Annotated in this window: 415 protein-coding genes, 20 tRNA genes, 6 rRNA genes, 1 other RNA gene, 7 pseudogenes, 3 riboswitches and 4 other annotated features (2 of these 456 cut by a window edge); of the genes and pseudogenes, 246 read left to right on the top strand and 203 right to left on the bottom strand. The window is 40.5% G+C overall.

The features are described 5' to 3' along the window. The 31 genes and pseudogenes from H9L19_RS04535 to H9L19_RS04390 form a co-directional block, all read right to left on the bottom strand. On the bottom strand, positions 1 to 281 hold the 5' portion of the coding sequence (locus H9L19_RS04535) for an MFS transporter (protein WP_187528530.1). It extends 961 nt beyond the left edge of the window; only the first 281 of its 1,242 coding nucleotides appear in the window; it begins with the start codon at positions 279 to 281; the stop codon falls past the left edge of the window. Between the two features lie 4 nt (positions 282 to 285). After that, positions 286 to 1,941, bottom strand: a complete 1,656-nt coding sequence (locus H9L19_RS04530; RefSeq protein ID WP_243198119.1) for a glycoside hydrolase family 43 protein — start codon at positions 1,939 to 1,941, stop codon at positions 286 to 288. Between the two features lie 157 nt (positions 1,942 to 2,098). Then, entirely contained in the window at positions 2,099 to 2,995 is an 897-nt protein-coding gene (locus H9L19_RS04525) for an AraC family transcriptional regulator (RefSeq protein WP_187528529.1), read from the bottom strand. Positions 2,996 to 3,149: 154 nt separating this feature from the next. After that, on the bottom strand, positions 3,150 to 3,983 hold the full coding sequence (locus tag H9L19_RS04520) for an AraC family transcriptional regulator (protein ID WP_187528528.1): 834 nt from the start codon (positions 3,981 to 3,983) through the stop codon (positions 3,150 to 3,152). Positions 3,984 to 4,006: 23 nt separating this feature from the next. Next, a complete protein-coding gene (gene yicI / locus H9L19_RS04515) occupies positions 4,007 to 6,151 on the bottom strand; it encodes an alpha-xylosidase (RefSeq protein ID WP_187528527.1) in 2,145 nt (714 codons plus the stop codon). Between the two features lie 16 nt (positions 6,152 to 6,167). Next, the gene (locus tag H9L19_RS04510; protein ID WP_187528526.1) at positions 6,168 to 7,571 is read right to left on the bottom strand and encodes a glycoside-pentoside-hexuronide (GPH):cation symporter; all 1,404 of its coding nucleotides are present in this window, start codon (positions 7,569 to 7,571) and stop codon (positions 6,168 to 6,170) included. A gap of 300 nt (positions 7,572 to 7,871) precedes the next feature. Continuing rightward, positions 7,872 to 8,519, bottom strand: a complete 648-nt coding sequence (locus tag H9L19_RS04505; protein WP_243198118.1) for an NAD(P)H-binding protein — start codon at positions 8,517 to 8,519, stop codon at positions 7,872 to 7,874. A 118-nt stretch (positions 8,520 to 8,637) separates the two neighbouring features. Continuing rightward, positions 8,638 to 9,390: an EcsC family protein gene (locus tag H9L19_RS04500; RefSeq protein ID WP_187528525.1), complete on the bottom strand. Its 753-nt coding sequence runs from the start codon at positions 9,388 to 9,390 to the stop codon at positions 8,638 to 8,640. Positions 9,391 to 9,574: 184 nt separating this feature from the next. Further along, positions 9,575 to 12,835: a DEAD/DEAH box helicase gene (locus H9L19_RS04495; protein ID WP_243198115.1), complete on the bottom strand. Its 3,261-nt coding sequence runs from the start codon at positions 12,833 to 12,835 to the stop codon at positions 9,575 to 9,577. A 58-nt stretch (positions 12,836 to 12,893) separates the two neighbouring features. Beyond that, a complete protein-coding gene (locus tag H9L19_RS04490; RefSeq protein WP_187528524.1) occupies positions 12,894 to 13,481 on the bottom strand; it encodes a sigma-70 family RNA polymerase sigma factor in 588 nt (195 codons plus the stop codon). A gap of 17 nt (positions 13,482 to 13,498) precedes the next feature. After that, on the bottom strand, positions 13,499 to 14,251 hold the full coding sequence (locus H9L19_RS04485) for a hypothetical protein (RefSeq protein WP_187528523.1): 753 nt from the start codon (positions 14,249 to 14,251) through the stop codon (positions 13,499 to 13,501). A gap of 238 nt (positions 14,252 to 14,489) precedes the next feature. Next, positions 14,490 to 14,882, bottom strand: coding sequence for a 30S ribosomal protein S9 (gene rpsI, locus H9L19_RS04480; protein WP_187528522.1), 393 nt, complete (start codon positions 14,880 to 14,882; stop codon positions 14,490 to 14,492). Positions 14,883 to 14,907: 25 nt separating this feature from the next. Next, on the bottom strand, positions 14,908 to 15,351 hold the full coding sequence (gene rplM / locus H9L19_RS04475) for a 50S ribosomal protein L13 (RefSeq protein ID WP_187528521.1): 444 nt from the start codon (positions 15,349 to 15,351) through the stop codon (positions 14,908 to 14,910). A gap of 161 nt (positions 15,352 to 15,512) precedes the next feature. Beyond that, positions 15,513 to 16,172 carry a hypothetical protein gene (locus H9L19_RS04470; RefSeq protein WP_187528520.1) on the bottom strand — a complete coding sequence of 220 codons (660 nt, stop codon included), beginning with the start codon at positions 16,170 to 16,172 and terminating at the stop codon, positions 15,513 to 15,515. Positions 16,173 to 16,197: 25 nt separating this feature from the next. After that, positions 16,198 to 17,055: a MurR/RpiR family transcriptional regulator gene (locus H9L19_RS04465; protein WP_187528519.1), complete on the bottom strand. Its 858-nt coding sequence runs from the start codon at positions 17,053 to 17,055 to the stop codon at positions 16,198 to 16,200. A gap of 57 nt (positions 17,056 to 17,112) precedes the next feature. Next, the gene (locus H9L19_RS04460) at positions 17,113 to 19,065 is read right to left on the bottom strand and encodes a glucose PTS transporter subunit IIA (RefSeq protein WP_187528518.1); all 1,953 of its coding nucleotides are present in this window, start codon (positions 19,063 to 19,065) and stop codon (positions 17,113 to 17,115) included. Between the two features lie 17 nt (positions 19,066 to 19,082). Continuing rightward, on the bottom strand, positions 19,083 to 19,979 hold the full coding sequence (gene murQ, locus H9L19_RS04455; protein ID WP_187528517.1) for an N-acetylmuramic acid 6-phosphate etherase: 897 nt from the start codon (positions 19,977 to 19,979) through the stop codon (positions 19,083 to 19,085). Next, a pseudogene (locus H9L19_RS04450) lies at positions 19,966 to 21,047 on the bottom strand (DUF871 domain-containing protein). Before H9L19_RS04450 ends, murQ begins: the two are co-directional and overlap by 14 nt. A gap of 326 nt (positions 21,048 to 21,373) precedes the next feature. After that, positions 21,374 to 22,513 (bottom strand): trans-sulfuration enzyme family protein, encoded by a 1,140-nt coding sequence (locus H9L19_RS04445; RefSeq protein WP_187528516.1) that lies wholly within the window; start codon positions 22,511 to 22,513, stop codon positions 21,374 to 21,376. Positions 22,514 to 22,590: 77 nt separating this feature from the next. Then, positions 22,591 to 24,036 (bottom strand): glutamate/gamma-aminobutyrate family transporter YjeM, encoded by a 1,446-nt coding sequence (yjeM, locus tag H9L19_RS04440; RefSeq protein ID WP_187529912.1) that lies wholly within the window; start codon positions 24,034 to 24,036, stop codon positions 22,591 to 22,593. Between the two features lie 233 nt (positions 24,037 to 24,269). Further along, positions 24,270 to 25,307 (bottom strand): A/G-specific adenine glycosylase, encoded by a 1,038-nt coding sequence (gene mutY / locus H9L19_RS04435; RefSeq protein ID WP_187528515.1) that lies wholly within the window; start codon positions 25,305 to 25,307, stop codon positions 24,270 to 24,272. A 239-nt stretch (positions 25,308 to 25,546) separates the two neighbouring features. Then, the gene (locus H9L19_RS04430) at positions 25,547 to 26,497 is read right to left on the bottom strand and encodes a phosphatase PAP2 family protein (RefSeq protein ID WP_243198113.1); all 951 of its coding nucleotides are present in this window, start codon (positions 26,495 to 26,497) and stop codon (positions 25,547 to 25,549) included. Positions 26,498 to 26,737: 240 nt separating this feature from the next. Further along, the gene (locus H9L19_RS04425) at positions 26,738 to 26,893 is read right to left on the bottom strand and encodes a hypothetical protein (RefSeq protein ID WP_187528514.1); all 156 of its coding nucleotides are present in this window, start codon (positions 26,891 to 26,893) and stop codon (positions 26,738 to 26,740) included. Positions 26,894 to 26,896: 3 nt separating this feature from the next. Then, a complete protein-coding gene (locus tag H9L19_RS08500; protein ID WP_420855810.1) occupies positions 26,897 to 26,989 on the bottom strand; it encodes a DUF805 domain-containing protein in 93 nt (30 codons plus the stop codon). A 551-nt stretch (positions 26,990 to 27,540) separates the two neighbouring features. Next, positions 27,541 to 27,624: transfer RNA gene (locus tag H9L19_RS04420), tRNA-Leu, on the bottom strand. 57 nt (positions 27,625 to 27,681) lie between these two features. After that, positions 27,682 to 27,754: transfer RNA gene (locus H9L19_RS04415), tRNA-His, on the bottom strand. A 12-nt stretch (positions 27,755 to 27,766) separates the two neighbouring features. Continuing rightward, positions 27,767 to 27,837 (bottom strand) — tRNA-Trp (locus H9L19_RS04410). A 35-nt stretch (positions 27,838 to 27,872) separates the two neighbouring features. After that, positions 27,873 to 27,935: transfer RNA gene (locus tag H9L19_RS04405), tRNA-Trp, on the bottom strand. A gap of 43 nt (positions 27,936 to 27,978) precedes the next feature. After that, positions 27,979 to 28,051, bottom strand: a tRNA-Phe gene (locus H9L19_RS04400). A 5-nt stretch (positions 28,052 to 28,056) separates the two neighbouring features. Beyond that, positions 28,057 to 28,130 (bottom strand) — tRNA-Asp (locus tag H9L19_RS04395). Positions 28,131 to 28,132: 2 nt separating this feature from the next. Beyond that, positions 28,133 to 28,205 (bottom strand) — tRNA-Val (locus tag H9L19_RS04390). A gap of 200 nt (positions 28,206 to 28,405) precedes the next feature. Here H9L19_RS04390 and H9L19_RS04385 point away from each other — a divergent pair. Further along, positions 28,406 to 28,476: transfer RNA gene (locus tag H9L19_RS04385), tRNA-Cys, on the top strand. Between the two features lie 191 nt (positions 28,477 to 28,667). Here H9L19_RS04385 and H9L19_RS04380 read toward each other — a convergent pair. The 5 genes from H9L19_RS04380 to H9L19_RS04360 all read right to left on the bottom strand — a co-directional run bounded on the left by H9L19_RS04380 (position 28,668) and on the right by H9L19_RS04360 (position 36,016). Beyond that, positions 28,668 to 30,188: a glycosyltransferase gene (locus H9L19_RS04380; protein ID WP_187528513.1), complete on the bottom strand. Its 1,521-nt coding sequence runs from the start codon at positions 30,186 to 30,188 to the stop codon at positions 28,668 to 28,670. A 1-nt stretch (position 30,189) separates the two neighbouring features. Next, positions 30,190 to 31,803, bottom strand: a complete 1,614-nt coding sequence (locus H9L19_RS04375; protein WP_187528512.1) for a glycosyltransferase family 4 protein — start codon at positions 31,801 to 31,803, stop codon at positions 30,190 to 30,192. Between the two features lie 456 nt (positions 31,804 to 32,259). Then, the gene (locus H9L19_RS04370) at positions 32,260 to 33,537 is read right to left on the bottom strand and encodes a lectin like domain-containing protein (RefSeq protein ID WP_187528511.1); all 1,278 of its coding nucleotides are present in this window, start codon (positions 33,535 to 33,537) and stop codon (positions 32,260 to 32,262) included. Beyond that, positions 33,512 to 34,162, bottom strand: a complete 651-nt coding sequence (locus H9L19_RS04365; RefSeq protein ID WP_187528510.1) for a hypothetical protein — start codon at positions 34,160 to 34,162, stop codon at positions 33,512 to 33,514. The genes H9L19_RS04370 and H9L19_RS04365 overlap by 26 nt, the downstream gene beginning before the upstream one ends. A 246-nt stretch (positions 34,163 to 34,408) precedes the next feature. Then, on the bottom strand, positions 34,409 to 36,016 hold the full coding sequence (locus tag H9L19_RS04360) for an L-lactate permease (RefSeq protein ID WP_187528509.1): 1,608 nt from the start codon (positions 36,014 to 36,016) through the stop codon (positions 34,409 to 34,411). A 205-nt stretch (positions 36,017 to 36,221) separates the two neighbouring features. Here H9L19_RS04360 and H9L19_RS04355 point away from each other — a divergent pair, with 205 nt between their 5' ends. Both H9L19_RS04355 and H9L19_RS04350 read left to right on the top strand, forming a co-directional pair. Further along, a complete protein-coding gene (locus tag H9L19_RS04355) occupies positions 36,222 to 37,175 on the top strand; it encodes an aldo/keto reductase (RefSeq protein ID WP_187528508.1) in 954 nt (317 codons plus the stop codon). A 117-nt stretch (positions 37,176 to 37,292) separates the two neighbouring features. Continuing rightward, positions 37,293 to 37,841: a hypothetical protein gene (locus tag H9L19_RS04350; RefSeq protein WP_187528507.1), complete on the top strand. Its 549-nt coding sequence runs from the start codon at positions 37,293 to 37,295 to the stop codon at positions 37,839 to 37,841. A gap of 7 nt (positions 37,842 to 37,848) precedes the next feature. On the opposite strand, the gene H9L19_RS04345 is transcribed toward H9L19_RS04350, so the two are convergent. The 15 genes from H9L19_RS04345 to H9L19_RS04275 form a co-directional block, all read right to left on the bottom strand. Further along, a complete protein-coding gene (locus tag H9L19_RS04345) occupies positions 37,849 to 38,193 on the bottom strand; it encodes an MmcQ/YjbR family DNA-binding protein (RefSeq protein WP_187528506.1) in 345 nt (114 codons plus the stop codon). A 100-nt stretch (positions 38,194 to 38,293) separates the two neighbouring features. Continuing rightward, a complete protein-coding gene (gene galE, locus H9L19_RS04340; protein WP_187528505.1) occupies positions 38,294 to 39,286 on the bottom strand; it encodes a UDP-glucose 4-epimerase GalE in 993 nt (330 codons plus the stop codon). A 77-nt stretch (positions 39,287 to 39,363) separates the two neighbouring features. Then, positions 39,364 to 40,098, bottom strand: coding sequence for an acyl-[acyl-carrier-protein] thioesterase (locus H9L19_RS04335; protein WP_187528504.1), 735 nt, complete (start codon positions 40,096 to 40,098; stop codon positions 39,364 to 39,366). Positions 40,099 to 40,154: 56 nt separating this feature from the next. Next, positions 40,155 to 41,027: a 16S rRNA (cytidine(1402)-2'-O)-methyltransferase gene (rsmI, locus tag H9L19_RS04330; RefSeq protein WP_187528503.1), complete on the bottom strand. Its 873-nt coding sequence runs from the start codon at positions 41,025 to 41,027 to the stop codon at positions 40,155 to 40,157. After that, entirely contained in the window at positions 41,027 to 42,040 is a 1,014-nt protein-coding gene (gene holB / locus H9L19_RS04325) for a DNA polymerase III subunit delta' (RefSeq protein WP_187528502.1), read from the bottom strand. The genes rsmI and holB overlap by 1 nt, the downstream gene beginning before the upstream one ends. 55 nt (positions 42,041 to 42,095) lie before the next feature. Then, positions 42,096 to 42,425, bottom strand: coding sequence for a cyclic-di-AMP receptor (locus H9L19_RS04320; RefSeq protein WP_187528501.1), 330 nt, complete (start codon positions 42,423 to 42,425; stop codon positions 42,096 to 42,098). Between the two features lie 4 nt (positions 42,426 to 42,429). Beyond that, complete coding sequence (gene tmk, locus H9L19_RS04315) at positions 42,430 to 43,074, bottom strand: dTMP kinase (RefSeq protein ID WP_187528500.1); 645 nt, start codon at positions 43,072 to 43,074, stop codon at positions 42,430 to 42,432. Positions 43,075 to 43,132: 58 nt separating this feature from the next. Further along, a complete protein-coding gene (locus tag H9L19_RS04310) occupies positions 43,133 to 43,390 on the bottom strand; it encodes a YaaL family protein (protein WP_187528499.1) in 258 nt (85 codons plus the stop codon). After that, positions 43,390 to 43,989, bottom strand: a complete 600-nt coding sequence (gene recR / locus H9L19_RS04305; RefSeq protein ID WP_187528498.1) for a recombination mediator RecR — start codon at positions 43,987 to 43,989, stop codon at positions 43,390 to 43,392. The genes H9L19_RS04310 and recR overlap by 1 nt, the downstream gene beginning before the upstream one ends. Before the next feature lie 20 nt (positions 43,990 to 44,009). Beyond that, positions 44,010 to 45,800 carry a DNA polymerase III subunit gamma/tau gene (dnaX, locus tag H9L19_RS04300; protein WP_187528497.1) on the bottom strand — a complete coding sequence of 597 codons (1,791 nt, stop codon included), beginning with the start codon at positions 45,798 to 45,800 and terminating at the stop codon, positions 44,010 to 44,012. Between the two features lie 293 nt (positions 45,801 to 46,093). Beyond that, positions 46,094 to 46,174: signal recognition particle sRNA small type (gene ffs, locus H9L19_RS04295), an RNA gene on the bottom strand. Positions 46,175 to 46,256: 82 nt separating this feature from the next. Then, positions 46,257 to 47,006, bottom strand: coding sequence for a tRNA pseudouridine(38-40) synthase TruA (truA, locus tag H9L19_RS04290; RefSeq protein ID WP_187528496.1), 750 nt, complete (start codon positions 47,004 to 47,006; stop codon positions 46,257 to 46,259). 42 nt (positions 47,007 to 47,048) lie between these two features. Beyond that, positions 47,049 to 47,855, bottom strand: coding sequence for an energy-coupling factor transporter transmembrane component T family protein (locus tag H9L19_RS04285; protein ID WP_187528495.1), 807 nt, complete (start codon positions 47,853 to 47,855; stop codon positions 47,049 to 47,051). Further along, complete coding sequence (locus H9L19_RS04280; protein WP_187528494.1) at positions 47,845 to 48,711, bottom strand: energy-coupling factor transporter ATPase; 867 nt, start codon at positions 48,709 to 48,711, stop codon at positions 47,845 to 47,847. Before H9L19_RS04280 ends, H9L19_RS04285 begins: the two co-directional genes overlap by 11 nt. Then, positions 48,687 to 49,529: an energy-coupling factor ABC transporter ATP-binding protein gene (locus tag H9L19_RS04275; protein ID WP_187528493.1), complete on the bottom strand. Its 843-nt coding sequence runs from the start codon at positions 49,527 to 49,529 to the stop codon at positions 48,687 to 48,689. Before H9L19_RS04275 ends, H9L19_RS04280 begins: the two co-directional genes overlap by 25 nt. A gap of 196 nt (positions 49,530 to 49,725) precedes the next feature. Between H9L19_RS04275 and H9L19_RS04270 the strand changes: the two genes are divergently transcribed. Continuing rightward, positions 49,726 to 50,328, top strand: a complete 603-nt coding sequence (locus H9L19_RS04270) for a TrmH family RNA methyltransferase (protein WP_187528492.1) — start codon at positions 49,726 to 49,728, stop codon at positions 50,326 to 50,328. A gap of 95 nt (positions 50,329 to 50,423) precedes the next feature. Here the strand turns inward: H9L19_RS04270 and H9L19_RS04265 are convergent, their stop codons facing one another. The 31 genes from H9L19_RS04265 to gnd all read right to left on the bottom strand — a co-directional run bounded on the left by H9L19_RS04265 (position 50,424) and on the right by gnd (position 93,825). Beyond that, positions 50,424 to 52,064 (bottom strand): NAD(P)/FAD-dependent oxidoreductase, encoded by a 1,641-nt coding sequence (locus tag H9L19_RS04265; protein WP_187528491.1) that lies wholly within the window; start codon positions 52,062 to 52,064, stop codon positions 50,424 to 50,426. Positions 52,065 to 52,185: 121 nt separating this feature from the next. Further along, a complete protein-coding gene (locus H9L19_RS04260; RefSeq protein ID WP_187528490.1) occupies positions 52,186 to 52,569 on the bottom strand; it encodes a DUF1801 domain-containing protein in 384 nt (127 codons plus the stop codon). 165 nt (positions 52,570 to 52,734) lie between these two features. Continuing rightward, the gene (adhE, locus tag H9L19_RS04255) at positions 52,735 to 55,437 is read right to left on the bottom strand and encodes a bifunctional acetaldehyde-CoA/alcohol dehydrogenase (protein WP_187528489.1); all 2,703 of its coding nucleotides are present in this window, start codon (positions 55,435 to 55,437) and stop codon (positions 52,735 to 52,737) included. A gap of 390 nt (positions 55,438 to 55,827) precedes the next feature. Further along, a complete protein-coding gene (locus tag H9L19_RS04250; protein WP_187528488.1) occupies positions 55,828 to 57,723 on the bottom strand; it encodes a M13-type metalloendopeptidase in 1,896 nt (631 codons plus the stop codon). Positions 57,724 to 57,800: 77 nt separating this feature from the next. Further along, on the bottom strand, positions 57,801 to 58,682 hold the full coding sequence (locus H9L19_RS04245; protein WP_187528487.1) for a class C sortase: 882 nt from the start codon (positions 58,680 to 58,682) through the stop codon (positions 57,801 to 57,803). Positions 58,683 to 58,982: 300 nt separating this feature from the next. Further along, on the bottom strand, positions 58,983 to 59,555 hold the full coding sequence (locus tag H9L19_RS04240) for a xanthine phosphoribosyltransferase (protein WP_187528486.1): 573 nt from the start codon (positions 59,553 to 59,555) through the stop codon (positions 58,983 to 58,985). 80 nt (positions 59,556 to 59,635) lie between these two features. Further along, on the bottom strand, positions 59,636 to 60,937 hold the full coding sequence (locus tag H9L19_RS04235; protein WP_187528485.1) for a nucleobase:cation symporter-2 family protein: 1,302 nt from the start codon (positions 60,935 to 60,937) through the stop codon (positions 59,636 to 59,638). 84 nt (positions 60,938 to 61,021) lie between these two features. Then, a riboswitch (purine riboswitch) is annotated at positions 61,022 to 61,118 on the bottom strand. A 119-nt stretch (positions 61,119 to 61,237) separates the two neighbouring features. Continuing rightward, positions 61,238 to 62,149 (bottom strand): NADP-dependent oxidoreductase, encoded by a 912-nt coding sequence (locus H9L19_RS04230; protein WP_187528484.1) that lies wholly within the window; start codon positions 62,147 to 62,149, stop codon positions 61,238 to 61,240. Positions 62,150 to 62,696: 547 nt separating this feature from the next. Further along, the gene (locus H9L19_RS04225) at positions 62,697 to 63,179 is read right to left on the bottom strand and encodes a GAF domain-containing protein (protein ID WP_187528483.1); all 483 of its coding nucleotides are present in this window, start codon (positions 63,177 to 63,179) and stop codon (positions 62,697 to 62,699) included. Positions 63,180 to 63,586: 407 nt separating this feature from the next. Beyond that, positions 63,587 to 64,414: an SPFH domain-containing protein gene (locus H9L19_RS04220; RefSeq protein ID WP_187528482.1), complete on the bottom strand. Its 828-nt coding sequence runs from the start codon at positions 64,412 to 64,414 to the stop codon at positions 63,587 to 63,589. Positions 64,415 to 64,449: 35 nt separating this feature from the next. After that, a complete protein-coding gene (locus tag H9L19_RS04215) occupies positions 64,450 to 64,788 on the bottom strand; it encodes a hypothetical protein (RefSeq protein ID WP_187528481.1) in 339 nt (112 codons plus the stop codon). A 36-nt stretch (positions 64,789 to 64,824) separates the two neighbouring features. Next, entirely contained in the window at positions 64,825 to 65,172 is a 348-nt protein-coding gene (locus H9L19_RS04210) for a toxin-antitoxin system HicB family antitoxin (protein ID WP_187528480.1), read from the bottom strand. Between the two features lie 241 nt (positions 65,173 to 65,413). Next, entirely contained in the window at positions 65,414 to 69,061 is a 3,648-nt protein-coding gene (rpoC, locus tag H9L19_RS04205; RefSeq protein WP_187528479.1) for a DNA-directed RNA polymerase subunit beta', read from the bottom strand. A gap of 56 nt (positions 69,062 to 69,117) precedes the next feature. Further along, positions 69,118 to 72,705 carry a DNA-directed RNA polymerase subunit beta gene (rpoB, locus tag H9L19_RS04200; protein WP_476723325.1) on the bottom strand — a complete coding sequence of 1,196 codons (3,588 nt, stop codon included), beginning with the start codon at positions 72,703 to 72,705 and terminating at the stop codon, positions 69,118 to 69,120. Between the two features lie 320 nt (positions 72,706 to 73,025). Continuing rightward, positions 73,026 to 75,503 carry an ATP-dependent Clp protease ATP-binding subunit gene (locus tag H9L19_RS04195; RefSeq protein WP_187528477.1) on the bottom strand — a complete coding sequence of 826 codons (2,478 nt, stop codon included), beginning with the start codon at positions 75,501 to 75,503 and terminating at the stop codon, positions 73,026 to 73,028. Positions 75,504 to 75,505: 2 nt separating this feature from the next. Continuing rightward, a complete protein-coding gene (locus tag H9L19_RS04190) occupies positions 75,506 to 75,985 on the bottom strand; it encodes a CtsR family transcriptional regulator (RefSeq protein ID WP_187528476.1) in 480 nt (159 codons plus the stop codon). Positions 75,986 to 76,133: 148 nt separating this feature from the next. After that, positions 76,134 to 76,207: transfer RNA gene (locus H9L19_RS04185), tRNA-Arg, on the bottom strand. A 39-nt stretch (positions 76,208 to 76,246) separates the two neighbouring features. Further along, positions 76,247 to 76,319 (bottom strand) — tRNA-Thr (locus H9L19_RS04180). 14 nt (positions 76,320 to 76,333) lie between these two features. Next, positions 76,334 to 76,416, bottom strand: a tRNA-Leu gene (locus H9L19_RS04175). A 265-nt stretch (positions 76,417 to 76,681) separates the two neighbouring features. Then, positions 76,682 to 77,341 carry a hypothetical protein gene (locus H9L19_RS04170; protein WP_187528475.1) on the bottom strand — a complete coding sequence of 220 codons (660 nt, stop codon included), beginning with the start codon at positions 77,339 to 77,341 and terminating at the stop codon, positions 76,682 to 76,684. 4 nt (positions 77,342 to 77,345) lie between these two features. After that, entirely contained in the window at positions 77,346 to 78,197 is an 852-nt protein-coding gene (locus H9L19_RS04165; protein WP_243198111.1) for an aldo/keto reductase, read from the bottom strand. A 194-nt stretch (positions 78,198 to 78,391) separates the two neighbouring features. Beyond that, positions 78,392 to 78,464: transfer RNA gene (locus tag H9L19_RS04160), tRNA-Asn, on the bottom strand. Positions 78,465 to 78,566: 102 nt separating this feature from the next. Then, a complete protein-coding gene (locus H9L19_RS08380; RefSeq protein ID WP_276509286.1) occupies positions 78,567 to 78,701 on the bottom strand; it encodes a hypothetical protein in 135 nt (44 codons plus the stop codon). Positions 78,702 to 78,953: 252 nt separating this feature from the next. Continuing rightward, positions 78,954 to 79,892 (bottom strand): ferrochelatase, encoded by a 939-nt coding sequence (hemH, locus tag H9L19_RS04155; protein WP_187528474.1) that lies wholly within the window; start codon positions 79,890 to 79,892, stop codon positions 78,954 to 78,956. 11 nt (positions 79,893 to 79,903) lie between these two features. Continuing rightward, positions 79,904 to 81,244: a dihydrolipoyl dehydrogenase family protein gene (locus tag H9L19_RS04150; RefSeq protein ID WP_420832599.1), complete on the bottom strand. Its 1,341-nt coding sequence runs from the start codon at positions 81,242 to 81,244 to the stop codon at positions 79,904 to 79,906. Positions 81,245 to 81,293: 49 nt separating this feature from the next. Further along, positions 81,294 to 81,734, bottom strand: a complete 441-nt coding sequence (locus H9L19_RS04145; protein WP_187528472.1) for a MarR family winged helix-turn-helix transcriptional regulator — start codon at positions 81,732 to 81,734, stop codon at positions 81,294 to 81,296. Between the two features lie 337 nt (positions 81,735 to 82,071). Then, a complete protein-coding gene (locus H9L19_RS04140; protein WP_187528471.1) occupies positions 82,072 to 83,415 on the bottom strand; it encodes a dihydrolipoyl dehydrogenase family protein in 1,344 nt (447 codons plus the stop codon). Positions 83,416 to 83,657: 242 nt separating this feature from the next. Further along, positions 83,658 to 86,474: a prealbumin-like fold domain-containing protein gene (locus H9L19_RS04135; protein WP_187528470.1), complete on the bottom strand. Its 2,817-nt coding sequence runs from the start codon at positions 86,472 to 86,474 to the stop codon at positions 83,658 to 83,660. Between the two features lie 9 nt (positions 86,475 to 86,483). Beyond that, positions 86,484 to 89,438 (bottom strand): SpaA isopeptide-forming pilin-related protein, encoded by a 2,955-nt coding sequence (locus H9L19_RS04130; protein WP_187528469.1) that lies wholly within the window; start codon positions 89,436 to 89,438, stop codon positions 86,484 to 86,486. 325 nt (positions 89,439 to 89,763) lie between these two features. Next, complete coding sequence (locus tag H9L19_RS04125) at positions 89,764 to 92,481, bottom strand: prealbumin-like fold domain-containing protein (RefSeq protein ID WP_187528468.1); 2,718 nt, start codon at positions 92,479 to 92,481, stop codon at positions 89,764 to 89,766. Between the two features lie 435 nt (positions 92,482 to 92,916). Then, positions 92,917 to 93,825, bottom strand: coding sequence for a phosphogluconate dehydrogenase (NAD(+)-dependent, decarboxylating) (gene gnd, locus H9L19_RS04120; protein WP_187529862.1), 909 nt, complete (start codon positions 93,823 to 93,825; stop codon positions 92,917 to 92,919). Between the two features lie 175 nt (positions 93,826 to 94,000). Here gnd and H9L19_RS04115 point away from each other — a divergent pair, with 175 nt between their 5' ends. Next, positions 94,001 to 94,843: a MurR/RpiR family transcriptional regulator gene (locus H9L19_RS04115; RefSeq protein ID WP_187529861.1), complete on the top strand. Its 843-nt coding sequence runs from the start codon at positions 94,001 to 94,003 to the stop codon at positions 94,841 to 94,843. A 156-nt stretch (positions 94,844 to 94,999) separates the two neighbouring features. Here the strand turns inward: H9L19_RS04115 and H9L19_RS04110 are convergent, their stop codons facing one another. The 20 genes from H9L19_RS04110 to rbsR form a co-directional block, all read right to left on the bottom strand. Beyond that, a complete protein-coding gene (locus H9L19_RS04110; protein WP_187529860.1) occupies positions 95,000 to 95,743 on the bottom strand; it encodes a hypothetical protein in 744 nt (247 codons plus the stop codon). After that, positions 95,740 to 100,377 (bottom strand): S8 family serine peptidase, encoded by a 4,638-nt coding sequence (locus tag H9L19_RS04105; protein ID WP_187529859.1) that lies wholly within the window; start codon positions 100,375 to 100,377, stop codon positions 95,740 to 95,742. Before H9L19_RS04105 ends, H9L19_RS04110 begins: the two co-directional genes overlap by 4 nt. A 130-nt stretch (positions 100,378 to 100,507) precedes the next feature. Then, the gene (locus H9L19_RS04100; RefSeq protein ID WP_187529858.1) at positions 100,508 to 101,884 is read right to left on the bottom strand and encodes an amino acid permease; all 1,377 of its coding nucleotides are present in this window, start codon (positions 101,882 to 101,884) and stop codon (positions 100,508 to 100,510) included. 447 nt (positions 101,885 to 102,331) lie between these two features. Beyond that, the gene (locus tag H9L19_RS04095; RefSeq protein ID WP_187529857.1) at positions 102,332 to 102,676 is read right to left on the bottom strand and encodes an ArsR/SmtB family transcription factor; all 345 of its coding nucleotides are present in this window, start codon (positions 102,674 to 102,676) and stop codon (positions 102,332 to 102,334) included. Between the two features lie 7 nt (positions 102,677 to 102,683). Further along, on the bottom strand, positions 102,684 to 103,295 hold the full coding sequence (locus H9L19_RS04090) for a cadmium resistance transporter (protein ID WP_187529856.1): 612 nt from the start codon (positions 103,293 to 103,295) through the stop codon (positions 102,684 to 102,686). Between the two features lie 237 nt (positions 103,296 to 103,532). Continuing rightward, positions 103,533 to 105,326 (bottom strand): pyruvate oxidase, encoded by a 1,794-nt coding sequence (gene spxB / locus H9L19_RS04085; protein ID WP_187529855.1) that lies wholly within the window; start codon positions 105,324 to 105,326, stop codon positions 103,533 to 103,535. Positions 105,327 to 105,675: 349 nt separating this feature from the next. Beyond that, on the bottom strand, positions 105,676 to 106,476 hold the full coding sequence (locus H9L19_RS04080; protein ID WP_243198228.1) for a zinc-binding dehydrogenase: 801 nt from the start codon (positions 106,474 to 106,476) through the stop codon (positions 105,676 to 105,678). A gap of 30 nt (positions 106,477 to 106,506) precedes the next feature. Beyond that, on the bottom strand, positions 106,507 to 106,659 hold the full coding sequence (locus H9L19_RS08300) for a hypothetical protein (protein ID WP_243198226.1): 153 nt from the start codon (positions 106,657 to 106,659) through the stop codon (positions 106,507 to 106,509). A 585-nt stretch (positions 106,660 to 107,244) separates the two neighbouring features. After that, positions 107,245 to 107,317, bottom strand: a tRNA-Thr gene (locus H9L19_RS04075). 29 nt (positions 107,318 to 107,346) lie between these two features. After that, a tRNA-Asn gene (locus H9L19_RS04070) sits at positions 107,347 to 107,419 on the bottom strand. Between the two features lie 5 nt (positions 107,420 to 107,424). Continuing rightward, positions 107,425 to 107,541 (bottom strand): 5S ribosomal RNA (gene rrf, locus H9L19_RS04065). Between the two features lie 93 nt (positions 107,542 to 107,634). Continuing rightward, positions 107,635 to 110,550: ribosomal RNA gene (locus tag H9L19_RS04060) — 23S ribosomal RNA — on the bottom strand. A 262-nt stretch (positions 110,551 to 110,812) separates the two neighbouring features. Next, positions 110,813 to 110,886 (bottom strand) — tRNA-Ile (locus H9L19_RS04055). An 82-nt stretch (positions 110,887 to 110,968) separates the two neighbouring features. Further along, positions 110,969 to 112,546, bottom strand: a 16S ribosomal RNA gene (locus H9L19_RS04050). Together the 16S, 23S and 5S rRNA genes with 3 tRNA genes alongside form the textbook arrangement of a ribosomal RNA operon. A 424-nt stretch (positions 112,547 to 112,970) precedes the next feature. Beyond that, positions 112,971 to 113,294, bottom strand: coding sequence for a heavy metal-binding domain-containing protein (locus H9L19_RS04045; protein ID WP_187529854.1), 324 nt, complete (start codon positions 113,292 to 113,294; stop codon positions 112,971 to 112,973). A 182-nt stretch (positions 113,295 to 113,476) separates the two neighbouring features. Further along, a complete protein-coding gene (lysS, locus tag H9L19_RS04040; RefSeq protein ID WP_187529853.1) occupies positions 113,477 to 114,961 on the bottom strand; it encodes a lysine--tRNA ligase in 1,485 nt (494 codons plus the stop codon). Between the two features lie 69 nt (positions 114,962 to 115,030). Next, positions 115,031 to 115,909: an Hsp33 family molecular chaperone HslO gene (locus H9L19_RS04035; RefSeq protein ID WP_187529852.1), complete on the bottom strand. Its 879-nt coding sequence runs from the start codon at positions 115,907 to 115,909 to the stop codon at positions 115,031 to 115,033. Between the two features lie 169 nt (positions 115,910 to 116,078). Continuing rightward, the gene (gene rpiA, locus H9L19_RS04030; protein ID WP_187529851.1) at positions 116,079 to 116,753 is read right to left on the bottom strand and encodes a ribose-5-phosphate isomerase RpiA; all 675 of its coding nucleotides are present in this window, start codon (positions 116,751 to 116,753) and stop codon (positions 116,079 to 116,081) included. Positions 116,754 to 116,777: 24 nt separating this feature from the next. Further along, the gene (gene rbsK, locus H9L19_RS04025) at positions 116,778 to 117,710 is read right to left on the bottom strand and encodes a ribokinase (protein WP_187529850.1); all 933 of its coding nucleotides are present in this window, start codon (positions 117,708 to 117,710) and stop codon (positions 116,778 to 116,780) included. A 96-nt stretch (positions 117,711 to 117,806) separates the two neighbouring features. Next, the gene (rbsR, locus tag H9L19_RS04020) at positions 117,807 to 118,814 is read right to left on the bottom strand and encodes a ribose utilization transcriptional repressor RbsR (protein ID WP_187529849.1); all 1,008 of its coding nucleotides are present in this window, start codon (positions 118,812 to 118,814) and stop codon (positions 117,807 to 117,809) included. A gap of 219 nt (positions 118,815 to 119,033) precedes the next feature. Here rbsR and H9L19_RS04015 point away from each other — a divergent pair, with 219 nt between their 5' ends. The 3 genes from H9L19_RS04015 (at position 119,034) to H9L19_RS04005 (ending at position 122,313) form a co-directional block, all read left to right on the top strand. Next, positions 119,034 to 120,320, top strand: a complete 1,287-nt coding sequence (locus H9L19_RS04015) for a NupC/NupG family nucleoside CNT transporter (protein ID WP_187529848.1) — start codon at positions 119,034 to 119,036, stop codon at positions 120,318 to 120,320. A gap of 70 nt (positions 120,321 to 120,390) precedes the next feature. After that, complete coding sequence (gene rihC, locus H9L19_RS04010) at positions 120,391 to 121,320, top strand: ribonucleoside hydrolase RihC (RefSeq protein WP_187529847.1); 930 nt, start codon at positions 120,391 to 120,393, stop codon at positions 121,318 to 121,320. Between the two features lie 27 nt (positions 121,321 to 121,347). Beyond that, positions 121,348 to 122,313, top strand: a complete 966-nt coding sequence (locus tag H9L19_RS04005) for a nucleoside hydrolase (RefSeq protein ID WP_187529846.1) — start codon at positions 121,348 to 121,350, stop codon at positions 122,311 to 122,313. Between the two features lie 302 nt (positions 122,314 to 122,615). Here H9L19_RS04005 and ftsH read toward each other — a convergent pair whose 3' ends face one another. The 8 genes and pseudogenes from ftsH to pth all read right to left on the bottom strand — a co-directional run bounded on the left by ftsH (position 122,616) and on the right by pth (position 133,131). Continuing rightward, entirely contained in the window at positions 122,616 to 124,700 is a 2,085-nt protein-coding gene (ftsH, locus tag H9L19_RS04000; protein ID WP_187529845.1) for an ATP-dependent zinc metalloprotease FtsH, read from the bottom strand. Positions 124,701 to 124,783: 83 nt separating this feature from the next. Continuing rightward, positions 124,784 to 125,389 (bottom strand): hypoxanthine phosphoribosyltransferase, encoded by a 606-nt coding sequence (gene hpt / locus H9L19_RS03995; RefSeq protein WP_243198225.1) that lies wholly within the window; start codon positions 125,387 to 125,389, stop codon positions 124,784 to 124,786. Between the two features lie 108 nt (positions 125,390 to 125,497). Beyond that, entirely contained in the window at positions 125,498 to 126,475 is a 978-nt protein-coding gene (tilS, locus tag H9L19_RS03990; RefSeq protein ID WP_187529844.1) for a tRNA lysidine(34) synthetase TilS, read from the bottom strand. Positions 126,476 to 126,545: 70 nt separating this feature from the next. Beyond that, entirely contained in the window at positions 126,546 to 126,932 is a 387-nt protein-coding gene (locus H9L19_RS03985) for an FtsB family cell division protein (protein WP_187529843.1), read from the bottom strand. 220 nt (positions 126,933 to 127,152) lie between these two features. After that, entirely contained in the window at positions 127,153 to 127,416 is a 264-nt protein-coding gene (locus H9L19_RS03980) for an RNA-binding S4 domain-containing protein (protein ID WP_187529842.1), read from the bottom strand. 1 nt (position 127,417) lies between these two features. Continuing rightward, a complete protein-coding gene (locus H9L19_RS03975) occupies positions 127,418 to 129,007 on the bottom strand; it encodes a putative polysaccharide biosynthesis protein (RefSeq protein ID WP_187529841.1) in 1,590 nt (529 codons plus the stop codon). Then, positions 128,988 to 132,496: pseudogene (gene mfd / locus H9L19_RS03970) on the bottom strand (transcription-repair coupling factor). Before mfd ends, H9L19_RS03975 begins: the two are co-directional and overlap by 20 nt. Before the next feature lie 68 nt (positions 132,497 to 132,564). Then, complete coding sequence (gene pth / locus H9L19_RS03965; protein WP_187529840.1) at positions 132,565 to 133,131, bottom strand: aminoacyl-tRNA hydrolase; 567 nt, start codon at positions 133,129 to 133,131, stop codon at positions 132,565 to 132,567. Positions 133,132 to 133,704: 573 nt separating this feature from the next. On the opposite strand from pth, the gene cbpA reads away from it, so the two are divergent. Then, entirely contained in the window at positions 133,705 to 134,355 is a 651-nt protein-coding gene (gene cbpA, locus H9L19_RS03960) for a cyclic di-AMP binding protein CbpA (RefSeq protein WP_187529839.1), read from the top strand. A gap of 55 nt (positions 134,356 to 134,410) precedes the next feature. On the opposite strand, the gene H9L19_RS03955 is transcribed toward cbpA, so the two are convergent. The 16 genes from H9L19_RS03955 to H9L19_RS03880 all read right to left on the bottom strand — a co-directional run bounded on the left by H9L19_RS03955 (position 134,411) and on the right by H9L19_RS03880 (position 145,705). Beyond that, positions 134,411 to 135,070, bottom strand: coding sequence for a DUF805 domain-containing protein (locus tag H9L19_RS03955; RefSeq protein WP_187529838.1), 660 nt, complete (start codon positions 135,068 to 135,070; stop codon positions 134,411 to 134,413). Between the two features lie 106 nt (positions 135,071 to 135,176). Then, positions 135,177 to 135,491: a thioredoxin gene (trxA, locus tag H9L19_RS03950; protein ID WP_187529837.1), complete on the bottom strand. Its 315-nt coding sequence runs from the start codon at positions 135,489 to 135,491 to the stop codon at positions 135,177 to 135,179. A gap of 17 nt (positions 135,492 to 135,508) precedes the next feature. Beyond that, on the bottom strand, positions 135,509 to 135,955 hold the full coding sequence (gene msrB / locus H9L19_RS03945) for a peptide-methionine (R)-S-oxide reductase MsrB (protein WP_187529836.1): 447 nt from the start codon (positions 135,953 to 135,955) through the stop codon (positions 135,509 to 135,511). Between the two features lie 17 nt (positions 135,956 to 135,972). Then, on the bottom strand, positions 135,973 to 136,500 hold the full coding sequence (gene msrA, locus H9L19_RS03940) for a peptide-methionine (S)-S-oxide reductase MsrA (RefSeq protein WP_187529835.1): 528 nt from the start codon (positions 136,498 to 136,500) through the stop codon (positions 135,973 to 135,975). 12 nt (positions 136,501 to 136,512) lie between these two features. Next, a complete protein-coding gene (locus H9L19_RS03935) occupies positions 136,513 to 136,677 on the bottom strand; it encodes a thioredoxin domain-containing protein (RefSeq protein ID WP_243198224.1) in 165 nt (54 codons plus the stop codon). A 1-nt stretch (position 136,678) separates the two neighbouring features. After that, positions 136,679 to 137,101 carry an iron-sulfur cluster biosynthesis family protein gene (locus H9L19_RS03930; RefSeq protein ID WP_187529833.1) on the bottom strand — a complete coding sequence of 141 codons (423 nt, stop codon included), beginning with the start codon at positions 137,099 to 137,101 and terminating at the stop codon, positions 136,679 to 136,681. Between the two features lie 278 nt (positions 137,102 to 137,379). Then, positions 137,380 to 139,470 (bottom strand): cation:proton antiporter, encoded by a 2,091-nt coding sequence (locus H9L19_RS03925; protein WP_187529832.1) that lies wholly within the window; start codon positions 139,468 to 139,470, stop codon positions 137,380 to 137,382. Between the two features lie 123 nt (positions 139,471 to 139,593). Further along, a complete protein-coding gene (locus tag H9L19_RS03920) occupies positions 139,594 to 139,941 on the bottom strand; it encodes an MMPL family transporter (protein WP_187529831.1) in 348 nt (115 codons plus the stop codon). 17 nt (positions 139,942 to 139,958) lie between these two features. Continuing rightward, positions 139,959 to 140,459: a YbhB/YbcL family Raf kinase inhibitor-like protein gene (locus tag H9L19_RS03915; protein WP_187529830.1), complete on the bottom strand. Its 501-nt coding sequence runs from the start codon at positions 140,457 to 140,459 to the stop codon at positions 139,959 to 139,961. 4 nt (positions 140,460 to 140,463) lie between these two features. After that, positions 140,464 to 141,651, bottom strand: a complete 1,188-nt coding sequence (locus H9L19_RS03910) for a sensor histidine kinase (RefSeq protein ID WP_187529829.1) — start codon at positions 141,649 to 141,651, stop codon at positions 140,464 to 140,466. Next, positions 141,651 to 142,349, bottom strand: coding sequence for a response regulator transcription factor (locus H9L19_RS03905; RefSeq protein ID WP_187529828.1), 699 nt, complete (start codon positions 142,347 to 142,349; stop codon positions 141,651 to 141,653). The genes H9L19_RS03910 and H9L19_RS03905 overlap by 1 nt, the downstream gene beginning before the upstream one ends. A 136-nt stretch (positions 142,350 to 142,485) precedes the next feature. Then, positions 142,486 to 142,809, bottom strand: coding sequence for a YdbC family protein (locus H9L19_RS03900; protein WP_187529827.1), 324 nt, complete (start codon positions 142,807 to 142,809; stop codon positions 142,486 to 142,488). A gap of 31 nt (positions 142,810 to 142,840) precedes the next feature. Further along, entirely contained in the window at positions 142,841 to 143,836 is a 996-nt protein-coding gene (locus tag H9L19_RS03895) for an asparaginase (protein WP_187529826.1), read from the bottom strand. Then, positions 143,829 to 144,314 carry a phosphatidylglycerophosphatase A family protein gene (locus H9L19_RS03890; protein ID WP_187529825.1) on the bottom strand — a complete coding sequence of 162 codons (486 nt, stop codon included), beginning with the start codon at positions 144,312 to 144,314 and terminating at the stop codon, positions 143,829 to 143,831. The genes H9L19_RS03895 and H9L19_RS03890 overlap by 8 nt, the downstream gene beginning before the upstream one ends. 174 nt (positions 144,315 to 144,488) lie before the next feature. Further along, positions 144,489 to 145,184: an MIP/aquaporin family protein gene (locus H9L19_RS03885; protein ID WP_187529824.1), complete on the bottom strand. Its 696-nt coding sequence runs from the start codon at positions 145,182 to 145,184 to the stop codon at positions 144,489 to 144,491. Positions 145,185 to 145,360: 176 nt separating this feature from the next. Then, on the bottom strand, positions 145,361 to 145,705 hold the full coding sequence (locus tag H9L19_RS03880) for a hypothetical protein (RefSeq protein ID WP_243198223.1): 345 nt from the start codon (positions 145,703 to 145,705) through the stop codon (positions 145,361 to 145,363). A 157-nt stretch (positions 145,706 to 145,862) separates the two neighbouring features. On the opposite strand from H9L19_RS03880, the gene H9L19_RS03875 reads away from it, so the two are divergent. From H9L19_RS03875 to H9L19_RS03845, 8 genes are all read left to right on the top strand, one after another. Next, the gene (locus tag H9L19_RS03875) at positions 145,863 to 146,528 is read left to right on the top strand and encodes an NAD(P)H-hydrate epimerase (RefSeq protein WP_187529823.1); all 666 of its coding nucleotides are present in this window, start codon (positions 145,863 to 145,865) and stop codon (positions 146,526 to 146,528) included. Position 146,529: 1 nt separating this feature from the next. Beyond that, positions 146,530 to 146,847 (top strand): FAD/NAD(P)-binding protein, encoded by a 318-nt coding sequence (locus H9L19_RS08295; RefSeq protein WP_243198222.1) that lies wholly within the window; start codon positions 146,530 to 146,532, stop codon positions 146,845 to 146,847. After that, positions 146,781 to 148,388: an FAD/NAD(P)-binding protein gene (locus H9L19_RS03870; protein WP_243198221.1), complete on the top strand. Its 1,608-nt coding sequence runs from the start codon at positions 146,781 to 146,783 to the stop codon at positions 148,386 to 148,388. The genes H9L19_RS08295 and H9L19_RS03870 overlap by 67 nt, the downstream gene beginning before the upstream one ends. Positions 148,389 to 148,483: 95 nt before the next feature. Beyond that, positions 148,484 to 149,722: an aminopeptidase gene (locus H9L19_RS03865; RefSeq protein WP_187529822.1), complete on the top strand. Its 1,239-nt coding sequence runs from the start codon at positions 148,484 to 148,486 to the stop codon at positions 149,720 to 149,722. A gap of 424 nt (positions 149,723 to 150,146) precedes the next feature. Beyond that, entirely contained in the window at positions 150,147 to 150,515 is a 369-nt protein-coding gene (locus tag H9L19_RS08290; RefSeq protein WP_243198219.1) for a glycosyltransferase, read from the top strand. Continuing rightward, positions 150,463 to 151,275, top strand: a complete 813-nt coding sequence (locus H9L19_RS03855) for a glycosyltransferase family 2 protein (protein ID WP_243198217.1) — start codon at positions 150,463 to 150,465, stop codon at positions 151,273 to 151,275. The genes H9L19_RS08290 and H9L19_RS03855 overlap by 53 nt, the downstream gene beginning before the upstream one ends. A gap of 31 nt (positions 151,276 to 151,306) precedes the next feature. After that, a complete protein-coding gene (locus H9L19_RS03850) occupies positions 151,307 to 151,471 on the top strand; it encodes a hypothetical protein (protein WP_187529820.1) in 165 nt (54 codons plus the stop codon). A 282-nt stretch (positions 151,472 to 151,753) separates the two neighbouring features. Further along, a tRNA-Lys gene (locus H9L19_RS03845) sits at positions 151,754 to 151,826 on the top strand. A 53-nt stretch (positions 151,827 to 151,879) separates the two neighbouring features. Here the strand turns inward: H9L19_RS03845 and H9L19_RS03840 are convergent. The 8 genes from H9L19_RS03840 to arcA all read right to left on the bottom strand — a co-directional run bounded on the left by H9L19_RS03840 (position 151,880) and on the right by arcA (position 158,595). Continuing rightward, entirely contained in the window at positions 151,880 to 152,509 is a 630-nt protein-coding gene (locus H9L19_RS03840; RefSeq protein WP_187529819.1) for a hypothetical protein, read from the bottom strand. Beyond that, a complete protein-coding gene (locus H9L19_RS03835; RefSeq protein ID WP_187529818.1) occupies positions 152,509 to 153,096 on the bottom strand; it encodes a hypothetical protein in 588 nt (195 codons plus the stop codon). The genes H9L19_RS03840 and H9L19_RS03835 overlap by 1 nt, the downstream gene beginning before the upstream one ends. Continuing rightward, entirely contained in the window at positions 153,050 to 153,376 is a 327-nt protein-coding gene (locus H9L19_RS03830) for a hypothetical protein (protein WP_187529817.1), read from the bottom strand. The genes H9L19_RS03835 and H9L19_RS03830 overlap by 47 nt, the downstream gene beginning before the upstream one ends. A gap of 256 nt (positions 153,377 to 153,632) precedes the next feature. Further along, positions 153,633 to 153,860: an arginine repressor gene (locus tag H9L19_RS03825; protein WP_187529816.1), complete on the bottom strand. Its 228-nt coding sequence runs from the start codon at positions 153,858 to 153,860 to the stop codon at positions 153,633 to 153,635. Positions 153,861 to 153,872: 12 nt separating this feature from the next. Beyond that, entirely contained in the window at positions 153,873 to 154,814 is a 942-nt protein-coding gene (gene arcC / locus H9L19_RS03820) for a carbamate kinase (protein WP_187529907.1), read from the bottom strand. 12 nt (positions 154,815 to 154,826) lie between these two features. Then, positions 154,827 to 156,263 (bottom strand): basic amino acid/polyamine antiporter, encoded by a 1,437-nt coding sequence (locus tag H9L19_RS03815; RefSeq protein ID WP_187529906.1) that lies wholly within the window; start codon positions 156,261 to 156,263, stop codon positions 154,827 to 154,829. A 12-nt stretch (positions 156,264 to 156,275) separates the two neighbouring features. Continuing rightward, complete coding sequence (gene argF, locus H9L19_RS03810) at positions 156,276 to 157,322, bottom strand: ornithine carbamoyltransferase (RefSeq protein WP_420832597.1); 1,047 nt, start codon at positions 157,320 to 157,322, stop codon at positions 156,276 to 156,278. Between the two features lie 31 nt (positions 157,323 to 157,353). After that, the gene (arcA, locus tag H9L19_RS03805) at positions 157,354 to 158,595 is read right to left on the bottom strand and encodes an arginine deiminase (RefSeq protein WP_187529814.1); all 1,242 of its coding nucleotides are present in this window, start codon (positions 158,593 to 158,595) and stop codon (positions 157,354 to 157,356) included. Positions 158,596 to 158,765: 170 nt separating this feature from the next. Between arcA and H9L19_RS03800 the strand changes: the two genes are divergently transcribed. Further along, positions 158,766 to 159,899, top strand: a complete 1,134-nt coding sequence (locus H9L19_RS03800; RefSeq protein ID WP_187529813.1) for a PucR family transcriptional regulator — start codon at positions 158,766 to 158,768, stop codon at positions 159,897 to 159,899. Between the two features lie 46 nt (positions 159,900 to 159,945). Here H9L19_RS03800 and H9L19_RS03795 read toward each other — a convergent pair whose 3' ends face one another. From H9L19_RS03795 to H9L19_RS03765, 7 genes are all read right to left on the bottom strand, one after another. Beyond that, positions 159,946 to 160,818 (bottom strand): YihY/virulence factor BrkB family protein, encoded by an 873-nt coding sequence (locus tag H9L19_RS03795; RefSeq protein WP_187529812.1) that lies wholly within the window; start codon positions 160,816 to 160,818, stop codon positions 159,946 to 159,948. A gap of 80 nt (positions 160,819 to 160,898) precedes the next feature. Further along, entirely contained in the window at positions 160,899 to 161,753 is an 855-nt protein-coding gene (locus H9L19_RS03790) for an undecaprenyl-diphosphate phosphatase (protein WP_187529811.1), read from the bottom strand. Positions 161,754 to 161,903: 150 nt separating this feature from the next. Next, complete coding sequence (locus H9L19_RS03785) at positions 161,904 to 162,908, bottom strand: DUF4097 family beta strand repeat-containing protein (protein WP_187529810.1); 1,005 nt, start codon at positions 162,906 to 162,908, stop codon at positions 161,904 to 161,906. Continuing rightward, positions 162,901 to 163,542 carry a DUF1700 domain-containing protein gene (locus tag H9L19_RS03780; protein WP_187529809.1) on the bottom strand — a complete coding sequence of 214 codons (642 nt, stop codon included), beginning with the start codon at positions 163,540 to 163,542 and terminating at the stop codon, positions 162,901 to 162,903. The genes H9L19_RS03785 and H9L19_RS03780 overlap by 8 nt, the downstream gene beginning before the upstream one ends. A 132-nt stretch (positions 163,543 to 163,674) precedes the next feature. Next, positions 163,675 to 164,901 carry an LCP family glycopolymer transferase gene (locus H9L19_RS03775; RefSeq protein ID WP_187529808.1) on the bottom strand — a complete coding sequence of 409 codons (1,227 nt, stop codon included), beginning with the start codon at positions 164,899 to 164,901 and terminating at the stop codon, positions 163,675 to 163,677. Between the two features lie 192 nt (positions 164,902 to 165,093). Then, positions 165,094 to 166,050 carry a thymidylate synthase gene (locus tag H9L19_RS03770; RefSeq protein ID WP_187529807.1) on the bottom strand — a complete coding sequence of 319 codons (957 nt, stop codon included), beginning with the start codon at positions 166,048 to 166,050 and terminating at the stop codon, positions 165,094 to 165,096. 46 nt (positions 166,051 to 166,096) lie between these two features. Then, positions 166,097 to 166,576 carry a ComE operon protein 2 gene (locus tag H9L19_RS03765; RefSeq protein ID WP_187529806.1) on the bottom strand — a complete coding sequence of 160 codons (480 nt, stop codon included), beginning with the start codon at positions 166,574 to 166,576 and terminating at the stop codon, positions 166,097 to 166,099. Positions 166,577 to 166,958: 382 nt separating this feature from the next. Between H9L19_RS03765 and H9L19_RS03760 the strand changes: the two genes are divergently transcribed. Next, on the top strand, positions 166,959 to 167,189 hold the full coding sequence (locus H9L19_RS03760) for a Veg family protein (protein ID WP_187529805.1): 231 nt from the start codon (positions 166,959 to 166,961) through the stop codon (positions 167,187 to 167,189). Positions 167,190 to 167,299: 110 nt separating this feature from the next. Here the strand turns inward: H9L19_RS03760 and H9L19_RS03755 are convergent, their stop codons facing one another. From H9L19_RS03755 to metG, 5 genes are all read right to left on the bottom strand, one after another. After that, on the bottom strand, positions 167,300 to 168,676 hold the full coding sequence (locus tag H9L19_RS03755) for a hemolysin family protein (protein ID WP_187529804.1): 1,377 nt from the start codon (positions 168,674 to 168,676) through the stop codon (positions 167,300 to 167,302). 177 nt (positions 168,677 to 168,853) lie between these two features. Further along, positions 168,854 to 169,699, bottom strand: a complete 846-nt coding sequence (rsmA, locus tag H9L19_RS03750) for a 16S rRNA (adenine(1518)-N(6)/adenine(1519)-N(6))-dimethyltransferase RsmA (protein ID WP_243198236.1) — start codon at positions 169,697 to 169,699, stop codon at positions 168,854 to 168,856. A gap of 129 nt (positions 169,700 to 169,828) precedes the next feature. After that, positions 169,829 to 170,377 (bottom strand): ribonuclease M5, encoded by a 549-nt coding sequence (gene rnmV, locus H9L19_RS03745; RefSeq protein ID WP_187529802.1) that lies wholly within the window; start codon positions 170,375 to 170,377, stop codon positions 169,829 to 169,831. Beyond that, positions 170,374 to 171,180: a TatD family hydrolase gene (locus H9L19_RS03740; protein WP_187529801.1), complete on the bottom strand. Its 807-nt coding sequence runs from the start codon at positions 171,178 to 171,180 to the stop codon at positions 170,374 to 170,376. Before H9L19_RS03740 ends, rnmV begins: the two co-directional genes overlap by 4 nt. A 294-nt stretch (positions 171,181 to 171,474) precedes the next feature. Beyond that, complete coding sequence (metG, locus tag H9L19_RS03735) at positions 171,475 to 173,487, bottom strand: methionine--tRNA ligase (RefSeq protein WP_187529800.1); 2,013 nt, start codon at positions 173,485 to 173,487, stop codon at positions 171,475 to 171,477. Positions 173,488 to 173,678: 191 nt separating this feature from the next. Between metG and H9L19_RS03730 the strand changes: the two genes are divergently transcribed. After that, positions 173,679 to 174,110, top strand: coding sequence for a hypothetical protein (locus tag H9L19_RS03730; RefSeq protein WP_187529799.1), 432 nt, complete (start codon positions 173,679 to 173,681; stop codon positions 174,108 to 174,110). Positions 174,111 to 174,173: 63 nt separating this feature from the next. Here H9L19_RS03730 and rrf (H9L19_RS03725) read toward each other — a convergent pair. The 8 genes from rrf (H9L19_RS03725) to H9L19_RS03690 form a co-directional block, all read right to left on the bottom strand. Beyond that, positions 174,174 to 174,290, bottom strand: a 5S ribosomal RNA gene (rrf, locus tag H9L19_RS03725). Between the two features lie 93 nt (positions 174,291 to 174,383). After that, positions 174,384 to 177,299, bottom strand: a 23S ribosomal RNA gene (locus H9L19_RS03720). 257 nt (positions 177,300 to 177,556) lie between these two features. Then, positions 177,557 to 177,628, bottom strand: a tRNA-Ala gene (locus H9L19_RS03715). 76 nt (positions 177,629 to 177,704) lie between these two features. Continuing rightward, positions 177,705 to 179,282: ribosomal RNA gene (locus H9L19_RS03710) — 16S ribosomal RNA — on the bottom strand. A gap of 388 nt (positions 179,283 to 179,670) precedes the next feature. Continuing rightward, on the bottom strand, positions 179,671 to 180,618 hold the full coding sequence (locus H9L19_RS03705) for an IpaB/EvcA family protein (protein ID WP_187529798.1): 948 nt from the start codon (positions 180,616 to 180,618) through the stop codon (positions 179,671 to 179,673). Then, on the bottom strand, positions 180,615 to 181,880 hold the full coding sequence (locus tag H9L19_RS03700; protein ID WP_187529797.1) for a hydroxymethylglutaryl-CoA reductase, degradative: 1,266 nt from the start codon (positions 181,878 to 181,880) through the stop codon (positions 180,615 to 180,617). Before H9L19_RS03700 ends, H9L19_RS03705 begins: the two co-directional genes overlap by 4 nt. Continuing rightward, a complete protein-coding gene (locus H9L19_RS03695; protein WP_187529796.1) occupies positions 181,873 to 182,346 on the bottom strand; it encodes a MerR family transcriptional regulator in 474 nt (157 codons plus the stop codon). Before H9L19_RS03695 ends, H9L19_RS03700 begins: the two co-directional genes overlap by 8 nt. Before the next feature lie 235 nt (positions 182,347 to 182,581). Then, positions 182,582 to 184,726 (bottom strand): LTA synthase family protein, encoded by a 2,145-nt coding sequence (locus H9L19_RS03690; protein WP_420832603.1) that lies wholly within the window; start codon positions 184,724 to 184,726, stop codon positions 182,582 to 182,584. 170 nt (positions 184,727 to 184,896) lie between these two features. On the opposite strand from H9L19_RS03690, the gene H9L19_RS03685 reads away from it, so the two are divergent. Further along, positions 184,897 to 185,343 (top strand): GNAT family N-acetyltransferase, encoded by a 447-nt coding sequence (locus H9L19_RS03685; protein WP_187529795.1) that lies wholly within the window; start codon positions 184,897 to 184,899, stop codon positions 185,341 to 185,343. 88 nt (positions 185,344 to 185,431) lie between these two features. Here the strand turns inward: H9L19_RS03685 and H9L19_RS03680 are convergent, their stop codons facing one another. From H9L19_RS03680 to dnaA, 7 genes are all read right to left on the bottom strand, one after another. Then, on the bottom strand, positions 185,432 to 186,217 hold the full coding sequence (locus tag H9L19_RS03680; RefSeq protein ID WP_187529794.1) for a hypothetical protein: 786 nt from the start codon (positions 186,215 to 186,217) through the stop codon (positions 185,432 to 185,434). 375 nt (positions 186,218 to 186,592) lie between these two features. Continuing rightward, a complete protein-coding gene (gene gyrA / locus H9L19_RS03675; RefSeq protein ID WP_187529793.1) occupies positions 186,593 to 189,169 on the bottom strand; it encodes a DNA gyrase subunit A in 2,577 nt (858 codons plus the stop codon). A gap of 103 nt (positions 189,170 to 189,272) precedes the next feature. Then, the gene (gene gyrB / locus H9L19_RS03670; protein WP_205160180.1) at positions 189,273 to 191,198 is read right to left on the bottom strand and encodes a DNA topoisomerase (ATP-hydrolyzing) subunit B; all 1,926 of its coding nucleotides are present in this window, start codon (positions 191,196 to 191,198) and stop codon (positions 189,273 to 189,275) included. A gap of 114 nt (positions 191,199 to 191,312) precedes the next feature. Beyond that, a complete protein-coding gene (gene recF, locus H9L19_RS03665) occupies positions 191,313 to 192,434 on the bottom strand; it encodes a DNA replication/repair protein RecF (protein ID WP_187529791.1) in 1,122 nt (373 codons plus the stop codon). Next, complete coding sequence (gene yaaA / locus H9L19_RS03660) at positions 192,434 to 192,673, bottom strand: S4 domain-containing protein YaaA (RefSeq protein WP_187529790.1); 240 nt, start codon at positions 192,671 to 192,673, stop codon at positions 192,434 to 192,436. Before yaaA ends, recF begins: the two co-directional genes overlap by 1 nt. 234 nt (positions 192,674 to 192,907) lie before the next feature. Further along, positions 192,908 to 194,038, bottom strand: a complete 1,131-nt coding sequence (dnaN, locus tag H9L19_RS03655) for a DNA polymerase III subunit beta (RefSeq protein WP_187529789.1) — start codon at positions 194,036 to 194,038, stop codon at positions 192,908 to 192,910. Between the two features lie 206 nt (positions 194,039 to 194,244). Next, the gene (gene dnaA / locus H9L19_RS03650) at positions 194,245 to 195,633 is read right to left on the bottom strand and encodes a chromosomal replication initiator protein DnaA (RefSeq protein ID WP_187529788.1); all 1,389 of its coding nucleotides are present in this window, start codon (positions 195,631 to 195,633) and stop codon (positions 194,245 to 194,247) included. Between the two features lie 639 nt (positions 195,634 to 196,272). Between dnaA and rpmH the strand changes: the two genes are divergently transcribed. From rpmH to H9L19_RS03635, 3 genes and pseudogenes are all read left to right on the top strand, one after another. Next, on the top strand, positions 196,273 to 196,407 hold the full coding sequence (gene rpmH / locus H9L19_RS03645) for a 50S ribosomal protein L34 (RefSeq protein WP_187529787.1): 135 nt from the start codon (positions 196,273 to 196,275) through the stop codon (positions 196,405 to 196,407). Positions 196,408 to 196,559: 152 nt separating this feature from the next. Continuing rightward, positions 196,560 to 196,952: a ribonuclease P protein component gene (rnpA, locus tag H9L19_RS03640; protein WP_187529786.1), complete on the top strand. Its 393-nt coding sequence runs from the start codon at positions 196,560 to 196,562 to the stop codon at positions 196,950 to 196,952. An 84-nt stretch (positions 196,953 to 197,036) separates the two neighbouring features. Next, positions 197,037 to 197,884, top strand: a pseudogene (locus H9L19_RS03635) (YidC/Oxa1 family membrane protein insertase). A gap of 221 nt (positions 197,885 to 198,105) precedes the next feature. On the opposite strand, the gene lepB reads toward H9L19_RS03635, so the two are convergent. The 4 genes from lepB to rlmH form a co-directional block, all read right to left on the bottom strand. Then, complete coding sequence (lepB, locus tag H9L19_RS03630; protein ID WP_187529785.1) at positions 198,106 to 198,738, bottom strand: signal peptidase I; 633 nt, start codon at positions 198,736 to 198,738, stop codon at positions 198,106 to 198,108. Between the two features lie 149 nt (positions 198,739 to 198,887). Further along, the gene (locus H9L19_RS03625) at positions 198,888 to 200,246 is read right to left on the bottom strand and encodes an amino acid permease (protein WP_187529784.1); all 1,359 of its coding nucleotides are present in this window, start codon (positions 200,244 to 200,246) and stop codon (positions 198,888 to 198,890) included. Positions 200,247 to 200,681: 435 nt separating this feature from the next. After that, on the bottom strand, positions 200,682 to 201,347 hold the full coding sequence (locus H9L19_RS03620; RefSeq protein ID WP_187529783.1) for a potassium channel family protein: 666 nt from the start codon (positions 201,345 to 201,347) through the stop codon (positions 200,682 to 200,684). Between the two features lie 60 nt (positions 201,348 to 201,407). Continuing rightward, entirely contained in the window at positions 201,408 to 201,887 is a 480-nt protein-coding gene (gene rlmH / locus H9L19_RS03615; protein WP_187529782.1) for a 23S rRNA (pseudouridine(1915)-N(3))-methyltransferase RlmH, read from the bottom strand. Positions 201,888 to 202,531: 644 nt separating this feature from the next. Between rlmH and H9L19_RS03610 the strand changes: the two genes are divergently transcribed. Together H9L19_RS03610 and H9L19_RS03605 are read left to right on the top strand one after the other, a co-directional pair. Further along, entirely contained in the window at positions 202,532 to 203,875 is a 1,344-nt protein-coding gene (locus H9L19_RS03610; protein ID WP_187529781.1) for a potassium transporter TrkG, read from the top strand. Positions 203,876 to 203,888: 13 nt separating this feature from the next. After that, positions 203,889 to 204,722 (top strand): Cof-type HAD-IIB family hydrolase, encoded by an 834-nt coding sequence (locus H9L19_RS03605; protein ID WP_187529780.1) that lies wholly within the window; start codon positions 203,889 to 203,891, stop codon positions 204,720 to 204,722. Positions 204,723 to 205,010: 288 nt separating this feature from the next. Here the strand turns inward: H9L19_RS03605 and H9L19_RS03600 are convergent, their stop codons facing one another. Then, positions 205,011 to 205,757, bottom strand: coding sequence for a YwaF family protein (locus H9L19_RS03600; protein ID WP_187529779.1), 747 nt, complete (start codon positions 205,755 to 205,757; stop codon positions 205,011 to 205,013). A 79-nt stretch (positions 205,758 to 205,836) separates the two neighbouring features. Between H9L19_RS03600 and H9L19_RS03595 the strand changes: the two genes are divergently transcribed. After that, positions 205,837 to 206,544 carry a ribonuclease H1 domain-containing protein gene (locus tag H9L19_RS03595; RefSeq protein ID WP_187529778.1) on the top strand — a complete coding sequence of 236 codons (708 nt, stop codon included), beginning with the start codon at positions 205,837 to 205,839 and terminating at the stop codon, positions 206,542 to 206,544. Positions 206,545 to 206,578: 34 nt separating this feature from the next. Here the strand turns inward: H9L19_RS03595 and H9L19_RS03590 are convergent, their stop codons facing one another. Then, complete coding sequence (locus tag H9L19_RS03590) at positions 206,579 to 207,250, bottom strand: DUF6198 family protein (RefSeq protein ID WP_187529777.1); 672 nt, start codon at positions 207,248 to 207,250, stop codon at positions 206,579 to 206,581. 92 nt (positions 207,251 to 207,342) lie between these two features. Here H9L19_RS03590 and H9L19_RS03585 point away from each other — a divergent pair, with 92 nt between their 5' ends. Next, positions 207,343 to 208,005: a DedA family protein gene (locus H9L19_RS03585; RefSeq protein ID WP_243198215.1), complete on the top strand. Its 663-nt coding sequence runs from the start codon at positions 207,343 to 207,345 to the stop codon at positions 208,003 to 208,005. Between the two features lie 148 nt (positions 208,006 to 208,153). Here the strand turns inward: H9L19_RS03585 and H9L19_RS03580 are convergent, their stop codons facing one another. Together H9L19_RS03580 and H9L19_RS03575 are read right to left on the bottom strand one after the other, a co-directional pair. After that, positions 208,154 to 208,333, bottom strand: coding sequence for a hypothetical protein (locus H9L19_RS03580; RefSeq protein WP_187529776.1), 180 nt, complete (start codon positions 208,331 to 208,333; stop codon positions 208,154 to 208,156). A gap of 91 nt (positions 208,334 to 208,424) precedes the next feature. Further along, the gene (locus H9L19_RS03575; RefSeq protein ID WP_187529775.1) at positions 208,425 to 211,034 is read right to left on the bottom strand and encodes a hypothetical protein; all 2,610 of its coding nucleotides are present in this window, start codon (positions 211,032 to 211,034) and stop codon (positions 208,425 to 208,427) included. A gap of 147 nt (positions 211,035 to 211,181) precedes the next feature. Between H9L19_RS03575 and H9L19_RS03570 the strand changes: the two genes are divergently transcribed. Beyond that, on the top strand, positions 211,182 to 211,697 hold the full coding sequence (locus H9L19_RS03570; protein WP_187529774.1) for a hypothetical protein: 516 nt from the start codon (positions 211,182 to 211,184) through the stop codon (positions 211,695 to 211,697). An 83-nt stretch (positions 211,698 to 211,780) separates the two neighbouring features. Beyond that, the gene (locus H9L19_RS03565) at positions 211,781 to 212,785 is read left to right on the top strand and encodes a DUF3324 domain-containing protein (RefSeq protein WP_187529773.1); all 1,005 of its coding nucleotides are present in this window, start codon (positions 211,781 to 211,783) and stop codon (positions 212,783 to 212,785) included. Between the two features lie 76 nt (positions 212,786 to 212,861). On the opposite strand, the gene guaA is transcribed toward H9L19_RS03565, so the two are convergent. The 3 genes from guaA to H9L19_RS03550 form a co-directional block, all read right to left on the bottom strand. Further along, positions 212,862 to 214,415, bottom strand: a complete 1,554-nt coding sequence (guaA, locus tag H9L19_RS03560) for a glutamine-hydrolyzing GMP synthase (protein ID WP_187529772.1) — start codon at positions 214,413 to 214,415, stop codon at positions 212,862 to 212,864. Between the two features lie 138 nt (positions 214,416 to 214,553). Next, complete coding sequence (rlmD, locus tag H9L19_RS03555) at positions 214,554 to 215,993, bottom strand: 23S rRNA (uracil(1939)-C(5))-methyltransferase RlmD (RefSeq protein WP_187529771.1); 1,440 nt, start codon at positions 215,991 to 215,993, stop codon at positions 214,554 to 214,556. A gap of 111 nt (positions 215,994 to 216,104) precedes the next feature. Next, on the bottom strand, positions 216,105 to 216,962 hold the full coding sequence (locus H9L19_RS03550) for an aldo/keto reductase (RefSeq protein WP_187529770.1): 858 nt from the start codon (positions 216,960 to 216,962) through the stop codon (positions 216,105 to 216,107). A gap of 139 nt (positions 216,963 to 217,101) precedes the next feature. Between H9L19_RS03550 and H9L19_RS03545 the strand changes: the two genes are divergently transcribed. The 3 genes from H9L19_RS03545 to H9L19_RS03535 are packed head-to-tail and all read left to right on the top strand — an operon-like array spanning position 217,102 to position 219,123. Continuing rightward, the gene (locus H9L19_RS03545) at positions 217,102 to 217,680 is read left to right on the top strand and encodes a TetR/AcrR family transcriptional regulator (protein WP_187529769.1); all 579 of its coding nucleotides are present in this window, start codon (positions 217,102 to 217,104) and stop codon (positions 217,678 to 217,680) included. 29 nt (positions 217,681 to 217,709) lie between these two features. After that, positions 217,710 to 217,988, top strand: a complete 279-nt coding sequence (locus H9L19_RS03540; RefSeq protein WP_187529768.1) for an acylphosphatase — start codon at positions 217,710 to 217,712, stop codon at positions 217,986 to 217,988. Positions 217,989 to 217,995: 7 nt separating this feature from the next. Beyond that, positions 217,996 to 219,123: an AI-2E family transporter gene (locus H9L19_RS03535; RefSeq protein WP_187529767.1), complete on the top strand. Its 1,128-nt coding sequence runs from the start codon at positions 217,996 to 217,998 to the stop codon at positions 219,121 to 219,123. Positions 219,124 to 219,189: 66 nt separating this feature from the next. On the opposite strand, the gene H9L19_RS03530 is transcribed toward H9L19_RS03535, so the two are convergent. Further along, entirely contained in the window at positions 219,190 to 219,597 is a 408-nt protein-coding gene (locus tag H9L19_RS03530; RefSeq protein WP_187529766.1) for a DUF6508 domain-containing protein, read from the bottom strand. 22 nt (positions 219,598 to 219,619) lie between these two features. Further along, positions 219,620 to 221,077, bottom strand: a complete 1,458-nt coding sequence (locus tag H9L19_RS03525) for a glutamate--cysteine ligase (protein ID WP_187529765.1) — start codon at positions 221,075 to 221,077, stop codon at positions 219,620 to 219,622. 131 nt (positions 221,078 to 221,208) lie between these two features. On the opposite strand from H9L19_RS03525, the gene H9L19_RS03520 reads away from it, so the two are divergent. From H9L19_RS03520 to H9L19_RS03510, 3 genes are all read left to right on the top strand, one after another. Further along, positions 221,209 to 222,564 (top strand): amino acid permease, encoded by a 1,356-nt coding sequence (locus H9L19_RS03520; protein ID WP_187529764.1) that lies wholly within the window; start codon positions 221,209 to 221,211, stop codon positions 222,562 to 222,564. 63 nt (positions 222,565 to 222,627) lie between these two features. Next, on the top strand, positions 222,628 to 223,521 hold the full coding sequence (locus H9L19_RS03515) for an alpha/beta hydrolase (protein ID WP_243198213.1): 894 nt from the start codon (positions 222,628 to 222,630) through the stop codon (positions 223,519 to 223,521). A gap of 10 nt (positions 223,522 to 223,531) precedes the next feature. Continuing rightward, on the top strand, positions 223,532 to 223,759 hold the full coding sequence (locus tag H9L19_RS03510) for a hypothetical protein (protein ID WP_187529763.1): 228 nt from the start codon (positions 223,532 to 223,534) through the stop codon (positions 223,757 to 223,759). Between the two features lie 127 nt (positions 223,760 to 223,886). On the opposite strand, the gene H9L19_RS03505 is transcribed toward H9L19_RS03510, so the two are convergent. Next, positions 223,887 to 224,924: a tRNA dihydrouridine synthase gene (locus tag H9L19_RS03505; protein ID WP_187529762.1), complete on the bottom strand. Its 1,038-nt coding sequence runs from the start codon at positions 224,922 to 224,924 to the stop codon at positions 223,887 to 223,889. A 223-nt stretch (positions 224,925 to 225,147) separates the two neighbouring features. Between H9L19_RS03505 and H9L19_RS03500 the strand changes: the two genes are divergently transcribed. After that, the gene (locus H9L19_RS03500) at positions 225,148 to 225,561 is read left to right on the top strand and encodes a hypothetical protein (protein ID WP_187529761.1); all 414 of its coding nucleotides are present in this window, start codon (positions 225,148 to 225,150) and stop codon (positions 225,559 to 225,561) included. Beyond that, positions 225,543 to 225,815, top strand: coding sequence for a CPBP family intramembrane glutamic endopeptidase (locus H9L19_RS08495; RefSeq protein WP_187529760.1), 273 nt, complete (start codon positions 225,543 to 225,545; stop codon positions 225,813 to 225,815). Before H9L19_RS03500 ends, H9L19_RS08495 begins: the two co-directional genes overlap by 19 nt. 82 nt (positions 225,816 to 225,897) lie before the next feature. On the opposite strand, the gene H9L19_RS03490 is transcribed toward H9L19_RS08495, so the two are convergent. Further along, a complete protein-coding gene (locus H9L19_RS03490; protein WP_187529759.1) occupies positions 225,898 to 227,304 on the bottom strand; it encodes an APC family permease in 1,407 nt (468 codons plus the stop codon). Positions 227,305 to 227,457: 153 nt separating this feature from the next. After that, positions 227,458 to 227,718 (top strand) — a binding site (T-box leader). A gap of 142 nt (positions 227,719 to 227,860) precedes the next feature. On the opposite strand from H9L19_RS03490, the gene H9L19_RS03485 reads away from it, so the two are divergent. Then, a complete protein-coding gene (locus H9L19_RS03485) occupies positions 227,861 to 228,739 on the top strand; it encodes a MetQ/NlpA family ABC transporter substrate-binding protein (protein ID WP_187529758.1) in 879 nt (292 codons plus the stop codon). Positions 228,740 to 228,773: 34 nt separating this feature from the next. On the opposite strand, the gene H9L19_RS03480 is transcribed toward H9L19_RS03485, so the two are convergent. Continuing rightward, positions 228,774 to 229,778 carry a YeiH family protein gene (locus H9L19_RS03480; protein WP_187529757.1) on the bottom strand — a complete coding sequence of 335 codons (1,005 nt, stop codon included), beginning with the start codon at positions 229,776 to 229,778 and terminating at the stop codon, positions 228,774 to 228,776. Between the two features lie 94 nt (positions 229,779 to 229,872). After that, a complete protein-coding gene (locus H9L19_RS03475; RefSeq protein ID WP_187529756.1) occupies positions 229,873 to 231,084 on the bottom strand; it encodes an ROK family protein in 1,212 nt (403 codons plus the stop codon). A gap of 379 nt (positions 231,085 to 231,463) precedes the next feature. On the opposite strand from H9L19_RS03475, the gene H9L19_RS03470 reads away from it, so the two are divergent. From H9L19_RS03470 to H9L19_RS03310, 35 genes are all read left to right on the top strand, one after another. After that, the gene (locus H9L19_RS03470) at positions 231,464 to 232,906 is read left to right on the top strand and encodes an MFS transporter (RefSeq protein WP_187529755.1); all 1,443 of its coding nucleotides are present in this window, start codon (positions 231,464 to 231,466) and stop codon (positions 232,904 to 232,906) included. A gap of 294 nt (positions 232,907 to 233,200) precedes the next feature. Beyond that, entirely contained in the window at positions 233,201 to 234,586 is a 1,386-nt protein-coding gene (gene xylA, locus H9L19_RS03465; RefSeq protein WP_187529754.1) for a xylose isomerase, read from the top strand. Positions 234,587 to 234,692: 106 nt separating this feature from the next. Continuing rightward, positions 234,693 to 236,195: a xylulokinase gene (gene xylB / locus H9L19_RS03460; protein WP_187529753.1), complete on the top strand. Its 1,503-nt coding sequence runs from the start codon at positions 234,693 to 234,695 to the stop codon at positions 236,193 to 236,195. Positions 236,196 to 236,466: 271 nt separating this feature from the next. After that, positions 236,467 to 236,949, top strand: a complete 483-nt coding sequence (locus H9L19_RS08435) for a hypothetical protein (protein WP_338061925.1) — start codon at positions 236,467 to 236,469, stop codon at positions 236,947 to 236,949. Next, a complete protein-coding gene (uhpT, locus tag H9L19_RS03455; RefSeq protein WP_338061924.1) occupies positions 236,853 to 237,866 on the top strand; it encodes a hexose-6-phosphate:phosphate antiporter in 1,014 nt (337 codons plus the stop codon). Before H9L19_RS08435 ends, uhpT begins: the two co-directional genes overlap by 97 nt. Positions 237,867 to 237,955: 89 nt before the next feature. After that, complete coding sequence (locus tag H9L19_RS03450) at positions 237,956 to 239,245, top strand: APC family permease (protein ID WP_187529752.1); 1,290 nt, start codon at positions 237,956 to 237,958, stop codon at positions 239,243 to 239,245. A gap of 125 nt (positions 239,246 to 239,370) precedes the next feature. Beyond that, on the top strand, positions 239,371 to 240,561 hold the full coding sequence (locus H9L19_RS03445) for an aminotransferase class I/II-fold pyridoxal phosphate-dependent enzyme (protein WP_187529751.1): 1,191 nt from the start codon (positions 239,371 to 239,373) through the stop codon (positions 240,559 to 240,561). Further along, complete coding sequence (locus tag H9L19_RS03440) at positions 240,558 to 241,550, top strand: NAD(P)-dependent oxidoreductase (protein ID WP_187529750.1); 993 nt, start codon at positions 240,558 to 240,560, stop codon at positions 241,548 to 241,550. The genes H9L19_RS03445 and H9L19_RS03440 overlap by 4 nt, the downstream gene beginning before the upstream one ends. Positions 241,551 to 241,691: 141 nt before the next feature. Beyond that, positions 241,692 to 242,411: a 16S rRNA (guanine(527)-N(7))-methyltransferase RsmG gene (gene rsmG / locus H9L19_RS03435; RefSeq protein WP_187529749.1), complete on the top strand. Its 720-nt coding sequence runs from the start codon at positions 241,692 to 241,694 to the stop codon at positions 242,409 to 242,411. A 71-nt stretch (positions 242,412 to 242,482) separates the two neighbouring features. Further along, positions 242,483 to 243,262, top strand: coding sequence for a ParA family protein (locus H9L19_RS03430; protein WP_187529901.1), 780 nt, complete (start codon positions 242,483 to 242,485; stop codon positions 243,260 to 243,262). Further along, positions 243,249 to 244,148 (top strand): ParB/RepB/Spo0J family partition protein, encoded by a 900-nt coding sequence (locus H9L19_RS03425; protein WP_187529748.1) that lies wholly within the window; start codon positions 243,249 to 243,251, stop codon positions 244,146 to 244,148. Before H9L19_RS03430 ends, H9L19_RS03425 begins: the two co-directional genes overlap by 14 nt. 40 nt (positions 244,149 to 244,188) lie before the next feature. Next, positions 244,189 to 244,374 (top strand): DUF951 domain-containing protein, encoded by a 186-nt coding sequence (locus H9L19_RS03420; protein ID WP_187529747.1) that lies wholly within the window; start codon positions 244,189 to 244,191, stop codon positions 244,372 to 244,374. A 48-nt stretch (positions 244,375 to 244,422) separates the two neighbouring features. Then, positions 244,423 to 245,523: a redox-regulated ATPase YchF gene (gene ychF, locus H9L19_RS03415; RefSeq protein WP_187529746.1), complete on the top strand. Its 1,101-nt coding sequence runs from the start codon at positions 244,423 to 244,425 to the stop codon at positions 245,521 to 245,523. 82 nt (positions 245,524 to 245,605) lie between these two features. Further along, positions 245,606 to 246,307, top strand: a complete 702-nt coding sequence (locus tag H9L19_RS03410; protein WP_187529745.1) for a DUF1129 domain-containing protein — start codon at positions 245,606 to 245,608, stop codon at positions 246,305 to 246,307. Between the two features lie 32 nt (positions 246,308 to 246,339). Continuing rightward, positions 246,340 to 247,038: a response regulator transcription factor gene (locus H9L19_RS03405; RefSeq protein ID WP_420832602.1), complete on the top strand. Its 699-nt coding sequence runs from the start codon at positions 246,340 to 246,342 to the stop codon at positions 247,036 to 247,038. A gap of 3 nt (positions 247,039 to 247,041) precedes the next feature. Further along, a complete protein-coding gene (locus H9L19_RS03400; RefSeq protein WP_187529743.1) occupies positions 247,042 to 248,142 on the top strand; it encodes a sensor histidine kinase in 1,101 nt (366 codons plus the stop codon). Between the two features lie 133 nt (positions 248,143 to 248,275). After that, on the top strand, positions 248,276 to 249,508 hold the full coding sequence (locus tag H9L19_RS03395; RefSeq protein ID WP_187529742.1) for an MFS transporter: 1,233 nt from the start codon (positions 248,276 to 248,278) through the stop codon (positions 249,506 to 249,508). A gap of 11 nt (positions 249,509 to 249,519) precedes the next feature. Then, positions 249,520 to 250,341 (top strand): metallophosphoesterase, encoded by an 822-nt coding sequence (locus tag H9L19_RS03390; protein WP_187529741.1) that lies wholly within the window; start codon positions 249,520 to 249,522, stop codon positions 250,339 to 250,341. 47 nt (positions 250,342 to 250,388) lie between these two features. Continuing rightward, positions 250,389 to 250,474, top strand: a tRNA-Tyr gene (locus H9L19_RS03385). A 4-nt stretch (positions 250,475 to 250,478) separates the two neighbouring features. Further along, positions 250,479 to 250,550 (top strand) — tRNA-Gln (locus H9L19_RS03380). Positions 250,551 to 250,923: 373 nt separating this feature from the next. Further along, positions 250,924 to 252,375: a peptide MFS transporter gene (locus H9L19_RS03375; RefSeq protein ID WP_420832605.1), complete on the top strand. Its 1,452-nt coding sequence runs from the start codon at positions 250,924 to 250,926 to the stop codon at positions 252,373 to 252,375. 146 nt (positions 252,376 to 252,521) lie between these two features. Then, positions 252,522 to 253,295, top strand: coding sequence for a DUF975 family protein (locus H9L19_RS03370; RefSeq protein WP_187529739.1), 774 nt, complete (start codon positions 252,522 to 252,524; stop codon positions 253,293 to 253,295). Between the two features lie 317 nt (positions 253,296 to 253,612). Further along, positions 253,613 to 253,771 (top strand): hypothetical protein, encoded by a 159-nt coding sequence (locus tag H9L19_RS08285; protein ID WP_243198211.1) that lies wholly within the window; start codon positions 253,613 to 253,615, stop codon positions 253,769 to 253,771. Then, entirely contained in the window at positions 253,756 to 255,453 is a 1,698-nt protein-coding gene (locus tag H9L19_RS03365; protein ID WP_243198210.1) for an acyltransferase family protein, read from the top strand. Before H9L19_RS08285 ends, H9L19_RS03365 begins: the two co-directional genes overlap by 16 nt. A gap of 212 nt (positions 255,454 to 255,665) precedes the next feature. Beyond that, positions 255,666 to 256,142, top strand: coding sequence for a MarR family transcriptional regulator (locus H9L19_RS03360; protein ID WP_187529738.1), 477 nt, complete (start codon positions 255,666 to 255,668; stop codon positions 256,140 to 256,142). Further along, the gene (locus H9L19_RS03355) at positions 256,129 to 257,034 is read left to right on the top strand and encodes a metal ABC transporter solute-binding protein, Zn/Mn family (protein WP_187529737.1); all 906 of its coding nucleotides are present in this window, start codon (positions 256,129 to 256,131) and stop codon (positions 257,032 to 257,034) included. Before H9L19_RS03360 ends, H9L19_RS03355 begins: the two co-directional genes overlap by 14 nt. Further along, positions 257,031 to 257,726 (top strand): metal ABC transporter ATP-binding protein, encoded by a 696-nt coding sequence (locus tag H9L19_RS03350; RefSeq protein WP_187529736.1) that lies wholly within the window; start codon positions 257,031 to 257,033, stop codon positions 257,724 to 257,726. The genes H9L19_RS03355 and H9L19_RS03350 overlap by 4 nt, the downstream gene beginning before the upstream one ends. Beyond that, complete coding sequence (locus H9L19_RS03345; RefSeq protein ID WP_187529735.1) at positions 257,719 to 258,501, top strand: metal ABC transporter permease; 783 nt, start codon at positions 257,719 to 257,721, stop codon at positions 258,499 to 258,501. The genes H9L19_RS03350 and H9L19_RS03345 overlap by 8 nt, the downstream gene beginning before the upstream one ends. Positions 258,502 to 258,685: 184 nt before the next feature. Continuing rightward, positions 258,686 to 260,317 carry an ABC-F family ATP-binding cassette domain-containing protein gene (locus tag H9L19_RS03340; protein WP_187529734.1) on the top strand — a complete coding sequence of 544 codons (1,632 nt, stop codon included), beginning with the start codon at positions 258,686 to 258,688 and terminating at the stop codon, positions 260,315 to 260,317. Between the two features lie 133 nt (positions 260,318 to 260,450). Beyond that, positions 260,451 to 261,821, top strand: coding sequence for an MATE family efflux transporter (locus tag H9L19_RS03335; RefSeq protein ID WP_187529733.1), 1,371 nt, complete (start codon positions 260,451 to 260,453; stop codon positions 261,819 to 261,821). Positions 261,822 to 261,956: 135 nt separating this feature from the next. After that, a complete protein-coding gene (locus tag H9L19_RS03330; protein ID WP_187529732.1) occupies positions 261,957 to 263,006 on the top strand; it encodes a GNAT family N-acetyltransferase in 1,050 nt (349 codons plus the stop codon). A gap of 11 nt (positions 263,007 to 263,017) precedes the next feature. Next, positions 263,018 to 263,161 (top strand): hypothetical protein, encoded by a 144-nt coding sequence (locus tag H9L19_RS03325; RefSeq protein WP_187529731.1) that lies wholly within the window; start codon positions 263,018 to 263,020, stop codon positions 263,159 to 263,161. 30 nt (positions 263,162 to 263,191) lie between these two features. Beyond that, positions 263,192 to 263,890, top strand: coding sequence for a hypothetical protein (locus H9L19_RS03320; RefSeq protein ID WP_187529730.1), 699 nt, complete (start codon positions 263,192 to 263,194; stop codon positions 263,888 to 263,890). Between the two features lie 19 nt (positions 263,891 to 263,909). Further along, positions 263,910 to 265,304, top strand: a complete 1,395-nt coding sequence (locus tag H9L19_RS03315) for an MDR family MFS transporter (protein ID WP_187529729.1) — start codon at positions 263,910 to 263,912, stop codon at positions 265,302 to 265,304. 139 nt (positions 265,305 to 265,443) lie between these two features. Then, the gene (locus tag H9L19_RS03310; protein ID WP_187529900.1) at positions 265,444 to 266,145 is read left to right on the top strand and encodes a GntR family transcriptional regulator; all 702 of its coding nucleotides are present in this window, start codon (positions 265,444 to 265,446) and stop codon (positions 266,143 to 266,145) included. A gap of 107 nt (positions 266,146 to 266,252) precedes the next feature. On the opposite strand, the gene H9L19_RS03305 is transcribed toward H9L19_RS03310, so the two are convergent. Next, the gene (locus H9L19_RS03305; protein ID WP_187529728.1) at positions 266,253 to 267,074 is read right to left on the bottom strand and encodes a WxL domain-containing protein; all 822 of its coding nucleotides are present in this window, start codon (positions 267,072 to 267,074) and stop codon (positions 266,253 to 266,255) included. Positions 267,075 to 267,381: 307 nt separating this feature from the next. Between H9L19_RS03305 and H9L19_RS03300 the strand changes: the two genes are divergently transcribed. Continuing rightward, positions 267,382 to 269,835: a phosphoketolase family protein gene (locus H9L19_RS03300; protein ID WP_187529727.1), complete on the top strand. Its 2,454-nt coding sequence runs from the start codon at positions 267,382 to 267,384 to the stop codon at positions 269,833 to 269,835. A 70-nt stretch (positions 269,836 to 269,905) separates the two neighbouring features. Here H9L19_RS03300 and H9L19_RS03295 read toward each other — a convergent pair whose 3' ends face one another. Beyond that, positions 269,906 to 270,553 carry a hypothetical protein gene (locus tag H9L19_RS03295; RefSeq protein ID WP_187529726.1) on the bottom strand — a complete coding sequence of 216 codons (648 nt, stop codon included), beginning with the start codon at positions 270,551 to 270,553 and terminating at the stop codon, positions 269,906 to 269,908. Positions 270,554 to 270,779: 226 nt separating this feature from the next. On the opposite strand from H9L19_RS03295, the gene H9L19_RS03290 reads away from it, so the two are divergent. From H9L19_RS03290 to H9L19_RS03270, 5 genes are all read left to right on the top strand, one after another. Beyond that, on the top strand, positions 270,780 to 271,826 hold the full coding sequence (locus H9L19_RS03290; RefSeq protein ID WP_187529725.1) for a WxLIP family cell surface protein: 1,047 nt from the start codon (positions 270,780 to 270,782) through the stop codon (positions 271,824 to 271,826). A gap of 348 nt (positions 271,827 to 272,174) precedes the next feature. Further along, positions 272,175 to 275,261, top strand: a complete 3,087-nt coding sequence (locus H9L19_RS03285) for a hypothetical protein (protein WP_187529724.1) — start codon at positions 272,175 to 272,177, stop codon at positions 275,259 to 275,261. 50 nt (positions 275,262 to 275,311) lie between these two features. Next, complete coding sequence (locus tag H9L19_RS03280) at positions 275,312 to 276,259, top strand: hypothetical protein (RefSeq protein ID WP_187529723.1); 948 nt, start codon at positions 275,312 to 275,314, stop codon at positions 276,257 to 276,259. A 10-nt stretch (positions 276,260 to 276,269) separates the two neighbouring features. Further along, a complete protein-coding gene (locus tag H9L19_RS03275; RefSeq protein WP_187529722.1) occupies positions 276,270 to 276,839 on the top strand; it encodes a hypothetical protein in 570 nt (189 codons plus the stop codon). Between the two features lie 407 nt (positions 276,840 to 277,246). Beyond that, positions 277,247 to 277,780: a hypothetical protein gene (locus tag H9L19_RS03270; protein WP_187529721.1), complete on the top strand. Its 534-nt coding sequence runs from the start codon at positions 277,247 to 277,249 to the stop codon at positions 277,778 to 277,780. 215 nt (positions 277,781 to 277,995) lie between these two features. On the opposite strand, the gene H9L19_RS03265 is transcribed toward H9L19_RS03270, so the two are convergent. From H9L19_RS03265 to thiM, 3 genes are read right to left on the bottom strand one after another with little or no spacing between them, the layout of a single operon-like run. After that, positions 277,996 to 278,691: a thiamine phosphate synthase gene (locus H9L19_RS03265; RefSeq protein WP_187529720.1), complete on the bottom strand. Its 696-nt coding sequence runs from the start codon at positions 278,689 to 278,691 to the stop codon at positions 277,996 to 277,998. Further along, on the bottom strand, positions 278,669 to 278,974 hold the full coding sequence (locus tag H9L19_RS03260; protein WP_187529719.1) for an MTH1187 family thiamine-binding protein: 306 nt from the start codon (positions 278,972 to 278,974) through the stop codon (positions 278,669 to 278,671). Before H9L19_RS03260 ends, H9L19_RS03265 begins: the two co-directional genes overlap by 23 nt. Further along, complete coding sequence (thiM, locus tag H9L19_RS03255; RefSeq protein WP_187529718.1) at positions 278,975 to 279,808, bottom strand: hydroxyethylthiazole kinase; 834 nt, start codon at positions 279,806 to 279,808, stop codon at positions 278,975 to 278,977. Positions 279,809 to 279,897: 89 nt separating this feature from the next. After that, a riboswitch (TPP riboswitch) is annotated at positions 279,898 to 279,987 on the bottom strand. A 120-nt stretch (positions 279,988 to 280,107) separates the two neighbouring features. Between thiM and H9L19_RS03250 the strand changes: the two genes are divergently transcribed. From H9L19_RS03250 to H9L19_RS03240, 3 genes are read left to right on the top strand one after another with little or no spacing between them, the layout of a single operon-like run. Then, complete coding sequence (locus H9L19_RS03250; protein WP_187529717.1) at positions 280,108 to 280,617, top strand: aminoacyl-tRNA deacylase; 510 nt, start codon at positions 280,108 to 280,110, stop codon at positions 280,615 to 280,617. Between the two features lie 21 nt (positions 280,618 to 280,638). Next, a complete protein-coding gene (locus tag H9L19_RS03245) occupies positions 280,639 to 281,352 on the top strand; it encodes a MucBP domain-containing protein (RefSeq protein WP_187529716.1) in 714 nt (237 codons plus the stop codon). Between the two features lie 19 nt (positions 281,353 to 281,371). Further along, positions 281,372 to 282,340, top strand: a complete 969-nt coding sequence (locus tag H9L19_RS03240; RefSeq protein WP_187529715.1) for a type I phosphomannose isomerase catalytic subunit — start codon at positions 281,372 to 281,374, stop codon at positions 282,338 to 282,340. A gap of 460 nt (positions 282,341 to 282,800) precedes the next feature. On the opposite strand, the gene H9L19_RS03235 is transcribed toward H9L19_RS03240, so the two are convergent. From H9L19_RS03235 to H9L19_RS03220, 4 genes are all read right to left on the bottom strand, one after another. Next, positions 282,801 to 283,496 (bottom strand): methionine ABC transporter permease, encoded by a 696-nt coding sequence (locus tag H9L19_RS03235; RefSeq protein WP_187529714.1) that lies wholly within the window; start codon positions 283,494 to 283,496, stop codon positions 282,801 to 282,803. Beyond that, a complete protein-coding gene (locus H9L19_RS03230) occupies positions 283,496 to 284,545 on the bottom strand; it encodes a methionine ABC transporter ATP-binding protein (protein ID WP_187529713.1) in 1,050 nt (349 codons plus the stop codon). Before H9L19_RS03230 ends, H9L19_RS03235 begins: the two co-directional genes overlap by 1 nt. Before the next feature lie 180 nt (positions 284,546 to 284,725). Next, a complete protein-coding gene (locus tag H9L19_RS03225) occupies positions 284,726 to 285,559 on the bottom strand; it encodes a MetQ/NlpA family ABC transporter substrate-binding protein (protein ID WP_187529712.1) in 834 nt (277 codons plus the stop codon). 95 nt (positions 285,560 to 285,654) lie between these two features. Continuing rightward, positions 285,655 to 285,921 (bottom strand) — a binding site (T-box leader). Between the two features lie 64 nt (positions 285,922 to 285,985). Next, the gene (locus H9L19_RS03220; RefSeq protein WP_187529711.1) at positions 285,986 to 286,636 is read right to left on the bottom strand and encodes a YoaK family protein; all 651 of its coding nucleotides are present in this window, start codon (positions 286,634 to 286,636) and stop codon (positions 285,986 to 285,988) included. A gap of 358 nt (positions 286,637 to 286,994) precedes the next feature. Here H9L19_RS03220 and H9L19_RS03215 point away from each other — a divergent pair, with 358 nt between their 5' ends. The 23 genes from H9L19_RS03215 to rplL all read left to right on the top strand — a co-directional run bounded on the left by H9L19_RS03215 (position 286,995) and on the right by rplL (position 308,209). Beyond that, positions 286,995 to 288,479, top strand: a complete 1,485-nt coding sequence (locus H9L19_RS03215; RefSeq protein WP_187529710.1) for a nicotinate phosphoribosyltransferase — start codon at positions 286,995 to 286,997, stop codon at positions 288,477 to 288,479. A 95-nt stretch (positions 288,480 to 288,574) separates the two neighbouring features. Beyond that, entirely contained in the window at positions 288,575 to 289,402 is an 828-nt protein-coding gene (nadE, locus tag H9L19_RS03210) for an ammonia-dependent NAD(+) synthetase (protein WP_187529709.1), read from the top strand. 12 nt (positions 289,403 to 289,414) lie between these two features. Beyond that, complete coding sequence (locus H9L19_RS03205; RefSeq protein ID WP_187529708.1) at positions 289,415 to 289,984, top strand: TMEM175 family protein; 570 nt, start codon at positions 289,415 to 289,417, stop codon at positions 289,982 to 289,984. Positions 289,985 to 290,026: 42 nt separating this feature from the next. After that, positions 290,027 to 291,442 (top strand): cysteine--tRNA ligase, encoded by a 1,416-nt coding sequence (gene cysS, locus H9L19_RS03200; protein ID WP_187529707.1) that lies wholly within the window; start codon positions 290,027 to 290,029, stop codon positions 291,440 to 291,442. A gap of 329 nt (positions 291,443 to 291,771) precedes the next feature. Beyond that, positions 291,772 to 292,704: a phosphate/phosphite/phosphonate ABC transporter substrate-binding protein gene (locus H9L19_RS03195; protein WP_187529706.1), complete on the top strand. Its 933-nt coding sequence runs from the start codon at positions 291,772 to 291,774 to the stop codon at positions 292,702 to 292,704. Positions 292,705 to 292,794: 90 nt separating this feature from the next. Continuing rightward, positions 292,795 to 293,571: a phosphonate ABC transporter ATP-binding protein gene (gene phnC / locus H9L19_RS03190; protein ID WP_187529705.1), complete on the top strand. Its 777-nt coding sequence runs from the start codon at positions 292,795 to 292,797 to the stop codon at positions 293,569 to 293,571. Beyond that, positions 293,562 to 294,347, top strand: coding sequence for a phosphonate ABC transporter, permease protein PhnE (gene phnE / locus H9L19_RS03185; RefSeq protein WP_420832606.1), 786 nt, complete (start codon positions 293,562 to 293,564; stop codon positions 294,345 to 294,347). The genes phnC and phnE (H9L19_RS03185) overlap by 10 nt, the downstream gene beginning before the upstream one ends. Further along, on the top strand, positions 294,347 to 295,141 hold the full coding sequence (gene phnE / locus H9L19_RS03180; protein WP_187529703.1) for a phosphonate ABC transporter, permease protein PhnE: 795 nt from the start codon (positions 294,347 to 294,349) through the stop codon (positions 295,139 to 295,141). The genes phnE (H9L19_RS03185) and phnE (H9L19_RS03180) overlap by 1 nt, the downstream gene beginning before the upstream one ends. Positions 295,142 to 295,206: 65 nt before the next feature. Further along, positions 295,207 to 295,416: a binding site (T-box leader), on the top strand. Between the two features lie 45 nt (positions 295,417 to 295,461). After that, positions 295,462 to 296,304: an SAM hydrolase/SAM-dependent halogenase family protein gene (locus tag H9L19_RS03175; RefSeq protein WP_187529702.1), complete on the top strand. Its 843-nt coding sequence runs from the start codon at positions 295,462 to 295,464 to the stop codon at positions 296,302 to 296,304. Positions 296,305 to 296,360: 56 nt separating this feature from the next. Continuing rightward, a complete protein-coding gene (locus H9L19_RS03170; RefSeq protein ID WP_187529701.1) occupies positions 296,361 to 296,909 on the top strand; it encodes an ECF-type riboflavin transporter substrate-binding protein in 549 nt (182 codons plus the stop codon). 41 nt (positions 296,910 to 296,950) lie between these two features. Next, positions 296,951 to 298,648, top strand: a complete 1,698-nt coding sequence (locus H9L19_RS03165; protein WP_187529700.1) for an ABC transporter ATP-binding protein — start codon at positions 296,951 to 296,953, stop codon at positions 298,646 to 298,648. 18 nt (positions 298,649 to 298,666) lie between these two features. Then, complete coding sequence (locus H9L19_RS03160; protein WP_187529699.1) at positions 298,667 to 299,494, top strand: energy-coupling factor transporter transmembrane component T family protein; 828 nt, start codon at positions 298,667 to 298,669, stop codon at positions 299,492 to 299,494. A gap of 207 nt (positions 299,495 to 299,701) precedes the next feature. Continuing rightward, positions 299,702 to 300,130, top strand: coding sequence for a Mini-ribonuclease 3 (locus H9L19_RS03155; protein ID WP_187529698.1), 429 nt, complete (start codon positions 299,702 to 299,704; stop codon positions 300,128 to 300,130). Further along, a complete protein-coding gene (gene rlmB / locus H9L19_RS03150; protein WP_187529697.1) occupies positions 300,111 to 300,965 on the top strand; it encodes a 23S rRNA (guanosine(2251)-2'-O)-methyltransferase RlmB in 855 nt (284 codons plus the stop codon). Before H9L19_RS03155 ends, rlmB begins: the two co-directional genes overlap by 20 nt. A 108-nt stretch (positions 300,966 to 301,073) precedes the next feature. After that, the gene (locus H9L19_RS03145) at positions 301,074 to 301,607 is read left to right on the top strand and encodes an RNA polymerase sigma factor (protein WP_187529696.1); all 534 of its coding nucleotides are present in this window, start codon (positions 301,074 to 301,076) and stop codon (positions 301,605 to 301,607) included. A gap of 62 nt (positions 301,608 to 301,669) precedes the next feature. Beyond that, positions 301,670 to 301,819 carry a 50S ribosomal protein L33 gene (gene rpmG, locus H9L19_RS03140; protein ID WP_187529695.1) on the top strand — a complete coding sequence of 50 codons (150 nt, stop codon included), beginning with the start codon at positions 301,670 to 301,672 and terminating at the stop codon, positions 301,817 to 301,819. A gap of 58 nt (positions 301,820 to 301,877) precedes the next feature. After that, positions 301,878 to 302,048, top strand: a complete 171-nt coding sequence (secE, locus tag H9L19_RS03135; RefSeq protein ID WP_187529694.1) for a preprotein translocase subunit SecE — start codon at positions 301,878 to 301,880, stop codon at positions 302,046 to 302,048. A 92-nt stretch (positions 302,049 to 302,140) separates the two neighbouring features. Next, positions 302,141 to 302,755: a transcription termination/antitermination protein NusG gene (nusG, locus tag H9L19_RS03130; protein WP_476756213.1), complete on the top strand. Its 615-nt coding sequence runs from the start codon at positions 302,141 to 302,143 to the stop codon at positions 302,753 to 302,755. A 264-nt stretch (positions 302,756 to 303,019) separates the two neighbouring features. Next, a complete protein-coding gene (locus H9L19_RS03125) occupies positions 303,020 to 305,317 on the top strand; it encodes a hypothetical protein (protein ID WP_187529692.1) in 2,298 nt (765 codons plus the stop codon). Positions 305,318 to 305,794: 477 nt separating this feature from the next. Then, positions 305,795 to 306,220: a 50S ribosomal protein L11 gene (gene rplK / locus H9L19_RS03120; RefSeq protein WP_187529691.1), complete on the top strand. Its 426-nt coding sequence runs from the start codon at positions 305,795 to 305,797 to the stop codon at positions 306,218 to 306,220. 124 nt (positions 306,221 to 306,344) lie between these two features. Continuing rightward, on the top strand, positions 306,345 to 307,037 hold the full coding sequence (gene rplA, locus H9L19_RS03115) for a 50S ribosomal protein L1 (protein ID WP_187529690.1): 693 nt from the start codon (positions 306,345 to 306,347) through the stop codon (positions 307,035 to 307,037). 57 nt (positions 307,038 to 307,094) lie between these two features. Continuing rightward, positions 307,095 to 307,225: a sequence feature (ribosomal protein L10 leader region), on the top strand. 26 nt (positions 307,226 to 307,251) lie between these two features. Continuing rightward, on the top strand, positions 307,252 to 307,758 hold the full coding sequence (rplJ, locus tag H9L19_RS03110; RefSeq protein WP_187529689.1) for a 50S ribosomal protein L10: 507 nt from the start codon (positions 307,252 to 307,254) through the stop codon (positions 307,756 to 307,758). 82 nt (positions 307,759 to 307,840) lie between these two features. Beyond that, the gene (rplL, locus tag H9L19_RS03105) at positions 307,841 to 308,209 is read left to right on the top strand and encodes a 50S ribosomal protein L7/L12 (RefSeq protein WP_187529688.1); all 369 of its coding nucleotides are present in this window, start codon (positions 307,841 to 307,843) and stop codon (positions 308,207 to 308,209) included. Between the two features lie 135 nt (positions 308,210 to 308,344). Here the strand turns inward: rplL and thiD are convergent, their stop codons facing one another. Further along, positions 308,345 to 309,184 carry a bifunctional hydroxymethylpyrimidine kinase/phosphomethylpyrimidine kinase gene (gene thiD / locus H9L19_RS03100; RefSeq protein ID WP_187529687.1) on the bottom strand — a complete coding sequence of 280 codons (840 nt, stop codon included), beginning with the start codon at positions 309,182 to 309,184 and terminating at the stop codon, positions 308,345 to 308,347. Then, the gene (locus H9L19_RS03095) at positions 309,177 to 309,743 is read right to left on the bottom strand and encodes a transcriptional regulator (protein WP_187529686.1); all 567 of its coding nucleotides are present in this window, start codon (positions 309,741 to 309,743) and stop codon (positions 309,177 to 309,179) included. Before H9L19_RS03095 ends, thiD begins: the two co-directional genes overlap by 8 nt. Before the next feature lie 102 nt (positions 309,744 to 309,845). Further along, positions 309,846 to 309,933, bottom strand: a riboswitch (TPP riboswitch). A 141-nt stretch (positions 309,934 to 310,074) separates the two neighbouring features. On the opposite strand from H9L19_RS03095, the gene H9L19_RS03090 reads away from it, so the two are divergent. Beyond that, positions 310,075 to 310,791 (top strand): alpha/beta fold hydrolase, encoded by a 717-nt coding sequence (locus tag H9L19_RS03090; RefSeq protein ID WP_187529685.1) that lies wholly within the window; start codon positions 310,075 to 310,077, stop codon positions 310,789 to 310,791. Continuing rightward, positions 310,788 to 313,286: a bifunctional lysylphosphatidylglycerol flippase/synthetase MprF gene (mprF, locus tag H9L19_RS03085; RefSeq protein WP_243198209.1), complete on the top strand. Its 2,499-nt coding sequence runs from the start codon at positions 310,788 to 310,790 to the stop codon at positions 313,284 to 313,286. The genes H9L19_RS03090 and mprF overlap by 4 nt, the downstream gene beginning before the upstream one ends. Before the next feature lie 166 nt (positions 313,287 to 313,452). On the opposite strand, the gene metK is transcribed toward mprF, so the two are convergent. Continuing rightward, the gene (gene metK / locus H9L19_RS03080) at positions 313,453 to 314,646 is read right to left on the bottom strand and encodes a methionine adenosyltransferase (protein ID WP_187529684.1); all 1,194 of its coding nucleotides are present in this window, start codon (positions 314,644 to 314,646) and stop codon (positions 313,453 to 313,455) included. Positions 314,647 to 314,980: 334 nt separating this feature from the next. On the opposite strand from metK, the gene brnQ reads away from it, so the two are divergent. The 3 genes from brnQ (at position 314,981) to rlmD (H9L19_RS03065) (ending at position 318,786) form a co-directional block, all read left to right on the top strand. Continuing rightward, positions 314,981 to 316,318, top strand: coding sequence for a branched-chain amino acid transport system II carrier protein (gene brnQ / locus H9L19_RS03075; RefSeq protein WP_187529683.1), 1,338 nt, complete (start codon positions 314,981 to 314,983; stop codon positions 316,316 to 316,318). A gap of 100 nt (positions 316,319 to 316,418) precedes the next feature. Continuing rightward, entirely contained in the window at positions 316,419 to 317,177 is a 759-nt protein-coding gene (locus H9L19_RS03070; protein WP_187529682.1) for an NADP-dependent (R)-specific alcohol dehydrogenase, read from the top strand. A gap of 217 nt (positions 317,178 to 317,394) precedes the next feature. After that, entirely contained in the window at positions 317,395 to 318,786 is a 1,392-nt protein-coding gene (gene rlmD, locus H9L19_RS03065) for a 23S rRNA (uracil(1939)-C(5))-methyltransferase RlmD (RefSeq protein WP_187529898.1), read from the top strand. 168 nt (positions 318,787 to 318,954) lie between these two features. Here the strand turns inward: rlmD (H9L19_RS03065) and H9L19_RS03060 are convergent, their stop codons facing one another. Both H9L19_RS03060 and H9L19_RS03055 read right to left on the bottom strand, forming a co-directional pair. Next, positions 318,955 to 319,470, bottom strand: coding sequence for a hypothetical protein (locus H9L19_RS03060; protein ID WP_187529681.1), 516 nt, complete (start codon positions 319,468 to 319,470; stop codon positions 318,955 to 318,957). Further along, a complete protein-coding gene (locus H9L19_RS03055; protein ID WP_187529680.1) occupies positions 319,463 to 320,113 on the bottom strand; it encodes a phosphatase PAP2 family protein in 651 nt (216 codons plus the stop codon). Before H9L19_RS03055 ends, H9L19_RS03060 begins: the two co-directional genes overlap by 8 nt. Before the next feature lie 322 nt (positions 320,114 to 320,435). On the opposite strand from H9L19_RS03055, the gene leuS reads away from it, so the two are divergent. The 91 genes and pseudogenes from leuS (at position 320,436) to addA (ending at position 404,315) form a co-directional block, all read left to right on the top strand. Beyond that, positions 320,436 to 322,850: a leucine--tRNA ligase gene (gene leuS / locus H9L19_RS03050; protein ID WP_187529679.1), complete on the top strand. Its 2,415-nt coding sequence runs from the start codon at positions 320,436 to 320,438 to the stop codon at positions 322,848 to 322,850. Between the two features lie 180 nt (positions 322,851 to 323,030). Beyond that, complete coding sequence (locus H9L19_RS03045) at positions 323,031 to 324,041, top strand: PTS sugar transporter subunit IIC (RefSeq protein ID WP_243198208.1); 1,011 nt, start codon at positions 323,031 to 323,033, stop codon at positions 324,039 to 324,041. A gap of 101 nt (positions 324,042 to 324,142) precedes the next feature. Next, a tRNA-Arg gene (locus H9L19_RS03040) sits at positions 324,143 to 324,215 on the top strand. A gap of 104 nt (positions 324,216 to 324,319) precedes the next feature. Next, positions 324,320 to 326,446 carry a putative polysaccharide biosynthesis protein gene (locus tag H9L19_RS03035; protein ID WP_187529677.1) on the top strand — a complete coding sequence of 709 codons (2,127 nt, stop codon included), beginning with the start codon at positions 324,320 to 324,322 and terminating at the stop codon, positions 326,444 to 326,446. Between the two features lie 9 nt (positions 326,447 to 326,455). Beyond that, a complete protein-coding gene (locus H9L19_RS03030; RefSeq protein ID WP_187529676.1) occupies positions 326,456 to 327,379 on the top strand; it encodes a magnesium transporter CorA family protein in 924 nt (307 codons plus the stop codon). 82 nt (positions 327,380 to 327,461) lie between these two features. Next, complete coding sequence (locus H9L19_RS03025; protein ID WP_187529675.1) at positions 327,462 to 327,599, top strand: hypothetical protein; 138 nt, start codon at positions 327,462 to 327,464, stop codon at positions 327,597 to 327,599. A gap of 197 nt (positions 327,600 to 327,796) precedes the next feature. Next, positions 327,797 to 328,906 (top strand): YdcF family protein, encoded by a 1,110-nt coding sequence (locus H9L19_RS03020; RefSeq protein WP_187529674.1) that lies wholly within the window; start codon positions 327,797 to 327,799, stop codon positions 328,904 to 328,906. 150 nt (positions 328,907 to 329,056) lie between these two features. Beyond that, positions 329,057 to 330,484, top strand: a complete 1,428-nt coding sequence (gene gndA / locus H9L19_RS03015) for an NADP-dependent phosphogluconate dehydrogenase (protein ID WP_187529673.1) — start codon at positions 329,057 to 329,059, stop codon at positions 330,482 to 330,484. 179 nt (positions 330,485 to 330,663) lie between these two features. Next, positions 330,664 to 331,992, top strand: a complete 1,329-nt coding sequence (locus tag H9L19_RS03010) for an APC family permease (protein WP_187529672.1) — start codon at positions 330,664 to 330,666, stop codon at positions 331,990 to 331,992. Positions 331,993 to 332,028: 36 nt separating this feature from the next. Beyond that, positions 332,029 to 332,574 (top strand): M20/M25/M40 family metallo-hydrolase, encoded by a 546-nt coding sequence (locus H9L19_RS08280; protein WP_243198207.1) that lies wholly within the window; start codon positions 332,029 to 332,031, stop codon positions 332,572 to 332,574. Further along, positions 332,541 to 333,461 (top strand): Sapep family Mn(2+)-dependent dipeptidase, encoded by a 921-nt coding sequence (locus H9L19_RS08275; RefSeq protein WP_243198205.1) that lies wholly within the window; start codon positions 332,541 to 332,543, stop codon positions 333,459 to 333,461. Before H9L19_RS08280 ends, H9L19_RS08275 begins: the two co-directional genes overlap by 34 nt. Positions 333,462 to 333,492: 31 nt before the next feature. Beyond that, a complete protein-coding gene (locus H9L19_RS03000; protein ID WP_187529671.1) occupies positions 333,493 to 334,353 on the top strand; it encodes a methyltransferase domain-containing protein in 861 nt (286 codons plus the stop codon). Positions 334,354 to 334,428: 75 nt separating this feature from the next. Continuing rightward, complete coding sequence (locus tag H9L19_RS02995) at positions 334,429 to 334,836, top strand: helix-turn-helix domain-containing protein (RefSeq protein WP_187529670.1); 408 nt, start codon at positions 334,429 to 334,431, stop codon at positions 334,834 to 334,836. 1 nt (position 334,837) lies between these two features. Next, the gene (locus H9L19_RS02990; RefSeq protein WP_187529669.1) at positions 334,838 to 335,665 is read left to right on the top strand and encodes an SAM-dependent methyltransferase; all 828 of its coding nucleotides are present in this window, start codon (positions 334,838 to 334,840) and stop codon (positions 335,663 to 335,665) included. Positions 335,666 to 335,783: 118 nt separating this feature from the next. After that, a complete protein-coding gene (locus H9L19_RS02985; protein ID WP_187529897.1) occupies positions 335,784 to 337,220 on the top strand; it encodes an APC family permease in 1,437 nt (478 codons plus the stop codon). Positions 337,221 to 337,272: 52 nt separating this feature from the next. Next, a complete protein-coding gene (locus H9L19_RS02980) occupies positions 337,273 to 339,081 on the top strand; it encodes a M3 family oligoendopeptidase (protein ID WP_187529668.1) in 1,809 nt (602 codons plus the stop codon). 313 nt (positions 339,082 to 339,394) lie between these two features. Continuing rightward, entirely contained in the window at positions 339,395 to 340,741 is a 1,347-nt protein-coding gene (locus H9L19_RS02975; protein ID WP_187529667.1) for a Mur ligase family protein, read from the top strand. A 59-nt stretch (positions 340,742 to 340,800) separates the two neighbouring features. Then, positions 340,801 to 341,508 (top strand): type 1 glutamine amidotransferase, encoded by a 708-nt coding sequence (locus tag H9L19_RS02970; protein ID WP_187529666.1) that lies wholly within the window; start codon positions 340,801 to 340,803, stop codon positions 341,506 to 341,508. Positions 341,509 to 341,647: 139 nt separating this feature from the next. After that, positions 341,648 to 342,244, top strand: a complete 597-nt coding sequence (locus H9L19_RS02965) for a thymidine kinase (protein WP_187529665.1) — start codon at positions 341,648 to 341,650, stop codon at positions 342,242 to 342,244. A 15-nt stretch (positions 342,245 to 342,259) separates the two neighbouring features. Further along, positions 342,260 to 343,339 carry a peptide chain release factor 1 gene (gene prfA, locus H9L19_RS02960; RefSeq protein ID WP_187529664.1) on the top strand — a complete coding sequence of 360 codons (1,080 nt, stop codon included), beginning with the start codon at positions 342,260 to 342,262 and terminating at the stop codon, positions 343,337 to 343,339. A gap of 3 nt (positions 343,340 to 343,342) precedes the next feature. Then, positions 343,343 to 344,197, top strand: a complete 855-nt coding sequence (gene prmC / locus H9L19_RS02955) for a peptide chain release factor N(5)-glutamine methyltransferase (protein WP_187529663.1) — start codon at positions 343,343 to 343,345, stop codon at positions 344,195 to 344,197. Between the two features lie 46 nt (positions 344,198 to 344,243). Next, positions 344,244 to 345,269: an L-threonylcarbamoyladenylate synthase gene (locus H9L19_RS02950; protein WP_187529662.1), complete on the top strand. Its 1,026-nt coding sequence runs from the start codon at positions 344,244 to 344,246 to the stop codon at positions 345,267 to 345,269. 73 nt (positions 345,270 to 345,342) lie between these two features. Next, a complete protein-coding gene (glyA, locus tag H9L19_RS02945) occupies positions 345,343 to 346,590 on the top strand; it encodes a serine hydroxymethyltransferase (RefSeq protein WP_187529661.1) in 1,248 nt (415 codons plus the stop codon). Positions 346,591 to 346,647: 57 nt separating this feature from the next. Then, the gene (upp, locus tag H9L19_RS02940) at positions 346,648 to 347,277 is read left to right on the top strand and encodes a uracil phosphoribosyltransferase (RefSeq protein ID WP_187529660.1); all 630 of its coding nucleotides are present in this window, start codon (positions 346,648 to 346,650) and stop codon (positions 347,275 to 347,277) included. A gap of 350 nt (positions 347,278 to 347,627) precedes the next feature. Further along, positions 347,628 to 348,907: pseudogene (locus tag H9L19_RS02935) on the top strand (solute carrier family 23 protein). A gap of 509 nt (positions 348,908 to 349,416) precedes the next feature. Next, complete coding sequence (gene atpB / locus H9L19_RS02930; RefSeq protein WP_187529659.1) at positions 349,417 to 350,133, top strand: F0F1 ATP synthase subunit A; 717 nt, start codon at positions 349,417 to 349,419, stop codon at positions 350,131 to 350,133. Positions 350,134 to 350,185: 52 nt separating this feature from the next. Next, on the top strand, positions 350,186 to 350,398 hold the full coding sequence (gene atpE / locus H9L19_RS02925; RefSeq protein WP_276509307.1) for a F0F1 ATP synthase subunit C: 213 nt from the start codon (positions 350,186 to 350,188) through the stop codon (positions 350,396 to 350,398). Between the two features lie 35 nt (positions 350,399 to 350,433). Then, positions 350,434 to 350,949 carry a F0F1 ATP synthase subunit B gene (gene atpF, locus H9L19_RS02920; RefSeq protein WP_187529657.1) on the top strand — a complete coding sequence of 172 codons (516 nt, stop codon included), beginning with the start codon at positions 350,434 to 350,436 and terminating at the stop codon, positions 350,947 to 350,949. Continuing rightward, a complete protein-coding gene (gene atpH, locus H9L19_RS02915; RefSeq protein ID WP_187529656.1) occupies positions 350,949 to 351,491 on the top strand; it encodes an ATP synthase F1 subunit delta in 543 nt (180 codons plus the stop codon). Before atpF ends, atpH begins: the two co-directional genes overlap by 1 nt. A 58-nt stretch (positions 351,492 to 351,549) precedes the next feature. Continuing rightward, positions 351,550 to 353,070: a F0F1 ATP synthase subunit alpha gene (gene atpA / locus H9L19_RS02910; protein ID WP_187529655.1), complete on the top strand. Its 1,521-nt coding sequence runs from the start codon at positions 351,550 to 351,552 to the stop codon at positions 353,068 to 353,070. 16 nt (positions 353,071 to 353,086) lie between these two features. Further along, a complete protein-coding gene (locus tag H9L19_RS02905) occupies positions 353,087 to 353,968 on the top strand; it encodes a F0F1 ATP synthase subunit gamma (RefSeq protein WP_187529654.1) in 882 nt (293 codons plus the stop codon). Positions 353,969 to 354,019: 51 nt separating this feature from the next. Next, complete coding sequence (gene atpD / locus H9L19_RS02900; RefSeq protein ID WP_187529653.1) at positions 354,020 to 355,417, top strand: F0F1 ATP synthase subunit beta; 1,398 nt, start codon at positions 354,020 to 354,022, stop codon at positions 355,415 to 355,417. A 9-nt stretch (positions 355,418 to 355,426) separates the two neighbouring features. Beyond that, a complete protein-coding gene (locus H9L19_RS02895) occupies positions 355,427 to 355,858 on the top strand; it encodes a F0F1 ATP synthase subunit epsilon (protein ID WP_187529896.1) in 432 nt (143 codons plus the stop codon). A 174-nt stretch (positions 355,859 to 356,032) separates the two neighbouring features. Beyond that, a complete protein-coding gene (locus H9L19_RS08375) occupies positions 356,033 to 356,686 on the top strand; it encodes a COG3942 and LysM peptidoglycan-binding domain-containing protein (protein WP_187529652.1) in 654 nt (217 codons plus the stop codon). A gap of 138 nt (positions 356,687 to 356,824) precedes the next feature. Then, entirely contained in the window at positions 356,825 to 357,475 is a 651-nt protein-coding gene (locus tag H9L19_RS02885) for a deoxynucleoside kinase (RefSeq protein ID WP_187529651.1), read from the top strand. Between the two features lie 10 nt (positions 357,476 to 357,485). After that, positions 357,486 to 358,769 carry a serine--tRNA ligase gene (gene serS, locus H9L19_RS02880; protein WP_187529650.1) on the top strand — a complete coding sequence of 428 codons (1,284 nt, stop codon included), beginning with the start codon at positions 357,486 to 357,488 and terminating at the stop codon, positions 358,767 to 358,769. 245 nt (positions 358,770 to 359,014) lie between these two features. Further along, positions 359,015 to 360,016, top strand: a complete 1,002-nt coding sequence (locus H9L19_RS02875; RefSeq protein ID WP_187529649.1) for a D-2-hydroxyacid dehydrogenase — start codon at positions 359,015 to 359,017, stop codon at positions 360,014 to 360,016. 247 nt (positions 360,017 to 360,263) lie between these two features. Next, entirely contained in the window at positions 360,264 to 361,262 is a 999-nt protein-coding gene (locus H9L19_RS02870; protein WP_187529648.1) for a D-2-hydroxyacid dehydrogenase, read from the top strand. Positions 361,263 to 361,368: 106 nt separating this feature from the next. Further along, positions 361,369 to 362,514, top strand: a complete 1,146-nt coding sequence (locus H9L19_RS02865) for a PTS sugar transporter subunit IIC (RefSeq protein ID WP_187529895.1) — start codon at positions 361,369 to 361,371, stop codon at positions 362,512 to 362,514. A gap of 146 nt (positions 362,515 to 362,660) precedes the next feature. Beyond that, complete coding sequence (locus tag H9L19_RS02860) at positions 362,661 to 363,521, top strand: sortase family protein (protein ID WP_243198204.1); 861 nt, start codon at positions 362,661 to 362,663, stop codon at positions 363,519 to 363,521. Continuing rightward, a complete protein-coding gene (locus H9L19_RS08370; RefSeq protein ID WP_276509303.1) occupies positions 363,479 to 363,607 on the top strand; it encodes a hypothetical protein in 129 nt (42 codons plus the stop codon). Before H9L19_RS02860 ends, H9L19_RS08370 begins: the two co-directional genes overlap by 43 nt. A 115-nt stretch (positions 363,608 to 363,722) precedes the next feature. Next, on the top strand, positions 363,723 to 364,445 hold the full coding sequence (gene tsaB, locus H9L19_RS02855) for a tRNA (adenosine(37)-N6)-threonylcarbamoyltransferase complex dimerization subunit type 1 TsaB (protein WP_187529647.1): 723 nt from the start codon (positions 363,723 to 363,725) through the stop codon (positions 364,443 to 364,445). Beyond that, a complete protein-coding gene (gene rimI, locus H9L19_RS02850; protein ID WP_187529646.1) occupies positions 364,426 to 364,992 on the top strand; it encodes a ribosomal protein S18-alanine N-acetyltransferase in 567 nt (188 codons plus the stop codon). Before tsaB ends, rimI (H9L19_RS02850) begins: the two co-directional genes overlap by 20 nt. Continuing rightward, positions 364,989 to 365,426: a ribosomal protein S18-alanine N-acetyltransferase gene (rimI, locus tag H9L19_RS02845; protein WP_187529645.1), complete on the top strand. Its 438-nt coding sequence runs from the start codon at positions 364,989 to 364,991 to the stop codon at positions 365,424 to 365,426. Before rimI (H9L19_RS02850) ends, rimI (H9L19_RS02845) begins: the two co-directional genes overlap by 4 nt. A gap of 13 nt (positions 365,427 to 365,439) precedes the next feature. Continuing rightward, a complete protein-coding gene (gene tsaD, locus H9L19_RS02840; protein ID WP_187529644.1) occupies positions 365,440 to 366,486 on the top strand; it encodes a tRNA (adenosine(37)-N6)-threonylcarbamoyltransferase complex transferase subunit TsaD in 1,047 nt (348 codons plus the stop codon). 410 nt (positions 366,487 to 366,896) lie between these two features. Next, on the top strand, positions 366,897 to 367,205 hold the full coding sequence (rpsJ, locus tag H9L19_RS02835) for a 30S ribosomal protein S10 (RefSeq protein ID WP_166009599.1): 309 nt from the start codon (positions 366,897 to 366,899) through the stop codon (positions 367,203 to 367,205). An 84-nt stretch (positions 367,206 to 367,289) separates the two neighbouring features. Continuing rightward, positions 367,290 to 367,916 carry a 50S ribosomal protein L3 gene (gene rplC, locus H9L19_RS02830; protein WP_187529643.1) on the top strand — a complete coding sequence of 209 codons (627 nt, stop codon included), beginning with the start codon at positions 367,290 to 367,292 and terminating at the stop codon, positions 367,914 to 367,916. Between the two features lie 24 nt (positions 367,917 to 367,940). Next, entirely contained in the window at positions 367,941 to 368,564 is a 624-nt protein-coding gene (gene rplD, locus H9L19_RS02825) for a 50S ribosomal protein L4 (protein ID WP_187529642.1), read from the top strand. Next, positions 368,564 to 368,851: a 50S ribosomal protein L23 gene (rplW, locus tag H9L19_RS02820; protein WP_187529641.1), complete on the top strand. Its 288-nt coding sequence runs from the start codon at positions 368,564 to 368,566 to the stop codon at positions 368,849 to 368,851. Before rplD ends, rplW begins: the two co-directional genes overlap by 1 nt. Before the next feature lie 18 nt (positions 368,852 to 368,869). After that, positions 368,870 to 369,703 (top strand): 50S ribosomal protein L2, encoded by an 834-nt coding sequence (gene rplB, locus H9L19_RS02815; protein ID WP_187529640.1) that lies wholly within the window; start codon positions 368,870 to 368,872, stop codon positions 369,701 to 369,703. Positions 369,704 to 369,754: 51 nt separating this feature from the next. Next, complete coding sequence (gene rpsS, locus H9L19_RS02810) at positions 369,755 to 370,036, top strand: 30S ribosomal protein S19 (protein WP_187529639.1); 282 nt, start codon at positions 369,755 to 369,757, stop codon at positions 370,034 to 370,036. 16 nt (positions 370,037 to 370,052) lie between these two features. Continuing rightward, positions 370,053 to 370,400 (top strand): 50S ribosomal protein L22, encoded by a 348-nt coding sequence (gene rplV / locus H9L19_RS02805; RefSeq protein WP_187529638.1) that lies wholly within the window; start codon positions 370,053 to 370,055, stop codon positions 370,398 to 370,400. 13 nt (positions 370,401 to 370,413) lie between these two features. After that, positions 370,414 to 371,079: a 30S ribosomal protein S3 gene (gene rpsC, locus H9L19_RS02800; RefSeq protein WP_187529637.1), complete on the top strand. Its 666-nt coding sequence runs from the start codon at positions 370,414 to 370,416 to the stop codon at positions 371,077 to 371,079. Between the two features lie 2 nt (positions 371,080 to 371,081). Beyond that, positions 371,082 to 371,501 (top strand): 50S ribosomal protein L16, encoded by a 420-nt coding sequence (gene rplP / locus H9L19_RS02795; RefSeq protein WP_187529636.1) that lies wholly within the window; start codon positions 371,082 to 371,084, stop codon positions 371,499 to 371,501. Next, on the top strand, positions 371,501 to 371,707 hold the full coding sequence (gene rpmC / locus H9L19_RS02790; RefSeq protein WP_057754212.1) for a 50S ribosomal protein L29: 207 nt from the start codon (positions 371,501 to 371,503) through the stop codon (positions 371,705 to 371,707). The genes rplP and rpmC overlap by 1 nt, the downstream gene beginning before the upstream one ends. A 19-nt stretch (positions 371,708 to 371,726) precedes the next feature. Beyond that, positions 371,727 to 371,993 (top strand): 30S ribosomal protein S17, encoded by a 267-nt coding sequence (rpsQ, locus tag H9L19_RS02785; protein WP_057754215.1) that lies wholly within the window; start codon positions 371,727 to 371,729, stop codon positions 371,991 to 371,993. Positions 371,994 to 372,039: 46 nt separating this feature from the next. Further along, positions 372,040 to 372,408 (top strand): 50S ribosomal protein L14, encoded by a 369-nt coding sequence (gene rplN / locus H9L19_RS02780; RefSeq protein ID WP_187529635.1) that lies wholly within the window; start codon positions 372,040 to 372,042, stop codon positions 372,406 to 372,408. Between the two features lie 33 nt (positions 372,409 to 372,441). Continuing rightward, entirely contained in the window at positions 372,442 to 372,747 is a 306-nt protein-coding gene (rplX, locus tag H9L19_RS02775) for a 50S ribosomal protein L24 (RefSeq protein ID WP_187529634.1), read from the top strand. Between the two features lie 28 nt (positions 372,748 to 372,775). Beyond that, positions 372,776 to 373,318, top strand: a complete 543-nt coding sequence (rplE, locus tag H9L19_RS02770) for a 50S ribosomal protein L5 (RefSeq protein ID WP_187529633.1) — start codon at positions 372,776 to 372,778, stop codon at positions 373,316 to 373,318. Positions 373,319 to 373,370: 52 nt separating this feature from the next. Beyond that, positions 373,371 to 373,769 carry a 30S ribosomal protein S8 gene (rpsH, locus tag H9L19_RS02765; protein WP_187529632.1) on the top strand — a complete coding sequence of 133 codons (399 nt, stop codon included), beginning with the start codon at positions 373,371 to 373,373 and terminating at the stop codon, positions 373,767 to 373,769. Positions 373,770 to 373,800: 31 nt separating this feature from the next. Beyond that, entirely contained in the window at positions 373,801 to 374,337 is a 537-nt protein-coding gene (gene rplF, locus H9L19_RS02760) for a 50S ribosomal protein L6 (RefSeq protein ID WP_187529631.1), read from the top strand. 91 nt (positions 374,338 to 374,428) lie between these two features. Further along, positions 374,429 to 374,785: a 50S ribosomal protein L18 gene (rplR, locus tag H9L19_RS02755; protein WP_187529630.1), complete on the top strand. Its 357-nt coding sequence runs from the start codon at positions 374,429 to 374,431 to the stop codon at positions 374,783 to 374,785. 18 nt (positions 374,786 to 374,803) lie between these two features. Next, positions 374,804 to 375,307, top strand: a complete 504-nt coding sequence (gene rpsE, locus H9L19_RS02750) for a 30S ribosomal protein S5 (RefSeq protein ID WP_276521736.1) — start codon at positions 374,804 to 374,806, stop codon at positions 375,305 to 375,307. Positions 375,308 to 375,321: 14 nt separating this feature from the next. Further along, positions 375,322 to 375,507 (top strand): 50S ribosomal protein L30, encoded by a 186-nt coding sequence (rpmD, locus tag H9L19_RS02745; RefSeq protein ID WP_187529629.1) that lies wholly within the window; start codon positions 375,322 to 375,324, stop codon positions 375,505 to 375,507. Between the two features lie 33 nt (positions 375,508 to 375,540). After that, entirely contained in the window at positions 375,541 to 375,975 is a 435-nt protein-coding gene (gene rplO, locus H9L19_RS02740; protein ID WP_187529628.1) for a 50S ribosomal protein L15, read from the top strand. After that, positions 375,975 to 377,276, top strand: a complete 1,302-nt coding sequence (gene secY / locus H9L19_RS02735; protein ID WP_187529627.1) for a preprotein translocase subunit SecY — start codon at positions 375,975 to 375,977, stop codon at positions 377,274 to 377,276. Before rplO ends, secY begins: the two co-directional genes overlap by 1 nt. Next, entirely contained in the window at positions 377,276 to 377,845 is a 570-nt protein-coding gene (locus tag H9L19_RS02730; RefSeq protein WP_187529626.1) for an adenylate kinase, read from the top strand. Before secY ends, H9L19_RS02730 begins: the two co-directional genes overlap by 1 nt. Positions 377,846 to 377,931: 86 nt before the next feature. Further along, entirely contained in the window at positions 377,932 to 378,147 is a 216-nt protein-coding gene (gene infA / locus H9L19_RS02725; RefSeq protein ID WP_187529625.1) for a translation initiation factor IF-1, read from the top strand. Between the two features lie 31 nt (positions 378,148 to 378,178). After that, on the top strand, positions 378,179 to 378,295 hold the full coding sequence (gene rpmJ / locus H9L19_RS02720) for a 50S ribosomal protein L36 (RefSeq protein ID WP_013989368.1): 117 nt from the start codon (positions 378,179 to 378,181) through the stop codon (positions 378,293 to 378,295). A 23-nt stretch (positions 378,296 to 378,318) separates the two neighbouring features. Continuing rightward, positions 378,319 to 378,378, top strand: coding sequence for a 50S ribosomal protein L36 (gene rpmJ, locus H9L19_RS08490; protein WP_187529893.1), 60 nt, complete (start codon positions 378,319 to 378,321; stop codon positions 378,376 to 378,378). Positions 378,379 to 378,427: 49 nt separating this feature from the next. Further along, positions 378,428 to 378,793, top strand: a complete 366-nt coding sequence (gene rpsM, locus H9L19_RS02710; RefSeq protein WP_187529624.1) for a 30S ribosomal protein S13 — start codon at positions 378,428 to 378,430, stop codon at positions 378,791 to 378,793. A 31-nt stretch (positions 378,794 to 378,824) separates the two neighbouring features. Next, positions 378,825 to 379,211, top strand: coding sequence for a 30S ribosomal protein S11 (gene rpsK, locus H9L19_RS02705; protein ID WP_187529623.1), 387 nt, complete (start codon positions 378,825 to 378,827; stop codon positions 379,209 to 379,211). A gap of 56 nt (positions 379,212 to 379,267) precedes the next feature. Continuing rightward, positions 379,268 to 380,212, top strand: a complete 945-nt coding sequence (locus H9L19_RS02700; RefSeq protein ID WP_187529622.1) for a DNA-directed RNA polymerase subunit alpha — start codon at positions 379,268 to 379,270, stop codon at positions 380,210 to 380,212. A 39-nt stretch (positions 380,213 to 380,251) separates the two neighbouring features. Further along, positions 380,252 to 380,638: a 50S ribosomal protein L17 gene (gene rplQ, locus H9L19_RS02695; RefSeq protein ID WP_187529621.1), complete on the top strand. Its 387-nt coding sequence runs from the start codon at positions 380,252 to 380,254 to the stop codon at positions 380,636 to 380,638. Between the two features lie 309 nt (positions 380,639 to 380,947). Further along, positions 380,948 to 382,000: an alcohol dehydrogenase AdhP gene (gene adhP, locus H9L19_RS02690; RefSeq protein ID WP_187529620.1), complete on the top strand. Its 1,053-nt coding sequence runs from the start codon at positions 380,948 to 380,950 to the stop codon at positions 381,998 to 382,000. Positions 382,001 to 382,332: 332 nt separating this feature from the next. Next, entirely contained in the window at positions 382,333 to 385,626 is a 3,294-nt protein-coding gene (locus tag H9L19_RS02685) for a SpaA isopeptide-forming pilin-related protein (RefSeq protein WP_187529619.1), read from the top strand. Continuing rightward, positions 385,607 to 385,825 (top strand): hypothetical protein, encoded by a 219-nt coding sequence (locus H9L19_RS02680; protein WP_187529618.1) that lies wholly within the window; start codon positions 385,607 to 385,609, stop codon positions 385,823 to 385,825. The genes H9L19_RS02685 and H9L19_RS02680 overlap by 20 nt, the downstream gene beginning before the upstream one ends. Continuing rightward, entirely contained in the window at positions 385,810 to 387,198 is a 1,389-nt protein-coding gene (locus tag H9L19_RS02675; protein ID WP_338061928.1) for a pilin N-terminal domain-containing protein, read from the top strand. The genes H9L19_RS02680 and H9L19_RS02675 overlap by 16 nt, the downstream gene beginning before the upstream one ends. A gap of 33 nt (positions 387,199 to 387,231) precedes the next feature. Further along, positions 387,232 to 387,615 (top strand): annotated as a pseudogene (locus H9L19_RS02670) (prealbumin-like fold domain-containing protein); the annotation flags it as partial. A gap of 2 nt (positions 387,616 to 387,617) precedes the next feature. Further along, positions 387,618 to 388,457: a class C sortase gene (locus tag H9L19_RS02665; protein WP_187529616.1), complete on the top strand. Its 840-nt coding sequence runs from the start codon at positions 387,618 to 387,620 to the stop codon at positions 388,455 to 388,457. Between the two features lie 28 nt (positions 388,458 to 388,485). Then, positions 388,486 to 389,922, top strand: coding sequence for a pilin N-terminal domain-containing protein (locus tag H9L19_RS02660; protein ID WP_187529615.1), 1,437 nt, complete (start codon positions 388,486 to 388,488; stop codon positions 389,920 to 389,922). A 78-nt stretch (positions 389,923 to 390,000) separates the two neighbouring features. After that, positions 390,001 to 390,504 carry a hypothetical protein gene (locus tag H9L19_RS02655; RefSeq protein ID WP_187529614.1) on the top strand — a complete coding sequence of 168 codons (504 nt, stop codon included), beginning with the start codon at positions 390,001 to 390,003 and terminating at the stop codon, positions 390,502 to 390,504. Beyond that, positions 390,504 to 391,055, top strand: coding sequence for a SpaA isopeptide-forming pilin-related protein (locus H9L19_RS02650; RefSeq protein WP_187529613.1), 552 nt, complete (start codon positions 390,504 to 390,506; stop codon positions 391,053 to 391,055). The genes H9L19_RS02655 and H9L19_RS02650 overlap by 1 nt, the downstream gene beginning before the upstream one ends. A 26-nt stretch (positions 391,056 to 391,081) precedes the next feature. Next, entirely contained in the window at positions 391,082 to 393,676 is a 2,595-nt protein-coding gene (locus H9L19_RS02645; protein WP_187529612.1) for a hypothetical protein, read from the top strand. Continuing rightward, positions 393,673 to 393,894: an LPXTG cell wall anchor domain-containing protein gene (locus H9L19_RS02640; RefSeq protein WP_187529611.1), complete on the top strand. Its 222-nt coding sequence runs from the start codon at positions 393,673 to 393,675 to the stop codon at positions 393,892 to 393,894. The genes H9L19_RS02645 and H9L19_RS02640 overlap by 4 nt, the downstream gene beginning before the upstream one ends. 315 nt (positions 393,895 to 394,209) lie before the next feature. Next, positions 394,210 to 395,166 (top strand): alpha/beta hydrolase, encoded by a 957-nt coding sequence (locus H9L19_RS02635; protein ID WP_187529610.1) that lies wholly within the window; start codon positions 394,210 to 394,212, stop codon positions 395,164 to 395,166. Between the two features lie 15 nt (positions 395,167 to 395,181). After that, on the top strand, positions 395,182 to 395,730 hold the full coding sequence (locus H9L19_RS02630; RefSeq protein WP_187529609.1) for an LOG family protein: 549 nt from the start codon (positions 395,182 to 395,184) through the stop codon (positions 395,728 to 395,730). Positions 395,731 to 395,773: 43 nt separating this feature from the next. Then, on the top strand, positions 395,774 to 396,397 hold the full coding sequence (locus H9L19_RS02625) for a class I SAM-dependent methyltransferase (RefSeq protein ID WP_187529608.1): 624 nt from the start codon (positions 395,774 to 395,776) through the stop codon (positions 396,395 to 396,397). Further along, positions 396,378 to 396,884: a nucleoside deaminase gene (locus tag H9L19_RS02620; RefSeq protein ID WP_187529607.1), complete on the top strand. Its 507-nt coding sequence runs from the start codon at positions 396,378 to 396,380 to the stop codon at positions 396,882 to 396,884. The genes H9L19_RS02625 and H9L19_RS02620 overlap by 20 nt, the downstream gene beginning before the upstream one ends. A gap of 104 nt (positions 396,885 to 396,988) precedes the next feature. After that, positions 396,989 to 400,525: a PD-(D/E)XK nuclease family protein gene (locus H9L19_RS02615; RefSeq protein WP_187529606.1), complete on the top strand. Its 3,537-nt coding sequence runs from the start codon at positions 396,989 to 396,991 to the stop codon at positions 400,523 to 400,525. Then, entirely contained in the window at positions 400,512 to 404,315 is a 3,804-nt protein-coding gene (gene addA, locus H9L19_RS02610; protein ID WP_187529605.1) for a helicase-exonuclease AddAB subunit AddA, read from the top strand. The genes H9L19_RS02615 and addA overlap by 14 nt, the downstream gene beginning before the upstream one ends. Positions 404,316 to 404,364: 49 nt before the next feature. On the opposite strand, the gene zwf is transcribed toward addA, so the two are convergent. Continuing rightward, positions 404,365 to 405,825, bottom strand: a complete 1,461-nt coding sequence (gene zwf, locus H9L19_RS02605) for a glucose-6-phosphate dehydrogenase (protein ID WP_187529604.1) — start codon at positions 405,823 to 405,825, stop codon at positions 404,365 to 404,367. 100 nt (positions 405,826 to 405,925) lie between these two features. After that, positions 405,926 to 407,440 carry a glycerol kinase GlpK gene (gene glpK / locus H9L19_RS02600; protein ID WP_187529603.1) on the bottom strand — a complete coding sequence of 505 codons (1,515 nt, stop codon included), beginning with the start codon at positions 407,438 to 407,440 and terminating at the stop codon, positions 405,926 to 405,928. A 196-nt stretch (positions 407,441 to 407,636) separates the two neighbouring features. On the opposite strand from glpK, the gene H9L19_RS02595 reads away from it, so the two are divergent. From H9L19_RS02595 to H9L19_RS02545, 11 genes are all read left to right on the top strand, one after another. Continuing rightward, the gene (locus H9L19_RS02595) at positions 407,637 to 408,830 is read left to right on the top strand and encodes an MFS transporter (RefSeq protein WP_187529602.1); all 1,194 of its coding nucleotides are present in this window, start codon (positions 407,637 to 407,639) and stop codon (positions 408,828 to 408,830) included. A gap of 261 nt (positions 408,831 to 409,091) precedes the next feature. Next, entirely contained in the window at positions 409,092 to 409,949 is an 858-nt protein-coding gene (purR, locus tag H9L19_RS02590) for a pur operon repressor (protein ID WP_187529601.1), read from the top strand. 23 nt (positions 409,950 to 409,972) lie between these two features. After that, positions 409,973 to 411,364, top strand: a complete 1,392-nt coding sequence (glmU, locus tag H9L19_RS02585; RefSeq protein ID WP_276521749.1) for a bifunctional UDP-N-acetylglucosamine diphosphorylase/glucosamine-1-phosphate N-acetyltransferase GlmU — start codon at positions 409,973 to 409,975, stop codon at positions 411,362 to 411,364. Positions 411,365 to 411,449: 85 nt separating this feature from the next. Further along, the gene (locus H9L19_RS02580; protein ID WP_187529600.1) at positions 411,450 to 412,436 is read left to right on the top strand and encodes a ribose-phosphate diphosphokinase; all 987 of its coding nucleotides are present in this window, start codon (positions 411,450 to 411,452) and stop codon (positions 412,434 to 412,436) included. Positions 412,437 to 412,750: 314 nt separating this feature from the next. Next, the gene (rpsF, locus tag H9L19_RS02575; protein ID WP_187529599.1) at positions 412,751 to 413,050 is read left to right on the top strand and encodes a 30S ribosomal protein S6; all 300 of its coding nucleotides are present in this window, start codon (positions 412,751 to 412,753) and stop codon (positions 413,048 to 413,050) included. A 60-nt stretch (positions 413,051 to 413,110) separates the two neighbouring features. Continuing rightward, a complete protein-coding gene (locus H9L19_RS02570; RefSeq protein ID WP_187529598.1) occupies positions 413,111 to 413,671 on the top strand; it encodes a single-stranded DNA-binding protein in 561 nt (186 codons plus the stop codon). 51 nt (positions 413,672 to 413,722) lie between these two features. Next, a complete protein-coding gene (gene rpsR / locus H9L19_RS02565) occupies positions 413,723 to 413,965 on the top strand; it encodes a 30S ribosomal protein S18 (protein ID WP_187529597.1) in 243 nt (80 codons plus the stop codon). 231 nt (positions 413,966 to 414,196) lie between these two features. Further along, positions 414,197 to 414,934, top strand: coding sequence for a YveK family protein (locus tag H9L19_RS02560; protein ID WP_187529596.1), 738 nt, complete (start codon positions 414,197 to 414,199; stop codon positions 414,932 to 414,934). 118 nt (positions 414,935 to 415,052) lie between these two features. Further along, positions 415,053 to 415,718 (top strand): CpsD/CapB family tyrosine-protein kinase, encoded by a 666-nt coding sequence (locus H9L19_RS02555; protein WP_187529595.1) that lies wholly within the window; start codon positions 415,053 to 415,055, stop codon positions 415,716 to 415,718. Beyond that, on the top strand, positions 415,681 to 416,409 hold the full coding sequence (locus H9L19_RS02550; protein WP_187529594.1) for a tyrosine-protein phosphatase: 729 nt from the start codon (positions 415,681 to 415,683) through the stop codon (positions 416,407 to 416,409). Before H9L19_RS02555 ends, H9L19_RS02550 begins: the two co-directional genes overlap by 38 nt. A 107-nt stretch (positions 416,410 to 416,516) precedes the next feature. Further along, positions 416,517 to 417,644, top strand: coding sequence for an EpsG family protein (locus tag H9L19_RS02545; protein WP_187529593.1), 1,128 nt, complete (start codon positions 416,517 to 416,519; stop codon positions 417,642 to 417,644). 43 nt (positions 417,645 to 417,687) lie between these two features. Here the strand turns inward: H9L19_RS02545 and H9L19_RS02540 are convergent, their stop codons facing one another. The 3 genes from H9L19_RS02540 to H9L19_RS02530 form a co-directional block, all read right to left on the bottom strand. Continuing rightward, positions 417,688 to 418,185, bottom strand: a complete 498-nt coding sequence (locus H9L19_RS02540) for a hypothetical protein (RefSeq protein WP_187529592.1) — start codon at positions 418,183 to 418,185, stop codon at positions 417,688 to 417,690. 119 nt (positions 418,186 to 418,304) lie between these two features. Continuing rightward, a complete protein-coding gene (locus H9L19_RS02535; RefSeq protein WP_187529591.1) occupies positions 418,305 to 418,565 on the bottom strand; it encodes a DUF2922 domain-containing protein in 261 nt (86 codons plus the stop codon). Between the two features lie 47 nt (positions 418,566 to 418,612). Further along, positions 418,613 to 418,816, bottom strand: a complete 204-nt coding sequence (locus tag H9L19_RS02530; RefSeq protein ID WP_187529590.1) for a hypothetical protein — start codon at positions 418,814 to 418,816, stop codon at positions 418,613 to 418,615. Positions 418,817 to 419,093: 277 nt separating this feature from the next. On the opposite strand from H9L19_RS02530, the gene yycF reads away from it, so the two are divergent. From yycF to H9L19_RS02495, 7 genes are all read left to right on the top strand, one after another. Further along, positions 419,094 to 419,798, top strand: a complete 705-nt coding sequence (gene yycF, locus H9L19_RS02525) for a response regulator YycF (protein WP_187529589.1) — start codon at positions 419,094 to 419,096, stop codon at positions 419,796 to 419,798. A gap of 65 nt (positions 419,799 to 419,863) precedes the next feature. After that, complete coding sequence (gene walK / locus H9L19_RS02520; RefSeq protein WP_187529588.1) at positions 419,864 to 421,741, top strand: cell wall metabolism sensor histidine kinase WalK; 1,878 nt, start codon at positions 419,864 to 419,866, stop codon at positions 421,739 to 421,741. Further along, entirely contained in the window at positions 421,728 to 423,071 is a 1,344-nt protein-coding gene (gene yycH, locus H9L19_RS02515; protein WP_187529587.1) for a two-component system activity regulator YycH, read from the top strand. Before walK ends, yycH begins: the two co-directional genes overlap by 14 nt. Then, positions 423,071 to 423,889 carry a two-component system regulatory protein YycI gene (locus tag H9L19_RS02510; protein ID WP_187529586.1) on the top strand — a complete coding sequence of 273 codons (819 nt, stop codon included), beginning with the start codon at positions 423,071 to 423,073 and terminating at the stop codon, positions 423,887 to 423,889. The genes yycH and H9L19_RS02510 overlap by 1 nt, the downstream gene beginning before the upstream one ends. Positions 423,890 to 423,915: 26 nt before the next feature. Further along, positions 423,916 to 424,716, top strand: a complete 801-nt coding sequence (locus H9L19_RS02505; RefSeq protein WP_187529585.1) for an MBL fold metallo-hydrolase — start codon at positions 423,916 to 423,918, stop codon at positions 424,714 to 424,716. A gap of 102 nt (positions 424,717 to 424,818) precedes the next feature. Next, positions 424,819 to 426,060: a S1C family serine protease gene (locus H9L19_RS02500; RefSeq protein ID WP_187529891.1), complete on the top strand. Its 1,242-nt coding sequence runs from the start codon at positions 424,819 to 424,821 to the stop codon at positions 426,058 to 426,060. 428 nt (positions 426,061 to 426,488) lie between these two features. Next, positions 426,489 to 427,043 carry a hypothetical protein gene (locus H9L19_RS02495; protein ID WP_187529584.1) on the top strand — a complete coding sequence of 185 codons (555 nt, stop codon included), beginning with the start codon at positions 426,489 to 426,491 and terminating at the stop codon, positions 427,041 to 427,043. Between the two features lie 70 nt (positions 427,044 to 427,113). Here the strand turns inward: H9L19_RS02495 and H9L19_RS02490 are convergent, their stop codons facing one another. Next, positions 427,114 to 427,524: a YwiB family protein gene (locus tag H9L19_RS02490; RefSeq protein ID WP_187529583.1), complete on the bottom strand. Its 411-nt coding sequence runs from the start codon at positions 427,522 to 427,524 to the stop codon at positions 427,114 to 427,116. Between the two features lie 109 nt (positions 427,525 to 427,633). Here H9L19_RS02490 and H9L19_RS02485 point away from each other — a divergent pair, with 109 nt between their 5' ends. The 10 genes and pseudogenes from H9L19_RS02485 (at position 427,634) to H9L19_RS02440 (ending at position 439,947) form a co-directional block, all read left to right on the top strand. Beyond that, positions 427,634 to 428,968: an HD domain-containing protein gene (locus tag H9L19_RS02485; RefSeq protein WP_187529582.1), complete on the top strand. Its 1,335-nt coding sequence runs from the start codon at positions 427,634 to 427,636 to the stop codon at positions 428,966 to 428,968. 89 nt (positions 428,969 to 429,057) lie between these two features. Beyond that, a complete protein-coding gene (gene rpoE, locus H9L19_RS02480; protein ID WP_187529581.1) occupies positions 429,058 to 429,654 on the top strand; it encodes a DNA-directed RNA polymerase subunit delta in 597 nt (198 codons plus the stop codon). Positions 429,655 to 429,923: 269 nt separating this feature from the next. Further along, positions 429,924 to 431,530, top strand: a pseudogene (locus H9L19_RS02475) (CTP synthase). A 220-nt stretch (positions 431,531 to 431,750) separates the two neighbouring features. Beyond that, positions 431,751 to 433,018, top strand: a pseudogene (locus H9L19_RS02470) (UDP-N-acetylglucosamine 1-carboxyvinyltransferase). Positions 433,019 to 433,303: 285 nt separating this feature from the next. Continuing rightward, positions 433,304 to 434,875, top strand: a complete 1,572-nt coding sequence (gene cshA, locus H9L19_RS02465) for a degradosome RNA helicase CshA (protein ID WP_276509302.1) — start codon at positions 433,304 to 433,306, stop codon at positions 434,873 to 434,875. A 202-nt stretch (positions 434,876 to 435,077) separates the two neighbouring features. After that, on the top strand, positions 435,078 to 436,565 hold the full coding sequence (gene alr, locus H9L19_RS02460; RefSeq protein ID WP_187529580.1) for an alanine racemase: 1,488 nt from the start codon (positions 435,078 to 435,080) through the stop codon (positions 436,563 to 436,565). A gap of 35 nt (positions 436,566 to 436,600) precedes the next feature. Then, the gene (locus H9L19_RS02455; RefSeq protein WP_187529579.1) at positions 436,601 to 436,984 is read left to right on the top strand and encodes a type II toxin-antitoxin system PemK/MazF family toxin; all 384 of its coding nucleotides are present in this window, start codon (positions 436,601 to 436,603) and stop codon (positions 436,982 to 436,984) included. Positions 436,985 to 437,001: 17 nt separating this feature from the next. Then, positions 437,002 to 438,018, top strand: coding sequence for a tryptophan--tRNA ligase (gene trpS / locus H9L19_RS02450; protein WP_187529578.1), 1,017 nt, complete (start codon positions 437,002 to 437,004; stop codon positions 438,016 to 438,018). Positions 438,019 to 438,043: 25 nt separating this feature from the next. Further along, on the top strand, positions 438,044 to 438,979 hold the full coding sequence (locus H9L19_RS02445; RefSeq protein WP_187529577.1) for a Ppx/GppA phosphatase family protein: 936 nt from the start codon (positions 438,044 to 438,046) through the stop codon (positions 438,977 to 438,979). Positions 438,980 to 439,182: 203 nt separating this feature from the next. Next, positions 439,183 to 439,947: an NADP-dependent (R)-specific alcohol dehydrogenase gene (locus H9L19_RS02440; RefSeq protein WP_187529576.1), complete on the top strand. Its 765-nt coding sequence runs from the start codon at positions 439,183 to 439,185 to the stop codon at positions 439,945 to 439,947. A gap of 760 nt (positions 439,948 to 440,707) precedes the next feature. Here H9L19_RS02440 and H9L19_RS02435 read toward each other — a convergent pair. Both H9L19_RS02435 and H9L19_RS08430 read right to left on the bottom strand, forming a co-directional pair. Beyond that, complete coding sequence (locus H9L19_RS02435; protein WP_338061922.1) at positions 440,708 to 441,427, bottom strand: ATP-dependent (S)-NAD(P)H-hydrate dehydratase; 720 nt, start codon at positions 441,425 to 441,427, stop codon at positions 440,708 to 440,710. Beyond that, entirely contained in the window at positions 441,427 to 441,555 is a 129-nt protein-coding gene (locus tag H9L19_RS08430) for a hypothetical protein (protein WP_338061921.1), read from the bottom strand. The genes H9L19_RS02435 and H9L19_RS08430 overlap by 1 nt, the downstream gene beginning before the upstream one ends. 299 nt (positions 441,556 to 441,854) lie before the next feature. On the opposite strand from H9L19_RS08430, the gene H9L19_RS02430 reads away from it, so the two are divergent. The 8 genes from H9L19_RS02430 to H9L19_RS02395 all read left to right on the top strand — a co-directional run bounded on the left by H9L19_RS02430 (position 441,855) and on the right by H9L19_RS02395 (position 450,800). Continuing rightward, the gene (locus H9L19_RS02430) at positions 441,855 to 442,013 is read left to right on the top strand and encodes a teichoic acid D-Ala incorporation-associated protein DltX (RefSeq protein ID WP_420855809.1); all 159 of its coding nucleotides are present in this window, start codon (positions 441,855 to 441,857) and stop codon (positions 442,011 to 442,013) included. A gap of 82 nt (positions 442,014 to 442,095) precedes the next feature. Beyond that, positions 442,096 to 443,634 (top strand): D-alanine--poly(phosphoribitol) ligase subunit DltA, encoded by a 1,539-nt coding sequence (gene dltA, locus H9L19_RS02425; RefSeq protein WP_187529575.1) that lies wholly within the window; start codon positions 442,096 to 442,098, stop codon positions 443,632 to 443,634. Further along, positions 443,634 to 444,896, top strand: a complete 1,263-nt coding sequence (gene dltB / locus H9L19_RS02420; protein ID WP_187529574.1) for a D-alanyl-lipoteichoic acid biosynthesis protein DltB — start codon at positions 443,634 to 443,636, stop codon at positions 444,894 to 444,896. The genes dltA and dltB overlap by 1 nt, the downstream gene beginning before the upstream one ends. A gap of 60 nt (positions 444,897 to 444,956) precedes the next feature. Further along, positions 444,957 to 445,196 (top strand): D-alanine--poly(phosphoribitol) ligase subunit DltC, encoded by a 240-nt coding sequence (gene dltC / locus H9L19_RS02415; RefSeq protein WP_187529573.1) that lies wholly within the window; start codon positions 444,957 to 444,959, stop codon positions 445,194 to 445,196. After that, complete coding sequence (dltD, locus tag H9L19_RS02410; RefSeq protein WP_187529572.1) at positions 445,189 to 446,448, top strand: D-alanyl-lipoteichoic acid biosynthesis protein DltD; 1,260 nt, start codon at positions 445,189 to 445,191, stop codon at positions 446,446 to 446,448. The genes dltC and dltD overlap by 8 nt, the downstream gene beginning before the upstream one ends. A gap of 219 nt (positions 446,449 to 446,667) precedes the next feature. Next, positions 446,668 to 449,034: a preprotein translocase subunit SecA gene (gene secA / locus H9L19_RS02405; RefSeq protein WP_187529571.1), complete on the top strand. Its 2,367-nt coding sequence runs from the start codon at positions 446,668 to 446,670 to the stop codon at positions 449,032 to 449,034. Positions 449,035 to 449,142: 108 nt separating this feature from the next. Continuing rightward, positions 449,143 to 450,257 (top strand): peptide chain release factor 2 gene (prfB, locus tag H9L19_RS02400; protein ID WP_187529888.1). Its coding sequence is split into 2 segments (ribosomal slippage): positions 449,143 to 449,554 and positions 449,554 to 450,257, totalling 1,116 coding nucleotides; the frame shifts between segments, so codons are not numbered across the junction. 30 nt (positions 450,258 to 450,287) lie between these two features. Beyond that, positions 450,288 to 450,800 (top strand): DoxX family membrane protein, encoded by a 513-nt coding sequence (locus H9L19_RS02395; RefSeq protein WP_187529570.1) that lies wholly within the window; start codon positions 450,288 to 450,290, stop codon positions 450,798 to 450,800. 31 nt (positions 450,801 to 450,831) lie between these two features. On the opposite strand, the gene femX is transcribed toward H9L19_RS02395, so the two are convergent. The 3 genes from femX to H9L19_RS02380 form a co-directional block, all read right to left on the bottom strand. Beyond that, complete coding sequence (gene femX / locus H9L19_RS02390) at positions 450,832 to 451,851, bottom strand: UDP-N-acetylmuramoylpentapeptide-lysine N(6)-alanyltransferase (protein ID WP_187529569.1); 1,020 nt, start codon at positions 451,849 to 451,851, stop codon at positions 450,832 to 450,834. A gap of 171 nt (positions 451,852 to 452,022) precedes the next feature. Next, on the bottom strand, positions 452,023 to 452,976 hold the full coding sequence (locus tag H9L19_RS02385; RefSeq protein ID WP_187529568.1) for an AEC family transporter: 954 nt from the start codon (positions 452,974 to 452,976) through the stop codon (positions 452,023 to 452,025). 15 nt (positions 452,977 to 452,991) lie between these two features. Further along, complete coding sequence (locus H9L19_RS02380; protein WP_187529567.1) at positions 452,992 to 454,614, bottom strand: malolactic enzyme; 1,623 nt, start codon at positions 454,612 to 454,614, stop codon at positions 452,992 to 452,994. Positions 454,615 to 454,748: 134 nt separating this feature from the next. Here H9L19_RS02380 and H9L19_RS02375 point away from each other — a divergent pair, with 134 nt between their 5' ends. The 8 genes from H9L19_RS02375 to H9L19_RS02340 form a co-directional block, all read left to right on the top strand. Continuing rightward, positions 454,749 to 455,636, top strand: coding sequence for a LysR family transcriptional regulator (locus H9L19_RS02375; protein ID WP_187529566.1), 888 nt, complete (start codon positions 454,749 to 454,751; stop codon positions 455,634 to 455,636). 67 nt (positions 455,637 to 455,703) lie between these two features. Next, positions 455,704 to 456,474 (top strand): TrmH family RNA methyltransferase, encoded by a 771-nt coding sequence (locus H9L19_RS02370; RefSeq protein ID WP_187529565.1) that lies wholly within the window; start codon positions 455,704 to 455,706, stop codon positions 456,472 to 456,474. A gap of 37 nt (positions 456,475 to 456,511) precedes the next feature. Next, complete coding sequence (locus tag H9L19_RS02365; protein WP_187529564.1) at positions 456,512 to 457,006, top strand: HD domain-containing protein; 495 nt, start codon at positions 456,512 to 456,514, stop codon at positions 457,004 to 457,006. Positions 457,007 to 457,110: 104 nt separating this feature from the next. Beyond that, positions 457,111 to 458,436: an MFS transporter gene (locus H9L19_RS02360; RefSeq protein ID WP_243198202.1), complete on the top strand. Its 1,326-nt coding sequence runs from the start codon at positions 457,111 to 457,113 to the stop codon at positions 458,434 to 458,436. Positions 458,437 to 458,594: 158 nt separating this feature from the next. Next, positions 458,595 to 458,948: a winged helix-turn-helix transcriptional regulator gene (locus tag H9L19_RS02355; RefSeq protein ID WP_187529562.1), complete on the top strand. Its 354-nt coding sequence runs from the start codon at positions 458,595 to 458,597 to the stop codon at positions 458,946 to 458,948. A gap of 115 nt (positions 458,949 to 459,063) precedes the next feature. Then, positions 459,064 to 459,810, top strand: coding sequence for an SseB family protein (locus tag H9L19_RS02350; protein WP_187529561.1), 747 nt, complete (start codon positions 459,064 to 459,066; stop codon positions 459,808 to 459,810). A 97-nt stretch (positions 459,811 to 459,907) separates the two neighbouring features. Continuing rightward, positions 459,908 to 460,726, top strand: coding sequence for an SseB family protein (locus tag H9L19_RS02345; RefSeq protein ID WP_187529560.1), 819 nt, complete (start codon positions 459,908 to 459,910; stop codon positions 460,724 to 460,726). Between the two features lie 146 nt (positions 460,727 to 460,872). Continuing rightward, on the top strand, positions 460,873 to 461,373 hold the start of the coding sequence (locus H9L19_RS02340) for an NAD(P)/FAD-dependent oxidoreductase (RefSeq protein WP_187529559.1). Its footprint extends 516 nt past the window's final position; only the first 501 of its 1,017 coding nucleotides appear in the window; it begins with the start codon at positions 460,873 to 460,875; the stop codon falls past the right edge of the window.

The raw sequence follows: 461,373 nt of genomic DNA, 5'->3' as shown, positions 1-461,373 counted from the left end.
ATAATCCAAGGCTTACGCCGCCCGATTTTAGTCCGCGTCCGATCTGATAATGCACCTTCAATAATATTAGCAATGGTTGCGACAACCATTGCAATCAAAGCAAAGGTTGAAACCCACATCACCTTATGTGCCTCATCCAAAACACCGATTTTGGCTGGTAATAGCGTACCACTTAAAGCAGTATAAGGCCCCATCCAGCTCATACATCCAATTAACAATCCGATGGCCAATTTTTTAGGCATCTTGGTTGACTTTTCAACATTCATATTTGTTGCATCCATGTCCTTACTCCTCATTATTAATCATTTTGAAATAGTTAAACGTTGCTTTTGACGTATGCCGATATGCATCGACTGCGCCAAGTCCACACAACAGCCCCGTAAACCCACCAATTTCACCTTCTGAACCACCAACGCCTTCATCAGACAAATAACTTGTGTCAATTGTCGATGCCAGTAGTTGCCAATGATCAGCCACGGCATAACCAATACTCGTGTGCCCATTTTCAGTTGCAAATCGTAATTTCACTTGCCCATTTGGAATCGCCACGCGGTCATGAACATATTCAATGCGTTCACCATTTTTCGCTTGTAGAATGCCAAGTGCAATGCTTTGCAATGATTCTGAAAAATACAACCGCGCATATAGCCAATTTTGGGCATCATAGTACATTAACATGCCCGCACTCTGAGAATAATGAGTTGGTTGAAATGCCACTTCGGTTTCCATTGTGAAATCAAAAGCAGTTGCCGCAACCGTCACCATCGCTGGGTTCATACGTGAAAAAAATGAATTCTCACCCTTAATCTGTAACTGACCATTTTGTTGCGTGACCCATGTCACATCTTGCTCACGATATGGGGTCATCCAATGCACATCTAATTCCGGTTGACTAAAATCAGCCGAAAACGAATGATCAATCGGTTGACTATAATCAATTCCCGCAAGTCCTGGTGTTCTGTCCTTCGCTAGATTTGAGCCATCAGCCATTTCCAACCAACCATCAGGATTCCAGCGCATTTTTTGCAATGATGTTTCACGCCCCAAAGGATTTAACATTGTCCCTGGTAATGGTCGTGACATTAGATGCGCAATGTACCATTCCCCATCAGACGTTTCAACTAACGATCCATGCCCTGATTTTTGTAATCTCGAATGTGGGTTATAGGCCTCAAAATGTCCAGCATCTGGATTGCCAAGACTAAATATATGTTCTGGCGCCGAGGTTATGATTGGCTCAAGTGTTGGGTTCGGCTCGTACGGTCCGAAAATATTTTGAGCACGCCCGATTTCAACACCATGCGCATAGCCAGTCCCACCTGATGCTAACATCAAATAGTACGCCCCATCATGTTTATAAATCTGTGGTGCCTCAGCACAACCGCGCGTTGTAAATCCTTGTGTCACCCGAACTTCTTGACCAATAAATTCACCAGTATCTAGATTCATCTCTTGAATCACAATGTGTCCTGGATGCCGATAACCATCACGTGTTTCCCATTCAAGAATGGTCATATAATGACGACCATCAGTATCGTGGAATAGCGATGGGTCAAATCCTAACGATCCTAAATAGACTGGTTTTGACCATGGTCCGTGTATATTATCAGCCGAAATAGCATAATTATCAGCGTTAAATTCACGTCCCTCCATATTCAACATATGTGAGTAAGCAAGCCAATACTTTTTAGTCGCTACATCATACGATAAATGTGGTGCCCAAATACCAGCCGGCGTATTGGTACCGCGCAAATCAACTTCACTTTGCTTCAATCCATGATCAATCATTTCCCAATGCGCTAAATCAGTTGAATGATAAATACAAATGCCTGGATTTAAGTGAAAAGTTGACGTGGCGATATAGTAGTCATCCCCAACGCGAATAATTGAAGGATCTGGTGCAAAGCCAGGGATGATCGGATTAGTAATCATATTATCCATATATTTCTCCTTAGCTTAGTAATTAATAATTACATAAAATTGCTATAGTTATAAATTATGTAAACGTTTTCTGTAACCGCTTACAAATATGATTATAGATTGATTTAAAATAAAAAAAATAGGACAATTCGGATAGAAATGCCCCTAATTCGTATGACTAATTACATTTTTTCACATAATCGCGTGGTGACAATTGAAATTGTTTGTTGAATTCTCGTGAAAAATGACTAGGCGAAGAGTATCCTAATTTCTCTGAAACTGCTCGAATTGACATATTAGGCTGTAGTAATAATTGCTTGGCCTGTGTCATTTTGAGCTCAATCAAATACGCTTGTGGTGTCTTCTGAAAGAACTTCTTGAACAGTTTTAAAGCTTGGCTTTGACTAATATGAAATTGATTGATGATTTCACTGATTGAAATAACTTGTTCGGTTTTTTGATGATAGGTTTCTCGGTCGACCTTTTCTTTAATGGCAACCGATAATTGCTGAGCCAACATATAGTGGTCCAATTCTTTTAATTTCCCGATATAGTTGGTTTCATCTTGGGTGGCTTTCACCAAAATCAGAATCAAGTGAATCACTGCCATTTGTAGATTTAGTCGGTCTGCCAAACCATATTCAGGTTTAATCATTGAAACAATCATCTTTAGCTGTTTCATCACTCTTGGATACTGTTGCCATTGCGGTCCAATAATGCGATGTCCATAACTTTCTGACAATAAGTATTTAATCGATAAATCATCCATATTAAAGTGCATTGAAAAGTACGAGCATGGCTCATCACCATAGACCGAATTTGTATGATACTCGCCAATTGGAATCAATATAAATTCACCTGCATGCACAATCATTTCTTGTGTTTCTGTGACTGTTTTTTGTTGACCGGACAAAATATATATCAATTCAAAGGCCGGATGTGCCTCTGTTTTCCATTGCCAACCCGGCAAGACTTCTTCTTGATGCCCACCAAACAAAGTGAAATGTGTATTTAAAACCGGTAAATAATTTGGCTCTTTTTCTTCATCTAGATTAAGTTGAAAATCAGTTATCATCGGCTAAATACTCACACTCTCATATTTATTTCTGCGGAAACGCTTTCATTCAGTGTAACATCAAGTTATATCTAATACAATTACATATCAATTTAATTACTTATAATGGTTAAGTTCAATAAAAAACCAAAATATTTCTCTTTTGGTTAAAAGCCTATTTCTGATGAAACTTGCGAATTTGATGTGGTGACTGGCCATAATATTGCTCGAATAAGCGTGTACCAAGTCGAATATTGGTAATGCCATTTTCTAAAAAGATTTGATGTATATGTTTTTCAGTATGAATTATCTCACGATGCACATATGCCAATCGCACTAAATAAATATAGCGATTTAAAGCAATGCCCGTTTTTTTCTTAAAGTAGCGACTGAGATAATCAGGATGATAATGATATTGAAGCGCTAAATCATGGACATTGAGTTTATCAACATAATGTTGATTGATATAACCCAATAACGTTTTTAGCCGTTGATCATCAGTTTCTTCAATTGCCAACTGCGGTTGCGTAAAATTTTTCAGCATTGTGTACAAACAACGCATTAAATATTCAGCAAATTGTAATTGATAGCAGCTATCTTTTTCAACATATATCCGATACATCGTATGAATCGACGTCACGATATCAGCATAGGCTGCGGTGTGCTGACATTGTTTGATTTTCATCTGATCAAATTGGACCAGTTCTGGATTTATACAATATCGTGACAAAAAAGAAATTGGAATTTGAATCACGATTGATTGATTAGCAGTGTTCTCTGAACGGTGTAAGATACCAGAACCTAAAATTATGAATTCATCAGACGTTAAGTTTGTTTGATGTTGTTCATACTCAAATGTCACTTCCCCCGATAAAACAAGCACAATTTCTAAATGTCGATGCCAATGCAATGGTACGTATCCAGCCGGCTCATCGGACAAGTAGATTTTAACTTCAACATCTTGATTATCCGTGACGATTTCATACTGTCCATCATCAATTTCACGCATACCATCTCCACTTTTTCTATCGTTTATTTGTTTATCCGGCGCCAAACCGGTAGACTCAGATAATCATAGTTTTCATTTAACCATTGACCACGATGATCAACCGTCACCTGTCGTTGATCAAGCACATGTTCCCAATGACCTTCTGGCAAATAATAATCGACATCTCCTGTTTCAGACATAATTGGGGCAACTAAAATATCTGAGCCAAACATATATTGTCGGTCTAAATCAGCACAATTTGGATCATCTGGAAATTCCATATACATCGGCCTCATCAATGGAATACCTGCAGATACAGATACTTTTGCTTCCTCATATATATATGGCATGAGGTTTTGCTTGAGCTTAGCAAACTTTCGGGTCACTTCGACTGCTTCTTCGTCAAAGAGCCAAGGTACCCGATATTCAATGTTACCGTGATAACGGGAGTGACTTGATAATAGGCCAAATTGGGTCCAGCGTTTATAGATAGCAGGACTTGCATTTTCTTCAAAGCCGCCAATATCATGACTCCAAAAAGTAAAGCCAGAAGACATCAAGCTCAGTCCGCCACGCAAGCTGTCAGCCATTGAATGGAACTGACTTAAATTATCCCCACCCCAATGGACTGGATATTGTTGACCACCAACAGTCGCCGACCGTGCAAAGACTACTGCGTCGTCTGCCCCTTTTTCAGCCTTAAGAAGCTCAAAGACTGCTTCATTATATCGATGTGTATAGAAATTATGTTCTCCAGCTGGGTTATTTCCATTATAGTAAACCGCATCGTGCATTGGAATACGTTCTCCAAAATCAGTCTTAAAACAATCCACGCCCATATCGAGGAGCCGCTTCAATAACCCTTGATACCAGGCAACTGCTTCAGGATTTGTAAAATCAACAATTGCATTTCCTGGCTGCCACAAATCCCATTGCCAAACATTACCATCTTGACGTTTTATAAAGTAATTATGGGCTTTCCCAACTTTAAAGAGCGGTGATTTTTGTGACACATACGGATTAATCCAAACACACACCTTTAATCCCCGATCGTGCAACCGTTGAATCAAACCTTCTGGATCTGGGAATTGAGCCTTATCCCATTCAAAATTACTCCATTCAAAACCCTTCATCCAGAAACAGTCAAAATGGAAAACTGATAATGGGATGTCACGTTCAAACATGCCATCGATAAACTTCATCACCGTTTTTTCAGAATAATCGGTCGTAAATGAGGTCGATAACCATAGTCCAAAGGTCCATTCCGGTGGCAAAGCTGACCCGCCAGTTAAACGATTATATTTTCCAATCACAGCTTTGGGCGATTCGCCAGCAATGACATAATATTCCAGTTGTTCACCCAATGTTGAAAAACTGACTCGGTCAACAACTTCACTGGCAACTTCAAAACTTGTTGGTTGACTTTCATTCACGAAAACGCCATAATACAGGCCTGTTTGTTCATCCTTTGAGATACCAGTCTTAGCGGCCAAATAAAATGGAATTGACTTATAGCTTTGGTCTGAACCAGTCCCACCGTCTCGATTAATAATATCAATACTTTGACCATTTTTCACGAAGGCACCAAATGATTCACCAAACCCATATACCTTGGTGCCTGGCAATAAGCTCAACTGTTCGCGCATATAATGATCCGCACGCTGAATCGTGCCAGACGGTGCCATTGCTTGCGCACCAGTCACGGTATTTGGATGCATCACTCGCCCTAATACCTGGTTTGACAAATCATCAATGGACCCTTGTGCTTGATATTCAGAGCCAGTAATTCGTTGTCCACGGTATAAGAAGTCTAAATTAAATCGGTCATGTATTTTAATTCTTGCCGTGAGTTGCCCACTCTGAAACGAAACATACTCATCCGTCTGTTCAATCAAAGGCGTGACGCTTTCAGTCGTTAATTCATATAGTGGGTTGTGATCATCTTGATCGAAATGTTTTAAATTAATTCCAATAATATCTTCAGCGGGTGAAAAAATTGAGATAGTACTGTTACCAACATCTAACATATCACTCCGTGAATTTATCCGCTGATAACTTGCACTCACTTCGAGGGTTTCACTAACATAATCGCTCTCATCAGCAGCAATTGTCTGCGCATCATATGCTTCTAAAGGGGAATTAATTAAATATTCATCCTTAGCCAGCCAGTAACCATTTGTAAATTTCATAAGTTCATCCTTTCAATTAGTCATTAATTTCTGCCGCATGTTTGGCACGTAAGTCACGTACCATTTGTGGTTCTAATTTATCAACGTTGTTAAAGAGTAGTGCGACACATGATGCAACATACCCAAAAAGAGGAATCCAGATAAATCCGATTCGAATCGCATTCAGTGCAGCATCAGATTGAACAACTGTATGTCCGGCTGTAGCAGCAATGTATCCACCATGAGCAAGAACAGCTGATAAGACCATACCACCTAAGCCCATACCTAATTTGGCACTAAATGAACTAAATGACGTGACAAAGCCTTCTGCTCGAACGCCATTTTTCCATTCACCAAAGTCAACTGCATCTGACAACATCACCGCTATCAAAGCACCTGTTAACCCATAACTAATAAAGTACAAGACAATACCTACTAAAATAATGGGTACATTACCATTCATTTTGTCAGCCAGGTATAAGATCAACTGTGAAATCGCTGTACCAACCATTCCTACTAACATTGTATTTCGCTTACCAATATGCCGTGAAATAAACGGAACTAAAGCGGTTGAGAAGAGCGTAATAACAGTCCCAGCAAGCACCAAACTACCTAGTCCTTCATTATGCAAAACGTATTTAAAGTAATACGGCAGTGAACTTGATCTGACTGCGAAACCACCCCAGTAAATAAAGTTGATGAAAATAATAATCACCCACGGATAATTACCTTTTAATGCTCGAACTGACTCACGCATTGGTACTGAACGCGTTGAATCTTTTGTTACAACGCGTTCTCGAGTCCCAGCAAATGCGGTGAGTAAACAAATCACGGTAATAATGCCCAGAATAACGGCCCAAATGAACCATCCAATGGCTGACGTCGATGCATTTTTCCCGGTTGCACCAAATAATTGTCCAAAGAATGCAACTGCTGGTAATGTCAGTGGCAAAAATATTGCAGCGCCAAAATTACCGAAAAATTGACGAACCGTCGAAAGTGTTACTCGTTCTTGAGGATCTGAAGTTAACGCAGGCAAAATTGATGTGACTGGAATATTAATACCTGAGTAAAGTACTTTCGCACCGATATATGCCACGTAAATCCAGACAACCTTCCATGGCCCCGGTAGATTAGGTGCCGAAAACGACATAATACAAAATAGGGCAAATGGAATCGAAAACCAGAGCCAGTAAGGTCGTGACTTCCCCCATTTAGTGTGTGTACGGTCAATAAACTGTCCCCAAATCACACCGTCGACTGAATCAATAATCGCTGTCACTGCAAACAATCCAGCCACAACAGAAGCCTTGATTCCCATCGTATCAGTACTAAAGACTAGAAAATAAGTCCCAACTATTTGAAAAATGGTATTACACCCGAAATCAGACATCGCATAGGCGAGCCTTTCAGGCCATTTCACCTGATTTTTTTCCATCATACTGTCCTTCCAAAAATCTATTTAAATTCATGTCATAATAAACCTTTTTAAAAAGTAAGCGCTTACATTTGTAAGTCTAGCATGCTTAACCGGTTTCGCAAGTCTTTCCAGATAGGCCGTCAGAAACCTACCTTTCATATGTCAGAAATGTCCATAAATGATTGTGCCCCATTTTAAAAATTCATTTTTTTCTTAATTTATTGGCTCCACTTAAATGACGCCACATGCAGCATAATGACATAAAAAAAGCGGGTACATGATACGTACCCGCCTGTTGTTATTATGCTGATTATCGAAGGCCTAACGGAGATTGTTGATTGCTGCTTCAATTGTCATCGCTCCTGATGACATGACAATTGTTTGGCCGATTGTTTGTTTGTGCATGGCAAGTGCTGCTAATACGTGTGCCACCGTCCCAATATTATTTTTACCGGCGTGTTCTGGATTGAATTGAACGGATTCAACCGTTTCTGCATCAACCAAAATACCTGGCTGAAGAATCGTATAGTCTAAATACGTATTCTCTTGAAGCCATTTATCAGCAAAAAACTTTGCGATATTATAATCTGTCAAGTCAGATAAATAGCCTTCTGACCATTTCTCCTGGCGATCAGCAAAAGCAGAACTTAACTGAATGTAACGTTTTGTTCCCACTATTTCAAGGGATTGCATGACTTTAACCGCACCATTTAAATCGACCTTAAGGAGCTGTTTTCCTCGTGACCCTGACACAAAGTACACGACATCGATTGGACCAAGTGCTTTAATAGTTGCTACCATCTCTGCTACCGAAGCCGTTGCTAAATCGAGGGAAACAGTCTGCATCCCATTTTGTTCAGCGTGTGCCGCATGCACTGTTCCAATTACTTCATGTCCCTGTGCCATCAAAACTTGACTTAACAGCCGTCCAACGCGTCCGCTAGCACCAATAATTAAAATTCTCATCATGAATCCTCCTTCGTGACTTCTATATTTTTTATATTAAAACAATTACGTTTACATATCCATTCTATGCTTATTCCAGATAAAAAACAGTCCTCCATTTGGAAAACTGTTTTTTATGATATTATGCTTCGTCGATTGTGGGGTTTAAGGTAATCATATCATTTTCCCCTTGACTAATAATTGTACCATCGCCCAAATCAATACCTGATTCAGTAAATGTTTGTTTGGCATACTTCGCAATTGTTCGCGTCGTTGTCATATCGAAAACACCTCCAATACCGGCCCCCAAGACTGGTACCATTTTCCCTAGATTGACAACTCCCTTGGTTCCAAATTTTGTCGCTAATCGGAACCCAACTGCCTGGTTAATTTTGGTTAAGGTTTTACCTGGTATTTTTTTAACAACATTAATTGCCAGTTTATTACCAATAACGATACCTGACTTTTTCATCATATCTGCCACTGATGTACCAGCCAAAGTTGCATAAACAAAGGTCTGTACCTGATCACTGTTTAAATTATAGCCTCGAATTTTTGCAATCGCTGCAATCATGCGCATTTGAAACAAAATAACTGTTGTTATATTAGCTGGAATCGTAACTGGCATGGTAATCACACCACCAAACCCAGTGACAAATCCCGAAACCGCGGCCTTAGTTGTTTGATAACTAATAAGTTTATCAATTGCCGTTTCTTTATCATATTTTGACAAATAATCATCAATTAAATCATCGATACTTTTTTGACCAGGAATTCCATTCAGCGTTTTGTCATATGCCCAATCAAGCGCTTGTGACATTGTCTCTTCAGAAATTTGACCTGTTTTACTGGACAAAGATTTAACTTTCGCCCCTAAATCATCTATGCGTGACATTCATTAAACTCCCTCGGTATTTATTTTAAATATAATAAAATAGTCTTTTTACTTGCTTGATATTAACTAACTTATATGTCTCACTCTCCACTTATATAAAACAAAATTCTAGTACTATCGACCAAAAAAATCAACTTGACCATATATCTCTAATCTTTAAAAATAGATATAGTTTTTTTCATACTTATTTTTTGGAAAAAAGACTTTCTTCGACTTCAGAGGGTAATCGTCCCATAAAATAATCCTCTATTTTGTCCCAAAACCATTTTGTATAATTTGTAATTTTTTCTTGTGCATTCATTCCATTTTCTTTATGCGTGAAAAGGTATTTTTGCATTGCGACACCTATTCGGTGCTTAAAAACAACATCTTCCAATATCAAATTCCGATAATTCTGATCTTGTTTAATTGCTTGTTCTACCGGATAAACTGAGTTGATACGAATATATATTTGAGGGTTATATCCTCCCAAGGTCGTGAAATTACCTAGTCCAAAGGCTTCGCCAATGCCCAAAACTATTGTTTCTTCATCCAAATTCTGCGAATTCCGATAATGAAAGATATTCATGGCATTTTCATCTTTAACAAAATTATATTTAGGATTATACAATTTACCTGCTACTAACGAAACGAATTCTGCAAAGGTATCCGCAGACCTAACAACAGAAAATAATGTCTTCTCCGTTGCTTCACGTTCACGAAGGACTTTGATATCCTTTAACTTTTGAAACTCAAATGTGGCGTTTATCAAAACTTGTGCCATACTACGTGCTTCAAATCCATCACTAATGTGTAATGAATTCTTTATAAACTTACCTAAGTCTTTCACTTCAAATTGCTTATTCTGACGTTGCATTTCATCAAGAAAAATTTGATAGGACTCAAGTATTTCCTTATATTTCGATAACCTAGTTCCATTTTCATTATCAAAAGAGTATTGGACGCCGCTAGCAAAATTAAATAATCCGAAAATTTTTGCATGTTGCATCTTATCGCGTTCTTCGGGAGTATTCAGCCGGTATTTAAATTCTGGAAATGACATTGTTTTATAATGCTTTTCCCATATTCCTGAAAGATTTACCGAAATAACTGATGAATAATCTCCACCAGAAATCGAGGTCAAAAATTCGAAATAATGCTTTAAAGATGAGTTATTCAATTTACTCTCCACATCTTTTGAAACTATTATTAATTCATTCCCAAAAATACTTCGTGGACGTGCAACAAATGGTGAGTATCCTAATTTTTTACTAGATGAGAAATCTTTTTCAATCATTAATAGAATAGTTTTTACTTTATTATCTAAACTACCGCTATCATCATCAATATTTTCAGAAAATATATATTTAAAATCGTCGGCACTTACCACTAAGTTACGGTTATATCCCTTATTTCTATATATATCTAATATCTTTTGCATAACGCCTTGAATTTGATTTTTTTTGATTTTACTCATACCTTGCAATTGTTGCACAGCATTAAAATCTTGAGGCAAATAATCAAGAATTCCATAGCCCTTACCAACTAACTTGTGATTCCGTGCAACTCGCCCAATTTCTTGAACATAATCAACAACATTTCCTGTTGGATTGAAATGATATACATTTGTTATGTCAGGAATGTCAATTCCCATCCCAAACGCTTTTGTTGCCATCACAAATTGAATGTCACCATTTTTATACCCTTCTAAAACAGTATCTTTCTCTTCTTTTGTCAAAGATCCATAATATTTTCCACTGACATCAACTATATATTTAGCATTTTCTTCTAAAAATGAATAAAAATTATTCAACAATTTAATAGTAGGAAAATATATTAAAGACTTCTGTTTCTGCCTATATGCATCTTCAAGATGCTTAAAAGCTAACAAATTCTTCGTTTTACGATAATCTTTTTCCCTTCCTTCTTCAAATTTATTAGAGGAACGAATCTTCATCTCGATGTCGTTTCTTCGAACTAGACCGAAATAAGCTATTGGTCTAATCATGTTTAGACTATTTCTGGTATCCATATACATATCCTCACGCCCACCATAAATAGCAGTGGCCGTGAACGTTATTATCGGAAATTGATATTCTTTTCGTAACTTCTGCAGATATATTCCTAGATACCAGTAGTCCGCTCTAAAGGATTTACCCCAAGTGGTTACAATATGAGCTTCATCGACAATAACCATTCCAATTTTCCTACTACCAATCAACATTTTTATATCGCCTCTAGCTTGTAATGTCTCTGGTGATAGGTACAACATATCAACTTTTCCATCATTGATTCGCTGTAATATAGATTGTTTTTCATATGGCGGCGTATTACCATTAATTGTTTCAGCGTTATCGACACCTTTTCGTTTCATGCTATCGACTTGATCATTCATTAATCCAATTAATGGAGAAATAACTAAGATTAACGGTTTATCGTCTTTGTATTTTTCAGTTAGATATAACGTTGGCACCTGAAACATCACAGACTTTCCAGCACCAGTCGATGCAGTTATATATATATCTCTATACGATTGCCCATCTCTAGCGTTTTCAACTTGTTGAACTATGTCATCTATGATTTGTGCCTGAGAAATTTTTAATAAATTCTTATCTCTTTTTTCAATATGGGAATACATATCTAACTCCCTAAATTTAGAATATCCCCAAACATTCTCCAAGATTTTACGATAGTCCTCGAGTTTGTCAATACTCTGCCTTTTTATTGACGGTGTAGAAAAAGTAATATTTAAGTTTGGATGCAGTTTTTTTAATACTTGAATTCTTTCTGTATATCTATGTGGCATCTGTTCAAAACTATCAATAATAAAATTCACTGAATTATTCAGATTATTTTCACTCACAAAATCTAGAAATAAAATCTCTTCTTCATCCAAGGGTATAGTGATATCCGCTACTACTTCATCTACTAATTCTGGATTACTTGACTCTCGAATCTCATAATAGTCATAATTTTTGTATTTACCCCATAGGTCTTCACTATAAGTCACAAAATAATTACCACTTTTTTTTGAAAAATTAACTTTCCCGTAGAAAGTGTTTATTCTTTCAATCCGTACCCTCTCATTTCCTTGTAATTCAGAGTCCTCACTAAGATAGAGCATTTCAAAAGCTTTTGAAATATCACTCAGCGTATTTTTATATGTAAACGTTTTGTCAAATAAGTTATTTCGTAATATGATGATATCATCCCGATAGAATGTATCTATATCCATCACTTCAACTAATATACTCATTTCCTCAGGACGTATAATATAGAATGGTAAATTACGCGCCACACTTTCCATAAATTGAGAAGGTATGCTTTTCTTTACATCGTCAAGATTTATTAGATCTAATTTATTGTCAATTGGACTAATCAAATAATTATCCATCTCAATTTCATCAAAGCCTATTGTTATAATTAATGGACGCTGTAATTCATTTTTTGAAATTAATTCACTCACACGATTTTTAATATTTATACTACTCCCAAATTTTTTGAAATATCGCATTTATTTTTGATTATTGCCAAGCTTGAAAACTTTTAATTTGCTTTGAACGCTTTAATTTTATTAATGCTTTAGCTTCAATTTGTCTTATTCTTTCACGCGTAACTCCAAAATGTTTTCCCACTTCTTCTAAGGTTTCCACTCTATTGTCAGAAAATCCGAATCTAAGATATATTATTTCTCGTTCTCTTTCATTTAATATATTATTCATTAATTTTTTCAATATAAGAAGTCGTTCCTCATTAGCTACAATTTCAAAAGCTGTTTCACTTTCTGAATCAGAGATGAGATCCCCTAGATACCCACCTATATTATCAGTTCCCACTGGTGTTTCTAATGAAACTAAATTTTTCCCAAATTTATTATTAATCTCTAACAACTTATGAATTGTTTCGTAATCACTATTCATTTCAGCTGAAAGTTCTTCTGCAGTTATTTCTCTACCTAAATCACTTTGAAATTTATTTTTAATTTGAATTAGTTTGTTTATTTTTTCATGCATATGAACTGGCAAACGAACAACACTACTTTTATCAGCGATAGCTCTTTTAATTGACTGCCTAATCCACCAAGTAGCATATGTAGAAAATTCATAACCCATGCCAACATCAAATTTATCTATTGCTTTTTTAGCCCCAAAATTCCTTCCATAAACATATCATCGATACTAAGCCCTGGAGATTTTAAATATGAATACTGCTTCGCTATTTTCCAAACTAGTTTCTGATTTGCTAAATATACATTCTCTAGTGCTTGAATATCATCTTCATTTTCTTGATAACTAGAAATGTACTGCTTATTAAGCTCAAAATTTGGTTCTTCCTTAATGTTTGATAGCTCTTTTATAAATTTACTGGAATTTATTAGTTTATCTAAATCATATTCGTCATCAATTTCAGCTGTTTTAGTTTTCATGGAGTTGACATCTTCAATTACCTTACTTTTTTTAGCATATACACTAGACGATTTTGATACAATGAAATTTTCATCTCTTAGCTGTTGTAAAATTTGCCTTATTTTAGCTTTCACATTTTGGTTTAAAGGATGAGCGTACCCTAAATCGAAGGAGAAATAATATAAATCTTTTACTGAAAAATCATCCACAAATCCATCAATTATAATCTGCAAATTTCTTTTCCAATCGTATTCTTCTTTCTTCCATAATTTACCTAAAACGGGCTCTTCGTCTTTTACAACGCTTAAATTTAGTTCATCTATTTCCTTATAAACCGTCAATATACCATAGTATCGATACTCCAGTTTTTCAATGAATTGATTGATTTTACTCTGGTGAATTGATGTCCCGTATATCAATTCACCATTCATATACCAAATAATCTCCTTTAATCTATCACTAGCCCCATGTTCCATGAAAATCATCCCCCAATCGAAAAAATGAAGTTCAATTCTATGACGATTTTTAATTATCGTACATCTAATACAAAATCGTCATACATCAAACTACTTGTGAGTTACCAATACATATTATATATAAATAACATGCATTCAACAACGTTCTGAGCGCTAATTTCAAGTAATACGCCAACATAATAAAAAAGCCAGACACATTTCTGTGTCTGGCTTTTCCAACTCAAATTGGTTAATAAGATTAACGCTTTGAGAATTGTGAAGCTTTACGGGCTTTCTTCAAACCAGGCTTCTTACGTTCCTTCATACGTGAGTCACGAGTCAACAATCCTGCTGACTTCAATGCACCACGGAATTCAGGATCAACTTCTAACAATGCACGTGAGATACCGTGACGGATCGCACCTGATTGTCCTGAGAAGCCACCACCGTTAACGTTAACCAATACATCATAGTTTCCTAGAGTTTCAGTAGCGTTAAATGGTTGAATCATAACCTCACGCAAATTAGCGAAAGGAATATAGTCTTCAGCAGACTTGCCGTTGATAGTAATTGCACCGTTACCAGGTACTAAACGTACACGCGCAACAGAGTTTTTACGACGACCAGTTCCGTAATATTGTACAGTAGCCATAATACTTATTTCTCCTTTCTGCTAATTAGATTAGGTTAGTGATATCCAACACTTCAGGCTTTTGTGCTTCGTGATTGTGATTTGCATCAGCAAATACGTGAAGCTTCAAACCTTGTTGGCGACCAAGAGTACCCTTTGGCAACATTCCTTGAACAGAAAGCTCAATCAAACGTTGAGGGTTCTTTTCACGAAGGTCACCGGCTTTGCGCTCTTTCAAACCACCTGGGTGATTTGAATGGTGATAATAGATCTTGTCAGTTGCCTTCTTACCAGTCAATGCAACATTGGCTGCGTTGATAACGATAACGTTATCACCAGTGTCGATATGAGGGGTAAATGTAGGCTTGTTCTTACCACGCAAGATTGTTGCTACGACCGTTGACAAACGACCCAAAGGTACGTCAGTTGCGTCAACGATGTACCACTTACGCTCGATCTCACCTGGCTTTGCCATATAAGTTGTACGCATGGAAATTTCCTCCAATATTCTGTTTGTTTACTTTACCAATAATAAAAAGTCGTACCAGGACATTCCCACATGTGGCGTGGTAAACAATACCGATGATTATCTTACCTTTTTTTTGCCGTGCCGTCAATGATTTTAGCGTTAAATTCAAGAAAGAATTCATTTTATTGATGCCAGACTTTAACCTCACCAAATGCAACCTGACCGGTTAACCGTAAGACTTGCTTTGATTCAAGCTGTTGATTCATTATTTTTACCTGTGAAAATGAATGTGATGTTGCATCAGTCACTTCCCAGTCTTTTGGTACATGGAGCACTAAGCCTCCAAATCGAACATCTAAATTCAACGTAACCGGCGACGCAGCGATGCCTGGCTGAATGGTGACGGTCAAGTCACCAAATTTTGTACGCAAAGTTTGCCCTTTAATCTCATCAACTGTCAATTCAATCGAATGATTATCAAAGGTCGTTGCCACTTCTGATTTTTCGCCATATGCTTGTGCAAATAATAAAGTACACCCGAATGCCAACAAAATGGCTACGCCCCAGATCAATCCCGAATTCAACGAGAGATGTAGCCACACATTGAGTAAGTTTTGATGAATTGTCATTAACATTGCTAATGGTATCCAAAAGACGAACCACTGCCCTTTAACTAACCCGCTCAGAGCAATAAACATTAAGACTGCCATCAAAACATATTGCCAAATCGGCAATACAAAAGTAACGTGCCACACACCAGTGTTCACCAATGCAATGCCAATGGCAACCAAGATTAGAAGTGCGCCAACAATACGTTTACCAGCTGGTTTATTATGTTTCATTTTAATGACCACCTAACTCGTTCAATTATTTATCCAAATGCCGTAACTCACCATCAATCCGATTTCGCGTGTTTAATACATGCGCAATCCCATCATCAAAATTACGACTCAAATAACTATAGAATAAAATATCAACTAAGAAAAATTGCGAGGCCAGTCCCGTTGTTGATGCCGAACGGACATTACTAAAAATTTGTGAGAATGAAAAGAGTGCCAAATCACAACGTTTAGCCAGTGAACTATTTTTATCACTGGTCAGTGCAACCGTTGTTAATTGCAATTCTTGACTTATTTTCTGGAACAGCAAAATTTCAGGGGTCTTACCCGACTCAGAGATGCTGATTGCTAAGTCGCCTTTTTTTCCTAGCGCCTGTAAAGTCGTCACCATCTGATGAAAATCCGGATTAAAAATAACTGACAACCCAATACGCATAAATTTTTGTTGGAGGTCTTGTGCAATCAGTGATGAAGCGGCAATACCATACACAAAAATTCGTTCAGCGGACTCAATTTTATCAATCACACGTTCAATTGTTACGTCAGAATTACGTTGTTGAATTGCATCAGGAATCAATTTGAATCGGGTCCCCATTTTACCAAAAATGGCATTGACACTTTCACCCTTAGTAATCTCAGATAAATCCTCAAAATTGGTACTTGCCATCTCAGAAGCCAAATCCAATTTTAAACTAGGTAAGCCACGATAGCCCATTTTCTTTGCAAAACGAACCGTCGCCGCACCGCTAGTCCCAGTAACTTTTCCTAATTCTTCAGCCGTTAATTTCAGTGCCTCAACATGGTTCTTGATTAAATATGTGGCAATCTTTTGTTCACCTTTTGTGAAATTTGATTCGTCTGCTAGACGTGCCAATAATGAGTCCATCGCCCACCTCCGATTTTATAAAAAGGCTGAGATTCCCCCAGCCTAATGTGCTTGTTTTTATTTTACCAACTCCAAGACCGCTTCACCAGTTATTATTTGCCCATTTTTGATAACATTTACGACTTGGTAATCGCTAGTATTTAAAATAATCATCGGTGTTGTCGTTGGATACCCGGCTGCCTTAATCGCATCTAAATCAACGGTCATCAATAATGTGCCAACTTGAACCCGCTGACCCTCGATAACGTGCGGTGTGAAACCTGCGCCATTTAACTTAACAGTATCCATGCCAACATGCAGCAAGATTTCAGCACCTGAATCGGCCTTCAATCCAATCGCATGTCGGGTCGGGAAAATTGTTTCAACAACACCTGTCACTGGAGACATCAATTGGCCATCAGCTGGCTCAAATGCGACGCCTTGTCCCATCATGCCAGTTGCAAAAACGTCATCTGAAAGTGCCGAGAGTGGTAATGCTTCACCATTAAATGGTGCAAAGATAAAATTTTGATCACTATCTATAACTGGTGATGCTGGTGTACTCTGTTCAATTTTTTCTTGTTGTGCGGTCTTAGCTGCCTGTGCTAATGCAAGCTCTTCCTTTGGAATCCCAAAGAAATAGGTCAAGACAAAACCACCCGCATAGCCGCCTAGCAAACCAAAGACATAAATCAGCCATTTACCATTAGCAATCAATGGTATGAGCGCAATTCCTGATGGTCCAATTGCGATGGCACCCACATGGCCCAAAGCACCAATAATAGCACCACCAATACCACCGCCTAAACAAGCCGTAATAAAAGGTCGCCCCATTGGTAATGTCACACCGTAAATTAATGGCTCACCAATACCTAAAATGCCAACTGGCAATGCCCCTTTCACCTTTTCAACGACAGAATGATTATGCCGTAATTTTACCCATAACGCTAAAGCCGCCCCGACTTGTCCCGCGCCCGCCATCGCCAGAATTGGCAACAATTGGGTACTACCCGTCTTTTCAATCATTTCCAAATGAATTGGCGTGAGAATTTGATGCAATCCAAACATAACCATTGGTAAAAAGAGCGAGCCAAGCACAAAGCCTGAGAAGCCACCACCAACGTGCAAGACAAAATTAATCGCACCCACTAATTGTGTGGAAATAACACCCGCAATTGGCATAATCACAAAGATTGTCATTAAGCCAATGATCAAAAGACTAATTGTCGGTACGACGATAATATCCAATGCATCAGGAATCCACCGATGTAGTCTTTTTTCCAACAAGGATAAGAGCCAAACTGCAAAGATGACACCAATAATGCCACCTTGCCCAGACAATAAGGCCTGCCCATCGAACAAATTTTTAAGTGGTAATTCAGGATCCATTCCTGTCAGCAATGTGACTGCACCAACGACGCCACCAACAGCGGGAGTCGCACCAAACTCTGTCGCCGCATTGATACCAGTATAAATTGCTAAATAACTGAAAATACCATTCTTAATGATGTTCAACACTGCAATAATTTGTGTCCATTGACCAGCATCTAATTGACCCGCCGTCATCATATTTTGCAAAATGGATGCAATACCTGCAATCATACCAGCGCCAACAAAAGCCGGAATCATTGGTACGAAAATATTTGAAATCGATTTGAGCACATTTTTAAAGCGTGATGGTCGATTATACTTGGCTTTGGCTGCGGCTTTATTCTGAGCCGTTTCATCAACCAGAGACGTTGTCCCTTTCGTCTGAGGGAATTCTTCCCCCAGCTTAACGCCAACCATATCTACCATACTTTGAGCTACCTTGTTCACTTTTCCAGGGCCAACGACAACTTGTAACGTTTCGTCTTCAACTACCCCTAAAACACCCGGTATTGCTCGTAATTTATCAAAATCAATTTTTGAATCATCGCGAATTGTTAAACGTACGCGTGTCATACAGTGAATTAATTTCTCAACATTTTCTGGCCCACCAATATTATCGAAAATCGCGCGTCCCAATGCTGCATTTTGATCTTCAGTCATTCGTCCTTGCCTCCAAATTATAGTGTTCGCTTGACAAAACCCTTTGCTTCTACTAATTTTTGTTCCGCTTCCTGGCGATTACTATTAGTTAAAATCATCACAATGGCAGTTTTAACTTCGCCACCGGCTAACTCTAACTTAACACTTGCTTCATGATAATCAACACCTGTGGCTGAAATAATAATTTGTTTTGCTCGTTCAACTAATTTTTCATTCGTTGGACGAACATCAACCATCAAATTTTTGTAAACTTTTCCAATCCCAATCATTGAAAGCGTAGAAATCATATTTAACACTAATTTTTGCGCCGTACCAGACTTTAAGCGTGTTGAACCTGTTAAAAATTCAGGACCAACTTCAATCTCAATCGCCGTTTGAGCATGCGTTCCAATGACAGATGGCCGATTCAACGCTAGACTAACCGTTTGTGCGCCAACGCTTTGAGCATAGTCCAACCCACCAATGACGTATGGTGTCCGCCCACTTGCTGCAATACCAACAACAATATCCTGCGCTTGTAATTGTAAATCTTTTAAGTTCTGTGCGCCAAGCTGTGCATCATCTTCTGCACCCTCAACCGCCACCGTCATCGCACTTGGTCCACCAGCAATTAACCCAATGACCATTGACGCGTCAACGCCAAATGTTGGCACACACTCGGCGGCGTCTAAAACACCCAACCGACCACTAGTCCCAGCGCCCATATAAATTAACCGGCCGCCCGCTTGAAATGCTGCAATTGTTTTCGTAATCGCAATTTCAATTTCTGGCAAAGCACGCGCCACGGCGACGGCGACGCCTTGGTCTTCTTGATTCATAATCACAGCCGCATCATGCACTGATAGTTCATCTAAATTCATTGTCTTAACATTTCGTTGTTCGGTCGTTAGTCCCGCTAAATCAATTTCGTTCATTTTCATTTTCTCCTTGTTGTGCCACAATTTCAAATACTTGACCGGGTCCAATCTGATTAATCAATGGTAAATCAACTGCCGTCACATACCCCACGACGTTGGTCTTTTCATCATTTGGTAAATCGCGTCGCATGACTTGAATTTCGCCCATATACCTTTGATAGTGCTGATTATCGATGGTAATTGCCCCAATCGTCGTTCAAACATTGGGCCTGGAATAATATTGGGTAATTGCCATAAACGTGACTCAGCACTCCTCAGTACATCACGTGCTGCATCTTGTCGATTACGATGTTGACGTGTCACCAAATGGAAATAATTTGGGCTCACTTTTGTTGCATGTAACGTAATCACCTGTTCATGAATCCAATGCGCAAATTGATCCCGAACGGCCATCGATAAACCACCATCGCCAATATAAACACCACTAACTTGACACTCAATCAATAACGCTAACGCACTTGCTAGGGGGTGTTGATATCGATCTCGTTCTAAAGTGGGTAAACCACTAAATAGTGGACCGCGCAAATTATCGTCCCCAGGGACAAAAGCCACAATTGCAATTCCTAATTGCTTCAGTATTTGATTTTTTTGTTTGAATAACTGTTCATCCAGTCCCGTTTCAGGCCGCGGATAGTAATTATGCCAAGCTTGAATATTTTCAAAATTCGCATCGTTTGCCTTCAAGACCTCAACTTCTTCTCGCGTCAACGTACTAGCATTTAAGCTCACATTCATGGCTTGACTCACCAATGCGATTTGTGGCATATCAATAGCATCATCCATTCGAAGACCATTAATCCCATAACGACGCAATTCATCTAAACGAGCCATATCAAAGCCGATATTTTCAAGTGCTTGACCCGAAATATCAACCATTACGTCTAATTGATGTTCCTGTGCTAATTGGCCTAATGCGATTAGGCGCTCACGATATTGTGTCTGATCATCTTCGGGAATGTGCAGTGATGTAAATATGCCAGAAAAACCAGCCTCAGCCATTTGCTGTACATACAATCTTGTTTGTACGTCAAGCGACTGGTTTAAAAAAATTGAAAATCCAAACATTACTCTTCCTCGCTGTCACATTTAATGACTAACCTGTTACTTACTTATTATCACTTTAATTATACCTAATCAAAATATGATTTCAATTTTAATGTTTTATATTTATGCATTAAATTATTATTTCAAATTTCTGAGATATACCTTCAAATCCATAATAACTATCGTCAGCATTCAAAAAAAATGACAGAACGCATCTCCGTGTTTTTATTTAAGTATATAATCAAGCAACCACTGCCATGTTCATAATTGCTATCAAACCCACCAGCATCCAAAATAGCCACAAAAAAACGCCAACAAATTGTTAGCGTTCACTCAATTAGATTGTATTAAATACCAGCAAAGGCTTGTTGCATATCACGAATCAAATCTTGACTACTTTCAATGCCAACCGAAATTCGAATCAATTCATCGGTAATGCCATTTTCAATTCGAATAGCTCTTGGAATCGACGCATGGGTCATCACTGCAGGTACTTCAATTAATGACTCAACCCCACCTAATGACTCGGCTAATTTAAAGATTTTCAGTTGTTCAACAAAGCGCTTTGTGTCTAACCCACTTTGCAATTCAATTGAAATCATACCGCCAAATCCATGCATCTGCGTTTTAGCAATCTCATAGTCAGCCGTGTCGATCAACCCTGGAAAATAAATTCGTCCCACTTTGACTTCCTGCTCTAAATACGCCACTAATTCAAGCGCATTCTGATTGTGTTTAGCCATGCGAACAGCTAGTGTTTTAATTGAACGTTGCATCAGATAACTATCTTGTGGCGACAAGACCGCACCAGTCGACATCTGAATGAACTTAATCCGGTCAGCTAATTTCTGCGAATTAACAACCACAAAACCAGCTAATAAATCACCATGCCCACCTAAATATTTCGTACCTGAATGAATCACAATATCTGCGCCAATGGTAATCGGTGTTTGATTATATGGCGAAGCAAAAGTATTATCAACCACCATCATCAGTTGATGCTGATGCGCCAATTGAGATAATGCTTTGATATCAAAGACATGCAACAACGGATTTGACGGCGATTCAAGATAAAGCATTTTTGTTGCCGGTTCAATCGCTTGTGAAACAATATTTATATCAGCCATATCAACCATGGTTGCTGTAATTCCTAGCGGTTTTAAGATTTTTTCTACCAACCGGAATGTCCCACCATAGACATCATTAGCCATAACAATATGGTCACCTGATTGCAATAATCCCATTGTGGCGTGAATCGCTGCCATCCCCGATGAAAAGGCAAAGCCAGCTTGACCTTGCTCTAATGCTGCAATAACTGACTCGACAGCAAAACGCGACGGATTCTCGCCTCGCGTATATTCATATTGTGCATCCCCACCCAACGTTTGTTGATGATAAGTTGATGTTTGATAGATTGGGACATTAATAGCCCCAGTTGTCGCATCTTCTTGAATACCGCTATGCATCACACGTGTTTCAAAATCCATATTCTCGCCATCCTTCATTTTTATTTATTGTAAATGAAGGATTCAATTTGTTCCAATTTAAAGGCCCATTTTAAATCCTAGACCATTTTACGTTGTCGCCGACGATAAAGCAAAATAGCTAATAACGTAAACACAACTGGCCCTGAAATAGTCCAAAAGGCATCATGCCAATGATGTTTTAATAGTGGATCAAGGCAGGTAAAGAGCACGCTCAATGCTAATACAAAAAATGACACACCAGACACCAACCACATACTCAAACGATGCTTGAAAAACGAATACGGCTTAACAATTTTCTCGTTAAGATTAAAGAATGGATATGCACCCACTAAAAATAAATACGGTAAAGCCGTGGACACATTTCCCATCAGTGTTAGGATATTATAAAATCCACGTGCAGATGCACCACCAAATGAAATCGCTAATATCAAAACAATCACAACACCAGCTTGATACCACATTGCATTACTAGGCATCCCTTGCTTATTCAAGCGGACAATATGATCTGGCCATAAGTTCTTGGGCGTCCCTAACACAAATGATTTTAATGGTGAATATATCAAAACAAAAAACGATCCCACATAGACAATAAACATATCTAGACCAACAAAACGAGCAAACCACGACCCGATTGTCGTTTGCATTGTTGTACTTAGTCCTAATTGCTGTCCAAACGTCACACCTAAATTATGCATCATAATGTAGGTTACATTCCCTAAGTTCACATCATGATCGTCTAAAAGCTGTGACCAATTGGCGCTGACACCCCATAAAAAGATTGATAGCGCATATAAGATGGCAATGACTGCTGTCGCAATCAGAATACCTCGTGGAAAATCACGCTTAGGTTGTGCCATGCTGTCCGTGATACCACCCATAGTTTCCATACCAGCATATGCGAAAATCGCAAAAACAATGAAGCCAATCATCGACACAGGCGAATCAAATGCTAAATTGGGACTATGGATAAATGTCGTCAATCCCTGAATAGGTTCAGCTGTTTTAAATCCAGTTTTAAATAAAATAAAAAAACTAAGCAGGAAAAAGGCACCGTTTAATATGACCATCATTATGCCACCAAACGACGATACTTTAGCAATCCAATTAATACCTTGTGACGCGAAAAAAGTCACAGCGATAATCCAAAAAACAGCTAAAATACCGATAGTTTGCGTTGCATTCAACCCAAATAAAGACCACCGTTGGGTTTGATCTGATCCATTAATAAAAGTCGATAATGGTATCCAAATTTTTGACGAGGTCGCTACCAACCAAGTCAGCCACGATGCCATCCACATAAATGTACCAATAAAAGCAATCTTTGGCCCGGCCGCCCCCTCAATCCATGAATAAATGCCACCCTGTGCTTGATTAAACGCGGCGCCATATTCCGCCATCATGATACCAATCGGTAAAAAGAACAACACTGCGGCAACGACATACCAAATAATACTAGCGTAACCCATTTGCAGAAAGGCAATTGGTGTATTTGAAAAACCAAAAATAGTTGAAAAAATCATCATCACCAACGTCGTCAGTGTGATTTTCCTCTGTGCGGTAGTTTGTTTTGAAGCCAAGATATTCCCCTTAAATTCCCCAATAGCGTTTAATTACAATTATTCTTAAATGATGCGTCACACAGTTTCAAAATTATCGAACAGTAGTCGCAACACACAATAGAAAATTGTACACTATTCTTTAAGTTGAAAATACTATTTTTAAATAAATTTATCAAAATTCTGTATATTTAACCGATTTAATTTGCATCTAAATCTAATGAGTCTAGCACGTCCATTAACTTATGTTGTACTTTTGGTAAACTAAGTGCTTGAAGCTCATCACGCGACATCATTTTTTCATTAGCTTGAAGGCCACGCTGCTGACGTCGAACCAACCAAATTTCCCATCGACGATGTGTGAAAACATGAACGACAGGTTTAATCGTAAGCTGTTCACCCGCAATTGCTTCAATCGTTGAAATTTCTTGTAGTGGAAATGTCCAAAAATCTGCCAACAAACCTGTCGCTGGTCGCTTAGCCATTAACAACCGCCCCTCGTTTTCAATCACTTCAGCCACAAATAATTGTTTCACAGGTTTAGCTTTTGGTGTCTTAACTGGATAATTGGCTTCGACATGGTCCCGATAAGCAGCATTAAATTGTCGTACAGGCGAATTAATCGTATCTGGATTTTTTGCTGTCATATAACTTGTACCCAAGTCCATAATTGCTTGATTAAAATCACCTGGACGTTTAGGATCGACAATTGGTGCAATCGCATCATAAAAAATTTGCCGAGACTTTGCTTGAGCAATATCAGCATCAATTTTTAATAATCGGCTAAAAACACGATATTGATTGCCATCAATTGCAGGGACGACTTCCCCAAAACTAATTGAGCTAATCGCAGCGGCTGTATATGGACCAATACCTGGTAACGCCTGTAAGGTTGCACTCGTTCTTGGCCACTGGTTATCTAACTGTTCAACCACATATTTAGCCGCTTTTTGTAAATTTCTGGCTCGTGAATAATACCCCAATCCTTCCCATAATTTTAATACTTGCGCTTCCGGCGCATTCGCTAATGCTTCAACCGTTGGCAATGCCGCCATAAAGCGATTAAAGTAAGGAATCACCGTCTCAACTTGTGTTTGCTGCAACATAATCTCAGAAACCATGACACGATATGGCGCTTGATCTTGTCGCCACGGGAGATGTTTACGCCCCGCTTGATCATACCAAGTCAGTAATGTTGCTCGAAATGCTTCAATTGTTGCCTGATCCCAATGTTCCATTCATTTTCTCCACTGATTCAAATCATTTCTTCTACCGATATTGTATCGATTATTTTTTTCATTCCGCTACACATATTATCGCATGTTAGAAGATAAATGTTCTCTCGCCCTAATTAGTGTAAATAAAAAAACCGCTGCATTAACTTGCAACGGCGAGTGATAATTGTCTATCTTCCAAGCCAAATGATATTAATATCCCTCATATCTAATCACAGCGCTATCTAAAACTGTTACCACGACTACCTACTTATCAGCAATGACTGATTTGACTCCACAAAGTGCGCTTGAATAACCCGACTGATTAGCACAATCATTAGTCCAACTAATAAACTGGATACCGTCACATCACTCAACCAATGGGCCCCAATTCGAACACGACTCAACGCTGTTAAAATGCCCATTGCCAATCCAAACCATGTCAATCTCAATTGCCATTTCACCGTTTGACGCGGGACAAAAAAAGTCAGATACAAATATAGCCACCCTGACATCGTATGCCCGGAAGGAAAGGAATTATGGCCATTGGCCCCATTCAAATGGTACCAAGGCGTGAAATTACTGAGATGGCCCATTGTTGTCATTTCATATGGTCGATACCGTCCCCATAGTGTTTTCATATCATTTATCGTCGTTGTGGCCACTAAAACTAACACAATACCACCAAGCGCTGCCTGAACTAAATATGTCTGCGTTGCTAAATCCTGCCGGCTCACCCAAATTTTAAAAATCATCGATAATAACAACGTTAACACAATTGCAAGCGACCAACGCAAGCTTTCTGGGTAATTAACAACTGCACTTGTATTATTAGCTACCCCCATCGGAATTCCTTGCTTTAAATTGCTGACCATTGAGAAGGTATAACTCAACATATCCTGCAATGCGCTTAACATCTCAATAAATGAGAAAATGAGCGCGCCCAATACCACGCCATATCGAGTTAAATCACCTTTCAAATGTTCAAAACTCACCCATGCAATTATTTGCATAGCCACAAAAACAATCGTTTGTGCACCTGTATCGGCATAATTTTGAAATATATTCCCGAAAATTGAACGTTGATTCATCAAAAAGCCACTCACAGCTTGATCAAAAAAAGTTGCCATTCCTAAGATGATAAACCCGATTAAAACTAAGCTACCAATAACACGTCGTTCACCTGCTGTTGTTTGAAAATCCTGTGTTTTCACAATCCTTCACCTTCACTTTAAATCATTATTAGAAATGCTCGTATCCACTTACTTCATGTTCAACACCAACCTTTTCCATAATGCGACACAATTATGAAGCGCTCCATTGCTGTTTTCATTTGACATGCTTAATACTAGCTTTCATCTATCATTATTCGCCATTAATGTAATGACTTAAGTAGCTTTTACGTATCATTGCTGTAAATAAAAAACAGACAACAATATTTGCCTGATATAAACTTAATTTTGCTTACCGACTACTGGTAATGATATAAAGCGTCGTGTTGGTGTCACTAGTAATGTAATTCCCACAAAAAAGAATATTGTCAAAATAACATGAATGACTGATTGATCAATCCAATAACGGCCAATAAAAGCTGCCTTGTAACCAATCATCAATCATAATGATGCCCACACGTGCAAACCGGCATCGTTATACCTTCTAACTGTCATCGCTAGAAATGGTACGAATGTCGCTAAATAAAAGACCACCCGTAGTACAACTAAGATGACAATCACTACTCCTCTACTTTGCGCGAATTCATGAAAAAATTGCTGTCATTGTTGCTGGTCGCTTAGCTTTTCATGTAATTCCTGTTGACTAATTGCTACCAATTTTGACCATAACGATAAAATAGCTACCAAAATCCAAATCAAATAAAAGACCACAGCACTTAGCACAACACTCCAATAATTTTTACGTGATGTAACACCCGAAAAATCGACATAATGTCGGAAAAATTCTTACCATGCATTAATCATCATTGATACCCACCTTCCTTTCTTCAATATACTTTTAAGCTTATCTACCAAATTAGAAGAAATGCTACCTAGCTAATTAATATTCTGTATTTTTTATACGAACAAAAAAGGTATCCCTTTACAAATATGAAATCATGCAAAAACAGCGATAAATCTATCGCAATTAGAAGCAATAGTACGTCAATGCACTATTTAACGGAAGTCAACGTGTTTTCAAATATAAAAAAAGCACCGATGTGTTCAAGTAATTACTTGACCCATCAGCGCTCTTTAACTATTTATGCCGTCGGTGGGAATCGAACCCACACTCTCTTGCGAGAACGGGATTTTGAGTCCCGCGCGTCTACCTATTCCGCCACAACGGCTTGATTACTGTGTGTTCAGCAATCGAGATTATATATAATGAGATTAACAATCTCGAGGGCGGATGATGGGAATCGAACCCACGCATGTCGGTACCACAAACCGATGTGTTAACCACTTCACCACATCCGCCATTATATAAAGCAGGGGTAGAGGGAATCGAACCCCCACCAACGGTTTTGGAGACCGTCGTACTACCGTTATACTATACCCCTAATTAATGTTTAGAACAAGTTATTTCTTGTTCTAATGGCGCGGGAGGGAATCGAACCCCCACCAACGGTTTTGGAGACCGTCGTACTACCGTTATACTATACCCCTAATTAATGTTTAGAACAAGTTATTTCTTGTTCTAATGGCGCGGGAGGGAATCGAACCCCCGACACTACGAGCTTCAATCGTATGCTCTACCAACTGAGCTACCGAGCCATTAACGGTCACAACGGGACTCGAACCCGTGATCTCCTGCGTGACAGGCAGGCGTCCTAACCACCTAGACCATGCGACCAATGGACGTTACAGGGATCGAACCTGTGACCCCCTGCTTGTAAGGCAGGTGCTCTCCCAGCTGAGCTAAACGTCCATATTGTTTGAAAATTCTTTCGCAACAACAAAAATTATTATACAGAATATTTTTTACAATTGCAACCCTTTACGTCGCATTAAATGTCAAACTTCGCCATAATTAGACGTTTGTGTATACCAACCAACCATGTCATCAACCGAGAGCGTTGAATTCATTTACATTTTACCGTATAATTGATAATTGTTGAAATAATTTATGGTAGTGTAGCCAAGCGGTAAGGCATCGGTCTGCAAAACCGTGATCGCCGGTTCGATTCCGGTCACTACCTTTACTAAATTCCTTCAAGTCCTGAGTCTGCTCTGCAGTCCAGATTACGTCTCATCCCAATAACCTATCGTCATGGTAACAAAGGGTCAGACCAATTTTTTTAAGCGTAAATAAAAAGTAGCAGACGGGTGTCTGCTACTTTTTTCTATCTAACAAATTCATCTTATACGACACGCTTAATTTACGCGACATCTAGCCCAATACTGCTTGCCATTCTGCAAACATTTTATCGGCTGTCATTGCTTCTGCCTTATCAAACGATGCTTGTTTCATTTGCTTTGCTAAGATTGCATCCTGCAAAATTATCGCAACCTTAGCTCCCAATGTGCCATAAGCTGCATTAGGAACAACAAAGCCATTGACCCCATCTTCAACAATCGACGTATCATTAGTCGTGTAATTGATATCATATGATACAATTGGCAGCCCATAACTCAAGCCCTCAACCAAATTCATGCCAAGTCCTTCACCAACAGACGTTTGGACTAAGATCTGTGCTCGTGAAAGCGCGGCACTAACTTCTGCTTGATGCCCATAAGGTGTGAAAATAACCGCTGGGGTTAACTGTAATTCAGCAACAAGCCGTTGCAATTTCTTTTCATATTCAGCATCAGTCGCGTAACCCATTAATTCTAGCGTTGCATCAGGCACAGTTTTTCGCAAGGCTGCTAAAGCACGAATTGCATCTTCTGGCCTTTTTTCAGGACTCAAACGGCCCAGATACAAGACGCGATTTGTAATACCTGAATCAACGCGTGCACGATTATTTGCTAATAAATCAGCTGAGACAAACGTATTTGGCGCCGCTTTAACTGTTAAGTCTGGGTAACGCGCTTTCAAATCATCTCTTTGTGCCTTAGTTGGCACCAAAATCATGTCATAAGCATGTTTTCGTTGATCCAAAGCTAATTCATATGCTGGATATGGTTTACCCGTTCTCGGCTTCTTAGCGTCTGGCGTGTGAATATCATGGAAGTAGGCCATTTTTTGACCAGCACCTGAAACCTCGCTAATCACGCCATCAAGCGAGCGACGATCCGAAATCAACACGCTATTCGGATACTGTTTAGTTAGCGCTTCTAAAAAGAACACAAACAATTCATTTTCTGTATTAAAACGCCATTGTTTACCCTGATAATCGAGTAATTTCCACATCGTTGGGAATAACTGACCATTAACGTTCATGTGCAAAACCTCAAGAACTGGTACCTCCGCCTGATTCAAAAAGCGTTGGACACCAACTTGACCATCTGCATGGAAGGTATCAATCGATGATTTGAATCCTCGCCAATCCCAGTTTTCGCGAATGGTTGGATTACCTGCCCGGTCATTATAAGTAATATCATTGACTAAGCCAACAGTTGCCGGCATGACATTGATGCGTGCAATCTGTTGCCCAAAGCGATCAAGGGTCGAATAGTTTGGCCCTTGTCCCGTAATATGATAGGTATCCAAAGGTAATTCAGGTATCAAGCGTAGATTCTGTTCTTGTCGAACCACCTGAGTCGTTCCTTGAAAAAAATCATACATATTCAAAACCTGGTCAGAAGATAATCCAATATCATGCAAGTCGCGATCCAAAAAACGATTATAATCACGAGTCACATACAATGCTTTTTCACCCTGCTCATTAAATAACCGTGTCCGACGTGCTTGTGCATGCTCAGTCCCAGAGTTAAATGCAAAAATATTTTCACTAACAAATAAATTCATATCATTCTCCCTCACGTTGACTAGCAATCGCTGGCGAAGCGGCTAATTTAGCTGGCCAAACCATGGCTGCATCATCAATTAACGCCTGCCAAGCTGCCATCACATTTTTTTCAGAATAACGTTGTGCTGAATCATAAGCCCCATCAGAATAGCGTTGTGCCAACTGTTCATCACGCAAAACCTGCAACATTGCATCTGCCATTGCTTGATAGTTTTCATACGGTACAATACGCCCATTCACATCGTCTTGCACAATTTCATTTGGTCCATAATTAACATCATAGGTGAACGAAATAAGCCCATGCGAAATTGCTTCCATGATGGCCAAATTGAACCCTTCCATGCGTGACGTCAAACCATACATCATCGCGTCATTTTCGACAGCATCAATATCGGTTGTATACCCCTTCATCGAAACTGCATCTTCTAAATGATATTCAGCAATGGCTGCTTCAACTGCACGCCGTGCCTTAAAATTATCTGTGCCGTCAGCATAACCATATAAGTCCAATGTCACTTCAGGGAATTCTTTTTTCACAATCCCAACTGCACGTACCAAATCATCTAAATGCTTTTCCCATGCAATTCGCGCAAAAGCAATCACTTTACCAAATGTCCGTGCCTTAACTGGTACCCGTTTAGCATTCAATAGCGCGTCATCCACAATACCAACTGGAATTGTGAACAAGGCATTTGTTGGTACAAAACGTGCCTTCACATCTCGTGTTTGTTGCGGCGTAGCCGATACGACTGAATCATACTGATTGAGGGCATTCATAGCGTACTCGTAGTTGTTATTCAAGATTGAGTGCATAGGTTCTTGTGCATCACCAGCGTGTGAATTATGCAAATGCATCACTGTATAGGCTGGCTGTTTCAATCGCAATAGGCCTTCATCGCCTAGATGCGCACGATCAAGAATAAAGATATTGGGGTGATCAATTGACCAAAAATCACGATTAATTAAATCAAAAAAATGCGTTGTTAACGCTTCAATTGTGTCGAATTGATACACTTGTCCGTCAACTTGATGCAAATGCCAACTTGTTTTTGTCAAACCAGTTTGGTCAGCCATTGTATGTTTATAGTACGCTTCTAGGACTGGTGTGCCATCTTGTGTTACCCAGCTTTCAAGTTCAATTTTATTGTCGGGAGAATACCATTGTAATAATGACCGAAAACCTCGTGAATCATAATGATCAACGCGGAATAAATTATTGTACCCGTCAAATAATTCAACTGAGCGCACTTGCTGATGACGCAATTTATCGTAATTAACCCGTGCAACCAACTGACCTTGCGCACTCATCACCAAAAATCGACTCTGTTCATCCTCGTTGACAAACGAGACTTGTGAGACACCAAAATCTAGCATTTCTGCTGTTAATTGTTGTGCTTCAACATGTGCAGTCCCTTGAAAATAATCAAACATATTGATTAATTCATCATCTGAAATACCGGCTGCATTCACATTCACATGGCCGTTAGGGTCCCATTCACGCAAAACAAGGCGTTGTGCCACATTAAAATGTTTGAACAAATTAAATCGTTTGATTTCAGCATGTTCAATCCCCGATTTATGATCAGGCATTGTGGCATTAATATGAAAAATCATCTCGTTGCTCCATTCATCATTTAATTTATAATATATCTTTTTATTATCGCACATCATCCTTTAGTTACCGTTAACAAAGGACCACTTTTCATATTTTGATAAGAATTCTTTAATACTATCTGCACAAGCATAATCACGGCTTAAACTAATTCAATACTAATGATCACCCATATCGCCTCACTTTTTATTGAGATTTTAGTCCGCGTCTTTAATCATCCTCTCATCTAATAATCAGCAGTCAGATGACTCATTCTGAAAATAAAAAAAGTTTCATCCGATTAGTCCGTCGGAATGAAACCAATTTTTAATACCACTACTCAGCACACCTACAAACCGTCTTACCATCACAATGACCCGAATGCACCAGAAATTAAGTATCTGAATAATTTTATTTTTTTAAAACTAATACACCTTAATCACATGTCATCATGTTTAATCGTTAAATTTAAGCGCATATTACTTGGTAATAACTGCTTTAAGATTAAAATTTCCGCGCTGACAAGTGGATTTTATATCTCCTGCTAGGATTGAATCTTTGACACCTGGAATTGCCTGTGTTCCCGCCCAATCTTGGAAACTTCTTCCACCATCTAACGATAGCCAACTTTCTTTGGGCTGAATGCTTGCATCAAAGGCAAACTCACCCAAGCGTGTACTAAATGTTTCTTCACTTGAAAAACGAACCGGTTTATTATCTGGCGCTTTATACGTCACAACGACAGCATATTTCGACCCACTTTTAAGATTAACTGGTTTTGGCAAATATAACGTTGTGTACCCAGCCAAGCCCACTTTTTTAGAAATAACGGCATGATTGACCCCCTCGATTGTCTCAAGATGACCAGCGGTTGGCCCTTTATTCGGATCAACTTCTGTATAGACTTTTGCACTTATTTTCGCGCCATCCTGAGGCGTTGCAATGTTAATTCCTGCCACTTTTTGATTTGTGCCATTAACTGGGAAAATATTGGCCAAGGTCACAGTATCAGATTTCTCGGCCGTAAACGTGTTCCCAAACCCACCATTATCGAGCATATCGATATGGTCATAGGCCGAATTATTCGCTTGAAAAGTCGAAAACTCACCCAAACCACAATCTTCATATGACACCCAAAAATAACCATTACTATTAATTTTATGCTCTCCGATGTTTTTTGTCGCCGTGTGGACGTCAGCAAAATTATCTTTCATTAACCAAGCCCCAGGATGCTTAGGCCGACAATTAGCATTAAAATTGGTCACTGGATAATCATCATTATAGCCAACCATTGTAACAGCATGGTCTGCTTTACTTTCTTCACTTGAGAATGCCGCATCTGTCTCACTATTATAATATTGACTCACATAGAAAGACCACTCATTCGCATCAACTGAAGCCGTTAAATTACCGTTTTTAATTAACAAGCTCTTAACTAAATTGTTGTAACTCTTAAAACTTCCATCATTACGTTCATCTTTATTAAAGATTTGTGCATAACCGGGAACATTCAACCAATTTGCAAAATAATACGGTTGTTTAAGCGTATTTGTTATGCCACTAGAATACCTCAACATTGTATGCCATTCATTTGTTAAAAAATCTGCAAATGCTTGTGCTTTTTCTTCTGACCATTTTGTCAAATCCGTTGTATTATCTTTGATATTATGATGCTGCTGATCATATTGATTGCTCCATCTATCCTTCAAGTCATAAATACCCGTCCCCTGTTTACCACCGAAATACGGAAAATTCACTTCGGGGGGCAACCCCTTTACCAGAGCTTAAAACACTAGCAGTAAACGAGTCATCCTTTGCACCTTGAGTGGCAATTGCGTCAATTGATAAAACCGGATTCGTCGGAACATTAATTCCTAATCCGGGAATCGTATACGTACCCACTGGAAAAGTTGGATGTGCTTGCTGATTGACAGCTGTATTCATCAGAAAAGACGGGCTTTGTTGGATCAATTCTGGCGTTATTTTATGGTTAGCTTGACTAAACATTTTTGCATACTGTACTGCCATATTTTCGGTCATCGCATGTGCCCAACACGTACCTGTTGGCGTTTGAATATGATAAGGAAAAGACTTTATACCTTGTGTTCGAACTGGTGTCACCCAGTCTGGATGTGCATCAGCCAAAGAATATGCATGGGGCAACCCTGGTTGTGTGACATATTGATTTAATAAATAACTTTTAAATTCATCAATATGCTTTGCCTCGTCAATAGGTACTTTAGGATTATATTGGTTAGTAGTCAGGGATTTGTCATCTGTCTCGTAATTGATGTCCTGTGTGTCACAAGCCTTCACTACCACTGGACTAGCCACACTCAAAAGAATTGTTGCCAGCATAAACGCGCTTTTGTATCGCTTCATAAAATCACCTACTTTTCATTTTCTTAAAACATACAGATGATTAACATTAAATTCAATCATTTTCACAAAGCATTCACTAACCTTTCGAATAAAAAGCAAAAAAATAAAGCATACATCCCAAATTATCACCTATCAGACAAACTGACGCATAAATGGCAACGCGTTCGACACAGCGTATTTTTTGGCCAGCAAGCCTAAAAATGGCCAAAAAAAGACAAAGGTCACAAGATTCCTTTGTCTTTTGATTTAAAAAATTGACCAGACGAAGCCAGTTATACCTAACAAAATAGCGTATATGACTGCCGGTATAGCTGTCTTACGCAAAATAGCACCCTCTTGACCACCTAATCCAACCACCGCACTTGCAGCAACAATATTATGCACACAAACCATATTTCCTGCCGCAGCACCAATCACTTGCATCGCTAAAATCATTTGTGGCTCCAAATGAGATTGCTGTGCGACATGAAATTGAATTGGGGCAAATGTCAGCGTTGAAACAGTTGCACTACCCGTAATAAAGGCCCCTAATTCACCCAAGAATGGTGCAATAAATACCCAAATAGGCGCCGTAAATTGTGCCAATGAATTCGCAATATAAATCGGCATGCTAACCAAGCCTTGCGTATTTATACCAGAATTGCTAAATATTTGAACCATAATTAGCGTTACGACCAAAGTTAATCCTGTTGACACCATACTCCCAACGACTGTTCTTGCCTGTTTTCTAAGTGGTTTAAGGCTTCGCATTTGAATCGCCAATCCGATAATTGCCGCTACTACCAAAATTGTGCCAGGTGAATATAACAGTTGCCAATCCGAACTAATCGTCTTGAACCCTAAGATATTATGCCACGATAAATCGGCGAGATGTAGTAATTGATGTTGTAGTGGTTGAATAACGCGTGTTAACAGCAACAAAACAACGACCAATAAATATGGCACCCAAGCTTTAAATAATGACATCGTCTCAGCTTGCTTAGTCTCTTGCTTTAAATCAGATGAACCGGGATTTTCCAAGGCGTCTGACCACGGTGTCACATAAACCGACGCAGGTAACAATAATTTAAAGCGGACCGTTACAATAGCAACAATTAACATAATTAATGGGGTTAGTATTGATGCAAATTCATAACCAATCCAATGCACCGTTAACCATGCCACTAATGCATACACAATACCAATCAATAATGTCCATGGCAGCATTTCTACCCATGCTTGGTGATTCTTTTTTTCACGGCCAAAAAATCTAACCAGCAAGAAAACGATCAAAGTCGGTACAATGGCACCAGCCGTTAAATCTAATTGTGTAATTGTCCGACCAACATGCTGCATAAAATCAGGTCCATTTGCGACATTACTGAGACCAACGGTCAATGGCGTCCCAACCGCGCCAAATGAAGCTGAGGTCGAATCACCAACCAGCGCCAAAGTTACCGCAGCAATTGGCCGAAAACCAAGTGCCATCAATAATGGGGCTGTCACCATCGCCGGCGTACCAAACCCGGATACACCTTCAATTAATCCGCCAAACAAAAAAACGATGATCACGGTTAATACTCTCAAGTCACCAGTTACCGCAACAAACCCCCGATTAATTCTCTCAATCGCACCTGTCGTTCTCAGCACAGCTAACATCAAAAGTGCCCCAAATAAAATCCATAAAATCGGTAACGTTTTGTGAATTCCTTGCAAGATTGAAGCGCTCAGAACTTTAATTGGCATTTGCCAAAAAATAAATGCGCCAAATAGCACTATAATTGCACTATATGTCATTCCTTTAATTGCTGGCATATTTAAAATTGCTAAAAAGAACATTGGTAAAATAACTGCCAATAAGGCAATAATAATCATTACACTACCTCCATGTCGTTTAATTAATGTTTATATTTATCCTTTACTCCCTTGAGTTTTCTATCGTGCGTTCAATCTATATTATACAGAAAGCAAGTCACTAGACAATCAGCATGTTATTTGACCATGAATTGTTAGTACTTAATAGTCAATGTTATAATGAAGCTGTAACTATCGTATAAATTTAGCATTGAAAGGAAGGCTCATGGCAAAAATTGATTTAGGACAAAGCGGTTTAATTGTACCGGACGTTGCTCTTGGTGTGATGCGTATTGCAGATAAATCGGCAAAAGAAGCCGAAACCATCGTGGAAACTGTCTTGGCACATGACGTTAATTTTTTTGACACTGCTGACATTTATGCTGCTGGCCAATCATCAACCGTTCTAGGCCAAGCATTAAAAACAGTTGGTGTGGCTCGTGATCAAATTTTTATCCAATCTAAAGGTGGTATCATCTTAGAAAATGGCCAAATCAATGGTGATGGCTGGACGGGCCCACGCTATGATTTTACAGGATCTCACCTGATTGCAGCCGTTGACGCTGAGTTACAACGCCTACAAACCGATTATCTCGATGTTTTCTTACTCCATCGACCAGACACATTACAAGAACCAGATGCGATTGCCGAGGCATTTACAACTTTAGCCAAAGCCGGCAAGGTCAGACATTTTGGGGTGTCAAACATGAACCCTTGGCAAGTTGAATTCTTACAACAAGCACTTGACCAAAAACTCATTGCTAACCAATTACAGTTTGGTATCATGCACACAAATATGATTGATGCTGAATTCCACGTCAATATGCAAGATGCCCGTTCAATTGACCATGATGGCGGTATTCTAGCCTACTCACGTCTACATCACATGACCATTCAAGCTTGGTCACCCTTCCAATATGGTTTCTTTGAAGGCCCATTTATTGACAACCCAAAGTTCCCCGAAGTTAATGCTAAGCTTCAAGCGATTGCTGACAAATATAACGTCACTAAAAATGCGGTCGCGGTTGCTTGGATAACGTATCATCCAGCAAAAATGCAAGTCATCGTAGGTTCAATGAATCGCCAACGGCTATCTGAAATGACAGCTCATAATACTGTTCAATTAACTAATCAAGAATGGTATGATATTTATCTTGCTGCTGGCAATGATCTACCATAAAAAAATAAACAACTTAATCTCAAAGCAAAGGTTCGATAGATTATCGAACCTTTTATCTCTTTTTAAGTCAAAAAAAATGTCACTTTGTCATTTAAAAACTAATAGGAATGCATTAATATGTCAGCAACTTTTTTCATCATTCTCATCTACTTTATTCGTAAACAATTTAAATTTGAGTATCCCAAACGATTCCAATATTTAATTTTACCCATCATCACTGCTTACCTCCTATTTACCGGCTTACCCCATCGTCCACACGCTTGGTTAAGCGTTAGTTTAATTTTCATCATCGGTGCTTTAATCGGAACATTCCAAGGTGTTTTTGCCCAATTTAAAATTCCTGATGCCACTGATAACCGACCCGAGACGATTCTAATCAAAGGTGGTTGGCCATACTTACTTGGTTGGCTGATTATTTTTAGCATGCAGCTATTAATTATTAGTTATCTGGCCCACGAAGCATTCTCACCAATCGACACACTGCGTAATCTTATACTTGAGGAGATTCTACCATTCAGACGCATTGGTGGTGAAAATTGGTGGCCTCTATATGCGCTATCCACCAGCGCTGGTTTCGGTTATACTGCCACCTTAGCCTATCGTTCACGTCTATTTCGTCAAACAATTCAGCGTCATACACATCAAAAAAAGCATCATGTATCATGATGCTTTTTTATCTGGTTAATTGTGCTGATTCCGCAACCATGTGGTCAAGTTCGGCTTCAGAAAGTGAAGCAACCATCAAATCAATGGTCACCCAATGCCGTTTATTCATATGAAAGCCACGTTCAATCCCACGTTGTTGCACCATTTCATCAACATGCGCAGGTGTTAACTTGATATTAATCAAAATATGCTGATCTTTTTCAAAGATCGCAGCATACATTTTTTGATTAGAGCGATGTTTTAAGACATGCCATAGTACCGTTTGTTGTCGTCCTGGTTGATTAAACGGATACGCGAGGTACCCACCATTCGCCGACAAAAAGCGTTGAATCACATGGTCCACTTCCGACATTTTCTCACACTTTCTTCCGTGTTAAACCCTATCCACCAAACGCATAAATTCGACGTCAATGGCTATCTTACAACACCCAACAATCACATTTATCCTTTTCCTACCGGTCCTGATAACCATTTGGATGTGTTTGATGCCAAGTCCAGGCAGTTTTAATAATCTCTTGCACAGATTCATACTTTGGTGCCCAACCGAGAACTTCACGAGCTTTTGTTGAATCTGCCACAAGCGAGTCTGGATCACCAGCTCGCCGTGGCCCAATCTTAGCTGGAATAGGTTGTCCTGTGGCTTCACGGGCAGCTTCAACCATTTCTTTTACCGAGTATCCATTTGCTGTACCCAGATTAAATTGATTGGAAGCATTACCCTTTGCCAAATAATCTAGAGCTAAGACGTGTGCATCAACCAAATCCATAACTTGGACGTAATCACGCACATTGAAGCCATCTGGCGTTTGATAATCATCACCATACATGATGATTTCATCACGTTCACCCAAAGCTGTTTGTAAGATAATTGGGACAAGATGGGTCTCCGTTGGATGATCTTCTCCAATTGAACCATCAGCTTTTGCCCCTGCAACGTTAAAGTAACGCAAAGCTACCCACTTCAAGTCGTAAGCCTTATCGGCCCAAGCCATAATTTGTTCCATTTGTAATTTCGACAAACCATATGGGTTAATTGGCTTTTGCGGCGTTGTCTCCTTAATTGGACTTTCTTCAGGTTCACCATAAGTTGCTGCCGTTGATGAGAAGACAATTTGTTTCACGTCATGTTCTAGCATGACTTCTAGTAACGTAATCATACCAGCCGTATTATTGTCAAAATACTTCAATGGATCAGCCATTGACTCCGGTACAATCGAAGATGCTGCGAAATGAACAACCTGGTCAATTTTTTCCTGTCCAAAAACATCCGACAAAGCTTGTTTGTCACGAATATCCACTTCATAAAATGGCACGCCAGCCGGAACGGCTTGTCGATGACCAGTTGCTAGATTATCAACAACAACGACATCACGATGTTGCGTCAACAAAAGGTCTACCATATGCGAACCAATATAGCCTGCGCCACCTAAAACCAATGTACTCATTAACATTCTCCTTTGGTCTAACGAATCATCATTTATAAATTAATTATCATACTAATTGTTCTTTTTATTATAAACTTCTATTGATTTTCCGTCCAATCGATTGAAGCCTCTGCGGCCAATTCATCGCCAGCTATAATCTGGTGTCGAGATTGATTACCTATGACAGCAACGCGCGAAGTCACTATTTCACCCAAACGTACTTCGTGTTCAAATTTGATATTAACGTGTCGCGGTTCATGGGCCAATAAAAATTCAGGGCCTAAAATATCCTGCGTCCAATTCAGATATTTAGAATTATTGACATGCTGATTTGAGTCAATATCAGTAAATCGAACGCGATAATCCTGTTGTTGACTCGACATGTCATCCGTCATCGTCAAGGGGGCTGTTTGCCGTGCGATTTTCTTGACGATTGTCGGGTCAAAAGCTGCCGCAATATCCTCTGGGATACGAGCCATTTTCCGCTTTGTCATATCAATCATGGCATACAACGTATCAATTTTAATAATTTCAATTCCCTGCGCATCAACAAACGTATAATCACGCTTACAGAAGAACGGGTTAAGTTCTTTGGCATGCGTGCTCACCTTGATCCTCTCACCAATTTCTGGCCGGCGTTTGATGTCGATAATGTGCTGAAGAATAATCCAACCTAGTCCTAAATTATGAGTATATTCAGGTCCTACGCCATAATCAATCGCTTGTTCGGTTGAACTTAAAATAGCTAAATTCAAAATAGTTGGTAAATTTAATTTACCGGTCATATCACCTTCGTAATACAAAACTTCATGTTCAATTTCATAAACTTTCATGTTATTCCTATCAATATTGCTCTAATGACTCATACATTAGCGTCAACATTACCTTTCTATTTTGCTTGATATGCCAGATACAATGTCTGTCGATCAAGCCCGCGTGTTTTAGCAATCTGTTTCACTGCCGCCGTGGCTTTCATACCATCATCCACAAGTGCATCGACTGCTTCGATTGGTGATAATAGTGCCAATGGATCGTCAGCTACCGTCGTCTCTCGTTCCGACGCGCCCCCAACAATGACCACAAATTCGCCGCGAATTTCATTTTGATCAGCCCACGTTGCAAGTTCACCAGCAGTTCCTCGTAGGAACTCTTCATAGCGTTTAGTTAATTCACGGGCCAAAACAACTGGCCGTTCATTACCTAATGCTTTAGCTAAGTTAGCTAAAGTATTGCTTAAACGATGTGGTGATTCATAAAAAATAATTGTTTCCGTATGCTTTGCCAGTTTTTCTAACTCAGCGACTTGGTCTTTTTGTTTCCGCTGAAGAAAGCCATAAAAAGTAAATGGTTGCGGCGCCAAGCCAGATGCAATTAGTGCTGTAATACCGGCTGAAGCGCCAGGAATTGGGACAACCGCAATATCTTCGCTAATCGCAGCTTTGACAAGCTCATGACCAGGATCAGAAATTGACGGCATACCAGCGTCAGAAACTTGTGCAATATTCTCACCTTGTTTTAATCGGGCAATCAGCTCTGGAATTCGCGTGACCTTATTATGTTCATGAAACGAAATTTGTTTCGTTGTAATTGAAAATTGAGTCAGTAGGTGCGCTGTATGTCGTGTATCCTCAGCTGCAATTAAATCTACCGTTTGTAGCGTCTGAATTGAACGCTGCGTCATATCGTTTAGATTGCCAATTGGTGTTGGCACAAGAAATAACGTCCCAAATGATTGTTGACTAAAACTTTTTTGTGATTGCATCAAATTTTCCCCGCTAGCTCAAACTGGCTCTGCAAAACAAGCGTTTCAAGTGTTGTTTGCAAGCTAATATTCATATCCAACATTTGTGGTGCTTTTAATAGATTCTCTTGTACCTTCAAGATTGCCTCAAACGAATAACGCTGAGCGTCTTGTGCCCATGTTTTGGACTCTGGAAAATACGGCACAATATTCTCTTGATTAACAAGCAACAAAATATCACGCCAAGCTGCGGCAAATAATTGCAGCCATATCCGATTTAATGCTTTATTGGTAGCTAAAGGCATCAACGTTGTTTGCACTGTTAAAAAGGCTTGCGAATCTAATCGAACAATTTTTCCAACCAAATCCACCATTGCCATCCGGGCTGACATCAACCAATCATCGACTAACCATTCAGATGCTGTTGTCACACTATCTGTCAATTGGCTCACCAACTCAATGACTGATGCGTCATACCCCATCTCACGCAACGCTGCACGGTAGGCTTCTGGTGATTGTTCATAAAAATCAACCACTTGTGTTCGCGACACGATGGTTGGTAGAACTTGTTGTCGATTCTCGGCAATTAAGATGGCCAACTGTTGACCAACTGGTTCCTCAATAAATTTCAATAAGCCATTAGCTGCATTGTCAGTCATCGTATCGGCTGCTGAAATGATAAATATCTTTTGATCACCTTCAACCGCCGTTTTGGTGAATTCATCACGCAAAAATCGAATTTGTTCAATTTTAATTGACTGCCCATCTGGTTCAACCTCAATCACATCTGGGTGCTCATGTTTCGCAATTCGAAGACATTGCGAACATGTGCCATCAGGCTCGCCATCTTCACTCACATGTTCACACATTAAACGCATCGCCAACCACTCGGCGAACATTTTTTGACCGTGTCCTTTTGGACCCGTAAACAAAAAGGCGTGCGCTAATTGCTTGCTCGCCACTGCTTGTTTAAATTGCTCAACTAATTTTGGCTGTTGCCGTTTAATTTCTGCAATCATTTCAGTTGGCTCCATTGCACTTGCCGCCTTTCCCATTAACTTAATTCATTACACTCAATTAGCGCTTGCTTTAAAATTGGTGAAATTGCTCAACATCTTGAATAAAGACTGTCGCCCCACCAATTTGCACTTCCATTGGCATTGATGAAGTTGCTTCAAGCGATAAATCAAGACTGGCAGCGGGTGTCATAAATTGTTTGCGCGCATGCGCCGTCTCTTTAATCAATTCTAAAACTTCTGGTACTCGTTCATCTTCGATCCCAATCATAAAAGTCGTATTACCTGAACGAAGAAATCCACCTGATGTTGCTGTCCGTGTTGCTTGAATATTATGCTTAACAAATACCGACCCTAATTTATTTGCGTCCTTATCTTGTACAATTGCTAACACCATCTTCATCGACTTAGTCCTCAACTTTCAATTCTTGACTTAACACCTGCCACACATCCTCAATTACCTGTTCTAATGGTTGTTCAGCATCAATGACAACAATCCGGTCTGGTGCCATCTTTGCCAAACGATGATATCCCGCACTCACTCGCTGATGAAAAGATAAAGGATCCATGTCTAATCGATTAATTTCATCTGTTCGATACTGATTAATTCTAGCTAATCCCACTTCAGGACGAATATCTAAATAAATCGTTTTATCTGGCCAAAAATCCTCGATAGCAAATTGGTTCACCTGCAACACAGCCTCAAATCCAATTTCACGTCCTGCACCTTGATAGGCAATTGAACTGTCAACGTAACGGTCTGATATCACCAATTTTCCAGCGACTAATGCTGGCTTGATCGTTTTTTGAATATGCTCACGTCTTGAGGCCGCATATAGAAGGGCCTCAGTTCTTGGGTCCATCTCCGGATAGTCTGGGCTCAATACCAAATCACGAATCGCTTCAGCAACCACATTATCACGGCCACCTGGCTCACGTGTCAATAATAAATCATCACCATAATACGAACTTAACCGCTCAACAATCGCAGCTAAGACACTCGTTTTCCCTGCGCCATCTGGTCCTTCAAAACTAATAAATTTCCCTGTCATGATACTCCCTACTCAATTGCCAAACATCGTTTAAAACATTATTAGGTTTTCCCCATTCCTACTCTGGACGCATAAAAACGTTTTGCCAATGGCCTTTCATTTGACGTTCACGCGAGGCACGAAGCAAAAAGAAATATTTCTGTTTCGCAAAAGCCGTCTGTGCTTTAATCAAACGCGGATCAATATTACTTTCAAATAATGCTTCCTCTGACATTTTAGCTTTTTCGTAATCATATTTTGCATTATCGATTGCGTCAATTAACTGGTGATCAAAAACAGTTGAGTCCCATTTTGATCGTTTAGAAAGATTAAACATCACATTTGCGTCCTTCCTTCAACTGATTTTATCAGTGTAATTTCATCAGCATAATCAATATCACTTCCGACTGCTAAACCAGTTGCCAAACGCGATACGTTAATCCCAGCTGGTTTCAACAAACGGCTAAGATACATGGCCGTTGCTTCACCCTCAGCATTCGCATTCGTACCAACAATGACTTCGTGAATTTCTTCATGCTGTTGTAAGCGGGTCACCAATGATTCAATATTAATATCATCGGGGCCTTTCCCAGCTAAAGGCGATAAAACACCGTGCAATACGTGATATAGCCCATGAAATTCATTTGTGTTTTCAATGGCCATTAAGTCTTTAACTTCTTCAACAACCAAAACCGTCGTCTGATCACGTGACGTATCAGTACAAATGACACACGGGTCCGTTTCAGTTAAATTACCACAAATTGAACAAAATTTTAAATCACGTTTTGCTGAAATCAATGACTGAGCAAAGCCGGTCACATCTGCTTCTTGCATATCGATTGTATAAAACGCCAAGCGAGTAGCAGTTTTAATCCCAATCCCAGGTAACTTTGTATAACTATCAATTAATTTTGCAATTGGTTCTGGATACTGCATTTAAAACTCCCTTCAAGCGATTAATCGTGTTCAACTTCGACGATATCCGTACCAAACAGATTTAAGGCTTCTTTGACAACTGGTGCCTGAGTGTCAACTTCTGCATCAGTTGTTGGTTCATCAACAATTGCTGCCACGGATGATTCTGTGACCTGTTGCACTGCTGTTTGTTCAGGCTGTACAGCTTGTGAACTAGCATGATGATGCTCATTTACCCACTCAGTACGCAAAGCCGGCCATTCTTCATTCGTTATTAAGACTAATTGCCGTTCAGCTGGTGCATTAGTCAATGCTTGTACTTTTTCAGTAAGGGTTGCGATTAATTCCGCATTACGTTTCGTATTGTCCCGGAAAATTTCAAAATCAAAGCCTAAGACCATACCAGTTTCTGATGCTGCGATAGGCTTAGCTGTATTGAGCATTGCTTGGCTCGATACCGGTAATGTTGCAATCACATCAGCCCAAACACCAACCACGCGATTTAAATCACCGCGTGTTGCCTGATTCAAAACAGCAAACAAGTCTTTCGTTTCTGTGCTAGCTCGGTCAGCAACCCGTATCTTCTCTGCTTCGGGTACCACAGGCGTGCTTTCTGCGATTGGGGTACTCTTTGTCGACTCAACAGTCTTTATCGGCTCCGCCTTTGAATCGGATGATACAACTGCTTGACTACCAACTATCCCTACAGGCTGTGCGGATTCTGTTGTAACTGGCTGACTTTTTGCAGCAAGATTAGTCGTAGCTGGTCGACTCAATTTAACAGTTAATACTTCCAAATAGATGCTAGGTCGATTAGTATAACGAATTTGTTGTTGCGTTTCATTCAAAATATCAATCATGTGATACCACACCTCTGGTGCTTGTTCAGCTGCTAATTGATTAAAATTATTATCTGGTACTAAAGAAATCAATTCGGGTGCTTCTGTGCTGAGCAATAGGTCGCGTGCATAGCTAATTAAGTCCTCAATAAATCGACCTGCATCTTTACCAGCTGTTAAAACCTCCGATAGCTTAGCCAATGCTTTTTGTGATTCGTGGTTTACAACAGCTTGCACATACTCACCTAACAATGCCTGCGTGACTGATCCCGTCACAAGTAACGCATTTTCAAGTGTCACTTGTCCATTGCCAAACGACAATGCTTGATCAAGGATACTTAACGCATCACGCATCCCACCATCAGCCGCATTTGCAATGACTCGCAAAGCAGTTTCATCATAAGTATCACCACGTTCATTCAGAATATATACCATTCGTTGATAGGCATCGTTGGCATCAATTCGTCGAAAATCAAAACGTTGCGTTCGCGAAATAATAGTAGCTGGGATTTTTTGTGGTTCAGTGGTGGCAAGAATGAATATCACATTTGCTGGTGGTTCTTCCAGCGTTTTAAGGAGCGCGTTAAATGCCCCTGTTGACAGCATATGAACCTCATCAATAATGTATACCTTAAACTGCCCCATCGTCGGCGCATAGTTAACGTCTTCTCGAATCTCACGAATTTCATCAACCCCATTATTCGAGGCTGCGTCCAGTTCGATGATATCACCAAGCGTCCCATTATCGGCAGCTTGGCAAATTTCACAGGTACCATCTGGTTCACCATCAATGGGATGTAAACAATTCACCGCTTTAGCAAAAATTTTTGCTGCAGACGTTTTACCTGTTCCCCGTGGTCCAGTAAATAAATAGGCATGTGACATTTGATTTGTAACGAGAGCATTCCGTAAGGTACGGGTAACAACTTCTTGGCCAACCATATCTCCAAATGTTTGTGGTCGCCATGTCCGATAAAGCGCTTGATATGCCATATTGCACCCCTTTCAATTGTTATTTTTTCTCTCATTAACTGAATTTTTTTCATTGAAAACGTTAATTGAGATGACCATCTCAATCTGATGTGAGATGGCGCTAATCGTTTTAAACGCTTATTTATATCTTACCAAAAAAACATTAAAAAACGCACTAATTCAATTAGGTATTTGATTTTAATCATGACAAAATTTGGACAACTGTCTCGACCATTTGATCGTTAAACCAACTTTAAATAAAAATAAAATAAACGTCAGCTACTCGATAGAATAACTGACGCTTTTTAAGTTCTATAATCAGGCACAGCATACGATCTTCTTAGTGCTGCTGCCTTCCGACCCTGACACGGTTCGAAGTGCACACTTGCCTTGTCTTTCGACAATATATAGTATAGCACGCACGACAATTCGTGGCAACAATCATTCAACCACCAATAAATTTTCTAACGTGGTTCTTTAATAATCAACCGACTTTAAATACAAACCACTTGCCGGTGCTGTTAAACGTGCTTGTTGTCGATCCTTAGCTGCAAGTAGTCGTGGAATATCGTCAACCGGCCGAGTGCCCATACCAATTTCCAATAAGACACCCACCATAATTCGAATCTGATTATACAAAAAACCGGTGCCTGTAAATTCGAATGTTATTTCTTGGGTTGCTGGTTCCTGACTGATTTTAACGTCAGTTACCGTTCGAACCGTCGTTTTCGCTTGAAAACCAGATGCAGCAAAACTAATCCAATCATGTTCACCTAAGTAATCAGGTATCGCTTGGGCCATTTTGTCATAGTCTAAGCGTCTTGGCCAATAACCAGTATAATTCCGACGAAATGGCGCTCGGAATTCACGATTTGATAATTGATAACGATATGTTTTCGTATGCGCGCTATATTGCGCATGAAAATCATCTGCCACAATATCAACCTGTTCAATACCAATATCAAAAGGTAGCATAGTTGCCAACCCTTTGCGTACACCATTAGCGGGAATCTGATAAGGTAAATCAAAATGTACGACTTGTCCAAGCGCATGCACCCCCGCATCAGTACGACCTGAGCCCTGCACACGAATCGGTATCTCAGGATTCTTAGCCATTTGATTAACTGCTTTTTCTAATTCTCCTTGAACCGTTCGCTTTCCTGGCTGAACCTGCCAGCCATAAAAGTCTGTTCCGTCATATGCAATTATTGCACGATATCTTGGCATCTCACCCACTCCTTCAACCCACTCACTTTACAAACTAAATTTTCAGCCAAAAATAAATTTCATTCCAATCAATATCACGACAAACAATAAAAAGCCAGCCATCGCGATTGTATCCTGCCGTTGCCAAGTGAGCACACGATACTTCGTACGCTCAGTATCACCACGATACCCTCGTGCTTCCATTGCATCACCTAACTCAATGGCCCGTTTTATCGCATTAATAAAAAGCGGAATCAATAGTGGCACAAAAGCTTTAATGCGATGAATTAGATGTCCTTCATTAAAAAGAACGCCACGAGCACGCTGTGCATTCATAATCGTTTCAGCCTCATCTAGTAACGTTGGCACAAACCGTAAAGCAATTGAAATCATCAAGGCTAGTTCAGCGACTGGTACGCCAATTCGTTTCAACGGCTTCATCAAAGCCTCCATGGCATCAGCGATTTCTAGCGGTTGCGTCGTCAACGTCAACACAGTAGAAAAAATAATGATTAACATAAAACGGACAAAAATTGCCGCCCCATTAATCAGGCCGTCAGTCGTTACTTTAATCCAACCAAATTGCCACAGTACAGTCCCCGTGGTCACGAAAAAAATCTGCAGAAATGTCGTTAGCAACATCAGAAATAAAAGTGGCCGAATACCGCGCAGAAATGTTTTAAATCCCAACCCTGTCATCATGATGACTACAAGAGTCAACAAGCCGGCCAATAAATAAGCGGGAACCGATGTTGCCAAAAAAATCACAAAAATAAACAAAATACTTATGATTAATTTGGTACGTGCATCTAGTCGATGAATCCAAGAATTACCGGGCATGAAACGTCCAATAATGATTTTATTGAACATGTTGTGCCTCCTTTAAACGTGGTACAAGTTGCGCTACCAACGCATCAATATTCAAAACGTTATCTAAGAGCACCCCTTTACCAGCTAATGCATCAGCAAATTTTTTTGCCATCGGTACATCTAATTGCTTATTTTGTAACCATTCAGCATCAGAAAAAATCAATTTAGCGTCACCTTCTTTAACCACAGTGCCATTTTCAAAAACAACCACGTGGTCAGCGTATTGCGCCACAAACTCCATTTGATGAGTAACTAAAATCAGCGTCATTTGTCGTTCCCTTTGCAAACGTGCAAACAAAGCCATCAATTCATTTTGCCCTTGTGGATCTAAACCAGCCGTTGGTTCATCTAGAATCAATATTTCTGGTTCGAGCGCAAGCACACCAGCAATTGCAACTCGGCGCATTTGTCCACCGGATAATTCAAATGGCGAGCGCTGATCAAATTTCTCGGCCATGCCAACCGTACGTAACGCATCTATCGCAATAGCTTTAGCCTGCACATCAGTTTTTCCAAAATTCTTTGGCCCAAACATCACATCTTGTAATACGGTCTGTTCAAATAATTGTGCTTCGGGAAATTGAAAAACTAATCCCACATGCCGTCGAATCTGATTAGTCGCTGACGCTTTAGTATTCGCATCCAAAGTCATTTCGGCAATTTTAATCTGACCTTGATTTGGTAAAACAAGACCATCCAATAGTTGTACCATTGTTGATTTTCCTGAACCAGTATGTCCAATAACAGCGGTGAATTGATTTTCTGGCATTGTGAAATTCACATCATATAACCCCGGCGTTGCAAACGGCGTATCTACTTGATATGTAAAGCCTACTTTGGTGAAATTGATTGCCATATCCAATTTACCATCCCTTCTGTCGTTTGGTAATCATCAGGTACATCAACACCCTTTGCGGCCAACTTTGCTTTTAATTGCTCAGCAAACGGCACATCTAATCCAAATGACTGCAATCGTTTGGCATCGGAAAAGACTACGGACGGTACACCGGTTTCAATCAATGACCCGTCATTAATAACAATCACCCGATTAGCACTCGCTGCTTCTTCAATATCATGCGTAATTGAAATAACCGTCAATGCCGAGCCTAATTCTTGTTTCAATTCTCGAACTAATTGCACCATTTCCCGCCGACCTTTTGGATCGAGCATCGACGTTGCTTCATCTAAAATCAAAACTTGCGGTGCCAATACCAAAGCACTCGCAATCGCAACCCGTTGTTTTTGTCCGCCTGACAGACGTGCTGGCTCACGCGCTGCAAACTTCCACATATGCACGCGTCGCAATGCCTGTTCAACTTTTTGTTGCATCACATCTCGAGCGATGCCTCGATTTTCAAGTCCAAATGCCACGTCATCGGCCACCGTAGCACCAACAAACTGATTATCGGGATTTTGAAAAACCATGCCAACTAAATCACGAATCGTCCAGACGTTTACAGGTTCCGCCAAAATACCATTGATTCTAATTTCACCAGCACTAGGCTGTAGTAAGTAATTTAATAATTTGGCTAATGTCGACTTACCCGAACCATTATGTCCAATGACAGCAACCCACTCGCCAGCATCTATTGTTAATGATAAATCCTGTAATGCTGGTGTTTCTGCTTCAGGATAGGTGTATGACACATTTTTCAATTCAATCATTGTTGCCATTTTGTCACTTCTCTCACTTGTTAATATTAATGATTCAAGTTTTCTCTTTTAAAATACTGTTTTTATTTTACCAAATATCCGTTGCTTCTTGTTACAATTAGTATACAATAGCTGGTTGCCAACCAAAGTGCAGCATAAGATACAACCGGTTGACAACCGCTCACTATTTGAAAAAATGTAAAAAAGAGGCATTCTCATGACTGAAATTGATTTATCGCATTCCAATGACTATCGCAACGTCACTGATTATTATAAAAATATGTCTGACGAGGCAATTCGTGCGGATTTAGATACCAAAAGAAGCGACGTGGTTTCAATCATGCAAAACCTCACTCATGATTTTAACAAGGCCACTGCCGTTCGCAATAGCAATGCTTTTGCGACGCGTAAATTAATCTTTTTAAATCCTGTTAATGCGTCATTCCCCGATCGCACAGAAGGTGCAAAAAAATGGGACCGACGCGGATCAGTTGGCACTTATAATTATGAACACGTTGAACATCATCGTGTGACAGACTATGCAGCCGTCTTTGATCAATTACACCAAGAAGGTTATACCATTTATGCGGTTGATAATATTGAAAGCTATCACCCAACCAACCTTTTTGAAACCCAATTCCCCGCCAAGTCAGCTTTTATTTTCGGTGAAGAAAAGATTGGGCTGGCCGATGACCTGATTCGTGCTGCTGATGCCATGATTTATATTCCACAAGCTGGCAGTGTGCGATCACTCAATGTATCCGTTGCCCACGGTATTATCATGGCTTTCTATGCGGCCCAACATCCGAACAAAAAATGACTTTTTTACTAAAAAACAGCCACTGATGGCAACCCTTTTAGACCACTTCTTGCTGTCTAAACTTGCTTACTATCAGCCCACGGCTGTTTTTTATTTTATTCATTTAAATCGTTGTAACTTGATTTACTTTCACCATTCAAGTAAGTGCCAATTGTTTTCATCACCCATGGCATAACCCAGTGGTCTAATCCAAATGAACGACCAACCCCATTCATGAGAGCAATACCAACAAAGGGCAACAAGAGGGCTGAAATTGAAAAGGACATCCCCATCATGACAAATGACAGCAGCATCGTCAAAAAGCCAGCGATACTCGTGAAAAATCCCAAGAAAAGTGCGACACCAACCCCAGCAAAAAGCATACCAAAGCCACCACCAATTGCGGCACCAGTAATCATCAGATAAATACCAGTAATCAAACGCAGCGGCACCGTCCATAACGTGTTCCCCATATTGGAAGAATTACCTTGCGTTGATGTGCGTTGATGTGGCGTTCGGAAAAACTCTCGTAGGAGATATTGAAAGACTTGGTAAAATGACCCCAAAGTTAGCAAAAAGCCAATATTACTCCAGTGTTTATACTCACTAGCTAAGAAACCTGACAAACTAATATGCCGCCGTACAAAAGCAACGCCATAATGCGCACCAACTGTCACAACAAACCCATTGTAACGCCCTTTAAAGCGCTTTTTAGTACCCTTACCCGTTAAATCAAAAACGAGATTGGCAACGGCCGTATCAGCCCCTGAAACTGCCCCGTCCACATTCTGAATGGTCCATCCAGTGGTTGGGTCATCCGGATTAGTCCGTGCTAATTCTTGATATGTTGCGACATCACCTACGGCATATATATTTTCCTGTCCTACAATTCGGGAATAGTCGTCCACAAAGAAACGGCCTTGCTCATTCGTTTCTAAACCATAATAATCTAACGTATCTTTGGCCTTAACACCAGCTGCCCACATTAACGTTTCAGTTGGCATTATCGTTCCATCTGAGAGGATAATTTCATGTGCTTTGACTTGAACAACACGTGTGTTCTTTAAAACATTAGCGCCTTGCTTAGCCAAGTACGCCTCAGCCTTATTGGCAAGATTCACCTGTCCTAATTGACGCAGAATATCTGATTCAGCTTCAATGAGAGTTACTTTAATGTCATGTTCAGATAAATTATTAGCAGCTGCTAATTCCTTGCGTTCATCAAGTAAATCACCAGCTAATTGCACCCCTGTGAAACCAGCCCCGACGATAACCATATTTAACATCGTTTTTTTGACCACTGGATCCAATTCGATCGCCGCTTGCCGAACTGTTTCTTCAATATGGCTTCGTAAACGAACGGCATCATTTAATGTCCACAAAGTATAGCCAAACTCACTTGCCCCAGGTGTATCTGCATCAGCTTGTCCGCCAGTAGCGATGACAAGTTTCTCAAAAGGCACACTACCAGTTGATGTTTCAGCAATTTTTGTTGTTTTATCAATTGCTGTGACATTGGCGGTCACAATCTTGACATTTTTTTGATGAATAAATAATTGACGCAAGTCAAATTGAACATCACTTGGTTCAATCCGTTTAGTTGCAACCTCGTGCAGACTTGTCCGATAAGTGAAAAATGGATGTTCGTCGATTAATACAATTTGATATTCTTTTTTATTTGATAGTTGACGCGCTAATTTTCGCGCGGTCATGACACCGGCAAAGCCAGCACCAACAATGACGATATTTTTTGTCATGTCATTTCTCCGATAATTTTTTACCTTTTCATATTCACGCTTAAATCCATTGTACCTTATTGAACCCCAGTTTATGTTAAAAACGCTGGTCAGTTATTAAATCCATTTAAGATTTCGGCCGTCATTCAACATTTCGCTTCAAATTCAGCTCGATAATTTGTTTCAAGAGGCTTTGCAGCTGATCAATTGGAAAATCATACGGCACTTGAATTGAGCCTTTGCCAAAGTGCAATCCTAGTTCAACTAACCGTTGTTCATAAGCTTGATTGAACTTTGGTAAAGCATAGATGCCTAGCCATTTCTTATTTGCCATGATGAGCATCAATGTCTCTGTTGCTTTTGTATGCCCAACAGGAAAAAAACCGGGCATGGCATATGCAACTCGTTCTTGCACTTCAGGATAAAGGATATGCACAGTTTGTCGAACAAATTGCATCATCTCACGTTGATTCCCAGTCAACGCCGGATCGTTAAAATACGTTTCAAAATCACGTGCTGGTGTCATGCAAAACTCTCATTTCGTTAATATTTTTATATGTTAATTATACATTCTAAGTTGTGTTTTGCATATTTGATCTCATTGTATTAAAAAAGGTGCCAATTACTCGGCACCTTAATAATTCTTCAATTCAACGACAATCGTTAGAACAATCTGCTCCCCTAATACTGTCTAGTATTGTGCTAACAACAATTCACGAATCTCTTCTAGCTTTGGTTGACGGGGATTTCCTGGTGTACATTGATCGTTGTAAACCAAGTCCATCAACTTATCAATTGAACTGTCCAAATCCTTCTTCGCAACCCCATTACCTGACAAAGTCAAATCGATTTCCAATGCAGCAGCAAGGTTTTCAATCTTCTTAATCAAAGCATCAACCAATGCTGCGTCATCTTTACCAGTCAAGCCCAAGAAACGAGCAATGTCTGCATAGTCTTTTTGAGCTGTGTAGGTCTCATAACGTGGGAATGGTGTCCGCTTAACATTTCCTGTCACAGCATTAAACCGGATGACATGTGGCATCGCAATTGAAATTGCCAAACCGTGTGGCAAACCAAATTCACCACCTGTCTTGTGGGCTAATGAGTGATTAATTCCTAAGAAGGCATTCGCAAATGATTGTCCAGCCAAAGTTGATGCATAGTGCATCTTTGTCCGTGCATCATGCCCTTCCTTAGTTGGGTGCTTAGGATCATATTTATATGAATTTTCAAGATTTTCAAAAATCAAACGGATAGCTTGCAGTGCCCATGGCCGTGTAAATTCAGATGACATGACTGAAACATATGACTCCAAGGCATGTGACAAAGCGTCCATTCCAGAGAAGGCGACTGTCCGCTTTGGCACAGTCATAACGAACTCAGGATCCACAATAGCAACTTGTGGTGTCAATTCGTAATCTGCCAATGGATATTTAACATGTGTTTCGTCATCAGTAATGACCGCAAATGGTGTCACTTCAGATCCAGTTCCTGATGTTGTTGGAATGGCAACCATTTGAGTCAAACTTTGGTGTTCAAACTTCACAATTCGCTTACGGATATCCATAAACTTCTGTTGTAACTCTTCAAATAAGCTCTTCAATGCGTCATCGTCATTTAAGATACCCTCATGTGATGCTGAATACTCGTACAAGAAACGAGCAATCTTTCCAGCATCAAGAGCTGAACCGCCACCAAGCAAAACAACTGTATCTGGCTTAAAATCAGCCATTTGGCGCGCAATTTCAACTGCTTGCCCCATTGTTGGGTCAGGTCGAACTGTACCATACAATGACGTTTTAACTGGTGTTACGCTCAAGTTAAATTGGTCAAGGACCTTATCAACAAAGCCAAATTGCACCATACCTGGGTCAGCCACGATAAATGCACGGCTCACACCTGGCAAATCTTGCAAGTAAGTAATTGAATTTGCCTCATAGTAAATGTCCTTAGGCAAGCGAACCCATTGTGGTCGATTGCGACGGCGCGCAACAGTCTTGATGTTCAATAAGTCGTAAGTTGAAAGATTGTGTGACAATGAATTCTTCCCCCATGATCCTGTTCCAAGTGTTAATGATGGACGTAATGCGTCTGTATAGATATCACCAACCCCACCGATTGAATCAGGTTGATTTACCAAAATACGTGAAGCTTCAACGGCGTCAGCATATTCTTTAACAAATGGATCATCTTGTGCACCAATTTGAATAGCAGCATTGTGTCCAGCCCCTTGATAGTTCAATAATGCGCGAACAATCTCGATTCCTTCTTCACGTGAAGCGGCCTTATAAATTGACAACAATGGGCTCAACTTTTCTGATGACAAAGCTTCACCAATGTTTTTCTTATCTAATTCGAAAAGTAAAACATCTTTATCTGCTGGCATCTTAATATCAGCCTTTGCAGCAATCCATTGCCCTGACATACCAGCCACAGGGCCTTGTACACCAAAGCCTTCAGCATTTGGTACGAAGACTGCATCAGCAACCTTCTTATAATCTTTCTTTGGCACCAAATATGCGCCTTGTTCTTGTAACTGTTTCATAAATTCATCGTAAACTTCAGCGGCAATGACAACTGAATTTTCAGTCGCACAAATCATACCATTGTCAAAACGCTTTGAAAGCAACAAATCTTCAACCGCGCGCTTTACATCAGCAGTTGCATCAACGTAAACGGCTCCGTTTCCAGCACCAACACCCATTGATGGGTTACCCGACTTCAACGCTGCATTAACCATTGATGGCCCACCAGTTGCTAAGATTGAAGCAATCCCCCGATTTTGAATCAAAGCTGTTGTGCCTTCCAATGAAGGCTTTTCAACCCATTGAATGAAATTCTTTGGTGCACCAGCAGCTACCGCAGCATCATAAACAATTTGTGCCGCATGTGCTGATGATTTTTGTGCTTGTGGATGGAAGGCGAACACAATCGCATTACGTGTTTTAGCCGTCAACATTGATTTAAAAATCGTTGTTGATGTTGGATTTGTCGTAGGTACAATTCCTGCCAAGACACCAAGCGGTGCGGCCAATTCAACTTTACCTGTGACACGATCTTCATTAATAACCCCAACTGTTTTATCATTTTTAATGGCATTATAAACTGATTCAGATGCAAAACGGTTCTTCGTGTCTTTGTCTTCAACAACACCACGACCAGTTTCTTCAACTGCCTCATGGGCTAATAACAATGAGTTTTCTGAACCTGCAAGCGCCATCGCAGCAACAATTTTATCAACTTGTTCTTGTGAATACGTAGCAAACTCAACTAGCGCTTTTTGCGCCTTTTCAACTAAATCACCAGTCATCTTCTCAGCAGCTGCAACGCGCGCTGCTTTTTCTTCAGGTGTCAAAACCTTTTTGACTTTCTTAGGTGCAATTGTATCAACCATGTTAACTTCTCCTTCAAGATGTCATTTAAGTTTGTGCATTTATTAACAAAGATAAGTATAGCACCTCACAACTAATTGTCAACAATTTATGATCATTTTTACATGCTTACTTTTTCCCTGAATGGTAACATTCTTAGCGATTATATCTCAATTCCAATTCTACATTGTGAATCGATTTTTAGTGTAAGCGGTTACATACACGGCTAAACAACTCTCGTTATTATGCCTACTTTGTGAAATATAAAACAATTACACCATTCCCACCCCAGATAACTCAAAAAATCATATAGTCACTTACAAAAAACCGTTTGCAAGTCGCAAACGGTTTTAGTTAAACTTTAAATTTTAAGGCAATCACTCCTAATCATTTAACACAACTTACTTTGTCATCTACCAAATCATCAAGCGTTGTTTGGGGTCACGCCACATTTGATCACCAGATTGAATATTAAAAGTTGTAAAGAAGTCATCAAAATTGGCAACTTGAATATTAACTCGGAGTTTGGCTGGAGCATGTACATCAACACTGGCCATCATTTGCATAAACTCAGGCCGTGCCTTTAACCGCCAGATTGTAGCCCAATTGATAAAGAATTGTTCAGCTGAAAAATCAGGCTCACGCTTTGCGGCCGTTAATGCAGCTGCAAGCCCCCCTAAATCAGCAACATTTTCTGACACTGTTAATTTTCCATTTACCTTTGCACCATACGATAATTGCCCATCAAATTGTTCAACCACCGCTTTTGTCCGTGCCTCAAAAGCTTGGTAATCAGCATCGGTCCACCAATTATTGAGGCTACCATGTTCATCAAAAGCCGCACCATTAGTATCAAATGCATGTGATATTTCATGCGCGATGACGGCACCAATGCCACCATAATTAGCCGATGACGACTGATTAAGATCATAAAAAGGCGCTTGTAAAATGGCAGCTGGGAAAACAATTTGGTTTTGTTGTGGATCATAGTACGCATTAACCATATGGGCTGGCATGTGCCATTCAGTTTTATCTACTGGTTGATGCCATTTCGACCAGGCATAAGCAATGCCCAGCTGACTAAGTTTTTGAAAATTATCAAATAAAGTCAAATCCGAATCGATAACCTTATCATAGAAACGCGCTGGCAATCGATCAGGATAACCGATATGCGGTACGATGGCATCCAGTTTCACAATTGCCTGTTGTCGCGTTTCCGGTGCTAACCAGTCTGCTGTCCCAAGACGATCCTTATAAACATCAATCATGGTTGCCACTTTTTGCTCAACGTCAGCTTTGGCTGCAGCGGAAAATTTTTCACCTGCATACCAAAGACCCAGTGCCTGATTATAGGGGCCAGCTGCAAGATAGAAGGCCGCTTTTTTGCGCGATACCGGTTCGGGTGTTCCACTAACAATACGATGATAAGCACCGCCCAAGACACGCATGTCCTCAGTTAAAAGGCCTGTGTAATCTAATGCAATTGAGACTAACAAATACGCTTTAAGCTGTGGCCATACAGTTGCTGAATAAAATTCGGTCGCATGTTGCCAAAAACGTTCCTCTGGGACAATGATTTGATCCGGTATCTTGCCAAGCATCGCCGTCATGAAATCAGTTAGTGGTAATTCTGGTGCGAATTTAACAAATTCAGCCCATTCATACGGATGATACAATTTTGCGTATTCAGATCCTTCTTCATTAGATAGCACATATTTTGCAATTTTCGCGTCATATGCAATCGTATCATCCAACAACTTTTGACTGTCTTGTTCAGAATACCCAAAACGCTTCAGAATAGGCAACGTTGTTTCACGAAAGGCTAATAACAGTTCCTGACCTTTCTCGTTATCCGCTGCATAATACGTTGTATCTGGCAAAATCGTACTTAAAGCATCTGCCCATAAGACATTCATTTGTGCATTTTTAAAATCCGGTGCCACACCAAAAGGCATTGCATTTGTTTTACCCTGACGTTCAAAGGTCACCAACTTTTTAGTAAACGCTTGAAATGAATCAAGTGCTTCATATTCAGCCAATATTGCCTTCACTGGTGTTAGGCCAACTTTTTCACGCGCAATTTGATCAGCAGCCAAGCGGTGTAATTTAACAAAATTTTGCAAAACTGAGTCGTTTGGTACATCAGTTCCCTCTAACCATTGATCTGTCGTGGCTAGCATCAATTTCTCAATCTCATCACTCAAATCTGTAAAGCCACCTGTACGTGGTTTATCATCAGGAATAACCGCCTGAGCCTCCCACTCACCATTAACCGCCTCAAAGAAATCGTCTTGTACTGTCGTTTCCATATCATACCCCGCAGTTGATTTTTCTTTACATTATACGCTTTTTCAATCAATCATTCTTTGCAACATGATGGCTACTTCTAAATGATTGTTTTCAACTTTTCAACTGCTCGCCGTTTTTGTTGCCGCTTAATTAAGAATGTGATGAGCCCACCAGCCACGATTACAAATCCAACCGCAATTACAAATTCTGATTTCACACCATTTTTCGGCACTGTTTCACCGGGTATTTCATGCCCACGGACTAATAACCGATGTGAATTAATACCCAATGGTGTACAAGTCACCAAGGTTGCATAGTTTTTTTCGGGATCAATTTTAAAATAACCTTCTAGCTTTTCAGGTTTAACCACTGTAATTCGATCCACTTGATACGTAATTATTTTACCCATAATTTCAATATAGAATTTATCACCTTTACTCAGACTACCTAAGTTTGTAAATAACCGTGACTCTGGCAAGCCCGCATGGGAAGTCAAAACAGCATGTAAGCCTTTTTGATTCTTAGCTGGGATTGACGTGCCCTCTAATAGTCCCACACCATTTCGCAAAACATTCTCACTCACACCATCAAAAATTGGGAGTCGTAAGCCGCCAATCTCAGGTATCGACAATACACCAATTCCCTTACCCTTTTGCCCTTCAAGATTAGTAATCGTTTTACCACTTTCAAAAGCCTTTTTGCTACCCAGTGCCTGCATCGCCTGGGTAACTTTTTCATCTTCCTTCTTTTCGGCACGGGCCTTAATCTCATCATTGCGCTTAGTTACTTTTTCTTGCATCGCATCCAATGTTGCTTGACGATTTTGTGTATAATCATAATTAATATTTTCAACCACGCCAGTTTGATGCATCGCTTGGTAAGCCTGAGCAAAAATCGGATAACTAAAAATGAGCAATCCAATTCCGAAAATAATCCAAGTCGATACATTTGACTTTTTCTGATTCTTTTTATTTGCCATAATTCCCCCATTAGTCGTTTTAGTATTCATTTTTACTTACTTAAAGTATCCTATGTATTTTTGAAGAAATAATGCCCAAATCTCGATAAACTCAAGCCATTGACCTTTCTCACCCTTTTTAATCGATATTAGCCTGCGTAAGCTACAATTTAAACTCACTTAACCGTTAATTACCAAAACGACGCAATCAACCGCCAAAAAACCACTACAAAAAAACGTAAGCATCGTGAACGACGTGTCTACCACGTTCTCGATACTTACGTTATTCATTTAATTGCATCATTTTGTTAGATAATTTAATTAATCAGCAAAAATAACTTGTCCATCTTCAAAAGCTGCGATGCGTGCCAATGATTCAACATGAATGCCCTTTTCATCCAAAATAGCCCGACCTTTTTGGAAAGTCTTTTCAATCACAATACCAACACCAACCACATCAACTGATGCTGCACGCGCAATTTCAAGCATGCCTTCGACTGCTTGACCATTAGCCAAAAAATCATCAATTAATAAAATGCGTTCTCCAGCTGTTAAAAAACGTTTATCAACAATAATATGATTTGTCTCTTGCTTAGTAAATGAAAAGACATCAGCAGTATAATTTTCATCTGATAGCGTCAATGACTTTTTTTTACGTGCGAAGACCATTGGTACGTCCAATGCAAGGGCAGTAAACACCGCTGGTGCAATTCCAGATGATTCAACTGTTAATACCTTATCAATTTGTTGACCCTTGAATAGTTGTGCAAATTCATTTCCCATTGCTTGCATTAACTTAGGATCAATTTGGTGATTCAAGAAATTATCAACTTTTAGGACTTCTGTGCCAATGACACGCCCATCTTGTCTGATTTTTTCTTCAAGCAACTTCATGCGTTTCTCCCTCTTAACTTTCAATTCTTTAACAAAATAAATATTTTAATTAGTATATTATATACTATTTCATAGCCTAATTAAGCGATATTCTCCAACATTTTATCTCTACCTGGTAACACAATATTTAATATAACTGCAAGCACAGCAGTGACAACCACCGCATTTTGAATCACAATCTTTAACATTGTTGGCATATGTTGGAAGAGTTGTGGATAGACCGTAATGCCGATTCCAGCTCCGATTGAAAGCGCTGCAATCATCAGATTACGTTCAGCACCAAAATCAACTTGACGCATAATTGTCGTACCCTGAACACCAATCGTACCAAATAAAATCAACATTGCCCCACCAAGTACCGGGTCAGGAATAATCGTTGCGAGTGCACCAAACTTTGGTAAAAGGCCAATCAACAACAAAATCAATGCCGCATAGTAAATTGGCTGTTTTGAACGAACACCCGAAAGCCGAACAACCCCGACATTCTGTGAAAAGGTCGAATATGGGAAGGTATTGAAAACGCCTGACAAAATGACAGCTAAACCTTCAGCTCGATAACCTTTAGCAATGCTTTTTTCGGTCAACTTCGTACCAGTTAAATCAGCAAGGGCGAAATAGACACCTGTTGATTCAATCATTGACGTTAACGCAATAATCATCATCGTCACCATAGCTGAAAGATGGAACGTCGGTGCACCCATGAAAAATGGTAACGGCAAATGAAACCATGATGCTTCGGCAACTGATGCCAATGACACTTGTCCAATCATTCCGGCATACAAAGTGCCAATGGCAATTCCGATTAGAATCGCAATTGATTTCCAAAAGCCTTTTGCTAAAATTGTCATTAAAATTGTCACTACAATTGTGACCAAGGCAATTGATAACGCAGTCCCATTACCAAAGCTCTTAGCTGTCACATCACCGCCACCAATTTTAGTTACCGCAACCGGAATCAACGATAAACCAATCACTGTAATCAATGAACCCGTTACAACCGGTGGAAAATAGTGGCGCAATTTTGAAAACAGCCCCGCGATTATGAATACAAAGATACCAGCTGCAATCGTTGCACCATACATCGCCCCAATGCCTAGGGTCCCACCAATATTTATCAATGGCGAAACCGACTGAATCGCCGACCCCAAAACCACTGGCATCGCAATTCCTGTCAATCGCGTCGTCTTTAACTGTAACAACGTCCCAATTCCAGTCATAAATATGTCTGCTGAAATAAGATATGTCATTTGTTGTGGGGTAAATTGCAATGCTGCGCCAATCAACAAGGGAACTAATATACCACCCGAATACATAGCAAGAACGTGCTGTAATCCTAAAATCATTGATTGAAACGCACTTGGCTTGGTTGTGACCTGATCCATAATTTTTGACTCCTCAATTTGAATGAATGCTTGGTCTAATCGTTACCGAGGAGAAAATAAAACACACCCAACCAAAAAGAATGGGTGTGTCAAAAGTCATTTAGTAGTCTGCGTTTCGGTGCAGGTAGGAACTCGTCGACCATTCCCCGACGATTATACTAAACATTCATATTTATATTTAATCAATTTATTTCAGATAGCGCTAAACAAAATTAAAGTCACGCCTATCTGAATTAAAATTGTATTGTTTACTAATATATAGGAATATATTTCTCTTGGCAAGACCCTATTACACTAGATTTAAAACCAAGTTAAAATTGTTTTCCCAACCAATGATTTTTGGCGTGCTCTTGCATGCACAGCCATCATATTTTCCCGATTAAAGGGTAAAATTTCACCGATACGAATTGTCACCCGTTGCGCAGCCAAATCGTTTAATAAGGATTGTAATAGCTCTCCACGCCCTTCTAAATAAGTGTGTTGAACATCAATATCGTATTGCTGAATGTTTGCTGGTATCGTCGTTAAATTTCGCAACTTACCCCCGGGTTTTAAAATTTCAGCTGATTGACGTGCCACATCGCCACCAATAGTATCTAAGACGCCATCGAAATCATGTAATTCTTTTTCGTACGCAGTATGATAGTCAACTGGCACGACTGAGCCTAGCGACTTCAAATAATCAAAATCAACTGGGCTAGCTGTGGCATACACTTCTGCCCCACGATTAAGTGCCACTTGAACTGCCATCGCGCCAACTTGTCCCGCACCACCTTGAATCAGTATCTTCTGCCCAGCTTCAACGGCTAAATCGCGGACAATCATCTGATAGCCAGTGGCAGCTCCCAACACTGCTGCCACAGCTATCACATTATCTAATCCGTCTGGTACCTTAGCCAAAGCTGATTGACCAACAGGCACATACTCAGCATACGTTTGTAAATGTCGTGTTGCTGCTACCCGATCCCCAATCTGAAAATCAGTCACAGCATCACCAACGGCTACAATCTCTCCAACTACACTCGAACCAGGAATCAACGGTAATTTATCGGCCTCACCCATTAACCCCATCACAAACTTCACATCATAAGGATCAATTGCTACGGCGACATTTTTAATCAATACTTGTTTTGGTTTTAAAGTTGGTTTATTTTGCTCAACCATTTCAAACGTATCAACTCCGCCAAATGCTTTAATTTGAATCGCTTGCATCTCTTGTACCTCCCTGTGGCTACAACTTCTAGGCTTCTAGGCTTCTAAGCTTCTAGGCTTCTAGGCTTCTAGGCTTCTAGGCTTCTAGGCTTCTAGGCTTCTAGGCTTCTAGGCTTCTAGGCTTCTAGGCTTCTAGGCTTCTAAGCTTCTAGGCTTCTAGGCTTCTAGGCTTCTAGGCTTCTAGGCTTCTAGGCTTCTAGGCTTCTAGGCTTCTAGGCTTCTAGGCTTCTAGGCTTCTAGGCTTCTAGGCTTCTAGGCTTCTAGGCTTCTAGGCTTCTAGGCTTCTAGGCTTCTAGGCTTCTAGGCTTCTAGGCTTCTAGGCTTCTAGGCTTCTAGGCTTCTAGGCTTCTAGGCTTCTAGGCTTCTAGGCTTCTAGGCTTCTAGGCTTCTAGGCTTCTAGGCTTCTAGGCTTCTAGGCTTCTAGGCTTCTAGGCTTCTAGGCTTCTAGATTAATTTTAACGCGCATTTGACGGAAACAACACAAAAAAAGCAAGTCAAGTCAAAAAATGAAAATTATCATTGATTGCCTTAAGTTGCTTAAGTCAGATTAAACATATTTTAATAGTGTTTGTACAAAATGCTCTAAATCAACTTGGTCTTCAGCTGAAAAACGATTTAGTGCCACCGAATCAATATCTAAAACACCGACCCGTTCGCCATTTTTACGGGTAATGGGAATAACAATCTCAGCGTTCGAGTCCAAGTCACATGCAATGTGCCCGTCAAAAGCATGTACATCGTCAACAACCACCGTTGTTTGATTTGAGAAAGCGTGGCCAACTACACCTTCGTTCGCTTTAATCCGAACCGTAGCTGCTTTCCCGACGAATGGGCCTAAGATAAGTTCGTCAATATCTTTATGATAAAGATAAAAGCCTGCCCAATTAACCTGGGTTAAATTCTCAAATAAAACTGCAGCGGCATTGGCATACGTAGCAATTGAAAAATCACTAGAGTCTTTTACTTCAACCCAAGTATCCAACAACTGACTGAGTAATGGCGCTTCCGATGCTAAAATCGTTTCTGTCATATTAATCACCTTATTTTCATTTGTTTTTAACATTATTGCGCCAAACCGCCAGATAGTCAATGTCTAACTTACTTTTTGCCATCTTAACATTCAAACTTCGCCATGTTATCATACAGAAAACACAATCACACAATGAAACATTCGCATTTCATTCACTTTTAACGCCAGTGAGGAAAAATATATGAAATATCTCCAAATAATTTTCCCAATGGTCTTATTGGCTGTCTTTTGGGTCTTCGGTCTATCACTCTTACTTATTTTATATCCCCATTCATTTCATCTCAATGTCTGGGATTTTTTGCCATTGCTAGCAATGTGCCTCTTAATTTTTGTAGTTAATTTAACCCATCATCGCTAATCAAACAAAGAAAAATGGCCGAACACAATCAGTTCAACCATTTATTTTTTTATTGATTATCTTTTAAACCTTGGCCTAATAATTGACCCACTACTGGTAATTGACCAAATTCAGCGGCTTTATCACTCGGTACAACAATCGTATTCGCAGGATTCTTACCTAACTCAGCAAACGCGTTAATCGATTGATTTTGGAAATACTTATCATTCGCTGATTGTAAGGCTTCTTGTACTTTATCAATCCGATATTTTTCCGCATCAGCTCGTGTCTTAGTTGCGTCCGCTTCAGCCTTAGCAGTCGACATCAATGCGTCATTTTTTGCTTTAGTCGTCAAGTCAATTGACCGTGCTTGTCCTTCAGCCGCGGCAATTGCTGCAACCCGCTCACGATCCGCCGTCAATTGCTTATCCATCGCTTCTTGAATGGCACGTGATGGTGTTAATTCATCAATATTAATTCGATCTACGTTAATACCATAGGTATTCGTCAAATCGCCAATTGCGATACTCAATTCCTGATTAATTTTAGCAGTTGAACCCAAAGATTCATTCAATTCCATACGACCAATAATGTCACGTAAATGCCCCCGCACTAATTGCGCCATCGATTCAACGGAATCCGTATTTTCATACATATACTTCACAGCATCGGTCACATGATAATTCAAAGTTACACTAGCTGATACATCCGCGTTGTCTTTTGTAATCACCGAATAATTCGGCAACCGAAGTGGTTCCATAGCCAAACTAACATTCCGAATTTTTTGGACTAACGGGATATAAAACTTCAGACCCGAATCCACAGTTGCAGTATATTTACCTAACGTTTCACGCAGCCCAACATTATTTTGGGGAACAATTTTGATTCCAAACGGCATTATTTTTTCCTCTATTTTCTGTATTTAATAGTTAATCAAGGTTTATGCACACCCTCAGTTAACCAACCTTTTAACTGATGCGTAATTTTGGTCGCCTCATTTTTTTGATATGAAGGGCCAAGCGTCACATCTCGACGCAACCGACGTATCTGAGATAACGTATTACTTTTGGGTCGCATCATACTTTGACGACGACGCTGCTGACTCTTTTGATTTGGCGACGTTCGTTGTAGCGCCTGTACTTTTTGGATCATTTTCTTTTGTTCTAGCTGGGGCTCATTTTTCTGATTACTTCGCTGTCGATTGACAGACAATTGTGTTGGTACGTCCGAATCAGCCATGATTATCCCAAAAAAGTCCCATAACATCCCCACGATAAAATACCTCCTATTTAATCTTACCTTTGCGGATTAAAATGGCCGTAATACCAATACATTACCATTTGCTTCAATAATAACGTACTGTCGTTTCGGTTCAACCGCCTGATTTCCTTCAATCAGATAACGATAATAAATACCATCAACTAGAATTAGTCCATTTTCTGGTGTCATTAATGAACCAGAAACGGTCCGTCCAACGAACTGTCGTTGCTCAAACGACGATTTTGATGGTTGGACCGACTCGAGATGGCGGGTCAATATCGTTGCGATATAGTTATTAACACTTCGTCCCTCCTTCTCTGCTGCTTGAACGATCGCTGCATGTAAATTTGCATTCAATCTTAGGGAAATTAAACCATTATATTTTTTATCTACCATGATTTGATTGTAGCACATATGATATCATTTGTCGTACATTTACGCTTGAAATACAGTTTTCGTACAAACATCACATTCAATCAAATGCGTCCAATTTAATCGACTTACCAGCGAATACGGCTTTGATCCATCACTCACGTTTTAAAATTTAGACAAATAACCCCCACGAACTCGACTTAACGTCAGTTCATGGGGGTTATTTTTTAGAATTCAATTAATAGAATGGGGCGACCCCCAACCATTATAGATTCATTGAGTTTTCAATGTCTGCAATTGAAGGAATCTTTGATCCCTCTTCAGTTGCGACCACAATAGGATCTGCATCCAACTTTGGTTTAACTGAACGATATTCTGGCATACCAGTTCCGGCAGGAATAAGTTTACCAATGATAACATTTTCCTTCAAACCAACCAATGGATCATTCTTTCCACGGATAGCAGCATCAGTCAAGACACGTGTTGTTTCTTGGAATGATGCAGCTGACAAGAATGAGTTTGTCTCCAATGATGCTTTAGTGATACCAAGTAGAACCGGACGCGCCGTTGCTGGCAATCCACCGTTCTTCAATGCATCCACGTTGGCATCACGGAATTGTGCAATATCCAATAAAGTACCAGGCAAAAGATCCGTTGAACCTGGATCCATGACACGTACCTTACGCAACATCTGGCGAGCCATAACTTCAATATGCTTGTCGGAAATTTCAACACCTTGCATCCGATAAACTTGTTGCACTTGTTCCACAATATAGTTTTCAGTTGCAAGCGTATCACGCACCTTAATCATTTCCTTAGGATCAGCTGATCCTTCGTTAATGGTATTACCACGGTGAATACGATCACCTTCGGCAAAACGCATACGTGCTGACATTGGCAATGTGTACGTCCGGGTGTCAGTTTCACCCTTAATAGTGACTTCCTTTGTGTGATCAGCTGGATTTTCTTCAATGCTTTCGATTGTTCCAGAAACCTCAGAAATCTGAGCTTGTCCCTTAGGGTTACGTGCTTCAAAGATTTCCTGCACACGAGGCAAACCTTGTGTGATATCGTCTCCGGCAACACCACCAGTGTGGAAAGTACGCATTGTCAATTGTGTACCAGGTTCTCCGATTGATTGTGCGGCAACAGTTCCAACAGCTTCACCGATTTCAACCACATCACCAGTTGCCATGTTACGACCATAACAGTGAACACAAACACCGTGTTCACTGTTACAAGTAAAGGCTGAACGAATATTAACTGTCTTAACACCAGCAGCATCAATGGCCTTAGCCAAATCTTCATCAATCATTTGGTTATGCTTAACGATGACTTCGCCAGTTTCAGGATTCTTAACTGTCTTTTGGGCATAACGGCCCAAGACACGATCATACAATGGTTCGATAACTTCGTTACCATTCATAATCGCTGAAACATCTAGCCCACGATCAGTGAAACAATCAAGTTCACGAATAATAACGTCTTGTGCAACGTCAACCAATCGACGTGTTAGATAACCTGAATCGGCCGTCTTCAAGGCCGTGTCAGTCATTCCTTTACGAGCACCGTGAGTTGAGAAGAACATTTCCAAAACAGATAGCCCTTCACGGAAGTTGGCAATAATTGGCAATTCCATGATTTTGCCGTTAGGTGCGGCCATCAAGCCACGCATACCAGCAAGTTGGGTGAAGTTAGAAATGTTTCCACGTGCACCAGAATCCGACATCATAAAGATGTTGTTGTCTGGCTCAAAGTGTTCAATCAACTTCGTTGTAATATCATCTTTTGCTTTATTCCAAATATCAATGACACGGTTATAACGCTCATCATCTGTAATCAAGCCACGACGGAATTGCTTTGAAACAGTTGCAACCTGCTCGTGAGCAGCCGCAATAATTTCAGGCTTTTCTTTCAGGTCAGTCACGTCGGCAACACCAACAGTCAATCCTGACTTAGTCGATTCATCATATCCCAAATCTTTCATTCGATCCAAAAGCAATGATGTTTCTGTTACTTTATAAATCTTGTAGACTTCGGCGATAATATCTGACAAGTAACCCTTTTTAAAGGCACCAACAATGGTTGTATTTGCCATGTATTCATGAATATCTTGACCTGGTTCTAAGAAGAACTTGTCATCAATCGCATGCAAATTAGCATCAGTTGGTTCATTTAGATAAGGGAAGTCAACTGGCAAAATGTCATTGAAAATCAATTTTCCAACAGTTGTCACCATAATCCGGTTACGTTGTTCAGGCGTGAATGGCTTACGCTCATCAAATGATGACGTTTGCACCCCAACACGTGTGTGCAAATGCACATACTTGTTTTGGAAGGCGGTACGCGCTTCATTGATGTCCTTGAAAATCATACCTTCACCTTCACGACCAGCTTCTTCTGTCGTTAGGTAGTAGTTTCCAATAACCATGTCTTGTGATGGCGCAACGATTGGCTTTCCATCCTTAGGTGCCAAAATGTGCCCAGCAGCTAACATCAAAAGACGCGCTTCAGCTTGCGCTTCATCAGACAAAGGCAAGTGAATGGCCATTTGATCACCGTCAAAGTCGGCGTTATAAGCTTCAGTTACAAGTGGGTGCAAACGCATGGCTTTACCCGAAACAAGAACTGGTTCAAATGCTTGAATTCCAAGACGGTGCAACGTTGGTGCGCGGTTCAAAAGCACTGGGTGCTCTTTGATCACGTCTTCCAAAACGTCCATTACATCATCATCTTTACGATCAATTTTACGTTTTGCGGCACGAATATTGCCCGCAAGGTCACGCGCAACTAATTCTTTCATGATGAATGGTCGGAACAATTCCATTGCCATTTGACGTGGCAACCCCATTTGATTCATCTTCAAGAAAGGACCAACGTCAATAACTGATCGACCAGAGTAATCAACACGCTTTCCAAGTAGGTTCTGACGGAAACGTCCTTGCTTACCCTTTAGCATATGTGACAATGACTTTAATGGCCGATTTCCTGGCCCAGTCACTGGTCGACCACGACGACCATTATCAATCAACGCGTCAACCGCTTCTTGCAACATACGCTTTTCATTTTGCACGATAATACCAGGTGCATTTAATTCAAGCAAACGCTTCAAACGATTGTTACGGTTGATGACACGACGGTACAAATCATTCAAATCAGATGTGGCAAAACGACCACCTTCCAATTGAACCATTGGTCGCAAATCAGGTGGAATGACAGGAATGACATCCATCACCATCCACTCTGGCTTATTACCAGATTTAACAAAGGCCTCAATAATATCCAAACGGCGAACCGCACGAATACGTTTTTGACCAGTAGCTTCACGCAAGTCAGCTTTTAATTGCTCAACTTCGCCTTCTAAATCAGCGTTTGCTAGCAAAGTTTTAACTGCTTCAGCACCCATTTTAGCTTCAAATTGGTTACCATATTGCGCTTTATTTTCACGATATTCACGTTCTGACAATAGTTGCTTAGCAACAAGCGGTGTATCCCCACCATCAGTTACAACGTAAGACGCGAAGTAAATCACTTCTTCTAATTGACGAGGTGACATGTCCAAGACAAGTCCCATACGTGAAGGAATTCCCTTAAAGTACCAGATGTGTGAAACTGGTGCAGCTAATTCGATATGCCCCATACGTTCACGACGTACCTTGGCAGAAGTCACCTCAACTCCACAGCGATCACAAACGATTCCCTTATAACGGATTCGCTTGTACTTACCACAGGCACATTCATAATCTTTAGTTGGCCCAAAGATACGTTCGTCAAACAAACCATCTTTTTCCGGCTTAAGTGTCCGGTAATTGATTGTCTCAGGCTTTTTTACTTCACCATAAGACCAGCTACGAATTTTGTCTGGGCTAGCCAAACCAATTTGCATGCTTTCAAACTTATTGACATCAATCAATGTTATGACCCCTTTCAGTTAGATCCTATATACAATGTAAGTTTAATTCTCAAACATTACTCAGCGTCGCTAGCTTTGGCTGTTTCACCTTCAGCTGCAAATTCTTGCGCTAACCGTTGTGCTTGAGCTGTGGCAACCTCGATATTGACAACTGAGTCATCATCATCCATTTCACGTAGCTCAATTTCACGATCATTACCATCAAGCACCTTCATATCCAAACTCAAAGCTTGCAATTCTTTAACAAGCACGCGGAATGACTCTGGCACACCAGGCTTTGGAATTTGTTCACCCTTAACAATCGCTTCATATGTCTTAACACGGCCGATGACATCATCAGACTTGTAAGTCAAAATTTCTTGCAAGGTATGTGCAGCCCCATATGCTTCCAAGGCCCAAACTTCCATTTCTCCGAAACGCTGTCCACCGAATTGTGCCTTACCACCCAAAGGTTGTTGTGTAACCAATGAGTAAGGGCCAATTGAACGTGCGTGGATCTTGTCGTCAACCATGTGGGCCAACTTCATATAGTGCATAATTCCAACTGAAACACGCTTGTCGAAGGCTTCTCCTGTACGACCATCGTACAAGATTGTCTTACCATCAGAGGGTAATCCAGCTTCCTTAACAGCTTCCCAAATATCAGAATCACGCGCCCCGTCAAAGACAGGCGAAGCAATGTGAATACCAAGCTCACGTGCAGCCATTCCCAAATGCAATTCAAGCACTTGTCCAATGTTCATACGTGAAGGCACACCCATTGGTGACAACATAATGTCGATTGGCGTTCCATCTGGCATAAATGGCATATCTTCAGATGGCACAATGACTGAAACAGTACCCTTGTTTCCATGACGTCCGGCCATCTTGTCACCCACTTGAATCTTACGACGTTGGGCGATATAAACACGAACCATTCGGTTAACACCTGGTGCTAATTCGTCACCATTTTCACGCGTGAAAATACGGACATCTTGTACGACACCGCCACCACCGTGAGGGACACGCAATGACGTATCACGTACTTCGCGTGCTTTTTCACCAAAGATAGCATGTAGCAGACGTTCTTCAGCTGATAATTCAGTGACACCCTTTGGCGTAACTTTACCAACTAGGATGTCGCCATCTTCAACTTCAGCTCCAATCCGGATTGTCCCATCTTCGTCAAGATTACGAAGTTGTTCTTCACCCGTATTTGGAATTTCACGTGTAAATTCTTCAGGGCCAAGCTTTGTATCACGCGCCTCTGATTCATATTCTTCAATGTGAATTGACGTATACACGTCATCGCGAATCAAACGTTCATTAATAATGATCGCATCTTCGAAGTTATATCCTTGCCAAGTCATAAAGGCAATCAATGGGTTTTGTCCCAAAGCCAATTCACCTTGTTCCATTGATGGTCCATCAGCCAAAACTTCATCAACATCAACAGCATCGCCGACTTGCACGATTGGTCGTTGGTTGTAATTCTTTCCTGCATTTGAACGACGGAACTTCATTAACTTGTACGTGTCTAGTGCACCATCTTCACGACGAATACGAATTTCACGTCCATCAACATATTCAACAGTTCCAGCGTGTGCGGCAATGATTGCCACGCCGGCATCATGCGCTGCTTTATATTCAATTCCAGTTCCAACAAGTGGGGCATGTGGATTGATCAATGGCACAGCTTGACGTTGCATGTTGGCACCCATCAAGGCACGATTTGAGTCATCGTTTTCCAAAAATGGAATAGCCGCTGTGGCAACCGCAACAATTTGCTTTGGTGAAACGTCCATGTAGTCGACTTGGTCAATTGAAACTTCAATATTATCATCACCACGACGAGCCAAAACTGTTTCCGTTGCAAATGAACCATCTTCATTCAAGACCGAATTTCCTTGCGCAACCGTGAAATTATCTTCTTCATCGGCAGTTAAGAAATCAATCCGGTCAGTCACTTTGTGATCTTTCCATGACACACGACGATATGGTGTTTCTATGAAGCCATACTTGTTAACTTTTCCATAAGTGGCCAATGAATTAATCAATCCAATGTTTGGTCCTTCAGGCGTTTCAATTGGGTCCATACGTCCATAGTGCGTATAGTGCACGTCTCGCACTTCATATCCCGCACGGTCACGTGTCAATCCACCAGGTCCCAAGGCCGACAAACGGCGCTTGTTAGTCAATTCACCCAAAGGATTAGTTTGATCCATGAATTGTGACAATTGTGATGAACCAAAGAATTCTTTCACAGCAGCAACAACAGGTCGAATATTAATCAGTTGTTGTGGCTTAACAGTTTCAGGGTCAAGTGTTGTCATTCGTTCACGAACAACACGTTCCATTCGTGTAAGTCCAATGCGGAAAGTGTTTTGGAGCAATTCCCCAACGCGTCGAATACGACGGTTACCCAAGTGATCAATGTCATCAACATTTCCAATACCATATGGCAAGTTAAGGAAATAATTCATACCAGCAATAATGTCAGCTGGTTGTACCGTCCGAACACCAGCATCAATTTGACCATTACCAATAATTGGCAAAACGTTTTCTGGATCAGAAGGATCTTCAACAAGAATCGTTTGCAAAACCATTGGTGTTGTCACAACTGCGTCATCAGATGGTGTGTAAGTCACCGTCTTAAACGCATTATTTTGTAGGAATGGCTTTAGTGTTCCCAAAACCTTCTTATCAATTACTGTTCCCTTGGCGGCTAGAACTTCACCAGTTTCTGGATCAGCCAAAGTCTCACCCAAAGTCAAACCAAGCAAACGATTCTCTAGCGCCAATTTCTTATTAATCTTGTAACGACCAACAGGCGCGAGATCATAACGCTTAGGGTCAAAGAAACGTGCGTCCAACAAGTTACGTGACGCATCAACCGTCTTAGGCTCTCCTGGACGAAGCTTTTCAAAGATGTCCTTCAAAGCTTCTTCAACACGAGAATCATTCATATCTTTATGAACGTCTTTTTCCAAAGTTAGGTTAATTGAATCGTATTGATTACCCAAAATTTGCAAAATTTCATGGTCTGAGCCATATCCCAAAGCACGTACTAACTCAGTCACTGGCAACTTACGAGTCCGATCAATACGAACATAACTCAAGCCCTTAGCATCTGTCTCATATTCAAGCCATGCACCACGAGATGGAATAAATGTTGTCCCATAATGTGGGCGACCATTTTTATCATTTTCGACATTATAGTAGACACCTGGCGAACGTACTAATTGCGAAACAATGACACGTTCGGCACCATTAATGATAAACGTACCACTTGGTGTCATCTTTGGAAAATCACCAAAGAAGATGGCATCTTCTTGGATTTCACCCGTTTCATGATTCGTTAAACGTAGTGTGACTTCCAACGGTGCTGAATAATTTGCATCGTGCATACGTGCTTCTTCAACAGAGTATTTCTCATCTTTTAACTTGTAATCAACGAATTCCAGGGTGAGCTTACCTTGGTAGTCTTCGATTGGCAAAATGTCGTTAAACATTTCACTCAATCCCTCGTCCATAAACCAATCATATGAATCTTTTTGAATTGCAATCAAATTTGGTAAATCTAACACTTCCTTAATTCGCGCATATGAACGACGAACTCGGTGCTTACCATATTTAACTAAATGATGTTCTGCCAAGTTTTCCACCTCACTTAAATTTTGGTCACTGCGTACCAAGTAAAATATTACAATTTAGTTACAAAGTGTGTATTTTACCTGTTTTTAAGCGCAAAAAAGATAATAGCGCTCTTTTATTTCGAATCGCTATTATCCTTGCTATATGGGCATTTAGGGACAATATTTCCTAAACACCCTTTTAAAATACACAGTTAAACTAATAATAATATATCAGATTTTGCGTGTTTTTTCAAGTGTCAACACCCGATTGCTCGGGATTCAAATGCCATTTACCACTCATCTTAAAAACAAAACAACTAGTTTTTACTAATCGTTTTGTTCATCATGCATTATGCTTGTGGAAGTGACGCATTTTGCACCACTTTTGGTTTTACATTGACGGTAATTTCACCCTTTTTCGCCCCAATCGTGACGATATCATTCATTGTGATTTTGCCCGCCAACAACTCTTCACTTAACCGATCTTCCACCTTCTGCTGCAAAGCTCGGCGAATTGGGCGTGCCCCATATTCCGGATCAAAGCCAGCTTCAGCTACCAAATCAATTGCTGCTGCAGTAATCTTAACTGTAAAGCCTTGTTCTGCCACACGTTTCAACATGGCCGTCGCCATAATCTTAACAATTTGATGTAACTCTTGCTTGTTTAAGGCTCGGAAAACAACGACCTCATCAATTCGATTAATAAACTCTGGTCGGAATGCTTCCTTAAGCGTCTTACGAACGACAGCATTCATTTTGTCATAATCATCAACATTATTATTTGCGCCAAATCCAACTGATTTTTCATCACGTAAACGTGTCGCACCCAAATTAGATGTCATAATAATAATCGTATTTCTAAAATCAACTTTACGTCCCTTAGAATCCGTCAAATAGCCATCATCAAAGACCTGCAACATCAAATTATAAACATCAGGATGGGCTTTTTCAGCTTCATCAAGTAGCAAAACTGAATATGGATTACGACGCACCTTTTCCGTCAATTGACCGCCTTCATCATAGCCAACGTAACCTGGTGCCGACCCAATTAAGCGACTTGTTGAATAGGCTTCCATATACTCTGACATATCAACCCGAATCATATTATCTTCTGAGCCAAACATCGCTGCCGCCAACGCCTTTGCCAACTCAGTTTTACCAACTCCAGTTGGCCCTAAGAACATAAATGTACCAATTGGTCGGTTGGGATCCTTGAGTCCTGAACGGGCACGACGAATAGAACGTGCAATCGCCGATATTGCTTCATCTTGTCCAACAACTCGTTCATGTAAGACATGTTCCAAATTCAATAAACGGGCTTGTTCGCTTTTTTCCATTTGCGTCAATGGAATACCCGTTTGTTCCGAAACGACTTCAGCAATATCCTCAGCGGTTACCTCAAGTTCATATTTAGCATCCATTGCTTGTTGCGTTTGAAACTTATCCAAGCGTTTCTTTTGTGCCATTTCCTTTTTTCTTAGCTGTGCAGCTAATTCAAAATCCAGTTTTTCGATTGCCTGGTCTTTTTCATCCCGCAAGGCATTGAGCTTTTGTTCAATTTTGGCAATTGGTGTCTGATGACCAGTCCGATCAATTCGAACCTTAGCCGCCGTCTCATCCATAATATCAATTGCTTTATCAGGTAAGAATCGGTCAGAGATATAACGTACCGATAACTTAACTGCCTCGATAATTGCATCATCTGAAATAGATACCTGATGATGTTGCTCATATCGTGGTTTCAATCCTTTTAGGATTTCAATCGCGTCGGCTTCATTTGGCTCGTTCACCTGAACTTGTGCAAACCGGCGTTCGAGCGCTGAATCAGTTTCAATATATTTTTGATACTCATCTAACGTGGTTGCACCAATTGTTTGCAATTCACCTCGTGCTAATGCCGGTTTCAAAATGTTTGATGCATCAATCGCACCTTCAGCGCCACCAGCTCCGATTAACGTGTGTAATTCATCAATGAATAGAACGACTTGCCCGTCAACGTATATTTCTTCGATAATCTTTTTTAATCGATCTTCAAATTCACCACGATATTTCGTACCAGCAACCAATGCACCCATGTCTAACATCATCAAACGTTTATTAGCCAAATCATTTGGCACATCCCCCGCAATGATTTTTTGTGCCAAGCCTTCAGCAATCGCCGTCTTCCCAACACCAGGTTCACCAATTAAAACTGGATTATTTTTCGTTCGACGTGACAAGATTTGAATGACGCGTTTCACTTCAGCGGAACGACCAATCACCGGATCCATTTTATTTTCACGTGCTTGTTCGGTTAGGTCGCGTGCAAGTGAATCTAACGTCGGTGTCCCTTCAACTTCTTTTTGTGTCGTTCTTTGACGCCCACGTCCTTTCGATTGCGAACGCTCCTCTACCCCTAACTTTTTCAAAATGGCCCGTCGTACTTCTGAAGGACTCACATTCAATGTCATTAAAATGCGAGACGATAGAATCGCTTCGTCAGAAACTAACGCTAGCAATAGATGCTCCGTCCCAATTTTTCCTGCATTTAAACGTTTCGCTTCAGCTGTTGCTAAGGCCAAGATTTCAGCTGCTTTGGGCGAATATGGCCGATAACCATGTTCAGCTCTTGAAACAGTGCCATAGCCGATAAATCCTTCAATCTCTTCACGGACAGCATCGGTTTCAACGCCAAACTGTCCAAGCACCTTACCTGCAATCCCATCTTGTTCAATCAATAATGCTAATAACAGATGTTCCGTTCCAACCGCTTGGTGTTTAAAATACCGTGCCTGTTCTTGAGCTAAAACGAGGACATTTTGGGCACTCTCCGTATATTCATTTGCCATAATTAAAACTCCTTTGCAATATCAAAACGCAACCGATTCAATAAATTTTTGAGCAACTGTGCTCGTAACACATCTGAAGTCTCGACATTTCCAACATCTAGCGCTTCCCGATTGAGCATCGCCATAATTAACTCGACTTCATGCGCTGTCACGAGATGTTCGGCACATAAAAGATGAACAACTTCATTTGCGCCACTCGGTGTAATCCGTTGACCTACCTCAGCAATTAATTGATCTAACCACCCGTGCTCTTGTCGAATCGCAACTTTCTCAATCCGAATGTAACCACCACCGCCACGTTTCGATTGAACAATGTATCCGCGTTTCGTCGAAAAACGACTATTAATAACATAATTAATTTGCGACGGTACAACAGCAAAGCGGCGGGCAAGTTCAGAACGTTGAATTTCAGCATACTTTTCCTCAGCCATCAATTGCAAAAGATAAGCTTCGATGATATCTGACATGTTTTTATCCGCCATTTACCCCACCTCGTCACCTTTCTGGTCAACCTTTGACCAATCTTGACTTAATTATAATTGAAAACCAACAGAATACCTAATGATTTAATCATTTTTACGATAAGAAAAGAGACCAGCTATGCCGATCTCTTTTTTCTTGTTTAATTGATGCACCTGGCAGGACTCGAACCTGCAACCTTCTGATTCGTAGTCAGACACTCTATCCAGTTGCGCTACAGGTGCATAATATATTGATATGGCTGTTCATATTTATCAAGCCAATGCCGACTACTGGATTCGAACCAGCGACCCCTTCATTACTAGTGAAGTGCTCTGCCAACTGAGCTAAGTCGGCTTGATAGATATAAATGCGGATGACAGGAATCGAACCTGCACGTCACAAGGACACAGGAACCTAAATCCTGCGCGTCTGCCAGTTCCGCCACATCCGCATAGATGTTTCGCCCGTTTGGCTTAAACAACTTTTATATCTTACCAAGTACCACAATAAATGTCAATCTATTTTACTAATTAAATTTTTGAACAATTCATTAACCACCTATTTTAGCCCTTTTAATTAGCGTTTTTAGCTATTTAATTTTTTTGATTTTTATTGAAATCACAAATTATTAACTCGCTATCAAGGTCACTGACCGCCTGATAAACAAAATGTTTTTAATCCTCTCAATTAAAAATCAACGGACATCTCAATCAAACTCACACTTTAATTTGCCGTAAGGTTTGCCACCATTTCAATCCTGCCACATCTTCTCCGTTTTGTGGTTCTATCAATGGCACAGTGCTATACAAACTCTGCACCCGTTGCCAATCAATTTGATTAACCGGCGTACTCATGCCTTGTTCTAACGCATCAATCTGAGCCCTTGTCACTTGACCTAGCCGTTCTGGTTGTTGTGCATATTGACCCATAAACCAATTAATAGCTAAATGTTGCTTCAATATCATTTGAAACTGATCTGTGGACAGTGTATCAATGGTTTTCCGCCGTGCAAGTGGCACACTTGGCAATTCTTTGACTAAGAAGTGGGTAAACTTTGTCCATTCACTCGCTAAAATATAATAGAATTGCCATGGCACTTGGTTGCCAATCCGTTGTAACAATGACGTCACTAACGATTGCAATTGCCAATGATTCTCATTATCACCTTCATTAATTAGCATTTCTAAAAAACGGCTCATGGTTTCTTGTACAATTGGTGCTTGCTGATGCTTTTGTGTTAAATGATAACGGACGAGTAAAAAATCATGTAATTGTTGGTCATCAATTTGATTCATTTGTTTTGCTGGCTGTCGGCGTCTGAAGTTTTTCTGCTGTTTAATGCTTGATGATTGTGCAAAACTGCCTTGTTTGACCATGATGTTACCACTTATCTTCCATATAATTTTCGTCTGGGGCACCCATAATTCGTTCGCCACGCTGCAAAGCATCAATCTTTGCCATATCTTTGACTGTCAATTGAAAGTCAAGGTTTAAATTCTCTTGTATGCGCTCTGCATGCGTTGTGCTTGGAATAATCGCCACATTTTTTTGTAAATGCCATGCCAAAATAATTTGTGCCACTGATACCTGATAACGTTCCGCGATTTTTGCAATAACTGGATCATGCAGTACTTGACCACGACCTAAAGGTGACCATGCTTGATGATAAATCCCCAAGGTTGTTAAATATTCATGTAAAACGTGTTGATTAAAATATGGATGCGTTTCAACTTGATCGATAGCCGGCATAATCGTCGCCTGCGTTAACAACCGATCCAGATGATGACTTTCAAAGTTTGAAACACCAATTGCCTGTACTTTACCTGCTCGGTATAACGTTTCTAGTGCGCGCCAGGTCTCAAAAAATGGGCCATATTTTGGCCAATGCACGAGATATAAATCTAAATAATCGGTCTGCAAAGCCTGCGTCGTTGCCTCAAATGCAGCCAACGTCTGTTGATAGCCCTGCTCCGTTTGTGCCACCTTCGATGTGATAAACAACTCGTCACGTGGAATCCCAGCGGTTGAAAAAAATTGTCCTAATTGTCTTTGATTCCCGTAACTTGCTGCAGTGTCAAATAATCGATACCCTGCCTGAATAGTTAACGTTAACGTCGGTTCAAGTGCTGTCAAATCACCACTAATGTCAGTACCAAATCCAATCATCGGCATTTCAACGCCGTTATTCAATGTTATTGTCCGCATCTCGCCACCACCTTTTTGACCAGTCATGCCATGCTAAAAATATACTGTTATTATACCTTATTTAAAAGACATTCAACGACATACGTGCTTGTTTGTTCACCTAATCTCCGAGATACCATTTTAAAAAATCATTCTGGGTCACATGTTGACATCCTTAAACAGTTTAAATGTTTTTTCATATACAAAAAAACTCACATTTCTGTGAGTTTAATTCTAATTCACTCCGAATGTCGGGCTCGAACCGACGACAGCACGATTAACAGTCGTGTGCTCTACCAACTGAGCTAATTCGGAATCACTTTGGTAGTTTATCTACCACAAGATATAATTTTAGAAATTTTGTATGCATTTGTCAACCACTAGTAATTATCATCTGCTCTCAATTGACCGAAAGATTTAATCTGTATTCTTCTGACCATCCACCAATACTTTGCGACGCTCGATAATTAGCGCATCTAGTTGATCCAACAAACTCAAATCGTTAATTTCTTCAATATACGTGCGAATTGCATTTAAATTCCCTTCTGCCATAATTATTTACCTCCTTTCCATGAGTAGAGTATAGCATGGTTCCCTTCAAATTTTGATGCTCAGACTTTCGGCATACACCACTATTCCATATTTACGTAAGCTTTCCATGGAAATAATTTTATCACAACGCCCTAACTCGTCTATTTCAAACAATTTAAATTAATATCCAAAAAAGCCTGCATGCAATTGTTACATTACTAAGTGATTAATCACTCACATTAACAATATGTTGCATCTTACAGGCCGTTGGTTTTAATTCAAAGTATCCCTGGCCAAAGTTACTAATAAATCAGTAAAAGCCAAACTATCATTAAATGGTTGAACAACATCGAACAGTTCGCCGCCCATCGCCAGAAACTCATCATGATTTTCAACTTGAATCTCTTCTAGCGTTTCAATACAGTCAGCAACAAAGGCTGGTAAAGCAACTAATACACGTCGTTCATTATGCATCGGTAATTGTGCCAGTGTCGCTTTTAAATATGGTTTTAACCAGGGCATTGGTCCAAATTTAGACTGAAAGACTTGCATTGTATTATCAGCATTTAAATCAGGCATGCGGGACATAATTCCAGTCGTCGTTGCATTGACTTGTTCTAAATATGGATCACCTTGGCGAATATATGACGTAGGTAAACCATGATAACTCAATAATAATTTATCATATTGTTTCGTTTGCCAACGCGCTGCAATGTTTTTCGCCAGTAAGTCAAGATATTTGGGGTGCGCATAGAAATTTTTAATCACTTGTGCCTCGACACCACTGGCAGCAACTTGTTCTTCAATCGTTTTAGTTGTCGTTGCACTATATTGCGGAAACAATGGTAAAACAACAATTTTATCAGCCCCAGCTGCTTTTAAAGCATGTAATTCATCAATCACACGTGGCATACGATATGTCATGGCATACTTCACAATCCAATCAGGTAATTGTGCTTGTACTTGCTCAGCCTGCAAACGTGTATACTTTCTCAAGGGCGATTCGCCTCGGTCCCAAATCCGTTCATATAATGCTGCTGAATGCCATGAGCGTGTCGGCAATATAAACCGATGTAAAATCGGTTGCCACAGCCACTTCGGCATTTTGATAACGTTAGGATCTGACAAAAACTCATTTAAATAAGCACGAACGTCTGACGTAGCAAATGTATCAGGTGTGCCCAAATTTACCAGTAATAATCCTTTAACCATTTTCTACCCCTTTAGAGCATGCCTAAAGCATCACTTGTAATTGATGGGAACAAAGGTACCAAACGGTTCAATTGCTCAGCGGTATAGTCAAATTCGATTGCTGGCAAGAGCGTATTGATGACATCGTCTGCTTGAGCAGAAACTTCAATCGCCCCAACCAAATGACCACTTTCACGGTCAAAGATGAGCGTACTTTCACCCACCGTTTCTTGTGTGACCTGTCGATACCAACTATCACTGATTTTATTTCGTTTAATCTCATATTTGGTAGGCATTGCTTGTGCTTCAGAGACCGAAATACCTGCTTGCGCAATTCGTGGTGACGTAAAGACAACCGTTGGAATCACTGGATAATCAATCGCTTGATCGGTCATTCCTGCAAATTGACGCATCAAATATAGTGATTCAAAAATAGCCGTTGGCGTTAACTTTGGTTGCTTTTTGTCCAACACATCCCCAGATGCATAAATATTTGCCACGGTCGTTTGCAGATGATCATTGACGACAATCCCTTGCTCAGTCGTTTGAACGCCAATCGCTGCTAATCCTAATTCATCAGTATTTGGTATCCGACCGGTTGCGTTTAAAATCCAATCAGCTGCATAAGTCGATTGATTAGTCACCACAATTAAATGATCTGCTTGGGATTGAATCGCTTGTGTTTTAACATCACGAACAATTGTCACACCACGTTGAATTAAGTCTGACAAAACCAGTTCAACATATGGTTGGTGAAATTGTTTTAATCCTGCTTCATGATTGAATAAGACGGTGACTTGTGCCCCAGCTGCATTTGCAATTGTCGCAAATTCTAACGCAATATAGCCTGAACCAATAATAACCAACTTATCAGGCATATGATCGAGCGCCATAAAATCGGTTGAATCATGAACATACGCTTGTCCCTCAATCGTCAATGGCTTTGGCCGTAATCCGGTTGCAATCACAATTTTTTCAGCTGTGTATTCTTTCCCATCAACTGTAACTGTATGGGCATCGACAAACCGACCATGACCATGGATGATTTCAACCCCCTGCTCGCGCAATCCGCCTGCAATCATCGCTGGCAAATCTTGAATAACCATATCCTTATGTTTAACATCAGCTGCCCAGTCGATTTGTACTTGTCCTGAAATCCCATGGCCATTTAATCGCTCAAATTCGCGTTGCAATTGCACAGGGGCATCTAATAGAATTTTTGCGTTGCAGCCATAATTTGGACAGGTACCACCAATTTTATTTGCTTCAATCACACCCACACGCAAACCTTTAGCTGCTAACGGGATAGCACCATCAAATGTGCCATGCCCACTACCCAAATATAAAACATCAAATTGATATGTCATCATGATTCTCCTCCAATAATTTGATTCTAATGCAATACATCATCAACGTTAGTGCTTATTCTTGTGACAAATTATGAAACAACTTAGCGGTCAAGTTAAATAAATCATGCCACTCTTCTTCGTTTAAGCCACTTTTTTCGACTAACATCTTTGGCAACATCAATGCTTCTTGACGTTTAGCTCGACCGGCTGGCAAAAGTTCAATTTGTACCACCCGCTCGTCATCATGACGACGCGACCGCGAAATAAAGCCGATGCTTTCCATCCGTTTCAACAAAGGTGTCAACGTTCCTGATTCAAGGTCAAGCAAGTGACCAATCTCATTCACCGTCATTACTGGTTGCTCCGATAAACTCACTAAAACAAGATATTGAGGATACGTTAATCCCAAAGCCTTAAGCTGTGGATTATAGAGCCGTTGAACTGCCCGTGATGTGACATAAAGATTAAAGCATAAGTGACTGTCTAAAGAGAGATTTTCTAAATCAAATTGCATATAATTGCTTCCATTCCAATCAATTTCATTTTCTGCACTGGTTAATTAATTAACTACGTACTAAAACTATTAAAAGCAACCCTTTGATTGACTATCGCTCATTAATTAACACAATTAAATTGTGCACCATTTATTGCGTTTTGTCCAGCTGTCATTTTGCTTCAATTGACCACCAACCCGCTTCTTTGTCTTTAAGTTTGTAGCGGTAGGAATGGTCGCCTGAACGCATATGCGCCATATTTACCCATAATAAAAAAGCAGCCTCAAGAGACTGCCCGATATGCTTTATAACTAAAAATATACTCTGAAATTATCAGTCATGTATGGATAGTACTCTTTAAACGTTACGAGAGGTCATGTATTGTAACGTTGGGAACAGCCATACAAATTGGTCCATCGCTTGACGATCCATTTTTAATTGGGCATAAGGTAACAACCCATTAATTTCATCTTCAGCAGCATAACCAACTGCTGCCGCACCAATTAAATATCCCGCTTGATCATAAACTAACGTGATTTCACTCGCTGTTTCATTTTGAATCAATTTAAACCAATCATTTTGACTTGGTAATTGTTTGATTGTATGACCATTTTCATCGACACCATCACTAATCGTACCAACTGGCATGACACCAAACTGAGCTAATCGAGGAATTGTGAACACCACACGTGGCACGATTGGATAGACAATCGGTGTATCAATTTCATGGGTAAAGACATGCCCTAAATACTTAGACTCAAAAGCTGCCACCGGTGTGATGTCTGGCTGTTGATGATTCGTGACATCACCAGTTGCATAAATCTGAGGTACATTCGTTTGCAAGTACGCATTCACCTTTACCCAACCATTTTCATCGCAAATGACATCTGTATTTTCTAACCCAAGTTGATCCGCATTTGATGTGCGCCCCGTTGCATCAACGATGTAATCGACTGGCGACAATTGTTGATTATTTGTCGTAATGACCAAGCCATCGTCGGTCTGGTCAATCTTTGAAGGCGTTGTTTGGTACAAAATTTCAACCCCTAATGCTTGAAGTGCAGCGGTCACAGTGGTGACATACTTTTCATAGAAACCTTTCAGTAGCTGGGCATCGCGAACAATCATCGTTACCTTCGCACCAGCTTCGGCACTAATTGATGCCAATTCAGTCGCGACTAAGCCACCACCAATCAATGTCAATCGGGTTGGCATTTCTGGTAAATCCAAGAAATCATCACTAAAATGTAAGTACTCGTTGCCAACAATCGTCAATTGATGCGGGCGCGTACCAGCAGCAATGACAATCTTGTCGGCCGTATAGTCGGTATCATGCACCTGAACCGTCTGATTATCAATGAATTTAGCCTCACCACGAATAACCGTGACCCCATTTCGAATCAATTTATTCCGATTATTGGCGTCTTGAGCGCCAATTACCTGCTGCTTCACAGCCATTAAATCAGCCCAGTTAACCGTTAACTGATTTTCAAAAACTCGTCCCTGCATCTGGTCTGTAATATGCTTCAATAAAAATGGGCGATCTAAAAGAATTTTGGCATTGCACCCCCGATTTGAGCAAACGCCACCAAACTTATCTTTTTCAATCACTAGCACCCGCAATCCCTTTTGAGCCATTGGAATGGCACCATTCCATGCAGCCTGACCAGCACCAATAAACAAAACATCATATTTTTCCATGATTACGCCCTCCTATTTTGAATATACCACGTACTGAAATCCTCACCAAACAATGCGCCTCGTAACGATTGTCGAACAAGATCGAATGGCTTAACCTCACCCTGATATTCAATATCAATTCACCTTATACCACTTAAAAAGAAAGCTCAAACTGAGTGATAGAACATAAAAAATGGTGTGCAAAATATGCACACCATTTCGAGCATTCAATTAATCACATATCGCTACTACTAGCCGATTTATCATTGCATTTTTTCTTTTAACTTTGCTGCATTAGCAAGTAAGAAGGCAACAATTGCAACTAAGATGATACCTAACATCCAAACGCCGGCTGTCTTTGGCAAAAGTGCCTGCGCCCCTTCTTTATAATTGGCGACGAAGATATCACCATCACCAGCCTGACCATTGATAATTCCCTTTTCTTGACGCGTCAAAGTGAAATTATATGGTGCTTTCAATGTTTGATAGCCTTCTGGTGTAATAACCTCCTTCAACTGATATTCACCACTAGCCAAACCACAGTATTGAAGATAGCCATCAGTACCTGATGTATGCGTTGTCGCATTCTTTTCATCCAAAGTCCAAATAACGTCACCCATGACCGAATGTGAGCCCGAATGCATCATATTCATTGGCATTTGCGTTTCAACATCCAAATGCATGAAGTAAACCCAGCGTACTTTACCAGCTTGAACATCGACTTTTAGTTGCGCAATATCGTTGTCTGAAGCGGTATGACTATAAGTTGGATAAGCCGCCGCAGAATATAACGCCTTAACGATTGTTGACAAATTATCCTTTGTTACTTGATAACCAAGATTGAACCCAGCACCGGCCAAACCATTAGTAATGACATCTTGCTTCAATACAGGATTACCATCAGTTTTAACAATTTCCCAACCAGCAGTGAAAGTATGCGTCTTATCACGGTCACTTCCGCTATCAAAAGTTGTTTGATAACTTAAATCAATCGTATTCACTAAATCACTTGATTGTGCGGCTGTATTGGCAAATGCATCAAGTGTCCAATTTAAGTGCCAAGAACCGTTTTTGGCGCCTTCTTCGAGCAAAGCAGTCATCTTATTTGATAACCATGTCCGAAGCTCAGCATTTAACGTTAATTGTGCGTAACCGTCCTCAACTGGTTGCTTTTTATCAACTGTTCGATTATTACTATCGAATGTGTAGATTGATGTCCGCCCAGCTAATTCAATGCCTTCAGCACCACTCAATTCAGCATTCACAGCCTTCACCGTTGGTGCAGTCTGTTGATTATAACCAATTTGTAAATTATTGACCGTTGAACCAGCTTGATTGTTGGTATAAGCAATTCCCTCACCCGAAGCATGTTCGATAGCTGCCACACCTTCTGCATTTCGCGGATAAAGGTTTTGCATCATTTCAAACAATGAGATTGATTGTTGCTTGCCGTTTTTGTCCGTATACGTCAACGACAAAGTCGCATCAGTCCAATTTGAATTATAAGGAATCGTGTCTAACAATTCATATTTCGTATATGAACCAATATTTTGATTAATGCTTGCGTTAATAATCCATTGGAAGATTTGCCCACGAGCAACGCCTTCACTTTGGTCACCAGTATTTTTTTCATTCAAGCCAAAAGTTTTTCCATTGACTTTAACGGCCTTATCAACCGTTGGTCGATCGTAATCACCGAAATCAGTTGTTCCTTCTCCGACCAGAATTGTATTTCCATCTGATTCATAATATTTTTCAATTTCGATTTCATGAATATTAGGATAATTGGCGACTGAGTCACCAGTTGCCGCTGAATCAATCAAGTATGGTTCAGGGGCATAGATTTCAGCAATATAATAGTTTGAACAAGTATCCAAGTTGTAAATGGCTTCATCACCACTTGAACTAAAGGTTGCAATGCCATTCTTATCCGTCTTACGTGCGGCATATAATGGGTTGCCCGCTGCCCCAACGTATTGCTTCAAATAGCGGTCAAGAATTTGATCCGTTTGATCTGGATGGTCCTTTAAGTCAGCAATGATTTTTTTAATAGCACTATCTAAGGCTTCTAAAGCTGCATTGACGTCCCCCTTAAAATAATTGACAAACAAATCTTTTCGCATCATCAAAAACCGAACGTCTTTGATCGGCTTACCATCTTCAGCATTTGTCTTTGCAACTTTGATGGTTGTTGGGTCATACTGTTTGGCATAAAGATGCAAGGAATTGTTCCCCGTTGCATCATACCAATAATTTGAATCAGCATTGTTTTTCGCTGTCGGATTCATCATTGGCAAACTAATGAACATTGGCACTGAGAACGTTGAAATCAATGACTTGTCCATGTTCTCAGTTAACGCTTGTTCAATAATCCATTGCCCATTTGCTAACTTGAACTTTGTATTTCCTTCAGCGTCAGTCGGATCAGAAATTTTAATCACTTCAGCTTGTGTTAAGCCTTTATTTTCCCAATAATCAACGGTTGCTTCACGAATAATGCGATTCAAACCAATCAATAATTTAAGTTCGGTATCACCATTGTCATGTACATAACCAATTGTCCATTGATTAATCTTATTTGATTTGTCGTCAAAATTGCTTCCAACTGTTGGCGTACCACCATAATTACGTTCAACCTTCACTGGTTTTAGGACATCAGACCACTTAACGTGCTCACGTTCCCCAGATTCTGATTCATTAACCTCAAGCCATCCGATATAAGCATCCGAAATTTTTGGCTTTAAGTCTTTATCGTCTTTATCAGTTTTTGTCACAACTGCATTATCTGGCAGACGTAACGCACGGAAGAAATTATTCGTTTGCGGTCGCCAATCGGTCTTTAAGCCTGTATTTTTTTCATATTCTTTGACTGCATCCGTGAAACCTTGTTCCGTTCCATTTCCCCAGTACATCGCTTTATTTAACTTTTCCCGTTCAGAAAAGTCGGCAATCGAATGTACAACGACTTCTGTTTGAGTCGGTCGATCTGTTTTTGTTGTGGCAAAGATTGGTTGTACCGTTGCTACCAAAAATGGTATGACGAGTGTGACAATCATTGCCAGGTTTTTTAAATTTTTCATTTTAATCTCCTAACGTCGCACGCGCTTAACAAGAGCAAACGCAATTATTCCCGTACCAATTAACAGAAAGGCCACTAAACCAATTGACCCAGTTTTAGGGAAATATGATTCTTCAATTGATTCATTTTTCACTGAGCTGAGGTACATCGTTTCAGTTGATACTGGTGGCCAACATTTTGTCGTTGGCATCGTAGTGAATGTTAACTTACCATCGACTGATGTTATTTTCTTATCTTTATCAATATTAATTAGGTATTTCCCATCCCCCTCAATCTGATAACCTTCTGGCGCTGTCTTTTCAAACAATTCATACTGACCTGGCTTTAAATCACGCCATTCCCAAGTTGAACTGCCAATCGTCGTTGAAGTGGTTTTTACAACTGGTGTAAATGCTTCTGCAGACGGTTCATTTTTCTTGTAATTCCAAGCTTTAACTTGTATCAGCGTGAATTCAAGCCCCTTTGGATTTGTAATTACTGTATTCGTTACATCCGTCTTTTTAATTGTCAAACCGGCTGATGGTCGAATACTGTTCTTAACGTCATTTGTAGTCTTACTTGCTGATTCTGAAGTCCAGACATCAGCGGTATTTACAAATTCCAGATACTTTTCTGGAGCTGCCGGTGTTTTAACCTTAATCTTAAAGGCCAAATCACCACCATTGAATTCAGCCTTGCGTAAGCCACCAGTCGTCAAATTAATCGTAACTTTCGTTTGACCAGTGCCACTAACCGTACTCGTTGTCACTGTATAACCTTTATTTGCCGCATTCGCGTAATCAACCAATTTTGTGCCATCAGTATTAAATACTTCAACGTCAACATATTCAATCCCTGCTGGTAATACATCAGTCACTTTCAACATCTTTGGTTTTGCCACCGAATCAACGCCAATCACATAAGTGGGTTGGAAAATCCAGTAATCAAAGTTCAATTTAGAATCTGCATCAGCTGTTAAATGGGCATCATCGTTTAAGTCCAACGTTGAAGCATCATTTCCAGCATCTAGCCCATTCCCATCATTTAATGGTGTATATGGTGTTGATTTTTCTTGTGACGTGTCATTATTTGCCGCAGCTGTCGCATCTGATTGGCGCTTACCTGCTGTTGCTTGTACATAAGTTAAATCAGAGCGGGTCACTGTTTTCTTCGGACTAGGTAAGTCCAAAACAACGTTGGCGGCACTTGTTATTGATTGCCAAGTATTTCCAGTTCCCGATGATAATGTAAATTGATAATTTGTACCTGTAATCGGATATGATAATGAACCACGTTCAAAAGTTAATGAACCAAGTTCGTCGACCCAGCGGTTATTTGCATCAGACACCCAGTTATCAGTCGAACCTGTAATCGGATATTTAGGAAAATAATAACCGTGTGTTGACGAATACCATTTACCACCGTCATTATGCATCGCTGATTTCTCACTCAAATTTGGTGTTTTATCAGTAGCGTCACCGTTTAGCTTGCTAACCGATTCGGCCCACTTTGACTTATTCCATGACGCTTTATCAATCCCAAAATCGGTCTCATTCCATGAGAATGTCCCACTTTGACTACCAAAATTATTTAATGATGAGAAAGTAAGTTGTGCTTTAGACACTTGCTTGGTTGCCCCATTCTCAGTCACAGTCTTTTTATTAACGTCAATGCGCTTTTCGAAGGTACTTTTTCCTTCCTTAACGGCCATCGTATAGAAACTAATTTCAATATCTAATGATGCAATCCCTTGATAAACCAACCCTGAATACAGGTTATTTGGAATATCAATAAATCGGAATTGTGACACGCCCGAAACAAGTGTGTCACCGGCCGCCGGCTTAACATTTGAAATATGCATCACTGCACCAATTGCATGTGCTTGACCAGTCGAATCTACATAGTTTCCAACTTTGTCATAAACGACACTCATTTCAAAGCCTGACATCGCAGTAGTATTTTTAAAGCTCACAAAGTATGATGACTTATTTCCTTTTTGGGCTGTTTCATTATTTTCGTATTGATTGTGATATTTACGCTTTACTTCACTAAATGTAACCGATCCACCAGATGTAGCTTGTCCAGGGACAATTCCAGCTGTTCCACCATCAATCTTTCCAATTGTGGCATCAAATTTTTGTGCCACCACAATCTCTTCTGATGAGCCAGAATAACCATACGGTGCATCACCACCACCGATACCGTCAGGTGAATTAGTCAATTTAAGACTATTATTTGTTTTCTTCGCCCATGCTTGGAAATTATTCGGATTTGTTTTCCCATTGGCAGCATTTGGTGTGGTTGAAGTTTTCTTATCAATCAATACGGCCTCAATTTTGTTTGAATCAACCGTTGGTAGACTCGCAAATGCCGTGCGTGGATCACTTGTCAGATAGCCAGTACCAGCTTCTTCTGGGGCCGGTCCCACTAATGGTACAGCTGAGTCACTCTGAGTCATTTGAGTTTGAGTAGTACTTTGCACTGTTTTGAATTCCAAACTTGCGATCACTGATTGGTTGTTTTCAGCCAACAAGTTAGTGGTCTTCATTTGATCAGCATACAAACCAAATGTAATCGGTAATTCAATTTTGCGTGTCTCATTCGTTGTTGATTTTGCCGTGACAATCAACGTATGCTTCTCTTGATTAGCCTCAAAGTCAACCTGATTATCATTTAACGCTAGCTTTTCTTGATCTAGCGTGACTTGTACATCAGTTAATCCAGCTGCGACAAAATCAAAGTCGGCACTAATCCATTGGGCTGTCGCATCAGTGCGTTTAAAATCAAAAGTCCACGTTGTCTCTTGTTTTTTCTGTTTTGCCTGAGATGTCACAACTAACCGTTGATCTTGGACCAATTCAGTTGACTGTGCAATCACAGTTTGTCCGATTAAACCAAGATTTATCGCTAACGGGGCTAACATTGTAAATAGTCCTGTTAAGACACGCCCCCGTTTAATCATTCTTTTCCGTTTTATCTTTTGCATATTCATACTCCCTATTATTGAAGTGTCCGATTTTCCGTACTTTTCCTACGTCAATAAGTATCGCAAACGCAACTAGGGTATCCCACTAACTTTCTGTAAAGAGATTGCTGATAAAATACGCTCGAATTTTGAAAAATGTGTCTTTTTTAAGGATAAAGTCTGACTTTTCGGATATTATGTGCAAAGTGTGAATTTCATATCTATCGTCATTTGTCGCCTTAAGAACACAAAAAAGCACAAAGGTTGAACCTTTGTGCTTTTTGCAGATTGCGATTACAATCCTAATTAAATAGAGAATTTAAGTGACATTGTTTCTTATTGTTGATTACATTTTAGCCTGCTTATTACGCTTAACTAACGCATACGCCATGGCTAAGGCACCAGTCAAAATCATCATTACTAATCCAATCGCCCCAGTTACTGGGAAAATTGACTTCTCATAGTTTTTAATTTCAACATGGTTGCCGGTGAAATCCCCTGTGATTTTATCATCAGAATTGAGCATATTGCCTATTGAAGATGTCAAGAATGGGAACCCAGGCGCTGCCGTCTCGCCACCGAGTGAAAATTGTTTATCAGCCATCTTTGTGTACCCTGACGGTACAATTGATTCAATCAACGTATATTGTCCAGCTGGTAACCCACAGTATTGGAAGTAACCGTCACTGCCTGTCTTATGCGTTGTTGCCCATGTTGGCTCAGTTGTCCAGAAAACATCACCCATTGGTGCAATTGATGTCATGCCAGCCATCTCAATCACTGGCTGATTATTACCATCCATTGATAGATGCGTAAAGTAAACCTTTTGTCCAATTGCTAAGTTAGCCGCTTGTCCTTGTAGATAAGTAACAACTTCTTCTCTGGAAACACCCTTAGCTTCAGCCATCTTATCAAGCGTCGCATTAGAAACTGCAGTCCCTAGATTAGTTGTGCCTAATAATTGTTGTCTGATCTGGTTAATATTATCAGCTGTCACTTCATATGCTAAGTCAAATCCAGCGCCAGCTAAGGCAGCACCATCTGAATCAGTCTTTTTGAATTCCCAACCAGCCTCAAAGGTTTTAGATGTATCCTCTGCTTGCACACGATCGTAATCGTTTTCAACATTCAAGCCTACCTTGTTATCAATTGCGCCAACTTGAGCTGCTGAATTTGTTTGTACATTCAGTGTCACATCAAGATAGCTCAATTGATCACCAATAATATTTCGGAAGGCCTCCTTAGTTTCAATTGTTAATTGCCCATTTGTGTGTGACTCAACAGCACGATTTTCAGCATCAAAGGCGTAAGTAGATGTCGTACCATGGACGCGAATCATCGTTTTGACAAAAGTATTTTCGTCGTTTCCTTCTGCCCAAACACCTTTCGCCTCAAAGTATGCTTTACCTGCCTCAGTCAATGCAAATGAAACTTTTCCATCTGAAGCTAAATCAGAATCATAGCCAAGTCCATGACCAGAATCACCACCGTTATTATATGAATTATCGGTAGTCTCATTTGTGGCTTTAATCAATGACGTGTAAGTCCCATTGATAGTCAACCCGATGACCATATCATTCACGTTGACTTGATACGGCATGTCATCGACAATATCATATTGCTTTAACTTACTTGCATTATTGATTTCTGAACGAATTGCCCATTGGAACACTTGTCCACGGGCTACCCCTAAGTTATCATCAATCGCTTCAAACTTACCGTTATCAAACGGTGAACCTGTCGAATCTGCCGCAGCATTTCCCTTTACGTTAACTTTCTTTTCAACTGAGAAATCATCGTTGACAAGATCAACGTGTGAGCCAACATACTTCAATGCCCCACCAACAAGGCCACCATCAGTATTTGCCTCAGCAGCATCAGCATTGCTCAATGTAACACTTTTAACTGTCCCATCAAGAATAAATTGTGTATGCTCTTTATCTCCAGGTGTTACGCCATTATCAGGCGCAATCAACTCGACAAAGTGATACGTTTGACCAGGTGTTAAATTAGTAAAGTGGGCCTTGGCGTTACCTGAACCTGTAGTCACTTTATAGTCCACCAAAGTGCCACCATTCTCAATAATGAAATTTTGCAAAGCTTGGAGGTCGGTCGAACTTTTAGTCGTATTGGCTGCTTTCAATAATGCCTTTCCAGCACCTGTTTGCAATGCAGCTTGCACCGCAGCCGCATCGCCTTGGAACAACTGAATACCAGCACCAGCCATTCGCTTAGCATTGGTCTTGCTTGCGTAATCATCCGAATCGTACTTAACAACGGTCAAATCACCCTTAGTCTTGTAATTCTTAGCGTACAATTGTAAGGCCACACCACTACCATCGAACCAATAATCAGTGCCAGCTTCAGCCCCGGCAGGGTTAACCATTGGTAAGTGCAAGACCATTGGCACTGCACGCCCATCTTGGGCAACGTCTGCTGGTGACGTTGTTTCCATCACAATCCAGTTACCGTTCACTAAATCATTAAATGATGCATCACCTGTACCATCTGTCGTTTGCACCTGCTTCGTTGCGTTTACATCAATGCTATCGATCGCTGCAATCAGTCCTGCATAGGTCAATGTATCAATCACTGATGATTTCACCGCGATTGTGTATTGGCTCTTCTTTGTTGAGGTATTTCCTTGTTGATAGGTTGCATCACTAGGCGTTACTTTTTTAGCTTCTAATACATCTGACCACTTATATGTCGTACCACCAACTGTAAAAGCGTCTTCGGTACTAATCTTTGGCTTATCACTCGCTGTCTCATAACCCTTAATTGCTGAATCCGGAATTTGGAAAGCTGTAAAGCCATAACCAGTACCCGCTTTTTGAAAGTCGCTGTTACCAAAGGCACCAGTTGTATTTGTATTTCCGTCTCCAAAGTAATAACTCGCCTTGGTCGTATTACTTAGTGTCTCCGTAACATACTTGTGGACAACCACATCAGTTGCATTTGGTCGACTACCCTTCAACGCAGCATCAGCAACCCCTTCAATTGATCCCGCCGCCATTGGAATTACCAATGTTCCTAATAATAACGCATTTTTCCATTTAGCCATGTAATCAAATCTCCTTAATTAATTCGTCGCTCCCCTCATTAATTCGGCGAATATCGACTGTGTTTTGTTTACGGTCTTAATTATGCCGAACAAATGTATCTTACTTATTTTTTGTTTATTCCGATTTATAGGACATTTTACTGTGGCTTTATGAAAAATATGTTCATTTTGTGCGCTAACCAAAAAGAAGTCGCCTAGTATGGTGAAACTATGAATTAATTCTGTCCATTTTTCCGGACAAACGTCACATCACAACTTTATCACTGACTAAAAAGAAAAAGAGTACATCGTTGATACGATGTACTCTTTTTGCTCCCCACTCATCATTCACGTTGCTTTGCCGATTCAATATGCACATCAATTGCACTTATCACTCTTTTTACTACTACGTTCGTAAAAAAAATTTAATCGGTTAACGCATTTTGTATTTATTAATTACTTAGCTGAATCCATTGCGTGACCACCAAAGCCATTACGCAATGCTGATACAACCTTGCCTGTAAAGGTATCGTCTTGCATTGAACGGTAACGCATCATCAATGACAAGGCGATTACTGGTGCTGGCACTTGCAAGTCCAATGATTCTTCAATTGTCCACTTTCCTTCACCAGATGAATGCATCCGACCAGCAATGGCTGACAACTTTGGATCCTTTGCAAAGGCTTCTTCTGCCAATTCCATCAACCATGAACGAATAACTGAACCGTTATTCCATAGCTTTGAAACTGCTTCATAGTCATAATCAAATTGTGAGGCTTCCAAAATTTCGAAACCTTCGGCGATGGCTTGCATCATACCGTATTCGATTCCGTTGTGAACCATCTTCAAGTAGTGACCTGATCCCAAGCGACCAGTGTAAAGGTAACCATTTTCTTGGGCAATTGACTTGAACAATGGTTCGATTGTTAGCCATGCTTGTGCATCATCGCCACCAATCATGAAGTTACCACCATTACGGGCACCTTCCATACCACCTGAAGTACCAGCATCAAACAACTTGATACCAGCAGCAGTTGTCCGCTTGTTTTGCTCCAAGTTATCCTTATAGTTTGAGTTTCCACCATCGATAATGATATCTCCAGCGTCCATCTTCTCAATCAATGTATCAATTGTTGAGTTCGTTGGGACACCAGCTGGTACCATAACCCAAACAACCTTTGGTGATGGCAATTGAGCCAACATATCATCAAGGTCAGTTGCCCCTGAAATCTTATCTGAATAATCAGTCGCTGCCTTAACGAAATCAGTGTTCAAATCATAGGCAACAATTTCGTGCCCATTATCTACTGCGTTTTCAGCCAAACCAAGTCCCATTTTACCAAGACCAATCAATGCTAACTTCATGCTTAATTACCTTTTCCTTTTAAGTATGCTTTTATTATATGAAACATCTTTACTTTTTTCAAGTAGTAATAGTGTAAATTTTTTACATTGTTTAAATTTTCACTTACTATGCTAATGTTTCTTTCCTATATAGTGTACAATAAATTACAGATAATTTGGAAACGGAGATTTAGTAATGGCACAAAGTGGTTTTTCTCGCATTCGTTCATTTCGTAGTCAGCTCAACGGATCTGATGCCAAAATAGCGGATTATATTTTAACACATGAGGCAGCAACTAAAACCATGACAATTCAAGAGATGGCTGATGCTACTGGTCTTTCAACCGCCACGATTTCACGATTTGTTAAGCGCGTGGGCTATAATTCATTCCGTGAATTTTCATTAAGTTTGGCAATTATTGTGCCCAATAACAATACCTTTTTTGGCGAAATCAGCGAGGGGGACGACCGCAAAGCTATCGTACAAAAGGTCTTCTCAGGCGCTGAGAATGCACTTGCGTCAACCCTTGATATTTCAGATAAAGAAAATTTTGCGACAGCCGCTGCTTGGATTGTTGCCGCACGTAAAGTTGGTTTCTTTGGAATTGGTGGGTCATCAATCGTTGCCTTCAATGCTTACCACAAATTCTTGCGCACCCCGATCGATAGCTTTCAACATCCTGATTATGACATTCAAGTCATGCAGGCGGTTCGAATGAATGCCGACGACGTAGCTGTCGTTATCTCACATTCAGGTCGCAATCACGATACGCTTGCTGTGATGCAACATCTTCAGGCGCATGGCGTTAAAATCATTGCTATCACGGCCTTCCCTAATTCAGAACTCGCAAAAAATTCCGACTTAGTGCTCGCCAGTGCCGCCGAAGAGGTTAATATCCGTAGTGAATCGATGTCATCCCTCATTGCCCAACTCACGATTGTCGATACCTTATTTACCCTTGTTGGCGTCCAAATGGGTGATCAAACGGCAGCCGTGGTGGATGAAATTCGACAGGCAATTGAACAAACTAGGCGTTAATTTCTATTAAACAGCATCACGTCATCGATATACGCTGCCATCGAACGCTGTTGTTAATCAAACTTCATTAAAAAAGCGCTTGACGTATCTCATAGACGTCAAGCGTTTTTCTTTATCACTCCGCACATTACGCATATAGCAAAGCACTTAAATCAGTTACTGCCCAATTTGATGAACGGTAATGTCATAACTTTGACCATGATTTTGGGTATCGCTGAGTTGATATGGGTCAACCGAATAATGCGTGCAACTGTTCTTCTGTAACGCATATTCCTTACTGAAATGTTCTGGTGCAAAATCTAGATATGACGTCCCATAACGACTGGCTTCATTCCAATTTGTCTGACCAACAAAGATATTTTCGCCATTCACATTAATTGCGACCCCCGTATTATAGGCCGAAATTTTTCCACTGACTGTAAATTTCAAATCCGTTGTATAAACATCAAAATGATGCGAGCCTGTTTTTTGAATCCATTTCTGATGTGGCCCACTTGTATCAAATTGTAAAACTGGCATGCCAAGATTAATTTTAACGACCTTTTCTTCGGTTTTAGACTGCGTCACACCCAAAATCGTTTGATCATAGGTCATGACAAAGTACCGTTCACAAATTGGGGGTATGTGGTGAGCAACAAACTTAAAACTACCATCTTGATTAATGGTTACTGCGTTAGCTGCTGCTTTAGGATCCGCATCATTTAGCACAATTTGCAAATGCTTGATTGATGGTCTTGCAATCCCTGTCAACGTCAAATCCTGGGTAAATGGATTATACACAGTCATTTCACCCTGACGATTCAATACATTATCTGGTGTTATCACCTGATTGACACCAGAAACAAGGACTGGATTGTCCTCAGTCAATCCCAGGGCATCGGCGGTGTGTTCTGGTTTCAATGGTAGAATTTCCTCACCTGCTGCCCCGAGTCTTTAACGTGGGTCAACTTTTCACCCTTTGGTAAACGATAGACGTTAAAAGTAAAGGTTTGTTGTAAGTCTTCAAGCTCCCAGAGATATTTTGCTAATGGTTCAAACGGATTGGAAATCTGTTTGTAATTAGGGACATCACCATATCGATCCGTGATTGTTTTAAATTCTGGTTCATAACCTATCACAGTAATGGTTTGCCAACCATTTTGGTTATCACCTTGATTACCAGCACCCTCATAGTTTTGTACCTTAGCTAACGGATCGTTAAATAGCCGATTAAATTCTCGCAAATTGGTCAGCTGCTGAGCATCCCAAAGATTAACTTGGGCATTAATCTCCCCGGCGTGATTAACAGGCGAAGGGGTGATGTATTTTTCAACACCCTGTGCCCCGCAATAACATTGTAATTGCTTAATGCCCTGGGCGTTATTAGTCCACTCGGGTTTTGTTACCCGAATCGTATGGGTATCTGCATCGAGTACTTGACTATTATAAATTAACTGTTGACCTGGTAAGTGGCCGGTAAAATTCCCTGTCACTTTTAATTTATCAGTTTCATTTGGCACAACCAGTACCTGCTCATCACCACGTTTCACCCACTTACCACCGGTGTCTTGCGCCATTTTATCAGCATCCAGTCGGCTCTCTAAAATATCCTCCTTCTGAATTTCAGGTACAATTGGTTGATGAATTTCATGCTGTTGGGTGTCTTTAAATGTGATATAGCCAAAACGCCCAATTTTAATCGGTGTTTGCCAATGCGTATTAGTTGCTGTTACTTTAACCTGATCAATTGGTTGATTATCACTATTATATGCGGTAATAGTAAATGGCTGTTTACCTTGCCACGTCCCATCTAATGTCATTGACCAATAATTTACATCAAGCGTTTTGAGCTGATAAGCGTTGATTTTCTTTGGTTCAATAGGATTAGCAAATTGCTCCAACATGTGACCCACTGGTGTATAAACACGCTTTGTTTCTTCTTCATAAAAAGACTCGCCATGATAAGTCACATCTAAGTGGTGATTCAGCGCTGTAATCTTTTCTTGTGTTGCTGTTGTACCTTCAACTGGCAAGGTCAACTTATTTTCAAACCAAGAACCATTACCGGCCCGATCACGAAGGGAAATTTCAACAACATTATCTTTGGCTTTCAAATTTTTAACGGCTGATGTATTTATCAGGGTATCGAAATGCCCATTCAACCATCCTGATTGCTGTTCATCAAAGGGTGAATTAAAATAATGTGCTCCCACGATAGTATTAATTCGATAGCTAAGTGACCCACCGCTTTGTACATTGGTCAAGTTATTCATCCCGGACCCTTTTTCATCAATTTCTCCGCTCAGGTGAACACCATCTTTTTGCCACTTTAAATGCACATTTTTTGCTTTCGGACAACAATTATCAATTGTCAACTTGCGATAGACAGTTTGTGTTTTTGCCCCATCAAGGGTTACCGCAACAGTTCGAATGTAGTACACACCATCTGGCGCATATTTACTTTGTCCTGTTAGTGCGTCTGGCAACATGCCATTCCATTCAGTATCGATTCGACCGGGTTGTGTTTGCTGATATGTTGCTAAATGTCTCAACACCTGTTGCTTATCCGCACTCATCACATCCACATCAATTGAACGCATCCAACGTAACATATATTCCATATCCAATGCCCTGTTCACACCACTATGATTAAAAGTAACCGCAGCATGCTCATTGTCACAAGTATAATTGACATCACCTGAACGGGATACCACTTTTGTATTCAAAGTTGCCAATGGGTGACCATTCATTTCATCAGCCAGATAACCATACCCTTTGATTGACCCTTTTTCTGATGCCGGCTTATCAATCGGTTTACCTGCATCCCAATCACCGTAATATCCAAAATAGGGAATACTTTCTATTACACCAGGTTTTTGAGTCGCTGTAACTTGAAGATACCCTTCAATCCAATTATTCTCAGTAAACGTATTCGGAATCGTCAATGTCACGTCAATAATTTTCTCCTGTCCCGGGGCCAGTGTGATGTTATTCCCTTGCAGATTAACCTGGGCCCCATTAACCGTAGATTCACTCACAAGATCCAAAAAAGGTTTCTCATCGCGATAATAATATATGTCAGCGTCATTCAAATTAACAGTCTCACCGGTAGAATTGCCACCTTTATCTAGCAATGTTCTGAGTCCCGTCGTATTCACCTTTGAACAGTCGGTGGTTCGGACTTCTGTTTGTACATTCCCAAGTGCTGCCACATGATAGTTTTGCTTCACCTGGGTCACATTTTGAATTTTAATCTTAAATGTTTTTTCCTTGGTTCTAAAGGCTTTAAGATCAATTGTTGTATGACCATCATTGGCATTAGTAATCACCGCATTTGCTTGCGTGGCTCGATCGACTTGCACGAGACCGCCACCTTGTTGCCGGGGCGAGAAGTAAGTCCCATTAGTTGTGTCTTTTACTGGCGCAGCTGTATTTTGTAATACGCCTTTGATATTTTGCACAAATTTAGCGCTACCCTGACCTAAATTAACATGATTTTGATTAGCTTGTTGCTTAATTAGTGCTACCGTTCCAGCAACAAACGGACTGGCCATACTGGTCCCGCTTTTTTGAGCATAACCTTGATTTGACAAGGACCAAATATTACCACCGATTCCTGTAATATCAGGCTTCAAGGTCAAATCCGGTGTCGATCCCCATGATGTAAAAGTGCTCATCTTGCCTTTAGATTCATTACTGACAACCGTCGTTATTGGTTTGCTCAGCATGACATGCCCCAATTCTGCTTTATCGTGTAACCCATTATCTGATTTTGCTTTTTCTTCATAATGAGGCGTGTTAGTACGTAAATCTTTTAACAATTGATTCCCTGCTTGTTTCGTCATAAATATTAATGGACAGTGTTGACTATCAACATGCGAAATTTTTTTACTAGCCGGTAAGGCTCGATCTTGATCGTCAATCAAAATAACCGCTTCAGCTTTTTTACCTGCACCGACTAGTTGATATTGTTCAAATGGGATGGCTGAATTATAACCAACAATCTTAATTTTCCCCACATCTGTGCCAGAATCAATTCCAGAGTCTCCACTTTCAGCTTGCTTGGTCCCCTCAGCTGCTTCAGTTGGAATATCTAATCCATGATCATGGGTATAAGACACACATCGACCGTTATCAATTAATTTATGGTCGACTTGCCAAAACTGCTCTGGAATATCTGGTGACACTGTAACAGCGATTGTATCACCCCCTAAATTTTTATGTAAGTCCGTTGTAATGGTCGTTGAAATGACATGCTTCTGTGTACCTTCCATAGCGCCTACTGCAATGGCATCTTTTGAGGCCGCCATCCCACTGATTGAAATATCTTCTTCTGGATTGTGCGCATTCGTATGTAAATCATTCAAATTGCCTGATGCGCGACCAGAATTAGATGCTGCCACCACCGTGACAACCCCTAGTTTGGCGGCCCGACTCACTGCCACATTTTCCGGCATCAATGCTGAGTAATTAGTTAAGGGTGCGCCTAGTGACAAATTCAACACATCCGCGCCCATTTTGACTGAGTCTTCCATAGCATCAACAATGGCGTCCGTCGTGGCGCCGGCATGATGATTACTAAACACTTTCATATCTAACAATTGCGCTTCTGGTGCTACTCCGGTTACTTGACCATTCGCAGCTAAAATACCTGCCACATGTTGTCCGTGCTCACCAGTTTGCCCATTATCTTTGAGCTCACTTTGTGCATCAATATTATCGGCATAATTATGGGCAAAAGGCACTTTTTCTGATTCATAACGCCCATATTTCAATGTGGCGTGAAAGTAGTTAGTAGCGGCCGGACTTAGTTTGGCAGTCTGCCGACCTGATGCCGTTAATTTCAAATCTGGGTGGGTAGCGTCAATTCCTGAATCAATGTCTGCAATAACCATGCCGCGCCCATCACCAGCATGTTGCGCGCGCCAGTCATCAGTCACTTGCGCCAATTCATTATCATTGGTATTGGCTGCTTGGTAGACATTTTGAATGGTCACCTCTTTGACTCCTGAAATACCCTGTAAATCATTAATCATATTCGGCTTAGCCATAATTGAAAAGGCGTTGACCAAATACCCTTTTTGATTTGTCACCCGTTGCCCGGTTATTTCTTCAACTCGTTTGACAATTGGCGCTTGCGCTGCAACAACATTTTTTTCAGCCTGATCAATCGCACCTGCTGTTTTCAAACTCCCATCTGGTACAGGGGTGAAATGGCTTTCCACGGCTGATGGCGCTGCTAAATTAATGGTCATCCGAATTGGGGTTGCCGATTTTTCAGCTAACGTCATGCTACCCGGCTGTTTACCCAAGAATTTCAACTGATCATCATAAGGGGTGATTTCGCCTTTTGTCTGGGTGTCGGATGATTTATCCGCTTTAGTTTTTACAATACTAACTGGATATGCTTGTGCTGCACACTTTTTAACCTTCTCTTGGGCACTTTTGTCACCAGCAATACTATGTTGTTGATGATACTTCATGCCTACTGGCACAATCATCAATCCACTCACAATCAGACACGCTGCAACAATCGGACCACGATAATTTTTCATATAACCACCCTTTTCTTTCCTTAAAAATTTTAATATTTTATATTATGAGGATTAGATGAGAATATTATGTGAATTTCGTTTTTTGAGTTTAAAAAAGCCTCCACGTTACCGTAGAGGCAAAATCAGCATTTTATTTTTGTTTTGGTCGCTGAATAAAATAAATTATTGTCATCAACAATAAGAAACCAACGCCAATTGATACCGAAACCCGCGTATCTGGGTTAAGGAACATAAAGACTAAAATCACTGACAATGCGATTAATGCAAAATAGTTTGAGAATGGATACAATGGCATTTTTAATGGGTGATTAGTTAACAAGTGTTGGTTCGAACGACGAAAACGCAATTCACTCAAAATAATCACAAACCATGGCACCATACCTGGTAGTACAGACGAACTATAAACCACAACAAACAACTTCACCCCAATTTTACTAAATGATTCTAACCCTGCATTCATTAAGATCCCTAATAGGATACCAAATGAGATCGCTAAGATCGCAACGTATGGCACATGATGACTAGATAACTTGGCAAATTTCTTTGAAACATAGCCGTCTTGGCCCAATTTGTATAGCATTCTGCTTGATGAATAAATCCCTGAATTCGAACCAGACATAGCTGCTGTCAAGACCACAAAATTAATAATCGAAGCGGCACCTGCGATACCAACTTTGGCAAATGTTTCAACGAATGGTGAACCAATATTTCCCAATTCATTCCATGGAAAAAGTGTGACAATCACAAAAATAGCCCCAATATAGAAAATTAAAATCCGATAGATGACTGAATGAATCGACTTCACAATCGCCTCACGAGGCTGTTCTGCCTCACCAGCCGTAATACCAAGCACTTCAATTCCCTGATATGATCCTGCAATGATGGACAATGAGAACATAAACCCAGTAATGCCACCTGTGAAAAAGCCACCATGGGCCCACAAATTACTAAACCCAATCGGCTGCCAATGGTTACCAAGGCCAAAAATAATCATTAGTAAGCCCATGATGATTAACAAAATAATCGTCAAAACTTTGACCATCGCAAAGTAGTATTCTAACCGTCCATAAGTTTTAACAGAAACCAGATTAGCCAAAGTTAAAGTAATAATCACAACTAAACCAGAAACCCAACCTGGAACCCCTGGAAACCAGTAATCAATATAAGTTCCAACCGCTATCACCTCTGAAATGCCAACAACAATATACTGAAAAATATTGCTCCATGATGTCAGCCACCCAACTACCGGATGAATATAATTCGTTGCATAATCAGCAAACGATCCCGTACTTGGATTAATGTATAAGATTTCACCCAGCGCACGCATCACCAAATATAGGATAATGCCCATAAACCCATAGGCTAAAATGACTGAAGGCCCAGTCCATGCGATCGTTGTTGCGGATCCCAAAAACAATCCGACCCCAATTGTGCCCCCTAAAGCAATCATCTGCATTTGCCCAGATGATAGGCCGCCTCGTAACTGATTTTTATCTTCTTTTTCCATCTTTACTCCACTCCTCTAGTGTTAGTAATCCCACACGGTTAGACTTAGTCACGACGCTTGGTCCATTTCTCATAAAAACACCCAGCCGTCGCATCAGCGCGAAACGGTTGGGTGCCTGTTTTCAATCGACAAGTTCCTCAAATACCCCAACCAATTATTAATGTGGTTGAGGTGGTGGTCATTGACTTGTTTTGCTGATTATTCTGCATGTAAGTTGCCACCTTTCTTGGAATAATCCAAATTTTACCACCTTTTTTTAATGTCAGCAAGAAAATGCATCAATGACGCGCATCATTCTTTGTAACAAAGCAGATTTCCGGCATTTATCAAACAAATTGGTAATCCAAAAAAAATAAGTTTGATGCTTTGACTTAAGTCGTCCCAGCGCCTCGTCCCACAAAAATGATTGATGGAATTGTGCTTTATCACGATTTTCCCGCTACCGACTTACTCATTACTATCATGGCTTTGTTGTGACAGCTCATAAACTTCATGTGACTCATGTAGTAGCACATGATTGACGTGCTGCATCGCATTATCAAGTAGTTTTAGGATATGAGAGTCCGTTAAACAATATAATACTTCACGGCCTTGCTTTTTTGTTTGCACAAGTTGTGCTTCACGCAGCAATTTTAACTGGTGTGAGATTGCCGATTGTTCCATCTGCATGACGTCTACAATTTCTGAAACACGATACGCCCGAACGCGCAACAACTCTAAAATGGTTAACCGCTGCTTATTGCCTAATAATTTAAAAATTTGCTCTAATTCATTAATTGCTTCTTTTTTCATGTCCTTATTATAACAAATGTAGCAAGGACTGAATCGTACCAGCTTCAAACATCACATAAACGCCTAAACCAACATAAATCACCAATTGAATTTTCTCGCCATAGCGTTTAAACAACTGACCGATAAAATTTAGCCTAGACCCCCACCAGGCTAAACCGATAATCAAAGTTAATATCACAATAAACGCCCCTAAAATTAGCGGTAAATATAACATGTTTAAATTCGCAAAATACGGAATATACAAGGCTAGATTGTCTGCCCCACAAGTTGCAACCGTCAAAACAATTACATTCAATATGATACGTCCAGCTGACATACCAGACAAACGTTCTGCCACTTCGTTACTTTCATCTTTAGGCCAAAAGTACCCTTTAATCCCCAGATAGATTGGGATTAAGCCTAATAAACCTAATAGCCATTCATCAGGTACCTGTTTCAAGAGCATCGCAACAAGTAATGAGAGGATAACCAAAACCAAATTACCCAAATATGCGCCTATTACCACATTCTGACGTTGTTTTGTTTGCTGATAACGCGTGAAAACCAATAATAGGATCATTAAATAATCCGATGTTGTCCCTAAGTATGACAAAATTGCCGTGATTAATGCTGTTACCATAAGCAGCCCCCTTTTATATGAAATGTTTTTCATATATACTATAACACATATGAAAAACATTTCATATAAAAAGGCTTGCCGTCATTTACTGGTGATCAACCAAATCAGTATCGGTGTTAAATATTTTTGTGAATACTCAACGTGTTCTCTAACCTCTTCAAAAATTAAAAAACGATACAAGGACTTTGTCCTTGTACCGTTTTAATCTATTCAACAGTAGCTAATTTTAACACGTCGCTATTTAACGCCGTATTCAGCTAAATAATCCTTTAATGGCTTTAACGCCATTGCATCATACTTTGTCTTGAATGCATCAACTGAAGCTTGTGACGTCTTCTCGGGATCCATATCCATCGCTTCTACTGGGAAACCACGCTTGTCCTTAATCTTAATATCAAGTAATACTGGCCGTCCGGTACGGGTCACTTCAACCGCTTTATCAAAAGCTGGCGCTAACTCAGCTGACTCATGAACACTAATACCAACAACGCCCATACCTTCAGCAATCTTTGCATAATCGGCATCCAAAATATCAACCCCTGATGGATTCATTGGCAAATCAGCTTGCGAATTCTTTATGAAACTCAAGGTTGAGTTAGCAGTCACAATATTGATAATTGGCAACTTGTGCAATGTCTCGGTCAATAAGTCTTGCATAACCATTGAGAAGGCACCATCACCGGCAATATTGAACACTTGACGATCTGGGAAACTCAACTTAGCCGCGATTGCAGCGGGTACACCATAGCCCATAGTAGCGAACAAAGCTGATGTCGTCCACTTTTGTTGTGGCTTAAGGTCCAAGAAACGCACCGTATTGACCACGTTATCACCAACATCAATACCAAAGACTGCGTCATCCTCTGCAATCCGATTAATTTGCTTGTAAATTTGCTCGTACTCAATCGGATTCGTTTCCTTATCCATCAACTTCTTCAAATATGCCCGCCAGTCTTTATTTTGAGCTAGTTCAGCATCATAAACCTTTGACTTTGGTGCGGCTTCACTTTGAGCCAATAATGCCTTAATGAAGGCTGGCCCATCTGACTCAATCCCCAAATCAACATGATGGTGTGCCCCAAAGACAGAACTATCAATGTCAACTTGAATAAATTTAAATGGGTGACTCGTATAAACATTTTCAGCAAATGGGAAGTCATTACCAATTGCGATAACCAAGTCTGAATAATTCATTGCCTCATTGGCCGAAATTGAACCAGCGCGGTTAACCAATCCCAAATTACCAGCATAGCTGTCTGGCACAATACCTTTACCAAGAGCAGTTGTAATAATCGGAATTTGCAACTTTTCTGAAACAGCCATCAATTCCTCTGAAGCACCGAAAGCCCCCCGCCCAACGTGGAAGACCGGTGCCTTAGCAGCCTTAATCATCTTCAAAGCTTCAGCAATCTCATCAGTCGTTGGCATTGGCAAAATTTTGCTTTGATCAGCTGGATGGTATGACGATGCAGACTCGTAAGGCTTATCTGTAATCTCTTCCCAGCCAAGATCAACTGGAATAACAACCACTGCAACACCTTGATGCTTATATGCCATTCGAATGGCCTTATCAACCACGTATGGCAAGCTTTCAGCGTTCATAACTGTCCGATTGTAAACAGACACATCATCAAAGATAGGACCTTCGTTAAACTCTTGGAAGAAGTCATAATTCATCTTCGACGTTGGCACTTGACCAACTAAGGCAAGTACTGGTGCGTGGTCCTCACGTGCATCATAAAGACCATCAAGTAAGTTAACTGCACCTGGCCCAGCTGACCCGAACGCAACCCCTAACTTACCGGTTAACTTTGCCTCAGCAGAAGCGGCTAGCGCACCAACTTGTTCATGCCGGATGTGAACAAAATTGATATTATCTTTTTCAACATCCAGAGCATGCATCGTTGAGCTAAACGATCCACCAGGGTAACCATAAATATTATTAACCCCCCATGCCTCGATAACCTTCATCATTGCGATTGCAGCTGGAATCTTTTTTGTTTCATCATACTTTACATTTGTGACTGACATGTTTCTTGCCTCCCGATAGCAATTAAATCTAATCAATGTAATCGCTTACATCTCTTACACTTATTGTTATACCGCTATCTTTCACAAAACGCAAGCGTATTTCTCGGTGTTTTTCAGTTGTTTTTGAAATTATTTCACATGCAAAATTCCACGAAAAAAAAGCAATGTTAAGTTCATGCCACTTACTTCCAGTAAGTGAGGGATTTTTCACCCATTCTTTGATTTCTACATTTTTAATAACTGTTGATATATTAGGGATCTCTCTTTTTCGATTTTTTGTGAAACATGGCACAAAATATCAAATGTTTTTTCCATTATTTGTTGTTATCTGATTGTTTAACTCTCAACTTTATTTAAGCGTCACAATAATTTTACCCGTATTACGATGTGATTTTATCATTTCCAAGCCATCCATTAATTGATCAAATGGCAAGGTGGCTTCAATTTTGGAGTCAATTTCATGTGTTGCCAAGATTGTCAGCAATGATTGTGCCATCAGTGCTAAGTCTTGATTTTGACTGTCGCTTTTTGACTGATGAGCCCCACCCAAGTTCAACGCAGAGACCGTAATCCCCCTTGATGCCAATAAATCAACGTCAATATTTCTAGGTAGATCAACTAAACCAATTACTTGACCATTATATGCTAGCCGTTCATTAATATCCTCTTGCACTTCGGCACTTGAAACGGGGTTAATACTCAAATCAACACCAACATCATTTGTAATGTCTAATACACGCTCAGTGACATTATCATGCCGGTAGTCAATGATGTCATCAGCACCTAGGCTTTTAACAAATTCAATTTTTTGACTAGAGACAGTAGTAATGACGTACAAGCCTAATTGCTTTGCAAGTTGAATCGCAATTAAACCAACGCCACCTGCACCACCATGAATCAGAACTGTTAATTTTCCAACCAGATTAGCCTTCCGATTGATTGCCTGATAGGCTGACATACCAGCACACAAAATAGCTGCCGCTTGCTCATTGCTCACATTCGCTGGCACTTTTACCAGTGAATAAGCATGCATCACAACATACTCAGCAAAGGTACCATTTTCAACCAAATTTGCGTGACCGCAAACCCGATTCCCAATTTGAAAGTCATCGCCAACATCAGGACCAAGAGCTACAACTTCACCGGCCATATCAACCCCAAGAATGTGCGGATATTGCCACTAATCATTACCATATTCACTCAATTTGTAATCTAAGGGATTCAATCCAATCGCCTTTACTTTTACTAAGATTAAATCAACACTTGGTGTGGGTACTGGTTGTTCAGATAATGTGAGCGTTTCACCTTTTGTTGGAATGATATATGCTTTCATGATACTTTAGATACCCCTACCTTTGATAAAATTTAAATTGCAATACCCAGAGGTTCTAAAATCACTTTAGTGACCGTGCGTTTATTCTACTAGTCTCGCATGAGTTCAAACATCACTATTTTCTTTAGTTCCTATCCACATTGTACCTTTGATAAATTCAATAGTTGTCTCTCTAGCCCTATTAAAGATCAAGCTTTACTAATTCATTTAAATTTCCCCATTTCCATGATTGCTAATGAGAACAACATCATTTTCAATTACAAAAAACGCTAGTCTACGCAGACTAGTGTCAATCACCTATGCCGGATGAGCGTTGAACAACTACAATCTCAACTTGGTCATGATGCTCTGTACAAACCACCCTATCAATTTATACGGCTGTCACACAAGAGATGAAGGATTCGGCGGCAGATATATTTACAAGTTTGGTGAACTTCTAAAAAGGACGTTCTCAAATATACATGTAAATACACATCTAAATTTCATTCCATACTATTCAGTGTGATTGTATACCATTGGTAGATACAAAGAAATCCCGCTATATCAACATCGTTGCTGATATAGCGGGATTTCAAAAAAGTTTTATGCCGACTGGGGGATTCGAACCCTCGACCTACGGTTTACGATACCGTTGCTCTACCAACTGAGCTAAGTCGGCATATCAGCAAGTGCTGACTTATAAAAAAACTCCGAATGTCGGGCTCGAACCGACGACAGCACGATTAACAGTCGTGTGCTCTACCAACTGAGCTAATTCGGAATAATGCATCGCGACTTCCTATCCTCGCAGGAAGCGATCCTCCAACTACTTTCGGCGTTACTGAGCTTAACTTCTGTGTTCGGTATGGGAACAGGTGTGACCTCAGTGCCATCGTCACGACACGTTTATTAAATTGAGAAGTTTAATCCTCTCAAAACTGAATCATATTGTTTGTAAATTTGTGAAATAAATTGAACCACCACGTTTTATTCAACTTGGTTAAGTCCTCGAACCATTAGTACTAGTCCGCTCCATGCCTCGCGGCACTTCCACTTCTAGCCTATCTACCTCATCATCTATAAGGGGTCTTACTTCTTTCGAATGGGAAATCTCATCTCGAGGCGAGTTTCACACTTAGATGCTTTCAGCGTTTATCTCATCCGTACATAGCTACTCAGCGATGCTCCTGGCGGAACAACTGATACACCAGTGGTACGTCCACCCCGGTCCTCTCGTACTAAGGGCAGCTCCTCTCAAATTTCCTACGCCCGCGACGGATAGGGACCGAACTGTCTCACGACGTTCTGAACCCAGCTCGCGTACCGCTTTAATGGGCGAACAGCCCAACCCTTGGGACCGACTACAGCCCCAGGATGCGATGAGCCGACATCGAGGTGCCAAACCTCCCCGTCGATGTGGACTCTTGGGGGAGATAAGCCTGTTATCCCCAGGGTAGCTTTTGTCCGTTGAGCGATGGCCCTTCCATGCGGAACCACCGGATCACTAAGTCCTACTTTCGTACCTGCTCGACCTGTTAGTCTCGCAGTCAAGCTCGCTTGTGCCTTTACACTCTGCGAATGATTTCCAACCATTCTGAGCGAACCTTTGAGCGCCTCCGTTACCTTTTAGGAGGCGACCGCCCCAGTCAAACTGCCTGCCAGACACTGTCTTCCATCACGATTAGTGATGCGAGTTAGAGTGATCATACAACGAGGGTAGTATCCCACCAACGCCTCCATCGAAACTAGCGTTCCGATCTCTACGGCTCCTACCTATCCTGTACAAGCTGCACAAGCACTCAATATCAAGCTACAGTAAAGCTCCATGGGGTCTTTCCGTCCTGTCGCGGGTAACCCGCATCTTCACGGGTATTTAAATTTCACCGAGTCTCTCGTTGAGACAGTGCCCAGATCGTTACGCCTTTCGTGCGGGTCGGAACTTACCCGACAAGGAATTTCGCTACCTTAGGACCGTTATAGTTACGGCCGCCGTTTACTGGGGCTTCAATTCGCACCTTCGCCGAAGCTAAGCACTCCTTTTAACCTTCCAGCACCGGGCAGGCGTCAGCCCCTATACGTCATCTTACGATTTTGCAGAAACCTGTGTTTTTGATAAACAGTCGCCTGGGCCTATTCACTGCGGCTCAGCTTGCGCTGAGCACCCCTTCTCCCGAAGTTACGGGGTCATTTTGCCGAGTTCCTTAACGAGAGTTCACTCGCACACCTTAGGATGCTCTCCTCGACTACCTGTGTCGGTTTGCGGTACGGGCAGGTAAACACTAACTAGAAGCTTTTCTCGGCAGCGTGACATCATGGACTTCTCTACTTAATTTCGATCCTCATCATCGCTTGTTCTTATAGGGATAAGCATTTAACTACTCCCAAAACTTACGATTTAACCCAGCATTTCCATTCGCTGGGATCCATTAGCCTTCTGCGTCCCTCCATCGTTCAAACATGTTCACCTGGTACTGGAATCTCAACCAGTTATCCATCGACTACGCCTCTTGGCCTCGCCTTAGGTCCCGACTAACCCTGGGAGGACGAGCCTTCCCCAGGAAACCTTAGTCATACGGTGGACAGGATTCTCACCTGTCTTTCGCTACTCATACCGGCATTCTCACTTCTATGCGCTCCACCAGTCCTCACGGTCTGACTTCATCGCCCATAGAACGCTCTCCTATCGCGCCAACTTAGTTGGCACCCGTAGTTTCGGTGGTGTGTTTAGCCCCGGTACATTTTCGGCGCAGAATCACTCGACTAGTGAGCTATTACGCACTCTTTAAATGGTGGCTGCTTCTGAGCCAACATCCTAGTTGTCTATGCAACTCCACATCCTTTTCCACTTAACACACACTTAGGGACCTTAACTGACGATCTGGGCTGTTCCCCTTTCGACAATGGATCTTATCACTCACTGTCTGACTCCCGGACATACGTAATTGGCATTCGGAGTTTATCTTAATTTGGTAACCCGAGATGGGCCCCGCACCAAAACAGTGCTCTACCTCCAATACGCTACATTCCGAGGCTAGCCCTAAAGCTATTTCGGAGAGAACCAGCTATCTCCAAGTTCGATTGGAATTTCACCGCTACCCACACCTCATCCTAGCATTTTTCAACATGCACAGGTTCGGGCCTCCAGTGCGTCTTACCACACCTTCACCCTGGACATGGGTAGGTCACCTGGTTTCGGGTCTACAACTACATACTATGACGCCCATTTCAGACTCGCTTTCGCTTCGGCTCCGGTCTTTCCACCTTAACCTTGCATGTAATCGTAACTCGCCGGTTCATTCTACAAAAGGCACGCCATCACCCCTTAACGGGCTCTGACTTCTTGTAGGCACATGGTTTCAGGAACTTTTTCACTCCCCTTCCGGGGTGCTTTTCACCTTTCCCTCACGGTACTGGTTCACTATCGGTCACTAGGTAGTATTTAGCCTTGGGAGATGGTCCTCCCAGATTCCGACCGGATTTCACGTGTCCGGCCGTACTCAGGATCCTACACGGGAGATTGCATGCTTTCGTTTACAGGGCTATCACCTTGTCTCGCGTGGCTTCCCAACCACTTCAACTAACATACAATTTTGTAACTCCACAACGGTAGTCCTACAACCCCAAAGTGCAAGCACTTTGGTTTGGGCTCTTCCGGGTTCGCTCGCCGCTACTGACGGAATCGATTTTTCTTTCTACTCCTGCTGCTAATGAGATGTTTCAGTTCACAGCGTCTACCTTCAACTAGTCTATAGATTCAACTAGTGATAACTTGCATAACAAGTTGGGTTCCCCCATTCGGAAATCCCCGGATCAAAGCTTACTTACAGCTCCCCGAGGCATATCGGTGTTAGTCCCGTCCTTCATCGGCTCCTAGTGCCAAGGCATCCACCATGCGCCCTTAATAACTTAACCTATCAACTGACGTTGATGATTTAAGTTTTGAGTATGTGACATCTTTCAGTCACTTGCGATTATCACGATATTGCTATCGTGATGAACTTGTATAAAAACTCAAAATAACGCGGTGTAATACACTGTCAATTGTCTTGCGACAATCAACTCTTGATTACTCGGTTCAATTTATTGATTTTCAATAATTTGAAATTTTAAATTTACTAATATGATTCAGTTTTCAAAGAACTAATATTACTACGGTAATTATTAAAATTACCAATGGGCCTGACGGGACTCGAACCTGTGACCCCTGCGTTATCAACACAGTGCTCTAACCAACTGAGCTACAGGCCCATATAAATATGATGCTATTGAGTGTAAAACACTCAAAACTAAATAACGTTTCAACGATGTGCAAGTTTCCGATTTTCCTTAGAAAGGAGGTGATCCAGCCGCAGGTTCTCCTACGGCTACCTTGTTACGACTTCACCCTAATCATCTGTCCCACCTTAGGCGGCTGGCTCCTAATAAAAGGTTACCCCACCGACTTTGGGTGTTACAAACTCTCATGGTGTGACGGGCGGTGTGTACAAGACCCGGGAACGTATTCACCGCGGCGTGCTGATCCGCGATTACTAGCGATTCCGACTTCGTGTAGGCGAGTTGCAGCCTACAGTCCGAACTGAGACAAGCTTTAAGAGATTTGCGCACCCTCGCGGGTTGGCGACTCGTTGTACTTGCCATTGTAGCACGTGTGTAGCCCAGGTCATAAGGGGCATGATGATTTGACGTCATCCCCGCCTTCCTCCGGTTTGTCACCGGCAGTCTTGCTAGAGTGCCCAACTAAATGCTGGCAACTAACAATAAGGGTTGCGCTCGTTGCGGGACTTAACCCAACATCTCACGACACGAGCTGACGACAACCATGCACCACCTGTCACTTTGTCCCCGAAGGGAAAGCACCATCTCTGGTGTGGTCAAAGGATGTCAAGACCTGGTAAGGTTCTTCGCGTTGCTTCGAATTAAACCACATGCTCCACCGCTTGTGCGGGTCCCGTCAATTCCTTTGAGTTTCAACCTTGCGGTCGTACTCCCCAGGCGGAGTGCTTAATGCGTTAGCTTCGCCACTTAGGGGCGGAAACCCCCAAACAGCTAGCACTCATCGTTTACGGTGTGGACTACCAGGGTATCTAATCCTGTTTGCTACCCACACTTTCGAGCCTCAACGTCAGTTACAGTCCAGAAAGCCGCCTTCGCCACTGGTGTTCTTCCATATATCTACGCATTTCACCGCTACACATGGAGTTCCACTTTCCTCTACTGCACTCAAGTCATCCAGTTTCCAAAGCAATTCCTCGGTTGAGCCGAGGGCTTTCACTTCAGACTTAAATAACCGTCTGCGCTCGCTTTACGCCCAATAAATCCGGATAACGCTTGGAACATACGTATTACCGCGGCTGCTGGCACGTATTTAGCCGTTCCTTTCTGGTAAGATACCGTCACACACTGAACAGTTACTCTCAATGTCATTCTTCTCTTACAACAGTGTTTTACGAGCCGAAACCCTTCATCACACACGCGGCGTTGCTCCATCAGACTTTCGTCCATTGTGGAAGATTCCCTACTGCTGCCTCCCGTAGGAGTATGGGCCGTGTCTCAGTCCCATTGTGGCCGATCAGTCTCTCAACTCGGCTATGCATCATCGTCTTGGTAAGCCATTACCTTACCAACTAACTAATGCACCGCGGGACCATCTCTTAGTGATAGCATGACCACCTTTTAAGTGAGAACCATGCGGTTCTCATTGTTATACGGTATTAGCATTTGTTTCCAAATGTTATCCCCTGCTAAGAGGTAGGTTTCCCACGTGTTACTCACCCGTTCGCCACTCACTGCAATGTCTGAATCAAATCTGAGCAAGCTCTTCATTTCATCAAACCACAGTGCGTTCGACTTGCATGTATTAGGCACGCCGCCAGCGTTCATCCTGAGCCAGGATCAAACTCTCAATTTAAATTGATCAGCTTGAGTATAACTCAATCTTTTTTGTTGTTTAACAGATGTTAAACGAATTTACTAGCGAAATTGACTTCGCAAATGTTTGTATCATTTTTACGTGATACACTTGCACATTTGTTTCATCGAAACGTTATTTAGTTTTCAATGTTCTACGTTGTTGTCTCAATCAGACAACTTTTATATCTTACCAAAGCGTGATGACAATGTCAACAACTTTGATGATTTATTTCTTACGCCATTCCGTTGACATCAGTTGATGTGGCAAAAATAACGCTTAATTAATATACCGCGAAATCGATTGTTCGTCAACAACTAATTTCATTAAATAAACACGAACATTATTTTAATTACTAAATACCACTAATCCATTAAAAAAAAGAGCACTTTTTGAGATAGTGCTCTCACTTCTTTTGACGTATTTACTTAAATTTAACAGCCGTTCCATATGCGGCAACGGTTGTCATGTCAGTGCCAATCGATCCCGAATCAAACCGCATCATAACGACTGCATCTGCACCCATTTGACGTGCATTATCACGTAACCGTTCAACTGACTGCTGTCTTGATTCTTCTAACATATCCGTATATGCCTTAATTTCACCACCAACAAGATTTTTAAAAGCTGCCCCAACATTTGACACAATGTTCTTCGAACGGGTGGTTAACCCGAAAACTTCACCAATCACTTCATATTCGTGTCCAGGTATATGCTCTGTTGTAACTACCAATAGTGTATCTGCCATCGCTTTTCTCCAGCCTTTCGTTGTTAGATATGTCGTTAGCTATGGTTTTAATTATACCATTTGCTTATTATCAATATTGAATTAAATTAAAAATAGGCAATCGATACAGGTCCAACACGCATCAGTTACCTATTTTTCTATTATAATTTACATGATTAATATAAATACGTGCTTACCAATGATTAACGCATAGTTGGGAATAGCAAGACATCTCGAATTGTTTCTGCGTCTGTTAACAACATAACTAACCGATCAATTCCGATACCGAGTCCACCAGTTGGTGGCATACCATATTCCAAAGCCTCAATAAAGTCTTCATCGATTCCCTCAGCTTCATCATTTCCATCTGCCGCTTCTACTGCTTGTGCTTCAAAACGTTCACGTTGATCGATTGGGTCATTTAATTCAGTAAAGGCATTTGCGTATTCACCACCCATAATGAATAACTCAAAACGATCAGTAAAGCGATCATCTTCTGGATTCTTTTTGGCTAATGGTGAGACTTCAACCGGATGACCATAGACAAATGTTGGCTGCGTTAACGTCGATTCAACAAATTCTTCGAAGAACTCATTAATAATGTGACCAACCCCCCAGAATTTTTCAACTTTCAAATTATTCTCAATAGCCAATTGTTTTGCGGCTTCAAGGGTCATTGGTTGCCAAAAATCAATCCCGGTTTTTTCCTTAATCAAATCCACCATATGCTTACGTGCAAATCGTTGTCCAAGATCGATTTCTGTTCCTTGATAAGTCACTTTTAAGTCGGGTGCAACAACCCGGGCAGCGGCTTTAATAATGTTTTCTGTTTCCGTCATCACATCATCAAAGTCCCAATAAGCCGCATACGATTCCATCACCGTAAATTCCGGATTATGCTTTGGATCCATCCCCTCGTTTCGGAAAACGCGACCAATCTCATAAACTTTTTCCATCCCACCAACAATTAATCGCTTTAAATGAAGCTCTAAAGCAATACGCATATATAAGTCAATGTCTAAGGCGTTATGATGCGTGATAAATGGCCGTGCAGCTGCCCCGCCAGCTTCGTTTTGTAGCATTGGCGTTTCAACTTCAATGAAGCCGTCACCATCCATATATGCGCGAATGGCGGAAATAATCTTTGAACGCTTTTGAAAACGATCAAACGATGCATCATTGGCAATCAAATCTAGATAACGCTTACGATAACGTGTTTCAACATCCGTTAGTCCATGGTATTTATCTGGCAATGGACGTAGGGCTTTTGACAGGTGTGTAATGGTTTGCACATTTAGTGACAATTCACCCGCTTTGGTCTTCATCATGACACCACTAAAGCCAAGAATGTCTCCAAGATCTGACTTCTTCAGCAATTCATAAGCCGTTTCACCGACAACTGGCTTTTGGACAAAAATTTGAATCACGCCTGAGCGGTCCTTAATATTTGCAAAGGTAATCTTCCCTGAACGCCGCTTAGTCATCATACGACCTGCGATTGTTACCGTCACATTTGCTGCTTCTAACGCTGCTTCAGTTTGAGCGTCATACGCCTCATGTAATTCAGCTGCATCATGCGAACGATCAAAGCGATGTCCAAAGGGATCAATTCCTTGATTTTGTAGGTCAGTCATTTTTTCGCGGCGTGCGAGCATTTGGTCATTTAGTGACACTTCTTGTTCAGCCATGCTTATTTTCCTTATCCTTTAATTTTTATTTTAAAACTAGTATACAAATGATTCCTTTATTTAAGCAAGTTATGCTTGCTCACGTTGTTTCTTTTGGGTCATAATCGACTGCAACTCTTCAGCAGTAAACGCGATTTTTTCCCCTGTAAACCGGTCAACAATTTCTGCACCGTGATCTTGCGTGTACATGTCTAACAATTGGTCCATGGCAATCGTACCCAATAGCTGTGCATATTCATGCTTGGTAATTGCAGGAAATAGCGCAGGCTTTTCATCACTCAATGCCTTAACTTGATCTTTCCCAAAAATTTTAGTCAATAGACCAAGTGGGCCTTGATGATTTAACAAAGTCGTTCTAATTTTTGGCATATTTTCAACTGCCGCATAGAATTGATCCAATGCCGACTCTTTTGCATCAGGCAAAGCAGAAACAATGAACCCCCCTGCGACTTGAACTTGGCCCTTTGTATCCACAGCAATATCAACCATCACAACAGACGGAATTTGTTCAGACGTCAACATATAAAATGTGAAATCATCATCAATGTTGCCATTGGTTAAGGCAACAGAGCCAGTGAAGGGTTCAGTATTTTCATCCATTTCTTTCGTCACACGCAAAAAGCCTTGATTGCCAACAGCAGTTGCAACATCTTCAGCGTTCACCTGTGCGTTTGTGACATACCCCCGAACCAAACCATTTGCGCTAGCCTCAGCGACGATTTTACCAGCAGGTCCATCTCCATCAATGACAACCGCCAGATGTTCTTCACCTTTAAGTACCGCATTCGAAACTAATAACGCACTCATCAATGTTCGTCCAAGAATTTCAACACCTAATGGTGATGCTGCATGAAATTTCGCCGCCGTTTGCATCATTTCTGTCGCATCAAGTGCAATAGCCCGAAAATTATTATCATTAGTCACTGCACGTACAATTGAATCAACCATCCATTATCCCTCATTTTTTCAATATTTCTTCTCTCATTTTACCACGCTACCGGTCTTCATTTCACACGTTTTGAAAATCATGAGCTTAAGCATGGCCCTTAACCATGAAAAAAGATTGAACATTTAAAATGCTCAATCTTTGTTGGATTCTTATCGATTAGCTAAACGCTTAATGACGTCGTTCCTTAACTTGAATTTCATCGCCACCAATAATCACAGTGTTCGCAATACCAAGGAATAGGCCATGTTCAACTACCCCGATTTCTTGATTCAACATTTCTGAAAGACCAAATGGATTATCGATTGCTGATAAATTCAAATCTAAAATAAAGTGTCCACCATCAGTTACGACCGTTTCACCAGCAGCATTAACCCGTAGCTTAGGGTTCAACCCAAAACTAGCCAATTTCTTTGCCAATTGGCCACTACCATAAGGTACCACCTCAACTGGTAAAGGAAAGCTTCCCAAAACCGGCTTAACTTTACTCTCGTCAACAATCCAAATATTCTTAGTCGAATTTTTAGCCACGATTTTTTCCATCAACAGCGCAGCTCCGCCACCCTTAATGCCATTAAGGTAAGCATCAACTTCATCAGCACCATCGACTGTCACATCAATATGATCGACTTCATCAATATCAACAATCTTAATCCCAAGCTCAGCACTTCGCGCTGCTGTTCGATTAGAAGTTGTCACCCCTGTAATGTTTAAGTTTTTTTCGGCTAATGCGTCCAAGAAAAAGGCAACTGTCGATCCTGTTCCCAGTCCAACTACCATGCCATCTTCAATATAACGTGTCGCAAATGCGGCAGCTTTTTGCTTGTTTAAATCTTGCGCGTTCATAAAATCTCCCTGAATATTTTCTGCTTATTTTTCGTTAGCCAAACTAGCATCTACTTCGGCTTTGGTTGGAATTGATACAATGGCACCAGCTCTTGAAACAGCGATTGAACTAGCTTTACTACTCCGACGAATAATATCCGCCAAATTCGTCATATCCATTGTAATGTTAGCCGCAACAGTTCCGATAAATGTATCTCCAGCTGCAGTCGTATCAATTGCATTCACTTTAAAGATTGGCAAAGTACCGCTAACGCCATTGACCCGATAATAAACACCATCACCACCCAGTGTGATAATGACATTATTCAAACCTTGCTTGGCCAACAAAGCGACAACACCTGATTCTAATGCATCAACATCAGTCGTTGGTTCCGTTCCCGCTAAGGCAGCTGCTTCAGTTTCATTTGGCACAATTAAGTCTGTGTAATCAGTAATGGCTGCTTCGAGATGATCTGTCACCGGTGCTGGATTCAAAATCGTCATTGCGCCAGCAGCTTTCGCAATTTTAAAACCGGCTGCAACTGCTTCACGTGGTACTTCAAGTTGTGCAACAACAACGTCTGCTGCTTCTAATGCTGGGCGAGCAGCTTCAACATCATCAACAGTAAGTGCCATATTAGCCCCACCGTGAACCAAAATTGTATTATGACCATCCGTCTCCAACAAAATTGTGGCTGAACCAGTTGGTTGCTTTTTGGTATAAATGTAGTCAGTCTGAATACCTTCATCATTTAGCAATTGTTTGAAGGCCGTTCCACGTTCATCTTCTCCAACCGCACCAATAAATGTTAATTCTGCTCCTTGTCGTGAAGCAGCGACCGCTTGGTTGGCACCCTTACCACCAAAATTACTAGCTTGGCTCTTGACTGACATCGTTTCACCTTGTTTTGGTAAACGATCCACTAATGACGTAACATCAACATTTAAGCTTCCAATTACAACAACTTTATTCATCATTTTCTCCTTCGTTTTTGCGCGATTTATAATGTGAACTTCAATTCTAGTTAAACGTTTTACTAACCGGTGTAAATATAGCGAAAATCACACCATTTGTCAACGAGAATCCCTTGAATTTAATGCTTTTGTAGACTCTCGATGCACCAAATGCAATTCAAAAGTTTCTGTCTGCTGAGGCAGATTAGTTTGCTCTAACCGATTAACAATCATATGCAACGCTGCCGCACCTATTTCTTTCACTGGTTGCGCAATTGTCGTCAAAGTCGGCGTAACAAATTCAGCATAGTCAGTATCATCATAACCAACGATTGAGATTTGAGCTGGCACATCAATCCCTTGTTTTGCCAGTCCGCGCATCAATCCAATGGCCATTTCATCATTTAATGCAAACACTGCTGTCGCACCACTTTTAATAATGGTGTCCGTCACGTGTAGACCACCGTGTTTCGAAAGGAGCGTTTGACATTGAATGATTGGCTTGAGCCCTTCTCGTGATAATGTCCGAATGAACCCTTCTAATCGCAAAAACATATTGTCAGTCATTTCATTTGGTTTAACAATGGCAATCTTTTTATGACCTAAATTCAGTAAATGAGCAGCAGCTAACATCCCACCCCCAAATTCATCCGCAACGATTCGATCCGGCGCTAGAACATCCGTGTTTTGATCTAAAACTAAAAATGGAATGTCTCGCTTTTTCAAAAACTCATTGACTTCTTGATGATTGGGAATCGGCCGACCAAAGATTAATGCATCCACCCCACGTTCAACTAAAGAATATATGGAACTTTCAATTTTTTCATTTTCAGCACCCATAAAAACCAAATTAACCCGTTCAGGTGCATTCAGCTGCATGCTTTGGACGATATCAGCAAAAAAAGGAATTCGAAACGATGGGATGATCACCCCAATCATTGGACTCTGAACACCCTTCAATTTCTTAGCCGCACCATTTGCGATATAACCTAATTCGTCACGGGCAGCAAAAACTCTATCAATTGTCTCTTGCGAAAATCGATCAGCCTTATGATTAATAATTTGTGAAACGGTCGCAATTGATACGCCTGCACGACTAGCAACATCTTTGATTGATGCTTTTTTCATTTTTTTGTCCTCATTTTGAAACTTGGTGAAAACATTCTCTAAGTAAAACGTTTTAATAAATCTACTATAACAGGTTTTATTACAACTTTGTGAAAAATCATGCCTTTCGATTGTAAACGCTTGCAAATCCGCGTTTTAGCGGGTATACTTTGAACCAAGTTAAAACGTTTTACTGGTGCTTTTATTTTTTTTGCTATTTTCGAAAGGAATCTCTTTATTATGTATGTTGTGATTAACATCATTGGAATCTTCGTCACAATTGGTGTTGCATTCCTCTTTTCACGCGATCGGAAAAATATCCAATGGAAATCCGTTGGTATTGTGACTGCGTTACAACTGGTCCTCGCTTGGTTCTTCGTCAACTTCAGCGTTGGTCGTCAAGCTGTTGTTGCTGCGGCAGATGGTTTCAACTGGCTTGTTGGTACCGCCTATAAAGGAATTGCCTTTGCTTTGCCTGATTGGGTCCCAACGACCGTTGCCGGTGCCGGTGGTACTTTGCACGGTTCAATGAACTTTGTGACCTCAGCACTTTTGCCAATTCTATTGGTTGTACCACTATTTGACATCTTGACTTATATTGGTTTCTTACCATGGTTGGTTAAGTGGATTGGTCGCGGCCTTTCATTTATCACTGGTCAACCTAAATTCGAAGCATTCTTTTCAATTGAAATGATGTTCTTAGGTAATACTGAAGTTTTGGCTATTTCAAAAAATCAATTGAATCAAATGGATGAACGTCGTAACTTGACAATTGCTTTGATGTCAATGAGCTGTGTCACGGCTTCAATCGTTGGTGCTTATACGCAAATGATGCCTGGGCAATACGTTTTGACAGCGATCCCACTTAACATCTTAAGTGCTATCGTCATCACTGCAATCTTGAACCCAGTTAAAGTTGCTGCTGAAGATGACGTTGTCGCTGAAGTTAACGATGCTATTGCTGTTGAACAAGCTGATGGCACAACGACTATGGAACGACCAAAGAAAGAGCCTTTCTTCTCATTCTTAGGTGATTCTATCCTTGGTGCAGGTAAGTTGATTTTAATTATCTTAGCCTCTGTTATCGCCTTTGTGGCCCTTGCTAATTTGATTGATGCTGTTCTTGGTTTGACTGGATTAAAGTGGTTGTCACTTTCAAACATTTTTGGAATCATCATGTTCCCATTCGCTTGGCTTCTTGGTTTTTCACCAGAGCACGCTTTCCAAATTGCGCAATATATGGGAACAAAGTTGGTTACCAACGAATTCGTTGTCATGGGCGAGGTTTCAAAGAGTATCATGGCGCACAAGGGAATGTTTGCTAATCAACACGCCACTGCTGTGTTAACAGTCTTCGTTACTTCTTTCGCTAACTTTAGTACCGTTGGTATGATTATCGGTGCCTTCAAGGGCTTGGTAAGCAAGAAGAAAGTTGACTTTATTTCAAGTAATGTACCATTGATGTTAGTTTCTGGTATTTTAGTATCATTGCTTTCAGCTGGTATGGCCGGATTGTTTGCTTGGTAAAATTTGATCTTTAACGTTACCCGCAGATATTCCAATATTTGCGGGTTTTATTGACAAAAAGGATAGGACAATGACAAAAGAACCAATTATTTTAGATATGGACCCTGGGATTGATGATGCTGTTGCACTTTCAATCGCACTCACACACTCAGAATTTGATCTTAAGTTATTAACCGGTGTGGCAGGTAACGTTAGCGTTGACAAAACAACTGCCAACTTAATTAAACTGGTTGAATTTTTCAATCGGACTGATATACCCGTTGCCAAAGGTGCTGCTGCCCCATTAAAAAAGGCCTTCAAAGACGCCTCATATATCCATGGTGCATCAGGCATGCCCGGTTATGATTTCCCAGAACCAGTCTACCAACCGCTTGCACAAGACGCCATTTCAGCCATGGCAGAAGTACTGTCTAACGCTTCTGAACCGATTACAATTGTAGCAACTGGTGCCTATACAAACATCGCATTACTGCTACAACAGTATCCTAAGCTCAAATCAAAGATTAAGCGTTTTGTCTTAATGGGTGGCTCACTTTCAGGCGGTAACGTCTCATCAGTCGCTGAATTCAATATCTTTACCGACCCAGATGCCGCAAAAATTGTTTTTGAAAGTGGCGTTGATATCACGATGATTGGTTTAGATGTCACATTAAAAGCACTGCTTTCAAACCAAACCATTGCTGATGTTGCCTCGATGGGTACCGTTGGCAAAATGATTTCTGGTGTCATGACCGCCTATAACGACGTGGAAGCAACTGGTAAACCAATGCATGACGTCAATACTATTCTCTATTTACTTCATCCTGAATTCTTTACTCTTAAAGATTTCATGGTTTACGTCATTACTGACGGTCCCGCTATCGGCGGTACAATTGCTGATACTCAGGATCGTTGGTCAAATGGGCAGTTAAACGCACATGTTGCGATCGATATTGATGCCAAAGCGTTTGAGAATTGGTTCATTGAAGAAATCCCTAAAATGAATGCCTATCGCGGTTAAATTTAAAAATATCTCTTGGAGGATAACATGGCAACAAAGAAGATGATCTTAGATTTAGACACTGGTGTAGATGATGCACTAGCTTTAGCTTTAGCAGTAGAAGACCCACGTATTGATTTAATCGGTATTGTCTCATCATATGGGAACACACTTGTTGAGACCGCTGGTCAAAATTCATTAAACCTACTTCATTTACTTGGTGCAGACGACGTACCAGTATATTTGGGTGAATCACATTCATCAACCACGACTCATTTCGATGTTATGCCAATTTCAATGGCAATCCATGGCGATAATGGGGTTGGTAATATCGAATTGCCACAAGCACCTCGCAAAATTGAAAGTATCAGTGGTGTGCAATTCCTAATTGATGCTGCTCACCAATATGGAGATGACCTTATATACTTACCTACAGGTCCATTAACCAATTTAGCAGCGGCAATAAAGCAAGACCCTGAGGTTGCGCAATTAATTGGGCAAACCACGCTAATGGGGGGTGCCCTAACGGTACCTGGTAACGTTACGCCATTTACAGAAGCAAACATTCATCAGGATCCCGAGGCAGCTGATTTTGTTTTCACTCATCAAAAGAATCTCACAATGGTTGGACTTGACGTCACATTGCGCACGCTTTTAACAAAGAACCATACACAAGCATGGCGGGCGCTCGATACGCTTGCTGGTCGCACATATGCTGATGTTATGGACTACTATATTAATGCTTACGACACCCTTGATATCGATCATCGTGGTGCAGCTCTCCATGACCCATTAGCTGTCGCCGTGGCAATTGATCCAGACTATGTGACAACAATCAACTTAAACACTCGCGTGACTTACGATAAACAATCTGGCGATTACGGTCGTACAATCGGAGACAGTGCCCGCTTACTCGATGCAACGACTACCAAGATTGCTGTTAACGTTGACACAGAACGATTCGTACGCGATTTCCAAGAATTTATGCTTGATATTTTATCAAAAACAGCATAAACATTTAATTCTGTCCCAGTTAAAATCAAAAAAGCGTTGTCCCCTTATGTTTGGACAACGCTTTTTTGCTAAGCATTTAGATTGAATTTTTCAAATCTTTACCCCCACAGTGATTTAACTAAAACACACCTTACAATAAACGTTATCCCGTAATATTATCAAGCAACAGTCCCCGATCTCAACCGAATTAGACCTATGATAAAAAACAGCGCTCTATTTTACGTAACATAAAAAACCCTATGTATTAGCATCAATCTAATACATAGGGTTTAGTTCACGACAAACCTGTCATGTTTTTTATATTACTTATTTCGGGGATACAAGACTTCAACCTTAACAGGTACTGTTGATTTATCGCTATCAACCCGCTCTTCAATAGCTGATGATACTTTTTCATTAGCAACTTTTTTTGCTTCCTCATACGACATCGGATTATCATCTTCATTCGCATCAACCGTCGTATTGGTTGGCATTTGACCGGTTTCAAACAAGCTCAAAATTTGCTTCTCATCAAGCGTCTCAAATTCAAGCAATGCCTTAGCAATTGCAGCATGAGCATCCTTATGGGTTTCAATAATATGACGTGCATTCTGATAACCCTCAGTTGTCAAACGACGCACTTCTTCATCAATCAAACGCGCTGTTTCATCAGAATAAGCTGGTGATTCACCGTATTGACGACCCAAGAATGGTTGTCCACCATTTGCTAACTGCACCATACCAAGCTTGTCTGACATACCATACTCAGTAACCATTGCATGGGCAATATTGGTTGCCTGTTCAAAGTCATTTGAAGCACCCGATGATTGTTGATTAAAGATGATTTCTTCAGCGGCACGACCACCCATTAATCCAGCAATTTGATCCATAGCATCAGTCTTTGACATCAACATTTGATCTTCACGAGGCAACATAATGGCATAACCGCCAGCACGACCACGAGGGACGATGGTGACCTTGTGAACAACACGGGCCTCATTTAATACAAGTCCGACAATTGCGTGACCAGCTTCATGATAAGCCACAGTTTCACGTTCTTTAGCCGAAACAACACGATCTTTCTTCGCTGGACCAGCAATGACACGATCTTCCGCCTCATCAACGTCGACTGCTTCAATGACATCTTTATTCTGGCGAGCTGCTAACAAAGCAGCCTCATTTAACAAATTGGCCAAATCAGCACCCACGAAACCAGGTGTCTGCTTAGCAATTTCTTTCAAATCCACATCGTTTGATAATGGCTTCCCTTTAGAATGAACCTTCAGAATTTCTTCACGTCCTTTTACATCAGGCCGACCAACTAGAATCTTTCGATCAAATCGACCCGGACGCAACAACGCTGGATCAAGTACATCAGCACGGTTAGTTGCAGCCATGACAATAATACCTTCATTACCAGAAAAGCCATCCATTTCAACCAACATTTGGTTCAAGGTTTGCTCACGTTCATCATGACCACCACCCATGCCAGCACCACGTTGGCGACCGACAGCGTCAATTTCATCAATGAAAATAATTGATGGTGCTGATTTTTTAGCATTTTCAAACAAATCACGGACACGACTTGCACCAACACCAACGAACATTTCAACAAAGTCTGAACCTGAAATTGAGAAGAATGGTACACCTGCTTCACCAGCAACAGCTCGTGCAAGCAATGTTTTACCAGTTCCGGGAGGTCCCTCAAGCAAAACGCCCTTTGGAATCTTTGCCCCCAACTTAGTAAACTTACTTGGATCTTTCAAGAATTCAACAACTTCTACCAGTTCTTGTTTTTCCTCTTCAGCACCGGCAACGTCCCTAAAGCGCACCTTATTATCTTCTGGATCTGATGGCTTAGCCTTTGACTTACCAAAGCCCATTACGCCACCAGGTCCACCTTTTCCACCTTGATTCATGCCACTCATCATAAACCAGAAGAACCCAACCATTAACAAAATTGGTAGGAAGGTCATGAGAATTGAGCCCCACATATTTGAATCTTCTTGCTTCGTAGTCACTTCAGTCTTGGTTTTCTCGGCAGCTTTGTTAATATTTTCAACTACAGAGTCATTTGTCAAAACCTGCACATCAAATTCAGTGACTTTAGCCTTGTTTTCCCCACCAAACATCTTAGTTAATGGGTTATCTGCATTCTTCGTGTCTTTATCGGTCATTGGCTTACGATATTTTCCAGTAATATCATAAACACCAGCACCGGGTTTCACTTGAATCGATTTGATTTTCTTATCGTTCAATTGTTTCATGAACGTCGATGTTTCAATCTTTTTGACGGTTGTCGTTTGCTGCGGTCCAGCAACCCAATAAACCAACCCCAAAATTGCAAGAAGCATGATGACATAAAACAAACTATTCCGAACGAAATTACCACTTGGGCGATTATTCATTCTTGTCCTCCTTAGGCAAAGCAACGATTGCCTTTTATGATCATAATTAATTGATATTTAAATTTAATTGATTATAAGACAGTTCAATGTGTGGATGTAATATCAGCATCAACCAAATTGGCATGTTCCGGTGCGTACACAGATTTTTTAAGAATACCAACGTAAGGTAAATTACGATAAAATTCTTTACCTTCAACACTATAGTCTAAACCATAGCCAACCACGAAAGCTTTTGGAACGTCAAAGCCAATGTATTCAACAGTTGCGTCCACTACTCGTCCTTCTTTTTTATCCAATAGGCTTGCCGTTTTCACAGTATTGGCACCACGTTCTAATAATAAGTCTTTCATGAACATCAACGAACGACCTGTATCAACAATATCTTCCATGATAATGATGTCGCGGCCCTTCACATCACTTTTGATATCAGTAATCAATGACACTTCACCAGAACTGGCAACACCACCGTTATAGCTTGACACATCAATAAACTCAACTTCAGTGTATTGCATATATCGCATGACATCAACAGCCCAAAGTGCTGCACCTTTTAAAACCACTAAGATAATTGGCGTTTTATTTTCATAATCATGTGCTAATTCACCACCAACTCTTTTAGCAGCCTCAGCAATATCTTCTCGACTGTATAAGACACGCTCAATATCGTTGTCCATATTCCATTCGCTCATTGAATCGTCCCCTCAAAATAATGCTTTTTTAAATTTTAAATATACTTATATTATTCTATCATGAATTATTTGTTTGGGCCCACTTACTTTTACTCATTTAAGGTAGTTTTAAGTTGTCGCCAACAGTAGTCGCCGTCCCTCTCTTTTGACTTTGACCGTTTGTGTTAATTCAATTTCTCCAACCCGCACATTGGGATTTTTCATCAAAGCTATCAATTGATCCAATTGACTCATTTTAACTGCATAAATACCTTGCTGATTAAACCATGCTTGGAGATAGATTACTGCTTCATCTCCAGCATGATGCCAATCAAATTGTCCATTTTCAATGGCATCTACTGCTTGCACAACTGGCTCATGCGCTATTTTATCCAGTGCTTTAAATTGACGAGTCATTTCTAACAAGTGTTGATCAAAACCTGCATTCACTTGTCGTAGTTGCGGAATAAGCGTTTGACGCAACCGATTACGCGCAAATTGCTCATCATCATTTGAATAGTCTTGGATATAATCAGTAATTGGCTCGTTGACTAGCTTTGGCAAATCACTTTTCTTCAAATTAAGCAGTGGTCGAATAATTTCAAGCGTACCTCTCGCTTGTCGATCAGACATCCCCTGTAACTGCGATAATTGACCACCACGAATTAATTTAAACAGAATCGTTTCAATCTGATCATCTTGATGGTGTGCGGTAATCACCTTATGTATGCCCCATTGTTCCGCCTGTTCAGCTAAAATCGCATAGCGCCGATCACGAGCTGCCGCTTCAATCCCATGTGTTGGTTTCTCACCCCATTCAATCCGTCTGATTGCGACATGCACTAACTGCTCACGATGCATCACTAACCAATTTCGAACAAACGTCTCCTCTTGTTCAGCATCAGTTCTTAACTGATGATTAACGTAAACAACGCTGACTTGCGGTTGTAACCCAGCAGGAAAGTTATTTGCATCGATTAACCACGTCAATAAGTGAACTGAGTCATGTCCACCTGAAAAAGCCACAATGACATGATCTTTTGCATCAAACATTGCCGTTTCTCGAATATGACGAATTAAATTAGCTCGAAGCGCTTTGGCCTGCATAGCATTAACCTCACTTAATTTTAAATAAATAAAAGCTGCGACAAACAAATTGTCTCAGCTTCATTATCGGTTACTTATTATTATCTGGCAAATTAAAGACCACTTCACCCTTTTTAGTATACAAATATCGTTGCCTTACATATTGTTCAGCATATTTATCATCTTTTAAATTATTTTTCGTAACTTTTAATTCTTTGTTTTCAGTTTGAGCCTTTTTTACTTGCTTATTTAACTTAACTGTTTGTGCCTCAGCTTGGTGCATCCGATTGTAATTACCAATCCCTGTGACAAAAAAACCGATAATGACAAACATCGTCATCATATAAATCCCTGTTCGTCGGCGAGCATGGACGCGTTTAGCGTGACGCATTTGTGCTTCCGAATTAACCCGAATAAATTGGTCACCCGCCGGATTCATTGGCCGAATATTATTTGAATGTTGTTGACGTCCAGCCATGGCGAATTCCTTTCAGGGGTATTCATTAATTTTAGTCCGATAAACACTTCTACAAGTAATATAGTCACATTGTTTTCATCATTGGTCGATAAATATTAAGACGCCTTAATAATTTTATATAAAAATGTAACACTCTGTTATGAAACCTATCTTATTGGTATTTTTTAAGCATTAATATACAAAAAAAAGACGGTTAGACCGTCTCCTAGAAATCAGACATTTAGTCTGTCGTCGCATATGATTCGTCAAGAATGCTGTACATGTGTTCGGCTTCTTCTTTTTTAGTTGTTTCAACAATCCGTTCAATCTTAATCGTCAACGTTTTATTACCAAATTGAATTGTCAAAACATCCCCAATTTTGACATCTGATGATGACTTTGCCACCTTTTCATTAATTGTAATACGCCCTTGATCTGAAATTTCCTTAGCGACAGTGCGCCGCTTAATGAGCCGTGAAACCTTTAAATATTTATCCAAACGCATATTATTTCTCCTCTTTATTTAATCGTTGATACAATCCACTACCTTTAGGTAATAATTGCCACTCTTCACGCGTCAATACATTTTGTCGATTAATTAGCCAAACAAATAAACTGGCCCCAAACACGATTGCCACTAGCAGTGTCAAACTACTTGCACCTCTTGAGACCCCGAATATCCAATCACCTAAAATAGTTGTCAGTTTAACAACAACCGTCATCATCAAAGTAATCCTCACCATCTGCCCGATTACCCGGGAGATATGCATCATCTGCCATAAATCACTTGGCACTCGATAAATCACAAATACTAACACTGGGATGAGAGCCAACAACGTTGCAACACTAGCCCCAACAATTCCAAATTTTGGCACTAAAATCACATTCAGGCCATATTTTAAAATCATTGCGCCCCAAATGCTACCTCGGATTCCGTTGATTTTATCCATTGCTTGCAATACAGTCACGATAACCAAAATTAAGGTCGCCGGTAAAATCACAAGCATATACATGCTCAATGCGCCATTACCTTGACGCGAATTAAATAACACTTGGTTAAGTTGTGGCATAATCGCTATCATACCGCCTGTTGCCCCCAATGCTAAGACCAAAGACAAGCGTAAAGAAATCGCAAAATCATGTTTAAATACCTGGTGTTTTTGCTCAATAAAATAACCACGCAAATTAGGCAACAGTGCCGTACCAAGACTTGTCGCTAACACCATGCCTAGTTGAATCAGTGGTTGTCCTCGATCATAAACACCCTTCAACGCTTCAGCGTTACTCGCTACCATACCGCCATGGACTAATAATTTTTTTAATGAAAATGCGTCCATTAATTGTAAAATCACTAACATGGCTGCAATCATCGCCACCAATCCACCCTCTTGCCACAGACGTTTCAATAACTGACGCCATTGATAGTCTGGCGATGGTGTCGTCATTGGCATGCTTTCTGGTTCCCAAATTTTTTTTAAAGTCGAAAACATAGTACCTGTCGCAAAAAAAGCAGCAATTGGTGCTCCGGCCATGGCCCACATTCCCATATGATAAACATTCCAATGTACCAAAGCAGCATAGATTGCCACACCAATGATAATCACGACCCGAACAATTTGTTCAACGAGTTGCGAAACAGCTGTGGGCCGCATATCCATTTGTCCTTGTGAAAAACCACGCCCAATCGTTAGAAAAGGCATAAATAAAAACATCCAAGCCACAGATTGAATGACAGGCGCCAAATTCGAATCAGCCATCAGTTGCGCAATATTTAATGCAAAACCGTACAGGCCAATAAAAATGATCAGACTAATCAAACTCAATAACCAAAACAACCGTCGAACAACAAATCGTGCATGTATCGCATCTGGCTGTTCACTCACAATTTTTGAAATAAACATTGGCCAACCACTAAGTGCTAAGACCATTCCAATCCCGTAAATTGGATATACCTGTTGATAAACGTAAAAACCAGTATTACCAACGATATTCTGCAATGGTACTCGATAAAGTGCACTTAAGATTTTAGCAACGACACCCGTCACCATTAAAATGGCCGCACCAGACAGCATGGTATTATTTTTCGTCTTTTTCATCAAAAGCCTCCAAAAAATGTTCAACTCCTAGTAACCAGTCATCCTCAGTCATCTTTGGTTGAATGACAATATCAATTTTGGCCGGCTTGATTGCAATGGCTTGACCCTTAAGATGTGCCGTTTGCAAAACCGACTGCCAATCGACATTTGTCAAATCAGCATGTTCCTCAAAAGTAACATGAATTAATTGCATTTGTCGCTTATCTCGTTCTATTTTCACAACTGCTGCAAGATCAGCCAGGTGCTTAATACGTCTAATCGTCAATAGTTTTTGCGCTTGAATTGGTAACTCGCCATAGCGATCAAGTAAATCTTCTTCAAGACCAACAAAATCAGCCTCAGTTTTGGCCCGACTGATACGTTGATACAGTTCAATTTTTTGTGCACCGCCTGGTACATAACTCTCTGGCAAAAAGGCTTCGATGCCCAAATCAATCTCTGCATCAATATGATTAACTGCAACTTTCTTTCCTTGCTTAACTGCAACCGCTTCTTGTAGCATTTGCGTATAAAGATCATACCCAACACTATTAATGAACCCATGTTGTTGCGAACCTAACAGATCCCCAGCACCTCGAATTGATAAATCACGCATTGCAATTTTAAAACCTGATCCCAATTCAGTAAAGTCACGAATGGCCTCTAATCGGTGTTCACTCACTTCACTTAACGTGCGATTCCCAGGATACATGAAATAAGCATAGGCTAGATTATTCGAACGTCCAACGCGCCCTCGAATTTGATACAACTGAGCTAATCCCATTCGATCCGCGCCTTCAACGATTAATGTATTCGCATTTGGAATATCCACACCAGTTTCAATAATCGTCGTAGTAACCAAAACATCATATTCACCGTGAATAAAATCAAATAATACGCCCTCAAGTTGTACCTCAGTCATGCGTCCATGAATGACAGCCACACGTGCTTCTGGGACAAGTGATTCAACATAGGCTTGCGTTCGTGCAATATCCTCAACCCGATTATGCAAATAAAAGACTTGACCGCCACGTGCCATTTCACGTGTAATTGCCATTGCAATCTCACGACCATTTTGTTCCATCACATACGTTTGAATGGGAAAGCGATTGGCTGGTGGGGTTTCAATAACAGATAAGTCACGTGCGCCAACCATTGCCATATTTAACGTGCGGGGAATTGGTGTCGCTGTTAACGTCAGTACATCAACATCAACCTGTAACTGTTTCAATCGTTCTTTGTGTTTAACCCCAAAACGTTGTTCTTCATCAATAATCAATAATCCAAGATCTGCGAAATGAATCTCATTTCCCAATAATTTATGGGTTCCAACGACAATGTCAATCTCATGCTGTTCAAGTGCTTTCACAATTTCCTTAACCTGCTTGGCCGTTTGAAATCGTGAAAGCATAGCTGCACGAACATGAAAGTCTTCAAATCGCTCTTGGATCGATTCAAAGTGTTGTTGCGCCAAAATCGTTGTTGGTACCAAAATCGCAACCTGTTTATTTTCATGAATCGCTTTAAAGGCTGCTCGAAAGGCAACTTCAGTTTTCCCAAAACCAACATCCCCACTAACAAGCGATCCATGGGACGTGATTTTTCCATATCTTTCTTGATTTCCTGAGCTGATTGTAATTGATCAGGTGTTTCTGGATAGGGAAAGGCTGATTCAAATTTCTGGATTTCAGCATCATCTGGTGCATATGCAAAGCCCTTTTTAGCTTCACGGGCCGCATACAACTGAATTAGTTCGTCAGCAATATCTTCAATTCGAGCTGCAACTTTACGTTTCGTTTTAACCCATTCTGTGCCGCCTAACTTACTTAATTTCGGTGCTTTTTCTCCAGAACTCACATACTTTTGAACTAAATCAAGTTGCGTAACTGGAATGAATACCTTACCAGCACCTTGATATTGAATCGTAATGTAATCCTGTTTAACGCCTCGTGTTTCAATTGTACTAATACCGTTATAAACACCGATTCCATGATTAAGATGGACTACATAATCGCCGGGCTTTAATTCACTATAACTTTTAATCCGTTCAGCATTCGATAGTGTTTGTCGCCTTGGCGGCTTACGAGTCACCGTTTGAAAGAGTTCCTTTTCAGTTAAAACAACTAGTTTTAGCGCCGGAATTTCAAACCCTTCATTTAACGGTAGAGTACTCATTTGTGTCCGACCAACCATTAACTTGTCAGGCGCGACCACATTCACCGTGACTTGAAAGTCATTTAACATTGCTGCTAATTTGGTTTCCCGTGCTGAGGTGTTAGTCAACAACACAATCGTGTATTTTTGTTTCTGCCACCGCATCATTTCACTTTTAATGAGCGGCATTTGACCATAAAATTGCTGAGCTGGACGCGTTATGAAATGTGTTAGACTGGTTTGTTTTAATGTCCCGATACTACGTTGCAATGGTGACACAACAATACTGGTGTGCTTATCCGATTGCGCCAATGTCGCTAATTCAAAGCCAAAATTTGCCGTTGGTAAGACTTGATGTTGTGCCATCCGTTCTGTCCACCAAGCTGCCGAATCAATATCTGCTTGGTGCGCATTTTCTAATGCTCTTGGATAATCATCAAATACCACAACCCCCGCTTCAGGTAGATAATCCAGCAAACCTGTCTGTTGAGGATACATATACATTAGGTATTGCCGCATTTCCGGTGGGATTTGCCCATTTGTAATTTGGTCTAACAATGGGGTCAGCGCCTCGGTCAAATGCCGCTTTTCAGCACCAGATAATTGATCGCGATACATCGTTAATGCTGATTCTAAGCGCGATTTCACAACCGGTAATTCGTCTGGTGCCATCACTAAATCAGTCACTGGTAAGATGTCAATTTCTGTCAACTGTTCTAAACTTTTTTGGGTCTGTGCATCAAAATAGCGCAGCGAATCTAAATCTGTATCAAAAAAATCCATTCTGACTGGCTGTTCATGATCTAAAGGATAAACATCGATAATTGATCCTCGGATTGAAAACTCACCTGGAGACGTTACGGCATCTGTTCGTTGATACCCCATTTCTAATAATTTATTTTGGATGAATCCAATATCATACACATCATCAAAATTAATATTTAAGCGTGCTTGATTAAAATTAGCCACCGGTGGTAGATATTGTTGAACGCCAGCATAACCAGTGACAACAACCGCTTGTGCATCATTTTGGATTAAATTTAATGCGTGTACACGTTGCATCAACGTATCGAGCGATGACAACGCAATTTGCGCACTCAGCGTTTCCTCAGCAGGAAAATAAACCACATGCGATTCACCGACAACGCTACTCAGATCAGCCACTAATTGTTGGGCATGAAACTGACTATCGGCAATCACAACCATGGGCTGTTGTAGTGCGCTTGATAAGGCCCCAAAATAGACTGAGCGCGCACTACCAGTAGCACCAGTTAAGACATGCCGCCCCCCAATTTTGAGTCCTTTTAGCAAAGTGCTAAATTCATTTGTTTGGCTGAAGAAATCAACTAATTTCATACTGCCCCCCTATATTCCTTTTAACACACGGTGTCTGTCACATACGACGAAGTTTGTGTCAGACTTAATTAGTTATATTGATTCATTAAGGTCGCCATCGTATGGCCCTCACAAAAATCAGTTATCAACTGTTCCGAGATATCAATTCCTTGTAAGATGTCAATTTGGTCATCCGCATCAAATTTTCCCAAAACAAAGTCAACCACTGCCTTCTTTTCATGTTTTGGGTGTGCAATCCCGAATTTCAAGCGATTAAACTCTGATGTGCCAAGGTGTGCAATGACTGATTTAATCCCATTATGGCCACCAGCTGACCCTTTTTCACGTAACCGTAGTTTTCCCAATGCTAAATCCATATCATCTTGCACAATCAATAAATCATCTAATGCTAATTTATAATATTTGACTAAACTACCAACTGCTTCACCTGATAAGTTCATATACGTTGTCGGTTTGACGAGTAAAACCTTTTCTGCCCCAATGCGAAGCGTCGCAACGTAAGCCTGATGCGGTCCATCTTGTTTAAATGTCACGCCATGTTTTTGGGCAAAAGCATCAATTACCATAAAGCCAATGTTATGGCGGGTCTGATCATATTTTTGTCCGACGTTACCCAACCCTACAATCATTTTCATTTTATATTTCTCTTTTCATCACGCGTTTTAGAGGCTGAACTTTAACAAGCCCGCCTCGCCAATTAATTTTAATTATCGTTATCTTCTGCTAACTGTCAATTTTTTCATACAGTTAATAGTGATTATTTATATTTTACCCTAATCACAATATTAATTCTGCCTACAATCAATTCTTTCACTCCACATTGCATTTTCATGCAAAAAATGAGAAAAATTAAAAACCACCAACCACAATCAACCATGTGTATGATAAATTATATACAGTATTTTAAATTTCAATATTCATATATTATTAATTTAAAGTCAAAATAAATTCATTACACATTTTAACTTTCCTAATTTTTCATTAAACAAGGTGGCCGCTATTTTGAACTGACTGCAATTTAATAAATTGTAATTTTTATGTTATAATTTTCAAATGCCTTGTCATACCATTATTTCGCTACGAATAATTTCAGATGACATACCAAATTTTGTTTTTTTCCTTCATTAACAATAACTAATCCGGTCTATAAATTTCATAGGTTATTATGGTGGAATTATTAGATAAAGATTAGAGAAAGAGATTGTCTCATGCTTGAATCATTGATTAAGCCCAAAGATGAATTAGTCACTGTCACTGAGGATTCTTCATTAGCTGACGCGTTAACAATATTCAATTCGACCACATTTCGAGCCATTCCGATCCTAGATACAACTGGTACGCTCTTTCGTGGCGCTATCTATAAAATGCACATCTTTAAACATCAAGCCAATCAAGGCGATTTGAATTTGCCAGTCACAACGATGATGCGAAATATGACGAAATTCATTGAAACAGATGCGACATTCTTTGATACCATCTTTGCGCTACAAGATTTACCTTTTATTTCGGTCGTCGATGCAAATCATCACTTCCAAGGTATCTTAACGCACACAACGATGTTAAAAATGCTGGCTAATTCATGGCAGACGACTGAAGGTCGTTATGTGCTCACATTACTGACTGATGGTGCCCGTGGCAGTCTTGAACGGGTTGCAAAATATATTTCGCGCTATTCAACCATTTCCAGTGCTTTAACCCTGAATCCAAATGATAATTTACGGACACAACGCCTGATTATCACCTTGCCAAATACAGTAGACAAGAACACCCTGTCAAAGATCATTAAATTATTATCCCGTAAAGGCTTCCATCTCGAATCTCTTGAAGATTTGGAAAAGAAATCTTTTATGCCACAATAAAAGCGAAGAGTCATCAATCCCTCTTCGCTAAAATTCAAACGCCAGTTGGCGTTTTTTAAATTTCATTATCTTTTTCAACACGATTTATTTCAGACGTCATTTCTGATTGCACTGATTCAGATTCAGCTTCAGCAATCGAATCAGTTGTTGTTTCAGCACTAACTGGTGCAACTTCAACTGGCGCATCCTCTTGCCCGTTACCAATTCCGCCCATTTGTGAAAGGGTGTTCGTTGCCAAAACGCTAATAATAAACATTAGCACAGAAATAATAAATGACAAAACTGAAAATGCACGACCATCAGACGTAAAATTCTGTACAGAATCAGCACCGGAGAATAACCAGTTAACACCAATTAAAGTCCAAATTGCCCATGTTTTTAATCCGGCATCACGAAAGCGACGAACGGTTAATGCCAAAGATGGAATAATAATTGCAAGTGTAAATAAGACAATGATGCTAAAAATCATGAACAGCCACACACCACCAGCTGCCAACATTTGCCCAATAAAATTACTTGATACCGAGCTATTAGTCACTGAAGATGTCGCCGTAGCAATCATGCTGATTCCAGCAATTGCCAAGGCAATGATGAGAATTGTATAAATAATCACTAACCACAGCGTTACCCACCAATACTCTGCTCGCGTTGAGCGTCCTGTAAAATCAACATAACGTTGCCAAAACAATTTAAAAGCTTGACCCATTCCAACCATATAAAAAATCCTCCTTAATAATATACTTAAATTATATAACATATTTATACAATAAATAAATGGTAAATAAAAAAGCACCAATTAACTTAGTGCTTTTGATTATTATTTACGCTGTATACTTATCTAATACTTTTTCAATCATGTCTAACGTGTGGAACCCTGTTAACCGTTCAACAACCTGACCATCTTTTTTAATAATTAATGTTGGAATTGCACGGACACCCAATTTCTCCGCCGTTTGTTGATTTTCATCCACGTCTAGCTTAGTAAATTTAACTGCTGCGTTTTTCTTGGCAGCTGCTTCAATCACTGGACTCTGCATCCGACATGGACCACACCATGTTGCCCATAAATCAGTGAGCGTAACGCCATTAGCTGTCTCTTGTTCAAAATTTTCATCTGTAATCGCTTGAACTGTCATCTGTCGCACCTCATTTTCTATTTTTCAGTCACCATTGGTAAATAGTCACCATATCCTGCAGCTAGCATCTCATCTTTTGGAATAAATTTCAATGCTGATGAATTAATGCAATACCTCAATCCACCATCCGCGACTGGTCCGTCATTGAAAACATGTCCTAAATGCGACTGACCTTCTCGTGAGACAACTTCCACCCGATCCATACCAAAGGAATGATCATGTTTCTCAATCATATTTTCTTCATCAATTGGATGGGTAAAAGCCGGCCAACCACAACCAGAATCATATTTATCTCGTGATGTAAATAATGGTTCACCACTCACAACGTCAACATAAATACCTGGTTCATAGAAATTATCATACTTTCCTGAAAATGGTCGTTCAGTTGCCGCGTGTTGCGTTACATTATACGCTTCTTTTGTTAACTGTGCTTTCCGCGCAGCCATTGTCTCTTTTTTATCCATTTTTATCCCCCAAAAAACTACTTTTGTTGATCAGCCCAATATTTCTGCTGATAAGCAAGTCTAGGTCCCATCATCATTGCTTCACGGGCTGGATCTTTACGATAAAAATCTTGATGTTCTTCTTCAGCATCATAAAATACTTGTGCTGGTAAAATCTGCGTTACAATTGGCCGATCAAATCGATTTGATTGTGCCAACTTCTGTTTCGATGCTTCAGCAATTTGTGCTTGTTGTTTTGAATTAACAAAGATAATTGGTCGGTATGTGTTACCGCGATCGGCAAATTGACCAGTCGCATCTGTTGGGTCAGCAATCATCCAATAAATATCCAACAATTGCTGATATGAAATTTGTTCAGCATCATACCAAATCTTAACTGCTTCCACATGACCCGTTGTATGTGAACAAACTTGTCGATAGGTTGGATTTGCAAGATGTCCACCAGTATAGCCAGAACGCACTTTTAAAATACCTGGCATTTTTTCAAATGGCTCAACCATACACCAAAAACATCCGCCCGCAAAAATCGCTGTCTCTTCTTTCATATTATTCCCCCACTACTGTTGCCAAATTTGATGAAAGTTTAATCCAGTCCAAACTTGGCCATCAGACATCTTAATTACTGGCAACCGACGAATCCCATTTTGTTTCAATCGATCGATTTCTTTCGGCTGCTGATCAACATTGACAAGATGAACTGTAATGCCTCGCTGCTCTAACAATTTAGCGGTTAGTTTGCACTTGAGACACCCCGTCACATGATAAATCGTTGCCGACTTTTTGTTCATCTTTATCTGCTCCTTGCACATCATTAATCCCCACGTTAGGATCTAGAATCCCTGACGCACTTTCTAACACATTATTCAGGTACTTACTCTGTTTCAAAGTTAAATCACCATCACCAAATTGATCCATTGCATATCCCTTGACATAAATAAGCCCCAAATTTGATTCGATAGTTGCATTAAATTCATCAGTTAATTGTTCTGGCTTAGCAAGAATTAAATTAAAAGCAACGTCTAATGTACACGTTGCAGCGTTTGAAAATGGTCCAACACCGTCATCAAAATCCAACACTAAAACAGTATCTGTTTGCATCATCTTGCGAATCTTTTCTGTTAATTGATCTGAAATTGTTAACATCATAAACCCTCCTAAACATCTCAAAGCCTTGATCCATCTTAAAAAATGTATCAAAGCATGTCTTTTTCAATCTTACCATCGTCTTAATTATTCAGCCAAAATTGACTCAATAGTGACAACAGTGACAGGCAATATTACGCCTTGCACTTCAATCACCTCGATTCATTTTCTATTTATATTGTGCACCATTTAATTGTGTTAGTCAAGTTACACCTAAGACAACTCATAAAAAAAAGAAAACCCGCTCATCACGTGTCTTCTTTCAATATTTATTTTATTTTCTATGAGACTGTCATAGTTTCTAACTGTTGTTGTTGCTGTAATTGTAATGTTTGTGCTTGATTTATTTCATTATATAGTTCGGTCGCCATTGCCTGGGGAATATACCCATTACTAACCCCTTGATGAATAAAGTTATACTCAAATTGGAAAGCCTGCATATATAACTCACTATCGACCGTCACAGCCGTTTTACTGTAATCATGCTTGATGTTAGCCAAATAACGGTTCAATGTTTTTCTAACTAAATCAATATGTTGATTATCACTCCGTTTAGCATCTAATCGTTCGCGTAGAATATCATCGATATGTTTATCAACTGCATTAATCACATCATCGTTTAATGCCAACAAAGCCGTATGTGTATCTTGCCATTTTTTTAACATATCTTCACCTTGAGCCTTTTGCCATCTATCACGTTGTACCCGGCGTTGATTTGGTGTCACGCCCCCATGTTTGACATGCCATTTTGTTTCTCGCATTAAATGCTTAACATGATGTTGATACTTTCTAAATTGTTTGAAAGGGCCATGCTGTAGGTGAGCTGATTTAATCTTTAATCGATCAATAATTTTGTCGTAAATATTAATCACATCAACGGAATATGTGGCGCTAACATAATCACCATGGATATAAGAAATGATGAATTCTTTAGTCTCCGTTAGTAATTCTTCATAATCCTGGCTAATATGTTCGCGATCTGTCCCCCAACCTTTTTGTGATTGTAATTGAGCTGTCAACGCTTCACGAATATCGTGTTCGTCAATTGTATCCCGTACTTGCAAAATAGCATAATCCACCATCTTATTTCGAACGTGCTCAATATCCTTATCTGAATATAATGTCGTTGACTTTGGTAGCATGCGTGGTAATACCAATGCACTAACTACCATACTAATTAAAATAACTAGCGCCGCAATGATAATCAATTCATCACGATAAGGGAAAGCATGTCCAGCAATTTCATGTGGTAATGAAAACGCCATAGCCAACGTCATCGTCCCATGCACGCCACTAATTGCAAAAATCCGCGAATAAAAATTATGTTCATCCTGATTTTGAAAGGTAAAAAAGCCTGCATGATGTCGCCCATCTTCACGTAATGCCCATGTATACCGAATAATAAACATCACCAAGTAAATTAAAATACTGACCCCAACTAATGCCAACGTACCCAGTCGACCAATTTTTTGAACTTCTTGGAAAACGGTTGGTAATGTAATCCCTAAAATTAAAAATACAATACTGTTCAAGACATTGGATAAAGTGGACCAAATTGTATTCTGGGTAAGTTGGACACGCGTTGACGACAAGCGCAACCGGCTCGCTTCCCAATTATGAACAATCCCCGTTGCCACAACCGCTAAAATCCCAGATACACCAAATTGTTCAGCTAATAGATAAATCGCAAATGGGGTCAGCAATCCAATAGGAATGACCGTTGTTTCTGCATTTGTTGCATGTAAATTCAAATTAACACGTAACGAAACAATTAGCATCCCTCCGACGATTCCAACAATCACACCACCAAGGGCCACGAAAATAAAATGTTCAAGTCCACCAACAAAAGACAAACTCTGATTACCCAAAACCGATAAAGCTAAATCTAAAATAACCAAACCTGTCGCGTCATTAAACAACGCTTCCAACTCAAGCGCTTCGCCCACGCTACTAGGCATCTCCCCACCACTCGTCAATGATTTAACTGCGACCGCATCTGTTGGTGTCACAATCGCAGCCAAAGCGATTGCTAACGGCAGTGTCCACACCGATTCCACAAAATTCGTAATCAATCCAACAACTGCTACGGTTGCTGCCGCTAGAACAACTGACAATAAAAAGATAACCGAAAATTTGTCCCTAATCTTTTGAAAAGATTGCTTCTGCCCATCGATAAACATCAATGGTGCGATAATCATCAACATAAAAAACTCAGGTTCTAATTCAAAATGGTTAAAAATTGGCGTCACTGATAACACCATCCCCATCACAATGAGAATAAACGCCTCAGGTATCCGTGGAAAAATTTGTTTCACAATATTGGCAACAATCACACCAATAATCAATAAGGCCAATGTATAAAATGTTTGCATATTGGCTCCTTTATAAATTTATTTCAATCAATAAGTGCTATATTTGCATATTTTACCACTGTATATGGGATAAAAAAAGAAGCAGTCAGTAACTGCTTCTACGTTAATAATTATCTGGTTGATCTAATCTTTTGGGGTCACATCTTTGATGCCGTTTTCATGAAACTGATTATCATTCACAAAAGCGTCATCATCATTGAAATGAAAAGTCGTATGCTGAGTGTTAAAAGTATACGCTTCACCTCTTTCTTCAGCTGCCTTCATATTTTTCCGTAAGCGACGTAAAAAGATAAAGGCCCAAATAGCACCAATCCCAATTAGAACTAAAAACAAGAGTAATATCACGGCAATCACTACAATCGCCAAATGGAAACCAATCCCGATAACCGTCAATAATACCGGCAATATAACCGTCAAAGCAAAAACCGCAACGATTAGCCAAACTAACCATTTAATTAAATTTCGCAACATATTTTATCCTACTCCTCTTATTCTGAACGTGCCGGCAAATCAACTGATACCTCTTCAATCACATGATCCCGTAAGGCACGCCGTAAATCATTGAGAAAAAATCCATTTTGAAGTGGCAGTACCTGATCAACCGCAAAGATTGTCAACGAATAATCATGGACTTTATCCGGCGGCATTGGCCCAATATATGCCTGCGTCAATTCCGGCTGATCTTTGCATTCTCGCCACATTGAATTTGTCCCACGCGTATAAACGGTTGTGGTTGCTGCTAAATTAGCAGTAATGTCAGTCACCGGCAAATTGGCCGCTAACCAGTGAATCCATGGAAAACCACCAACTGGTACTGCATCGTAGTCAATCAAAGCGACTGCTAACGTTTTCGTTTTCTTAGGGATACCCGTTATCTGCACCGGAAAATTAATCACCGGCATGCCAGCCATTCGTGCTGATTCTGGCGCAAACTTAGCATAACCATCTGGAATAAATCCTTGTGAATCTAATGAAACCTGAACGCGCATTATTTTACCCCTTTTGCTTTAATGGCAACGTGATGTTAAACGTAGTACCATGCGGTATGGTATTTGAAACATCAATTGTTCCCGAATGACCATCTACAATCCATTTGACGATTGACAATCCCAATCCATGCCCACCACTGGCTCGTGAACGCGACTTATCGACGCGATAAAAGCGGTCGAATAAATGTTGTTTGTCATCTTCACTAATGCCTTCTCCAGTGTCCACGACTTGCAAATGAACGACATTGCGACCCTTTTTCACCACGATTTTAACTTCTGAATTCTCACCAGCATATTTTTGAGCATTATCCACCAAATTCATAATCAACTGTCTCAAGCGTTGAATATCACCGTCCATCACCACTTCGTCTGGCAAATCAAGGGTCAGGGTCTGATGCCGGTTTTCGGTATTGACCGCTAAAATTTCATTAATTTCTGTCACCACTTTAACCAAATCCATTGGCTCAAAATAAAACATTGCAATTTCAGCATCTGCTTGCGCTAATTTGAGCATATCAGCAGTTAGTTTATTCAAATGACGCACCTCAGTCAGCGCATTGGCAACATTTTCTACTTGTTCAATCACTGAATCATTTGGATGTTCCAGCATTGTTTCTAACTTATTTTGAATAATCGTCATCGGGGTTTTAAATTCATGCGCTGCATCAGCAACAAATGTCCTTTGCTGCTTTAAGACCCGCTTGATTGGCACCATATTTGCTCGTGCTAAAACAATCGCCATAATTAACAATAATAATTCAGCGGCTGTAAAGATAATCAACAGACGACTCGAAAAACTTTCAACAATCTCATGCTCAAGATCGATATTTTGGTAAGATACTTGATTACCATGTTTAAAGAACATATACCAACTCTTGTTGTAATACATAATATAAACCCGATCATCATTTGGAATGTTGATTTTCTCTTTTTTCAAATACGAATAGTCAATGGTTTCTGAACCAACAACGCCTTGATTAACCTGATTTTGTGAAAATGGTTGTCGCACACGCATAATTGGATTCGTGTAGATAACTGTTCGAAATTGATTATCAATGAAGGTTCCCACCCCAATAAAAACAAGTGTAAAGCCCAATGCCGTCAAAATTGTTAACTTGAGTTGCGTTGACATCGATTTTCTAATTTTATGAAGCCGTCGCATAAGTCGTAAATTTTGAATTTTTTTAACCATTAATTCTCCTCGGTCATCGTATTCAAGGTGTAACCAACATTTCGTAACGTTTTAATATTGACATTGGCACCGGCTTGTCGCAAATTCTTACGTAAATTCGACATGTACACTTCCACGACTGTCAAAGATGTATCTGAATCAAACCCCCAAAGGCGGTCAAAGATTTGATCCTTAGTCACAATTTGTTCTTGATGTTGCATTAAATAAACCAGTAAACCAAACTCGCGGCCTTGCACACTCACTTCTTCACCGTCGACAAAAACCCGATGATTTTCAACATTAATTTCAACATTTCCCGCACTCAGCAAACCTTCATCACCTAATAGGCCCACATGACGCAACAACGTCTTGGCGCGCATAAATAACTCTTCTTTGTAAAAAGGTTTAGTAATATATTCGTCCGCACCTAAATTGAAGCCGCGCATTTTATCTTCTAACTCACCCTTAGCTGTCAACATCAAAATGGGTAATTTAGGAAAATCTTCCCGGACCCGTTTCAAAACGGTGAAGCCATCTTTGCTAGGCAACATAACGTCTAAAACAACCAAATCATAAACACCAGACAGAATTTCTAACAACCCTTCTTGTCCGTCGTAAACTTGCATAATTTCGCCAAGTGCACCCACGGTTTCTTTAATTGTATCGCTTAGTGCATAATCATCTTCAATAATTAAAATTTTAACTGCCTTATTTGCCATAATGATCCCCTAAAGTTAATTTGTTCCTATCTTAACCGCTGAACCTTAAAATTTTCATTACACCCATACAAAGTGCATCAATTATCACATCATTTGATCAGTCAATTATCGCTCTATTTAATGAATAAATTTATTTTTAGGCATCACCAAGCCGTGTAACCTGTGGCGTATCCGGTATAAATTCTGCTGTCTCGTCGACCAAGGCTGTTGGTTCAACCACGTGCGATTCACCGGCTAAGATCCGATTCACAACTTGTTGTAATTCCTGTAATTCTGCATGGGTCAACCCAATGCCTTTCCCCATTTTTTGATGGTCCTCACGCCAAGACCGCAAATCAAATTTTGGCTGATTGTCACCCCACTTCACAAGATTCAGTTCCAAATGCCAACCACTTTTACTCGTCGATAATTGACCAAATTTTTCAATGATTTCAAATTTCAACTCGCCACGTTCTGCCATAACCATGTCCGTCCTTTACTTCAACTGTTTATTAGACAAATCCCATATCGTGTGCCATAGATTCTTGTAATAACCGGGTGACCTCAGCAATATCATTTGTATATGCTAATAGCCACATTAACTTCGCAACAATTGCTTCAGTATTCATATCACCAGCTGTGATACCGCCCGCTTCAACAACACGTTGACCCACTTCATACAGGGAAATATCTTGACCTTCTTCTAAAATCTGCGTTGTAATCACAACTGGAATCCCTGCAGCAGTTAATTTTTGAATACCAGGCAATAAATTCCGTCGTTCAAATGGTAACCCACCATTGCCAAAACTTTCAATAATGACACCGTGTGTATGCTCGGTCAAATAGTCAAAAATGTCAACTGTCATACCAGGAAACGCTTTTAGCATAAAAATATTTGGATCCAATGCCAAGTCTTGCGGCATAATGACTGGCGTTTCTGGAACTGGTTGATACAAATTATTCATTTTGCCATGAATAATTCGCGCCACATACGGATAATTAATCGATTCAAACGCATCATAACTCTGCGTTTTCGTTTTCACAGCACGCGTACCGACCATAGCAAGGCCATTGAAAACGATGAATACACCTTGTAATGTCGTTTCACTAACGAAAATCAGTGCGTCCTGTAAATTCGTTTCAGCATCAGTATATTGCATTCCCAACGGTACTTGCGAACCCGTCAAAACGACTGGTTTGTCAAAGCCATACAGAAGATATGATAAAGCGGAAGCTGTATACGCCATGGTATCTGTCCCATGTGTCACAATAAACCCATCAAATTGATCGGCGTAGCCCGTAATCGTGCGCGCAATCTCTAACCAGTCTTCAGGTTGCATATTTGTTGAGTCTTTTGCCATCAATGCCTCGACGGAAAGTGATACATCAGCTTTCGGCTTAAAATATGATGCAATCTCATCGGCTGGGATTGACGGTGCTAGTCCTTTTTCAGTTATCGCTGATGCAATCGTGCCACCAGTAGTTAATACCAAATATTTCTTAGTCATGCGCAATTCGTGCCTCCGCCGCGGCTGCCACTGCCGCCACTAAATCATCAATAAATGTATTCACACGACCACCTTGATGCTGTTCATCATTCAATTTACCAATAATACCTGGTTTCGTTCGATCTAAATAGCCAAAGTTAGTCCACGAGATTGTGCCATAAACGCCTAAAATCGCCATCACCATATTTTCGTCAATTCCATAAGTCTTATGGTCACTCGTAATACGACTGGCTAATGGTTCTGGTATTTGTCCTGCTTCCGCTAAATCATCTAAAGCAATACCCGTCATAATTGCATCTTGTACTTCTGTTTTATGCAATACATGCTGCACACTATCCAAAGCGACCTCGTCGGTCATATCTGGAATGAATTCTGCTTGTCCGGCTTGGACCAAGACAGCAATATCAGCTAATTGTACGCCATGTGCTGCTAACAGTACTACGATATCTTCATAATAATCTCGTTCAGTAAATAACATTCAATCATCCCCAATTCTTTTTTTACTTCATATTTATTCTTCAATCCACATCATGTATCTTAAAATTGATACCACTTCCCCAATTTTACCATTATTTACCTCACTAAAAATAGCCGTTCAAAACAAAAAACATAGGCTGATTGCCTATGCTTTATAATTAGCTATCTTAATTTATTATTTATCTTCTGTTCCCAACAAATACTTAGCAACAACGGCAGCAAGTGCACCACCAGCTAGTGGGCCAATGATATATGCTGCAATGTTAGTCAAAGCTGATGAGCTACCAAACAATGCCAAAACAACCGCTGGTGCAATTGATCGTGCAGGGTTAAATGACGCACCAGTAAATCCGATACCCATCATAATCAATGCCGTCAAAGTCACACCAATTGCAAGTGGGGCAAACATGTTACCAGCTTCATTGTTCTTAGCTGTGACAGCCATCACAACAAGCACAAAGACGAATGTCAATAACAATTCAAGGGCCATGGCACTCCAAATATTAATTGGTGTTTGGAAGTTAGTTGCACCGAACCCAGCTGAAACAATTTGTTGTTTCGTAGGATTGATTGACGCAATAATTGCCCCAACGATACCAGTTCCAGCAAATCCACCCAAGATTTGTGCCCCAACATAACCCGCAAATTCTGTCCATGAAATACGACCATTAATGGCCATTCCCAATGAGATTGCAGGGTTAAAGTGAGCACCAGAAATATTACCAAAGGCGTAGGCACCCGCGATAACAGCAAAACCAAACGCAATGGCGATTGGGAATGAACCAAATGAAGTTCCTCCAAAAACAACAGAACCAGTACCGAAAGCAACTAGCATTGCTGTTCCAAAGAACTCAGCAAAATATTTACGCATTTTTATTTTCTCCTCATGTAATAAAATTTCAAAAAATAGCTTATGTTTAAGTATATTACATTTCAAACCTTAAAAGAGCCTTGGATATCATTTTCAAATGATTTCTTAGTAAACTATTTAAAATTATAAGTCTTGTCATTTGACCTATGCCAGCCTTAAATTAACAAATGTCATGTTTAACGGCCGATCAATTTTCCAGCTGCTCGATCGAGGTTAAACCATACAACATCGGCATTAGTTTTAAATTGTGTTATCCATGAATCTTGGTCAGGGGCGGGTTTTGCTTGACCGACTAGTTCCTCACCGGATCCAAACACATCTAATGCCTCAAACGCTGAATCCCAATGAACTGAATAATAATGGCCATCCATTCGTTCATCAAGCAAAGATTGAAAACCATTTTTCAACGCTTCTTTAACCACATCATCAACTTTAACTGGAAATCCAGCACGTGTCATTTGATCAACTTGATCCATGACCTCAGTCATTGATTCCGGAATTCGATTTAAATCAGACATCATTACGTTACCTCACTCATTTCATTCACTTATACGATACATCATCATGCATCATTCATTGTTTTTATCATCCCATTTTAAGTACTTCATTGCAAATTTTGAGTAAATTCTAGGGTATAATAAAAGATAATTATTCTTATTAAAATAAAGGAGGTTGCGCATGACAGATGCAGTAACCGCACATGAGATGCAACAATATGACCAATATACGATCGACGAAATTGGGGTGCCCTCACTCGTCTTAATGGAACGGGCCGCACTAGCCACAATTGAAGTGCTCGGTGCCGGACAATATGACTTATCAGAAGTGCTCGTCATTGCTGGACTTGGTAATAATGGTGGTGATGGCGTCGCTATTGCCCGTCTTTTAATGCAAAAGGGAATCAAGGTATCATTACTTCTTTTAGGGGACGAAAGTCGCGCTGCACACAATACAGCGTTGCAATTAAAAATTGCTCGTCAATATGGCCTACATCCCATTCATCGTGTGAAAGAATTCCGACAATACTCGGTCATTGTTGACGCACTCTTTGGTATTGGCCTTTCAAAACCAGTCCCAGTCAAATTAGGTGAGATGATTAAACGCGTCAATGCTGCTAATATTCCCGTCGTTTCTGTTGATGTGCCATCTGGACTAAATGCCACAACTGGTGAAATCCTTGGATCAGCCATTCGCGCCAATGCAACCGTTACTTTTGCTTACCCTAAGATCGGACTACTACAACAAGAAGGTATCAAACGTGCCGGTTCAATTTTTGTTAAAGACATTGGTATCTATTCACCTGAAGAATTAAACAACTTTAAATCAAGAACCGAGGAAAAATAATATGAAGATTGCGCTAATTGGTGCCGGTCCTCGAAATTTAGCCTTATTATCCCGCCTAATTGCCCGAGCAACTGCTCGACTTGAAACAACTAACATTATGTTGTTCGATCCGGTTGCGATTGGTGGTCGGGTCTGGCGCACGGACCAGGATCCACTATTTTTAATGAACACCGTCACGTCACAATTGACACTGTTTTCTGATGATAGTGTGCCTAGCGACAATCCAGTCCCAACGGGCCCATCTTTTTACAAATGGGCAATAACTTTGGGGCTGAATATATTAGTAGCCATCACTATCTCAACACACGAACTTTTTTAGATGAAATTGCTCGAATCAGTCCCAATCGTTTCACTTCACGCGCACTATTTGGTGTTTACGCTCAATGGTTCTATGAACAAACGATTCATAATCTACCAAAAAATGTGACTGTTACTTTTATCAATCAAGAAGTGTTAAATATTGAGCGTTTATCAAATGCTAGTTTCCAAATTAAGCTGTCTGAAAACGCTATTTACGACGTTAATCAAGTCGTCATGGCCCTCGGCCACGTGGAACAACAGGCACCTGAAGTTGAACAACACCTTGCTGCTGCAGCTGAACAACATGGCCTCACCTACTTACCTGCCAATCATCCGGCAGATGCAAATCTTGATGCCCTTGAAGCCAATCAACCCGTTATTATGCGTGGTTTAGGCCTCAGCTTTTTTGACTATATTGCGCAACTGAGCACCGGTCGCGGCGGCCGTTTTACCCGTGGGACAGATAGTGGCTTAATTTATCACCCATCTGGTCACGAACCAAAGATCATTGCCGGTTCACGTAGTGGTATTCCCATGCATGCACGTGGGGTGAATCAAAAATACGGTGGGCATCGCTACGAACCAAAATTTTTTACCCGTAGCGCTCTAGATCAGTATGCTGCTGCACATCAGCACAAAATATCTTTCAACTTCTTTTTTAATCTCGTAAAAAAAGAAATGGCATATAAGCATTATTTGAATGTGCTCAATGACCTAGCAATCACTTGGCCATTTAATGCGGCTGATTTTCTAGCTGCTCTTGCGAATTCAGATGACTTGAATGCGACAGCCCGCCAATTTGGTCTACCAGAAGATATGCTTATGGATTGGCAGCATATCTTCAACCCCATCCCAGTGGTACAATCAACCGCTGACTATCAAGATGCAATGCTCAACTATTTGAATTGGGACATTCATGATGCACGCTTAGGAAATGATGACGCGCCCTATGCTGGTGCTTTTGACATTTTACGTGACGTACGCGGTATCATTCGTCATTATTTGCAAGCTGGCTATTTATCAGCGGACGACTATGCACAATTTTTAAAAACATTTAATCCATTTAATAGTATTGTGTCAGTTGGCCCACCCGCCTTACGTGTTGAGCAAATGCGAGCCTTAATCAAGGCTGGCATTTTGACCCTGACTGGTCCAAAAATTCAAGTGACGATTCAAGATGACCATTTCTTAGCGACTGACACTTTGGGTGGCACATACGTCGCTTCACAGTTAGTTGAGGCGCGCCTTCAAAGCATTAATGTTGCGTCAACTAATGATCATCTTGTCCAACATCTTTACCAAAAAGGATGGCTTTCAAATGAAAGCTATCAACAATCGGACGCAACCACTTATACAGTTGGCGGTGCTCGAATGAATCAAGAAACACTAACCGTTCTTGATCAAAATAAACACGAAATACCTGGGTTGTTCATTTGGGGAGTGCCAACTGAAGGTTGGTCATGGTTTACCACCTTCGCACCGCGCCCAAAAATGAATGATAAAATTTTCCGTGATGCAGAAAATATTACCAATACCATTTTCCCAGCAATTGACGCTTAGTGCTTAAACATCCTATGTTTATTTATTTAAATGAGCGTATAATTAAAATTATATTAACGGGTTTTAACCCGTTTTATTTTACGGAGGATTTCAACATGACTATCGCAAATTTCGACACGCTGTTGGCTAAATACGCTGATGTAATTACTTCTATTGGGGTCAACGTTCAACCCGGCCAAGATATTTTACTGTATGCTGACGTTGAACAACAACAATTGGCGCATCTCATTATTGATTCTGCTTATCAACGTGGCGCTAATCAAGTCATGGTTGAATGGCAAGACACCTACGTCACTAAAAATTTCTTAGCGCATGCTGACGAGGCATCAATTACTCATGTTCCCACATCGGTCACGGTCAGGGCGCAAGAATTGGTGGCCCGATCAACCTCTCGAATCAGTTTGATTTCTGCTGATCCAGATGCCCTCGGCGCAATCGACTCACAAACGGTTGCAAATTACTCAAAAGCTCAAGCTCATGCAAAAAAGCCAATCATGGAAGCCACTATGAATAATGACATCTCATGGCTCGTTGTCGCTGGAGCTGGTCAAGCTTGGGCCGAAAAAGTATTTCCAGATTTAAAAGGCGCAGATGCTGTTGACCGCCTTTGGCGTGAAATTTTTAAAATCACCCGTATTTCAGTCGATAATGACCCCGTCGCTGATTGGAAAAAACACATTGCCTTACTATCTGAAAAAGCGGCTTGGTTAAATGATAATAATTTTAAAGAGTTACGCTATACATCACCCCGAACGCAACTCACAGTCGGTTTAGCTGAGAATCATATTTGGGAAGGTGCCGATTCAAAAGATAAAGCTGGTAACTATTTCACGGCCAACATGCCAACTGAAGAGGTGTTCACGGCACCTGACTATCGCAACATTCATGGCACAGTCACTGCGACTAAACCTTTATCATATGGTGGTGTACTTATTAACGATATTCAATTAACCTTTGAAGCGGGACGCGTTGTGAAAGCCAGCGCTTCAACCGGTGAAGACGTTTTGAAGCATTTACTTGATTCAGATGATGGTGCCCGTTCGCTTGGTGAAGTATCACTCGTCCCAGATCCTTCACCAATTTCTCAATCGGGCATTATTTTCTACAATACGTTAATTGACGAGAATGCTTCCGACCATTTAGCGTTAGGTGCTGCATATCCCTTTAATTTAAAAAATGGCACCCAATTATCAGATGACGCCCGCCATGCAAAAGGCCAAAACTTATCAATTATTCACGTTGATTTCATGATGGGTTCAGCCGATATGTCGGTTGACGGCGTTCGCTACGATGGCACCATCGTCCCTGTTTTCCGTCAAGGTGACTGGGCTTAACACCATTAAATATCACAATGATACTCATTATCAGGATACTTTTGTCCTTAAGAATTAAATCGTTGAATAGTTATAACGCCTAACATATACGTTAGGCGTTTTTGTGTGTCGCTCAAATACATTGTCATACAAGTTCGAAAAATGAATGTCAATCCAAAAAAATTCGTAATTATCTTTTTTCATACTTATTTCTTTCACAAAAAAACATATTTTTCACGACATTTACTAAACATTTATACGTGAAAATAGTACTTACAATCAATCGTGTTTAATCAAAACCATAATGACTGCTAGTCAAGATTCGTCTTTGTAAGGAGGTTTGTATGCCATTCAAAATTAATTTTTTTAAATCTGTTTGGTTTTGGCTTTTATTGTTTAGCATTATTGCCTACTTCACCATAGAAGTCATTCAAACATATAATCATTGGTCATCATTATCAGATGGGACACCAAAAATATTTATCAAAATTCCATTACTGAATTTAATTTTGTAACGAAAGGACGCATTCATTTGGATAATCTTATATCGCCACTCTATGTCACCGCTGTTATCCCTGCTCATAATGAAGCCGAGGGGATTCAGGCCACCGTTTTAGCACTTAAAAAACAAGTTGATGAAGTAATCGTCATCTGTGATAACTGTACTGATAACACCCAAGAGTTGGCACAAGCAGCCGGGGCACGTGCCTATGTGACAGTCAATAATACAGCGCGTAAGGCAGGGGCATTGAATCAATGCCTTGCGTCAATATGTCGACTGGTCAATGCCAAATCATTTCTTATTTATCTGTGACGCTGACACAGTAATCGCCGACAACTGGATGGTCAATGCCAAACGCGTTTTAGCTACCGAAGAACCGCCTGATGCCATCGGATCTGTCTTTTTTGGCGGTGAGCATAATGGGTCGATGTTACAAATCTGCCAAAGCTTAGAATGGATTCGCTATACAAACCAAATTCTCCGTTCAAAAAAAGTCTTTGTCCTAACTGGGACAGCCTCATTGATTCGAGCTGAATGTTTTGAACGCATTTATGAATTACGTGGCTACTATTACAATGAACAAAGTATTACTGAAGACTTCACAATGACGTTAGATTTGAAGGAAGTCGGTACCAAAATGGTTTCTCCCTTATCTTGTAGTTGTTTAACTGAAATGATGCCCAGTTGGAAACTATTGTTCTTACAGCGTCGTCGCTGGTATCTTGGTGCACTCCAACAAATTGTGCAACGCGAATGGACGCAAGTGATGCGACCATACCTCTTTCAACAATTACTCTTATTAATCTCAGTTTTTTCTTTCATGTTGATGATTCTCTTTTCAATTTATTTAGCTTTCACCGGCGACATGATTTTTGACCTCTTTTGGGCCATGATTGGCATCATCTTTATGGCCGAAAGAATTACTACCGTTTGGACGAAAGGCTGGCATGCGCGCTTATTTGCCGCATTGATGATTCCCGAACTTATCTATTCATTTATCTTACAAATTAGTTACCTAGATGCCCTGCGTCAATTACTCATGGGATCGAAAGGGAGTTGGAACCACGTATAATTCAATCAAATGTAAAGGAGGTACACTGCCTATGTATGGTCGTGTCATTCAAGGTTCAGTTGTGAGTTTAGGTTTAATTTTTTCATGGTTATATCATTATTTAACGATTGTGACGATTATTTTTGCAATCGTTTCGCTCATTAATATTGTCAAAAGCATTCAGGTCAATCGCCACCCAGATCCAGATTGGTTATGAATTAACGATTGACACTTCGATGAAAGAAACAAAATGATTTCTTAACCATCACATCCCCGTTTGCCAACGTCATGCCAAATATTTAACGTCATAGGCGGGTACCAATTAATCTGAATTGTATCCATATCAATACTACCGCGCGAAATGTGATTCAATCCGTGATATACTGTGTCACGCCGGTAATCATTGATAATTCAAAATAAAATCACAATAATTAAATTATGTGTTGCATTGCCCCTCGATATTTGGTATGATATTATCTGTTGTTGAGTTACAACACACGGACAGTTAGCTCAGTTGGTAGAGCAACGGACTCTTAATCCGTGGGTCCAGGGTTCGAGCCCCTGACTGTCCACTGCAGAAAAGGCATCTGATAAATCAGATGCCTTTTTTATTTTGCATATTCAATTAAAAATCATGAAATGTTTTCTTGAAATTACGATACCAGCTTGGTAAAACAACAATCGCCGTGATAATCAAATAACCCCATTGCAAACCTACTAGAATTAACGCCTCCAAATCCGTTGGTAATGGTGATACGATGACACATCCGACAAGCGCAATTAATAAATAACCCAAGCCCCAAAAAGCGACACGACTCATTAATGACCGTTGACTTTTGGGAATTTTCAAAAAATAACGATAAGCATGTAGTCCTTGCACCAACAGAGTCACACCAACATAAATTAATTGTCCGATATATGTGACCGATATAATTGTTCCTGACCTACCGTGCATGATAATACCACTCACCAAACCAAATAAAACAGGTACGATCGCTGCTCCGCTCACCCAGAATCCAAATTGACGCGTCATTAAGCCTTGATAAATAACATACAGTGTCGCTCCAATCACATAAATCATTTGCACGCTGAAACTCACATCAAACCAATTAATTGGTTTTGCATACTGCACATTTGAAAAACTAATCACCGTTGAGACCAACGAGATTACCACTAAACTTAGACCTAAAAAAAGCGCATAGCCAAGTTGCCAATTCAGGCTTGTTTTTTGTTGTTTATTTTTTTGAACTATCATTATTTATGTCCTTTCCCAACACCAGCCCAACTTGCACCGACGCCTGTCCCATTGTAATCACATGACCAGCCTCCATAGAAAGCGTTAGGAATATTACCTAATTCTGTATATCGAACACAATGTGCTTTATCCCAATTATCGGGAGCTTTAGGTATATTAACCGTAGATGATTGAGTATCCCAACTATCGTTACAATAATAATCTACAAAATTAGCACTTTTCCCATTTATGTTGTAACAAATAACCGTTCCAAATCCTACATCTGTCGTTACGTTTAACGCCTGAATCGTATTTTCCCACATTTTCTTATACGCTAGAGAAGACTGAAAATCATTATCATTAAATGCTGGCAACATAGTTATTATTGTCCTAAGGACCGCATTACTCATTACACTATTTCTCATTTGTCGCCATTTTGACACTGACTCTTCATATCCATATGCATCTGCATGATTAGCCGTTCCATGTCCAGGGGCAACCCATGGATTGTTAATCGGCTTCTGCCCATAAATTGAATTTGTTTGATTATCTTTTACATCTCTAATTGCATCCAACCATACTATACCCGTCATCTTCCCACTGACCATTTTCATACTTATACGCAATTGTATGATTTGGCAAAACGACTTTTATAGGTTCACCATCAGCTGTCCTAGCTTGTTTACTATCTTCAACTCGTGTGACAATTGAATCACACGCTACTTTATATGTATCTGATTCTTCATGGTATTGGGGATTGACCGCGTCCAATCCTGAAAACCGATGATAATAATTGCTGTTCTCATTAGCGATTGCCAAATGTCCATTAAAGCCTAAACTAAGAATTATCATTCCCAATATTACTAAAACTTCACGTAAAAATTTCATGCATAATCCTCCTTTGTCTTGTGATAGTACCACAATTAATTATGAAATTCTCTCACTTCATTTTATCTTCGTTTTTTATTCATCAAACAAACACATAGTACTAGTCGGCATTCATTTAAATTGACTCATTCCGATAAATCGGACAGCACAGCTATCTAGTCCCGGATAGTTAATGGTCGCTTGTTATCTGCAGCACCTTTTTTTAATATTTTTTGACAAATTAAAACAACACACTTCGATTAAAGTGTGTTGTTTTTCAATGACTCAACGATTTGGATTTCATGTGACGTGATAAGAAGTAACCAGCTTCCCGATCGTGTATTCGTATCACTTGGAGGGCTTTTAAATCACGCGATACTGTGGCTAACGTCACATGATATCCTTGCATTTTTAATTGCGTTAATAAACAACGTTGATTAACAATGCGCACAGAATCAATAATTGTTAAAATCGCTTGACGTCGTTCGTATTTTTTCTGTAACATCACATCCCGCAATCAAGCAACGATATGCGTACCAGCATGTTCAGCCATTAATGCTTCGATATTGTCCAAACCTGTAACTACTGCTTCCTTGCCAGTTGCATTGACAAAATCCATGGCCGCAATCACCTTTGGTAACATTGAGCCTTTGGCAAATTGATTTTCCTGGACATACTGTTGCATCTCTGCGACTGTGACCGTGGTCAATTTCTTTTCCGTTGCTTGTCCGAAATTAATCGCAATATTATCAACTGCTGTCAAGATAATCAACTGATCAGCTTGAATCAATTCAGCAATTTTTTCCGACGTAAAGTCTTTATCAATCACCGCTTCGCTACCAATATACACACCATCTTTTTGAATAACTGGTACACCGCCACCCCCACCAGCAATTAAAATGGTATTGTCATCAACCAATTTCTCGATTTCTTGACTTTCCAAAATATTAATTGGTTTAGGTGATGCAACGACCCGACGATATCCCCGACCAGCATCTTCAGCCAAAGTCCATGTTGGATTGGCCGCTTTAATTTGCTCTGCTTCCGCATGATTGTAAAATGGGCCAATTGGTTTCGTTGGATTACTAAAAGCTGGGTCCGCAGGATCAACTTCAGTTCGCGTCATAATCGTTGCTACACGTTTATCAGTCAACCCTAATTGATTCAATTCTTTGTTCAAAGCATTTGATAGCCATAACCCAATTTCCCCTTGAGTCATAGAACCAACTGTATCCAATGGCATTGCTGGATTTTTATTACTTGAACCAGCTTCTTGTTGCAACAATAAGTTGCCAACTTGTGGCCCATTACCATGTGTAACAACCAGTTGATAACCAGCTTGAACAAATTTAACTAATTGTTGTGCTGTTTTTTCGAGTGCCTTTGCTTGTCCAGCTGCGGTTGGATCATCCGTTAAAATCGCATTTCCACCTAAGGCAACCACAATTCTTTTCATGATTTTTTTCTCCCCTTAAATTGTAATAACACCAGTCACCAACGCAACAATGGCTGAAATTGCAGCCAATATCATCACTGCTGACAGTACCTTTTCAAAGCGCGATATTTGGTAGCCATAGTCATGTCGTGCACGATAGTAGAAGACTAATCCAATCGCATAAATAACCATACTTAACCAAAGGTAAGTGAGACCAGCCAATACCACTGCCATTACTTGGAAAGCCAATGCGATAAAGCCAGCGATAATCCAAGCAACATTTTTCTCTTGGATTCCAAGCTTTAACTGATATGCCCCAACTAATACGTAACAAACAACAATGGCTGAAGTACATAATGAGTAGGCGAATGTGTAGGCTTGATCAGTAAAGAGAATCGAAATCAAGAAAATCTGAATAAAGATTTGCGTTAACCACAATGAATGTGATGGGGCATTGTTTTTATTCATATAACCAAACCACTCAGGTAAAATCTTTTGTTTTGTCATCAGACTTGTCGCTTCAGAAGGCAAAATTGTCCAGCTGAGCCAAGCGCCAAAAATCGTGATAATCATGCCGATACTAATGACTGCTCCCCCAATCGTACCAGTCATTGATTCGAACAAATATAGAATGGCTGGGCTCTTGATTTTAACCAATTCAGCCTGTGATAAATACCCATAAGGTAACATTGTCAAGAAGACGTAGATGAATAGTAGCGTCAGCAAACCAACGATTGTCGCTTTTCCAGCATCTGACTTTTTCTTAGCACGTGCCGCAACCATTGATGCGCCTTCAATTCCAACGAAGACCCACATCATGGCCATTAAGCAGCCTTTCATTTGTGATACAAATCCATCAAAAGTTAGATGACTGTATGAGAACATGCCTGCCGTATTCACTGAAAAATTTTCCCAGAAATGGGCCGTAAAGATCCCAACCTTAAAGCTGATCGCTGCCATTAAAGCAAACGCTGCCAATGGTACCAATTTACAGACGGTGACAATGGCATTAATTGCCGCTGCAGATTCAACCCCTTGGACAACAAACCAAGTCAGCAACCATGAAAGAATAGATGCCACAAATACTGCGCCTAAACTATTCCCCGAGTGAAATGATGGCACAAAATATCCTACGGCCGACATCATCATCGTTGCAAAAGCGATATTACCTAGCCAAGCTGATAACCAATACCCCCAACCAGAAACAAAGCCCGTAAAATCGCCGAATCCAGCTCGTGCATAGTCAGATACACCTTCTAATTCTGGCTTATTTAACACCAAATTTTTTAGTGAAATGGCTAAAGCCATGATTCCCACTGCCGTAATGCCCCATGTAATCAAAGTGACCCCGGGTGTTGCAGCTCGTGCTAACGTCGTTGGTAGGTCAAAGATACCTGCACCAATGGCACTACTAATGACCATTGCAATTAGCGCGAATAGTGAAATACCCTTATTCTGTTTTGCATCTGCCATCATCCATTACCCCTAGCTTTCTAGTTCTGGGATAGCTGGAATAAAGAGATTACCTAATGTTGCTGCCATAATCGCTTTAATAGAATGCATCCGGTTCTCAGCTTCATCCCACTGACGTGCATACTGGCTACGGAAGACTTCGTCCGTGACTTCCATCTCAGTCAAACCATACTTCTCTTTGATTTCAGTCCCATACTTGGTATTAGTATCATGGAAGGCAGGCAAGCAGTGCATGAAAATCAATTGATCATCTGGCGTACCAGTGGCCTTCAGCATATCCATTGTGACCCGGTATGGTGTCAATAAATTAACCCGCTCTTCCCAATTCGTCTCACCCATTGATACCCAAACATCGGTATAAATCACATTTGAACCTTTAACGCCAGTCTTGATATCATCAGTAATCAGCATCTTAGCACCGCTTTGATCGGCAAACTTTTGTGCAATTGCCACGATTTCTGGTGCTGGGTGAAGTGCCTTAGGTGCAACAATATGGATATTTACTCCTAACATTGACCCAGTGACAAGCAATGAGTTGGCCATATTGTTTCGACCGTCACCAACGAACGTTAATGTCAGCCCCTTCAAATGACCAAAGTTCTCTTTAATCGTCATGAAGTCGGCAATCATTTGTGTTGGGTGCCACTCATCTGTTAAGCCATTCCAAACTGGCACACCTGAATGCTCAGCCAATCCTGCAACAACTTCTTGTGAGAAACCACGGAATTCAATCCCATCAAACATACTTCCCAAAACAATAGCCGTATCTTCAACGGATTCCTTCTTCCCTAACTGAATATCATTCGCCCCAAGATACTCAGGGTGAGCCCCTAAGTCAATCGCTGCAGTTGTGAAAGCTGAGCGTGTCCGTGTTGATGTCTTCTCGAACAACAAGGCAATATTCTTACCCTCTAGGTAGTGATGTGGAATACCACGCTTCTTTAACGCCTTCAAATGCAACCCAAAATCAACAAAATATTGAATCTCTGCTGGTGTAAAGTCTTTTTCAGCCAAAAGCGAACGCCCTTGAAGGACTGAATTTGTCTTTGTTTCAACCATGATTTTTCTCCCCATAATTCCTGATTTAAATTTAGTTTAGATTCTCACGCCATAGTGGTTGACTCATGCAACGTGGACCACCACGACCGCGTGACAATTCACTTGAAATAACCTCATGAACCAAAATGCCATGCTCACGCAACATCTGATTTGACACGTAATTTCGGTTATAAGTGACAACTTCACCTGGTGCAATCGTCAATGTGTTTGAGCCATCATTCCATTGCTCACGTGGTGCAACAATTGCGTCACTATTACCTGTGAAAATCAAATCTAGTTCTGACAAGTGCAAAACATCTTTAATCACCTTTTCAAGGTTATTGTAATGTTGCAAGTTAATGGCCCCTTGATCACCTGGCGTCAAAACAAAGATGTTCATCTTACCTTCTTCGTCCATAATGCCCGGGAATACGGTAAACTGGTCACGGTTAACCATTGTAAAGACAGTGTCCAAATGCATCATGGCATGGTTATGTGGAATTTCAATAGCCACAACTGTATCAAATTGACTATTTGGATTGTTGAACAATTCACGGGCCAATCCTTCAATTGACTTTGAAGATGTCCGTTGTGACACACCAATAGCCAAAACATGATCGTTCAAGATCAACTCATCCCCACCTTCAATTCGAGTATTGAAGTTACGATTACGCCAAATATCAACCTTATCTGCAAAACGTGGATGATATTTCATAATGTATTCAGTAAATAGTGATTCAGGCTGGCGTGCTTTAAATGTCATATGGTTAATCGTCATACCACTGCCCATTGACGCCTGTGGATCACGTGTGAAGTACGCATTTGGCAATGGATCCAAAAGGAATGGATTTGCCGCATCACGACCTGCTAAATCATGCAATGAATCATTCTTAAATGGGAATTCCGTTCGACGAACACCAGCATATAACTTAGCAACCATGTCTTTGACATCCATACCCATCAAGTACTCTTTCAAAGCATCATGGGTTGAACCTAGGCCGTAGCCTTCTTCGTCCAAAAATGTCTCAATGAATTGGTTGCGAATATCGCCTGAAATTGATAAGGCATCAGTTGCTAAATCATCGACGTATAACACCTCAGCGCCGTTCTCACGCAAAACATTGGCAAAATAGTCATGTTCTTTTTGCGCGATCTCCAAGAATGGAATGTCATCGAATAATAGACGTTCCATTGTATCGGGCGTGATGTTTTCAACTTCAGCCCCTGGACGCTTCAACAAAACTGTTTCTAACTTCCCAATTTCTGAGTTAACTTGAATTGCTTTGTCAGTCATAATTAAGCTCCTTAGTATAAATAAATTTGATTGTGCAGAAGTCAACAACTTCTTGACACTTTATATAATAAAGCGCTTACATTTGATATAATATAGACATAGTTACAACGTTTATTGTGAATTTGCACAATGAATTTCAATCACTTTTTATGTTATATCTGGGGAGAAACATGAATATTTCAAAAAAAGCAGCCCAAGAGCTGCTGAGTCAAAACTTTTACAACCAAGATCTGCGTTTATCGATTTTAGATACCAATGGGGTGGTATTAGCGACTAACACTGATCAGTCAGCAATTGCTGATGCCGAACAACGACTTGTTCATCTCAGGCATCAACTAGAATCAAATCCAGCGCATAGCATCGAAATCACTGATGATCAGGGCGACATTTTTCATTTTTCCAAACTTTATCAGGAAACCAGTGTAATTGGTTATTTTTTAATTCACGGACCTAAACCACTCGTTCGATCACAGAGCAAACTCATCTTGACCATCGTCACCATGTTTTTAAATAGTAACTTTAAATTTCATTCCTCTGTGCCACTAACAGATCGGGAACGTTTGGATACATTTTTGCGCGAATTAATTTCGGCGGATGGTAAAATCAATCCTTATTTAACTAGTGAAGCCAAATATTTCAAACTCAATATCAATCACCCACTTTATATGGCCGCCATCTATTCCGACACGCCCTTTACTGACGATGACCCACTATACAATCTACGTAATCGTATCAACGGGCGAAATACATTGCTCACGCCAAAGATTTTACTCATTATTTTCGAATCAAAAACGGCAATTGAATATATTAAGCAATGGTGCCAACCAACAACCCGGGTTGGAATTTCAACAAAAACCAAAAATCTCAATACCGCATACCATGAAGCGATTAAAACAGCACTGTTAACAGAATGGCTCAAACCAGAAAAAGCGCCTTGTCAAAACATTGCTCAATTTGATGAATTGAAAAGTTTTATGCCAATTGTTGATGCCAAAATTAATGTTCAAAACATCATTGACACCATTGCTCATTTTGATACCACTGTCGAAAATCACGAACTTTTGGAAACATTTTGGACTTTCTTTCAAAATAACGGTCGCATAAAAGCAACGGCTGATGAATTACACATTCACCGAAATACACTCAGTTTCCGGCTAGATACACTAAGTGAAATTTGCGATTTAGATTTACATAGCTATGAACAACGGACGCTCATGTATATCGCAATGGTCAAATACAAAACATATGCTTTACAATCTTCAATCGACATTGCCGATGACTTATTAACTCATACATTAAAATAATAAAATAAAAAAGAACTCTCAATTCATCATGCCTTTCAAGTCACTTTCACTTTTCTCGTAACAATGTTTGATTCAATTTATCAAGCCATTCACTTTGGCTCGGCCAAAGTTCATTCAAAATGGCGGTAATAATCGTCCCAATCATTGCGATTGTTGCGACTAAATTAAGCCAAATCATCAAAATGACAACTGATCCAATCGCCTGATAAAACGAATATGATTTCCCAGCAAATTTAACATAAATCCCAAAACCTTTAGCTAATGCTAAGATACCCGCCAGTTGAAATAACGTACCAACCACGACCCAGACAAAACGCGGCTTACGCGCCGGAATTAGAAAGTTAAATAATGATAGACCTGCCATCAATCCAACCGCAACAACTAGGGTCTTTGCAGAGTCTAACTGGACGATTAAATCATGGCTCAATGGTAATGCTTCTAAGATATTCCCACCGATTGAAGCCACAATGAAAAGTACGCCCATCAAACCCAGTAAAAAAATCATCCAAACTAATGAAATGGCCCGACCAAGTAACGAGTTCGTACTCACCTTAACATCATAAATGGCATTTTGAGCTTGCCGAATGATTGCAATCACCTTTGATAATGACCACAACGTGACAATAATTGAAATCGACAATGTCCCAACACCTGGATGATGTAAAATCGATTCAATCATTGGCATAATCGTTTTATTAATTGTAGCTGGTAAAGCTGAGTCAAGATAAGTCATCACAGTCTTAGTTGTCAACCCAACTAAAGGCAGCAAGGCTGCTAATAACATAATGGCTGGAAACAACGCTAAGAGTGCGTAATAAGCAATAGTTGCTGATGTATCGCCTAAATTTATCCGACGAAAAGTCGATAGAACGACTTGTACGTAGCTATTCGCCAAAATTTTTGCAATCCTTTTTTTCATACCCAATTCCTCAATTACTTCTCTTAAATCCACTCACACTAACATTAAAAAAAGAATGTCAGTGGACATTCCTTATCCTTTTACATATGCAAAAGACCTGCTACGCCTAAGACGGCAACAATTATTCCAACGATAATGCGATACCATCCAAACGCTTTAAAGTCATTGTTTTTAATGTAATTCATCATAAATTTAATTGCAAACCAAGCAACAATCCATGACACAATAAACCCGATTGCAAGCGTCACACTCTGCATACCAGAGAACGCCCCACCTTTATGCAGGTAACTACCAACTTTCAAAAGGGCAACCCCAAACATCACAGGGATACTTAAGAAAAATGAAAACTCTGCTGCTGCAACCCGTGAAACACCTAAGAACATCGCCCCCAAGATTGTCGCACCTGAACGTGATGTGCCTGGCACAATTGATAAAACCTGAATGAATCCAATGGCCAACGCTAATTTGTATGACATGCGATTAAGATCATTTAACCAAGGGTTCACATCCTCACGTGCATTATATTTTTCCAACACAATGAAGAGGATACCATACAAAATCAATGCCGTTGCCACAACGGCTGGGTTCAAGAAATGGGCATCCATGAAGTCATTTAACAATAATCCAATCACAGCTGCAGGCAAGACAGCAACAATCACTTTAGACCATAAACGCCATGTTTGTCGACGCTCAATTTCATTTTTGCGTGGTGAAAACGGATTTAATTTATGAAAATAAAGTTGAATCACGGCCATAATTGCACCCAATTGAATGACATAATCAAACATACTAGTGAAGGCTTTCGTCCAGACACTACCACTTGGAATATTCATCAACGACTCAGCAATAATGATGTGCCCTGTTGATGAGACCGGCAAAAATTCTGTTAACCCTTCAACGATACCGATAATAATTGATTTAATAATTTCAAGCATAATTTTCTCTTTTCAATAGTTTCGATACGTTTAAGTCTTACAAAAATGGTTAAGAATGTCAATTAACTAATGATAGACTTCAGTTTTATTTAAAACGTCAAGCCTGTATTAAACGAATGACAGACAACAAAATCCCCTAACCGCTACTATTTAATTCACTGTGATATTACCATCATAGGTCGCAAACATGATCCGGTTTTCAGCGTTCACTTGATTATCATATGATTGTTGCATGGTCTGACCTTTAAATTTAATCTGACCAGAATTTTGAATCTGTAAACGATAGCCTTCTTCATTCAACCCGGTTGTTTCAACATTGCCATTCTTAGTAAAGAAAACATTTGACCCCAGTAGCGTTGAACTCTCAAGCGTATAATCACCCGTTCCAGTTTGAGCCAAAACATTATTTGCCTTAACATTTCGCAATGTTGTGTTCCCATTGTCAACACTGATAACCGGTTTTCCTAAGTTAGTATTGGTCGCTGTAATGTCTGCCATTGACGCATGGAGCCGTGCTGTTGCTGTTTTCGATTGATTGACATAAATAGCACCATATTGCGTTGAGAGATTTAACTGCTCAGACTGGCTCTGATCGTCGACGATTACCCCTTCACGATTAGTTACCTTCAGTTGCGTTGCTGTAACCTGATGTGTTGTAACCCGACCATAGCGCGTACTAATGTTCATTCTTTGACCTGCAAAACGCTTTAGGGTAATATCGCCAGAATCTACATTGACCATCACCTGACTCATAGTCGCTTTTGCAGGTACTTTAATTGCAATACGGTCCATTTCTTGATTAGCTTTTGTAAAATTAGGTACATGACTGTGTACATCATGATAAGCAATCGTTAATTGATTCCCAACTTGCTTAATTTTTAGCCCATCTGAGTTCGAAACTTGCCCAATAATTGAATACCCGCTGGTTAATTGATTATCTCTAATCAACGTCACTTGTAAGGTGTCACCCTCAATTTTGATGTTTTTAAAGGCTTGAACATGCTTATTCAGCGTCTCATTTTGAGGAATAACAAAATGACCACTCTGCCAAACAATCCGATTTTCGCCGCCATTAATTGACCCAATACCGCACATAATCAATCCAACAACCATAATGATAATGCCGAGAAATACCGCTCGGAAAATTTTAGTCATGTTGAACCTCCTTTAATTGATGCTCATTAGAAAATCGGCGGCCAACCGATTTTGTATACATCATTAGAAGATTCATCAAACCGTGTAGCAATGCTATCATCACTGGCCAGGCAATAAACTGAAGACCAATAAGTGCAACGCCAATGCCCCCTTGGAATAAACTAACTGACCAGTCTTGACGCAAAACCCAAAGACCAGCAATAATTTGATAAATCCCCATCCCTAAGCTCAATAAGACGATAACTGCTAAAATAGCCATAATAACTGCCATACCAAATAAAATAGCAAAAATAATCAACATCGCTGGGTACCACGCAATATTAGGTGCCAATGATACCACGACCAATCCTAATAAATTCAATTGGCGCTGTAAGCGACGTCGATTTCTTTTAATAAAGCTCTCTCCGGCAACTGGTACAGCATTTTCAGCAATTAAATCTGCATCGATCGAGTAATCAATCAATGCCCGCCTAGCTAGTTGCTTTGGTGTCCCAAGTGCTTGAATTAATTTTTCACCACTCAATTCATTTTTATCCGCATATTGTCGATAATTTTCAATGATTATTTGTCGTTCTGATGCTGGTAATTGTTCTAAATGTCCTGCCAATTGCGAAAAATAAATATTACTCTTCACCCTACTTACCCCCATAGCTTCGCTAGTCATATCTTTATATCATACACTATTCTTAAATTTGCCGTAGCATCGACCATTTTTCTCAATAAAAAAGGCCTAGTTGCACCATTCCCAACTAAGTCTTAATATCGATTAATTATCATCACTTGATGACGTTTCAGTGGCTGCTTCCGTTGCTGCAGAAGGTAAACCTAATGAAACGATTGTTGCTTGTGATACGTCACCAGCATATAATGGGCCAGACTTTTCTTGTGACAAACCTAATGATGAACGTAATACATTCGTCACACGTTGCTGTTCACTCTTAGTCACGTGCTCATATGAAACACCGCCGATCATGTAACCACCACCTTGCGCATGGTCAGTGACAATTTTATTGGCCGCAGAGATATATTTTTGAACGATCATCATCATATCATCATACGTCAAATCGGTCCGCGCATTCTTTGATAATGTATCTAAGAATGACTGGTTAACTAATTTCATTGGTGATTGCTTTGCCTTGTTCATAATACCTTGCAAAACTAGACGTTGGCGCTGTGTCCGACCATAATCACCTTGCGGATCATCATATCGCATGCGAGAAAAGGCTAACGCAGCCGCCCCATCCATCTTATTGCTATACGTATAATTTGTATTAGTTGCCCCTTTTGAAATACCAACTCGTGTTGAGCCTTCGGTGAAACTATACAAATCACCAGCTTCGCTAAAGCCATAATTCAAGCCTGAGTCAGCATGGGCAGTTAATGGATTGTACTTAAACGTCAATGGCGACTTAACCTCAATCCCACCGACTTCATTAACGACGTCTTCCATGCCGCGCATATTAACCATGGCATAAAAATCAATCGGCACATTCAACCAAGTTTGAATCGTTTTAATTGTCGCTGCCTCTTTACCAAATTCATAAGCCGCATTCATTTTTTGCGGGAATTCTTCTTCATAACCAACTGGCGCAATAACCGTATCACGCGGAATTGACATTAATGTTGTCTTCTTCTTAGCTGGATTCACAGTCATCAGCATTAGCGAGTCTGTCCGACCTGCATCTTCACGACCCAATTCACCAGTGTCCGTTCCCAATAATAGAACCGTAAACGGTTTCCCTGATTTCAAAACAGATGATACATTTCGTGCTTTTTTAACACCTGAGCTTTTAAATGTTTTATCAACTGCATTATGCACGCGTTCAAAAGTATTAGCTGCATACACGCCGGTAATAACACCTAGCACACCAATGATAGCCATCACAATTTTGAAACCACGATGCTTCTTTTTCTTTCTATTTAATTGCCGATCATTGCGCGATGAACGCGACCGTGACGGTAAATTAGGTTCTACTTGTGGTTCATTATCCATCTGTAATTGCTCCTCAACGGGTCTAAATCTGTACTATAACTTATTCTAGTTTACTAGAGATTTATGAAATAACCAGTTATTTCAGTTTGTTTTAAATGATACTAACGTTAACTTAAAAATTACTTATAAAACATGACGTATTGTTAATAAAAAAACTTGTGATACTTCACAAGTCATTGATTCAACACAAATTTAAACTGCAACCGGTGCCTTAATCGACTTTGCAGGGTGGTAATTTTCAACCTTAATATCTGTCATTTCATATTCAAAAATTGATTTAACCGCTGGGTTCAGCGCCAAATTTGGCAGCTCACCCATTTCACGTGATAGTTGTTCTTTCACTTGGTCCACATGATTTGAATAAATATGTGCATCCCCAAATGTATGAATAAATTCACCCACTTCAAGCCCAGTTTGGGCAGCGACCATACTGAGTAATAACGCATAAGATGCAATATTGAAAGGTACACCTAAGAAGATATCAGCCGAGCGTTGATATAACTGTAAGCTTAATTTACCTTGATTAACATAGAATTGAAATAAGGTGTGGCACGGTGGTAACGCCTGCATGGGAACCGCTTCGGGATTCCATGCTGAAACAATCAAACGCCGTGAATCTGGGTTGACTTTAATTTGCTCAACCACGTCTTGGATTTGATCAATAAATCCACCTTGCACCTTCTGCCAATGACGCCATTGTGCACCATAAACAACGCCCAAATCACCAAAACGATCAGCAAAATCATCATCGGATAAAATACGATCACAAAAAATTTGGTGTTGTTCATCATAAATCAGTTTAAAATCAGCGTCTGTCGTTGATCGTCGCCCAAAGTCAGTCATATCGGGACCAGCGTACGCGTCTGAATTGACCCAATTTTTAAATGCCCACTCATCCCAAATGTGATTATTATTTTCCAAAAGGAAACGAATATTAGTATCACCTTTTAAAAACCACAAAAGTTCACTCTTAATTAATCCAAAAGCGACCCGTTTCGTCGTCAATAACGGAAAGCCTTCACTTAAATCATAACGCTGTTGGCGCCCAAAGACTGAAAAGGTCCCGGTACCAGTCCGATCACCTTTGTATTCGCCATTTTCCAAAACATCACGTGCAAAATCGAGATATGCTTGCTCATTTTTACTCATCTATAGCCTCTTTCAATCTATTAATTCGTTTACAATTAGCTTGATTCTATTGTTCAAGGTAGGTCTCAAAATGTAAACTTGATAGTGTTTTTTGAGTTAGCGTCACCTTGTTTAGTGCGACGTTTTTTTGTTCAATTAACGACATTGCAAACGCATCATTATTATAATTTCGCAAATAATTAATTTTCTTAATGCCCGCTTGTAATAAAAATTTTGTGCAGTGGACACATGGAAAATCAGTCACATAGATTTCAGCATCATCTGCTGCGATTCCCATCTTAGCTAACTGTAAAAGCGCATTTTGTTCAGCATGGACGGCTCGAATACAATGCCCATCCACAATATAATCACCCACTTCGGTACAATGTGGTGTCCCCACCACAGAGCCGTTATACCCACTGGCAATAATGCGTCCATCTTTTACAATCGCTGCGCCTACATGCAGGCGCGTACAGGTACTGCGTGATGCTAGCATGACTGCCTGCATCATGAAATACTCAGGCCAAGCAATACGTTCTTCAGCCATTACTATGTCACTTCCGTTCTCATTCAATTTATTAAATGTCTATATCATAGCAAATATTGCGCGTCTTTAATAGCAAATTAGTTTTGGAATGCTACATCATATGTGTCATTTCATAAAAATTATAATTTTCATGATTATTAATAATACTTACAAAATGAATGAAATAGAATTATCAATGTCTCCCCATTATTTTTTAATATTCCTTGATAGAATCCGCATTAACATTGAAATTTTATTGCAAAATAGTTGATTTTAATTATTAAATATTGTATAATTATTTATGTTATTGAGTGCAATTATGCACTAAAATGATAAACGTCTTTATTACTAAGTTTTGGACGTTCCCGGTGAAGACATATCTTCACATGAAAGGAAGTACAATATGCCAACAGTATTAGCAGAGATTAAAGAAAAATTGGATGCACACATCGGTGATGTTGTCACTTTGACGACGCACGAAAGTCGCCATCGTAACATTGAACATCAAGCTGTTGTTCGCGAAACATTCCACTCAGTCTTCGTTTTAGACTTGAAGCGAGATGGTGATCAATTCGATCGCGCGTCATACAGTTATACCGATGTCTTAACAAATAACATTGAATTAGCATTCTAAACGCCTATCACAGCTGTGTATAGACTTAAACCCATCCTTTACAAATAAGGCTGGGTTTTCTTTTACAAAAAAAGCACTTAGCAATCACTACTAAGCACTTTCATTTATTATTAATCAGTAGTTGTGTCTGCTTCATATTCATCGATATTGGCATGAATATCTTCTTCATTTAATTCGATGACCTCAAAAGCATTAATATACGCATCTTTATAATCTTGTGGAATAATCTTAAAGTTAGCGACGATAATTTCTTGACCGACCGTAACATCTGGATCCTCATCCAAAATGTAGCCTGTCAGCGTCACCATTTCAGAATCTTCAAAGGCTTTAATTTCAGTCTTGAAATAACGCTCAAAATCAAACAACGTTAATTTTCCACTGACATTATAATGCATTCGACCTTCATCGTCAGTACCAGTCTTTTCAATCAAATCATCCGCAACGTCATCAATTTCATCACGTACTGTTCCGAATAACTCTTCATAAATGTCTTTATCAGTCACAATACCTGATGTACCACCATATTCATCCTTAACAACAACAATCGGTGCACGATGCCCAATCATTTCTTCTAATATATCTTGAATATCTTGGTTCTCTGACACATTTGGAATATTACGTAAAATGACTCGAACTGATGCATCCGCATTAATTCGGCTTTGACGAATCAAATCATAATTGAATACGTAACCTAAAATTTTATCTTTATCATTATTCGCAACAACTGGAATACGTGAGAACTTATTCTCTAGGTACAATGACAATGCATCCCCAATCGTGGCAGTCACGTCAATCACCGTCAATTGTGTGCGATCAATCATAATGTCTGCTGCGACTTTGTCGTTCATCTCAAAGGCACGCTTCATGAAAGCAACATCTTCTTCGTCTAACTCACCAGCTTGGGCTGCATCTTGAGATAATGATAGAATTTCATTTTGTGAGTAAATATCTTCATCAGGATGAGCATTAAACCCAATTAGCTTCGTCACACCAGCTGCAGTCCGGTCAAATACGAAAATGAGTGGATACAACACGATATGGAAGAATCGAACTGGTCGCACAATAAACAATAGCACATTAATTGGGCGATCAATCGCAATATTTTTCGGTACCAAATCTGTGAAAACTGCATGAATAAATGTAAATATCAGAATAGCTGCCACTGATGCAATTGGTCGTGCAAGGTCTTTGGGCAACACATCAGTGCTCAAAATCAAGGTTGCAATGAATTCTTCACCAATCCACCCAAGAATCAGACTCGTTAAAGTGATTCCAACTTGAGCAGTAGACAAATACTCAGTTAAATGCTCGGTCATGTGTAAAGCACCGTCTAAATTACGTGATGATTTACCACGGGCTTCAACCAGTGCCCGCAAAGCACTAGGTCGAACTTTGACCAATGAGTACTCTGTTAGTGTGAACAACACAGCCAACAACAAAATAGCAACAATTGCAATAATATTATAGATAATGGACGCAGAATCCATAGGATAAATTACCTCTTTCAAATTTAATTTTAATCACATTTAGACATTCATTATACTGGATAAACGTACTATATACAAGTAACAGGCATTAAACTCAGGTTCATCTTAAATCGATATTATCGTTGTTCGTCAGCAATAAATTATCTCACTAGTAATACGCTTTTTTCTAAATCTTTTTTACGCATTAATGCCAACCGTCATCAATGCATTATGGAGTTCAATAAACTGCTCTAATGTCAACTTCTCAGCACGAATCTTAGGATCAATTTGGACCATCTCGAGTGCATCCATTAATTTATTGGTCACAACGGCATTTTTGCCAAAAGCAGTGATGAGATTGTTCCATAATGTCTTTCTCCGCATTGCAAAACCAATTTTGAACAATTCAAACAACTTCTTCTCATCACGAGGTAGGGTAGTCAATGGTTCACGCGGCGTCAGGACAACGATTGCTGAGTCCACATTAGGATTTGGAATAAACGATGTGCGTGAAACGGTAAATGCCACATGCGCTTGCATCCGGTATTGCACAGCTAACGATAGGGCACCATAAGCTTTAGTACCTGGTTGCGCCGACAAACGATCTGCAACTTCTTTTTGCATCATGACCACAATTGATGCAAAATCAATTCCTGATTCCAAAACCTGCATCAAGATTGGGGTTGTTATATAGTAAGGTAAATTAGCGACCAGCTTTAATGGTGCCATTTGATCTGAAAAATACTGTGCCAACGCTTCGTTCAAATCAACTTTTAGGATATCTTTGTTGACCACAGTCACATTGTCGTATGGTGCTAGGGTATCATCTAACACTTCAATTAATCGACCGTCGATTTCAAATGCCAGCACTTGTTTTGCCGCACGTGCAAGTTGTTCTGTCAGCGCCCCAATTCCAGGGCCAATCTCAATCACGTTATCTGTCGATGATACCTCACCAGCAGCAACAATCTGATGCAGAATATTCATATCGGTCAGAAAATTCTGTCCAAGTGATTTCTTTGTATTAATGCCATATTGATTCATAATGGCTTGCGTCCGCAAAGGTGTCGCAATATCTGGATAATCTGCCAATTCTTTAAAGCCTCCGCGCTTTTATCTTATCTATATCTGTTGTAACCAATTAAAATCATTACATCACGCCACTAAGTTCACTTATCGATACTGATCAATTGCTTCATTAAGTTGCTGCATACTAATGCCAAACATGTGCAAACGATTGAGTAATTGCTTACCATTAACATAACCTAGACCTAAAGTTTCCGCAATAAATTGTCTCTTGCCAGCCGCACCTTGACCACCAGTCAAGCCTAAATGATTTAAATCAATCGCCGTGATATCCGATACAGTCAATTGTTCAGTCGCCTTGGTTGCTTGACTTAATGCCATCTGAATGGTTTCAACACTTGCGTATTCAATACCCAAACTGTGGTGCTTAATCTGTGCACCAGCTTCATCATGCGTTAAAAATGCATGTGATGCATTAGGAACCAACCGTTCAAGTATTTTCCGTAGCCGTTCACCATTATAATCTGGGTCTGTGAAAATAATAATGCCTCGTGTTTGCGCTGCATGTTGGATGGCTTGTTGCGTTCTTTTTGATAAAGCGGATCCATTCGTTTCAATCGTATCCGCGACAACTGCCAATTTTATTTTTTCAGTATCGGCTTTCCCTTCGACAACGATGACCTCATTGATTTTCATGAATTAATTTTCCATAAACGATGCGCATTTTCTGTCGTCAACTGTGCCAACTCATTATAGGTCATGCCAAGTTGCTCAGCAATATTCTTAATGGTATCAAAAACATACATCGGTTCATTTTGTTTTCCGCGATGTGGCGTCGGTGCCAAATAAGGTGCATCTGTTTCAACTAATAATCGATCATGTGGCACAACTTGCACCGCTGATTTTACCTCATGCGCATTTTTAAACGTGGCAATTCCAGAAAATGAGATGTAGAGCCCCAAATCTAAGAAGCGTTTTGCTTCCTCAGCATCCCCTGTAAACGAATGCATGACACCGCCAAATGAAGCAACGTCACTGTCTTTCAAGACTTCATAAACATCATCAAATGCATCGCGGGCATGAATAGTCACCGGCAAATTGAATTCCTTAGCTAGCGCTAATTGTTGCTTAAAAGCTGCAATTTGTTCATCATGCGTCGGATTTTCTTCCCAATAATAATCTAAGCCCATTTCACCAATACCAACCACTTCTGGCTCGGATAACTGCTGCCTCAAAATCGACATTGCCTTATCATCGAATTCACGAATGTCTTCTGGTTGCCAACCAACGATGGCATGGGCACCTTCAAATTCATTTGCAATTTCAATTGCGCGTTGATTACCAACTAAGTTGTAACCAACAATATTCATTTCCATTATTCTAAATTCACGTGCACGTGCCCAATAGGCAGCAACATCATGCCAAAATACATCATCATTTAAGTGGGTATGCGTATCGAAAGCACTTGCCGGCCGCTTTGTTGGATCATAAATTGCCATTTTAAACGTTCTCCTTAATTGTGTTTCATAATCTTATTATACCAAATCAACAGAGACAATTATTGCCGGCTTTCTAGCTTAACCATTAACAATCAGCTAAGTGCCAACCGCCAAGTCATACAAGAAAACATAACAAAAAGCCTACGCTGGTTAGACGTAGGCCACTTGCTATTTTAAGGAGTAGGTATTATGAATGTGTTGTTAGGTTTTATCATCGCCTTTCAACATAAATAATCATAACTTCAGAACCTTAAATCAATAATAATTCAAAGATAAAAGAACCTTAAAATTACTTTATCCCAACTCAGAACCTGCTTCAATTTCATCTGGTAGCAGCGTTAAGGTAACTTTACCATCCTTCTCAGCAGATAACAACATACCTTCAGAAACATACTTTTTCATCATCGTTCTAGGTTTCAAATTAGCAACAAAAGCTACCTTTTTACCAACTAAATACTGGTATTCAGGGTACCACTTCTTAATACCTGATAAAATTGTCCGACCACTTTGAGTACCATCGTCCAATTCAAATTTCAATAATTTGTTTGACCCTTCAATTTCTGATACCGATTTAATTTCTGCAACCCGTAATGCAACTTTCTCAAAATCCTCAAAACTAATATACTCATCGATTTTAGTTTGTTCATCGTGTACAGCTTTTGCTTTTTCTTTCTTCACTGATGCTGTCTCTTTACCGCCACCAATCATTGACTCACGAATATAGGTAACTTCCGCTTCGACATCAATTCGAGGGAAAATTGGTGTACCCTTTGCAACGACATGTCCACCAGTTGGTAAGTCTTGGAACTTGAGATTCTCAATTGACAGATTAGTCTCGGCCAACCCTAACTGATTGAAGATGGCTTGTGGCGTTCGCGATAGTGCTGGCTGCAATAAAATCGCAATGACACGTAATGCACCAGCTAAATGTGCCATAACAGATGCTAAGACATTTTGCTTTTCAGTGTCTTTAGCCAATACCCATGGTTCTGTTTCATCAATGTACTTATTGGCACGCGCAATTAACTTCCAAACTTCTGCAAGTGCGTCAGAAACACGTAATTCATGCATATTGAGATTATAGTTCTCGATCACCGTATTTGTCAGTTCGATCAACTCTGCATCAAATTGTGTGGCACCAGTCTGTAACTCTGGGATAACCCCTGCCTCATATTTATTGATCATTGCAACTGTTCGGTTTAATAGATTTCCAAGGTCATTTGCTAAGTCATAATTGACTTTAGCGACAAAGTCTTCCGGTGTAAAAATACCATCATTACCAAATGGCATGGCACGCAATAAGTAATAACGTACAGCGTCAACACCATATCGCTCAGCCAAAACATCTGGATAAACGACGTTTCCCTTTGACTTAGACATCTTACCATCACGCATCGTCAACCAACCGTGTCCAACAACCGTTTCAGGCAATGGTAGCCCTAAGGCATGCAACATAATTGGCCAATAAATAGTATGGAATCGAACAATTTCTTTTCCAACTAATTGGACATTGGCTGGCCAGAACTTGTCATAGAGGGTTGTATCGTCAGAACCATAGCCCAAAGCAGTAATGTAGTTTGATAATGCATCAATCCACACGTAAATGACGTGTTTTGGATCAGATTCAACCGGTACACCCCATTTAAATGATGTACGTGTGACTGCAAGATCTTCCAAACCAGGTTTAATAAAATTGTTAATCATTTCGTTCATTCGTGTTTCTGGTTGAATGAACTTTGGATGTGTTTGATAATAGTCTAACAACCAATCAGCATATTTTGACATGGCAAAAAAGTATGATTCTTCTTTCACCAGTTCAACTTCATGCCCTGAAGGTGCCTTACCCCCAATGACTTTCCCTTCACCATCACGATAGACTTCAGCTAATTGCGATTCAGTAAAGTATTCTTCATCATCAACCGAATACCAACCTTCATATTCGCCCTTGTAAATATCACCCTGTGCTAATAGCTGATTAAAAATCTTTGTCAGCGCCTTTTCATGAATCTCATCTGTCGTCCGAATGAATCCATCATTTGTAATATCTAATGATTGCCACAGCTTTTGAATATCAGCTGCCATACCGTCAACGTATTCTTTGGGCGAAATTCCCATCTTATCAGCTTTTTGTTCAATTTTTAGACCGTGTTCATCCGTTCCTGTTAAATAGTAAACATCTTCATTCAACAAGCGATGATATCTTGCAGCCGAATCTGCCAAGACCGTTGTATACGTATTCCCAATATGTAATTTTCCTGATGGGTAATAAATGGGCGTTGTTATATAAAATGTTTTTTTGTCCGTCATAATTTCCTCCCGCAACACAAATGAGTGCGCGCATTTATTTGGCATTCACTTACACATTCAACTAAACTACGTGGTTTATCCTCAATATAAGCGAACACTTACTACATTATATCAGAATTAATTCTACAAACTGTGCTTATTTCAAATCACTTTATGCTATCATTTAACTAAAACTAGAAAAGAGAAATGTGATGGGTCAATTATTTTCGGATTTTGAAAAAGAAGCGATTCGGCAACGTGCTGAAGAATTACGTCAAGAACAGGCTGCTGCAAATACGCGCCCAAAGAAAAATGGCGAAGCAGATGTTCTAGAGGCAATTGCTAACATGCAAGATGATGAACGAATCATCGCTGCCAATTTACATGTATTAGTCACCCGCATAGCCCCTAATTTAAAGCCTAAAACCTGGTATGGTTTCCCAGCTTATGCTAATCAAGCTGGAAAAGTTGTCTTATTCTTTCAACCAGCCTCAAAATTTGGCTATCGGTACTCAACGCTCGGATTTCAAGAAGACGCCCATCTCGATGAAGGTGATTTTTGGCCGACTAGTTATGCCTTAACTGAATGGCATTCTGCGATTGAAATGAAAGTCCAACAACTAATTGAAAAAGCAATCCAGTGACACCATTTAAAACGTTAATTTCAGATTAAAAAAATACCCATCAAATTGATGGGTATTTCATTTGCATCGCGACTTCCTATCCTCGCAGGAAGCGATCCTCCAACTACTTTCGGCGTTACTGAGCTTAACTTCTGTGTTCGGTATGGGAACAGGTGTGACCTCAGTGCCATCGTCACGACACGTTTATTAAATTGAGAAGCTTAATCCTCTCAAAACTGAATCATATTGTTTGTAAATTTGTGAAATAAATTGAACCACCACGTTTTATTCAACTTGGTTAAGTCCTCGAACCATTAGTACTAGTCCGCTCCATGCCTCGCGGCACTTCCACTTCTAGCCTATCTACCTCATCATCTATAAGGGGTCTTACTTCTTTCGAATGGGAAATCTCATCTCAAGGCGAGTTTCACACTTAGATGCTTTCAGCGTTTATCTCATCCGTACATAGCTACTCAGCGATGCTCCTGGCGGAACAACTGATACACCAGTGGTACGTCCACCCCGGTCCTCTCGTACTAAGGGCAGCTCCTCTCAAATTTCCTACGCCCGCGACGGATAGGGACCGAACTGTCTCACGACGTTCTGAACCCAGCTCGCGTACCGCTTTAATGGGCGAACAGCCCAACCCTTGGGACCGACTACAGCCCCAGGATGCGATGAGCCGACATCGAGGTGCCAAACCTCCCCGTCGATGTGGACTCTTGGGGGAGATAAGCCTGTTATCCCCAGGGTAGCTTTTGTCCGTTGAGCGATGGCCCTTCCATGCGGAACCACCGGATCACTAAGTCCTACTTTCGTACCTGCTCGACCTGTTAGTCTCGCAGTCAAGCTCGCTTGTGCCTTTACACTCTGCGAATGATTTCCAACCATTCTGAGCGAACCTTTGAGCGCCTCCGTTACCTTTTAGGAGGCGACCGCCCCAGTCAAACTGCCTGCCAGACACTGTCTTCCATCACGATTAGTGATGCGAGTTAGAGTGATCATACAACGAGGGTAGTATCCCACCAACGCCTCCATCGAAACTAGCGTTCCGATCTCTACGGCTCCTACCTATCCTGTACAAGCTGCACAAGCACTCAATATCAAGCTACAGTAAAGCTCCATGGGGTCTTTCCGTCCTGTCGCGGGTAACCCGCATCTTCACGGGTATTTAAATTTCACCGAGTCTCTCGTTGAGACAGTGCCCAGATCGTTACGCCTTTCGTGCGGGTCGGAACTTACCCGACAAGGAATTTCGCTACCTTAGGACCGTTATAGTTACGGCCGCCGTTTACTGGGGCTTCAATTCGCACCTTCGCCGAAGCTAAGCACTCCTTTTAACCTTCCAGCACCGGGCAGGCGTCAGCCCCTATACGTCATCTTACGATTTTGCAGAAACCTGTGTTTTTGATAAACAGTCGCCTGGGCCTATTCACTGCGGCTCAGCTTGCGCTGAGCACCCCTTCTCCCGAAGTTACGGGGTCATTTTGCCGAGTTCCTTAACGAGAGTTCACTCGCACACCTTAGGATGCTCTCCTCGACTACCTGTGTCGGTTTGCGGTACGGGCAGGTAAACACTAACTAGAAGCTTTTCTCGGCAGCGTGACATCATGGACTTCTCTACTTAATTTCGATCCTCATCATCGCTTGTTCTTATAGGGATAAGCATTTAACTACTCCCAAAACTTACGATTTAACCCAGCATTTCCATTCGCTGGGATCCATTAGCCTTCTGCGTCCCTCCATCGTTCAAACATGTTCACCTGGTACTGGAATCTCAACCAGTTATCCATCGACTACGCCTCTTGGCCTCGCCTTAGGTCCCGACTAACCCTGGGAGGACGAGCCTTCCCCAGGAAACCTTAGTCATACGGTGGACAGGATTCTCACCTGTCTTTCGCTACTCATACCGGCATTCTCACTTCTATGCGCTCCACCAGTCCTCACGGTCTGACTTCATCGCCCATAGAACGCTCTCCTATCGCGCCAACTTAGTTGGCACCCGTAGTTTCGGTGGTGTGTTTAGCCCCGGTACATTTTCGGCGCAGAATCACTCGACTAGTGAGCTATTACGCACTCTTTAAATGGTGGCTGCTTCTGAGCCAACATCCTAGTTGTCTATGCAACTCCACATCCTTTTCCACTTAACACACACTTAGGGACCTTAACTGACGATCTGGGCTGTTCCCCTTTCGACAATGGATCTTATCACTCACTGTCTGACTCCCGGACATACGTAATTGGCATTCGGAGTTTATCTTAATTTGGTAACCCGAGATGGGCCCCGCACCAAAACAGTGCTCTACCTCCAATACGCTACATTCCGAGGCTAGCCCTAAAGCTATTTCGGAGAGAACCAGCTATCTCCAAGTTCGATTGGAATTTCACCGCTACCCACACCTCATCCTAGCATTTTTCAACATGCACAGGTTCGGGCCTCCAGTGCGTCTTACCACACCTTCACCCTGGACATGGGTAGGTCACCTGGTTTCGGGTCTACAACTACATACTATGACGCCCATTTCAGACTCGCTTTCGCTTCGGCTCCGGTCTTTCCACCTTAACCTTGCATGTAATCGTAACTCGCCGGTTCATTCTACAAAAGGCACGCCATCACCCCTTAACGGGCTCTGACTTCTTGTAGGCACATGGTTTCAGGAACTTTTTCACTCCCCTTCCGGGGTGCTTTTCACCTTTCCCTCACGGTACTGGTTCACTATCGGTCACTAGGTAGTATTTAGCCTTGGGAGATGGTCCTCCCAGATTCCGACCGGATTTCACGTGTCCGGCCGTACTCAGGATCCTACACGGGAGATTGCATGCTTTCGTTTACAGGGCTATCACCTTGTCTCGCGTGGCTTCCCAACCACTTCAACTAACATACAATTTTGTAACTCCACAACGGTAGTCCTACAACCCCAAAGTGCAAGCACTTTGGTTTGGGCTCTTCCGGGTTCGCTCGCCGCTACTGACGGAATCGATTTTTCTTTCTACTCCTGCTGCTAATGAGATGTTTCAGTTCACAGCGTCTACCTTCAACTAGTCTATAGATTCAACTAGTGATAACTTGCATAACAAGTTGGGTTCCCCCATTCGGAAATCCCCGGATCAAAGCTTACTTACAGCTCCCCGAGGCATATCGGTGTTAGTCCCGTCCTTCATCGGCTCCTAGTGCCAAGGCATCCACCATGCGCCCTTAATAACTTAACCTATCAACTGACGTTGATGATTTAAGTTTTGAGTATGTGACATCTTTCAGTCACTTGCGATTATCACGATATTGCTATCGTGATGAACTTGTATAAAAACTCAAAATAACGCGGTGTAATACACTGTCAATTGTCTTGCGACAATCAACTCTTGATTACTCGGTTCAATTTATTGATTTTCAATAATTTGAAATTTTAAATTTACTAATATGATTCAGTTTTCAAAGAACTAATGATATTGGCAACCGAAGTTGCCAATGGAGAATAGCGGGATCGAACCGCTGACCCCTGCTTGCAAAGCAGGTGCTCTCCCAGCTGAGCTAATTCCCCAGATGATACTATTGAGTGTAAAACACTCAAAACTAAATAACGTTTCAACGATGTGCAAGTTTCCGATTTTCCTTAGAAAGGAGGTGATCCAGCCGCAGGTTCTCCTACGGCTACCTTGTTACGACTTCACCCTAATCATCTGTCCCACCTTAGGCGGCTGGCTCCTAATAAAAGGTTACCCCACCGACTTTGGGTGTTACAAACTCTCATGGTGTGACGGGCGGTGTGTACAAGACCCGGGAACGTATTCACCGCGGCGTGCTGATCCGCGATTACTAGCGATTCCGACTTCGTGTAGGCGAGTTGCAGCCTACAGTCCGAACTGAGACAAGCTTTAAGAGATTTGCGCACCCTCGCGGGTTGGCGACTCGTTGTACTTGCCATTGTAGCACGTGTGTAGCCCAGGTCATAAGGGGCATGATGATTTGACGTCATCCCCGCCTTCCTCCGGTTTGTCACCGGCAGTCTTGCTAGAGTGCCCAACTAAATGCTGGCAACTAACAATAAGGGTTGCGCTCGTTGCGGGACTTAACCCAACATCTCACGACACGAGCTGACGACAACCATGCACCACCTGTCACTTTGTCCCCGAAGGGAAAGCACCATCTCTGGTGTGGTCAAAGGATGTCAAGACCTGGTAAGGTTCTTCGCGTTGCTTCGAATTAAACCACATGCTCCACCGCTTGTGCGGGTCCCCGTCAATTCCTTTGAGTTTCAACCTTGCGGTCGTACTCCCCAGGCGGAGTGCTTAATGCGTTAGCTTCGCCACTTAGGGGCGGAAACCCCAAACAGCTAGCACTCATCGTTTACGGTGTGGACTACCAGGGTATCTAATCCTGTTTGCTACCCACACTTTCGAGCCTCAACGTCAGTTACAGTCCAGAAAGCCGCCTTCGCCACTGGTGTTCTTCCATATATCTACGCATTTCACCGCTACACATGGAGTTCCACTTTCCTCTACTGCACTCAAGTCATCCAGTTTCCAAAGCAATTCCTCGGTTGAGCCGAGGGCTTTCACTTCAGACTTAAATAACCGTCTGCGCTCGCTTTACGCCCAATAAATCCGGATAACGCTTGGAACATACGTATTACCGCGGCTGCTGGCACGTATTTAGCCGTTCCTTTCTGGTAAGATACCGTCACACACTGAACAGTTACTCTCAATGTCATTCTTCTCTTACAACAGTGTTTTACGAGCCGAAACCCTTCATCACACACGCGGCGTTGCTCCATCAGACTTTCGTCCATTGTGGAAGATTCCCTACTGCTGCCTCCCGTAGGAGTATGGGCCGTGTCTCAGTCCCATTGTGGCCGATCAGTCTCTCAACTCGGCTATGCATCATCGTCTTGGTAAGCCATTACCTTACCAACTAACTAATGCACCGCGGGACCATCTCTTAGTGATAGCATGACCACCTTTTAAGTGAGAACCATGCGGTTCTCATTGTTATACGGTATTAGCATTTGTTTCCAAATGTTATCCCCTGCTAAGAGGTAGGTTTCCCACGTGTTACTCACCCGTTCGCCACTCACTGCAATGTCTGAATCAAATCTGAGCAAGCTCTTCATTTCATCAAACCACAGTGCGTTCGACTTGCATGTATTAGGCACGCCGCCAGCGTTCATCCTGAGCCAGGATCAAACTCTCAATTTAAATTGATCAGCTTGAGTATAACTCAATCTTTTTTTGTTGTTTAACAGATGTTAAACGAATTTACTAGCGAAATTGACTTCGCAAATGTTTGTATCATTTTTACGTGATACACTTGCACATTTGTTTCATCGAAACGTTATTTAGTTTTCAATGTTCTACGTTATTGTCTCAATCAGACAACTTTTATATCTTACCAAAGTGTGATGACAATGTCAACAACTTTTTTTAATTAATTCATAAGTAAGAAGTGTTTTCTGTTTCAACAACGATATTTATATTAGACGGTATTGCAGTATAAGTCAAGCTTTTTCCTGAAGTAATTTTTAGGTTAATCATTCCTTAACAAATAAAGAAAAAACCCGCGATTAGAAATCCAGGTTAATTGCGCTTATTTGATTGTGAATGGCTGCTTTAGTTGGCTAAACAATTCTTCAACGGGTAGTGCATACAATGCTTTGAAAAAGGCTGCCGGATCCTCTGACGGTGCATTAACAACAAAACTATTCTGCCCAGAATCCTTCAATTCACCAACGAATGCTGTCGCTTTGGAATCATGCTTCAATAAATCAACATGACGAATACCAAATACTTCAGATACTGGTAACTGTGCTTGTTCCTTTGAAATAACAGGCGTAATTGTTGTAAATTCTTGATTATGCAATTCTGGTAAATTCCATGCAATCATTTGGGCATCAAACGCTTTGAAAAGCGTCGTAATTGCTTGATGTACCGTAAATGGATCTTTGATATGCTCAGCACTCATTTGATCATAGATTAACTCTGCAGCTGCCCAAGCCTCAGGATAATAATCAACAAATGTGTCTGATAAGTCCTGTACGTCAAAAGGAACGGCACCCATCAATACTTTTGCATCAATTAATGTCAATAACCGTAATGCTGCCTCATCTCGACTATCATTTTCTTTGGTTAACGTTTGTATAACCCCTTTGGTATAAGCTGTGACCACATCTGGCGTTAAGACATTATGTTTTACCTGTTCTCGATACACTATTGCATGTAATGCCGGTTGATAAAGATAAGTTGACATTACCATTAATTGTTCAGTAATTGCTTCATCTTTAGTTATCAACTGAAAATATGCTTGTGGATAACCATTTAATGTTAATAACATCATTAGCATCTCTCGAGTTGCTAAAAAGTCAGGTGCCGTTGCATCATTAACTTCAATCATTAAGCGTGTCCCCAGCATATCTGTTGTCACTTGATTAGCTGTAATGACACCACTTTTTGTATCTTGCCCACGCAAAATCACTGAACCTGGATAAATTTGATTCAATTGAGCCAATAACTGTTGTGTTGCTTTTGAAAAAATCATTTTACTTCCCCACGTATCTTCATTAATTGTTCTTTTGCTACTTGTTCACTCATTGTCTGCATGGTTTGCAGTTGCACTGTTAAGCGTGAAATTTCATCCCCCACTGCACCAATTTGGACTGCCAATGATTTTGCTTGTAATTGCATATGTCCGGCTTGAATGCCCTCCGTTACTAATGCGCGTAAAGCGGCTAAATTTTGTGCCAAACCAACACCAGCAACAATATAAGCCAGTTGTTTAGCCGAAGGGTTTCCCATCAATTGATGATTCAATTTAACTGCCGGCACAATGCCAATTGAACCACCAACCACACCTAACATCAACGGCAGTTCAGTTGTACCAATCAAATTTTTATTATTTTCATCAAGTTGCCAATGAATTAATCCGCGATACTGACCTGACTGTGCTGCATACGCGTGTAATGCAGCACTAACACTTCTTGTATCATTTCCACTTGCTAAAACAACTGCTTCAATTCCATTAAGTAAGCCCTTATTTGCTGTGGCAGCGCGAAATGGTGACATTTGTTCAACCTGACTGGCCAAAGCGATTTTTTTGGCAATCGTCAAACCACCCACTTCATGCTTTCCGATTAGTCCATCAACAGGAATTGATACTTTGGCTTTAACAATTGCTTCATTTGTTAAATTAGACAAAATAGCCATCAAGACTTGATAACCATTTTCCCGCAAATAGCGTGCGACTGTTTCTGAAATCGTGTTAACGATATTGGCACCCATTGCTTCACTTGTATCCACCAAAACATTTAAAATCGTCTCAGCTGGTCCAATATTTTCAATGAGTAACCGGTTAACGCCTCCACCACGTTTAACTAAAGACGGTTTAGCCTGATTAGCCATGCTAATTATCTCATCCGTATGGTCTGCGATAAACTGTGCGAACTGTTTTTGATTTGCTAAATTGGTCACAATAATTTGTCCGCGCATCAAGCGTTCTGTCATCTCTGCAATCACGCCCGTCCCGGTACGTAACATTTTAGCACCATTGTTGGCCGCAGCAACCACGCTTGGTTCTTCAGTGCTCATAGGGACAACAAACATCCCACCATTCACCGGCAAATCAAATAATAAACCAGTTGGCACTTCAAAATTATAAATGTAATTTTCAATTTGTGTGTCTCCAACGAGAGACTGATGCGCAGTTAGCCATTGGACTTGTTCAGTTGATAACTGAAACTTTGCCATAAGTTGCTTCATTCGCTCTTCAATTGATAGTCGATAAAAGCCATGCCAATTACTCATCTTCATCTCCCATCTGATCTGAATCAATTAATTGATACCGCACTTTTTGCTGATCATCATCAAAATAAGCTAACAATCGTTGCTGACCATCATCATCAAAATTACCTAAATCAAGCATCACCGTGCCATCTACTTCAACAATCCCATTTAATGCACTAAAAATAATATGGCGAGTTAATGTCAGATACTTCTGTTTTTCCTCCACATTTTTAACTGCAGACTTCAGTGTATAACCTGTATCAAGGTAATATTTAATCATCATGACTTTGATAAACGTTTTAAATTTATACACCCGTCCTTCTTGTTCTCCGGAACGATGAATAGATTCAATAATCCCTTTACTTTCCCAGTAGCGAAGTTGGCGTGCTGAAACCCCCGTCATTGAGGTTAATTCCCCAATCCTGAATTGATAATTTTCAGAATTAAATCCTGCCTTCAAATGTTCTTTACGATATAAATACTTCATATCATTCTCCCCATCAACTCATTCATAATAACTATCCACATTAAATGTTAGGTTATTTAACAGTATTGTCAAGCAAAAACAATGCTTTACTAGCTATGCCTGAAACTAATCAATGCTGATACCTATTCAAAGCATCAATCACACCCTTAAATTGACCCTTATTTTATGATTAAACAAAAAACAGCTCATCATCATTTCTGATAATTAACTGTTTCGTATCGATTAAATTAATAATTTATGGATTAGGTGTATCATCACCGCCATCAGTCGTATCCCCACTATCTGGATTCATCTGTTTCATCCGTGATGTGTCAGAACGCGGTTGATCTTTCTCCGGTGCATCAGTACTATACAACGATTGAGTTGATTCATCATTATTTTTTGTGAATTGATCCGTTGCGCTTGGTCCTAATGTTTTTTCAAGCCTGACTAATTTTGCCAGTCCATTTGAATAGTTATATTTTTTAGCAACAATCGGCTTAAAACCTTTAGGTTGATAAAAGCGCAACAAGTCTTTTTGATTAATTGAATCTGAAATCGCTAACTGCTTATTCACCTGAGCCTGAATCTTTTTCACTTCTGCTTTTTCAGCCGCTGTCGGCTTACTAATTAATGCCCCTGAATGATCATATAATTCACCACTGACCATACTATAGTTTGGCGTGATCCAATCTTTATTCCGGAAAGCGACGATCTGATTACGCTCATTATTGAACAAGTCTTGACCAAGATTAACATACTGTTCTGGATTATTAACGCCTAGGACTCGTAATAATGTTGGCATGACGTCAATCTCCCCACCATAGGTATGATTAATCCCGCCTTCGTGCCAACCAGGAATATTAATCATAAACGGTACCCGCTGTAACTGCTGGTTATCCCAATTTGTCCAATTATCAGCCGTCTTCCCCAAAACAGTTGCTAACGACTTGTTTTCGGTATTTGAAATACCATAGTGATCTCCATAAAGAACGACAACCGAATTCTTAGCTAAACCGGATTTATCCAAATAGTCATAAAATTCTTTAATTGATTGATCAAGATAGTGATTCGTTTCAAAATAACCATTAACAACTGACGAATCTGTTTGAACCGTTTGGAAATTAGCATCCTTGTCTTGTTCATCTAAAGCATATGGGAAATGGTTTGTCACCGTGATATATTTCGCATAAAAAGGCTGTTGGAGACGTTCAAGATATGGAATTGAATCATAAAAGAGTAGCTTATCCTTTAATCCATACCCCATCGCTTTTTCACCAGAAGTATCATAGTAACTAGCATCAAAGAAATATTGATAACCCATATTTTTATATACATTATTTCGATTCCAAAAACTTGCGTTATTGCCATGGAATACGGCTGATGAATAGCCTGCTGTTTGATGTAGAATTGCTGGCATTGCCTCGAATGTTTGATCTGCGCCATGTGAAGCGAACAATGAACCTTGCGATAATCCAAAAGTACCTGTTTCAAGCATGTTTTCAGCGTCGGACGTTTTTCCTTGTCCAACTTGATTAAAGAAATTATCAAAACTAACTGTCGAGTCTGAATTATAGAGACTGTTTAAAAATGGCGTAACTTCTTGCCCATTAATTTTTAGGCCTAGACTGAACTGTTGAAAAGACTCCAAATGAATCACAAAAACATTCTTCCCCTTGGCAACACCGGTATACTTTGTCACGTTTGATAAATTATGTTTTTTAACATAAGCCAAAGCTTTATCAATGTCTGATTTTTTAGCCGATTTACGTTCCTCTCGTACGCCATGTAAACGTAAACCGTCATAACCCGTAAAAGCATCGAGCCCCAAATACTTTACAAGATAGGTCGAATCAAACTGACGCGTAATCAATTGTGGTCGATCAATTTCGCCTAATGCTAAGGTCACCATAAACAAGAATATGGCGCCAGTTGTAAAGGCAAAACTCATGAACTTAGGCGTTGCCGTCCGATCAAAACGAAACTTCTTTAATGCAAATAGAATCACAAAAATGACAATATCAATCCAAAAGAGAATATCATGACCATTTGCTAACGCCAGTCCTGATGCACCCAACCCTTGATTTACCTTGTTATAACCAAGCATTGTAGCTACCGACATAAAGTCGGTAAACTCACAATAATAAATGACATTAAGATATAGCAATAATGTATTTAGAAAATACAAAAGAATAGCAATTGGGTAAAACAACCTTGCTTTACGAAAATAAAACGCCAACCCGATTAGTAGTAATGGTAAAGGTAATGGGTTAATTAATGTGGTCACAATTTGAATTGGACTTGATCCACTAAACAAATTAAAGTCCAATGCGTATGCCAGCATACTTTTTGCCCAAAATAAAATCACCAGTAATAGGACAAAGCCCACCCTAGATTTCATCCAATCAATTCGACTATAATGTCTCAACACCTTTTCCCCCGTCTCACATAACCTGATATCAATGTAAATGTATCATTTTGTCTTTAATGACTTTATTGTTATTTTATGTAACTGTACTATTATATAATAAACAACTTAGATTAAGGTTAAAAGCTCGGAGGATTATTTTCATGGAAAATCAAGAACTCATCGTTAGCAAACAATACGGTACCGGTTTATTAAGCGACCTAGCGCTTGGTATTCGTCGCGATGTGTTTGTGACAGAACAAAATGTCCCACTCGCACTTGAAATTGACGATTTGGATAATCAGACGACTCACTATGTGGGATTCATTAATGATAAAGCCATTGCTACCGCACGGGTCCTAGTCAATCAAGAAAAAAATAGTTGGCATATTCAACGCGTTGCAACCCTATCTAACCAACGTGGTCATGGCTATGCCAATAAAATTATGCAAACCATCATTGATGATGCTAAAAGCGCTGGTGTCGCTTATCTCGACCTTGGTGCCCAAGTTTCAGCACAAAGATTTTACGAAAAACTTGGCTTTTTACCATTTGGTGATCAATTCATCGATGCTGGTATATTGCATATTAATATGGTCTACCATTTTTAAATCTACGCATCATTATAATGCTAGTACTTGCTCATCGTTAACTGAAGATTAAATTCAGAAAACGTCTACGCAAGCACTAGCGTTTTTTCTATCCTGAAATGGCACCACATCTTGTTTGATAAATCATATCATCATATGAATTTGTCAGTAACGATCGATAGGCACATTGCTCCTTTAGTGGCAACATGAAATTAATAGTATAATCCAATTTTTGCCATAATAGTTTTGCGCCTTCTTCATCATCAGAAAATGCTAACTGCATAATTTGAATAATTTTTTTCATAAAGCTTCGATGCCAATCTAATTTATGTATTGGTAAATCAGTTAAATAATATGTTGTTTCCTTAATTGCATTCAAATCATGTTTTCGGTATGCTGCCATTAAGAAGCGGACCTGACTATATGCAATATATTGAATTCCGTAATTTGAATAAATTCGTTCGTGAATCGTGCCACCATTTTCAATGACTTTCATAATGCGATCAATGTGTCGCCGCATTCTTTCTGTAACATGATAAACGTCCTCATAGGATGTGTAATCTACTAAGTAGTGAAACAATTTATAATCAGCTTCTGCAAAAAATTCCAACGCATTTAAACTATTTGCAATCGGTTGTGCTAACAAACATAGTAGTTCTTGTTGTTCATCTTGCTTTAAATTGGCATGAATATTTTCAATTAACTTTATTAAAAAAACAGCATCATAATTTTTCTTTAACGTTGAAATAATGGCTTTAATATTGGCAACATTCAAATCAATTGCATCAATTTTTTGTCGATCAGCAACCGATTCACTCACCAATTCTGGATGTTCAGTATAAACGCGTAACCATAATTCATCTGGTGTCACACCAATGATTAATAATAAATTCATAAATGTAGTGGCTGAGACCCTACCATGTCCTTGCAAATAGTCATACAGTCTCGACCTTGAAATATCAACATTTTTTAATATATTACTAATTGAGATATCACGTTCTTTTATAAAATAAATTACTGATTCGCGCAGCATTTCGCTGCTCATCACGCTTATTGTCATATGTATTCTCCCTTTAATTTATTGCTTTTATCTATGTATTTTTACCCTTATACTTCGAATTATAATGGCTCAATAGTCGATTTACCACCCTTAAAAAGTAAGTAATTCGCAAATATTTAAAAAATCTCAATTTCGTCATATTTAAGCAACTAATTCATTTTTCAACAATAAAAAAGTCTGCAAATAATTGCAGACTTTTTACATTTTATTCTAATCTTCTTGTGGCGCTTGATGACTATCATCTTCTGCTCGTGCGACTAATTCTTCAACGATTGCCGTTGATTTATCAGTTGCAGTCTCATCGTCCCCACTTTTTTCTTCCACTACAGGCGTATCATCTTCTTCATGCTCAACTTCTGCAAAAGTGGCCACTTTTGCATCCTCGCCAAGTCGCATCAGACGAACACCTTGTGTCGCGCGGCCAGTTTGAGAAACTGATTCGACGGTAAAACGGATCATTACCCCTTGGTCTGTCGTTAGCATAATATCTTCAGTGCCATTTACAACTACAATCCCAACTAATGGCCCATTTTTTTCAGTAATATTCGCTGTTTTAATTCCTTTTCCACCGCGACCCTTAACTGGATATTCTTCAACGGCAGTTCGCTTACCATAACCATTTTCAGAAATCACTAAGACTTCATCTCCGGCATGACGCACGTCGGCACCAACAACAAAATCACCTTCACGCAAACGAATACCACGGACACCAGCCGCAGCACGTCCCATTGACCGAATATCGGTTTCGTTAAATGAAACTGAATAGCCATTATGCGTTCCAATAATAATTTCTTGATTGCCATCACTAATGATAACAGAAATCAATTCATCATCTTCTCGCAATGTTACCGCTTTGAGCCCATTCGTTCGAATGTTGCCAAAAGCTGAAACGGGTGTTCGCTTTACAACCCCATTACGTGTTGTAAAGAAGAGGAATGCAGATGATTCAGAAGCTTCACCTTGGACACTAACAACCTTAGTGACTTTTTCATTCTCATCCAACTTACCCAAGAGATTAATCACTGGAATACCTTTGGCCGTTCGTCCGTATTCAGGAATTTCGTAACCCTTCATCCGATAGACTTTTCCCATACTCGTGAAAAATAGTAGCGTATCATGTGTTGAAGTTCCAATTAACTGATCAATATAATCATCATCATTCAATCCCATTCCTTGAACACCTCGTCCACCGCGATTTTGTGCACGGAATTCTGACGTGGCGACACGCTTAATATATCCACCAGCTGTCAATGTCACAATAATATCTTCTTGCTCAATCAAATCTTCATCTTCAAGGTTTGTCACATCACCAACTTGTAGTTCTGTTCGACGTGCGTCACCATGCTTAGCTTGAATTTCTAACAATTCTTGATAAATAATTTCATCAATTCGCTCTGGCTTGGCCAAAATATCTTTCAAATCAGTAATTAAAGCCATTAAGCTGTTATATTCTTCTTCAATTTTGTCACGTTCTAAGCCGGTTAGCCGGACCAGACGCATATCCAAAATTGCTTGTGATTGTTTATCTGACAAAGCATATTCTGTCATCAAACGGTTTTTAGCAATTTCTGCTGTCTTTGAGCCACGGATAATCGAAATAATAGCATCAATATGATCCAACGCAATTCTTAATCCTTCTAGAATATGCGCACGTGATTCAGCCTTCTTTAATTCAAATGTTGTCCGACGCGTAATCACTTCTTGTTGATGCTTTAAATAAGCAACTAAGATATCTTTTAATCCTAGCAGTTTTGGTTCACCATCTTGGACGGCCAACATATTAAAGCTAAAACTAGTCTGAAGCAACGTGTTTTTGTAAAGATTATTTAATACAACTGAAGCTGAGGCATCGCGTCGAATATCAATCGCAATACGATAACCTTCACGATCGGATTCATCGTTGGCACCTGCGATCCCTTCAACTCGTTTATCACGCGCTAATTCAACAATCCGTTGAATTAAGCGTGCCTTATTAACCATGTATGGCAGTTCAGTCACAATAATCTTTTCTTTACCACTACGGTCAGTTTCAATTTCAACCTTTGCTCGAACTGTGACATGACCTTTACCTGTTTCGTAAGCCTTACGAATACCAGCCTTGCCCATCACAATGGCACCAGTTGGGAAATCAGGACCTGGAATAGCTTCCATCAATTCCGTCGTCGTAATATCTGGATTTTTCATTAACAAATGCAGACCATCAATCACTTCACCCAAATTATGCGGTGGAATATTTGTCGCCATTCCAACTGCAATACCTGTTGCACCATTAACTAATAAATTAGGGAAACGCGCAGGCAAAACGGATGGTTCACGATCTGTACCATCATAATTATCGACAAAATCAATGGTGTCTTTATTAATGTCACGTAGCATCTCAGTTGCAATTTTTGATAATCGTGCTTCAGTGTATCGCATGGCGGCCGCAGGGTCACCATCAATTGATCCAAAATTTCCATGACCATCAACTAGCATATTTCGATAGCTGAAATCTTGAGCCATTCGTACCATCGCTTCATAAATTGCCGAGTCACCGTGTGGATGATATTTACCCATAACATCCCCAACGATACGTGCTGACTTCTTATGTTGTTTATCAGGCGTCACACCCAACTCATTCATACCGTATAAAATTCGACGGTGTACAGGTTTTAATCCATCACGCACATCTGGCAACGCACGCGCCACAATTACTGACATTGCATAATTCAAAAACGAATTACGCATTTGATCGCCTAAGGGCGCGTTCTTAATTCGCCCGACGTCTTGTCTTTCTTCTTCGGCCATTGTTTACCCCTTTAATCTCATTCAACTTGAACTTGTCCCACTGATACTGAGCACTGATATCATCAACAAAATATGCACAATCACTGCGCAATTCTTTGTCAGTTTATACGTCTAGTTCAGCATAACGTGCATTCTCTTCAATAAATTCACGACGTGGTTCAACATTATCACCCATTAGCATGCTAAAGATTTGATCTGCTTCTTCTGCGTCATCTAGTTCAACGCGAAGCATACGGCGACGTTCAGGATCCATTGTGGTTTCCCAAAGTTGCTCGGCATCCATCTCTCCCAGTCCTTTGTATCGTTGAACAACTGGTTTTGGACTAGCTGGTAACGTTGGTAAGAGTGCATTTAATTCTTGATCTGAATCAAGATATTTAACAAATTTTCCTTGGCGTACTTGATACAAAGGTGGTTGAGCAATATAAACATAGCCTGCTTCCAAAAGTGGCCGCATATAACGGTAAATTAATGTTAGCAAAAGTGTTCGAATATGTGCGCCGTCGACATCGGCGTCGGTCATAATAATCAATTTATGATAGTGGACTTTTTCAACATTAAATTCATCGCCAAAACCTGTACCCATCGCAGTAAAGAGTGAACGAATTTCTTCATTAGCCAAGATGGTCTTCATCTGTGCCTTTTCAACGTTCAAAATTTTCCCTCGAATTGGCAAAATAGCTTGTGTCAAGCGTTCACGACCTTGTTTGGCGGAACCACCGGCTGAATCTCCCTCGACAATAAATAATTCTGAAATTGCGGGATCTTTTGATGTATTATTCGCCAATTTTCCGGGGAGATTAGAAATTTCTAAGCCGGTCTTTTTACGTGAATCTTCACGGGCACGTTTTGCAGCAAGGCGTGCTTTTTTGGCTGACATTCCTTTTTCAACGATTTGCTTTGCAACTGTTGGGTTTTCTAACATAAATCGTTTGAATGTCTCATTAAACATACGATACACAGCTGATCGTGCGTCAGAACTGCCTAATTTTGCCTTGGTTTGCCCTTCAAATAATGGATCTGGATGCTTTACCGAAACAATCGCTGTTAAGCCTTCACGTAAATCATCAATCGTCAATGTATCATCAGATTCTTTCAGTTGTCCATTCTGTTTAGCATAGTCATTGATAACACGTGTGAGCGCTGTTTTAAATCCAGTCTCGTGCGTACCACCTTCCCATGTATTAATATTATTTGTAAATGATAGAAGCACGTTTGAACGATAATCATCCGTATATTGTAGTGCTACCTCAACTTCAATCCCATTTTCAGTACCTTCAACATATACTGGTTCTTCAAAAATTGCTGTTTTATTCCGATTCAAATATTTAACATATTCTTTGAGTCCACCTTCATAGTAAAAGGTCTGATTTTTAGGTTCTTCTTCACGATTATCAACAAATGAAATTCGTAGTCCTTTGTTCAAAAATGCTAATTCGCGCACACGCTCGATCAAGATTTTTGCATCAAAAACAGTTGTCTCTTGAAAAATATCTGCGTCCGGCACAAAGTGCACAATCGTACCTCGACTAACCTGCTTCCCTGCAGCATCAACTTTCGTAATGTGTTGTTTTGTTCGACCACGTTCAAACGACATATAGTAGCCTTGGCCATCTCGAATAACCGTTGCATCAAGCTGTGTTGAAAGTGCATTAACCACTGATGCACCAACACCATGGAGCCCACCTGAAACTTTATAACCACCACCATCGAACTTACCACCAGCATGTAACACCGTGAAAACAGTTTCCAATGCTGACATACCTGTCTTCTTTTGAACATCAACTGGAATACCACGACCATTATCAGTCACAGTTATCGAATTATCAGCTTCAATTGCAACTGTTACATGGTCAGCGAATCCTGCCATTGCTTCGTCAATACCATTATCAACAATTTCCCAAACCAAATGATGTAGTCCTTGACTTGTTGTTGTCCCAATATACATTCCTGGACGTTTACGTACAGCCTCTAATCCCTCCAACACCTCAATCTGACTAGCATCATAATCATCAGCATTTGTGTTCATTTTCCCAGTATCTTCTGGTGCAACATCATGTGTTAATTGCTCTTCTTCAGCCATGAATACTCCTCATTTCCAGGTATGATTGACATCTCTTTTATTTAAGCAAGTGTCTTAAATTCATTGATTGTCGTCAATCAGTTGACCTGCTTTCACATTAAAAATTTTTGGTTCTTTGATTAATTGCTTTGCGACGTCACTTAATGATGGGGTCGTAATAAATGTTTGGACTTTGTCTTGCATTGCTGTTAAAAGATGCGTCTGTCGACTCGCATCAAGTTCAGATAACACATCATCAAGTAACAAAATTGGATACTCACCTGTCTCAGCCTTCATCAAATCAATTTCGGCTAACTTAACAGCCAGTGCAGTCGTTCTTTGCTGACCTTGCGAACCAAAAGTCGCAACGTCATGATCGTTCACTAAGAATTGTAAATCATCACGTTGTGGCCCAATCAATGTGGTACCCATAAAAATTTCACGTGCTTTAATTTTTTCAAAGCGTTGGTTTAACGCAGCTTGAATCGTTTCTTGTGACTGCAATGATGAATCATCAACTTGTGACATGTATTTAATTTCTAATACTTCTTGATTTTCAGTGATTGCAGCATGAATCGGTTTTGCCGCTGCTGCTAATTGCGTGAGTAATTTTATGCGACGTAAAATTAATTCACTGCCATAGGTCACTAGTTGTTCTGTTAAAACATCTAAAAAAAGTTCATCGGTTGCTTGTTTAGTACTTAATTGTTTTAAATACTGATTTCTTTGTCGCAATACCATTCGATATTGATTCGCAACAAACAAATATTTTGGACTCATTTGACTAAATTCTCGGTCAATGAAATGACGTCGAATCTGTGGTGAACCTTTTACTAATTCTAAATCTTCTGGCGCAAATAAAATCACATTCATTTGACCAATGTATTGGGCAAGTTTAGCTTGGTCCAAATGATTCATTCGTGCTTTTTTTCCTTTTGAGGTAAAAGCTAATGACAAAGGAACGTCACCATAAGCACGTTGTATCACACCACTTACAATGGCTTCTTTACCACCCCAACCGATTAAATCTTTATCCAATCGTGTGCGATGTGATCGCGTTAATGCGAGCACATAAATTGCTTCTAATAAATTCGTCTTTCCCTGTGCATTGGGGCCTAAAAAAATATTAACGCCAGATGAAAATGTGACATCAACGTCTGCGTAGTTACGAAAATTATTCAGTTTTAATGACAGTAATTGCATTATTCAAACTTTGGCGTTGCACCATCGCCATTAATAATATATCGTTCCCCATTAGGTAAGGCGACAATATCACCTGGGTATAATTTGCGTCCACGTCGGTCATCAGGTTCTTGATTGACTAGGACTTGGTATTCACGTAAATACCATTTTGCTTCAGAACCCATATCAATCGTGCCAGAAATCTTAAGAAGTTGGCCCAAGGTAATATAAGGTGTTCTAATGGACAATTCAGTTGCCAAAATAATGTCCTTTCTATCACTTATCTGTGATTTTCAAAATTAAGGCACCTATCAATTTAGGTGCGACCATAGATATAATTATACCATTTTTTTACTATTAATTTCATTTTTAGCCTTTAATTTACAATCTAAGCCATTTTGACGTTAAAATACAAAAAAAGCCACAATGAGCAATGATTGCTTATTATGGCTTTTTGTCATGCTTTTGTCATTTTAGATGATCATGACCTGAAATTAGTACGTCCGAACAGGCGTAATTAATTGAATAAAGTTTGTTTCGTTATTTGTTGGTACAAGGGTGAATGGATCTAATGCTGTTTTAAAGCCAATTTGAATCTGTTCATCTCCAAATGACTTCAACGCATCGCGCATATAATCTGGATTAAATGAAATCGTCAATTCATCACCTGCAGTTTCAGCAGCAAAGATTTCTTCTTCAATCTTTCCTACTTCTGGTGAATTTGATGAAATCATCGACTTGGCATCAGATACCATGAATTGAATTACATTTGAACGACCCTCGTGAGACAACAGAGCCGCACGATCAATCGTTTGCAACAATTCCCGTGCATTAATTGTAATTGTTGTCCGTTTTTCTGTTGGAATTAAGCGTGAAGCATCTGGATAATTACCTTCCAACAATCGTGAATAGAAAATTGTATTAGGTCCTAATTGGAAAATCACTTGGTTTGATGCCACACGAATTTCAACTGTTTCTACTTCTTCCAACATACCTTGTAACTGCAAAAGTGAGGCGCCTGGAATAATAATATCTGCATTAACATCACTCGTTCCAAAAGCTAGCGTTCGTTGTGCTAATCGGTGACGATCAGTTGCAACGGCTGTTAAATTACCACTAGCTAAAATAAAGTGTACCCCTGTTAAAATTGGTTGACTAAGTTGCTTTGAAACAGCAATAACCGTTTGACCAATGACTTCAATTAAAGTTGAAGCTGGCAAAATTAAATTATTTTGAATATCAACCTCAGGTAAATGTGGATAATTATTGACATCTTGTCCATGAATGTCGAATTCGGCAGAACCAGATGTAATTTTTGCTTCAAGCCCAGATGTATTTGCTAATGTTACTTCTTCACCTGGTAACCGCTTAACGATATTTGAGAAGAAAGTTGCGGGTAATGTAATTCCGCCAACTTCAGTGACAACTAATTTTGCAATATCATCAGACACGGGAATCGTTGTTTCAATTGAGATATCAGTATCTGATCCAGTTAGTGTTAACCCCGTGTCTGTTAGGATCATTTTAATATTTGTTAAAATTGGCATTGCTGTTCGAGATGAAATGGCACGATTAACATTATTTAATGCTTTTATAAACGCTTGACGATTAATTGTAAATTGCATGTGTAGAACTCCTCATGAAATGAATCAGATTTTGTTTTTAATTTATGCGGGCTGTGTAATGACTTATTTATTAACTTAGAAGTTAGTAGTAATAGTAGGCCCTGTGGAAAATGTGGAAAAGACACTCAGTCATTATTATACCAGTATTTGAGTCTTGTAGATAAACCTGTGGATAAGTAAAGGATAACTTGATAGTTATCCACAAGCTATTTTTGAAGCGTTGCTCGAATTTCTTGCATTTGCGCCTCTAATTGTTTGTTTTCTAAAACAGCTTCTTCAATTTTACTAGTTGAGTGCATAACGGTTGTATGATCTTTTCCACCGAAGGCACGACCAATCGCTGGTAATGATTCTTGCGTGATTTCACGTGAGAGATACATGGCAATTTGTCGAGGAATCACAATTTCTTTGACGCGACTTTTTCCGATTAAATCAGTGGTTGTTACATTGAAATACTTTGCTACTGCGTCTTGAATCATCTCAATTGAAATGATGTTTGTGCGTTCAAAATCCAAACCTGCTAGTATTTCTCGAATTGATTCAACAGTGACTGGATCATTACTAAATCGAATTCTTGCGACCACTCGTTTGAAAACACCTTCTAATTCTCGCACGTTTGTATCGACAGCGTTTGCAATTTCAGAAAGCACATCGTATGAAATTTCAATGTTCATTTCTTCAGCTTTATTCTTTAGAATTGCAATTTTTGTTTCTGAGTCTGGCTGCGTCAAATTTGCTGGATAACCCATTGCGAAGCGGGAAACAAGTCGATCTTCAATCCCTTTAATATCTTTAGGTAATTTGTCCGCAGTTAGCACAATTTGATTCCCAGCGCGGGTAATCGCATTAAATGTATTAAAAAATTCTTCTTGAACGTTTTCTTTTCCAGCTAATGATTGAATATCATCGACAAGTAGTAAATCGACATTACGATATTTATCTTTGAATTCATTTTGTTTATTAAACCGTAAAGCATCAGTCCAATCATTCATAAAATCATCAGTTGTAATGAATTTAACATCGGCTTTAGGATTACGGCGTAATAATTCATTGCCAATGGCTTGCATGAGGTGGGTCTTACCAAGTCCTGGGTTACCATAAAGTAGTAACGGGTTCCATTCTTCGCCGGGGTGTTCGGCAATTGCTTCAGCGACTGATTTTGCCTCACGATTGGGTGTCGAAGCAATAAATGTGTCAAAGCGGAATTTTGGATTTAATTTTGAACTCTCTGGCATTTGCTTTTCTACATTAGAAGTGGGTTCTTGAGTAGATGTAGATTCAGGTTGAATGGGGGTAGTTGTCAGTTTTTGATCGATGTATGTCACAACTGGCAAAATGACCGTTGGTGTACCACTAATAGTTGCAGAAGCTTGTAATGCAGCTGCAATAAATTGTGAGTAGTACTGACCACCAGGTGTATTCCAGTCGTCGGCAACGTTTTTATGCGGAGTGGATAAATATAAATTGGTTCCATTTGTAGACGCCACAAGACTAAGTGGTGTGAGTCCTTCTACGTATGATTCAAACGTCATACCTGGCGCGATCTTTTGGCGTAGCTCTTCTTTAATGGCATCCCAAAGCTGGATATGATCCATGGGAGAGCCTCCTTATGCATTAAAATTAATTTGAGAATCAAAATGAACACGATATATTTGAAACAATAGACTGTGTGCATTTAAAACATAAAGCTATTTTACCAGTATTTAAAAAAGTTTTCCACAGGTTAACGTTATTAGAGTCGATTAATGTGGGAAATTAAGTAACAGAATGAGATATTCACAGGCTGTTAGTAACGTTTTCAAGAAATACACAAGGTTGTTTATAACAAAATGACAACAAATGTGTAAAACTGGGAAAACCATGTGCGAGATACGGTTATTAAGGGCTTAATGTGTAAAAGGTAGTCGTAAATATTAGGTTATTAACAATGTTTTCCACATATCCACAGGAACAACATAAAAAATTGTGCACATCTGTGGAAACTGTGGATATCTTGTGGAAAGTGTTGAAAAACGTCTAACGGAGGGTTAGATTGTCATAATTAATCCACATAACGTAGCGTTAGGTTTTGGAAAACTTAGATTATAAAATAAATATTAAAGATGTTTGTGGAATGATTAAAACACTGATTTTACTTGCTTTATATGGTACGAGATGATACTATAAATCTTGAATTGTTTTTGGTATTAAGAGAAAACAGACAAAATCTGACTACGAATGGGAGGTGTAATCACATGAAGCGCACATTTCAACCAAAGAAGCGTCATCGCGAACGCGTGCACGGCTTCCGCAAGCGCATGAGCACTAGCAACGGGCGCAAGGTGCTTGCACGTCGCCGCCAAAAGGGCCGCAAGGTATTGTCAGCCTAATTGGGCAGGTCTCTATTAGGAAACTGATAATAACGCGCACGGGTGGTTCGGCCAATTGGCTGAACCACCCGTGTTTTGTTATCAAGCAAAATAATTACTCTGATATGACCACAGTACTACTAATGATCATTTATCATTTTTAGGAGAATAAAATGCGTAAGAGTTACCGGGTAAAAAAAGAGAAAGATTTTCAAACCGTATTTGAGCAGCATCAATCAGTTGCGAATAAGATGTTTATCATTTATACAATGGAGAAACCAGAACAAAGACATTTGCGCTTGGGAATTTCCATTTCAAAGAAGGTCGGCTTGCGCGGACATGAACGTGTTTGGGTAAAACGGCGAATTCGGCAAAGTGTTTTAGAATTAATGCCAGAGATGAGACAAGATGTTGATATTTTAGTAATTGCGCGTCCCTTGGCACATGATCAAGCGATGCCGGTTATCAAACAAAATTTGGTGCATGCCTTTCATCTTGCCAACCTTTTTTTGATAGATACTACGACCGGTGAAATGAAAATTGATGACACATTAGAAGAAAAATGATGTCTTGATGTCTTAATGTAGGCAACTACCAATCGAGGTAGCTGTTTAATATCACAATAACTAATTGAATATTTGGAGATTATTATGAATTTAGCTGAAAAGTTACCAAAGTTAGCTAACTACCGTAAATCTATTATTGCTGCTGTAATTGCATTATTAGTAATGGTTGTGGCCGGTATGATGTATCAAGGACCAGCAATAGGACATGGCTTTTGGGGAGCACCATTATTGGTAATTTTGCCCGTTCGATTCTAGGGGTTTCAGCCTGGTTTAACAATAATTATGGGATTGGAATCATCGTCTTTACCTTATTAATCCGCGTGTTGGTTTTGCCTTTGATGGTCTATCAAACGGGATCAATGAAGAAGATGCAAGAAGTAGCGCCGATTATTAAACAATTGCAAGAGAAATATCCTAATCGTCGTGATCAAGAACAAATGCGGCAAATGCAAGCAGAAACGTCAGCAATTTATAAGGAGGCTGGTGTTAATCCCTTTGCCTCACTGTTGCCGTTACTTGTTCAAATGCCCATTCTGATTGCTTTGTACCAATCAATCTTTAATACGAAAGTTTTGCAAACTGGTACATTCCTTTGGACACAATTAGGAGAGCATGATCATACTTTCATTTTGCCGATCTTAGCGGCCTTGTTTACTTTCGCATCATCATACTTGGTGATGTTGGGTCAGCCTGAAAAAAATGGTATGACAACAACAATGACCTATGCTATGCCAATTATGATTTTTATTTTTGCGATTAATGTCCCATCAGCTTTGTCACTTTACTGGGTGATTTCAAATGCCTTCCAAGTTGCACAAACTTGGACGATTCAAAACCCATTTGAAATTCGTCGTGAGCGTGAAGCTAAAAAGGCAGCGGAGCGTGCGCGTGAGCGGGCAATTCGTAAGGCTACACGTTCAAAGAAACGTTAAGAAATATTTGACGGATAATAATGATATTTATTATGAAAACACTAATGATTAGATGTTGTTAATCATTAGTGTTTTTATTAACATTTGCGAATAATGGTTATTATTCGTATTCAATTTGGCTTGAGCTACTTGTTGAAATAAATTACCCCCCTAAGCTGATATAAATTCAGCTTAGGGGGGCAATTTCCCATTGTTTTTAAATGTCGGGACTTTTTAAATCATTATTTAGTGGTCGTTGTTTTAAAGAAGTGCTTATATTCTTGATTAATAGCGACTTTTTTATCTTTATCTGTCCAGAAACCAACTTTAACAACACCAACGAGTTTATTCTTTGGTACGAATCCCCAGTAACGAGAATCATTTGAAACTGAACGGTGATCACCAAGTACGAAGTAATACCCCTTTGGTACTTTGACGCTCTGATTATTTTTTACCCAGCTCATATGTTGACCTAATTCAGCGAGACTATCCCAATTACCAACGTTGTTCACGGCATTTGTTGCTTTTTGTTCACTTGATGGAATGAATGATTGATCAACAGTTTTACCATTGACTTTAATTACACCATTATTCGCACTAACAGTATCACCAGGAAGCGCAATGACACGTTTAACATAGTCTTTACTTTCGGTTACTTCTGGGTCAGAACCTTTTGCATCAAAGACGACAACGCTACCACGATGTACTTTGTCAGTCCGTAGTACCAAGACGCGTTCATTATTAACTAAATTAGGTTCCATTGATGTGCCATCAACGCGAACAATTGTAAACCAGAATTCACGGATTGCAAATGCAATAATTAGTCCTAATACAATTGGGATAATCCATGACATCACTTCTTTAAAGGCCTTCATTACGTGCTTTCCTCATTTCATAATTAACTTTGTTCATTGTAGCATATTTAGGTACTTTGTTAAGTTGGATTGGTTGACCTTAGTAAACTCTTTCAATTTATTGAAATTAAGTGGTGTGACCTTTAATAAGAAATCACGGGTAATCACAATTATTCGTTATCTTCAGGCCGGATTAACATATGACCAACGACCATAGCTGCAAAGAAAATAAAAGTTAGAATAACTGAAACGGTAGTTGCTGGGCTAAGCAATAAAATAATGAGTACGATCACATAAAAACCAATTGTTACATAACTTGTCAATGGGAACCAAGGCATTTTAAACCCTGATTCGATGACATTTTCAGAGGCCTTATATTTAATGTGCGCAGCCATAATCAATACCCAGACGAACATAAATGATGTATTTGCGACGCCCGTAATTAGGGTAAATGCTTGATTTGGGAAGAAATAATTTAAAAGAACCACAATGAGGAAAATGACTGATGAGGCTAACATGCCTGTGATTGGAATATTGTTTTTAGATAGACGAGCAAGTGATTTCGGAGCTTGATTATTTTTTGCCAAGACATATAAGGTCCGTGATGTCGAAAAAATTGCGGAATTAGCTGCAGATAAAGCAGCTGTTAAAACAACAAAGTTGACAAGGGCAGCGGCAAATTGAATCCCTAATCCTGAAAATACTTGAACAAATGGTGATTGACTGGTATTAATTTGATTCCAAGGAAAAATTGACATAATGATTGTAATTGCACCAACGTAAAAAATGGCAATTCTAACCGGCACTGAATTGATGGCCCGTGGAATATCACGTTTTGGATTTTCAGTTTCACCAGCAGTTAAACCGATCATCTCAATTCCTGTAAAAGCAAAAATAACCATTGGGAAGGCCATTAGAAAACCCTTAAATCCGGTAGCAAAAAAACCACCATGACTGACTAAGTTTGAGAATGAAGCAGTTGTTATACCTTGATGAAAATTAGTAAAAATCATGATTAACCCACTAATGATTAGGGCAATAATGGCAATTACTTTGATTGAAGCAAACCAAGATTCTAATTCACCAAATAAACGAACGGTTGTTAGATTTAAACCAACCAGAATAATGATCACAATCAATGGTGTTAACCATTGCGGGATAAATGGGAACCAGTAGCGTAAATAAACCCCTGTGGCGGTCAAATCTGCCATTGCTAAGCTTGCCCAAGCTAACCAATAGGCCCAACCAATTGCGAATTCCCATTTGGTACCGAGATAAATTCGAACGAAATCTATGAATGATCGAATCTTTGTATTTGATAATAATAATTCACCAACAGCACGCATCATAAGATATCCAAAGATACCAGTAATGAAGTAGGCTAAAATTAGTGCTGGGCCGGCTTGTTTAATTGCGGTACCAGATCCCAAGAATAAGCCCGTTCCAATTGCACCACCGATGGCAATCATCTGAACATGACGGGCATTGAGACCGCGCTTTAGTTCACGTGTTTGTGTTTGTTCTGCCATAATAAACCTCACTTGTATCTTCATGACTAGGCGACAAGAGTGACATAGCAACAGAAAAACGTCCCTATGCCAAAAATTAATTTGACATAGGGACGTTTTAGATCAACGCGGTTCCACCCTATTTTTTATCTATCACGGAATGCGATAGATAAACAACTTAATTGCATCAGATCAATTGGTTCAATTAGGCCCAACAACTTTTACCATTACTTGTTTACACCACCACAAGTTCTCTGAATATGGCTTACAAAAGTTATCCACTAATCTCAATACCAGAATGAATTTAATAGGCTAAGTATATAAAGTGCTTGCGGTGGCGTCAAGTAAAATGTCAGTCTATGTCGCCGTCATGGTTAAATCGTTATCATTGTAGCTAACATTTTTTGTGTTTGGGACTGGCAATGTTATTCACTTGAGATACCTTCTGTATGTCAATTAATTACCTGTTACTAGACGATCAAATTTTTGAACATTATCGCAAGTACCAATCACCGTTAAAACATCACCAATGTGAATTTCATAAGAAGCTTCAGGTGCAACGATGAACGATTCATGGGCCTTGATTGCAATGACGTTTAAACCGTATTCAGAACGAATATCGAGGTCAGCAATGGTTTTATTAACAAATTCGAAATTTGAAATTTTAATTTCACCAATCGAGTATTCATCACTAAGGGTAATGTAATTCAATAAGTTTGGTGACACTAGTCGATTAGCAACTTGTTGTGCCATTTCGTGTTCAGGACGAACAACTTCATCTGCTCCAATTTTTGATAGGACTCGCGCATGCAAATTGTTTTCAGCTTTTGCGATGACATGTTTGCACCCTAAGTCTTTTAATAGAATTGTTGCTAAAATTGATGCTTGTTGGTTATGCCCGATAGCAACAATGACGTGCTCTAATGATGGTAAATCAAGTTCTTTTAAAGAGTCTTCATCTTGGGCATCGGCAATGACAGCATGGGTTGCAATGTCCATATATTCTTGAATCGTTTCTTGGTTATTGTCGATAGCAAGGACTTCTTGACCGTCATTTATTAAAGACTCCAATAATGAACTGCCAAAGCGGCCGAGGCCAATGACTGCGAATGTTTGTGCCATGAATATCCTCTTTCTAGTATCCGATACGAATAAGTTGTCATGAAAAGCAATATGGTGTAATTACTTATGATAAGGTGAGCCTGCGTTAATCATATAGGCGCGATAGATTTGTTCAGTTAATACAAGCCGCATGAGCTGATGAGGTAGGGTGAATTTCCCAAAGCTGATTAAAGTGTCTGCACGTTGATTGACTTCTGGCGCTGTACCCAGAGAACCACCAATGACAAATACAATGTCTGACTGTCCTTGAATGGCTAACTGATCAAGCTCATGGGCAAGTTCTTCAGACTGTCTCTCATCACCGTTAATAGCAAGGACGTAGACATAATCTCGTGGTTTAATTTTAGCGAGAATTTTTTCACCTTCACGCTGCATCACCTGTAACATCTGACTCTCAGAAAGCTGTTCGGGTGCCTTTTCATCTGGCACTTCGATGATTGATAGCTTTGTAAATTTGGTCAATCGTTTGCTGTACTCAGCAATGCCATCTTTTAAAAATTTTTCTTTTAATTTCCCAACAGCAATAATTTTAATGCCCATTGTTAGTAATCCTTTATATGATTATGTTTTCCACAAGCGTACAAAATGTATGTGAAATAGTATAAATCTCATTATAACACTGTTTTTAGCGGTTGATGATAATCGATTTTTCTCATTATACACAATGTGAATAAAACCTGTGGATAACTTTTTAAATAGCTATTTAATAGTGTTTATGAGTAATTAATCTGTGAATTTTGCCGAGCAAATAATAATGATGCGTTGGTTATCCACATTAAGAAATATAAAAATACGAACAATCAATGGAAATAGTATATAAAATATGAGGATTATTTGTTTAGACAGTGAAGAATGTTGGTATAGCAAAGATTTTATCCACATCTTTTAACCGACTTGTGTGATTAGACAATTGAGTGGTTGATGGATTTGTTATCCACAGGTTTTAAAAATGGCATGCACATTATTATCGGCTAAGAATCAAGAACTTGCATAGCACAATTAATTTTCAACAAGTTATCCACAAGCAACTTTTCCACCCTGTGAATTATTTTCATGTAACAAGTCAGCCTTTTTTCAACAAGTTATCCACAGTCTTAATAAGTTACACACATACTTGTCCACATTTTCTCCAGATAGTTGTGAACATAATGAGGTATAATTTTTGTATAAGGGGATTACGAATTATGCATGTATTAATCAAAAAATTAACACCACCACAATTGTTAACGATCGGCTTTTTGATCATTATCTTTATTGGTAGTATTTTATTGACGTTACCATTTGCTCATCAGGGGCATATGCATGTTTCTTTACTAGATGCAATTTTTACAGCTGTTTCAGCAACCACGATTACTGGATTAACAACGTTGTCAACCGCAACAACTTGGACCGTTTCAGGGCAAATTATTATTTTGATAATGATTGAAATTGGCGCGCTGGGGTTCATGACCTTTGCAGTCTTATTATTTGCATTAACTGGACGCCGGTTAGATTTAAAGTCAAGGTTGCTTGCACAACAAGCATTAAATTTAAGAAGCTTGTCGGATGTCAAATCCGTTTTACGCTATGTATTATCATTATCAGGTATTATTCAAGGAATTGGGGCAATTTTATTAGCGATTGATTTTGTGCCACGTTTTGGTTGGCTCAAAGGTTGTTATTATGCTATTGCGCATGCCATTTCATCGTTTGCGAATGCTGGGTTTGTTTTCTTTAAATTACCATTTAGTCAATTTGCGACCAATCCTTATGTCTTAGCTGTGACAATGCTGCTTATTTTAGCTGGATCATTGGGCTTTTTGGTTTGGCGGGATCTGTTAATGTTTAAAAAGCAAAAACGAGTCACGCTACATACACGCTTGGCGCTTGTCATGTCAGGTTGGTTAATTGGGATTGGGTTCGTTGGCTTACTGATTTCAGAAGCATTAGCAGGGACATTTTCAGCGCATTTGTCGTGGATTAATCGGGTTATAGATACCCTGTTTATCGCTGTTACCCCACGTACTGCTGGACTTGAGGTGATCTCAACGGGCAATCTTTCGACTGCTGGTCTAATGTTGCTTATCTTTTTGATGTTTATTGGTGGAACGCCTGGTTCAACCTCTGGTGGTATTAAAACAACCACTGCGGGTATTTTGATTTCACAGGTGTGGGCATCTCTACGTGGGCAAGAAGCTGTGCGTTTTGGTGACCGACAATTTTCAAAACGAACGGTTAATAAGGCGCTGATGCTCGCAGTCGTTGCGATTGTTTTTATTTTCCTTGCTGCATTTACGTTAAGCTTGACTGAAAAGTTGCCAGCAGGTACAGGAATTGAATATATTGTATTTGAGGTTGTTTCAGCGTTTTCAACCGCTGGCTTGTCGCTTGGGTTAACACCACATCTAACATGGATTGGTAAAGTTATTGTGATGATTGTGATGTTCATCGGACGAGTTGGATTGTATACCGTGATGTTTTCTGTTTTGGATGTGCGTGCACAGGCAAAACATTTTGAATATCCAGAAGAAGAAGTCATTATTGGCTAGTGAGGAATGAAAGATGACATATCCAAAATTATTTGCAACAGATTTAGACGGCACATTCTTAAATGACTATAAGAAATTTAATCGACGCCGTTTCACAGAAATTTTAGCGCAGTTAGAGACACAGCAAGCACACTTTGTTGTTGCGACTGGGCGTGATATTGATATGATTCAAAAAGACTTTGCGGACTACCTTGGTAAAATTGACATTGTGGCTAATAATGGGGCTTTGGTCGTTGCAGCCGATGGCACGGTCTTACATACGCAAACGTTAGCGTCAACTGCAGTGATTGATGCAGTAGATGCGATTGAATCAATGCCCTTTAAATTAACGCGCGGTGCGGTTTTTGTTAGTGCGCATCATAAATATATGTTGAAAAGACATAAAGATTTTTCCATTACTAATCTTGTTTTTCGCCGCTTAGTCGGTGTGACGACCTATATCGATGATTTAAGTGAAATTGAAGAGCCAATTTTAAAAATTACATTTGGTTTTGAAGCAGACGATACGATGTTATTCATTCAACAAGCGCAAGCAAAGCTGGGTGAGCATGCACATGTGACGACTTCGGGATATGGTTCGGTTGATATTGTTGGTCCTGGAATTAATAAGGCAGCTGGCATACAGTATGTGGCTAACCATTATGGTTTGGCATTAGCGGATGATTTAGTGGCCTTTGGTGATGGGTTGAATGATTTAGAAATGCTCAAAGCTGCCAAATATCCATTTGCGATGCCAAATGGGGACGAAGGATTAACTGAAATGTTTCCATTAGCCGTGGCAGATAATAATCATGCTGGTGTGTTAGAAACTATCGCGACAGATCCATTTATTGATGGGGATATTTAAGTAGATGAAAAAAGACGTTGTATGAAACGTCTTTTTTATATGATATTGTTATGAGTTAATTTCGCTTCAGCTGAATTGAATCATAGCAAATGGCGTCAAGATGAGCGCTAAATAAAAAATTGCTTTGATTGTTTGGTGCTCTTCTTAGTGCAAATATGGGAGAATGAGATGTCATATTTATTGAGGCGCATTTGATTTTGATATAATAATACGGCAGATTGTCATTGATGGTCTCTTACGCGGTGTATGGGGCGTTTGATAGTCAAACTGGTTATTGAGCAATCGGTCCTAATCAGTTAGTGGTTCGATGACTTTTGTTTGTTTTAAAGTCCATGGTAAATATAAACAGAACCATAGCGCAATTAGACAAAGGATGAGTGTTGGTAAATAGAATGAGCCAGTTAAGTGTTGAATTGGTGCCAATGGCGATTGTGCAGCAGCAGTATTTAAAAACCAAAAATTGGTGTGCCATTGTTGGTTGAAAATGAGAATGATTGGTATGATGCCACTTAAGTATAGGGTTGGTTGCCAAAGTCGACGCCAATTTGGACGAAATTCACCAGTTACCATCAAAGCAAGTGGATACGTGATTAGTAAAGCGTGGATAATAAAACTTTGCCAAAGGAAAACGTTGATCAACGGTAAGACTTGCCAATCTGGAAAAATAAGGGCGGCGAAAGCACCCCATAAATTGAGACTATATAATATTTCGCGTGCAAATGCATTTGGGTGAATAGCATCCCAAGCAATAATGAATATCCCAATGCCACAGAGATGCAAGGGTAACTCATTTAGCGTAAATTGATGGGTCATGATTAGAATAACCGCCCGACTACTTTCTAATAGCAGAATTGTTAACGCTAAGAATTGGCGCCAATGTTGCCGTTGTGCTGGTGTGTATTGTTGATATTGACGAATCAATGCAAACATCATACCGGCTAAAATGATTAGAATACAAATGTGGGTACTTGAAAAATGGCGAAATCCATAGCCAGCAGGCATGTGGGATGAATAAGTGAAAATGTAGTTAAGCATATCGCAACTCCAATTATTATGATATATATTTTAAGTGTAGCAAAGTTAATGCGAAGGACAAAAGAAAGGGTTTCAAAAGATGAAATCATATGTAATTATCGGTAATCAATACGAAGGTATTTATACACAGCCTTGGTCAGAGATTAAAGCATATACGCAAACGAAACCAGCACCAAAGTATAAAGGATTTGAGACGCAGGAAGCAGCTGAAACATGGTTTAAACAACAGAAAAACGCCGAACATGGAGGTGAGGCACGTACTTATCAAACGGCGTATGATGGAAAAATTAATTGGCAGCCTGATCGATATTATATTTTTACTGATGGCGGCAGCCGAAATACTGGGAATGTTGTTGGCGGTCACGTTAAAGCAACGGACAAAGCTGGTTGGGCAATTGCGGTGTTTCAAGGCAATGATATGAAAAATCCGGTTTTTACAGATTCAGGCGCGTATTATGGGAAAACCAATAATGAAATGGAAATTTTTGCGTTGATTAATGCCCTAACACAAGCGCTCAAAGTGCCTGAGAAGGTCGTTATTGTGAGTGACTCGAAATATGTGTTGGATACAACAACTGATTGGATGTATAGTTGGCAGGCAAATGGCTGGAAAAAGAAAAGCGGTCCGATTGCAAATTTAGCAGCGTGGCAAATGGTTTATGATTTGGTCATTAAACAAGCAAAGCGGTTGCAGTTTATTTGGGTCAAAGGTCACGCAACGAGTACCGGTAATGTCTTAGTTGATGAACTTTTAAATCAGGCGATGGATGGATTGACAGTCAAATAATCCACCTTAGTCTTGACTGTGGATTAATATCAGCTTAGATAACCGTTTCACGATAAATCAAAGTTGGTATGATGTGATGATCAGCCCAACCAATGACGGTTCCGATGCCAAAAAATGATACAAGGGTTCCAATATTTAGGGTAACTAATTCACCGGTTTTTTGCCAAATTAGTAATGAGATGATAATTGGAATGGTGAAATTAATAACCTGTGAGATGAATGCATTCCCTTTGAAAAATTGAAACCGGGTATAGATAACTAAATCATCTAAGGGATGGGTAATGAGTCGAACCCGCATGGTTAATGAAATTCCAATGCCTACAATGACAACTGAAAGCAGATCAATTAGAATGCGAATGATGAATGGTAAGGGCTGAATAAAAGTAAAAAATTGACTGGCAAAATTAACTAAATAACTAAAGAAAAATAAAAAAATCATACCACCGACAAAATGAAAAAAATTAAACTGCTGGGTTAAAATGATGACTAAAATGGCAGCCGCAAAACCAAATGCAAATAAGAAGACGCCTTTTGGCACATGGGTTAAATTTTGCAAATTTGCTGAGGCGGCTGTCCAAGCAGCTGAACCACTGTTTGTTGCAACGGCTAATCCATTCCCTACCCCATTGAGGAATAAACCAATGAGGAGTAATGAAATTGACTCGTACGTTTTTAATGACCGTTTAACGCCGTTGATAAGAAACATATTGTTTTTTCTCCTGCTATACCTTAATTTAAGGTTTCTTTGTTACAGTGTACAATAAATAGGGATGCATAATAAAGGGTTGTGGGGTGATTATGATGACTGTCTTAGCCGTTGATTTGCCAAATTGGTTAAACCAGATTATCAATGTGAAATCCGGATTTGGTCTGCTTGAATTTAGCATTTTTTTTGCTTTAATTTTTATTGAAACTGGTGGTATTTTTATTGGTTGGATTCCAGGAGATGCGTTATTAGTCACGATTGGTAGCATTGTTGGCCTACATCATAATTTAATTGAATTATTCATATTAATGGGTGTTTTTGCAATCGCATCTTTACTTGGGGATGCGGTGAATTATTTCTTTGGGGCATGGTTATTAAGACAAGGCCGACGAATAAAATTTATTGATCGACATCTTAATGGCCGATTGATGCAACGACTTTCAAATAGTTTTCATCATCGTCGCTGGTTATTATTTATTGTTGCTGGTCGGTTTATCCCCTTTATTCGAACTGCAGTTCCATTAACTGCACATCAACTCGGACTGGCCTTTATCGATTATATTCGACTGGCTGCCTTTGCTAGTAGCGTTTGGTCTGTGACCTTATTGTCAATTGGGTATACATTTGGGCAGTTTGAATTACCAGCTTGGTTGCATTGGTCAATTATTTTGTTGTTATTGTTTTGTTTTGGAATCAGTTTAGCGATACCAAAAGTTAGAGAACAGATTATTCGTTTGTTTTTAGAAGAAAAATAAGTCGTATCAAGTCTAGCAAATGACAGCATTGAAATTGAGTTATCATTTTCAGTTGTTTGACTGTGCTTGAAGGCTTTTTTATTTTTGATTAAAAAATGGCATCAATATCTAACTACACTTAGATATTGATGCCATGCATTTAATTGTGTTAATTATTTTTTTTAATGAATGTTTTTAATTCTGCGTTAATTTCATCCACGGCACGGGTATCTTGAACGCTTGCTTCGATACTTGGGGTTGTTTTTGCTGATTCAAAGGGCTCATTTGCCAAGTGGGCTAGTGTATCAGCATTAACTACAGCTTTTTTTATCGGATTTTTCTCAGCCATCTGATTTCTCCTTTGCCTATTTATATCTTAATTATACCAGACGATTAAGCAACCTGTAGGATATAAGTATCAAATGTTTCATGTGGAACATTTATTTAATTTTTATTTTATTCAGTGGTGTTGTTCTGTCAGGTATGTTTAATGTCCACTTGGCATCAAAAGTAAATGTACCAGTGCGTTTTACGTAACCATCTGAATATGTTGGATTAAAATCAAGTAAAATTGTACTTTTATAGAATTGATCATCTTTAGATGGTTGAACATCTTGCCAATGATTTGATAAACCAGATGAAGTCTTTGTATCCAAAGTTAAGAGATAGGTACCGTGCTCAGCAGCATTAGTTAAATAACCTAAATTAACTAGGTTGCTGGGGGTCCAAGAGTCATCTGTATTTGAGTCTAATACATATTGTTGCATTGAGAATACCGTTGACTTTTCAAGGAGTAAGGGATTAAAAGCACTTTGGTCTTTCGAGGTATTATTGGTCACGTCTAACCGCCAATTTTGATAAAATGGGTTCTCGACATAGAGCATACCTGTTGCAAGGTGTTTTGAATCCTTATTTCCCGAACCAAGCTTATAGATACCAAAATCAAAAGTTTTCGGATAGTTGACTAATATATCACCATGTACATTAAGCGTGTATTTGGTAATCGTATTCGCATACTTAGCTTTAATTTCTGCGTCAGACATCTTTGAAAGATTGTCTGATTCTGATGCGACGACGAATGCAATTTGATTGATGTGTGATAGGTGTTGTCCAATGAATTGTCGATCTTGATTGTCTATTTGGTAGGTACCGTTAATGTTTTCACCGGCGTAAACTGTTTTATCATCATAATCGGTTGCTATATCGTTTGTTTTTAAATCTTCAGTTACGTCATCGATAGTGAGGCTTGTACTTTGTGCTGTGTCAGTTTTGTTAGGTGCTAATGGATTTTTACCATTCACGGTATATTTCTTCCAAGTTGTGTTGTTCATTTTAGCCCAAATGACGTTAGTTGAGTTAGCAGGTTGCTCAATTCGAAGCGTATTCGAAAATTTCCGACCATCTAACACATGCATCGTAGTTGATGGCGGGTCAATGGCATCGTTATTATTCAATGAATATTGAAAGCTATAATTTGTGCTTGTATTTTCAGGTGCAAAATTGACATTATCTGGTAGGCCGATTGATGTAATCTGAGGTACATCAGTCGTGTCTTCAATTTCGCTGGTACCAGGAAAATCACCATCTTGATTGAAGCTTGCGCCAAATGATTTATCTGTATTCATATTGAGACCGTTCAAACTAAGCAGTAAATTTTCAGCCGTAATGACGTTTCCAACGAAACTCTCCTCAGCATCTCCTTTGATAATGACACTTGTATTGGGGGCTAAAATTGTCCCAATAAAGGCATACCCATTTGATGTGCCAGAATTGGCATTTAATGTGATCGAGTTGGTGTTTTCAGCCGCATCGTCACCTGCGAGCGTACTAAAATTATGCAAAATATGTGAGGCAGTGTGATACTTTAATTTGGTGTTTTGTGAATTCGATAAATCATAACGTTGACTAAATAGTGAATGATCAGCATCTCCAGAGGTTGTACTTGGGAAAAATTGATTTGCCTCTGGAGCTTTTTGTGCCGATTTAACTTGTTCGGTTGTATAACCATTAACGGATAACCAAGCAGATTGGCCAAAATTAAAGGATGAAAAATTATGATAATTCAAGATGAAATAAGGTACTTTTTGTTTTGTTTGATCAAAATTCAATAAATTAATCACAATCGCTTGAGCATTTTGATAGAGTTGATTGTTTGCATGACCATCAATATTAATCGCTGCAATGCCTTGTTTATCAGTTTGATTCATATCAACGTTGATTTGAATCGCTGGCGTATTAGCATAGTTGTCATTCGTTGCTTTGATTTCAGTTGTGTTGGTCGTAATTGATTTAATGGCACTATTAAATGCGCTTTCGCGATAGCCATTAATTTCACCATCGTTATTGTAGGTCGTTGCCGTTAAACTCGCATAATAATCACTGACGTGAATGACGTTATTGACTGCATCTTGTGCCGTTTTGACATTATTCTTTTTGAAGTAATCAATGTCACCAAGGGTGGCAGATTGATTATTGATGGTATAATCTTTCTGCTTGAAGTTATTGATAGCGTCTTGTTGTTGATTTAGAATTGATGACAACTCAGTATCTGAGATAGAATTATTGTCTGCGTTATCACCCATGACATAATGTAAAGGTTGGTTATCAGTGCCAACCATACTATCTTGCTTTGAAAGCACGCGAATGAACGAATTTGAGAAACGTTTGGCAGAAATCAATGATGGGTCAAAATGATCTGGTAATTGGCTGGTGGTGTCTTTTGAAAAATTTTGAATTTTTGTACTGGGGGTATAAGGATAATCTTCAGTGTTAAAATCAAACCCAAACCGGTATTCTCCAGCATAGAATTGACCTTTAATATCTGTGGTCGTATTTGGATCAAAAACCATCTCACCGCCAGCATAAAATGTTGCTGATGTTGCAGCGCCTAATGGATATTCAGCACTTGGACGGACAATGGTTTTACTACCGTTTTTGGTATTAATTGTTTTAGCGTGTATGTAGCCATTAATTGTGAAGCCAAGAATACTTATTGAAGTTAAAATTAGCAGCATTCTAATCCAAAATGATAGGGTATTTTTAATTTGCATGGATAAACCTCATTGTTAACTATTTGGGGATTAAATTTGTATAAATATTATTTAATTATGACATTATATTATATTTTTATCTGCTTTACTATGACTAATTAATGTGTTAATATTGTGTTTCAATTCATTTAAAGAGGTTATTTATTTATGAAACTAGTTAAAAACTTAGCTATGCTGTCAGCTGCTGTTGCGGTTATGGGATCTTTTGTTACAGTTGTTAGTGCTGACCAAAGTGCAACATCAAAGGGAACACTTCAAATTGAAGATGGAACATTGACTTTAGACAAAGTTGACGATCTTGATTTTGGTACGATTGCATACAACGCCAACGGATTTTCACTTGAATTACCAACAACTGGTAACAAAGCAACACTTGTGGATACCACAGTTGCTCAAGGTAAATGGAAAATTCAAGGTAGCACTGATAGCCAAGTGGCTACGTTAACAGTTAATGGTATGAACTTGTCAGCGACAGCTGGTACCGTATTTTCAGGTGATAGTGCTTCTAGTACATTCGCTAAGACACAAGAAGTGTCTGTTGATCCATCAAATACGCTTATGGCGATGACCGGTGACCAAGCTAAAGCTAATAAGGCTAATGCAGTATCAATGGACATTGACTGGACTTTGTCAGCAGACGCATCATCACGTTCATTTAATTAATCAATCAATAACAGCCTTATGTCTTTTGATATGAGTTCTGTTATTTTTTATTAGTATTAAATAGTTATTATAAGGAGTAGCATATGAAAAAATGGATTGGCTTATTCGTGACTGTTGTTTTGAGTCTTGTTTGTATGAGCAATTTTGTCATGGCTGATACCAAAGCTGGTTTTTCAATTCAACAAGTAAATGAAAACGGTCAGACGCAGTCACAACAGCATTATGATTTATTGGTACCACCGGGCCAAACCGGTAAAATCACAATTAAAATTACTAATTCAACCAACCAGACTGCTGATTATGAAGTGAGTTTACTTAACAGTCTAACCAATGACTTAGGTGAGATTGTTTATGCTGAAAACGGGACACAGAAGCAAGCGAGTCAATTATCCCGTTTATATGCAGGCATACAGACAGTATCGATTGGTGCACAGCAATCGCAATTGGTCTCAGTGATGGTCCAATCCCCAAAATTAAATCAGGCGGGGATTGTTTTGGGAGCAATTAATGTCAAGAAAATTAATGCTACCAATCATAATGAGCAGAAAACGATTCAAAATCATTATAATATGCAGATTCCGGTTGTTGTCCGAGCGCAAGAACATACAAAGCCGGCTTTAGATTTAAAATTGAATCGTGTTCAAGCGGGACTTTCAATTAAAAATGAAACGGCAATTAAGGCGACCCTACAAAATCCGACCAATTGGGTCATTTCACCAATGACGGTTAAAGCAACCATTACAACCAATAATCGACAAAAGACAGTCTATACTGACGTGCAAAAAAAACTTGAAGTTGCGCCACAAAGTGAAGTCAATTTGCCGCTTTCGACAGGTAATACACGTCTTAAGCCTGGAAAATATCATCTCGACATGGTCGCGACCTCTGGTGATTATACTTGGCATTTTGGTAAAAATTTTGTGATTAGTGCTAAAACAGCTGAGCTAGCCAATAGTCAGGCACGTCACTTGAAGTCTACAATTAATTGGGTGATCATATTAATTGTAAGTTTGGTATGCATCATTATTATTTTACTTATCTTGTTAATCGTGTTGATGTATAAACGACGTAAAAAAGATGACGAGTAAGATAACGATTTCTGTTTGTTGTTAAAAAAACCCCTTAAACGACTTGTTTAAGGGGGTTTTTGTATTCAAAATGAGATTATTCCCACTCGACAGTTGCGGGTGGCTTAGCTGTAATGTCGTAGACAACGCGGTTAATGCCTGATACTTCGTTAACAATTCGACGTGAAATTTCTTCCAGCACGTCCCATGGTAATTTTGCAAAGTCAGCAGTCATACCATCAATTGATGTAATCGCTCGAATCGCAATCGTGTAGTCGTACGTACGACCATCACCCATGACCCCAACTGATCGAACGCCGGTTAGGACAGTGAAGTATTGCCAAACTTCGCCATCAAGACCATGGTTTGCAATTTCTTCACGTAAAATGGCATCAGATTCACGTACAATTTCAAGTTTGGCTTCAGTAATGTCACCAAGAACACGAATGCCTAATCCAGGTCCAGGGAATGGCTGACGCCAAACCAGATTATGCGGCATACCTAATTTTTCACCTAGGGCACGTACTTCATCTTTGAAGAGTGTCTTTAGTGGTTCAATGAGGCTAAATTGCATATCTTCTGGCAAGCCACCAACGTTGTGGTGTGACTTGATTGTCTGTGCAGTGTCGGTACCAGATTCAATGATATCGGTATAGAGGGTTCCTTGTGCAAGGAAGTCAATCCCTTTGAGTTTTGTCGCTTCCTCATCGAAAACTTGGATAAACTCGTTTCCAATAATTTTGCGTTTTTGCTCTGGATCGGAAACACCGGCTAACTTATTAAGGAAACGCTCTTGCGCATCAACTTTAATAATGTTTAGACCAAATTTACCACCGAGTGAGGCCATGACTTCATCGGCTTCGTTTTTACGAAGTAGTCCGTGGTCAACAAAGATTGAAACGAGTTGATCACCAATGGCTTTTTGTAATAATACGCCAACGACTGACGAATCAACACCACCAGATAGGCCAAGCAAGACTTTCTTGTCGCCGACAGTGGCGCGGATTTCAGCAATTTGTTGTTCAATAAAATCATCCATTGACCAGTTTTGCTTGGCATGTACGGCATTCTTGACAAAATTTTCTAAAATTTCATGGCCAAATGCAGTATGTTGAACTTCAGCGTGGAATTGGATACCGTATAGATTCCGTGATACGTCTTGCATCGCTGCAATCGGTGTATTATCTGATGTCCCAACAACGGTGAAACCTTCAGGTACTTGTTCGACATAATCGCCATGCGACATGAGAACGACTTGTTCTTGGGGTGTCCCTTGGAATAACAACGCATCATCAGAAGTGACTTGCATTGTTGTTTCACCATATTCGGCTGAGTTATCAGAAGGGGCAACTTTACCACCTGGCAGTTGATGGGCCATCAACTGCATACCATAACAAACCCCAAGTATCGGGATATTAAGGTTATAAATTTCTGGGTCAATTGTGAATGCATCAGTGTCATAGACTGAGTTTGGACCACCTGAAAAGATTAAACCGGCTGGGTTTAATGCTTTGATTTCGTCAACTGATAGGGTGTGCGGTTTCAATTCAGAATAGACACCTAGTTCACGAATTCGTCGGGCAATCAATTGATTGTATTGAGATCCAAAGTCTAAGACGAGGATGCTTTCGTTGTTGTTTGCGTCAGCCATTGAGCTCCTCCATAATATTATTGTTTTTCATTATACGTGAGTTATAGATATATTTAAAGAGTATTTATAGAAGACATTCGAAATGTATTTATTTAGTAAAAATAATGTGATTAATTGATGACGTTATGCGGTATGATGTTATTTTTTTGTAAATTTGACGACCCCTTCCCAACGTGCGGTTTGGGGGAACATATCAATAGGCTGAATATAGTCAACATGATAAACTTTCACCAAATCAACGAGGTCGCGAGCTAAAGTTGATTCATTACATGATATATACACAAATTTTTCAGGTGCATGCGCTAAAATCGTTTGGCGTAAGTTGTCATCAAGTCCTGTACGAGGGGGATCGACAATCAGTGCATCGGCTTGCCATCCAGCTGCAGCCCATTGGGGGACTAAATCTTCAGCAGCGCCGACAAAATATTTTGCATTTGTGACATGGTTGTCGATCACGTTTTGATTAGCATCGGCAATGGCTTCTGGTACGGTATCCATACCACGGATTTCTCCAGCTGCATCTGCTAAGGAAATACCAATTGTACCAACACCTGAATAGGCATCGATTAATTTTTCAGCATGATGTAGGTCTAATGCCATTCGAGCTTCCGCATATAAACGTTTGGTTTGCTTTGGATTTAATTGTAAGAAAGCACGCGGTGACAATTTAAACGTTTTTCCATCAATCATTTCCGTAATATAATCTTCACCCCAGAGATGTGTTGTTTTATCACCCCAAATCAGTGATGTGTCGCCTGGATTAAAGTTTTGATGAATTGAAACGACGTGAGGCAATTCCGCATGAATTTGGGTAATCAATTGGGATAAATCGGGAATTGTGGGTGTATTTGTGACAAGTGTTAGTTGTACGTCGCCTGTCGATTCACTCACACGGGCAACTAATGTTTTGATCACACCAGTTTCTTTTTTCTCATCATAAATTGGTATTGCTAATTTTTGAAGAATATTACGCACTGTTCGTACCGTCTCGAGCGTTGCAGGATGTTGAGTTGATACGACTGGTAAGTCAACCAAAAAATGTGAATTTCGACGATACATACCAACAGAAATCGAGCCATCTTTCATTTGACGAATTGGAAATTGTGCTTTATTTCGATACTTTGTAGGGTTATCCATACCGATTGTTGGTTTAATATTGATACTGTCATAACCTTTTGGTTTATATTTTTCAAGAGCTTGTCGAATGATATCTTGTTTAAATTCGAGTTGTTTTGGGTATGCTAGATGAGCTAATTCAACACCACCAACTTCTTGAGAATCAGTAGGTGTCACACGATCTGGTGATTTTTGCTTGAATTTTCGAATCTCAGCTTCAATAAATTTTTCAGTGAAATTTGTTACTTTGACATCAACGACCTCGCCAGGTAAGGCGCCAGGGATAAAAGTGATTTTACGTTTGTAATAGCCAATACCTTCACCATTAATACCTAACCGTTTGATTGTAATTAATAATTTATCCCCGATTTTAACTTGAACATTATTGTTGTCATTTTTTTTTGTTCCACGTGAAACATGTGTTTTTTTTGGAAATTGATTTGGTCTTTTATTATATGCCATTTTCGTTCTACAAAGAGGGGTGCCCTCACTCCTTTAATTAGTTAATAAGTCATATTTTAGCATGTTTCTTAAATAAAAAAGAAATTAGATTGCTCTAATTTCCCTATCTTTTTAAAAATCCGTTTCATCAGGATTTGTATGCAATCCAGCAACGCCTGAAAGTGCATCAATCTTGGCCATATCCTCTGGCGTTAAATCAAAATCAAATAATTGTGTATTTTGAACAATTCTTTCCTGATGCGTTGATTTTGGTAATGGTAAGAATCCATGTTGTAACGACCAACGCAATGTTACCTGAGCAGCTGATTTTCCATATTTCTCACCAATTGCAATTAGCTCTGGGACCTTTAACAAACGATTAGTAGCTAAAGGTGAATATGCTTCGGTAAGTGTATTATGGCGTTGATTAAAGGTAACAGCGTCAGTTTCAAGGTCTGAAGGATTAACAAAAAGTTGGTTAACTTGCGGTGTGACCTTCGCAGTTTCTAATAATGATTCAAAATGATGGGGTTGGAAATTCGAAATACCAATGGCTCGAACTTTTCCACTTTCGTAAGCATGTTCCATGGCACGCCAAGTTTCTGCGTTAGCAAGTTGCCAGTTGTCACGAATATCGACTGGATTTGGCCAATGAATGAGATACAGATCAAGATAGTCTAATTGTAATTTGTTTAAGCTTTCTTCTAAGGCAGCTTGAGCCCCTTCAAAGCTGTGCCGATCATTCCATAATTTAGAGGTAATGAACAGTTCTTTTCGATCAATGCCTGAATCAATTATGGCTTGCCCAATTGATTCTTCGTTACCATAAATTGCGGCGGTGTCGATATGGCGGTAGCCTGCCGCTAAAGCATCTAATGTACTTTGATAGGCAACATCACCATTTGGTGTTTGCCATGTTCCAAACCCAATAATTGGAATTTTGACACCATTGCTTAGTTCGTAAGTGTCAGTTAATGATTTGAATGTCATAATTTTCCTCCATATTTAGTAATTGACGTAAATACACTTACATCAGAATCTACCTTTAATTATAGTCGATAATTGTTTAATTCGCATAGTTTTCTTGATTGCTTTATAATGGGTAGATAATATATAAAGGGTGATATACATGGCAAGAATTACCGATCGTGATATTTTTGATGCAGCGCAAGATGTTCTCCTTGAAAAAGGAGTTGAAAAAGCGCGATTAACAGATATTGCAAAGAAATTGAATATTTCACATGCTGCTCTTTATAAGCATTTCCCTAATAAAGAGGCCCTATTTGATGCCATGCAAGAAGATTGGCTGAGTGGTATTGACCACCCAATTATTTCACAAGCCAGTCGGGTACCGATTGATGAGCGTGAAACTGCCTTGCATGACTGGTTGCAATTATTGTTAACGACCCGTGAGACTGCGTTTCAATCCAATCCTGAAATGATGCATTTTTATCGGTTGAAGGTTAAACAACAAAATGATCTCATTGGACCTCGCGTTTGGGAATTTGCTGAAGCTGTTGAACGAATCATGGCATGGGATTCATTCAGACAACAGCGGGGTATGACAATCATGATGGCATTGACATACTTTTATCACCCATTTTTTTCGGATAAGTGGAATGATAACTTGTTTCAAACGTTGTTTGAGTCTACATGGCTTGAATTATTGCCAATTGTACGTCAAGAATTTGAACGCGAAGGCGACTAGTGTGTTTCACGTGGAACAGGGGTGGTATCTTGCAACGAGCAATTATTTTAAATATTGATGGCCTTGTACAAGGTGTTGGCTTTCGCTGGGCAACGAAGAAATTGGCTGATGAATATCGTTTAGTTGGGTTTGTAAAGAGCCTTTCTGATGGTAGTGTTGAGGTGTTTGTGCAGGGCAATGATCAGCAAATCGAGCGTTTCATTTCGTCCATGCATAGGGGCACATTTCCTTTTACAAATATTTCTCATATGGTGCAAACAGAAACGCAACTTGCATCAATGAATCAGATATTTTCAATTATTAAATGAGGTAAGTATGTTAGACAAATTAAGACAAAAAACAATTTTGTTTTGGTCGCTTGAATTATTAGTGATTGCACTATTACTGTTAGTCGTATCACAATTATCATTTATTCTAGAACCGATATTTAAATTTATTGGTGCTGTATTTATTCCAGTTTTAATTTCTGGATTGCTATTTTATATTTTGAATCCGATTGTTAATCTCATTGTGAAGATAAAATTGAGCAAGTCGACGTATGTACCACGTTGGGCAGCATCGTTGCTAATGGTGTTCATTTTATTAGTTCTCGTTGGGGCCTCGGCCGCTGCGTTATTACCAAAAGTCGTCGATCAAATTAGTAATCTAATCAAGATGGCGCCAGTATTTATTAATGAAGGTAAACATTGGGTTGAAATGTCAGCAAAATGGCATTGGATTAAAACGTTGGGTCTTAGTGTCAATTCCAATACTATTCAAGAAGGCATTCAAAAGTATGGTACGCACATCATCAATGGCATGGCTAATGGTGCAGGGCAAATTGCAAGTTCAATTATTGGTTATTTGGTTTATGCGCTGACAGTCCCAGTGATGACATTTTATATGTTGAACGATGGCCATAAATTAGTGCCATTTATTAAGAAATGGTTTCCAAGCCGGCAAGATGATGTCGGTGAAGTTGCAGAGCGAATTCATGATACGTTGTCACATTACATTATGGGACAAGTATTTGAGATGATTTATGTCGGTGTTGCCACTGGTATTGGGTATGTGATGATCGGGCAAAAATACGCATTGTTGTTAGGTGTAATTGCTGGGATTGCCAACATCGTACCCTATTTGGGGCCATATATTGGGATTGTACCAGCTTTATTTGTCGCCTTAACAATGGGCGGTTGGCAAGTCTTGTGGACCATCATTGTCGTTGGGATTGTACATTTAATTGATGGAAATATTATTTATCCTCGAATCATTGGTGGTCGGTTAAATATTCATCCGCTTACAATTATTATTTTATTGTTGGCAGCTGGAAATGTTGCAGGTGCGCTGGGGATGATTTTGGTTATTCCAGCTTATGCAATTGTTCGCACCTTGGTGGTTTATCTTTGGGATTTTTTCTATCGCGAAAGAGAAGCGACTGCGCAAAATGTTTCAGATAACTAATTATCTGGTTAATAAATATATAAAACGCCTACATTGGATGCAATCCCATGTAGGCGTTTTATTTCGTTACCAGATTGGATAGCCATCTGGTGTTTGTGTATTTAATTTGACTAATAATCGGTTAAGGAGCCCGTTTTCGATCATCGCTGCCCAGAGACCTTCAATATGGCGCTCATTATAGATAATGAGTGATGTGATAGCGCGTAATGTGAAAAAGTCAGTTGTCTCATTGATAATCTCTCGAATATCAGCTTCCGAAATTTGTTCGGAGAAGCCTTTTTGCATGAGTGTTCGAGCAAAGTTTTGGTCGAAGTAATCTGACTGTTCAAATGCTTTGATAAGGTCGAATATCTTTGCATCATAGAGTGGATGTTCAAGATGGTCATGCCCTTTCCCCCATTGAATCGGTTTACTTTCCTGTTGCTGAAGATAAGTTGACCAAGAATCAAAGTTAAATGGGTGTGTTGTTGTCATGATGTGAACCTCGTTTTGTTTATCATTTGTGACTGACGTTGATTTCCGGGAATAATTTGAGTAAATCAACTGAAGTTTTAATGGTTTCTGTATGCGCTTTGAATTGTAGTGTTAAATGTGAACTATCATAACTAACAATCGTCAAGCCTATTTTAATAGCTTGCATGTATGTTACAGCAAGGGGCGTGTCACCAAATATCTCGTTGAAATAGGTGGCGTTTTGTTCCACATGGAACATCTGGGCTCTTTTATTGGCTAAATCTAAGGCAAGTTGCTCAGTTGAATAGTTTTTATTTGCAATTAAACGCGCAGCTGGTGTAAGTGATGGATTTTGAATTCGATTAGTTATTTCTTGCAATGCATCATCAAATCGTGGCGAGAAATGCTTTGCAAAAAGAGCTAAATCTTGAATTAATGTTTTTGCTGCGTCAAGATTTGGTAATCTATCAAAAGGATGTTGTAATGCAATTTCATTGCTAAGCGCCAACGCTTCTTCAAGTTCATTTTCTGAGTACGACTTATTTTGGGCGGTGAAATAGGCCGTTAGTAGTTCAATAATTGATAAAGTTGTTCCTGAAATACCAACTGGGTCAAAGGGATCAGTATCTAATACGCGTAATTCTAGATAACGTACACCTTGGGTTAAGATATCATCGCCTTTAAAACGAATTGTACCATAAAACTCGGCAGGTGAAAAAAGCGTCCCATTGTCGATAGCAGACGTTATTTGGGCTAAGACGTTTGCCACGTTTTTGGTATAAGTAATGTTGACATCAGGATCATTTGAAAATCCATATTGACTGTCACGCAATGACCTAACCTGACGGTGCTCGGATGTCATTCTAGAATCGGTTGTCGGATTGAAATTAATCGGACTTGCCCCAAACAAATAAACAAGCAGCCAACGATGTGCTACAAACGCCTGAGCAAGATTGAAGTATAACAGATTTTGAAATTCAACTAAGTTTGTTTCTGTTTGCTGTGCATGAAAATTAATTGCGATTAAATCAGAAGACAAAGAGAGGTTAACATGAACACCAGTCATGGTGGCATGTGTTGAACCATATTTGTTTTTTAACCAATCGCGGTATGCTTGATACCATCCACGTTCAAAAGTCGAATCCAGCCACTTTAAGTCGCTTGTATCATAATGAGGTGGCATGCTCAGTGGCCAGATACGTTCTGCTGATTGAATTGAATCTTGGACGACATATTGGATTTGCCGTAGATGATGACGTGCGTTATGGAGCGATTGTGCAGGTTGAGTGACTAACTCTAATTGTGATTCACTGTAGTCAGTTGTAATGTATGGGTGATAACGACGATGACCAAGTGAATTTGGATGAGGGGCGTGACTAATTTTACCGAATTGATTAACACGATGAACTTCAATTTCTAAGCCATAGTGACCACCAAAAAGCAGTCCTTCCTGATGGGTTAATTTCAATTGTTCTAACAAAGGGAATGCTGATAAAGGCATCGGACGACTCCTATTCGACTGATTAAAAGTAAGTATATTATATACCTCATTCTGTGAAAAGACTAATATAATGAGTTATTCGTGGTAAAATGAATAGCATGTTACTAAGCAAAGGAGCTGTAGAATATTAAATGACTGAGAAGCAGACTGATACAAGTGAACCGGATCAGATGAATCGTGGCTTAACCTCTCGCCATGTAAGTATGATTGCACTTGGTGGTACGATTGGAACCGGGCTCTTTTTGGGAGCGGGACATTCGATTGCAACGGCTGGCCCAGCAATCGTTTTAATTTATATGATTGTTGGCATGTTCATGTTTTGGATGATGCGAGCCCTTGGTGAATTAATTTTGAGTGATCCAAATAATCCTACATTTATTAACTATATTGAAAAATATTTAGGGGCGCGCGCAGGATATGTGATGGGTTGGACTTATTGGATTGGTTGGATAACAATTGCCATGTCCGAACTGACAGCTGTTGGGGTTTATATGAAATTTTGGTTTCCCAATGTCCCCTCGTGGCTATTTGAAATCGGATTTTTATTGATATTATACGGCCTTAATGTAGTCACCGTTTCTGCATTTGGTGAAACTGAATATTGGTTTTCAATGATTAAAATTATCGCCATTGTTGCGATGATTGCCACGGGAATTATGATGGCGATTGCCCATACGAGAACCGTTGAAGGTGTGACGTCAATTGGTAATTTATGGCAACATGGATTAGTTGCGCATCATGGACATAAAATATTGGCCGCATTCCAAATGGTGTTCTTTGCATTTTTAGGGATTGAATTTGTGGGAATGACGGCCGCTGAAACCAAAGATCCAGTGACCACCATTCCGAAAGCAGTGAATAGTATTATCATACGTATTCTAATTTTTTATGTGGGTGCGCTATTAGCCATTATGACTATTCAACCATGGACGGCATACAGTGCTGCCCAATCACCGTTCGTTCAGGTCTTTTCTGGAATTGGGATTACAGCAGCAGCGGGGATAATTAATTTCGTTGTTCTGACGGCTGCAGCGTCTTCATTGAATAGTTCGATTTACACGACTGGACGAATGTTGTTTTCGTTGTCTAGTCCTGGTCAGAAGATTTCAAAACTGAATCAGCGTCAATTGCCGGTTAATGCCATCACAGTGTCGACTCTTCTAATTGCCTTAACTGTCGTTGTTCATTTTATTTTTCCTGGTGATGCGTTTGAATTGATTACCTCCGTTGCGTCTGCGGCGTTTGTCATCATGTATATGATGTTGGTTTACACACATATTAAGTTTCGACAATCAACGGATTACCTTCAGGGTGAGAAACGATTTAAAATGCCATTTGCCCCAGTTTCAAATTATCTAACCCTTATTTTTATGGCTGGTATTTTTATTATTTTACTTTCTCAACGGCAAACGTTTTGGACCACAGTTATCGCGATTGTTTGGTACTTAGTGATGATTATGATTAGTATACGCAAAATTCCGAAATAACGTACAATAGAGGTATCAGAAATTTTCTGACCTCTTTTTCTTTGCAATATCAGGAGGTGATTTATGATGCAAGAACGATTTATTGATCGACAGTATCAGTATCAACCAGCAGACATTAGTGTTAGTCAAGTTCAGTATTTAGATTTAGCCTATATGACTGGCAATCGACACGGTTTGGACATTTTTTTACCAAACGACAAGAATGAACGTTTTCCAGTCGTGGTTGATATTTATGGGGGCGGCTTGTGGCTAGGTGCTAAGCGGTCATTTAAATTAAATCCAGCTTTACGATTCCTTGAGGCTGGGTTTGCAATCGTCAGTATTGATTACTCATTAATCTGGCAAGCACCATTTCCAACTCAAATTTATGAAGTTAAAGCTGCACTAAGATGGTTACGTGCCAATGGGGACAATTATCACTTAGATGTTGATAAAATTGCACTGATGGGTGAATCTTCAGGCGCACATTTAGCAGTGTTAGCTGGTGTTTCAGCATCAGTTGATGCACTGGAAGCGCGCGATTTTGGCATAGCACCAGAGGCGTCTGAACAAGTCAAAGCAATTATTGCAATGTATGGGCCATATCAATTCGATCAGTTTGTGCCACAATTTAAAGCGAGTGGTATTCAGCCTAAGTACGCTGAAACAGGGACTGATGTGTCATTTGAGGGACAATTATTTGGAGGTAAGGCGCCAAGTACTGTGCCTGAATTAGTCCAAAAATATAATCCAATGACTTATTTCTCCCCCCAGATGCCACCCATTTTGGGGATGGCTGGCACAGCAGACCAAGTGGTGCCATATCAGCAAACACAAGTCATGATTGCGGCTGCAACAGAGCAAATTGGGACACGAGCAGAAATATGCTTGGTACAAAATGCGAGCCATGGCATATATGATTTCATGGATGAAGCGCATACTAAGTTAAAGTTGGCATTCTTAAAAAAATATATGTAAAGGAGTCAACATGAAGAAAATATTTATTGATGGGTTTGTACGTGCAACACCGGGGTCTTTGGTGTTTACGATTGCACTGGATTATTTTTTTGTTTGGTATATCCATCCGACAACGCCCTTTTTGAGATTAGTTGTTTTTTTGCTACTTGTTCTGCCAGATTTAATCTCAGTGGTGGCGAGTTTTTATTCTTATCTGATGCAAAATCAGGAGGAATGGCGAAGATCATCAAAAAAATAAAATAAAAAAGCCGTATCAATTAAATGATACGGCTTTTAAAATTAAATTGTTTAAGGTAGTGGCTGATGAATAGATTTAGAATCGATGTACCGTGAATCTATCAGTCCCGTAAATATCAGTTAATTGACTAATTAGCTGCTTGTTGTACCTTATGTGCCTGCCATTGGGCATCAAACTCAGCCAAAACTTTTCGAACGTCAGTCGTTGATTGTGTTTCCATTAGTGCAAGACGCAGGTCTGAGGCATATGAAAAAGAACGGACATAAATCTTGAAGAAACGCTTTAATTTTTGAAAATGACGAGGACCATATAAGTTAGTCACTTCATCGTGTAAATCAAGTTGTAAATTCAATAATTCGAGTGCTTCATCCAGTGAGTGTGGTTGAGGATTTAATTCAAATGCCCATGGATTTTCAAAAATGCCACGCCCAATCATAATGCCATCGATTCCGGGATGTGATTCTGCGAGCGCGAGCCCAGCTTGACGGTCTTTGATATCACCATTGAATTGAATTAGGGTTTGTGGTGAAATCGTATCACGCATGGCAAGAATATCATCAATTAGCTCATAGTGTGCAGGAACTTTTGACTGTTCTTTTCGTGTTCGGAGATGAACAGTTAATACTTGGATATCTTGTTGCAACAAAAATGGTAACCACCGTTTGTATGTTTCGAGTTCATTGAAACCAATTCGAGTCTTAACTGATACAGGAAGGCCAATGGTCTTTGCAGCTTGAATAATTGCGGCTGCATCATGTGGATGTCTGATTAAATCAGATCCACCGGCATTTTTAATGACTGTACCATCAGGACAACCCATATTAATATCAATCGCCTGATAACCATCTTTTTTTAGCTCCTCAATGGCGGTCACGAAATCTTCAGGCCGATTCCCCCAAATTTGTGCAATCGGTAGTTTTTCATGTTCGACCACTGCTAAGCGACCTTGAACAGAAAATTTTGCTTTGGGATGAGCAATACTGCGTGCATTAACGAATTCCGTATAGTAGGCATCGGGTGCAGCAGCGTAGTCAACAACTCGTCGAAATACGGTATCAGTGACTGCTTCCATGGGCGCAAGTGTAAAGAAAGGCACTTGCTTGCCAGTATGACTATTTGCACGATCAACAATGTTTTGCCAATACTCTGATTTAGCTTTGGTCATTATTAAAGGTTCCTTTCGTCTTTAAATTTTATATTCAACTAGTAAAATCTAACGCTATTCATTGTACGAATTTTTCTTACTTTTTACAATAGCCAGGAATAAATTAAGGCAATCGTTTTGTTTCACGTGGAACAGATTTATTTTTGCTGTATATGTTGATGAAATAGACATATAAAATAGAATTGAATGGTTTATGTAATGTATTAATATCAGGGAGGTATTTATGGACATCAAAAGAGTTAGTTATCGGAACTTAATTGTTTTATTGATAGTACCCTTAGATTTTTTAATCAGTTGGCTTTTAACTATTGTTGGACAACGTAACTCTCTGACTGATTATCTATTAGTGATAGTTACACATTATATTTTCGTCATATTGGTTGTTTATTTGTTTCGTGATTTATTAGCAAATCACTGGCAAAAATACAGACAACGTTTATGGCCTAATTTGATTTTGGCCTTTATCAATGCCGGTGTTATTGTACTAATTTTGGCTATTGTTCGAGAATTTGGTCCACTTGCAATCGTAACAGTGAGTGATCATATGCCAATCGAGAATCTTCTGCTAGTCACTTTAACCAGCGCTTCTGCGTTAGTAGCTCCGCTAATCGAGAAATTATGTATCGTCATGTTTTAATGTATCGATTTAAAGGTAGCTTAGTACGTCTAATTTTGATGGTCACTATCTCGAGTATTCTCTTTGGGCTCATTCACATTAATAATTTTGGTGGGTCAGTTGTGGCAACGATTCCTTATATGTTTGTTGGTTTATATTTGTCATTGATATACTTACGGACTAATAATATTTGGCATAATATCATGACCTATTTTATATTCAATACTAGCGCATTAATGGGGATTGTTTTGATGTGGTATGTAAATTTAACCTAGCGCGGATTAATTGTTCAATAAATAAAAGAGGTAAGAGTTCCTAAAGAATGGGACACTTGCCTCTTTTTGAATTGATGTATTATTAATCGCTCATTTTGGAATGGCGGATACCATAAGCAAAGTAGACTACTAAGCCAATTAAGAACCAGATGCCACCAAAAATCAGAGTGACATTTTGCAGTTGTGTAACCAAAAATAGTAAGAAGAGAACAGAAATAATAGGTAAAATGGGGTAACCAGGCATTTTGAAGCCAGAGTTTGGTAAATCGGTTGTCGCACGTCGTCGAAGCGGAATGATACCAAACGAGATGACTAAGAACGCTAAAATTGTGCCAAAATTGACTAATTCAACTAACTGATTTAATGGAATTAGACCAGCAAAAATAGCAATGATGATTGTCGCGATGACCAGTGCAGTGGTTGGTTGATCGGATTTCTGATTTAGGCGACCAACTTTTGGCAGTAAACCATCACGGCCCATTGAATATAGGAGACGCGACGACCCAAATAGTGAGGCATACATCATTGTAAACATCCCAATTAGCGCACCGAGGGTAATAATCAATGATGCCCAGTGTGCACCTACTGATTGAAAGACAAAAGCAGCGGGGTCTGCGACGTTTAACTTTGTATAGTTCACCATGCCAGTCATGACAAATGCCATACCAGCGTAAAGAATTGTTGAAATGATGAGCGTGCCAATAATTCCAATTGGCAAATTACGTTGAGGTTGTTTGACTTCAGCGGCAGCCAATGCAAGACTATCAAAGCCAAGAAAGGCAAAGAAGACCATCGTTGTCCCAGTGAAAACACCATGCCAACCAAATGCCCCATGTAAACGTGCTGGGATAAATGGTGTGTAATTGCTAGTCTTAATAAAGAATAGGCCGACAATGATAAAGAAGATAATAATAATAATTTTGAGTGCCACCATGAAGTTTTGAATACGTTTTGATTCACGCATGCCGCCCCAAAGCATCGCAGCAATGAGTAATACAATTAGGACCGCAAATAAGTTAATATATGTGCCATGTGCCGGATCAAATGGACCGGACAGGGCAGTTGGGATTTTAAAGATTGGCGAGATGAAATTAGCAAAGTAAGCTGCCCAACCGGTTGAGACCGCCGCGACAGCGAGGAAATACTCTAAAATCAAAGCCCATCCTAGTATCCAACCAATAATTTCGCCGAAAACGACATTTCCAAATGAATAAGCTGATCCAGCAACTGGTAACACTGAGGCAAACTCAGAATAAGCCATGGCAACTAGGGCGGCAATAATAGCGGCAATGATAAAACTCAAGACAATCGCAGGACCAGCTTGGGTTGCTGCAACTGTGCCAGGTAGGATAAAAATACCTGTACCAATGACGGTACCGACGCCAAGTGATAACAAATCTTTAGCGCCCAGCGTTTTAGCAAAATGGCTATCTGATTGCATATAGACTTCTCGAGATTCTTGCTTGAAAATGCGTTGAAATAGCTTCATTGAATGGCCTCTTTTTTCTTTTGATAATGTTTATAATAGTACTTATTTTAAAGGAATAAGTCAATGTTTAATGACGCTTAAATTAAAAATGAATTATAAAAAATACCACATTATAAGTTGATTTTTAATTTTAAGTGCTGTATGCTTGTTATATCAAACACGATGAAGAGATGAAGTATTCTATCAAAGTTGCATAGAGAGTCAATGGCCGGTGTAAATTGACGAACAATGGTATAAGAAAATGGTCTTAGAGTGTCTATATTACGGTGAGCATTTGTTAGCTGTAATCGGGTACGCCCGTTATTGCGTATCAGTATTTCCTAAACTGTTGATCGATCCAGTAAAAGGCGTACTGTTTGAGCGTGACTTAATTGTCACGAAAGCCAGGTGGTAACACGAGTAATCGTCCCGGTATTGTCGTATAAGCACGATGATACCGGTTTTTTTTATTTTTGAATCACTATTATTAATGAAGATTAGAGACGTCTGGCTCGTTAATGTAGTCGTTTAATTTGTCGCGAGGATAGCATTTTTACAAGTGAAGAGGTATTTTAGAATGAAACGTTCAATTAAATCAGTTATACAAATAGCGGCCGTCTTAACAATTGCAAGCACTGCTTTAACTTTTGTGGATAAACAATCAGTCTTAGCAGCAACACATGCAAAAAAAACAATCAAAGTTGGCATTAATTCGCCTTCGAAAGTGGATCAAGGCGTTTGGGAATTGGTTAAGAAAAATGCAGCGAAAGATAACTTGTCAATTAAATTAGTGACTTTTACAGACTTCAATCAACCTAATCAAGCATTGAATGAAGGCAATTTAGACGCCAATGCGTATCAACATTATGCGTTTTTAAAGAATTGGAATAAAGCACATCATGCGACGTTAACTGCCGTTGGCGAAACCACCTTAGGCCCAGGACGTTTGTATTCAGATAAATATCAATCAGTCAAAGAAATTCCAACTGGTGCAACCGTTGCAGTTGCAAATGATCCAACAAATGAAGCCCGTGCTCTGTTTTTATTAAAAGCAGCGGGTCTAGTTGAATTAAAGTCTGGTGTGGCGTCACCAACGGCAAAAGATGTTTTATCATCTTCAAAGGTTAAAATTAAGGAATTAGCAGCGGATCAAACGCTTGCCTCTTTACATTCAGTGGATGCAGCGGTTATTTCGGCAACATTTGTGCAAGCAGCACATAAAGATCCAAATTCAGCCATTTATGTTTGGACTGCGAATAATAAAGAAACGCATCAATGGGTTAATATTATCGCAGCGCAAAAGAAGGATAAGAATAAGTGGTATATTAAAGCATTAGTAAAAGCTTATCATCAAAAAAATGTCGGTGATTACATTAATAAGAATGAGAAAGGCGCATCAATTGCAGCTTGGAAAGGTGCACCTAAGCCAGAAAAAGCGACAAGTGATACAAAGTAAAAGAAAAGAAGTTCCACGTGGAACTTCTTTTCTTTTACATGATTACTTTGATTAAAGTGATTGCAACTAAAATTTGGAAAACAATCGTAACCAAACCAAAGGCAAACAATTTACCACCAGCAGCCTTGATGGTCTCCCATTTAAGATTGAGTCCAATTCCTGCTAAATTTACAATTCCAAAGAAACCAGTTGTTTCTTTAGCTGAAATGGTGATGACATGCGGTAACGTAATGAATGAACTAATGAGCATTAAAATAATAAAAGCAATGATAAACCAGGGAATTTTTACTTTTTGGTGCACAGGTTTCATTTCAGATTGTGCCGCGATAACATCTTTTCGATGTGCAAAGTTAGCCAATGCGATGACGACAACGGACAACAGAATGACACGAACCATTTTGAACAATGTTGCGTAAGCGACAACTGATGAATTGACAAGCGAGGCAGTTCCAACGACTTGACCGACTGATTGAACAGTGCCGCCAATTAAGGCACCAATCAAGAGATTGTCGTGATTAAAAACTAATGGACCAATCGTTGGTAAGGTTAGTAGTAAAATAACCCCCATGATTGAGACTGTCGCAACCGATGTACGTCGTTCATCATCGGTTGCACCAATCGCTGGCGCAACCGAAGCAATGGCTGAGGATCCACAGACCGCGTTACCGGCACCCATTAGCATCGCGACGCCCGGTGACACTTTGAACCAACGAAGACCAATCCATGTGACAAAAACAATCGTTAGGGTCATTAAAATGAGAATAAACCCAATACCATTTAAGCCAAGTGCTTGAATGGTGGACAAAGTGGTTGTCAGGCCCAAAAGGGCAATCCCAATTTCAATGGGGTATTTTTCAGCCCATTTGACGCCGCTGTGCCAACGTTGCCCTTTTAGAAGGGTGTTCCCAAGAATAATTCCACCAATCATTGCAATGGCCTCAGCACCTAAAAAAGAGATGAATGGGGTAATAATTTTTGCAAGCACTGATAAAATAATCGTTGCAATAATTCCAGGTAACATATTTTTTCGAATTGCCATAGATACTCCTTATGTAAAACACTAATATTACAATTTTACACCCATTCATATAAAAAAATACACATTCATTTGGAATAAAATGAATGTGTATTTTCTATGAATTAGACTCATTTTTTATATCGGTTTGGAATACGAGACGAAAGCCTTCTAAATCAAGCAATTTTCGAGTAACCATTGCAACGCCACCGGCTAGCGTGGCACGATCAACCGCTTGACTAGCAAAAATGAGCGGAATTTCAGTTTTAGGTGTAATACTGTCGTAAAAGCTGCGGAGAACATTAAAGAATACCGGTCGTTTTCCCAGAATTCTGGAATGAACAAAGACGGCCTCAGGGGCAGTTTGCTGCACAATGTTGTAAAAGACAGAAGCCATTGTTTGTAACCATTCGTCAAGTACAGCAACTGCAATTGGGTCCTGATTATCAATGAGCTGACAAAATTCTTCACGACTTAAACTTGGTAAATTGGCTAATTTGATTGTTCGAGCTAGTAAGGCATCTTCAGAAAATAAATCTTCTAAATGGACGGGATTGACAAAACCTTCATGCATCCAGTTGTTTTTCAACATAACGGTTCGACCAATTTCTCCTGCTTCGCCGTGAACACCGATGAATAACTCGCCATTTTGAATAATACCAGCCCCGATCCCATCATGAATATTAATCGTGATGAAATTGTTGAGCACCATATCACCCGCGTAGTCTTGGTAGTCACGCAAATAGATTGCGGCTAAGTTGGCTTCGTTTTCAAGGAAGACAGGTACATTTAGTTTTGACTGCCACTCATTGGCTAAATCATATTGAACAATCTCTTTGAGATAAGGTGTATATCGAATGTGGTTGTTTTCGACAACACCGTGAATGGCAATTCCAACCCCCAGCAAACCATGATCTGTATTCAACTGGCCGAGTTGTGCAATATACGCTAGGGCTGCACGTTCGATTTCTGGAAGTGACATATTGGTGATTGTGATTTCACCACGCGTGATAATTTCACCAGTTAATTTTGCAGCCATATACCGTAGATGACTATGTCCTAGGTCAAAAGTGACAACATAACCATAATTGTGGTTAAAGCGAATCAACCGTGGTCGTCGACCACCTACATTTGATGAAGGGCCTTCGCCTAAGTCTTCAATGAGGCCGGCATCTTCAATATCACGATAAATAGCTGTGATGGTTGATTTGTGAAGGTTAATCGTGTTTGCGATTTCTACACGTGAAGTTTGTTGGGCATTGAATAGGGCTTGAACCATTAACTTTCGATTGGCTTCCCGCATTGAGTCTTGATCGACCTTTGAGACCATATATTTGATATCCCTTCTACTCGCCTTAGTTGTGGCGAGCTACTAATTCTACACTATAGATGATAACCCTATCTATTGACAGAGGGAAAGGGTTACTAACATAAAAAGTCCGATTAAACGGACTTTTAAATATTTATTTTAAACGATTTAATATATTAATAATAACGGTTTATTAAGAGTTCGTCTAGTTGAGTGCATGTCAATTTTAATAAATATTCATAAAAACGTCTAAATTTAGGCATCCCTAGATAGTTGCTTGACAAAACTAACCGTGATACAATCAAGCCCATGAACGATGAACGCGGTTACATTTTTTGCGACTGATTATCATTCATATGCAATTTATCTATTTATGTCAATTTTAAAAGGAGTCTCTATTATGGACGCAAACGTTCAAAAGCAAGACGAATTCGCTAAAATTTCTTTTGGTGAGAAAGTCGCTTATGGTTTGGGTGATTTTGCCCAAAACCTTGTTTTCGGTACTGTCGGCGGGTTCTTATTGTTCTACATGACCAATATTAACGCGATTTCTGCAGCTGCAGGTGCTACTATTTTCTTGGTAGTTCGTTGGATTAATGTTTTCTGGGATCCATTTGTTGGAACTATCGTTGATAAGTCATCACCAAAGAATGGTAAGTATCGACCTTACCTGATTTGGTTTGGTATTCCATTGACAATTTTAGCTGCCATGCTATTTCTACCATTAGATTTTGCTAAGGGCAATGTGATTTACGCCACAGTATCTTATATGGCAACGGCTATGGTTTATTCATTTGTTAATATTCCATACGGTTCAATCTCTGCATCATTGACGCGTGATAATGATGAAATTGCAAGTTTAACAACTGTTCGAATGACATTGGCTAATACAGCTAACTTGTTAGTATATACGTTGTTCCCATTGTTTGTTCAATTAGCATCACCAAATGCCAAATTGACTGATACTGGACTGTTTGGTTTGAAGTTAAAGCTAGGAAACTATGGGATTGCTTCTGCTCAAACGGCTTGGTTCAAAGTCTACGGCGTTTATATGGTCCTTGGGTTCATCGCATTGATGATCACATACTTTGGGATTAAAGAACGTGTTGTTCCGACGGCTGAAGAATCACATTCAGTTAAGTTCTCTGATTTATTTAAAGAATTTGCTTCAAATAAGGCTTTACAGATTCTTGGTCTGTTCTTCTTGGTTGCCTTCACGTTTATGTTCTTTGGTAATACAGTTTGGCCATACTTCATGCAGACTTCAATTGGGCATCAAGAATGGATGGCATCAATTGGGTTGATTGGTTCAATTCCAGGTATTTTCTTGGTATTCCTCTGGCCTAAGTTGCGTGATGTCTTGGGAAAGAAAGGTTTCTTCTTTACATTTATCGGGATCTTTATCGTTGGTCAATTGATTTTGTGGTACTGGACAAAGACACCAGATAACATTGCGGTTGGTTATGTTGGTCGTTTCCTACAACAGTGGGGATTGACTTCAGCAACTGGATTTATGTGGTCAATGGTGCCTGAAGTTGTTACCTATGGTGAATACACGTCAAAGAAGCGTGTGGCAGGGATTATTAATGCCATCATGGGATTGTTCTTCAAGATTGGTTTGGCTTTGGGTGGTATTTTGCCAGGATTCATTCTTGCAGCAACTCACTTTAATGGACAAGCAAAGGTACAAATGACTTCAGCATTGACTGGAATTGAGATCTCAATGATTTGGGCACCAATTGCATTGTCAATTGTTGCTGGTTTGATCATGGCAATCTATCCTTTGACTGATGCAAAGGTCAAGGAAATGAACGAAGAATTGGCTGCTTCGCACGAGGCATAAGACTAATTTATCATTGACAGTAAGCAAGCATCGCCCTTAGGGACGGTGCTTTTTGTCTGCGCATATTTGCTGTGAATGCAAGGATATAAGGGGATTTATGCGCACGAAAAGTGATTTTGACCATCAAAAAAATTAGAAAAAAAGGAATTAATTACTGAAAAGGGTTGCAAACTAAAAATGACCTGTTTATAATAGGTTTTGTAAGTTAGTTGTTTGCATAAACCAACCAACTAAACGCTAAATTTTTAGCGCATACAATAAACTTGATGTAATCAAAATTTGGAGGATGACAACATGTCAGAATTATTCGACTTTCCTAAGGTAGAATTTATTGGTGGTGCAAAAGGATTAGATTTCGAAGCTTCAAAAGGCTTCAATTTCTATAATCCAGAAGAGAAGTTCACAATTAATGGTGAAACTAAGTCAATGAAGGACTGGTTGAAGTTCTCAGTTGCTTACTGGCATACAATGGATCAACGTATGGTTGACCCATTTGGTGACGGAACTGCTGAACGTCCTTGGGATGTAAACGGTGAAGATGATATGTCTGACTTGGAGCATGCCAAGTCAAAGGTTAAGTACATGTTTGAATTTATGGACAAGTTGGGCGTAGAATACTTTGCATTCCACGATCGTGATTTGGCACCTGAAGGAAAGACATTGGCCGAAACAAATGCAAATTTGGATGCCGTTGTTGACTTAATCGAAGCTGAGATGAAGCGGACTGGTAAGAAATTGCTTTGGAACACATCTTCATTGTTCACTAATAAGCGTTTCTTGGCTGGTGGCGCAACCACACCATTCGCAGACGTATTTGCTTATGCTGGTGCTCAAATCAAGCACTCACTTGAAATTGCTAAGCGTTTGAACTCAGAATCATATGTATTCTGGGGTGGACGTGAAGGTTACGAATCATTGTTGAATACTGATACCAAGCGTGAGCTAGATCATATCGCAGCCTTCTTCAAGATGGCTAAGGCGTACGCAAATGAAATTGGTTATACTGGTCAATTCTTGTTGGAGCCAAAGCCAAAGGAACCAACTGCTCACCAATATGATACTGACGTACAAACAACGATTGCCTTCTTGTACACGTATGGTTTGCAAGATGACTTTAAGTTGAACTTAGAAGGAAACCACGCTTACTTAGCAGGTCACACTTATGAGCACGAAGCGCGCTTTGCACGTGAAGCTGGTTTGTTGGGATCATTGGATGCCAATATGGGTGACAAGCAAACTGGTTGGGATATTGATGAATTCCCTAATGATATTTACGAAGCCACATTGGTCATGTACGAATTCATTAAGAATGGTGGTTTGCCAACTGGTGGTTTGAACTTTGACTCGAAGGTTCGTCGTGCATCATTTAAGCCTGAAGATTTGTTCTATGCCCACATGGCAGGAATGGATGTTTACGCAGCCGGATTCCGTGTCGCAACTAAGATGATTGAAGACAATTTCTTAGAGAATATCTATAAGGATCGTTACTCATCATTTGATTCAGGTATCGGTGCTGACTTTGAAGCTGGTAAGGCAAACTTTGCTGACTTTGAGAACTATATCTTAAACAAGACGAGTGATGAAATCTTTGCGACTGTTAAGTCAGGACGATTGGAAGCTATCAAAGCAACTTTGAATAACTACATCTACTCAGTTTTGGGATCAACTTTTAACAAGTAATTCTAAACGCTGATTAGTGTCAATAATACAGCAAGGGCTGGGCTACTTATCTAGCTCAGTCCTTGTTTTAATTGGGATAAAAAAATAGACAAAGGACATAAAGCATATGAGTGAAGTTGTATTAGGAGTAGATTTGGGAACGTCGGCCGTTAAAGTTTCGGCTGTTGATCGTTCAGGTCAAATTGTGGCACAAGAATCATTTGATTATCCATTATCACAACCAAAGCCAGGTTATTCAGAACAGAATCCAGAAGACTGGGTGAATGGCACAACCGTGGCGATTGTCAAATTAATTTTAAATGATGGTCTAAAGGCGGAAGACATTAAGGGTATTTCGTATTCTGGTCAAATGCATGGTCTGGTATTGTTAGACGAAAATAAGCAAGTGTTGCGACCAGCAATTTTGTGGAATGATACGCGAACAACGCCACAAACTAAAGAAATCGCGGAGACCTTGGGGGATGAATTTATCCAAGTGACACGTAATAAAGCGCTAGAAGGGTTCACTTTACCTAAAATTTTGTGGGTTAAAGAAAATGAACCAGAGATCTTTGCGCAAGCCAGCACATTTGTGACACCAAAAGATTATGTTCGGTATCGGATGACTGGTAAGCTGGCGATGGAAATTTCTGATGCAGCTGGAACCGTGGCGATGGATGTTGCTGCGGGGACATGGTCAAAAGAAATTCAAGAAGCGTTTGATTTACCAGCTTCATTTTTCCCTGAGATTATTCAAGGTATTGACTATGCCGGGAATATCTCACAATCATATGCTTTGTTTTCAGGACTAACGACTGAGACCAAGGTCTTTGGGGGTGCCGCTGACAATGCAGCTGGTGCGATTGGTTCTGCCATCTTAAAGCCAAATATGGTTTGGTCTTCAATTGGAACTTCTGGTGTTGTGTTGAAGTATGAAGATAATGCTGATGTTGATTATCAAGGAAAAATTCATTTCTTTAATCATGCTATTCCAAATAAATTCTATTCAATGGGGGTCACGCTTTCAGCTGGGCATTCTTTGAACTGGTTTAAGTCAACTTTTGCGCCGGAAGAGGATTTTACGCCATTTGTGGCGACAGCTTCAAAGTCAAGTGTTGGTGCTAATGGCCTTTTATTTACACCATATATAGTTGGTGAACGGACACCATACGCTGATGGTGATATTCGTGGGGCATGGATTGGCATTGATTCAATGCATAAGCGCCATGATTTTGTTCGGTCAGTATTAGAAGGTATCATTTTCTCATTTAAGGATATTTTTGAAATATATGAAAATGCTGGTGCAAAATTTGACACTGTGATTGCTTCTGGTGGTGGGGCTAAGTCACCTTTGTGGTTGCAGATTCAAGCGGATATCTTTAACAAAAAGGTTGTTGTTTTGGAAAATGAACAGGGGCCTGGAATGGGAGCCGCAATTCTAGCAGCAGTTGGACTTGGTTGGTTTGCATCAGTGCAAGATGCTGCAGAAAACTTTGCTTCATTTGGAAAAGAATACACGCCAATTGCTGAAAATGTCGCAAAATATCGTCAAGTATATCAAACGTATCGTGAAGTTTATCCAGCAACTGCTGAGCTATCACATGATTTGATGGCATATCGTCGCTCATAAAATAAAAAAGTCACGGCTACGTGGCTTTTTTTGTGGTTTTTTTAGTTGTGTTGGTGAAAGTTAATGGCTTATTTAAGCACGAATAATTGGATTAATTTGATGACAATAAAAAAATACAAAATAAATGGTGCTCACAAAATGTGGTATCATTATGTAAGCGCTTGCATAAGTTGTACGACGATCTGATTTAGGTAAAGGTCTAATCAATCCCTTTAAAAATCCTTGGCAACTTAATGGATAAAAGTTAGCTTATTTTAGGAGAATCAGGACGATGAAGAATTTTTTTATGCTACGGCATCCAGTGCGACTGGATATCACGATTTCTGAAGAACGATCAGCGTGGTTTAAGCAATTTATCAAAGCCTTTGGTGTTGTATTCTTTGTTTATTTAGGTATGTATTTGGTTCGGAATAATTTAAAGGCGGCTACGCCAATATTAGTCGAAGGTGGGGTGTTAACAACCACACAAATTGGAATCATTGGCTTAGCGTTTTCGATTACTTACGGCATTGGGAAAACCTTAATGTCAACATTTGTCGATGGCCATAATGCTAAACGTATGATTTCATTTTTCCTATTAGTTTCTGCTTTTTTGTCGTTATTGTTTGGAATTGCTTTACTCACCCAAAATGCAACGACTGGTATTTTATTAGCTCTATGGGGATTGAATGGTTTGTTCCAATCGCCTGGGGCCCAGCATCGTATTCAACGATTTCTCGTTGGACACCACAAACGAAGCGCGGCCGTTGGTTAGGATTTTGGAATACGTCCCATAATATTGGTGGCGGACTAGCCGGATTAATTGCTTTATGGGGTGCCAATCACCTATTTCATGGTAACGTGGCTGGTATGTTTATCTTTCCAGCATTGATTGTTGTAATCATTGGTGTTGCTGGTCTCTTTATTGGGCATGATGAACCAGAAGAAATGGGCTGGGATTCAGCTGCTACGATTTTTAGTGAAACTGAATCGCTTGAAAACCAACAAGCGGAACAAATGACGAAACGAGAAATATTGAAAGCCTTTGTGCTTAAAAACCCATGGGTATGGATTTTGTCTATTGCAAATGTCTTTGTCTATATCGTTCGAATTGGGATTGATAATTGGGCACCACTCTACACAGTCCAGGCTTTGCACATGAGTAATAATGCGGCTGTATCAACTATTTTTTATTTTGAAATGGGTGCCTTGATTGGCTCGTTGTCATGGGGATGGTTATCTGATTTATTGAAAGGCCGTCGAATTGCGGTTGCGTTAATTTCAATTTTTCTCCAATTCTTTGTGTTACACATGTATACAACGGCATATAGTCAAACAACATTATTTACATCATTATCTATTATGGGTTGGCTTGTGTTTGGCCCACAATTGCTAATTGGTGTCTCTGTAGTTGGCTTCGTTCCAAAGCAAGCATTGTCAGTTGCCAACGGATTAACCGGAACTTTTGCCTATCTATTTGGTGATTCATTAGCCAAAGTTGGTTTGGGTTATATTGCTGATCCTAAGGCGTCAGGATTGCGTGTTTTTGGGACCGTTTTGCATGGATGGCAGTCAACTTTCGTTGTTATGTATGCCGCACTTGTGATTGCAGCGGTTATGTTAATTTTTGTTGCGATGGCTGAAGAACGAAAAATCAGGGTGCAGTCAAAACAGGTAGCACCCATTGATTAAGCAGACGTAATTGGCGGGCCCGTAGGAGTAAATAATTTAACGAACGCATCGACGCATTGTTATGCGTTATTATGAAAGGAATACGTTATATGCAACAGACCAAACAACTCTCTTTTTTTGCGGTTTTCTTATTGGGTATTAATAGCATTATTGGTTCAGGTATTTTTCTCCTGCCCGGACAGATATACCATGAATTAGGGTTATTAAGTTTGTTGGTCATTTTTGCTGCGGGACTGGTTGTTTGTTTAATTGCATTAAATTATGCTGTGATGAGCGCTAAAGTTTCTGAAGATGGTGGCGCATGGGTCTATGCTAACCTGGCATTTGGTCGGTTTTGGGGCTTTCAAGTGGGTTGGTTTGGTTGGTTATTAGGTGTTATTACATTAAGCGCTGAGATATGCGCGTTGTTAACAGCACTAAAGATGGCATTACCACTGCTTAGGCAGTCGCTTATTTTTAATAGTGTTGCGGTTAGTTTGTTGTTAATTTTGGGAATCGCAAATTTTTTCGGCGTCCGTTTCATGGCTATGCTGGATGATTTTGCGACCGTCGCAAAATTGAGCGTCCTAGTTGGTTTCGTGATAGTCGGTGCATTTTTCTTTCACTCAGGGAATCTAGCTCTGAATCTACCAACGACCATTCACACGCAGGCAAATCTAGTAGCTGCGTTTACAAGTGCTTTCGGCGTTATCTTTTATATCTTTACGGGCTTCAATTTTTTACCAATTGCTGCACGCGAAATGCATGATTCAAAAAGAAATTTGCCGCGAGCCCTGATGTTAATCATGGCGGTAGTGACACTGCTATACTTAGCAGTCCAATTTGTAGTGATTGGTATTATGGGATCAGCACTGTCGAATGCAACGGTGCCCTTAGCTCAAGCTTTCGCAATGATTTTTGGCCCAGTTGGGCAACTTGTTATCTTGATTGGCATGGTATGTTCAATTTTAGGCGTGGCTGTTGCGGGATCGTTTAATACGCCGATTGAGATGGCATCATTATCAAATGAGAAACACCTTCTACCGGCTGTTTTTGGTAAACATAATCGTTTTGGTGCACCGTGGGTTGCTAATATGATGTCAATTGGGATTGCGATTGTAATGGTATTAAGCGGTGGGTATCTTTTCTTAGTAAAATTGATTGTCCTCGCTTCGTTCGTTCAATATGTACCAACGATTCTAGCAGTCATTAAACTTAGGCGTGCACCAGATTTGTCGCACGATTTCGAATTGCCCGGTGGGTACTTGTTACCAACTTTAGCGTTCATTGCCACGATGTATCTGATGTTAAGTTTTACGCCGACTATTATTATCTGGGGACTGGGAATGTTTATATTAGGCAGCATAATCTATTTGCTCGATAAATGGGCGTCAAAATAGTAAGTGATAAGCGCACCTTCGTTTGAAGGTGCTTTTTTTGTGTAGGGAGAACTTATTATTGGTATTTTGGCTTTGAAGAGCGTATGTTAATTAAAATTAAATGAAAAAATGAGGGGTAAATGTGAATGATTGAGCTGAAATCAGGTTTGTTGACTCGTTTAAATCAAGCGGTACGGCATGCGAATGACAATCAAATTTTACGGTTTTCACGTGAAATTAGTGGTATTGAGGGTTTAGTGCGTTTAACTGTCGGTGAACCCGATTTTACAACACCTGAACATATTAAAAATGCTGCAATTAATTCAATCCAAGCAGATGATTCGCATTATGGTCAGCCTAGAGGATCGGTCCAGTTTCGACAAAATGTGGCACGATACTTAAGTGATAAATATCAGTTGGCGTATACATCAGATGATGTTATGGCCACGGTGGGTGTCACAGAGGCAATTTATGCGACACTAAAAACCTTGCTCAACCCTGGTGACAGTGTCATTATTCCGATGCCAACTTTTCCGTTTTATGCAGCGACCACTGAGATGATTGGTGGAAAAGTGATTCCGGTCGATATGTCGGCAACGGATTTTAAATTGACGCCAGCTTTATTACAACAAACATTAGCAGCACATCCAGAAGCCAAAGCGTTAATTATTGCAACGCCAGGCAATCCAACTGGCGTTGTGTATCAAAAGCAAGAGTTGGAAGCGTTGGCTAGTGTTCTTGAACAAACAGATTTGATTGTTATCTCTGATGAAATTTATTCCGAAATTGTCTATACAGCATTTACATCGATGGGGACGGTTTTGCCAAATCAGACAATCGTCTTTAATGGTGTCTCCAAATCACACGCCATGACCGGTTATCGCTTGGGCGTGATTGCTGGGCCTAAAATTTTAATTGATGAAATTGATAAAGTTCATCAGTTATTAGTGACCACACCGACCAACGCCGCAGTTGCAGCAGCCACTGAAGCTTTTAGTTCGGCAGGGTATAACGATAGTTTACCAATGAGAGCAGCGTATCTAGAACGGCTATCAGTAATGTTAGCGACCTTTGATGCCTTAAAATTAGAATATGTGGAACCAGATGGTGCGTTTTACTTATGGTTTAAAGTACCGACTAATTTACCGCGTGATGATAATGTGGCGGCAAAAATGCTTGCTGAGCAGGCAAAGGTAGGGGTCATTCCAGGGTCATATTTTGGTACAGCTGGGAATGGTTGGTTACGTGCGTCGTTTGCCACGTCGTTACCGCAAATTAAGCTTGCAATGAATCGGTTGACCGCGTATTTAACACGAAATAAAAGGGGTGAAGCATGAAATTACATTTGTATTCCGTTCAAGCACACGAAGAAAAGGCCCTTGATGCTTATCAAGCACAACATCCAGAATTGGAATTAGTTCGAATTGATACTGAATTGCATCCGGATACTTTAGTTGATCTTGACGGGGTTGACGGCATTTTAATCCAACAAAGAACACCAATCGGTGGTGACCAGACATTCTACGATACACTTTCTGTGCAAGGCATTAAACAAATCACAACCCGAACGGCTGGGTATGACATGATTGAAGTTGATCGTGCCAAAAATGCGGGCCTAAGTATCTCGAATGTGCCAGCGTACTCACCGCGTTCAGTTGCTGAATTTGCACTTATGCAAATTTTCAGGCTATTACGGCACACGCCAGCATTTGACACTCGTGTTGCAAAGCAAAATTTTTTATGGGCTGGGTTAGCGGCGCGTGAAATTCACTCAGTGACAGTTGGGATTATTGGTGCTGGGCGCATTGGTGGCACGCTCGCTGGATTATTACATGCTTTGGGTGCACGGGTTTTAGTGTATGATGTTAGGCCAAGAGTTGAAGTGAGTTATGTGGCTGACTATGTCGATATACAAACACTGCTGAAACAGTCAGATGTTATTTCGATACATGTTGATCTCAATTCCACGTCGATTGATTTAATTAATCGAGATGCGTTTGCTGAAATGAAAACAGGAATGATGTTGGTCAATGCTTCTCGTGGACCGGTCGTTAATACAGAGGCACTTTTTGAAGCATTAGATAACGGACAAGTTGCTGCAGCCGCACTTGATACGATGCCAAATGAAGGGCCAATTTTTAATGCTGATTTTACAAATGGTGCCATTCCTGACATCAATATTGCCAAAGCCCAAGCACACCCAAATATTTTATTAACACCGCATATCGCATTTTTTACTGATACGGCAATTGATAATATGACGCAAATTGCGCTGGATGATGCAATTAAAATCATTAAAACTGGTCAGTCAGAACATACGGTTTAAAGAAAACACAAAAAAACACCAAAAATGGTGTTTTTTTTGTGTTTCACGTGGAACAAATAGAACGTTATTCAATTTATTAATCTTGAATTATCAAGGGGTTTAGGTTATTCTAAAAGTAATTGTAAAATATGGAGGAAGTTGATGAATCCCGCAGAATTTGTAGCCGCTTTGGCCGAAAAAGGTGTTGTTTTAAGTGAACGACAAATAACACAATATCAAATCTATTATGATTACCTTGTCGAGGTAAATGCTGTAATGGATTTAACAAACATTATTGCGCAAGATGACGTGTATTTAAAACACTTCTTTGATTCATTGACTTTGGCTTGGGCATATCCAGAATTAACAGCGGCACCACTAAAAATGGTAGACGTTGGCGCCGGCGCTGGGTTCCCTTCGATTCCGTTGAAGATTGCTTTCCCTCAGTTGGAAATCACGATTATTGATTCGTTACAAAAACGCATTCGCTTTCTTAATCAATTGATTGAAAAATTGGGCCTAACGGGGGTGACAGCAGTTCATGGTCGAGCAGAAGAATTCGGTAAGGCCAAAGCGGATACCAGAGAATCGTTTGATGTTGCTACGGCGCGAGCATTAAAAGCTATGCCAATGTTAGCTGAGTTAACGTTACCTTTAGTCAAGGTGAATGGGGTTCTTTTGGCAATGAAAGGTAGTCGGGTGAATGAAGAACTTGTTGCAGCAAAAAATGCGATTCCGCAATTGGGTGGGCAAGTTGTGAATCAGGTTGCTGTTAATTTACCTAATGGCGACCCAAGAGAAATTGTTGTGATTAAAAAAATAACACAGACACCAACAAAATATCCCCGTAAATTTAGTGATATTAAGAATAAGACACTTTAAGGCTTGAAGTGATCGATTAAAAAGTTTGCAGTTTGAAAACAACTGATTCGTATGCAGAGAAAGGGTTGGAAATGGCACATATTATTGCATTAGCAAACCAAAAAGGTGGCGTTGGTAAAACGACAACAACCGTCAATTTAGGTGCAGCATTAGCGAATGCTGGCAAAAAGGTTTTAATTATTGATGCGGACCCACAGGGAAATGCTACTTCGGGCGCTGGTGTGAAGAAATCAACAATTGCAGCTGAACATGAAATTTATGATGTTTTAGTACATGGTGTAGCACCGGAAACGACAATTATTCCAACAAGTCACGTTGGATTGGATATTATTCCGGCTACGATTCGGTTAGCTGGTGCTGAATTAGAATTAGCACCTGTTATGGCTCGAGAGACACGTTTGAAAGAAGCTATCAAAGGTATCAATGATCAATATGATTATATTTTAATTGATAATCCACCATCATTAGGATTAATTACAATTAATACTTTTACTGCCGCTGATTCAATTCTAATTCCGGTGCAGGCGGAATACTATGCACTTGAAGGACTAGGTCAGTTGTTAAACTCGGTGACGCAAATTAAAGGCCTGTTAAACCCTGATTTGGAAATCGAAGGTGTCTTGTTAACGATGGTTGATTCACGCACTAATCTTTCAAATGAAGTGGAAACGGCAGTTAGAAATTATTTCCATGATAATCAGGTTTATCAAACGGTCATTCCACGTAATGTTCGCCTGTCAGAAGCACCCAGTCACGGCTTGGCGATTGTCGATTATGATCCAAAGTCAAAAGGCGCTGAAGTATACGACAAATTGGCACAGGAGGTTTTAAAGGCTCATGGGGACATCTAAAAAGAAATCAGCATTAGGTGACAATATACTTGGTGGCGGATTGGACGCTTTGTTTGGACAACAAGGTGTCACGACAACTTCAGCAACTAACGATACTGTCCGTGAATTACCATTAACGCAAATTGTTGCTAATCCATATCAACCTCGGCACGTATTCAATGAAGGAGGACTGCGTGATTTAGCCAATTCGATCAAAGAAAATGGCATTTTACAACCAATTATTGTGCGTCATGCGCCTGAAGATGCTTCACGCTATGAAATTATGGCAGGTGAGCGTCGCTTTCGGGCATCACAGTTAGCTGGAAAAGAAACAATTCCGGCCGTTGTGCGTGCGTATGACAACCAAACAATGATGCAAGCAGCAATTCTTGAAAATTTGCAACGAGAGGATTTATCACCAATCGAAGAGGCTGCGGCATATAAGATGATGATGGAAACAATGCGTTTGACGCAGGAACAGGTTGCCAAACGGTTAGGGAAGGCACGTTCAGCAGTTGCAAATATCTTGCGCCTTTTGACGTTACCACAGGAAGTCCAAGACTGGATTCAAGCCGGTGACTTATCAATGGGGCAAGGTCGAACACTATTGGGTCTACACAACAAACGACGTGTCGTGCCGGTAGCGAAAAGAGTCATGAACGAAGGTATGACGGTTCGTCAGCTAGAAACGCTAGTGAATCAGCTCAATGAAGCAGGTGAACAAAAACCAATGGTAGCAGAGCCAACGCCATTTATTCGAGAAACACAGCATGCATTGGAAGATAAGTTTGGAACTAAAGTCAAAATCAGCCGTAATCAGCGTGGTGCGGGAAAAATTGAAATTAGTTATTTGTCTGATGATGATCTCAATCGTATTTTTGACGTTTTAAATATCAATTTGGATTAAATTAAAAGCGGACACATTATCAAGAAAGAGGTAATGATGAATGTATGAACTGAACGATATCGTAGAGATGAAGAAACCGCATGCGTGTGGCACGAATCGTTGGCAAATTATCAGAATTGGTGCGGACTTAAAAATTAAATGTTTAAATTGTGAGCGGGTTGTCATGTTGACACGACGTGAGTTTGACAAACGTTTTAAAAAGATTTTAGAAAAGCATAGTAATTGAAGATAATTGTTAACGTCAATTGAAATATAGAAATGAAGGAAAATAATCATGGCACTTACGGCAGGAATCGTTGGATTACCAAACGTTGGAAAATCAACATTATTTAATGCAATTACAAAAGCAGGCGCAGAGATGGCGAACTACCCATTTGCGACAATCGAACCAAATGTCGGAATGGTTGAAGTGCCTGATGCGCGTCTAATGCGGATTGCTGAAATTGTCGGGACAAATAAAATTATTCCCACAACATTTGAATTTACAGATATCGCAGGGATTGTTAAGGGTGCTTCACAAGGTGAAGGGCTTGGTAATAAATTTTTAGAAAATATTCGTCAAGTTAATGCGATTGTACATGTCGTACGTGCTTTTGATGACGATAATATTGTGCACGTCAATGGGACGGTTGACCCAATTGATGACATTGAGACCATCAATACGGAATTAGTCTTGGCTGATCTTGAGGCGGTTGATAAACGATATGCAAAAGTCTCGCGTGCAGCTAAAGGTGGGGATAAAGAATCGAAGGCTGAGTTTGATGTTTTAGAAAAGATCAAACCATTATTAGACGCGGGTAAGCCAGCTCGATTGGCGGAGTTTACAGCAGAACAGGAAAAAATTGTGCATGGGTTATTCTTATTGACGACCAAGCCAATTTTATATGTTGCCAACGTTGCAGAAGACGATATGGCTAATCCACAGGGCTCAAAGTATTTTGCGCAAATTGAAGCATATGCAGCAGCAGAGGGTGCAGACGTGATTGGCTTATCTGCACGTGCTGAAGAGGAAATTGCAGAAATGGATGCGGATGATCAAGCTGAGTTCTTAGAAATGGCTGGTGTATCTGAACCTGGATTGAATTTATTAATCCGGGCAGCTTATCATTTGTTGAATTTGCGGACCTTCTTTACGGCTGGGGTCAAAGAAACACGAGCTTGGACATTTAAAGCAGGGGCTAAAGCGCCGGAAACAGCTGGTGTGATCCATTCGGACTTTGAGCGTGGCTTTATCCGAGCAGAAACAATGAGTTTTGAGGATCTCGATCAATATGGGTCTGAAAAGGCAGTTAAAGAAGCTGGCCGTTTGCGTTCAGAAGGAAAAGAATACGTTGTGCAGGATGGCGACATTATGGAGTTTTTATTCAACGTATAGTCGGCATAACTTGTAAATAATGTATTAAGTCTAATGCTAGATATAAATCACAATCAATTGCATTCATAAAGGATAGATTATCATGACTGAAGAAAATGAATTAAAAATGCCAACTCGTCAGGATTTGGCAACATCTGGATTAAGTAAACGGAATCAGCAGTTTGTATATGCGGTCGTCACTTTAGTGTCGGTACCAGAAAAGCAACTGCCTTTGGTGCAAAATATTCAAAATGAATTATTAGCTGGTCAAAAAGTTGGTAAAACGGCCCGTCAAATTTACGGGACGCCAGAGGCGGCGTTGGGAATTACGGCTTCTGCACAACAAAAAACAAAAGCAACAGGGATGGCATATGCCAATTATAAATTTGGGGATTTGGCCATTGATAATACGTTGACTTTCCTTATGTTATTCTCTTTGATGTTTGGCATTACATTGTTGTTCCAAAAAACTGGCACCGCTTCACAAAACCCTGGGGCTGCCGGGTTAACGGCTTTAATTATCACTGCTGGACTAGGTGGCATCTTATTTGCGTTTATTACTAAGCTAACAACAGCGTCAACGATTAATCGGTGGCTACGGATTGTGACGGCAATTTTGGCATTTATTCTTTGGTTTGCAATCTATCTGTTGGTTTCATTGATTCCCAAGGGTATTAATCCAATTTTGCCAGGATATGTTTACCTCATTATTGCGGTAGTGACCTTCTTTGGCTTTAGGGCATGGCGCAAGCGCACAGGCATTACTGGTGGCTTTTTGGGTAGTACACAACGACCAAACCGATAATCACGGTAAAAGCATGATATGACAAGAGAGGAATGAAGGCTATGAAAATACTAATTGTTGATGATGACCATGAAATTGCTGAATTGTTAGAGATTTACGTTAAAAACGAAGGTTATGAACCAGTGATTGCCTATGATGGCAAAGAAGCATTAATGAAATTACGGACCAATCCTGATATTGGGCTCGTGATTTTGGATATTATGATGCCTGAAATGAATGGTACAGAGGTGGTCAAAGAAGTTCGTAAAGATAACCCAGTGCCAATTTTGATGCTATCTGCTAAATCTGGTGCGATGGATAAAATTCAAGGCTTGATTACTGGAGCGGATGATTATGTCACTAAGCCTTTTAATCCTTTAGAAGTGATGGCACGTGTGAAGGCACTTTTGCGTCGGTCACAAAACGGCGTGCAACAAAATATTCCGGAGGTTTTGGATATTGGGCCGCTCACTATCAATAAAGATAGCCATGAGGTTAAAACGGCAGACGGGTCAGAAGTCAGTCTGACGGCATTGGAATTTGGCATTTTGTATCTCTTAGCTTCACATCCAAATCGTGTCTTTAGTGCGGATGATATTTTTGAGCGCGTTTGGCAACAAGAATCGGTAGTCAGTGCGAAAACTGTAATGGTTCACGTATCACACTTGCGTGATAAGTTGGATGAAGCGACTGGTGGCAATCAAGTGGTTCAGACCGTTTGGGGTGTTGGCTATAAAATCGAGGTTTTATAAATCATGAAATTAAAAGCCAGTGATTGGGGATTAGTACTCATTAAAGATATCATTGCAACAATTCTGGTTTTATTTCTATTTGTTGGCGCATGTATGGCCATTCAACCGCAATGGCAGACAATTAACTGGCTAAAAGAATCCCAATGGTTATGGCAGCATCGACCAATTGCGATAGGGATTATTTCACTAGGTAGTGCGATGATTTGGTTATGGACTTTGTATACCATTTATGAGCATGCGCTATTACATTTAGTTACGGCAGAAGTTGTTCGCATGAGTGCGCATGTCTTTGATGGCGCAACGCAGCAATTACCGGTTCGGGTTCATTCAAGGCATATGCGACCACTCCTAAAAAGTATTAATGGGGTCTTTGATGCCGCGCAAACCGCACAACTGCAAGGGAAAGCGATTGAGAAATCAAAAGATGAAATGATTGGTAATATTTCACATGATTTACGAACCCCATTAACCGCATTAATTGGTTATTTAGGGTTGGTCAAGATGGACAGTAGTTCCGATAATGTTGAAAAGTATGTTGGTATCGCTTTTGATAAAGCAGAACATATGCGCTCTTTGGTGGAAGACCTATATGAGTATGTTCAAGTTAATGGGAGCGATTTTAAAATGCAACTGCATTTTGCCCCATTGGATCTCACGGCCATGTTGAATCAATTGGCCGTTAACTATGAATTAGAATCTAAAGAAAATCAGATTGTTGTCAGTGCGGTAACCAGTCAAGATCGGATTGAGATGGTCGGGGATCAAAACCGACTGGCGCGCGTCTTTATGAATTTAATTTCGAATGCATTTAAGTACGGCGAAGGTGCGACATTCATTCGCTTGTCAGCACAAATTATTTCACCTGAGATGGTTGAAGTACGTGTTGAAAATAACGGCCAACCCATTCCAGCTGAGGCGCTAAATCGTGTTTTTGATCGTTTCTATCGGGTCGAGAGTTCACGTAACTTGAATACGGGTGGCTCTGGTCTTGGACTAGCAATTGTGAGTGGCATTATTGAAGGTCATGGCGGAAATGTTCGCGTCGAATCAAACAGTGATTTAACCAGTTTCGTCATTCAACTGCCACTTCAACCTGAGGCGTAATTGCTGGTATGTGACCAGTGACCTGAAAAATGTGACGCCATTAAAGGGGTGTCGAAGAGACTGACTAAAAGCATCGACATCGATGCTTTTTTTGTTATACTAAGCGATAACTATGTATTGAAGGGAGATAGCGATGCGTGAATTCATGTCGTTTGACCGTAACTTAAAGCTACGAACATTGACGGTCTTTTTAACGGTTCTATTAGGCAGTGCCGTTGGCCCAAATATGACTATCTATTATGTGCGATATTTTGGTGCTTTTATTACTGGTATGCTCTTATTGTTAATTGCAGTGTCAGGCTTCTTTGCAGGATTGGTTGGTGGTTATTTATCCGATAAAATTGGGCGCAAACCAGTGATGTTAGTTGCGGCTGCAATGATGATTGGTGGTTATTTCATTGCAATGTTAATGAATTCGCCATGGATAACAAATCACCATGTTACTTATATTGGTTTTTTTATGGCGTCTGTGGGCGCTTCATTTGCTGATCCGGCTGAACAAGCCATGATGATTGATGCATCAACGACCGAAAATCGTAATTTTGTTTTTGCATTGATTTATTGGGTAATTAATATTGGTGTGATGATTGGTGCGGCAATTGGGGGATGGTTTTTTCAAGCCTATTTATTTGAACTCATGTTAGCCCTTGTTGGCGTTGGTCTCATTAATGGTGCGATTGTGTTATTTTTGATGAGTGAAACATACGTGCCAACAGTTCAAGAGCAGACAACGTTTTTTGACGGTGTTAAATCGTATGTGAGCGTACTTGCTGACCGTCGATTTTTGCTTTTTCTCATTGGGTCAGTCGCAGCAATCACGGTTATGATGCAACCGGATTATTATTTGGCAACGCATTTGGGTGAATCATTCAAAACCACAATGATTTATGGCGTCAGTATATATGGCCAGCGAATGTTGTCATTGATGATGATTTTAAATACAGCCATGATTGTTTTGATTTTTGGTGTTGTGACGCGTCTAATGAGCCGTTTGTCGCTGACAATGGCTTTTGCACTTGGCATGATGATTCAAGGCATCGGTTTTGCTGTTGCTTTTTTGGTCAATTCATTTTGGCCAGCATTGCTAGCAACGGTTATTTTTACGGTTGGTGAGATGATGAACGTCGCACCAAGCCAAACAATTCGGGCTAAGTTGATGAATCCAACACAATTGGGAGCTTATTCAGGCGCTTTTTCGGCCTCACGACCTGTTGGTATGATGGTGGCAAGTGGTATGGTTAGTATGTCCCAGCGCATTGGTAATGTTGGTTGCGCGCTCTTGATTATTGGTATCACGATTTTGGCAACATATTTGGTGTTAAAAGCAGATCGGATGCCTGCAAATTTTGTAGGCTTAGACGAGTAGGTGAAGTAGAAATGATGAAAATTGCAGTCAGTAGCGATAATCACTTCGATGTGAATCGATTAGATGTGTCAGCAATGATTGATGCACAAGCTGCATATCTATTGCAGCAGAGAGTAGATGTTTACTTAATTGCGGGTGATTTATTCAATAGTTTTGAAAAGTCGCTTGATTATGTCACGCGATTACAAACTGCGGTAGGCACGCAGGTTTTAGTACGCTTTATTGCTGGAAATCATGATATGGGGCGCGACGTGTCTTTTGATGAGTTAGAGACAGCCTTGAGTCCATATTATTTTCATCATCAAACCTTGGATTTAGGTAATTGGCAAATTATTGGCAATAATGGGTGGTACGATTATTCGTTTGCCAGTGGACCAGATAGAGATCAAATTGTGCAATTTAAACGCGGATTGTATTATGATCGTGTGATTGAACAACCGATGACGGACCCAGAACGTACCCAATTGAGTTTAAAGCAATTAGGGGTGCAATTAGATGCGGCTCAAACGGCAGGGAAAAAAGTAATCATTATTCAACATTTTGCACCCCATGGGCTAGATTTAAGTTATCCGCAGCATGTGGCGCGTTGGTTGATGATTAATGGTGTGATGGGTTCAAATCAATATGCGCAGCTATATGCACAGTATCCTAATGTGCAACAGGTTTACTATGGACATACACATCAAACGTTGCTAACACGACATTTGGGAACGATTGCTTATAATAATGTGAGTGTCGGATATCAACGTGCCAGAATACCAGAATGGACGGCAGAAACGTTCATTGAAAGTTGGAAAAACAAAATTCGCTACAAAGTGTTGACAAATGATTAAAATGTCTGTATTATATTTATTTGTTGATGTGTTGCATTTAACATCTTGGGAGGTTAGCGAAGTCTGGTCAAACGCGGTGGACTGTAAATCCATTCCTTCGGGTTCAAAGGTTCGAATCCTTTACCTCCCACCATTAATGGGGTATAGCCAAGTGGTAAGGCAGTGGTTTTTGGTACCATGTAGCGTAGGTTCGAATCCTACTACCCCAGCTAATTTTAAATACCATGATAGCGCTTCGGTGTTATCATGGTATTTTTTGTTATTGATTGTTTTTTGAAAAGGTCAGATAGAATTAGCGAAAAAAATAAAAATTAATATCTTTTGAATGTTAACGTTAACAGTTGAAAACAAGAAATTAATTAAATGTTTTAAAAATAATTAAACAATAAGTTTAATTTGAATATAATGGTTATTTTCTCATTCTATAGCCATGTTTATCATAGCTTTTTATATTTATTTTGACTGTTTTTTGCCATAAAAACTAATGAATTTTCTTAAGAAAACTTGTAATATGCCGTAACTCCTGCTATTATTGTAACATTATTAAATTTTGTACATATTTTGTAGAAAGCTTAGGAGTTCATTGTGAAAGAAGATAAAAAATTTTTAGGACAGCCGTGGGGCTTAGCGACCCTATTTGGAACTGAAATGTGGGAACGTTTCTCATATTATGGGATGCGTGCAATTCTTTTGTACTACATGTGGGATTTGATTGCTAGTGGTGATTTACACATTACCAAAGCAGTGGCAGCTTCGATTATGGCCATTTATGCTTCGATGGTTTATCTATCAGGTTCGCTTGGTGGTTTTATCGCCGATCGGATGATTGGTTCGCGTAAAGCCGTCTTTATCGGTGGTGTCTTCATCATGTTGGGGCACATTGTGTTAGCATTGCCATTTGGTGCAAATGCGTTATTTGGCTCAATTGCTTTAATTATCATTGGAACAGGTTTGCTAAAGCCTAATGTGTCGTCATTGGTTGGATCATTATATAGTGTCAATGATCCTCGTCGTGACGCAGGTTTCTCTATTTTCGTCTTTGGAATCAATTTAGGTTCATTTATTTCACCTTTGCTAGTTGGTTGGACGCAAAATAGCGTGGGATTCCATGCGGCATTTGGATTAGCTGCAATTGGTATGTTCTTTGGTTTGATTCAATACTATATTGGTGGGAAAAAGGATTTGCCAACAGATGCGCTTTATCCAACTGATCCGCTTCAACCAGAAGAAATTAAGCCATTAATTTTCCGGACTGTGATTGCTTTAGTCGTTTTGGGATTAGTTATCTCGTTAATGTTCTTAATGGGATGGAATCAAATTTCTGACTTTATTAATCTATTGACAGTTATTGCGGTCTTAGTGCCGCTGGCATATTTCATTCAGATGATTACGTCATCGAAGGTTACAAAACAAGAGCGTTCAAGGGTTCTTGCATATATTCCATTGTTCTTAGGTGCTGTTTTATTCTGGGCGCTTGAAGAACAAGGGTCAGTTGTATTGGCAACGTTCGCAGCTAATCGGACCGACACTTCTTGGTTCCCAGCGGCTTGGTTCCAGTCATTGAATCCTTTCTTCATTATGTTATATACACCATTCTTTGCATGGATGTGGACAAAATGGACAAAGAACGCGCCGTCATCACCACTTAAGTTTGCGATTGGGTTGATGTTTGCTGGTGCTTCATTCTTATTGCTTGCTATTCCTGGATCACTTTGGGGCACAGCAGGACGTGTGTCACCATTATGGTTACTTGGTTCATGGGCCTTAATTATTATTGGTGAAATGTTGATTTCACCAGTTGGTTTGTCAGTTACAACCAAGTTGGCACCTAAGGTCTTTACTTCACAAATGATGTCAATGTGGTTCTTAGCTTCAGCAGTTGGTTCAGCATTGAACGCACAATTCGTTGGCTTGTATAATCCATCAACTGAAATTCACTATTTCTTAGGATTTGGTGCCGCTGCAGTTGTTTTGGGGATTTTGATGCTCTTTATGGTTAAGACGGTTAAGCGCTTAATGGGTGGTATTCAATAATTTATTTTAAATCTTGGCGCTGATAGGCCAAGATTTTTTTATTGGGAGTATTGTTACAAGTAGTTAGGGGCGATTGTTGGCATAACAACAGTACGATGAGAGAAGTGTAGTATACTATAATCAGTTATGTTTAAGGAGTTTAGAATATGCTAGAAAATTACAATTTACGACAGAGAGGTTGGCAACGGGTTAAGACTGATTGGCTTAAAGTTGTTTTTTTGACGTGGCCATTAATTGTTTGGCAACTATTTTTAACAACACGTTCAGTTCAACAAACGGTCATTGAATCAACGCAAGGTCGCTCATCAGAAGGCCTTTCAATCACATCGCCCAGTTTTTATTTGTATTCACTTGGTCAAGGATTATGGTCGAGTTTGATTGAAGCGGTGCTAATTGGCGTGATTAGCTTTGGTGTCGTTTGGACATTAATTCTCTGGCAACGGTCAGACGAAGCACCACGTTCGCCACTTACCGCATCGTTTTACTTTTTTGGTCGGCAAACAGTGGTTGATTCAGTCGTTTTGATGGGCATCCGATTCCTATATACGATTCTATGGAGTTTGCTTTTGATTGTACCTGGTATTATTAAATCAATTGCCTATTCACAAGCTGAGTATATCTATGCTGAAGACGTTAAACGCGGTTTACCAATTGAGTCAATGAACGAATATATTACACGTTCACGCGATATGATGGATGGTCATAAATTACAATATTTCTGGCTACAATTCAGTTTTATTTTATGGTGGGTCTTGGTTGCATTAACGGCAGGATTGGCTGCCTTTTGGGTAATTCCATATTATCAAGCAACAATGGCTGAGTTCTATATTGAATTGCGCCGAGAACGCGAATTCGGTAGTCGGGCTGAGATTCGCGCTGCGCGTCCATATCCAACGACATCTGAGGATGATGAAATTTAATGTGATTTGCTAACGTCAGATGAGCTTTGATGGGTCAAATATGGGCAAATAAGCGATTAAAGACTATCGGTATCCGGTCTCATAATTATTTGCGTTGGTTGATTGCGTAAGAAAATGCAAGAATTGCCTGTCATAACTCGTTGTGACAGGTTTTTTGATGCCCATTAGTAATAATCAAAAAATATGACAAGCTTTGACGTCTTGCATATCAATATGTTGCAGTAAATAATGGGAATAATAACTGTATAAAAAGAGCAAAACATGATATATTTTAATTTATGTTTTTATTCAAATAAAGATGAGGCAGTGTCAAAATAATGAAAAAAAATACGAAAGGCAAGCGACGTTATATTACCGGTTTTGATGGGTTAAGAGCGCTAGCGGTAATTAGTGTAATGGCCTTCCACTTGTGGCCAGATAAAATTGCGGGTGGTTGGTTGGGTGTCCCCTTTTTTTCGTATTGTCTGGTTATTTGATTACTGATATTTTGATTCAAGAATACGATCAAACAAAGCAGATTCGTATTTTAGCTTTTTGGCAACGGCGTATTAAGCGATTGTACCCTGCACTAATTGTGATGCTGATGGCAACTTCAACCATGATTATCAGCTATTTACCGGCATTACTGTACAATTTACGTGCAATTTTGTTGACCAACGTTACCTATGTGTACAATTTATGGGCAACGGTCAATGGTGATTCATATTTTGATCAATGGGGCGGTGCTTCTCCGTTCACACATTTGTGGTCATTGTCGATTGAAGGCCAATTTTATCTAATTTGGCCGTTTATAGTTTTGTTTTTATTGAAAACAAATTGGCGTCGAACGAGAGTTTCATTGGGAATTATTGGGGCATCTCTGGTGTCAGCCGGCTTATTGGCTTTCTTTTATTCACCAGATAATATCAATCGAGCTTATTATGGATCAGACACACGTGTGTTTGCGATTTTGATTGGGACGAGTTTGGCCTTCGTTTGGCCGTCTAACCAATTGCGCCCCAAAGTGCGCGAGACAGTGAAAAAACGCATGAATTTAATTGGCTGGGGCACGATGGGTATGCTGTTGATTGCGCTAGTATGGCTGAATGGGCAATGGTCGATTACATACTACGGTGGGATGTACATTGTGACAGTGTTAATGGGGGTATTAGTTGCGATTACAGCACACCCCGCATCTCAATTTAGTCAGCTATTGAATAATCGTTATTTGAATTATCTCGGGACGCGGTCTTATAGCATCTATCTATATCAATTACCAGTATTTGTTGCGTTTGAACGCCTGTTCAAACATCATCCAAATGGTTTGGTTAGTTTGATTGAAATTGCTGTTGTTTTATTATTATCTGAGCTGAGTTATCGATTTGTTGAACAAGGGTTGCGCCGCTATCGACAACAAAATTTTATGTTAACGCGGGCATCACGGGTTTATGCCGTATTGAGTCTCTTCTTGATGATGGGGACTGTGACTGCTATTCATACAGCAGCTTCAGCGAAAGATAAGCCAATGTCGGCCTTAGAAAAACGTTTAAAACAAAATAAACAAAAGATGCTAGCTGCTAACCGAGCAGCGCGTCAAGCACAAAAGAAACATGGTCAAACCAGTGGTGCGCATCAGAGTACACAAAATAATGCGATTGCACAACGGTTTGAAATAACTGATCAAGCGTTGTCGCAACTCAACGATTTGAATTTCACAGCCGTGGGGGATTCATTATTACTCAATGCAGCACCTAATTTGCAACAAGTGTTACCTAAAATGGTGGTGAACGCTGAAGTGGGACGCCAAACGCAATCGGTGATTGATTTGTTAATCGGAATGGGACATGATAAAACATTGGCTGACAATGTTTTAATTGCGGTTGGCACTAATGGTGTGGTGAAACCAGATATGATTAACGCGGTCATGACCGCTGTCGGCCCGAACCGTCAAATTTATTGGGTTAATGCCTATGCCGATCGACCATGGGTTGCCACAAATGATGCGAATTTAGCCGATGCGGCTAAGCGTTATCGTAATCTGCATATTATTGATTGGCACACAGCGGTATCTGGTCATACTGATTGGCTTGGTCCAGATGCAGTTCACCCAAATCCTGATGGTTCACTTGCATATACCAAATTAATTTTACAAATGATTCTTAAGTATCATCCTAGCTAGTTTTTTAACGGGGATTCAATATATTTTTATCATTGAGTTAAACGCATGAATCAGCGTAGCTGATTGATGCGTTTTTCATTGGAAAGAAGCAGTTTCTCGACTAAAAGCGGGTGGTCTGTCAAATAATTATGATTACAGTTTGATTTGACAAAAATGGGCATCTATTTTATATTATTAACCAGTTAATTAACTGGTTAAGGAAAGAGAGACTAATGGCAAATATTGAAGCAGTGGCTGAGCAGATTGATGGTTTTTTAAATTGTGTCCGGTTGATTTCTGAAAATCAACGTGAGATTTTATTTGGCAATAGTGGTGATATTATTACGACTACGCAAGGACATATTCTAATGCTTCTTGCACAAAATGGCCCACAGACGAACACACAACTGGCTGGTGCGTTAGAAGTGACGGCAGCAGCTGTGACAAAAGCGGTTAAAGGATTGTACGCTGAACCAAATGTGTATGTGACACCTGTCGCAGATGAACAGGATGGTCGAGTGATTCGTTGGACAATTACGGCGTCCGGTGGCACTTTGGCTTCGGAACATGCGCGTTGTCATCGAGAAACGATTGAAGAATATCAACAGATTTTAGCTGATTTTTCAGCTGACGAGCAACAAACGATTACAAAATTCATGACGCAATTAGAAACAAAATTACGGCAGGAGAATGCACATGGTAAAAAATAGACACTACATGTTTATCGTACCAATTATTGGCGTGTTGCTATTGTTATCGCTAGTTGGTTATCGTACTTATCAGAATCATGAAGCCCAAAAAGTTAACCAACAGGGCATCACAATTGTGACCAGTCTTAATATGTATGGTGAGATTGCAAAGGCGGTTGTGGGCAATGCTGGGACAGTGACCAGTATTTTGAATAAGTCAACGATTGATCCGCATGACTTTGAACCAACTGCCCAAACAGCGAAAACTTACGCACAAGCAGACCTAGTGGTTGTTAACGGTGGTGGATATGATGTCTGGGCGACTAAGTTAGCACGTGCTAATAAACAAGCCAAGCAAATTAATGTTGGGCAGCTGTTTAACTATCAGGATGGGGACAATGAACATTTCTGGTATCGTGCGGAAATGGTTGACCGATTGACGCGTGAATTGACACAAAAGCTCAGTCAGTTGGAACCAAAACGGGCAGCATACTTTGCGGCTAATGCAAACAAATATCGCGCCAAAATGGCGCTGGTAAACGCTAAACGTGCGACGGTAAAACAATTACTAGCTGGAAAAACGGTGATGGCGACGGAACCGGTTTATGATAATGCACTGGCAGGATTTGATGTTAAAATTGCGAATCAGGCATTCGCTCGGGCGGTTGACGAAGGAAACGATCCAACGCCAACTGCGGTTAGAAACTGGCAAAGTGAAATCGAATCAGGTCAAGTGGCACTGGTTTTTGAAAATACGCAAACAACAGGGAAAGTTGTGGCTAATGCGTTAAAGATAGCGCGTGAAAAACAAGTGCCAATCGTTAAGGTAACTGAAACTAAACCAGATCATTTAACCTACGTTGCATGGCAATTACAAATTTTAACTGCGATAGAAGAGGCGTTACAAAAATGAAGTTGTTAGAAGGCCATCAGATTGGCATTAATTTTGATGGGCGCTGGTTATATCAAGATGTTAATTTTACTTTGACCGCGCACCATATTTTAGCTTTAATTGGTGAAAATGGGGTGGGTAAGACCACGCTGTTACGGGCAATTTTGGGAGAACAGGCGGTATCTGCTGGTGAATTAACATGGCATTCATCGCAAGCGGTTGTAGCCTATGTGCCACAATATCGTGCTGATATGCAGGCGTTCCCCTTAACGATTAAAGAGTATGTGAGTTTAAGCATGGATCATGGAATTCGCCCTTGGTTCACATCAGCTGAAAAGGAATGGCTGACGCATATTATTGCAGACACCAAATTGACGGCTATTGCTAATCGTCGCATTGACCAAGCGTCCGGTGGTGAACGACAACGGGCATTCTTGGCACAAGCGTTGGTTAGACGCCCCCAGATTTTAATTTTAGATGAAGCAACGGCTAATTTAGATCAACACGCAAAATTTGAGTTGATGGATGTTGTGGATCATTATCGCCAACATCATGAATTGAGTGTTATTATGGTGAGCCATGACACAGATATTGTGCAACGTTATGCCGATGACTATTTATTCTTGACGGCAGGCACAAGCGAATTTGGGACATCACCTGACGCGGCAATTTCCCGAATGAAACAAGGTCAGGAGGCGACACAGCATGTTTAATTATGAGTTTATGCAGCACGCCTTTGTCGTTGGCACCTTAATTGCAGTTGTCTCAGCATTTATTGGGGTCTTTGTTGTGGCAAAGCGCATGGCATTTTTTGGCCATGTGCTAAGTGAAATTGGCTTTGCGGGCGCTGCCTTTGGTCTTTTTATGGGTTGGTCACCGTTACTAGGGATGTTGTTATTCACGATTGTTTCCGCAGTTAGTATTGGTCAAATTGGTTTGAGCGAGCAACGGTCAGAATCGGTGATTTCAGCCGTTAGTGCAGTCGCCATTGGGCTAGGCGTCGCATTTTTAGCACTTTCGCAAAAGAACGCCAGCGCGGCAACTGGCATTTTGTTTGGTTCAATTTTTAGTATCAGTGCTGAAAATGTTTGGCAAGTTGTCGCTCTAGCATCGGTGGTGTTATTCGTCGGATTGCTTTTATATCGACCGTTACGTCATTTTGCTTTTGATGTGACAACAGCACGATACAGTTTAGAGCATCAGCTTGCGTTAAATGTGACTTTTTTGGTGATGATTGCAGTGACAGTTGCTGTATCAGCACAAGTCGTTGGCTCGCTATTGATTTTCATTCTGATGATTTTACCTGCGTCAGCCGCAATGCGCTTTGGACGTACAGTTTGGCAAATGATTGGACTTGCGATTTTGTTCGCCGTTGGTGGTGTTTGGGTTGCACTTGTTTTGGCCTATTGGACTAACTTACCAGTGAGCTTTTTCATTGCCCTTTTAGAAGCTAGTATTTATTTTTTTAGTTTGTTAAAAACACGTTGAACCAAGCCTTCAAATTATTTGGAGGCTTTTCAAATTAAGTAAAGCGACTAGTATGTGTAATGTCGATTGATGAAAATTTGACATTTTTAACGTTAGAAGTACGCAGAATTAAGGGAGATACTTATCACGGGCGCGGGACTATGGTAAGATTAGAAAGACAATTTACGAGGAATAGGTATATCAAATGTTAACTGTATCAAATGTTTCGGTCGCATTTTCTGGGAAAAAATTATACGACGAAGTTAACCTAAAGTTTACGCCAGGTAACACATACGGTGTGATTGGCGCCAACGGTGCGGGTAAGTCAACCTTCTTGAAGGTCTTAGAAGGTAAATTAGCACCGACAACTGGTAACGTTTCAATGGAAGCCAATGAACGCATGTCGTCATTGGTACAAGACCACTTTGCTTTTGATGAATTCACTGTTTTGGATACAGTGATGCAAGGCTACAAGGAATTGCATGATGTTAAAAATGAGATGGACGCCATTTATTTGCACGATCCTTTTACGGATGAAGATGGGATTAGAGTCGGTGATTTATCAGCTCGTTTTGAAGAAATGAATGGTTGGACCGCCGAAACGGATGCTATTCAACTTTTACAAAGTATCGGAATTGATGAGTCGATGCACCATACGTTGATGGCTGACTTGCCAGAGTCGACTAAAGTGAAAGTTTTGTTGGCGCAAGCATTGTTTGGTAACCCTGATATTTTGATTTTGGACGAGCCAACAAACGGATTAGATACTAAGACCATTGCTTGGCTAGAAGATTTTCTAGCTGATTATCAAAATATTGTGATTGTTGTTTCCCATGATCGACACTTTTTGAATGCCGTTTCAACGATGATTTTGGATGTTGATTTCGGGAAAATTAAGTTGTTCGTTGGGAACTATGATTTCTGGAAAGAATCTTCAGAATTAGCTGCGCGTTTGCAATCAAATGCGAATGCTAAGAAGGAAGAGCAAATTAAAGAATTGCAAGACTTTATTGCGCGTTTCTCAGCTAACGCTTCTAAATCAAAGCAAGCAACGTCACGAAAGAAGCAATTGGACAAAATTACATTAGACGATATTCAACCGTCAACGCGTAAGTATCCATATATTCATTTTGATATTAATCGCGAAATTGGAAATGACTTGGTGCGCGTTGAAAACTTGTCTAAAACGATCGATGGGGTCAAGCTACTTGATGACATTACCTTTACTTTGTCACCAAATGAAAAGACGTTAGTGATGGCAGAAAATGACGTAGCAGCGACTGTCCTTTTGGATATTTTGGCAGGTCGTCTTGAACCAGATAGTGGGACTGTGACGTGGGGTGTCACAACGACTCGCGACTACCTTGCTAAAGACATGGGAAGTAATTTTGAGAAGCCTGACATGCCAATTTTAGACTTCTTGCGTGATTATGCCTCAAAGGAAGAAAATGATAATACTTTCTTGCGTGGCTTGCTTGGCCGGATGCTATTCAGAGGTGAAGATGCTGAAAAGACGTTAGACGTCTTGTCTGGTGGCGAAAAAGTACGCGTGATGCTTTCAAAGTTGATGCTAACCAAAGCCAATGTCTTAATTTTGGATGATCCAACGAATCATTTGGATTTGGAATCGATTACGTCACTAAACGATGGCTTGGTTGATTATCAAGGCGCTTTGATTTTCACATCACATGACCATACATTTGCTCAGACTATTGCCGACCATATCGTGGTCGTATCAGATCAAGGATCAATTGATCGTGCTGAGACAACTTATGATGAATTTATGGCACATCCTGAAGTACAAAAACAAATGCTTGAAAAATCAATTGTTTTGTAAAAACAATTTGTCATTTTGGGATAAATAAAATCAGACGATTTATTTTTATGCTTAAATTGATTAAAATAAACTATAGTTAGACTAAGAAGGGGGAGCTTAACGGCTCCTTTTTTGTGAATTGAGAGGCAATGTTATGCAAGATTTAACGAAAGGGAATCCCGCTAAATTAATTGTGTTATTTACACTACCAATTATTGTAGGTTACCTATTTCAAAATTTATACAATATCATTGATACATTAATTGTCGGGCAAACCTTAGGCGTCAAAGCATTGGCCGCAGTCGGATCAACCGGTGCAATTATGTTTTTGTCATTGGGCTTTGTCGGCGGATTAACATCCGGGATGTCGATTATTACCGCCCAGCGCTATGGGGCTAAAGATATGCAAGGTGTGAAACGGTCTTTTGGGCAGAGTATCATGGCGGCTTTTGTTGTCACCATTTTTTTAACAGCTATTGGTATGGTCGGCTTACGCCCACTACTAGTCATTATGCAAACGCCAACACCAATCTTTGAGATGGCGCACATCTTTATTTTGGTGATTTGGGGTGGTGTGATTACTCAAGTTGGCTATAATGTTTTAGCAAATGCCATGCGGGCAGTCGGTAATTCGCGCGCGCCACTGTATCATTTGATTTTGGGGATGTTAATTAATATCGTATTAGAGTTGATTTTTATTCTCGTCTTTAAATGGGGGACGGCTGGGGCTGCTTTCGCTACGGTTGTTGCCTATGGTATTTCAACCTTAACGAGTTGGTGGCACATCGTGCGTTATATTCCAGCATTGCATATTACATGGGCTGATTTAAAATGGGATCGAGCCGAAATTCGGACCCATCTGTCGGCAGGGTTGCCAATGGGATTTCAGCAATCAATTATTGCGATTGGATCAATGACCCTACAAGCGGCTATTAATTCATTGGGGACGGACTCAGTGGCAGGGTATACTGCCGCCTCGAAGGTCGACCAAATCTTAGTGTTGGTTTTGATGTCATTTGGGGTGACGATGGCAACGTATGTAGCTCAGAATTATGGCGCTCGCGAATATCAACGTATTATTGACGGTATGAAGCGGGTTTTGCAGATGAGTATTGGTTCAGCAGTGGTTTTAGGGGTGGCTGAAATTATCTTTGGGCATTATTTAGTCAATCTATTTTTGAATGAAGCTGGTGGTCATGCAGGCGAAGTGAAGCATCTGGCTCAAATCTTCTTTTGGGCGAATGGGCCATTTTATGCTATTCTAGCGGTTTTGTTTGTCTTACGATATGCGTTACAAGGATTAGGCGACACAAAAACACCCACGATGGCTGGTATTGGGGAAATGCTGATGCGGTCATTAGCTGCCTTTACATTGGTGGTTTGGCTTGGCTTCTTTGGCGCTAGTTTCTCTAACCCTCTGGCATGGATGGCATCAGTGTCATTCTTGGTACCTGCATGGTTGAAGTTTCATAAAAAAATTATGCGCCAAATTCAAAATCAGGATGAGTCCCAATTAAAATTATAATGATAACGAATCCATCATTGAGTGAATTAGAGAATTAATTCATTTGAAACGTCATTTGATAGTGTGGGCAATGACATGAATGAGTCATACTGTATAATTAAGAGTTGAAGGACTGTATGGCGAAAGGAGTGAGTTTTGGACGTTGAAAAGTTTACGTATTTTGAAATGACGATGGTCAAATTTAACGCACTTGAACTCGTGCCGATTGTGGTTGGCACGACAGCCATGGAAATGATTACTGGTTATGATTTTGGTGCAACGGTGGTGCCGATAGCTTTACCAGATGCAGTTATTGCTGACAATGATCAGTTAAATCAACAGTTGCAAGCGATGGGTTTCAATCGAATTGGGGCAGTGGACGACCCTGTGTTTTTCGATGGGCATCTATCATTGGCCTTGATTAGTTATGGTGAACTAACGGAATTGTTGGGACATGCGGTTCCTATGGATTATATCTTTGAACATCGTCAACCCGATTATCGAGTATTAACAGCCTATGATTTGACGCGTCTCTTTGATACATTGGCCACAGCATCAGCGCGGCCAACTGAAATGCGACAATCAGATTTACAAAAAGTTGATATGTTGCGTGAATTGGGTTACTTATTTGACCGTTTACCTTTACGGCAGATGAATCATATGCATCCGCTTGCCAAGCTCGCATTTCATTTTGCAGTCCCTAGTGATTATGCAGCTATTGACCAGTTAATGATTGATAATATTTCAGATCAACAATTACGACAGGCGTCTCAAAAACTGATACAACAAGCACGTCAAGCACATGGTATGTACCCGCCAACAGAAATTGTGGCTAAACTAGACGGCAAGCTAGTTGGGTATGCCTTAGTAACACCGACACTGCTTCAGGCAAAAAACCAAGATGATGAATGGTTGGTTGGTCTACTTAACCCCTTGGTCGTGGCCACGCAATACCGTGGTCGCGGAATTGGTTGGCGGTTGCAAGCTGAGGTTGAAATTGCAGTTGTTTTGTCATCGCCAGCAGTCATGTTGGTGACCCAGACCGCACCTGAGTATTGGCCTAATTTTGGGTATGTCCCAATTGAACAAACAAAAGTTAAAGCGTCGGCTACTTTTGGACAGGCTGATTTAAGTTTGAAAGAGTTGTTCCCAACGGTACTTGAAACGGTTGACGGACAATTATATTTTCCAAATGAAGCAGATTAAAGGAGTAACTCATGATTAAGGATATCTTAGCGTTAATTGGATTGTTTATTAGTGTGTCATTAATGGTGGTTGGAAAAGATCTAAAACGTCGCCAGCTCATCATGTTGGGCGGGGTTATTTTATTAGTCACTTTATTTGGGTGGCTGTGGTTATAACAGTTTAATTTTAAATAAGGATATTGATAGATGAAAAATTTAAACATGTTAAGTGAACAATATCCATTTGTTGCAATGTGGTTGATAATCATTGCAACTTTTTTTGTGATACCAATTATTGGGAGTTATCTTGTGTCGTTGATCATGCGTCGCAATAGCCGGCTTATCGGGGGAAAGGTATATTTGGCATGGTTAGGTATTATCGTGCATGAGTTATCACACGCGTTGATAGCCATTGTGTTTAGACATCGTATTCAAAAAATGGTGCTTTTACAGCGACCAGACCAAAATGGCACATTGGGCTATGTACAACATGCGTATGATGTCAAAAATAAATATCAAATGCTTGGAAATTTTTTTATCGGGATTGCACCCATCTTTGGCATTAGTGGGGTGATGTATATTGTGACCCTTTGGCTTTGGCCAAGTTTAGTTCAAATGCCTTTTGCTTGGCCCAATACATGGTGGCAAGGCGGTTTATGGCTTTATTTGATGTTGACATTGTTCTTTGGAATTGATTTGAGTGCGTCAGATTGGCGTGGTGCCCGCACGGGGATGATTCTGTATTTGTTCTTACTAACAATTAGTAGTATGGTAGTTATATATATCGGAAAAATCCAGGCAGTAATGGTCTGGTCACATTTAACACGACCATTTTTAATTTTCTTTGGATTATTGATTGTGCTGGGGCTTGTTATTCAATTTATTGCAAGACTGCTTATTCGGTAAGTAGTAGATAGGAGTGTATATGCAGAGTCTGTCAAAACGTGATCGTGGCGTTTTGTATATTTTAATGGCCGGTGTCTTTTTGAGTTTTCTAAATCAAACGTTAATGAATACCGCATTACCTAGTATTATGCGAGAATTTAACATCACGACGGCACTTGGCCAATGGATGACAAATGGTTACATGTTGGTGAATGGGGTGATGGTCCCATTAACCGCTTTTTTAATTCAACGGTATAAAACAAGAAACTTATACTTAACAGCGATGGTGATTTTTGCGACGGGGACGTTAATTGCTGGGTTCGCGCCAACGTATCCAATTTTAATCACTGGACGCATGATTCAAGCGATTGGCGGTGGTGTCTTTGGACCATTAATGAACGTGATCGTGATGAATCTATTTACCAGTGACAAACGTGGTGCCGCCATGGGAATCATTGGGTTAGCATTAAATTTTGCGCCGACAATTGGACCTACTTTGTCAGGATTCATTGTTTCAAATGTCTCATGGCGTTGGTTATTCTTGGGCATCGCCCCACTGATGATTATTGATTTAGTGCTCGCCGCATTGATGTTAGGCAATATCGGGGAACAAAAGTTCTTGAAGTTCGATTTTGTTGGCGTGATTTTGTCATCGATTGGATTGGGTACGTTATTGTATGGTTTCTCAAATGTGGGAACCGGCGATTGGACCAGTCCAAACGTTTGGGCCTTTATTTTAATTGGGTCATTAGTGACCTATGGTTTCGTGTTTCAACAGACGCATACGAGTGTGCCTTTGTTAAACTTCAAAGTTTTCACTTATCATAATTTTTGGGTGGCCGTATTGATTAACGTGGTTTTGATGACCGCGCTTTATGGTGGAGCATTGATGTTGCCACTTTACATGCAGACGGTACGAGGAACGTCTGCTTTGATTTCTGGCTTGGTCATTATGCCAGGTGCCTTAGTGACTGCGATGTTGTCACCAACATCTGGTAAACTTTATGACCAGTATGGTGCGCGCGTCTTGGCACCGATTGGCTTGGGGATTACTTTTGTTGGTACCGTGATTCTTTCAAGTTTAGCGCTTGATACACCCCTTTGGGTGCCGGTTGTGGGGCAATTTATCCGCCAAGTGGGACTAGTCTTAGTCATGATGCCGATTCAAACTGAAGCATTTAATGCAGTGCCATTAGCTTTGATGCCTGACGCATCAGCCGCCTTTACAACAGTTCGCCAAGTGGCAGCGTCGTTTGGGACAGCGGCCCTAATTACGGTGTATAGTTTGGTAACCTTAGCACAAAAACAAGCCGGTCATTCTTTGAAAGTCGCTGAAATGCAAGGTATTCATACTGCATTTTGGATGGCATCATTGATTATTGTTGTTTCTGGCTTGCTCACATTATTGTTGCATAAGCGCCAACCATCAGCGTGATGCCAGTTATTGTTAAATTAAAAATTGGTCCGACCATTTCATTTTGGTTGGACCAATTTTGTTGTATAATAGAAAACATGATTAACAGTGAGAGGAAAAAAAGACTGTGGCAGAAGAAGGCGCTATTTATGCGCGCGTGATGATTGATTTACAAAAAAGAATTAATGCAGGTGCCTTTGAAACATTGAAATTACCAGATGAACGGTCGCTAGCAGCTGAATACAATGTGTCACGGAGTTCGATTAAACGTGCCGTGAGTGGATTAGTTGGTCAGGGAATTATTTTTAAAAAACGTGGGGCCGGTACATTTGTTAACCCGCTTTATTTAAAAAATAAATCATTATTTCGTTCAATGGGCGCTAATTTAGGTGTTTCTGATTCGTTTCGACACAATGGTGAAACACCAGCTATTCATTTGCTGTCTGCAAAAAAAGAGCCAGCCGATGAAGAAACCCGTTTGGCCTTGTTTTTAGAGCCAGGGGAAGAAGTTTGGAACGTATCACGATTAAGAACGTTACAGAGTAAGTATTTCATGTTGGAAAAAGCCTTAATTCCAGTTAAACTATTGCCTATGGCAACTGAAGAAAATTTTAAGTATTCGATGTTTCATTATGCTGAAACAGCAACTAAAAAAGCGGTCACAAAATCATTTGTGACCGTGACGGTTGAACCTTCAAATGCCCGTGATCAACAAATGTTAGATTTAAATGAAAACGAACCAGTCGGTGTAATGTCTGGAATCTATTTCCTAGATGATGGGACCCCATTTGAATACGGAACGATGCGGGTTCATTATCGGTATATGCATTATAATTCATTCGTTTCAATGGATGGTGAATAAATTAGTGACTATGCATTGATTCAATAAAAAAGTGAGGTTTCTTGAGTGATGCCTCACTTTTTAATTTGAAGTGATGATGAATCAACTGGCGATTAAGGACTAATAGATTAATGACGCCCTTGATGGGCTTCCAATGGTACATCATTAATATGCCAGGTCAGATGCGTTTGATACGTTTTATTTTTCATTAACGTTCCGGCTGGAATTGCAACGGATAATCCTTCCGATACTGTGTCTTTGTCGGTATTGGTTTTTCCAAATGAATAAGTGAAATTTCCAGGCGTATGTGCTTCAGGTCCCGCCATGACACACATCTCTTGGCCTACAGGCATGGTCTGTTCATTGTAGTAGCGAGTAAAGGCTGGGGAAGCAATTGTATCTGGATTGTCCGTCTGCTGGTCAGTGGTTGACATGACGAGAGCTGCATTTTTCAAGGTATCCCCATTGCTGGCAGTGAAAGTGTCGTCGTGAGTCACGGTGGCACACCAGAAATGGTGTTGACTTGTTGCACTATGTATTTGTAAAAATGGCGCGGTAGTAATCAATTCATTATCAATTGACACTTGATCTGGATTTGGAAGTAGGATGTGCTTGTGGGCAAAATAAATACCATGATAGGTCGCATCAGATGTTAGTCCATTTGCTGTCGGAGAAAATGTGATTGGTGATGCGTATGTAATGTATAGGTTATCTGCCCCTAATGGCGCCGGGACATTTTGGATCAAAGGCATTTCAGTTGTTGTCCGTTCATTACTGGCGTGTGATTGATTCGGGTGAGTGAGCGAACTACTAGTTGCTGAACTTTGCTTACCATAGAAGTGGACTGTCGCATTGGAATGTTGGGCATGCATTTTTTGAACGCTGAGGAAACCATAAGTAGCGCTGATGCCAATCCCAATGATGAGGAAAAAATATTTGAATTTTTTCATACTGCATTCTCCATTATTTTCGTAAATTCATAAATGAGATTAAAACCATTATTAATGTAACAAGAGGATATGAAAAATCATGGGGTGAAGTGTGCAGAATATGCAAAAAGGGATTTTAATTGGTGTTTATTGCGTTAGATACGACTGTTAGAAACGAGAATCTTAAATTTATTTAAATTGGTGCGGTCCAATTCAACATTTTCTATTGAAACCTAAACATTATTCTGTTATCATGGAGTTGTTCTTAGGGGATTGTCCCTAAGTTTTAATTCATATTTCTCACACCTATAAAGGAGATTTAATCAAAATGGCAGTAGATTTTGATTCAAAGGAATACCTTGCTAAGGTTGATGCTTGGTGGCGTGCTACCAACTACCTTTCAGCAGGTATGATCTTTTTGAAGAGCAACCCATTGTTCTCAGTTACTGGAACACCTATCGTCGCTGACGATGTGAAGGTTAAGCCTATCGGACACTGGGGAACTATCTCAGGACAAACGTTCTTGTACGCTCACGCTAACCGTTTGATCAACAAGTATGGTTTGAACATGTTCTACATCGGTGGCCCTGGTCACGGTGGACAAGTTATGGTTACAAACTCATACTTGGACGGTTCATATACTGAAAATTACCCTGAAATCACACAAGATGTTGAGGGTATGTCAAAGTTGTTCAAGAAGTTCTCATTCCCTGGTGGAATTGGATCACACATGACAGCTCAAACACCAGGTTCATTACACGAAGGTGGAGAACTTGGATACTCATTGTCACACGCAACTGGTGCAATCTTGGACAATCCTGACCAAATTGCTTTCACAGTTATCGGTGATGGTGAAGTAGAAACTGGGCCATCAATGACTGCTTGGCATTCAATCAAGTTTATCAACCCAAAGAATGACGGTGCGGTTTTGCCTATCTTGGATTTGAACGGATTCAAGATTTCAAACCCTACTATCTTCTCACGTATGTCAGACGAAGAAATCACTAAGTTCTTCGAAGGTCTTGGATACTCACCTCGTTTCATTGAAAACGATGATATTCATGATTACACTGCATACCACGAATTGGCTGCTAAGGTTCTTGATCAAGCGATCGAAGATATCCAAGCTATTCAAAAGGATGCCCGTGAAAACGGAAAGTACGCTGACGGTACCATCGCTGCTTGGCCAGTGATTATCGCTCGTTTGCCTAAGGGCTGGGGTGGACCAACTCATGACGAGTCAGGTGCACCTATCGAAGGTTCATTCCGTGCGCACCAAGTACCATTGCCTCTTGCACAAAAGAAGCTTGCTACTTTGCCTAAGTTTGAAGAGTGGATGAACTCATACAAGCCAACAGAATTGTTCAATGCTGATGGTACTTTGAAGGCCGAAGTTGCCGAAATGGCACCTAAGGGTGACAAGCGTATGGCTTCAAACCCATTGGCTAACGGTGGTCGTGCCCGTGGTGAAAAAGCAACTGATTTGACTTTGCCAGATTGGAAAGAATTCACTAACGACATTACTGCAGAAAACCGTGGAACTGAATTAGCTGACGGTAACCGTAACATGGACATGAACGTTTTGTCAGGTTACTTCGCTGCTGTTTCTAAGTTGAACCCAACGTCATTCCGTATCTTCGGACCTGACGAGACGATGTCAAACCGTCTATGGGAAATGTTTAACATCACTAACCGTCAATGGATGGAAGAAGTTAAGGAACCATTTGACCAATATGAAGCATCAGAAGGTCGTATCCTTGATTCACAATTGTCAGAGCACCAAGCTGAAGGTTGGCTTGAAGCTTACACCTTGACTGGTCGTGTTGGTGTCTTTGCATCATACGAATCATTCTTGCGTGTTGTTGATTCAATGATTACACAACACTTCAAGTGGTTGCGTCATGCATCAGAACAATCATGGCGTAATGATTACCCATCATTGAACTTGATTTCAACATCAACTGTATTCCAACAAGACCACAACGGTTACACTCACCAAGATCCTGGTATGTTGACACACTTGGCAGAAAAGAAGTCTGACTTCATTCGCCAATACTTGCCAGCTGATGGTAACTCATTGTTGGCTGTCTTTGGTCGTGCGTTTACTGAACGTCACAAGGTTAACCACATCGTTGCCTCAAAGCAACCTCGTCAACAATGGTTCTCTGTTGAAGAAGCAGCTGAATTGGCTACTGAAGGATTGAAGGTTATCGACTGGGCATCTACTGCGCCAGAAGGTAAGGCTGATATCGTCTTCGCATCTGCTGGTGTTGAGCCAACAATCGAAACTTTGGCAGCTTTGAACATTGTTAACCATGCCTTCCCTGATGTTGCAATGCGTTATGTTAACGTTGTTGAATTGATGCGTTTGCAAAAGAAGAACGGTCCTATGAACGAAGAGCGTTCATTGACTGACGAAGAATTTACTAAGTTCTTCGGTGAGTCAGGAACACCTGTTGTCTTTGGATTCCACGGTTACGAAGATTTGATTGAATCATTCTTCTACGAGCGTGCACATCTTGGACTTCACGTTCACGGATACCGTGAAGATGGTGATATTACAACGACTTACGACATGCGTGTTTACTCACACTTGGATCGTTTCCACCAAGCTAAGGAAGCTGTTGAAGCTCTGTTGGCAAATGGTGTCGTTGATGAAGCTAAGGCTGCTGGATTCTTTAAAGAGATGGATGACATCTTGGCAAAGCACTTCGACGTTACTCGTAACGAAGGACGTGATATTGAAGAATTCACTGACTGGAAGTGGTCACCATTGGTTTAATCAATCACGATTAAATAATGTAATTGAAAAAAGCAAGTGGTTTAATACCGCTTGCTTTTTTGTCGTTGCATTAGCTTTCTGCGGATGGCTCATCTGAAATAGACCAAGTCACTTCAGATGTTAATGCCCCAGGTTTAATCGTTTTTTGTGAATGACTTGGTATGTGCAAGTACCAGAGATTATCTGGTATTCCCGTTTCATTAGCATCAATTCCCCAAGCTGAGAAAGAATAATTAATGATTTGAATGCCACGCGACGTAATATTTGGATTGAACTTATATGTATCGGTTATTGGAAAATTTATCGTAGGTGGTCCAATATTAATCGGCATTTCTAAGGCAGAGAAATAGGCTGAATCGCTTGGACTATCCCCATCATAGTACCAGCCTTTCGATTGTTTAACTGTTATGATATGGTCAGCCGAACTTGGCCGCTGTAATCGAGAGTCAGCAATGGTTATACCTTCTTTCAGATTGCTATCGGTATTAGCAATAATAAAGTGTTGATTATATTCTGGTTTCAATAAAAGGCTGGCCAGATCAACTGATCCGAAATTAATTGGTGCGGCAGTAATTGACAGGTTACCTTCGGGTGCGTTCAGTGAAAAGTAACTAGGGCTAGTCGTATTGGCGGCTATCACAGATGTTAGGTTGACTGAATTGATAAGAATCAACATTGAATAAGCCAAACTAGGAATAAAAATAAATTTGAATTTCATAAGTATTTACCTGATTATGTATGATTGATTGAGATTTCAGTGGTGTCAGTAAATCTATATGTCTTATGTTATTAGTATAGTGAGTGACCGTGAAGAGAGCATGAAGATAATACTAAGATGAAAAAATGAAATAACAAAGAAAAGTCATAAAAAAATCAATTCTTTGAATTATTTTTAAAGAATAGATGTGTCAGTGATTGAAATCAGTGGAAGGGAATACATACATATGAAAAAAATTGGATTGGGAATGATGAGTTTAATCATTGGGCTGACAGGCTGTGTCGCTGGCATTAATGCCAAACAAAAAAATACACCGGTTAACCCGATGGGAGTTAGCGTGAGTGCAGTTTTACCCAGTAATCAATTTAATAAAAACCACACCTATTTTGATTTATTGGTTAAACCTGGAGAGGATCAAAAATTAACGGTCAATTTAACCAATGCAACTGATGATGCACAAGAGATGATTACAGCAGTCACGACGGCCAAGACGAATGTTAATGGGGTTGTTGAATACGCACCATCGAAAAACAAGTTAGATCAAACAATTCCCTTTGATTTAGGAAAAGCCACCGATTTTCCTAAGAAAATAACGGTACCAGCCCATCAAACGGTACCTTTCACATTTACAATTCATGTACCAAATCAAACATGGCCAGGAATTGTTGCTGGTGGTGTTTCAATTACTCAAGCAAAAGTGAATGATAATCAACAAACAAAGAAAAAAGCCGGGATTTCAATCTTAAATCGCTATGCTTACGCAATCGGGATTGTGATGCAAACGCAAGCAGATCATACAGTACCTGAAAAGCTCACTTTGAAGAAAGTCACTGCTGGGCAAGTATCATTACGTAATGCGGTGATGTCTGAACTGCACAATAAATCTGAAAATTATATTAATCGTGTTGCCATTCAATCAAAAGTTTATCGGGCAAACAGCAAGAAGGTTTTATATGAGAGCAAGCGTTCAAATATGCAAATTGCGCCGAATACAGTCTTTAATTATCCGTTAAGTATTGAAGGAACGGCATTTAAAGCCGGTAGATATCGCATGAAAATGACGGTTAAATCATCCCATAACACGTGGTACTTTACAAAAAACTTCACTATTTCGGCTGCAAAAGCAAAAACACTCAATGCAAAGGATGTGTCAATTGTGCATGATACTGGCATTCCTTGGTGGATTTGGCTGATTATTGTTTGTCTTGCCGGTTTGAGTGGTGTACTAGTATTTGTGGTTTTAAAACGCAAAAAGCAGGACCAAACCAACTAGGTGTGTTTGGTAAAAACAACAAATGCGCGCTGAAAAAATGGTGAATGCCATGGGTTTTGCATTTAATTAATCAATTGGTTGTCAATCTTTCGGTATTGAACTGAAGGTTGTCAACCAATTTTGGTTTAATATAGACAAGCTATGACGATTGATTGAGTTTTTGGAGCTAATGATAATTGCGTTTGTATTTTTGTTTAATTGGTAGCGCGATAATGAATAAAGACATCACGATTTGATCGGACAATAAACGAAGTAAGGGTAAATAGCGATTAATATAACGCAATAAAAACATAAAAAATACAAAATTATTTGAGAAAATTGAAAAAAATAAATATAAGGAGTTAATTGATGAAAATATTCTTATATAGCCATATCAAGCGAATGATTGTCTTGTTGATGTGCAGCACAATCGCATTAAACTATCTGAGTAGCGCTGGTATTGTGATGGCCGACTCGATAGCAAATCACGAAATGAGTCGACAGCATCAGAAAGCACCACAGATTTCAGATAATTCCGAATCTGGATTGGAAATACCAAAGGGAAATCAGACGTCACAAACCGATGAACAGTCAGCCAAACAACCGGTGGAACAAAAAGTTCATGATGATCAGCAGGCGTCATTTCATGTGATTAATAACGCACCATCTACCGGACATATTTTAGGCGCTACAGCAACGGTCACTGACACCGAGACATTTGTTGCCGCTTGGCAAAATCCTAATGTGAGCGAGATTATTGTCAGTTCAAATTTTGATTATACATATAGTGATTACACGACGATGAGTAACAATTTACGAACAACAGATTGTATCATTACAAGCGCTAATCCAAACTCCCCAGTGACGATTAATTTTAAAGGTACAGGGAGTTCAATCTGTGGCTTAGGCGTCTCGAGTAATATTAGTACGACACCTAACATAACAATTAAGGATATTAATTTTTCAAGTAGTGAAACGGATGCAAGTATTAATTCTGATAATTTTAAAAATAGTATTTTGTGGCGTAATACCAATACGGATAATGTGTCGTTAGTAGGTAGTTTAACACTGGACAAGGTTAGTGTTAACTTAAGTGGTACCGGCTATCTCTCAGCTTTTTTATTACCAGGAATGACCATTAACCTACATCATTTAATTCAAATGACCACTAAAGGGAGTCAACTCATGGGTGGTACAATCCATGCCTATAGTGATTGTCAATATCAAGGGATACATAATAATCAAACAGCGACGACCGCGACAGCAACAACCAATTCGAATGGCTATGTCGTTGAAACCTGGGGGATTTTTAACAATTATCGACGAGCGAATACCAACCAATATACTAATGTCCAAGCAAAGGGGATTGATATTGACCAAGGGGCAAAGGTATTGATTCAGAGGAAAAATGAAAGCCGGGCTGGAAATGGCGTTGCTTCACAGGACTATAGCGTTATTGATGGTAGTGGCGAGATGAATATTGGGGGCACTTTATTACTTCAAAGTTATGATGGCGTTGTCGTGGCACGGAATAATATAAACAAGGTGGTAACGCAAACGACCAATTGGAATATTAAAACGGATGGCGTGTTAGCCATGTCGAGTATTACAAATGAGAACACAGCTTACAATGGTGTGATTCGCGTACCATCGGCAACGTTAAGTACAAACGCCCATGTCAATTTTAATTGTGCTAGTCGTGGCACGTTAGTGATTTCGCCATTAAGCGCTCAAGGACAATCAATTTGGATTCCAGGTAGTGCGACCGATGGCGGGGTCACATTAAAATTCCATGTTGATTCACCAAAATATTGCATGATTAATGGTGGTGAGACAGATTGGACCGGCTATACGACTGGGTCGAAGGTTTTAGAAATGAATATTATCAATAGTAACGTGTCATTTTATGGCAGTCTTAATGATATGAATAATAATAATTATTCAAAAGATGATCATAATTCTAGTTGGATATGGAATCATGTGGCAATCAATGAAATGGTGCAACATGGCTATACGCAAGGGGAAAATTATTTTCTGTTGAAAAATGGGACGCGTTATCCTACCACTGGAACTGCAGGTTATAATGCTTTTGGTAGTGTGGTTCAACAACAGGAATATACGGTCTTTGAAATACAGAGCCAGAATTTTGAGTGGTTAAAATGGGCCAAGCAACTACATGATGGAACATATCAAACTGATGATGGACAAATCTACCCTAATCGTCAAAGTATTCCGTATGTGAGTGATGAAACTGAGGCTATATCTGATTCAGACCGCTATATTCGTGGTGTTTATCATGTTGCTGCCCGTCCGACAATTGATTATGATAATGGGACTGTCACCTGGAGCGGGAGTGGGTCAGGACACACCATCACAGCAACGCCAACATTTAATCTGGTTAGTAATACGACGACCACGGACGCAAATGGGGTTTTTGAATTTGAAAGTCAACAGTCACAAAATTGGTCGCTACCAGCGGACGAGTCGAACGGATCGCTTTATCATTCAAAATATCAAAATGGCAATCAAACCTTCTCAATCAAGTTACCAAATGATGAAGTTGAAACAACAACGGTTAAAAAAACCGTGACGTATGCGCCACCGGTTTATGACCTATCAGCCATTATTTATGCGTCAAGCGGGTTTACTTTCAAAACAATGATTAACACGGATCGGATTATTTTACGTGGAGAAGATAGTGCTGATTCTTACGTGGATTTAATGACGTTAGATAGAGCAACTTATTCAACCAATAATGATGGTAAGGAATGGACTGTCACGGAAGCACAAATATTGGCCCATAATCAGGAAAATCCTAGTAAACAGATTGAACAAGGCGTTCAAATTCAGTTTTGGACACAAGCGACTGTGAATGACGAAAGCATTGAAGCGGCACCAGTGTCGTATAGCTATCATGACTATCAAGCGCATTCTGCTGAATATAGAACCATTGCACCTGAACAAAAATTGCCATATATTATTGATTCATTGGAGTATTTCAATTTTGGGAATTTCCGTCGAGGGATGGATGGTCATTTCAATAAAAATGCCTTGAATACGCATTATAGTACTAATATTGGGGCGTTGTTAGTCGGAGATGATTCAACAAATCACAATATACCTTGGGAAATTACAGCGTGTTATTCGTCTTTGGGTTCATTAACGGGGGATGATTTAATGTTAAGTTATCGCGCACAACAAGATGGCGCTGAACAGCTGATTTCAACAGAAGATTCGATGCTCTTTAATCGAGAGACGGGGAATCAAGGTGAGCCCGTGGTTAATTTGAGTCAAGATTGGAATCCAACAGGTGCATTAAATGAAAAAGGCTGGTTCTTGAGTCTAAATAGTAGCCATATGATAAAACATGGATATTATCTATATGATGATGATGATGATGATGATGGCATATCTTCACCAACAATTGTCTTGACGCTCAACAGCACGCCTTCCTAGTAGTGATGCTATAGCACAATGAGTGTGGATTTTTCTGGAGGATTGTCGCGATGAGAATGATTAAGAAGCTATTAATCAGTATAGCGTTACTTGAAATTGTTATTTGTGGGCTATCAGACTGTGTACTAGCGAATAGCATTGAAAATGGTGTTGACTTTAATGTTGAAAATAATCAAATGGCAACCGCAACGAATACAAACAGTGAATGGGGAGCAAAAGGCGAACCGTTAATGATTAATGGTCAACAAATTAATGGTGTGGTCGCCAACGGCTTTGGCTTTACTTATATTAGTCGCTTGAGTTTTGGAAATATATCTAGTAATATGCTGTCGAATACGATGACCAATGATGGTAGTTACAAAGACTTAGGCAATGCAGTTGGCATTTATCCGATTGTGACAGGGGTTCAAGTTGGCGAACATGGTGCCGCCTTTGGTGTGCGTCCGTTTTGTCAAATTGTTGACTTGCGTTCCGATAAGGCGGTGAATACACCTTTGTTAACAACGGTTAAGATGTCAGAGCCATTTCATACGTTTGTGCCACATCAAGGCGTGGGAGATGAAACCACTTATGAGCGTGAGGAATTATCACCGGAGAAAGTCAGGATTGAAACGGATGATAATTTTGTCTATACCTCATCGGGAAATACGAATTCATCCGAAGCGAATCGGAATGACACAAAGACGTTTCGTGCGGGTGAAGGGATTCATTGGGTAATGGATGATAATGCTGTCAATGCGATGTCGGATAATGCAGCAAATACCTTTGGCACATTTACTTATGAATATGGGGGTGAGGTGAATGGGCTTAAGGCAGAGAAAACCGGATCGAGTGGTGAGAATGAATACAATTTGGTTGGAAAGGGTAAATATAATACTGGCGATCGTGTGAAAGGGTGTTATTTTTTAAGAATCCCAAAGAATCAATCCCTTCATCAATTGACCTATACGGCAACCTTTACGTATACCCTTGGTGACTATCCGAGCCAAGAAAGTTGAGGTGAATGGTATGAATTTAACAAAAATAAACATCATGTTAATGGGTGCATTAGGATTAGGTTTCAGTTTTTTACCGCAACAAGCCTTGGCACAAACCACAACAGACTCGGCATTTATGATTAGCGATGCAGGCAGCTTGGGCGAGCATTTTAGTGCCGGCTGTATTAGATTTCAAATGACAACTAGTCAGGCATTAGATACACCAGAAAAACATATTTTCCATAATAGTGTGGTATCTACAGATAATTCTGAAGTGACGTTTGATGATACACGCGTACAACGGCCTAATGGACAGCAATATCAAATTTCTGTTCAACAAACTGGGACAACATGGTCGCCACTTACTACCGGACCGCATTCGATTCCCCAATCAGGACTAGTTATTTATTATCAAAATTACCCCTTGGCTAGTGCAGCAGCAGTATTTGTGCAATCAAACCCAAGTGAGCAACGCGGAACAGTGACGATCCCAATTCAAGAAAACACGTTTGAGGCCCATTTAGCCATGAATCAATCGATTCAGCCGGATGTCGCGTATGAAACGCAACTCTCTTGGCAAATTGAAGATACCCCAACTTAGAAAAATCAATGAATTTAACGCAGGTATCTGATGTTAATCAGGCTAATTAAGTGATTTTTTCTACGCTAAAGGATACGATTACCAACCAGTCGATAAATGTCATAAATGTGTGTGAGTAAGAACTATTATTCCTGTTTCAAAGAATAAAGTGATGATGATGTGAATCACATGACTAATGTAGACTTTGAAGTTGGGTTAGTTTGGTTGGTTTTGGGAAAGCTGATTTAAATAAAGTAAAAAAGTCCGAAATTAAGGACAAAAAATATGAATTAACATAACATTAGTATTTAATTCAATATCTTTTTGCAAAAACAAAACAAAAACACTTATTTTTCATCATATTCAATAGGCATAATAAAACATGTCGGATAGGCATACAAACAACACGTTAATAAAGGAGAAAACTAATGAAAAAATTAAAAGTCGTTACACTTAGTCTTACCACGTTACTGACTGTTTCTGCACTGACGCCCCTGACAATTTATGGCGAAGCAATTACAAGTATAAAGTCAAACGGAAAAGTAACCTTTACTAATAATAATACCGAACTTACTTTTCAAGGTGAGGCGGGTAACGTTGACTTCGGCTCGATTAATTTAAGTAGTTGGGGTGAGCCAAAAGGCAATCTGGCATCAGGCTTGATTCGCGTCAACGATGGTCGAGAAAGTCACGCGGGGCATTTTGGTATTACCGTTGAACAAAGTGGCAATTGGAATACAAATGAAATTGCAAAAGAAACCATGCCAATTTATTTTGGTGATTCATCAATTGCTAGTGATCAAATCACTTTCCGGTCAAATAGTGAAGACAAAAAGGGATTAACAACTTATTCGTACACAGCCGATGAATTTAAACTACATTTGCCAACGACTGGGACGCTGACCATTGGTTCCAAAGAGTCAGAACTTACATGGCGATTAAATAATACATATAGCGAATAATAACGAAACAATTGATTTGAGATAACAAAGTTTAGAGCGTTTGACATTTAGCAATTTGATTTGTCAGCCATAAAATGATGTGGGTTAAGTGCTTCGAATATAGCACCGTTCAGTTATTGGAATACTTGGTACATCTTTTTAGTGAAATGGCATCAATCAAATCATCTGAGAAGTAGTCGGCTCAGCTTGATTTGATTGATGCCATTTTGTATTGGTTAGGCTTGCCAAGCAGTTACTAAAGCCCGGGTAGCCCTTTCTGGATCGGAAGCTTCTGTGATGGCTGTGATGACGAAAAATCCAGCAACACCAGTTGCTTTTAATTGTGGCATATCGGCTAATTTCACGCCGCCACCGACAACGACAGGAATTGGTGATAGGTGTGCTAATTCGATTAATTCGGCTACTTGCCGAGTGTGAATTTCGCCTGTTTTCTCATCACGACCGGCTTCAGGTTTGGTTTGAGTTGGATGAAATGGCCCAGCACCAAAATAGTCAATATCTGTCACATCAGTTTCTTTGACATAGGCTAATAATTCGGCATTTCGTGCGGAAACGCCGAGGATGGCATCAGGGCCAAGATATTGACGACAAAAGTCAATGGGGAGGTCGCTTTGACCAATATGAAGACCATCCACTTTAATACCTAAGTCGCGGGCAGCAAGGACGACATCTAAGCGGTCATCCACAACGAGCTTGATTCGATCTTGTTGACCAGCTTCAGCAATTGCCGCAGCGGCATCACGAGTGTATGCGATGAGGTCTTTGGCATCAGCTACTTTTGAGCGAATTTGGATAAAAGTAATCCCACCCTTAATAGCTGCCTGAATCACCGACTTTACTGGTCGATTTAACGTGTTTTCAGGGCCAATAATAAGATAGGCGCTTAAATCAAATGATTTGGTTGCGGGCATGGTTGAGCCTCCTTATTTTTTCAGTCATTGTTTTAGTATAGCCAGGGCGAACATCAGCATTGAGTGACACATAGGCGCGTTGGCCTTGATCAGTTAACACCTGTGTGGCTGTCTTAACCACCGCAAAAACATCGTCCCAGTCACCTTCAATTTCGGTGGTCATGGCATGGGTCTGGTAGTCTAAGCCTGATTTTTCAATGACATCAATGATTTTTGCGACACTCGAGGCTAATTCGTCACCGGTACCGAGTGGGGCAATTGCAACTGAAATTAAGGTGTTCATTTAGATTGCCTCCACATCAAAGGGATTGTGGGCGATTTCTTCAGCGGTGGCATGATAGAGTGCATCGATGAAAGCTGTTTGGAAGCTAGCAGGACCATTGGCCAATTCTGCAGCGCGCTGACCAGCTAAATTGTAGATCTGAACACCAGTGAGGGCAGCTGTTAATGGGTCAGTACTAGTGGCATAAACATTGATGACGCCCCCAAGTGAACAACCAGCACCAGTAATGAGCCCCATCATGGGACTACCGCCGTGTGACATGATAACCTGTTGGCCATCAGTTACCAAATCGTCAGTTCCGCTAACGACTACCGCTCCGCTTGTATATTGGGCTAATGCAACGGCAGCCTGTCGTGCAGCGTCCACGGTATCTGTCGTGTCGACACCCTTAACCGTTGAATCTTGATGATGAATCAATTCCCACAAAGAAGCCAGTGCGATAATTTCTGACGCATTACCTTTAATAATCGTTGGCTTGTAACTTTTGAATTCGTGCATCAAGTTGGTACGCATGGTACCAATGCCGAGTGCAACTGGATCGAGCACCCAATTCTTATGTTGCTCGTGCATGGCCTTGGCTGTCGCTGGAAAGGTCTCAGTATAAAAGGGTTCCAAGGTACCTGAATTAAGGTAAAACGAGTTAGCCATTTGGGCTAGTGTGATTCCCTCATCTGGTAAATAAATCATTGCCGCACTACCACCAACAGCAAGTTGGGTATTGGCGACAAAATTAATCGTCACAGTGTTTGTGATTGACGGTGCGAGTGGCGTTGTTGATTTAACTACGCTGACGACTTGTTGCATTTTAGTTTGTAATTCAGTGACAGTATTCATGAACCCGACTCCTTTTTTTGCACAGCCTGAGGTAAATAAAAAATGGCCATCGACTGATGATAGAGCACATCGTCGTTGACCAAAAAAGGCAATTAAAAGATGTATCTCCCTTCGGATGCATTACCATCATCAGGTTCAATGGGTATTTCTCAGCCAAATTGGCACCCCAGATAATTGAAATTACGATTAGTATAGTCGACTTTTTAAGATTGTGCAAATTGCATTTTGTTGAGGCAGAGGAAATGCCTCTCCAAATGATAGATGTTGTATAATGAAAATGACCAATTGAGGGGGAAGTGATGGCTAAAAAAACACGCATTAAGAAAATTTTAGTTGAGCAAATTTTAGATAAGGCTGGCGTGCCATATGAAACGATTGTTTTTAACGCTGGTATGAATCGATCGGATGAAGAAATGGCACAATATCATCTCACTGAACATGATATTTATAAGACCTTGGCCTTAACTGGGAATGCAACCGGACCAGTGATTGGTGTTGTACCGTTAGATATGCATCTGGATGAAAAAAAATTAGCAAGTGTGTCGGGCAATAAGCGCGTTGATATGATTGCAACAAAGGATCTTCAAAAAACGACAGGTTATATTCATGGGGCTAATAATCCAGTTGGTATCTGGCAAACAAAGAAATTTCCAATTTACTTTGATTTAACGGCACAAAAAGCGTCATCAATCGTGGTTTCAGCTGGTGAAATTGGGCGTTCAATCCGGATTGATGCAACCGTATTGGCAGATTTTGTGCAAGGTCAGTTTGCTGACATTAGCATGGCGAATGCATCAAAATCAATTTGATGAGAAAGAGGCAGCAAGATAATGAGTGACACGCAATTACAAGGAATTCCGGTTTGGGTGTATCAAAAAGAAATTGGAACGAAAAAAAGCCTTGGCATGCCCAAAATTATCCAAGGCTATCAAGGCGATCCATATGAGATAACGGTGCCAAAAATTGATGGGTACAGCATGGATTCTGTCGAGGGTGAGTTGTCGGGACATTTTTCAGATACAACCCAAGTCATTACGGTTTACTACCGACCAACTGATGTGGCACAAATCGAACCGATGACGGGCCAATTTTTACATATTACGGCCGAAACTCAGACCTATGACCAACCTGATTTGTCGACTGCACCACGGCCAACGCCATTGACGGCAGATACGGATTGGCCAATATCAGTGCGGTTAGCTACGACGAAGGGCCTTTTTTGGCATCAAATTGCTGATTCACGCTGGGTATTGTACGATCGAAGAACAATGACCATTGAAAAAAAGGCCCGACAAAGTGGCATCAACACACCGCTCTATGATTGGGAAGCAGTCGCTTTTAGTGGTGCGGGACAGCTTGTGGCAACAGCACCTGATTGGCCGATTAAAGTTTATTCAAAACCGTATGGAGGCGAAATTAAAACTTTGCCAGCCGAATTGACGGTCATCTTAACACAGGTATTACATGATCCATCAGGTAAAGACTGGTACGAAATTGCTGGTCAAGGGTGGATTGAGGGCAGTAATTTGAAGTTAACCAATTAGAAAGTATGAGGCATGGTAAATGACGGAGCCAATTTTTTTAACACCAGTTTTGCATGAAAAGATTTGGGGCGGGACAGCCTTAAAAGATGTCTTTAAAATGCCGATTCCAAGTGCAACGACCGGTGAAGCTTGGATTATTTCAGGTCATCCAAATGGGGTGAGCCCAGTAGCAAATGATAAATATGCGGGCCAGACTTTAGCACAACTTTGGCAGAACCGACCAGATTTATTTGAAAATAAAGATGCCACGCGACCTTATCCGCTGTTGGTTAAGTTTTTGGATGCCCATCGAGATTTGTCAGTTCAAGTCCATCCAGATGATACTTACGCGGCTGCTCACCATGCTAGTGAATTGGGCAAGACGGAATCGTGGTATATTTTGGCAGCCGAACCAGGCGCTGAAATTTATTATGGTCATCAAGCTAAAACAAAATCCGAGTTTGATACACTAGTCGATCAGGGTGCATGGGATAAACTCTTGCAAAAGGTACCAGTTAAAGCCGGTGATTTTTTCTATGTACCGGCTGGAACACTACATGCCTTGGGGGCGGGGGTGTTAGCCTTAGAAACACAACAGAGTTCAGATGTGACCTATCGCGTCTATGATTTTGATCGACCTGATCCGAAAACAGGTGAGTTACGACAATTACATTTAGCAGATGCTAAGAATGTGACGACAGTTCCATTTGTACCAGAGAAGCCAATTGCGGAAACTTTACAATTGGGGGCGCTCACGAAAACCACGTTAGTCGAAGCACCATATTTTAATGTCTATCAAGATGTGATTGCTGGTGAGGCCTTTATGACTAAGCAGGCCCCATATACGCAATACACCGTGATTGCTGGTAGTGGGACGGTGACGGTCAATGAACAGGTGTATCCATTAGCTTTGGCAACCAGTTTTATCATGCCAGCTACCGTTGCTGAATGGCAGTTCTCTGGGGATATGACGCTGATTGTTTCAACCCCTGGGCCAAAGTCACGTTAAAATATAACTTGTTTTCAGATGATATGTCAGTATAATATTGACTATCCTAACTAAATAGCACGGCTGGCTGCTGAACTGGTCAAGGAGGTGATGCTTATGAATGACATAGGTAAAATCGACGAGAGGGGTCAGTAGTCTGTGCACGATTTGATATCGTTGCTCTGTGCTTTGACTGCATTGGTCAAGGCAATTGTCGTACTTATTCGCGTCTGGCGCGATAAGTAGGCAAACAAAAAAGCCGTGTGATAGATTGGTGGTCTGGATCACGGCTTTTATTAGTCTTATCGAGTAGCCAGCCTGTTTAGTCAGGTAGCTCATGTCTTTATTATAAGAGATGGGCTTTTTATTTTCAACTTATGGTTAAATGAGCAATGAAAAACGCATCACATTTGAGATAAATCTGATAGTCATTTTAACTTTCAAGGTTATCGTCATATGAGACGCGTTTTTTGAATTTGATTTATTTATGATGTGCACGTTTAGCCAAGAAGTCACCAGTAAATTGAATAATGACGATGAGGAGCAAGACGATAATCGTTGCTAACCACATAACGTCATTTTGGAAGCGTTGATAGCCAGTGACAATTGCGGTTGTTCCAAGGCCACCAGCACCAATGGCACCTGCCATGGCCGTTAAACCAACTAAGGAAATCAGGGTCACAGTTGAGACGCGGATCAATTCAGCGCGCCCTTCACGTAGATAGACGTCAACGATAATATCCCAATTAGTTGCGCCATAGGCACGGGCAGCTTCAATTTTACCCGCACTGACACCAAGTAGAGCCACTTGAACTTGACGCGCAAAAAATGGAAAGACACCAAGTGAAAGTGGGACGAGAGCAGCGGTTGCCCCAATGGTAGTGTGGACGATTAGTTGCGTGATTGGCGAAATGACTACGACCATGATAATAAATGGAATGGCTCGACCGATGGAAACAACCTTATCAAAAATTTGAAAAAGGGCATGATTAGGTGTTAAACCATCATCAGTCGTTAAAACTAAACCAATGCCAAAGAGCAAACCTAAGATACCACCGAAAATAGCTGCACCAAAAGTCATGTATAGCGTTTGCCAGATAGCAGTACCCCAGCCGAAGTCACCACCCCAACCTTGGGTATAAATATTTGGGAAATAAGTGTTAATCCAATTAAACATTAGTGGTTCCCCCCTTGTGGAATGGTATTGATTGTTACGTGATTTTGTTTAAAGGCAGCAATGGCGTATGTTAACTGGTCGTTGGTTCCTTTCAAGACGACGAGGGCTGTACCCACTGGCGTATTGGTTAAAATTTCCATATTTGAGTACAAAATATTGGCTGACACATTGAAATCGGCATAGAGGCGTGAAATCAGTGGTTGTGCCGTTTGTTCACCCACAAAGTCAATGGAAACTAGCACTTCATCATTTGCCAATGGATGTGTCGTCAGTAATTCTTGCACTTTAATCAACGCTTCTTCACGGTTTGTGGCGGTGTTAATGAAGTCTTTGGTTAATTGGGCTTTGGGTGCAGTGAATATTTCTAACAATGTACCGCGTTCGATGATATGTCCATTTTCCATGACAGCCACGTGGTGGGCAATTTCTTTAATGGCTTGCATTTCATGGGTAATTAAAACAATGGTCAAACCAAGGGTCTGGTTTAATTTCTTGAGTAAAGCTAGAATTTGATTTGTTGTTCGTGGATCCAAGGCGGAAGTTGCTTCATCTGAAATCAAAATATCAGGATCATTTGCCAAAGCACGTGCAATCGCAACACGTTGTTTTTGACCCCCTGAAAGTTGTGCGGGGTAATTATTGGCACGATCAGATAAGCCAACGAGCTCAAGGAGGTGGTTAACCTTTTCAATCTTAGCTTTTTTAGATAGTTTGGCGTGTTTGAGGGGCTGGGCAACGTTTTGGAAAACGGTGATTTCATCTAAAAGATTAAAGTGCTGAAAAATCATACCGATTTTTTTCCGTGCGTTGCGTAAAGCATTAGGGTCAAGCGTTGTCATCTCGACGCCTTGAACTTTAACAGAGCCACTGGTAGGTTTTTGCAACATATTAATTGTTCGAACCAAAGTCGACTTACCAGCGCCTGAGTAGCCAACAATGCCATAAATATCGCCTTGATTGATTTGAATCGTTTCATCTTGGACGGCGACGATTGTTTGTTTTTTTTGTTTAAAAGTGACATTGATATTTTCAAGTGCAATAATTGCCATGTTTCATCTCCGTTTCAATTCTTCTTCATATAAAAAAGCCACACGTAGGTCATCGTTTGTGGGCAGATTAAGTTTTATATGTATCCCCCAGGAGATGATCAAGGGGGGACTAGCGATGACTCTAGTACCAAAACGTTTACCGTTTTTAAAATGGTTGTTACCAACCATGATGGGTAGCGACTACTTTAATTTAATGTCCCAAGCAGGCAATTCAGCATCGCCCCAAGTTTTTTTCAGATATTGTTTAGTGGCCTTAGTTTGGTAGGCTTTGACAATATCTTTGTATGCTTTTTTGTTGGCATTCTTTTTGGCAACCGCAATGACATTGATCCATTGTTCTGAAGCTTTATCGACTGGTTCAACATAAACTGCAGCGCTTAATTTGATTTTGGCATCTTGAGCATAGTTAGTATTAATAACAGCTGCTCCTTCTGATTTCAAGGCTGAAGGTGTTTGGTCAGCAGCCACTTCTTTGATATTAAGGTCTTTTTTATTTTCCTTGATGTCTTTAACCGTTGGTAATTCTGTTTTATTCAATGTGATTAATCCAGCTGATTGTAACAAAGTTAAGGCGCGGCCTTCATTAGTTGGATCGTTTGGTACGGCAATGGTTGCACCGTGCTTGATGTTCTTAACTGATTTAACATCAGTGGCATACAAACGGATTGGTGTAATGAAAGTCTTACCAATGGCTTTAACTGCATTTTTGTTTGACTTGTTCCAATTATTCAAGAAATTGTAGTGTTGGAAAGCATTTAAATCAAGGGAACCATCAGCTAAGGCCTTATTAGGCGTATTGTAATCAGTGAAGACCTTTGTCTTTAAAGTGATACCATATTTCTTCTTGGCCGTTTTGGCAACTTCTTGCCATAATTTAGCATCAGAAGTACCAACAATACCAACAGTTAAGGTCTTCTTACTAGCGGCTGAAGCGGGTGAAATAGTAGGGGCAATCACGCTGGCAACCAAACCAGCGGCAAGGGTAATGACCCCAATTTTAAATGTTTGCTTCATAATCATAAACTCCTTCAAATATAAGATGTGATAAGCCGTAAACTTATTGGCAGAAAAGAAAAAACTCGTCCCTATTTTGATATTGACATACCAAAAATAGAAACGAGTTCTCGTGTTACCATTCTACTTCATTTTAAAAATTGCTTTTTAAAACCTTGACAACGAGCGGGCAGAGAGCGAAATGATGCCTTGCCGATTCGTGTGTCTTGTAACGTAGACCAATCCGTTATCAGCTGATAGACTTGCTACTCACTGATACCAATCACAGATCATTTTCCAGACGTGCTAACGGAATAGCTCCCACCAAACGCTATCTCTCTAGGCCGTTACAACGCATGTACTTTTCTGCTCAACTTGTTTACTTGTTATCCTTGCCACTATATTAAACACAAATAGAATTTGTGTCAACAGATTGGTAATATCTTTTTAAGCAATTTCACGATCACGAACAATGGTTCGCCAAATAATCATGAGAAAACCAACCGGGAAAAACATCGCCCAGCCTTGAATTGTATGACCAATATAATAGGCAATAATGGCACCAAAAATGAAGCTTGCGATGATGGCAGCTGTGTTGCGCGCACGCATTAATTCTTCATGTTGTTTCGTTAAGGCAAAACTAGTGAGCATGGCACCCAGGGTTTTTAAATTCCCAGTATTCATTGTCGAGACATAAGCTGCGCCACGTAGTTTGGTAAATGTATCAGCTTGCATGGCCATAAAAATGGCTAAAATTGAGAGCGGTAACTCTGAAGGTACTTTGAATATTTCTAAGATGGCGACAAAGAAAATGCCACTGGCTTCAACCAAGACGGAAAGTTCTTCCCATTGTAAATCATTAATATATCTGACTCGCTTGATGATTTGATTGAGGGCTGACCCAAATAAATAAAATAGGACTGGCCAAAAGAAGGTTAAAGCATGTGACCAGTCACCACGGGCAAAATTAACACCAAATTGCAACATATTCCCGCTTTGGAACGAAGCAAAGCGGGCGTCGTGAAAGGCAAAGGTATATGAATCAATGAACCCGGCGGTTAGTGCCAATAGCATGCCAACTCGAATTGATTCTTTCATGAGATGGGGTCTCAAACGCGACATAATAACTCCTTTTAAAAATTTAATATGTCTATTATTATACGCCAAATGCGTTTTTGAATAAGAATTGAGCAATTAATCTGATTTTATAGTGGTAAATAAAGCCTCATACAATGAAATGGTAGATAGTAGTCGTTATGGTTGGATTGGTAAATAATAGATGACATTTACCTTTTGATTGAGGTAGGGATGACTATCGACCCTGCATGAAAAATGCATTAAAGGCCGGTCAAAGTGGTAGGAGAATGGGCGTTAATTTGTTTGGAATCGGGAAAGTTTGCAGAGTATGGTAAAATTTGAATAGACAGAATTGCAATTAGATAGTTGGGAGAAGAGCATGACAACACTGTTTCCAGATGATAATTTTGTGTTGCACACCGATGCGTATCAGTTAACGATGATGCAAACCTATTTCCAAAAGGGAATCCATAATCGCCACGCGGTTTTTGAGATGTATTTTCGGTCGTTACCTTTTAAAAATGGGTATGCGATTTTTGCAGGGCTTGAAAGGGTCTTAGATTTTCTAAAAGACTTACATTTTTCCGCTAGTGATATTGCGTATATGCGAGAGAATCCCATGTTCGATGATGATTTTGTGGATTATCTTGAACAATGGCGTTTTAAAGCTACTGTTCGCGCACCGCGAGAAGGCGAAGTGGTATTTAATAATGAACCGATTTTACAAGTTGAGGGGTCAATTTTTGATGCACAACTAATTGAAACCCCATTGTTAAATATGATTAATTATCAAACTTTGATTGCAACTAAGGCATCACGAATGCGCGCGGTTGTTGGTAACCAAGGATTGCTAGAATTTGGTACACGACGGGCACAAGAAATGGATGCCGCACTCTGGGGAACACGCGCAGCATTTATTGGCGGTTTTAACGCCACGTCAAATGTTCGCGCTGGTAAACGGTTTGGGATTCCGATTAGCGGGACACATGCACATGCCTTAGTTCAGATATATCGTAATGACTATGATGCATTTAAAGCGTATGCGGAAACTCATCGTGATGCCGTTTTTTTAGTTGATACGTATGATACGTTACGGTCAGGGGTGCCAAGTGCTATTCGTGTGGCCAAAGAATTTGGCAATCGGATTAATTTCTTGGGTGTCCGAATTGACTCTGGTGATATGGCATATCTATCAAAAGGTGTGCGAAAAATGCTCGATGAGGCCGGTTTCCCTGATGCAAAGATTTACGCTTCTAATGATTTGGATGAAGAAACCATTGCTTCGTTGAAATTGCAAGGTGCAAAAATTGATGTCTGGGGCGTCGGAACGAAATTAATTACCGCATTTGATCAGCCAGCCCTTGGGGCCGTTTATAAGGTTGTTTCAGTTGAAAATGAATTTGGTGAAATGGTTGATACCATTAAAATTTCTGGTAGTGCAGCCAAAATTTCTAATCCTGGTAAAAAACAAGTTTGGCGTATTACGCGTCAATCTGATGGTAAATCACAAGGTGACTACATTGCACTATGGGATGAAAAACCAGATCAAGCGGATAGTCTCTTCATGTTTAATCCGGCTTACCCATATCTCAATAAAACGATTGTTGATTTTAATGCACGCCCAATTTTAGAAGAGATGGTGGTTGATGGTCAGGTCATCTATCAAAGTCCTTCGGTACAAGAAATCCAGGAATATTCAGCAGAAAGATTAGATAATCTTTGGTCAGAATATCGCCGGGGACTTAACCCGCAAGAATATCCAGTGGATCTGTCGCAAAAAGCTTGGGACCATAAAATGAATTTGATTAAAGATGTTCGCCACTATGTTGATGAAGTGGCAAAAGATTTTGAAAATCGTCAGTGAAATTGGGTATTGCATTGACATCGGACACTGGGTGACTCAAAAAAAGTGTTGAAAAAAATTAGAATTTTAATTCCTCAAATAAAGGAGCATGTGCTATGCGTCAATTACAAAAAGAAATTATTGCAACGCTAGGTGTTCAACCGACAATTGAACCACTTGATGAATTTCGGCGTTCAGTTGAATTGTTAAAGGCATATTTATTGCATACCGGATTAAAGGTATATGTTTTAGGGATTTCAGGCGGACAAGATTCGACATTGGCCGGCAAAATGGCACAAACCGCGATTGACGAATTACGAACAGAAACTGGGGATGCGGCATATGAATTTGTGGCAATGCGTTTACCATTTAGTGAACAAGCGGATGAACAAGATGCTTTGGATGCAATTGCTTGGCAAGCAGCTGATCGAACAGTCCGCGTTAATATTCAAGCTGCAACCGAAGGCATTGTTAAACAACTGAATGCAGCAGGTTTGAATGTTTCAGATTATAACAAAGGCAATATTAAAGCACGTCAACGTATGATTGCTCAGTATGGTGTTGCTGGTGCTTTGGGTGGAGTTGTCATTGGTACCGATCATGCGGCTGAAGCTATTACTGGTTTTTATACTAAATATGGCGATGGTGCAGCTGATATTACCCCTTTGTATCGCCTAAATAAACGGCAAGGACGGCAAATTTTGGCCTTCTTAAATGCGCCAAAACATTTGTATGATAAGGTACCAACGGCTGATTTAGAAGAAGACCGGCCCGCATTACCCGATGAAATTGCCCTTGGTGTTAGCTATGATGATTTGGATGATTATTTAGAGGGGAAGGCTATTAATGAACCAGCGGCCATCAAAATTGAACAGTGGTACGTTAAAACAGCCCATAAGCGGCACAATCCAGTTTCAGTCTTTGATTCATGGTGGCAAAAATAGTTGAGATAGGTCATGACAAAAAATCGATTAGAAGGCTTTAGTGATGGTGTGTTTTCAATCATCATCACAATCATGGTGTTGGATTTGAAACAACCTGAAACTGGTTCATGGCAAGCATTATTGCAACCTGAATTATTGCATACCGTTTTAGCCTATGGTTTGAGTTTTATCTTGGTGGGTAGTTTTTGGATTAGTCATCATCAAATTATGGGCAATATTAACCAAGTCGATCGACAATTGCTGTGGCACAACTTACGTGCCATTTTTTCAATCACCTTTGTCCCCTTTGTGACACAGTGGCGGAGTGACTTTAGTCACTCCCAGGCTGCGGGAGTCGTATATGGGCTGGTATACCTTTGGTCTTTGATTAGTCTTTATCAATTATCACATGCGGTTGCGACTCGAACGACGAGCAAACAGGCGACACAAATGCGGGCGTATAATCATACGCGTTGGCACATGATTCTAGTAGCTATTTTAGGGACTGGTGCATCGTTTATTGTACCTTCGGCATCGAGTTGGTCTGTGTTAATTATATGGGTTGTTTGGACTTGGTTAGCAAAACAAAAAGTTAGTCACTAAGTAACGATTGATTAAACAACAACAGTAAATAGGAGAAATGGCATGATTAAAGTTTTTAATACACTCACGCTTGAAAAAGAATTGTTTGAACCAATGCAACCAAATAAAGTGAGCATGTATGTGTGTGGTCCAACAGTTTATAACTATATTCATGTCGGGAATGCCCGTTCAGCAATTGCCTTTGATACGATTCGTCGGTATTTTGAATATCGCGGCTTTGAAGTAACGTACGTTTCAAATTTTACTGATGTCGATGATAAAATGATTCAAGCGGCCGCTGAACAACATATTTCAGTACCTGAATTAGCTGAAAAATATATCAAAGCATACTATGAAGACACCGCGCCTTTGAATATCAAACCAGCAACGATTCAGCCACGGGCAACCGCACATATTCCAGAAATTATTACCTTTGTTCAAGACCTGATTGCAAAGGGTTATGCTTATGAGGCAGAGGGGGATGTTTATTTCCGAGCCAAAAAATTCAAAGGATATGGGATTCTCGCCCACCAGGACTTATCAGAAATGGCGCATAATGCAGCCGGTCGTTTGGATGACGCTGAGATGGCGCGTAAAGAAGATCCAATGGATTTTGCCGTTTGGAAGGGTGCACAAAATGATGGTGCGATTGCATGGAATTCACCTTGGGGGTTAGGTCGACCTGGTTGGCATATTGAGTGTTCAGTCATGTCGACTAAGTACTTGGGAAATCATTTTGATATCCATGGTGGTGGCATTGATTTGGCCTTTCCACATCATACGAATGAGATTGCACAATCAGAAGCACGAACAGGTGAAACCTTTGTCAATAAATGGTTACACAACGGGTTTGTGACGGTCGGGGATGAGCAAGAAAAAATGTCTAAATCACTTGGAAATTTCACGACAGTCCATGACTTATTGACGCAAGTATCTGATCCAATGATCATTCGTTTCTTTATGGCGACCACGCAATATCGTCGACCAATTGCATATTCACAAAAAAACTTAGACTTAGCAGCCCGTAATTTGGCGCGTATTAGAACGGCCTATCGTAATTTGAAGTTCCGTTTAGCGGATAGCGTGGCTGGTTATGATCAACAGGTGGACGAACAAGTTCAAGCGATTATTTCTGCCTTTGAAGTGGCCATGGACGATGATTTTAATGCACAAAATGGGGTTGCTGAAATTTTCAATCTCATTGAAGTAGCAAACATCTACAGCGCGGGTGAGGTTGTTAAAACAGATACCGCAAGTGTCATCTTACAGGGGATTGAGAATCTAATGCAGGTATTTGGTGTTGAGCAGCTAGAGGAAAATGAGCAACCAGATACACAAATTGACGCCTTGATTGCGCAGCGTGAAACAGCAAGGGCTGAAAAAGACTTTGAAACGGCGGATAAAATTCGCGAACAACTGCAAGCAGAGGGTATCGTTTTGGAAGACACACCACAAGGTATTCGTTGGCATCGCGCTTAGGGATAACTGATTTCTTTGCTGGTGTCAATGTAGTGATTGCAAAAATGGATGTTCAATTCAACAAAAGCATTGATTGACTGATATCAGTTGACCAATTGCTTTTTTATTATGTCGTCAAAAACAAGTGAATCAGGGTTAAGTATAAATATTTAGTGAAACGTTTAAACGATGAATAAATAAAAATAAGCGCAAATATCAAGTAGAATGCGAACGATTAATTTATTGACTTATAATAAGTTCGGATATATTATAAATTTAAGCTTTGATGATGCTTGAAATGGGTTAAGCCGCTCTGATAAGTAGTCAATATTTTTAAGGAGACATCACCGATGTTTAAAAGGATTGCTGCTGGGTCAATGATTGCCTTAAGTTTGGCGTCAATACTATCAATCGCACCAACGACACAAGTTGATGCGGCAAAGAAAAAGATTGCGATGAAGGAACTCAATGTACAATTTGTACCATCATCGCAAGCTGATACAATTGCTGCAAAAGTTAAGCCGTTGGAAGGTTTATTAAAAAAGCAATTGGGTGTCCCAGTCCATGTTACGATTTCAACTGATTACAACACCATTGTTGAGGCAATGGGTTCAAAGAAAGTTGACATGGGATTTTTGCCACCTGCAGGTTATGTGCAAGCACATGAACAATATGGGGCGAAGGTAATTTTGCAATCTCAACGACTTGGTTTAAAAGATGATAATACAGGCGCTAACACAGATAAGCTGGTTAATTACTATAAAGCCATGGTTCTGGTTCGTAAAGACGCTAAGATTAATTCAATTAAAGATTTGAAGGGGAAGAAGATTGCTGTTCAAGATACCACATCAGATGCAGGATATATGTTCCCAGCGATTGATTTGAAGAAAAAAGGGGTCAATATTCTGAAAAACAATACCCAGTTAGTAACTGTGAAAGGTCATGATCAGGGCGTTTTGTCAGTGCTAAATCATGATACTGATGCGGCATTCGTTTTTGATGATGCACGTAATATCGTTAAGAAAGATAATCCTGATGTTTTCAAGCAAACAAAGGTATTGATGTACACTGCAAAGATACCAAATGATACGATTTCACTCCGTAAAGGTATTTCAAAAAAGGATGCAAAAACCATCCAAAATGCAATGATTTCAGTTTCAAAGAGTAAGACTGGTAAGCAAGTAATGAATGATGTTTATTCATGGGCCGGCGTAACAAAGTCAAAAGATAGTAATTTTGATATTGTTCGTCAATACCATCAAGCTGTTGAAGATATGAAGTAAACAAACAGCATCTGGGGACCACGACTAAATTTTTTGGTCGTGGTTCTTTTTGAACTAATATGACAATAGAGTAATCTCAAGGAGAAATATATGGTGGAGCAAAATGGGGCAGTATCAATAAAAAATGTTTCAAAAATATACCCCAATGGTACGATTGGCTTAAATCAGGTCGATCTTGATATTAAGGCCGGCGAATTTGTTGTGATTGTTGGGCTGTCTGGCGCTGGAAAAAGTACACTGTTGCGGGCGATTAATCGCTTGCATGATGTCACAAGTGGGACAATTGTTATTGATGGTCAAGACATCACCCAAGCTAAAGGCCGGCAATTACGCAATATTCGACGCAACATTGCCATGATTTTCCAAAATTTTAATTTGGTTAAGCGAGCAACTGTTGGCCGAAATGTGTTAAACGGGCGGGTCGGCTATTATGCGACATGGCAATCGATATTAGGCCTGTTTTCAGCTGCTGATAAACAACAAGCAATCGTTGCTTTGGAACATGTGAATATGCTTGAAAAATATTATATCCGTGCTGACGAACTGTCAGGTGGGCAACAGCAACGTGTTGCGATTGCACGAGCAATGGTTCAATCTCCACACGTTGTCTTGGCTGATGAACCTATCGCTGCCTTAGACCCCAAAAACACCCAAATGGTCATGGATGATTTGAAACGTTTGAATGAGGAACTTGGCCTAACGGTCATTGTAAATCTCCATTCGGTACCCTTGGCTCTACAATATGCTAGTCGGATTGTTGGCTTGCGAGCAGGTCAATTGGTCTATGATAAACCAATCGATGAGGTTAACCAAAATGATTTTGATGCGATTTATGTCGAAGAATCAGCAAAGGAGTCATCGAAATGACAAGTTTACCAAGTCGTACATTTAGCGCACGTTGGCATGTAAAACCCCTATTATTGGTGGTCTTAATTGTGCTCATTATGATTGGTTCTGCGGTTAACACGCAGGTAACGGCAGAATTTTCATGGGATCAGTTTATCAATATTATTCAAAAAATGGTGCGCCCAGATTGGTCATATATTCCGACAATCATTCAACCGATGTTACAAACGTTACAGATGGCCATTGTTGGGACAGTTGTCGGTGCACTATTGGCTTTGCCATTTAGTGTGCTAGCAGCCAGAAATCTAATTAAACAACGCTGGGTTCGTGGTGGTATCCGTTTCTTTTTAAATTTAATTCGTGCATTGCCAGACTTATTATTAGGGGCGCTTTTTGTGGCGGTGGTTGGGATTGGACCGATGGCCGGTGTCGGTGCTTTGTCCGTCTTTTCTTTTGGCATGGTCTCAAAATTGTTTTATGAAGCAATTGAAACCATTGACGAAGGGCCTCTAGATGCGTTGAAAGCAGCTGGAGCTAATGGCGCACAAATTATTTTGTTCGCAGTTATTCCCCAGGTGTTTAATCAATTCTTGAGTTATTTTCTCTACACGTTAGAAATTAACGTCCGTGCATCGACAATATTGGGCTACTTAGGCGCAGGGGGTGTTGGCTTATATCTCAGTCAGACGATGTCAATGTTTCGATATGATCGCACAATCATTGTCATTTTGATGATTTTAGCTGTGGTGATTGTTGTTGACGGTATTTCAAATCGTGCACGGGAGGCATTGGCATAATGCAGGATAAACAAAAAAATATCAGACGACAGATAGGGCAAGGTAGTATTGGGTTAATTGTTATCGGGTTACTCATTTGGGCGTTTAGTGGTATTCCGCTATCAGCAGTCAAATCGACAGCTTGGACAATTACGCAAGCCATTTTTAACGGATTATTTCATCCAGATTGGGCATATGTCTATACGGGAGATGGTGAGGATTTATTTTCCGCTTTAATTCAAACTTTGGCGATTGCCTTTTTAGGCACATTTATTTCGGCGATTTTGTCGGTGCCGTTTGCTTTTTGGGCTGCACGTACATCACACCGATGGTTCACACCACGTTCAACGAGTGGCAAGGTGGCATTGACGGTAATTCGGGTATTTCCAGAAATTGTCTTAGCAATTATGTTTATTAAGGCGGTTGGCCCAGGTGCTTACGCGGGTGTTTTAGCAGTGGGCATACATTCGATTGGTATGCTAGGAAAACTATTTTCTGAAGCAGTGGAGAATATTGATCGTGGTCCGAATGAATCAATCGTTGCGGCTGGTGGTACTGGATTGGATGGACTGACCTTGGCAACGTTACCAGCCGTTCTGCCGGAATTCATGAATTATACGTTATACCGTTTTGAAATTTCAGTTCGTTCAGCATCTATCTTGGGAATTGTTGGCGCTGGTGGAATTGGGGCACCCTTAATTTTCGCGCTACAAACACGGAGTTGGTCCCGCGTAGGCATTATCTTATTAGGTGTGATTATCATGGTGACGGTGATTGATGCTGTGTCAGGATTTATTCGTCACAAATTAGTCTAGCGTAAGCAAGTGAACAAAATCGTTGACAAATAATGAGTAAAGTTCTAATATTTTCCACATAATAAATTCATGCAATGAAAAGATGAGTAAAATTGATTATCTGTTAAGAGAGCACTGCTAGGTGGGAATGTGTCATGATAACAATTCGAAGATGGTCTTGGAGCAGATGATACTGGAGCCGATTTGGTTACAGTATCAAGGTTGCGCTTTATAGCTATTAAGGTGTATTTGATTGCACGAATTTGAGGTGGTACCACGTTATTAACGTCCTCTGTAGTTATTGTTAGCTACAGAGGACTTTTTATTTAGAGGAGAAACAGATGGCAAATCATTTAGTATTACAATCAGATTTTGGACAACAAGATGGTGCTGTATCAACAATGTATGGTGTCGCTTATTCGGTCAGTGACGATTTAGTTGTTTCTGATTTAACGCATGGTATTACACCATTTAATATTTTTGAAGGGTCATTTCGATTAGCACAAACGATAAAATACTGGGCGGCTGGTACGGTATTTGTCTCAGTTGTTGACCCAGGTGTGGGATCTAATCGATTATCAATCGTGGTGAAATTAGTTAGTGGTCATTATGTGGTAACGCCAGATAATGGCACGCTGACCCATTTAGCACAGGCCTATGGCATTGTTGCTGTTAGACAAATTGATGAAAGTGTCAATCGGTTGGCAGGTTCAGAGAAATCGGCTACTTTCCACGGACGTGATATCTACGCATATACCGGGGCGCGCCTAGCGGCTGGCATCATTACATTTGAAGAAGTTGGTCCTTTGTACGATACAGAAAAAATTGTGACCTTACCGCTTAATTTACCGGAATATCATGATGATATATTAACTGGAAACATTGATATTACTGACGTTAATTTTGGTTCATTATGGACGAATATTCATGAGGACTTATGGACAGGTGAGTTTAAGGCGACGTTAGGTGATTGGTTTAACGTCAAAATTTATCATCGGGGTGTGTTACAAGCGCAGGAAAAATTGCAGTATGTCAAAACTTTTGCTGACGTTAATCCAGGAGATGCATTGATTTATATCAATTCAGTCTATACAGTTGGCTTTGCCATTCACACGGGTGATTTTGCAAAGCAAAATCATGTGAGTGCAGGACCTGATTGGTCGGTTGAAATTCAACATTTGTAATTGCGTGGATTGAGTCGATACAAAATAACCTTCAGCAGTGAAAAAGGAGAATAACAATGAAATTATCAACACGTTCAGTAGTGGCAATCGGTATTAGTGCAGCAGTATTCTTTATTTTGTTTAAATTTATTGCGATTCCAACTGGTATTCCAAATACCCAAATCAATGTTGCCGAGGCTTGGTTATCATTAGTTGCAGCAATCTTTGGTCCAATTGTCGCAGGTCTTGTCGCGTTGATTGGGCACAGCTTAAATGATGCGGTTTCTTATGGTGCCATTTGGTGGTCATGGGTGATTGCGGATACGGCTTTTGGTCTTATTTTAGGATTTGGTTTACGGTATCTCAAGTTAGGCGCTGGTCAATTAACGACTTGGAAACTGATTGGTTTTAATTTATGGCAATTATTAGCAAATGTGCTTGCCTGGTCGGTTATTGCCCCCCTTGGCGATATATTGATCTACAGTGAGCCAGCAAATAAAGTGTTCTTGCAGGGATTTGTTGCAACCGGTATCAACTTTATTTCAATTTTAATCATCGGAACTTTGTTATTAGTTGGTTACAGTCGGACAAAAATCCAACAGGGTGCATTGACACGAGATAAATGAGATAAGGGGATGACAAAAATTTGAATGAAGGGGGACTTAGTATGGCGCCGTTGCTAGAATTACGAGATGTGAGCGTTCAATATGATACGCAAGCAACACCAACGTTACAACATATCAATCTCACGATTCATCAAGGTGAAAAAATTTTATTAACTGGTCGGTCAGGATCAGGTAAATCAACACTAGCTCGTTTATTAAATGGGTTAATTCCAAGTGAGTATGCAGGCACTGTCACAGGACGGATTAATTTATCAGGGCAAGATGTGACGCAACAATCGGTATTTAAACGGTCTTTAGTAATTGGTACCGTATTACAAGATTCGAATGCACAATTTGTCGGCTTAACAACTGGTGAAGATATTGCTTTTGCGCTAGAAAATGATGCATTGGTTCATTCGCAACTGATGGCTAAGGTTGCCGATTGGGCCGCGGAACTTCATGTGACTGATTTGATTGATTTGGCGCCACAAGTGTTATCTGGCGGCGAAAAGCAACGTGTTGCAATGGCTGGTGTTTTGATTGACGATGAACCTATTTTATTGTTGGACGAACCGCTGGCTAGTCTAGATCCGGCTTCAGGTCAGCGAATGATGAAGTTATTGTCGCGCCTCCAAGCTGAGGATGATTTGACAATTATCATTGGTGAGCATCGAATTGAAGACATATTGACGGGTGGTGTGGATCGAATTGTCATTTTAGATGATGGTCAGGTGGTGAGTGACGCAACAGTACCGCAAACATTAACTAGTGGTCAACTGGCACGATTTGGATTGGCAACGCCGACATATATTCAATTATTGCAAGCTGCGGGGCTCGATTTAAAGCAGGTTAAAAATATTGAGCAACCAGATGAGTTAACTGCACCTGATTTAGAGCAGCGCTTGAAACAATTTGTAGCTTCAATTGAATCAACGCCAGAATTATCGAGTGGTATGCTAAATGACGAGATTGGGTTACGTATTGCACGGCTGAATTTTGGCTATCCAACAGGCCAACATATTTTTACTGACTTTAATTTGAATTTTAAGGCTGATGAGATGATAGCCATTGTTGGTAAAAATGGTTCGGGTAAATCAACATTGATGCAGTTAATTGCAGGTTTTTTAAACCCATTATCGGGAGAGATTCGATTTAAGCAAACAGATTTATTGGCGTTGTCTATTAAAGAAAGAGCACAATATATTGGATATGTTGCACAAAATCCAAATCAAATGTTTACGCAAGCTAATGTCTTTGACGAAGTTGCGATTGGATTACGATTACGTGGTATTGCTGAATCAGAAATTAAGACACAAGTCGATCGATTATTGAAAATTGCCGATTTATATGAGTTTCGTCATTGGCCAGTCTCAGTCTTGTCTTACGGTCAGAAAAAGAGATTATCAATTATTGCAGTGTTAATTTTACAACCTAAGGTATTGATTTTAGATGAGCCAACAGCTGGACAAGACGCAACACATGCCAAGTCGCTGATACAATTAGTGACTGAATTACATCATGAAGAGCGATTAACGGTCATTTTGATTACGCATGATATGAATTTATTGCAGACTGTTGCGCAACGGACAATCGCAATGGTTGATGGTCAGGTCGTTGCTGATATGGAACCGTCAGAATTATTACAAAATAAAAGTATTTTGCATGTCGCTGATTTAAGACAAACGGGCCTGATGACTTTGATAAACAGGTTTGACAGCACGTGGTCGACTGCACAAATAGTACGGATGTTAAACGAATGAGGAAAGGAGGGTAACATCATGACAACGCAGTTATTAGGTTATCAGGCAGGTGATTCATGGGTACATCGACTCACTGGTAGCACGAAATTAGTTGGCTTTTTGGCATTGACGATTGCTGCGATGTTAAGCTTTGATGTGCGGTATTTATTTGGGCTGGCAGTTCTGACAATAATCGTTTTGGTGTCAACCCACGTTAAATGGCAGCAAATTGCGGTATTTGTATATGCGGTGCTCCTTTTTGCTGGTTTGAATTTATTGTTGATTTATGTATTTGCCCCGCAGTATGGGGTTAGTTTATTTGGAAGTCAGCACGTGATATTGGGTTCTGGTGATTATGCTTTAACGCAAGAACAACTACTATATGAAAGTATTGTTGCATTAAAATATATGGTGTCATTACCGATGGCTTTATTATTCTTGCTCACGACCAATCCCAGTGAATTTGCGGCAGGTTTGAATAAAATTGGGATTTCATATCGGGTGGCCTACGCTTTTGCTTTAACTTTACGTTATATTCCAGATGTCCAAAACGAGTATCAAATGATTTCGTATGCCCAGCAAGCTCGCGGATTTGATGTTGGAAAATCAGCGCCAATTAAGCAACGCATAACGAATGCGGTTCGAGTTGTGATGCCATTAGTGTTGAGCTCATTTGCAAGAATTGATGAGATTAGTCGCGCGATGGCGTTAAGACGATTCGGTTTGAAGAAGCGGCGTACATGGTACTATGATCAGCAATTTAAACGATTGGACTGGGCTGTGCTGATTGGGATAATTGGGATAGTTAGCGTGGCGCTGATATTAGTGATTTATACGGGTAGCCGTTATTATAATCCACTACAATGATTGATGAGCGTAGGTCCCGTCTAGTAGTGATTGCAAAAATGAAAATTCTTAGATTTGACGTTGATTAAGCATTGTTTGTCCCGAATTGAATCACTGACGTGTCAATTGATGAGGTGGGACATTTGAACCGCCTCATTTTTGATGTTTAAGGCCTTTTTTTCTAAGATAAATCGTGCATCGCATCGTGGAATACGCTAGAATAAGGATATGAATGAAAAAATAAATTATCAACAATTAAATGGACTCGATTTAGCATATTTAGGAGATGCTGTTTATGAAACATTTGTTCGGCAGCATTTATTGGCAAAAGGCATTACTAAGCCTGGCCAATTACAGCGTCGAGCTAAGAACTACGTTTCAGCGAAAGCACATGCTGCTTTGTTTGAACTGATGACTGCAGAAGACATTTTAAATGAAACTGAACTTAATTATTTTAAACGAGGTCGAAACGCTAATTCGCATACAAAAGCCAAACATACTGATGTGGTGACGTATCGTATATCGACTGGCTTTGAAGCTTTAATGGGTTATTGGCATGCGAGTGGTCAGTTTGATCGGTTATCGACGGTGATTGAGTGGGTTTTTGAACAAGTAGAAAGTGGGCGAACAAGGGATAATGGGACAACAAAGAAATGATAAGCAACGTGGCTCACGACAAAATCGGGTAACTGATGAGCGCCGTCGAAAGCCGACGCGACAAACTAAGTCAAATGTTGAAATTGCTGAGGACCAGACACCAGCTGAATTTATCTATGGTCACCACGCGTCAGTTGAAGCGCTTAAGGGCACCACTGAAATTAATAAGGTTTGGTTGCAAACCGGTGTGGGCGAACAAATGCGTCAAGAAATCATCGCATTGGCAAAAAAAAGAGGCTTAGTCATTCAGGACGTACCAAAGTCAAAATTAGACGAATTAGTAACGAATCAAAACCATCAAGGGGTTGTTTTGTCAATTTCAGCTTATGATTATGCGACTTTGGACGATTTGTTTGAAAAAGCTGCTGCGCAAGATGAAGCACCATTTTTCTTGATTTTAGATTCAATTGAGGACCCACATAATTTAGGTTCAATTCTGCGAACCGCTGATGCAGCGGGTGTACATGGAATAATTATTCCGAAACGCCGAGCAGTCCAATTGACAGCGACAGTTGCTAAAACGTCAACTGGCGCTATTGAACACGTACCGGTTGTGCGTGTGACAAATCTTGTTCAAACGGTGGAAACACTAAAGGCTCGCGGATTGTGGATTTTTGGAACTGATATGACAGGTAAAGATTATCGCCAGTGGGATGCACAAGGACCAACAGCACTTATCATTGGCAATGAAGGTAAGGGCATTGCGCCATTATTAAAAAAATCGGTCGACGAGATGTTGACGATTCCAATGGTTGGGCATGTGCAGTCACTCAACGCATCAGTGGCAGCGAGTTTATTGATTTACAGTGCCTTTAATTCGCGCCATCCTTTATAAACCTATATGTGAGTGGTGCATTGCGTTGCAACGCAAGCGCCATTTTTATTTGCATTGATTCCCCATGTACTGCCTTTTTTGCCATAATGTCTGGACGGAGGGATTGGTATGCGACAAAAGGGGATTACAGCAGAACAATTGGCACGTGCTAAAGCGAATGATGAAACAGTATTCATGGCGTTATATACACTGTATCGGCCATTGATATGGGGTGCTTATCGCCGGCATCCACGCGATTTGACGCCTGATGATTGGCGGCAAGAAATGGGGATTGTTTTTATCAAAGCCATACAAAATGTCGCTTTAGCTGACGTCGGGGCGTTTACTAATTACCTAAAAACGGCGGCCTGGCGAACGATGAATCGAATACGACAAAGACGGTATCAGCAAGATATTTCCCTAAACGTTTTTGGAGAAGACACGTGGGATGGTTTGATGGCACCAGAATTAATTCAATCGCGTCAGACAATTGAACGATTAATGGCATGTCAAACAATGTGTCAGCAATTAAATCCAAAACAAAAGCAAATTTTTCGGTTAGCTTTATTAGGTTATTCAGGAAAAGAAATTGCCCAGCAGTTAATGATGACGCCATCAAATGTGCGTACCAGTTTAATGCGAATTCGGGCACAATTGCAGTAAAATAGGCGATATGGATAAATTTGTGCTATAATTAGACGACAATAAAAGAGCGGAGACACAAAATGGCGGTTAAAAAAGTAGCGTTAGCGTGCAGTGTATGCGGCTCAAGAAATTATATGGTTGCTAAAAAGCCGGAACGAATGACGCGACTTGAAGTCAAAAAATTCTGCCCATTTTGTGGTCACCATACGATACACCGCGAGACGATGTAGCACGTTGAAAACGATAATTAAATTAAAAGTGAACTAAAAGGATTGGAGATCGGTTGAAATGAAGTTTTTTGGAGAAGTCGCTGCAGAAATGCGTAAGACAACATGGCCAACGTTTAATGAAAATGCACGGAATACCCTTATTGTATTGGGAACCTCATTGTTCTTCGCATTGTTCTTTGGTGGTGCTGATTGGCTATTTGAACAAGGAATTACTTTCTTGTCTAAGTAAGCAAAACGTACTATAATAACGGTATTGAAATAATTAATAAAGGCCCTCTTCGACAGAGGGTTTTTAATTTACACTAAATCAATTTGGAGGCAATTATGGTTGAATCACTTGAAGCAGAATGGTATGTGCTACAAACATATTCTGGGTATGAAAATAAGGTTAAAACTAGTCTTGAATCACGTATTGAAACAATGAACATGGTGGACTTTATTTATCGGGTGATTGTACCTGAGCAAGAGGTCATCGACCGTGATAAAGATGGTGCGCCTATTCGCGATAAAGAGGGCGAAATCAAGACGCACATGGAAAATGAATATCCCGGTTATGTGCTAGTTAAAATGGTTATGACTGATGAAGCATGGTATGTTGTCCGTAACACGCCAAACGTCACTGGGTTCTTAGGTTCACGTGGTGGTGGTGCAAAGCCGGTGTCATTGACACCTGATGAGGTCGATACATTCTTACACCGCTATGATCAAGATGGTAATCCAATCGTGGACGAACCAGAGGTTAAGCGTGCTGACTTGAAGTTAGATGCGAATATTGGTGATACGGTTAAGATTATTTCTGGTTCAATGGCAGGTCAAGAAGGACCAATTACAGCTATTGATAATGACAAGGCGGAAGTCACAGTCTTAATTACTTTCTTTGGACGTGAGACACCAACGCAAGCCTCATTTGCTGACGTTGAAACCATTACCTACTAAAAATTAAATTTTTCGCAGGTTTAATGGTCGGGCATGTTGCCACAATCAAATGTACTAGATGAATAAAAGCATATCGCAGATTTTTTCGCGGTATGCTTTTTTGTTGCGCCATTGTCCTGGCAATTAGTCTTGGTGGTTAGTGTCATGTGACAATTTAGGACGTCTGTAAATAAAACATTTACAAATCATTGGTTGAGCCATTACATGGGGTATTTATAATGAACTTATTGACGTATTAAGCTTAGTGATCAAATAGGAGAGCATATGACCAAAAAGCGTGGATTGACTTTGTTATTATTTGGCATGTCGTTGTGGTTATTAACTGGTAATCAGGTCATTAAGGCAGATGACACGACACCAGCACAAGTCCGACAAACTAGTTTTCGCCTGGTAACCCCAGATTCTCCGCTACCAAAGTATGAATTAAAATTGCATGTTGATAATGGCGCGTTTGCTACTGATTTAGCAGATTACCCAATGGACGAACTTGAATTTTCAAAGAATTTTAAGCAAACAAATGATGTTAACGTACAGTTAGAGAACGCTGGGACTGACGCGACAATTACTTTTCTGGTGACGCCAGACCAATCAACGGAGCGGCTTGATAAGGGTACTATCAAAATTAAGGGCGAAGTCATTCGGACGTACAAAGCCCGGGCCGTTGCAAAACAGGTGACAAATAAAGCTGTTTTTGGCACAGGTCAAACAACAGCTCAAACGTTCGGCATTACCCCACCAATGAAGCAGATAGGTAACGCCGTTAGAGGTGAGAGTCAATTTGATAATACGATACATAAAAACGTTGCTTTTGATGAAATTGATACGTATCAGCCAGCGATATATTATCAACCGGGTGAAAATGATGGGACAGGTGTTACAGGGAAAATCACATTTGATAAAAATGGTAAGCCGATGCTAAAAGATTGCGCTAATACAGCTTTCTTAGCCATTGCAGATGGTTTAAAAGAAGCGTGGAAGCAGCGAGATAAGTCAGCTGGTGGCACCGTCGGTTTGGCAAAATTAATGTGTTTAGGTGGGCCGTTTGGCGATGCGTTAGACATGTTATTGACGATTATTTCTGGGCCTCAAAAAGATGTGTATATGGAAAAATTAAATGATATTTCAAAGCAAATTGACGGGCTAAAGGAGCAAATGAATAGTGTGTTTAACGCGATTCGAGACGCAACGGAGAAAGCGGCTTATAAGGACGAAATTAATCAGTTTTTGTCGGTCAAAGAATTGAATTTAAATATTTCGAGTGTGAAAATTCCAATTAAAAATATGTATGACACCATCAATAGTAGTGGTATTCTGACCAAGTCAGCGGCTGACTTGTCGCCCAGAGATTTAGAGGAATTACGCAAGGTAGCGCATAGTGTTTTTGCCAATGCGACCGTGGATCTTTTAGGTAACGAAAGTGGTAGTAATTACTATGTCCTTGATCAATTTGAAAAATTTAGTAAGGTCGCAAGCGGTGAAGTATCGGTTGATAACAATAATATTTTTAAAACCTTCGCTGCGTATGAAAGCTTAAAGTACAATTACAATACACAATATTTTGCTGAGCGACGTCAGTTTGATGAAAGCCTTAAAGCGATGTATTTGTACTATTATTTCCCAGTGACTTTCTCGATTGCATTTGATGCATATGATGAAGGAGAGCAAATCATTAGTGCCAATCAAGCCATTCAAAAATGTCGTGATTTACTGAATGGGCAAAATCATTCAAAATTATCGCAGCGTGACAAAGAGAATTTGGCGACGGCGATTGCTTATCTTGAATCGAAAGTTAAAACATTAGAACGGAATGTTAATAATGATAAGGTCATGCTTGGTGATTATGGAACAAATACACCCACAAACCCAACTAGCAATTCAGTCGGGCCAGGGAATTTATTTGATTTAATGAAAAGTAAGAAATTAATGGCGAAATTATATGGGACTGAGATTGATGACCCATCAATTACTTCTGAATTGGTACCAGGACATGGGCATTTATCAGCCGAAGAAACAAATGCCAAACAAGGCCTAGTTTTTGCCAACCGTATTCATAAATATATTGGTAAAAATCCGGTGACGTATTTAGGACAGCACATTGCCATCGCGTCAATTGTGAATAATACGAATTCATATAAAAAAGTGGACGGTAGTTATTGTACGGCTAATTGTAGTGCCGATTGTTATCGAGATGTTCATTCCCCATTGAATTTATCAAATGAAGATATTAAAAATCTGGCATTGAATGCAAAGCCGAGCAAGACGATTTATAGTGAATTATCAGCGGCTGGTGTGAACGTGAATGGATTTGTTTGGACAAATAAAGCCCAAGATGAAAGTGTGGGTAGTGGTTTCATGCGTGCACCAGACTTTAAAGCATCCATTTGGCGGATTAATCAAACTAATAATAGTGAAGAAAAGGTGCAAATTTATCGCCAGAACTTCCACTATTTGAATAGCAAGATTACTGATGAAACAAATGATTTTTCAAAATGTGTCATCTTGCAGACTGGGGATGTGTCAAAAAGTGGATATGTGAATCATACGCCAGCCTATCCGTATTAACGCTTGATGTTACGTTATAAGTGGCATTTATCATGCTTTTTGATGCTATCGCATAGATTCACTGTTATTCAGGTTAGACCGGTAGATTTGAATCACCGTGGGGTAAATGAAGGTTAGTTAGCGTTGACCTGAGATGAATGCCTATCAACCGTTGTAACGGCATTAATTAAACGCTTGCAGAAATTTGATTGTTGATTGCCTAGGAATGGTTATTTGACTGCAATTAAATCTGGAATTGTTTTTTAAACCGTATGAGACATTTGGCTTTGACATACCTGATGAGGTGTTAATCGTAGTAATTGATGAGCTAATCATTTAAAAAAGAAGAACCCACATCTTGGCGTTAAAAATATTGATGACTTGTATTTTACCAGTGATTTTGGTATTATATTCGAGTATGCGTGGCGACACGGATATGTGGGAGGCGGAAATCGAAACTCGCCATTTTATACCACAAGCACGAAGGAGGATACAATCGTGGCTAAGAAAGTTTCAAGTATTGTTAAGTTGCAGATTCCAGCCGGTAAGGCTACACCTGCACCTCCAGTTGGTCCTGCGTTGGGACAAGCTGGTGTTAATATCATGGGGTTCGCCAAGGAGTTTAATGCTCGTACAGCGGATCAAGGGGGTCTTTTGATTCCTGTCGTGATTACTGTGTATGAAGATCGTTCATTTGACTTCATTACAAAGACACCACCTGCTGCCGTTCTTTTGAAGAAGGCTGCTGGTGTTGCCAAGGGTTCAGGAGAACCTAACACGAAAAAGGTAGCAACGGTTACTGCGGCGCAAGTTAAAGAAATCGCTGAGACTAAGATGCAAGATCTAAACGCAGCTGACGTAGAAGCAGCTGTTCGCATGATCGAAGGTACTGCACGTTCAATGGGCTTCGTTGTTGAAGGATAATGTTTCGTCGTTAGACAAAACATGATAATTGAACCGTTTAAGTACGGATCGCATAGGAAACTAAGCATGATCAAGCGGGAGGTCATTGACCGTTTGACCGCATTTGCAAGGAGGAATAGCTACCATGGCTAAGAAGTATGGAAAGAAGTATTTAGCTGCAGCTGAAAAAGTTGAAGCTGAAAAGTTGTATAACTTGGATGAAGCAGCTGCATTGGTAAAGGAAATTGACTTTGCCAAGTTTGATTCAACTGTTGAAATCGCATTTAACTTGAACGTGGATACACGTCAAGCTGACCAACAATTACGTGGGGCTGTTGTTTTGCCTAACGGAACTGGTAAAGATCAAACAGTTGTTGTCTTCGCTCAAGGTGACAAGGCTAAAGAAGCCGAAGCAGCTGGTGCAGACGTTGTTGGTGGTGCAGACTTAGTTCAACGTATCGCTGATGGTTGGTTAGACTTTGATGTTGCTATCGCAACACCAGACATGATGGCTCAAGTTGGACGTGTTGGACGTGCCTTGGGACCTAAGGGATTGATGCCTAACCCTAAGACTGGTACTGTTACATTCGACGTTGCAAAAGCCGTTGAAGAATCAAAAGCCGGAAAGGTTACTTACCGGACTGATCGTGACGGAAACGTTGCTGTACCTGTTGGTAAAGTTTCATTCGACGCTGACAAGCTTGTTGGTAACATCAAGACAATCTCAGACGTTGTTTTGAAGGCTCGTCCTGCAGCAGTTAAGGGCGCTTATGTTAAGCACGTTTCAATTGCTTCAACATTTGGACCTGCAATTAACTTAGACGTTACTAGTCTATAATGCGTTATTCGCGATTGTTTGTTGACATGACCTAGGGAAATCTGGTATATTAGCAAATGAATTAAATCGATTCTACCTAAGACGCCGGTGGCTTTATGCCTTAATATCCTGCCGAGGAAGTGAAAATGAGCATTGCGCGAATTTGAGCCCCCGGCACATCATTGTGTTGGGGGTTCTTAGTTAGGATCAAATCTAAACAGGAGGACACATAATCATGAGTGAAGCAACGATTGCTTTAAAAGCACAACAAGTTGAAGAAGTCGCTGATAAGTTTAAGGCAGCCGCATCTTCTGTTGTTGTTGACGTACGTGGATTGACAGTTGAACAAGCTAATCATTTGCGTAAGTCTTTGCGTGAAGAAGGCGTAGAGTTGAAGGTTATCAAGAACAAGGTGTTGACGCGTGCCGCCGATGCTGCTGACTTGTCAGACTTGAAGGACTTATTTGTCGGACCTTCAGCCGTTGCATTTTCTAACGAAGATGCAATCGCACCATCACGTATCTTGAAGAAGTACGCTGATGAAATCGAAGCCCTTGAAATCAAGGGTGGTGTGGTTGATGGTACAATTGCTGGTGTCGATGACATTAACAAGTACGCATCATTGCCAGACCGCGACGGATTGCTATCAATGTTGTTATCAACATTGCAAGCACCTGTTCGTAATGTCGCTTACGCAGTTAAGGCTGTGGCAGAGGCAAAAGAAGAATCAGTTGAAGCATAAGCCCAACCGATTTGACGCTAGGATTTATCCTAACAACACTATAAACTACGCCGTAAAGGCAATATAAGAGGAGATTATTATCATGGCATTTGATAAAGATTCAATCATCGCTTCATTGAAGGAAGCTACGATTTTGGACTTGGCTGACTTGGTTTCAGCAATTGAAGAAGAATTTGGTGTTTCAGCCGCTGCCCCTGTTGCCGCTGCTGGTGCAGCTGGTGCCGGTGCCGAAGCTGCTAAGACTGAATTCGATGTTGAATTGACTTCAGCAGGAAACGCTAAGGTTCAAGTAATCAAGGCAGTTCGTGAAGTTACTGGATTGGGATTGAAGGAAGCTAAGGATCTTGTAGACAACGCACCTTCAGTTGTTAAAGAAGGACTTTCAGAAGACGAAGCTAACGAATTGAAGGCTAAGTTGGAAGAAGTTGGGGCATCAGTTACTGTTAAGTAATTTTTGACCACTTATTAAAAAGCCATATCAACTTTTGTTGATGTGGCTTTTTTGTGTATTTGTTGATGTTGGTTAATGATTAACAGTTACATTATTATGAAGAAATTTATTTTTGTCAGGTACCAAGTAAATCACCTATGCTTGCACATCAACGATGTTAATCCTATCTTGTGTTGCATCCATGGTTGCCCAGTGATTTAGCGGACCATGACCGTGCCCAACGTTAATACTTTGACGAATTGTTGCGTCAACATAATGCTTAGCGTAAATGATGGCGGCTTTGAGTGAGTCACCAAGTGCTAAGCGCGCAGTAATGGCGGCAGAAATGGTATCACCAGTGCCATGTGTTTTAATAGTCGCAAAACGCTGACTTTCAAGCCAAAAAGCGGATTGATCGGCGAGCAAGACATAGTCGCGTACAACAGGTTCGTCGCCATGGCCACCTTTGATGAGGACATTTTTTGCGCCAAGCTGTTGCAATTGGTGGGCAGCTTGTGCAATTTCAATATCAGATTGAATCGTTGTACCAGTCAAAACCTCGGCCTCAGGTAAATTGGGGGTCACGAGGGTGCTAAGCGGTAATAAATTCTGAATGACGGCTGTTACAGCTGAATCTTCAAGTAAGTGGGCCCCACCTTTAGCGACCATGACTGGATCAAGAATGAAGGCGCCAAAATCATATGTCTGTATGGCTTTTGCAACGGTTGTGACCGTTTGGGCATCGCCCAGCATACCAGTCTTAACGGCAGAAATGTGCAGGTCATCAGCCACTGACTTTAATTGCGCCGCTACCATGGTTGGTGACACCATTTCAACGGACTGCACCCCAGTTGTATTCTGTGCTGTAATTGACACGACAACGTTAGCGCCATAGACGCCATTCATGGTAAATGTCTTTAGGTCAGCACTCATACCAGCGCCACCACTGCTATCAATTCCGGCAATCGTCATTACTTGTGGTGTGGAATTAGTCATTATTTGTTCCTTTCATAAACGCATTGCGCCAAAACTTTTGTTCAAAGGTATACGAATCAGCGTAAATTGATAGATAGTCGGTATAATCATACTTGGCCAAAATATCTTGATAATAACTAACTAAGCGGGCATAACTTGCTTGTTGATAGTAGCCAGTCCAAGCACGATAGGGGGATTGATTGGCAATGTGATTGGCAATGAAATGATACGACTCGACACAAGGTAAAATCGCCATGGTCCCAGCGATGGGAGATAAGGCAGTAGCGGCTTGCATGTGTGCCACGTATGCTTGTCCATTGGCGTCCATAGGTTGTTTAGCGATTTCAGTGCTGAGGCTGAGATGCGCAGCTGTTTCATCATCAACAAAAGGCCGAGTCAAGCCAAATGCTTCATCAATTGTATCAACTAATGGTTCAAAGGCTGTAATGTATTGATTATCTTGTGCCGTATAGTAGTCAGCAATATCATCGGTCAGCGTGCCTGTTGCTAAAGCGTGGATAAATGGTTCTTGCATGATTGCCGCCATACCAGTGGTTTGAATTTGTTTGAGAGTGTTCATTTTTTTAGCTCCAATCGGTAAAAAATTGCAGATAAAAACCGGCTAACTGCTCTGAATTTAACAGGGGAGATGGCCGGTTGAATTGATTGGCATGATGCTAAAAAATTGACACCTATATCTTCCTCCGCATGCATTATCATGTTCAGGTCAGTGGGTATTTCTCAGCAATTAAGCACCCCAGATAGATTATTATTTATAATCTTAGTATAGCTAAAATGGCCGACTGTTGCAAATGAGCTGAAGGAACGGTGTCGGACTGCTATAATTAAGCGTAGAAGCTTAAAAATAACGATAATGGCATAGAAACTGAATGAATTGAAGGAATTGTGCAATGCAGATTTTGACAATGGATGGCAGTAAAATCGTATATGATGTGTACGGACAATCGCATAAACCACCCTTAATTTTATTACATGGTAATAATGGACGAGCCAACGATTTTAAACGCCAGATTAAAGTTTATCAAACGCATTTTTATGTCATTGCAATTGATACCAGAGGTCATGGCCGTTCAACTAATGAAGCTGATGATTTAACGTATCAGACACTTGTTCAAGATTTAGAAAGTTTGCGACAACAGCTGAAATTAGAACGTATGATTCTAGTTGGGTATAGTGATGGCGCTAATTTAGCCTTACGTTATGCGCATGATTTCCCAATGTATGTTGCGGCAATGGTATTGAATGCCCCCAATCTTTCGTTGGCAGGTCTTTATGCACCAATTGTTTGGATTGCCCGTTTTTTGACTGCAATTTTACACGGGCTACGACATGGATCTGCATTTTTAATGCGTAAGTATTTGCAAACGGCATTAATGTTTGAACCATTAGGAATCCAGCTATCAGATTTAACAACTATTCAGGCGCCAACGTTAGTCTTTGTTGGTCAATTTGATTTTATTAAACGACAACATACACAGGCAATTGTGGCGCATTTGCCCAAAGGACATGTGCAAATTATTAAATGGCGGACGCACTTGATTATGCAAACTGAACCGCAATTATTTGCGCGAGTGACACAAACATTTTTAAAGGAACAAGGAATATGAAAGCTAAAACACAAAAGGGCGCGATGATGCGTAAAATTATTGGAATTGCCACGGCGTTTGTTGTGTTTTTTGAGTTAGGGGCGATGATTAGACATCTTGATTTTCACCCATTGTTACAGTTATTTAAGACCATTCCAACGAGCTTATTTCTGATTTGTTTTGTGGTTGGCGTATTTGCCGGTAGTTTTGCGCTTGGTTATGATTATATTTTGCATCGTTTATTGAGTCCGGATGTAAAAATGAGTTGGCGTGATGGCTTAACAGCATGGGCAGGGAATGCAGTTCATAACGCATTGGATGTCGGTGGTATTGTCAGTGTCAAATTACATCAGTTAGCTTTTGACAAAACAACGGTTTCAAAAGCAACCTTTAGACAATTATACTGGCTCAGTCAAAGTGGATTGGCTATTTTTAGTGCCATCGCATTATTAATGCACGTGATTAATCCCGGTTTCTACAGTCAAATCCATGATACATGGTATGTGATTGGTATGTTATTACCGGTGATTGGGTTATGGATCACTAAACGCCGTTATCAACTAAAAAAAATGTTGCCAACCATTCGCATGCGACAAATCATCGGTGTTTCTGGCCTGGATTGGCTTGCAAAAGTCGGTACTTTCTTATTAATTGGCATTTTATTTGGGTTTCCAATTGATTATTGGCAAGTCATACCGCTCTTAATTGCAGCCCATGTCATTGGACTGGTCACATTGATTCCTGGTGCATGGGGGAGTTTTGACCTAGTGATGATTATCGGGCTGATTGGTATGGGGCTCGATAGCGAAGCTGCATTCTTGTGGCTATTGATTTATCGGTTAAGCGACACAGTAACCCCATTACTATTGGGCTTGTTTATTTATCTTTGGCGCGCATTGACCGATATTAATCAAGAATTTCGCGGTGTACCACAAGATTTGACGATTAGTGTCATGCATAAAATCGTGACTGGACTCCTATATTTTGGTGGGATTACCTTGATTCTCACTGGTACTTTGCCGGGCACACTCACTCAAATTCATTGGTTGGCACATTTTAATCCATGGGCTTCCAATTTGCTCTTACAGTTACCCAATATTTTTATTGGGGTATTACTAGTAATGGCTGGTCGCGGGATTGCAAGTCGTGTTCGACGTGCCATGCTGCCCACTATGGCACTGCAAATGATTGGGATTGGTTACGTACTTTATTTTCATCAGAATTGGCAACCATTGGTGCTATTTGGGATGATTTTCTTGCTGACGTGGGGTATTAAATCAGCTTTGTATCGACAACAATTTATTTATAGTTGGGAGGCACAGATTTTTGACGGCTTTATTTATGGTGGCATTTTTGTTACCTATCTGATCTTAGGTATTTTAAATATGCCGCGTTTTGCTGGTCCACATCATCGACCCACGCAGGCATTGGCGCTTTTGATTCCGTCAATTCACTGGTGGTTCACTGGGGTGATTGCATTGGCAGTCATTATTCTCGCGGTTGTTGCATTACGTAAGTATTTTGCTGGGCATATCGAGCGCTTGGGTGACACAGTTGATGAAGCTCGCCTTGCAACAATTTTGGCTAAAGGTGATAATCACTATGCTAATTTGGTCTTTCTAGGTGACAAACGAGTTTTTTATTATCAAGATACGGTCGCAATTCAATTCCGCTTAATCAATAATAAAGCAGTCATGATGAGTGATCCATTTGGCGTTGCTAGTGATTTTAAATCGGCCTTAAACGCCTTTATTCATGAAGCTGACCGGTTGGGCTACATACCAGTTTTTTACGAGGTGTCTGAGTCAGTTGCTATGTTGGCACATGAATTTGGCTATAATTTCCTAAAATTAGGTGAAGAAGCGTGGGTGGACACACTAACGTTTAAAACAGCTGGTAAGAAATTTGCCAATATTCGAAGTGAAATCAATCAAGCCACGGCAGCAGGATTTGAATTCGCAGTCATCCAGCCACCGTATACAGATAAGTTTTTGCGGACGTTACGTGCCGTTTCAGATGAATGGCTAGCTGGTCGTGAAGAAAAAGGCTTTTCACTTGGTTTTTTTGATGCCTCATATTTACAACGGTATCCAATTGGGATTTTAAAACGGGCCGATGGTGAAATCGTCGCTTTTGCCACCTTAATCACGTCCCAGACTGAAAATCAAATGACGGTTGATCTCATGCGATTTTCTAAGGCAGCCCCCAACGGGACGATGGACGTCTTATTCGTGAAGGCCTTTGAGTATGCCCGTGAGCAAGGGGTAACGACCTTTAATTTGGGCATGTCACCTCTTGCTAACGTTGGGATTAATTCACAAGGGTTCATTCGGGAACGCCTAGCTAATTTAGTCTATCAATTTGGGTCACGGATTTATTCATTTGAAGGATTACACCATTATAAAAATAAGTTTGCATCAAGTTGGCACCCTTATTACATCGCCTATTCATCACGTTCAAATCTCGTCATTGTGATGTTAGCCTTATCGGCGATTGACAATCCAGGCATCGATTAATTGGGAACAGACGATGGGTAATCAAGTACTTTTCTGGCCTTAAAATTATTTATGCTCGTTGTGAAGACAATTAAAAAACAGCATCCTTGATTTCACCGGTTTATGAGTCAAAAGGTTCATAAGCGGTTCAATCTAATCAAAGATGCTGTTTTTTTATTGTGTTTGATTAACGGTTAAAGTATGCCTTAAGGGTATCAACTTTATCTAAACGTTCCCAAGGTAGATCAAGTTCTGGGCGTCCAAAATGTCCGTAGGCGGCGGTTGCTTCATAGCGTGGCTGCCTTAAATCTAGGTCTGCGATGATACCAGCAGGCCGTAGTTCAAATAAGTCGCGAATGGCCTGAACTAATTGGTCTTCTGGTACTTGACTTGTGCCATATGTTTCAACGGCGATTGAAACTGGCGCTGCGACCCCAATTGCATAGGCCACTTGAATTTCAATTCGTTCGGCTAAGCCAGCTGCCACAATGTTTTTGGCAATATGGCGCGTCGCGTAAGCGGCTGAACGGTCAACCTTAGTTGCGTCTTTTCCCGAAAAGGCACCCCCACCATGCCGGGCATAGCCACCATACGTATCAACAATGATTTTACGGCCAGTCATACCGGCGTCGCCTTTGGGACCACCGATGACGAAGCGACCCGTCGGATTGATGTAGTAGCGCGTATCAGCATCAACCAATTCGGCTGGCAAGACTTGGTCGATAATCAACGCCCGGACATCTTGGCGAAGTTTTTCTAAAGTGACCGTGTCACGATGTTGTGTTGATAGGACAACTGCTTCGATGCGTGTTGCGCGGTCATGCTCGTCCAATTCGACTGTGACTTGGGCCTTGGCATCAGGTAAAAGGTAGTCCAGTTCACCGGAACGGCGAACTTCAGCTTGCTTGCGAACAAGGGCGTGCGATAAAACAACTGATAATGGTAAATATTGATCAGTTTCATTCGTCGCATAGCCAAACATCAAGCCTTGGTCACCAGCACCAATTTGGTCAAGCGGGTCAACGCCACCAGCTTCACGTTGTTCAATCGCAGTATCAACCCCTTGTGCGATGTCAGGTGATTGTTCGTCGATTGTTAAGGCGACGTGGATATCATCGGCCAAAAAGCCTGCATCTGGGTCACCATACCCGATGCGTTTTAGGGTTTGCCGCACGATTTGATTCATGTTGACGTATGCGCTTGTTGATACTTCACCAAAAATATTGACGAAACCTGTTGTGACAGACGTTTCAATGGCTGTGCGAGCATTTGGATCTTTTGCCAGGATTGCATCCAAAATGGCGTCTGAAATTTGATCAGATACTTTATCGGGGTGCCCTTCTGATACGGATTCTGATGTAAATAAACGTTTTTCTACCATAGTATTAAACTCCTAAATATGAATGTTGTAATCGTATCAGCCATGTAAATCATGAGAAAAGATTATGATGACATTAAAAAATGACATACGATAGGGCGTATGTCATTAACGATCATTACGCCTATCTGCTAGAAGTTACCACATCGCCCGATATTGGGTACGCTGGTGTCAGATCAAAGGGTCTAGTCCCTCCCTGAACTCTTGATAGGAATGTTACTTTTTAATTTGATTTTATTACTAAACCTAGTTTACACTAAATAAAAAATTTGACAAGGATAGCTTTGACTCTGGATAATGAACAACAGATAAAAAGGGTATCAATGAGGAGTCGACTATGGATCAAAAGAAGCAGGAACGGCGGCAAACACTACTAATTGCCTCATTAATTTTTGGGATGTTTTTTGGCGCTGGAAATCTGATTTTTCCAATCCACCTCGGGCAAATGGCGGGGGATCACTGGTTACTGGCGGCTATTGGCTTTATTCTTAGCGGGACTTTAGTGCCGTATTTAGCTATGTTGGCGATTTCGAGCACTAACAGTGATGGTTTATATGATATTGCCCGACCTGTGTCACATTGGTTTGCACTATTTATTGTCGCGGCCTTCCATTTAGTCATTGGGCCATTTTTTGCGACTCCTAGATTGCCGGCAACGGCATTTGCGACTGGTGTCGCACCACTATTACCAGTAAAATATCAATCGCTTGGTATGTTGATCTATTCGGCAATTTTCTTTGGTGTGGCGTATCTATTAACAATTAAAAAAGCTGATATTACGGCATGGGTTGGTAAGTATTTAAACCCAATCTTTTTATTCGGATTAGCCGCATTACTCATCGCAAGTTTTGTCTTGCCAATGGGTAATTTGCAACATACACCGTTACCTGCGTATCAAGTGGGTGGGATTTTTCAAGGCTTTATGGAAGGCTATAACACGATGGATGGTTTGGCCCTGCTTTCGTTTGGAATTACCATTGTCTATGCCTTACGCGGATTAGGGATTAAACCCCAACTCATTTCTAAAAAATTAGCCCAAGCGGGTGCTTTAAGTATTATTGCGGAAGCTGTGATTTATTTTGCTTTGATTTTAATGGGGACGATGAGTTTAGGCCTCTTTAAAATTTCTGATAATGGCGGCATCGCCTTGGCTCAAATCATTAATCATTATGCTGGCCGTTTTGGCGTCATCTTTACTGCCGTTTTGATTACCTTGGCTGTTTTGACGACAGCCATGGGGCTATTTCAATCATTTGCTCAAGACATGGAAGTGGCTTTCCCTAAAATTGCTTATCGTTATTGGCTAGCCTTCATTGCAATCGCATCGTTTGTGGTGGCGAACTTTGGCTTAACCAATATAATTGCCTGGGCAGTCCCAGTTCTCATGTTGCTTTATCCATATGCGCTTGTTTTAATTTTATTAAGTTTGACCAAGCGTTGGTTTAACGGGGCACCAATTGTTTATCGTTGGACGATTACATTGGTGACATTACCAGCTTTGGCGGATATGATTGCTGCCTTGCCAATCGTTTCGTCAGTTGCGAGCCTAACGCAATTTGCTGATTGGTATCACGACACAATCCCATTGAGCGCTTTGGGATTTGGTTGGCTTTTGCCAGCAATCGTTGGGGCCGGTATAGGCTATGGTTTGTATTTATTGTCATTAAAGCATTGAAAACGCTTTCCTGTTTCAAAGATTCTTAGTTAATTCTTCCAATTTAATTCATATCATCACGGCATGATAAGAGGTATCAAATGAATTGGAGAATGATAGCATGACAGGACGTTTAACAGGTAAAGTAGCAATTGTGACGGGTGGAACACTTGGAATTGGGTTGGCTGTGGCCACGCAATTTGTGGCCGAAGGGGCTAAGGTCGTTATCACCGGTCGTCGCGCCAATGTTGGTGAAGAAGCGGTGGCTTCAATTGGTGGACCGGAAGTCATTCGCTTTGTTCAACATGATGCCGCCGATGAAGCTGGTTGGATTGATTTGTTTGAACAAACAATTGCTTGGTTTGGTCATGTGGATACCGTCGTGAATAACGCCGGTATTGCCATTGGTAAAAATATTGAAGAAACGACTTTTGATGATTGGAAGCTGCTACAATCAATTAATTCGGACGGTGTTTTCTTGGGTACTAAATACGGTGTGCAATACATGAAGAACCAGCCGGGTGGTGCATCAATCATTAATATGTCATCTATTGAAGGGTTTGTTGGTGACCCGAACTTGACGGCTTACAATCACTCAAAGGGTGGGGTACGAATTATGTCAAAGTCAGCAGCGCTTCATTGTGCGTTGAATGATTATAATTTACGTGTGAATACAGTGCACCCAGGTTATATTAAGACCCCATTGGTTGGTAATTTGGAGGGGGCTGAAGAGGCACAATCACAACGAACACAAACCCCAGTTGGTCACATTGGAGAACCCAATGATATCGCCTACATTTGTGTGTATCTCGCATCAGAAGAATCAAAGTATGCGACTGGTGCCGAATTTGTGGTCGACGGTGGTTACTTAGCAAAATAAGCTATATATTAGATATTAGCAAAAACGTCTCCATTGGGGGCGTTTTTTAGTATTGGTTATGTTTAGGTCAGCCAATTTAGGGTTTGGTTGATATTAGCCTACGTGCAAGTGGTCGGAATGGTATTAGTGAAATGTGTGAAATTCAGGTACAATAAAAGAAATTCACAATGGGTGCAAAGTGACCGATTGAAGATAAAAAATGGAAAGTGGGAATGACATGCCGCGCAATATATTGCCAGTTAAATTAAATGAAATTCGAGAAGGCCTTGTCAGTGATGTTTTGCATAATGGTATGGGTGTTATTCTGGTAGACAACACATATCCCGTGAAATTGGTTGATGCTTTTTTAGGTGAGACGATTCAATATCAAGTGACGCAGGTGGATCGGCTGTCAGCATTTGGACAAGTATTACAAGTGTTGAAACCTGATTCTCAGCGTATTGATGCGCAAAAGGCGTATTTGTTGACGGCCGGTGTTGCGCCGTATGTTAATTTGAGCTACGATGGTCAACTTAATTTGAAACAATGGCAAGTACAAAAAGCGTTTGCAGCACACAGCGTGAAAGTCGACGTTGCTAAGACAATTGGTACCGATCAACCCACACATTATCGAAATAAAACGGTGGTGCCCTTAAAGTATCAAGCGGGCCAATTAGTTACTGGTTTTTTTGATCGTCGGGATAAAGTGACTTTGGTGCCAATGGTTGATTACTATGTCAATCAAGTGCAAATTGACGCTGCGGTTGGTCTTGTGCGAGATGTTCTAGCGCAATTTAATACGCCTGTCTACGATGATGGGACCCATCAAGGCGCCATGCGGTATATCATGATTCGGCGTGGCTACTATTCCCATGAATTAATGGTGGTTCTAGTCAGTCATGAATCAGAGTTGCCAAATGAAGATGAGATTGCAAAAGAGATTGCTCAACGCGTGCCAGAAGTAACAAGTGTTATTCTTAATCATAATCCGCGTTCGACAAATCAACAATTGACTGGTGATAATCGGACACTTTGGGGACAAGCGGAAATTCATGATACGTTATTGGGTCGTGATTTTGTAATCGGACCGAATTCGTTTTATCAAGTTAATCCAAAAACAACCGAAGTACTGTATCAATTAGCGGCCGATGTGGCTGAACTAAAACCCACTGATACAGTGATTGATGCCTATTCTGGTATCGGTACGATTGGCTTGACAGTTGCCGATAAAGTAGCAACCGTTCTCGGAGTTGAAGTCGTCGCACGCGCGGTCGCAGATGCACAGATTAATATTGCCAATAATCATATTACGAATGCCCAATATGTGACCGCAGATGCGCCAGAACAGATGCAGCGTTGGAAAACTGAGGGACTGAAACCAGATGTGATTTTTGTTGACCCACCAAGACGTGGATTGACCACAGAATTAATGGACGCAGTAGTTGATATGCAACCTGACCGGTTTGTTTATATTTCATGTAATCCAGTGACGATGGCTCGAGATAGTGCGTATCTGTTGGCTCATGGCTACCAGATTAAAGGGTCAGTCCGACCATTAGACCAATTTCCACAAACTGCCCACATTGAAGCAGTGGCATTGTTTATTCCAAACGACGATACCAGTGTTTAATCGATAAGCTGTTGATTAAAAAAGCCACCCACTTTGATGTGTGGCCTTTGGGTTTGGCGTTGGTGGTTTAAATTGAAAAGATAAAAGCAACAATAGTAATCAAAAACGACCACGCCGAATGGCGTGGTCGTTTTATTTTCGAATTCACATGATGAGCAATCGCGTTGTTTAATTGCGTTGAATCAAAAGTGCCGCTTCATTTGACAAGAGGTCATTGAATTGCTGAACACTATAGGTTTCAGCAGACAAAGTCTGAGCATACGCTGCTACGGTTACCATGGCTTCATCGTTTGTATGACCATCCAAGACAATTAACCCATGATTACGTAAATAAAGTTGTAATTGACGGATTGTTTGGACCAGTGAGCCGGCATCAATTTGCGTGTCAATTTGGAATAGAATAACGGCAATCGGCTCATTTGGATCAAGATAATTGATAATCTGAGTAAAATTCTTTTCGATTGGCTCAACGCGAGCGGTTAAACCACTTAAAAAGAGTGAAGCTGCCATGTCGTCAATTTCATTTTTTTGATCAGAGAAAGAGAGGACGTGACCGCCATCACCGACCCGACTGGCCAGGAAGCGTGTGACATCACCAGCCTTAATGGTGGCATCAATTGCAGTGTCACCGACATGTAAATATTCATCAATGATGATTTGAGCTAAATGATGAGTTTTACGCATTTTTGAAGACCTCACGTGTTTTATATTTAAAAATAAATTCTTTCGACATAATTAACAAAAAACCACCAAGTGCCATACCTGCCAGAACGTCTGATAAGTAATGCACGCCAAGATAGACCCGACTCAATGGAATCGCAATAATTAAACTGGTTAATAATGTCAAAAATGCATAACGGATATAGTCGTTATGAATATAATAATGAACTAGGATAATGAGTGAGCCGTATAGCAATACCGCATTGAGGGCATGACCAGAAGGAAACGAGTACCCATTTTCATGCACGATATGCAGTAATGAAGGCCGGGGACGGGCAATACTGTGCTTTAAAGCAAGCATGGCGCCGAGGCCAAAGACGCCAACGTTAACAATTAAAAAAACAGCAATATCGTATTTTTTAAATAACAAAGCAATAACAAATGCAATACTAGCCACAAAAGCGGTCCAAGTTGGATTGCCAGCACGAGTTACGTTCATAAAAAACCATGACCGTTCAGGGGTAATTGGTTCGCGAATCACATTTTTGCCGAATTGATCAATGAGCTGAATATATGTTGAATGATTTAAAACACCGTATGCCAACCAACAAAAGACGAATAGGCCAGCTAAGGCACATCCAATTTGAAAATAATCAAATTTTCGCATGACGACTCCTTTTGAAATATACTATGTCTAATCTTATCACATTCCTCAATGCGAGTTGAACGGCATTAGGGTGAATCAAAGCTTATTTTGATGGTGATCAATGTCTCGCAACCAGTCGATATGTGGATTAAATGCGCAATAGATTTTGTTGCGTTAAGCTGCAATTAGTCCGAGTTTTATTTTTAAGGGTGAAACTTAGGATTTTAAAGGAATTTGGGCATAACGAACGGGCTTTTTTAGTGTATAATTTTTACATATAAAAAAATAAGACGACATTTGCTCTTTGAAGTTAAAGGTGCAGTGAATGGAGTGAGGGAAATACATGGCATATCAACATCAAGCAATTGAGAAAAAATGGCAACACTATTGGGAAGAACATCAAACATTTAAAACATCAACTGACATGGATAAGCCAAAGTATTATGTTTTGGATATGTTCCCCTTCCCTTCAGGACAAGGATTACACGTGGGACATCCAGAAGGTTACACAGCAACGGATATTCTCGCACGTATGAAACGGATGCAAGGATTTAACGTACTTCACCCAATGGGATTTGATGCATTTGGCTTGCCAACTGAAGATTACGCCATCAAAACGGGGGCTAATCCTAAAGATGTTACAGCAACCAATGTGAAAAACTTCCGTCGACAAATGAAAGCCCTTGGTTTGTCATACGATTGGTCACGTGAAGTTAATACCACGGATCCTAAGTATTATAAGTGGACGCAGTGGATTTTTGAACAATTGTATAAAAAAGGGCTTGCCTACGAAGATAAGATTATGGTCAATTGGGCCCCTGATTATAATGGCGGTACAGTTGTTGCCAATGAAGAAATTATCGATGGTAAGACGGAACGTGGGGGATACCCAGTTTACCGTGTACCAATGCGGCAGTGGGTCTTAAAAATCACCGCCTACGCTGATCGCTTGCTAGAGGATTTAGAAGATTTAGATTGGCCAGAAGCGATTAAAGAGCAACAACGACACTGGATTGGGCGTTCGATTGGTGCAGCCGTTAATTTTGCGGTTGAAGGTCAGGACGAACAAATCGAAGTTTTCACAACTCGGGCTGATACACTCTTTGGTGCCACTTATCTCGTTTTGGCGCCTGAACATGAACTCGTTGAAAAAATAGTGACGCCAGAACAAGCCGATGCTGTAACGGCGTTCAAGGCAGCGATTGCTTCAAAGTCTGACTTGGAGCGAACAGATTTAAATAAAGATAAGTCAGGTGCGTTTACCGGTTCATATGCAGTTAATCCGATTAATGGTGAGAAATTACCAATTTGGATTGGTGACTATGTATTGGCGTCTTACGGCACTGGTGCAGTGATGGCCGTGCCAGCACATGATGCTCGCGACCACGAATTTGCTAAGAAGTATGACTTACCAATTCGGCAAGTCATTGCTGGTGATGGTGTGACTGATGCACCTTATACAGGTGATGGTGCGCATATTCAATCTGATTTCCTTAATGGTATGGATACGGAAGAAGCAAAAACGGCTGCTATTTATTGGCTGACTGAACATGGTGTCGGACAGAAAAAGGTAAATTATCGCTTGCGTGATTGGATTTTCTCACGTCAACGATATTGGGGTGAGCCAATTCCCGTGATTAATTGGGCGGATGGTACGAAAACATTAGTGCCAGAAGATGAACTACCACTTCGTTTGCCTGAAACCGACAATATTATGCCTTCTGGTACCGGTGAGTCGCCACTGGTTAACATTGAAGATTGGGTGAATGTTACTGATGAACAAGGGCGCCATGGAAAGCGCGAGACCAATACAATGCCGCAATGGGCAGGGTCTTCATGGTATTATTTGCGCTACATGGATCCGCATAATCCAGATGTCTTGGTTGACCCTAAGGTTGAGGCATATTGGCAAAACGTCGACTTGTACGTTGGTGGTGCAGAACATGCGGTGCTACATCTTTTGTATGCTCGTTTTTGGCATAAAATTCTCTTTGACCTTGGCGTGGTAACAACGAAAGAACCGTTCCAGAAGTTGGCTAATCAAGGGATGATTTTGGGCAGCAACCATGAAAAAATGTCGAAATCAAAGGGTAACGTCGTTAATCCAGATGATGTTGTTGCTGAATATGGTGCAGATACCTTGCGTCTCTATGAAATGTTTATGGGACCATTAGAACAATCGATTGCATGGTCTGAAGATGGCTTAGCTGGTTCACGTCGTTGGTTGGATCGTGTTTGGCGTTTGGTGATTGATGACGATAACCAATTGCGTGACCATGTGACAACAGTCAACGACCATCAATTAGACCGGGTTTATCATGAAACGGTTAAAAAGGTGACAGCCCATTACGCAGATTTGCGCTTCAACACGGCAATTTCGCAACTTATGATTTTTGTTAATGAAGCGTATAAAGCTGATAATTTACCGGTTGAGTATGTTGAAGGCTTCATTAAACTACTTTATCCAGTGGCACCACATATGGGAGAAGAGCTTTGGCACTACTTCCAACCTGAAATGTCAGTTCAAAAGGCTGACTGGCCAACGTATGATGAGGCGAAATTAGTTGAAGCAACGGTTGAGATTGTATTCCAAATCAACGGTAAACTGCGTGGTAAAGCTCAAATGGCTAAAGATGCATCAAAGGAAGCAATGATTGAAGCAGCTTTGGCTGATGAGAATGTGCAACGTCAATTAGCAGGCGCAACACCCAAAAAGGTGATTGCGGTGCCTGGTAAGTTAGTTTCAATCGTTGTATAAAATTCACACTTTCTTCACAAATAACGATTACAATAAACAAAATTAAAATCACGGGTGCCATATGTGGACCCGCGATTTTTTTAAACCCAAGAAGATAAATTTATTTGGCATGAAGGGATAATTGTGACTAAGATGTACAGAATTAACCAGCGGATGACTGTTGATCTAAAAACACTGAGTATGGCCGTATTAAACGGAAACAGTCTAGCGATTATTATTGCTTTGTTACCAGCATCATTAACGACGGGCGTTATTGGTATTATTGGCGTGAATGATTGGACTAATTCAATCAGTGTGATGACAAACGCTGCGCAAAGCATTTTACCGGTGTTAGCAGCTTTTGCGGTTGCACATGCATTACGGATGGGTACATTAGAAGCAGCTAGTATGGGGTTAGCGACTTTTGTCTCTTCAGGTGTTTTAAATGTGACCTCGGCAGGCATGATGATTAAAGGGACAGGATCCATCTTAAATATTATGCTGATGTCATTTGTCTCGACCTTAATCGTTTTGGGCCTTAGAAATCGGCTCGGCGCGTATAAAATGATCGTGTTGCCAACGGTGACGCTCTTAATTGGTGGCCTGATTGGTCAGGCAACTTTACCAAGCATGATTTGGATTCAAAATGCTGTCGGTCAGGCAGTCAGTGGGGCGACCAGTTTTACCCCAGTGTTGATGGGACTATTCTTAGGCGCAGCCTTTGCTTTTCTCATTACATCGCCATTGTCATCTGTCGGTATTGCAACCGCCATTTCACTGGTCGGCATTGGATCGGGTGCAGCCAACGTTGGGATAGCAACGGCGGCATTGATGTTAGCAATTATGGGGTATTCGGTTAATGCGATGGGTGCAACGTTAGCCCATGTGATTGGGTCACCGAAAATTCAATTGGCGAATTTGATTAGAAAGCCAATTCTCTATCTTCCCATTATGTTTGCTGGGGGAATTGGGGGTGCGCTAGCGGCAGTTCTAAAGATTCAGGGTACCGCATTCTCAGCTGGGTTTGGTTTTTCAGGTTTAATTGGGCCAATCACAGCATGGAATATTACGCCGGGGAACGATGCACCCATTCGTATTGTGGTGGCATACCTTGTCGTGACTGTCTTAGGTGCAGTTTTCACAGCATGGTTATTTATTGAAAAACTTCATTTGGTGGCACCAGATGATTTAAAGTTACTTGATGAGGATTAAATTCAAAAAAAGGTAAATGTAGACGCCTTTTTAACGATTAAAATTCAAAACACCACACCGAGTTTATCGTGTATAATTAACTCATGTGTGGTTTTTATATTGGCGCTATAGTTCAACAGGATAGAACAAGGACCTCCTAAGTCTTAGATCACAGTTCGAGTCTGTGTAGCGTCATTCAATCGCAATCAAGTTGATTTTGATTGTGTCAAATTGAAAAATTGCATGACCAATGATGAATGTATCAGATGATAAATTAATGAACAGTGAAGGGAGTAGCTATGACTGATGAAACGCATACCAGTCGAGGTATTCGTCGTGAAATGACGTATGACGAAGTGACGGCGTTACTGAATGGAAAAACGCTGGCTGAAGTTTTGGCGGATAATTCTTATGCCAGTCATGATTTTCAACCCCCCTCAGCAGTGACGACTGGGCAAACGACACCTCCCCCAACGACTAATAATCAGGTAGAGATGAAAATGCCAGGCACGCAAAATAACCAGGTAGCACCGAGTGAACCTCATTCAAGCCGACCAGTATCTGTACCAGACCCAATCCTTGCGACTTCAGAAACGGATGGCGATATGCCACATCAAAAACATCGGCGAGGATTGACCTTTGTCACACCGGAAATTTTAATGCCTAAAGATGATTTAACACATCATATTAAAGTGACCGAAGTTTCAGATACATTTGATTACCGTAATCAAACGCTAAAGCCGGAAGAAAAGCGCAGTACATTGATTAGTGAGCAAGGCTTGTTGCATGACGAGGAAGCAAAGCAACGTGCGAAGTCTGCACCGCTAAGTACCCAATCAAAAATGCTACGTGGGTCATTGTGGATGACATTAGGTAATTTATTTTCACGATTATTGGGTGCTTTGTACATTATTCCCTGGACGATGATGCTTGGTGTGACGTATTCAACGAGTGCCAATGGACTATATGCGCAAGGTTATCAAATTTATTCGGTCGCATTACTGATTGCCACCGCTGGATTACCAAATGTCTTAGCGCGACTAGTGGCTGAATATGCCGCGAAAAAACAATTTGGGCGAATTAAATATATTTTTAGACAGTCACTCATTCTGGGTGGCATCATGGGCGTTATCTCAGCACTAGCCCTTTATATGCTGGCTGGTCCACTGTCACAAGGTAACCCAAACGTTGTACCAGTGATTCGATCATTGGCAGCGGCAGTCTTAGTCATTCCAATTTTGTCAATGCTACGCGGCTATGTGCAGGGATTTGAATTTATGTCAATTTCTGCTACGTCACAAGTGGTTGAACAATTTGTTCGTGTTGTTTATATGTTAGGTATGACAGCGTGGATTATGTTGGGTAAACATGGTAATTGGGTTGACGCGACTGTGCAGTCTACTTTAGCTGCATTTTTTGGTGCCATGGCCGGTATCTTGGTCGTGTTGATTGGGATCGCCCGGCGAAAAAATTATTTTGATAGTCAATATGTATTAACCGGTATCAATGGTACGGATGATAGTGTGATGTGGAAAATGATGCGCCAGGCATTACCGGTGATTTTTGCGGGTTCGGCTATCGCATTAGTCCAAGTTATCGATCAATTTACATTTTTTAAAATTATGAATCGAGCAACACAGTATTCGAGTGCGATTATTGATCAAATGTTTGCGCAATTTTCGTTTAATTCAAATAAATTAGTGATGTTAGTTGTTTCCCTGGCAGTTGCCATGGCCGAAACCACCTTACCGATGTTATCGCGGGCGAAAGCCTTGGCTAACCCGGTTGAGATTGGACAACAAGTTAGTTTTGCTCTGAAATTATTGGCCTTTGTTATTTTGCCAGCTTCACTTGGAATGGCTGCGGTTGCCCATCCATTGTACGTCGTTTTCTATGGGACAAGTGATTTGCAAAATGGTGTGTTAATTTTACAGTATGCTAGTTTCGTTGGGATTATGTTCGGCTTGTATATGGTCGTCCTTGCCGTTTACCAAGGAATTGGTGAAATCAAATTTACCGTTTACTTAATGGGTTTGATTTTAATCATCAAGTTAGTCTTACAATACCCACTAACGGTTTGGTTTAAAGGTATGGGACCATTGATGGCGACCTTAATGGCCTTTGCCATTTGCCTCGTTTGGTCCGTTTGGCGTCTCATTAAACGCTATCCAGCTAATTGGCATCGGTTAAATTATTCAATGATGTTGATGTTATTTTGGAGCCTTGTGACCTATTTGGTCGTTGCACCGATTGTGAATACGCTTAATATTTTTGTTAACGACTCACGCATGACACAAATGATTGTTTTGCTGATTGGTGTGCTTATCGGTGGGGGAATTTATGGAACGGCAGCGCTTAAGACGCACCTTGGGGTTGAAATATTGGGTGATCGTGCACGTCGCTTGGCAGAAAAATTACCCTTTTAGGGGAGAAATATGATTACAACAACAAAACCTTTTAATACGTTCACTTGGTTACAAGTCCACAAGATGGCACCGAAAGACCGTGAACAGTTGTACAAGCAGTACCATATCTCAAATGAGTTGATCAACTACGCGATTGATCCATACGAAAGTGCGCGGATTGAGCTTGATGATCAAGCAATGCTGATTATCTTTGATGTGGTGACGCCAACATCATCGATTGCCACAACTGAGCCGGTTGGTTTGTTGATTGATACAAATCAACAAACTTTGGTGACGTTCACGCGCGATGAAACGAGCTATATTACAACTTATATTGAACAAATTGTAGCGCACTATTTACAAAAACAGCATCAAGAATCAACACCAGTTGACGTACTAATTAGTGCGTTAACTGTCCTAGCTAGTAAATTTCAATCGGCGATTTTAGAAATTAATCGGCGACGTAATCCTATTCAACGTGAAATACGATTGGTGAAAAATACGCAAGGAAAAGTGGATGAATTAATGGATCTACAAACTGATTTAATTTATCTTTTGAATTCATTGCATACTGATTTTGATTTATTGAGTGTCTTGGCTAAGCAACAGACAATCCGCTTGACCCCAGCACAAATAGAATTAGTTGAAGACACGCGTGTTGAATTGAATCAAGCCATTGATACCGGTGAACTCTCACAAATGGTGACCAATCAAGTGGCAGATTCTTATGCAAATTTAGCTAATAGTAACTTGAATTGGACCATGAAATTATTAACGGTTTTCACAATTGTCCTCACAATTCCAAATATTGTCTCTGGTTTTTATGGTCAAAACGTGGCGAAATTGCCATGGGCGGGGATGCGCAATTCATGGCTGATTACGATTATTATCGTCATTATTTTAATGATAGTGACAATTTGGTTGATGTGGCGTTCCGGCTTCCTAAAAAAATAGCCTTGGAGATTTTCATTGACTTGTGTCATAATATTCGGTAAGATTATTAGGTTATCGATAGCAAATACGGAGGTAAATAACCATGGCTGTTAAATCACCATACAATTCATGGGCTGGTAAGCGTCCAGTTAACCATGATGCGAATAAAAAGGCTCGTCAAGAGACGACTGTTAATATCCAAGCTTGGGCAAAGGGTAAAGCAGAATTAGAAAGCAAGTAAGCACTTGTTTTTGAAGCATTTACAAATCGTAAAATAAATACCGTTAGATAATGTTAATTATCTGACGGTATTTTTTTTGATGTTCAGGACCTGATAAATACCATCATAATACGTAACGACTTAATTTGAACATATTGCCAGTGTATCGTAAATAAGTAATAATGTAGTTATAATACATTGAATAGTAGGGAGTAGTTATGATGTTGCAAAACGAATTTGAACAATTCAATCAGTTAGGACATCTCAATCTGGTTATGCCAATCATATTAGGTTTATTAGCCCTTTTTGGTGTGCTGTTTTATCAATCATATCGAAAAAATCGGGTACGTTTGTTAAATGGGTATTTGGCTAGCATCATTATGATGTTACTAGGTGTTTTAGTTACCGTTAGTTTGCTAATGTTGCGAAATCCGGTTTTCTTTAGCGTTTGGGTAGTTTTGCTGGTCATTCTATTGATTGTGCTAACCATCATTTTCAGTTTGCTCTACTTAATATTGATTATTAATGGTTTATTGATGTGGTACCGCGAATCCTTAAATCTTGCGAACAGCTTGACATTAATTCTCGGGGTGGCCTTGGTGATCTATCCGTTAATTATTGATGGGTTGCAAAGAATCTTACCACAGTGGCTGATGTTGATGCTTAATTTAGCAGAAGGGTTATTATTGACGTATTTTGTGGTTAATTTCTTGGCGTTTATGTTGTCATTTCTTTTGTTACGTTTGACCCGTCCTAAATTTGATAAAGATTATATCATTGTCTTAGGCGCAGGATTAATTAATGGCCGGGAGGTGTCAAATTTATTAGCGTCACGTATCCAACGCGGGATTGATTTTGCGAATCGACAAATTTCAGCCACTGGAAAAACACCTTATTTGATCTTATCCGGTGGGCAAGGTGGGGATGAGGCAATAGCAGAAGGATTGGCCATGCAAGCGTATGTATTAGAACATCAACTCTATGACGCGGATTATATCTTACCGGAGACCGCGTCAAAAAACACCTTAGAAAATATGCTTTTCTCAAAACAACTTATGACATCAAGAAATATAAAGGTTGACAAAGGTGTCTTTGCAACGAGTGATTATCATGTTTATCGGGCGACAGGTTATGCCTTGTTTGCAGGATTAAATATTAGTGGTCTGGGTGCCAAAACACGTAAGTATTTTATTCCTTCAGCACTAATCCGTGAGTACATTGCAATTTTGATGCAACATAAACGGTTTCATCTCATAATGGTTATTATGATATTATTGATAGCTATCGTTGTGGGTGTGTTTACCGGTTATTATACGTATTGGCGCTAAGTGTGAATGATTGTGCATTAAAGATTGCTTTTTTGACGCGATTAAATGTGAACAAAAGATGAAATGAGTCTACGATGCGTATTTAACCATTTGAAAAACGGTATAATAGAACTGGAACAGAAATTGACAAAAGAACTGTGGAGGCAAATAATGGCAAATGCAAATTTTGGTGTCGCTGGGTTAGCTGTTATGGGGCGTAATCTTGCATTAAATGTTGAATCACGTGGGTATACGGTTGCAGTGTATAATCGTTCGCGTGAACGGACAGATGATTTGGTGCAATCGCATCCTGACAAACAATTTGTACCAAGTTATACAATTGAAGATTTCGTTCAATCAATTGAGCGACCACGGCGTATTTTATTGATGGTCAAGGCTGGTGCCGGGACGGATGCAGTGATTGAAGAATTGTTGCCATTCCTTGACCAAGACGATATTTTGATTGATGGTGGAAACACTTTTTATGAGGACACGATTCGTCGCTCGAATTATTTAGCTGAATCAGGAATTAACTTTATTGGCATGGGTGTTTCTGGGGGTGAACTTGGCGCACTTCAAGGACCATCTATGATGCCTGGTGGGCAAAAGGCAGCTTATGATTTAGTTGATCCAGTCTTAAAGGAAATTGCCGCGCGTGCACCAGAAGATGGAAAGCCAACGGTGGCTTATATTGGTCCAGATGGTGCTGGTCACTACGTTAAAATGGTACACAATGGGATTGAATATGGCGATATGCAATTGATTTCAGAAGCCTATGATTTGTTGAAACGGGTCTTAGGTTTGACCCCTGAAACGTTGGCAGCCACATTCAAGCAATGGAATGCTGGTGAGTTGGATTCATATTTGATTGAAATCACGGCTGATATTCTAACTCGTCGGGATGATTTGGGCAGCGATGCGCCAATTGTCGATATGATTTTGGACCGTGCGGGTAATAAAGGGACTGGTAAGTGGTCATCACAATCAGCCTTAGAAGTTGGGGCCCCCCAGTCATTAATCACTGAATCAGTATATGCGCGCTATATTTCGGCGATGAAAGATGACCGACTTGCAGCGGCAGAAGCTTTACATGGACCAGATTACAAATTTGATGGTGATTTAGAAGCAACGATTGAAGATATTCGTCAAGCACTGTATTTTGGTAAAATCATGTCATATGCACAAGGATTTGATCAGTTACGCATGGCATCAGATCACTTTGATTGGAACTTGCCATTTGGTGAATTGGCACAACTTTGGCGGGCGGGTGCCATTATTCGGGCACGCTTCTTGCAACGCATTACAGATGCTTATCAAGCTGAACCAGAATTGCATAACTTGCTATTAGACGATTACTTTAAGACTGTCGCTGAAAAGTATCAAGCTGCTGCACGACGGGTGGTAGCATTGGCAGTACAAGCTGGTATCCCAGCGCCATCATTGGCAGCTGCGGTCGCTTACTTTGACTCATATCGTTCGGCAGTCTTGCCAGCGAATTTGATACAAGCTCAGCGTGATTATTTTGGCGCTCACACTTATGAGCGGACGGATAAGCCAGCTGGGGAAATGTATCATTATTCTTGGTACGATGAAGCTTAATCGAAATGAAGCACAATTAAAACAAGACATTGGTGTCTTGTTTTTTTATTGGTCGGAATTTTCAACGCGGTGAAAAATGAGGCATTTTGATTGTCGTTGCCAAACAATTCTGCTATTCTTATGACAGTTTAGCTTAATTTTTTGGCTAATAAATCTGTGTTTTAGTGGGGGAGTTAGTGATGGAACAAAAAGTGACTTTGAAACAAGATTTAGGTCTGATTTCTGGCTTAGCATTAGTTGTTGGAACGGTGATTGGATCAGGTGTGTTTTTTAAACAGGCCAGTGTTTTACAAACGACTGGGAATCAAACGCTTGGTCTTTTGGCTTGGACACTCGGTGGTGTCATCACTTTGGCTGCTGGATTGACAGTGGCAGAAATTGGGTCCCGAATTCCAGATGCTGGTTCAGGTGGTTTTTATAGTTATATTGAAAAAATTTATGGTCACTTTTGGGGCTTCATGACCGGCTGGTCGCAGGTGATTGTTTATGCGCCGGCGGTTATTGCATCAATTGGGGGCTATGCAGCTCATTTGACAGCTAATTTTCTTGGTATTGATATGGTTTGGGCGCGTTACATTGGTATTTTTTATATTATATTCATCGCTGGATTAAATCTTTTGGAAAATAGGATTGCGGCGGTGTTCGCTGTTACAACGACTATCATTAAAATGATTCCTATTGTTGGGTTAATGATTTATGGTATCTTTTTTGGTCATGCGAATGCGTTGGGACAGACTATGACGCAAGTGACATCAACGACCAGCGGTAGTTTTGGGATGGCAATTTTAGCGACCTTATTTGCCTATGATGGTTGGGTGTTGGTCGCAAATATTCGTGGGGAAATGCGTCGACCTAAGCGCGATTTACCATTGTCGATTATTCTTGGTGTGACGTTGGTCTTGGTTGCGTATGTCGGTGTGACTTTTGGTGTTTATCGGACGTTACCCAGCGCAACCATTATCAGTTTAAAGGATAATGCGGTGTTTGCCATTATCCAATCCGCATTTGGCACATTTGGTGGTCGCTTACTTTCAGTTATTATTATTATTTCAATGTTAGGGACGATGAATGGAAAGATGGTGGCCTTTCCACGTATGGCGTATATGATGGCGCAAAATGGTTTGTTTCCAAAATATTTAGCACGTCTTAATCGTCGGACGTTTGTCCCTTCAAACGCCACCTTGTCATTAAGTGGCTTAACAATTTTACTCACATTGTTTACAAATTCAGCTGACCGTATTTCTGACATGGCGATGTTTACGATTTGGTTGTTTTATGTCGCTGCATTTATTGGCTTATTCGTTTTACGGTATCGTCAGCGAGATCAGGAGCGCCAAATTGATTTTAAAGTGCCTCTTTTCCCAGTGACACCCTTGATTGGTGTTTTTGGTGGCTTATTCGTTGTGGTATCAACGATTCAAAGTGATTTTTCGGGAACAATCGTTTCAATCCTGATGGTTGCGGTTGGGATCCCTGTTTATTATTACTTTACGCATCACAATCAATAGTGTTGTACCACATTGAACGGATTGGAGGCCTTATAGATGGTGACATGGTTTGAACGAACGAAGCCTTATGAACAAGCATTGATTGATGATTTGGATCAAATTATCAAAATTCCGTCTATCTTAGATTCCAAAACTATCAGTGAACAAACGCCTTATGGCGCCGATATGATTCGAGCCTTAAGTAAAATGGAAGCTTTTGCTCGCCGTGATGGTTTTTCATATGGTCGTGTGAATAACCAAGTGACTTGGATTGAATATGGACCAAGTCAAGCTGAAGAGTCAATCGGGATATTAACGCATATTGATGTGGTTGCTGCCGGTGATGGTTGGTTACGTGATGCGTTTAAACCTGAAATTCTCAATGGGCTTTATTTTGGTCGTGGCGCACACGATATGAAGGCCGATTTAATGAGTGCATACTATGCTCTGAAGTATTTGAAAGATAATCATATTCAGGTGCAACGTAAAATCCGCTTAATTATTGGAACCGACGAAGAAACGGGTTGGCGTGATTTACCACAATATTTTGCCGCCGAGGGGAGCCGACCATGGGCTTTTCGCCTGATGGCGCTTTTCCAGTGATTAATGGTGAGAAAGGGTTTGTAACTTTGCGTTTGAGATTTGCTAGTGAGTCTGCGGGTACTTATCGCTTGAAACGATTTATTGCCGGCGATCGCGCCAATGTTGTTCCTGGTGAAGCTCGTGCTCGAGTAGATGTACCAGATCAAGATGCTTTCATACACGCCTATGCAAATTATTTGAAACGTTATCCTTTTTTACGCGGAAAAGCGAATAAAATTAACCAGTCATCACGTGTCGCATTAACACTTTTCGGGCAACAAGCGCATGGTGCATATCCAGAAGATGGACAAAATGCCGGTACGTATTTAGCTAATTTTTTAGCTCGTTTTGAATTTGCAGGGCATGCGGCACAATTTTTAAATTTTATTGGTCATCAAGTGCATGATGATCCGTTTGCGGTTAAGATTGGCTTGTCGTATGAAGATCAAGTCATGGGAAGGCTCACTTTAAATGTTGGTGAAATGCGTTATTCCGACCATGGACAAGGTGCAATCGTTTTAAATATTCGCTACCCATTAGGCGTAACAGTTGATAAAATAAAAAAGCAGGTACAAATAAGCTTTGGTAAGCGAATACCAATGCTGTTAACTGAAGAAAGTGTTAGTATGTTACCGCACTTTGTATCGGAAACAGATGAATTAGTGGGGACGCTATCATTAGTTTATGCGAGTCAGACGGGCTTTTATCGGCGGCCACAAACTTCAAATGGTGGATCCTACGCGCGTTTATTGCGCCGTGGTGTGGCCTTTGGTGGTCAGTTCCCAGATGTGCCAGTGTCGAGTCATCAGGCAAATGAGAACACGCCGGTTGCTAATCTGACCAAAGCAATGGCAATTTTTGCTGAATCATTAATTTTATTAGGCAATCCAAAGCAAAATAATCAATAATGAAATAAAACGCAATTCATATGGGAGTAGCATGAAGAAAATAGAAAAAGGACGTCAATTTGTGACTGAACACTTAACATTGTTTCGGTGCTTAGTTTGTGATCAACCTTATGATCATCTGAATGAGAATAGTTTGGTTTGTGTTAATGGGCATCAAATTGATTTAAATAAACGCGGTAGTTTAGTGTTTTTGAACCATGCCGTGAATACAGAATATGATGATAAAATGTTGGCTGCACGGCGGCGAGTGCTGGCAGCCGGCCTTTTTGATGGCATTATTGATGCGGTTGGTCGGGCGCTTCCTGATACGCCACAAACACTTTTAGATGTTGGTACTGGCGAAGGAACACCACTCATGCGTCTTTTGGAGCGGCGGCAGGTTGGTGATACTGCAGTCGGATTTGATATTAGTAAAGCGGGCATTAATCTGGCGACCCAGCTGACGACTGATGCTTTTTTTACGGTAGCTGATTTGGCCCAATTACCATTTAATGATCAAAGTTTCGATAGTGTCATCGAGTTCTTTTCACCTAGTGCATATCGTGAATTTAACCGGGTTGCCAAACCAAATGGTCACTTGGTTAAGGTTATTCCAGCTAGTGGTTACCTCAAAGAATTACGAGAAATGCTCTATCCGACGACATCAGAGAATCATACCTATGATAATACGCGAGTACGAGAATTATTTGCAGCGCATTACCCTGACATGACAAGTGAACACGTTACGTATTCATGGACAATTCCAATGGATTTGTGGGTCGATTTACTACACATGACACCTTTGCATTGGGGTGCGCGTCCGGAGGCACAAGCTGCTGCGGAACAAAAACAATTAACTCAAGTGACGGTCGATGTTTTAGTTTTATCAACAAATATTAATAAAAACATATAAGAACATGGTAATCTTACTTTTTTTTCGGTAAAATAGTATCAAATGGATTTTAATTAAGAAGAAAGGGGACCGGGTATGTTTCCAGAAAGATTACGTGAACTGCGGAAAAGTCGCAATATTACGCTAGAGACTCTGGCTGAAGCGTTGAATAAACAACTAGATCCAGGTCAAAAGCCAAATACTGCAGCGCAGATTGGTAATTGGGAACGTGGTGACCGGTCACCTTCATATCTAGAAGTACGAAAATTAGCGGATTTCTTTGATGTAACAATGGACTTTCTCGTGGGACGGATTAGTGTCGAAAAGACCGATTTGTCTTTGTTATTCTTATCGGGTAAAGAAATTGATTATAACGGTAAAGCTTTGACGGATCAGGATCGATTTGACATTTTTCAAATTATCAATCGTCATTTTGCTGAAAAAAATAGTATATTTAGTTTTGATGAAGACCTACCAGTCAATCATCAAGGAGATTTATTTTAATATGAAAAATCAACAGATACATGTTGGTGAGGAACAGCTCATTGAGGAGGAATATCTCAATGAGCTGTTGCATTATCAAGCCCAATTTAAAATGGTACCAAAGATTAGTCAGTTGATTGAAATGGTTATTGATGCCATTTCAGCATTAAAAATGGGGAATTTACCGCCAAGGTTGCCGGTGTTAGAAATAGATGAGGCAATGATCGCTGATTTACAACAATCAGTATTGGCACGTTATCCAAATCAACCTGAGCTGGGGAATGCCTTTTGGCAGACGCAAATCAATGCACTATCAGAATTGGATTTTTTGTTCCGTCATTTTAGAGATTTCATCATTGAACAATTCAGTATGTACGGATATATTTCGGCACCTTGGATTCAAGCCCTATCAAAGTACCTTAATGGTCGAACAACACTTGAATTGATGGCTGGAAGAGGTTATTTAACAGCGGGGTTGCGGGCGTGTAATCAAGACCAACTAATTGTCGCAATCGATAATGCCACATGGATTAATCAACCTGATGTTCGCCATCAATCTGAAATCACTGCGGTTGAGCACCTTGATGTCCAATTAGCATTGGAAAAATATGGGGCACAGTCTGAAGTGATTATTATGAGTTGGGCGCCTGACACTTCAGAAATTGATGTTGCGGTTTTAGAATGGATTCGGATGCATTTTAAGGGTGAGCTAATCGTCATTGGTGAATTAGAGGGGGCCACTAATTCAAAGAAGTTCTGGCAAACAGCGCAAATAACACCGATTAAAAGTTTAAATGATAGGTATCCAAGTTTTGATCTTATTGATGAAAAAACCTATCATGTGGAATAGAGAGAGGATTGATTAAATGAATCTCGGGTGTAATTTGCTTGAAAAACGCTATTCCGTCATGTATTATTAAAGAATTATGTGAAAACGATTAATAAATAAAACAGTAGAGGGTATGAATATGGGGATTTGGCAACGAATGAGTCGTCGCGAAGATGCGGCAAATTATGAGGATCGAGATGCAAAGCTACAGCGTGTGCTAGGAGTAAAGGATTTTTTGGCTTTAGGTGTTGGTACGATTGTATCTGCATCAATTTTTACGTTGCCAGGTGTTATTGCGGCTGGTCATGCAGGGCCAGCGGTAATTATTTCATTTATTGCCGCCGCAATTGTCGCGGGACTCATTGCGTTTGCCTATGCTGAAATGGCTGCCGCCATGCCCTTTGCTGGTTCAGCATATTCTTGGATTAATGTCTTGTTTGGTGAATTTTTTGGTTGGATTGCCGGTTGGGCATTATTGGCTGAATACTTTATTGCCTTAGCTTTTGTTGGCTCAGGCTTGTCAGCAAATTTACGTGGTTTGCTCACTGAACTCGGTGTACAAATTCCGACTGTGTTTGCAACGCCAATTTTATCAGGTGGCTTTGGCGATGTGATTGCTGTTGGGGCAATTTTACTTGTGACGACATTATTAAGCCGAGGTGTTAAGAACGCATCACGGGTTGAAATTTTTCTGGTTTTAGCAAAAATATTTGCGATTGTTCTTTTCTTATTAGTCGGATTAACCGCATTTCAAACTAAGAATTTACATCCTTTTATACCTGCCTATGATGCAACAATTAAGCCAGGTCCATTTGGTGGTTGGCAGGGAATTTGGGCTGGTGTATCCGGAATTTTCTTATCATATATCGGATTTGATTCGATTGCTGCTAATTCAGCAGAAGCTAAAAATCCAGGTAAAACAATGCCTCGTGGTATATTGGGCTCATTATTGATTGCGGTTGTGCTCTTTTCAGCTGTTTCAATTGTTTTAGTTGGTATGTTTAAATATACGCGGTATGCCAACAATGCTGAACCGGTCGCTTGGGCATTACGAATGATTGGTCATCCAATTGTGGCTGCAGTGGTTGGTGCAATTGCGGTTGTAGGGATGTTAAGTGCTTTGATTGGTATGAGTATGGCAGGTTCACGTCTGATTTATTCCTTTGGTCGTGATGGACTATTACCAAAACAACTTGGTAAGCTCAACGCCAAGCATTTACCTAATGTTGGGTTGTGGAGTCTGACTGCTGTAGCAGTATTGATTTCGGAATTTTTTGAATTTTCGCAATTGGCGCAATTAATTTCGGCAGGGACACTGGTTGCCTTTATTTTCGTGTCCTTAGGCATTTATCGTTTGCGCCCACGTGAAGGACGTGATCTAACCGATCCAGCATTTAAAATGCCATTGTATCCAATTTTACCAGCCATAGCGGCGCTTAGTGCCTTTGGTGTATTAATGGGCTTGGGAATTGATGCAAAAGTGATGATGCTGGGCTGGTTTGTGTTAGGTGTAGTGATTTATTTTGTATATGGTATAAAACATTCGATTATGAATGATGAACGAATAACAAGATAAACTGAGTGGTGGATTGTTGTCACGTTTATGAGACGAAAAGGAGTTTTAAACAATGACTTATTCCTTAAATTGGGACTTGGATGCTATTTTTCCGGGTGGGATACACTCGCCGGCGTTGAAGAAAAAATTAGCATTATTACAACAACAAATTGATTCGTTTTCGCATGCGGTTAGGCAGTATCAGTTAAGTGATGAGACGGAAAATTATACAAAATTAGCTCAGTTAACTGAAGATTATCAAACGATTCTCGCAGGTCATTTGACGGTTGATCTATTTGTTAATGCGCATTTTGCCGCAGATTTTACTAATGCCATTTACCGGCCGTATATGTCACAGGTCGAATCATTGGCAGTGGCTTTGAATGAGCCTGAGAATGGTTTAAAAAAAATATTGGCAACGTTTGATACATCAGTATTTGAACAAATTATGCAGCTTCCTGCTTTTACAGATATTAGTTTTGCGTTAAAAGAATTGCGACGAGAAGCCCAACGCTTATTGGATGATCAAACTGAGGAAGTGATGGCCAAATTAGCAGTCGATGGCATTCACGCATGGTCTGCACATTATGAAACATTAGCTGGCACGTTGAGTTTGACATTTACAGATGAAAACAATCACGAACAAACGATTTCTGCGGGACAGGCGCTGAATCAATTAGATGGTTATCCGAATGCGCAAGTACGCCGACGTATTATGCAGGCCTATGAAGTCATGTGGGGGCAGGCAGAAAATCTCGCTGCTGATTCGCTCAACCATATTGCTGGGGCAAGGTTGACCATGCAAAAAGCGCACGGGTTTAATGATTACCTGAGTGAACCGTTGATGTTAAATCGCATGTCAAAAAAGACGCTTGAGACGATGTGGCAAGTCGTTGATGCGAATAAAACAATGTTTAAACCATTTTTTGAACGAAAGGCACAGTTGTTGGGGCTGGATGGTATTGCATGGCAGGACCAAGTTGCACCAATTACAACGCTGGGAGATTATACACCAACAGAATTGAGTTATGATGCTGCCGCACAACTGATTATTCAAAATTTTAAGCAATATTCGCCAAAAATGGCTGATTTTGCGGCCCATGCTTTTGAACATCGATGGATTGAGGCCGAAAATCGACCAGGCAAACAGCCGGGTGGATGGATGGAAAGTGTGCCGGATATCCATGAATCGCGTATTTTTCTGACATTTACTGGGTCGGTTAACGATGCTGCAACCATTGCCCATGAATTGGGGCATGGTTTTCATTCGAGTGTATTAACAGACTTACCACCATTGCGGGATCAATACGCAATGAATGTCGCTGAAACGGCATCAACATTTGCCGAATTAGTGGTCAATGACGCAAGTGTATCTGCTGCAAAGAGCGATGCTGAAAAAGTCGTTTTGCTGGATGCAAAAATGGCGAATCCAGTCGCAATGTTTCTAAACATCCATGCGCGGTTTGAATTTGAAAATGCTTTCTATCAAGAACGTGCTAAGGGTTATGTGACAGCTGACCGATTGAATACATTGATGAGTGCCGCGCAAGAAGATGCTTTTGCAGGTGTTCTAACGGAAAAACATCCACATTTTTGGGCTTCTAAGTTACATTTTTATGGTGATACGGTGCCGTTTTATAATTTCCCATATACATTTGGCTATTTATTTAGTGCTGGTATTTACGCATGGGCTCAAGAACAACCAGATTTTGAAACGGCGTATATTGCTTTGTTACGTGATACAGCTGCAATGTCAACTGAAGAATTGGCCCAGCAACATTTGGGTGTTGATTTAACGCAACCAGATTTTTGGCAGGCTGGGGCTGATATGGTGAAAAAAGATATTCAAAATTATTTGGCGTTATCAGCACAATTTGTATAATGCTGGTGATTGGGAACCGCAATTGACCTTGGCAAATTTCAAGGTCTTTTTTTATAGTGTCATTCAAGTATCTGTTGGATTGAAAAGCAATTTAACATCTGTTTGAAATAGGTGGATAAATCGACGCATGATTAAGGAAAAGATTGATTTAAAGTACAATGTGACTTGAGAACTTAATAGTGATTGAGACCTTAGTGAAGGCACTCAGCCGTTTAAACATTGTTGATTTTGGTGTACAATGTAAGACATATATTTTGCAAATTAGTGGGAGAAAAACCCATTATCTCAGGCAAACATGAGATGGGAGTAAGGCATGAGTTTTAAAAGTTCATTAGCAACAATCGTTGGTCGGACAACGTACTGGCTATTACATGATGTACTTAAACGAGGTGGGACATCATTACCAGGTAAATTGGCTGCGAAAATTGATCCGCAAGCACTACAGCATATGGCCAATCAGTATGATGTCATTATTGTAACTGGTACCAACGGTAAAACACTGACAACCGCTTTAATCACACGAGTTTTGCGTGAAAAATATGATAACGTAATCACAAATCCATCAGGTTCAAATATGATGCAAGGTGTGATTGCTACCATGTTATCAGCCAAAGTTAAAGATGTCGCTGAAAAGACATTAGTGATTTTGGAGGTGGATGAAGCTAATGTTGCAGCTGTGACACAGCAGTTAAAACCAAAAGCCTTCGTATTGACGAATATTTTCCGAGATCAATTGGATCGATATGGTGAAATTTATACGACGTATGAAAAAATACTAGCAGGCATTCGGCTTGTACCAGAAGCAATGGTGATTATGAATGCAGATTCACCTGTCTTTATGCGTGGTGATTTACCGAATCCTAAGCTATATTTTGGGTTTAACCATTTGCCAGCCACAGGTGATGAGCGTGCTCCGTTAAATACTGATGGTGTTTTGTCACCAACAGATCATACGATTTTGTCTTATCGTTTTCGAACGTATGCTAATCAGGGATTTTATTTTTCGCACTCAGATGATTTTAAACGGCCGGTACTGGACTATGCAGTGACAAAGATTAATCAATTGACGCCGCGTTTTTCTAACTTTGACATTGATGGCGAGACGTTCCAGATTGAAATAGGCGGACTTTATAATATTTACAATGCATTAGCAGCATATACTGTTGGTCGTTGGTTAGGTGTGGAAGTGAGCCAAATTAAACATGCTTTCGAAGCAAATGCACAAATATTTGGTCGACAAGAAGTCATTCGCGTACATGATAAAGAAGTGACGATTGTGTTAATCAAAAATCCAGTTGGAACGAATCAAGTATTGGATATGATGAAAACTGATTCAGAACCATTCTCATTGATTGCACTATTAAATGCGAACTATGCAGATGGTATTGATACGAGTTGGATTTGGGATGCTGATTTTGAATCGCTCAAAACAATGGGTGTACAAACAGTTGCTACTGGTGGTGAGCGTTATCGAGATCTATATGTGCGTTTGAAAATGGCTGGATATGGTGATCATCCTTATTATCCTGATTTGAATGATATTGTGACCGCAATTGACCAAATGCCAACAACACATGTTTACATTGCTGCAACGTATACAGCGATGTTGCAGTTGCGAGAAAAATTGGCACAACAAGGCTTCATTGCGGGCGGTTATTAATTTAGGTGCTTAAAAGTGAGATTTGTTAGAGTCAGAGCTTGACGATAGAGAGGTAAAAAATGGCAGACTATCAATTACATGCCGCGCATTTATATGCCGATTTAATGAACACATATGGTGACTATGGTAACTTAGTTGCATTACGATATTATGCGCAACAAATAGGTGTTGACTTGGACGTCTCACTTGTATCGATTGGTGATGAATTTGATGATCAACAGTATGATTTTGTCCTATTTGGCGGTGGTCAAGATTACGAAGAAGCGATTGTTGCCAAGGACTTGCCGTTAAAAGCTGCAGGAATTAAACGATATATCGAAGCGGACGGTCCGTTGCTGGGTGTCTGCGGTGGTTTCCAGTTATTAGGTCAATATTTCTTGTTGGCCGATGGCACAAGAATTGAAGGTGTTGGTGCCATGCAACACTATACTTTGAATCAACCCCATAATCGTTTTACCGGCAATGTAGAAATTGTGAATCAAGAAACTGGTCAAAAATATCGTGGTTTTGAAAATCATCAAGGACGGACGTTTATTGCCGATAATCAACGACCATTAGGACAGGTATTAAAAGGCAAAGGAAATAATGGTGAAGATGGTGGCGAAGGCCTCATTTATAAGAACGTATATGGCACTTATTTTCATGGACCGATTTTAACGCGTAATGGCAACCTTGCCTTGCGATTGCTTGAAATCAGTTTGAAACGTAAGTACCCAGCGGTTGATTGGTCAGAAAAGCTAAAATTTGTCACACCAGAATCGTTTTAAAAATTAAGGCCGAGTCGTATTCGGCTTTTTTTATTTGCCTATCGACATAAAAAACCAGTTAATATCAAGGGGGATACATTCTATTAAGGCGTGTTTCGTGTATAATAAAAAGGACAGAAATTTAAAGGAGTGTGACAACATGGCGCAATTATTTTTCCGTTATGGCGCAATGGCCAGCGGTAAAAGCATCGAGATTTTAAAGGTTGCACATAATTATGAAACGCAAGGCCGACATGTCTTATTGCTGACAAGTGCCTTGGATGATCGAACAGAAATTGGTGCGATTGCTTCCCGCATTGGTATGCAACGCGAGGCATTAGCCATTCATGACACAGATGATTTATTTACGATTGCGCGACAGGCAGAAGCCATTTCGGCGGTTCTGATTGATGAAGCACAATTTTTAACACGTGCACAGGTGCGTCAATTAACTGAAGTCGTTGATGTGTTGGATATTCCAGTCATGACGTTTGGATTGAAACAAGATGCTTTTAATCAATTGTTTCCGGGTTCAGAAGCACTATTAATTTACGCTGATAAAATTGATGAAATGAAAACGCTGTGCTCATTTTGTACGCGTAAAGCAACGATGAATTTACGAATTACAGATGGAAAACCAGTTTATTCTGGAGCGCAAGTTCAAATTGGTGGGGATGATGCCTATATGCCTGTTTGTCGTCGGCATTATAACCATCCTGAAATCAATAAAATTGCAGCACGTATGAAAGAACTCTAAGAGGAATTTGTAAAAATGGATGAAATTTTTGAAAAAGTTCAGGCATTAGTTGACCGTTACGATGAGGTCAGTGAAATGTTAAGTGACCCGGATGTCATTAGTGATACCCAACGATTTATGGCTTTGTCAAAAGAAGAGGGTGGATTGCGTGAAACGGTTGATACTTTCCGGCACTATAAGTCAGTGGTTGATGGCATTGAAGGGGACAAAGAGCTATTACAAGAAAAGCTTGACCCTGAAATGGAAGAAATGACGAAAGATGAAATTAAAGCGTTAACGGCCGAAAAAGAAACATTAGAGAGCCAGTTGAAAATCATGCTGTTACCAAAAGATCCAAATGATGATAAAAATATTATCATGGAAATTCATGGCGCTGCCGGTGGTGACGAGGCGGCCTTATTTGCCGCTAATCTCTATGACATGTATCAACGATATGCTGAAAAGCAGGGCTGGTCAGTTGAGATTATTGATGAAAACAAAACTGAAATCGGTGGCTATAAAGAATTGGTTTTGATGATTCAAGGCGATAATGTCTATTCTAAGTTGAAATTCGAGAATGGTGCGCATCGAGTTCAGCGGGTTCCTGAAACTGAATCGGCGGGTCGTGTGCATACGTCAACCGCTACGGTTGGGGTTATGCCTGAATATGAAGACGTTGATATCGAAATCGAAGATAAAGATTTGCGAGTGGATGTCTATCGTTCTTCTGGTGCCGGTGGACAGCACGTTAACAAAACGTCATCTGCGGTGCGAATGACACATATACCAACCGGGGTTGTGGTTGCAATGCAAGATCAGCGATCTCAACAACAAAACCGCGCCAAAGCGTTAGAAATTTTAAAAGCACGTGTGTATAATTTTTATGCATCTCAAAATGAAGCGGAATATTCAGAAATGCGGAAAACTGCCGTTGGGACAGGGGATCGTTCTGAACGCATTCGGACATATAACTACCCACAAAATCGCGTAACCGATCATCGCATTGGTCTATCTTTAAATAAGTTAGATCGCATTATGAATGGTGAATTAGAAGACATTATTGATGCTTTGGTCATTGCCGACCAAACGGCAAAATTAGAAGAATTGAAGAAATAAATTATGTTTGAAGAGCAATGGACATTTGAAGCATTACGTGAATGGGGCGATTGGCAACTAGAGCCTTATTTACAAGATACAACTGAACGTCTGGCACAGCTTGATTACTTACTCACCGGAATGATGGATTGGGATTATGGACAATTAAGGAATAACTTAAATACGGTGATTGAAGATGAAAAACGTCTGCGCTTTATGGTTGCAGTGCGGGCAATTAAGGGCGGGGTCCCTGTCCAATATGCACTTGGTCATGCACCATTTTATGGGCGTGAATTTAATGTTGATCGACGGGTTCTCATTCCGCGACCAGAAACTGAAGAGTTGGTGGATTGGGTTTTAAAAGATCAAGCGACAACTGATTTAAAAGTGCTTGATATCGGGACCGGTTCTGGCGCCATAGCTGTTACTTTGGCAAGTGAACGTCCAAATTGGCAAGTGCTTGCAAGTGATATTTCAAAAGATGCGTTAGCCGTTGCTGAAATGAATGCAAAACAATTTTCTGCATCAGTGACATTTTTGGCGAGCGATTTGTTTGATCAAATTAACGGCACATTCGATGTGATTGTTTCAAATCCGCCATACATTTCTGAACAAGAACGTGCAGTGATGGACGAGTCAGTTTTAGGTTTCGAACCTGATTTAGCCTTGTTTGCCGATGATAATGGTTTGGCAATCTATAAGCGATTGTTGATTGAATTATTGGCGCATTTGAACCCTAAAGGTAGTGCTTATTTTGAAATTGGGTACCTTCAAGGACCAACGCTATTGGCATTATTTGGAGCATTGCCGGGTGTGACAGTGGCGCTACGGCAAGATATGAGTGGCCACGATCGGATGTTGAAAGTGTCACGTGTTTAGGTAGCGCTGAACTTTAAACGTTAAAATTAATGGCAGGAGATAGGTAATGATTACAAAAATATGGCAGTCAACTGAAATTCCAGCTGCAGCTAAAGCATTACAGCAAGGAAAATTGGTCGCTTTTCCAACCGAAACGGTGTATGGACTTGGTGCAGATGCATTTAATGAAAATGCAGTTAGCAAAGTTTATGCGGCCAAAGGTCGTCCGTCAGATAATCCATTAATTGTTCATGTTGCCACACCAGAACAGGTGCAACAATATGCGGTTGTTGATCAACGGGCGCAAAAATTGATGACAGCATTTTGGCCAGGCCCACTAACCATTATTTTACCGGTCAAACCGAATGTTTTATCACCGGTTGTGACGGGAGGAATGACAACTGTCGCTTCACGCATGCCAGATAATCAAGCAACTTTAAACTTAATCACTGAAACAGGTTCACCATTGGTGGGTCCGTCGGCCAATACCTCTGGAAAACCCAGTCCAACCACTGCACAACATGTTTATCATGATTTGCATGGAAAGATTGCTGGCATTTTAGATGACGGATCAACACGGATTGGGGTTGAATCAACGGTCATTGATTTATCAGTGGCGCAACCAGTTATCTTGCGACCAGGCAAAATCACGGCAGAGCAAATAGCGACCGTTATCGACACTGTGGTTGATACCAGTGAACAGCACGTTGCAGCTGACGAAGCACCAAAAGCGCCTGGTATGAAATATCGACACTATGCACCGGATAAAGCAGTCTATATCGTGGATTATCAGGATTGGACAGCAGCTGTCATTTGGGCGCAAGGGCAATTAGAGCCGGTTGGTTTGATGATGCCAGATCAGTTAATTGAGATTCATCAGTTAGCGGGCATGGACTTTGTTTGGTCTCTGGGCGATAATGGAGATAGTGCCGCAGCTAAACTTTTTGCTGGGCTGCGCCACTTTGATGACCAAAAAGATATCCAAACCATTCTTGTTGCATCAATGCCGGATACACCAGAAAATGCAGCATATAACAATCGTTTAGGCAAAGCGGCAGGTGGCCATCATTTTACTGTTGAAGAGTTTAGCTAATATGACAATATTGACTTATCTTGTTGGTAACAAGCTGGGTTAACATTGTAGTCGGATTTATGGAGGAAAGCATATGACTTATCGTGAATTTGATCCTGAACTATGGTCGGCGATTGATCGAGAGGCTGATCGTCAAGAACACAACATCGAATTAATCGCGTCAGAAAATATTGCCTCAGCGGGTGTTCGAGCAGCACAAGGTAGTATTCTGACCAACAAATATGCTGAAGGCTATCCAGGCAAGCGTTATTATGGTGGTACGGAATTTATTGATCAAATTGAGCAACTAGCCATTGACCGTGCCAAGGCCCTTTTTGGCGCTGAATATGCAAACGTTCAGCCACATTCAGGTTCTCAAGCAAATGCAGCTGTATATGCAGCTTTGTTGGCCCCTGGCGACCATGTATTAGGTCTTGGTTTAAATGAAGGTGGGCATCTCACCCACGGATCATCAGTTAATTTTTCTGGTAAGTTGTATCATTTTCATGCCTATGGGCTAGATGAAGAAGAATTGATTGATTACGAGCAAGTAGCAGCTTTGGCGGCAGAATTTAAACCAAAATTGATTGTCACTGGTGCATCAGCTTACTCACGGTTGATTGATTTCAAACGTTTCCGGGAAATTGCAGATTCAGTTGGTGCTTATTTAATGGTTGACATGGCGCATATTGCCGGCTTGGTTGCCGCTGGTGTTCATCCAACGCCGGTTGGTATTGCGGACGTTGTGACAACAACAACGCATAAAACTTTACGTGGTCCTCGTGGGGGCTTGATTTTGGCGAAGGCAGAATTAGGCAAAAAAATTAATTCAGCGATTTTCCCAGGTACACAAGGTGGACCGCTAGAACATGTGATTGCTGGAAAAGCGGCTGCATTCTATGAGGATATGCAACCAAGCTTTAAGGTATATGGCCAACAAGTGGTAGCTAATGCTAAAGCGATGGTTGAGGTATTTGATCAATCAGATAAGGTACGCGTCATCTCTGGCGGTACTGATAACCATCTCTTTAATTTAGATTTGACTGAAACTGGCCTAAATGGGAAAGAAGCTCAAAATTTGCTAGATTCTGTGGCAATTACAACCAACAAAGAAGCAATTCCAAACGAACCATTAAGTCCGTTTATCACCTCTGGTATTCGTGTTGGAACGCCTGCGATTACGACGCGTGGCTTTAAAGAAACTGAAGCAAAAGAAGTTGCCAAACTCATTTTACGGACTTTTGATCATTTCGATGACCCAGAAGCATTAGCACAAATTGCACGTGATGTACGGGCATTGACAGATCGTTTTCCATTAACAAAAATTGAATATGCTAAATAAGTAGCACGTGATTATTCAATTGTGACAAAAAATTTGAACGACATGAAGGGAATTAGCATGAGTAACCTAACAGTATTTGACCACCCATTGATTCAACACAAATTGACCATTATTCGCGATAAAAAAATTGGTACAAAAGAATTTCGTGAGGTGGTTGATGAAATTGCTTCATTAATGGCTTATGAGGTCACCCGTGATTTGCCAACTGAAGATGTTGAGGTTGAAACGCCAGTCGCTAAGACGGTTAAAAAAACGCTTGCTGGTAAAAAACTTGCCATTGTTCCAATTCTCCGGGCAGGTTTAGGGATGGTTGATGGCATTATGAAATTAATTCCAGCGGCTCGCATTGGGCATATTGGGATGTATCGGGATGAAAAGTCCCTTGAACCAGTAGAATATTTTGTGAAATTGCCAGAAGACATTGACCAACGTGAGGTTTTAGTTGTTGATCCAATGTTAGCAACAGGTGGTTCGGCAGTGATGGCAATTGATGCCTTGAAGAAGCGTGGTGCAAAATCGATTAAATTGATTACATTGGTATCGGCACCCATTGGGGTAGAAACGGTTCAAGCTGCACATCCAGACGTTGATATTTTTACGGCTGGGTTAGATGATGGCTTAGACGAACACGGCTATATTATTCCTGGGCTCGGCGATGCTGGAGATCGTTTATTTGGGACACATTAAATAATCTAACGACGACTACCTTGAAAGTTGAAAAAAGTGGCGTCGTTTTTTGTTGGATAAGTGTACGTTAAAGTGTAATATGCTAAAAGCACGGTACGCTAATTGATTAATGCGTGTTGTGCAACGTGGATATTGTTGATGTAGATGATTTGTTGCAAAATCATAGCATGTAGCGTATCATTTCTAATAGAATAAATGTCTTTAATTCGGTCCCGTGAGGCTGATAAGTCACATGTACACATGATTTGTGTAGTTAAATGGCCACCCAAAAGACTATCTTTCGGGTGGCTTTTCTTGTGAAAAAATAAAGATATCAATCAATTTTTGTAGTCAGTGGAGGAATACAAAAAATGCAGAATACACGCGATGCCGTTTTAGATGTGCATGACAAGCCAGGATTTTTTCAGTGGATTGGTTTGTCTTTGCAGCATATGTTTTCAATGTTTGGGTCAACGGTTCTAGTGCCCTTGTTAGTTGGGTTAAATCCAGGAATTGCTTTATTTAGTTCTGGTGTTGGTACGTTACTACACATATTTATTACGCGAAAACAAATTCCAGCGTACATGGGGTCGTCTTTTGCATTCATTATTCCAATGACAGCCCTGATGAAAACGACTGGGTATCCAGGCGTAGCAACTGGAGTGATTGCAGTCGGAATTGTCTATTTGATTGTGGCATTGTTAGTCGCATTAATTGGGTCTGATTGGATTGATAAGCTATTGCCACCGATTGTCGTTGGACCAATTGTAATGGTTATTGGTTTGTCGTTGGCCGGATCGGCTGCACAAAACGCAACTTTAAATGCATCTGGGCACTATGATATACGAATTTTTATTGTTGCCATGTTAACGTTATTCCTAACGATTTTATTTAATACTGTTCTAGGTGGTTTTTTGGGTCTCATTCCGATTTTGTTAGGGATTGTGGGCGGTTATGTGACGGCAGTCTTATTTGGCCTAGTCGATTTTCAACCGGTGATGCAAGCCCATTGGGTAGCGTTGCCAAAATTTGAACTGCCATTTGTAAATTACCAGCCTGTGATGCATTGGGGGCTGTGATAGTAATGGCACCGTTGGCATTAGTAACAATTACAGAACATCTAGGTCACTTGATGGTCTTGGATCAGCTCACTGGGAAGGATTTCTTTAAAAATCCAGGCTTAAAACGAACATTAGCAGGTGATGGGACAGCATCATTATTTGCTGGTTTGGTTGGTGGCCCAGCAGTAACATCATATGGTGAAAATATTGGCGTGATGGCGATTACCAAGGTGCATTCGGTCTATGTTCTGATTGGGGCAGCAATCTTTGCGGTTGCCTTTTCATTTGTTGGGAAACTATCAGCTTTGATTCAATCAATTCCAGGGGCAGTTACTGGTGGAGTTTCATTCCTTTTGTTTGGCGTAATTGCCGCGTCTGGTTTGAGAATTATTGTGGAAAATCAAATTGATTTTGATAAGAAGAAAAATTTAATGATTGCGTCATCGGTCTTAGTTATCGGTATTGGAAATGCCTACCTTCAAATTGGGTCAGGCAATACCATGGTGCAATTTTCAGGTGTTGCGATTGCGACCGTACTTGGAATTATTTTAAATTTGATTTTGCCAGAAAAAGCACGTTCAGAACGATAGATGTTATTTTTATGAATAGTGTTGCTAATTGATAAAAGCCAACTATGTAAATGATAGTTGGCTTTTATTGATTAACAAGAAATAGTAAGAATTTTACGCTGCCCTATGTCTTGCCCGCTAATTGATTTAAAACGACAGCAAGATGATGATGACGTAGCAAATAAAAATAATAACATCACGCTTTTGAACTGATTAAAATGTGCCGCAGTAATCAAAAAAATAATGAGAAAAACAACTTGAAAGTAAGAGAAAAATGATGATTTTTTTTGTAAAGTTAATTAACAAGCATGGATTGGCGTTCTGAATGTAAGTACTTGTAAATAGCGGTTTATTGAAAAAAAGCCAAAAATCTTAAAAAGTAACAAACTCTCAACAATTAAGTTACATTAACAATGATTTATCGTTGAAAAAAGATTTTAAGAGAGTAAAATGAGAGGGGTAAATATTTAAGACGGGATTGCTCCCCTGCATTCACCGCAAAAAAATACGAAAGGAAAGAGGTGAGTTTTTTGGACGAAAAGTCTGCCACATTTCAATTGCTTGGTCTGACTTTCGATTGGACAGTTGTTATTTCAACAACGGTAGCGGCCCTAATTGTTTTCTTCTTGGTGTTTTTCTTATCACGACGGTTAACGTTAAAACCAACTGGTAAGCAAAACGTACTTGAATGGATCATCGACTTTACCAATGGTATTGTTGATAGTTCTTTGCCAAGCTCAATTGGAAATGAAATTAAATTGATTGCATTTACATTGTTCTTGTTCATTTTTGTTTCTAATGAATTGGGCTTGGGTGTTCAAGTAGCATTAGGCGACGTGACCTACTTGAAATCAGCGACTGCTAATCCGCTAGTCGCGATGGCATTGGCCTTGATGGTCGTGGCGCTATCACACTTTGTTGGGGTTACAAAGCTCGGCTTTAAAGGATACTTTAAGACGGCATTTATGAGTCCATTGCCTGCGCTATTACCAATTAATATTTTTGAGCAGTTTACAAGTTTCCTAACTTTAGGCTTGCGTTTATATGGTAATATCATGGCTGGTGAAATGTTATTGATGTTAATTGTTAACTTCGGTAATCCATCTCACTTGGGACTCACTGTAGTTCCTGCATTTATCTTGTCAATGATTTGGCAAGCGTTCTCGTTATTCATCGGTGCGATTCAGGCATTTATTTTTGTCACTTTGATGTCAATTTATGTTTCTGAAAAAGCAGTTGCTGAATAATCTATTATTTGTTTTATTTTAATTCGGAGGAATTTATATCATGACTGGTCACATTGCTACTATTGGTGCAGGTATCGCTGCAGCTGGTGCCGCTATTGGTACTGGTATTGGTAACGGACGTGTTATCGCTGCAATGATCGAAGGAACAGCACGCCAACCTGAACTTGAAGGTAAGTTGCGTACAAATATGTTCATCGGTGTTGCTTTGATTGAAGCCGTTCCAATCTTGGCCTTCGTTATCTCATTGATGTTGCTTGGAAAGTAATTTTTTAGCGGCAAAAATAGAGAGGAGCCAACAACATGTTAAATGGAATTTTACTGGCCGGTGCCAGTGAGCAGTTGGCTTTGGGTAATTTGGTCTTCGTCTTGCTTTCATTTGTTGTTTTACTATTCTTCATTGGTAAATTTGCATGGAAGCCAGTCGTTAAGATTATGCAAGATCGTGCTGACAAAATTGCAAACGACTTGGATTCTGCTGAACAAGCAAAAAGCGAGGCAGAACAACTTGCTGAAAAGCGCACTGCAGAACTTCAAGCAACGCAAGCACAAGCAACGACAATCATCAATAATGCTAAAGAAACTGCCGACCAACGTGGTGAGGATATCATCGCTGAGGCAAAGCAAAATGCAGACTCATTGAAGGTGAAGGCAAACGCTGAAATCGATCAAGAGCGCGTTGAAGCAATGGCAAGCGTTAAAAATGATGTTGCTGAATTGTCAGTATCAATTGCGCAAAAGATTATCCAAAAAGAACTGAAATTAGATGATCAAAAAGCATTGATTGATGCTTACATCGGAGAGTTAGAGGCAAAGTAATGGCTGTAGATATCGCGATTATTGCACAACGATATGCGACTGCTTTGTTCGAATTAACTCATGACCAAAATAGTGATACAGAAACGTTAGAGGAGCTTAAGCAACTCAAGCAGGTAGCACTAGAAAATCCAGATTTGGCAAAGGCAATTGCTGCCGATAATATTGCTGAAACGTCAAAAAAAGAATTATTGCGTGTTCTTACGCGTGATGCGACACAATTGGTAAAGAACTTAATTCATATGCTTTATGATTACCGACGATTTGATCTCATGATTAAAATCATTGATGCTTATGAAGCGTTGGTTAATCAATCAATTGGGCACATGAACGCAGATGTAAAAACTGCAGTTGCATTGTCTGATGAACAAGTGACACGCTTGGAACAGGTCATTGCAAAGCGTTTTAACGCTAATTCTGTGGCGTTGCAGCAGACCGTTGATGCCGCTTTAATCGGTGGTGTCGTGGTGCAAGCCAACAACCAAATTGTGGACGGATCATTAGCAACTAAATTAGCTGCTATTCGACAAAGTATCGTCCATTAGTAACCAACTACAAAAAATCAGTGCAATTTGCACTAAGTAAGAAAGAGGAACTGCTGAAATGAGCATTAAAGCTGAAGAAATCAGTTCACTCATCAAAGCCCAATTAGCTAATTACGATTCAGAATTAACGGTCCAAGAAACAGGAACTGTTTCATACGTTGGTGACGGTGTTGCCCGTGTGACAGGTCTTGAAAATGCAATGGCTGGTGAATTGGTTGAATTCGCAAATGGCGTTTATGGGATGGCACAAAACCTAGAATCAACTGATGTTGGTATCGTTATTTTAGGTAAGTATGATGAAATTCGTGAAGGTGATTTGGTAAAGCGTACCGGTCGCATCATGGAAGTGCCTGTTGGTGAGGAAATGATTGGGCGTGTTGTCAATGCGTTGGGACAGCCAATTGATGGCCTTGGACCAATTAAGACAACTAAAACACGTCCTGTTGAAGTGAAGGCCCCTGGTGTTATGCAACGTAAGTCAGTTTTCGAACCATTGCAAACTGGTTTGAAGGCTGTTGATGCCCTTGTCCCTATTGGACGTGGACAACGTGAATTAATTATCGGTGACCGCAAGACAGGAAAGTCATCTGTTGCTATCGATACAATCTTGAATCAAAAAGATCAAGATATGATTGTTATTTATGTTGCTATTGGACAAAAGGATTCAACTGTTCGTACACAAGTTGAAACTTTGCGTGCATTGGGTGCATTGGATTATACAATCGTTGTCTCTGCTGGACCATCTGAACCAGCACCATTGTTGTTCTTAGCACCATATGCTGGCGCTGCGATGGGTGAAGAGTTCATGTATAACGGTAAGCATGTTTTGATTATCTATGATGATTTGTCAAAGCAAGCAACAGCATATCGTGAGCTGTCACTTATTCTACGTCGTCTGCCTGGACGTGAGGCCTACCCTGGTGACGTCTTCTACTTGCACTCACGTTTGCTTGAACGTGCAGCTAAGTTGAGTGACGACCTTGGTGGTGGGTCTATGACAGCTTTGCCAATTATTGAGACACAAGCGGGAGATGTTTCGGCATATATTCCAACAAACGTTATCTCAATTACTGATGGTCAGATTTTCTTGGACGCTGATCAATTCTATTCAGGCGTTCGACCAGCGATTGACGCTGGAACTTCAGTTTCACGTGTTGGTGGTGACGCGCAAATTAAGGCAATGAAGAAAGTTGCTGGAACGTTGCGTTTGGATTTGGCATCATATCGTGAATTGGAGGCCTTCGCACAATTCGGATCAGACCTGGATGCAGCAACGCAATCTAAGTTGGCACGTGGTCGTCGGACGGTTGAACTATTGAAGCAACCATTGCATCAACCATTGCCAGTTGAAGAACAAGTTCTGTCTTTGTATGCTTTGGCACATGGTTATGTTGACGATGTTGCGGTTGATGATATTCAACGTTTTGAAACTGAATTGATTCAAGCTGTACGATCATCACATAATGATTTGTTGCAAGCGATTGTTGACACAAAGGAATTGCCAGATACTGACGCATTGAATGCGGCAATTGAAGAATTTAAGGCAACCTTTGCACCAAGCAATCAGCCTGCTGAATAAGTAGAGGAGGGGCGAAATGGCAGCTTCTTTACAAGATATACAACGCCGCATTGCCTCAACGAAAAAGACGCGTCAAATCACGTCGGCCATGCAAATGGTTTCAACGGCTAAATTGAGTCAAATTCAACGTCAAGGTGGGTCATACCACTTTTATGCAGATCGCTTGCACGATATGGTTGCCCATATCGCTAAGGCACATTTGGCTAATACAGCAGATACGTTGTTAGAGGAGCGTGACATTAAGAAAGTTGGTTTCTTAGTCATTACCTCTGATCGTGGTTTGGTTGGCGGGTATAACTCGTCAATTCTAAAGGAATTAATGGCTATTATTGCCGAACGTCAATTGACCCCTGAAAATGTGGTGATTATGGCAATTGGTGGTAATGGGGCTGATTTCTTTAAAAAACAAGGATATCAAATTGTCTATGAGTATCGTGGTGTTTCGGATGTTCCTACTTTCAATGAAGTACGTGGAATTGTCGAAACGGTAACGGAAATGTATGACAATGCAGTATTTGATGAATTGACAGTTGTTTACAATCACTTTTTGTCACGGATTTCAAATGAATTCCGCGCTGAAAAGATGTTACCGGTTGAAACTGACGATATGATTGATCCTAATGCAGGAACAAGCTATACCGCTGAATATGATGTTGAACCTTCTGCGGAAGAAATTTTGCAAGTTATCTTACCACAATATGCACAAAGCTTAGTTTATGGTGCGATTCTTGATGCAAAAACCGCTGAACACGCAGCTTCATCAACAGCAATGTCAGCAGCGACAGATAATGCTAAAGAAGTGATTGATAAATTAAACTTACAATTTAATCGTGCGCGTCAGAGTGCGATTACGACGGAAATTACTGAAATTACTGGTGGTATGGCAGCACTTGATTAATCAAGTACCGATCAACCACATAATTTGCTTAGATAAGGAAGGATAACGACAATGAGTACCGGACGAGTTGTACAAGTCATTGGGCCAGTCGTCGACGTTCAATTCCCACTAGATAGCCAAATTCCTGATATCAATAATGCGCTAATCATCGACAAAGGTGAGTTAGGTTCATTGACGGTTGAAGTTTCATTGGCTTTGGGAGATGGCGTTGTTCGTACGATTGCCATGGACTCAACGGACGGCTTGCAACGTGGTATGGCTGTAGAGGATACTGAAAACCCTATTTCAGTACCTGTTGGCGAAGTAACGTTGGGTCGTGTCTTTAACGTGTTAGGACAAGTGATTGATGGCGGTGAAGCATTGGGAGACGATATTGAACGTGACCCAATTCATCGTGATGCACCAGCCTATGATCAATTGGCAACATCAACAGAAGTACTTGAAACTGGAATTAAGGTGATTGATTTACTCGCACCTTATGTTCGCGGTGGAAAGATTGGATTGTTTGGTGGTGCCGGTGTTGGTAAGACTGTGTTGATTCAAGAATTGATTCACAACATCGCACAAGGACACAATGGTATTTCTGTCTTTACTGGTGTCGGGGAACGTACCCGAGAAGGTAATGACATGTACCATGAAATGATGGATTCTGGCGTTTTGAAACAAACTGCCATGGTCTATGGACAAATGAATGAACCACCTGGCGCACGTATGCGTGTTGCTTTGACCGGATTGACAATTGCGGAACATTTCCGTGATGTGAACGGACAAGACGTGTTGTTGTTTATCGACAACATTTTCCGATTTACACAAGCCGGTTCTGAAGTATCTGCCTTGCTTGGTCGTATCCCTTCAGCCGTTGGGTACCAACCAACATTGGCGACAGAAATGGGACAATTGCAAGAGCGTATTACGTCAACCCAAAAGGGATCAGTTACATCGATTCAAGCCGTTTACGTGCCTGCCGATGACTATACTGATCCAGCGCCAGCAACAACATTCGCACACTTGGATGCAACGACTAACTTAGAGCGTTCATTGACACAACAGGGGATTTATCCAGCCGTTGATCCATTGGCATCAACGTCAACTGCATTAACACCTGAAATTGTGGGTAAGGAACACTATGAAGTTGCAACCGAAGTGCAACGGACACTACAACGTTATCGCGAATTGCAAGACATTATCTCAATCTTGGGAATGGATGAGTTGTCAGATGAAGAGAAGACCACGGTTAATCGTGCACGTCGGATTCAATTCTTCTTGTCACAACCTTTCTCAGTTGCTGAGACATTTACTGGCTTGCAAGGGCAATACGTACCTGTTGCTGAAACGGTTCGTAGTTTCAAGGAAATTTTGGAAGGTAAGCATGATAGCTTACCTGAAGAAGCTTTCCGTAATGTTGGGGTCATTGAAATGGCTGTCGAAAAAGCCAAGACTTTGGCTTAATAGCGAGGTATAGCCATGGATGAACACAGCTTTACGGTATCGATTGTGACACCAGATGGCGTGGTCTTCGAATATGAAACGGCCACGTTAGTTGTGTTACACACAACTGGCGGAGAAGTCGGGATTATGGCGAACCACGTACCACTTGTCGCTTCGTTATTTATTAGTGAAGTTAAGGTTGTTGATGAAGCAAACGGACAAAGTGAACGACTGGCTGTTAATGGTGGATTTGCAGAATTTTCAAACAATACGTTGACAATTGTTGCCGATTCATCAGAAAAATCAACTGATATTGATATTGAGCGTGCTGAATCAGCACGTGAACGCGCTGAACGTGCTTTGCAAGAAGCACAATCAGCTGCAGACGAACATGAAATTAGTCGTGCCCAGTTAGCGTTAAAGCGTGCTGTCACACGAATTCATGCCGCATCAGTTAAATAATAAAAAAGTTATCCAAATTGTTTTGGATAACTTTTTTTGTGGCATTTTTAAAATCATTGGGTCTTTATTTGTATTGAGCAAGAACATGTTCGCTAAAAAATCACATTTTTACCATGTTATGACAATAAGTAAGTAATATATTATAAGTACGCAAAAATAATTTTGGAGGCAAACATGAATTTAACACTAAAGGCATCATTATTAGGGACATTTGGGTGTATAGCAGCTTTTGGTATGATGAGTGGGCAGGCTCAAGCAGATAGCCATAAAGTCGTTGCTGGTGATACCGTATATGATATTGCAATGACATATGGAAAAACAGTTGATGAATTGGTAACGTTGAATCAACTGGACTATGGGGGCGCATTAATATACGTTGGGAATGAAATTCAACTTGATCAAACACAAGCTCCTTTGAATGAACAGAATCAAGATCTGAAAGAGGCAACGTTGCCAACTGAAAAGGTAGATTTGAAACAAAGAACGGCTGACTTAAAGAATCAACAAAATAGTTATCCGTATGGACAATGTACTTGGTATGTTAAAGCGATGTTTGATTGGGCGGGAAGCTATTGGGGAAATGCAGCCGATTGGGCTGACAGTGCGCGTCGCGCCGGCTTACTAGTTGATGGACAAGCAGCAGTTGGAAGCATTGCTGTATTTGCACCTGGTAGTCATGGCGCAGATAAGGTGTATGGGCACGTTGCAATCGTTGAAAAGATTAATGATGATGGGACAATGCTAATTTCAGAAGGAAATGCGGGAAAAGATTTGTATAGTACACGAGTGGTACCAACAGCGGGCGTTCAATTTATTCATCATCAATAATTAATAAAAAACTTCGCAGTTCAGCGAAGCTTTTTTTATTCTCACCAGGACAGCTAATGATACTTGCATCTTGTATCGCAAAATGTTGCGAGTTTTGGTAAGATTAAAGATAGAAAATAACAGAAGGTGAATAGATTTATGATTGTATTATCAGGAACAATTGGGGCTGGAAAGACTAGTCTGGCAACACTTTTAGCAAACCATCTTGGATCAGAGGCCTTTTATGAATCTGTAGATGATAATCCCATTTTGCCATTGTTTTATGAGAATCCGCAGAAATATGGCTTTTTATTGCAAAATTACTTCTTAAATAAGCGGTTAGATAATATTAAAGACGCACAAGGTTCAGCGCTAAATGTCATTGATCGTTCAATTTTTGAAGATTTATTACTATTTCAATTAAATGCAGATTTGGAACGTGCAACGCAGACGGAAGTTCAAATTTACGGTGAATTGTTGCAAAACATGATGGAACAAGTTGATTTTTCTGATGATGCTGTTGTGAAAACACCGGACTTGTTGATTTATGTGAATGTATCGTTTGAAACGATGTTGGGACGCATTAAAAAGCGTGGACGGGCGTATGAACAAATTGAAAATGACCCATCGTTGTATGACTATTATAAAGAACTAACAAGTCGTTATCATGCTTGGTTTGATAATTATTCAGCTTCGCCTAAATTAATGATTGAGGGCGATAAATATGATTTTGTCAATAACGATGAGCACTTGAATGAAATTTTTGCGATAATTGATGACAAAATTAAAGAACTTGGAATCAAAGGATAGGGTATAGAATATGTTAGATATTAAATATTTACGGCATCATGCCGATGAAGCGAAAGTTCGTTTAGCTGGGCGTGGTGTAGCGGCTGAGGATATTGATGCGTATTTAGCGGCTGATGAGCAACGACGCACAATTTTGGTGCAAGTTGAAGAACTAAAAGCACAACGAAATGCGGTTTCAGATCAAATTGGACAAAAAAAGCGGGCCAAAGAAGATGCAACCGATGTGATTGCTGAAATGCAACAAGTGTCAACGCAAATTAAAGGCTTAGATGATCAATTAGCGCTGATTGATGCCGATTTATTGAATCGAGCATTGCACTTCCCTAATTTGCCAAATCCAACGATTCCGGTTGGCGCTGATGAGTCAGCTAATCGTGAAGAACGGGTTTGGGGCGATATTCGTCAATTTGATTTTGAACCTAAAGCACATTATGAAATTGGCGAAGCTTTAGGTATCTTGGATTGGGAACGTGGGGCAAAAGTCGCTGGTGCGCGTTTTGTTTATTATGTTGGCCAAGGTGCACGTCTAGAGCGCGCGGTATATAACTATATGCTTGATGAACATCAAAAAGAGGGTTATACCGAGATGATTACACCATATATGGTGAAAGATGAAGCAATGTATGGTACTGGTCAGTATCCAAAATTTATGGAAGATGCTTATCGCGTGGGAACTAATGACGATATGACGTTGATCCCAACGGCTGAGGTGCCTTTGACTAATTATTATCGCGAAGAAGTGATTGATGCCGATAAGTTACCAATTTCGATTACAGCTGTTTCACCATCATTTCGACAGGAAGCTGGTTCAGCTGGTCGCGATACCCGTGGCTTGATTCGTATGCATCAGTTTAATAAAGTTGAGATGGTTAAATTTGCAAAGCCTGAGCAATCATACGCTGAGTTAGAAAAAATGACCCAAAACGCTGAACATATTTTGCAAACACTCAATCTGCCATATCATGTTTTGACGCTTTCAACGGGAGACATGGGCTTTTCTGCAGCAGAAACGCATGACTTAGAAGTCTGGATGCCGGAACAAAATGTTTATCGTGAGATCTCTTCAGTCTCGAATACGGAAGCTTTCCAGGCACGACGAGCAAAAATCCGTTATCGGGATGCCGATGGCGATTTACAATTTGTGCATACTTTAAATGGTTCTGGATTAGCTGTGGGGCGGACAGTTGCTGCAATTTTGGAAAACTATCAAAACGCTGATGGGACAGTGACAGTACCTGAAGTCTTACGACCATATTTTGGTGCCGACCTAATTGTTGCTGAAAATAGCTTATAAAATGATGTATGAATTTAAAAAGATTAGCAGATAAAAAGGGCTAATCTTTTTTTATTGACTATGCGATTGTGAGTGAGAAATTTAGTCATATTTTTATAGGATAATATAATTTGTCATAAGGTTGTTACGATGGGATGGCAGGTTGCGTTAGAATTAAAACGCTTACATTTTCATAATGTAATTGATGAATAATCTGTTAGAATGAATAGAAGAGACATGTTGTTTGTAATGAAAGGAGTTTTAAAATGTCTAAGATTTTAGCATATGGTGTTCGTGAAGATGAACAATCGGCAATGCAGCGTTGGGCAAGCCAACACCCTGAGGTTCAAGTCGATACGACGGACGTTTTATTGACACCAGAGAATGCCACTTTAGCACAAGGTTATGACGTTGTTAATATCTTACAAGCCGGGATTCCAGTTGGTGAATCAACACTTGGTCAATTGGATCAGATGGGGATTCATACGTTGACATTGCGTAATGTCGGAACGGATGATTTAGACTTTGATGTGCTAAAAAAGTATCAATTTAATGTTTCTAATGTACCGCGCTATTCACCAAATGCGATTGCTGAACATGCGATGATCCAAATGGCACGATTATTCCGCCACTTTAAACAAATGGACCTTAAGGTATATCGGCATAATTTGAAGTGGGCACCAACGATTGGGCGGGAAGTTCGCAAGCAAACGATTGGTATTATCGGTACTGGAAATATTGGTCGGGTGGCCATTCAAATTGCGCAAGGTTTTGGTGCCAAAGTCATTGCCTATGATAAATATCGTAACGCAGAAATTGAAGCGCAAGGATTGTATGTTGACAGTCTTGATGAGTTATATGCGCAAGCTGATGGTATTTCATTGCACGTTCCAGGACTACCAGAAAATCATCATATGATTGATGCCAAGGCAATTGCAAAGATGAAGGATCAAGTTGTCATTGTTAATGCTGGTCGTGGTAATTTAGTCGATACGGATGCGATCATTGCCGGGTTAGATGCAGGCAAAATTGATGGATTTGGCATGGATACGTATGAAGATGAAGGCGGATTATTTAACGTTGATTGGGAGGGAAAGGATTTCCCTGATACGCGTGTTGCTGACCTCATTACCCGTGACAATGTGATTGTATCACCACATACGGCATTTTATACGTGGACCGCAACAGAAGAGATGGTTGAACAATCGTTAGATGCTGGATTGGCATTTATCACAGGCAATACACCTGAACAAGCAATCAATTATTAAAGACCCAATTTTGTTGTGATTTGGCGGGCAGACAGATAAACTGTTTGTAGTTAGAGCGACCAATGCGGTGAAACGTACTGTTTGCTTTAAGAAAATTATATACCGTATTACTCGATAAATATGAAAAAAGTTTACATTAGTAGATGTTTGTTTTATAATTAGTACTTGAATAGATGGTGTAATTGTGAAAAATTACACGATTTCTATTGCAATTTCATTTGAATAATAAAGGGGATAGTTAAAAATTATGGCAAAAATTTTTGCATATGGTATTCGTGACGATGAGCAACCAGCTTTAAATGCTTGGCGTGAGGCTAACCCAGGTGTAACGGTTGAATTTACTGATCAACTATTGACACCCGAAACAGCGAAATTAGCTGCTGGTTTTGATGCTGTGAATGTTTATCAACAATTAGACTACACACGCGAAACGTTGGCTGCATTGCATGAAGCTGGTATCACAAAGATGTCATTGCGCAATGTTGGAACTGACAACATTGACTTTGATGCAGCACGTGAGTTTGGTTTCCAAATCTCAAACGTGCCAGTTTATTCACCAAATGCGATTGCTGAGCATTCGATGATTCAAATGAGCCGGTTGTTGCGTCGGACAAAAGAATTGGATGCTAAGATTGCTAAGCATGATTTGCGTTGGGCACCTACAATTGGACGTGAGATGCGTATGCAAACTATCGGAATTATTGGAACTGGACACATTGGACGTGTTGCTATGAAGATTGCACAAGGCTTTGGGGCGAAGGTTATTGCATATGACCTTTATAAGAATGCTGAAATTGAAGCCGCTGGTCTTTATGTGGATACGTTAGATGAATTGTTTGCGCAAGCTGACGTAATTTCATTGTACGTACCAGGTGTTCCAGCAAACCACCATTTGATTAATGCAGATTCAATTGCAAAGATGAAAGATGGTGTGGTCATCGTCAATGTTTCACGCGGAAACTTGATGGATATCGATGCCGTTATTGCTGGTTTGGACTCTGGTAAAATTGCTGACTTTTCAATGGATGTCTATGAAGAAGAAGTTGGGTTGTTTAACATTGACTGGTCTGGAAAGACATTCCCAGATGATAAGATTGCTGATTTGATTTCTCGCGAAAATGTGTTGGTTACACCTCACACAGCTTTCTATACGACAAAAGCCGTTGAAGAAATGGTATCACAATCGTTGTCTGCTGATTTGGCTTTCATTAATGGTGAAGTGCCAAGCATTGCAGTTGAATATTAATTAAAGAATAGAGACATCAAAGGGCTGTAATTAAATGGCACAATCGAGATAAGATTTGAGTTGTCAGGTGATTGCAGTGCTTTTTTAATGGAAAGTAGATGGTATGATGAATTATTTTGATGGTAGTTATGAGTTGAAGTTCAAAGACTTCTTCTTTAAGGTATTGAGCGGTTCAGCCCAAGGAATTTTGATTGGTGTTTTGCCTTCCGCAGTTTTGAAGTATTTGCTAAAGTTATTTATCACGCCTGGTGTTGCAAATTGGGCCACTGATTTGAATGCGATTTTGGTTTTGTTCCAATCAATGATTCCAATGTTAATTGGTGTCGCAATTGCTTTGCAATTTAAGATGAAGCCCTTAGACGTTGGTGTTATGGGAATTGCCGTTGCTGCGGCTTCGGGCTCAATTAAGTGGGCCACTGCCGCTGCTGGTTTTGTAAACCCAGTGACAGGTGTTAAAACTGTTGCACCTTCAACTGTTTATATTGCCGCTGGTGCGGGCGATGTGATCAACGCAATGATTGTTTCAGCAATCGGTGTTTTAGTTATTTGGCTGATTGCAAAGTACTTGAAAGGTTTCGGTTCGGTTGCGATTATTCTTAGCCCAATCGTTGTCGGTGGTGGCGTTGGATTGCTTGGTAAAGCCATTGCACCATATGTTGGTGACGTTACAACTTGGATTGGTCAAGCGGTTGAAACCTTTACAAAGCTACAACCAGTGCCAATGGCTGTTTTGATTGCCATGGCATTCTCGATTATTATTATCACGCCAGTTTCAACGGTTGGAATTGCCTTAGCAATTTCATTGGCTGGTCTAGGCTCAGGTGCTGCGGGTGTTGGTGTTATTGCGACAACAGTTGTCTTATTGATTAATTCAATTAAGGTTAATAAAGTTGGAACTTCAGTTGCTATTTTCTTGGGAGCGATGAAAGGCATGATGCCTTCTGTCTTTGCTAAGCCGGTGACGATGATACCATTCTTAATTACAGCCGCTGTTTCTGGTATTCCAGTTGCCTTGATGAATGTTCAAGGAACACCTACATCTGCTGGATTTGGATGGATTGGAATGGTAACGCCAATTCAATCTGTTGCTAAAGACGCTGCGGACAAGGCATTTATCACGCATTATGTGAGCCCTGTAGTTTCAATTTTGGTGTTCTTTGTGGTGCCAATCGTGGTTGGATTTGTTGTCGATTATGTCTTAACTAAGTTTGTTAAGTTATATCAACCAGAGGATTTCCAACAAGAAATTTAATTATAAAAACACAGATTCTGCGTAGTCTGTGTTTTTTAATTGCTGATAAATGTATCGTGTGGTTTATTCAAGGGTGCTCAAAAAGATACCCCATAGCGTGTGTTTTTGGTATAGTAAAGTAAGTGAAATTTTCATGGAGGCCATTGATGAATCAAATTATTCCAAATACACAACAAGAGATACTGCATACTTTTTGGCAGGCAGGGATTTTGTTTGCCATTGCAGTTGTGTTGGCGTTTATTATTAGCCGCATTCGGAAGGCACGCGGTAGGGCCCATGGCGATTTCTTGTTTATTACATCTGTTTTATTACTGATTTTAAGTTTGGGTATTTTTGCATACCATAGTAATTTATTTGGCATTAAAGACTACTTTGCAAAGTTTCAAGTACAGCAACAAAGTCGGACAATAAAAAAACGAGCTGCCAAACCGGTGGATCGTAAATTGGTTGCAAAGATGGTGATGCGGGATCAAAATAAAAATGATAAGTATGAGAAAAAAGGTTTTGTTGCCATTCCTAGTGTGTCGATTTTACTGCCGATTTATGACGATGCGTACTCTGTGGCTGGACTTAATTTAGGTGCTGATTTTGCAAATCGTTCGGCTGAGGACCCAAAGGGTGAACAAACGCCAATGATGGGGCGCGGCAATTATGGGTTAGCGGCGCACAACTTTAATGATGGTCGGACGGGTTTTAGTGCTTTGCAGGAAAAGTTAAACGTCAACGCCTCATATTTAGTCAACGGGCAGACCGGGACGAACCGTTGGTTGAAGAATAAGCCAGTTTACTTAGCAAATGGTGATGGCATTTACGAATATCGCATTACAAAGCAAACGACGACCTTACCAACTAATGTGGCAGTTTTGAATCAAACAGACCAGCCACAATTAACGATTGTGAGTTGTCTATTTCCAAACACAAATTATCGGATTATTACACATGCTAAATTGGTTAAACAATACACATGGCAAAAGGCCCTCAAAAATTGGTTGGTTACTTTAATTTGAAAGTTCAAGCAACTAATGCACGTGCAAGTTGGTTTAATCCGGGTGTTGAAGAAGGTGTTAATGGTGATGCAGGTGGAACCAAGTAGAAATTAAATCAAGCGAAAAATTGCGTCGAAGTTTGGCGCTTTTTTTTGATTGAGCGTGTAAAATAGAGAAGAAACATTTTTTAATTATACAAGAGATAAATAAGGGGTTAGTATTGTGAAAACAATTGCGTTTGATACATCAAATCAACCCATGTCGGTAGCTTTGTTTGATGCAGACCGTCTAGTTGGTGAAATTGAAACAAATTTGGCCAAAAATCATTCAGAACAGCTATTATTATCGATAGATGAATTGGTTAAATCAGCAGGCTGGCAACCAAGTGATTTGAATCGTGTGATAACGAGTCAAGGGCCTGGTTCGTATACTGGGTTAAGAATTGCGGTGACAACGGCTAAGACCTTGGCCTTTTCGTTACATTTAGAATTGATTGGACTTTCGGGCCTTGCACTCTTAGCTGGTAATGTGATTGCAAATGATACCATAGTGATCCCATTAATGGACGCACGTAATGATAATGTTTATGCCGGACAGTATCGCTGGCGTGATGGTAAATTGGTCAATGTCGTGGCTGACCAACACACGTCAATCTATGATTTGCCAATGGCTGTTAATTCGCAAGAACGGGTCATTTATGTTGGCGATTGGGAAAAGTATGAAGCGGTCATTAAGGCTCAGGTACCACAAGCTGAATTTTCAAAAGATAATGTGCCACATGCGAGGCATATGTTGACGTTAATCGCTGATGAGTCAGTTTTACGTACAAATGAGGCAATTCATCAATTTAATCCACAATATCTTCGGGTAACCCAAGCGGAGGCTGAGTGGCAAGCGGCACATCCGAATGTAGGACGGCAGAATTATGTTGAAAAAGTTAAATAACTGGTGGCGATGGTATCGACATCCGTTGCCAACTGAGTTGCGCGAATTTCACCAGAGCGTTGTGATTGATGGGATTGAGTATGATTTAATGCCAGCTCAATTAGCGCATGCTGAAGCGATGCTAGCAGTTGAACGGGATGCATATTTTGGGCAAGAGCCATGGCCGATTGAACTGTTTTGGAATGAAATCAACCGCCAACATGAACGGTTGTATTTGATTGTTCAGATTAAAGCGACCCATACGACGGTCGCATATATTGGTACGGCGTTTCGTCCCAGTTTAAGAGAAGTGCATATTACAAATCTTGCGGTTAATCGCCAATGGCAAAAGCGTGGGCTCGGTAAATTCATGTTGTCATACATCATGTCGGTTGCGGCACAAATTCAATTTGAAACGGTCTCTTTAGAAGTTCGGATGACGAATCAAGCTGCGCAAAAGCTGTATTCGCGGCTTGGATTCCGTAAAGTACGTACCAAACACCATTATTATGATGATGGCGAAGATGCAGTTGAAATGCGTTCAACGTTAGGGAAGGGGCGCTTATGACGGAATTGATATGGCGTAGTGTTCCAAACGCTGATGAAATCTTTCAAATTTCCAAGGCAGCATATCGTGGGTCGCCGTGGTCAAAGCAATTGTTTTTGAATGATTTACGCAACCATAATGCAGAATATTTAATGGTCGAAATTGCGGGTGAATTGGTTGGTTTTGTTGGCGGAAATCTGGTCTTGGATGAATTATCAATCAGTAACGTCGCAATTTTACCGGGTCATCAGGGACAACGTATTGGTGAAAAACTACTTAAAATGTATTTTTCCCGTTTTCCCAAGGGCACACGGATCTTATTAGAAGTCCGCAGTTCAAACCAAAGGGCGTTACGCTTATATGAAAGGCTTGGATTTGAAATTTATAATATTCGTGAAGATTATTACCGCGATCCCAAGGAAGACGCCTATTTAATGGATTTGAAATTATCATGAGAGGGATGGAAATATGCACGATCGAATTATTTTAGCGTTTGAATCAAGTGCCGATGAAACGAGTGTTGCGCTGGTTAAAAATGGCACTGAAATTATTAGCTTAGAAATAGCGACGCAAATTAAAAGTCATCAGCGTTTTGGGGGAATCGTACCAGAGGTGGCTAGTCGTCATCATATCGAACAAATTACGCTTTTAATTGATGCCGCCTTATCTGATGCAGGGCTGTCGTATGACGATATCACAGCTGTTGCTGTGACATATGGGCCAGGATTGGTAGGCGCATTATTAATCGGCGTGACAGCTGCTAAAACAATTGCGTGGGCACATCAATTACCACTGGTACCGGTAGTTCATATGGCTGGTCATATTGCGGCAGCACAGTTTGTTGCGCCAATTGAGTATCCAGCTTTAGCGCTGATGGTCTCAGGCGGGCATACCGAGTTTGTGTTGATGCAAAGTGAATATGAATATGTTGTTGTTGGTGACACAAGAGATGATGCAGCTGGTGAATCGTATGATAAAGTTGGGCGCACGATGGGATTAGACTATCCAGCAGGTAAGACGATCGATCAAATGGCACATCAAGGGGTTGATGAATATCATCTTCCTCGAGCATTGATGCATGATGGAAAATTAGATTTCAGTTTTTCTGGCCTAAAAAGTGCTGTGATTAATCTGAAGCATAATGCGGAGCAACGTGGCGAGACAATTAATTTGCAAAATCTTGCCACAAGTTTTCAAAATGCAGTGCTTGAAATGTTGTTAACTAAGACGCAGACGGCTTTGACAACATATTCTGTTAAAACGTTTATTGTAGCAGGTGGTGTCGCTGCTAATCGGGGATTGCGAGATGGTATTGATCAATTGCAGGTACAATTTCCAGACGTGAAATTCATCAAGGTACCGTTGGCACTGGCGGGAGACAATGCAGCCATGATTGGTGCTGCGGGCGATATTGCTTATCGGCATGGCAAACGGGCGGGCTACGATTTAAACGCTAAACCAGGGTTGGAATTTGATTATCTTTCACCAGATATGGCCTTTATTACCCCAATGTAAATGATAAATTAAAAGAGATGATCCAAAATAAGAGGTCGTCTTTTTTTATTGGATGGGCAACAGTCGAAATTTTGTGTGTCATATTTTATTGTTAAACTGTTTGAAATTGTTAAAAATAATGTTTTAGGTCTTTTATAGGAAGAAAAATTGTTATCAGGATGTTATCAATTAATCAAACAAAAAGCTTGCAATGCCTTGCGTGATGCGGTATTATATTCAAGTACGTTATTTACTGACGGGCGAATTATGCGCTGAAGTAAGGAAGTACGGCAACGAGCGATGATGTGAGAGGTTGCGACACACCCGGCAGCATTGCCACGGGAACCACTGCCATGGATTCCACAGTGGTGTGTTGGTTTTCTCACGGAGTTAGTCTCATATTCCAATATGGACGAAGGAAGGAGTCATTCATGGCAAACAAGAAGATCCGTATCCGCTTGAAGGCATACGAACACACAATTATCGACGCATCTGCAGAGAAAATTGTTGAAACGGCAAAGCGGACTGGTGCTGAGATTTCAGGACCAATCCCATTGCCAACAGAGCGTACTTTGTACACTGTGTTACGTTCACCCCACAAGCATAAGGATTCACGTGAACAATTCGAAATGCGCACACACAAGCGTTTGATCGACATTGTTAACCCAACTGCGCAAACAGTTGATGCGTTGTCAAAGCTTGAATTACCAAGTGGTGTCAACATCGAAATTAAATTGTAATTCACATTACGATTTGACGTGTTAAATGCCTGATTATGCATTTCAACTAATCAAAAATAGATTTACTAATCAAAGGAGATAGTCATGACTACTAAGGGTATCTTAGGCCGCAAAGTCGGCATGACTCAGGTGTTCACTGACGAAGGTGAACTTATCCCAGTTACTGTGATTGAATCAACGCCAAACGTTGTTTTACAAGTTAAGTCACTTGAAAACGATGGTTACAACGCTATTCAATTAGGTTTCTCAGATAAGCGTACTGTTTTGTCAAACAAGCCTGAGCAAGGTCACGTTGCAAAAGCAAATACGACCCCTAAGCGCTACATTCGTGAAATTCGCGACGCTGAGGGAGAATACAATGTCGGGGATGAAGTAAAGGTTGATATTTTCGCTGCTGGTGAAGCTGTCGACGTTACTGGAATCACAAAGGGTCATGGTTACCAAGGTAACATTAAAAAAGATGGCCAATCTCGTGGCCCTATGGCGCACGGTTCTCGTTATCACCGTCGTCCAGGTTCATTGGGAGCCGTTATCAATCGCGTCTTCAAGGGTAAGAAGTTGCCAGGACGCATGGGTAACCACAAGCGCACGGTTCAAAACTTACAAGTTGTACGCGTAGACGTTGAAAACAACGTAATCTTGGTCAAGGGTAACGTCCCTGGAGCAAACAAGTCACTTGTTACTGTTAAGAACTCAGTTAAAGCTAAGTAATAAGGACGAAGGGAGGATTTAAACATGACTAAGGTTGCTTTATTTAAGCAAGATGGTTCAAATGCCGGAGAAGTTGAGTTAAACGACGCAATTTTTGGGATTGAGCCTAATAATAATGTCATCACTGACGCTGTTTTGATGCAACGCGCATCACTACGTCAAGGAACACACGCTGTCAAGAACCGCTCTGCAGTTCGTGGTGGTGGGCGTAAGCCTTGGCGTCAAAAGGGAACTGGTCGTGCCCGTCAAGGGTCTATTCGTAGCCCACAATGGCGTGGTGGAGGAATCGTCTTCGGACCTACGCCTCGTTCATATGCCTACAAGTTACCTAAGAAGGTATACCGTTTGGCATTGAAGTCAGTGTTGTCACAAAAAGTTTTGGATTCTGCTTTGGTAATTGTTGATGCATTGGCATTTGACGCACCAAAGACGAAAGACTTCAAGGCTGTATTGAACAATTTGAACGTTAACGAAAAGACGTTGGTTGTCTTAGATGACAACAATACTAACGCCGCATTAGCAGCACGTAACATTGAAAATGTTACAGTAATGACTGCTAAGGGTGTTAACGTACTTGATGTTATCAACAACGATAAGTTGGTTGTTGTTCAATCAGCATTGTCACAAGTTGAGGAGGTTTTGGCATAATGGACGCACGCGATATCATTTTGCGCCCGATCATCACTGAACAAACGATGAGTGTTTTGGATGAAAAACGCTACACGTTTGAAGTCGATGTTCGTGCTACTAAGCCACAAATCAAGCGCGCTATTGAAGAAATTTTTGACGTAAAAGTTGAAAAAATCAATACTGCAAATGTACGTGGAAAGTTGAAGCGTCAAGGACGTTTCGCTGGTTACACTAAGAAGCGTAAGAAGGCAACTGTTAAGTTGTCTGCTGCTTCTTCGGACATTCAATTGTTCAACGAAAACTAATCATAGGAGGAAAGCAGCGTGGCTATCAAGAAATACAAGCCAACCTCTAACGGACGTCGTAACATGACGAGCTCAGATTTTGCTGAGATCACAAAGACTACGCCCGAGAAGAGCTTGTTGGAATCAAAGTCAAACACTGGTGCTCGTAATTCATACGGGCACATGACAGTTCGTCACCGTGGTGGCGGACACAAGCGTCAATACCGTATCATCGACTTCAAGCGTACTAAGGATGAAGTTACTGCTAAGGTTGTTGCGATCGAATACGATCCAAACCGTACAGCTAACATTGCCTTGTTACAATATACTGATGGTACTAAGGCATACATCTTGGCGCCTAAGGGATTGGAAGTCGGTATGACTGTTCAATCTGGTCCTGAAGCCGACATCAAGGTCGGAAACGCTTTGCCATTGGCTAACATTCCTGACGGAACACAAATTCATAATATTGAATTGAAGCCTGGTAAGGGTGGACAACTTGCTCGTTCAGCTGGTGCATCTGCACAATTGTTGGGTAAGGAAGGAAAGTACGTTTTGGTTCGCCTTCAATCAGGTGAAGTACGTATGATTCTTGCCGTTAACCGTGCGACAGTTGGGGTTGTCGGAAACGAACAACACTCATTGATCAACTGGGGTAAGGCTGGTCGTCGTCGTTGGAAGGGTCAACGTCCACACGTTCGTGGATCTGTTATGAATCCTAACGATCACCCTCATGGAGGAGGAGAAGGTAAGGCGCCTGTTGGACGTCCATCTCCAATGTCACCATGGGGTAAGAAGACTGCTGGTAAGAAGACTCGTGACGTTAATGCTCGCTCAAGCAAGTTTATCGTTCGTGGTCGTAAGAGCAAGTAGTCTAATCATCCTATTAGATAAGAATCAAAGCATACGAGAGGAGACTTCATTATGGGTCGCAGCCTGAAGAAGGGGCCATTTGCTGACGCTCACTTGTTGAAGAAAGTTGAAGCAGCTAATGCTTCTGAAAAACAAGTCGTTATCAAGACATGGTCACGTCGTTCAACGATTTTCCCAAGCTTCATCGGATTGACATTTGCCGTTTACGATGGTCGTAAGCATGTGCCAGTGTTGGTACAAGAAGACATGGTCGGTCACAAGCTTGGTGAATTTGTCCCTACGCGTACATTCCATGGACACGCAGCGGATGATAAGAAAACAAAGCGTAAGTAATTAGGAGGACAATACAATGGCTGAACAAATCACGTCAGCACGCGCCACAGCGAAAATCGTTCGTGTCGCACCACGTAAGGTCCGCCTTGTGCTTGACCAAATTCGTGGAAAGCGAGTGGCAGAAGCATTTGCAATTTTGCAATTTTGGCCTAACCACTCATCAGAAGATGTTTATAAGGTGTTGAACTCAGCTGTTGCTAACGCTGAGAACAACTTCTCACTAGATCGCGAAGATTTGGTAGTTGCAGAAGCCTTTGCTAACGAAGGACCAACGCTTAAGCGTTTCCGTCCCCGTGCCAAGGGCTCAGCTTCACCAATCAATAAGCGCACAAGCCACATTTCAATTGTGGTAAAAGAAAAGTAAGGAGGATTGAGTCATGGGTCAAAAGATTAACCCAACTGGTTTCCGTGTCGGAATCATCCGCGACTGGGATGCAAAATGGTACGCAAACAAGAAGGACTATGCAACGTTATTGTTAGAAGACATGAAATTGCGTAAGTATATCGAGACTAAGTTAGCTGATGCATCAGTTTCACGTATTGAAATTGAGCGTACTGCTAACCGTGTTAACGTCTCAATCCACACTGCTAAGCCTGGAATGGTTATTGGTAAGGGTGGATCTGAAGTTGATGCATTGCGTAGCAAGTTGACACAATTAGTGGCAAAGGGTGAACGCGTACACATTAACATCATTGAGATTAAAAAGCCTGATTTGGACGCTCACTTGGTTGGGTCACAAATTGCACAAGACTTGGAGCGCCGTGTGGCCTTCCGTCGTGCAATGCGTGGTGCAATCCAACGTGCAATGCGTGCTGGTGCCAAGGGTATCAAGACACAAGTTGCTGGACGTCTAAACGGTGCAGACATTGCTCGTATTGAGCAATACACTGAGGGAACAGTGCCATTGCACACATTGCGTGCAGACATTGATTACTCTTGGGATGAGGCAACTACCACATACGGTCAACTAGGTATTAAAACTTGGATTTACCGTGGTGATATCTTGCCAGAGAAGAAGTCTAAGAGCAAGGAGGCGAAGTAATCATGCTAGTTCCAAAGCGTGTTAAGTACCGCAAGCCACATCGTGGTCACATGCGCGGTGAAGCTAAGGGTGGTAAAACAGTTGCATTCGGTGAATACGGATTGCAAGCTGTGACATCACACTGGATTTCAAACCGCCAAATTGAAGCTGCTCGTATCGCTATGACGCGTCACATGAAGCGTGGTGGTAAGGTGTGGATCAAGATTTTCCCACACTTGTCATACACTTCTAAGGGTGTCGGAGTTCGTATGGGTAACGGTAAGGGTGCGCCTGTAGGTTGGGTTGCCCCAGTCAAGCGCGGCAAGGTTTTGTTCGAAGTTGCCGGTGTTCCTGAAGAAGTTGCCCGTGAAGCCCTACGCCTTGCAGCTAACAAGTTGCCAGTTAAGACTAAAATCTTAACTCGCCAAGTGGAGGGTGAATAATGAAGACCAAAGATTTACAAAACGAAATCAAGGGCCTCAGCACAGCTGAATTGGTGGCTAAGGAAAAGAGCTACAAGGAAGAGTTGTTTAACTTACGTTTCCAACTAGCTACTGGTCAACTTGAAAACACGGCTCGTTTGTCAGAAGTACGTAAGCAAATTGCTCGTATTAAGACTGTGATTCGTCAACAAGAATTGAACAAGTAGTAGAAGAGAGGAGACCGAGATGACTGAAGCTCGTAACGCACGTAAGGTTTACACAGGCCGCGTGGTTTCAGATAAGATGGAAAAAACAATTACTGTTGCCATCGAAACTTACAAAAACCACCCAGTTTATGGTAAGCGTGTTAAGTACACGAAGAAGTTTAAGGCTCACGATGAGAACAACGAAGCTAAAGCAGGAGATGTCGTACGCATCATGGAGACGCGTCCAACTTCTGCAACAAAGCGCTTCCGTTTGGTAGAAATCGTCGAGAAGGCCGTTATTATCTAATCGTTTTAATCTCGAATTTTACCAATAACGGAAGGAGGACAAAATCGTGATTCAACAAGAAAGTCGTTTGAAAGTTGCTGATAACTCAGGAGCACGTGAAATCTTAACTATTAAGGTTTTGGGTGGTTCAGGGCGTAAGTTCGCCGGAATCGGTGACATGATCGTTGCAACAGTAAAGCAAGCTATTCCTGGTGGAACTGTTAAGAAGGGTGACGTCGTAAAGGCGGTTATCGTTCGTACTGTTTCATCAACACACCGTGCAGATGGTTCATACATCAAGTTTGATGAGAACGCTGCTGTTATCGTTAAAGATGATAAGAGTCCTGTTGGAACTCGTATCTTCGGCCCTGTTGCACGTGAATTACGTGACAACGATTACATGCGTATTGTGTCATTGGCACCAGAAGTATTGTAATTTTCCATCATTAAATCAAGGAGGAAGCCTCGCATGTTTGTGAAGACAGGTGACAAGGTTAAGGTTATCGCCGGCAAGGACAAAGGCAAGGAAGGCGTAATTGTTAAAACAATTGCAGCTAAAGACCGTGTTGTTGTCGAAGGTGTGAATATTATGAAGAAGCACCAAAAGCCTAATAACCAATACCCACAAGGTGGAATTATCGAGCTTGAAGCTCCTATCCACGTATCAAACGTACAATTGCTTGACCCTTCAACTAATGAACCAACGCGTGTTGGTGTCAAGATTGAAGATGGTAAGAAGGTACGCGTATCAAAGAAGTCTGGAACGGCTTTGTAATAAAGGGTGAAAGGAGGAAATCATTATCATGGCAAATCGCTTGAAAGAAAAGTATGTTAATGAAGTTCAACCTTCATTGATCGAAAAGTTTAACTACAGCTCAATTATGCAAACACCTAAGATCGAAAAGATTGTTTTGAATATGGGTGTTGGTGATGCTGTATCAAACTCAAAGAACTTAGATGAAGCTGTTGCAGAATTAGAATTGATTGCTGGTCAAAAGCCAGTGGTTACTCGTGCAAAGAAGTCAATCGCTGGCTTCCGTTTGCGTGAAGGAATGGCTATCGGAACTAAAGTTACTTTGCGTGGGGAACGTATGTATGACTTCTTAGATAAGTTGATCAACGTTTCATTACCACGTGTTCGTGACTTCCGTGGTGTTTCACCAAAGGCCTTTGATGGTCGCGGAAATTACACATTGGGAATCCGTGAGCAACTTATTTTCCCAGAAATTGATTACGATGCAGTTAACCGCGTACGTGGATTAGACATTGTTATCGTAACCACTGCAAATTCTGATGAAGAATCACGTGAAATGCTTACTCAATTGGGTATGCCTTTCACTAAGTAATCATAAATAGTCACTGTTAAATCAGTAAGAAATTTTATAGGAGGCAACATCAATGTCAATGACTGACCCAATTGCAGATTTCTTGACTCGCATTCGTAACGCCAACATGGTTCGTCACGATTCAGTTGAAGTTCCTGCATCAAAGATCAAGAAAGACATCGCCGAAATTTTGAAAAATGAAGGCTTTGTCCGCGACGTTGAATACATTGATGATGACAAGCAAGGCGTAATCCGCGTCTTCCTTAAGTATGGTGCTGAAAAGCAACGTGTTATCTCAGGTTTGAAGCGTATTTCAAAGCCTGGATTGCGTTCATACGTTAAAGCTGATTCATTACCAAAGGTTTTGAATGGTTTAGGAATTGCTATCATCTCAACTTCTGAAGGTGTTATCACCGATAAAGAAGCTCGCGCCAAGAACATTGGTGGCGAGGTATTGGCATACGTTTGGTAAGAAAGAAATCTAATAAAGGAGGTATCCTACGATGAGTCGTATTGGTAACAAGATTTTGACTTTGCCTGCTGGCGTTGAAATTAAACGCGAAGGTGACGTTGTTACTGTTAAAGGACCTAAGGGTGAATTGTCACGCGAAATCGCATCAGTAATCACTTTTACTGTTGATGGTCCTGAAGTAAAGTTTGAACGTCCTTCAGACGATGGAAAAATCAAGGCTTTGCACGGTACAACCCGTGCCAATGTAGCCAACATGGTTGAGGGTGTCTCAGAAGGCTTCAAAAAGACTTTGAAGCTTGTCGGTGTTGGTTACCGTGCAGCCAAGCAAGGCAACAAGCTTGTGTTGAACGTTGGTTACTCACACCCAGTTGAATTTGAAGACCGCGATGGTTTGACTGTTGAAGTACCTGATTCAGTAACGGTTATTGTTTCTGGTATTTCAAAGCAAAAGGTTGGAGATTTATCTGCTGAGATCCGTGCCGTTCGTGCACCTGAACCTTATAAGGGTAAGGGAATCCGTTACGAAAATGAATACGTTGCACGTAAGGAAGGTAAGACTGGTAAGTAATCTTTGTGCTTAAAGGCATAAAGTGCGGGGGCAACGTCCCAAATGTACTTACACAGTATATCTTTCAATAAGAAAAAAAGAGGTTACGAACATGATTACGAAGTCAGACAAGAATAAAGTGCGTCAACACCGACACACTCGAGTTCGTGGTAAGATTTCTGGTACTGCAGAGCGCCCACGCTTGAACGTTTTCCGTTCTAACAAAAACATCTACGCTCAATTAATTGATGACGTAGCGGGTGTGACGCTTGCTAGTGCCTCAACTTTGGACGCTTCAATTGCTGAAGCACCAAAAACTGAACAAGCAACAAAAGTTGGTGCATTAATTGCTGACCGTGCTAAGGCTGCTGGGATCGAAGACGTTGTTTTCGATCGTGGTGGATACTTGTATCACGGACGTGTTAAGGCATTGGCCGAATCAGCTCGTGAAGCTGGTTTGAAGTTCTAAGGGAAGGAGGAAATAATCATGGCATTTATCGATCCAAAGACTCTTGGTGAGCTCGAAGAAAACGTCGTAGCCATCAACCGTGTTACTAAGGTTGTTAAGGGTGGACGTCGTTTGCGTTTTGCTGCTTTGGTTGTTGTTGGTGATCGTAACGGTCACGTCGGCTTTGGTACAGGTAAGGCTCAGGAAGTTCCTGAAGCCATCCGCAAGGCTATTGAAGCCGCAAAGCGTAATATCGTTGCCGTACCAACTGTTGGTACAACTCTTCCTCACTCTGCATTGGGTATCTTCGGTGGTGGTCGCATTTTGCTTAAGCCAGCCGCTGAAGGTTCTGGAGTAGCTGCCGGTGGTGCTGCTCGTGCCGTTTTGGAATTGGCTGGAATTGCTGACGTGTCTGCAAAGTCACTTGGTTCAGCAACACCAATCAACGTTGTACGCGCAACTTTCGAAGCAATTTCTGAATTGAAGAACGCTGAAGAAGTCGCTGATTTGCGTCAGGTCGCTCTTGAGCACTTGGCAGATTAAGGAGGCAGATTAACATGGCTGAACAAGTTAAAGTAACTCTTGTTAAGAGTGCTGCCCACCGTTTGCCAAAGCAACGTGCAATTGTTAAGGCCCTTGGATTAAGCAAGGTTTCTTCATCAGTTGTATTGCCTGACAACGCGCAAACGCGTGGCGCTGTATTCAAGATCGCTCACTTAGTTACTGTTGAAGTAGTTAAGTAAGCAACGAAATCGCTCTGAAGGAGGAAAAACCTAATGAAGCTTAATGAGCTTGAAATTGCCGAAGGTGCACGCAAGGTCCGCAATCGTGTGGGTCGTGGTGAATCTTCTGGTAATGGTAAGACTGCAGGACGTGGTCAAAAAGGGCAAAAGGCTCGTGGTAAGGTACGTTTGGGCTTTGAAGGTGGACAAATGCCTTTGTTCCGTCGTATGCCTAAGCGTGGCTTTACAAACATCAACCGTAAAGAATTTGCGGTTGTTAACTTGGACCAATTGAACAAGTTCGATAATGGTACTGAAGTAACACCAGCATTGTTGGTTGAATCAGGTATTATTAAGAAGGAATTGTCTGGAATCAAGATTTTAGCTAATGGTCAACTTGACAAGTCTTTGACAGTGAAGGCTAACAAGTTCTCAGCATCAGCCGTGACTGCAATTGAAGCAGCCGGTGGTAAGACTGAGGTGATCTAATGCTACAAACCGTGCTCAATTCACTTAAAGAAAAGGATATCCGTAAAAAGTTATTCTTCACTCTGGGGATTTTGATTGTATACCGTATTGGTGCGTACATTACTGTACCGGGAATTAACCCGAAAGCACTAACTGAGGTTGCGAATTCTGGGCTCGGCAGCATTTTAAATATGTTCAGTGGCGGCGGGTTAACGAATTACTCATTGTTTGCAATGGGTGTTTCACCATACGTCACTGCTCAAATCGTGGTGCAATTGTTACAAATGGACATTGTTCCACGATTTGTCGAATGGTCAAAACAAGGTGAAGTTGGTCGTCGTCATTTAAACCAAGTTACTCGGTATTTGACTATTGTCCTAGCATTTGTGCAATCAATTGGTATTACAGCTGGGTTTAACCAGCTTAGTCAAGTTAAGTTAGTACAAACGCCGAATTGGCAAACATACCTGTTGATTGGATTTATCCTTACATCAGGAACAATGTTTGCGGTCTGGCTTGGTGAGATGATCACTGAGCGCGGATTGGGGCAAGGTGTTTCGATGCTGATTTTTGCGGGAATCATTGCGCGTGTACCGGCCGGTATCTATCGACTGGTTAACGAAAATGTATTCCAAAATTCTAATCCAACAAAAGGTCTCGCTTTAGTGTTAGGCTTGATGTTGATTATGATTTTGGCTATCTCATTTGTGACTTGGTTTAACCAAGCCATTCGTAAAATCCCAATGCAATATACACGACGTTCTGCCGGTTCTGGTAGTTCATCGTATTTGCCGTTAAAGATTAACGTTGCGGGTGTTATCCCTGTTATCTTTGCGTCATCATTATTGGTCACACCACAAACCGTGTTGCAAGCATTTTCAACTAAGTTTGCGGATGCAAGTTGGTATACGACATTGACGAGTTGGTTGTCAATGCAAACCTTACAAGGTGGTATATTATATACACTTCTGATTGTATTGTTCACATTCTTTTACGCTTTTGTGCAGGTTAATCCTGAAAAAGTGGCAGAGAATCTACAAAAACAGGGAAGTTATATTGTTGGCGTTTGGCCAGGACCTGCGACTGAAAAGTGGATGCGTCAATTGTTGATGCGTCTCTCAGTAGTTGGGGCACTTTTCCTTGGGTTGATCGCTTTGGCACCTATCCTTGCCACACACGTGTTTGGTTTGGATAGTAATCTTGGTATGTCTGGTACATCATTACTGATCGTGATTGGTGTCGCAATCGATTTGATTCGACAACTTGAAGGTTTGATGATGAAAAAGGCATATGTTGGCTTTATTCATGAAGGAGCTAAATAATGAGTTTAAATATCATGTTGTTGGGCTTACCAGGTGTTGGTAAAGGTACCCAAGCAGAGATGATTGTTGAAACTTACGCTTTGCCACATATCAGTACGGGCGATATGTTCCGTGCTGCAATGGCAAACGAAACTGAATTAGGACTAAAGGCCAAAGCGTTTATGGACGCTGGTAATTTGGTGCCTGATGAAGTTACAAACGGTATTGTTGCTGAACGCTTAGCTGAAGCCGATACAAAAGAGGGATTCATTCTTGATGGATTTCCTCGTAACTTAGACCAAGCAACTGCTTTAGATGCGATGTTGTCAGCACAAGGTCGCAAGCTAGATGGTGTTCTATATTTCACAGCTGATGAAGCTGTGTTGGTAGAACGCATGATGGCACGTGGTCGAGCAGATGACACACCTGAAGTTATCAAAAATCGTTTGGCAGTTAATGGTGAATTAACGGCACCGATTGCTGATTTCTATCAAAAGCAAGGTATCTTGCATGAAATCGACGGCGCACGTGAACTTGAAGTCATTTTTGCCGACGTAAAAGAGTTGCTTGATAATTTGAAGAACGCATAAAGCATCGATGATTAATAGGCAGGGTCACCTTGCATGTTATAATGAGATGTTACGTTCTTCATGTGAACAACGAAGGAGGCATAAACGTGGCCAGCGATGTTATTGAAATTTCAGGTATGGTAAAGGAAACTTTGCCAAATGCCATGTTTACCGTTGAATTGGAAAACGGCGCCGTAATTCTTGCGCACGTTTCTGGCAAGATTCGAAAGAATTTTATTCGAATTTTACCTGGTGATCGTGTAACAGTTGAGATGTCGCCATACGATTTGACGAAGGGACGGATTACTTACCGTTTCAAGTAATCAAGTCGTTGAATTTTAGGAGGTAAATACAATGAAGGTTCGCCCATCAGTAAAGCCTATGTGTGATAACTGCAAGGTTATCCGCCGTAACGGTCGTGTGATGGTGATTTGCACAAATCCCAAGCACAAACAACGCCAAGGTGCATAATAGCACTTCGGTTTCACAAATAAATAACTTACTATAGGGTGATTTGCACAAATCCCAAGCACAAACAACGCCAAGGTGCATAATAGCACTTCGGTTTCACAAATAAATAACTTACTATAGGAGGTAATAGCAATGGCTCGTATTGCAGGAATCGATTTGCCTCGCGATAAGCGTATCGTGATCGCATTGACATATGTATACGGAATCGGTAACACTACTGCTGAAAAGATTTTGGCAGAAGCTGGAGTTTCTGAAGACGTACGTGTTCGTGACTTGACACCAGACCAAGAAGACGCCATCCGTGCCATCGTTGATGGTATCAAGGTGGAAGGTGACTTGCGTCGTGAAGTCTCATTGAACATTAAAAAGTTACAAGAAATCGCATCATACCGCGGCATTCGCCATCGTAAGGGCTTGCCTGTTCGTGGTCAAAATACCAAGAACAACGCTCGTACGCGCAAAGGCCCAGCTACTGCGATTGCAGGTAAGAAGAAGTAATTAACTACCGTAGAAAGGAGCTTATTTATTCATGGCAGGTCGTAATACTCGTAAGCGTCGTGTAAAAAAGAATATTGAAAGTGGTGTAGCACACATCCACGCAACATTCAACAACACGATCGTAATGATTACTGATGTCCAAGGTAACGCTGTTGCCTGGTCATCTGCTGGTTCACTTGGATTTAAGGGTAGCCGTAAGTCAACGCCATTTGCTGCGCAAATGGCTTCTGAAGCTGCTGCCAAGGGAGCAATGGAAAACGGAATGAAGACAGTTGAAGTAACTGTTAAGGGTCCTGGTTCAGGACGTGAATCTGCTATCCGTGCATTGGCCGCTGCAGGTTTGGAAGTTACTTCTATCAAGGATGTCACTCCAGTACCACACAACGGTTCTCGCCCACCAAAGCGTCGTCGTGTCTAATTGCCACTTGCAACTAGGTTCACATGTAAGCTTTGATGAAAGGGGTAACAAACACTATGCTTGAATTCGAAAACCCAAAGATCACTCTTGTTGAAGAAAATGACAATTACGGAAAATTTGTAGTTGAGCCACTTGAGCGCGGCTACGGAACAACGCTTGGTAATTCTTTGCGTCGTGTATTGTTGTCATCTTTGCCAGGAGCAGCGATCAATTCTGTACAAATCGATACTGTTTTGCATGAATTTTCAACAATCGAAGGGGTTGTTGAAGATGTGACGCAAATCATCTTGAATCTTAAAAAAGTTTCATTAAGTATCGAAAGCGATGAAGAGAAGACACTCGAAATTAATGTCGCCGGTCCAGCCACTGTGACTGCTGCTGATATTACTGGAGATAGTGATGTAACAGTTTTGAATAAAGACTTATACATTGCTACTGTTGCGGCTGGGGCAACCTTGCACATGACTTTGACCGCTGAACGTGGTCGTGGATATGTGTCCGCAGACCAGAATAAGGAATTGCATGAAGATTTGCCAATTGGCGTTCTTGCAATTGATTCAATCTTTACCCCAATTGAACGTGTCAACTATCAAGTTGAGAGTACACGTGTTGGTCAACGTGATGACTTTGATAAATTAACATTTGATGTTTGGACAGATGGTTCTTTGACACCAACGGAAGCAATTTCATTGGCAGCACAAGTTCTCTCATCTCACTTAAATGCATTTGTCGGATTGTCAGAGCGTGCTGTGACGGCACAAGTGATGGTGGACAAGGAAGAAACTGTAGCACCTAAGCATACTGAGATGCCAATCGAAGAGCTTGATCTATCAGTTCGTTCTTATAATTGTCTCAAACGGGCTGGGATTAACTCTGTTCAAGAGTTAGTAGATCGGACAGAAATCCAAATGATGTCTGTACGTAACCTCGGTCGGAAATCACTTGACGAAATCCAAGAAAAGCTAACATTGCTTGGTTTGGGATTCCGCAAGGAAGATTAGATTATATAGATAAGAATACCAAAGAAGGAGGAATGACTCATGTCATACCGTAAGTTGGGACGCACAAGCTCACAACGTAAGGCTTTGTTGCGTGATTTAACAACTGCATTGTTAATTAACGGTCGTATCGAGACAACTGAGGCTCGCGCCAAGGAAGTTCGTAAGACTGCTGAAAAAATGATTACGTTGGGAAAGCACGGAGACTTAGCTTCTCGTCGTAAGGCAGCTGCTTTCTTGCGTAACGTTGTTGCGGAAGTTTCGACAACTGAAGACAACAAGGTTAAGGTTGAAAACGCTTTGCAACACTTGTTTAATCATGTTGCACCTCGTTTTGAAGGCCGTGCGGGTGGATACACACGCATCTTAAAGACAGTACAACGTCGTGGTGACGCTGCACAAATGGTTATCTTGGAATTGGTTGACTAATTCGTTAGTTGCCAAAATCGATAAACATACTTTAAAATCTCCAAATTATAATGCATAAACTGTTACGATGATGGCTCAAAGCCAAGTCTAGGTTGAATGATCTTAAACGGATCGCGCACTATAATTTGTGAGGTTTTTTTTATATCCTGAAATCATCTTGGATTGTCATAAATTTCACAAAAATAATAAATTTTCCGGTTTATTGTGTGTGATTTAAGCAATAAAATGCTTTTATTTTTGAAAGAAAACGGTTACAATAGATATGTAAAAACTTTCACAAATAGAAATGGATGAAAAAGGGGACTGAACATGAAAGCTGCTGTAGTACGTGAGACAAATGATGGTTATGTTGATTTAATCGATGATTGGACACCGCGTCAATTGGGCTTTGGTGAAGCATTAGTTGATGTCGAATATGTTGGATTGTGTCATACTGATTTACATTGTGCAAGTGGCGATTTCGGAGATCCAAATAAATTAGGTGACCGCAATGGTAATTTCCGGCGTGTAATCGGACATGAAGGTGTTGGACGTGTATCAAAATTGGGTGAGGGCGCTGGTGATTACCTAAAGCTTGGTGATCGGGTTTCAATTGCATGGTTTTATGATGCCTGTGGTGTTTGCGATTACTGTGTTTCAGGAAATGAAACATTCTGTCGAAATGTCCGCAATTCTGGTTATACAATTGATGGTGCAATGTCACAACAATGTGTAGTGAATGCGAAATATGCGGTCAAAGTGCCGGATGGTCTTGATCCACTTGAAGCAACTTCAATCACATGTGCTGGTGTGACGATGTATAAGTCATTGAAGGTTGGAGAGACAAAGCCAGGTCAATGGGTTTCTGTGCACGGCGCCGGTGGTCTCGGTAATTTAGCGGTTCAATATGCACATAATGTTTTTGGTGCTCATGTTGCTGTAATTGACGGTAACCCAGATAAGTTAGAAGCAGCCCATCAAAACGGCGCTGAAGTGATGATTAATCGGAAGACCGAAGATGTAGTCGCACGAGTTAATGAGCTCACTGGTGGTGTGCATAATGCGCAGGTAACAGCCGTTAATGACGCCGCCTTTTCTCAAGCGGTTAATGTGTTGCGGCCAATGGGAAAGTTAGTGGCTGTCGCATTACCACAAGGTGATATGGCATTGAATATTGCTAAGACAGTCCTTGATGGGATTGAAGTCCGTGGATCATTAGTTGGTACGCGTGCTGATTTGAAGGAAGCTTTCCAATTTGGAGCCGAAGGTAAAGTTAAGCCAATTGTTGAGAAAGTTCCATTCTCAGAAATTAACAGCGTGATTGATGAAATGCGTCATGGTAAAATCACGGGTCGTAAGGTGTTTGATTTTACAACGCTATAAGTTAAAATAGTCAAAAAAGTGTCCACTGATAAGCATCGGCTTATCAGTTTTTTATTACTTAAACTGCTTAAAATTCAGGCTGCAACTATTTCATTCAAAAAGATGATATCGCTACGATTAGACGTGTTAGCCAATATTTTATCTATATATACTAATATCTCAAATGAATATATGTATGCTGTATGAAAAATAAACGTTGATATATGATATCAATTTGGTTAAAAAAAAGTCGGGGGACGAAAAAAATTCATATCTCATACCTATAATGAAAAATATCATATTATCTTAAAAAGTGGACAATTATCCTAATTTAATAGGGAGGATAAATACATATGTTTAAGAGGAAACTTTTCAAATGGTTGGGTTGTATCATCATTGTATTGCCATTGGTGACGTCACTTGTTTTGATTGCCCCGCACATTTTTCATTCCGGGCATCACGCACATGCAGCTGATAGTCAGCAAAAATTAACACCAGATATCGGTGAAGGGTATCATACATATACAACTGAAGAAGCAGATGGCGTCGCCGGCTCAGTACTGCCGGTACACCCATACTCATTAGATGCTGGAACATTAGCACCGAATACAAACAGTTTTTTTAGCGAGCAACCAAAAGAAAAATCTGAACTAGATGCAACTACTCGTAATTATGGTGGGGCCCAAGAAAATTGGTATGGTAGTAAGAATTGGTTGAATTGGGAGCATTTAGGACCCGAGTATACAGGTTTTCGAGCCAAAAAAACGGCATCACCAGCCAAGGACAGTAGTAATAAAATTATCCCAGGAGCTTATGATATTTCATTAAAAATGACGGGCGGGACGCAAACGGAATATACGAAAAACAAAGCTGAAATTGTTTTTGTATTTGACCGGTCCTATTCGATGATTAGCAATGAAGATCCAGGAAATGCCCAAGAAAATCGACTAGTTAAAGCACAGCGCGCCTTTACGGATTTCGTGAAGGTAATTAGACCATACGTGACAAATAATCAATTACGAGTTGGGTTGGTACCCTATTCAGATGGGGTGAAAACCAATGATATCGTTCAAATCGGTGGTGAGAATGCGTTAAAATCAATCGATGATTATATTCGAAGTATGCAGATTACTGCGGGAAACGATGCCGGTACCTATACCCAAGGTGCATTACGTGCAGCGCATAAAATGTTAGATGCCAGCAATTTTACTGAGAACAATAAAATCATCGTTTTGCTTTCTGATGGCGCAGCTAGTCAACACGATTCGCCAACTTCATTGAGCGGAAATAGTAGGCCATGGGGCACGAATTATCCATATACATCGGATTTATTAATTAAAGGTGCAACCAACAATAATATGACCTATCCAAGCGCCGCAAATTATAATAACAATCAAACGATGACTAATAATAACCCTTTTAGTGGTTACTATTCTCGGATTGGTGCAGGTAACGACGCGAATCCTTACCGAATTTCGCACTCGATTGGAGATGGTGACTATATCTCAGGACAAGCAGCTATTGAGGAAGCCAATCAAATCAAAAAAGATACAAAAATTCGCGCGCTTTATACGATTGGTACAATGGTGGTCAGAGATGGAGAGACACAGTCAGCACGGTCAACTCGGCTCGCACAAGATTTGTTGCAAGCAATTGCATCCATTGATCCTAAAGGCAATGTTAATTATTACTATAACGCAATTGCAACGGACAAATTATTGAATCATCTGAACGAACTAGTCACAGAGTTGTTTGATTTCGTTAAAAATGCGCATTTACATGATAGTATTCCCAAAACAATGTTAATTGATGGTCAGCCTAGTGAAACTTTAAACGGCGATGGCCCAATTAAAGTCAATCGTTGGCGGCAAGCAGATTTCAGTCACTTATCGGATTTACCAACGATCAATATTGGCAATGCGTTTAATGCGAATTCTCAATATGATGTGCTCACGCCGGTGACAGGGACGTACGATGCTAGTACTGGGGCAATTGATTTAAATCATATTGATATTCCACAAGGAGAGATGATAGAAATTATCTATCGGATTCATGTGGTGACTGAGCGTGCAGATTTTGTGCCAAATCAATGGTTACAAACCAATGGCACAACCACCTTTCAGCCCCAACAACTAAATGCGATATTAGTTCAAATTGGTGTGCCGTCGGTTAAAGCACCTGGTAGACAATTGGTCGTTAAAAAAACTTGGATTGGCGATAACAGTGATAACGTTCGAACACGACCGGACACGTTACAATTTAATTTGACCCGTAAAAATCTAACGGATGGTCAAGCATGGGTTAATGATACATTAACACTAGCAAAACCATATAAAGACGATGACGTCCCGTTAAACGATGAAAAATTAAAGGAAGCGTGGGGAAAATCATATCAGCAGACAGATCATGACTTATGGTTGCCAATTTTTAACAATCAAGGCGAGAACATTACATACGAATTAGTAGAACAAAACATTCCTGGTTACGCGACGAGCTTATCGGTGACCGATCAAAATCAGTATCATTTTACAAATACCTTAACTGATTTTAAATATCAGCTACGAAAAGTTGACCAGTCTGGTCATTCATTGACTGGGGCTACTTTCTTAATTGAAAATCAGTTAGACGTCGATAAGACGTTTGAAAATGATGTGATAACGAGTCAAGGTGTGATCCCCGCTGGAACAATGGTCACTGCTGGTACGTGGATTTCTTACAATCGAATTTTAAATGGGCAGACGGTTGCTGATCATAGTGGAAATGGAATTGTGACCTTAGATAACAATGGCACATATGACCTGCCACCATATAATGCGGAATATGGGCAAAAGTTTCGAATCAGTGAAATTTCAGCGCCTAAAGGTTTTGAATTGTTGGCAAATCGCTACATTTATGGCGTTGTCAGCGATGGTTCAAATGCACCTGAACCTGTGACACTTGGCGGTGATCATTTGGTCGACTTGGATGCGTACGATGCCGAACGTAAAGATGCAGACGGTCATGCAATTGATAATTGGGCGCAAAGGCAGAAATTATTCTTGTTCACAGATGCGACGTATGCAACATTAATTAGCCCAAGTAGTGCGATTGATGGGATGAAACTCTCAATTCAAAATGACTTAACATATTTTAGTCTTACGAATCAACTGAAACGATATGCACTCGACATTACAAAATTAAATTCTGGGCATGGCAGTTTAGCTGGGGCGCGTTTTCAATTGTTTCAAGCAGATAGTTCAGACCATTGGCAGACATTAGGCAGTGAAATGACGACTAATGAATCAGGACAGGTGACCTTAGACGCAAACATTAAAGTACCTGCTAAATACCGATTGGTTGAAACGCATGCCCCCGATGGCTATTCGCGAATTACTGTCGATTTAATCTTTGAAATCAAAAGTGATGGGACGATCATCACTACCAATCCAGATGCAGCTTGGACATTGGCCGACCATCTGACTGACGGTACGGTAGATAATGTGATTCATGTCACAGCAAAAGATTTACGTCAATTTATGATGCCAGCAACTGGTGATCGAAAAATAATTATTGTACTGGGTGCGATATTGATTGTTGTGATCATTGTTGGGACGTTAATGATTAATGATCGAGACGGGAGGCCGACTGATGACAAAACAATGGATTAAATGGTTATCACTGTTATTCGTATGCTTTGCGGTTTTTTATAGTACTGAACGATTAAAAATCTACGCAGATAGTGACGATTATGTCACGCATATTCGACTACATAAAGTAGTCTTAGGTACAGGTACAGGTACAGGTACAGGTACAGGTACAGGTACAGGTATTGGGGCGGATAGTTTTGAAAACTGGGGGCTGAACTGACCGACCTTGGTAATTGGCGACCACTAGATAATGTTAATTTTGTTTACTATGATATGATGTCATATCTGGATTGGAAAGATGGTGAAATTCAACCAGTGTGGCGGACGGGGACCACAGTCTTTCCAGATAATGCAACTAAAGCCAATGCCTTAGACCAGATAACGGCGCATTTTTCAATTGTCCAGAGTAGTAATAGTGCTTCAAGGTGGCAATTTGAATTTCATACCATTGATCATCAGCAACACCTAACGAATGACCAATTATTACATGATTTAACGGTGGTTGCCGGAAAAACCGATAGTAGTCAGTTAACGCATACCGAAATGACGGGCAAAAGTACGACGTCGGGTAAGGGGAATGTTGATTTATCGCTCTCCAAGGGCCTTTGGTTAATCATCGAGGATGGGCGACCACATGGCGTTAGTCAAATCGCGACACCGATGCTATTGTCATTACCAACTGAAAATCAGAATGGGGTCCGCTATGGGCCCAATGATACGGTTCATTTTTATCCAAAGAACTATACAATGTCGACATCGTTAAATAAGATGGTTGATCCTGATGGTCAAGGTTATGTGGAAAATGATGATAAAATTGGCGTTTACCGTGGACACTCATTTAAATGGGCCATAGATATTACCTTGCCGGCAACGGCTGAAGATTTTCAAACGTTCATGCTAAAGGACGTTTTACCTCATCAAGTTGATTTACAACAAATTAAAATTTTCCAATTAGCAGGTGCTAATCATGGCGACGTATTGTGGTCGTCAGATTTTCGACCGGCTGATACATATATGACTAATGGCATATCTGGTCATGGACAAACGTATGATTTAAGTCAAAATGGATTGGCGGTAACCGGACAGGATGGTTATTATCAGTTGACGCATTCAGACGGTAGCATGGCACGTGAGCCCATTGTTAATTCGATTGATTGTTGGTCTGGCAATGAAATTAACAAAACTAATCAACGGTGTGGGTGGTTTGAAATCAACTTGCAACCACATTTAAAAAATCTAGTTGAAAAAGGCATTACCAGTCTTCGAGTTGAGGTCACAACAATTGTGAATGCCGCTGCCACAACTGGCTTAATCACAAATGAAGCGCGGCTGACTGACGATTTACGAACGCGACAAGATAAGGCATCAACGTGGGTTGGTGGTTATGATTTTGTCAAAACAAATGGACCGGCTCGATACCATGAAGATGCGGACGGTCACCTCACAACCCAGGTTTTTAATCCTGTGGCAGATGCTACCTTTCAGCTTCTTTGGCACCACGCGCCAGCTGGAATTACCTTGAAAGAGGGTGGGGTCTCTAAAGCTGATGACACACTTTATTATGCTGGACGGGCAAGTGATGGGGGTGAATGAACGGCACAACCGGCACATGTATTAACGGTTAAGAGTGCCAGTGATGGCTATTTCTCATTTTCAGGTTTGCGGAGTGGACAATATGAATTGCAAGAGGTCAAGCCGGCAAGTGGGTATCTGGCACTATCTCAACCGGCATTACGCTTTAATATTGCTAGTGTTTATCATCTCAATAATGACGCTCAAAATCCGGCGGCAACGGTTGAAGATTTGTCAACTTTAGATGATGGCACGTTAGTGGGTAGCGGGATTACAGATGGTGTCATTGATGGTAATGAGATCAATATTGTTAATTATCAGCAATCAATTTTCCCAGTTACCGGTAAAGGCGGCTTATTGATATTACTTTTAATTGGCGGACTGATTATGGTGGCTACCTTAGTCCATCGTGGTAAAAAGGCAAAAGTGAGGGCCTAAGTATGCGCAGTACTAAGAAATGGTTTTGGCTGGTAATCGGTTTGTTTGCCGTGGCTGCAATGATTATTTTTACAACGTGTTTTCAAATGGTGGGAGCGGCATTTTTACAAAGCAATCAAGTACAGTCATTTCAACAAAATTTGAAGCATATTTCAAAGCGTCAGTCAAAGCACTTAATTGCTGAAGTTAAAAAGGCAAATCAAACTTTGAGCGCATCGCCTGATACTGCTAATCAGCCCTTGACTGCAAATCAGAAACGTCGCGCGGCATTACTTGCGCATTATGACATTGGTCAAAAACAAGCAAAACAGATTATTGGCGTTTTACGGATTCCAAAATTGGAATTGTTGCTGCCAATTTTCAATGGTGTGTCATCTGATGTATTGGCCCACGGCATTGGCTTGTTACCGAATTCATCATATCCAGTTTCTGGTAAAGGTGTCCATACTGTGTTAACGGGTCATCGCGGACTACCAAATGCCGAATTGTTTGCCCATTTGAATCGATTGAAAAAAGGAGATGTTTTCTACGTTGAGGGTATTGAAAGGCCACTGCGCTACCGTGTTGATTGTATACGAGTGGTTAAACCGGATGATGTGGCATCACTCGCAATCAATACTGAATCAAATTACACCACATTGATGACGTGTACCCCGTACCTTATCAATTCACATCGTTTGTTAGTTCGAGGGCGGTTGGATCCAAATCAGCAACACCTGCAAGCAGCAAGTATAGCTGCCCCAATTGCACGGCCTTTAATGAAAGCAATATTTTTAATGGGGGTGATTGGATTGGGTGTTTATCAAATCAATCGTTATAATCGCAAACATATTGAACGCTGAGTGACTTTGAATTTGAAAGGAGTCTTAAATGAAAAAATTATACTTAACGGCTACTGTTCTAGCTGGTTTGTTCTTTGGTACAAGCGCTTCGCTGATTGTCAGTGCCAATACAAAAGAATATCGACCGACCGCGACAAAAGTTGTCGTTCATAAATATCTGATTCATGAAGCAAATCCCGCATTAGAAAATTATTATTGGGGAAATGGAAACGAAACAACCGCATTCGCTGGCTGGCAGCCGGCGGGAAATCAGTTTAGTTTTACAGCTTTTAGAATTCCACGTAGTGCGATTACCGGCTTTGATGTTGGCGAAGCAAATAAAATTGTGTTTAATTCGGAAACTGGTTTGACAATTGGCGGCGAAACGAAAACCTGGTCGCAAATTCTAGAAACCGTTAAGGTAGCTAGTCCAAAAGTTACCGAAGGAGATGTCGAAACGACTAGTCCCATCAAGTCGGAATGGACAATTAAAGTTAAATCAGACATTAATCTCGCCGCATTAGAAACCGCGTTACGTAATGATGAACGTCATGACGAAACTGTTTCAACCAATGAAAGCGGTGCCGCCACATTTAACGCCTTAAAAAATGGTAACTACATCGTTTTAGAGACTGCACATCCGGCATACATAAAAACAACTGAACGAGCGGTGCCAATGGTCTTACATTTACCATTGATTAATCCAGATACGACGAAACATGACGCTGGATATTGGTTCGATGACACTCAACATGCTTTAAATCTTTATGCTAAAAATCAACGTGTGACAGGTGATTTAACGGTTAAAAAGTATGATTCAGATGATGCGACCAAAAAGCAGCAATTACCAGGTGCGGTGATTGCTATATATCAGGGGGATGTGAAAGCACAAGTCATTAATTATTTGCAAAGTGTGACCGGTCAAGCGCTATTGGCTGCAGCAAAAGGTAAGCCGGCTGATGCCACTGAGGTGACAGCATTAAATACGGCCATCAAAACAGCCATTGCCGGATCAAGTGGTGATTTTAATGCTATCAAAACAACGCAAGAAACCGGAACGACGTTTAATGACTTGGAACCTGGTCAAACCTACACAATTGTTGAGTTGGCAAGTCCAGTGCATCCCAAAAATCAAACTGACGCGGAATTTTTGCTAGATCCAAATGTGACGACCGTGACCCTCAGTTCAGCTGATGAAATCAACGGGCCTACTAACGGCAGTGGGGGCGGGCAAACGATTCGATATTATGGGGGACATGTTGACCTTGAAAATGATGATTTTACAATTACAAAAAAGGTAAATCCAAACGTTCCAATTGATGCGGAGAACGCACAAACTGCGCCCATTACGCACTCAGACTTTGTGACTAATGATGAAAAGTCTGGTGTAGCACGCGGTCAGCAGATTCAGTGGGCCATTCGCAGTGAAATTAATCATGCGGAAAAATTAGCAACTTATTCACTCAGTGATACGCTACCCTATTAGGTAGATTTAAAAAAATTTGTCATTGCTGTTACGACACCAAGCGGTAAGTCATACCCATTAATTAAAGTAACTCAGTCGGTGGCAAATACTGGTAGTGGTGAGGCACATAATTATCAGCTGAGTTTGGCCAATGAGCATAGCGTCACCTTCTTTAAAGATTTGGGGGTTGGCCTTGAAAACAAAACTAACATCGAAATTTCAAATTACTTGTCAAGTTTAATTGCAGTTTCGGGGCATCACGGGACATATTCATTTGATGAAACCAATCGTACGGTGACATCACACGCGGATGGCGCATTGACGATTAGCGCGACTAAAGATGGGCTAGCATTGATTCAAACAGCCATGGCACATAGTCATGACGTATTGGCCTACTTTGACGTGACTTTGGATGTTGAAGTCAATGCAGCGGCCCAGGTTGGAACGATTAACAATCAAGCTAAATTAACCCTTAGTAATAGTTATCAGCCAAATTACAGTGAAGGCGCTGAAAGTAAGACCTTTGATGTTGGTTGGCAGTTTAAAAAAGAAAACGGACAAGGTGAGGCTTTGAGCGGGCTGGGTTTATTCTCGGTCAATTAGTGACCGCAGAAAATCAAGCGGTTATTCAGCAAAATGCCTTGTCGTCATCTGACCATGACCAAATGACCATTGGTAGTTACGTTTATTTAGTTCACCCGAATCCAGAGGGTACGGGAGGTATGGCTGTTTGCGCATCTAATGAAAAAATGACAGGTATCAAGTGGACATCGCAACTTAATGTAGCGACAACGTATGTTACTGGTGGTGATGGTTATTTTCAATATTGTAGTTTACCAGCCGGACAGTATCGCTTGATTGAAAATATTGTGCCCTCAGGATATACCAAAATGGATGACCACGACTTTGTTCTAGGGCGTCCGAGTGCGGATAATCTAACTGGCTCTCAAAATGAGGGGCCGACACCTTCAGCAAGTGTTATTACGGCGAATAATACATCTGAGAGTAATTTTGTGCTATTGAAAAATTATGAGAAGTCGCTCTTCCCAGTCACGGGAGCCAAATGGCTACTGGTGTTGGTAGTGCTTGGTGTATGCCTAATGGGCGTTGCTTACTATCGCTATCGTGTTATGCATCGTCAAGAACAAAATTAAGGCCGATAGAAAGGAACCTGATTGTCATGAAACAAGAGATAAATAAAAGATTGGCGGTGTTTTTGTTGACTTGTTTTGTCGGAATGACAGGATGGTTGTTGAGCCCTGTTTGTTCTGCTGCAACGTTGGCACAACGGCCGACAATGACGGATGTTGTAATCCATTCTGTGACTGATTTTTCGAGTAAGGCAGCGATAAATCGGGCGATGTATTGGGGCAATGGGACTGAAAATGGATTTTCAGAAGCGGTGGCACGGTATGATGCGGATACAAATTATGAGTCCGATTGGCGAGTGAGTGAAGGTAATACATATCGTGCATTACGGATACCCGATGATGTTGTCCACTTACACATTGATAAAAACGGTCATGAATCAACACCAACGGTATCAAAAACTGTGCTTGGGACATTGTCAGGTGGAGTGACACCAGATGGCAAAGAAAAAGTAATCCGTTGGTCGGATGTCTTGTTACCGGTGAAAGTTGATCAACAATATGGCGGGACATATACGGTCAAAAACTATGATGCAGGTGAAAATACGACCTCTGCCTATACCATTCAATACCAAGACTATAATGGACAGGCAAGTGTTGCCTACATCACGGCCTTGCGAACGATTATTCGAACTTTTGTGGTTGACTATTGGCAAAAACACGCATTGTCTGAAAATCAAGTCCGGATTATTTCAGAACCAACGGATAAAAATGGGCAGACACATCTTCATTTAGCGAATGGGCAATGGATTATTTTCCAAACTTTACGTGAAAATGAAAATCCGGATTTGCAATCAACGCTGTCTGTTCCCATTTTTCTAAATTTACCAATGCTAAACCCAATGGCTACTAGTATTAAAGATCAGCACTATTATTTTGATAATGCAGCCACACCACTTCACATCTATGCGAAACAATATGATCCGGCTGAAGTCAAAGTAACTAAGAAAAACGCCAACGATGGGTCATCAATGGCTGGCGCACAATTTTTGATGGTACGTGTGTCAGATTGGCAAAATAACCTGGTTGGACTCAATCAGTTAATCAAACAGGTGATTCCAGAAATCAATGCAGACCCAAAACATAGCAAACAAATTATGACCAAGTATCTCGGGAGTTTTGTTGGTCCTAAGGGCAATCCATTGTGGAGTATTGCAAGTACTGATAAGTCTGGTGTGGCATTGTTTACCTCGGAAAATACCGAGGGGTATAACGTCCCAGAAGCGGGGGAAAAATATTACATATCAGAAATTCATGCGCCTGATGGGTATATGGTTGACATGATTCATTCATCAGATTCAGTGTCTGGTTATGAAGATATTCATGAAGTTGAGTGTCAAAAAATTCGTGATCCGAATGGTGGCTACGAAACTTCTGCCATTATTGGAGTAGGAGCCACTGAATTTCAAGATTTTGATGTACCAACAGTTGATAAGGCGGTTAAAGTCAATGATCGAACGTTCGGCCTACATCAGGCAAATTCGGGTGATGATTCTGAAGGTGTCGCACGGGGCAACAATTTTCAGTGGTTGATTAATACTGAAATTAATCGCAATATTGAAACTTGGTCACAGTTTGATTTGTTTGACACAACCCCGTATGCAACTAATTGGTCTGACATGCAGGTGGCGTTAACCTATCGTGACGCGAAGAATGTCTTACAACGTATCCCGCTCTATGCAATTGAACAACACTTTTTTCAGCGTGATGCGACTGGGATTGCGCATTTAGAACATGCGACCGGACATGGCTTGTTTTATTCGACTAATCCAGCTGGTGCGGTTGTGAATGGGCAATATATTCCTTATGTGCCAGAGGTAGCACCGACGATTAAACCATTAGATTCAAGCTTACCCTCTGATGCAACCGTTGAAATATCAGGAAAAACGTCATATTATCAAATGACGACTGATGGTCGCACTATTGATACTGCACACAAACCTGAAAATGGGTTCGCATTAATGCGGACCAATGGCGCGCTTCGTCAATGGTTATCAGCAAAGATGTATCAATTACTAGCGGATGGCATTCAGCCGGATAGTTGCCAACTCGAGTGGACGATTGATGCGTTTGCAAACACAGCAGCGCAGGCTGGCGATTTAGTCAATTCGGTCGAACTCCGCTATGCAACCGAGTATGAACATGGCGTTGATACTGATCGGACCCATACTTTTGTTGCTGGGTGGGAAATAGCTAAAACAAATGGTACACCCAAAATATCTCATCAGCGCATTGTGAATGGGTTAGCTGGGGCAGGATTTAATTTGGCTTATCGGGTCACACCGAAGAATCTCACAACTATAATTGCTAATTGTTATGATGCGCAACACTATCCGAATTATCAAAATACTGCGTCTCTGTCTGAACTTGAGCAATTGAAAAAGGATGTCTTAGCAGGCAAGCCAAGATGGGTGTATTTTATGCACCTTGATGTGAAAAATGAACAGCCAATGGTCAATATGACAACCACTGACCATGATGCCATGGGGGATGTGATTTGGACGTTAAAATCTGAAAATGCGACCACGCATCTTTCGGGCCAAGACGGTTATCTGCAATATTGTGGCTTAGCTTCTGGTGACTATGAATTGATTGAAACAACTGCCCCCCTGGTTTTCAGCGAATGAATCAGGCTTATTCTTTAACGTTAGGTCACACACAAGGGGGCAAAATTAATGGCACAGCTGATGATGCAGATATTGTCATTGCTAATTACTCCCATCGTTCAGCAAAAGTATTATTAGGGATGTTGCCAAAGACAGGAATGATCGGTTTATACGGTCTTGGTCTGTTTGGTATGTTATTAGCCGGTTACCTATTGATTAAAAATCGACGCCAACAATAATTAGGGTCGAATTTTTTAATCAATGCAAATGTTTGATTAGAGCGCGGTACGCCAGTATTTTAAATGCTGATGCATCGCGCTTTAATCTGCATTGCTGACAAGCTATATTTTTATTTTTGCCGGTGCCTTTTAAAATGATGACTTAAGAATAAAAATAACCGGGTGTTTTTCAAATCAGGCGAGACCTGATTTAAAATGGTTAACGTAACTGTCGAAGTGGTTTGGTTTGTCAGGAGATAAATTGCGTATTAGAATGATTAAATGCTAAAATGAAAATATTCTGATAAATAAAAAAATAGAGATGATGGTGGAATCATGCAAAAAAAATCTCATTTACGGCGTCTATTGATTGGTACGGCTGTAGTTGGTGCAAGCCTTGCGATTGTCGTTGCGGGTGCTGGTGCATATTTTTTTCATGTTGCTGAAGTACGAGCTAAAAAGAACTTTATCGGTAGTGGCGTTTTAAGTAAAAATGACCCGTTATATCCCCAACAACAAGCCTATCAACAGTACCAACATCAAGAATGGCAGTTAACCGCTCATGATGGGACTAAGTTGGTGGGATATTATACCCCAGCAACGGTGAAAACGACCAAAACTGCTTTAGTTATTCATGGATTTGGGGTTGATCATCGCGCAATGGCCCCTTATGCAGCGATGTTCCATCAACAAGGCTATAATGTGTTGCTACTTGATAATCGCGCGGCTGGTAAATCTGGTGGCCACTATATTGGCTTTGGTTACCTTGAAGCACAAGATGCTAAACAATGGACCCAAAAGATCGTGGCAGTCCAAGGCCAACAGACACAGATTGTGGTAATGGGTGCATCGCTTGGCGGTGCAACAACGATGATGTTATCGGGGATGCAGCCACCAAAGCAAGTGAAAGCATATGTGGAAGACGCGGGCTATGCCTCAATTCATGCGGAATTGATGTATCAAGCAGAACAAATGTATGGCTTACCAAAGTGGATAGCTAAGCCTTTATTGGCGGTGGTTTCCGGTTATTCTAAATTATTTGCTGGCTATGCGTATTCACAAGGTAATGTGACCCAATATCTTGCTAAAAATACGCGGCCAATGTTCTTCATTCATGGCGCAAATGACACATTTGTCCCAACCCGCTTTATTAATGACAATTATCAAGCGCAAAAGGGGCCTAAAGCCAAGATGATTGTGAAAAAAGCGCAGCATGTGCAATCTTACGCGACGGATATTAAGATGTATGAACAACGTGTTGCAAATTTCCTAGCACAATATGTTCATGATTAAATAAAGGGAGCATAAATGAAAATTCAAAAAATTGGTGTTTTTATGGGCTCGCAATCTGGGAAAAATGATCACTTCCAACTAGCGGCTGACGAAACTGGTTTACAAATAGCGGATCGAAAATGGCATTTAGTCTATGGTGGTTCTTCGACGGGGTTGATGGGCGATGTTGCTAAAGCAGCATTTACCAATGGCGCATCCGTGACGGGTGTTTGGCCCAATGTCTTGTTACCAGAGGCCGCAAATACCACCTACATTACCAACATGTTAAAAGTTGATAATATGTCTGACCGTAAACAACGCATGTTTGAATTGGCAGATGCTTGTGTTTTTCTGCCCGGTGGTTTAGGTACGCTGGAAGAGTTGGGTCAGGCGTTGTCTTGGTCAAAATTAAATATCTTTACCAAGCCAATTGTAATTTTGAATATTGATGGCTTTTATGAGCCGTTAGAATTATGGATACAGCGGTCACAACAAGAAGCATTTTTTGATGTCACGGCAATTGAACAGCTACATATCTTTGATTCAGTGAGCCGTGCATTTGAATTTTTAGATACGATTGTTTAAGCAGGACCTCGAGATGAGGTTAGAAATTGGAATGAAGAAAAGTATGACAGAAGAACATTATTATACACAGAATCCCACCACCGAACACGATGAACAGACATGGTCGTTTTCGTTGTTGAACCATACGCTTCAGTTTACGACTGACGCGGGTGTTTTCTCAAAACAAACCGTCGATTTCGGGACGCGTACCATGTTAGAAGCTTTTAATACAGAACAATTGCCAGCTGGTAAAATCCTTGATTTGGGCGCCGGTTATGGGCCAGTGGCTATTAGTTTGGCCAAAGCTTTACCAAAACGGCAAATTGATGCGGTCGAAGTCAATGAACGTGCGTTGGCTTTAACATTACGTAATGCGGCAGATAATCAAGTTGCCGAACAAATCACTGGCATTCAATCTGACCGCTACCAACAGGTACATGATAAATATGCTGCTATTTTGACCAATCCACCAGTCCGTGCTGGTAAGTCAGTTGTGAATGATATGATTACCGGTGCAGCTGAGCATTTAGTTGCTAATGGGACACTAACGGTGGTGTTGCAAAAGAAACAAGGCGCACCTTCAGCAAAACAATTAATGGCAGAAACTTTTGGTAACGTTGCAGTGATTGCTAAAAATAAAGGGTATTACATTTTGGAGAGTATTTATCATGACACCAGCGCAAATTGATGGCTTTATGGGTGAAGCGATTCAAGAGGCAAAAAAAGCGGCGGCGTTGGGTGAAGTCCCAATCGGAGCGGTAGTCGTCTTGAATGGTCAAATCATTGGGCGTGGGTTCAACTTACGTGAGCGGTTTCATGACCCTAGCCAGCACGCTGAATTCCAAGCCATTTTAGCGGCGAGTCGGTACATGAAATCATGGCGGCTGACAGGCGCCCAAGTTTTTGTGACGATTGAACCATGTATTATGTGTGCCGGGTTGATTCAACAGGCTCGAATTGAGTCAGTTTATTATGGCGCAGCCGATCCAAAAGCTGGTGGCGTTGAATCAATGTATCACATTTTGTCAGACTCACGATTAAATCACCAAGTGGCCGTGTATCCGGGCGTTCGCGCTGAGGAAACGGGTAACTTATTGCGTCATTTTTTTCGTGCCATTCGGCAACGACGAAAGCAAGAAAAAATCAAATATCAAGCCAATCAAGTCACAAAATAAAGGCGTGCTTGTATGGGCTTTTTTATTTGACCTTGTCTTCTTATCCTGCTTTAAAAATTGTACAATAAGATAAGCATAGATTCCGAAGAAACGGGGGCAACGATATGACATTATCGATCCTTTTTGGTGATGGCACCAAAGATCATGAATTGGCATTATTAAAACAAATGCAACATGTATTAAAGCAACAACCACAGGCACAAATTTTCTATATTGTGCCCAATAAAATCAAATTTCAAACTGAAATTAATATTTTGACACGGTTAGCAGCGCTAGATGACCGACAGGGTGCTACAATTGCGACTCAAAATGTGCAGGTTTTTTCACTGAGCCGATTAGCTTGGTTTTACATGAATGACACTAAGCTTTATCGCCATGCTACAGTGTCACCAGAGGCTTTAGCAATGCTTGTTCAGCAATTATTGCAGGCCCACCAAAATGACTTACAGTTATATGCTAACTTACGAAATAAACAAGGCTTTATTAGCCAATTTACCAGTCAGTTACTTGAAATTAAAGAAGCCGGCTTGCAATGGTCAGCACTGCAAAAAATGGCTGATGCATTAACGGATGATGTCGTTTTACAAAATAAATTATCGGATCTCGCATTAATCGGACAAGCCCTAGATACTGAATTAGGTGAGCGCGATCAATATTTAAGTAGTGATTTATTAGGGGTCTTAAAGGCCTTTTTGTTGCGTGGTGAACGTGATTTAAGTCAGCAGTATTTTTTCATTAACGGCTATTCCCAAATGAATCAGCAAGAAAAAGGGGTCGTAGAAGCCTTAATGGTACAAGCGGCAGACGTCACATTAGCTTTGCCAATTGACCATTTAACAGGCACAATCAGTCATCAAGTGGGTAATGAGAATGATCTGTTTGCAGCACCTAAAAAATTAGCTCTCCAATTGCAACAATTTGCCATTCAGAATCAAATTGCGGTCAAAATGATGCCGGTTGAAACAGCGCGGACATTAAGTCTGACGCAACAAAATGTGGCAAGATTTTGGTCAACCTATGAACAAAAAGGGATTCAACAGTTTGATGGACCTGAACTAGCAATTTGGGAAACCACTTCCCGCTATCAAGAAATAGAACAGTTAGCGCAAAAGATTAGAATGATGGTCGTGAATGGCCAAGCACGGTATCGTGATTTTGTACTATTAACACCAGATTTAAAACAGTATGAGAATGTCATTCCTGCGATATTTGCTAAATATGAGTTACCGCTCTTTATGGATGTTGATCATTTAATGCGTCATCACCCATTGGTTACATTCATTGACCAGTTATTAACATTGGCTCCCCAGTATACGTTACAAAATATAATGACGGTATTGAAGACTGAACTGTTCATTCCTGAATCAGTTGCAATAGATGATTATCGTGAGGCTTTAGCCATTACTGAAAATTATGCGTTAGCTAAAAATATGATGGGTGGTTTTTGGACTAATTCAGACGCGTGGCAATACGATTATCGGGTAACTGAAGATTCAGATGCAACATTGCGCCAACGTGCAGCCAAATATGATGCACAATTGGCCTTGATTCATGATCAAATTTCAAAACAAATTGCACCGTTTTTGACTCAGCTATCAGCAGCAAAAGATGCCCGTCAGATGGCGCAATTATTGTATCAATTTTTAATGACGCATGGTGTGCAACAACAATTAATTAATTGGCGTGATCAGGCAATTGCACAGGGGAATTTATTTGCTGCGCAACAATCAGAGCAAGTCTGGGATAAATTGATTGATGTCTTAGATGACTTCGTAATGGTCTTTGATACTGAGCAGCTAACGGCTGATAATCTACGTGAAATGTTGAATGCGGCGTTTAGTAATGCAAAATATTCTGGTGTACCGGCTGCGATGGATCAAGTTTTAGTCAGTGAATCAGGCATTGTCCAAATTCAAGGTGTACCGCATGTCATTATCTTTGGTGCCACCAGTAATAATCTACCAGTCACGACAAGACAACGTGCATTGTTACAAGATCGAGACCGGATAAAGCTGCAAGCATTATTACCGGAGGGGACGCAATTACGTGATACAGCAGAAGTCACCATGGCTCAAGATAGTTTGCGAATCTACAACGCCATGTTAATCGGGACACAAAGTTTGTTGTGGTCATACCCAACGGGTGATGGGACGGTTAAACTCAAAGCATCAACGTATGTTGAGCGTTTACAGCAAAGTTTTCAGGTGCCGATTAAGCGCTTTGAAGTGCAGCCGACTGGGCGAGAAGATGAGACCATTTTGGCCCAAAAAATTGGGACGGTTGCAAGTACTTTGAGTCATTTATTGTTAGCCAAACGTGAAGTACAGCGCAATAACCAGCAACTATCGGCGAGCTGGCAACAAGTTGAAAACGTCTTGCGTCGCGTGGCTAAAGCTGATTTAGAAGCGGCCATTACGGCACTGCATTATTCAAATCAAACAGAAACTGTGGCTTCGGAATTAATAACGCAGCTCTTTTCAAACACTCTTAAAACGTCGATTTCGCGCTTGGAAACATATGCAAAAAATCCCTATGAATTCTTTTTAATGTATGGTTTGAGATTACAACCACGGCAAGAGCTACAATTAACACCAGCTGAACAGGGTACATTGATGCACGCTATTTTGGAACAGGTTTTTCAATCATTACAAGGACAACCACTTGGTGTGTTATCAGTTGATGGGTTACAGCAATTAGAGCAGCAAGCTGTAGCCGCTATTTTTGCGAGTGATGACCCAACGTTCGACATTTTCCAGTCATCTCAGCGCATGCTGGCGTTGACGGATAACCTGGTGGCTCGTGTGCATCAGGCACTCATTAATATGCAAAATGGGCAACCAGCCGCTGGGCAAATTAAAACCTTAGGGACGGAAACCGCTTTTGGGGCAGAAGGGTTGGCGCCGATTGAATTTGAAATTGACGGTCATCCAGTTGTGGTGCGCGGAAAAGTCGATCGGTATGATGAAATTAGCGTACCAGAGTCAGCACAATCGTATTTATCAATTGTTGATTATAAAGCTGGTAAACGCGAATTCGATTTTGCACAAGCTTACAATGGCCTTGAATTACAATTAATGACTTATTGGCAAGCGATGCAAGCTAATTATCCTGAAATGGCCGTTGGTTCAGCTAGTTTTTGGTCATTGAAAGATGAACCAACCAAGCCAGTTGTTACCTCGGCGGCTGAATCCTTTTCTCAGCAGCAAGCATTAGCAAAAGAAGCCCATGACAATGCTGGCATGTATCGTGGTTTGATTTTAGATGATGAGCAGTTTGTGGCAACGCTAGAATCACAAAGTGCCTACTCACCCTTTGCGATTGCTCGCAATAAAAACGGAAGCTACAGTCAAAGTGGGTCAGATGTTGTATCATCTGATGAGTTGACAATTTTAAAGCAATTTAATCATTTAAAAATCACAGCGCTAACGCAGAGAATTTTAGCGGGTCAATTTCCATTGATGCCATATCGCGATGGCACGAAAACAGGGTTAACCTATACAGATTATAAAGATGTGATGCGTTTTGATGCTAAATTGGATAATCGTTATCATGATTTAGTGAAGGGTAAGAAGAAAGATATTCTAGCTAAAATGCAACACGATATTGAGACACAAGGAGCCTCTGACGATGGAATTCACTAAACAACAACAACAAGCAATTGTTGATCGTAATCAAAATATTTTAGTTTCTGCATCAGCGGGTTCGGGTAAGACACGGGTCTTAGTTGAAAGAGTCCTACAGCGTTTGAAACAAGGTGATAACCTTGATGGCTTTTTGATTGTCACCTTCACTGAGGCGGCCGCAGCTGAGATGCGTGAACGGTTAGAAAATGAAATTCGCCAAGCCGCTAACCAGGCTGAAGGCGAAGGACAACAACATTTAAGACGACAACTTCGGCTCTTACGGGTTACTAATATTTCAACAGTCGATGCCTTTGCTTTACGCTTAATTGAACAGTATCACTACACAATTGATTTAGATCCGCAATTTCGAATTGCTGATAATGCCGAAAGACAATTAACGATGATGCAAATTTTTGATACCGTTTTGACGCAACAGTATGAGAATGATCAAGATGACCGCTTCAAAACTTTTGCTAAACAGTTTATCAAGAATGGTTCTGATAGTGCACTTCAACAGGCTGTGTTTAAATTGTTTAATTTTGCGATGGCACGACCAGATACAGATGAATGGTTAGCGCAGTTAAGTCATCAATATCAATCTGATGGTGATTTTTTGAGTTCACAGACTTATTTAGTCACGTTATTGCCGGAAATTAAGAATGGACTGACGGACATTAGGCATCAGTATCAGCAAATTGTTGATTTGGTGCAAGAATTTGGTGATGACCTTGAAGGGGCGCCACTCAATCGCAAGAATGATTTATTGATAGAATGCAATACTTTAAATGTTTTATCTCAACAGTTAACTGAAGAATCGAATTGGGGGCATTTACGGCAACAATTTTTGAGTCTGGCGTTTACGAGATGGAACGCCAAAGGTCGACCTTTACCCCGAAATATGGACGATGAGAGTAAAGCGACGTGGCAACAAATTACAGCCCTCCGGAGCGCAAGCAAAGAACAGTATCAAGAATTAGTGACAAAAATCTTCGTGTTGGATGAAGTCGGTATCACAACTGCGGTGAGCGGTGCCCAACAAAATATTACCCAGTTGGTAGCCCTCACAAATCAATTTAGAGCGGTTTACTTGGCTGAAAAAATTCAGAAGCGTGTATTTGATTTCAATGATTTAGAGCATTTTGCGTTGCAAATTGTGTCACAGCCAAAAATTGCAGCAACTTTAGCGCAACAATATGTTGAAATTATGGTTGATGAATATCAAGATACAAGTTATTTGCAAGAAGCCATTGTGCAAGCCATCGCCAAACCGAATAATGTCTTTCAAGTGGGTGACATTAAACAATCAATTTACAAGTTCCGTCAAGCAGACCCGAAACTGTTTGCTAATAAAATGAAAAATTATCCTCTGGCGGATACGCAGGATTCTGAGGTCATTACGTTAGCTGAAAATTTCCGTTCGCAACCCAACGTAACCCAGTTTATTAATTATCTATTCATGCAATTTATGAGTGACCAACTTGGTGGCGTGACCTATACTGGGGAAGCAAAGTTAGTTGCCGGAGCCAGTTATTATCCGCTAGATTTGCCGAAAAAAGCTGAACTCATGGTGTATTTTAATGATGCTGATTCGGATGAGGACCAGGGTGAAAATGTGGCGGATGAACCAGTTGACGTGAGCGGATATAATGCGACAACTGGTCAAATTACGATGCTTGGTGCCAAAATCAAGACGATGGTGGCAGAGGGTTTTACAGTTTTTGATCGGCGCGCAGGACTATCTCGTCCAGTGCGATATGCCGATATCACAATATTAGTGCCTTCACGGTCACAAAATCCGCAGGTCATCGATATTTTTAAAGTCTTAGATATTCCATTAACAGTGAATGATAGCGGTAATTATTTTCAAACACTTGAGATTTCGGTGATGATGAGTCTCTTGAAAATTATTGACAATCCACATCAAGATGTTCCTTTGGTCACTGTTTTGCGGTCACCGATTTATCAAGTCGGTGAAAATGGCTTAGCTATGATTCGGGCACAACAAAAGCAAGGCGATTTTTACGATGCGCTACAACATTTTATGACGTTAAACTCAGACCAAGTGTCGGCGGAATTAAAGGCAACTTTTGAAACGACACAAGCTGCCGGAAAACGATTATTGCAAGATTTGGCAGATTTTAAAACCTATGCTATCCAAAATCAGATTGTGCAATTGATTTGGGCAATTTATCAGCGTACTGGTTGGCTGGATTATGTGAGTGCGATGTTGGGAGGTAACCAACGACAAGCCAACTTGCACGCTTTGTATGAACGCGCTGCTGCCTATCAGCAGACAAATTTCACAGGCCTTTATCAATTTAATCGGTATATTGAGCAATTGCAAAAAAACGCCGCTGATGATTTGGGCGAGGCTGACGCGAATGAGAGTAGTGATACGGTTAAATTGATGACTATTCACGGTTCAAAAGGCTTAGAATTTCCAATCGTATTTATGTTAAATGCCAATAAAGGCTTCAATACGGAGGATCAATCGGGACAGATGATCATTGATGCTGATGCGGGTGTTGGGATGCAATATTTAGATTTAGAGCATGCTTTGAAATTAACACCACCGCAGTATCTAGCTGTGAGGTCAGCTATTAATCGCAGTTCATTTGCTGAGCAACTACGTGTCTTGTATGTCGCATTAACGCGTGCCGAACAACAGTTGTTTATTGTTGGTGCTTATAAAAAACCTGAAGAACTACTGAAAAAATGGCAATTGGCATATATGCCACAGGCTGAACAATGGATGCTGGATGACGCAATCCGTTTGCAAGCCAATTCATTTATGGACTTAATAGGAATGGCGTTAGCTCGACATCCACAATTTGAAGCCAAACTAAAAGCATCAAAAATCATGAGCGCCCTTGATTTGGATAATCTGGCCACCCAGTCAGTTGAACCCGATGAATCATTTGAGTTTTCGTTGTCATTCCAAAATTCAAATGATGTGGCGGTTGCTGAACAGGCAGTTCAAGCCATGGGGCCGGTCGGGCATGTTGATGATGACCGAACAGATAGTGTCGTTGTGCCAACGGTAGAACACATTGACCTACAAAATGTCTTTGATTTTCGATATCCACATGAGATGGCAACCCGGACCACGGCTTACCAATCCGTTTCTGAAATCAAACGTTTATTTGAAGATCCAGACATTATTGCTGGACAACCGTATCAAGATCAACGATTAGCCAGTGATGAGACACAGGAGAGTGGATTGCGCTTTACTCAAAAAAATCTTCGCGAACCACATTTCTTAACTGAAATGGCAACTCGTCCAAGTGGTGCGGCACGTGGGACCGCAACGCATTTAGTGATGCAAAAAGTTGACCTGTCGGCTGGAGCACCAACCATACCTCAGGTTGAACAATTAATTGAAACATTGATTGCCGAAGAATTAATTGAACCCACGCTCCAGCATTTGATACCAGTCAAGCAAATTGTCGCTTTCTTTAATGACACAACACTTGGGAAACAAATGGTCAAGCATGCAGATACGCTTCAGCGCGAAGTGCCATTTTCAATGTTAATGGCCGCAAAAACGTTATATCAAGACTACGAAGGTGATGAACGGGTCTTGGTTCACGGTATTATTGACGGATATTTTATGGTGGACCAGACGTTATGGTTGTATGATTACAAGACAGATTACATCGCACCTGAAATCACTGATGCTAAAGCTTTCTTGCAAGCGCGTTATCAAAGTCAGTTGAATGTTTATGCTTCTGCATTGACAGCAATGGGCCAGGGTGACATTCGTCGCTTTGTGATGTCCTTTGGTGCTAATAAGGTGTATGAGTTTTAAAATTTAAGACAATAAAAAAACAACCGATGTTAAATCGATTGTTTTTTATTTACTTATAAATCCAATGATTACCGTCTTCAGCTAATAAGTCATCTGAAGCTTTTGGCCCCATCGTGCCAGAGATATAGTTGGGGAATTCAGCATGTTCTGAATCCCAAGCATCTTGAATTGCATCCACGAATTTCCATGAGATACCAACCCCGTTCCAATCAGCGAAGTTAGAACCATCACCATTCATTGCGTCATGAATCATCCGCTCATATGGCTCAGGCGTACGTTCCATGTCAAGATATGATACTTGCCACTTCATTGTGTCAACCCGAGTTTTAAAGTCAGACGTTGTATCCTTAGCATTAATCCGGAATTCAATACCACCCTTAGGGTCAATTAAAATTGATAAAACTGGGTTTTCCAATTCAATGTCATCCCCGAAAATGCTAATGCCTTTCTTGAAGACGACATCAACGCGAGTCTGCTTTGACTTGAGGCGCTTTCCAGTTCGGATATAGAATGGCACACCATCCCAACGGGCTGAACGGAATTTGAGGCGTCCAGCGACAAATGTGTCATTTTGTGACCCTTCAGGTACGCCGTCTTCGTCCAAATATTTGACTTGTGTGCCGTCGATGTTTTCGCCATATTGGCCACGAACAAAATTCTTTTTTACTTCTTCTGGCGTATAGATATGCAATGAATTAAAGGCAACATTTTTGGCTGCACGAATATCCTTGTCTGTAAATGATGCTGGCTTTTCCATCGCGAGCCATGCAACGATTTGCATCGTATGATTTTGAATCATATCTCGTAGGGCACCAGCATCATCATAATAACCGGCACGTTCTTCAACGCCTAGAACTTCTGACAATGTGACCTGGACGTTTTGAATATAGTCTTTATTCCAAGCGGCATCAAATAGTGGATTTCCAAATCGAACGGAAGAAATATTTTGCACCATTTCTTTTCCAAGATAGTGGTCAATCCGGAAAATTTGGTCTTCTTCAAAGACTTCGTGCAATTGATTATTTAACTGCTCAGCTGTTTCATAGCTAACCCCAAATGGCTTTTCAATCATCAGACGATTGAATTCGCCATTTTCAGTGGTTAACCCTTCTGACTTTAGGTAACCTGCAATTGTGCCAAAGAAACGTGGGGCAACAGACATATAAAAGATGCGATTACCTTTTAGCTCGTATTGTGCGTCTAATTCATTATTGAGCTTGAGCATTTCTTGGTAACCAGCTTCATCACCGACATCCAATTTGATGTAACGGAAATGTGAGATGAATTCTTTTGCATTATCTTCATCTTCAACGACGTGGTTAATTGATTCACGAACCATATCAGAAAACTCAGCGGCGGTTAAATCAGCACGAGAAGTTCCGACAATCGCAAAGTGCTCTTTTAAGAAACCTTTTTTATAAAGGTTGTAGACTGATGGGTATAACTTACGTTTGGCAAGATCACCAGTTCCACCGAAAAATGTTAACAAGGTTGTGATTTCTTGAGGCATGGTCATAGCTCCTTTGGATTAGTCATGTGTGAAATAACTTTTATAACTTCATTATAGCAAACTTTACACAAATGCGTGACAAAAATGTAAGCGTTTTACATTAAGCGTTTTCATTTGCAAAAAATCGTGTCGCATCAATGGCTCGTTGCCACCCTTTTTTAAGCTGTAGTCGTTTTTCAACTGACATTGTGGGCTGAAAGGTCCGGCCTTGACTAGTTAGCGTTGCTAAGTCGTCCAAGGATTCCCAATAGCCAACAGCTAAGCCGGCTAAGAAGGCGGCCCCGAGTGGGGTTGTATCTTCGTAGACCGACCGTTCAATCGTCAAGCCGGTGATATCCGATTGGAATTGCATTAAATACGGATTACGTGAGACTGAACCATCGGCCTTTAAAACATCAATTTGGTGACCGGTGTCGGCCTTCATCGTCCGTAAAATATCAGCTGTTTGATAGGCAATTGATTGCAAGGTTGCCTTGATAAAGTCATTTCGGTTCGTTGTGCGAGTAATGCCGAAAACAGCACCGCGAGCTTGTGGATCCCAATATGGTGCCCCCAACCCTAAGAATGCTGGAACGACATACAGTGAGTCGTCACTAGTTGCTTGTTGCGCTGCTTCCCAAGAATCGGTCACTTCATCGATTAAATTGAGCTGTTCATTCAGCCATTGAATCGCCGAACCGGCCGTAAAGACGGACCCTTCTAGCGCATAAACTGGTTGATCATCAATTTGATAGGCAATGGTGCTAGCTAAATCATGCTGTGAATCAATTAAGTGATGACCAGTATTTAATAGGAGGAAAGCACCTGAACCATAAGTGCTTTTAACGGTGCCAGGGTTGAAACCTAATTGGCCAATTAAGCCGGCATTTTGGTCACCAATGACCGCTGTGATTGGAATTTCGCTGCCGAAAAACTGCATGGGGTTGGTCGTTGCAATCTGTCCATTTGACCGTGTCACAGTTGGCAGCATTGATTTTGGAATATTAAATAAACTGAGTAGTTCATCATCCCAGGCTTGCGTGTGAATGTTAAACAACATGGTACGCGCCGCATTTGAAATGTCGGTCAAATGTGCTTGGTGATCGGTAAGGTTCCAAATTAGCCAGCTATCAACGGTACCAAAGAGCAAGTTGCCACGTTCAGCTTCGGCCTGCGCACCAGGGACGTGGTCTAAAATCCAGCGAATTTTCGTTGCTGAAAAATATGCGCTTAGAGGTAGTCCAGTTTTTTCGCGAATCATCTCAGTGTGGCCAGCCTGGAGAATTTGGTCAGCAATTGCTTGTGATTGAGTTGAAGACCAGACAATCGCATTATAAATGGGCTGGCCGGTTTTTTTATCCCAAATAATTGTTGTTTCTCGTTGACTGGCAATACCAATGGCTTTAATTGCATCTGCTCTAATTCCAGCTTCAATCATAGTTTCGGTAATCGCGGTTTGGGTGGTGCGCCAAATGTCAATCGGTGCTTGTTCGACCCACCCAGAATGCGGGTTAATTGGATCCATTGCAATTGACGTGGCGGCGACACGGCGTGCGTTTTTATTAAAAATAACGGCCCGTGTACCAGTTGTGCCTTGGTCAATGGCCAAAATATATTCTGGACGTTTGATTGCCATAATTACTCCTTTTCGTCTCTGACCGCTTTTAAAATTGAAAGCGGTTTTATTCAAATATAAGTATACCAATTTTTTTGAGTGTGCTAAACTTTCATCTATAGAAATGTCATGCAATTTGTTTCAAATTGAATCAGCACGTAGCTTAAAATGCGATGCTTATCGTTTGAAATCGTCAAAATAGTAGGAGTAATTAAGAATGGTCGTTCAAAGTAGCAACGAAGATGTGGGGTCCAAACCGCGCCACGTTGAAATTCAACCTTGGGTATTATATCTAGGTACCTTATTACAGAGCTCAGGTGCGGCGATGCTCTGGCCGATTACGACTTTATATATGCATCAAGATTTGCACGAGTCAATGACTGTTGCCGGTGTGGTTCTTATGGCGATTTCCATTGCTATGATGCTCGGTGGCTATCTGGGTGGTTACTTATTTGACCATTGGAATCCGTATCGAGCGGTGATGACAGCCGTTTCTGTGGCTACTGTGACCTTGGGTTTAATTACGATTTGGCACGGTTGGCCACTATTTGCCGTATTAATGTTGATTATTGGCTTTGCCGATGGCGTTTTGTACACCTTACTTAGCGCGTACGCCTCTACGATTCAAGCAATTGATTCACGTCGTGTGTTTAATATGAATTATATGTTTATGAATGTTGGCGTTGTAATTGGCACGGTTGTGGTGGGTTCCCTATACAACTATGGGGTTGCTTATGTTTTTGGGACGGCTTTTGCGATGTATTTTGTTTTTGCCATCTTAGCTGGTTTTAAATTTAAAGTACAAGGTCTCGCACTGCAAGCAGCCAAGGCTGCTGAACGTGCTGAACAGAGCCATTTCAAAACCCCGAATTTGGTTTATGCCTTGCTTGGACTAACCTTTTCGATTTATTTCGGTTATATTTTGTGGGAAAGTGTTGTCGCAACCCATATGACAGATTTGGGACTGACAATCCAAGATTATTCGTCATTATGGACAATTAATGGGGTCGTCCTAATTATTGGGCAGAGTATTTTAAATCGCTATGCCGATCGAATTAAATTCAAAACGAGCGTGCTTGGTGGTGGGTTATTATTTGCCAGTTCATTTCTGTTTTTAATCACAGCCAAATCATATGCGGCTTTCCTAGGCGCCTTCATGATTTTAACCGTAGGAGAAATGCTAGCTTCACCGCAAATACCAGCATGGATTGCCCATATTAGTGATCCAAATGCGCAAGGACGGGCTCAAGGTCAGGTGATGATGTTTACTTCATTTGGTCGGGCACTAGGTCCACTGTTTGGGGGATTTGTTATTGATGCGGCGAGTTATCAAACGTTATTTGCAATCATCTTTGTCATTATGATTGTCTTTATCCTGATTTCATGGCTTGTATCGATGCAAAAAAATTAACAACAAACCGGTATGTCATGCAGACATACCGGTTTTATTGGATTAAAAACTTTTTTGGTTATTAATTCTGTTAAATCAAGCATCATGGTGAGGCCAAAGTATGATTAGCATCAATCTTGATGATAAGATGAGTTACTGGCATAATGTTTGGAATTATATATTATTGTCCGTTTTCTAGTTGTTTTTTATCATTCAGATTGAACGTTCGTGTTATGATAGAGCATATAGATAAGATAAAATACGAACATTGAAGGAAAAAATATGAAAACACGACGTAGTGATCGCTTAGTTGATATGACACGTTATTTATTGGAACATCCAAGAACGCTGGTTTCATTAACAAAATTTGCTAATCTGTATGAGTCAGCTAAGTCATCAATTTCTGAAGATTTGGCGATTTTAAAGCGTACTTTTGCTGAACGCGGGGTAGGATTGTTAGAAACCATTCCAGGCGCCGCCGGTGGTGCGAAATTTACACCATATATGACGCAAGAAAATGCCGCAGAATTTGTCGCAACATTGGTTAATGAAATTAATGACGAGACTCGAGTTTTACCCGGTGGATATGTCTATCTTTCAGACCTCCTTGGACAACCCTGGGTTTTGCAAAAAGTTGGACGACTGATTGCAACCCAGTATTTAAAAGAACCCATTGATGCGGTAATGACCGCTGCGACAAAAGGGGTCCCAGTGGCCCAAGCTGTCGCAGAATCGCTCAACGTACCGTTTGTCATTGTGCGAAATGATACGAAAGTGACTGAAGGGCCTACAATGTCAGTCAATTATGTGACGGGTCAATCAAAGCGACTAGAAAAATTAGAACTTTCACGGCGCTCACTACCAATGGGATCACGCGTATTGATCGTTGATGATTTCATGAAAGCTGGGGGTACGATTCGCGGTATGGCATCACTGGTTAAAGAATTTGAAGGTGAAGTGGTCGGTGTTGCAGTCGTTGTCGCTGGTGAAGTGGCACACCGAGTGATTGATAAATACACGTCACTGGTGCATGTGAACACAGATAAAGAGGGTGGCTTGATTGATGTTCAATCCGGCAATTATGCCACTGAGATATTTGCGCCGGGCAATTTCACGACGCAAGTCAACGTTACTGATTAGGTTGAGGTATAGGTGAAAGAATAATGGCACGATATAGCATAATAATGGCAGCCGGTAAGGGCACACGAATGAAGTCAGACTTGCCTAAAGTGTTGCATGAAGTCGGTGGTAAACCAATGGTTGAGATGGTATTAGATATGATTTTAGCAGTTGGTGTGGATCAGATTGTGACGGTTGTTGGGCACGGTGCCCAGCAGGTGAAAGCTCAAATTAGCGACCGGTCAGAAGTGGTTAAACAAACGCAACAATTGGGCACTGGCCATGCGGTTTTGATGACTGAACCACTTTTAGGAACTAAATCTGGCGTGACACTGATTGCATCTGGTGATGCACCATTGTTTACGCAACAGACTTATACAAAATTATTTGAATGGCATGAACAAAGCGGGAATGCAGTGACAGTTTTGACTGCCAAGGCACCAAATCCATTTGGATATGGGCGCATTATTAGAGATGAAAAAGGCCATGTTTTACGTATTGTTGAGCAAAAAGATGCAACTGATGTTGAAGCAGCAGTTGATGAAGTTAACACCGGTGTTTACGTCTTTGACAATCAATTATTGTTCCAAGCCCTGCGACTCGTGACTAATGAGAATGCACAAGGTGAATACTATCTACCAGATACCCTCTCAATTTTGCGGGAGCAGGGGCAAACGGTTGGTGCATACCAAATGGCTGATTTTACAGAGTCAATGGGTGTTAATGATCGGATTGCCTTAGCCGAGGCTAATCGGATTTTACGACAGCGAATTAATCAACAGCATATGCGAAATGGTGTGACACTCATTGACCCCACCACAACATATATTGATGCTGATGTGACGATCGGACCGGATACAGTGATTGAAGGTAATGTGACTTTGAAAGGGCAAACAGAAGTCGGGTCACATGTTATTTTGACAAATGGGACGCGAATGATTGCCTCGCAAGTGGCAGATGATGTTGTGATTCAGTCATCTACCTTGGATCATGCAAAAGTTGCAACGGGCGTGACCATTGGTCCTTATGCCCATTTGCGGCCCGGTGCGATTTTAGATGCGCGTGCGCATGTGGGTAACTTTGTTGAGGTTAAACAGGCACACTTGGGTGCTGATGCAAAGGCAGGTCACTTGAGTTATATTGGGGATGCTACAGTTGGCCAAGCGGTCAATATCGGAGCAGGTACGATTTTTGTGAATTATGATGGTCAAAATAAGTACCAGACACTCGTTGGTGACCGGGCATTTATCGGTTCAAATACGAAATTGATTGCCCCGGTGGTCCTTGGAGATGAAACAATCACTGCAGCTGGCTCAACGATTACAGATGACATTCCAATTCATGCGATGGGCATTGCTCGTTCACGTCAGACAAATAAAATTGATTTTTGGAAAAAAACAGCCCTTTTTAAAAAATTTAGTGGGCCGAAGCAATAATTAGGCGTTGAGAAGTCAGTTAAAAAAAGTTAAAATAGATTGAATCAATTACGACTGACACTGTTGAGTGTCGATGGAGGAAAACATGGCGACATACGCAGATCCACATTTGAAAGTTTTTTCACTGAGTGGTAACCGACCCTTAGCAGAAAAGATCGCAACTTCAATTGGTGTGACGCTTTCTGATATAAATATTGCCCGTTTTTCAGATGGCGAAATCCAAATCAACATTGAAGAATCCGTCCGTGGTGACAATGTCTATATCATTCAATCAACGTCTGCACCAGTTAATGATAATCTCATGGAATTGATGATTATGATTGATGCATTGCGACGTGCAAGTGCTAAGACAATTAACGTTGTCATGCCATATTATGGCTATGCACGTCAAGACCGTAAAGCGCGTTCACGTGAACCAATCACGGCTAAATTAGTGGCTAATATGCTTGAAATGGTTGGGGCAACACGAGTTTTGGTCTTAGACTTACATGCCGCTCAAATTCAAGGCTTCTTTGACATTCCAGTCGACCATATGGCAGGGGCTGCGAAACTAGCTGATTATTTGTTGACGAGTGGTATTGCTGATGATAATACAATCGTGGTTTCACCTGATCATGGGGGCGTGACACGTGCCCGGACATTAGCTGAGCTTTTGGGCTCAAGTGAACCGATTGCAATCATTGATAAGCGTCGTCCTAAAGCCAATGTGGCTCAGATAATGAATATCATCGGTGACGTCAAAGGTAAACGGGCCATCATGATTGACGATATGATTGATACTGGTGGTACAATCACTAAGGGTGCTCAAAAGTTGAAAGATGAAGGTGCATCAGAAGTGTATGTTGTCGCAACGCATGCTGTGTTCTCGAGCGCAGCCGTGGATAACCTACAAAATTCTGTTTTTGAAAAGGTCATTGTGACGGATTCAATTGATTTGCCCGAAGATAAGAAGTTTCCTAAGCTAGTTCAAGTAACGGTGTCGGATCTAATTGGTGAAGCGATTGTCCGCATTAATGAGAATAAGGCGGTTTCACCGCTCTTTAAGACCCGTTTCCGTGCAGATCATTATTAATAAACGTATTCTAAAAAAATACTGACGCTAGCGTCAGTGTTTTTTATTTGCGAAAATTCAGCCTGCTTATTGGTCATCGGTTGGATGGTAGGTAAATCCATTAGCTAAAGTGACAATCACATAATAGCCGAGTAAAATTAATTTTGAACAGTGGTTGTTCAATGAATGGCGTTGAATGTTGATTTAATCTGACGAATGAAAACTTGTCAAAAACAAAAAAATCTGCTAAAATACTCCTTTGTGAGTAACACCAGAAATGGTGCAGCTCCTTGCCAGCATTTGGACTGGCCATAGACCAAAAGGAGGAAACTATTATGTACGAATTGACTTATATCGTTCGCCCTGATTTGGATTCTGATGCTAAGAAGGCATTGGTTGAGCGTTTCGACAAAATCTTGACTGACAACGGTGCAACTATCGCTGATTCAGCAGATTGGGCATCACGTCGTTTTGCTTATGAAATTGCTGGGTACCATGAAGGTACTTACCACATCGTTAACTTTAGTGCTGACGATGCAGCTGCAATTAACGAATTCGATCGTTTGGCTAAGATTTCACAAGATATCTTACGTCACATGGTTGTTAAGCGCGAAGTTGTATCACCAGTGAAGTAATGAGTTGATAGCTTTGGCTATTTAACATCAATTACTTGAGAACGGAAAGGAGACTCTGACATGAATCGAGTTGTACTAGTTGGTCGTTTAGCACGTGACGTTGAATTGCGTTATACGCAGTCAGGAACCGCAGTTGGATCATTTAGTATTGCGGTTGATCGCCGTCGTACGAATCAAAACGGTGAGCGAGAAACTGATTTCTTCAACGCAACGATTTGGCAAAAAGCCGCGGAGAACTTTGCGAACTTTACGTCAAAAGGTTCACGTGTTGCGATTGAGGGCCGTTTGCAAACAAGCAGCTATCAAAATCAGCAAGGGCAAACGGTTTATCGGACAGAGGTTATCGTTGAAAACTTCGATTTGCTAGAAACGCGCGCTGAATCAGAAGCGCGTCGGGCAAATGGTAGTGGGAACAATAATGCCAATAATTTTGGTGGTAATAATGGTGGTGGCTTTAATGCTGCTCCTGCAGAGAATCCATTTGGCAACCCTGCAGCTACCAATAATAATGGTAATGTATTTGGTGGTGCGAATAATCCATCAAGTGCAGCCAGTTCTAATAACGATCCATTTGGTGGGGGTCAAGAAATTGACATCTCAGATGATGACTTGCCGTTCTAAACACGTGAAATTATCGTCAGAAACATCATCACTATCAGGAGGAATTTAAGCATGGCACAACAACGTCGTGGTGGCGGACCTCGCCGCCGTCGTAAGGTTGACTTCATTGCAGCCAATCATATTGAATATGTTGACTACAAGGATACAGAATTGTTAGAACGTTTCATCTCAGAACGCGGTAAGATCTTGCCACGTCGTGTGACTGGAACTTCTGCTAAGAACCAACGTAAGGTAACTACGGCTATCAAGCGTGCACGTATTATGGCATTATTGCCATTCGTGGCTGAAGACTAATCATTAATAAACGCTACCATCTCGGTGGCGTTTTTTTATTGCATTTAAATCTGACTGGGATTTAGTCTGAGTAATAACTTTTTTCACAAAATAGGCATAGAAAAATATAATTAATTTTGCATAATTAAGTACTAAATTCATTGAATGTTGATTGACCGCTAACGGTTAAATGAAGGCGCGTGGCGCCGCATAAAAATGCTAATTTGTGATAAAGGGATGGAATTGAGCTATATGGACAATGAAAATCGATTAACTGTTGTTTGGGTGTTTCAAGTTGTGAAACGCTATTTGATAGGTATCATTTTGGCAGGTGTTGTCGGCGGTGGTATTGTTTATGGCGTCAGCCGTTTGGTGTTAAAAAAACAGTATACAGTTGAGTCAGCGTTGCTTGTTTCGAGCGATAAGTCCTTATCACTAGCAGCTCAGTTGGCTGGTCAAGGTGCAAATGAAAAAATTGTGACTACTTATAAAGATATCATTATTCAACCAGCAATTTTAAACACTGTTTCTGATGAACTAGCTGTGAAGTATGGTTATAATCTATCATTGTCAGAACTGAGCCGTAAAATTGTTGTACGTAACAAACCAAATTCGCAGGTCTTTACGATTCAAGTGACCGATCATGATGCGCGTCGGGCCCAACGCATTGACAATGAAGTGGCACGAACTTTCAAAGCTAAAATAGGTGACATTATGTCAGTTCAAGGGGTTACCATTTTGGGTTACGCAAGTGTCCCGAAACGGCCAAGTGGTCCAAATTATCAGTTATTAACCCTAGTAGGTGTTTTTTTCAGTTTCTTATTCGCTTTGGCATTTGCATTTATCCGTGAGCAGATGGATCGAACGATTAAGCACAGCACTTATATTTCAGACACTTTGGGCTTGATCAATCTAGGCAACATTAACATTTCTCAAAAGGTGATGACACTCAAGGGCTACAAACAAACGCAGCACGAAAAGATGAAGTAACGTAATCAAAAGATCGATTGAGGAGGTCATTTATGCAGTGGTTTAAACAACGTTGGCAATTACAGCCAAAGGCATTAAGTGAGGGGTTGGATTACCTACCTATACAGCACCGCAAAGTGTGATTGCTGAACAGTATCGGTTGATTCGGACCAATATTGAATACACAGCGGCGCCTTTAGCAAAGTTTCAAGTTTTAATGATTGGCTCAGCAGAAATGTCAGACGGCAAGTCAACGGTGAGTGCGAATTTGGCAATTACATGGGCTGATCTCGGGAAACGTGTTTTATTGATTGATGCTGATTTGCGGCGTTCAACGGTCGATAAAACCTTTCAAGTACCAAATGGACAAGGACTGACAGGTGTCCTAGCAGATCAGTTGTCTGCTGAACAGGTCATTCAACCAACAATTGTGGCGGGACTTGATGTTTTAACAGCAGGGCCTGTCCCACCCAATCCTGCTGATCTACTAGAATCACCACAGCTGGCTGCTATTCTAAATGATCTTCGACAAAAATATGATTTGATTATTATTGATGTCCCACCTTTTACGGTTGTCACTGATGCGCAAGTCATTTTGCCACATGTTGATGGTGTCGTGCTGATTGTGACACTAGGTAAAACTTGGCGGAGTAATATGCAACGCGCGGTTGCGAGTTTGAAAATTTCTCAGGCGAATCTATTAGGTGTGGTGACGCGGTCTATGCAGGCACATCGCCGTAATGAAGGTTATTACAAGGAAGAAGCGTATGCAGCGAATACAAAAACGAAAAGACGTGCTAGGTAATGGCTGTGTGAGGGGCTATTATGATTTAGTTCGTGCGCTGTCAATGGGGCGAAAGGCAGTTGATGATGGTATAACAACACTGATTGCCGCGCCACATCAATTGAACGGCCGTTATAAACATGATATTGAAGCGGTTTTAGCAGCTACTAAAAATTTGCAAGAGGCGTTGTTAGAAGCAGGTATTCCGTTACAGATATGCCCTGCTCAAGAAGTACGCTTGGTGGGTCAACTAATTGCTGAATATGATGCTAAGCATATATTAACGGTCGCTAATGGTGGACGCTATTTGTTGCTCGAATTACCAAATGATAGTATTCCGTTATTCACGAAAGAGACGATTTTTCAGCTGTTGCAAAGAGGAGTGACACCGATTATTGTTCATCCTGAACGGCACCAAATCTTTAGTCGTGAGCCAGATAAGTTAGCAGAATTAATAGCGCAAGGTGCACAAAGTCAGATTACTGCTGGCAGTTATCTGGGTTATTTTGGGTTTCGAACGCGTCGCGTGACAAAAAAGTTACTGAAACGGCACCTTGTCCATTATATGGCCTCAGATGCCCACGATATGTCATTGCGACCTTTTAGTATGCAATGTGCCTATCGCAAATTACAACGACAGAATCCAGATTTAGCGGCGATGTTCCAACTAAATGCAGCTGATTTACTAAAAACACGTCGTGGCATGGACTGAATTAGGTGATGAGTGAGCCGGTTAAGGGGTGTCGATCGAAATGGTGTCGCCTAAGTCATCCTTTGATGGTAGATGAGGCTAAATAATTTATTGAAAATGAGAATCTTATGGTACCGTATTATGTATTATTTTTAATTTTGATTAGCGTTGGCTTCGTTAATTGGCTAATGTATTTTTCATTTGATGCGCGCAACGGCCAGATTGACCAAACGGTGGCTTATGAGCGACGTTATACAGTATATTTGTGTTTTTGCGGATTATGTCTGATTTTATTTGCTGGACTTCGGGGTGGGGAGGTTGGCACAGACACGGGGACGTATCAAGGTGTTTTTGAAAATCGCAGTATGTATATGGAACCAGGGTTTGTTTGGCTGCAAAATACGGTCGCCCAACTTGGGCTGAATTTTGATGGATTCAAGGTTGTGGTAAGTGCATTGACAATTGCACCTATCCTTTGGGTGATTCGTCAATTATCGCCATATAAATTATTCTCGCTTTATCTGTTTATTGCAATGTATTTGTATCTGTATAGTTTCAATATCATGCGTCAGTATCTTGCGATGTCAGTGGTCGTAATCAGTGTGTATATTCTAGCAAAAATGCTATTAAGTCGACTATGGCAGTACACCATGTTCGCCATAACAGCATATCTAGCATTTAATTTTCATCGGAGTTCAATTATTTTTATCCCGTTTTTATTTCTGGCTACGATCAAAACGTCCTTTCGTCAGCGTCAGATGCTGTTATGGGTAGCTTTATTGATATTAGTCTGTCTACCACCCATTTCAATGAGTATGCTTGAACGAATTCCAGGTGTTAATTACATTTTTAAATTATACGATCCAAGTGAATTCTTTGCTGCCGACCGTGAGAGCGCGGCACGCTATTTAATTGCATTTGGTAAAGGTGGCATTCTGTGGCCATTATTGTATTTAAATCGACAGGTGACATTTCCAAACCGAACATCGCGCGTTCTATATCAAATGGGACTTGGTCTACTGTTTGCATATGCTTTGAAGTTTAATGCCCCAGCGCTGACTCGGATGATGCAATATGCAGACGCATTATTGGTTATCATTCTACCAGTTTTAATAGCTACTTTAGAGTCGAAAGTTTGGCGGACATTGTTGCTGGGCTTGATTACTCTCTTTTTCTTAATTAATCTTTTCTTTGGGTTTTACATGAATGTCGGTGGTATTGTGCCATATTATTCTGGGGATATTGTATCGTATTGATTGTATGGTGCCATGATTAATATTTTAGCTATGCGGGCTATTTTTAATGCTCGCTATCACGTTCTGCTATAGAGATAAGCTGTTGCAAAAGAAGGCGTTGACGGTGAATTGTTTGCCGGGAACGATTTAAACGTCGCGAACGTTCGTTGATGCGTGCATCAGGGAAAGCAATTAAGTCGTCAATTAAGGCTTGTAATATGGGATGGCTAGTTGTTTGCTTAATATCGAGTAATGTCAGATGTAGATGACATAGCATACTAGGATCGTCGGTGAATTGATTTTCAAGGATTGGTTGATTGTTTTCGTTTTCACTGCGCACTTTTAGTTTACGATTGTAGTCATGGATGGCATTGCATAAAATCTGAAAAAGATAACGATTGTTGTTGGCGGACAAGTCGGGGTTGAGAAGTAATTGACACCAAATACGTTCATAACAGATTTGGATTAAGTCCTCTCGGTGTGGGGCGCTCGACCAAATGTGGGTAAAGCGTAAAACGCCATAAATAAGTTGTTCAAATTCGAGCATACGATTATTTGTCATCGATAGTGGTTCCTCTCGAGGTTAAAGTTAAGGTAAGTTGATTTGTGTTAGCATAAATGAATGGTAAAACACCCAATCTTAAACTGCAAAGATTGGGCGTGATTTAAATTTGAAATAGATTAATTATTCTGGTTGGGTGCGGCTGACCAGACGGTTCGGCGTTCTTGTCTTGTGTAAATTGCGGCTTTTGGTTTGACACCTTTTGGAAAGCGTGATTCACCCAGACCATCAGTGAGCCATTCGCATGCAACGAGTTCGTTCATGGTGTTTAAGACGATTTCGGCAGTTAAATCTGGTTTGACGTGATTAAACATGATAGTAAATTGATTACCTGTCGCTTTAGTAAAGATTAATTCTAATTTATACGGTGTTTGTTCCATGGGTTACTCCTTTAAATGCTTGATAGTGGTCATTTGGGTATATGAGATTAGTTGGTTAGCGTTTCGTGGGTTAAGAGCGTGATTCGAGCAATACTTGATTCTTGACCAATTCGCGTTAGTAACTGGCCAAACTGACGGAATTGATTCGAATCAGTTACTGGTACTGCATAAAAAATACGGTTAATGTTCTTTGGCTGATTCGAAATTGCACCAGTAAAACGAACTTTCATTACCTTTTTAACTTCAGACATAATACATACTCCTTTGAGATAAATGATGTTGGTGGCCACCGGGAATTAATGCCACATTGACTGTGACATTAAATAGTAACGTGAATGAAGCAAAAAATGTGACAAATTAATTAGTTAGGATTAGACGAGTAATTTCAATTTGGTGCGGCGTGACAAAAATTCAACAATACGCTTCGTTGTGTCACAAACGCCTGGGATTGATGACATGAAATACATGAAAATGACGTAATATGATATAATGACGTCATATAAAGTTTTCCGTTGGAGGAATATAAAGATGAGCAAAATCTTAGTCGTGGACGATGAAAAGCCGATTTCCGATATTATTAAATTTAATTTAACTAAAGAAGGATATGACGTGGTCATCGCGATGGATGGTCGTGAAGCCCTCGATCAATTTGAAGCTGAAAAGCCAGATTTAGTTCTATTAGATCAGATGTTGCCCGAATTGGATGGAACAGAGGTTTTGCGCCAAATTCGGTCGACATCACAGATTCCGGTAATTATGGTAACTGCAAAAGATTCTGAAATTGATAAAGTGCTTGGACTTGAAATGGGGGCGGATGACTATGTCACTAAGCCTTTTTCAAATCGTGAACTTCTCGCACGGATTAAAGCAAATCTTCGACGACAAGGTGCCGGGGCAGCCAATAGTGATGCCGCTGATGAAACGGATGACATTAAAATTGGTGTTTTGACGATTCATCCTGACGCATATATGGTGACAAAAGACGGTAAAGATATCGAACTAACGCATCGTGAATTCGAATTGTTGTCACATCTTGCTAAACACATTGGGCAGGTGATGACACGTGATGATTTGTTACAAACAGTTTGGGGCTTTGATTATTTTGGTGACGTGCGTACGGTCGACGTGACAGTCCGACGGATTCGCGAAAAAATTGAAGAAACGCCAAGTCATCCACAAATTCTAATGACGCGCCGTGGGGTGGGTTATTATTTGAAGGCATCAGAAGAATAGTGAAGTAGTGAAAGCCGACGGGGTTCGATAGTCCGGGGGCTTTTTGTATATATTGGGGTAGCCACGTGAAAAAAGGGATAAAATTTGTTGCATCAATTCACTTTAAAATAGCACTCGTTTTTACATTGACACTTTTAGTGACTTTGGAATTAATCGGCGCTTTTTTCATCAAACAGTTGGAACGGTCTAATTTGTCCAATTTTAGACAACAGATTACTTTACCGGCATATGTATCAGATCAGTTAACGCAACAATTAACCGGTTCAGAAACAGCTAGTAGTAATGCCAATATTCATAACGTGCTATCATCAGTCAACAATGTTTTGATCACGGAAATAGAAGTGGTTGATACACAAGGTATCATTCGTGGGACGAGTGATATTAATGATCAAGATGCCGTTGGTCAAAAGACGACAGATAGTAATCTTAGGCATGCGGCTAATAATCAAACTTATCTGAAAAATCCGGTGGAGCAGCATGGATCAAGTCGTTATCAAACCGTTGTTAAACCATTGATTGAAACAACGAATGGTGATAATACAACGGTTGGTGCGGTAATCGTCAAGGCCAACTTGGAGAGCGTTTACGCAACTTTACAGCGTATATCTGTGATTTATTTGTCGGCGACATTACTAGCGGTCATGTTAGGTGTCATCATGGCAGTTATTATTTCACGAGCGCTAGCTAAACCAATTTCAGATATTAATCAACGAACAATTCGAATTGCTGCGGGTGATTACTCGGGTGATATTGATGTCCGTAGTCATGATGAAATTGGCCAGTTGGCTACAAATGTCAATGCATTGGCACAACGGATTGAAGAAACAACGAACTCACAAGAACTTGAACGGCGACGTCTGGACTCTGTGCTAGAGCATATGACAGATGGGGTGATTGCAACTGACCGTCGTGGTTCAATTAATCTGATTAATTCTGCCGCCTTGGCTATGATTGGTATTGAAGATGTCTCAGAGGTTTTGGGACAATATGTCCTTCAAATTTTGCATTTGAATGAACAATATCAATTACGCGAATTCTTTGAAAATGATGACAATCTGTTTTTGGACTTCAGTGATGACGATCGACAATTAAAAGTCAAAGTGTATAACACTCAGATTCAACGCGAGTCTGGCTTTATTTCCGGGATGGTCATTGTCTTGCATGATGTGACGGAAGAGCAGCGCATCAATGAGGAACGGCGTCAGTTTGTGTCTAATGTCTCACATGAATTGCGTACACCACTGACATCAGTCAAGTCATATATTGATGCTTTGCAAGACGGTGCAATGAACGATCAAGAAGTAGCACCGCATTTCTTAAAAGTTGCCCAAGATGAAACGACCCGCATGATTCACATGATTAATGATTTGCTTGAATTATCACGAATGGATTCTGGAACCATGCGTTTGACTTTAGAGTATGTGAATCTGAGTGAGCTATTCAATTATATTTTGAACCGGTTTGATATGATAATTTCAAATGAACAGCAACCAGACCAAAAACAGTATTCGATTGTTCGAGATGTGACGGATGAGTCAATCTGGGTGGAGATTGATCCATCGAAATTGACGCAGGTTATTGATAATATTATGAATAATGCGATTAAGTACTCGCCTGATGGGGGTGTTATTACAACGCGTATGGTCAAAGAAGAACGACAGGTCGTTTTGAGTATCAGTGACCAAGGGTTGGGAATTCCACAAAAAGATTTAAACCATGTCTTTGATCGTTTCTTCCGTGTTGATAAAGCACGTTCACGAGCACAAGGTGGTACCGGTCTTGGACTCGCTATTTCAAAAGAAATTGTTGAAAGTTTTAAAGGAAAAATCTGGGTGACATCGCAGGAAGGTCAGGGGTCGACTTTTAATATTGCCCTACCGTATACAATCGAAGGTAATTTAGATGACGATTGGGAGGACGATGATTTTGATGAAATGGGATAAGCGACGCCCAATGCGTTTATTTTTGCAGCGTAATTGGCCGCAACTTGTATTATCGGTTGTGGTGGTTTTAAGTGTGGTGTTATCCCTATTAATTTGGGCGCAGATTATTAATCAGGATAAAAACCTAATTCGTAAAAGCGCAAACAATGAAGCATCAGTGACGTTAGGTGCCACGACTAATCTGTTCACGCTTAATCAATTACTATATACAGATACTAGTGGTGAAACCAATTATTATATTGAAAGTCGAACTCGTCTAAATACGCTCTCAGAGATGATGAAGAACTGGCAAGTGGGGCGAGTGATTACAAAAAAATCTTCAAAAGCAGCGTATCTCACAGCGCTGAATCGCAAAGATTCGATTCTAGTCGGGTTTGGTCACACAGTTACCCAAAATGGTATTACTGCAACGATTGGTCGACAATACAAATTACCTGAAAATGCGACAATTGATTTTATTCAAGTTTCGGCGCAAGGTTACCCAAGTGAAGTGAAGATGTATGATAATCGGCATCAGACAATCTATATTTTCCCAGTTATCCTAGCGAGAACAACACCAAATAAGCTGACTTTTGAAGGTCAACGGGTGAAAACAGAATTGGTTTGGCAAAATCAGAAAGTGCATATGCGGTTATTGCAAAAAATACCTTTAAAAGTACATACGTATTTGTTAGGTGAAGAGAGTCCAGAAGTCTTTGTTAATGCTTTGTTTTCAGGTAGTGATATTCCCCAAAGAAATTTCCAGACTGGCAATGATGTGCAATACAGCGATGGTGAAAATCGTCAATTGACTGAAAATGTCAATAACGGCTCAATGGTCTTTGATAATTATAATGTTCACTGGCCACTAAACGGATTGGACAAACACATTACAACTGCTACCAAGTGGGCTAATAAAATTCATCAATCCGCTGACAATCTGGGCTATTTTGAAAGTAATAGCAATCATCGGACGTTACAATTTCGCGTCTTTGTTGATGGCGTACCAGTTTTCAGTGATCAAGGATTTGGTGCCGTTCAAGTGATCCAACTTTCTAATCGTCATTTACGCATGCAATTTTCGAAGTATACTTTGAAGGTGCCTTTACCAAGTTCTAAGTCTGAAGTTGTTTATTTGCCCTCGGTTGAAGAACAATTAGTAGCGCTAAAAAAAGCAGGTGTGAAAACAAATAAGATTGAGAATTGGTCAATCGGCTATCAATGGGTATCTAGTGAGGATAACCGCTTTGTGACATTAAATCCGATGTGGTTTGTACAGTTAAAGGATGATAGTTGGCATCCAATCCAAAACGATATGCAAGTCAATCGCACGTTGTTAGGAGGAGACTAGTGGATTTTAAAAAAATTATCGTGACGTTTATTGGCGTTTTTTTGTTAATTGATTTATTTTTAGGCTATCAACTCATTCAAATTAATGCACAAGCACGAAATAATGATGATAATGCTGCTGTTTTGAACAATATGCGCAGTGATAATATTAAATTTGATACACTATCAACGGTGAGTGAAAATGGTAATTATGTTGGTGGTGATGCGACAGACATGCAATGGGCGCAAACAGGTAGTCAAAAATTTGTGGCCATGCAGACGCAAATTGATGCTGACAAACATCAATTAATTGTCACGCCGAATGAAAAATTAACCTTGGGCAAAGATTTAGCAAGTGCACGAAAGATGGCAGGGGAAATGTTAAAGAATAAGCAAACGTTTCTTCATGGTCAGCGTTATCGGTATAGTGCGCTTGCGACAAAAACAGCTGGACGTCAGCTCGTTGGGAACGGACACATTTTGGTTTATCAGCAGGTCTTACCCAACCGAGCAACAACAATGGGGGAAGTTGGGCAAATCAAAATCTACTTAAACACCCATTTTGAGTTAGAAAAATACACCCAAACTTATATTTCAGATACTGAGGTGTTACGTGAACCGATGCCAACGATTACCGCTGAAACAGCAGTGATTGACTTGTATCAATATAATGAGTTACCAAATAATTCGGTAATTTTATGGTGTAAAATGGGATATAGTCCATTAATTGAGGTTGATCAGAATACAGTCTTTGTGCCAACATGGTTTGTTTTAATTCAAAACGGATCAAAACAAAATGTGTTACGTATTAATGCTTTTGATGGTAAATTGATGAATTGATGGCTGGTATGAAAGGATGCAAAAGCATGAACGATGAATTTAAAGTATCAATGCTAGCATCGGGTAGTTCTGGGAATGTAACTTATATTGAAACACCAGAGCATAAAGTGTTAGTAGATGCAGGTTTAAGTGGCAAAAAGATTGAAACATTGATGCAATCGATTGGACGGTCCCTAAATGATGTTGATCAATTGTTTGTCACTCACGAACATGTTGATCACATTAAGGGTGTTGGTATATTGGCACGCAAATATGGGATGCCCGTTTACGCAAATGAGAAAACGTGGCAGGTAATGTCGGACAAAATTGGGACGATTAACCCAGAACAAAAACAAATTTTTGAGGCCGGACAAACCAAGTTGTTTGGTGATTTAGATGTCGAAAGTTTTTCAGTTTCACATGACGCGGCTGATCCACAATTTTATTTATTTCATCATGCCAATAAAACCTTTGCTATGCTGACTGATACAGGTTATGTGAGTGGACAGGTCGCAGGCTTGATTAATAATGCCGATGCGATTTTAATGGAGGCTAATCATGATGTTGCTATGTTACGTTATGGTGGGTACGCATGGTCGCTTAAACAACGTATTTTAGGCGACGAGGGACATCTATCAAATGAAGATGGTGCGCTCACATTAGCTAATATCATTGGTTCAAATACGAAACAAGTCTATTTGGGTCATTTGAGTCAAGAAAATAACCAGGTGCCACTGGCGCATTTAACTGTTGAACAAATTTTGCAGGAAAATGATTTGGGGGTCAATCACGATTTCTCACTTTTTGATACAAATCCAGACCGAGCGACCACTTTGGCTAGTATTTAAGCTTTATCAATGAAAAATTAAGCAAAGATTAAGAAAGATGCAGTAAGATAAGATCATAATCATAATATTATTCTTGGAGTAAAAAACATGAAAAAAGATGGTATGAAAAAGATTAATCGGAGTTTTCAACAGTTTTGGCAAGGATCATCAAAAGTTGTTGTGATAGCATTAGTTGCCGGCATCATTGGTGGTGGTGCTGGTGCGTTTGGCATTCAACAATTAAATGCGATGAATTCAACTGTGACGGTGGGGAAAACGACACCGGTCAAAGTTGCAGATACAAATGTTAAGGGCGAGAGCGCCGCGACTAAGGCATTTAAAAAGACATCAGGTGCGGTAGTATCTGTTATCAACTTACAAAAGCAAAAATCATCAGGTTTGAATATCTTTGGTGAAGGATCAGATGAGTCAACAGATTCATCAACTACTAAATCAAGTTTGGAAACTGCATCTGAAGGTTCAGGTGTGATTTATAAGAAGACGGATAATACTGCGTATGTTGTAACAAATAATCACGTGGTTGAAGGTTCGAATGCCCTGCAAGTGTTATTGAGTGACGGTACTAAATTGACAGGTACACTGGTCGGAACTGATAATATTACTGACCTGGCAGTGATTAAGATTAAAGCTGATAAGGTGAGTGAAGTTGCACAATTTGCAAATTCCAATGAAGTGCAGGCGGGGGAGTCTGTCTTAGCAATCGGTTCGCCTTTAGGTTCTGAATATGCAACATCAGTAACCGAGGGAATTATTTCAGCAACCAAACGGGAGGTCGCAGCGACTGACGAAAGCGGTAATTCATTAGGGAAAGCGACTGTTATGCAAACTGACGCTGCAATTAATCCGGGTAACTCAGGTGGTGCCTTGATTAACTTGGCCGGACAAGTGGTTGGGATTAATTCGATGAAATTAGCCTCATCTACCTCGGGAACAAGTGTTGAGGGGATGGGCTTTGCAATTCCTTCCAATATAGTTGTCAATATTATTAATCAACTTGAAAAGGATGGTAAAGTTAGCCGACCAGCCTTAGGAATTAAAATGATTGATTTGGTGAATGTCACTGAAACTGATCAAAAGGAAATTTTGAAGTTACCAGAGAGTGTTACCGGTGGGGTCGTTGTGATGAGCGTTGTTGATAATACACCTGCTAAAACTCTGGGCTTGAAGAAATACGATGTCATTACAAAGATTGATGATAAGGCGGTAAGTAGCTCTGGTGATTTGAGAGATATCTTATATGCACATAAAACTGGCGATACGGTTAAAATCACTTATTATCGAGATGGTAAAGTTCAAAATGGTGAAGTCAAGTTAACGGCCACAACGGCTAAGATTAATAAGTGAAGTTAATTTAATGAGAAAAATAATAATTCAATAAAAGAATATTTTTGAAAAATATTCGCAAAGTAGTATTCACACATTTTACACAAAAGACGTGTATGATATAAATATCCACTGCTAAAGTGGATTTCATTACTCCCCAAAGTACATGAAGAATCTGTGCGCTTCCCCAAAGCGCCAGAACCCTTGTTATCAATTGCTATTTGTAGTTGATAACAAACCACGGTCGCGTTCCCCCTCTTGCGACCGTGGTTTTTTTGTGCCAAATAAGTGATTAACTTTGCATATTTAATCATTGTTAAAATGTTTTAATATATTCAGGAATGATGAATCGTTTCATAGGAAAACCTAAAGTTTGCTACTTTTATGTTTCAATTTTGTTACGTTTAGATTATAGTGAAGCTGAAAATGAGGTTGGAAAGGGAGAAATTATGAGAATTAATAAGTGGACCATTGGATTAGTCGGTGGACTTTTGACTTTAGGGCTTGTTGTAGGTGGGGTTTATGCGGTCGGTCGCCTAGCGACCACACACGATACTAATAACACCACTCATTTAACGCAGTCAAAACGACAAAGTACCCCAAAACAATCAACCATGACAACCAGTCGGGTAAATTCAAACGCTGATACATCGACATCGGAATCTTCGTCAACCGCGACAAAACCAACTGCTGGGGGAGGCGATAAGCATGATGTGCAGTCAAATGAAGGTGGAAATGATGACCAATACCAAGTGACAACGACGACGCCCGACGCCTATTTGGCTTTAACACGAGTCATTGCTGCGACTAAGGGTGATCAAAGTTTACCAAGTACACCGACATATCTCATTTCTGACTTGACGGATGGGCAATACCAAATTGAAGTTGTGAGTCAAAATCCGCAGGCAAATACTGTTAATCAAGCGGCAATTTTCCGCTATGCGCTTACAACTGGACAAATTACAAGAATGAATCAAATGACTGGCATCTTTGAAGCCTATTAGTTTGGAAAGAAAAAAACCTATGAACGATGCGAGAATTGCTAAAAGCACGCATTGTTCATAGGTTTTTACATCAATCGAAAGTTAATTTTAAATGATAGTCGCCAACTAATTGGTCATTTTGATAGAGTTGATATTGTGTGATTAATGTGCCATTTAACAGGTCGGAGGTCAAATGAAGTGTTTTAACCATCAGTGGTAGATGACCGACAGGTGTGATATAGGTGGTTGTCGTTGTTTGTTTTGGATTCAAGTCAAGATGTACTTGGCTTGTACCTTGACGTGACAGACGAACTGTCTGGTCTGGGTTAAACTTGATGATAATTGGTGTTTCAATTTCGGCATGTTCAGTATATCGCAGATAAGTGATTTGGTCTTTTTGAATCAGCTGCCCCGGTTCACTAAAAGTAAAAGTTTCACTCATGTCGGCTTGTTGAATTTTAGTTGTGAGTTGAACGTGTACATTCTTTGATGGTGATTGCATAAAATTGTCCTTAGAGTTCGTCATAGGGATATTATACACATGTTAACGGTGCGATGACGATATTTACGGTATAATTAGAGAAATAAGTCAAATGAAAGAGGAATTTAAGATGCAAGAAAAAGTATTTCGCGACCCAGTACACAACTTTATTCGCATCGATGACCCGATGATTTTAGCGTTGATTGATACACGCGAATTTCAACGGTTACGACGCATTAAACAGCTGGGCGTCGCGAATACAGTCTTTCATACGGCTGAACATTCTAGGTTTACGCATTCATTAGGTGTGTATGAAATTGCACGCCAATTTGCGGCGCATTTAATTAATTTTAAAACACAAACGCCAGGCGATGGTGGCTGGCAACCTGAAGAACGGCGTGTATTATTGGCTGCGGCGTTATTGCATGACTTAGGTCATGGGCCGTATTCGCATACGTTTGAGCATATTTTCAAAACGGATCATGAGAAATACACCCAACAAATTATTTTGTCATCGGAAACTGAAGTGAATCAGGTGTTGCGGACGGTGAGTGATGATTTTCCAAGTCAGGTCGCAAGTGTCATTGCTAAAACCTATCCAAATCCGCAAGTTGTGTCGTTAATTTCATCACAAATTGATGCTGACCGAATGGATTATTTATTGCGTGATGCTTATTATACTGGGGCAACCTATGGGATGTTTGATCTTTTCAGAATTATCCATTTAATGCGCCCGTATGTTGGAGGAATTGCATTTGAGGATAAGGGCATGACAACGGTTGAAGATTACGTTGTGTCACGTTATCAAATGTATGGACAAGTTTATTTTCACCCAGTTTCTCGGGGCATGGAAGTATTGTTGACCCACCTTTTGGAACGTGCGATGTCATTATATGAACGGAGCAAGACAGATTCATTTGTTGATGGCCATTTTGTTTCTGAAGCTTTGGTGCCTTTATTTGAACATCAAATTTCAATTACAGAATATTTAGCGTTAGACGATGCAACCATTATTGCTAATATTAGTAATTGGCGGAATGCACCTGATCGTATTTTGGCTGATTTAGCAACGCGCTTTTTAGATCGAAAGCCATTAAAATCAATTGAGATTGCAGATGATGTGCGGGACTTATTGCCAAAATTAGTTGAACTCATTCAGGCAGCTGGTTTTGATGAACGATACTACACAGCAGAAAATGATAGTTTCGATACTGCATATGATTCATATAATCCAAATTCAAAGAAAACAAAGACGCCAATTGAAGTAATTCAACAAGATGGGACTTTGGTTGAGTTGTCATCTGAAAGTACACTGGTACAGGCCTTGCGTGGTCGCACGTATGGCAATGCACGGTTCTTTTTCCCAAACGAAATGTTGTCAAAACACGCTGATTGGGATTTAATGGCACCGATGTATGAAGAATTCCAGCACTATGTCCGGAATGGTAAGTTAATTCGGCCATAAAATCATAAGTTCAATAAATAACCATTGAAGAATTATCAAAAATACGGTATTATTAAGCGTTAGTAAACCCTCGAAAGGATGTGCATGATTTGGCATTATCAAAATTTGACAATCAAGAAAAATCAGAACTTTCAATGATCGAAGTCGCGCGTGAGATTCTTCATGAGCGTCAAGAAACAATTGGTTTCAATGATCTTTTGAAGCAAGTACAAGCATTTATTGGTAAAGATGATCAAGAAATTGAGGCGCGTTTAGCGCAATTCTATACGGACTTAAATATTGACGGTTCGTTTATTTCATTGGGTGAAAATATGTGGGGACTTCGTTCGTGGTATCCATTTGATTCAATCAATGAGGAAATTCATTTGGACCTTGAAGAAGAGGCCTCAACCAAGAAAAAGAAGAAGACAACCAAGAAAGCAGCAGCTTTGCTTGATACCGACGACGATGATGTGGTTGGTTGGGATGATGATCCTGAAGAAGATGATTTTGAAGAAGTTGATGTGGCGTCAGATGATGAAACAGCAACGACTAAAGATGATACTGACGATGATGATAGTGATGATGACGATACGGATGAAGCAGCGAAAGATGATTTTGAAGTTTCAAATGGTATCGGCGACGATATTGCTGGCTTAGGTAATAACGTTGATGACGATTATGGCTCTGGTGACATCGAAAAGTAATCCTAATTGGTGATAGACATTTTGTTGCCTGCTCCAGTTGACAGATTCCAAAAAAATGTGTATCATAATGTTCCGGGCTCCTGTAATTACTTGCAGGGCATGTCGAATGAAGATAAGCGCTCCCACTGCTGTTTTAGCAATGGGAGCTTTTCTATTTTTTGATAAATTCCCTTGTTGACACGCTGATTTCAAATCAATCATTCACACCATATCCGTGTCTTGCGAGTGATTGACGTGAAACAAATTATTTTCTCGGAGGTACTTTATTGATGGCAACCAAATATGTCTTTGTAACTGGTGGGGTGGTATCGTCACTAGGAAAAGGAATTGTTGCAGCTTCACTAGGACGACTATTGAAAAATCGTGGTTTTAAAATCGCAGTTCAAAAGTTCGATCCATATATTAATATTGATCCGGGAACCATGTCACCTTATCAACACGGTGAGACATTTGTTACTGATGATGGTTTGGAAACGGACTTGGACTTGGGACATTATGAACGGTTTATTGATATTAACTTGAACAAGTATTCAAATATCACGTCTGGTCGCATTTATTCAGAAGTTTTGGCAAAAGAGCGCCGCGGGATTATGATGGCGCAACAGTGCAAGTTATTCCTCATATTACCAATGCTTTAAAAGAAAAAATGATGCGGGCAGCTGAAACAACAGATGCTGATATTGTCATTACCGAGGTTGGTGGTACCGTTGGTGATATTGAGTCATTACCATTTATTGAAGCGTTGCGACAAATGAAACGTGAAGTTGGTGCGGAGAATGTTTTCTATATTCATACGTCATTAATTCCATATTTGAAAGCGGCTGGTGAAATGAAAACCAAGCCAACACAACATTCAGTGGCTGAATTACGTTCTCTAGGGATTCAACCAGATATGTTGGTCGTTCGAACAGAACAGCCAATTGATCAAGGGATGCGCGATAAATTAGCCTTGTTTACTGATGTTCCGGCAGAGGCGGTCATCGAATCTTTGGATGTTGATACATTATACGAAATTGCTTTGAACATGCAAGCGCAAGGCATGGACGACGTCGTTTTGAAAGGACTTGGCTTAAAGGCAGCACCTGCTGATATGACTGAGTGGCGAGCAATGATTGACCGAATCAATCATTTGTCAAAGACGTTAAAAATTACTTTGGTGGGAAAGTATGCTGACTTGCAGGACGCTTATATCTCAGTGAATGAAGCTTTACGTGCTGGTGGATATGCGATTGATACTGATGTTCAAATTAATGCTTTGAATTCAGAAAAAGTGACAGATGAAAATGCGGCCGAACTACTAGGTGATGCCGATGGCATCATGGTACCGGGTGGTTTTGGTGCACGTGGTACTGAAGGTAAGATTGCGGCAATTAAGTATGCCCGCGAGAACAATGTGCCATTCTTAGGTGTTTGTTTAGGTATGCAATTGGCATCAGTTGAATTTGCACGCCACGTTTTGGGCCATACAGATGCTAATTCAATTGAATTAAATCCAGAAACAACAACGCCAATTATTGCTTTAATGGATGACCAAAAAGAAATTACGACTCGTGGTGGTACTTTGCGTCTAGGATTGTATCCAGCCAGTCTTAAAGCCGATACTCAGACGCGGGCCATTTATGGGTCAGAAACGATTCAAGAACGGCACCGTCATCGTTTCGAATTTAACACGGCTTATCGTCAAGAATTTGAAGCAGCAGGGATGGTCTTTGCTGGTACGTCACCAGATGATCGCTTGATGGAAATTATTGAATTGCCAGCAAATGATTTCTTCATTGCGGCGCAATATCATCCAGAATTCTTATCACGACCAAACCGGCCAGAGCCACTATATGCGGCTTTCATTAAGGCTGCATTGGACTATCAAGCAAAGTAAGTTTGAATCAATTTAAGCCTGGTTGATTTTCAATCAGGCTTTTTAGTTACTTGTTGTTAATAATGTCATTGTATTGTAAAATTGAGAACGTATGCGGATGCTTGCGACCATCAGTAGGACTCCTTCAGGTGATGAGAGCAGACTGCAATCTAAAATGATGAAATTAATAATAAGACGCTTTGAGAACAAATGTGTTGCTTTAAGCGATTGAGGTTTAATAATGAAAAAACTGGTTATTCATGGTGGCCGTCGCTTGCATGGTGAAGTGACAATCGGTGGTGCAAAGAATTCAACAGTCGCGCTCATTCCAGCGTCAATTCTTGCAGATACTGAGGTTAAATTTGATAGTGTCCCTGATATTTTAGACGTCTACAATTTACAGCTGATTATGGAGTCAATGAATGTGACTTCATCATTTGCACGTGGTGAATTGTCAGTCGATCCGACTCAGATTCGTGAAGCGGAGTTGCCTTCGACAGCAATTAAAAGTTTACGTGCGTCATATTATTTTATGGGCTCATTGCTTGGAAAATTTGGTCAAGCTGTGGTGACATTTCCTGGTGGAGATAATATCGGGCCGCGTCCGATTGATCAACACGTCAAAGGATTTGAGGCATTAGGGCTGAAGTTGAATATGATGATGATACAGTCCGGATTACCTCGCCCAATGGCTTACATGGCGCGCGGATTTATTTAGACATGGTCTCAGTTGGTGCAACGATTAATATTATTTTGGCTGCCGTGCGTGCAGAAGGCACGACAATTCTTGAAAATGCCGCAAAAGAGCCAGAAATCATTGATTTAGCCACATTTTTAAATAATATGGGGGCAAAAATTCGGGGTGCTGGTACAGATACAATTCGGATTGTTGGTGTCAATCGTTTAGAATCACATAACGTGCATACGATTATTCCAGATCGAATTGAAGCTGGAACTTATTTATCAATGGCTGCCGCACAGGGCGACGGTGTATTGGTGAAAAATATTATTCCAGAACATTTGGATGCCTTTATTGCGAAAATGATGGAAGCAGGCGTTGCGCTTGACGTTCGCGAAGATAGTATTTTTGTGCCCAAAACAACAGATTTAAAGGCCATCAAGATTAAAACGGCACCATTTCCTGGATTTGCAACCGATTTACAGCAACCGATTACACCACTGTTATCATTGGCTGCGCGCGAGAGTGTTATCACTGAAGAAATCTATCCAGAGCGGACACGCCATATCTCTGAATTGAATAAATTAGGGATGGACATCGAAAGTTTATCGCATGGATTAATTGCCATTCGACCAAGTTCGAGCTTTGTTGGCACAACAGTTTCCGCAGCTGAAATTCGAGCCGGTGCATCATTAGTCATCGCTGGTTTGATGGCAGATGGGGTGACAATTATTAAAAATTCAGAACACATTCTACGTGGTTATGATCATTTAATTCAAAAAATAACCCAGTTGAATGGTGATATTGAAATCATTGATGAAGAAGATTAAAAAAATCCCCAGTGATGGGGATTTTTTATGTCATTATGTTTGCATTTTATGGATTGACTTGGACATAAAAAATAACCATGCGCTAGCTTCACCAGTGAAAATGGTTGATTTAATCGTTTCTCTTGTGTTTTAGGCATAAACAAGGTAAGCTAGATAAGTTGTAAAAAATGGTACGCCAATGATTAATTCGTTATAAAGTCGCCGGATTGTGACCAGGTTGATGATTGTTCGTCCCATTTTCATTTAAGTATGCAGTACGAGATTTACTGCAATTGGAGGAAGATTTTGAAGTTTTCAGAATTAGGTCTCACAAAAGACCTACTAACAGCCATTGAAAAGCATGGCTATGTCGAAGCAACGCCAATTCAGGAAAAGACAATTCCGTTGACGTTGGCAGGTAAAGATGTCATTGGACAAGCGCAAACAGGGACAGGAAAAACAGCTGCCTTTGGCCTACCAATTCTAGAAATGATTGATGATAGCAAGGCAGTGCAAGCATTGGTTGTATCACCAACTCGTGAACTAGCAATTCAGACACAAGAAGAATTATTTAAATTGGGGCGTGACAAGCGTGTTCGGGTGCAAGCCGTGTTCGGTGGTGCTGATATCCGACGCCAAATCGACAGTTTGAAGCGCGGTGTGAACATTGTCGTTGGGACACCTGGTCGATTGATTGATCATATTCGTCGTGGCACAATCGATTTGTCACATGTTAAAACATTAGTTTTGGATGAAGCTGACGAAATGTTGAACATGGGATTTTTGGAAGATATTGAGTCAATCTTGAAAGCTGTTCCTGACGAACGTCAAACATTGTTGTTCTCAGCAACAATGCCGGCAGCAATCAAGCGCATTGGTGTTCAATTCATGACGAATCCTGAACATATCCAAATTGAAGCAAAAGAATTGACAACTGACCTAGTTGATCAATATTATGTTCGAGTACGCGAACCAGAGAAATTCGATACATTGACACGGATTTTAGCGGTTCAAGAACCAGAATTGGCCATCTTATTTGGTCGTACAAAGCGTCGTGTTGATGAATTAACACGTGGTCTTGAATTACGTGGCTTTAAGGCTGCTGGTATTCATGGCGACTTAACGCAACAAAAGCGCTCACAAGTGTTGAAGGCGTTTAAAGCTGGAGAAATTAAAATCTTAGTTGCTACAGATGTTGCTGCGCGTGGGTTGGATGTTTCAGGTGTGACGCACGTTTATAATTTTGATATCCCACAAGAATCAGAATCATATGTTCACCGAATTGGGCGAACAGGTCGTGCTGGTGCACATGGTACGTCCGTCACTTTTGTTACCAATTCTGAATTAGATTATCTAAAAGATATCGAAAAGCTAACTAAGAAGCGGATGCTTGCCTTAAAGCCATTTACGCGTGAAGAGGCTATTGCTGCTCGCATGCGCACAGCAGTAGCGTCTGTTGATGACACTGTTAAGGCGATTGATAAAGCACTCGTTGCTGATCAAGTGGCCGAATTGGTTGAGAAGTATGATGCGGAGACCCTAGCAGCTGCTGTATTAGCAGCTTCAGCAAATGTAGCTGAAATGGATGCTGACTTCACATTGACACGGGAACGTCCATTGCCAAATAAGAAGTACGGTCGCGGTGGTTCACGTAATGGTGGTGGTTATCGTGGTCATCGTGATGGTGGTTCACGTAACGGTGGTGGTTACCGTGGTGGTCATCGTGATGGTGGTTCACGTGGTGGACGCCGAGATAATGATTCTGAGCGTCGTAAGTCATATGACCGTGGTGCAAGAACTGGTTCAGGTGATCGATCACAACGTGGTTCACGACCATCAGGTCGACGTCAATTTGTTATTCGTGATAATAAAGACTAATAAGCTTAATAAAAGTAGTATCAGAATTTTAGATACTGCTTTTTTATTTTGGGGTATCATGGGTGATATGGTGCTTATCATGGCTGAATGTGGTAAAATTGACTAATTAAAATGAGTTAATCAGAGCAAAAAAGTTAACGATAAATAGACTGATGACAAGGCCAAAAGCGTCTACTTAATGTAAGATAAATGGGGGAGCGCGATGATTTATGGGAATGGGATTGATGCCCAAGAAATTTCAGGAGTTGCTGAGTTAGCTAAACGACGACCAAGATTTATTGATGTTGTGTTAACACCTAGTGAGCGTGCGATATTTGAAACACGAAAAGGGAAACATCAGTGGGAATTTTTGGCAGGTCGTTTTTCAGCGAAAGAGGCTTATAGTAAGGCCCTTGGAACTGGAATTGGTAGTGGGGTCAGTTGGCAGGATCTAGAAATATTGTATGATGAACATGGGGCACCAGCATTAGTCAAACATCCTCGCTCAAATGATTTATTAGCCCACGTTTCAATCTCACATACTGGTGATTCGGTTCATACGTCGGTTATTTTGGAGACTTTTCCAGACATGCATGGTTCAGTGAGTACTCATCGGCCAGCGTGGTTGGAGATTTCTCAATCGGCATTGACCCATAATGTCCAATATATTCGAGAATTAACTGGTGCTAAACGCTTTATGGCTGTTGTGAAAGCGAATGCTTATGGCCATGGTAGCGCACAAATTGTGACCGCAGCGTTGGCAGCAGGTGTCGACGCATTTGGGGTTGCCACGTTAGACGAGGCATTGTGGTTACGCCAGTTTGGCGTTGATTTACCCATCTTGGTTTTAGGTGTTGTGTCAGCAGAATTTGTTAATTTAGCAGCTGAGAATCACATTGTTGTGCCGTTAACAACTATGACATGGCTTGAAGAAGCCAGTGCCAACCTGATGCCGGATAATCAATTATTAGTTGCAATCGCAGTTGATACTGGGATGACCAGAATTGGATTACGCTCACGACAAAGCATTGAAGCAGTTATTAATTTTGTAATGGCTCGGCCAACGCAATTTGACATTCATAGTATCGGCATGCATTTTGCTACCGCGGATACCCCTGATATAGCATATTGGGGAAAACAATTAGCACGGTGGCATCAATTGACGGATGGTTTGACTTTACCAGAGGGGACATGGCGTCATCTTGCTAACTCCGGGACAGCCCTTTGGCATCAAAATCCGTCGACCGATGCCATTCGGGTTGGCGCCGGTATGTATGGCTTTGATCCGTCACAAGGGACAATGCCACCACGTGACTTAAAACCAGTGATGACATTAAAAGCTGGTTTAGTGCAAGTAAAACAGGTTGAAGCAGACGTTGCTGTTTCGTATGGTGCGACATATCATACAACAGAGCCAACTTGGATTGGTACGGTACCAGTTGGGTACGCTGATGGTTATGCGCGCCAGTTACAAGGTTACTATGGACTCTTACCAGATGGGCGACATGTCGAGATTATTGGCCGCATCGCTATGGATCAGATGATGGTCAAATTGCCTGAGAAAGTGCCAGTTGGGACAGTTATCACATTAATTGGTCAAGCTGGTGGTGAATCCATTACGTTAGTCGATTTAGCTAATCGCTTAGGGACAATTCCGTATGAAGTGGCTACTGGAATGGCAGCTAGATTGCCACGTCAATTGGTTGACTAACGCAACCATTACATAATTAATTGGAGAACAGATGTATGGAAAAAGTACGAAAGGAAATACACCGCGGTGATATTTGGTACGCCAATTTGGAATTTGGAAAAGTTGGTTCGGAACAAGGCGGTGTTCGACCTGTTTTGATTATTCAAAACGATATTGGTAATCTTTATGCGCCAACAACCATCATTGCACCAATTTCCACAAAAGAACTGAAAAAATTACAACCCACTCATGTGAAGTTACCAGGGACGGTCTCAGGGACCGGCGTTAATCGTGATTCGACAATTCTGATGGAGCAAATTCGCGTGGTTGATAAAAATCGAATCCAAGATAAAATCGGTCGGTTACCAGATACGATGCTGAAAGCGACAGATCGGGCTTTATTAATTAGTTTGGGATTAAATGACATTGGGCAAGGTTAGCCTAGAAAGAAAAGACTATGACAGAGAGAAAAGTATTATTGACAGGTGATCGGCCAACAGGGAAGTTACATATTGGTCATTATGTTGGTTCATTAAAAAATCGCGTTGCAATGCAAAATTCTGGTGAATATACGCCTTATATTATGATTGCTGATAAACAGGCATTTACGGATAATGCACGCAATCCAGAGAAAATTCAAAATTCCTTACTTGAGGTGGCACTAGATTATCTAGCGGTGGGTATTGATCCTAAGAAAACCACAATTTTTGTCCAAACTGCTATTCCTGAATTATCAGAATTAACAGAGTACTTTTTGAATCTAGTATCTATTGCGCGTCTACAACGTAACCCAACGGTCAAAACAGAAATTCAGCAAAAAGGATTTGGTGAGTCAATTCCGGCTGGTTTCTTTATTTATCCCGTCTCACAAGCTGCGGATATTGCATTGTTTAAGGGAACAATCGTGCCAGTTGGTGACGATCAAGAACCAATGTTGGAGCAAACAAGAGAGTTAGTTCGCACATTCAACCATGTTTATCACACAGACGTTTTGAAGGAGCCCACTGGCTTTTTCCCACCAAAGGGGCAAGGCCGTATTCCTGGGTTGGATGGCGTGAAGATGTCTAAATCGCTTGGAAATGCCATTTATTTAAGTGATAGTGAAGATGAGCTATGGGCGAAAGTTAAATCAATGTATACTGATCCAAAACATATTCAGGTGACGGATCCCGGCCACATTGAAGGTAATATGGTATTCACGTATTTGGATATCTTTGATTCAAATCAAGCGCAAGTTGCTGAGTTAAAAGCACAATATCAAGCCGGTGGTCTTGGCGATATGAAAATTAAAAAGTACTTGTTTGAAGTCTTAAATCAAGAATTAACGCCAATTCGTGAGCGACGTCAAGCCTTGGCAGAAGATAAGCCTGCTGTTTTACAGATGTTAAAAGATGGTTCACAGCGTGCGCGTGAAACAGCCCAAGTCACAATGACAGAGATTCGAACAGCAATGGGTATTCAATATTGGGATTAAGTGCTTATTTTATTGAGGTGAAATAATGAGTTATTTAGCAATCATTGATTTAGGTTCAAATTCAACACGGATGGTCGTTGAAGAGATTCAAGCGGATGGTCGCGTGGTTGAATTAATACGACAAAAGTCAGATACGCGACTGGCAGAAGGCATGTTACAAAATAACGGGGCCTTGACGCAGGCTGCCATGACACGTGTTTGTCAGGCGATTCGAACTTTTGCTGAAAGTTATGATGCCTATCCAGATGTTAAGATCATTGGGATAGCAACAGCGGCTGTTCGAGAAGCAACGAATCAAAATGAATTTACGGAACGACTATTACGTGAGTTTGGCGTTGAGGTTCAGGTTTTAAGTGGCGATCAAGAAGCTTATTATGATTATTTAGGTGCTGTTTCAGCGTTAGATATCTCAGATGCTTGGCTACTAGATACTGGTGGTGCGAGTGTTGAATTGGTTGGTATTCAAGACCGTATGGCAGCCAATTTCATTAGTTTACCGTTTGGAGCGGTCAATCTAACAGAACGTTTTGAATTGAATAAAGCAGGCTTAATCGATACGCAGGCCTTATCAGCCGCACAAGATTACGTTGCTGCACAATTTGAAAATTTGCCATGGGTTGAATCGGATCAATTGCCAATAATTTTATTAGGTGGAGCAAACCGAACTTTGGCACGTTTAGATCGACGTCGTCAAAAACTGGTGGATGAAGCTGATTTTCATGGGTATACAATGCCAACTGAACGCGTTGTGCAGACATTTAACGAACTTAATGCAATGACTTTGGCGCAACGCGCAGAGTTGTTGGGCGTTGAAGCAAATCGTGCAGACATCATCATCAGTGGTTTGTTGCCGTTAATGCAATTAATAACGTTAACTGATGCCAAAAAGGTTATTTTTTCAGCATCGGGCGTCCGCGAAGGCGTTCTTCAGGAATATCGGTTGGAAGCACAAGAACATTAAACGATGTACATTAATTAGTTGATTAAAAAAGGTATGCAACAAGGCTTTAGTTCTGTTGTATACCTTTTTTATTATGCTGAATCGCAGTAGATTCAAAAGATTGTGGACACTGTTAAAAGTACAAGTCCTATCACTGTAAACGTTTTCATTTTTATGCTAATCTTGAATGGTAAAAAGAAAAGCATCAAGAGGAGGATATCGATATGACGGATCGTTTGATGGGGAAAGTGTTTATTGTAACGGGTGGTAGTAAAGGGATTGGTTTTTCGACCGCAAAACGTTTTCTTGAAGAAGGGGCCAAGGGCATCATCACTGGACGTGGGGTTCCTGCCGGTGAAGAAGCAGCTGAGGCGTTAGCAAAGGTAGCCGGCGCAGACCATATTTCGTTTGTTCAACATGACTCTTCTGATGAACAAGGTTGGATTGATCTCTTTAAAAATGCTGAGGCGCAATATGGGCAGATTTCGATTTTAGTGAATAACGCTGGGATTGCTCTGAATGGCAATATTGAAACCGTCACTTTTGAAGACTGGCGCAAAATTCAAGCTGTTAATCTCGACGGGGTCTTTTTAGGCACACATTATGGTGTATTAAATATGAAAGGGCAAAAAGATGCGTCGATTATTAATATGTCCTCGATTGAAGGCCTAGTCGGTGAACCTAATCTATTGGCTTATAATGCGTCAAAGGGTGGGGTGCGGTTAATGACTAAATCAGCAGCCTTACACTGTGCCTTGAATGATTTGAATGTCCGAATTAATACGGTTCACCCAGGTTATATCAGGACACCGATGGTGGAGAATGCCCCTGGATTAGCCGAATATCAAGCTTCACGCGCACAAACACCAATGGGACATCTCGGTGATCCAGATGATATTGCAAATATGTGTGTCTTTTTAGGGTCAGAAGAAGCTAAGTTTGCGACCGGTGCGGAGTTTATAGTTGACGGTGGCTATACGGCTAAATAAATTAAAAGACAGTCATGTCTGGCAAAACAAATCGCATTATAGCGAGCATAAAAATCATTTTTCAGAGTATGTTTGTTTAGGATGACAAGCAAAAAAACTTTTCGCTTGTAAGCGCTTTCAAAGCGTGCTATAATTTAGATATACCTTAAGAAAGGGTGGTAAGAAGTTTGGAAGAATTTCAAAATTCAACCAAATTGATTACAACAGCGATGACCACACATGTGGGCATGTCGCAGTAATGACGTAAGAGCGATATAGCGTATCTAAAAACAGATAGACATCAAGTCATGATTTGACATATCTTACGACATTAGCAGTCAGTCTTATTACGGCGCATCATAGTCAAAGTGACTAAAATGCCAACATCGTGTGTCATTAACGAGATTGGGTCAATTTAGTTAACTGATGTAAGTCAATGCGGGTGTTAGTAAGCTGTTCCCGACATGGCTCGTCAAAAGCATAAAAACTGTTGTGAAATAGGTTTTACACATAGATTGATGAGTAACATGGTTGTTCAGATAGTTGTTGGCGTGAATTTGGTTCAATCATTTTTAGCGACAGGCGTCTAAAACTGCAGATTAGACCTCTAAAAATGATGGATGACAATTGAATATCAGGGTGACAAGTAGGTCTTCCTTGCTAAGGTGTCGAAATGCCTAGCTCAAGCGCGCATGCGGGTTAATGAACCGGCATGCATTTTTATTTAGTGCGTTAAAAAAGCCAAGCGTCACCGCTTGACCGAAATATAGAGGGTGTTACCTTAATCAACCAGATTATTTTGAATACGTGACATAAAGTTAGGTAAATAATCGGCAATGATGGTCGGTTTGACGACCCAATTATGTTCAGCGAGTTCCTGGGCAATTGCACTATGTGCGTAAACTGCTGCCTCAGTGGCGCGTCTGGGTTCAGCAAATTGAGCGACGAACCCAGCAATCATACCGGACAAAGTGTCTCCCATGCCGCCGATAGCTTGATATGGACCACCAATTTTAAGGGCCACTTGTCGGTTTTGGCTTAATACAACAGTATGGTGTTGCTTGAGGACAAGGACATCGATATTGAGATTCTGTCGTTGTAGGTCGTTAAGATCCATTGAACTTTGATAGGTAATCATCACACTTGATAGTTTGGCCCATTCACCTTGATGTGGTGTCGCAATGATGAAACCTTGATTTGGAAAGGCGATGTGATGGTCGGCCATAATGGTTAAGGCTGAAGCATCAACGATTAGTGTCTGTTGTGCTGTGACCTGATGCATAACCCAGCGAACGAGGCCAACGGAAAAATCATCAGTACCCATGCCTGGGCCTAGCAAGATGATTGAACTTTTGGCCATTTGTGCGAGTAATTGTTGCTCGTTTTGCCAATCAACTACCATTGCTTCAGGTGTTCTGACATGTAATGCTGTTACGTTCAAGGGATGGGTTGCAACCGTTACGAGTCCGGCACCGGCACTGACAGCGGCCTGTGCCGCCATTAAAATTGCCCCCCCAGCTGTTGGTTACCGCCAATTAATAAGACGCGGCCAAAATTAGTTTTATTGGTTTGGGCAGGCCTTTTTTGAATGACCTCGTGTAGGATATCTGTCTTTAATTCAGCAGGCACAATTTTTCCTCCTTAATCGGCGTAATTAATCGAATATTTGTAATACATATTTTAGCATATTCAAGTGTCATTTATATGGCATGCTACTAAAAAGTGAATTTTCATTCAATTTTAATGATAATCTTTTAAATCGATGTAATCGCGATATAAAGCCTGATTGGCTCAAATAAATCAGGATAAAATATGAAAATGCTGGTATTTTTTTGTAATAAAAATGCGCATGAATGAAATATATTTGTAATATCTTGTAACGACTGATATAATGTAAAAAATAATCTGATATACAGGAGAAAAATATTTTGTTGAAATATTTGCAGACGTTGCCAGAAAAAAACACATGGCCATTTATAAAATTTATATTGCAAAGTATCTTTTATTTTGTGATATTACTGGGATTGCTTTACCTGTTTGGCTACTCTGGTCATGGTCAAGGTGGCTTTATTTATAATGAATTCTAATTGATAGGTGGTTTGCTATTCACAAAAAACAAATGAGTAGTCAACCAAAAGATATAAGCGGTGTAATGAAGGGATGAAATAAATGACGATTGAAAATATGATTGCAACTATTGATGGTTATGCTCAAACGCAACCAGATCGAGTTGTATACGATGTATTAGGGGAACAACACACTTATGCCCAGTTGAAACAACATTCAGATGCAATTGCGCAGATGATTGATGAGATGAATTTGGCGCCGAAACAACCGGTTATGGTGTTTGGTGGGCAAGAATATGCGATGATTGCAACATTCATTGGGTTAACTAAGGCGGGACACGCCTATATTCCAGTTGACATTAATTCTGCTAATGAACGCTTAACTAATATTTTGACGATTGGCGAACCGGCAGCTGTAATCGCGGTCGATGATTTACCGATTGCCATCGATGATGTACCGGTTGTGACACCAGATATGTTGGCACAAGCTATGCAAGTGCCAGTTGATTATTCAGTGGATCATGCCGTCCTTGAAGATGATACGTATTATATTATTTTTACATCGGGAACAACTGGTAAACCGAAGGGCGTTCAAATTTCTCATCGTAATTTACTGTCATTTGTGAACTGGATTATCACAGATGACGCATTTGCTTTGCCTGAACAGCCAAAAATGTTGGCGCAACCACCATATTCATTTGACTTATCAGTGATGTATTGGGCACCAACATTGGCTACTGGTGGGACAATGTATGCTATGCCAAAAGCAACTACTGAAAATTTCAAAGATTTATTTGCGGTTTTGCCTCAGCTGCCGATTCAAGTATGGACATCAACCCCATCGTTTGTAGATATGGCCATGCTATCAGACGCATTTAATAGCGAAAATATGCCAATGTTATCGCATTTTTATTTCTGTGGTGAAGAATTGACCGTTAGCACGGCGGCAAAATTACATGAACGATTCCCTAATGCACGAATTGTTAATTCATTTGGGCCGACTGAGGCCACGGTTGCTTTTTCAGCTGTTGCAATTACCCCAGCGATGTTAGCTAAGGCTGAACGGCTTCCTATCGGCTATGTGAAGCCTGATTCACCTACTTATATCATGAATGAATCTGGAGAACGCCTTGCGGCTGACCAACAAGGTGAAATCATTGTTACGGGGCCTGCGGTTTCAAAGGGATATATTAACAATCCTGAAAAAACGGCCCAAGCGTTCTTTGAACTAGATGGCGAGCGAGCTTATCATACTGGTGATGTTGGAACGCTCGATCAAACAGGACTGCTTCACTATGGTGGACGAATGGACTTTCAAATTAAGTTCAATGGTTACCGAATTGAGCTGGAAGAAGTGGCACATATTTTAAACCTATCACAATATCTTGATGCGGCGGTTGCTGTGCCGAGATACAATGACCAGCATAAAGTACAACAATTACTGGCATACGTGGTTGCTAAGCCGGGCGTTCGTGCCCAGTTTGAAAAGGATCTTAAGTTGACGATGGCCATTAAAGCCGAATTAGTCGATGATATGATGGCATATATGATGCCGTCACGATTTATTTACCGCGATGAATTGCCAATTACCCCAAATGGTAAGGTTGATATTAAAAAGTTGATTGCTGAGGTGAATGCCTAATGATTGAGTGGGTACAATCTTTGCCAAATTGGCAACCATACGGAGACCCTCAGTATTTTGCCATTCTATTGTTGGCATTAGTACCGGTCGTGATTGCAATGTTTTATCAACGACGGTTACAGGTTTATGAAAGCTTGGTGTCCGTGACCTTTATTTTGTTCATGTTTGGCGGGTCACATTGGATGCAATTACTGGCGCTAATTGGGTATTTAATCTGGCAAACGCTCATTGTGTTTGCCTATCAATCCTATCGACAACGTGCCAATCAAAGCCTTGTTTTTTATGCTAGTGTACTAATTGCGCTCCTACCACTGATAATTGTTAAAATAACACCGGCCGTTATCGGCGTTAATTCACTATTTGGTTTTTTGGGAATTTCATATCTAACATTTCGTTCAGTTGCAATGATTATGGAAATGCGGGATGGTGAATTACATGATACGAAGTTCTGGCCGTTCATGCGGTTTATGATTTTTATGCCGACGATTTCATCAGGTCCCATTGACCGTTATCGACGCTTTGATGAGGATTATCGTCAACTGCCAGACCGAACTGAGTACTTGAATATGCTAGAGAAGGCAGTTTGGTATCTGATGTTGGGTGCATTTTATAAGTTTATTTTGGCTTATATCTTTGGAGATGTACTCTTACCACAAGCTAAACACATGGCCTTGATGGCTGGTGGCGTCTTTAATTGGCCAACATTATTGGTGATGTATACGTATGGATTTGATTTATTTTTTGACTTTGCAGGTTATTCACTCTTTGCCATTGGTATTTCATATATCATGGGTATTCATACCCCCATTAATTTTAATAAGCCATTCTTATCACGAGATTTGAAAGAATTTTGGAATCGTTGGCACATGTCATTGAGTTTTTGGTTCCGTGATTTTGTATTTATGCGTTTAGTCTATGTGTTAATGAAACATAAAGTTTTTAAGAATCGTAATACAACATCGAGTGTGGCGTATTTAGTTAATATGCTCATTATGGGATTCTGGCATGGGGTTACTTGGTACTATATTGCTTATGGCCTTTTCCATGGCGTTGGCTTGGTCATCAACGATTGGTGGTTTAGAAAGAAAAAAAGAATCAACAAAACACGCAAACAAGCTGGGCAACCATTATTACCAGATAATAAATTCATGCATGCGCTCGGCATCTTCGTGACGTTTAACGTTGTGATGTTTAGTTTCTTGTTATTCTCAGGATTCTTAGATCAACTTTGGTTCCATCCGATGATGCACCATGGTCATTAAAATGTTATAGGTAGCAAAAAATAACTTTAATTCAATTCAGAAGAAAATGGAGAAATAAAAATGGATATTCAAGCAGAAGTAATTGCAATTATTGACGATTTATTTATGGAAGACGTGTCAGATATGATGGATGATGACCTATTTGATGCCGGGGTTTTAGATTCAATGGGAACCGTTGAATTGGTTTTAGAGCTTGAAAGCAAGTTTAATATTAAAATTCCTGTCTCGGACATGGGACGTGATGACTGGAACACAGCAAATAAAATTATTCAAGGTGTAAAGGAATTACAAAATGTTTAAGCGATTATGGCTGATTTTTGGACCGGTTTTGGTGGCTATTGGTTTAGTCATCACCGTGATTTTTTTGGTGCCCACAACGCAATCGCATGATTTAGATGCTGAAAAGCGTGCGGCAACATCATTAACACCAATTGTCTTTAAAAATGCAGCCCTTAAACGACAGGCTCTTTCTGATAAGCAGCATCGTTTTGTACCATTTTTTGGTTCAAGCGAATGGCAACGCTTTGATGAAATGCATCCATCTGTATTGGCAGAGGGTTATCATCGGAATTATCGACCTTTCTTGTTGGGGCTTAAGGGGGCTGAAAGTTTAACCCATTATTTTGGGATGCAACAAATCAAACAACAACTTAAAAATAAACAGGCTGTTTTTGTCATCTCACCGCAATGGTTTATCCGTGAAGGTCAATTTCCAGGTGCATTTGAATATTACTATTCAGGCGACCAAGCGTATCATTTTTTACAAAATGTAACTGGATCAGTTGCAGATCGTTATGCCGCGCAACGTTTTTTGAAGATGATGCCTGAAAGTTCAGTCCGTCAGTATATGGAAAAAGTTGCGCATGGTAAAGCATTGAGTGCCTTTGAATTGCGCCAGATTAATCTTTTAGAGGAATTGTCTGATCGTGAAGATAGCCTCTTTGCAGGCCTTCAGACAGGTAATAATTTCACCAAACGGGTACAACCTCGAGCACAAAAATTACCTCAGTCCTATAATGTGACAACATTAAAGGCCCGTGCGACACGATTGGGTGAGGAACAGACCACAAACAACCCGTTTGAGATTTTGAATAGTTTTTACTCAAAACGTGTCAAACGCGATTTACCAAAGTTGAAAGACTCACAAAAGAACTTTAACTATTTGAAGTCACCAGAATATGGCGATTTACAACTGGTGTTAAATGAGTTTGCAAAAAATAAAACTGATGTTATGTTCGTTATCCCACCGGTGAATACCCATTGGCAAGCATATACTGGGTTGAATGCTGATATGTATGAAAAAACGGTTGAAAAAATTAGGTATCAACTGCAATCACAAGGTTTTGATCAGATTACAGATCTTTCAAAACGGGGTTCTGAACCGTATTTCATGCAAGATACGATTCATCTGGGTTGGAATGGTTGGTTAGCTTTTGATCAGCGTGTCAATCATTTTCTAACGACACATCAAGCAACACCAAATTATCATTTGAATAATCATTTCTTTACGCAACAATGGGCGCAAACAGAAAATATACCGAATCAAGATTAAGGTGTTGCAGATAGAAGAGAGACGACAGTGATGACTGTCGTTTTCTTTTATTTAACGATAAATGGTACCTGATATGAGCTCGGCCTCAGAAAACTTACTTTTTGTTCAGACAAAATTCTTTTTTTCAATTGCTTGGCTGTGTTACAATGGTTCTTAGTAACATAGCCTTATTATCGGCTATTTAGACATTAAAATGAGAATCAAAGGTGAAATATAAAAATGGCAAATCCTTTACGAAAAATAATTGAAAGTGACAAAGGTACTTTACGACGGCTTGGTCACATTGCAGACAGCGTTGAAGCCTATGCGGACCAAATGGCAGCTTTGTCAGATGAAGAATTACAAGCAAAAACGCCTTATTTCCGGGCGTTAATTGAACAAGGAAAAAGTCTTGATGATATTTTGCCGGAAGCATTTGCAGTAGTGCGAGAAGGTGCAAAACGTGTCTTGGGACTCTATCCTTTCCGAGTACAAATAATGGGATCAACTGTGTTACATGGTGGAAATATCGCAGAGATGAAGACTGGGGAAGGGAAAACGTTAACGGCAACAATGGCGGTTTATTTAAACGCCCTACCTAGATTAGGTGTGCATGTTGTTACAGTCAATGAATACTTATCACAACGTGATGGTCTGGAAATGGGTCAGTTATATGAATGGCTCGGTTTGACTGTTGGCATTAACCTTTCTGATAAGTCAGCTGAAGATAAGCGGGCTGCTTATAATGCGGATATCACATATTCAACTAATTCAGAAATTGGCTTTGATTATTTGCGTGATAATATGGTGGCACGTAAGGAAGATCGTGTACAACGACCATTGAATTTTGCTTTGGTTGATGAAACAGATTCGATTTTGATTGACGAAGCTCGAACACCATTGATTATTTCGGGTGCACCAGCACAGGAAAGTACGCAATTATATATTCGAGCCGACCGGTTTGTTAAGTCTTTGACAAAAGACATTGATTTTACCGTGGATTTGGAAGCAAAAGCAGTCTTATTACAAGATGAAGGAATTGCAAAAGCTGAGCAATACTTTAACTTAGAAAACTTATATGGTTCTGGTAACACGGCCTTAACACATCATATTGATCAAGCGCTACGTGCGAACTATACGATGGAAAATAACAAAGACTATGTTGTTCGGGACGGAGAAGTTGTTCTGGTTGATGCTTTCTCAGGTCGAATTCAAGAAGGTCGTCGCTTCTCTGATGGCTTGCATCAAGCCTTGGAGGCTAAGGAACAAGTTCAAATTCAAGAAGACAACCGGGCCATGGCATCGATTACCTATCAAAACTTATTCCGACGTTACCGAAAGTTATCTGGTATGACAGGGACTGCTAAAACAGAGGCTGAGGAATTCCGTGAAATTTACAACATGGAAATCACAACCATTCCAACGAATCGTCCGAATGCACGAATTGATGAACCTGACTTATTGTATCCAACCTTAAAGGCAAAGTTCCGTGCGGTTGTTGAATTAGTACAACAGTTGCATGCGAAGGGACAACCAATTTTGATTGGAACAGTTGCCGTTGAAACGTCAGAATTGTTATCACAACTCTTAAATCGAGTGGGAATTCCACACAACGTTTTGAATGCGAAGAACCACGCTAAAGAAGCTGAAATTGTGGCTAATGCTGGTCAACGTGGCGCAGTTACGATTGCAACTAACATGGCTGGTCGAGGAACTGACATTAAGCTTGGACCTGGTGTGTCTGACTTAGGTGGATTAGCTGTTATTGGGACTGAGCGTCATGAATCGCGTCGTATTGATAATCAGTTACGTGGACGTGCTGGTCGTCAAGGTGATCGTGGTTATTCTCAATTCTTCTTGTCATTGGAAGATGATTTGATGGTTCGTTTTGGTGGTGAAAAAATTAAAGCGATGATGGATCGTTTGAACCTTGCAGACGATGATGCTGTTATTCGTAATCGTTTGATTACCCGGTCAGTTGAATCAGCCCAAAAGCGAGTTGAAGGAAATAATTACGATTCTCGCAAGAACGTTTTGCAATATGATGATGTCATGTCACAACAACGTGAAGTATTTTACCGCAATCGGAATGAAGTGATTGATGCTGGTTCATCATTGGAATATGTTTTGCTACCTATGGCTCGTCGTACAATTAACCGAGTTGTTGATGTACACACGATGGGAAAAGCTGACGAATGGGATTTGCAATCAATTGCTGATTTTGCTCGTGCCGTCTTAGTACCTGAAAATCAAGTACAAGTCTCTGATTTGCAAAATAAGTCAGTTGATGAAATTAAAGCATTCTTATTTGAATTAGCTCAAGCAGTTTATGCGGATAAAGCGGAATCTTTGCATGATAGTGACCAATTATTGCAATTCACACGAGTAGTTATCTTACGTGTCGTTGATGCACAGTGGACAGATCACATGGAAGCAATGAATCAATTGCGTGATGCGATTCAATTACGAGGTTATGGTCAATTGAACCCACTGATTGAGTACCAAAATGAAGGGTTCCGTATGTTTGATGAAATGATTGCTGGCATTGAATACGAGGCAACTCGTCTATTCATGAAGTCAGAAATTCGTCAGAATTTGACAGTTTAATGCTGGTCACAACAGGAAGGTCCGAGTGACTTTCCTTTTGTGTTTAAAGGTGTGTTTGACAGTGAATAAAACCAGTATTGTGAATGAATGGTAGAAAGGCAAATCAGTATGACTTTAGCGGATGCACGGAATCAATTGAATGAGATTAGCGCAGAAGTTACGCATCTTGGTGAAAATCTAGATTTAGATGCGTTAACAGATCAGATTGCGGCAAATGAAGATGAAATGGCACATCCCGATTTCTGGCAGGACAATGTTGCTGCCCAAGCGGTTATTGATACCAACAATGAATTAAAACAGCGCCGTGACAATTATTTAGTGTTAACGGATGGGATTGAATCCGTTGCAACAACTATCGAATTATTGGCTGAGATGCCAGATGATGAATTAGAAGCTGAATTAGATAATGAACTGAATCAATTACAACAAAATCTTGAAAGTTATCGACTTGAACAGTTATTAAATGAACCGTATGACAACAGTAATGCGATTTTGGAAATCCATCCCGGATCAGGGGGACTGAGTCCGCTGATTGGGGTGCTAATTTGCAACGGATGTACACGCGATGGGCAGAAAAGCATCACTTTAAAGTTGATATTATGGATTATCACCCCGGGGATGTTGCCGGGGTTGATTCGGTGACTTTGATGATTTCTGGACACAATGCGTATGGTTACTTACGTTCAGAACGCGGAGTTCATCGATTTGTTCGCATTTCGCCCTTTGATTCAGCAGGACGCCGGCATACGTCGTTTGTGTCAATTGACGTGATGCCTGAATTAGATAATTCTGTCACCATTGATATTAACCCGGCTGATGTTAAAATGGACGTGTATCGTGCGTCTGGTGCTGGTGGGCAACACATTAATAAAACATCATCAGCGGTGCGATTGACACATATACCAACCGGAATTGTTGTCGCATCACAACAGCAGCGCTCACAATTTCAAAACAAAGATACAGCCTATGGTATGTTGCGGGCAAAACTGTATCAATTGGAAATGGATAAAAAAGAAGCCGAACGGGCTGAAATTTCTGGTGAACACCTTGAAAATGGATGGGGTTCACAAATTCGGTCGTATGTTTTTCAACCATATCGCATGGTGAAAGACCATCGGACAAACTATGAAAGTGGTAATCCGCAAGCGGTGATGGATGGCGATTTAGATGGTTTCATGAATGCCTACCTACAGTGGAAACTAGGTCTGTTAAACCCTGATTAACGACCAGAAATAGCAATGAAATGCGAGGACATGATGATGTGGCAATGGTTACGAGAGAGTAAAGTTGCGGCGTACGTACTGACTATTTTACGTATTGGGTTGGGTGGTGTTTGGTTGAGTGATGGGTGGACGAAGCTAACAATGAATGGTGGGTTTCATTTAGATGCAGTCATCAAACTCGTCTTACAAAAGCCAGTCACAATGACCTTTGATCAACGGCCTGCTTTTCCATGGTTCAATGGATTAATTGATCAAACAACGCAGCATGGACAATCGATTACTGCTCTGAATACTTGGTCTCAAATGCTAGTATTCGCTGAAATAGTGGTTGGTTTGTTGCTCATTATTGGGGCTTTGACTTCAATTGCAGCAGGTGTGGCAATTTTATTGAATTTAACTTATTTGGGGTTTGGTTTAATTGGCGTAAATCCGACTGAATTAGTCGTAGCGTTCATTCTTTTAAGCGCTGGTAATCACGCTGGATTATTTGGCGTTGATCGCATATTACAGCCCTGGTTCAAAACGCATGTATTTCATAAATAAAAAGGCAAACCATTTATGGTTTGCCTTTTTTCTATGACTTGACTAGTTCATGATAAACCTGTTCATCTAGTACGACGTCGATTTCGCCAATATATTCACGAGGGTCTGCCTTAACGAATGTATGCTTAAAGATGTATAAACCGTCGTGTTCATCGACTGCTTCGATGCCACCCATATCATACGCTGCGACGTGAGCATCTAATGCCCATTGAATCATCGCGGTTTGCACTGCATACGGTGCGTAATAAATATTGCCATCAAATGATCCGGCATACATGTACCAAATTTTCTGACCATATTTAAAACCGATTCCAGTTGATAGGAGTTGACCCTCACGTTCAGCTAGGTAAACTCTCAATATGTCACCATTTTGGCCAAAAGCATTTAACATACGATCAAAATATGCTTTTGGTCGATGTGAAATACCGTGTCGTTGCGCCATACCGGCGTAAGTTTCGAAAAAAGCATCAATTGCTGCCTGATCAGCTGCCCATTTAACGGTCACCCCATCACGAATTGGTCGTTTTAATTTACTTTTTGTTTTTGATGGATATAAGTCAAATGTTTCTTTCGCATCTGGCTTTTCAGTTAAATCTAAAACCATATTTAACCGTGGTTGAATTGTTGCATGCATGCCCTGATTAGCAACATTTCGATTACGGGTTTGATAGCCGTGGGCTTGTAACTCGGCGTTAAAATCATCTGAGTAAATCACTTCGGGATCTAAACGTAATAAGTAAACATTATCATCTTGAATGGCTTTTTTTGCTTCAACAATGAGTTTATCAAAGAGGTCTAAATCGTGCATATCCATTACTGGCCCCTTTGACGCATATGCAAATTTTTTGCCACTGGGTGTATCCGTTAAGAGCATTGATATTGCTGCAATGATATCGCCATGCGCATTCTCTACATACGCATAACGCGGTGTCCAATTGTTCTTCACTTCTGACCAAGCAAGATCCTGTGTCACTTGACCAAATGGTGAAGCCCTAACAAATTCTTGGTAGCGTGCGACTGCTTTTTTATCATTAATATCTAAAACCGGCATATTGCTCTCTTTTCAATGAATATTTGACTGACCAAACAGTACACGACTATTCGGCTAATATGTTTATATTTTAGCATATCTAGGATTGAATCAAAAAAGCCCATCAGGAAAAATTCATATTGCTTAAGAATTTAGCTGATTGACTTTTGTGACATTGATTAATTATAGCGTTTAGAATAAGGTAACGATTTGCATCAAGATAGGTACGACAATGACAAATAGAACAGTTGAGGTTGTGACCACATTTGTTGCGTAGGCTACGTCACCTTTTGCTTCACCAACTAGAATGGGTAACACTGCTAAACCAGGTGCCGCAGCCTGAATAATCAAGGTGCTCTTCTCCATTGCCGGGATATTGAGTCCACCGGCACTGAATGTAATGACGACCAAAATCATTACGACTGGCGCAAAGACAAACCGACCTAGTAGCGCAACAACTGTGTCTCGGTCAAAGTGAATTGACTTGAGCCCGGCATCTGCTAAAACAATTCCGATATAAATTAACGACAAAGGTGTGACAATGTTACCAACCATGGTGAAAGTTTTGTTGACTAATTCTGGTACTGGCAAGGCCATAAGGAGCCAAATCAAAGCCACAATGAATCCCAATAGTGGCGCTGGTAATAACTTTTTCCAATTGAACGTTTGGTTAGCTTTTTTAGGCCCATCATTTTGAATAAAGAAAATGCCAATTGCCCAAGTTGAAACGGTATTTGCAAGGTAATAAATCAAAAAATATGAAATTGATTTTTCACCAAAGAGGGCGATGTTGAGGGGAAGGCCAATAAAAATGGTATTAGCATTAACAAACATATTAATAAATGTTCCCCGTCGACCAACACGAATGTGTAAGAGTTTTGTCAGTAACCAGGCGACTAGATAACCGATGGCAAATGAGATGATGACAAATATCAATGACCCCGACAGTGCAATAAGCTTTGCACGAGTCAAATTGTTGAGGACACCAACAAAAATATTGAGTGGTAGCGCCACTTTCATAATTAAGAATTCGATATCATGTTTAAAAGAATCATGGAATTTTTGACCATGCCGCAAGAAGTATCCTAAGGCAATAACAAAAATGATTTCGATAACTGATGATACTGAGGTGATAAAGGCAGACATAATTACTCCTTGGATTTAGTATTTTGGTGACCATTGCGCAGCATGAACGGCAGCGGGGATGTCAGGTAAATCGACTTGGTTCAAACCTTCCGCAACTGCTGCTTGAGCAACCGCAATCGCAACGCGTTCAGACATCTCAGCAAGACGTGAAACAGGTGGTAAAACAGGTGCACCAGCTACACTCACATCGACCATGCCACCTAATGCATGGGCAGCTGCCGAAATCATACCGTCAGATAGAATTTTAGCTTTTGCGACAATCGTACCCAATCCCAGACCTGGATAAACTAACATGTTATTGGCCTGACCGATTTCGTAAGTAATCCCGTTAATTGTCAATGGCTCAACTGGAACCCCGGTTGCGACTAATGCGTGACCATTTGACCAATTGATAATATCATTGGGCATTGCTTCATGAAGTTTGGTTGGATTTGACAGTGGGAAAATCTTTGGATAGGTTGCATTGGCGGTCATCGTTTCCACCACTTCTTTGGTAAATGACCCAGGGTTAGTTGAAGTACCAACTAATACAGTTGGTTTAACAGCTTTTACGACCGCTAGCAGATTTGTGAGGGCTTCGGGGTGCTCAAATTCATTGCGTTGACGAGCAAAAGGTTTTTGTTCAGGTGTTAAGGTTGGATCGTCATCAAAGAGTAAACCTTGCTTGTCCACCATATAGAATCGACGGCGGGCGTCTGTTTCAGACATACCTTGTTGCATAAATTCTGCCATGACCCGATTTGCAATTCCAGTTCCAGCTGAACCAGCACCGTATGTGAGATAAATTTGATCTTGAATGTTTTCATGGGTAATAGCCAAAGCGCCAAGGACAGCTGAAGTTACCACGATGCCAGTACCTTGAATATCATCATTGAAAGTTGGCCAATTATCTTTGTATTTATTTAGAATCTTTGTTGCTGTTGCACGCCCAAAATCTTCAAAATGTAAATACATGTCGGGGAATTTTTGTTGAGCGGTAGTGACGAAGGTGTCAATGAACGCGTCGTATTGGTCGCCAACAATCCGTTGATGACGATTACCTAGGTACAAAGGATCGGCTAATAGTGTTTGTCGATTTGTACCGGCATCGATTGAGACTGGCAAGACCGTTGCTGGGTCGATACCAGCTGCAGCAGTGTAAACCATCAATTTTCCGACAGCGATATCAACACCTTGTACACCCCAATCACCAATACCAAGAATACCTTCAGCATCAGTGACAACCATTAAGCGAATATCACGCCCGTCAGCAGCATTTTCAAGCGTTGCCGCAATATCCTCGGGATGATTAATATCTAAGAAGGCAGCATTTTGTGGATTGATAAATAATGCCGAGTAATTTTCGATGCTGTCGGCAATGGTTGGGTCATAGACGACTGGCATAAAGTCGGCAACATGTTGGTCGACAAGATAATAAAATAACGTCCGATTTTCATTAAACAATTGTGATAAGAAAAGGCGCTTATCTAAGTCAGTTGGCTTAGTTTGATACTGATTGTATGCTTGTTCTGCCTGTTCATCAATTGTCTGCACAGTTGCAGGGAGTAGACCAGTTAGGCCTAATTCACGACGTTCTGCTAAGGTAAAGGCAGTCCCCTTATTCAAAAAGGGGTTGTTTAGAAGGGTTTGTCCACGCATATTGTTTCTCCTTGATTAATGCTATTTTTTAAATTCATTTATATTGTACTTTCCATAAAAAAACATAGTCAAACCTATGTGTTATAATAAAAAATATTTATATGAGCCATTATGATACCTGAAATGGGGACGAAATGAATTTAAAAGATTTAGAATATTTTCAAGCGTTAGAGACGTACCATAGCTTAACGGCAGTCGCGGAAAAATTTAAGGTGTCGCAACCAACCATTTCGTATGCTTTGAAACGTCTCGAGACCGAATTTGGTGAGGCATTAATTGAACGTGACCAATCGCATAAGACAACTTTTGTGACGGCAGCTGGTGAAATTGTTTTAAAGTCTGCACAGCGTATTAATCGCGAGTGGCAGTATGCACATGCAGAAGTTAAATTACATCAACAATCAAAAATGCGGATTGGCTTGCCACCAATTATCGGTACTTATTATTTTTCAAAAATTGCCCAAAAGTTAGTGCCGGCCAATTTACTTGGTAATATCGAAACGGTTGAATTTGGTAGTGATGAATTATTACAACAATTACGATTGGGTGCCCTTGATTTTGGAATTGTGGCTGCCACACAACCAGTCGATTTAGCAGGTATTCGGCAGTATGAACTGGCACACTATGACTTCGTGTTAATTGAAGCAAATAATCAACACACACCGGCGGTCACCTTTGAATCCTTGGCAAATCAACCATTTGTAGTGCATTCACGCGGCTATTTGCATGACGAGGTATTTCGGCGACTATCAGCTGAAAATAGTGTTTATCCACCAGTCGCCTATCAAACGCCGAATGTTGAAGTGCTAAAAAATATGGTACGGTCAGGCATTGGTATGGGGTTTATCACCGAACTTGCTTTGCAGAATCATGATCAAGATTTGCGGGTTGTTCATCTTTTGGATGATCAGTTACCCAAGTTTCGGATTTATTTTTTGGTTCGAGAAACATTGCCGTTGACTAACTGGCAGAATCAAATCATTGATATTTTTAAAAGTGAAGTGACAACGTTAAATTCGTAATTGGATTGGGATTAATTAAAAGAACAATATTACGCCAAAGCATGTGATTATGAGGTATACTTAGGGCATGGAAAATATTACATCGATTCAAAATAACCGGGTGAAAGCCTGGACCAAGTTACAGACAAAAAAAGGTCGTCAAGTGAGCCAAACTTACTTAATTGATGGTTGGCATCTTGTACAAGAAGCAATCAATCATGGTGGCAAGTTACATGCAATCATGGCGACCCAAGCACAGTATGATTTGCATCAGGCTGAATTACCATTAGGTGTTCCAGTGTTTTTTATCTATGACGATATTGCTAAAAAATTATCTGATTTGGTAACACCACAAGGTATCTTTGCGGAAGTCTCACTGCCAACTGCTAACCGTGCACCACAGTATATTCACGATGGTGCATGGTTGTTCTTAGATGCAATTCAAGACCCAGGAAATGTTGGTACAATGGTCAGAACGGCTGATGCTGCTGGCTTTACCGGTGTTGTATTTGGCGCAGGTTCGGTTGACCCCTTTGCGCCTAAAGCGATTCGTGCGATGCAAGGTTCTCAATTTCACGTTCAAATTGCTTCAGGTGATTTGAAAGAATGGATTACTGAGTTTAAGCGGAATGAATTTGTGGTTTATGGTACGCAATTGGATCCTGAGGCAGTTGATTTGTTTACGATTCAACCACAAACGCAATTTGCTTTGGTTATGGGCAATGAAGGTCAAGGTATGTCAACTGAACTGGCCCAAATGACATCACAAAATCTCTATATTCCTTTAGCGGGCCATGCAGAATCTTTGAATGTGGGTGTTGCAGCTGGAATTGCAATGTTTGCATTACGACAACGTTAAGCGCTATAAGAATCAAATCATGATGGAGGGTGATGATATGTATGACAATTGGCAAAATGATCAAATATATCGGGACATTGTTGACGATTTGTTAGCCCATCCTGAGGTACAGGAATTGGCCAATTATACGCAGCATCATTATTCCGATCGTTTGACGCATTCAATTGATGTGTCATATCGGAGTTATCAGCTTGGGTTACGTTTGGGGTTAAATGCCACAGCCTTGGCACGCGCTGGTATCGTGCATGATTTATTCTATTATGATTGGCGTGAGACGAAGTTTGAATTAGGATCACATGCTTTTATTCATCCGCGGGTGAGTTTAAGAAATGCTGAAAAGATTACGCCACTGTCAGAAATGGAAAAAGACATTATCTTAAAGCATATGTGGGGCTCTACCTGGGCGATGCCACATTATTGGGAAAGTTTGTTGTTGAATTTAGTTGATGATTGGACAGCTATTACAGATTTTTTCAATCCGGTTAAAGATCACCTTAGGACTTTAAAAACATTGCGAAAGATAAAATATTAATAGTAAAGCGTTCTAATGGATTTAGAACGCTTTTTGAGTGGTTAAAATTTGAAAAACATTAGGATTGGCGTATAGTTGAAGTGGCATAAAAGGGGGAAATGAGAATGACAGTTAGTAATCGAACAAGGCAGATATTCGTTGTTATTTTATTAGCCACGAGCTTTATCTTTTCAATTAGTCAATCAGCAATGACAACGCTATATCCAATGATGAGTCGACAATTTGAGCTCCCAGTCAGTACGATCCAGTGGTTGACGACGGGGCTGATGTTAACAATGACCATCATGATGCCGCTAAGTCCATGGCTTTTACGTCGTGTGGCATTTAAGTGGTTATTATTAAGTCTACAGGCAATTTTTATAATTGGTACTGTATTGGCGTTGATTGCGCCTAATTTCATGTGGGTAATGGTTGGCCGTATTTTAGAAGGGGTGGCAGTTGGGATTTTATTTCCAAGTTTTCAAAGTGTGATATTGATGATGACACCAGAAACAGTTCGAGGAACAGCGATGGGTTGGGTTGGTTTAGTAATGGGCAGTGCCCTAGCTGTGGGACCAATTGTTTCAGGGGTAATTAGTCAATTTTTTGCATGGCGAGCAGTTTTTGGTTTCTTTTTGGGATTATTAGCACTATTGCTGATTTTAACGTGGCGTTATGGGCAATCATTGGTTCCTTTGAGACCCAATGCTTTAGATTGTCGTTCGATTGTTGGTTTAGTGGGCATTGCAGCACTTTTGTACGCACTACAGGCACTCGGTCAAATCGGCATTAATTGGCAATTAGGCATTATTTTATTGATTGGCTGTGTTTTAAGTGGCGATTTTATCTGGCGACAGTATCATTTAAAACGACCCTTATTGGATTTGTCGCTCCTACGGTATCGTCAATTTAGACAAGGCTTATTATTAAATAATAGTGCATATATTGCTTTAATTGTGATGACAGTCTTGATGCCGTTATATTTTCAAAATGTGTTGCAATTAGCACCATTTTGGTCAGGATTGTTAATGGTACCTGCGGCAGTAACCCTAAGCGTTTTAAACCATTATGCTGGTCGACTATTAGATCGACAGGGCGTTAGAATCGTTATGCGGATTGGGGCTTGTTGTATTGTATTTGGTTTTGTCGGCTTGAGTATTACCTTTTATGAGCATCTGATTATTTTGGCAGTTATTTTTTCAATCTTTGCTGAAGCTGGCAATGCCTTCATGATGATGCCAGCAATGACTTTTGCGAGCGATAGTTTAACCGATCAACGCATGCCAGATGGGACGGCGATTATTACTACTGGTCGCCAGATTGCTGGGGTTATCGGTGTTTTGTTAGCAACGACTTTAATTGAAACAAATGGGATCGGTTTGTCCGGGACATTTATCTGTTTTTCAGCTTTGGCAGTGATAATGTTGGGAATGGTTTGGCGATTAGTTTAATGAGTCGAAATGGCAATAAATTTAAAGTTTGAAAAGTGGTATAATTGGTACTTCATTTAATTATTTTAACGAATTGGTCACAATTACAGCGTATATTAAGTATATAATTATAAGTATTAAATAGAAGAATTTATATCGAGAAGTCTGAGGAAGTTATTATGCCAACTAGTCAAAGTACTACTGCAGAACCAATCTGCGAAAAATTTGTTGCAACGTTTGATGTTTTAGGACGTAAATGGAATGGCCTAATCATTGAAGTATTGTTAAAAGATGGGCCAAGTCGGTTTAAAGATTTAGCACAAGCGATTACACGATGCTCAGATCGTGTTTTGGTGGAGCGATTAAAAGAACTGGAAATGGCTGATTTAGTTGCTCGTAAAACGTTTGAGGATTCAGCTTTAATTATGTATGAATTGACAGAACGTGGCGAAGCAATGCGACCAATGATGACGGCCATTCATGAATGGTCAGATAAATATAATGGTGGCAACACCTGTAATGAAGCGATGTAATATCGACCTCATATCATATGAAATATGCGGTGTCAGTAAAAAGCATGCCCTTTTTTAATAAAAGAAAGGCATGCTTTTGTTATACTAAGCAAAAAATATGATAGGAACGATGAGAATGGCTAATTTAACATTGACAGAAGCGTTAAATCAATATGTGAAGGACCCAAGGCCAGAAACAGAAACTTTGTTAATTGATCAATTTGTTGGGAGTACGCTGTTGATCCCAGCTGCAATTGGAAAAAATACGGGGCAGCAAAAAAACGGGCCGATGCTTGAGCAACGCATCGTGGACGTCCAGTATCAATTAGTTAAAAATGCAACCGGTCAACAATTATTTCCAGTTTTTTCAAACCGGCAAGCATACAATCAATGGCAGGCAAAATCCCGGATTGAGGGTCAAACACCATTAGCTATTAGTATTGAAGAAATCTGGTCACTCTTGCAACAAGCAAGTCGCGTCAGTGGTGTCGTCATTGATATGATGACGGTTAATCTTGTATTAGACCAACGCAATGTTGCTTATTTGACGCAACAGCTGGCAAACTTGAAACAATTATCGCAGTTCAAAATGCGTCAACGATTAGATATAAAAGAGTCATTTATTGAAACCGTCCAGAGGGAATTAGCAGAGAAAATGCCATTTATTCAAACCCTTTGGGCTTTGAAGTTGGGTGACACACAACAAAATGTTTATGTTGTGGCTGTTTTTCCGGGACAAGATATCTCTACAAGCATCGAAAAAATCATGCTATGGCTGCAATCAAAAGATGCTTACCCTAAGTTTGATCGGATAATAACCGTTGGTGAATTGGATTATACCAAGGTGGCACAATTTAAGCCGCTTTATAACGCCAAAAATTAGCACGGATTCTAATTGGTATTGGCAGATATATCCTGATTTTCATGATAAAATGAAGTAACTATTATAAAGTGAAATTATAAAAGAAAAGAGATAACCGATGGCAAATGAGCAACAATTTAATAATGACACCTTAATTTCAGCCCTTGCTAATTTTAAAGCAGACCAATCACAAGCTAATCAACAGGCGTTTGAATTAGCTTTGTTGCAGGCAAGTTTTTTGGTGCCGGTCCAGATTCCTGATGAAACAAAGATCGATGAACAAGGTGGGATTGCTGTTGAATCAGGTGAAGAAATTCGTTTGTTGACATTTATGGATAATGATCAACAACAAGTTTTCCCTGTCTTTACTGACGAGAAGAACTTTCAAGCTAATCCAGATGGTTGGGCTGAGGATACACGAGTGATTACAATTCCCTTCGGCGATTTTATGACCATGTTCGAAAAGGATGAGGCCTTGGGTGCCCTTGCAATGAACCCCTTTAACGAAGATGAGGGGATGCCAATTTCGCGTCAAAATATGACGTATTTGGCGCAAGCGTATACTCAAATTGAGTCAGGAGAAGCAAAAGTTGAGGCTGAGCGTCAAGAGGCCCAAGAATTAACAATGGAAATTACTGTACCTGAAGATGTCCCAACTCCATTGCAGTACGAATTAATCGGGATTGCAGATGATGCAATGGGCAAAATCACCGAGATGTATTTGCTATGGTTAACGGAACAGCAAAGCCAAGCTGGTCGTTTTTTCCTAGTTATCGACGGACCAGACGTGGAACAGTTGAATGATTTTGTTCCTGTCTTTCGAAATGCATTAAAAAAAGTCTTGGGTGAACAAGTTACGCCTGAGGTCGTGCCGATGGCAAGGCTTGACGGCGTCGACTTATCTGAATTCAAGACTTTCTATGCGCGCAATATCTAATTAAGTTGACCCATTAGCGCGAATCGGCGGTATTGGGCGCTTTTTTGTTACTTGTGATTTTGCTTAGTTAGTTGATAGCGATATTGGATTTAGAATCAAGTGGTAATTTAGTTACTGTAAATGCTAGAGGTTGATTAGAAAATAATATGACAGAAATAAAACAGACAGATTTAATAATTATTGGTGGCGGTCCGGTGGGCATGTTTGCCGCTTTTTATGCTGGCTTAAGGGAACTTGATGTGACCTTGATTGAAAGCCTAAAAACATTAGGAGGGCAGACAGCCAATCTATATCCGCAAAAACAGATTTTGGATATTCCAGGTTTTTTAGCCATTACTGGTCAAGATTTAATCTCACAGTTATCAGCCCAAATGAATCAGTTTCAGCAAAATATTATGCTGGAAACAACAGTTATCGATGTTGCGACAAATGATCAAGGGTTTTTGATTACCACTGATCATCAGGAGCAACTTCAAGCCAAGGCGATTTTGATTGCCACTGGTAAGGGCGCTTTTAATCCACGCCGATTAGCACCTGAAATTGAACAGGATTTTGAAGGCCAAGGGTTGAACTATTTTGTCAGTGATTTGAACGATTTTCAAGATAAGCGTGTTTTGGTTGCAGGTGGTGGTGATTCAGCTGTCGAT

The organism is Weissella diestrammenae, from assembly GCF_014397255.1.
Taxonomy (GTDB): domain Bacteria; phylum Bacillota; class Bacilli; order Lactobacillales; family Lactobacillaceae; genus Weissella; species Weissella diestrammenae.
The sequence above is the reverse complement of the archived record's forward strand: the minus strand, read 5'-3'. Positions and strand labels throughout refer to the sequence as shown.

What these genes read in the sequence shown, in the direction of transcription:
- H9L19_RS04190 (WP_187528476.1), bottom strand. Translation starts at nt 75,985, where the DNA reads ATGGCGGATAAAAACATGTCAGATATCATCGAAGCTTATCTTTTGCAA.
- H9L19_RS03580 (WP_187529776.1), bottom strand. Translation starts at nt 208,333, where the DNA reads ATGGCTGAGAAAAATCCGATAAAAAAAGCTGTAGTTAATGCTGATACA.
- H9L19_RS03440 (WP_187529750.1), top strand. Translation starts at nt 240,558, where the DNA reads ATGAAATTACATTTGTATTCCGTTCAAGCACACGAAGAAAAGGCCCTT.
- H9L19_RS02545 (WP_187529593.1), top strand. Translation starts at nt 416,517, where the DNA reads ATGGTACCGTATTATGTATTATTTTTAATTTTGATTAGCGTTGGCTTC.
- H9L19_RS02395 (WP_187529570.1), top strand. Translation starts at nt 450,288, where the DNA reads ATGATGATGTGGCAATGGTTACGAGAGAGTAAAGTTGCGGCGTACGTA.
- rpsI (WP_187528522.1), bottom strand. Translation starts at nt 14,882, where the DNA reads ATGGCTACTGTACAATATTACGGAACTGGTCGTCGTAAAAACTCTGTT.
- adhE (WP_187528489.1), bottom strand. Translation starts at nt 55,437, where the DNA reads ATGGTTGATACAATTGCACCTAAGAAAGTCAAAAAGGTTTTGACACCT.
- H9L19_RS03500 (WP_187529761.1), top strand. Translation starts at nt 225,148, where the DNA reads ATGGACATCAAAAGAGTTAGTTATCGGAACTTAATTGTTTTATTGATA.
- H9L19_RS04310 (WP_187528499.1), bottom strand. Translation starts at nt 43,390, where the DNA reads ATGTTTAATCTTTCTAAACGATCAAAATGGGACTCAACTGTTTTTGAT.
- rplX (WP_187529634.1), top strand. Translation starts at nt 372,442, where the DNA reads ATGTTTGTGAAGACAGGTGACAAGGTTAAGGTTATCGCCGGCAAGGAC.
- H9L19_RS03315 (WP_187529729.1), top strand. Translation starts at nt 263,910, where the DNA reads ATGCAGAGTCTGTCAAAACGTGATCGTGGCGTTTTGTATATTTTAATG.
- rlmH (WP_187529782.1), bottom strand. Translation starts at nt 201,887, where the DNA reads ATGGGCATTAAAATTATTGCTGTTGGGAAATTAAAAGAAAAATTTTTA.
- rsmI (WP_187528503.1), bottom strand. Translation starts at nt 41,027, where the DNA reads ATGCAATCACAAAAAAGTTTTAGTCAACAATCATTTGGGACGTTATTT.
- H9L19_RS02365 (WP_187529564.1), top strand. Translation starts at nt 456,512, where the DNA reads ATGTATGACAATTGGCAAAATGATCAAATATATCGGGACATTGTTGAC.
- cbpA (WP_187529839.1), top strand. Translation starts at nt 133,705, where the DNA reads ATGCTTGAATCATTGATTAAGCCCAAAGATGAATTAGTCACTGTCACT.
- H9L19_RS02870 (WP_187529648.1), top strand. Translation starts at nt 360,264, where the DNA reads ATGGCAAAAATTTTTGCATATGGTATTCGTGACGATGAGCAACCAGCT.
- H9L19_RS04490 (WP_187528524.1), bottom strand. Translation starts at nt 13,481, where the DNA reads ATGGGTTATGAATTTTCTACATATGCTACTTGGTGGATTAGGCAGTCA.
- H9L19_RS03490 (WP_187529759.1), bottom strand. Translation starts at nt 227,304, where the DNA reads ATGAAGCTATTTCAACGCATTTTCAAGCAAGAATCTCGAGAAGTCTAT.
- serS (WP_187529650.1), top strand. Translation starts at nt 357,486, where the DNA reads ATGTTAGATATTAAATATTTACGGCATCATGCCGATGAAGCGAAAGTT.
- yjeM (WP_187529912.1), bottom strand. Translation starts at nt 24,036, where the DNA reads ATGATGATTTTTTCAACTATTTTTGGTTTTTCAAATACACCAATTGCC.
- rplD (WP_187529642.1), top strand. Translation starts at nt 367,941, where the DNA reads ATGACTAAGGTTGCTTTATTTAAGCAAGATGGTTCAAATGCCGGAGAA.
- H9L19_RS03270 (WP_187529721.1), top strand. Translation starts at nt 277,247, where the DNA reads ATGAAAAAATTAAAAGTCGTTACACTTAGTCTTACCACGTTACTGACT.
- adhP (WP_187529620.1), top strand. Translation starts at nt 380,948, where the DNA reads ATGAAAGCTGCTGTAGTACGTGAGACAAATGATGGTTATGTTGATTTA.
- H9L19_RS04045 (WP_187529854.1), bottom strand. Translation starts at nt 113,294, where the DNA reads ATGGCAGATACACTATTGGTAGTTACAACAGAGCATATACCTGGACAC.
- rpmD (WP_187529629.1), top strand. Translation starts at nt 375,322, where the DNA reads ATGGCTGAACAAGTTAAAGTAACTCTTGTTAAGAGTGCTGCCCACCGT.
- H9L19_RS03475 (WP_187529756.1), bottom strand. Translation starts at nt 231,084, where the DNA reads ATGGTCTCAAAGGTCGATCAAGACTCAATGCGGGAAGCCAATCGAAAG.
- H9L19_RS03870 (WP_243198221.1), top strand. Translation starts at nt 146,781, where the DNA reads ATGGGCAATAACTTTGGGGCTGAATATATTAGTAGCCATCACTATCTC.
- H9L19_RS04250 (WP_187528488.1), bottom strand. Translation starts at nt 57,723, where the DNA reads ATGGAAACGACAGTACAAGACGATTTCTTTGAGGCGGTTAATGGTGAG.
- dnaA (WP_187529788.1), bottom strand. Translation starts at nt 195,633, where the DNA reads ATGGATCATATCCAGCTTTGGGATGCCATTAAAGAAGAGCTACGCCAA.
- atpA (WP_187529655.1), top strand. Translation starts at nt 351,550, where the DNA reads ATGAGCATTAAAGCTGAAGAAATCAGTTCACTCATCAAAGCCCAATTA.
- murQ (WP_187528517.1), bottom strand. Translation starts at nt 19,979, where the DNA reads ATGAACGAAATTGATTTAGCGGGACTAACGACCGAACAACGAAATGTT.
- H9L19_RS03565 (WP_187529773.1), top strand. Translation starts at nt 211,781, where the DNA reads ATGAAAAAATGGATTGGCTTATTCGTGACTGTTGTTTTGAGTCTTGTT.
- H9L19_RS04355 (WP_187528508.1), top strand. Translation starts at nt 36,222, where the DNA reads ATGGCAAAAATTGATTTAGGACAAAGCGGTTTAATTGTACCGGACGTT.
- H9L19_RS03300 (WP_187529727.1), top strand. Translation starts at nt 267,382, where the DNA reads ATGGCAGTAGATTTTGATTCAAAGGAATACCTTGCTAAGGTTGATGCT.
- H9L19_RS03585 (WP_243198215.1), top strand. Translation starts at nt 207,343, where the DNA reads ATGATGACTGTCTTAGCCGTTGATTTGCCAAATTGGTTAAACCAGATT.
- metG (WP_187529800.1), bottom strand. Translation starts at nt 173,487, where the DNA reads ATGACGGACAAAAAAACATTTTATATAACAACGCCCATTTATTACCCA.
- H9L19_RS04135 (WP_187528470.1), bottom strand. Translation starts at nt 86,474, where the DNA reads ATGAAAAATTTAAAAAACCTGGCAATGATTGTCACACTCGTCATACCA.
- arcA (WP_187529814.1), bottom strand. Translation starts at nt 158,595, where the DNA reads ATGACTGACAAAGCAATTCAAGTTAACTCAGAAATTGGGAAGTTAGAA.
- H9L19_RS02985 (WP_187529897.1), top strand. Translation starts at nt 335,784, where the DNA reads ATGGGGATTTGGCAACGAATGAGTCGTCGCGAAGATGCGGCAAATTAT.
- H9L19_RS04220 (WP_187528482.1), bottom strand. Translation starts at nt 64,414, where the DNA reads ATGCCGTTTGGAATCAAAATTGTTCCCCAAAATAATGTTGGGCTGCGT.
- thiM (WP_187529718.1), bottom strand. Translation starts at nt 279,808, where the DNA reads ATGAATACTGTCACTGAATTACAAACTAAAATGCAACAAGTCGTCAGC.
- H9L19_RS04125 (WP_187528468.1), bottom strand. Translation starts at nt 92,481, where the DNA reads ATGGCTAAATGGAAAAATGCGTTATTATTAGGAACATTGGTAATTCCA.
- H9L19_RS02995 (WP_187529670.1), top strand. Translation starts at nt 334,429, where the DNA reads ATGTTTCCAGAAAGATTACGTGAACTGCGGAAAAGTCGCAATATTACG.
- H9L19_RS03790 (WP_187529811.1), bottom strand. Translation starts at nt 161,753, where the DNA reads ATGCTTGAAATTATTAAATCAATTATTATCGGTATCGTTGAAGGGTTA.
- zwf (WP_187529604.1), bottom strand. Translation starts at nt 405,825, where the DNA reads ATGCCTCAAGAAATCACAACCTTGTTAACATTTTTCGGTGGAACTGGT.
- rpsQ (WP_057754215.1), top strand. Translation starts at nt 371,727, where the DNA reads ATGACTGAAGCTCGTAACGCACGTAAGGTTTACACAGGCCGCGTGGTT.
- H9L19_RS04210 (WP_187528480.1), bottom strand. Translation starts at nt 65,172, where the DNA reads ATGGTAGATAAAAAATATAATGGTTTAATTTCCCTAAGATTGAATGCA.
- H9L19_RS02495 (WP_187529584.1), top strand. Translation starts at nt 426,489, where the DNA reads ATGAGAATTAATAAGTGGACCATTGGATTAGTCGGTGGACTTTTGACT.
- H9L19_RS03900 (WP_187529827.1), bottom strand. Translation starts at nt 142,809, where the DNA reads ATGGCAGAACGTGGCGAGTTGAAATTTGAAATCATTGAAAAATTTGGT.
- hpt (WP_243198225.1), bottom strand. Translation starts at nt 125,389, where the DNA reads ATGAGCGAATGGAATATGGACAACGATATTGAGCGTGTCTTATACAGT.
- H9L19_RS02560 (WP_187529596.1), top strand. Translation starts at nt 414,197, where the DNA reads ATGGACAATGAAAATCGATTAACTGTTGTTTGGGTGTTTCAAGTTGTG.
- H9L19_RS03020 (WP_187529674.1), top strand. Translation starts at nt 327,797, where the DNA reads ATGATGTTGCAAAACGAATTTGAACAATTCAATCAGTTAGGACATCTC.
- H9L19_RS04285 (WP_187528495.1), bottom strand. Translation starts at nt 47,855, where the DNA reads ATGTTCAATAAAATCATTATTGGACGTTTCATGCCCGGTAATTCTTGG.
- H9L19_RS03800 (WP_187529813.1), top strand. Translation starts at nt 158,766, where the DNA reads ATGAATATTTCAAAAAAAGCAGCCCAAGAGCTGCTGAGTCAAAACTTT.
- H9L19_RS04500 (WP_187528525.1), bottom strand. Translation starts at nt 9,390, where the DNA reads ATGTCACGCATAGATGATTTAGGGGCGAAAGTTAAATCTTTGTCCAGT.
- H9L19_RS03520 (WP_187529764.1), top strand. Translation starts at nt 221,209, where the DNA reads ATGACTGAGAAGCAGACTGATACAAGTGAACCGGATCAGATGAATCGT.
- H9L19_RS02680 (WP_187529618.1), top strand. Translation starts at nt 385,607, where the DNA reads ATGACAAAACAATGGATTAAATGGTTATCACTGTTATTCGTATGCTTT.
- H9L19_RS02595 (WP_187529602.1), top strand. Translation starts at nt 407,637, where the DNA reads ATGGTCGTTCAAAGTAGCAACGAAGATGTGGGGTCCAAACCGCGCCAC.
- H9L19_RS03525 (WP_187529765.1), bottom strand. Translation starts at nt 221,077, where the DNA reads ATGCCTTTATCAGCATTCCCTTTGTTAGAACAATTGAAATTAACCCAT.
- H9L19_RS04470 (WP_187528520.1), bottom strand. Translation starts at nt 16,172, where the DNA reads ATGAAACATAATAAACCAGCTGGTAAACGTATTGTTGGCGCACTTCTA.
- H9L19_RS02345 (WP_187529560.1), top strand. Translation starts at nt 459,908, where the DNA reads ATGGCAAATGAGCAACAATTTAATAATGACACCTTAATTTCAGCCCTT.
- H9L19_RS04165 (WP_243198111.1), bottom strand. Translation starts at nt 78,197, where the DNA reads ATGACTGGTCAAAAAGGTGGTGGCGAGATGCGGACAATAACATTGAAT.
- H9L19_RS04130 (WP_187528469.1), bottom strand. Translation starts at nt 89,438, where the DNA reads ATGCAAAAGATAAAACGGAAAAGAATGATTAAACGGGGGCGTGTCTTA.
- xylB (WP_187529753.1), top strand. Translation starts at nt 234,693, where the DNA reads ATGAGTGAAGTTGTATTAGGAGTAGATTTGGGAACGTCGGCCGTTAAA.
- rpiA (WP_187529851.1), bottom strand. Translation starts at nt 116,753, where the DNA reads ATGAACGCGCAAGATTTAAACAAGCAAAAAGCTGCCGCATTTGCGACA.
- H9L19_RS03320 (WP_187529730.1), top strand. Translation starts at nt 263,192, where the DNA reads ATGAAAAATTTAAACATGTTAAGTGAACAATATCCATTTGTTGCAATG.
- phnC (WP_187529705.1), top strand. Translation starts at nt 292,795, where the DNA reads ATGGTGGAGCAAAATGGGGCAGTATCAATAAAAAATGTTTCAAAAATA.
- H9L19_RS03310 (WP_187529900.1), top strand. Translation starts at nt 265,444, where the DNA reads ATGATTGATTTACAAAAAAGAATTAATGCAGGTGCCTTTGAAACATTG.
- H9L19_RS03220 (WP_187529711.1), bottom strand. Translation starts at nt 286,636, where the DNA reads ATGAAAGAATCAATTCGAGTTGGCATGCTATTGGCACTAACCGCCGGG.
- H9L19_RS03835 (WP_187529818.1), bottom strand. Translation starts at nt 153,096, where the DNA reads ATGGTCAGTGGGAAGATGACGGGTATAGTATGGTTGGATGCAATTAGA.
- leuS (WP_187529679.1), top strand. Translation starts at nt 320,436, where the DNA reads ATGGCATATCAACATCAAGCAATTGAGAAAAAATGGCAACACTATTGG.
- H9L19_RS03505 (WP_187529762.1), bottom strand. Translation starts at nt 224,924, where the DNA reads ATGACCAAAGCTAAATCAGAGTATTGGCAAAACATTGTTGATCGTGCA.
- H9L19_RS02615 (WP_187529606.1), top strand. Translation starts at nt 396,989, where the DNA reads ATGACATTATCGATCCTTTTTGGTGATGGCACCAAAGATCATGAATTG.
- rpsE (WP_276521736.1), top strand. Translation starts at nt 374,804, where the DNA reads ATGGCATTTATCGATCCAAAGACTCTTGGTGAGCTCGAAGAAAACGTC.
- H9L19_RS02355 (WP_187529562.1), top strand. Translation starts at nt 458,595, where the DNA reads ATGCCAACTAGTCAAAGTACTACTGCAGAACCAATCTGCGAAAAATTT.
- rplC (WP_187529643.1), top strand. Translation starts at nt 367,290, where the DNA reads ATGACTACTAAGGGTATCTTAGGCCGCAAAGTCGGCATGACTCAGGTG.
- gnd (WP_187529862.1), bottom strand. Translation starts at nt 93,825, where the DNA reads ATGAAGTTAGCATTGATTGGTCTTGGTAAAATGGGACTTGGTTTGGCT.
- H9L19_RS03235 (WP_187529714.1), bottom strand. Translation starts at nt 283,496, where the DNA reads ATGTTTAATTGGATTAACACTTATTTCCCAAATATTTATACCCAAGGT.
- recF (WP_187529791.1), bottom strand. Translation starts at nt 192,434, where the DNA reads ATGCAATTACTGTCATTAAAACTGAATAATTTTCGTAACTACGCAGAC.
- H9L19_RS02865 (WP_187529895.1), top strand. Translation starts at nt 361,369, where the DNA reads ATGAATTATTTTGATGGTAGTTATGAGTTGAAGTTCAAAGACTTCTTC.
- H9L19_RS03430 (WP_187529901.1), top strand. Translation starts at nt 242,483, where the DNA reads ATGGCACATATTATTGCATTAGCAAACCAAAAAGGTGGCGTTGGTAAA.
- rplF (WP_187529631.1), top strand. Translation starts at nt 373,801, where the DNA reads ATGAGTCGTATTGGTAACAAGATTTTGACTTTGCCTGCTGGCGTTGAA.
- secA (WP_187529571.1), top strand. Translation starts at nt 446,668, where the DNA reads ATGGCAAATCCTTTACGAAAAATAATTGAAAGTGACAAAGGTACTTTA.
- H9L19_RS03545 (WP_187529769.1), top strand. Translation starts at nt 217,102, where the DNA reads ATGGCAAGAATTACCGATCGTGATATTTTTGATGCAGCGCAAGATGTT.
- H9L19_RS03345 (WP_187529735.1), top strand. Translation starts at nt 257,719, where the DNA reads ATGTTTAATTATGAGTTTATGCAGCACGCCTTTGTCGTTGGCACCTTA.
- H9L19_RS03815 (WP_187529906.1), bottom strand. Translation starts at nt 156,263, where the DNA reads ATGGCAGATGCAAAACAGAATAAGGGTATTTCACTATTCGCGCTAATT.
- H9L19_RS02535 (WP_187529591.1), bottom strand. Translation starts at nt 418,565, where the DNA reads ATGGAACAAACACCGTATAAATTAGAATTAATCTTTACTAAAGCGACA.
- H9L19_RS08275 (WP_243198205.1), top strand. Translation starts at nt 332,541, where the DNA reads ATGGGCTTTTCGCCTGATGGCGCTTTTCCAGTGATTAATGGTGAGAAA.
- H9L19_RS04195 (WP_187528477.1), bottom strand. Translation starts at nt 75,503, where the DNA reads ATGGCAAATGAATATACGGAGAGTGCCCAAAATGTCCTCGTTTTAGCT.
- H9L19_RS03240 (WP_187529715.1), top strand. Translation starts at nt 281,372, where the DNA reads ATGACGGAGCCAATTTTTTTAACACCAGTTTTGCATGAAAAGATTTGG.
- H9L19_RS03340 (WP_187529734.1), top strand. Translation starts at nt 258,686, where the DNA reads ATGTTAACTGTATCAAATGTTTCGGTCGCATTTTCTGGGAAAAAATTA.
- H9L19_RS02700 (WP_187529622.1), top strand. Translation starts at nt 379,268, where the DNA reads ATGCTTGAATTCGAAAACCCAAAGATCACTCTTGTTGAAGAAAATGAC.
- prmC (WP_187529663.1), top strand. Translation starts at nt 343,343, where the DNA reads ATGTTTGAAGAGCAATGGACATTTGAAGCATTACGTGAATGGGGCGAT.
- dltC (WP_187529573.1), top strand. Translation starts at nt 444,957, where the DNA reads ATGGATATTCAAGCAGAAGTAATTGCAATTATTGACGATTTATTTATG.
- rsmA (WP_243198236.1), bottom strand. Translation starts at nt 169,699, where the DNA reads ATGAATCAATATGGCATTAATACAAAGAAATCACTTGGACAGAATTTT.
- H9L19_RS03685 (WP_187529795.1), top strand. Translation starts at nt 184,897, where the DNA reads ATGGAAAATCAAGAACTCATCGTTAGCAAACAATACGGTACCGGTTTA.
- H9L19_RS02685 (WP_187529619.1), top strand. Translation starts at nt 382,333, where the DNA reads ATGTTTAAGAGGAAACTTTTCAAATGGTTGGGTTGTATCATCATTGTA.
- H9L19_RS03695 (WP_187529796.1), bottom strand. Translation starts at nt 182,346, where the DNA reads ATGAAGTATTTATATCGTAAAGAACATTTGAAGGCAGGATTTAATTCT.
- H9L19_RS04095 (WP_187529857.1), bottom strand. Translation starts at nt 102,676, where the DNA reads ATGAAAAAAGAAGCAATTAATGAATTAGAGCAAATTTTTAAATTATTA.
- trpS (WP_187529578.1), top strand. Translation starts at nt 437,002, where the DNA reads ATGACAGAGAGAAAAGTATTATTGACAGGTGATCGGCCAACAGGGAAG.
- rplJ (WP_187529689.1), top strand. Translation starts at nt 307,252, where the DNA reads ATGAGTGAAGCAACGATTGCTTTAAAAGCACAACAAGTTGAAGAAGTC.
- atpD (WP_187529653.1), top strand. Translation starts at nt 354,020, where the DNA reads ATGAGTACCGGACGAGTTGTACAAGTCATTGGGCCAGTCGTCGACGTT.
- rpsC (WP_187529637.1), top strand. Translation starts at nt 370,414, where the DNA reads ATGGGTCAAAAGATTAACCCAACTGGTTTCCGTGTCGGAATCATCCGC.
- H9L19_RS03700 (WP_187529797.1), bottom strand. Translation starts at nt 181,880, where the DNA reads ATGAGTAATTGGCATGGCTTTTATCGACTATCAATTGAAGAGCGAATG.
- H9L19_RS04115 (WP_187529861.1), top strand. Translation starts at nt 94,001, where the DNA reads ATGGCACAAAGTGGTTTTTCTCGCATTCGTTCATTTCGTAGTCAGCTC.
- rplE (WP_187529633.1), top strand. Translation starts at nt 372,776, where the DNA reads ATGGCAAATCGCTTGAAAGAAAAGTATGTTAATGAAGTTCAACCTTCA.
- H9L19_RS03335 (WP_187529733.1), top strand. Translation starts at nt 260,451, where the DNA reads ATGCAAGATTTAACGAAAGGGAATCCCGCTAAATTAATTGTGTTATTT.
- H9L19_RS03690 (WP_420832603.1), bottom strand. Translation starts at nt 184,726, where the DNA reads ATGAAATCTAGGGTGGGCTTTGTCCTATTACTGGTGATTTTATTTTGG.
- H9L19_RS03390 (WP_187529741.1), top strand. Translation starts at nt 249,520, where the DNA reads ATGATGAAAATTGCAGTCAGTAGCGATAATCACTTCGATGTGAATCGA.
- H9L19_RS02970 (WP_187529666.1), top strand. Translation starts at nt 340,801, where the DNA reads ATGGCAGACTATCAATTACATGCCGCGCATTTATATGCCGATTTAATG.
- H9L19_RS02455 (WP_187529579.1), top strand. Translation starts at nt 436,601, where the DNA reads ATGGAAAAAGTACGAAAGGAAATACACCGCGGTGATATTTGGTACGCC.
- H9L19_RS03830 (WP_187529817.1), bottom strand. Translation starts at nt 153,376, where the DNA reads ATGAAATTTTTACGTGAAGTTTTAGTAATATTGGGAATGATAATTCTT.
- rpsF (WP_187529599.1), top strand. Translation starts at nt 412,751, where the DNA reads ATGTACGAATTGACTTATATCGTTCGCCCTGATTTGGATTCTGATGCT.
- H9L19_RS02570 (WP_187529598.1), top strand. Translation starts at nt 413,111, where the DNA reads ATGAATCGAGTTGTACTAGTTGGTCGTTTAGCACGTGACGTTGAATTG.
- H9L19_RS03045 (WP_243198208.1), top strand. Translation starts at nt 323,031, where the DNA reads ATGGCCGTATTAAACGGAAACAGTCTAGCGATTATTATTGCTTTGTTA.
- H9L19_RS03880 (WP_243198223.1), bottom strand. Translation starts at nt 145,705, where the DNA reads ATGATGTCTGATTTAAATCGAATTCCGGAATCAATGACTGAGGTCATG.
- gyrB (WP_205160180.1), bottom strand. Translation starts at nt 191,198, where the DNA reads ATGAACACAAATGCTGATGATTATGATGCTAGTCAGATTGAGGTGTTG.
- H9L19_RS02905 (WP_187529654.1), top strand. Translation starts at nt 353,087, where the DNA reads ATGGCAGCTTCTTTACAAGATATACAACGCCGCATTGCCTCAACGAAA.
- H9L19_RS03175 (WP_187529702.1), top strand. Translation starts at nt 295,462, where the DNA reads ATGGCAAATCATTTAGTATTACAATCAGATTTTGGACAACAAGATGGT.
- H9L19_RS02490 (WP_187529583.1), bottom strand. Translation starts at nt 427,524, where the DNA reads ATGCAATCACCATCAAAGAATGTACACGTTCAACTCACAACTAAAATT.
- H9L19_RS02625 (WP_187529608.1), top strand. Translation starts at nt 395,774, where the DNA reads ATGACAGAAGAACATTATTATACACAGAATCCCACCACCGAACACGAT.
- H9L19_RS03195 (WP_187529706.1), top strand. Translation starts at nt 291,772, where the DNA reads ATGTTTAAAAGGATTGCTGCTGGGTCAATGATTGCCTTAAGTTTGGCG.
- ftsH (WP_187529845.1), bottom strand. Translation starts at nt 124,700, where the DNA reads ATGAATAATCGCCCAAGTGGTAATTTCGTTCGGAATAGTTTGTTTTAT.
- H9L19_RS03470 (WP_187529755.1), top strand. Translation starts at nt 231,464, where the DNA reads ATGGACGCAAACGTTCAAAAGCAAGACGAATTCGCTAAAATTTCTTTT.
- H9L19_RS04280 (WP_187528494.1), bottom strand. Translation starts at nt 48,711, where the DNA reads ATGGCAATCAATTTCACCAAAGTAGGCTTTACATATCAAGTAGATACG.
- H9L19_RS03290 (WP_187529725.1), top strand. Translation starts at nt 270,780, where the DNA reads ATGAAAAAAATTGGATTGGGAATGATGAGTTTAATCATTGGGCTGACA.
- msrA (WP_187529835.1), bottom strand. Translation starts at nt 136,500, where the DNA reads ATGAAAGAAGAGACAGCGATTTTTGCGGGCGGATGTTTTTGGTGTATG.
- H9L19_RS04035 (WP_187529852.1), bottom strand. Translation starts at nt 115,909, where the DNA reads ATGGTTGATTCAATTGTACGTGCAGTGACTAATGATAATAATTTTCGG.
- rsmG (WP_187529749.1), top strand. Translation starts at nt 241,692, where the DNA reads ATGAATCCCGCAGAATTTGTAGCCGCTTTGGCCGAAAAAGGTGTTGTT.
- rplW (WP_187529641.1), top strand. Translation starts at nt 368,564, where the DNA reads ATGGACGCACGCGATATCATTTTGCGCCCGATCATCACTGAACAAACG.
- addA (WP_187529605.1), top strand. Translation starts at nt 400,512, where the DNA reads ATGGAATTCACTAAACAACAACAACAAGCAATTGTTGATCGTAATCAA.
- purR (WP_187529601.1), top strand. Translation starts at nt 409,092, where the DNA reads ATGAAAACACGACGTAGTGATCGCTTAGTTGATATGACACGTTATTTA.
- msrB (WP_187529836.1), bottom strand. Translation starts at nt 135,955, where the DNA reads ATGGATAAAAAAGAGACAATGGCTGCGCGGAAAGCACAGTTAACAAAA.
- rlmD (WP_187529771.1), bottom strand. Translation starts at nt 215,993, where the DNA reads ATGGCATATAATAAAAGACCAAATCAATTTCCAAAAAAAACACATGTT.
- rlmD (WP_187529898.1), top strand. Translation starts at nt 317,395, where the DNA reads ATGCCGCGCAATATATTGCCAGTTAAATTAAATGAAATTCGAGAAGGC.
- H9L19_RS08285 (WP_243198211.1), top strand. Translation starts at nt 253,613, where the DNA reads ATGAAAAAAAATACGAAAGGCAAGCGACGTTATATTACCGGTTTTGAT.
- lepB (WP_187529785.1), bottom strand. Translation starts at nt 198,738, where the DNA reads ATGAAGGCCTTTAAAGAAGTGATGTCATGGATTATCCCAATTGTATTA.
- rpsM (WP_187529624.1), top strand. Translation starts at nt 378,428, where the DNA reads ATGGCTCGTATTGCAGGAATCGATTTGCCTCGCGATAAGCGTATCGTG.
- rpmC (WP_057754212.1), top strand. Translation starts at nt 371,501, where the DNA reads ATGAAGACCAAAGATTTACAAAACGAAATCAAGGGCCTCAGCACAGCT.
- H9L19_RS02385 (WP_187529568.1), bottom strand. Translation starts at nt 452,976, where the DNA reads ATGTCTGCCTTTATCACCTCAGTATCATCAGTTATCGAAATCATTTTT.
- rpmJ (WP_013989368.1), top strand. Translation starts at nt 378,179, where the DNA reads ATGAAGGTTCGCCCATCAGTAAAGCCTATGTGTGATAACTGCAAGGTT.
- H9L19_RS04100 (WP_187529858.1), bottom strand. Translation starts at nt 101,884, where the DNA reads ATGGAAAAAGAAGATAAAAATCAGTTACGAGGCGGCCTATCATCTGGG.
- H9L19_RS02630 (WP_187529609.1), top strand. Translation starts at nt 395,182, where the DNA reads ATGAAAATTCAAAAAATTGGTGTTTTTATGGGCTCGCAATCTGGGAAA.
- H9L19_RS03260 (WP_187529719.1), bottom strand. Translation starts at nt 278,974, where the DNA reads ATGAACACCTTAATTTCAGTTGCAATTGCCCCACTCGGTACCGGTGAC.
- H9L19_RS04375 (WP_187528512.1), bottom strand. Translation starts at nt 31,803, where the DNA reads ATGATTTTTCATATTAATGCCACAATGCCTGATCATAAATCGGGGATT.
- H9L19_RS04360 (WP_187528509.1), bottom strand. Translation starts at nt 36,016, where the DNA reads ATGATTATTATTGCCTTATTGGCAGTTATTTTACCAATGTTCTTTTTA.
- rplM (WP_187528521.1), bottom strand. Translation starts at nt 15,351, where the DNA reads ATGCGTACAACTTATATGGCAAAGCCAGGTGAGATCGAGCGTAAGTGG.
- dltA (WP_187529575.1), top strand. Translation starts at nt 442,096, where the DNA reads ATGACGATTGAAAATATGATTGCAACTATTGATGGTTATGCTCAAACG.
- H9L19_RS03230 (WP_187529713.1), bottom strand. Translation starts at nt 284,545, where the DNA reads ATGGCAATTATTGCACTTGAAAATATCAATGTCACTTTTAAACAAAAA.
- H9L19_RS03265 (WP_187529720.1), bottom strand. Translation starts at nt 278,691, where the DNA reads ATGCCCGCAACCAAATCATTTGATTTAAGCGCCTATCTTATTATTGGC.
- H9L19_RS04485 (WP_187528523.1), bottom strand. Translation starts at nt 14,251, where the DNA reads ATGGAACATGGGGCTAGTGATAGATTAAAGGAGATTATTTGGTATATG.
- H9L19_RS03535 (WP_187529767.1), top strand. Translation starts at nt 217,996, where the DNA reads ATGTTAGACAAATTAAGACAAAAAACAATTTTGTTTTGGTCGCTTGAA.
- yicI (WP_187528527.1), bottom strand. Translation starts at nt 6,151, where the DNA reads ATGAAATTTACAAATGGTTACTGGCTGGCTAAGGATGAATATTTAATT.
- H9L19_RS03295 (WP_187529726.1), bottom strand. Translation starts at nt 270,553, where the DNA reads ATGAAATTCAAATTTATTTTTATTCCTAGTTTGGCTTATTCAATGTTG.
- gndA (WP_187529673.1), top strand. Translation starts at nt 329,057, where the DNA reads ATGGCAAATGCAAATTTTGGTGTCGCTGGGTTAGCTGTTATGGGGCGT.
- H9L19_RS03850 (WP_187529820.1), top strand. Translation starts at nt 151,307, where the DNA reads ATGTATGGTCGTGTCATTCAAGGTTCAGTTGTGAGTTTAGGTTTAATT.
- H9L19_RS03605 (WP_187529780.1), top strand. Translation starts at nt 203,889, where the DNA reads ATGACATATCCAAAATTATTTGCAACAGATTTAGACGGCACATTCTTA.
- H9L19_RS03895 (WP_187529826.1), bottom strand. Translation starts at nt 143,836, where the DNA reads ATGACTAAGAAATATTTGGTATTAACTACTGGTGGCACGATTGCATCA.
- H9L19_RS03250 (WP_187529717.1), top strand. Translation starts at nt 280,108, where the DNA reads ATGGCTAAAAAAACACGCATTAAGAAAATTTTAGTTGAGCAAATTTTA.
- H9L19_RS03425 (WP_187529748.1), top strand. Translation starts at nt 243,249, where the DNA reads ATGGGGACATCTAAAAAGAAATCAGCATTAGGTGACAATATACTTGGT.
- uhpT (WP_338061924.1), top strand. Translation starts at nt 236,853, where the DNA reads ATGGGGATTGAATGGTTTGTTCCAATCGCCTGGGGCCCAGCATCGTAT.
- rbsK (WP_187529850.1), bottom strand. Translation starts at nt 117,710, where the DNA reads ATGATGAATAAAGTTGTTGTAATTGGAAGCTTAAATGTTGATGTTACG.
- H9L19_RS02620 (WP_187529607.1), top strand. Translation starts at nt 396,378, where the DNA reads ATGACACCAGCGCAAATTGATGGCTTTATGGGTGAAGCGATTCAAGAG.
- phnE (WP_187529703.1), top strand. Translation starts at nt 294,347, where the DNA reads ATGCAGGATAAACAAAAAAATATCAGACGACAGATAGGGCAAGGTAGT.
- H9L19_RS03600 (WP_187529779.1), bottom strand. Translation starts at nt 205,757, where the DNA reads ATGCTTAACTACATTTTCACTTATTCATCCCACATGCCTGCTGGCTAT.
- H9L19_RS02875 (WP_187529649.1), top strand. Translation starts at nt 359,015, where the DNA reads ATGTCTAAGATTTTAGCATATGGTGTTCGTGAAGATGAACAATCGGCA.
- xylA (WP_187529754.1), top strand. Translation starts at nt 233,201, where the DNA reads ATGTCAGAATTATTCGACTTTCCTAAGGTAGAATTTATTGGTGGTGCA.
- H9L19_RS03795 (WP_187529812.1), bottom strand. Translation starts at nt 160,818, where the DNA reads ATGAAAAAAAGGATTGCAAAAATTTTGGCGAATAGCTACGTACAAGTC.
- rpsJ (WP_166009599.1), top strand. Translation starts at nt 366,897, where the DNA reads ATGGCAAACAAGAAGATCCGTATCCGCTTGAAGGCATACGAACACACA.
- H9L19_RS03770 (WP_187529807.1), bottom strand. Translation starts at nt 166,050, where the DNA reads ATGAGTAAAAATGAGCAAGCATATCTCGATTTTGCACGTGATGTTTTG.
- rplA (WP_187529690.1), top strand. Translation starts at nt 306,345, where the DNA reads ATGGCTAAGAAGTATGGAAAGAAGTATTTAGCTGCAGCTGAAAAAGTT.
- H9L19_RS03760 (WP_187529805.1), top strand. Translation starts at nt 166,959, where the DNA reads ATGCCAACAGTATTAGCAGAGATTAAAGAAAAATTGGATGCACACATC.
- H9L19_RS03610 (WP_187529781.1), top strand. Translation starts at nt 202,532, where the DNA reads ATGCATGTATTAATCAAAAAATTAACACCACCACAATTGTTAACGATC.
- H9L19_RS03245 (WP_187529716.1), top strand. Translation starts at nt 280,639, where the DNA reads ATGAGTGACACGCAATTACAAGGAATTCCGGTTTGGGTGTATCAAAAA.
- H9L19_RS04140 (WP_187528471.1), bottom strand. Translation starts at nt 83,415, where the DNA reads ATGGAAAAATATGATGTTTTGTTTATTGGTGCTGGTCAGGCTGCATGG.
- H9L19_RS03350 (WP_187529736.1), top strand. Translation starts at nt 257,031, where the DNA reads ATGAAGTTGTTAGAAGGCCATCAGATTGGCATTAATTTTGATGGGCGC.
- ychF (WP_187529746.1), top strand. Translation starts at nt 244,423, where the DNA reads ATGGCACTTACGGCAGGAATCGTTGGATTACCAAACGTTGGAAAATCA.
- H9L19_RS03400 (WP_187529743.1), top strand. Translation starts at nt 247,042, where the DNA reads ATGAAATTAAAAGCCAGTGATTGGGGATTAGTACTCATTAAAGATATC.
- tmk (WP_187528500.1), bottom strand. Translation starts at nt 43,074, where the DNA reads ATGACAGGGAAATTTATTAGTTTTGAAGGACCAGATGGCGCAGGGAAA.
- H9L19_RS03915 (WP_187529830.1), bottom strand. Translation starts at nt 140,459, where the DNA reads ATGCGCGTTCAGGTTTCATTAGATTCACAAGGATTTATTCCAGATGGT.
- H9L19_RS03620 (WP_187529783.1), bottom strand. Translation starts at nt 201,347, where the DNA reads ATGGCACAAACATTCGCAGTCATTGGCCTCGGCCGCTTTGGCAGTTCA.
- H9L19_RS04015 (WP_187529848.1), top strand. Translation starts at nt 119,034, where the DNA reads ATGTATGTTGTGATTAACATCATTGGAATCTTCGTCACAATTGGTGTT.
- H9L19_RS03070 (WP_187529682.1), top strand. Translation starts at nt 316,419, where the DNA reads ATGACAGGACGTTTAACAGGTAAAGTAGCAATTGTGACGGGTGGAACA.
- H9L19_RS03030 (WP_187529676.1), top strand. Translation starts at nt 326,456, where the DNA reads ATGATTACAACAACAAAACCTTTTAATACGTTCACTTGGTTACAAGTC.
- H9L19_RS02540 (WP_187529592.1), bottom strand. Translation starts at nt 418,185, where the DNA reads ATGACAAATAATCGTATGCTCGAATTTGAACAACTTATTTATGGCGTT.
- femX (WP_187529569.1), bottom strand. Translation starts at nt 451,851, where the DNA reads ATGCCGGTTTTAGATATTAATGATAAAAAAGCAGTCGCACGCTACCAA.
- H9L19_RS03420 (WP_187529747.1), top strand. Translation starts at nt 244,189, where the DNA reads ATGTATGAACTGAACGATATCGTAGAGATGAAGAAACCGCATGCGTGT.
- H9L19_RS04170 (WP_187528475.1), bottom strand. Translation starts at nt 77,341, where the DNA reads ATGGTCAAACAAGGCAGTTTTGCACAATCATCAAGCATTAAACAGCAG.
- mprF (WP_243198209.1), top strand. Translation starts at nt 310,788, where the DNA reads ATGAAAGCTAAAACACAAAAGGGCGCGATGATGCGTAAAATTATTGGA.
- yycH (WP_187529587.1), top strand. Translation starts at nt 421,728, where the DNA reads ATGAAATGGGATAAGCGACGCCCAATGCGTTTATTTTTGCAGCGTAAT.
- mutY (WP_187528515.1), bottom strand. Translation starts at nt 25,307, where the DNA reads ATGGAACATTGGGATCAGGCAACAATTGAAGCATTTCGAGCAACATTA.
- H9L19_RS03595 (WP_187529778.1), top strand. Translation starts at nt 205,837, where the DNA reads ATGAAATCATATGTAATTATCGGTAATCAATACGAAGGTATTTATACA.
- H9L19_RS03920 (WP_187529831.1), bottom strand. Translation starts at nt 139,941, where the DNA reads ATGTTGCGAAATTTAATTAAATGGTTAGTTTGGCTAATCGTTGCGGTT.
- H9L19_RS03480 (WP_187529757.1), bottom strand. Translation starts at nt 229,778, where the DNA reads ATGGCAATTCGAAAAAATATGTTACCTGGAATTATTGCAACGATTATT.
- H9L19_RS03575 (WP_187529775.1), bottom strand. Translation starts at nt 211,034, where the DNA reads ATGCAAATTAAAAATACCCTATCATTTTGGATTAGAATGCTGCTAATT.
- rplQ (WP_187529621.1), top strand. Translation starts at nt 380,252, where the DNA reads ATGTCATACCGTAAGTTGGGACGCACAAGCTCACAACGTAAGGCTTTG.
- H9L19_RS03035 (WP_187529677.1), top strand. Translation starts at nt 324,320, where the DNA reads ATGACTGATGAAACGCATACCAGTCGAGGTATTCGTCGTGAAATGACG.
- H9L19_RS03740 (WP_187529801.1), bottom strand. Translation starts at nt 171,180, where the DNA reads ATGGCAATTTATGATCCAACAAAGCGGCCGGCAAGTGCTTTCGATACG.
- H9L19_RS04260 (WP_187528490.1), bottom strand. Translation starts at nt 52,569, where the DNA reads ATGACACCAGCACGTGATTTTGAAACGTATTTTAACGATCCGGCGTTG.
- H9L19_RS04350 (WP_187528507.1), top strand. Translation starts at nt 37,293, where the DNA reads ATGTCAGCAACTTTTTTCATCATTCTCATCTACTTTATTCGTAAACAA.
- H9L19_RS03955 (WP_187529838.1), bottom strand. Translation starts at nt 135,070, where the DNA reads ATGGTTGGAATGGGTCAAGCTTTTAAATTGTTTTGGCAACGTTATGTT.
- H9L19_RS03840 (WP_187529819.1), bottom strand. Translation starts at nt 152,509, where the DNA reads ATGATAGTTCAAAAAAATAAACAACAAAAAACAAGCCTGAATTGGCAA.
- atpF (WP_187529657.1), top strand. Translation starts at nt 350,434, where the DNA reads ATGTTAAATGGAATTTTACTGGCCGGTGCCAGTGAGCAGTTGGCTTTG.
- H9L19_RS08295 (WP_243198222.1), top strand. Translation starts at nt 146,530, where the DNA reads ATGAAGATTGCGCTAATTGGTGCCGGTCCTCGAAATTTAGCCTTATTA.
- rihC (WP_187529847.1), top strand. Translation starts at nt 120,391, where the DNA reads ATGACAAAAGAACCAATTATTTTAGATATGGACCCTGGGATTGATGAT.
- hemH (WP_187528474.1), bottom strand. Translation starts at nt 79,892, where the DNA reads ATGGTTAAAGGATTATTACTGGTAAATTTGGGCACACCTGATACATTT.
- recR (WP_187528498.1), bottom strand. Translation starts at nt 43,989, where the DNA reads ATGCAGTATCCAGAACCAATTGCAAAATTAATTGATAGTTATACAAAG.
- galE (WP_187528505.1), bottom strand. Translation starts at nt 39,286, where the DNA reads ATGAGTACATTGGTTTTAGGTGGCGCAGGCTATATTGGTTCGCATATG.
- H9L19_RS04465 (WP_187528519.1), bottom strand. Translation starts at nt 17,055, where the DNA reads ATGGACTCATTATTGGCACGTCTAGCAGACGAATCAAATTTCACAAAA.
- H9L19_RS08495 (WP_187529760.1), top strand. Translation starts at nt 225,543, where the DNA reads ATGTATCGTCATGTTTTAATGTATCGATTTAAAGGTAGCTTAGTACGT.
- H9L19_RS03395 (WP_187529742.1), top strand. Translation starts at nt 248,276, where the DNA reads ATGCGTGAATTCATGTCGTTTGACCGTAACTTAAAGCTACGAACATTG.
- H9L19_RS02990 (WP_187529669.1), top strand. Translation starts at nt 334,838, where the DNA reads ATGAAAAATCAACAGATACATGTTGGTGAGGAACAGCTCATTGAGGAG.
- H9L19_RS04005 (WP_187529846.1), top strand. Translation starts at nt 121,348, where the DNA reads ATGGCAACAAAGAAGATGATCTTAGATTTAGACACTGGTGTAGATGAT.
- H9L19_RS03355 (WP_187529737.1), top strand. Translation starts at nt 256,129, where the DNA reads ATGGTAAAAAATAGACACTACATGTTTATCGTACCAATTATTGGCGTG.
- rplP (WP_187529636.1), top strand. Translation starts at nt 371,082, where the DNA reads ATGCTAGTTCCAAAGCGTGTTAAGTACCGCAAGCCACATCGTGGTCAC.
- H9L19_RS02530 (WP_187529590.1), bottom strand. Translation starts at nt 418,816, where the DNA reads ATGTCTGAAGTTAAAAAGGTAATGAAAGTTCGTTTTACTGGTGCAATT.
- H9L19_RS04320 (WP_187528501.1), bottom strand. Translation starts at nt 42,425, where the DNA reads ATGAAGATGGTGTTAGCAATTGTACAAGATAAGGACGCAAATAAATTA.
- H9L19_RS03865 (WP_187529822.1), top strand. Translation starts at nt 148,484, where the DNA reads ATGACTATCGCAAATTTCGACACGCTGTTGGCTAAATACGCTGATGTA.
- rplV (WP_187529638.1), top strand. Translation starts at nt 370,053, where the DNA reads ATGGCTGAACAAATCACGTCAGCACGCGCCACAGCGAAAATCGTTCGT.
- H9L19_RS02730 (WP_187529626.1), top strand. Translation starts at nt 377,276, where the DNA reads ATGAGTTTAAATATCATGTTGTTGGGCTTACCAGGTGTTGGTAAAGGT.
- rpmH (WP_187529787.1), top strand. Translation starts at nt 196,273, where the DNA reads ATGAAGCGCACATTTCAACCAAAGAAGCGTCATCGCGAACGCGTGCAC.
- H9L19_RS03925 (WP_187529832.1), bottom strand. Translation starts at nt 139,470, where the DNA reads ATGCAAACATTTTATACATTGGCCTTATTGATTATTGGTGTGATTGTT.
- H9L19_RS03980 (WP_187529842.1), bottom strand. Translation starts at nt 127,416, where the DNA reads ATGCGTTTGGATAAATATTTAAAGGTTTCACGGCTCATTAAGCGGCGC.
- H9L19_RS02375 (WP_187529566.1), top strand. Translation starts at nt 454,749, where the DNA reads ATGAATTTAAAAGATTTAGAATATTTTCAAGCGTTAGAGACGTACCAT.
- H9L19_RS03010 (WP_187529672.1), top strand. Translation starts at nt 330,664, where the DNA reads ATGGAACAAAAAGTGACTTTGAAACAAGATTTAGGTCTGATTTCTGGC.
- H9L19_RS08370 (WP_276509303.1), top strand. Translation starts at nt 363,479, where the DNA reads ATGGCAAAAGGCCCTCAAAAATTGGTTGGTTACTTTAATTTGAAAGTT.
- H9L19_RS03785 (WP_187529810.1), bottom strand. Translation starts at nt 162,908, where the DNA reads ATGACTAAAATTTTCCGAGCGGTATTTCTCGGCATTATCATTATGGTT.
- H9L19_RS04145 (WP_187528472.1), bottom strand. Translation starts at nt 81,734, where the DNA reads ATGCAATTTGATTTAGAAAATCTCTCTTTAGACAGTCACTTATGCTTT.
- H9L19_RS02660 (WP_187529615.1), top strand. Translation starts at nt 388,486, where the DNA reads ATGAAAAAATTATACTTAACGGCTACTGTTCTAGCTGGTTTGTTCTTT.
- H9L19_RS03485 (WP_187529758.1), top strand. Translation starts at nt 227,861, where the DNA reads ATGAAACGTTCAATTAAATCAGTTATACAAATAGCGGCCGTCTTAACA.
- H9L19_RS02965 (WP_187529665.1), top strand. Translation starts at nt 341,648, where the DNA reads ATGGCGCAATTATTTTTCCGTTATGGCGCAATGGCCAGCGGTAAAAGC.
- H9L19_RS03145 (WP_187529696.1), top strand. Translation starts at nt 301,074, where the DNA reads ATGCGACAAAAGGGGATTACAGCAGAACAATTGGCACGTGCTAAAGCG.
- H9L19_RS03885 (WP_187529824.1), bottom strand. Translation starts at nt 145,184, where the DNA reads ATGCGTAAATATTTTGCTGAGTTCTTTGGAACAGCAATGCTAGTTGCT.
- tilS (WP_187529844.1), bottom strand. Translation starts at nt 126,475, where the DNA reads ATGCAGGCCAAAGCGCTTCGAGCTAATTTAATTCGTCATATTCGAGAA.
- H9L19_RS03530 (WP_187529766.1), bottom strand. Translation starts at nt 219,597, where the DNA reads ATGACAACAACACACCCATTTAACTTTGATTCTTGGTCAACTTATCTT.
- prfA (WP_187529664.1), top strand. Translation starts at nt 342,260, where the DNA reads ATGGATGAAATTTTTGAAAAAGTTCAGGCATTAGTTGACCGTTACGAT.
- H9L19_RS03060 (WP_187529681.1), bottom strand. Translation starts at nt 319,470, where the DNA reads ATGCGTAAAACTCATCATTTAGCTCAAATCATCATTGATGAATATTTA.
- H9L19_RS04345 (WP_187528506.1), bottom strand. Translation starts at nt 38,193, where the DNA reads ATGTCGGAAGTGGACCATGTGATTCAACGCTTTTTGTCGGCGAATGGT.
- H9L19_RS03985 (WP_187529843.1), bottom strand. Translation starts at nt 126,932, where the DNA reads ATGGCTGGACGTCAACAACATTCAAATAATATTCGGCCAATGAATCCG.
- dnaX (WP_187528497.1), bottom strand. Translation starts at nt 45,800, where the DNA reads ATGGCATATCAAGCGCTTTATCGGACATGGCGACCACAAACATTTGGA.
- H9L19_RS03515 (WP_243198213.1), top strand. Translation starts at nt 222,628, where the DNA reads ATGATGCAAGAACGATTTATTGATCGACAGTATCAGTATCAACCAGCA.
- H9L19_RS08280 (WP_243198207.1), top strand. Translation starts at nt 332,029, where the DNA reads ATGGTGACATGGTTTGAACGAACGAAGCCTTATGAACAAGCATTGATT.
- rpsR (WP_187529597.1), top strand. Translation starts at nt 413,723, where the DNA reads ATGGCACAACAACGTCGTGGTGGCGGACCTCGCCGCCGTCGTAAGGTT.
- H9L19_RS02645 (WP_187529612.1), top strand. Translation starts at nt 391,082, where the DNA reads ATGAAACAAGAGATAAATAAAAGATTGGCGGTGTTTTTGTTGACTTGT.
- H9L19_RS04265 (WP_187528491.1), bottom strand. Translation starts at nt 52,064, where the DNA reads ATGACAAAAAATATCGTCATTGTTGGTGCTGGCTTTGCCGGTGTCATG.
- pth (WP_187529840.1), bottom strand. Translation starts at nt 133,131, where the DNA reads ATGAAAATGATTGTAGGGTTGGGTAACGTCGGACAAAAATATGATCAG.
- rbsR (WP_187529849.1), bottom strand. Translation starts at nt 118,814, where the DNA reads ATGAAAAAAGCATCAATCAAAGATGTTGCTAGTCGTGCAGGCGTATCA.
- H9L19_RS04365 (WP_187528510.1), bottom strand. Translation starts at nt 34,162, where the DNA reads ATGAAGCGATACAAAAGCGCGTTTATGCTGGCAACAATTCTTTTGAGT.
- H9L19_RS02980 (WP_187529668.1), top strand. Translation starts at nt 337,273, where the DNA reads ATGACTTATTCCTTAAATTGGGACTTGGATGCTATTTTTCCGGGTGGG.
- H9L19_RS04080 (WP_243198228.1), bottom strand. Translation starts at nt 106,476, where the DNA reads ATGGCCGGTGAAGTTGTAGCTCTTGGTCCTGATGTTGGCGATGACTTT.
- H9L19_RS03225 (WP_187529712.1), bottom strand. Translation starts at nt 285,559, where the DNA reads ATGAAGCAAACATTTAAAATTGGGGTCATTACCCTTGCCGCTGGTTTG.
- H9L19_RS03625 (WP_187529784.1), bottom strand. Translation starts at nt 200,246, where the DNA reads ATGGCAGAACAAACACAAACACGTGAACTAAAGCGCGGTCTCAATGCC.
- metK (WP_187529684.1), bottom strand. Translation starts at nt 314,646, where the DNA reads ATGGTAGAAAAACGTTTATTTACATCAGAATCCGTATCAGAAGGGCAC.
- H9L19_RS03025 (WP_187529675.1), top strand. Translation starts at nt 327,462, where the DNA reads ATGGCTGTTAAATCACCATACAATTCATGGGCTGGTAAGCGTCCAGTT.
- rpsH (WP_187529632.1), top strand. Translation starts at nt 373,371, where the DNA reads ATGTCAATGACTGACCCAATTGCAGATTTCTTGACTCGCATTCGTAAC.
- H9L19_RS03165 (WP_187529700.1), top strand. Translation starts at nt 296,951, where the DNA reads ATGGCGCCGTTGCTAGAATTACGAGATGTGAGCGTTCAATATGATACG.
- H9L19_RS03570 (WP_187529774.1), top strand. Translation starts at nt 211,182, where the DNA reads ATGAAACTAGTTAAAAACTTAGCTATGCTGTCAGCTGCTGTTGCGGTT.
- H9L19_RS04335 (WP_187528504.1), bottom strand. Translation starts at nt 40,098, where the DNA reads ATGAAAGTTTATGAAATTGAACATGAAGTTTTGTATTACGAAGGTGAT.
- trxA (WP_187529837.1), bottom strand. Translation starts at nt 135,491, where the DNA reads ATGACAGTTCAAGCGATTACAGATGAAAATTTTGAACAAGAGACAGCT.
- H9L19_RS03285 (WP_187529724.1), top strand. Translation starts at nt 272,175, where the DNA reads ATGAAAATATTCTTATATAGCCATATCAAGCGAATGATTGTCTTGTTG.
- rplL (WP_187529688.1), top strand. Translation starts at nt 307,841, where the DNA reads ATGGCATTTGATAAAGATTCAATCATCGCTTCATTGAAGGAAGCTACG.
- H9L19_RS08375 (WP_187529652.1), top strand. Translation starts at nt 356,033, where the DNA reads ATGAATTTAACACTAAAGGCATCATTATTAGGGACATTTGGGTGTATA.
- argF (WP_420832597.1), bottom strand. Translation starts at nt 157,322, where the DNA reads ATGGTTGAAACAAAGACAAATTCAGTCCTTCAAGGGCGTTCGCTTTTG.
- H9L19_RS04225 (WP_187528483.1), bottom strand. Translation starts at nt 63,179, where the DNA reads ATGACAGAAACGATTTTAGCATCGGAAGCGCCATTACTCAGTCAGTTG.
- H9L19_RS08435 (WP_338061925.1), top strand. Translation starts at nt 236,467, where the DNA reads ATGAAGAATTTTTTTATGCTACGGCATCCAGTGCGACTGGATATCACG.
- H9L19_RS03275 (WP_187529722.1), top strand. Translation starts at nt 276,270, where the DNA reads ATGAATTTAACAAAAATAAACATCATGTTAATGGGTGCATTAGGATTA.
- guaA (WP_187529772.1), bottom strand. Translation starts at nt 214,415, where the DNA reads ATGGCTGACGCAAACAACAACGAAAGCATCCTCGTCTTAGACTTTGGA.
- H9L19_RS04445 (WP_187528516.1), bottom strand. Translation starts at nt 22,513, where the DNA reads ATGGATTTTGAAACACGTGTGATGCATAGCGGTATTCAAGAAGATGCG.
- H9L19_RS02350 (WP_187529561.1), top strand. Translation starts at nt 459,064, where the DNA reads ATGGCTAATTTAACATTGACAGAAGCGTTAAATCAATATGTGAAGGAC.
- H9L19_RS04505 (WP_243198118.1), bottom strand. Translation starts at nt 8,519, where the DNA reads ATGATGAGAATTTTAATTATTGGTGCTAGCGGACGCGTTGGACGGCTG.
- H9L19_RS03755 (WP_187529804.1), bottom strand. Translation starts at nt 168,676, where the DNA reads ATGGATTCTGCGTCCATTATCTATAATATTATTGCAATTGTTGCTATT.
- H9L19_RS03445 (WP_187529751.1), top strand. Translation starts at nt 239,371, where the DNA reads ATGATTGAGCTGAAATCAGGTTTGTTGACTCGTTTAAATCAAGCGGTA.
- H9L19_RS03825 (WP_187529816.1), bottom strand. Translation starts at nt 153,860, where the DNA reads ATGTTACAGAAAAAATACGAACGACGTCAAGCGATTTTAACAATTATT.
- H9L19_RS04270 (WP_187528492.1), top strand. Translation starts at nt 49,726, where the DNA reads ATGACTGAAATTGATTTATCGCATTCCAATGACTATCGCAACGTCACT.
- rnmV (WP_187529802.1), bottom strand. Translation starts at nt 170,377, where the DNA reads ATGAAAATCAATGAGGTCATCGTTGTCGAAGGGAAAGCCGATACTGAA.
- H9L19_RS03155 (WP_187529698.1), top strand. Translation starts at nt 299,702, where the DNA reads ATGAATGAAAAAATAAATTATCAACAATTAAATGGACTCGATTTAGCA.
- H9L19_RS03930 (WP_187529833.1), bottom strand. Translation starts at nt 137,101, where the DNA reads ATGATGTTAACAATTTCAGATCAATTAACAGAAAAGATTCGCAAGATG.
- H9L19_RS03905 (WP_187529828.1), bottom strand. Translation starts at nt 142,349, where the DNA reads ATGGCAAATAAGGCAGTTAAAATTTTAATTATTGAAGATGATTATGCA.
- lysS (WP_187529853.1), bottom strand. Translation starts at nt 114,961, where the DNA reads ATGGCTGAACAAGAAGTGTCACTAAATGACCAAATGCTCGCACGCCGC.
- rplR (WP_187529630.1), top strand. Translation starts at nt 374,429, where the DNA reads ATGATTACGAAGTCAGACAAGAATAAAGTGCGTCAACACCGACACACT.
- H9L19_RS02550 (WP_187529594.1), top strand. Translation starts at nt 415,681, where the DNA reads ATGCAGCGAATACAAAAACGAAAAGACGTGCTAGGTAATGGCTGTGTG.
- H9L19_RS03590 (WP_187529777.1), bottom strand. Translation starts at nt 207,250, where the DNA reads ATGTTTCTTATCAACGGCGTTAAACGGTCATTAAAAACGTACGAGTCA.
- H9L19_RS02360 (WP_243198202.1), top strand. Translation starts at nt 457,111, where the DNA reads ATGACAGTTAGTAATCGAACAAGGCAGATATTCGTTGTTATTTTATTA.
- H9L19_RS02380 (WP_187529567.1), bottom strand. Translation starts at nt 454,614, where the DNA reads ATGCGTGGACAAACCCTTCTAAACAACCCCTTTTTGAATAAGGGGACT.
- H9L19_RS03875 (WP_187529823.1), top strand. Translation starts at nt 145,863, where the DNA reads ATGACAGATGCAGTAACCGCACATGAGATGCAACAATATGACCAATAT.
- H9L19_RS04235 (WP_187528485.1), bottom strand. Translation starts at nt 60,937, where the DNA reads ATGGATCAGGTCACAACCAAGCCAAGTGCGTTTCAATCAATGATTTTA.
- rpsK (WP_187529623.1), top strand. Translation starts at nt 378,825, where the DNA reads ATGGCAGGTCGTAATACTCGTAAGCGTCGTGTAAAAAAGAATATTGAA.
- H9L19_RS03975 (WP_187529841.1), bottom strand. Translation starts at nt 129,007, where the DNA reads ATGAAAAAGACGAAAAATAATACCATGCTGTCTGGTGCGGCCATTTTA.
- yycF (WP_187529589.1), top strand. Translation starts at nt 419,094, where the DNA reads ATGAGCAAAATCTTAGTCGTGGACGATGAAAAGCCGATTTCCGATATT.
- H9L19_RS03090 (WP_187529685.1), top strand. Translation starts at nt 310,075, where the DNA reads ATGCAGATTTTGACAATGGATGGCAGTAAAATCGTATATGATGTGTAC.
- truA (WP_187528496.1), bottom strand. Translation starts at nt 47,006, where the DNA reads ATGCCAAGATATCGTGCAATAATTGCATATGACGGAACAGACTTTTAT.
- H9L19_RS08380 (WP_276509286.1), bottom strand. Translation starts at nt 78,701, where the DNA reads ATGGCAGAAGGGAATTTAAATGCAATTCGCACGTATATTGAAGAAATT.
- H9L19_RS02635 (WP_187529610.1), top strand. Translation starts at nt 394,210, where the DNA reads ATGCAAAAAAAATCTCATTTACGGCGTCTATTGATTGGTACGGCTGTA.
- rimI (WP_187529645.1), top strand. Translation starts at nt 364,989, where the DNA reads ATGACGGAATTGATATGGCGTAGTGTTCCAAACGCTGATGAAATCTTT.
- H9L19_RS02370 (WP_187529565.1), top strand. Translation starts at nt 455,704, where the DNA reads ATGGAAAATATTACATCGATTCAAAATAACCGGGTGAAAGCCTGGACC.
- H9L19_RS03405 (WP_420832602.1), top strand. Translation starts at nt 246,340, where the DNA reads ATGAAGGCTATGAAAATACTAATTGTTGATGATGACCATGAAATTGCT.
- H9L19_RS02435 (WP_338061922.1), bottom strand. Translation starts at nt 441,427, where the DNA reads ATGGCGGCACAGGCCGCTGTCAGTGCCGGTGCCGGACTCGTAACGGTT.
- H9L19_RS03550 (WP_187529770.1), bottom strand. Translation starts at nt 216,962, where the DNA reads ATGACATTCAAATCATTAACTGACACTTACGAACTAAGCAATGGTGTC.
- H9L19_RS04105 (WP_187529859.1), bottom strand. Translation starts at nt 100,377, where the DNA reads ATGAAAAATTATCGTGGTCCGATTGTTGCAGCGTGTCTGATTGTGAGT.
- H9L19_RS03055 (WP_187529680.1), bottom strand. Translation starts at nt 320,113, where the DNA reads ATGCGAAAATTTGATTATTTTCAAATTGGATGTGCCTTAGCTGGCCTA.
- H9L19_RS04240 (WP_187528486.1), bottom strand. Translation starts at nt 59,555, where the DNA reads ATGAAGTTGCTTGAAGAAAAAATCAGACAAGATGGGCGTGTCATTGGC.
- holB (WP_187528502.1), bottom strand. Translation starts at nt 42,040, where the DNA reads ATGGAGCCAACTGAAATGATTGCAGAAATTAAACGGCAACAGCCAAAA.
- H9L19_RS04380 (WP_187528513.1), bottom strand. Translation starts at nt 30,188, where the DNA reads ATGAATTTATTTGTTAGTGAAAATATTTTTGCATTTAACTCTGGGACT.
- H9L19_RS04530 (WP_243198119.1), bottom strand. Translation starts at nt 1,941, where the DNA reads ATGGATAATATGATTACTAATCCGATCATCCCTGGCTTTGCACCAGAT.
- H9L19_RS03510 (WP_187529763.1), top strand. Translation starts at nt 223,532, where the DNA reads ATGAAGAAAATATTTATTGATGGGTTTGTACGTGCAACACCGGGGTCT.
- H9L19_RS03705 (WP_187529798.1), bottom strand. Translation starts at nt 180,618, where the DNA reads ATGATTTTTTCAAAAGCAACACAACAGTTATTGGCTCAATTGAATCAA.
- H9L19_RS03775 (WP_187529808.1), bottom strand. Translation starts at nt 164,901, where the DNA reads ATGGATAATGAACCACAAGTAGAACCTAATTTACCGTCACGGTCGCGT.
- H9L19_RS04520 (WP_187528528.1), bottom strand. Translation starts at nt 3,983, where the DNA reads ATGCGTGAAATTGATGATGGACAGTATGAAATCGTCACGGATAATCAA.
- rpsS (WP_187529639.1), top strand. Translation starts at nt 369,755, where the DNA reads ATGGGTCGCAGCCTGAAGAAGGGGCCATTTGCTGACGCTCACTTGTTG.
- H9L19_RS03095 (WP_187529686.1), bottom strand. Translation starts at nt 309,743, where the DNA reads ATGAACACTCTCAAACAAATTCAAACCACTGGTATGGCGGCAATCATG.
- H9L19_RS04090 (WP_187529856.1), bottom strand. Translation starts at nt 103,295, where the DNA reads ATGGTAACAGCATTAATCACGGCAATTTTGTCATACTTAGGGACAACA.
- brnQ (WP_187529683.1), top strand. Translation starts at nt 314,981, where the DNA reads ATGGATCAAAAGAAGCAGGAACGGCGGCAAACACTACTAATTGCCTCA.
- H9L19_RS03205 (WP_187529708.1), top strand. Translation starts at nt 289,415, where the DNA reads ATGACAAAAAATCGATTAGAAGGCTTTAGTGATGGTGTGTTTTCAATC.
- H9L19_RS03680 (WP_187529794.1), bottom strand. Translation starts at nt 186,217, where the DNA reads ATGAATTTATTATTAATCATTGGTGTGACACCAGATGAATTATGGTTA.
- H9L19_RS03370 (WP_187529739.1), top strand. Translation starts at nt 252,522, where the DNA reads ATGCTAGAAAATTACAATTTACGACAGAGAGGTTGGCAACGGGTTAAG.
- H9L19_RS02505 (WP_187529585.1), top strand. Translation starts at nt 423,916, where the DNA reads ATGAACGATGAATTTAAAGTATCAATGCTAGCATCGGGTAGTTCTGGG.
- dltB (WP_187529574.1), top strand. Translation starts at nt 443,634, where the DNA reads ATGATTGAGTGGGTACAATCTTTGCCAAATTGGCAACCATACGGAGAC.
- rnpA (WP_187529786.1), top strand. Translation starts at nt 196,560, where the DNA reads ATGCGTAAGAGTTACCGGGTAAAAAAAGAGAAAGATTTTCAAACCGTA.
- glpK (WP_187529603.1), bottom strand. Translation starts at nt 407,440, where the DNA reads ATGGCAATCAAACGTCCAGAATATATTTTGGCCATTGACCAAGGCACA.
- H9L19_RS03000 (WP_187529671.1), top strand. Translation starts at nt 333,493, where the DNA reads ATGAAGAAAATAGAAAAAGGACGTCAATTTGTGACTGAACACTTAACA.
- dnaN (WP_187529789.1), bottom strand. Translation starts at nt 194,038, where the DNA reads ATGCAATTTACAATTAATCGTCAAGCGTTTATAAAAGCATTAAATAAT.
- H9L19_RS04245 (WP_187528487.1), bottom strand. Translation starts at nt 58,682, where the DNA reads ATGGCAAATAAAAAGAATCAGAAAAAGTCAAATGTATCGACTTGGATT.
- thiD (WP_187529687.1), bottom strand. Translation starts at nt 309,184, where the DNA reads ATGACTAATTCCACACCACAAGTAATGACGATTGCCGGAATTGATAGC.
- H9L19_RS02445 (WP_187529577.1), top strand. Translation starts at nt 438,044, where the DNA reads ATGAGTTATTTAGCAATCATTGATTTAGGTTCAAATTCAACACGGATG.
- H9L19_RS02485 (WP_187529582.1), top strand. Translation starts at nt 427,634, where the DNA reads ATGCAAGAAAAAGTATTTCGCGACCCAGTACACAACTTTATTCGCATC.
- H9L19_RS02860 (WP_243198204.1), top strand. Translation starts at nt 362,661, where the DNA reads ATGAATCAAATTATTCCAAATACACAACAAGAGATACTGCATACTTTT.
- H9L19_RS02885 (WP_187529651.1), top strand. Translation starts at nt 356,825, where the DNA reads ATGATTGTATTATCAGGAACAATTGGGGCTGGAAAGACTAGTCTGGCA.
- spxB (WP_187529855.1), bottom strand. Translation starts at nt 105,326, where the DNA reads ATGTCAGTCACAAATGTAAAGTATGATGAAACAAAAAAGATTCCAGCT.
- H9L19_RS03890 (WP_187529825.1), bottom strand. Translation starts at nt 144,314, where the DNA reads ATGTTATTTACTGAACGAGATTATTATGAAGATATCGTAGTACTGTTA.
- H9L19_RS02580 (WP_187529600.1), top strand. Translation starts at nt 411,450, where the DNA reads ATGGCGACATACGCAGATCCACATTTGAAAGTTTTTTCACTGAGTGGT.
- rlmB (WP_187529697.1), top strand. Translation starts at nt 300,111, where the DNA reads ATGGGACAACAAAGAAATGATAAGCAACGTGGCTCACGACAAAATCGG.
- rplO (WP_187529628.1), top strand. Translation starts at nt 375,541, where the DNA reads ATGAAGCTTAATGAGCTTGAAATTGCCGAAGGTGCACGCAAGGTCCGC.
- H9L19_RS02440 (WP_187529576.1), top strand. Translation starts at nt 439,183, where the DNA reads ATGACGGATCGTTTGATGGGGAAAGTGTTTATTGTAACGGGTGGTAGT.
- tsaD (WP_187529644.1), top strand. Translation starts at nt 365,440, where the DNA reads ATGCACGATCGAATTATTTTAGCGTTTGAATCAAGTGCCGATGAAACG.
- H9L19_RS04510 (WP_187528526.1), bottom strand. Translation starts at nt 7,571, where the DNA reads ATGATGGAAAAAAATCAGGTGAAATGGCCTGAAAGGCTCGCCTATGCG.
- nadE (WP_187529709.1), top strand. Translation starts at nt 288,575, where the DNA reads ATGCGTCAATTACAAAAAGAAATTATTGCAACGCTAGGTGTTCAACCG.
- glmU (WP_276521749.1), top strand. Translation starts at nt 409,973, where the DNA reads ATGGCACGATATAGCATAATAATGGCAGCCGGTAAGGGCACACGAATG.
- H9L19_RS04425 (WP_187528514.1), bottom strand. Translation starts at nt 26,893, where the DNA reads ATGATTGGTTACAAGGCAGCTTTTATTGGCCGTTATTGGATTGATCAA.
- H9L19_RS04230 (WP_187528484.1), bottom strand. Translation starts at nt 62,149, where the DNA reads ATGCAAGCGATTCAAATTAAAGCATTTGGCGGAGTTGATACGTTTGAA.
- H9L19_RS04460 (WP_187528518.1), bottom strand. Translation starts at nt 19,065, where the DNA reads ATGACTGAAGATCAAAATGCAGCATTGGGACGCGCGATTTTCGATAAT.
- H9L19_RS03280 (WP_187529723.1), top strand. Translation starts at nt 275,312, where the DNA reads ATGAGAATGATTAAGAAGCTATTAATCAGTATAGCGTTACTTGAAATT.
- H9L19_RS03410 (WP_187529745.1), top strand. Translation starts at nt 245,606, where the DNA reads ATGACTGAAGAAAATGAATTAAAAATGCCAACTCGTCAGGATTTGGCA.
- rimI (WP_187529646.1), top strand. Translation starts at nt 364,426, where the DNA reads ATGTTGAAAAAGTTAAATAACTGGTGGCGATGGTATCGACATCCGTTG.
- H9L19_RS08300 (WP_243198226.1), bottom strand. Translation starts at nt 106,659, where the DNA reads ATGAAAGCATATATCATTCCAACAAAAGGTGAAACGCTCACATTATCT.
- H9L19_RS04525 (WP_187528529.1), bottom strand. Translation starts at nt 2,995, where the DNA reads ATGATAACTGATTTTCAACTTAATCTAGATGAAGAAAAAGAGCCAAAT.
- secE (WP_187529694.1), top strand. Translation starts at nt 301,878, where the DNA reads ATGAAGTTTTTTGGAGAAGTCGCTGCAGAAATGCGTAAGACAACATGG.
- H9L19_RS03325 (WP_187529731.1), top strand. Translation starts at nt 263,018, where the DNA reads ATGATTAAGGATATCTTAGCGTTAATTGGATTGTTTATTAGTGTGTCA.
- H9L19_RS02950 (WP_187529662.1), top strand. Translation starts at nt 344,244, where the DNA reads ATGATTACAAAAATATGGCAGTCAACTGAAATTCCAGCTGCAGCTAAA.
- gyrA (WP_187529793.1), bottom strand. Translation starts at nt 189,169, where the DNA reads ATGGCCGAAGAAGAAAGACAAGACGTCGGGCGAATTAAGAACGCGCCC.
- secY (WP_187529627.1), top strand. Translation starts at nt 375,975, where the DNA reads ATGCTACAAACCGTGCTCAATTCACTTAAAGAAAAGGATATCCGTAAA.
- H9L19_RS03170 (WP_187529701.1), top strand. Translation starts at nt 296,361, where the DNA reads ATGAAATTATCAACACGTTCAGTAGTGGCAATCGGTATTAGTGCAGCA.
- H9L19_RS03730 (WP_187529799.1), top strand. Translation starts at nt 173,679, where the DNA reads ATGGGTCAATTATTTTCGGATTTTGAAAAAGAAGCGATTCGGCAACGT.
- rpmG (WP_187529695.1), top strand. Translation starts at nt 301,670, where the DNA reads ATGGCGGTTAAAAAAGTAGCGTTAGCGTGCAGTGTATGCGGCTCAAGA.
- H9L19_RS03765 (WP_187529806.1), bottom strand. Translation starts at nt 166,576, where the DNA reads ATGGCTGAAGAACGTATTGCTTGGCCTGAGTATTTCATGATGCAGGCA.
- H9L19_RS03305 (WP_187529728.1), bottom strand. Translation starts at nt 267,074, where the DNA reads ATGAAAAAATTCAAATATTTTTTCCTCATCATTGGGATTGGCATCAGC.
- H9L19_RS03450 (WP_187529752.1), top strand. Translation starts at nt 237,956, where the DNA reads ATGCAACAGACCAAACAACTCTCTTTTTTTGCGGTTTTCTTATTGGGT.
- dltD (WP_187529572.1), top strand. Translation starts at nt 445,189, where the DNA reads ATGTTTAAGCGATTATGGCTGATTTTTGGACCGGTTTTGGTGGCTATT.
- H9L19_RS02975 (WP_187529667.1), top strand. Translation starts at nt 339,395, where the DNA reads ATGAGTTTTAAAAGTTCATTAGCAACAATCGTTGGTCGGACAACGTAC.
- atpH (WP_187529656.1), top strand. Translation starts at nt 350,949, where the DNA reads ATGGCTGTAGATATCGCGATTATTGCACAACGATATGCGACTGCTTTG.
- H9L19_RS03360 (WP_187529738.1), top strand. Translation starts at nt 255,666, where the DNA reads ATGGCAAATATTGAAGCAGTGGCTGAGCAGATTGATGGTTTTTTAAAT.
- cysS (WP_187529707.1), top strand. Translation starts at nt 290,027, where the DNA reads ATGATTAAAGTTTTTAATACACTCACGCTTGAAAAAGAATTGTTTGAA.
- H9L19_RS03215 (WP_187529710.1), top strand. Translation starts at nt 286,995, where the DNA reads ATGACAACACTGTTTCCAGATGATAATTTTGTGTTGCACACCGATGCG.
- alr (WP_187529580.1), top strand. Translation starts at nt 435,078, where the DNA reads ATGATTTATGGGAATGGGATTGATGCCCAAGAAATTTCAGGAGTTGCT.
- H9L19_RS04275 (WP_187528493.1), bottom strand. Translation starts at nt 49,529, where the DNA reads ATGGCAACAATGATTGAATTGAAAAATGTGTCATACACCTATCCTGAA.
- glyA (WP_187529661.1), top strand. Translation starts at nt 345,343, where the DNA reads ATGACTTATCGTGAATTTGATCCTGAACTATGGTCGGCGATTGATCGA.
- H9L19_RS03125 (WP_187529692.1), top strand. Translation starts at nt 303,020, where the DNA reads ATGACCAAAAAGCGTGGATTGACTTTGTTATTATTTGGCATGTCGTTG.
- H9L19_RS03910 (WP_187529829.1), bottom strand. Translation starts at nt 141,651, where the DNA reads ATGGTTAAAAAAATTCAAAATTTACGACTTATGCGACGGCTTCATAAA.
- H9L19_RS03160 (WP_187529699.1), top strand. Translation starts at nt 298,667, where the DNA reads ATGACAACGCAGTTATTAGGTTATCAGGCAGGTGATTCATGGGTACAT.
- H9L19_RS02665 (WP_187529616.1), top strand. Translation starts at nt 387,618, where the DNA reads ATGCGCAGTACTAAGAAATGGTTTTGGCTGGTAATCGGTTTGTTTGCC.
- H9L19_RS02640 (WP_187529611.1), top strand. Translation starts at nt 393,673, where the DNA reads ATGAATCAGGCTTATTCTTTAACGTTAGGTCACACACAAGGGGGCAAA.
- upp (WP_187529660.1), top strand. Translation starts at nt 346,648, where the DNA reads ATGAGTAACCTAACAGTATTTGACCACCCATTGATTCAACACAAATTG.
- H9L19_RS02500 (WP_187529891.1), top strand. Translation starts at nt 424,819, where the DNA reads ATGAAAAAGATTAATCGGAGTTTTCAACAGTTTTGGCAAGGATCATCA.